Below are 461,373 nucleotides of genomic sequence, written 5' to 3' on the forward strand. Positions count from 1 at the left end.
ATTGGCGTTCACCTTGATCAAAAAATTACGGCCAATAATCATTGGCTCAGACTCAGGGTGATTGATATTAGCGGGAATTATGGCACGTCCTGCGGCCACTTCTTGGCGTACAAACTCAGGGGTAATCTGCTCGGGAATGTTAGCGTGACCAGCTTCGGTAAACTTGGCTCCAAAGCCCTGCCCGTCGTGGCGTTGGCTGAGGATTTCGTCTTTCATTTCTGCCCGTTTGGTATTCTCGCGAATGGCAATATATTCCATTTCCGGCGTGATAATACCTTGGCGCGCATAATGTAACTGGGTGACGTTTTTTCCTGCTTTGGCTCTACGCACTTTTGGCAGGTTCTCAAAGCGAATATGGTCTAACCCTTCATCAGCCAAACGCTGCTGACTATAACCTGATGTCGCGCCCGTAAGCTCTTCGGTATCTGCGCGCTCGGCTACCCATGCACTGCGCAGCTTAGGTAATCCTTCATGAACGTTAACGCTAACGTTTGGATCGGTGTAAACGCCAGAGCTGTCGTACACACGAATCGGCTCGTTAGGTTCAAAAATGGGGTTTTCTTCGGTGCCGCCGACAAAAGTATCGCCAACGTCTATCTCTCGCATGGCTACTTGGATATTGTGTAGCTTGCCCGGTACATAAATCTTGCTGGAATTCGGGTAACTTTGTCCCGACACATTGTTGATAAAGGCTTCCGCCTGCTGACGACGCTCACGTCGCGATAATGAACTCATAGCTCTCACCTAGATAATAATTAATTATATTCGGCGGAGTTGACTAGGTATGACGAGAACAACATAAACCCAATATTATCACGAACAGTAGCCTAAAATTGTCTACAGCTAATTAATATGTTGAGTTTGTGTTGCGCTTGTTCCCTTCGCAGCAATTACGCTGATCAGGTTCTACGGATCCCGCTTTCGCGATCTCAGCCCTATGGCACTCCGACAAGTTCGCTGAGCAAATGACTCGCTTGCTCAGATACTTTTTAGTCTTACAAGAATTTTTACTTTACGCAAGCGCCAGATTCATAAGTTTGGTGACAAACCCACTTTGTCTATGGCTTGCCTTCAACTTGCTAGCAACGCACAATATTGCTCATATTCTCAGAGCGAAGAGTTAAAAAATGATGCCCAACAAATGGTTATCAGCAGCAGTTAGTGCCTTGCTCGTGCTGACCAGTCATCAAGTTAGTGCCCAGCAACCTAGCGAAGCTAAAGGCGAAATTAAGAGCGAAACTAAAAACGACATTAATAAAGCTAAGCTAAATACGCCTGACATTAGCGAACAAAGACAACAGCATTTGCGCGGTGCAATTACCGCTGAACGCGCTTGGTGGGATGTAAAGCATTATCAGCTATCGATGACTGTCGATATTGGTGACCGATCTTTTTCTGGCGAAAACATCATAACTTATCAAGTAATTGATAATGCTAAAGAATTACAAATTGAGCTACAAGCACCCATGAAGCTTGAAGCTGCTGTGCAAGCAGGGCAATCCTTGGCGATTCGTCAAGAAGGCTACAGTTACTTTATTTCGCCAAACGAGCTACAGCAAATAGGTCAGGAATATCAGTTAACCTTAACCTTTTCGGGTCAGCCTCATGAGGCGAAAAATGCCCCTTGGGATGGCGGTATTACTTGGTCGGAAGATGAAGGTGGCATGCCTTTTATTGCCTCGTCAAACCAAGGGATCGGTGCCAGTATTTGGTGGCCTAATAAAGATCACGGCTACGACGAACCCGATCGCGGAATTGATATGTTGATTGAAGTGCCAAGACCTTTGTTCAACGTCTCTAATGGCCGTTTAATTAACATTGAAGATCAAGGTGATAGCCGAGTTTTCCACTGGCGCGTGATCAACCCAATTAACAATTACGGTGTGAATATCAATATTGCTGATTACGTCAATTTTGCCGAGCAGTATCAAGGTGAAAATGGCGTGTTAGATATGGACTATTACGTGCTACGTGCCAACGAAGAAAAAGCGCGCGTACACTTTGGTGATGCCAGGCGAACTATCGAAGCGCTAGAGCATTGGTTTGGCCCATATCCGTTTTATCAAGACAGTTACAAGCTGGTTGAAGCTCCGTATTTGGGTATGGAGCATCAAAGCTCAGTCACGTATGGCAACAAATATCAACAAGGCTACAAAGGACGTGATCTCAGCGAGACAGGTTGGGGCTTAAAGTGGGATTTCTTGATTATTCACGAAACCGCACACGAATGGTTTGCTAACAGTATTACGGCTAAGGATGTTGCTGATTTATGGATACAAGAGAGCTTTACCACCTACGCTGAAGGTTTGTTTGTTGAGTATCACTACGGCAAAGCGGCAGGGGCAGAGTACTTGCGAGGGCAACGCCAGAATATTCGCAACGATAAGCCGATGATAGGGACTTATCACCAACACGAAGTGGGTTCGTACGATATTTACCCCAAAGGTGCGAATATGCTGCATACGCTTCGTCAGCTCATTGATGACGACAGCAAATGGCGTGAGATTCTACGTGGTTTAAACAAGGTTTTTTATCATCAAACCGTTACTACCCAGCAAGTGGAAGACTATATCGCTACACAATCTGGGCTCGTGCTTAATAAGTTTTTTGATCAGTACCTGCGCGACAGCCGTATTCCTGTGCTGGAATATCGACTAATGGACGGCGAATTTAAAGCTCGTTGGCGTCATGTAGTGGATGGTTTTGCGATGGCAATTCCGGCGAAGTTTACTGGTGGTGTGGCATCTGATCAGCAAAATTTTGCGCTGACAACAGATTGGCAAACCTTCGAACTATCGCAGGGTGCGACAGGTATTCAGTGGGACAAAAACTACTATATCGCGCAGCTTTTGATTGAGTAAACGATCGATAAGAAATTTGTCAGGCGTTAGAAAAACAAAAAGCGCTCAAATGAGCGCTTTTGCCAAGCCCACAGTAATAAATTACTTAAGGCTAGCGTAGTACGCAGCTAAGTTAGCTACGTCTGCATCAGTTAGGCCCATCGCCATAGGAGCCATTACTGGATCTTTACGTGCGCCAGATTTGAAATCTTTTAATTGCTTCGCAATGTAAGCTTCTTTTTGGCCAGCAAGGTTAGGGTACATTGGAATAGCAGAAATACCTTCTGCGCCGTGACAAGCTGCACACATTGCTGATTTTGCTTTACCCGCTGCAACGTCGCCCGCGAATGCTGGAGCTACCATCATTGCTGCAGTTGCAATAGCAAGAGTCATTTTTTTCATAATGTCTGTCTCTCTTAATGATTAGATTTTTCTGAGCCTTAGTCGATTATATGGAAAAAGACCTAAGTTGTCCTAGATTTTTTAGTATTATGTAAACACTTACTATGACTGAAGTAATTACGATGTCCGAGCCAATTGCGTTTAATTTCGACAATCGACTTGTAAAGCATTTACCTTTTATTTATCGACCTGTATCGCCGACTCCTTTAGTGAATTCGCATTTGGTGGCGACCAGTGACGCTATGCTAGCAGAGCTTGGCATTGCAAAAGATGATTTACATCAAACTAATTTTGTTGATGTTTTTGCTGGCAAGGTAATACCTAAAGGTGGCTATTTTCATGCGCAAGTTTACAGCGGTCACCAATTTGGCCAATACGTGCCGCAATTAGGTGACGGGCGAGCCATTAGCTTCGGCGAAATTATTGCGAAGTCTGGCCAGCGGTTAGATGTTCAGCTCAAAGGAGCAGGGGAAACGCCATTTTCTCGTATGGGCGATGGCAGGGCAGTACTGCGCTCTTGTATTCGCGAATTCCTCGCTAGTGAGGCGATGGCGGCGCTTGATATTCCCACCACACGAGCGCTATGCATTATTGGTAGTGAACACGATGTTTATCGCGAGAGCGTCGAAAAGGGCGCGATCATGACGCGAACGTCGCCGAGTTATATTCGTTTTGGTCACTTTGAATATTGGTTTCATCAAGGGAAAAAAGATGAACTCAATCAGCTCGCAGATTTCTGTTTAGCTGAATACTTTCCTGAGTGTTTAACGCAGGAAAACCCACACAAAGCCATGCTGGCGGCGATTGTACAATCAACTGCGATGTTAATTGCTAAATGGCAAGTACATGGTTTTGCGCATGGGGTAATGAATACCGACAATATGTCGATTCTTGGCCTGACCATAGATTACGGCCCGTTTGGCTTTCTTGATGACTATCAACCTAGTTTTATTTGCAATCATTCTGATCATACGGGGCGTTATGCCTTTGATCAGCAGCCGAGTATTGGCCTGTGGAATTTAAATGCGCTGGCTATTACTTTCTCTGACTGGTTATCAACCGAAGAAATTCGCGCAGCGCTGAGCCAGTATGAGCCAATATTCGTGCAACACTATATTTCGTTAATGCAGCGAAAGCTTGGGCTGGCAACATGGCAAGATGAAGATCAGGCATTGTTAGGGGAGTGGTTAACACTGCTAGCCAAGCAAAAAGCAGATTACACCTTGAATTTCAGGCTGCTTAATCAAGTGTTTGTCGATGATGTTGATAATCAGCAATGCCAAAAGTTGTTAGCGCATTTTAACGATAAACAAGCGGTTATTGAGTGGCTTAAAAAGTATCGCCAGCGATTAGCGGACGATGACATGACAGATAGTGCCCGCCACCAAATTCAAAACCAGCATAACGCGAAATTTATCTTACGCAATTACTTAGCTCAGCAGGCGATAAGGCAAGCAGAGCAGGGTGATTACACTGAAATTGAGCGCCTACAAGGCGTCTTACAAACCCCATTTGATGAGCAAGCAGGCGCTGAGCAATATGCACTGCCAGCGCCAGAGTGGGGCAAGCATTTGGAAATATCATGCAGCAGTTAACGCAACCCTCCTCACTTTTAGTTTCAGCAGTATTTTTGCGTGATGATCATCTCGATATTCGTTTTGATGGTGAGTTTGACGAAGAAGATTTCGATATCGCGACCGAGGTGGTATTGAGTCAGTTAGCGCAGGTTAGTATCTTGGAAAAAATCCCCGGTGCCGATTGCCATAATGTTAGGTTCCGTGCGCAAGTGGCGGAAGATTTTGGTTATTTTGTCTTAAATTTTGAAGTGTATAGCCAGTCATGCTGGTTAGAGCCTGAGTCTATTGATGAACAACCTTTACTAGAAGTTATTTGTGGGTCATTAACGGGCAATTAGCAAAGCTGACACTATTGGCTGTTAGAGAGCTTTTACTTCGAAGTGAGTAAAAAAGTTAAGCAGGCAGCTAAGCAGGAAGCATAGATACTTGATTTAGACCTTTTTGCTGAGCATTTGATAGTGCTTTTTGGGTGCGGCTAAGTAAGCTATTTAATGTTTCTTTTTGCTTGAACTCACTAACGCCAAGTGAGATTGTCATTTGTGGCAAACGAATACCAGATTTACTGCTGATAAAGCGTATTTTCTCTACACCTTGGCGAATTTTCTCGGCAATTTCGCTTGCGATTCCCATTTCAACATCAGGCAGCAGAATAAGAAACTCCTCATTCCCTGTGCGAACAGGTAAGCCACTTTCACCCACGTAGTTACTTACCTTGTTGGCAATCTTAGACAAAATAACATCGCCAATTAGCGAGCCGAATTTATTACTAAACAGCTTAAAGTCGTCAACACTGACAACCAAAGCTGCGATTTGACGGTCCGGTGATTCACTCACCCATGTATCAAAATGCTTGCTCAGTGCCTTTCGGTTGTATAACCGAGTCACTGGATCTAGGTAGATTTCTTTACGTGCCGCACTAAATTCTTGATACAAGTTGTCTGCTTGCTGCTCGGTTTTTGCAAGTTGCTTCAACAATGACGTTTGTTGCTGCTTAAGTAGTTCAACTGTCTGCGATAATCGCGATAGGGCCTGCGCTGCTTGCTCTTTATCGCCATCTCGCACTGATGCAATATTAGTGTCGAGTGCAGACAGCAATTTATTACCTTTCGCATTAGCGTTATGACAAGTTTCGCTGAGCTGGGCAGTTAGTTGCTTAGCATCATCAAAAATATCGTCGCGCAAGTTACTTTGACCAAGTACATGGTCTTGGTAAAGCTGCTCAATGAGAAAGTTATCGAGGTGATTATTGGCAAATAAATGTTGATCTATCTTAGTGATAAGCGGTGTGTTTTTTTCGCAAATGTATTCGTAACCAATTGCGTAATTTATTGGGGTTGCAGGCAACTTCCACTGTGCTAACAGCTTAAGTGTTTTTGCCATTTTAACTTGTGCTTGTGCTAAGGAATCATGATGCTTCAATGATTCACCCCAAAAAATCTAACTACTCAGCCATTCTGGCGAAAAATGCTGAAAACTTCTAGCCTTACAAACAACTTTTATCGATTAATAGAGCAAATAGTTTAATGAATGCGTGTTATTTACCCAGAAAGGCTGTTGTGCGAATCGAAATAGCTTTGTGTTAGCCTTAAGTTGCAAGGGCGTATCGCCAAGGTAAAATAAATGCACAATAACCGCTTAATAAAGCTCGATTACGGAAGCAATAAGCTAATGAAATACCCCATTATACTCATGTTGTTCATGCTGACGGCGTGTAGCCAAACTGCGCTAAAAAGTAAGCCCAATGCCGATCAACAACTAGCCAACGTGATTGATACTTATCACGACTACGAGCAGCAAAGTAGCCCATTCAATAACCCAGAGCCAGGCAAAACTAATGGGCAATTGCCAGATTTAAGTGCCGCGGCATTAGCTGAAAATCATCAACAACTGACGGCTATTTTAGCGAAAGTGAATGCTATTGACGTCGAGTCACTTAGTACTGCTAACCAAATTAATCGGTCAGTACTGCAATATCGCATTCAAAATCAGGTAGACAATTACCTAAATAAAGAACACCTCATGCCAATTACTGCGGAATCTGGATTCCATGCACATATCAGTTTTATTGGCCGTATGGTGAGTTTTAAAACCGAACAAGACTATCTTGATTACCTTAGCCGCTTGGCACAAATGCCACGTTATTTTAAGCAGCAAATGACTTGGATGCGTGAAGGGTTAAAAGCTGGCTATAGTCAACCACAAGTAGTATTGAAAGGCTTTGAAGAGTCAATTACCGCCTTTATCAAAGATGATGTGACCGAAAGTGTTTATTATCAGCCGTTTAAGTCAATGCCAAAGCATTTAACAACGGCACAACAAGCAGCGTTACGAACGCAAGCAACCAACGTCATTAAAGAGCAAGTATTTCCTAGTTACCAAGCTTTTTATGATTTTATGGTGGGTGTATATCAACCAAATGCCCGACAAAATATCGCGGCAAGTAGTTTGCCAAATGGTGCCGCGTTTTACGCCAATCGCGTGAAGCATTTCACGACATTAAATATGACCGCCGATGAAGTGCACCAAATTGGGTTGGCAGAAGTGAAGCGAATTCGCGCTGAAATGAATGCCATTATTGCAAGGTTAGGCTTTGAAGGTTCTTTTGCTGATTTTGTTGAGTTTTTGCGAACAGACCCTCAATTCTACGCGACTACGCCAGAGCAACTGATCAAAGAAGCCTCTTTTCTTGCTAAGCAAATGGATGCCAAGTTACCAAGCTTGTTTAAAACTTTGCCACGAACACCTTATGGGGTAATTGAAGTTCCTGCCAATATTGCGCCTAAGTACACAACGGGTCGTTACTCTGGACCATCGCGAGATGATCAACCGGGTAACTATTGGGTTAATACTTATCGCTTAGATCGCCGCCCGCTTTATGTGTTACCCGCGTTAACCTTACATGAAGCCGTACCTGGTCATCACTTACAAGGCTCTATTGCTCGTGAAATGAAAAACGTACCCGAATTTAGAAATGAAACTTATATTTCGGCATTTGGTGAAGGTTGGGGCCTATATGCTGAGTACTTAGGTATTGAAGCTGGCATGTATCCCGACCCTTACAGTGATTTTGGCCGCTTAACTTATGAAATGTGGCGCGCTTGTCGACTAGTGGTTGATACAGGGATGCATGTCAAAGGTTGGTCACGTGCGCAAGCAATGGACTTTTTAGCCAGCAATACCGCGTTGTCATTGCACAATGTTAAAACTGAAATAGACCGCTATATTTCATGGCCGGGTCAGGCACTTTCATACAAAATTGGCGAATTGACGATTAAGCGCTTACGCAAACAGGCCGAGCAAGCGTTAGGGGCAGACTTTGATTTGCGTGACTTCCACGATCAATTGCTAGCAAATGGTTCAATGCCTTTGTCTATGCTGGAGGTTGTGATTACGCAATACATAGAGCAGCAGAAAGAACAGCAACAGAAAAAAGCGGTAGCTGAGAGTAGCTAAAAAGCTAAACGTTGAATGGCGCCAATAGCATGCTAATTAAATATTCAATATTGAATTGATCAGCGGCTAGGTGTCTTTGTTACTGGTGTGCTACTTAGTAAATAAGCTGTAAGATGCTAATAGGAACAAAAGAAAGAAAAGGGAAAGACACGCAAAGTATACCGTAGGAGTAGAAGGTTAGCTGAATAGCTAAAATAGATAAGCCCCCACTATATCTAAATTTGGCAGTCCCGCTGTCCTAGGTTTCCCCTTAGACCGGTAACTTTGCGTCTCTAGCTTTCACTAGATTTGCCTTTAACGAGCTTTAGTCGCTCGGCGATATTATAGTCAATAATTGCGTAGAGTAAATACTAATTCTAATTTGATGACTAAGGTTAGTCGAAAGTTGGCGCTAATTCATACGATTCGTTAAAATGCCTGCTCTGAAAAAGCTACCGTTTAAGGTTTACACTTGTTGAAACAGATTTGGTTGGTACTGACATTGGTGATGACTTGTTTACTAAGTCAAGTTGCCAATGCACAAGCACAGTTGCCAAGAGAAGTTGTTACCGCCAATATCGAACGAGTCAGTGGTTTTTATCAGGCAGATAAAGAAGCACTTCCCTACGATGAAATAGTCTCTTTGGCGACTGAAATTGTTCAGTACCGCCATCAATACCCGAAAGACGTTATTGCTAAAGCTTACGTCTTACTTGCTGAAGTCGCAGCTAGTAAAGGTGATGCTGCACGTGCCTTTCAATTTGCAATTGACGGTTTAACTTACAAGCCACTACCTGCTGAGCTGCAGCTTAATTTAGAAATCAAATTGGCGGAAGGTTACTTTGTAAAAAGTAAATATCACAATGTCTTCCACTTTGTTGATCAAGTCTGGGAGCGCGCCATGCAAGAAGGCTTAGTAAAGTACCAACTACTGGCTTTGGGCTACCGCGCAATGGCAAATGCCCTCATTGGTGAAAATCAAAAAGCGGCTGACGATCTCCATATGGTGAAAGAGTTGGTTGAGCAAAACCTCCAATATGCGGAGCATTTACAGTTATTGGAAGTGATTGCGATCTCGTATCACTATTTAGGGGATTACCAAACTGCGATGGAGATACACGAGCGTATTCTAAAACTGCGCTTTGCACTTAATCGCAAAAATGGCATTGAAGGAACCTATTACAACTTAGCCGCCGCGTATCGAGAGCTCGAGCGATTAGATGATGCATACAATGCATTTTGGCAGGTAAAGCAAATTGCTGAGCAGCGTGTTTGGCCAATAAAGCGGGCTTATGCCGAACTTGGTATTGGCCAAGTGTTATTGGATCAGCGTGAGTATCAATCTGCTTATCTCGCCCTCGTTGAAGCAGAGCACTCATTTAAAGGGCAGAATTTGAATAAGCCTTATTTGAGTACGTTAATTGCGCTAGCTAAGGCGAGTTTTGCAACTGATCGTCAGGCTTTTGCATTGCAATTGCTGGTACTTGCTGAAGAGCTTGCTGAAATCGTCGAAGTGGCAGGCGATCAAGTTGATTTATACCTGCTACTTGCCAATCGTTACCAGATTGAAGGTGATAAAGACAAGGCACTAGCAATGCTCAATCGTTACGTAGAATTGCAACATCAGTTTTTCAAAGACGCGAAAGCCAGAGTTATTCGTGCGCCTAGTCGGCTTGCGGTCGAAGATAGCAACAAAGCGCTTGCGCTAGATTTAGCCGCAGCATATGACGCACACACTGAATTCTCAGAACAAGTGAGGATGCAGCGACATTATATTATCGGTTTAACAACATTAAGTTTGTTGTTGCTTGTGGTTTTGATTGTTCAATGGCTTACCTATCGCTCTCGTAAACAGCATGATGTTTACGAGCAGTTAGAGCGCCCAACGTATTTAGTGCCTAATCCAGCACAAACCAAATATATCTACCACCGGGCATTCAAGAAAGCACGCAAGTATGAGTATCCGCTCACCATAGGTTATTTAACGATTGGCAATTGGCAAGACCTAACTTTTAGCTTTAACAAGCGGGTTATTGCCGAAGTGAACAAAACATTGGCCACATTGATTAATGAGCATATGGGGGAGTTTGATCAGAGTGGCCAGATTAATGATGGCGAGTACATTGTGCTTTTTCCGCATCAGTCACAAAGCCAAGCCAAAGCTAAGTTTGAAAAGCTGATTGATGCACTCAAGGTACGTTTTTTTGCCAATCTGGGCGAATTTTCGGTTAATATTAGGTTTTCTTTAGATACACCCGCAGTGCAGGATATCGATCCTTATATCTTCTTATCGCGCTTGAGTGACGTGTCTTAAATTATTGAAGGGTATTCAGTAGGTTTATGTTTTTTGCGTTAGTTGTTATTGCCATTTTTGTCGCTGTTAGTGTTTATTTCTATTTTCGTTCAGAACGCCTACAGCATGATTTAGTTAAACAAAAACGCGATACAGCACAAACGCGAAAAAGTCATAAGCAGCTAGCTGATACCGTGGCTTCAATCGGAGCAAAACAGCAAGAATTTTTTACTTTTCGCTACAATAAAGTAAAAGAAGAAGCAGAGCGAAAATCACCAGCAATATTAAGTGATGTCAAACGTATATCGCCACTGGTGACTAACTATGCGGTAATCTTTAATGCTTGTGCTGGCGGTAAAGAGCAACTTAAACCGACCGCGCAAACCTATTTTGAAAATCACAAACCAGGTGCTTATAAAGACTTTCTTACCTATATTTCGGGGCGCGAGAAGCATGTAGCACGGATGTGGAGCAGCAACAATTTAAGCGGTTTTATGTCGATGATGGAAAGTTTATTAACTGAGCAGCAACAAGCATTGGATAAAATAAAACTTGTGAAGAAAGAAGAAGCGCCTGAAGAAAATATCGAATTTCATAAATTCAGCTAAGGCCAAGAAGCAAGACCAATGCAAACAAAAACAGCGCTATAAAGCGCTGTTTTACTATCTTTTAATGCTTGCTACTAATTGCGAATTGTAATCTCAGGTTGAGTGTTTATTTCACCATCCCATGCGATAGTTGCTACTTTTCCATCGCATAATAGTATGGCTAAACTACTGCCTGCACTGGCTCTAATAAATGCTAGATCATACCCAAACTGAGTCAGACTGCTGGCTGCAAATTTCTGCGCTAAGGTTAATTTTTCCCATAACGTTGCTTGAATTTGGTCGTGTTGCCTTCGCTCTAACAGCATTTCACGTTTTGAAACCGCCTGCATTCTAGCCTCACATTAACTATTTAAACTGCAAATAACTATTACGTGACACTATAGAACATTGTTTAATACTTCAACAGATAAATGTGTATATTTTATAAAAATTTAACGTATTCTTAGTGTTAGCTGAGCAGTTGTACTTAATAAAACAAACAATATAACGGGCAATAATGCTGTGGATTTTGGCTGGCGAGTCTACCCTGGAGGTTTGGCTGGGGTATAATCATCGAAAACAACAAGAAGCAAAGAGGCGAGTATGAGTCAGGTGTTAGACGACTTATTATCACTGTTAACACTAGAAACAATTGAACAGGGCATTTACCGTGGTCAAAGCCAAGATCTTGGTTTTAAAGCTTTATTTGGTGGCCAAGTATTAGGACAAGCGCTGTCGGCGGCGCAAGAAACAGTGGATGAAAAGCGCCATGTTCATTCATTACATTCCTACTTTTTACGCGCCGGTGATGCAACTAAACCCGTTGTATATGACGTTGAAGTTTTGCGTGATGGCGGCAGTTTTAGTGCTCGGCGCGTCAAGGCTATCCAAAATGGACAGCCTATTTTCTATATGACAGCTTCGTTTCAACAGCTAGAGCAAGGCTTTGAACATCAAGATCAAATGCCAGATGTTCCTGGCCCCGAAGGCGTTCCCTCTTACCAAGATTTTATTCGCGCAAATCAATCAGTTTTCCCTGAGCATATCCGCAAAATTTTTCTTGCTGAAAAGCCGATTGAGTTGCGCTCGGTTGAACAATATAACTGGGTGTCACCAGAAAAGGTTCCCGCTAAAGCCCATATGTGGATCAAAACCAACGGTGATTTGCCTGATGATTTACGTGTGCACACCTATATGCTGGCTTATGCGTCAGACTTTCATTTCTTGCCTACGTCACTGTTTCCGCATGGTAAAAGCCATTGGGATCCAAATTTTCAGATCGCCACGATTGACCATACCATGTGGTTTCATCGTCCATTTCGCTTTGATGACTGGTTGCTGTATGCCGTTGATAGCCCATCAGCCACTGGCGGACGTGGCTTAGTGAAGGGCCAAATTTTTAATCGCCAAGGCGAACTAGTTGCCTCAACAATGCAAGAAGGTGTGATCCGCGCTCGCTAGTGCTTCTAGTTGGAGAAACGCTGCCAATCGTGGCCTGTCGGATGTTGGAAAATTCGCAGGCCAAACTCTGGTGCAATGGCATAAATATGGTCAAAGATATCTGCTTGTATACCTTCATAATTTACCCAGTCTTGGTCACTACTAAATAGATAAAGCTCTAACGGAATCCCCGTTGCTGTCGGGGCCAGTTGCCTCACCATACAAGTCATTTGTTGATGAACTTTCGGGTGACTTTGCAAATAAGCCGTAATATAAGCGCGGAATGTACCAATATTGGTTAACTGGCGTTGATTGCGCTTGTCGGTCGCTGCACTACCCAGTTGTTGTTGGTTTTGTGCCAGTTCCGTTTGTTTTTGTGCTAAGTAGTCAGCTAGCAAGCTAATACTGGTGAGTTCTTTGACTTCTTCAGCTTGGTAAAAGCGCACACTTGCGGCATCAATATAAATCGCCCGTTTGATGCGTCGGCCACCAGAGTTGAACATATCTCGCCAGTTCTTGAAGGAGCCGCTGATCAACGCATAGGTAGGCACTGTGGTTACAGTGCGATCAAAGTTTTGAATTTTTACCGTATTTAGGCCAATTTCAAGCACATCACCATTGGCACCATATTGCGGCAGTTCAACCCAATCTCCAGGGGCAACCATTTTATTCGCCGCAATTTGGATACTGGCGACTAACCCTTTAATGGTGTCTTGGAAAATAAGTAACAGTACTGCTGTTAGTGCACCTAAACCGCTCAACAGGAATATGGGTGACCGATCGATAATGACAGCAACAGACAAGATGGTTGCTACTAAATAGATAGCCAGCTTGATCAACTGAATTGTCGCATTCAGCGGCATGTAACGGGTTTTGGCTTTTGCTTGATAGATGGCCTTAACCACGTCAAGCAATGCCGACAATACTCGGGCTATTTGAAAGATTACCGCCACACGCGCAATCGCCACTAGAATCGTTGCCTTGAGTGACTCTTCAGGCAAGAAAATAGGCGTTAGCGCAATAATTAGAAAAAACGGGACCAGTAAACTAATTTTGGTAAATACTTGGTGGGTAACAAACAAGTCATCCCACGTATTTTTGGTTCGCTGAACAAGTTTTTGCACCAACACCAATAGACGGTGTTTAACTAAATAGTGGCTGGCACTGGCAAGCAATAACAATAATACAATGCCCGCAACACTCGTACCCAACTCCAAATACTGGTTTGGTAAACCAAGTAAAATCAATTGCTCAGAAATCCATTGCTGCACAGACTTACTCCTTTATCATTTTTATTAGTGCTTACTCAATCAACGGCTTGATATTGAATCTTTCAAGCTTTTTATACTCGCCAAATAACTAAGTCGCGACTTCAATTGCTGTTAAGACTGATGGTCAGCCAATTCCATTTCCGCCATTGTCTGGTCTTTATCGCGCCACAGCTGATTAACCCATTGCTGAAAGTTTTGTTTGAACGCCTTGTCATTGAAGTAATCGCCAATAATTTCGTCTGGAATGTCGATAGTTTCAACATTTACGTGGATCTCGCTGACATCGCCTGAAATAAACTGCTGATAACTTGGAATGCCATTCGGATAATAGATAGTCACGTTAACAATTTTATTGAGGTGTTGACCCATGGCATCTAGCACAAAGGCGATACCACCGGCTTTCGGTCTTAATAAGTGCTTAAACGGCGATTTTTGTTTTTCGTGCTTGGCCTGCGTATAGCGTGTTCCTTCAATAAAGTTCATTACGCTCACAGGTTTATGTTTAAATTTTTCACACGCTTTTCGTGTTGTTTCAATATCTTTGCCAATTAAATGTGGATTTCTTTTCAAAAACGCTTGGCTATAGCGCTTCATAAATGGAAAGTCTAATGCCCACCAGGCAATACCGAGAAAAGGCACATAGATAAGCTCTTTTTTCAAAAAGAATTTTAAAAATGGGATCTTGCCGTTTAATAACCGTTGCAGCACCAGAATGTCTACCCAGCTTTGGTGGTTACTCAGCACTAAGTACCAGTCTTTAGTGGTGAGTTTATCTAAGCCGGTGACTTGGTAATTGACCTTGGTGAATAAGTTTTGAATGCCAGTATTACAGGTGACCCAATTACTTGCCATGCGATCGAGCAAATAACTAAAGAGCTTTTGCCAGCCTTTAAGTGGTACTAAAGCTTTTAATAGAGAGCTAACAACAACAGGTAACACCCACAATAATGTGTTGATGGTGTAACAAACTAAAGACAAAAATCCGATCAAAGGTCTAGGTAGAAAACTCAACATAATAATGAACTTAACTGACAAAAATTTGCTTTTAAGGTTGACGATTTTTAGATTGTAAGGGTTTAAAAAGTGTTTGAACACGGTTTTTTCTATCACCAGATAACCAGTTTTTACATCGTAAAAATCACTGGACTTGATGATATCTAGCGAAAGTGAACACTTGTAAGCTGAACTTATATGACGAGCTATCACAAATTACGTTTAACTATGTATTTTTAGAAAAGAGCCGCTTTTTGATACTAGATTGCACCACAAAAGTGCGGATTTTTACTATGAAAAACAGTGGTATTGAATAGGTTGTCAACCAAGGTGACAAAATAAACACATTTTTAGTTAGCCATTTAAAAATATACATTTTATTAACATTTAATGGGTAAAAATAAAGGCTAGTGTAGCCATATGCTTTAAACCTATTAAAAATATTCTTTTCGTTGATAAAAGTCGCAAAAGGTGATTGCTATTTAAGCCTTTTTCACGTCATGCTAGGCTGGTAGTAATTGAGGAGGAGTAATGAATTTTCAACGTGTTGTGATTAAAGTCGGCAGTGCCTTAGTTGCCCCTGATAAACAGGGTTGTAGCGGGCAGTATTTATTGTCGATAGCGCGCTTTATTACCCAATGCCAACAGGTAGGGAAAGAAGTGATTTTAGTTTCGTCTGGCAGTGTTGCTGCTGGCCGCGCATTAATACGACATGGCTCTCCCAATCCCTCTATCCCCACTAAACAAGCGATGGCGGCAGTGGGGCAAATGAAAATGATGGCAAATTGGCAGCGCTTTTTCGATGTGCCATGCAGCCAATTACTGATCACCCATGGCGATTTAAAAGATCGCCAGCGCTATATTAATATCAAAAATACCATTCGCATTTTACTCGCCAATGGCGTGATCCCGATTGTTAATGAAAACGATACGGTCGCAACCGATGAATTAAAAGTTGGCGATAACGATAACCTAGCAGCACAAGTAGCGCTGGTCAGTGAAGCTGATTGCTTGTTAATTCTCAGCGATGTTGATGGTTTATATCGTGAAAATCCAAAGCATAACCCTGACGCTGAAAAGCTCAGCGATGTAAGTGCTATTACCCCAGCGATATACCAGATGGCTTCAGGTACTGATAATCACATTGCGACAGGTGGTATGCAAACCAAGATTCAGGCGGCAGAAAAAGCGACAGAAAATGGCATCGCGACCTTTATTCTCAGTGGCGAAGATGCCAATGCGCTTGAACAATTCGGACAAGGTATTAATGCCGGCACGCATTTTCATGCCCAGCAAGCACCATTTAAAGCGAAAAAACACTGGCTAAAACACACGTTAAAAAGTACTGGGCGAGTATTACTCGATGCCGGCGCGATTCATGCTGTGACCAATAAAGGCGCGTCGTTGTTGCCTTCCGGCATTGCAGGCGTTGAAGGTAGTTTTGCTGCCGGTGACTCTATCGACATTATTGATGCGGTAAATCAATCGCCCGTTGCCAAAGGTATTAGCCAGTATAGCCATCGTGATTTGGCGAAGATTATAGGGCAAAACAGTAATCAAATTGCCGCCATTCTTGGCTATTGCCCGAGTAAAGTAGCAGTACACCGTGATGATATGGTGATGCTAAAAACGAATAGCAGTGATGTCAGTAATCAAACCAATACCAGCAGCGACAACACTCAGTAGTAAAGGAGCGCACATGAATTCTACAAACTTTGATATGCAATACATGGCACAACAAGCTAAAGCTGCAAGCCGTGAAGTGGCGCAACTAACCACAACACAAAAGAACCAGTTACTCACCGATATGGCGCAGGCCATTCGCGCTGCCAGCGCTGCAATAATTGTTGAAAATGAAAAAGACCTAGTAGCAGGGCGAGACAAAGGTTTGTCGTCAGCCATGTTAGACAGGCTAACGCTGACACCTGAGCGAATTGATGACATTGCCGCCGCCATTATCGACATTGTTAACCTGCCTGATCCGGTTGGCAATATTGCGAATATGCAGCTTCGCCCAAATGGTATGCAAGTGGGTAAAATGCGCATTCCGCTTGGTGTGGTGTCGATGATTTATGAGTCACGCCCAAATGTGACAGCAGAGTCGGCAGCGCTTTGCATCAAAGCAGGTAACGCGGTGGTGCTGCGTGGTGGCTCAGAAGCGATTCACAGCAACCTTGCGCTAGCTAATTGTTTGCACCAAGTGTTAGCGACACATCAGCTAAATCCTTACATGGTTTCAGTGATTCCTGATACCAGCCGTGAAGTAATCGAACAACTTTTAAAACAACGTGATTCGATTGATTTGGTGATTCCACGCGGTGGTGAAGGGCTAATTCGTTACGTTACTGAAAACAGCCAAATTCCCGTTATTCAGCATTTTAAAGGGGTTTGTCATCAGTACGTGGATGAGTTTGCTGATGTAAACAAAGCAATTGATCTGCTCGTCAACGGTAAAACGCAGCGCCCAAGTGCTTGCAATGCACTGGAAACTTTACTTGTACACCAATCGATTGCCGAGCAGTATTTGCCAAAAGCGGCTCAAGCATTAGCAGAATTTGACGTGAAAATTCATGCTTGTGCGCAATCTCAGCCATATTTTGAAGGGGCGGAACTGGCCAGTGAGGACGACTTCCAAGCAGAGTATTTAGCGCAAGAAATTGCAGTGAAAATAGTCGCGGATTACGACGCTGCGGTTGCTCACATTAACCAATACACCTCAGATCACACTGAAGTGATAGTTAGCCAAGACACCTCGCGTTGCCAGCAGTTTATCCGCCAGATCAATTCATCGGTGGTGATGGCGAATGTGTCTTCGCGTTTTTCTGATGGTGGCCAGTTGGGATTAGGCTCAGAAATCGGCATTTCTACCAGTAAGCTGCACGCCTATGGGCCAATGGGGTTAGAGGCACTAACTACAGAAAAATTTGTGGTTTTAGGGGATGGCCAAGTTAGACCATAACGTAAAGTTTGGCTCATACGTTAGAGTTTGTTAGTCAGTATGAGCCCATTCACTAGAGCGTATGTTTATCCACTAATCAGTGGATAGCGGTGCATTATAGTATTTACTGGGTAAATTCGGGTTCTTCCAGACCTCCATCATCTTTTACTGGCCAAGCAAAGGCATCTTCCGCTGACTTACGCAGTTCTCGATAAATCCAATGGCCATTGGTGCCATTGGTAAGTACGACAATGCCATCACCGCTGGCTAAGTGTCCCTCTATCCAAGCGCGATAACTTTGATTCGCGCCGCCGTGATGAAATACCCGTGTTTTACCTTTGCCGTTTAAGCGTGGGCCAAGGCCGTGCCAGCTATTGGTTACTCTGGTCATCATGTCGGCGGCAATAGGTTGGGGTAGAAAGCCATTTTCACTCATCGAGCTGTTTAGCAGTGCAATAACAAATTTGGCTAGATCGTTAGCACTTGTCCATAGACCAGATGCTGCCATCTCAGGCATGGCTTCGTAACCACGCGGCTGTGCAGCTGGTCTGCCTTTATCATCGTGGGCATAAGCAATATTGCCGTAATTTTCAGGGAGCGGATTTTGAAAAGTACTTCGCTGCATGCTTAATGGCTTAAAGACATATTTTTCAGCGGCTTTGGGGTATGTTAAGCCGGTAATTTCTTCAACTATTAGTTGACTAACGGTAATGCCACCGCCTGAGTAATCCATTTTTGAACCTGGCGTAAACATAAGCTTGATTGCGCCGTGTTTTGCAGGGCTTTGCCCATTCAAGGTTTGTAACGTCGTTGGTAAACGCTCACCTGGTTGAAAGTCGGCAAAGCCGTGCTGGTTAAAACCTGCCGTGTGTGCCAGAATTTGGCGCAAGGTCACAGGATGAGCATGTGTAAAGGAACTGTTGGGTACTTGCCACGAGGTCAGATAATCATCGATATTTTTGTCTAAATCCAGCTTACCTGCTGCCACCAAGCGCAAAATAAGTGCGGCGTTAATTATCTTACTGACAGAGCCTACTGAAAAAACGGTGTCAGCATCTACTGGCAACGTTTTACCGTTGAGGCGTGTCCCATAGCCAGTTGACCTGAGTACTTTGCCGTTTTCAATAATCGCCACACTTACCCCTGGAACCTGATATGCCAACATGCGCTTATTTATTGACTGCGGCTTTTTATCTTCTTGGCCACGCTTCATATAATCAATCAAACCGTGTTCAAATGCGCGAATATTGGCGTTTTCTGTTGAGTCTATTTGTGTCGCAATAGCGGTAGCACTGATTGCAGTTAGCGCTATGGCGATAAAAAGTGCACGTATTGGGCACTGATTGTTTGACTTGTTCACAGGCTTTCCGTTCCTTTTTCTTGGTATTCAAGCTGGCGAGATATCAGTCAATGCTAGCTGGTTTTGTACCGACGTCCAAAGGCGGAGATGTTACAAAAATTTTCTTGAAAGGGCTGTTATTTTGGTTGGTTGATAATGGGTGATGATGATGTTTTTCAGTGTTTTTTCTTCGTTAAAAACGTTGCTTGTAAAAAGCTGATATCACGGCAAATATTAATACTTTAGGTAATATCAGCTATTTGTTTGAGGTCAGTATCTAGCGTGCGACTCTACTCACCCGCGGCTGACCAACTGTAGTAGCCGGTATCTTTAAAGTCTTCGCCTTTTAATTGGGTTAAGGCATTCATAAATTTACCTTGAATAAACATATCTTTATAAAGCGCAAGTAAGTCAGCTTTCGTGGTCGCTTTAATATCGCGAATTTGCTGTGCTTTGGTGCTAAAAGCGTGCTTATTTTGCTCCCAATCTTGAATATAGTGGCCTACTTCAACAAAGATATTTTCCGGCTTTTTACTGAGTTCATCAGCGACTGAGTTAGCCAGTTGAGTAATCGCTTTTTCATCTACTTGCTCCAGTGCGTTGTAAAAGCCAATTTGGAAAGATTCGATTCTTTCTTTTAGCTGTTGCAAGTTTGTATTGTCACTAACAATCATCACCGACAATGCCGGATAGTCGTGAATATTTTCTTCGTAACTTCTGACCACATAGCCAACTTGTTGATTGGTTCTCAACTCCTTAAATAGTGGTGTTGATGACAAGCGATTAAGCAAATGCAACTGAGCTAGCACTTTTGCCGATTGCTTTGGGTAAATGTAAGTATCGACTAGGCCAACGCCGTCTTGTTTAACCGACACTTTTTTAACCACTGCGCTACCTTGTTTAACAGAAAACTCTGAAGCTATATACCAAGGCTGCATTTCACTTTTACCCAATAATTCACGCGTTTGTTTCGCAAATTCGATCAGCTTGTTTGGTGCAAAATTACCATGGGCATAAATATCAACAAAGTTGTTGTTGAGGATTTGCTGATGCATTGCCTGTACTTTTTCTAAAGAAGCATTGGCAAGGGCTTTGCGCGTTGCCTTGACCGAATATTGATATGGGCTACGGCGAGTTAAATTCATTGCATGGAATGACAACTGATCGGAAATTTTCAACTCTTGCATACTTTCGAGTGAGTCATTCACAAGCTTCAAGGCTGATTTAAAGTCACGTTCAGTAATTTCTAACCCTTTGAATTCTTCGACAAGCTGAGTGGCTAACTTAAATTGCTTGCTGCTACGACCAAACAAACGAAATACCGTGTTATTGGCATTGTTTGGCGCAGGGCTGATCATTACACCATTACGCTGCTGAGCGCGTTGCAGCAAACGTTGATTTTCTTTAATAAAAATGACGTTAAGTAGCGATGCACTGACGGCATTGTCGATATTCTCAGATGGGGCAGTTGAGGTTAGTGCAAGGTTTAGCACTCCCTCTTTACCCTTGTGGTGAGTACTTTGTGAGTAAAACACTTGAGTGCCCGCTTCACTAAAAATTTTCTTCGGTGAAGAATAATCTCCGTCTAGCACAACTTCTACAGCTTCTTCTTGCTCAATAATTTGCGCCGCTGGCAATTTCACCGCTAGTGGCGAGCTTTGCCATGTTGCTAACTCTTGCTGGGTAATGGCTGCAACGCGGTAGCCACCCTCAGCGTAAGTTAATTCAGTATCGACTTTTTCTTCAGGATTAATGTGGTAAATACGTGCGCGTTCTGGCGTTAAATGATCGACAAGATCGCCAATTTGATTGGCATTAAATTGCTTGGCAACAAAGTTGTGATCAATTAAGTGTTCGCTTGGTACATCAAAAATAGGCTGCGCTAATTGCATAGCCAATGGTAAGGCTGCTGGCGCGCGATAATCTTCATATTGCAGGTTAAGTAGACCTTTTAGCTCGTCAAAGTGTGCTTGGCTAATACCTTGGCTTTTAATTTGCGCTAAGTAGCTAAAGGTACTCGCCAGAATTGTATCTTGCTGGGCCTGTCCTTTTTCGGTTAAAACAAATTGAAGAAAGGCGCTACCATTGTTACCCCATGCATTTGGCATAAACATTACATTGCCAAATTGAATTAACCCTTGCTCGGTTAACGTGGCAAGCAGTGAGCCTTCTTCTTGTGAGGCAATAAGTTTTTGCACATAAGCGTTAGCTTGGCCTTGCCATTGCGACATATTGTTGGGGATCGCAAACTCTACTGCCAGTAGCGGCACTTTAACCTTACTTTGCACATAAATGTGTTGGCCTAAATGCTCTGTTTGGTAGGCCGGTAGTAGTGTGACTGGGCGCTCGACTTTCTTGTTTTTAATATTCGAAAAGTACTTTTTCGCTAACTTCTTTAGCTGCTTAGGTGTTTGGTTACCAACCAGTACCAACTTCATGATATTGGCGGAGTAAAAATCTTGGTGGAAATTACCTAGCTCAGCTAATAGTGCCGCTTTGTCTTTGTTAAGCGTTTCTAGATTACCAACACCTAGTTGCACTCTTGGGTGCGCTAAGTTACCTGTGCGAGCTGCAGCGCGTTGCTGTACAAACTGATCTGACTGGCGATGAGTAAGCCATTCAGAATTTACCGCGTTGATTTCCTTTTGCACCATGCTTGCGTCAAACAATGGCTGCTTGATGGCGCTACTTAATCGATCGAGCGCAGGTGCAAACTGCTTGCTGTCGATTGAAAATAAGTAGGTAGTTTGCTGCTGCGCTGTATAAGCATTGGTGCGACCACCGTTTTCACTAACGAATGCCATAAACTCATCAGGGGTAGGGTATTTTTCTGAGCCCATAAAAATCATGTGCTCAAGAAAATGCGCTAAACCCTGAAATTGCGCTGGATCTTGATATTGGCCGACTCCGACAGATAAAGTGGCAGCCGACTGTTTCAAGTTGGGGTCAGATACCGTGATAACTTCCAGTTGATTACCTAAGGTGAAGGTGTGATATTCACGCGGGTCATTTGGGCTTTTATTGACAGTGCCTGCATAGGCACTAAGTGCTGCGCTAGATAGCACAATTGCAGTACTGAGCTTAGTCAGTTGTTGGGTAAAGGTTTTCATAAAGCACACGCTTCCTTGTTTTCCATGTTGTTATTAGTGAGTGTTTTGTGGGCATATCGACGAACATACTCGACGCTTGCCCTACCTCAAGTCTTATCAATGACGAAGACTAGTATGGCAAACTCGATTTTGAATTGCTGGAAATTCGAACTGATAAGGTTCAAGGGCAACAAACTTCACTAATATTCACTATTTACCGAGGGTGGATATCGCTATTTGAAGATTTTAGCGAACAGACACCCTATTAAACTCCGGTGAAATTAACAAGTATTGTGTGCTATATCTTGATGTAGATCATTAGGTTAAGTGACTTTTGCGCACCGATAATTAGGTGTTTGAGTGCAATGAAACGCTAATACTGGTATGGATTAAGCCTTCTGTATGAGAATACAGTCACCGCTAATTGCGTCCATCAAAGGGTCTAGCTCATTCGGCTGAGCATTAAACCAGTAGTCGATATGCTCTGGCTGAATTAGCACAGGCATACGTTTGTGAATCTCGCCACATTTTTCGTTCGGGCTGGTGGTGAGTGTGACAAGTTTAGGCGCGGCAAGATCATAGAGTATGCCCGCCATTAAAAAAGGCTGTTCACTAGCATGGGTAAAAGCGTATTTGGCTTTTTTATTATGCTCTGTTTTCCATTCGTACCAGCCTGAACAAGGCACTAAGCAGCGGCTATGACCAAATGCGGCTTTGAATGTGGGTTTGGTGTTAACCGTCTCCGCTTGTGCATTAATTAATAACCGATTCGACCACTCAGGTTGAATGCCCCATGTGGCATTAAGCTGTTGGAATTGCCCACTAGGGCGAATAATAGCGGCAATATCCTGCGAAGGGCGTAAATCAGGGTTGGTTTGGGTATTAAATTCGATTCCTAACACATCGTTAATAAACTGTGCGATTGGATCGTCAATGATGTTTAATCGGCCACACATAGCTGCTTCTTATCTGCCAAGTTAATGCTAATACTAGCATTTTTATCACGCGACTTTACGGTGAACGCTAGCGCGACTGAAATAATCACCAACAGAGGATAATTCGCTATTGATTCTTGGGGCTAGATCACTAGAATACCCGCCGGTTTAAATTTCGACGCCAATTGTGCGTTTTCGAATCATTAAATTCTGCCAGAGGGAAGCTAGCGGCTTTGAGTCGCTAAAATGGTCTAGTCTCCAAGGAACCGCGCCAGGTAATTACATCGTTTAGGAGTAAGAATGTCTCTTAGTTTATTTGCCGATATCATCGGTATGTCAGGCACGTTTTTAGTGGTGCTTGCTTTCTTTTTAATTCAGTTAGAAAAGCTTAGCCCAAAAGGCATGGCGTACAACTTGTTAAATCTAACAGGTGCGATTTTACTACTGATCAGCCTATGTATTAATTTCAACTTGGCGAGCTTTGTGATAGAAATTTTCTGGATTGCGGCATCACTAGTTGGTATTTACCGTTATTACCAGCGAGAGCCAGCACAAGCCAGCTAATTGCTTTGTATTTTCAATAACAGCAGTTACTTAAAAACGTCGTACTGAGTTACGGCGTTTTTTTATGCCATATAAAATATAAATAAAACTGGATAATAGAAAGGTAGGCACAACAAAGCCGCGCTTTTTATTTAAAATCTTAAAGGAATAAAATAAGAAAAGAGTGGGGTGGCATATGGGACTTGAACCCACGACAACTGGAATCACAATCCAGGGCTCTACCAACTGAGCTAATGCCACCATCAAGGAAATCTAACTCGCCTGTGCGAATCAGTGCGCGGATTCTATATCAGTTTACTGGGCTTTGACAAGCATCAACTCGTAATTTCTTTCAATACCAGTAAAATTAATACTATTAGCTGAATAAAGTGGTGAAAAAGGCATCATTATGTCGTTAGATAATTTGTTTGCACAGCTCGATGGGCATCTTTGTGGCGAAGAGAAAAAAGCGCCACCGGTTGATTTGTGGAACCCAGCGTATTGTGGCGAAATTGATTTACAGATTAAGCAAAACGGTGATTGGTTTTATATGGGCACGCCGTTTAAACGTTTGTCTTTGGTTAAGCTGTTCGCATCGGTGCTGAAAAAAGAAGATAGCGAGTACTTTTTAGTCACCCCTGTAGAGAAAGTAAAAATTCAGGTGGAAGACAGCCCGTTTCTCATTACGCGCTGGGAATGGAAAGATGAGCAGCCTCATTCTGAGCTGTTACTCGCGACCAATTTAGGCGATGAGTTTGTGTTAAACGAGCAGCATCCCCTTCGATTAGATAGCGAGGGTAATATTTACATTACGGTGCGCCGCAATTTAGAGGCGAAAGTACATCGCAATGTTTATTATCAATGGGTTGAGGTGGCGAAAGAAGTTGCAAGTGATAGTAGCACTAGCCTATTTATGCATAGCCAAGGGCGAGGGTATGAAATAGGGCGTTATTAAAACGCCCTATTGGTCTAAAGTTGACATTGGTATTAACTAGATAACGCGTGAGAAGCGTTGTTGGTTAATGTGTTGCTTCATATAAGCATCAAAGCTCATACAAATGTTACGAATGAGTAGGCGAGCTTTGGCATGTACGACAATTTCATGCTCTCGATTAGTGACTAAGTTGTCTTCAATAAAGGTTTCTAGCGAGGTCAATTCATCAGCGAAGTAGTCGTCAAACACAATATTAAACTCTTGTTCAATTACGCGTTTGTCGAGCGACATGTTGCACATTAGTGAGCGGATAACTTTGCCGCGCAATACATCGTCGGTGTTCAGTGTTACGCCTTTTTCAACGGCATGGCTATGCTCGTCAATCATTTGGTAATACTGTTTAAGTTCTTTGTTGTTTTGGCTGTAACAGCGGCCTACGGCGCTTATTGAAGAAACCCCTAAGCCAAGCAAATCACAGTCACCTTGAGTAGTGTAACCTTGGAAGTTGCGATGTAAATTACCTGTGCGCTGCGCTATCGCTAATTCGTCATCGGGTTTGGCAAAATGATCCATACCTATAAAGTCAAAACCTTGCTGACATAGCGTTTCTATCGCTAGTTGCATGAGTGCGAGCTTTTCATTGGCATTCGGTAACCATTCGTCTTTGAGCTTGCGCTGCGCGGCAAAACGCGATGGCAAGTGGGCGTAGCTGAACAGCGAAATGCGATCAACGGCCATTTCTTCAACACTGGCGAGTGTGCGACCAAAGGTATCAAGCGTTTGGTGCGGTAGCCCGTAAATTAAATCGATATTAATGGACTGAAAGCCCACGGCTTTTGCATGATGCGTGAAGTCGGTAATAAACTCGGTAGATTGCTCGCGGTTGATCGCCTTTTGCACTTGTTCATCAATGTCTTGTACACCGATGCTCATGCGATTAAAGCCCAGCTCGTATAAATGATCTGCTAAATCTAGCTCGATTTCACGTGGGTCAACTTCAATGCTCATCTCCAATTGCTCAGCAAACTTGAAGTGTTGCTTGAGTAAGTTAACCAAATGGGTAATTTGCGTTTTGGTTAAAAAGCTTGGTGTACCGCCACCCCAGTGAATTTGTTTGACTTGATACTCATTAAACAAAGGCGCACGTTGGATGATTTCTTTGGCAAGGTAGTCTAGGTAGATATCGGCTTTATCGCGATGACGCGTTACAATTTTATTGCAGCCGCAGTAGTAACAAAGGCTGTGACAAAATGGAATGTGCACATAAATAGACAAATCACGCGTGTCTGAGCCAGCAACGGCGTCAGTAAAGGCTTGATCGTTAAATTCATCGTGAAACTCTAGTGCCGTCGGGTAAGAGGTATACCTTGGGCCACTGGTATTGTATTTAGCTAAGAGTTTTTTATCGAATAACTGTGCAATTTGCATGATATCTCCCGAGTGTTAACCGGAGTATTTTATCAGAAGACATCATGGTAAAAGTTGATCAAGCGCAAAGCCTGAGATGAATGGTTGGCTGTTTAGTCAGCGCAGTTGATGCACTTGATAGCTGCGGGCTGGACGGCTAAACGCTTAGGGTTTATTTGTTCGCCGCACTTTTGGCAATAGCCATAGTTGCCGTTGTCGATAAGGGTAATGGCGTTAGAAAGTTGTTGTATCTCAACTTTTGCTTCTGACTCTAACGCGTTAAGCACTTCGTCGTTTTCACGCTCACCGGCTTGCTCAGACCAATCGGCATGGCGCCCGTCGGCAAAGTCTTGATGGATAGAGTCAATGCGTTGTTGTAGCTCAACGATACGCTCGGTAAATTGTTGTTTTAACTGCTCTGACATTATTCGCTCCTTAGCATGAGCGAATAATCGTTATGAAGATTCGCTTATACTGGCTCGTTGTGCGGTTGCGGTTTCATATAGGGTGTCGAGTTCCAATGAAATTTGCTCCGTTAGCTTTGCCTCGGCTTGCATGCGCTCGACATCTTGTTTCATGCGTTGCTGTTTGGGCAATTTTTTGCGCTCGGCGAGTATTGAGTGATGTTTAATACTCTCGTATAACTCAACTATAGCAGGAAATTCTGCCGACATAGTGGGCGTTAATTTCAATGAGTCCATCAGCACAGTTAATCGCCATGCGCCTTCACTATATTCACATTGCTCTTCTTTCATCGCTTTGACGATGATCAATAAACTGTCGAGCACTTTGCGATCGTGCTTTTGCAATTGCGCTTGGCGCTCTTGCTCGGCTTTAGCTTGGGCGACATTTTGCTGCTTGAGTTGCATTAACAACTTACCTGCGTAAATTGCTAGGGCAAAAATGATCAGGGCGCCAACAACGGCTAACACAAGCCATATGTTTTCGGTCATTGATGATTACTCTTGTGTCTAATCTTGGTTTTAGTCTTGGTCTTAGCTTTCGTCTGAATAGTCTGAGAAATCTGAGGTGTCGAGCTTATTCCATAAGTCATCGTCATCTAACGCGCCATCCGGCGTATTCGAAGGTGCCGATGTCGTATCTTCTTGCTCAGCTAACTGTGCAGATAAACGTTCGTATTCGTCCATTAGTTCATTGTAAAGATCGACTTCTTCACTGCTCAACGCCTCTTCTTGCTCTTGCTTGGCAAGAATAAGCTGGAGCCGCTCGTCGTTTTCAATCGCTGCAAGTTGCTGGGCAAGGCTTGGTGCTGCATCAATGACACGAACGTTTGCGATACGAGGTTTATTGGGTTTGTGTTTTACTGCTGGTGTCGCCGTTTTGCTTGAGGCTAAGGTGCCCAGCTCAATAGGTTTTTTACTGCCAATGCGTGGATCTTTAGCTGGCTTGTTTGTGTTGCCAGCTTTTTTGGATTTTGTCCCTTCGATTTGGCGACTACCGGCGGCTTTACCTGTTTTTTTCTTTGGCTTTTTATCAGAAACAACGACTGAACTGTTTGTTGTGTCAGTTTTGCGAATGCCACTAGAGCCTACACCAGGCTTTCTTGATTTCTTTTTACGTGTCATGAAATTTAACTTGAGCGGGATTAATGGTGGTTATTTTACGGGAATTCAGCAGATATGGAAAACATCTGGCTGATCTAACTTGTTAACTAAACCAGTTTGACCTAGTTGAGCTAAGCGAAGACAAAGTAGTAGCTCTAGAAAAAGAAAAAAGCGATGCAATTGCATCGCTTTTGGAGAGTCACTGTGGCTAGTGCCATCAATATCTTTTCCGATCCTGAATTGGTATCCTACCTAATTAGCACAGTCCCTGTAATTCAACTATATCCTGTCTTATTTTTGTTGTTTCCGTACGTATTTTGTTTTTTTCGGTCGTCCTAACGCTTTTTTAGCTATCCTTACGAGCCCTCCTGGACTAATAATCGTATCATCCTGATAACCAAGTTAACCATCCGTGTTTTAGATAAGGTCTTCACCTGAGTCACTGACGCTGGGGTCAATTGCTAATGGTGAATGACATCTTGCTTCCTGTGCAAGTCTAGCTGAGCTAGTGTCCTTATTCTTAATATTGCCTAATCATCGTTATGCGCTAATAGCGCCACTAACGTAGTAGCTGGTCATTACTTTACGCTGTTATCCCATAACAGCAAGTTATATTTTTGCACTTTTTTTGAGCATTTTGCGTCTTTGTTGCTAAGTGCTTGTATTGAATGTGTAATTAAAATGTAATTTTATGTTAACCAAATCAAAAAAATTAATAAAATGGCAAATGTCTTACAAAAAAAATAGCTCTTGTAGTACAGGTTGGCTTTGTTTTGAACCAAAATTGATCATTTGCAGTGGAATATTTGCTCAATTATCTTTTTTTGGGGGAGTGGATTTGCGTGTAAAAGAGGTGAAGTGCTATTAGCTAGCAGGAGCTTCACTGAACCTAAACTAAGGTTTAAGATTTAAGATTTTTCAGTGAAAGTGTCGGTCTGACGTATACCAATAGCTACGCTGGCGTATTTAGCCAGCGTATGTCGATGTGTGGTTCCTAGCGGTGAGCCTAACCGCAGGGCTAGGCTAAAATAACCGTTTTATCACCATTTAAACAAATACGTTGTTCGGCGTGCATTTTTACCGCATGCGATAATGCAGTGGCTTCAAGGTCGTGGCCCATATGCACCATTTGTTCGATGGTAAAGGTATGGTTGATGGGTTTAACTTCTTGCGCAATAATCGGCCCTTCATCAAGATCAGCGGTGACATAGTGCGCGGTTGCGCCAATCACTTTAACGCCGCGAGCATGGGCTTGATGGTAAGGTCTTGCGCCCTTAAAGCTGGGTAAGAAAGAGTGATGAATGTTTATCGCTTTGCCTCGTAACTTCTCACATAAATCGTCAGACAATATCTGCATATATCGAGCGAGAACAAGCAATTCCGCTTCATAATCATTGAACAGCTTCAGCATTTGCGCTTCCTGTTCGGCCTTGGTGTCAGCGGTAATCGGTAGGTGATGAAATGGAATACCGTGCCACTGGGTTAACGCTTGGCAGTCGGTATGGTTAGATACCACCGCAACGATATCGATTGGTAGCACACCCGCTTTCCACTTGGTTAGCAATGACACTAAACAATGGTCGTCTTTTGATACCGCTATCACCACTTTTGGCAATAAATCTCTGCTGCGCAGTTGATACTGCATATTCAGTGGCTTAGCTAGTGTTTCGATACCAGCGATAAATTCTTCAATGGGAACCGTTAGCGACCTGTCATCAAAGGCAATGCGTGAGAAAAAGGTGTCGCTGTAAGGATCACTATACTGTGCAGTTTCAGTAATAAATGCGCCGTGTTCATACAAGTTTTGGGTGATTTTTGCCAATACCCCAGAGGTATCAGGGCACTGCCAAGTAAGAACATAATGATGATGAGACTGCATAAACACTTCCTAACTGCAAAAGCCGTATCTTGCCAGTATTCTTGCTGATAAAGCTAGTAGAAAAAAATATAAGTACTGCTTTGGTGAAATATGAAGACATTTGGTGGAATTGGGCTGGACATTACTGCCGTAGCCTAGCGACTTTTATCGTGTTATAAGAAGCTGCGCGTGTCTGAGCGACAAATAGATTTAAAGCTATTTAAACCCTAAAGAAACACACTGCTCAGCGTTAGACGTCAAAGAAAACTCAGAAAAACACTTAGAAAGACATTCAGAAAAACATTTAGTTAGACATTTAGTTAGACATAGTTGAGATGTATATGTTCGCGAAATTAAAGTTTGCCCATAAAATCAATTTAATTGCAGCCGTATTGATTGTGCTTGCGTTATCGGTACTCACGGTTCGAAACTACACTTCGGCGAATGAAGAAATTCACCACCAACTGCAGCAAAGTATTACCGAAATTGCATCGTCAGTATCTGGCAATATCGCCAATTGGCTGAATGGCAAACTCGCGATTGTTGAAGCCGTGGCAACAGCAACCACCGCTGACACGAGCGGTGCTGAGATGTTTGACATTACCAAGCAAGCAGATAATGCGGGTGATTTTAAAAACGCATATATCGCTGTTGAACAATCCGGTGAATTTATTCTCGACGACCCCAATATTCAGCTACCTGCAGATTTTGATGCAAGGCAACGCCCTTGGTATCAGCAGGTTAAGCAAGAGCGCACGCCATCGTTTACCGAACCTTATGTTGACGCCACGATTAATCAGTTACTTATTTCGGCAGTAACGCCGATTGAGCAGCAAGGGCAGTTTATTGGTGTTGCTGGCGGCGACATATTGCTTGATAAAGTGGCCGATATTATCAATAGCATCGAGTTTCTAGGGCTCGGCTATGCTTACTTGGTTACTGAGCAAGGCAAGATCCTCAGTCACCCAGAAGCTCAGTATATTGATAAAAATATTAGCGATTTATTAGGTTATCAGGCGCCACTCAATAGTGAGCTTGTTGATGTTGATGAGCAAAACCAGATTGTCGCCTTTATGCCCGTTAAAGGGATTTCATCGGTAAACTGGTATCTGGGCGTTGTGCTTGATCAGGAAAAAGCCTATGCACCGTTAGCAAGTGCTAGAAACAGCGCTATTGTTTTTGGTGTAGTGAGTGTGGTGGTGACCGTTGTGTTGTTAAACCTATTGCTCAGTCATTTGCTTAAACCTATTCAGCAATTATCGTATGCGATCAAAGATATCTCTGAAGGCGACGGCGATCTGACCAAGCGTTTAGCGGTTAAAAGCCAAGATGAAATTGGTAAATTGTCACATGATTTCAATGGCTTTATTGATACCATCCATCAATCCATGACCCAAGTACATACCGTTGCCACAACGCTAAACAGCCAAATTGGGCAAGTTCGTAGCAGTACCGCAACGGGTATCAATATGGCTGAACAACAATTAAGTCGAGGCACGAACGTTTCTGCCGCGGTAACTGAGCTCAATAGCTCGGCGCAAGAAATTTCGAGCAATGCAGCAACGGCGTCATCGCTAACGTCTGCCATGCACAATCAATCTCAACAGGGGGTTGATGCTATCAGCGATAATATTGTTGCGATCAACACACTGAGCAATATGATGGCAGGCTCAAGTGATGACATCACAAAACTCAGCCAAGAAACTCAGAATATCGGTAACATCCTAGACGTTATCAAAGGCGTTAGCGAACAAACTAACCTACTTGCTCTTAATGCGGCCATTGAAGCAGCTCGTGCGGGGGAAGCAGGACGAGGCTTTGCTGTTGTTGCTGATGAAGTGAGGCAACTTGCGCAACGCACACAAGTGGCAACAACCGAGATTGAAGTGATGATTGCTAGCTTGCAACAAGGCTCGTCGGCGGTAGTTGATACTATGGCCGAAAGCCAAACGAACAGCAGTAATAGCGTTGCATTAGCCAATATTGCAGGTGACAAAATGCAGCAAGTGATTGGCGCGTTGGCGGATGTTGAGCGAGAAAATCATTCAGTAGCTGTGGCGACAGAGCAACAAGTCAATGTAATTCAAAGTATTGATGAAGACATTTTACAGCTAATGAATTTAAATCAGGAAGGCGTTGGTAATTTACAACAAACTCAGCATGCCTGTGATGAACTGCAATCGGTGTTTGACGATCTTAACCAGTTAGTGCGCCAATTTAAGGTGTAAGGCGTTTACTCATCGCAGCGCAAGGTAAGGCGGTTCAAAGCAATAGTTCAGCGAAAGTCGTGTAAATTTTCGACGTATATCTGTTGCCATTGTGAAATATTTTTGCATCTACCAAGGTCAATTGCGCTGATTAGAACTAAAAGAGAAAATTTATGATGAAGTTATTTGTTCCTGCGGTAATTGCCTTGTCGATGTTGTTTACCTCTGCCAGTATGGCCGAGACTAAGACCATGAAAACCAAGCCTGTTGCTGAAAGTGCTGAGTGGGTTAGCCCACTATTGAATGGTCAGATGGTGCCTAATGTAGATGCGGTAACGATTGACGGTAAAAGCAAGCCTTTAAAAGACGTACTAGCTGGCAAAAAGACAATTTTGTTTTTCTATCGTGGTGGCTGGTGCCCATTCTGTAACACGCAAATGGGTCAGCTAAAGCAGTTAGAGCCTGAGCTTAAAAAAGCAGGTTTCCAGCTTATCGGTGTTTCAACTGACGCGCCAGCAGACTTAAAGAAAAGCGTTGATAGCATGTCTTTAGAATACCAACTGCTTTCAGACTACAACTCAACGATCAGCCAAGCATTTGGTTTAGCTTTTTTCACATCACAAAAAACGACAGAGCGTTACTTAGCGGCGATGAAGTTGTCTAACCCGCTTCAAAAAAATGCTGATGGTGAAGAACGCCTCGTATTACCAGTACCAGCGATTTATGTGATTGATGGCAAAGGTTTAGTACAGTTTAGCTATGTTAACCCGAACTTTAGAGTTCGCTTACAGCCTGAGATCTTGCTAGCTGCTGCAAAATTAGTGAAGTAAGTAGTTACTTACCGTTTTGGCGATGCTTATCAGTTAATTGATAGGCATTGTTAAAAACTTGTAATCAGCAGGTCGATTGTCGTCGATGAGCTGGTTACACTAAGGTCATATATACCCAAGCCACTTCAAAGTGCTCGCTTCAGTTGAAATTAAAAACGATTTAGGCAAGGCATTGATTGCCAAGAATGGTTGTTCCCTTGTTACGATCAATAACGCAGCATAAATCGTTTTTAAATCCACCCTTCGGGCGCTTCACAGGAGCTTACTCTCATCGTTACAGCTAATTGCAAGGGAGTAACCATTCCTGCTAGCTGCGCCTTGATACTAAGCTCCTGTGATAGCGCTGAAACATGTATCTTGAAGTGGTTTGGGTATACAAAACCATTATCTGTAAAAGGAAAGGTATATGACCAAAGGAACAACTCTAGTTTGCGTTATCGCAACCACCTTACTATTGTTAAGCGCATGTAGTTATCAAGCCCCTGTTAACTCAGTGTCTCAAACCCCTGAATCTACCAATAGCCAACAACAGACTGGACAAGTTAGCGACGAGTCTGGGCTCACACGTTTATATCAACGCCAATGGCAACTCGTGCAATTGGCTGGAACTGAAGCGCTCAATGGCAAAGGTGATAAACCCGTTAGCCTTCGCTTTGAACCACAAAAACAGCAAGTCAGTGGTTTTGCCGGTTGTAACCGTTACTTTGGGGCGTACACCATTAAGCAAGATGCGCTGAGCTTTGGTCATTTAGCCATGACGAAAATGTTTTGTCAGCAAGGGATGGAGCTTGAAGCTAAGTTTGCTAAAGCGATAACGCAAGTGTCTACCTATCGATTTAGTGAGCAATTTTTAGAGTTTATTGATCAACAAGGCCAGACAATCGCACGCTTTAAGCAAGATTAACTTAAGCTCAGCACGCCCCAAGTTACCCCCGAACAAGCGCTGAACTTTTCGCAATGTCGAAAGTTCGGCGTTTTTGTTATTGCAAGCAGGTAAAGGTTATTAGCGTAAGTTGCGTTGCTTCTGAGCGGCATGGTAAATTAATAACACAACTTGTATATACAATTTCACGTGATGACTGAAAGCTATTCGCTACACCAAGGTTCGACGCCACTCTTGATCAGCATGCCCCACAATGGTCAAGCTATTCCCAATGATATCGCCGCCAATATGACAGCGGATGGCCTAGCGGTTCGCGACACCGATTGGCACTTGGATAAACTTTATGATTTTGCCGAGGCGATGGGAGCAAGTATTATTGCGCCTAAGTACAATCGTTATGTGATTGATTTAAATCGTAATCCTAAAGGCGTAAACCTCTACCCAGGCGCAAATAGCACCGAGCTGTGCCCGACCAGTGCGTTTGATTTATCGCCACTTTATGTCGACGGAAAAGTACCGTCGTCCGCTGAAATTGAGCGCCGTGTCGAGCTTTACTGGCAACCTTATCACCAAGCGCTTGCTAACGAACTAGCGGCGATTAAGCAAAAATTTGGTGGCGCGGTGTTATTAGAAGCCCACTCAATATTGTCACATGTGCCGCGTTTTTTTGATGGCCGTTTGCCTGACTTCAACTTTGGCAGTGCTGATGGCAAAAGCTGTGCACCTACATTAATCGAGCAAGTTGAAGCAATCAATTTCGCGCCGTATAGCCAAGTAACTAACGGCCGATTTAAAGGCGGCTATATTACTCGAACGTATGGCAATCCCGAGCAAAATATCCATGCACTGCAGCTAGAGTTGTCACAAATTACTTATATGGACGAACAAAGCTTAAGCTACTCGTCAAGTCGAGCTGAGCAAGTGCAGCCTAAACTTAAATCTTTGGTGAGCGCCTTAATCGCATTTGGTGCCCAAATTAGCCGTAATAAATAGCGTGGTGTTGCAATGAAACTTTTTGCTAAACAAGTGTTAACCAGCAAGGGTTGGCAGGAAAACCAAATTATCACTATCGATAATGGCTTGATCACCGCAATGGCTGAAGGCTGTGAATCCGACGCCGATGTCATTAAAGGTATTGTTATTCCGGGTATGGTGAACTGTCATTCTCACGCATTCCAACGCGCATTTGCTGGCTTCAGTGAACAGGGCAGTGAAAACAGCCAAGGCGAGATGAAAGATAGCTTTTGGACTTGGCGCAATATTATGTACCAGTTCCTTGAGCAACTAACGGTTGACGATGCGCAATTGATTGCCGAGCAGCTATATATTGAGATGGTCAAACAAGGCTACACCCGTGTTGCTGAATTCCACTATTTGCATCACGATCCCCAGGGGCATGTACATGCAAAACCTGCGGCAATGGCTGAAGCTATTTTTAATGCGGCAAAGGCCAGTGGCATCGGTCTGACAATGTTGCCAGTGCTTTATCGCTTTAGTGGTTTTGGCGAGCAGACGCCAAATGATGGCCAAAAGCGATTTATCCACTCAATGAATGCGTTTAATGCTTTGGTTGATGATTGCTTTGTACTTGCTGAGCGCCAGCCTAACAGCAATGTAGGTATTGCGCCTCACTCGCTGCGTGCGGTTGATAAATCTTCTTTGCTTGAAGCGGTTTCATATGTGCGAAGCAAAGATAAACACGCACCTATTCATATTCATATTGCCGAGCAGCAAAAAGAAGTGAATGATTGCTTGGCACATTATAAAAAACGCCCAGTGCAGTGGCTGTTAGATAATGTTGAACTCGATCAGCATTGGTGTTTAATTCACGCTACTCATATTGATGCTAAGGAACGACAAGGTATTGTTGCCAGTGGTGCCATTGCTGGCATTTGCCCAACAACAGAGGCTAATCTAGGTGATGGAATATTCCCGACCACGGAATTTATTAATGAGCAAGGGAGTTGGGCAATAGGCTCTGACAGCCATATTTCAGTTAGCCCAGTGGAAGAATTACGTTGGTTAGAGTATGCCCAGCGCTTAACGAAGCAGCAGCGCGCAGTGTTGGCTACATCTCAGACACCGTCAGTAGGTCAATATTTATGGCAAGCGGCAGCTAAAGGCGGCGCGCAAAGTACCTCGTCTAATACGGGAGAGTTGTCGGTCGGTAAACAAGCTGATTTACTTGTTTTAGATGAAGCTAAACTTTCCGTATATGCCAGTGGCGCAAAATATTGCCTTGATAGCTTAGTGTTTGCCACACACGCCAATGCTATTGCAGACGTTATGGTGAATGGCCAATGGGTTGTGACTGAGGGCAAGCACCTTAACGAGGAAGCAACACACGAGAAATTTAGCGCGTTATTGGCACGATTAAAGCGCTGAACGTAAACCCTTGATCTAGAACCACTGAGCTAGAACGAGTGACCCGTAACCAATGACATAGATAGAGAAATTAATTGCCCAACGTGGAATCAACGAATCAGGCGACTGTTATCAATAAAACCCAGCTAGTGATTTCGGCTCCAAGCTTCGAACACACAGGCCCTGAGCAAATAGACGCTGAGCAGATTGGTAGTGGACAAGTCAAATTAGCGCCAATGAGCGATAGTGTGGCAAGCGAACAAGCCCTGCAAATTATGCTGAGCTATTCCCAGCAGGGGCGCTGGCAGCGTCGTTCACTAGCAGTCATCATGCGCACTCCTGGCGATGATAAGGCATTAGTCTTCGGTTACTTGATTTCACAAGGTGTAGTTAGCACCTTGGCAGAGGTTGAGGCGTTAATACTTGAAGAAGATAACTTAGCGGAAGTGAAGCTGAAGCAGCATATTGAGGTTGACTGGCAGCGTTTTGAGCGGGTATTTGTTAGTCAGTCTGGTTGTGGTGTTTGTGGACAAAGCCAATTAAAGCAGCTGGCGTTATTGTTTGAACCGCTTAACCCTAGGCGTAGCTGGTTAAAGCCAGAACAGTTGCTTTCACTGCCCAGTGAGCTTCGAGAGCGACAATCACTCTTTCTGCAAACCGGCGGCAGTCATGGTGCAGGGCTTTGGCAGGCTGATACAGCAAATGATCTGGTTGTTGCAGAGGATGTTGGTCGTCATAATGCCGTCGACAAACTGCTGGGGCATGCCTATCAGAGTAACTTATCGTTAACGCAAAGCGCTTTGGTACTCAGTGGCCGTATCAGTTTCGAGCTAGTGCAAAAGGCAGTAGCTGCACGTATTCCTGTGATTGTCGCGGTCGGCGCACCCTCCGATTTAGCGATAACAACAGCTAAACATTTTAATATTGCACTCATTGGTTTTACAAAGGCACAACAAGCCAATGTCTATTGCGGCCAATCTCAGTTGGCGTTGGAAAATTAGCTATGTCAGATAAATCGAATGCCAATCAAAAAAAACCTTATAGCCAGTACCAAGGTAGTGCTGGTGGCTGGGGGGCACTGGCAAGCACAGCCAAGCATTTGTTGCGTAGTGATAATGTTGCTAAAAACATTAAAAACCTACTAAAAACCAATCAAACTCATGGCTTTGATTGCCCAGGTTGCGCTTGGGGAGAAAAGGATGAGCCCGGGCGTTTTCGCTTTTGTGAAAATGGCGCAAAAGCCGTGAACTGGGAAGCAACAGGGCGTCGCGTAGGTGAACAGTTTTTTGCTCAGCATACGGTGAGTTGGCTGGCAAAACAAAGTGATTTCTTTTTAGAAGATCAAGGACGGCTGGCGCAGCCGCTAAGCTATGATAGCGCCTTAGACAAATACCAAGCGATTAGCTGGGATCAGGCTTTTTCCCTTGTTGCCGAGCATTTAACACAGCTAGAAAGTCCAAATCAGGCAGAATTTTATACTTCCGGACGTACCAGCAACGAAGCGGCATTTTTATATCAGTTATTTGTGCGCGCTTATGGTACGAACAATTTTCCTGATTGCTCCAACATGTGCCATGAAGCGAGTGGCGTAGCGTTAAAACAAGCAATTGGTGTCGGCAAAGGAACTGTCACTTTAACCGATTTTGAGCACGCTGATGCAATATTCATTTTTGGGCAAAATCCGGGCACGAATCATCCACGTATGTTGGATACGTTAAGTCAGGCATCACGCCGTGGCGCTACGATAGTCAGTTTTAATCCGTTAAAAGAGCGAGGTTTAGAGCGCTTTACGAATCCGCAATCAACCACCGAAATGCTTACAGGTGGTGCCACCCAAATATCCAGTCATTACTTTCAGCCGAACCTTGGCGGTGATATGGCAGCGGTGCGTGGCATAGTGAAAGTGCTAGCCGAACGTCATCAACAAGCATTGGCAAAAGGCGCTTCAGTATTCGATCTCGACTTTATTGCGGCGCACACCGAGGGAATGGCGGATTATTTAGCCGCAGTTGATGCCACCGATTGGCAGCATATCGAGCAGCAATCTGGGCTTAGCCAGTGGCAGCTAGCACAAGCGGCAACGCTATACCAAAACTCGGATAGAGTGATTTTCACTTGGGCAATGGGCATTACGCAGCACAAGCATTCAGTGGCCACTATTCAGGAAATGACCAATCTACAGCTGCTATTTGGTCAAATTGGTAAGCGTGGTGCAGGATTGTGTCCGGTACGTGGGCACTCGAATGTGCAAGGTGATCGCACCATGGGAATTAACGAAAAGCCAGATCCTGCATTTTTAAAAAAATTAGCGGTGGTTTTTGATTTTGAACCTCCTAGAGCCCATGGTCACAATACCGTACAAGCCATTGAATCTATGCTGTCAGGTCGCAGTCGAGTATTTGTAGGTCTCGGTGGTAACTTTGTTGCGGCAACACCCGATACCGAATTAAGCAAACAGGCGATGGCGAATTGCCAGCTAACCGTTCATATTGCTACTAAGCTTAATCGCACCCATATAACGCCTGGCAAACAGTCATTAATATTACCTTGTTTAGGGCGCACAGATATTGATCAACAAGCAAGTGGGCCACAGCAAGTAACAGTGGAGGATTCGTTTTCTATGGTCCATGCCTCGGCTGGCGTAGTGGCAAGTGAGGTGGGGGAGATGCGCTCAGAGCCGGCAATTGTCGCGGGTATCGCTGAAGCGACGTTAGGCAATTCACCCGTTGACTGGCAGGAGTTGATTACAGATTACCGCAGTATTCGAGAGCTAATCAGCCAAGTCGTTCCTGGTTTTCACAACATGAATCAGCGATTAACTGCGCCAGGTGGCTTCTACTTGGGGAATAGCGCTGCTGAACGCCTATGGCAAACATCGCAACAAAAAGCACAATTTTTGTCTCATTCATTGCCTGAAGCGATAGTGCCTGCGTCGGTGCGGGCATTATCTAGCGATCGCGTGTTTACCTTACAGACACTTCGCTCGCATGATCAGTACAACACCACTGTATATGGCTTTGAAGACAGGTACCGCGGTATTTCCGGTGAACGTAAGGTACTGCTGATAAACCCTGACGACATTAAGGCACTAGGTATGTGCGCCGAGCAATTAGTGGATATTGAGTCGCTTTGGCCAGATGAAATCACGCGTAAGGTCACAGGTTTTCGTTTAATTCCTTACGATATGCCAGCGGGCAATACTGCTACGTATTTTCCTGAGGCTAACGCGCTAGTACCGCTCGCCAGTGTTGGTCAGCAAAGCTTTACGCCAACCTCAAAATCGATCGCCATTGTGATCACGCCGCATCAACCAAACTTAGAAGAAACTCGAATACTTTGACATGGTTTGGCAAACAAGTGCCTGATTCTTTGCGTATAACTTAGTATCACGTTTATTGGCGCAATATTCATTGTAATAGCTAACGATGGCTTTACGTGAGCTGGTGATTTGTTCCACGCGCTTGATTTCGCTGGGTCTGAATTGATTGAATTTAGGTTCAATATCTTTAAAAACGCGATCGGCTTTTAGGCGTACTTTGGTATCTGTAGCATCGGAGAACATCTCAAGCATCGCTTCTTTTTTTTCTTCATACCAAGTGGTTACCGCAGGTTGCGGGTAAAAGTGAAGAAAAACAGCGGCGAAGACGATTAAGATCAATATATTTTTCATGGCTTATCATATAATGGTGAAGTGGCATTAGCATAATCAAAATTCTTCGAAGAATAAATTCATCGAAGAATAAAAATCAAACAGCGATTACATTGCGTGCTAGTGCATAACGAAATTCAATCATCCCAGGGGGCTAGGGTTTAGAGTGAGTGACAACATGAAAGAGCTAGGCGGTAAATCAGCAATTCCCGTCAAGAATGTAGAAATTCATCAACCTAAAGGTGGTAGCCAAGAGCACTACAAGCCGCGCGACCAAATTTATGTGCGAAAAGTCACGGGCTTCTATCAACAGTTGCGACAAAAGATGAATTTCGTCTTTTTGTTTATGTTTGCAGCCATTCCTTGGGTGAACTTTAATGGCCAACAAGCGGTACTCTTCGATATTGGCGAGCAGCGCTTTAATATTTGGGGCCTAACCTTGTGGCCGCAAGATTTAACCTTGCTGGCATGGCTGTTTATTTTAAGCGCTTTTCTACTGTTTTTTGTCACTACCTTTTTAGGGCGTGTGTGGTGTGGCTACATGTGTCCGCAAACCGTATGGACCTTTATTTTTATCTGGTTTGAAGAAAAAATTGAGGGCACCGCCAACCAGCGTAAAAAGCTCGATGCGCAAAAAATGGATGCCACTAAACTGCGCAAAAAGGCACTAAAACACTTCTGTTGGCTATTTTTCTCTGTGCTTACGGCGCTCACTTTCGTTGGTTATTTCACTCCTGTTCGTCAACTTTTTATCGACTTTTTCACACTTGAAACCTCGCTGATGGCAGCGGGCTTTGTTTGGTTTTTTGCCTTTTGTACATACGGTAACGCCGGTTGGATGCGAGAGATTATGTGTTTGCATATGTGCCCATATGCACGCTTCCAATCAGCAATGTTTGATAAAGATACATTAACGGTTTCTTACGATTATAACCGAGGAGAAAATCGCGGCGCACGTGGCCGTAAACAAGACCCTAAAGCTTTAGGATTAGGGGATTGTATTGACTGTAATTTATGTGTTCAGGTGTGCCCAACCGGCATAGACATTCGCAACGGCTTACAATACGAGTGCATTAACTGTGGTGCTTGTGTGGATGCCTGTAATGGCGTGATGGAGCGAATGAACTACGAACCTGGCTTGATTCGTTACACCACAGAACATGAGCTTAAAGGCAAGAAAGTCCATATCTTGCGTGGCAAATTAGTTGGTTATGCAACCTTGATGATCATTATGACTTCATTATTGGGTTATGAAATTGCCACTCGTGTTCCCGTTTCGATGGACATTATTCGCGACCGTAATGAGTTAGCTCGCGAGAATTTTAACGGTGAAGTGGAAAACGTTTACACCCTGAAAATTCTGAATAAGTCGCAGCAAGACAATACGTATCGATTGTCAGTTGAAGGAATTGACGGCGCTAAATGGATAGGTGAAAGCGAGGTGTTTGTTAAGGCAGCATCAGTATATACTCTGCCAATTAGTATTGCCGTTGACCCATACGAATTGAAAGACTATATGACTGATATTACCTTTGTTGTTGAACTTGCCGAGCAAGATAGTGATGTGCGTTTAGCTCACGATAGTCGCTTCTTTAAGAAGCGCTAATGGCAGTTTTTGATTTTTCTTCACTGTCGCCGGATCTCATTTTAGACGGCTTAGAAAGCATTGGCGTTTATGCTGAATCGGGTTTATTGGCACTTAATAGCTATGAAAATCGTGTTTATCAGTTTCAGGATGAACACGGTGATCGTTGGGTCACTAAGTTTTATCGGCCGCAGCGCTGGCAGCTGGCGCAAATTCAAGAAGAGCATGACTTTGCGCTAGAGTTAGCTAAACAAGAAATTCCGGTGATTGCGCCGATTGTGCGCGATGGCGAGAGTTTATTTGAGCATCAAGGATATCACTTTGCGCTTTACCCATGTCGTGGCGGACGCATCTTTGAAGTAGACAACTTAGATCAATTGGAATGGATGGGGCGCTTTGTCGGCCGTATTCATGCCGTGGGTAGCAAAAAAACGTTTGCTCACCGCCCATCATTTAACACCAATGAATTTTTGCTTGAGGCACGTGCGACTATAGCCAATAGTGGCTTTGTGCCTATGCATATCGAAAATGCTTTTTTTACGGTACTCGATCAAGTAATTCAGCTGGCGTTAAGTCAGTACCAACCAAAATCTAGCATTCGCTTACATGGCGATTGTCATGCTGGTAATATTTTGTGGCGTGACGTGCAAGGGCCACACTTTGTTGACTTAGATGATTGTCGTCAAGGCCCTGCGATCCAAGATTTATGGATGATGTTGTCCGGTGACAGATCGCAACAATTGTTACAATTAGACACCATGTTAAGCGGTTACGAAGAGTTCTTTTCATTTGATGCGCGCGAGCTTGTCTTGATAGAATCTTTGCGTACAATGCGATTAGTCAATTACATTGCTTGGCTAAGCAAACGTTGGCAAGACCCAGCGTTTCCGCGTAACTTCCCGTGGTTTAATACCGATAAATACTGGGAACAACAGGTGTTAGTGTTGAAAGAGCAACACGCTGCCTTAACGCAGGCACCGCTAAGCTTATTACCGTAAAGGAACAGAGATGAAAAAAATTTTTGCTAGTTTGTTAATGGTTATGTTGTTGCCATTTGCTGCACAAGCCGCGAATTACCAAGAAGGTAACCAGTACACTAAAGTGAGTGACCAGTTATCGAAAAAGCCTGAAGTTCGTGAGTACTTTTCTTTTTATTGCCCACATTGTTTGCGTTTTGAACCTTTCTTTGCAAACGTGAAAAAGAGCCTACCAGAAGGTGTGTCTTTTGAACGTAACCACGTTGATTTCTTACGTTTTACGACGCCTGAAATTCAGTTTATGGTCACTAAAGCGTTAGCCACTGCACAACAATTAAAAGTTGAAGACAAAATTTCAGCGGCGATTTTTAACTACATTCAAGTACAACGCGGTGCTATTACCGAAGAAAAAGATATTCGCAACATCTTCGTATTAAACGGTGTAGATGGTGCGGCATTCGACAAAGCATTTAAGAGCTTTTCAGTGAATAGCAAAGCTAAGTTGATGAAGAAAATGCAAAACGACTTAGTTAAAAAACGCGCACTAACTGGTGTTCCAACAGTCGTTGTGAACGGTAAATACCGCATCAATGCTGATAAGTTAGACCGCAATAACTTCGAACAAGATTACATTAACATTGTGAAATACTTGTCTACGCTAGAAGGCTAATAGCGCTTTTTGGTGAAATGATGATTTCGAAAAGCTTAGCCTTGGCTAAGCTTTTTTTTCGCCTGTAATTTGTGTTTATGTTTTATGTAGAGCATGAGCATTAACCCTAGCGCTAACCCAGCTAGTGCGACGCTCATTTGCTGTTGAGTTTCTGCTGCTAATTTAATGCCTGCGCCTGCCAGTGAGAAAATCACCATTTGTGGAATAAAGCCCAGCGCAGAGCCGGCAACATAGGGGGCAAAAGGTATTTTTGTTGCTCCTGCGACAATATTAGTGATGAAGTTACTACCCAGCGGCAAAATTCGAATGAGCAGTGCTTTTGTAAAAGTATTAACTGATAAAAAGCGATGTATAACCAAAGATTTGTTTGGAAAACGCTGGTATACCCAACGGGCGAATAAATATCGGCTAGCCAAAAAAGTTAGCATACAACCAGAAATTGTGGCGGCTGTAGCCACCATAAAACCTACCTTCGCGCCAAACAGCATACCGGTAGATAACGCCGCTACTTGTCGCGGTAACCCCACCCCAGTCGCTAAACTTAAGATGAGATAACAAAGTAAAAAGCCTGATGGTGTGGCGGTGAACCAGGTGCTACTCGTGATTAATTGGCTTAGGCTGTCGATATTGGCGCTCTACTACTTTTCGTGGTGCAAATGGCAGTGCTGCCATTATATGAGTGGAGTGCTAAAACATAAAGCAGGGGGGAGTTGAGAGCCAGAGTACTAGAGTGCAAAGGCTACACTTAAGCTAGCTAAATTTAAGCGCTTACTTCAGGGGTTAGAGAAGCTTACATCAAGCCGTTAAGCAACTTAGCTTTTGCTTGTTCAAACTCTTCTTCAGTGAGGTAATTTTGTTTTTTTAGGCTGACGAGTTTTTCCAACGCTAAAATGATTTGCGCATCAGTTTGGCCACGGGTTAATCCATTGTTTTCTGCAAGCGCTCTAGACTCTTCAGTTGTATTCGCTGTTGAAAGTAAATGGAAATCATTAACATCAGTTTTTTGTTCATGGTTAGTGTCTGCTATTTGCTTTGCTTTGGTTTCCACTTTACTTTCTTCTGAACATTTTTCGCCTTTATCTTTGTCTGAAACGTTTATGGTGTTATCACCAGAGAGCGCACTACTTGCTTTTGTGTTTGCGAGTGCAGAGCAGTTTAAAAACGTCTTTCGCGTTTTTATAGGTCTAGATTTATCGATAATTACATCCGATGACGTTTCCCTCTGCTCCGTCGTTTCAGGTGCAACTAATGTAGATAAACGCCATGCCCAGTCAACTGCATTGATCAAAGCTGCCTGATAGCTCGCTTTTGAAATACGATTGTCACCTTTGCGCAGATACAGACTAACTAAATATATTTGCCGCTCATTGTCAGTTATAGCTAATTGAATATGCCTTAACTTTCCGTCAGTCATTTTCTCTCGCTTCTCGACATTACATGTCTGACGCCAAATATTATCAAAGTCATTAGTCATGCCTTGTTGATGGGACAACTCAACAACGCTGATATTGTTGATAAGCAGTTTGATCCCTGCAAGGTTTCCAATTGCTAAGCTCTTACTAGGGACGGATTGGTGCGGTTTAAACAGATGAATTACGCTGTCGTCATTGGATAGTTCTAGGTGATTAAACTGTTGTTGATAAAAACTGGTAACAGAGAATCTACGCTTATTAATTTTGCGATAGGTATGCCATAACCCCCAGCTTGTCAGCGATAGCATTATCAGAAAAACGATTAACTTATCTAACCCAGTATTGGAGTCTGTAACCAATGTCTCTTTTGAATCGGCAAGGTTATTGACTAAACGAGACAATATGCCTGTCGAAGGTTGATACATCAGTACGCCGCCAACTGCATCGTGAAACAACTTTACTGGTAGCTCAACGCCGAGCGGTATAATAGGTGTTAATTGGTAGTCGTTGCTACTGGCATGCTTGGTTAGGCTTACTAGATATGGTTGGTCTTGATGCACACTTACCACTAGAGTGGAGCCAAAAAGCTGGTCTGCTTGGTTCCCGTAATAGGGAAGTATTTGAAACTCACTGATCTCAAGGTTTTTGTAACGAAACACAGTGGATAAAGGGTTGGAGGCTCGGCTGATCTTGTGTGTCTGCTCGTCTTGGTGGTCAATCCAAAGTGTTTCATTGACTCTATCGGGCCAAGTGAAATGACCGAGTTGTGACAGTCTGAACCTGTAAATTTCTTGGTTAATCTCTGCGTTTTCCACATAGGGATTAGTTGGCGGAACAGTGTAAGGCTTTAAGCCAAATTGCTCGGGCTTGATACGCAATATGCTGCCCGAATAAAGTGGTGAAGTTGCGAAACCTTTAATTGCACTTAGACCTACATAGAGTAGACCAAAATTATCATCCCACGCTCTATGGTAAGGGTTGAATGCCAGCTGTACTTTTGCAGTGTTCGATGTTGGTAACCCGATTCTCAGCACCTCTCGTACAGTGACCTCTTCTAGGTTAATGCTGTCACTTAATTGCCATTCTTTAAGCACAATATCTTGCTCCAGAGAGTCTTTGTTGAATTGCCGACCTACAATTCGACTGGCTTTAGTGTTGGCTTGATCAATTGCGACCTGATGAGCACTATAAAACTTGTGGTAGCCGTTTTGCTCGCGTGTGTCGAAATTAGGATGTAGTGCAATGGCAAGAAGTCTTGAGTTATCGTTTTCAGTGAGTAAGTTATGGTTCAGCGGTGTCAGTTCAGGCTGACCTTTACTCGCATTAAGAATAAATAACTCTCCAGATGCGCTAGCGACTATGAAATGTTGATCGTATTTCGAAGTGGGATATATAGCGATCACCTGCTCGGCAATATGCTTCGGCAAGGTAGCAAAAGGTTTGAAGCTTAATTCTGCGCTTGAACTCCAAGCGACTAGCAAAAAGTAAAAGGCTAAAAAAATTATAATACGAAGTGTATTCATACTTACAGTGTCGTAAAGTTAACCTACATTTGGTCTTAAAATTGGCACCTCAACCGACTGCAATCTACTTGAACTGATCTTGTTGGTAGCTTGTTATTGTCCTCTAATAATCGTTGTTAATGACCGAAAAATCAACAGTTTCTAAAGGTTTATTTGAGTAACACGTGAACGCTCTTGGCGGTAATTTGCTGTGTTTTTTCAGCGTCGTTAGCATAAGTGAGTCGCCCTTCAATTACTAAGTTTGCACCCAAGCTCGCTTGTTGATGAAGTTGGCTAGCGATGTGCCCCCAAACTTGTACTGTTCGAGTGATGTTGTGATCTATAAGTTGTTGCTTTTGTTCGCTATAGGCTTGGTGCGCGATGGCTACATCAAAATGTGCGAAGGGTTGACCACGTTCGCTGGTGACTAATTCTACGTTTGAAACCAGTTCCGCACTGCAAATTACTTGGTTAATATTGGGGGTAAAACCTTTCGCAAAGTGCTCAACAGTTGTTGCGTGAACAATCTCACTGCGGTTGATTGAATTTGTAGCTAGGTAACCACTGACGAGCAGCAAGTCTCCTTTATTGGCCTGTGCTATCGCCTCTTCAACGGCATTACCAACAACTTTGATTTGGTGGTAGCTGGTCCACTCTTTGGTTTGTTGCTGCTTGTCTTGCCATCGATGAGTTGTTGCCAGTGTTAACTCTGTAACAGCAAGTACGGGATTCGCTTGATAGCGAATTTCAGGCTTAGCGACTAGGTTGCCCAGTAAGGTTACCTGACACAACTGATGGCGAGATCTAGGCATAGGTTTTAGCTCTTCAACACAAACAAAAAAAGCCGTGGTTACGGCTTTTTAATTAAAACATAGTTTTATCAGGCGGTTAATTGTTTTATTGATTAAGGCAGTGCTTAATTGCTATCGATAACAACTCTTTTGCTGACTTATCGTTGGCTGGCAGCTCTTCATCACAGGTGCTCACTGGTGTCACGCGCTCGCCCCACTTAATATAACCAGCACCCCATGTTAAACCCGCACCGAATGCAGCTGTCATAATATTCGCACCTGGTTTTACACGACCAGATTCAACTGCTTCACAAAGTGCAATTGGCACAGTAGCCGCCGATGTGTTGCCGTAGTTGTGAATATTTACCATGACCTGATCATCAGTCAGCTTAAACTGTTTTTGTAGGGATGCGATGATGCGCAAGTTTGCTTGGTGCGGGACTAAAAGGTCAATATCTTCAACATTAAGCTGCGCTTGTTTAAGCACGGTTTCAGAGCCTTGTCCCATTGCACGTACAGCACGTTTAAAAATGTCAGGCCCCATAAAGTGCACATCTAAGGCTGACGGTGGGTTTTCGTAACGATCCATATCAGTACCAAAACCGCGAATTTCAAGAATATCTCTAGCTTCTGAATCACAGCCGAGCTTAGCGTGGACTAACCCTGCTGGTTTATCGCTAGCTTCAATCACGACTGCGCCTGCACCATCACCGAATAAAACTGCGGTTTCACGTAGCGCCCAGTTTACCCACCAGCTCATGCGTTCAGCACCAATAACAACTGCTTTTTTGATCATGCCTGAGCGTACTTGTGCTGTCGCATTTTGCAGCGCATATAAAAAGCCAGTACAGGCTGAATTTAAATCAAACGCTGCGGCGTTTTTAGCGCCAATCAATTGCTGAACTTTAGAAGCTGTATTCGGCACTATGGTATCTGGACATGAGGTAGCCAAAGCAACTAAATCAACTTCTTCTGGGCTAATGCCCGCCGCTGCCATAGCACGCTTTGCGGCAAGCGCAGCTAATTCAGCCGTATTTACGTGGGAAATGCGACGCGCTTTAATGCCGGTACGTGTGGTGATCCACTCATCGCTGGTATCAACAAATGTAGCTAAATCATCATTCGTTAATTCAGCTGGTGGTACACATTTACCCCAGCCGGTAATCTCGGCATAGGTTGCGGTATTTTGTAGGGCACTGTTTTCAGCGAAAGTGTCTGCAGACATAGCTTAATACTTCTATTGATCCTGTTGTAGTTGACGGCATTCTACTCACCTAAAACGTGCTTTAAAAGTCTTGATACAAATTACTACAAAGTGGCGTTTGTCAGTGTTTCATACCATTGACACCGAACTGTCACCGAACTGTCAATAACGTCTTCTAAGCTGACGATAAAATTGGCAAAGTGTATGAATTGTTATGTCTCTTTCGTCACTAAAATTTTCTTCATCTGAACACCATTTACTGTTCGAGCACATTGAAAATCTTGTCAATCGTCCCTCGATAACGCCGATGGATGTCGGTTGTCAGGACTACATTGGTGAGGTTTTGCGTAGGCTTGGTTTTAAAACACATCAATTTACCGATAACGGAGTCGCTAATTTAGTCGCGGCAATAGGCGCAGGTGATACGAAAATTGCTTTCTCCGGTCATACCGATGTTGTGCCTGCTGGCGATGAAGATAACTGGCGCACTGACCCTTTTATTGCAACCTTAATAGGTGATGAGATTATTGGTCGCGGTATAGCCGATATGAAAGGTGGAATCGCCGCGATGCTTGCAGCAATAGCAACCACAATAAATTGCATTAACACACAAAAATTCACGTTTTTAGTATTGATTACCAGCGATGAAGAGGGTGAAGCTGAATTTGGCACAAAATCGATAGTGAATCACCTAGCGGCACATGATTTATTGCCTGACTACTGTATTATCGGCGAACCTACGGCCAGCCAAAAAACTGGTGATGTAATCAAAGTTGGGCGGCGTGGCGCAATTTCTGCCGAATTGACCATTAGTGGCAGGCAAGGTCATGCTGCTTATCCACAATTTGCTGATAATGCCGCACATACGGCGGCAGATATTGCCTCTTGGTTGAATCATTTGTCTTGGGATGAGGGGAGTGATGATTTTCCCGGTACAAGTTTGCAAATTACCGCCATTGATACTGGTCGTTGGACTGACAATATCATTCCTGGCCAAAGTAAATTGTGTTTCAACATTCGCTACAGCCATTTTTACAGCGAACAAACCATAGTGCAACGAATAGAAGATGGCTTGCGCCAATTACAAAAAACGATCGCGATTGAATGGTTGCGCCCTTGCTGTCCTTATTTGACGGAAGTTGTGGATGATAAGCCGAACTTAATTGGTGAGGTCGAACAAGCGATTTATCAAGTAACCAAGCGTTTTCCAAGGTTATCGACTTCAGGTGGTACATCTGACGGGCGCTTTATCGCTCAGACTGGTTGTCAGGTTGTTGAATTAGGTGTACCAAATTGCACAATTCATCAAGTTAACGAGCGTGTAAAAATTTCTGACCTGCAACAACTACAAGCAATCTATCAGGGGTTATTGGTGCGCTTGATGGCCATAGATTAAGAAACTAAAAGCGTGCTGTATTTACTTTGTGTAAGATTTACGGCAGTTTTTTGGGAGCACTCAAGCTACACCTGAATACTGCCAATCAATGAGTGTTATTAAGTAAACCTTTGTGACGCTTTATTCGTTTTCACCCAGATAGCGCTCGCGTTTTTTTCGTTTAAGTTGAGTGATATCTAGCAATACTAAACCATCAATACAGTCGTTAAAGTCTTTGTCGACGCCAAAGTCGATAAATTTCACTCCGCCAGCTTCAGTTAATTCACTGTATTGTTTATAAAGTGTTGGCACGCTTGTTCCCATATTGGCAAGTAGGTGCTTAAGTTTGGCGAAGTCCGCTTTGTAATCATCGCCGACAAATTGTGACTTTAGCTGTTCCATCGCTGGCTGGTTTAAAGTAAATGGAGATCGCGATGGCGCGATATCGCGGTCTGCACCAAAGTACAATTGATAGAAATACACTAGCAGTTCTTTGGCTGATTGCGGCAGTGCATTACTCATGGTTACTGGCCCAAACAAATAGCGATAATGAGGGTACTTTTGTAAGAAAGCCCCGATGCCATACCATAAATAATCTAGGCTGCGCTTACCCCAGTACTTAGGTTGCACAAAGCTGCGACCCAGCTCTAAACCTTGTGATAAATAAGGTGACATTTGTTCTGTGAGTTCAAAGAGCGAGTGAGTGTATAAACCGGATAATCCTTGCTGATCAAGTACTGCTTGCGTGTCAGCTAGGCGATAGGCGCCGACGATCTCTAGCTCCTCGTTGTCCCACAAAATTAAGTGGAAATAGTGGCTGTCGTATTTGTCGATATCACGTCGTAAATTGCTACCTTCGCCGACCATACGAAAGGCAATTTCACGTAGCACACCGACTTCTCGCATGATCGGGTCATTTTCAACTGCGCGATGTAAGTAGATTCCTTTGCCATCTTGAGTGGTGCCTAGGTATTCACATTGCTTAATAGCTTTTTTCAGCACTTTTCGGTCTTCTATCGGGGCGATCGCGCTTTGTGTTTGAAATATATCGGCTTTATTGTTTTTTAAACGGTATAAGTGCTTCTTAAACAGCTTAGTTTTGGTTTTAATATCAAGCGGCATACCATGGTAGCTATCAAATGGAATTTGCTTCCCAATGCGCATCGGGATGTCTTTTTGCTGTTGTTTAAACATCTCGTTGATTAGGAGCAAAGTTGATGCAGGTTTATACATCATAGAAACGCCATAAAAGGCCGCTGAATTTTTCGCCTTGATATAGACAGGTACGATGGGAGCTTTCGCCGTTTGTGCAAATTTTAGAAAGCCAGCGTGCCACTTGGTATCTCTAACGCCAGCTGGGCGAATACGCGACACTTCGCCAGCTGGAAACACAATAATTGCGCTGTCTTGTGCTAGGTGCTCATGAATGGCTTGTAAGTTTTCTTTTGGAGTTTTGCCGCCCATATTATTAACGGGTAGTAACATCGGGCTGAGCGGTTTGATGTTCATCAATAGGCTGTTAACTACTACTTTGACGTCACGGCGAATATCGGCAACCATTTTGATTAGCGCAAGGCCGTCGAGCGAGCCAATAGGATGATTGGCAATGATAACGACGCGTCCTGTCGAGGGGATATTTTCACGCTCTGAATCACGCACTGAATAACTGATATTGAACATATTCAGGACTTGTTCAACAAAATCTAAGCCGGTGAGGTGAGGATATCTTTGTTCGAAATCTAAGAACTCTTTTTCGTGCAACAAGCCTCTTAAAGCGGCTTTTACAGGTTTGGCTAACCAAGGCTTATCATTAAGTGTGGGTAGATTTTGTGCAACTACATCATCAACTCGAAACATATTCTTTCCTTACACCTGAAATACTCACTCTGTGGCAAGCTTTTGTGCAAGTTAAGTGAAGCAGATGAATAAAAGGTGACAGCTAGATGATGCTTTTATGACCATTGTTATTGAGACTCTAAAGGAGCTGTTAGCTATGCCTAAAAAGTGCTTAACAAGCATTAAGGTAAAACTCTTAGCACAACGATTAGCTCGCCATAGAGACAACGGTCAGCTTAGGTTGCATTGTTGTCCAGTAGCATAAATTAAGCTCACCATGTGCATTTTCAGTAAGGGCGCTGCAGCTTTCAATCCAGTCACCGTCATTGCAATATAGCAAGCCATTTTGCTCAACAATTTCGGGGTGATGGATATGGCCACATACCACGCCATCTAAATTATTTCGGGCAACTTCCTTAAGCGTTGCGTCACGATAGCGGGCGATGGCTTCGTTTGCTTTTTTAATTCGTTTTTTAATGTAAGCGGCCAGCGACCAATAATGAAAGCCACGCATTCTGCGATAATGATCGAGGTTGCGGTTTAGCCAGAGCAGCACATCATAAAGTTTGTCGCCAAGCCAAGCTTGCCATTTACCCAAACAAACTTCGCCATCAAAGTCATCACCGTGTAATACCAATAGTTGCTTACCTTGTGCTGTGGTGTGCACAAGGCGTTTTTTAATTTCGATTTTGCCGAATAGCATATTGGCATATGGCTTAATGATTTCGTCGTGGTTGCCTGGCAAGTAGACTACATGTGTGCCATCGAGTGACTTTTGATACAGGGCGTGAAGTAAACGGTTGTGGCTTTCTGGCCACATAAACTGACGCTTCAATGCCCAAAAATCGACGATATCACCCACTAGGTAGAGCGTGTCCATGGTGTTGTATTTAAGAAAATCGAGCAGCAAATCTGCTTTGCAATCTTTACAGCCCAAATGAATATCAGACAACCAAACCGTGCGATGATGTTGTTTCATAGTGTACTTTGCTCAATGCCGTTGGAAAATAATGCTGTCGGTAAATATTGCTGGGGTCGTATTGCCGATAACCGAACTTACGGGGGCTATGCTAGAAGTGATTTATGTCAGAGCTGTGACGCTTTTTTAAACAAATGCTTACGGTTTACTTACGAGTGAGTGACGAATGGAATCACTGAAGAGTTTTTTAAAGCTAAGCAAGGAGAGAATAATAAAGCGATGGCGCACCCAGCAGGAGTCGAACCTGCGGCCTCTGCCTCCGGAGGGCAGCGCTCTATCCAGCTGAGCTATGGGTGCAGCGCGGGCAATACTATAGGGAATACTTAATCTTGTCTAGCCCTATATATCCGGCCTAACTTTATTCTGATTGTTGGTTGTTGAGTTGTCGTTACTTGCTGTTAATTGTACGAAAAACTTTCTTATCAGGTGTGGTAGTAAAAGACGTAAAGGCATTCTTAGTAGGTGTCCGCGAATATAGGCTAGTAAACGGGCGAACTTAACTTTACTGCTTTCACAACTGGGGTGGTAGGGGGACAAAATGTTTAAGAAGATAAAGTCGCTTAGGCGGCTATAGCGATAATCCGCTGCAAACTCGTCAACAAACTGCTGGCAATCATCATTTAGTGGAGTTGAGAAAACTTTGTTAATGTACCTTAGCGCAAAAAACAATGACTTTTGTTGGTTGCTTTGTTGGGCGAGGCTAATGAGTTGCGGTCCAAAGTCGTCACTACTATTAGAAAATTCGGTGAACATGATTGCCAAGTCGGCAAGATCTCTGAGGCCTTTGTCAAAATCGCCTTCGTGAAAAAGATGAATCGCGCAGTGCAGGTACATCGCGCTAGATGAGAAAACCGCTAATGTTTGCTCTTGTTTGTTTGCTTTTTTAAAAGCTACCTTTTTGGTTGAAAATAACGAGATATCAATAGGTTTATACGTGCATACAGGTAATATATTGTGGTGCACATCAACGACTGTACCGCGAGTGACATGTTGCATTGGCGGAATTTCATGCATGTATTGACGGTAATATTGTTGGTCGTAATCATCAGTTTTTTGCGATGCAAAACCAATCAACTTTAACGCTCGCTCCGCTTTATCTATAGATGTTTGGTCAACTAAGATATCAATGTCAGAGAATATTCGACAATTGGCAATAGCTAGATTGGCAATTAAATAGGCAGCTCCTTTGAGGTAAGTTGCTTTAATATCTACCTGCTGAAGTGCGTTGTTGATTTTCTCAAGTTCATAGTTAACTTGGCGCCTTTGGAAAGCGACTTTACGTTGCTCAGCGTTAATATAACGATAGATTTTATTGGGTATATGCTCGGTTAACGCGTTTTTTTCCATCGCAGCATAAAAATACAAGGTAAGCTGGCTAGTTCTGAGTTGACCCAGCAGTAAACTCCATTCTTGAGTGGAGAGTGTCATAATGCGCTTAGGCTGCTGAAGTAAATCTACTAACAAGGATGTTGTCATTTCGCATATCCATCAGCTTGCTTAGCTATGGTATCAAAAGCGGCAATTGCATCTGCTGTTGAACTATAGACAAACTCGTAACAATCGCAGGTTTTGATCAACTGTTCCATGCACTTAAAGCCCTCTTCACCAAGTAAACTGTAATTAAAGCATTGGTCAATTGTGCGCATAAATGCTTGGCCCTTTTCAATTTTCGTCATTGATACTTGAGCTTGGTACTCGTACTTAGGAAAGATAATTGCCGTGGGGGTGACCTTATGATTTATGCTATCGACTGCAGTATCATTTGGTTTTAAATGCGCAATGGTACCTTTATTAGTGTCTTTGACAATATCGGAAAACAAAGCACTTTCATCCAGTGATTTGATCAGCTCAATAGAGTGGTTTTTTAAACTGATTGGACGTGCGATTGGTGTTATCGCCAAATTTTCTAGGTCAACAAGTGTCATTTCATCCGATAGCAAGCGCCAGCCTTGCTGCACTAGAATGGCTGTTAGTGTACTTTTTCCTGAGCCAGAAGCGGCTGGCAATATAACAGCTACCCCATCTCTCTCTAAAACACCGGCATGTATGGTGAGTTGCTCTTGATCGTGTTGTGCAATACACCAATTCATGCCCCATTCTAGCAGCGGGAAAGCCTGAGCGGCGGGTAACGGTAAAAAAGGAGATTTACCGTCAAGATAGAAGAAAGCCTGCGGCTTAAAGCATCGTCGAATATTGTTAGGTTTTTTTATCGCGATTTCAAAATCAATTATTTGATCTACTGGTGCTATATCGAAATGACCGTAAAGTCGATATAGGTTTTTGGTGACATCTTTAAAGTTAGTTGTTATTGAGAAGTTGAACGGGCCAATAGCCAGTTTTAAGCCGTCATGAGTACTTCGCTGGTGGGCATTTGATAATGTTAAATCCTTTAGTTTCACTCTGAACAGCTAATAATTTCGTGGGCTAATAAATTATTGATTATATCGGTAATGTAGTGAGTTAACAGTACTTTCTGCTCGTCTTTAGTGTCTTCACCACAAGCATCTAAAATGGCTTGTTCAGACATAAAGACATTACTAGGCAAAACATCTAAAAAATCAATGACGGCACTGTCGACTAAATGAGACTGCCCCGTTATAGCAGAAAAAATGACTGCATTTTCATCACCATCAGCGAAAGATGCGACCATAGTACCATGGGGTTTGAGAATACTGCGCAAAACTACAACATCCTTAGTGTTTTGTTGTCATTTGAATAATTAATATGTTGAAGTTTTAACTTTGAGATAGCACGCTGGGTTAGCGCTAACTAGCCCAGTCTAATACCTTGCAACATTAGCGCAACTTCGTTTAGTTTCTCAAACTTATTCATCATCAATGTATCAGCATATATTTGATCGACATCTTGCACCGTATATGGGTACATAATACAGCCTGGATCAATTGTACAAGTGGCAGCATTTAAACGCGCGGCTGAAACTTCTTGGTAAAAAAGTTCGTGTGAATTTAGTAATTCTTTCATGCGATAGTTGCCCATCGAATTACCACGTTTGATAGTTAAAAATAATGGTCTGTTGTTGTAATGATCCCAAAAGTAATAGCGGTTTTTGTATGTATCGTATTCGTGCAAACCGATACCAAGTATATTACATTCTTGTTGTTTAGTTTTACCTTGATGTCTTTTGTAATAGCCGACGTATTTGTGCTTCCAATAGTGACAATCCTTAGCATTGTGGCTTGTCAAATCACACTTCTTCTTATTGTCGTGGTTTGATAGGTTTCCAGACATTATTCCAGACATACATTTTGCGGTTGCCCAAGCTGGCTTCGCAGAGGATGCGACAACAATTGGCGCGCCAATCGACGCTTTTTTCAAGAAGCTTCTTCGCGAACTAGCATCGCTTCTCGATTGTTCTACATGCTCGGGGTTCACATCGCCTGGCTTAACATCGTTTAGCTGCACTTTGTTAGACAAGTTAGACATTTCAAAATATTCCCTAAATCATTCATAGTTGCGCCACTGTGTCCGTCGCATCTGTCAATATAATTTACAGACATGCACTTACATGCCCTGTTTAAACCTTTACCAAGCAAAAATTAGACCTTTATAATTTCACATTTAAAAACATGATGTTGCAATGCTAATTAGTGAGGGCCAAGGCTAAACTGTAAATGTAGCATACACTATTAATGTAGTTAACTCTTGGTTGCAATTTAAGCAAGTGTTCTTAATTATATCGTCAAAATAATAAAATTGAGAAGTTGGATGAATTGGGTTGCCATTACTGGCTATGGGGCAGCGTCGCTTGCTTATTTAGTCTTTTTCTTTTTACTTATTGTTATTCGAAAGAAGTCGCTCATCGCAGTGTTGATTGCCAGCAGCGTATTCTTCACTTTGGTTGCCACCGTAACTGGTTTGGTTCAAGTTTATTTTAGCAGCTCGCTGAAGCCGGTCTTGCTTGCAGAAAATATCAAGTTACTGTGCTTAGTAATATTTTTGTTTGCTGCTCGTGCGAGGTTAATAACATGGTCTCAGTTACTTCAACAGCCTTGGCTGCTCAAGTATGTAGTGAGTTTAATTGTATTATCAGCAGTTACTTGGGTTCTTGCTCATCACACAGAGCTCGGCAGTAACTCGCTCTTTTTATTATTTCTCGTTCTAAATTTATTTGTCATTGTGCTCCTCGAGCAACTTTATCGTAATGCCGAGTCACGAGAAAAATGGATGTTGTGGCCGTTAGTGATTTCGCTTGGCGTAATTACTGTGGTTGATTTTATTATCTTTGCGCAAGCCTCAATGCTTGACCAGCTTGATTTTAACTTTTGGTATGCACGAGGGTATGTTATCGCGCTAGGTATGCCATTTTTCTTGGTTAGTGCTCGCCGTATTAAAGACTGGTCTGTCGATGTTTTTGTTTCGCGCGAAGTCGTTTTTTACAGTTCTATGATACTAATAGCTGGTGGCTACTTACTCACGTTGTCATTCGCAGGCTACGCGTTGAAACTATTTGGTGGTGAATGGGGTGATGTACTCAGTATTTCTTTTGCGGCACTTGGAATGGCTGTATTGGCAGCCTTGCTACTAACAGAGAAGTTACGTCGTGAAGTCAAAGTCTTTATTACCAAACATTTTTTTGCCAATAAGTATGACTATCGCATTGAGTGGCTTCGCTCTATTGAACAAATTGAAGCAAGTGAAAGTGAAGACAGCTATCAAACATCGTTAAAAGTTATTTGTTCATCGATCGATGCACCTGGCGGTTGTTTAATTAAAAAAACTGCGGATCATCACTTTAACGTAGTTAGCACGACCAATATGGATATGTCGCTTGATGAACAAGTGCATAAAAATTTAACGGCTATTGCCGATTTTTGCCATAAATCTGGCTGGATCATTGATGTGCAAGAGTATCTTTTTGTTGAGGATGCTTACCAAGGCTTATCACTTGAGTTAACTGCACTTCGGGAAGCCAATGTTGATTTGATTATTCCTGTAATTCATAACAATGAAATTTGGGGATTGTTCATGTTGGCTAGAGGCAAAAATCAAACGTTCTTAAATTGGGAAGATAGAGATTTGCTATTTGCGGTAACTAAGCAGCTAAGCAATTTTATCTCGCTGAATGAAGCGAACAGCGAACTCGCTGAATCTAAACAGTTTGAAGCTTTTCACCGAATGTCGGCATTCTTGGTACATGATCTTAAGAATATTCAGGGCCAACTAGCTTTGATCAACAGCAATGTTGCTAAACACCGTGATAACCCTGCTTTTGTTGATGATGTATTTGAAACGGTGTTATCTGCGACAGAACGGCTCGACAAAGTGCTTCAGCAATTACGCAACAAACAGCAATCCGAACATAAGAACCAAAATATTATGTTGTCGTCACTTATCGATAAAGTGATTGCACAAAGAAATTTAAATAAACCTAGTGTTGACGTTCAAATTGATGGAGAATTAAACATCGAAATAAATGAAGAGCTTAGCCCTGTTTTAAACCATATTGTGCAAAATGCTCAGGAAGCGACAGACGATAACGGTTGGGTGAAAGTTCAGATCACTTCTAAAAATAATAACGTTGAGATCACCGTTAGCGACAATGGTGTAGGTATGAGTGAGTCATTTATCAAGCACCGTTTGTTTAAGCCTTTTGACACAACCAAAGGTAACGCTGGCATGGGTATTGGCGTATTTGAGGCGAAACAATTTGTTGAGTCTCAAGGTGGGGCAATTTCGGTGACGAGCGAAGAACATAAGGGAAGTACCTTTATCTTGAACATACCATGTGCGTGATTGAATAAGGCAAAACAGTATTTATGGAAAAATTATTAATAGTTGATGACGATACCGGTATTCAAAAGCAACTAAAATGGAGCTTATCGGATTACGACGTGGTGTTTGCAGAAAATCGTGAGAAAGCGATTGCCGCCGTTCGACGCTTTGAACCTCGCGTAATTACCTTAGATTTAGGGCTACCACCAGACCCTGCCAATGCGAGCGAGGGGCTAGCTGCTTTGCAAGAGATTTTGGCAATAGCGCCACATACCAAAATTATCGTGATTACAGGTAATGATAATCACGATGTTGCATTACAAGCGATTGCACTTGGCGCATATGATTTTTATCAAAAACCTATTGATTCCGATGTGATTAATGTCATTGTTTCTCGTGCGATGTCACTCGCTAACTTGGAAAAAGAAAATCGCACGATGAAGCAATTTGCGGGTGCTGAAACGGGGATTATCGGCAATAGCACCTTGATAGATCGCATGCGAGAAATGATTTTACGGGTTGCACCAACAGAAATTTCTGTTCTGTTACTGGGTGAAAGTGGCACAGGTAAAGAAGTCACCGCAAAAGCTGTGCATAGTGTGAGTGATCGCGCCAAAAAACCTTTTATTGCGATTAACTGTGCATCCATTCCTGAAACTTTATTAGAAAGTGAATTATTTGGCTTTGAAAAAGGGGCATTTACTGGCGCCCATCGCACCACAAAGGGAAAAATAGAGTGTGCACAAGGTGGAACGTTGTTTCTAGATGAAATTGGGGATATGCCATTTAATTTGCAGGCCAAACTATTGCGTTTTTTACAGGAAAAAGTGATTGAACGTATTGGCGGGCGACAGGAAATTCCTGTCGATGTCAGAGTGGTGTGTGCAACGAATCAGAATCTTCAAGAGATGGTTGCCAACAAAGAATTTCGAGAAGATTTGTTTTATCGCATCAGCGAAATCACGATTAATATCCCACCACTGCGTGATCGTGAGGAAGATGTGATAATTCTTGCCCAGTTTTTCCTTCAACAATATGCGGCTGAATATAAGCGGAACATCAAAGGGTTTGCCGATGATGCGATACAAGCGCTCAAGCAGCATCGCTGGCCGGGCAATATTCGAGAACTTCAAAACAAGGTCAAATCTTCAGTCATTATGGCGGCAGGCAACCAAGTTAGTGCGATAGATTTAGGGTTATTAAATTCAGGTGACGATAACTATGAGCTGTCGTTGAATTTACGTACTGTGCGGGAAGAGGCTGAAACCATTGCGATTCAAAAAGCCTATGCGTTAACTGACGGAAATATGTCTAAAGCATCAGCATTACTGGGCATTACTCGCCCAACCTTATATAGCTTAATTGAAAAATATGGCTTGAACTTGCATGGCTAAGCTTTTTACATTGCTGGCAGGAATAAGGAGTTAAAGTTCTATGAAAATCTACCCTGCGATTATGTGTGGCGGCAGCGGAACCCGTTTGTGGCCATTGTCACGTCGGTTACTGCCTAAGCAGTTCATAGCGCTAGTCAATCAAACGACTATGCTGCAAGATACTTTAGGGCGACTGCCTAGCGGCTGTCAGCAGCCAATCTTTATCTGTAACGAGGCCCACCGATTTACTGTTGCAGAGCAAACTAATGCTGTTGATAACAAAGGTAGTATTCTCTTAGAGCCACAAGGTAAAAATACTGCACCTGCGGTAGCGCTAGCCGCGTTCAAAGCGATTACTGAGGATGAAGATGCAGTGTTATTAGTGTTAGCGGCCGATCATGTCATCCATGATCAACATGCCTTTCAAAACACAGTTGTACGGGCGCAAGCAGCTGCTGAGGCAGGTAAATTAGTAACATTCGGCATAGTGCCTACTAAGCCCGAAACGGGCTATGGCTATATTAAACATGGCGCGCTAAACCAGGGAGTCGCTGATGTTGATACCTTTGTTGAAAAGCCCGACCTAGCTACTGCTCAAGCCTATTTAGCTAGTGGTCAGTATCTGTGGAATAGCGGCATGTTTATGTTCAAAGCAAGTCGCTATTTGGCAGAATTGAATAAATATCGACCGAATATTTACCAAGCCTGCCAAGCGGCCATGTCTGATTGTGTAACGGATTTAGATTTTATTCGCCCGAATAAAGCGGCATTTGAACAGTGCCCTGATGAATCAATTGACTATGCCGTGATGGAGCATACCGAACAAGCTGTTGTCGTGCCTTTAGATGCAGGTTGGAGCGATGTGGGCTCTTACAGCGCACTTTGGGAAGTCAGTGAACAAGATCAAGATGGTAATGTTTGCAAAGGTGATGTGCTGACCCACGAAACTTCCAACAGTTATCTGCATAGCGACAACAAGCTGATAGCAACTGTTGGTATCGACAATTTAGTTGTGATTGATACCTCAGATGCGGTGCTAGTGGCTGAGAAGTCTCAGGTTCAACAAGTAAAGCATGTTGTCAATGAACTCAAACTGAAGCAACGCAGTGAGGTTGATCATCACCGTCAGGTATATCGACCTTGGGGTAGCTATGACTCAATCGACAACGGTTCACGCTTTCAGGTGAAACGAATAGTCGTCAAACCTGGCGCTAAGTTGTCTGTACAAATGCATCATCACCGTGCAGAGCATTGGATTGTCGTTTCTGGCACGGCAAAGGTGACAATTAATGACGACACCTTTTTGATGACTGAGAATGAATCAACTTATATTCCTGTAGGCGCTGTTCATGCTTTAGAAAACCCAGGCAAGCTGCCTTTAGAAATGATTGAGGTGCAATCGGGAAGCTATTTGGGAGAAGACGATATCGTTCGCTTGGAAGATCGATATGGTCGTGAACAGGAGCAAAACTAGTGTCAACACTAACCTGTTTTAAAGCATATGATATTCGCGGCAAACTCGGCGATGAACTCAATGAAGATGTTGCTTATCGCGTTGGACGAGCATTTGCACAACACTTAGCCGCTCACTCGGTTGTTATCGGGGGCGACGTTCGCCTGAGTACAGAGTCGCTTAAAGCTGCGCTTGCAGAAGGTTTGATGGATGGCGGGGCTGATGTTATTGATTTAGGCCTGTGCGGGACTGAACATATTTATTTTGCGACTTCTCACCTAAATTGCGATGGTGGCATATGCGTGACAGCGAGCCATAACCCAATTGATTACAACGGTATGAAGCTAGTGCGCAGTGAAAGTAAGCCCATAAGCGGCGATTCTGGACTGTTTGACATTAAAGCACTAGCAGAAGCCAATAAATTTGAAAAGCCTGAACGCCTTGGTACTAAACGCGAATTAAACATTGATGCGGCATTTACTGAGCACCTGATGACCTATATTGATCCAGGGCAGCTTTCTCCTTTGAAAATTGTGGTTAATGCGGGCAACGGCGCTGCGGGACCTACGTTAGATTTTATTGAACAGTATTTTCACGCTCACCAAGTACCAATCGAATTTATCAAAGTTCATCACCAACCAAATGGCACTTTCCCTAATGGTATTCCTAATCCATTGCTGCCCGAGAATCGAGATTCAACGCAACAAGCAGTGATTGAGCATCAAGCCGATTTTGGTATCGCTTGGGATGGCGATTTTGATCGGTGTTTTCTGTTTAATGAGCATGGGCAATTTATTGAAGGTTATTACATCGTTGGTTTGCTGGCAGAGAACTTTCTTGCCAAGAATGCTCAAGAGGCAGTAATTCACGACCCTAGGTTGACTTGGAATACGATTGATATTGTCAGCACTGCTGGTGGCCACCCTATTCAAAGTAAAACAGGCCATGCGTTTATCAAAGAGCGCATGCGTAAGGAAAACGCTGTCTATGGCGGTGAAATGAGCGCTCACCATTATTTTCGAGACTTTTTCTATTGCGATAGTGGCATGATTCCTTGGCTCTTGATAGCTGAGTTAGTCAGTGTCAAAGGTAAACGGCTATCTGAGTTAGTTGGCGAACGAATTGCGATGTTCCCTTCTTCTGGTGAGATTAACAATTGGGTAAAAGACGCTCCTCAAGCCATTCACCGAGTGAAAGCGTTTTATCAGCCAATGGCTATTGACTCTGACGAAACTGATGGCATCAGCATGGTGTTTCCTGAGTGGCGTTTTAATCTTCGCAGCAGTAATACCGAACCGGTTGTGCGCTTAAATGTTGAGTCAAAAGGCGATATTGAGTTGATGAAGAAAAAAACACAAGAAGTGTTAGATTTACTAATGATATCTTAATTAAGTCTTGCAAATGACCTAAAAATGCAAGATTTAAAGCAGAATTACAGATTCAAAAGGAAGTTTAGATGAAAATTGGGATTATTGTCGGCACGCGCCCAGAAATAATCAAGATGGCGCCTGTGATTCGTGAGTGTCAAAAGCGTTCGATACCGTTCTTTATTATTCACTCTAATCAGCATTATTCTGAGGAGATGGATAGTATTTTCTTTGATGAATTAGAACTTCCAGCCCCAAACTACAATTTAGGTGTCGGTTCTGGGCTTCATAGTAACCAAACGGGTAATATTTTGATCAAAATGGAGCCTATTTTGGTTGAAGAAAAGCCAGATATAGTGCTTGTTCAAGGGGACACGAATACGGTTCTTGCTGGCGCACTTGCTGCGTCAAAGCTCAATATCAAAGTAGGCCATATTGAGGCTGGCTTGAGAAGCTATGACCGTATGATGCCAGAAGAAACAAACCGTATTCTTACCGATCACATGAGTGAGTTCTTATTTGCTGTTGGGCCAAATCAAGAACAAATCCTTGATAAAGAGGGTATCTCAGCAGACAAGATTCACACGGTTGGCAATACAGTTTCTGATTCACTATTTCAGCACCTAGAAATTGCTGCTGACAAAAGCCAAATCCTAGACGACCTTAGTTTAACTGAAAATGATTACTTCTTAGTGACGGCGCACCGAGCGTCTAATGTCGATATTCCCGCTCACTTAAAAGAACTGCTGGTTTTATTTGAACGTTTACATGAGAAGTATGAGCAACCAATCGTGTGGCCAATTCACCCTCGTACTCAAGCGAAACTAACAGAATTTGGCATAACGATTCCTAGCTATCTTAAGTTAAGCCCACCAATTGGTTATCTCGATTTTATTCAGCTTCAGCAAAATGCTCAGCTTATTTTGACTGACTCAGGCGGTATTCAAGAAGAAGCATGTTTACTGGGTGTTCCTTGTATTACACTGAGAGAAAATACGGAACGCCCAGAGTCAATTGAAGTCGGTGCTAATGTTTTAGTTGGCCGTGATGCTGATAAAGCGCTTGCTGCGGCAGATAAGTGGTTAAATACTGAGGGTAGTGTCAGCTGGGCAAATCCATTTGGTGACGGCCATGTTGCTAAGCGCATTGTTGATATTTGCTTAGGAGATAAGGCAACAGCAAGTAACGAACAAGCAGAAATTGTTCGTAATGGAGAGTCGATAACCGTCGTTGGCATGGGGTATATGGGCTTACCTATTGCTTGTTTACTAGCGCAAGCGGGTTATCAAGTGACAGGTGTGGATCTAAATGAAGATAAAGTGGCAGCTATTAATAGTGCAACTTGCCCATTTGATGAAGTTGGTTTACCTGAATTATTAGATAAAGTTGTTAGCCAAGGCTTGTTAAAGGCATCAACCCAAGTGGTCAACAGTGATACTTATTTAGTTGCTGTTCCTACTCCACATAAAGGAAATGCGTGCGATCGTTCATATGTATTTAGTGCCGTTGATGCAATTGCGAAAGTCGCAAGCAATGGCCAAACGGTTATTATCGAATCGACGATCTCGCCGCAAACTAGCTTAGCAGCAGCAGACAGGTTTAAATCTGCTGGTTTATCTGTTGATCTTGTTCATTGTCCAGAGCGTGCAATACCTGGGCAAACATTGCATGAACTGGTCAATAATGACCGCATTATTGGCGCGACTAGCAGCCAAGCTCAGCAAAAAGTTAAGGATATTTACCAGAGCTTTGTCAAAGGTGAAGTCTTCTTGACCGATTTGACCACGGCAGAGTGTGTGAAATTGGTGGAAAACACCTCACGAGATGTCGGTATTGGCTTCGCGAACGAGTTGGCGGAGATATGCCAGGAGTTAAATGTCGATGTTTACGAAGTTATCAAATTAGCGAACCGTCACCCAAGAGTTAATGTGCTTAACCCTGGCCCAGGTGTTGGTGGTCATTGTATTCCAATTGATCCTTGGTTCTTAGTAGAAAATACGAAGTCTGGTGAGCTCGTGCGCAAAGCTCGAGCTATCAATGACGCAAGACCAGCATTAGTCGCTCAGCAAGCCATTGAGAGGCTCCAACCTGGACAGACTAAGATAGGTATACTTGGTGTTGCATATAAGGCAGACGTTGATGATTGTCGTGAAACACCCGCGGAACCTATTCTGCATTGCTTTAATCAAGCAAGTATAGAAGTGAAATATCATGACCCTTATGTATCAGAATGGCTATGTGAGCGTGAAACAGAACTTTCACAACTCGATAGTTGGGCAGATGTCTTAATTCTTGTGACAGATCATTCTGACTACCGAGAGTTGCAAGTTGACTCGTATTTAATCAATACTAGATCTTAATGACATAAAATTTTAAGAAGCTCATCACATGATGAGCTTTTTTGTTTAAGAGAGAACATGGAAATAAATAATAATGAATAAACGTACAATTATTGCCCTAGCGGTTGCAGGGGTATTAGCAGCAGGTTGCAGCGAACAGGAGAATGCGGCTAGTTACCTTGAACAAGCTAAAGCTGCCAAGCAAAACCTGCAACCGAGTAACGCAATAATTGCTTTAAAGAATGCGATTAAACTTGAGCCTAATAATGGCGAGGCGCGTTTTCTTCTTGGCCAACTTTATTTGAGTCAGGGCAACGCAATCAATGCGACCAAAGAACTTGAACGTGCACAAAAGGCCAAGTTTGACGCTAGTTTAGTTAGCCCTCTCATCGCGAGAAGCTATTACTTAGTTGAAGATTTTGAAGCGGTTTCAGCATTACCTCAGTCGTCACTGACCCCTGACGCCTTATTAACCACCCATTTTTATAAATTACTAACCTTTATTCGACAGGGTAACTTAGAGCAAGCAACTTCAGTCCTGCAAGAAATGCAGCAGGCCAATGAAGCACATGGCTACACCGCTCTGGCCAATGCATTTATCCATTACGAACAGCAAAACTTAGCGCAAGCAGAGCAAGAAGCGCTAGGGGCATTATCAAAAGTACCTGGTCAGCCAGAGGCCATCTTACTGCTTGGTAACATTGCTGCAGCTAGCGAAAATTACGTACTCGCGAGTGAGAACTTTCTTAAATATTTAGAACTTCAGCCACATCAGCGAGTAGTAGAGTTACTCGTTGCTAATGCATTTTTAAAGGCCGAAAAGTTTGAGCAAGCCGAGAAATATGCCGATCGCATGTTAAAAGGGTTACCTAACCAGCCACTGGCAAATTATGTTAAAGCCATGGTTAGGGTACAAGATCAAGACTACGAATTAGCACTGCACCATGCTGAAAAGGCAATTAATAACAACTTAAACCAAGCTAATTTAAGACTAGTAGCAGGTGTTAGCGCTTTTTATCTAAATAAATATGAACAAGTGATGCTTTACATAAAGCCGTTAGTCAAATATCTCCCTGAAGATCATTTTGCTCGGAAAATGCTGGTAGTGAGTCAAGTTGAGCTCGGTATTATTGAAGATGTAGCGGCAACCCTTGGTAGCGTTGATGAAAATGCAGTAACTGGTGCAGATTTTTATTCAGCCTTAAGCTTTAAATTACTGCAAGCCGGCGCGCAACAAGAAGCCAAAGCGATTATTGAAGCAGTAAATATTGACGAGAACTCGCCACAGCAGCTGCTTAAAGATGGCATGCTAAAGCTAATGGTAAATGATGAAAAAGCACTTGCTTCATTAGAGCGTGCCGTTGAGCTTGACCCAGAGTTAGTCAAAGCTGAATTAGCTATTGCTTACATGGCGCTGAATGCAGATGACTTCGCCAAAGCAGAGAGTATCGCTAACAAGTGGCAAAAAGCTTATCCTGACAAACCGGATGGGTTGAATCTGTCTGCTGCTGTCGCCTTAAAACAAGGCAAAAGCAAAGTAGGTAAAGCGCTTCTAGAACAAGCAATGTCAGTTGAGCCTAATGTTTATGCTCTATTGCAACTAGCTCAACTTTCGTTAATTGAACAAAATCAAGTAAAAGCACTGGAGTTGCTGCAACAAGCAAAATCGATTGCGCCAGATAATATCAGAGTACTTCGAGCACTACTTCAATTAGACGAAACAGACAAAACGCTCAATGAAATAAAAACAAAAATAAACCAAAGTGCAGACAACACTAATTTAATTCTTGTCTATGCAGAAGCCTTATTTAGAAAAGAGCAGGTCGAAGACGCACTAACCCAGCTAAACACGATTACCCCAAATATTCAGACTCCCAAGTTTTTTTGGCAGCTGAAAGTTACTGGCTATCGTTATAGTCAAAACAGTAGTTTAGTAAAAACAACGTTAAATGAATGGCGAAAAGTCAACCCGTATCACCTAGAACCATATATATATTTAGCTGAAGTGTATGTATTGGAAAAAGACTTTGACGGTGCGCTTCGCACAATTGAAAGCGGCTTAATAAAACAGCCAGAAAGCTTACCGTTGAAGTTAATTAAGGCGGAAGTGCTGATCAATGCGCGAAAGGCTAGAGAGGCTCGCGATTTACTTGCTGAGCTGGAGGAAGATATTGCCAATCGTCAAATCAGGCATGGTTTATACGGTCGACTGGCGCTACTAGAGCGCGATTTTACAAACGCTGAATCACATTTATCTCAATTTTATAAAATTCAACCGAACGCCAGAAATGCACTGTTGTTAGCTGGCGCGCTTTCGGGGGCGAAGCAAAAGCCGCAGGCAATTGCTATATTAAAGTCACATCTAGCTGAACATGCTTATGACTCGCGTGTTGGCTCATTACTCGGTAGCTTAATGTTAGAATCGGGCTTACCGACAGATGCGTTAAGTGTTTACCAGCAAATGGCAGACAAAGAACCGGGCAATGTTATCGCACTTAACAACACCGCATGGCTTTTTATGGAACAAGGGCAGCTAGAGCAAGCCCTTAACTATGCAGAAAAAGCAGTCGCTATTGCACCAGAAGTGGCAAGTGTTATCGATACTTACGCTCAAGTCTTGCTTAGATTGGGGGATAGCGACGAAGCACTTGCTAATTCGAGCTTAGCTTACAAAAACTCTAAAGGTAAAGATGTAGATATAAAGCTAAATTATATCGAGGCATTGATTATAAATGAACGAATCGCAAGAGCTATTCAGCTATTAGAGGAAACAAATGTTGAAACAGCAGAGCAAAGTCAAAAAAAATCACGAATTGAATCTATGATTAAATAATTTCTATAGGTTTATCTGCGAGGTTATATGGTTTCAGACAAGAAAGTAGTAAATCAACCTGTCTCAGGTAATGCAGGATCTTTTTGGCAATCTATTCAAGAGTTCTGCCAAATAAACGAATGCTCTGCCTCATGCCAGCAAGATGATGTTGCTTATTATGGCGATGTTACTACAGGTTATACGTCAAAAATTCTAGGAATTTTTTGGCCAACAACCACTAAGCATGTTCAGTTTATTGTTCGCTTAGCTAATGAATATGGAATACCTTTGTACCCTATAAGTGCTGGAAAAAATTGGGGTTACTCTGATGCTATGCCATCCAAGTCACACATGGTTTTGATTGACTTATCAAAAATGAACAAAATCGTTGAAGTCGATGAGGAGAACAAGCTAGCGATAATTGAACCAGGAGTCACCCAACGTCAATTAAGTGATAGACTCAAAAATACGAGTTTATTTATGGATTGTACAGGGGCTCCAGAATTTACCAGTATCGTTGGCAATATTTTAGAGCGAGGATTTGGCCACACTTTGACAGGAAACAGGCAGTTTAACTCATGTTCTTTCGAAGTCGTCCTCGGTAATGGTGAGATATTGCGAACTGGCCATTTAGCATATGAAAGCTCAGGCGCGCATGGCGTCAGAAATTGTCATACAAAACCAACTACAGGGCCAATTGTTGATGGATTATTCTCTCAATCAAACTTCGGTATTGTGACAAAGCTCTGCTTTTGGCTGATGCCAAGACCTGAGTCAATACTTCCATATATTGTTATATTTAATAGCCATGAAGATTTTCTAAATGCTATAGAGCCTCTCTCTGCCTTAAAGCAGGCTGGCGTTGCCCGCAGTGTGATGCATGTTGGCAATGATATGAGAGCGATCTCGTCAAGTATTGCTTATAACCTAATTCAACCAAACGCCGACGAACTATTAACTAGAAATCAAATTAGCGAATCGTTAGCCAACTTAGGAATAGGCCCATGGGCTATGTCTGGGGCACTATACGGTAGCAAGAAAATGGTGAGTGCATACAAGAGTGAGTTAAAACGTGCACTTAACAGCGCCTGTCATTGTAAAATTCACTTTTTGCCAGAATGCTTGGTTAAGAATGCAATGTTCGTTGCTAATGGGTTACTTCCTATTTTTAGTAGCCTGAACAAGCTTTTACCATTGCAATTTGTCGTCAACGAGCTTGCTAAGCTTAAAGCTAATTTAATCTCAGCAAGTGCGTTAATTGATATGCACTCAGGAACCCCAACCAATTACTTTCTGAAAGGGTGTTATCACAAGCACAGTAGTGGTTTTCCAACTGATTTTGGGCCGTCTATTGATATCGCTAAAGATGGCTGTGGTCTTATTTGGATGTCACCGACAGCCCCCACGTCTAAGCGACACATAAGTGAAGTTCTTGAATTATTGAGAGATGCATATGAATCTGAAGGGTTTCATTTATATGCAACACTGAGTTTTATCGATGACCGATCCACAGCGATTATCTGTAACCCTGTGTTTGATGTTACCAATGAAGAGGAAACTCGAAGAGCAATAGAATGCAGTAAAGCGGCAATGGTGCGGTGCATTAGGAATGGCTTTCCACCTTACCGGGTTGCCAATGTACATTGGAAGGCTTGGCACGACGAGCTTAGTCAACAACACAAGAATGTATTAACTGCACTGAAGCAGGTGTTTGACCCAAATGGTGTTCTAGCAAATGGCCGCTATGGTATAGAACTAGATTAATCAAAATTTGCGTTTAAAAGGAAGAAAACAATGGATATTAAGGTATCTTATAAGGTTTTGTTGCCATTTATAGTGGCTCTAGCGCTACAAAGCTGCAGCGATATTGGAAAAACCGCGGATGAGCATTATCAGCAAGCCTTTGTTTATTATAATCAGAATGATAGAGAAAGTGCGGTTGTTGAGTTAAAAAATTCTTTAAAAAAAAATACGAGACATATTGAATCGAGAAAATTACTTGGGGCTATTTACTTAGAACATGAGGACTTTGAGCTTGCTGAAAAAGAACTAGCGCGAGCGATCGCTTTATCTTCAAAAGACCCTGAAATAGAGATTCTATACGCTAAAGCCTTAATCGAGTTAAGAAAGATTAGCGAATTTGAGAAATTGTTGCAGGATGTTGAAGGGTGGACTCTTGATGACCAAGCAACAGCAGTTTCATTGAAAATTGAAGTGTTTTTGCAAAAAGGTGATTTAGCAGAAGCCGAGCTGCTGTTGGATATGGCTTCAACCTTGCCAGAGAATTCAGCACTATTATATGCAAATGCGTTAGTTCTTAGCAGCCGACAACAATTTGTAGTAGCAAATGATTACTTAACCGAAGCACTTAATAAGAAGCCGAGTTTTATTAAGGCAATAGTTTTAAAAGCAGATATTGCAGCATTTGAAGGTAAAGCTGATAAAGCGCTATCTTTATATCAAGAGGCATCGCTGTTGCAACCAAATAGCAACCTGTTAAAAATGAATGTAGTTCGTATCTTAGTGGCTAAAGAACAACTAGATGAAGCTAAGAATTTGGTTGGTCAAATATTAAATAGAGCACCAGATTACCCTGAAGCCAATTACTATGGTGCGCTACTAGCATTAAAAGAGAAAGATTATACAAAAGCTTATAGCTTGAGTGATAAAGCGTTGTCATATGTACCGGAACATATGCCGAGCAACTATGTCAAGGCATCCGCTGCATACTCTCTATCTCGATATGAGCAGGCACTAAGAAGCATTACAAAAGTTTATTCAAATAACCCCATGCATATTCCCTCGGCAAAATTGATGGCTGCAACTCAATTGAAATTGGGAATGCATGAAAAAGCAATCCAAGTCCTTTCAAAGCTTGGGGAAGATAATTTTGATGTGGATGATATTGATTTACTTTATGCTGCTAGCAACGCAGCGTTTAAGGAAGGTTTTACGGATAGTAGAAAACTGTTTTTAAATAACGTGCGAGAGTTGATGCCTGATGCGATTGAGCCAGATTTAGACATAACACTTGCTTACCTAAGTGATCAAGACATTAAGGGAGGTTTAGAAAGTGCTCAACAGGCAATAAAGAAGAACCCTAAATCTGTAAGCGCCCGTTTACTATTGATTTCAATATACATGTCAGACAGAAACTATGAAGTTGCTCAACAAGAGATTGACGGGTTTCTTCAAGACTTTCCCAAAGATAGAAATGGTCAAGTCCTTCAGTCGGTGCTGTGGATAGAAAACGGTCAATACGAAAAATCGGAAGTGTTACTGAAAAAGGTATTAGCCGAGCAACCAAGCGATGTTAATGCGAGTCACAATCTTGCCGTTATTTATTTGCGACAGCAAAACTTTGAAAATGCAAAGGCTGTATACCTAGCCTCATTGCAGCATAACCCTAAGCATATTCGAACATTGAGACAACTGTATTCAATCGATTTAACTTTAGATTATGAAAATGCATTTGAGTGGCTTCGGCTAGCGATTGAAAGCGGTGATACGAGTTTATCTACCGCTCTCGCTGCTGCTGAATATCTGTATCTTGCGGAGGAATATACAAAGTCAGCAGAATATATATCATCATTTCGTAAAGAAGCTAACAATAACTATCGATTAGCAATATTGTTTGCACAGTTGGCCAGAACGGACAAACAACTAGAAGAGTCAGTTGACTACTTGAGCCAAGCAATAAATATAAACTCAGAAGTATTTTTTCCTTACTATTGGCGTGCTTTAAGTTTGGAGCAACTAGGCCAGTTTCAAAGTGCACTCAGTGACTTAAACAGAGTACTTCTACTAGAGCCCAGTTATGTAGCAGGATATGAGCGAAAAATTGCATTGCTACTGATGTTAGGTCAACTAGTTGAAGCCAAACAAACAATAGATCAATTGACACTAGTAGCACCAGAAAAAACATTAACTCGCATGTTATACGCAACCTGGTTAGCTCGAAACAAACAATACGATCTTGCTATCGAAATTTTTCAAGACCAGTTAAAACAGCAAAAAAATAATCAGCACCACAGAGAGCTCAATAATGTATTGCTTGAAGCAGGCAGAGAAGATGAAGCTATCAACAATATGAAAGAGTGGCTTCAAGAGCATCCAAAAGATTTGCTAACGTTAAAAGTTTTAGTTAATGCATATTTTAAAGTAGGGCGTAACAGCCTGGCTATTCCTAGTTTAAGAAAAATAATCGATATTTCTCCTAAAGATGTTCTTGCACTAAATAATTTGAGCTATTTGCTGCTTCAAAACGATCAGCCTGAAGAGGCATTAACTCATATTGAAAGTGCTATGATTCTTGAACCAAAAAATCCGTTTTTAATTCATACTTACTCTCAAATATTGATGGCTACAGGTGAAATTGAAGAAGCCTTAAAGCAAATTTTAAAGGCTGATGCTATTACGCCATTAAACATTGCCATATTGTATACCAAAGCACTGATTCAAATAGAAAGCCAAAACCAGCAAGACGCTATCCTTTCATTAGAGTCAATAATGGCCCAAAGGCCCAAATCTGAAAAGGATCTTTTGATTATTAAAAAGTCTACAGAGAAACTACGCGAATTAAAGAGCTAGTCGCTGTCAATTTGCTTTACAAACCTTAAAGGCTGTAGCAAATTAACTTCACCAATTGCTTCTAGTGTATTGTTTTTATAGGTTTTTTTATTTCTGGTTTATTATTTGCTTTGATTACTGTCAGCGCACATCTGTTATACAAAGTCGCTATCAAACGTAAGGAATAACGTACAGCAGTTTTGATTACGGTAAATAAGTGAATAGGATTAACAAAATGAAAAAATTATCAAAATCAGTGTTAGCGATAGCATCAGCAGTTGCACTGTCGGCGTCTTTTTCAGGAAGTGCGTTGGCAGATTCTTATGCCTTTGCAAATCTAAATATTAACAACTTGATAATGTCTGATGGTAATGGCAATGCATTAACTACCAGCTTTATCGACCCTGCAAGCGGAAATATCCAGTTACCAAATGGTGTAAACGATACACAGGTTAATAATGCTAATTTAGGTGGAGTTTTCACACAGGAAACTGGTACACCTGATAGTGCAATGGCGTGTATTGGTGAATGTGCAATTGGTGGAAATACCTTCACTCAAGTACCATTGGGAACTAACTTCTCTCGTTCAGACAGCCTTATAACTGGTGCTGTTGTAGACATTGATGGAGCAGGCGCTGGTGCGACTGCTAATAGTGTGGCCGAGACCCAATTAACAACGAATACAACGAGTAACTCACAGTCTACTGTTGCGACCAATACTCAGTTTTTCTTCAACCTAAACCAAGCCTCTCAAGTGCAGTTTGATTTTACTGCTTCTGGTTTAGTGGAAGCTGAACAAACGCCAGACAACAACGTTCCTCCTTCGTTTGCGCAGGCCAGTACGGCGTTTTCAATTGTAATTAGAGAAGTTGATACAAACGCGATAGTATTTTCTTGGGCACCAGACGGTTTTGTTGGTGCGAATGCTACTACAACAGAGCTACAAGATGATATGGCGATTAATCTTACACTTGCTGCAACATCTGCGGGTCAACTTGCATCACAAGCAATCATGGGCTCTTTCTCAGCAGTCTCTACTAATGCACTTCTAGCAGGTGTTGACTACACGCTGAGTATTAACCACCAAACGAATGTTGTAGCGACAAGAGATGTGCCAGAACCGGGTATGTTATTTGCTCTAGCATTAGGCTTGATGGGTTTTGCTGCAAGGAAAAAATTGCAAAGTTAATACACCATTTATTATTTGATTAAAGGCTTCAACTAAAGAAGCCTTTTTTATTTTTCACTCAAAACTACTAGTAGCAGCTATGCCATTAAATAGATGGCTTTTCAGCTTGTTCATGTTATTCTAAATTTTTGTTTATAAATGAAATTTTTTTGTGCTGATACTCTATTTAGCTGCGCTACTAATCTTTATTTCTCATATCTATTTTGCTTCGACATGACTATTTCAACGACAGGTTCAGAATCGTATTATCTAAGATAAGTTTTCTATAATATTGGTTTAACTCCGAAAGTATAAATAATAAAACTTACTCTTACTGGCTATTGCCTGTTTCAGCATCTGGGTAAATAAAAGTTTGCCGCTATCGATTGAGATTGCTCTCAGCAAAGACCATAAACTTAAAGTAGGGCTCTAGTTGTGCGACCCCACACTTAACATAATTAAACGGGGGGTATATAAGGGCGTTAAATAGTTATTTATCTTTCGGATTAGTAAAAGGAGTTAGAAATATTTGATGCGACAGATCGTTGAATATATTTTGATATAACTCGGCTAATTCAGGGCTCAGATGAGAGCTAAAACCTGAACGTTCAAGGTGAAACATTGCGCGTATACCGTGATAATCCATCTCCTCACCGCACTGAACAAATGGCAAGCCAAAACGTGTTAGGCGACGGTTAAGTCTTGGTTCCATCATAACGAACGCCACTTGATGGTTACAAATATCTGCCAGCGCTACGGCAGCTATGTATAGTCCCATTGCAATATTGGGGAAATTGCGGCGTTCTTCTTCAGAGTAGACAGTTTTTGGATTGATGCTATTCAATACAAATGGAACATTTTTCTCCTTTTCCCGGCGTCTAAAGCTAGAAAGTACTGCTAACCTTGATATTTCACCGAAACTTCCGCGCGGCAGTTGCGTAGAGTCTATAACGTCTTTACGCGCACTCTCTAGGCAATGAGCTTCAAACGGGAGTTTTTTAACAGGCTCATTGGCTGGAGGAATCACTAACCTTACGCAACCTGCGTGAACGCCAGTTCTTTTGTGTTCGAGTAAACAGTGGAAAGCGTAATCGTCACAGTCATCGGTTTCCATATGACTGTCGTTTTCAGGTTCCCATCCGAGTTCAGCTGCGTAAACACCATACCTAATCTTGAAAGCTTCTTGGCGTAACGCTTTAGTATTTGCGAACTTTACCTGAAAATATTGGGCGAAATTTTCTGCTAATGAATATCCGGCCATACTTTTCCCACTTTTGTTACTTCGAAAATTGACGCTTATTTGTGCGCCTTTGTTTAACTATAACAAGTTATTTTGATATTTCACCCATTAATCTGCAAATGTCTGAAAATTTTACAATAGTCTAAACTAATGATATTAGAGTAAAATTTCACTCAATTCTGGTTGGCTTAGAAAGCTTTGTGGGCTTGCTGATGCGCCGTATGCACCAGATTGATAAACGGCGATATAGTCACCAATTTCGAGTGCTGGTAATTGAACTTTATCAGCAATAATGTCTAGCGGTGTGCAAAGTGGGCCAACAACAGTGACGGTTTCCGTATCAGCGTTTTGTAAGTCCATTTTGTTGCCAACAGCGACTGGGTAATTTTTCCGGATCACTTGGCCGAAGTTGCCAGAGTTTGCTAAGTGATGATGTAAGCCGCCGTCGCAAACTGCGTAGGTCGTTTCTCGAGAGGCTTTTATATCGACGACTTTACTCACATACACACCTGCTTCACCAACTAAGTAACGACCTAATTCCATAATGAGCTCAATATCACAAAGTGATGAATGTTGAGCTATTAGTGTCGCTAGATTATCGGCAACAGGGGCAAGATTGAGTCGTGTTTCACCAGCAAAATATGGAATGCCTAAACCACCACCAATATTAATGTAATCAATTTGAACTGGGGTAATGGAAATGAGCCGCTCCGCTAGTGCAAAGGTTTTTTGATGCATTTCGATAATGGCTTCAATTTTGAGGTTTTGTGAACCGGCATAAATATGAAAACCACGAAAGTTCAGCATTTGGTAGTCTAGCTCTGCCAGAATGCTTGGAATTTGTTCTTCGTCTATTCCAAATGGCTTGGCACCGCCTGCCATTTTCATGCCTGATGCTTTTAGCTCGAATGCGGGATTAATGCGAATCGCAATATTGGGCTTAATCGAAAGCTGTTTACCAATATCTACTGCCCGTTGAATTTCTGTTGTTGACTCGGCATGCAAGGTAATACCGGCAACAATGGCTGCGCGAATATCATCTTCAGTCTTTCCTGGGCCAGCAAAGCTAATCTCATTGGGTGACATGCCTGATTGAATAGCTAACAACATTTCTTTGGCCGAGGCAACATCAAAGCCACTCACTAGCGGGCGCATAAAATTTACCAGTGGTGGGTAAGGGTTCGCCTTAATTGCGTAGTGCAGTGAAATTCGCTCTGGTAATGCTTCTTTAAGTGAACTAACGGTCTTTGAAAGAATTGCACGATCGTAAGCATAATAAGGGGTGCTGCCGACTAACATTTCAATCTGTGAAAGCGTTTTATTGCCAATTTTTAATTGATGTTGTTCTTGCTCGAACGGGGTTAGCGTGTCATGTGCTTTCATAAAGTTAATCCGTAAAAATTCCTTGGTAATCTCGGTTAAGTGCAGCACGGTCTATCTTACCGTTGGCATTGTGAGGCATGCTGTCGAGCACAATAACTTGTTTGGGTATCATGTAATTTGCTAAGTGTTTTTGACAATGCCTAGTCACTGACTTAGTTAAAGTTTCTTGGTCTTCAGTGCCTTCAGTATCGCTTGCTAAGATCAAGGCAACAATAGCTTGACCAAGCTCTGGGTGTGGTGCGCCGATGACCGCCGCCTCGGATATGCTTGGATACTGATAGAGTATCTCTTCTACTTCCATAGGGCTGACGCGATAACCTGAGCTTTTGATCATTTCATCAGCACGTGCAACAAAATACAAAAAACCGTCTTTATCTTGTTTTACCGTGTCACCTGACCACACCGCCATTTCTTGCAGCATAATGCCCTCTGGCTTTCCCGGTGCTGGTTTAAAGCGTGCTGCGGTTTTTTCCGGTGCATTCCAATAGCCTAAGCTTACCAGTGGCCCCATATGAACAAGTTCGCCTGGTTCCTCCGGCTCGCAATAGCTGCCATCAGGACGGACAACGACTACTTCGGCATTTGGGATTGCTTTACCCATCGAACCTGGCTTTTGATCCACTTGCGCTGGCGGTAAATAAGTTGAGCGAAAAGCTTCGGTCAAACCATACATTAGATAAGGCTTTGCTTGCGGTAGTTTTTCTCGCAGGGTTGTTAAATTGGCTTGGGTTAGCGCGCCACCACTATTGGTAAAATACCGAATGGATTGACCGCTGTTTTCAGGCCATTGCAAACTACATAATTGACTGTATAAAGGGGGGACCGCGGCGAGGCCCGTAACTTGATATTTATCAATGGCACTGAGCACATCTCGAGGTAATAAATAATCCAACAGCACACAGGTGGCACCGACAGAGAAACTTGTCGTTAACTGGCTCAAGCCATAATCAAAGCTCAGTGGTAATACCGCGAGAATAACGTCGTCAGCGCTATTTTCTAGATACTCTGCTACTGAGTGTGCACCAATGACCATATTACTATGAGAGAGCACAACACCCTTCGGCTTTCCTGTACTACCAGAGGTATACAAAATGGCAGCCATATCGTTAGACGTTTGTGCAGGTACTGATAACTGTTCCGCCTTGTCAGCATAAAAATTATCCCAGCTAATGACCTGAGCCTGCGCTAATTGGCCTTCGTCACTTGGCTTTCCGTCAACAAGTACTATGTGTTTTAAGCTGGGCAGTGACGCTAAATTTTCGATTAAAGGCGATAGCCTTGCTTTATTAGTGACTAATATTTGAATGTCACAATCAGCCACTATATGACTTACTTGCGGTGCTTTGAGTACGGGGTTAATTGGTACAAAAACCCCTGCGGCTGCAGAACAGGCGAATAAAGCGGTAACTGTTTCTAGGCTTTTGGGGAGATAAATGCCAACGCGGCCGTATCGAGTTAGCCCTAATGATTGGTAGCACTTCGCGATATGCTTTATTTGTTGCGCGAGTTCTTTATATGTCAGTTGCTGATTTTTATGGTGCAGTGCAATCGATTCTGGTGTTTTCTTGGCACTTAGCTCAATCAGTTCGTGTAATAGCTTGGTCATTCTTCATCCTGAAAACAATGTCAGTCAAAGCGCACTAATTCGCACTTTTGCCTATTATTATGACCATGTTCACAGGCTATTAACAAGGCTTTGAGGCTGCTAAATTAACCATTGATACCTGATAAGTGTTGTAGTGGCGCCGTTTTAATTTTAGTTTTGATGGGGATGATGTCCATTGCCGTATGGTAACCCATTTCAAACAGTTGATTTTTTTGGTCGCTGGTCAAATTGAAGTCGACAGCAGAGCACTCCCCAGTATTAACAACTATTGTGTTGTGCCAAAAAGCCTCGTTGATATACTCACGCGAAAGGGTGGTCATAAAGGTGCGAATTAACAGCGTAATATAATTAAAAATGGGCAAGAAACCCGTTACCTTTAGATCTTGATATTCGTGTTCACCGCGCAGTCTGAAGCAAAGTACTGGCGTCGCCTGGCCATCCCAATCACGGTGCAATGCATCTTCGGAAAGAATACTGCCATCAACCATAATACGTTTACCAAATGGCTTGAAGCTAAAGACTAGAGGTATCGACATCGAAAATCGTACGGCTAGAGACACTTTCATGTCAGGCGAAGTCTCGCGATCGAAAACAACGGGCTGGCCACTTTTTACGTCGGTAGCGACAATGTGTAGCGACTTGTCCATTTGTGCGAAAGTTCTCCCATCCAAGAGGTTATCTACCCAGCGTTCGAAAACGTCTCCAGAACTTAAGCCGCCATTGCGAAGCAATTTTAACAATGAGAATTCTCTAAACTGATTGTAATCGGTCTCGATTGCTATTTGCTTCATTGTTTCCAATGAGTGACCAGCTGCATATAGGCTGGCGACAATGCTGCCACCAGAAACACCGACAATATCACCAAATTCTACGCCCAGTTGCTCAAGCGCTTTTAAAATACCGATATGAGCAGGCAAACGTGTGCCACCACCTGCCATGATAGGAATAATTTTTGTTGTCATAACTCTACCTCGCCAACAATTACAAATATTATGGTTTATAGTTGGAAAACTTGCCTAAAATTGACAGACTTACAACTGAACGAATAACGACACAAGGAAAGTTTATGCGCCTTTTTGCTGCACTGCTTGCATTAATTTTTACTGTAAAAACAGCTTATGGACACGACATGGTTAGCCTAGTAAAGAAGGTCAAGCCATCTGTGGTGGGTATTGGCGTTTATACGCCACTTGGACAACCTAAAAATGAATTGCGTGGAACGGGGTTTGTGATCAGTAATGGTCAATACGTGGCGACCAATCACCATGTTTTGCCTGAGCTACTTGATACTGAGCGTTTACAGGAAATGGTAGTGTTTGTTGGGGTTGGTAAAAAAGCCAAGGCACGCAAAGCTAAAATTGTCGCCTCCTCTCGCTATCACGATTTGGCGATTCTCAAAGTTGAAGGTGACAAGTTACCTGCTATGCCATTAGCTGAGGATGAATTTTATCCAGAAGGCAGTGAAGTTGGCTTTACCGGCTTTCCCATTGGTGCGATTTTAGGGTTGTTTCCGGTGACTCATAAAGCTATGTTAGCGAGTATTACGCCCGTGGTAATTCCAGTGAAAGATACGCGGCAAATGTCGATAGCCATGTTAAAACGATTACGCGATCCTTATATGGTTTATCAATTAGACGGAACGGCTTACCCAGGCAACAGTGGTAGCGCGCTTTATGATGAAACGGGTAAGGTTATCGGGGTGATTAACAAGGTTTTTGTACAAAGCACCAAAGAGGCGGTGATTTCTAATCCAAGCGGTATTACCTACGCCATTCCCGTGCGCCACCTACGCAAGCTAATGCATGATAACCAAGTACCTGAATAATAGTTTAGGGCAAGTGAGCCGCTATTCGGTACTCGCGGTTAATGGCTCACTAAAGCTGGGCTTTTGGTAAAGTGCTGACAACGGCACTAAGTCGATATTGTGTTGTTTTAGTTGCGGAATAAGCTTAGTCAATGCTGCCACGGTTTCAGGGTGAGGGTGAGCAATCGCGATTGCTGTTTGTTGGCGTTTCGCTTTGCTAATCAGTTGCTTAAATTGGCCTTCGATATATTGGTGAGAGAGCTGGTTATCGAGAAATACATGGCGGCTCATTGCAGGTACGCCCATACGATCAGCGATGGTTCTTCCTAGTGTTTTTGAACTTGTCACACTATCTAGAAACAACAGCTCGCGTTCTTTAAGAAATTTCATCGTCCACAACATTGGCTTAGCCAACGTTGTGAGATGACTGCCCATGTGATTATTAATGCCGACAGCAAAGGGAATTTCTTGCAGTGATTCATTCAAACTGGCTTTAATTGCCGCTTCACTCATATCAGCAGTCAACGCACCAGGGCCAAGCTTTTTACCCTGGCTTGATTCCATTGGAATATGCAAGATGACGTCTTGGTTGCGTCGGTTAGCTGCCTCGGCAATACGTTTACCGTAAGGGGTTTGTGGCAATACAGCATAGGTGATATTGCCGGGAATAGTGAGCACTTGTTTATCGGTCATGCGATAACCAATGTCATCAATTACGATTGCAACCTGTGCGGCGTTAGCAAACGCAGCAGGGCCTGTAATAAACAATAAAAATGAGAGAAAACGAATCACGAATGTAGTTTTTTTTTATTTTTGTAAGGCTAGCCTAGCAGTTTTACCGAAACAGGTCGACGCATTATTAACGCACACAGCAGGCTATCTACACCAAAGCTTCGGATTAACGGCTTTACCGTGATGGCGAATTTCAAAATAGAGGCCTGGCTCGCTTTGTCCACCACTTTGACCAACAATAGCTATTGCTTCGCCTGGTTCAACGGTATCGCCAACATTTTTTAATAAAGCTTGGTTATGGCCGTACAAGCTCATATAGCCCTTGCCATGATCGATCACTGTGACTAAGCCATAACCTTTTAACCAATCTGAAAATAGTACTTTGCCAGAATAGATACTGGTGACTTGCCTACCTACAGCCGCTGAAAGCAATACCCCTTTCCAGCGCAAATAGCCTTGTTTTCGCGTGCCGAATGAGTGCTTAATGCGACCTGAAACTGGCCAGCGCAGTTTTCGTTTTAGCTTATCTAGGCCAGGCAAATTTTTTGCCAGTGCGCTTTGGCGTGCCAAGCGTTCCAGTTCTGCAACTAAGTTTGCTTCTTCTTGTTCTAGTTTTGCTAATTGTTGTTTGTTTGAAAGCAGTTCTTTGCGTAATGCTGTTAAGGTTTTCTTGCGTTGCGCTTTGTTTTTCTCTAGTGCAGCGCGCTGTGATTGTTGAGTTTGTTGAAGCTGGGTTAATTGCTTGGCTTTTTGCTGTTGCTCTATCTCTACCTCAGACAGTCGCGCAATGGTCGCCTGAAACGCTTCAATTTCAGCTATTCGCGCTTTACTTAAATATTGATAATAGGTGAGTGAGCGCTGAACTTGGCTTGACTCTTCTTGGTTAAGCAGCATTTTTAGGTAGTCGTGCTGCCCAGTGGTGTAAGCCGTTCTCAGTTGATGCGCTAATGCATTTTCTTGTTGTACTTTATCTCGATTGAGTTGTGCTTTTTCTTTCGCGAGGCTGGTGAGTTTATCTTGGGTTGCTTTGAGCGAATTGCGGGTGTTATTCATCGCTTTTGCCACCTTCGCAATGGCAAAATCATCTTTTTTCAGCTGGGCATTGAGTTGGCGGCGTTTTTTACTCACTTGCACGATTGCCGATTTTTGTTTGGCAATTTCACTTTTTACCGTTGATAACTGCTCACTGGAACGCTGCTTTTTCGCGTCTTCTGATGATGCAGATTGAGCTTGTGCAGATACAAGAGTAAACGCACAGGCAATGACTAGCCGCACTAGACATTGCACAGTGGTTGTTAGTTTTTTAAATAAACGCACGACAGGGTTTAGTTTAACTGCATTAATACCTTGCCAGTCATCTCTGCTGGTTGTTCAAGCCCCATTAAACTTAACAGTGTTGGTGAAATATCACTAAGCGCACCGTCGTTAACGGGTGTTGCTTGGCGGCCAACATAAATCAAAGGTACAGGCTCGCAAGTATGGGCCGTGTGTGCTTGGCCTGACTCAGGGTTGACCATTTGCTCAGCGTTACCGTGGTCTGCAGTAATTAAACATTCGCCGCCGACTTTTTGTAGTGCTTCAACCACGCGCCCTATGGCTGTATCAACCGCTTCACAAGCTTTTACCGCTGCTTCAAATTTACCGGTATGACCAACCATATCGCCATTGGGGTAATTACAAACGATAAAATCATGCTCGCCACTTTCAATCGCCGCAACAAGTTTGTCGGTAAGTAGCGGTGCATTCATCTCTGGCTGCAAGTCATAGGTTGCTACTTGTGGTGACGGCACCAAAATACGCTGTTCACCGTCAAATTCATCTTCTTTGCCGCCGCTAAAGAAGAAAGTGACGTGCGCGTACTTCTCTGTTTCTGAAATACGTAATTGTGTTTTGTTATGTTTAGCTAACCATTCCCCCATAACATTGTTCAGTGGCTCAGGTGGGAAGGCACAGCTCGTATGAATGTCGGCGGCATATTCCGTTAGCATAACAAAGTCACTGATAGCAGCCACTTTATTGCGCTCAAAGCCATTAAAGTCAGGCTCTACAAAAGCACGTGTAAATTGACGTGCGCGATCCGCTCTAAAATTCATAAATACCAGCGCATCGCCATCTTCAATGGTGATTGCTTCGCCTTGCGCGTCAGTAATCATGCTTGGTTTTACGAATTCATCGTTTTCGTCGCGCTCATAAGCTGCGGCTAACGCGTCAACGGCTGAGCCAAATTGGTATTGTGCTTGGCCGCTAACCATTAAGTTATATGCCGCTTCAACTCGCTCCCAGCGCTGATCTCTGTCCATTGCGTAGTATCGCCCTACCACTGAAGCTACTTGGCCATTACCAAGCTCGTTAAATTTTTCTTGGGCTTTAAGCAATGAGTCGTGAGCGCTACGTGGCGGAGTATCACGACCGTCGAGAAATGCGTGCAAGTATACCTTTTCAGCGCCACGTGATTTTGCCAATTCCATCATCGCAAAAATATGATCTTCGTGGCTATGCACGCCACCGGGAGACATTAAGCCCAAAATATGGAGCGCCTTGCCGGCTTGCTGTGCCTTATCTACGGCATTGCAAAGCGCAGCGTTTTGGCTAAAGGTTTGATCGTCGATTGCTTTGGTGATGCGGGTGAAGTCTTGGTAAACAATACGGCCAGCACCTAAGTTAACATGACCGACTTCTGAGTTACCCATTTGACCATCAGGAAGACCAACTGCCATTCCTGAGGTGCCAATTAGCATATTAGGAAAACGTGCCTTTAAGTCATCTAACACCGGAGTTTTTGCGTGAAAAATGGCGTTTGACTCTTGGTGCTCACGATAGCCCCAACCGTCAAGAATAAGCAGAACCATTGGCTTCTTAGTTGGCATTCGAAATTTCCTAAATCTAGATTGGCGAAAAACTGAGATTATTTTACACAGTTAGTGGCGAATAGCACTAGCCAAGCCCGCAAAATTATTGGTGTTTATTTTGGGCGTGTTGATCTTTCAGGGTTGCTTTTGCTGCAGCCTGTTTTGGGTTTTATACAAGGCGGTACTTGTGCAGTGTAGTCACTCTCCTTAAATAAGTGCCAACACAGTAGAAAGCCCAAACAGGCGCAGCCCCTTTATTTTGTGTTGAGTGGGTTCATCTAAACGCTTCCTGCTCATTGTTGCTCGCTTTTTACTTAGAACGACTATGCGACAAAGCGAGCGCCGCGATCAGAAAGCGTTTAGATTGAACAAAATTCAACCTCGAAAGTTCAACACGCCCTAAGCGTTCTGTTGCTATTTGGGTTTGGTTAATGAAGTCTGTATACTGTGCCCGTTTTAAAATTTCATTCCACCATGGTACGTATTTATGGATCAATTAATGGTTTTTGCCGCAAATCACCCATTGTTAAGCACCGCTTGGGTTGCGCTTGTGGTTGCGATTATTGTTATTACAGTGATGATTAAAATGTCGCCAGTAAAACAGGTATCACCGCAAGAGTTAACCTTTCAGGTGAACAAAGAAAATGGTGTTGTTGTTGATATCCGCACTGACAAAGAATTCAAAACAAGCCGTATTATTGATGCGCTGCACCTGTCTCAAGAAAAAGCTAATAAAAATGACTTTGCTGCCCTTGAAAAACATAAAGACAAACCCATTATTGTCGTATGTACTGCTGGCTTAACGGCAACTAAAGTGGCAAATCAGTTACTTAAAGCGGGTTTCTCACAAGTAAGTTTGCTAAAAGGCGGCATGAATGCCTGGGTTGGTGCTGGCCTGCCAGTCACCAAGAAGTAGGCGAATATTTTAAGAGGTCGTTATGGCAGTAAAAATTGAAATTTACACGAAAGGTTATTGTCCTTACTGTAGCCGAGCTAAATCATTGCTTGATTACAAAGAAGTAGAATACACAGAATTTCGCATTGATAAGCAACGCGAATTGCGTGATGTGATGATCAAGCGTGCTGACGGTGGTAGCACTGTCCCTCAAATTTTCATTAACGACAAGCATATTGGCGGCTGTGATGACTTAGTGGCATTAGAGTACGCGAAGAAATTGGACGCTTTACTTGAAAAGTAAGCTTGTCTAATACCAAAACAGATTTTAGTTAGAAAACGCACAGTGAACCTTTCCGTGCAGTAAATTATAGGAATATTTCAAATGGCTGATGAACATCAAAACCCAGCAGAGCAAGCGGCACCACAGTTCGCGATTCAACGTGTTTACACTAAAGACATTTCTTTTGAAACGCCTAACTCTCCTGCTATTTTCCAAAAAGAATGGAAACCAGAAGTTAAGTTAGACATCGACACTCGCTCAAACAAGTTACATGATGAAACTTATGAAGTGGTTTTAGCAGTAACCGTAACGGCAACTGTTGAAGGTCAAACCGCGTTTTTAGCGGAAGTTCAGCAAGCGGGTATTTTCACTATTGGTAATATTGACGAAGGCCAATTAGCGCATATGATTGGTGCATTCTGCCCGAATACCTTATTCCCATATGCTCGTGAAACGATTGCTAACCTAGTTAACCGTGGTTCATTCCCACAACTTAACTTAGCGCCAGTTAACTTCGATGCATTATTTGCTTCTTACTTGCAACAGCGTCAAGCACAACAAGAAGCGGCGAGCACAGAAGCTCACTAGTTGAGGCGATGACTGTGCAAACAGCCAAAATTTCTGTGATAGGGGCAGGGTCTTACGGCTCTGCCCTTGCTATATGTTTTGCCCGAAATGGCCACCCAACGGTGTTGTGGGGGCGAGATCAAGCGCAAATGCAAGCAATGGCATCTTCACGCAGCAACGAAAAGTATTTGCCTGGCAGCAAGTTTCCAGAAAGCTTAATTATCGAGCCCGACTTGGCTAGTGCAGTAAAGGCCAGCGATATAGTTTTAGTGGTGGTGCCAAGCCATGTTTTTGGCGACATGTTGCGCCAAGTTAAGCTGCACCTGAACGACAACGCTAAGCTAGCATGGGCAACTAAAGGGTTAGATCCTGACTCTGGCCACTTATTGCAAGAAGTAGCGCGCGATATTCTCGGCGATGATATTAGCCTTGGAGTGTTATCCGGGCCAACCTTTGCCAAAGAAATGGCTGCGGGCTTACCAACAGCTATTTCGTTGTCATCAACCGACGATAGTTTTGTGACTGAGCTTTCTGATTTGCTGCATTGTGAAAAGGCATTTCGAGTTTATAGCAATAACGACTTCATTGGTATTCAGCTCGGTGGCGCAGTCAAGAATGTGATTGCCATTGGTGCTGGCATGGCTGATGGCATTGGCTTTGGCGCTAATGCTCGAACAGCGCTTATCACACGTGGTCTTGCTGAAATGACGCGCTTAGGGGCAACGTTGGGAGCCGAGCCTGCTACCTTTATGGGCATGGCTGGCTTAGGTGACTTGGTGTTAACCTGCACTGATAACCAATCGCGCAACCGTCGTTTTGGTTTAGCACTGGGACAGGGTAAAGATGTGGATACTGCGATGGCTGATATTGGCCAAGTGGTAGAAGGGTATCGCAATACCAAAGAAGTCTTTATGCTGGCGGAGCGACAAGGGGTTGAAATGCCAATTGTTGAGCAAGTGTACAAAGTGCTTTATCAAGGTAAACCCGCCTTAAAAGCAGCCTATGATTTACTTTCTCGCCAAAAGAAATTTGAGTAACAGCGTTTGCTGTTACTCTCTTTATCTTACTAACTCTTTCATTCAGCTTTCGTATCTTTAACCACCTTTAGTCATTTAAAGCTGACTAGATGCCATTAGCAAAATCAAGCTGACGCCAAGCTTCGTAAATAATCACTGCCGCAGAATTAGATAAATTCATACTGCGACTGCCTGTGACCATAGGAATGCGAATTTTGTGCTCGTCGGGAATTTGATCACGCACGACATCAGGTAAACCTTTAGTTTCTGAGCCAAACATCACATAGTCACCTTGTTCAAAGGAAACTTGATGATGGTAACGTGTTGCCTTAGTGGTAATGGCGTATAAATTCTTGGGCTGTTCGCTAGCGAGAAATGCATCAAAGTTTTCATGGCGCTTCAGGTTCGCAAATTCATGGTAATCAAGCCCAGCACGCTTTAGTCGCTTGTCTTCTATTGAAAAGCCTAGTGGCTCAATTAAGTGCAAACGGAACCCTGAATTAGCACATAGGCGAATAATATTACCAGTGTTTGGTGGAATCTCTGGCTGAAACAGCACAACATCTAACATAACAAATAATCAATAAGCGAATACTGCGACGCATTATATCGTTAATCCGCCGCTTAAGTTAATGGCTCGTTTTATTTAGCGTGTGCTTTAGCAAATTGGTATTAGTTGCCTGTTTGCTCGAACCAGTTAAGGGTTTTAACAATACCATCAACACGGTATTCATCTAGCTCAAAAAAGATTTCATGGCGAGCGCCAGTAATGACTTCTGGTTTGCCATTGGGACATGACTGTGGGTGAGCTGCATGCAATGCGCGGCAAAAGTCATCCTGAGCACTGTTATCAACAACCGTATCACTGCCAGCTTGAAGCACTAGCGTCGGCGTGGTTAATTTATTGACATCGGCAAATATGTCCTTATTCGCTTTGACTGCTTCATCCAACCAGCGGAAGGTGACACCACCCAACTGCAACTCAGGCGTCGATTGGTATAAGTTAGTAAAAATTTCATAGCGCACAGGAGATTGCATCAACGCATTGTCGGCAAACGGCCTGCTGCTGTAACCATCTTGACCAAGAAAATACCAAGAGTCATCGCTCAACCATTTAGATAAGGTATCACCGCCGCTAATAATAAATTCGCCGAGCCAATTCGGGATGCCGCCGCTGTTTATTGCAATCATTGGCGAAGCTAATACTGCGGCTTTAATTGGCGTTTGGTAGCGCTGCATATAACGCGCGCTGATTGCTCCACCCATGGAGTGAGCAAGCAAATAGATATTTTGTTGGCATTGTGTTTGAACGATGTTACTCACGAAGTAGTGGAGGTCATCGCTGTAGTGATCAAACATAGCGACATAGCCTTTGTGTTGATCTGCTTGCATGCGCCCAGATAAACCTTGGCCACGGTGATCGATGATAAATAAGTTGTAGCCCGCGTTAGTAAGATCAAAAGCGAGTTCTTGATACTTCAAATAACCTTCAGAGCGGCCTGGTACTAGTACTAAACACTTGTCGCGATTAGGCGATACAAATTGCGCATAACGAATATTAATGTCGTCAACACCACTAAATTGGCTAAATTGGCCAGTTTGCCAAAAGCTTTTTATTTCCCGCTCATAGCGAGTGGTGAGCTCTTGCTCTGAAGTAATCGACCAAGGTGAGCTCATGGCTGATGCCGTTACTGATATTAGCGTCATAGAAATTGCGAGTAATCCTGCCAGTAAATCTTTCATATTGTTATTAATATTGTGAAATGCCTGCATTATGTTACGCAATTTTGTTGAAAAAAACAGCATCGCAGCCTGTTATATTTACGTCCCATTTTCGCCCCAATTTACGCACACCTCAATGAGCAATTTGCCGATCTATTCGGTTTTTTTCAAAGTTCACTATATGGTCAACACGCCCTAACTAAACCTTAGGTAAGCTGATAGTGACCGTTAAACCGCCTTCACTATTATTTTTTGCTGAAATTTCACCGCGGTGAGCCAGCACTGCTTGCTTAGCAATTGCCAACCCTAAGCCTGTGCCACCTGTTAACCTATCACGGGCAGAAGCGACTCGATAGAAAGGCTCAAACAACTTACTAAGTACTAAATCAGGCACGCCATTACCTTGATCGCTGACGCCGATCACAACGTGCTCGACAGTTTCGGTTAGTTCAACTAGCACCATGCTAGCTGATGGTGAGTACTTAATAGCATTACAAATGATATTCCCTACGGCGCTCGCTATAAGGGCTTCATCAAGGTTTAATTGCGGATTGCCTTCGGCATTAAGGGTGATCTTAACCTGCTTATCTTGGCCAAGGAAGTTACCGTCATCGACTAAATGATCGAGTAAAGGCTTAAGGTGGCAGGGCTGTTTACTTATCGCTTGAGCACTATTTTCAAGGCGAGATAAGGTCAGTACATGTTCGATCATTTCATCTAAACGAGCGACTTCGCGCTCACTGCGCGCAATGTATTGCTCTAAGGTTTCGTGATCGTCCTTGTGTTTTTGCGCAAGTGCTAATGCCATTTGTAATCGGGTTAATGGCGAGCGTAACTCGTGAGAGACATCGCCGAGCAAACGTTGATGAGCTGAGACGTTGTCAAATAGCTTATCCGCCATTTGATTAAAGGCTTTGGCGAGTGTGCCTAATTCATCACTGCGTTTATCGTCATTTTCTACTCTAATAGCTAGGTCTCCTTGACCAAAACGGTCAGCCACTTTAGTGATGTTTGACAGTGGCCTGCTAAGTGAGCGGGCGAGCAGCCAACATAGCGCAAAACTGACAATGACAGGCGTACCAATTCTTGCCCAATAAGGTAATTGCTGCATAAAAAAGCCTATGGTGCGAATACGGCTGGTGTGGCGTTTGTAAAAGGCTAAATACTGTTGCCCGCGCACCTCTAGTTTTACTGGCCCCGTGATTTGTGAATGTGGAAATATCCAAGTCGTGGTGTTATCAAATACATTTGCCTGAATAAACTGGTTCACGTATGGGTGCTCAGGATGACCGCCTATGACAGGTTGATTGTTGTTCAGCGGCTTAACCATTAAATGTTTAAAACTGCGCTTGGTTCGGCGGTGACGATTGTCGTGAATAAACTTTACCAAATTTCTGGGCTGAGCTTGATGTATGACATCAGTGATTCGCGTTAGCCGGCGCAAATCGCCTTTATCTGTATCAATTTCTACATACTGCTGGCTCAATTGAATAGAAACGAATCGCGTGGCGGCAATTGCACAAATGGTGACAATCCAAAACCAGAGAAACAGCTTTACTTTGATGGAGCTCAAGTGGCGGCGAATACCGCTAATCACATTCGTCTTGGTAAGGCTATACAAGCGACTCTCCTGCTAAAAATATATAACCTGAGCCGCGTACGGTTTTAATCTTATCGTCACTCGTATATTGGCTTAACTTGCGGCGAATATTGCTGACATGCATGTCAATACTGCGATCAAATGGACTAAGTTTTCGCCCAAGTACTTGCTCCGAAAGTTGCTCTTTACTGACAATCACGCTGTTTTGCGTCATCAACTCGAATAAAATTTCGAATTCCGTGCCGGTTAGTTCAATAAGCTGTTCTTCACACTTAACCTGACGTGTTGCATTGTCAATGAGTACCCCATTTACGTTGAGTACATGCCCTGTGCCTGTTTGTTGTTGGGTGATATCAATACGTCTAAATATCGCCTTGATTCGGGCGAGCAACTCTTGATGATGAAAAGGCTTAGGTAGGTAGTCGTCGGCCCCCAATTCAAGACCGAGAATACGATCACTGTCATCCCCTTTGGCGGTCAGCATTAGAATGGGGATATGGTGTTTACCGCCGAGGGCTTTTAAGACATCAAAGCCATTTAACTTAGGCATCATGACGTCGAGCAAAATCAAGTCGATATTCTGATCAAAGGCTTTTGCCAAACCACTGGCGCCATCGTGGCGGCAAGTGATAGTGAAGCCTTCTGCAGATAAATAACTGGTGAGCAGCTCACTTAATTCAATATCGTCATCAATAATCAAGATATGCTTTGTCATAACGTTTTGGTATTACCCCATGGTTGATAGCCATTATTTTATCAGTTTATTAATCCAACGATTGTTATCTTTACACAGTTTTACACTGGCTTTGCGAAACTTTGCATTGCAGTTTTTATACTGAACTTGAATTATTACTTGAAGCAAATTGTGAGGCATAAGATGACAACAGCAATGAGAAAAACAACCGTTAAGGCAGCTGCGTTATTTACAGCGTTAAGTTTACTGGCAGCTCCTGCTGCGTTTAGTGATGAGCATCAACAAGGCTATGAGCATCAGCATAAAAAGGCACATAGCGGTCATCGCATGAAACAAGGGCAACACGGTGTAAAGATGTTGAGGAAAATGGCGCGTTATCTGGATTTGAGCGATGAGCAGGTTGCTCAAATTAAAGAAATTCGCCGCCAAAGCAAAACAGAAAACGAACCACTGCGCACAGCCATGAAGGCGTTTAAAACAGAGGTTAAAAATCAGCAATCGGGTAGTGAATTTGATGAAACGGCTTTCAGCGCTACTTACCTACAATATCAGGAGACTTTTGCACAACTCGCACTGCAAAAAGCGAAAACTCGTCATGCTATTTTTCAAGTGTTAACGCCAGAGCAACAAACGAAATGGCAAGCATTTCAGGAAAAACGCAAAGCTCGAAGGGGTTTAGAGCGAAGCTAATAGAGGTTAGAGCGGGCTAATCAAAGCAGGTTGAGCTAGCTGAGGTAGCGCTAGCTCAATCAAACTCGCTAATTTTAGCTCATACTAAATGAGAAAATTTTTGACATTTTACTGTCTACTGGCTCGCCATTTGCGCGAGCTGGCTCAAAACGCCATTGCTCGATTGCGCTAATAATTGCCGAGCGGAAGTAGCTAAGCTTGCTTTGCTGCTCAAATTCAATATCAGTCACCCGACCAAATTCATCGATGGTGAAATTCACTTGCACATCAAGCTCAATTCCTTTGCGTTTAGCGACTGATGGATAACGTGGGTCAATGGCATTCATCAATTTAGCTGGTGCCAAGTTTTGAATGACATTCGATTGTGGGGTAGGAGTACGCTGGTAGCGTTGTTCAAATAAGCTTACTTTTGATACCGGAGCTTCAAACATTGATTGATGCGGGCTACTTAACGTAGGCGCGATTTTAGCAAGCGTAACGTGTTCACTATCATGGTTAGTTGAGCTATTTTCAGTTGTGGTGATGTCTCCATTTTCATTAATGACTGAAGACTGAGCCACTAGGTTTTGCTCACCGTCTGAACTATTGCTTGTTGACGCTAACAGTGCTGTCGCTGGTGCGCTCGATTTATTTATCGCAGAGTATTCAACTTTCTGTTGCTGATATGCGATAGCGTTTACGTCGATGTTAATGTTCGCGTCGATGTTTAAATGAGTTGCTGCTGTTTTAATATTTGGATTAGCGCTAGGCAGCTCTTGGCTAGCAGGTAATTTTTGTTCTTTTTGTTCTTTCCTTGGCGATGCTAAGGCAATTTCGCTTTGTGCGTGATCGCTTACATGAGAAGTCCTTGTATCCTTGCTTTGCTGCTCTTTTTCCATTTTGGGAACAAAAGCGAGCTCCGACTGCTCTAGGCTTGTGTCTTTGCGCAAGTTCAATTCTGTTTTTGCCGACCAGCTCGGTAGAGCCGATAAATGATCTGCCAATAAGTGACCAGCAATAGAGTCTTGTTGCAGCGAAGCGTCGTTAAAGCTTTGTTGGTGACTGCCATAACCTGAAGATTGGCCATAGCTGTCTGAAAAAGCAGCCACTTTTAGACCTGATATTTCTAGCAAGGGTGAATTCACTAGTTGCTTAATGCTTAACACTAACAGAGAGCCAATTATGACCAGTGCAGCAAGCAATCGCCCTGGGGCTTGTTCGTTAGTACAAGAATGATCAACTAAACGAACCACGCGTGCTTTTAAATCGCCGCCAGATGCCGCCACGGCCATCGCTGGAATAGTCTCATGGCGACGGTTCTGACAATGGTGGCTTTGGCATAATGATGCGGTGTCGGCCAAGGTGTGAGCATAAGCTACAGCATTGCCGCAATGCGACACGGCAATGTCATCAGTACAATATTCACGCTCTTGGCGCATTTGCTTAGACACCCAGATCACCGCGGGGTGGAAGAATAATAATATTTCGATCAGCGTTTGCAGGAAGTTAACAAGGTAATCATAACGGCGAATATGGGCCAGTTCATGCAGTAGTAGCATTTCTAACTGCGCTTGGTTTAGCCCCATTAGCATTTGTGCCGGCATCAGTACAACGGGTTTTAGCCAGCCGATAGCCATTGGTACTTTTGCTTTCAGTGAAATAACTAAACGAGGGGTATGGTTTAACCCAATTTGCGCTGCGAGCTCACTAAACCTTGCTAAAAGTTTGGGTTCTGTTGGTATTGTTTGATTACGTGCTAACCGCCCCGTAGTCGTTACTTCAATTAACAGCTTGCTCGTTAAGAACAGTACACAAGCAAACCAAGCCAAGGATAGATACGGCAAATAGTCAAGGCTTTGGCTGTACCAAGTCACCCCATGCTGTTGTTGCAATACATGTTGGAATTGCGCAATGGGCATAGAGTTTGTTGGGCTGAGAATCGAGCTATTTGATGGCTGGAATAAATAGTTAAAAGTCGCTATGGGAAGTAATAAATTTACCCCCATGGCTAAACAACTTAACCCGTATCGCAATCTAGAACGCTGCACTGAAATAAGTGACAATGCAATTTTTAGCACACCAGCTATCACTAGCCCTTGCCACAGAAAGTGTAGCAATGACATGGTCAGCGCTTGTGTAAACGCTTGAACCTCAGGACTGTTAGTGATCAGTGTTGCTATCATGTTGCTCTAATTCACAATATTTTTAATTTGTATTAACGATATAGGTTTGTGCCCGTTCGCTTGAAAGTAGTACATATCAAGCATTACTTATTAAGTATTGCTGGTATTTTAACTTTTTGTGTTATTTATCTAAATTGTCTAACAGTTGACGAATATCTTCAATTTCTTGTTTGCTGGTTGATTCGTTTAAGGCACGCATTACCAGCTTTGATGTTGAGCCACCAAACGCTTTGCTGATCAAGTCTTTGATCAATGATGATTGTGTTTGGGTCTCGCTGTTCGCGGCAGCATAAACATGAGCACGATTACTTTCGTCGCGAATCACCAATGTTTTTTCGTGCATGATTTGCAAAATTTTGAGTACAGTCGTGTAGCCAGTTTTTTGCGTTTCGCTCACTGCTTCATGTATTTGTCGAACGGTTGCTGGGCCTATTTTCCATAACACATTGAGCAATGTGAGCTCAGCTTCAGTCGGCTTGATACTAGACTTATCTCTCGCCATGTAAACTTCCTTCCATTTTGTATATTAAGTACACGTACGAGATTAATCGTATCCTCTGCCGAATAAATGAGCAAATTATTTTCATAAATAGTGTTTATGAAAGGGTAGCTTGGTCGAACTTAATTCTAGGAGTTCAGAGTTTGCAAATACTGCTGAGTTCTTGCGGGATAATTAGTGAAAATAGCATCAACACCTATTTCAGCACAAAATGCTATATCTTGCGGGCGATCGACGGTATATACCCAAACGGCTAAGCCACGCTGGTGAGCGTCATCAACTAGCTCTTTGTTGAGGCAATCAATACTTGGGTTAATACTTTTAGCGTTAAGTAATTGGGCGCTAGCGGCAAGTTCATATGGACAATGAGCAATTAAGGCTCCAATTGCTAGGGTCTGCTGTTGTTGCTTTAAAGCGGCTAAGAAGCCGTGATTAAATGACGATATTAAGAGGTGTGGCCAATCATAAATTCCTTGTTTTACAACAAGGTGCAACTCATCAATTAAGTGCTTTGCAATTTGTGCTAGCTCATTGGCGTTGCCATTAGCGATTTTCACTTCGATATTCACACTACAAGCACCATTGATGACTTTCAGAGCCTGCGCTAATTGCAATATAGGCTGGTTGTCGTTGGTGCGCAGCATAGCTAATTGCGCATGTGGTAGTGTTTGTAATTGGCCTTGGCCATTGGTGGTTTTGTCCACGTAAAGGTCGTGCATTAACCACCAAGTGCCAGTTTCGGTGTGAAACTGAATGTCTAATTCTATGCCGTCAGCTTGCTGGGCTATCGCCTGCTCAAAGGCGATTTTGGTATTTTCAGGGTATTCACCACTAGCACCTCGATGCGCGATAACCAGCATAGTTGAGTTTCCTGCTAAACGTTATTCAGCTGCTTCTTCTGGTTGAGCAACCACATCAGCGTAGTGCTTACCTAAACGTGTTGTAATACCTGAATGCGCTTGGCTGTTAAATTCGACCATACTAGGTGAGAAGGTTGAAACAACGGTTGAACCCAACTTAAATCGGCCCATTTCATCACCTTTTTTAAATTTAATCGCGCCAGCGCCGTCTGCTGGATACTGCCATCTAAAAATATCCTTGCCTGCTGGTGGCGTAATGGTGCCCGCCCAGGTGGTTTCGATACTTGCAACAATAGTTGCGCCTACCAATACCATGGCAAGCGAGCCATGCGGGGTATCAAAAATCGTTACCACGCGCTCATTGCGAGCAAATAAGTTAGGTACATTGTTCGCTGTTAACGGGTTTACAGAAAATAGCTCGCCTGGCACATAGATCATCTCACGCAAAGTGGCATCCATTGGCATGTGAATGCGGTGGTAGTCCTTTGGCGCTAAGTAGATACAGCTAAATTTACCATTTTGAAATGGCGCTGCTGTTTTTTCATCGCCGCCAAGGAGCGATTGTAGGCTGTAACTAAAGCCTTTTGCTTGAATAAGCTGGCCTTGCTTAATATCACCTTGTTGGCTAATGGTGCCATCAACGGGGTAACATAGTGTCATCGGGTTGTCGTCAATGGTGCGCGCGCCATCTTCCAATTCGCGGGTGAAAAAGTCGTTAAAGGTGGCAAAATCTTCAGGGCGCTTTAACTTGGCCTCATCCATGTTAATGTCATAAGCCTTAATAAAGTGCTTAATTGCCTGTGTGGTGAACCAGCCGGCTTCTGCTGCGGCAAATTTGCCGACCAAGCGTGAAATGCCGTGCTTTGGTAGTAGGTATTGAAAGGCAATTTTGATTTTGTCTATCACTGAGTCTTCCTCGTTACTTCTTATTTATTCGTTAATGTTAATGCTGTTGACGTTCGGCTAAGCTTAGTTTTTAAAACGGGTAGTTAGCGTATTGCTCGATAAACTCTCGACAATACGCTGGAAGCTCGCAAATCGCTCGGGGTGAATCTCGCCACTTTCAACGGCGGCAATCAAAGCACAGCCGGGATCGCTGACATGCTTGCAGTCACGGAATTTGCAGGTGCCTAAATAGTCGTCAAATTCAATAAAACCATCTGCCACTTGCTCTGGACTTAAATGCCATAGACCAAACTCACGGATGCCGGGCGAGTCAATTAAATCGCCCCCTTGCTCAAAGTGATAAAGACGAGCAACGGTTGTCGTGTGCTGGCCTAGTCCTGAGTTTTCTGAGACTTGCTTTGTTACTAAGCCAAGCTCTGGCATTAAGGTGTTAACCAAGGTGGATTTGCCAACACCGGACTGACCAACGAAGATGCTAGTTTCATCGACCAGCTGAGCTCTCAGTTCTTTGATGCCATCACCGGATTCACTGCTGGCATATAACACTTGGTAGCCAATCGCACGATAAATATCGAGCTGCTCTTCAACGATTTCCGCTAAATCTTCGTCAATAAGATCCGCTTTATTCATCAAAATAACGGGCTTGATACCGGTCTGCACACAAGCCACGATATAGCGATCGATAATATCTGGATTAAACGCAGGCAGCACTGTGGTAACAATAATGATTTGGCTGATATTGGCAGCGACGGGTTTTAAGCCATCGTAAACATCGGGACGGCTAAGTGCTGAACTACGTTCATGCACAGCCTCAATCACGCCAGAGACAGTATGCTCTGATGATTTACCTTGGCGAAACATCACCTTATCACCACAAACTAATGAATCAACGCCGCGACGAATATTACAGCGAAAGGTATTGCCCTCGCCATTTTCTATATCGGCGTGTTGGCCAAAACGACTGATCACAATTCCTTGCTCTGGTGCACCTAGTTCTTCATCTTGCCATTGTACTTCTTCCGCTTTATTGCGAAGCTTTTTTGCCTGATTGGCTCGAATTCGGCGCGCTTGCCCTTTGGTCAGTTTTTTTGCTTTTGCCACGTTATTTCGCTGTTATTAAAGTCATGATGTTCACATCAGCTTTTCAATATCGGTAATTGTCACGTATTATACTGACTTATCGGCTAATCAGCTAATCTTTGGGCAATTGAGACACGAACACACAAGCGCTGTGATAAATGACGCCCTGTTAGCGAATGACAAAAAAGAGACTTTGATGAGCGTAAATGAAACGAATTTAGTGTGGTTGGATCTGGAGATGACAGGTCTTGAGCCTGAGCATGATGTAATTTTAGAAATTGCCACCATAGTGACTGACAGCCAGCTAAACGTATTAGCAGAAGGGCCAGTCTTTGCAATTCATCAAAGTGATGATGTGCTCGATAATATGAGCGAGTGGTGTATTGAGCATCACGGCAAATCTGGGTTAACAGATCGCTGCCGCCAGAGTACGACTGATTTGGCGACAGCAAGCGCCGCAACCATTGAATTTATCAGCCAATATGTACCTAGAGGCAAATCGCCGATGTGTGGTAACAGCATTGGCCAAGATCGTCGCTTTATCAATAAGTACATGCCGGAGTTTGAAGATTACTTCCACTACCGCAATCTAGATGTCAGCACAGTAAAAGAGCTAGCTCGTCGATGGAAACCTGAAGTGTTGGATAAGGTCGAGAAAACAGGGGCGCACCTAGCACTTGATGATATTCGCGAATCTATTGAAGAGCTAAAAGTTTATAAGGCACATTTCTTTAAGCTTTAATCGCTTAACTTACCTAATTAATGCGCATCCAATTAATGGGCGACCAAGTAGCGTAGGAAAAGACTAAAAAGCGACTTATGCCGTTAGTTAAAAACCAAACGTCTAAAGAGCAAAAGTCGCTTTTTATATTAAATTATTGAATTTTGATAGAGTCTGATTCACTGAGCGCCAGTTTCTCTAGCCCAAAGCCCTTTACCAAGTTGCTGGTGCTGTTGCCAGTCTCCTTTTAAAAGCCATTCGACAATTTGTTTAGCGACATTGGGTAATGGCTTTGCTTCATTTTGCTTAGCAATAGCTAACCAGTCACCAACTTTGGTGGTGGTGATTTTATCTATTACCGTCGCATAATTTAATTGTTCAAGTGCCAGCGCATTAGAGTGCTGTTCCATTTGGCCATTAAGTGGTTTGGTTAGTATGGGTTTTCCTAAGTGTAAGCACTCACTAATTAGCTCGAATCCACTATTGCAAATAACTGCTTTAGCACCTGCTAAATCTTGCTTAAACGCCTGATAGCTCGTTTTTCTAAGGCTAATATTGCCTTGCTCACCGTTTTCAAGTTCTGGTGAATATTGCACAAACTGATACTGTGGCAGCTGATTGAGTACCGCGCTGACTTGTTGCTGATTTTCAAATGGCAGATAGACGACGATATTATTGCTATCGTCTGTTGCTTGTAATGTGGTATCGATGATCGGCGGCAGCACATTGTCACTGTATGGATGCCAGTGCAAGCCAATAGCGTTAGTTGCAGGTGCAAAGTTGCGCATAATCCACTTAGCCATCATGGACTCGCCAGCCATAGGCGTATTTTCGCCAAATGCATACTGATGGCCAATGCCTAGTACTGGTTTACCTTGTAATTTTCCTGCCCAAGCGGTGACAGGCTCGAAATCGGTGATTACTAAATCATATTCTGAAAGTGAGAGGGCATGGATATCACGATAAAACCCCAATAGACTGTTTTCCAAAAAGGTACTGATATAGTCAATTTTACCGTTCTTGGTAACAAAGGTGAGCCCTTTGCGGTGCATAAAGTCACCAAACACTTCCATATCAAACAGCTTTTCTCTTTCTCGACCTGAGATCAGATAGGTAACGTCGACAGCATGTTCTTTGAGGTATTTTGCTAAGATTCTTGCTCTAGATATGTGACCATTACCTGTTCCTTGAATACCGAACAGTATTTTCATACGACTTAAATTACTCCTAGTAACATGACCGAGCCTAACGTTGCTCCGGCTAGAATATCCGATGGAAAGTGAACGCCTAAAATAACCCGTGAAGCACCAACCGCACTGGCCCAAAAGTATATGGGTAAGGCAATTAAACCAAGTTCTGAAACCACCAGCCCTGCCAGCAAAAATGCCGCCATGGTATGGCCTGACGGAAAGCTGAACTTGTCTGATGGTTGCACTAAACAGGAAAAGTTTGGCACGATATCTGGTGGACGGCGACGTTTGAGAATATTCTTTAAAATAAAGTAAATAGGGCGCTCAATAGCAAAGGCAAAGAGTGCTAACAAAAAGAAGTTAACGCTTTGACTGCCAATAGCAATAAGAACAGGCAGCAAAACCTGCATATAGCCATCACCTGTGCGCGAAACGGCGCGAACACAGCTAATAAACTTTTGATGGTAACGCGATTTAACACACCAACGTAAGATGCGTAAATCGTATTGATACATGTCGTTTAATACCGTCATACCGCTAATCTAGATGGCTAATATGACCGTTGCTTGACAAAAATGTGTCTATTTAGTGAACAAATAATAAAAGTGGCTTAAGAAAAAAACTTGCAGGTCGGACCAGTATCAACAACAATAAGTTTTTAACATCCATTTACGCGATAAAATGACAATAACAAGGACAACAGATGGCAAATAAATTTAGTAAAGCGGTAGCGGCAATATACAAGTTACCTGAGTTTTGTCATGGTTACTTGCTCACTAAACTGTTCTGTACACAAGTAAAATATGCAGGTACTTCACGCATTAAACTGCAAAAAGTTTCCAATCAGGAAGTGGTACTGACGATTGCTAACATTAAGCGCGTCCAGAACCATATTGGCGGTGTTCACGCAATTGCCGCTTCGTTATTGGCTGAGTCAGCAACGGGTACCTTATTTGGTATGAATGTGCCAGACAGTCATTTACCTTTATTGAAATCTATGACAGTAAATTATAACCGCCGTATGCAAGGTGGGCTGACCGCTAAAGCTCAGCTCAGTGAAGCGCAAATAGCAATCATTAATAGTGAAGAAAAGGGCGACATGCTGGTGCCAGTGACCATTACGGATGAGTCAGGACAAGAGCCTATTGAGTGTTTAATGAATTGGGCTTGGGTACCCAAAAAGCGCAAATAAACCATCCTTTATATGCGGTAAAGAGCCTAGGCTCTTTACACGAATTCCTGCATCTTGCATGATTATGGCTAAGTGATTTTGCCTTACACTAAAACCTACTCGCGTGCTGTTCGTCTAACAGTGTCTGTGAGCCAGTAGTTGATGTGTGAGGCTTTATTTTTATAGCGCTAGCAAAAACTTAAATTAAAGCAAAGTAGCAGCAATGGTCGTAACAATAAATAAGGGATGATTGGGTTAATTAACATGACTGAAATAGCGTATAAGAAGCCAATTACTGCTAAAAAACTCAATTCACTTTGGCTAATCGCGCTATTTTTTTTGCTGTTAAGCATAGGGCTAATCTCAGCTTGGTTTGCTATTGTTCAACACAGCTCAGACCAACTGCGTGATCAGCATTTACCCAACGTATATCAAACAAACGATCAATTAATCATTTCAAACCAACTGTTAGTTGCTTTCAATTCGCTAAATCGCCACAGCCCATCTCCCCAAATTGTAGAGCAGCATCAAACGTGGTTGACTGTTGCAGAGCCAGCAATGAAGTCGCTGGTAAAAAGTGGTCAAAAATTTCCAAAACTGAGCGCATTAGTTAATTATGAAAAAGCGACGCTAATTCGATTAAGTGATAGTGCCAAGCGCAATATTAAACTCACTCAATTGGCAATTGAACGAACAGACGTTGCCTTGACCATGCTTGCGAGCCAAACACCGCAACCCAACATGGCACTTAATTCTGCTTTGTTGCTATTAAAAGCATCGTTGCAAGATACTGTCGAGCAACCTTTTCCTGCGACCCAGAGCTCAATTAAGGCGCAAGTTGAACAGCTATCCCAATGGCTTTTCCTGCAAACAGAGAATCAAACGAGTAGCTCAGATGAATTGTTAACGAATGCCGTGAAATTGGTGGTCGGCATATTCACTACAGAGCATGCGTTGTTCGGCAAATGGCAGGGCCAACAGCGGCTTTATTCACTATTCCAACAGCAAATAGATGCTGCAATAGTTGAGCTTAATCGATACCAAGCGCAGCTAAGCAAACAAGCAGCATTGACGATGAAAAACATTAACGCCAGCAATAGTGTGACTGCTGCTGTGGCAGGGTATTCGGTTTCAATACCGTTAAAGCCAGAGTTGGCTGTATGGCTGATGGCAGCTGCATTGTTATTTTTCGTCATTGCTTCTTTGTTGCTTTATCGCCTCCATCGTCGTCACCACGCTAGGTTAGATCAACTGGTGAGTTTTACCACGACAGTGCTTGCTGACAACGACGGTACCTATTTACAAAGAGCGATAGAAGAAAGCAAGCACAATGCGGTAACAGAGCGGCAGCAGGAAGTGGCAAAAGCCATTACCGCAAGGCTGAATAACACCTATTCTGCACAATTTGTTGAAAGCCTGACAACTGCGCAGCAAAAGCAATGGCGACAACTAGCGCAATGCACTGCGACTTGGCAATGGTCTTTTGAAAGTGGGCTTATCTCGTTATCAGAGCACATAGATAGTGCAGCGCTGTTTGCTTCAGAAATTATTCCTGAACGCTCGTTATCTAAGTTTGCTTTGCGCCGTTTAGTTGGTCAGCAAAATTTTCATGCACTTGCCTCGTCAGTAAGAAAGATTGAATCGCAAGAAGCAAACGAGCAAAACCAGTTAAATTCTATTGAAAACGTATTGCTGACCTTTGGCGAAGAGCTTTTTGTTGATGTCGCTATATGTAAAGAAAACGGCAAGTGGTCAGGCACGTGCACCGATTGCTCGCTAGTCTATCGTGAAATAAACCAGCTTAAAGCTCAAATAAGTGTGCAAAACGAATCACTGGAACAACAGCGAAGTTCGACGCTTCAAGGCTCACACAGCGATTATCAGGTATTAAGCAAAATGCTTATTCAAGGGCTACTACAATCACAAAATAGTATGCTGAGTGAAACTCACGGTCATCCTCTATCATCACACCTGCCACCGCACCAAACGTCACACCAGTTGCCGCATCTGCCATCATACGATAAAGCCATAAACCGTGCTTTGAAGCGGCTAAACGAATTGCAAATCATGGCACAGTTAGCCACCGAGCAACGGGTAAGGGTGCCTCAAGATATCAACATTTCTCAGCTAAATGCAGCAATTAATGGCAATTTAGCGCGCGAAAATGCTGCACGTAAAAATACCGTGGTGATTTGTCAATCGGCGAATGTTTGGCACAAGGTTCACCTTGATACTGGTCTTTACAGCCGCCTAATCGAAGGTTTTTGCCACTTAATGTTGGCTGGTCTTCATAAGCAAGAGTTATTGATTACGTTGAGCGTTGCAGATCAAGCGAAAGGCCAACAAACCTGGCAATTGAGTTTTTCACTACTCGACTTTGCTGGTAATAGCACTGAACACGCCAATTTTGATCAATCACCTATTGCTGAATTAATGGAGGACCTTGATAGCCAAAACAGCCATGACACTGCGTATTGTCAGAAGCTTTTGCGTGCTCTGCACGGGCGGTTAGTGGCGATTAATCAAGGCCAAATGCAGAGTGCAACTCCAGACCATACTAAGAGCAGCAGTAATACGACTAAGGCCGACAAGCCTGCGTTGGAATTGGTGTTAAGCTTTCCTGTTGCCATCATCGAAAATGCAACTAAACACCAAGTTGATACCAGTCTTTCTCATACTCAAGTACTGGTATTAACTTCAAGCTTTGCTCAAGGGGAACGTATTACTCAGTACTTAACATCAGCTAAAGCTGAGTGTCGTTTGGTTGATAATATTGATACGCTTAAAGCGCAGTGTAGTGAGTCTGCAATTAAGCAAAAAGCGATTGATGCGGTAGTTGTTGGTGGCGATTTTGCAGTGCATCATCACGTAATTCAAAACTCTCTTGCCCTATTGCCTGACAAAAGACGTCCGACATTAACCATGATTCACAAACAGCAAGACGATTTAGCTAAAATCGGTTTGTTTTCTCTAGCGGATGCTTGGTTGACGAGAGATTCGCTTGTTCATGCTATCAGCAAAGGTCTTAAGCAAAAACAAAGCAGCAATCAGCTTGTCACATCAACCACATTAAGCCAGCACCAATTTATACACACCAGTGTTGAATTACTCTTGGCAGTTAAGCAAGTTGATCAGCATCATGCATTGCTAAGCCTACTTCATTGGCTTGGTTTTCAAGTTACTGTGGTAGTTGATGAAACTTCAATGCTTAATCAATGGCGTTTAGGGCGATTTTTAGTGCTTATCAATGAATTTAGTGCTTCGCCAGTTATTGAATTGCTCGCCGGCAAAGGTATTAGCCGCGGTATTTTTAGTATTAAAGGTGAACTAAGCGATCAGGATGAAACGAACATGCCAAAAGGCACTCATCAAAACGAAGGTGAAGCGCCACAGCATGTCAGCGCTTGGCAAGTTAATACGGTGCCTGCGGTATTTGAACTGAAAGCATGGATACAAAGGCTGTCACCTTGGTTGGTGTCGCGCAAAGTAGGAGCAAGTCAACAGCTATCCTTTTCAGCATTAGCTTCTACTAGCCAATTTAATGACCTATTACCTGCTGCTTTTGATATTGATGTCTATGCTAAAAATCAAGGTTCGGCTGAGCTTGCAGCCTTTATGTTGGATGATTATGTTAATGAACTCATAGGCCACGCTCGTATGCTGACTGAGCAATTGAAATATGCCGATGAGCAAGCGATATTGGGGACGTTGAAAGAGGTTGGTGTGATTGCCAACATAATGTCCGCTCAAGGGCTAAGCCAGTTATCCTTGCAATTCGAACATACGTTAAAAAATAACGCGATTGCTTCTGCAAGTGGCATTATCAGTGTTAATACCAAGCGCTTGCTCGAACAAATGAAGCAAGAGATCTTGCTGATAAAACAAAATGCAGAGGCGATATAGTAAGTTGTCTATGCTTACCAAGCCTACGAACAAAATCAGTGAAAAAGCCGGCGACGAAACTATTGATAAAGTTGGCGAGGTACCTAACGTGAACAATGGCGAAATAGCTAGCCCCTGTGTGCGCAATTGTTGTTTGAATCAGGTCGATTATTGCTTGGGGTGTAAGCGCCAACTTGATGAAATCGTCAGTTGGCGTTCGTATAGCGACGCGCAACGCCAGGCGATTATGGCGCAATTAGCGACGCGCGATATAAGTGATTCGCATAGCGCCGATCCTGCTTAGCCTGGTTAACCAACGCTAAGCCTTTGTAATACGTACTTGCCCCTGTTTGTTATGCGTCTCTGGGCAAGCCTTTTTCGATAGAGCGAATTAAGCGTTGATTTAAGCGTTGAGTTTTTTTGTCACGCTTAGTGATGCTTGAATTAATAGTCACTAGTTCAACAGCAATTGCTTTCGCCTTACTTAGCTGCTCAGCAAGTGCCCAGTCAATATGTTCAATAACCATAACCGATAGTGCAGTATCACTAGTCAAATCGGCTTGCTGCTTTTTCGCCGCAAGTACTTCAACGATTTGTTCCTCATAAGGTGCATTTCCAAGTGCTACCGCTATATTGCGCAACCAACTTTGGTAACCTATCCGCCTGATTGGGCTACCTTCCGTGCGCGCTAAAAATTCGTTCTCTTGCCAAGTGAATAGGCTTACTAATTCACTGGCATCGAGTTGCTGGCGAGGATGAAAATCGGCCTCCTGCGTAATCGAGCCGAATTTATTCCATGGACAAATTAATTGGCAGTCGTCGCAGCCATATATACGATTTCCTAAGGCTTTGCGGAATTCGAGCGGAATAGCGCCTTGGTTTTCAATGGTTAAGTACGAAATACAGCGCTTGGCATCGACAACATATGGGGCGACTATCGCGTTTGTTGGGCATATTTTTATGCAAGCGACACAACTGCCACATTGATTTTGGGTAGTACTGTCGACAGGCAATGGCAAATTCACTAGTAGCTCACCTAAGAAAAACCAAGAGCCAGCTTGTTGGTTGATTAACAAGCTGTGTTTGCCAACCCAGCCAAGTCCTGCCTTTTCAGCTAGCGGCCGTTCTAACACTGGCGCAGAATCAACGAATGGGCGAAAGTTGAATTCACTGCAATAGGCTTGAATTTTTTTACCTAGCTGCTGCAAACGCTTGCGCATTAACTTGTGGTAATCACGCCCTAATGCATATCGACTTACATAACCAAGTTTTTTGTTTTTAAGCGTACGTGCAAATTTTGCATTTGGCGGCAGGTAGTTTAAACGGGCACTAATGACTCGAACTGTTCCCGGCTCAAGCTCTTGCGGGCGGGCGCGCATCATGCCATGACGTGCCATGTAATCCATCGAACCATGGTATTGATTGTCTAGCCAAGCCTGCAAGTGTGGCTCATGGGATTTGAGATCAATATCGGCAATGCCTATTTGTGCAAAACCTAATGATTCTCCCCAAAGCTTGATTTTTTCTGCAAGATCTTGATAGTTGATAGCGGCAGTCATCAATGGCGAGTAAAAAATGGAAGTAATAAAATTGACGGCTAGTTTACCACAGCCAGTGTACAGTGCGAATCAAGTACTCTCGAATGAAGCAGCGGCAGCTGACGCTAAGGGTATTCCGCTCTTTGAATTGATGAAGTCGGCAGGGCGAGCAGCTTTTGAGCTGCTAAGCCAACAGGCTGAACAAGCAAGCTCAGTGCTGATTGTTGCGGGCAAAGGCAACAATGGTGGTGATGGCTATGTGCTTGCCCGTCATTGTGCGGCGGCAGGTTTTATGGTGTCTTTATTAGTCCTTGCTGACGAAGAGAAGATCACCGGAGATGCCGCTAAAGCCTTGGCAATGCTAGATCCAGACAGTGTTAACCTTAGATTTGAACCCGATTTGGCGAAAGCGAACAAGATGATCGCAGCGTTCGAAGGAGATTGGCTAGTCGATGCCATTTTTGGCATTGGGCTAAAGGGGAAACTTACTCGCGCATGGCAGCAACTGCTGACCACGATCAATGAGCACTACAGCCAAATTATTAGTCTCGATATTCCATCAGGCCTTTGCGCGACTACAGGGCATGTCGAAAATGTGGCTGTCGCGGCCGATTATACGGTGACCTTTATTGTCTTAAAGCAAGGGTTACTGACGGGGAAAGCCGCGAATTATATTGGTGATTTATGGCTCGCAACCTTGGACGTGCAAACTGAGTTTGTGCAAACCATTGCTGCGCAGGCATTTGCTCAAGGAACATCTGGGCTGCCAGCTATTACACCAAGACGACCAACCATTCACAAAGGCAGTATTGGTTTGGTGTTGGCAATGGGCGGAAACTTAGGAATGCCTGGTGCCATACGCATGGCCGCCGAATCATCACTTAGAACGGGTGCCTCTCTGGTAGCCGTGGCTTGTCATCAAGAAAACCAAGCGATTGTGGTTCAGGGGCGACCGGAGCTAATGCTCGCACCGAGTGAGCCTGAGCGCCTGATCTCCTCTTCTTTTGTTGAGAAAGCGAAAGTTATTTTGATAGGTCCTGGTTTAGGTCGTGATGCTTGGGCAAATCAGCTGATGCAGGCCGCTCTCAAAGCCGACAAGCCAATGGTTGTCGATGCTGATGCTTTGTTCGCGATGAAATCACTGCGCGCCTTCAGCAATAATTGGGTGCTAACGCCTCACCCAGGCGAAGCGGCCTTTTTACTCGACTGCGATATTGCGACGATTGAAGCAGATCGCTTTGGTGCGGTAACGGCCATAGCGCAAAAATATGGTGGTATTTGCGTGTTGAAAGGCGCGGGTAGTTTAATTGGCGATGGCCAGAAAGTGATTGTAAACACCACGGGTAATGCGGGTATGGCATCGGGTGGCATGGGCGATGTATTATCAGGCATAATAGCGGCATTGATATTACAAACAGGCTCGATGATGGACGCAACAAGGCTTGCGGTTAGCATTCACGGTCAAGCTGCAGAACTCGTTACTCAAAACATCGGTATGCGCGGCTTGCTAGCCAGCGACTTATTTGAGCCGATCAGACAATTAGTAAACCAATATTAACTCTATGAAAAAACAATATTTCCTTGCTGATGAAGCGGCAACGGTAGGCTTAGGTACAGCATTAGCAGAAGTCGTTAAACGCGATATCCAAAAAGGTATTACCGTTTATTTAAACGGTGACTTGGGGGCAGGTAAAACAACGTTAACCAGAGGTTTTGTGCGTGGTATGGGCCACCAAGGGAATGTTAAAAGCCCGACTTACACCTTAGTTGAACCCTATGAATTATCACCTTGGCAAGTCTATCACTTTGATCTTTATCGATTAGCTGACCCTGAAGAACTTGAGTTTATGGGGATAAGAGATTACTTTAGCGACAATAGTTGTAGTTTTATTGAGTGGCCAGAAAAAGGCCAAGGGCTGCTGGCAGGGCCAGATCTTATTATTGATTTAGCTTATCAAGAGGAACAACGTACTGTTAGCCTAACTAGTCAATCTGAGTTGGGTAATCAAGTACTCGCCACCTTAGCAGCTCATTTACAAGGTACTGACGAATAGATGATTGGGCAGCGCTCTAGCTGGATGTATGCATTACTGCTAACCCTTTGGTTAGTGAGCTTAAACGTTCTAGCCAGTAACAAAATTAATGGTGTTCGGGTGTGGCCTGCACCGGAAAATACCCGTGTCGTTTTTGATTTATCAAAAAAACCAGATTACAGCTATTTCAGTTTATCGAGTCCTAACCGTTTAGTTATCGACTTTAAAAATAGTGCGAATGCCGTTGAGTTAAGCAAGCTGGCCAAAAATGACAAGCGCATTTTAAAAATACGTACGAGTAAAGCCAAGCATAAAGGCGCCACTCGCGTCGTCATGGAATTAGCGCAGAGCTATCAAACTACGATTTTTCCATTAGCCCCAGCTGGCCAATACGGAAACCGCCTTGTCGTTGATTTATACGATAAAAAATCACTAGAAAAGCGCACGGTTCGTGTTGAAAGCAAGAAGAAACGCGACATTGTCATTGCCATTGTTGCTGGCCATGGTGGCGAAGATCCCGGCTCAATTGGCCCGCGGGGAACGTATGAAAAACACGTTACGCTTAACATCTCAAAAAAGTTAGCCAAACTGATTAACAGTAAAAAAGGCTTGAGCGCTAAGCTTATTCGAACTGGCGACTACTACATTAACCATAATCGTAAAACTCAGCTAGCCCGCAAATACAAAGCTGATTTACTTATTTCTATTCACGCTGACGCCTTTACTTCACCACAGCCAAGAGGCGCATCTGTGCTGGTGCAAGATCCGCGTCGCGCAAACTCTGAATTTGCCAAGTGGATTGCTAATCGCCAGAAAGAGTCTGAGCTGCTTGGCGGTGCAGGCGATACCATTAGAAAAACCAAAGACAAAAACTTAGCGCTCACGCTTGCTGATATGAAAAAAGAGCACACCATGGCAAGCAGCTATGACTTTGCTGAACAAGCGGTTAAAGAGCTGAAGAAAGTGACCAGAATGCATAAGAAGCGTCCTGAAGGCTTGAGCCTTGCCGTCTTAAAGTCTTCTGATATTCCATCGGTGCTAATTGAAACGGGCTTTATCTCTAACCCTTCGGAAGAGCGCAATTTAAATAGTGACAAACACCAGCAAAAATTGGCAAAAGCCATTTTAACAGCAGTCCATAATTACTTTATGGATGCACCCCCAGCTGGCACATTATACGCGTCAACAGGCTATAAAAAGCACCGTGTTGCCAAGGGCGAATCGCTGTCGGTACTTGCGCAGCGTTATAAGGTCTCTGTTGGTCAGCTAAAATCAGCAAATAATCTTAGCAGCAATACAGTACGTATTGGGCAAACCCTAAAAATTCCTCGAGCTTAACAATGGCGATTGAGATTTTACCAGCCCGCTTGGCAAACCAAATTGCCGCGGGTGAAGTGGTTGAGCGTCCGGCATCAGTAGTGAAAGAGTTAATAGAAAATAGCTTGGATGCTGGCGCGACCAAAATAGCCATCGACATCGAAAAAGGCGGGGCTAAGCTGATTCGCATTGCTGACAATGGCAAGGGTATTGCGAAAGACGAGCTGACGTTAGCTTTAAGCCGTCATGCAACCAGTAAAATTAAAGATCTTGATGACTTGGAAGCAATCGCCAGCCTAGGCTTTCGCGGTGAAGCGCTGGCGAGTATTAGCTCAGTTGCGCGCTTAACCTTAACTTCAAAACCAGCAGAGCAGGAAAATGCGTGGCAAGCTTTCGCAACTGGCCGAGATATGGCAGTGACGGTGCAACCCGCCGCGCACCCTAATGGCACCACCATTGAAGTGAATGATCTATTCTTTAACACCCCTGCACGCCGTAAGTTTTTGCGGACCGAAAAAACCGAGTTTACTCACATTGATGAAGTGTTGCGCAGAATCGCGTTGGCGCGTTTCGATGTCAGCTTCTCGCTAACCCACAATGGCAAAATAATTCGCCAATACCGCGCAATAAAAAACTCGGCGCAGTATGCCAAACGTGTTGGGATGATTTGTGGGCAAAAGTTTATTGAACAAGCGGTTACTGTTGATTGCCAGCATGATGGATTGCACTTGTGGGGCTGGCTAGCGCATCCTGAGCAACATCGAAGTCAAAATGACTTGTGTTATAGCTATGTCAACGGGCGTATGATGCGCGATAAGCTGATTAATCATGGTATTCGCCAAGCATTTTCTGATTGGATCCCTAACGATAGCTATCCAGCATTTGTACTGTTCTTAAATTTAGATCACAAAGAGGTGGACGTGAATGTTCACCCTGCCAAACACGAAGTGCGCTTCCATCAAGGACGCTATGTCCATGATTTTATTTACACCGTTTGCCAGCAAGCTTTGCAACAAGCGCTCTCGCAGCAAGCGTCACTAGTTGGAGATGCTACCTGTATTCAGGAAGATGCGGCACAAGGCTTTGCTCCACTAGCACCTGAGCAGGGCGCAAATGCCAATGATGAGTCGCGAGACTATGTTGCGCCGCTAAGACGGGCAGAGCACGTTGGCGAAGCTTCGCCGGTGGGCTATCAGCCAGCCCACTCCTCTCCTCAGTTATCAGGAAGCTCGTACACGAGTTCATCAGGCTATCAAGCCTCTCATTCATCCAATAGCGCAGATATTCGCCAAGCTGCGCAGAGTTATCAAGCATTGATGACGCCTAAAACTGTCGAAAGCGCAGCCATTGAAAATCAAGCCGTAGAAAGCAAAGCCGCTAAAAGCGCATCGGACGCTCAGTCTGTAATAGAGCATCCACAATTGTTGCATCTAGTTGATGAGCAAGTCGCCTTGATAAATCGTAACCAACAAGCGTTGGCTGTGGTTAAGCTTGCTGATGTCGCAATGGCCGTTAACCAAGTGTTGGTCGAGCAACGTTGGCAGCAAGGGCTAACCAGCCAACCATTGCTGTTGCCAATTGTAATGAGCTTGAGTGAGCAAGCGGTTAGTTGGCTGAACAGCCATATGGCATTAATTGAACAAGCGGGTATTAGCGTGCAAATTCAGGCGGGTAAAAAGGTGCAAATTCGACAATTTCCGGCAATGCTGCGCGAACACGATGTTGCCTGTTGCATGCAAACACTAATTGAGCAAATGCTTGATTACACAAGTAGTAGCGACCCTTCAGACGCAGAGCTTAGCAATGCATTTAGACAACAATTTGCCGCTTTGATGACGCCGAAAAACTTTGATACAGCCAGTGCCAAGCAATTATGGTTGCAAGCAGAAACCGTGCTAGGTGAGCAATTAAATCAAGTGTGTGACTTGAAATCCGTCGCGGTTGACCTTACTTCTGCGATATCTCAACTACACTAGAAAGATATGACCAACCTTGATAAACAACCTCCCGTTATTTGTTTAATGGGGCCTACGGCTTCGGGCAAAACGGCACTTGCAATGGCGCTTTATGATGCCTTACCGTGCGAGATCATTAGTGTTGACTCGGCGCTAGTTTATCAAGGAATGGATATTGGCACGGCTAAACCAACGTCGGAAGAACAAGCACAGTATCCGCATCGCTTGATTGATATTATCGATCCCAGTGAAAGCTACTCTGCCGCAGATTTTTGTCGTGATGCACTACGTGAAATCGCTGATATTCGTGCTCAGGGTAAAATTCCACTGCTTGTTGGTGGAACTATGATGTACTTTAAAAGTCTGATTGATGGCATATCGCCATTGCCAGAGGCATCGCCAGCAGTGCGCGCCGAAATTAATCAGCAAGCGCAAATTCACGGTTGGGAATATTTGCATGATGAGCTTAAGCAAGTCGATCCTGTTTCGGCTGAGCGTATTCATCCCAATGACCCGCAGCGATTAACGCGTGCATTAGAAGTATTCCGTTTGACGGGAAACACTTTGACACAATTAACGGCAATAAAAGGTGATACCCTACAAGGAGATGTTTTACAATTTGCGATAGCGCCTGCAGATCGCGCAACCTTGCATCAGCGTATTGAACTACGTTTCAATCAAATGATTGAACAAGATTTCAAGCAAGAAGTGGTTAAGCTTAAATCTCGGGGAGATTTGCACGAAGACTTACCATCAATTCGATGTGTAGGGTATCGTCAAATGTGGCAACATCTTAATGGTGAATGCGATTTCGAAGAAATGGTGTTCCGTGGCGTCTGTGCCACTAGACAGCTGGCAAAAAGACAGCTAACTTGGTTAAGGAGTTGGCCAAATTTACACCGGTTAGACATGGAAGATAGTACTAACCTACAACAAGTATTGTCGGCAGTGAGCAAACTTTAATCTTTGTATTATACTAAGCTTATTACTGACTATTTGATTAATAAAAACTTTTTAGCTTAATTTATCTAACAATAACAAAAGGGGCCAAAGAATGGCAAAGGGGCAATCTTTACAAGACCCATTTTTAAATGCGCTTCGTCGTGATCGCATTCCTGTAGCAATTTACTTAGTTAACGGTATTAAATTACAAGGGCAAGTTGAGTCGTTTGACCAATTTGTTATCTTACTTAAAAATACCGTGAGTCAAATGGTATACAAACACGCTATTTCCACCGTAGTTCCTGCTCGCGCAGTAAATACAGCACCTCAAGGGCAGCCTGAATTTAATCAGGACAGTTAATTTCCATGATTGCATTCGGTATTGTATGGAGTTGCTCATTTGTTTGATCGCTATCAAGCAGGTGAGCAGGCAATACTTGTTCATGTAGACTTTCCCGACGAAAGCAGCAGAGAAGACCTACAAGAATTCAAAATGTTAGTCTCATCTGCTGGCGTTAATGCGCTATCAGTGGTTACTGGTAAGCGTAATTCGCCTCACCCGAAATATTTTGTTGGTAGCGGTAAAGCAGAAGAAATTGCTGATGCAGTAAACCTTTATCAAGCTAACGTAGTGCTGTTTAACCATGCACTTTCACCTTCCCAAGAAAAAAATATTGAAGCTTTATGTCAGTGTCGCGTTATTGACCGGACAACGCTTATTCTTGATATTTTTGCGCAAAGAGCCCGAACCCATGAGGGTAAGTTACAAGTTGAGCTTGCTCAACTAAGACATATCAGCACCCGCTTGATTCGTGGTTGGACTCACTTAGAGCGCCAAAAAGGTGGTATTGGTTTACGTGGTCCTGGTGAAACCCAGCTTGAAACGGATAGACGTTTATTACGTGAGCGCATGAACAATATTGGCAAGCGCCTTGAAAAAGTTGAAAAACAACGCCAGCAAGGCCGTCGCTCAAGGGTTAGAGCTGAAATTCCAACACTATCATTGGTTGGCTATACCAATGCTGGCAAGTCCACTCTGTTCAATTTGATCACTCAAGCTAACGTATACGCTGCTGATCAATTATTTGCCACCCTTGATCCAACACTTCGAAAAATTGACATCGAAGATGTTGGGCGTGCTATTTTGGCGGATACAGTTGGTTTTATTCGCCATTTACCTCATGACTTAGTCGCTGCCTTTAAAGCAACATTAACCGAAACCAGAGAAGCTGAACTTTTACTGCATGTTATCGATATAGCTGATGAAAGGCGCTCTGAGAACATCCATGAAGTGCAAAGTGTGCTGGATGAAATTGAAGCGGGTGATGTTCCACAGTTATTAATTTGTAACAAAATAGATAAACTAACTGACTGTCAGCCTCGTATCGACAGAGATGAAAACGGTCAGCCAATTAGGGTGTGGTTGTCAGCGCAAGCAAATATCGGCGTTGACTTGTTATTTGAAGCATTGGCAGAGCGCATGGGACGCCAAGTAGTCAAACACAGTCTCAAAATCCCCCCTACTGCAGGCAAGTTGCTCGGTGCCTTGTACCAACTTAATTGTATTTCACATGAAGATTATGACGAGCAGGGTAATTGCTTAGTCGATATAAAATTGCCAGTGCGAGAGTGGAATCGGTTGATTAAACAAGACAAAGCAAGCGTGGAACGCTTTATCGAAAGTTAACAGGCTGATATATTATTGGCTTTCTTTATAATTTTAATATCAAAGTCACATTGTTGCGGAGTGCGTCATGGCGTGGAATGAGCCGGGGAATAACGATAAAGATCCCTGGAAAAACAAAGGTGGTAACAACCAAGGGCCACCAGATTTAGACGATTTATTTAAAGACTTAGGCAATAAATTCAATGGCCTGTTTGGTGGAAAATCAGGCGGTGGAGCTAGTGCTGGCGGTGCAGGTAATAACTTTTCAGGCATTGCAGTAACCTTAGCGCTAATTATTGCGTTAGTCGCTTACCTATTCACTTGTGTTTACACTATTAAAGAAGCTGAACGTGGCATTAAACTGCGTTTTGGTGAATATGTTGGTGTGGTTGAGCCAGGTTTGAGCTGGAAGTGGACCTTCATTGAAAACATCATTCCAGTGGATGTACAAACGACTCGCGACATTCGTGCAGAAGGCTTTATGCTGACGCAGGATGAAAATGTTGTGCGTGTTGAAATGGAAATTCAATACCGCGTCATTAACCCTCGTGATTACGTGTTCAGCGTAACTAATGCTGACAACAGTTTGAGTGACGCGCTTGACAGTGCCCTTCGTTACGTTGTTGGTCACGCGAAAATGGATGACGTGTTAACCAGTGGTCGTGAAGTAGTGCGTCAGAAAGTACGTGAAGAACTTGACGGTATTATCGAGTCATACAACTTAGGTTTACTGGTGGTTGACGTTAACTTTAAAGACGCGCGCCCACCAGAAGAAGTCAAAGAAGCATTTGATGACGCTATTGCGGCTCAAGCCGACGAAGAACGTTTTATTCAAGAAGCTGAAGCTTATGCTCGTAGTATCGAACCACGAGCGCGTGGTCGTGTGAACCGTATGGAACAAGAGGCACTTGCGTACAAAGAACAAACCGTGCTTGAAGCAGAAGGTGCCGTTGCTCGTTTTGAGAAAATTTTACCTGAATATCAGGCTGCGCCAGACGTAACTCGTCAGCGTATGTATTTGGCAAGTATGGAAAAAGTATACGGTAATACCAGCAAGGTAATGGTTGATGTTGAAGGTGGTAATAACATGATGTACCTACCACTGGACAAAATCATGCACCAGCAAGCTGCACCAACACGTATCGTTCCGTCATCAGTAAGCAGTGTGCCTGCTAATACGGGTAAAAACTCGTCACCAACCAGCAACTCTGGTCGCAATGACCGATTCAACAGTGGGAGAAACTAAGCAATGAAAAACTTTATTGTGACAGCAATTGCACTACTGTTTATTTTGGTTGTGTCGTCTGTGTTCGTGGTGCCTGAAGGCCAACGTGGTATTGTTTTCCAATTCTCAAAAATTAAGCGAGACGCTGCTACTGGCGAAATGCGTATTTACGAGCCCGGTTTACACTTCAAAATTCCATTAATTGAAAATGTTAAACGCTTAGATGCACGTATTCAAACGCTAGATGAAGCGCCAGATCGCTTTGTTACTGCTGAGAAAAAAGATTTGATGGTCGATTCATACGTGAAATGGCGTATTGTTGACTTTTCAAGATTTTACTTACGTACTTCGGGTAGTTTTGATCAAGCCTCTATCTTATTGAAACAGAAAGTAAACAACGGCCTGCGTACTGAGTTTGGTACTCGCACTATTCAAGAAATTGTCTCGGGTGACCGTGACGGTTTGATGGCGAAAGCGCGTGAGAGTGCTGAGAGTAGCCGTGATGACTTAGGTATTGAAGTTATTGACGTACGTGTAAAAGCGATTAACTTACCTAATGAGGTAAGTAACTCAATCTTTGAACGTATGCGTGCTGAACGTAATGCGGTAGCTAAAGAACACCGTTCGAAAGGCCAAGAGCAGTCAGAAATCATTCGCGCTGAAATTGATGCTAAAGTCACGGTAATGTTGGCTGATGCACAGAAGAATGCTCAGCAAATTCGTGGTGATGGCGATGCGACTGCAGCAAAAGTTTACGCTGATGCATACAGCAAAGACGCAGAGTTCTACTCATTCTTCCGTAGTTTAGAAGCATACGAAAACAGCTTTAACAATAAGAGCGATATCATGGTTGTTAAACCTGACAGTGACTTCTTCAATTACCTTAAAAACGGTAAACAAGGTAAATAACTTAGCGTTAGGCGAGTTACTTAATTTGCCTAAAAGGCCACATATTTTGTGGCCTTTTTTATTGCTTGTCGCTTATTACATCAAGAGCTTTGCTATCATCTTAATTGGGGCTTGCATACTGCAATCTCTTATTGCTTTAACCTGATTTATGTGCAAAAGGATTTGTTTATATGAGTAGTAGAATGATGGACAGTAGAGAAAGCAGTGGCTTTACACTGATTGAGCTTATTGTTGTTATCGTTATTCTTGGCATCATTTCCGTAACGGCAATACCTCGACTTATTGATCTAACGGATGATGCAAATTTAGCGGTGATTCGCACGCTTGCGGCCAACTTTGAAAAAGCGGTGGACGATGCTCATTTGCGCTGGCAAATATCTGGTGAACCTGGGCGAATTCAAAATATGCCGGACTTTGGTGATGGCACTTTGGATATGAGTACTAATGGCTGGCCCATTGGTATCAACAAAGGAAATGCCAATGATAATATCGGCCAAGGTAATGCCGGATGCCATTCTCTGTGGAATTATCTATTAATTGATGGCCCGCGAGCTGATGCTGATACCTCTGAAGACTTTCAAAGTTTTCGGCATAGTGGCAATACATCTTGCTCTTTCGTCTACCGGGCGAATGGCGATACGGCAGGAAGAACCACAGCTCAGCTCGGGGTGTTGTACAATTCGATTAACGGTCAGGTCAGCGCTTGCGGGTCACAAACTTCTATCCCATGTTGAGTTAACATGGCTTATCTCAACTAATTGATTGAGCTGCTTAATTGCAAAATTAGCTTAGGTATTGTGCGTACTGAGCGGCAAACCATTCCCCTTTATGCTGTAAAATTAACCAATAAAACTTGGACTCAATTTTGATCTCTGGTAGAATCGCCGCCTAATTTTCTTACCAACATGTAATCATGGGAAAAAACGTTGTAGTTCTGGGCACCCAATGGGGTGACGAGGGTAAGGGTAAAGTTGTTGACTTACTTACAGACAAAGCAAAGTACGTAGTACGTTATCAAGGCGGCCATAACGCAGGCCACACACTAGTAATCAATGGTGAAAAAACCGTTCTTCATCTTATTCCATCTGGCGTTTTACGTGACAATGTAAAATGTTTGATTGGTAACGGTGTTGTGCTGTGTCCAAAAGCCCTGATGGCTGAAATCACCATGTTAGAAGAGCGCGGCGTACCAGTGCGTGAACGCTTACTTATCTCTGACGCATGTCCGTTAATTCTGCCTTACCATAATGCACTTGATGCAGCGCGTGAAAAAGCACGTGGTAGCAAAGCAATTGGTACAACAGGTCGCGGTATTGGCCCTGCATACGAAGACAAAGTAGCGCGTCGTGGTTTACGTGTTGGCGATTTATTCTGTGCTGATTCTTTTGCTGCAAAATTAAAAGAAATCGTTGAGTACCATAACTTCGCATTAGTGAACTACTACAAAGCTGAGCCAGTTAGCTATGAAGATGTGCTAGCAGACGCAATGGCTGTTGCTGATGTTATTAAAGGTATGGTTGCTGACATTGCAGAGCTTCTTGATCAAGCACGCAAAAACGGTGAGTCAATCATGTTTGAAGGTGCTCAAGGTACCTTACTTGATATTGACCACGGTACGTACCCATACGTAACGTCTTCAAATACTACTGTTGGTGGTGTTGCGACTGGTTGTGGTTTTGGTCCGCGCTACCTAGATTATGTATTAGGTATTACCAAGGCTTATACTACGCGTGTAGGTTCTGGTCCATTCCCAACAGAATTAAACGATGAGATCGGCAACCATTTAGGTACCGTAGGCCACGAGTTTGGTGCTACTACAGGTCGTGAGCGTCGTTGTGGTTGGTTTGATGCAGTAGCTATGCACCGCGCCGTGCAAATTAACAGTATTTCAGGCTTCTGTTTGACTAAGCTTGACGTGCTAGATGGCTTAAAAGAGTTAAAAATCTGTACTGGCTACAAAACAGCTAATGGTGATGTGATTACTGTGCCACCTACTGCTGCAGAAGGTTATGAGCAAATTACACCAGTGTATGAATCTATGTCAGGTTGGGATGAATCAACGGTAGGTGCAACCTCTTTTGATGAGCTACCAGCAAACGCTGTTGCTTATATCAAACGTTTAGAAGAAGTAACGGGTGTACCAATTGATATCGTATCAACAGGCCCAGATCGTAACGAAACAATGATTTTGGTTAATCCATTCGACGAGTAATTCGTTGTCTTAAGTTTTGTTGTATAACAGTTTTAAAAACCAGCCTTATGGCTGGTTTTTTTGTGCTTGTGAATAGTACCTGCGAATAATGGTTTTTCGCTAAAGCCTTAACTCCTAATCTTAACCTCTCTATAAAAAGCGCACGCAACAGTTATCCAGTGCTAAGGTCACATTCAACCCGCCATTAACGGTATAGTAATCTTTGAACCGTGCATAGATTCAAGCTATGTCAAAATTTGTACAAAAAAATGAAGTTTTCTTTGCAAATTTAGCGCATTATCGAGATTTTAAGTCAAAATTTGAGTAGGCGTAGCATCATTAAATATATGACTTGTAGCAAGTTTCTTTGAAAAAATAGCCTTGTCAGCATCATCTTAATTCAAATACCATATAAACTATAATAATAATAAACATAATAAGTATCTGATTTACAAATACAGTTATATCCATCAAGTTAACACCATGTTCATGCAAAGGAACGACGATGACAGATTTAAAACAGCAGGCATTGGATTATCATGCGCTGCCAAATCCGGGCAAAATCAGTATTGCCCTGACAACTCCCGCAGAAACCAGTAAAGATCTGGCATTAGCCTATAGTCCAGGGGTCGCAGAACCCGTACGAGCAATCGCTGAAGATCCAAACAACGTTTATAAATACACAGCGAAAGGTAATACCGTAGCGGTAATCTCAAATGGTACGGCTATTTTAGGGCTAGGCGATTTGGGGCCAATGGCATCAAAACCCGTAATGGAAGGTAAAGCATTGCTTTTTAAACGCTTTGCTGACATTGATTCGTTCGATATTGAAGTCAAGCACCATACGGTTGAAGAATTTGTTAACACTGTCGCCAATATTGCTGACTCATTTGGCGGCATAAACTTAGAAGATATCAAAGCGCCTGAGTGCTTTGAAATTGAACGGACGTTGGTTGAGCGTTGTCGAATTCCTGTTTTTCACGATGATCAACATGGTACTGCGATCGTTACTGCTGCCGGTATGCTTAACGCTCTTGATATTCAAGGCAAAGAAATTCAAGCGGCGAATATTGTGTGTATGGGCGCAGGTGCAGCGGCAATCGCTTGTATGGAGCTATTAATCAAATGCGGCGCGCAGCGTGAAAAAATCTATATGTTAGATCGCAAGGGTGTGATTCATACTCGTCGTGACGATTTAAACGAGTACAAAAAGCTTTTCGCTAACAACACCGACAAGCGTACATTGGAAGATGCTATCAAAGGCGCTGATGTTTTTGTCGGCGTGTCTGGGCCTGATTTATTGTCGGCTGATCATTTAGCATTGATGGCACCTAACCCTGTCGTCTTTGCCTGTTCAAACCCAGATCCAGAAATTAAGCCGGAATTGGCTAAAACAACGCGTGATGATGTGATTATTGCTACTGGACGTTCTGATTACCCGAACCAAGTCAACAATGTACTTTGCTTCCCGTTTATTTTCCGCGGTGCATTAGACGTGCGTGCAAAAGCCATTAACGATGAAATGAAGGTTGCTGCGGTACATGCTATTCGCCAATTGGCGAAAGAAGAAGTGCCAGCTGAGGTGCTTAAAGCAAGCGGTGATAAGAGCTTAACTTTTGGTCGCGATTATATTATTCCTAAACCTATGGATAGTCGCCTGAAGGCAAGAGTTGCTAAAGCGGTTGCCGAAGCGGCTGTTGAGTCTGGTGTGGCGGCGCTGCCACTGCCTGAGAACTATATGGAAAGTTAAGATAGTGAATTAGCGATTGCAATAATTGCATTAAAAAAGGCGCAATTTGCGCCTTTTGATTCGAATTTATGTGCAGCGTTTTTCGAGCGATTTATTCTTCGTCATCTGCTTCGAATTCAGAAAAGTCAGTAATACCTTGTGCAATCAAGGCTTCACGAACGGCTTCTGGTAATCGGTGTTCATTATCCTTGGCCAGATCGTTATCGTTAGGCAAAGGTTGACCAGTGAAAGCGTGCAAGAACGCTTCGCATAGCAGTTCACTATTGGTGGCGTGACGTAAGTTGTTAACTTGGCGTCTAGTGCGCTCGTCAGTTAGTACTTTGAGTACCCGAAGTGGGATAGAAACGGTGATTTTCTTTACTTGTTCGCTTTTTTTTCCATGCTCTGCGTAAGGATTAATATATTCGCCATTCCAATCAGCCATTTAAGTACCTCATACATTGTTATTAGTTGGGTGATGGTCAGCGTTTTGTAATGCGCTGTAATGTCTTTTTGATGCAACCCAGATATTAACGTTAAATTGTACTAGGTGGCATATTTCAGTCAACCTATATGTGTAGAAGTTTAGATGTCTAAAACTTCTTGACCACAAAATTTAAAACGGATAGATTTATAGACGTCTAAACATCCATTTGATGGCTTGCTCACTTTTAGCACTCAAAATCTAAATTGAATAAGCTAGCTAAACTCAGTAATTACTAGGTGAATAGTATGACTAAGCAAAAAACCGCTACTATCGCAGCACGCGCCGGTATTAACAGCGATAAACATCACGGTGCTGTGGTGGCGCCTATTCACCTATCAAGTACGTATTCACTCAAGGGTTTTAACGAAAAGCGTGATTTTGATTACTCGCGCACAGGTAACCCAACCAGAGCGACTTTTGGTAAGGCTATTGCTGACCTTGAGGGTGGTGCTCTAGGTATTGTCACGGGCACAGGCATGGCAGCGGTTCACTTGATTTGTCAGCTGCTGTCAGTCGGCGATAAAGTTGTTATTCCACACGATTGTTACGGCGGTAGCTATCGCCTGTTTGTGCACTTGGCAAAACGTGGCCAATTCGATGTGATTGTTGTTGATCAAAGCGACGAACAGGCACTCAATGAAGCGCTTGCACAACAGCCTAAATTGGTACTGATTGAAACGCCAAGCAACCCGTTATTGCGCTTAGTTGATATTGAAAAAATCGCTGCTGCAAGTAAAGCCGTTGGCGCTCTTGTTGCAGTTGACAACACTTTCCTATCGCCAGTTCTGCAGCAACCATTATCACTGGGTGCTGATATTGTTTTCCACTCTACGACGAAATACATCAACGGTCATAGCGATGTGGTTGGCGGCGTTTTAGTTACTAAAGAACAAGCACTCGGTGAGGAGCTTGCATGGTGGGCAAACTGTATTGGAATTACTGGCCCAGCCTTTGATAGCTTCTTAGCATTACGTGGCTTGAAGACCTTACCGCTTAGAATGGCTGCACATCAAGAAAATGCTAATCAAGTTGCTAGTTTCTTGGCAAATCACCCAGCAGTTGAACAAGTGTACTTCCCTGGTTTGGCAGACCACCCCCAGCATGAGTTGGCAACACGTCAGCAAAAAGACTTTGGTGCGATGTTAAGCTTTGAAGTGAAAGGTGGTGAGCCAGCAGTGCGAGCGTTATTTGATAATCTGCCGCTATTCACGCTTGCACAATCTTTGGGTGGGGTAGAAAGTTTGATCAGTCACCCATCTACGATGACGCATGCGGGAATGGACATCGAAGCACAAAAAGCGGCGGGGATTAGTCAATCATTAGTGCGCTTGTCAGTTGGCATTGAAGATATCAGCGATATTCTAGCCGATCTTGACGCTGGCCTTGCCGCTAGTCAGCAAGCTTAACTTTGGGCGTATTAACATGAGCAGTACTTTAGTCCCAGCCCATTTGCCGCAAGATAGCCTTCCGGAAAATAACTTAGCGCAGAATAAGCAACCGCAGAATAATTTAGCCAAACGCGCTGTTGAAGTGCATAAGTTTGGTGGTAGTTCGTTGGCATCTATTGAATGTATTAATCGCGTTATCGACATTATTCAGCGCAATTGCCAGCTTGATGACATCGTTGTGGTCTCAGCTTCTGGTGATACGACGGACGATCTTATTGAAATATTTCAGCTTGCCACTGAAAACAGCGATCAGCTTCACCAAGCGATTGACGCGTTAAAGCAAAAACAACAAGCGTTAGCAAAAGGTTTGTTGAGTGATTCAAGTGTTGAGCCATTAACCACTGCTATTGAGCAAGATTTTGCGTTACTGGCAAAATGGCTACAGCTGGATATTCGAGCGCACGAAGCTGAACTATTAGCTTTTGGCGAGGTTTGGTCGGCAAAGCTGCTTGCAGCAGTATTAGCTGAGCGAGTCTGCCCGAGTTATGCGATAGATGCACGTGAATTTCTCGTGGTCGACAACGACGTTAATTGCCAAGTAGATTACAAACTTAGCCGTGACAATTTACAGCAACAATTAAATAGCCAGCAACTAACGGTGATCACCGGCTATATTGCTCGTGATAATCAAGGATTCCCTTGCACATTGGGTCGTAATGGTAGCGATTACTCAGCAACTATAGTGGCTGCATTTACAGATGCGCAAAACGTAACTTTGTGGACAGACGTAGATGGCATCTATAGTGCAGACCCTAGAGTTGTGCCGCTATCAAGAAAGCTGCATCGTGTACCGCGCACCGTTGCAAAAGAACTCGGTCGTTTAGGTAACCCAGTATTGCACGCCAAGACGCTTCAGCCGTTAGAACGAGTTGGCAGCCATCTGCATGTTGCCAGTAGCTTTGATCCATTAACCCCTGGCACAGAAGTTGGAGATTTTGGTCATATTGCGCAGCGAGAGTTGTCGGTAACGTATTTAAACGACTTGTTGCTTGTGCAGTCGCCAAGTTTAATCGGTCAACAAGGGCAATCGGCATTTGAGCAATTTAATGCTATTACTGGCGATATTAGCGCTGGGGAGCTAGTGATTCAGCTATCGCAGCAAAAAGCCGTCAGTGAATGGTTAGCGAGCTACGGTACTGAAATAAAATTTACACCAGTATCGCTAATGGCAGTTGTAGGTCATCAAGCATCAAAGCGCGCCAATGTTAAAGCGCGTTTTAAACGCGCATTGAAACAACAAAAAACCATAGCGATTTATAATAGCTTGCACTTAGATAGTATTGTTGCTGTGCTGCCACAAGCGTGCAGTGCCGAATTGCTTAATAGCGTTCATCAAGCTGTTACTAAAGATGCCAAACATATCGGCTTAGTTGTCGCTGGTTTAGGCAATATTGGTGAGCAATTTTTGGCGGGCTTACCGACCCAGTTAGAGCGTGTTAAAGCGCTAGAGAATGTGCACTTGGTCGGTTTGTTGTCATCACGTAAGAGCTTATACCAATTAGATGGTATTGAACCTGAACAGGCATTTACTTGTTTTGAGCAATCGGCGCAACCATATCAAATTGACCAAGTTGTTGAGCAATTAGCGAACCACCCATACGATGAGTTAATTGTTGTTGATATCACGCCGAGTGAAGCGTTCAGCAAATTGTATCCACAGTTGTTTAGCCATGGTATTCATGTAATTGGCGCAAATAAATGGGCTGCCTCAGCACCGCTTGCTGATTACCAAGAAATGCTTGATTTGGCACAGCAACATCAAGCCTTGTGGTTAGGCAATACCACCGTTGGGGCGGGGCTACCGATTAACTATGCGATTGACGATCTACAACAAAGCGGTGATCGCATTGTTGAAATATCAGGGATATTCTCTGGTACGTTATCTTGGTTGTTTGAGCATTATGATGGCAAGCAAGATTTTGCTAGCTTACTTAAAGAAGCACTGGCACAAGGCATTACTGAGCCAGACCCACGTGAAGATTTATCTGGTCGAGATGTTCAGCGCAAGCTATTAATTCTTGCGCGATTAGCGGGTTTTAGCTTGTCGTTAGATGATATTAGCTGTGAAAATTTGGTGCCTGAATCGCTTCGCAGTATTTCGTTGGCGGAATTTCTCGAGAGAGCAAAAGAGCTAAATGAGCCGTTTTCACAGCGCTTACACGCAGCGCAGCAACAAAGTCAGTGTATTCGATATGTGGCAAGGTTTGGCGCAACGGCCGGTCAGTGTCGTGCCGAGGTGAGTCTAGAAGCTCTACCATTGAGCGATGCATTTGCAAGTCTAACGCCTTGCGACAATATTTTTAAAATCGTAAGTGAGTGGTATCAAGAAAACCCACTTATTATTCGTGGCCCTGGCGCAGGGCGTGAAGTCACCGCAGGCGGTTTGCACTCAGATCTAGCCAACGCTTGTAAACAGCTTTCGAGTAAACAACATCAAGTAAAATTAAAGGGGATAAACTAATGACTTATAGCCATGCGCGACAAGTAGAATCACTGAATCAAAGTTTGAGTGAGATCAGCAGTGATATTAATGTGTCATTTGAATTTTTCCCGCCAAATTCCCCTGCAATGGAAACCACTTTGTGGAATTCGATTGAGCGTTTAGCGCCACTTAAGCCGAGCTTTGTCTCAGTGACATACGGTGCTGGCAGCGGCACGCGCGACCGCACGCATGATGTAATTAAACGCATTCAAAAAGAAACTGCGCTGTTGGCGGCGCCGCACTTGACCTGTATTGATGCTGGCCGTGAAGAGTTAGTTCAAATTGCCAAAGATTATTGGGAAAGTGGTGTTCGCCATATTGTTGCATTACGTGGTGACTTGCCAGATAGCAGTGAAAAGCCTTCAATGTATGCTGCCGATTTAGTTGAATTGTTAAAATCCGTCGCAGATTTCGATATTTCAGTGGCAGCTTACCCAGAAGGGCACCCAGAAGCGCCAAATCCGCAATTTGATTTGTTAAATTTAAAACGCAAAGTAGATGCTGGCGCATCACGCGCGATTAGCCAGTTCTTCTTCGATATTGAGTCTTACCTAAGATTTAGAGATCGTTGCGTGTCTGTCGGTATTGATGTCGAAATTATTCCAGGCATATTACCGGTAACTAACTACAACACGTTAAAGCGCTTCGCTGGTTTAACTAATGTTCATGTGCCTAGTTGGATGCCCAAAATGTACGAAGGTTTGGAAGATGACGAAACCACGCGTCGCTTAGTGGGCGCCAACATTGCCATGGAGCAAGTTAAGGTATTGCAAAAAGAAGGGGTGAAAGACTTCCACTTTTACACGCTAAATCGCGCCGAGCTTACTTATGCAATTTGCCACACACTGGGAATTCGTCCGAAGTAGATTTTTTACTTTTCCTTGTACTTATTTGCTAACACATACAAAAGGTTACTATTTAGGTAACCTTTTTTCGTTAAGCTAGCATGATTTGAGTTTAAGGTGCTTTTCACTTATGGTTAGCTGAAAAGCTACATAGCTCCGCAAGAATCAGCCACGTTTGTCGCATGAGTAAAAAGTCGAATCAATCCATATTAACTGCTCAGGTCACTAACTTACTCGACCGCATGTTTAAAACTAGTCCATTGAAAGACACGATCTTAGATGGTGCGCTAGAGTTTTATGAACAAGATCATGCGGTTAATCAAGCTGTCACGGCACTTGAAGAAAAAGACAAACAGACCTACAGCAAACAGGTGCAAGCCCATAGTCCAGCATCAGACCGCAGGCGAGCTGAGCAGGAAGCTAATTCGACACATCAACAACAGCAAGTGCGCTCTGCTCGTATTGCTCGCCATGAGAGATTCGATAATTTGTGTCTTGAGATTCTCGACCTGTGTGAAGGGGAGTCTTATGAAGAAACTAATCGGAAATCTGCGCAGCTACTGGGAACAGTACAACTGTTAACGCCAACCGAGGGAACTGGCATTGCGAAAATAAACGAGCAATACAAACCCTTATATAAAACCGTATTGATGTTGCGCCTGCTTGAGCGGCTGATTATTGATGGCGCGGTCAAAGATGCCTATATTCAAGAATTTCTAGGTGAATTCAGTGGTGAGCAGTTTATTCAATTTGCTCGCCTTGACGAAGAAGGCTGCAAACGTTTTCGCGATCAAGTAAAAATGCCCCTAATGAAGGCGTCTTTGATTCAAGATATTGGTACCTATCACCCTGAAGCTCAGCAGATTCTGTTTGGCCCTGACGGAGATAGCGATCCTTATCGCACGCTGTCAGTGGATGATCGCAAGCAGTTACTGCAAATCAACTATCGAGAGTCGATTAAGTTTCTCGTCGATGGGCTAGGTGCTGGTGAATACTTTGGTAATTCAAAAAAAGACCGCGAGATATTTCATCACCAAGAGCTGAGAAAACTTAAGTTTATCAAAAACATTCTCAAACAAGCGATTAATCCGAAAGAAAGCTTGGCGAATGTGATTAAAGTACCGCAAATTTACTGCTCAATTGTGTTATCAACCAAGCAGAACTACAAATACAAACTGGTCCCCAAGGTTTATCAGGCGTTATATCAAAATGCTGAGCGCGGTGTTTGTAGCGAAAAAGTCGTCGACAGCTTATATAAAATTACCGGCATGTTTCCACAAGGGTTTGGTATTACTTACCTAGCGCTTGACGATGCAGGCAATTCCCTTGAACGCTATGAATACGCGATCGTTAATCAGCTTTATCCTGAAGATCCTGAAGAGCCTATTTGCCGAGTCGCCACTCGACAGCTCACGTTTATTAGCCATGGCGGGGATATTCTGATCCGTAAAAGTGAAAACCTGTATTTTGCTAATTCTGCTAAACGACTTGCCAATATGAGCCGAGCGCGTTTGCAGGAAATACTGGAAAACCTCGTGTCGAATTATCAAGAACGTGCCGATCTCGATCTCATCCCACGTTGTTGGCACCCAAAAGAATACTTTTCAATTCGCAACAATCAAAAACTTTGGAACAAAGCGTCTTAACAGTTCGCTTGAACAAAGGCTAACGCTCGACAATAAGATTAACCTGAAAATAGTTTGCCTTCGCCATGAGTGCTCAACACTAACTTTTCATACTTAAATACCCTTTAGATAGTAATTTTTTACTGCTAGCTGCGCTTAATTCAGCAAAAATTTCTCACCTTTAAGCAGGGCTCACTTTCGGCTCACTAATTGTTATTGCCTATCTCTTTAGGCTAACTATTAATCAGCAAAACAAAACACAGATTTAGTAATAAATTATTCGTAAAATATTTATGTTGAAATGTTGCATAAAAATTCATGTGGTGTTACTTTTCTCGTCACAGTGTGAATAACCTGATTGAAGCAGGCTACGGAAACATCAACATGTATTCAAAGCTCCGACGATAAAGCACCAAGCTATGACCTAATTATCGCTGTTGGTCATTGCAAGATTGAGAATGTTTTGTCTGTTTGCGCAGTACCAAGTAGTCAAGAAAACAAGTTTAGCGTTAGTTTTGTACTGAGTTTTTTGTAAGTTAAATGAATACAATTGCAATTTTGGTGTTTTGATATGAAAGTCGCGGTTATTGGCGCAAGCGGATATGTTGGAGCTGAGCTGGTTGGTTTACTGCTACAACACGACAAAGTTTCGATCTCGCATTTAGTGGTATCGGAAAACAGTACTTCCAATGGATCATTATTTTCAGAGTTACATGCTCGCTGGTTGGGGATCTGTGATGTACCCCTCCAGGCTTTTTCAAAGCAATGGTTCGAAGCGGCTGTTGATGAGCTAGATGCGGTCTTTTTTGCTACCCCTCACGAATTTAGTGTTGAGTGGGCACAGGCGTTTATTGAACATGGCGTTCAAGTCTTTGATCTTTCTGGTGGCTTTCGCTTAAAAGAGCCTGCCGATTACCCGACATTCTATGGTTTCGCTCATACGAGCTTACGCGCATTAGCGCAGGCGCAATATGGCCTTGCTGAATGGTTGCCGGAAAACTTCACCGATAGCGAATTAGTTGCAGTGCCCGGCTGTTACCCAACGGCGAGTTTACTGTCGCTTAAACCTGTGATGACCAACCAATTGCAGCTTGCAGATAGTTTGATTGTTGTTAACGGCATTAGTGGCGTTAGCGGCGCTGGTCGCAATGGTTCGTTAGCGACTAGCTTTAATGAAGTCAGCTTGCGCCCATACAATATTCTTAAACACCGTCATCAGCCGGAAATCAGCCAAGAAGCTGGCGCGCAAGTGATTTTCAACCCGCATCTTGCGCCATTTAAACGTGGCTTATTGGCAACGGTCACTTTAACCCTGAATGCCAATGTCACTGCCGAGATGGTCGATCAAGCCTTTGTTAATGCTTATCAAGATCAGCCGCTAGTGCGCATTAAAAAGCAATGCCCGCAAATTGACGATGTTGCGCATACGCCATTTGCCGATATTTTCTGGCAATACGATGAAAGCAAGCAAGTGCTGGTAGTGACTACGGCAATAGATAACCTACTTAAAGGCGCAGCGTCACAAGCGGTGCAATGCTTAAATGCTAAACTTGGTTTACCACTTGGCTATTCATTGGTTGGTCAATTAACAGTTGCTCAATCAACGGGAGCGAATGCATGAAACCCCTAGTGATAAAAATTGGCGGTGCGATTTTAGAAAAAGCCGATGCGCTAACGCAATTATTGACGGTTATCGCCCAATTGCAGCAACAACAAAGTACGCCTGTCGTGTTAGTGCACGGTGGTGGCTGTGTGGTTGATGATATGCTCAAGCAAGCAGGCTTTTCCAGTGAAAAGAAAAATGGCCTTCGGATGACGCCAGCTGAGCAAATGCCAATTATCAGCGGCGCTTTAGCGGGTAGCGTGAATAAACAAATCGTCGCGACAGCTAGCCAAGTTGGCCTCAATGCGGTCGGACTTTCACTTGCTGATGGCAATATGGCCAGTTGCTCGTTAAATCCTGATGGCCTTGGCGCTGTCGGAATTCCAAAGGCGCAGCACAGTAAATTGCTAGACAGCTTATTAAAGGCTGAATTTTTACCTGTGGTTTCCTCAATTGGCATGATTGGTACGGTTAATAATGAAGCGCACGCTGGCGAGCTAGTCAATGTGAATGCCGACGATGCGGCCGTGGTCATCTGTCAGTTACTTAATGCCGAATTACTGCTACTAACCGATGTCAATGGCGTGATGGACGACACAGGTAGTTACCTTGCTGATCTCACCGAAAACCAAGCTTCAAAATTAATTGAAGCAGGGGTTATCTCCGGCGGTATGACCGCTAAAATCAATGCAGCTTTCTATGCTGCCAATCAATTACGACGAAGTATCGCGGTCGCCAGCTGGCAAGCACCAGAGCAGATTTTAACCTTGCTCTCTGGCGCAGCTATTGGTACCCGCATTATTCCCAGCAACGCTGCCTAGTTAGGAAGCTGTACGGCAGCCTCTTACTTAGTTAGCGGCTATGCAAACGAGCCAGAAAACAGCAGCTAACTACGAATATTTGATACTTTTTTAGGGCGCTTTTACTCAGTGCCACGTTAGGAATTTAAGATGACAATCTCACATTTTTTAGCCGACGATTTGCAAAGCAAGTCGCAAATTTTAGATCTGATCGCACTCGCTAAAACCATTAAAGGCAGTCCTGCTGAATACAGCCAAGCGCTAGCGGGAAAATCGGTGGCGATGATTTTCGAAAAACCATCACTGCGTACCCATGTGAGTTTTGATATTGGCATTGCCAAGCTGGGTGGCCACGCTCTGTATTTAGGCCAGCAAAATGGCAAATTGGGTGAGCGTGAGCGCGTCAGTGACTACGCGAAAAACCTATCTTGTTACGCCGATGCGATTGTTGCGCGCGTATTTTCCCATCAATCCATTACTGGCCTTGCTGAGCATGCTAGCGTGCCGGTTATTAACGCGCTGTGTGATTTGTATCACCCGTGTCAGGCACTGGCTGATTTTGTCACGCTTGCCGAACAGTTTGATGATTTGACTCAGGTCAAGCTGGCTTATGTGGGGGATGGTAATAATGTCTCTAACTCTTTGATGTTAGTAGCGGCCATTTTAGGCGTTGATTTCACCCTCGCTTGCCCAGAGGGTTATGGCCCAAATAGCGAGATGTTTGCCAATGCACAAGCACTCGCTGAACAATCAGGCAGCAAGCTAGTATTAACCCACGATGCTTCAGCCATTGGCGCGCAAGATGTTATCTATACTGATACTTGGGTGTCTATGGGCGACGATACAAAATTTGCCGATATTGAAGCGAGCTTTATGCCGTTTCAGGTCAATCACGCCATGATGGAAACTACAGGTGCAACTAAGGTATTGCATTGCCAACCAGCACATTTAGAGCATGAAATTACGACCGCGCTATTTGACGACGAAAAATACTCGATTGTTTTTGAACAAGCGGAAAACCGTATGTGGGCGCAAATGGCGGTACTGGTCACACTATTTGCGAACCAGTAACACAGTATTTCGACGAGCAGATTAAGTACAAATTTAGTAAACACAGATTAATAAAGAATTTTTAGGTAACGAACATGGCATTAGCAAAGAAAAAGCAAATCAAAAAAGTGGTATTAGCATATTCAGGTGGCTTAGACACCTCGGCAATTATTCCGTGGTTAAAAGAAAACTACGACGGCTGTGAAGTGGTCGCCTTCTGTGCCGATGTTGGTCAGGGTGATGAAGAGCTTGAAGGCATCAAAGAAAAGGCGATTGCCTCAGGTGCCTCTGAATGTCACGTGGTTGATCTCAAAGAAGAGTTTGTTAAAGACTACATTTACCCAATTTTAAAAACGGGTTCAGTTTACGAAGGCCAATACTTATTGGGCACATCAATGGCGCGCCCTGTTATAGCGAAAGCGCACGTTGAAGTGGCGCTAAAAGTCGGTGCCGATGCCGTTTGTCACGGCTGTACCGGTAAGGGTAATGACCAAGTACGTTTCGAGTCTTGTTTCGCGGCACTTGCGCCAGAGCTTACCGTGATTGCGCCATGGCGTGAATGGGACATGGTTTCGCGTGAAGACCTGCTTAACTACTTGGATGAGCGCAATATTCCTTGCTCAGCGTCACTGACCAAAATCTATAGCCGTGATGCGAATGCATGGCACATTTCACACGAAGGTGGTGAGTTAGAAGACCCTTGGTGTGAGCCGTCAAAAGAAGTGTGGACCATGACGGTAGATCCGATGGATGCACCTGATACGCCAGAGACAGTGCAATTAAGCTTTGACCAAGGTGAACTTACGGCCGTTGATGGCAAAGCCCTTTCAGCGTATGAAGCGCTCGTTTACCTAAATGATAAAGCTGCTGCACACGGTGTTGGTCGTATTGATATCGTTGAAAACCGCTTAGTCGGTATGAAGTCACGCGGCTGCTATGAAACACCGGGTGGTACGGTGTTAATGGCCGCTTACAAAGGCTTGGAAACCCTGATTCTTGATAAAGAATCACTGAAGTTTAGAGAGTCAATTGGCCTTGAATTTTCGCACGTGATTTACGATGGCCGTTGGTTTACGCCACTGGCAAAAGCACAACTAGCTGCTGCGGCATCGCTTTCTGAAAAAGTCACCGGTGATGTGGTAGTGAAACTCTACAAAGGCACAGCTACGGTAACCCAGCGTCGTTCACCAAACAGCTTATACTCAGAAGAGTTTGCGACCTTCGGCGCTGACGAGGTTTACGACCAACAGCACGCAGAGGGCTTTATTCGCTTATTTAGTTTATCGAGCAGAATTACCGCTATGAACCAAAAAGGCAAATAATCGCTTAAGCGAATCAAGTAAAAGCAAACTCAGTTAGTTGTCAAGAGAAAGCAAAGGTTAGGAGAAAGACTATGGCATTGTGGGGCGGCCGGTTTAAAGAAAAGGCGAGCGTACAATTTAAGAAATTTAACGACTCATTGCCGGTTGATTACCGCATGGCGGTGCAAGATATTGTTGGCTCGATTGCTTGGGCTGGGGCGCTCAATCAAGTAGGCGTGTTGTCTGATGACGAAGTAGCACGCCTTGAGTCAGCACTATTGGAGCTTAAAGCATCGGTAGAAGAAAATCCGAAACAGATTTTATTGTCTGATGCGGAAGATATTCACAGTTGGGTGGAAGTTCAACTGATTGAAAAAACCGGTGACTTAGGTAAAAAACTGCACACAGGCCGAAGTCGTAATGACCAAGTAGCCACTGACCTTAAGCTTTGGTGTAAAGAAACGGGCGGCGAGTTACTTATTGCCTTAGTGAACTTACAGCAAGCGCTAATGAACCTCGCCGAGCGTGAATCCAATACTGTATTGCCGGGTTACACCCACTTGCAGCGTGCTCAGCCAGTGACTTTTGGTCATTGGTGTTTAGCCTATGTAGAAATGTTCGATCGCGATATTGGTCGGTTAAAAGACTCGCTCTATCGTTTAGATGTTTCACCATTAGGCTCAGGTGCGCTAGCGGGTACTGCTTATCCGATTGACCGCGATAAGTTAGCACAGAACTTAGGTTTTCGCGCTGCGACACTAAACAGCTTGGATGCGGTTTCAGACCGCGACCATGTCATTGAGCTACTGTCGACGGCCAGCATCAGCATGATGCACTTATCGCGCTTCGCCGAAGATTTAATCTTCTACAACTCGGGTGAAGCAGGCTTTGTTGAGATGTCAGACTTGGTTAGCTCTGGCTCAAGCTTGATGCCGCAAAAGAAAAACCCAGATGCCTGTGAACTGATTCGCGGTAAAGCGGGGCGTGTCTTTGGCTCACTAACGGGCATGTTGACCACCATGAAAGCCTTGGCGCTTGCATATAATAAAGATATGCAGGAAGACAAAGAAGGCTTGTTCGATGCTCTAGATACTTGGCAAGAATGTATGGAAATGGCGACGCTAGTGGTTGAAGGGCTGAAAGTAAATAGCGCGAGAACTCTAGCTGCTGCGCAGCAAGGTTATGCTAATGCCACTGAGCTTGCCGATTATCTTGTTAGCAAAGATATTCCATTCCGTGAAGCGCATCATATTGTCGGTGAAGTGGTACTGGCAGCCATTGATAAAGGTGTACCGCTGGAAGATCTGACGTTAACCCAGTTACAAGCATTTAGCGACAAAATTGAGCAAGATGTCTACCAACACTTATCAATTGAATCGACCCTAGATAAACGTGAGGCACTAGGTGGTACCTCGCGCTCGCAAGTACAAAAGGCGATTGCTCAAATGCAAAAAGGCCAAACAATACAAACCGATATTCTTAATGAGCAAGTGGTCGGTGCGCCGGGTAAACAGCAAACTAAGCTGGCACTTAAACAAGTGCAACAACGCTTAAATGCGCAAAAAGCGGAAGCTTTCTCGGTCCGTCGCGCACGGATGTCAGATATTGACAAGATTCATCAACAAGTTGCTTACTGGGCAGATAAAGGTGAGATCTTAAGTCGTACTCGCGAAAATATTATTCACGATATTCAAAACTTTGTTGTCGCCGAAGTGGAAGGGCAAGTAGTGGGCTGTGCGTCGCTGTATATTTATGAGCCGGGGCTAGCTGAAATTCGCAGTATCGTGGTTGATGATAGCTGGCATGGTCAAGGGCAGGGGCAGGCATTGACACAATACTTGCTGGAATTTGCCCATATGATGGAGCTCGAAACCATTATTGTGCTGACTTACATTCCTGATTACTTCGCTAAGTTAGGTTTTAGCACCATTGATAAGTCGACACTGGCGGACTACATCATTGAAGATAGCGAGCTAAGCCCGAATCGTCATCCAGAAGATGAGATTGCCATGGCTTATCAAGTGTGCCGCGTAGCGAGCTAGCTCACGTTTGTTATCGATTAAATTGTAGAGGAAAAGTCTTTAGTGCCAGCTTCACACGCGCGTCAGCAATTAAGTCAGAACGCTAATACTGAAAAGAGCGAAAAAAACCAAGACTACGTAAAGTGGTTTAGAAACGCTGCTCCCTACATTAACGCCCATCGCGGTAAAACTGTGGTGTTAATGTTTGGTGGTGAGGCGGTGCTGCACCCAAACTTTGCCAATATTATTCATGATATTGCCTTACTGCGAAGCCTTGGCGTAAAGCTAGTGATTGTCCACGGTGCGCGCCCGCAAATCGCAGAGCGTGCCGATTTACTCGGTGTCGATCAGCAGTTTGAACGGCATCTACGTATTACCGACCCGAAAACGCTGATGGCGGTCAAAGATGCTACAGGTTCACTGCGCGTTCATATTGAAGCCCTACTAACCACAGGATTAGCAAACTCGCCAATGCATGGCGCGCAAATTCGCGTTAGTACTGGTAACTTTGTGATTGCTCGCCCGATTGGTGTCAAAGAGGGGGTGGATTATCAGCACACGGGGCTTGTGCGCCGTATTGATACCGAAGCCATTAATCGCCAATTAGACTATGGCTCAATTGTCTTGCTTTCACCTGTTGGTTATTCCACCACAGGTGAAGTGTTTAACTTGGCGCTGGAAGATGTTGCTACACAAACGGCGATTTCATTAGGGGCGGATAAGCTGATTACTTTTACCGAAGATGATGGCTTACTGGATACTGATGGTTCGCTGATTCGTAGTTGTAGTGTCGGTAAAGTCAAAGAGTTATTGGATGCTTATGGTAAGCAAGAAGTGGATCATGTGCGCCAGTTATTGCTACGTGCCATCATTCAAAGTGGTGAAAACGGCGTAGAACGTTGTCACTGTGTGTCGTATCAAAGTGATACTGCGCTGCTGCAAGAGCTGTTTACCCGTGATGGCGCAGGCACCTTGATTGCCAAAGATCATAAAGAGCATATTGCTACCGCCTCAATTGATGATGTTGGCGGTATTTTAGAGCTAATTCAGCCACTTGAAGAAGAGGGCGTACTCGTACGCCGCTCGCGCAAGCTACTAGAAACAGAAATTGATCGCTTTATCGTCTTGAAAAAAGAAGAAGTGATTATTGCCTGTGCCGCGCTATATCCCTACCCAGAAGCTAAAGCGGGTGAATTAGCCTGTGTGGTCATTCACCCAGATTACCGCAAAGGTAATAGAGGCGAGCGACTGATCGCTGCTGTTGAGGCCTTTGCCAAGCGTCAAAAACTAGAGCAGTTGTTTGTACTTACTACTGTAAGTGGTCATTGGTTTAGAGAGCAGGGGTTTATTGAAACCAGTATTGATGAATTACCGGAAGAGAAAAAGCAGATGTACAACTACCAACGTAAGTCTAAGGTGTTGGTAAAAGGCATTGCGTAACACGTTCCCTTAGCGCGTTTATACTTTGCCCAAGTGAGACTTTCGGTAAAGTAAGTAAACTTAACGTGGTGACAATTTAATAGGGCTGCTTTGCGCAGCCTTTTTCATTTCTAAATGCATACCTTTTAGGCACTATATTTGCTATACAAGCGATGTTGCTTTTCAGCGTCAATTCTAATTAAAAGTGCTAACTAAAAGCAGCGATAAGTGTCATTAAGTGCGAACAAAGATAGTGGTATTGTGCGTTGTGGTCTATGACAGCCCCTCATAAATTTACTGTACCCATGATTCTGCGCTTAATTGAGCTTCTTATAACGATGGAAAATTTAATAAGCAGTTAAGGTAGGATTTCCTTATGAATAAATTTACTAAGTTAGCGCTTCCCCTTGTTTTTTCTACAATTGTGACAACGGCAAATGCTGGACTTATCTCTGGAACACATGAGTTTAAAAACGATTTTGGTCAAGCTCAACAAGTTGAGCTACAAGACTTAGAGTGGTTATCACTTGATAGCACCTTTGGTATTGCGCGTTTGGATATTGAAAACCAATCGTGGACTGATAACAACGGTGCTATTTGGCAAGCTGATGACTGGCGTTTTGCAACGCGTCAAGAAACCAACACTCTATTGAATTCACTGTCAGGTGGATTAGTCGATGGGTACAGTGTGAGCAACTTCTATGGCGCCACTTGGTTTGCTGAAAATTTTGGTACTAAATCAATATTCAGTAATAACTTTAATGATGCACAAATAGCCTGGTTTAACTATGGTGCAACGAACGCCTGTAGTGATGATTCTGCTCGCACGTGTCAAGGGCAGATCAGAGCCTATGCTGATGCCAAAGATCCCTCTAGCACAGTAGGTCTTCCAGCCAGCCAAAACATTCTAACGGGCAATATTTTTAGCTCTATTTTTGACCCGCTAAACCACGCTGGTGTTGGCTATATCGCTGAAAATGATGGCGCTGAATTTGGTCTTAGAAGCAGTGCAACAACAAGTATAATTAGTGAAAGACATTTCGCTGTTGCCAACTTACTCGTTAGAAATGCACCTGTCGATGTACCTGAGCCTGCCCCGATAGGTCTATTAGCGAGTGCATTAATAGGATTAGGAATTATGCGTAAACGAAGCGTTCAAAAATAACTTTCTAATGCTAGTTTTATAATTGATGTAAGCCGAATAGAGCAATCTATTCGGCTTTTTTAATGTCAAAATTCTTAGTGATTCAATTATATTGGATAAGGAATAGCAGGTAGATTTGGCGTCGCTAATGACCACAAAAACTACCAATATAAACGGCTACAGATACTGGTTATCTAGTCTCCGCGATTGCTTATCCATACTGTTTGATAAGGCGCTAACTCTATCGCTTGAGTGAGATCATCAAAATTTTGCCCTGAAATTAAGTCCACCCAATGTTCAGTAATAATCAAGTTCAGTTCTGAAATAGGTAATTCTTGTGTCTGATCGGTCACATTGGTTATGCAGAAGATGCTTTGTCGACGATCTTGGCTTTGACGCCAAAAACCAAATAAGTTGAGCCCTAAATGCAGCGTAAACTGCGTCGCATTAGGATGAAACGCCTTTTGTGCGGTGCGAATATCAATTAGCGTCAGCATTTGTTTTAGTACATTGGCATGCGGATTTGTTTCATCGGCGAGTTGTTGTTCTAACGCCTCATAATTCCAACGGTGGCGATTAATGGCGCGATTATGATGGGTGTTCTTTAGTTTCTCATAATCGTTGCGCGTGCCAAGTAAACTGTGAATATAAATACCTGGAATACCTTCTAAACCAAGCATAATTATATGCGCACAAATAAAGCGCTGCATGCCCCACTTATCAGGGCCATTAACTGTGCCTTGCAGAGCGTCAAACAAAGAAATATTCATCTCATAGGCTTTCTGTTCGCCCGATTCACTGGTGCGCCATGAAATGGCACCACCAAAGTTCTTCATAGTATTGATCAGCAATGATATTTCTTGATCGCTCAATAAGCCTTCCGCGGGTCTTAAGCCGATGCCGTCGTGTGAAGCGATAAAGTTGAAGTAAGTAGTGCCATCTTGCGCGGGTGGCATACTCATTAACCAACGCTTTAAGTACAAGCAGTTGCCTGTGATCAGGGTATTAATCAAGAGTGGTGGCAATGAGAAATTGTAGATGCAGTGGGCTTCGTTAGCATTGCCAAAATAGGTCAGATTTTGGGTATTTGGGATGTTGGTTTCGGTAATAATTACCGCATCGGGTTGCGCATGCTCGATTAGCGTACGCAGTAAACGCACGACCTCATGGGTTTGCGGTAAATTAATCGAAGGTGTGCCTGCAATTTTCCATAAAAAGGCAACGGCATCCATACGAAATATACGTACACCATTGTCTAAATACAGGCGAATAATTTTAACGAATTGGCTAAGAACTTCAGGATTGCGAAAATCTAAATCCACTTGATCGTGACTAAAGGTACACCAAACATATTGTTCACCTTTGGCAGTTTCCGTTTTGCGTAACAATTGGGAAGTACGCGGGCGAACTACCTGACTTAGCTCGTCATGCGGAGAAGCAGTAAAGAAGTAATCATGACCTTGTCCTTCACCTTTGACAAAGTTGTCAAACCACAAACTGCGTGACGAACAATGGTTAATTACCAAGTCTGACATTAACCGCTTTTTATTGGCAATTGCGGTGATATCTCCCCAGTCACCTAATGCTTCGTTGACTGATGAGTAGTCAATGACAGAAAAGCCATCATCGGAGCTGTAAGGGAAAAATGGCAAAATATGAATGCTATTGATGTGATCTTGTAGGTAATTGTCAGCAAAATGTTGCAATGTCACCAATGGCTTTTCATTTTCTTTTAGTAATGAGTCACCATAGGTGATCATCACTACATCTTGTTCAGACCAATGGTTAGAGTAGGGAGCCGGCGGCTCATCTTGCTCGCTCAAGCGCATGGTTTGAATAAGACTAAAGGCTAGCGATTGATAACTGATATCGAGCTCAACATCAGCGTAAATTACTGCTAGTTGCTGCGTTAGCTTGTTAGTTAACACCTCCAATGTGCTGTTGGTACACTCTGCCATTTTATTGCCTACTTTTTACTAAACTAAGAACTGAACTACTCACTGAATTAAGCATTGAGCTAAGCACGAATAAAGCCCATTATTTTGGGATAAATTCTAAATTGTCTTGCTCTACCGCTTCTTTGAGCTCATTTAAAATATTGGGTTCTGCGCTGATCACACGGTTCCACGTTGGAATAAATGGCGTTTCCATTGGGTTCTCAAGGAAGGTTTGGCCAGCATTCATAATGTTTTTCGCGAACATCTCTACTGCCGCCTCTTCATTGTGAATATCTAGTGATAAACCGTTCATTAGCGCATCGTGGCGATAAGTTTCTACGTAGTCGAGCGCAATACGGAAGTAGGTTGCTTTGATTGAGCGGAACGTTTCAGTGCTAAAAGTATGACCTTGAGTAGCAAGTTTACGGAAGAACGCTTTAGTAATATCGATCGACATTTTGGATAGGCCAGCTTCAGCGTTATCCAGTGACAAGTCTTGATGCTTATGATCATAAACATCAGCGATATCAACCTGACAGATACGGTTGGTGGCGTAATTGCGGTGCATTTCACTTAATACACCAATCTCTAGGCCCCAATCACTAGGGATTCTGAGGTCATTTAATACATCGCGACGGAATGAGAATTCGCCCGCTAATGGGTAACGAAAACAGTCCATATAGTCGAGATATTCATTCGGACCAACAACGCGTTTTAGTGCACGAATAAGTGGCGTAACCAATAAGCGAGAAACGCGACCGTTTATTTTGCCATCGGCAACGCGAGCATAGAAGCCTTTACTGAATTCATAGTTAAACTGAGGGTGTGCAACTGGATAGAGCAAACGGGCGAGTAAGTCTTTTTCGTAGGTTAAAATGTCGCAGTCGTGCAAGGCAACAGATTCGGCGCGATTAGATGCCAAGATATACCCCATGCAGTACCAAACATTACGCCCTTTACCGAGCTCTGTTGGAGCCAGACCTAAAGCTTGCAGCTTGGCATCAATCGCTTTTAATCTTGGCCCATCATTCCATAGTACACGGTGGTGTTGTGGCAGTTTGTCAAAAAACTCTAAGGCGTAGCGATATTGGGCTTCATCGGCGCGATCTAGGCCGATAACGACCTCTGATAAATAAGGCACTTGCGCTATTTTGTCGATAATTTTTGCCAGCGCCGGCCCTTCTAATTCGGAAAATAAAGAGGGTAATAATAGACCTAATGGGCGTGTTTGATTAAAACTGACAAGCTCTTTTTCCATGTCTTCGTATGAGCGTTGGCCTAGATTGTGTAACGTAGTAACACTGCCATTTTGATAAAAATCAGCCATGAGAAAGTTCTCCCGTTGGTTTTGTGGGGTTGGTGGCAAGCGCTGAAAAATCGATGATGAAGTTTAATGCTTCACTCCAACCGATTGGCCCATAGCCTTGAGTTTGGTAGATAAAATTTATTTTACTGGTGTTAAGTGGTGGGTAGGTGTGAGTCGGTGATTTAATTTGCACGGCGATATCTGCTGCCTCTAGCATCGCAGTATCGTTGCCACTATCACCAAGTGCAATCACATTCACATTCGCCAACTGAAGTTGGTGTTGATATTCGCCTGCTAGCCAGTTCATGGCTTTACCCTTATCACATGCATCACACAGATGAATAAAGCGGCCACCCAAAAGAATGTTGGCACCTAACGCTTGAGCGGCATTGATAAAAGCGTGCTTTTCATTTTCGCCGCCACGCCAGAGTACAGGCTCGCCATATTGGCGTTGATTTGCCAGCTGCGCATCGGCAAGACTTAGCCCTGTGACCTTGGCAATTTCTTCAATGCTCATTGCTGCAAAATGGGTAAAATATTGACCAAACTCTGGCTTTAATTGCTCTGCTATTGCAATGTAATTTGAGCGCGGAGAGCTAAAGGTTTTTACCCAAAAAGGCGGTTGTGACTCGCAGTTATCAGGTTGCTTAGTAAACAAGGATGTTGGGATATAAACGGCCGCACCATTCTCAACAATAAAGGGGCCATTAATGGCCATTGCTTCATACAAATGTGTGACTTCCTGAACTGTTTTGCTGGTTGTAGCAATGACTGGAATTTGATGCGCTTTAAGCTTTTCCAGTGTCGGCTCTGCCGCAGCGAAACTGTAGTTGTGATGGTCGAGCAAGGTGCCATCAAGGTCAGTGAAAACCATAGGTAAGGCATTATTCGCCGTTATTGTCATCTTAAAACCGTCCTACGGTGGCGTTAATATTACGCTCTTGGTCTAACTCAAACACGAGATTGCAGCGTTCGGGTAATGTCGCTAAGGCGTGCTCTGTTAAGCGTTGAAAGTACGCGATAAAGTCCATCACTTGTGACTTGGACATTACCTTGTTTGCGGTTTCCTTAGTATTAACGATAGCTTGTTGGGCTGCCAATTTTTGCTCTTGTTGCCAGCGCCACTGGGCAACACAATCAAAGCTAGGTGCTTTGAGCATCAGCCAACTATTCATCAACTGGTAAAGCGGTTGATAGTAGTTAGCAAGTTGCTCATTCACATAGTTACGCCAAGTAGCTGTCGCATCTGACTTTGCTTCAAGTGAGTTAATTGCTGGCGCAAGTTCTGCCATTGTTTGCGCGGTAACGCCCCAGCACCAACCTTCAAAAATAACGACTTCAGTATTTTCTGGTGAATCCGACCAGTCTGTCTTTGGCGCAGGATTATCTTGTGCCTTGTCAAACCTAGGAAGTAATGTTTGTTTGCCCGTTTTTAGGGCATGCAACGTATTGGCGAGTAAGGTGATATCGTGCGTGCCGGGTACGCCACGTGTTGCTAATAACGGATGAATGTCGCTTGCTAATTGTTGTCGAGTGATGCGGTCAAAATAAAAATCATCTAGCGATAAATTCACAACTGAGAGTTGCGCTTGCTCGGTTAAATAGTGAAATAGGAATGACGCTAAGGTTGATTTACCTGAGCCTTGGCAGCCATTAATACCTAAAAACAATGGCTTGTTGGGTGAGTTTGTAACTTTATCCGTCAGATGCTTGGCAAGTGGCATAAAATGCAGCCGAGCCGTTTGCTCAAAACTCGCTGGTAGTTGGTATTGCTCAATAAAGTTGCTAAGCATTGGAGCCTGATAGATTTGTCACAGTTGTAAATATACTAACAAGCTTTATGCCAAGCGGTCGAATAACAATTTTATCATTTATAAACAGCTATTTATCTACTTTTTGAAAAGGGTGGATAGCAACAAATAATACTCGTTTGCACTAATATTGTGCAGCACCAGTTTGGTGCTGGTAAATCGCATTGCACGAACAGAGTATTGGAATTTGTTAATAAACTAGTTTTCTAAACATAATTAGAGAAGCACAGTAGAAAGGCGTATGGGAAAGGTATAGAAGAGATAAGTAACAGAGAGGCTCAGCAGAAGCACATCATCTTACAGGTTCTGCCAATAGACTATACTTTTCTGGGCTATTCAATACTACCGTTACTAAGCCAAGCTGGTAACAACACCTTAATTACCAGCTCTGACTAAGAAGTGTATTCGCTTTTTATACCGTCGTTAGATTAACGCTAGAATATTTCTTGTTCAGCGGTTTCGTCACCATCAAGAATAATACTGCTATCGTCAACCTTAATATACTCGGTTGGTGCTGTGCCGACTTCAAAATATTCGAATATGCTACTCTTATCTGTTTTGGTGGTCAGCATGCCTGACTGCTTGTCGATACGAACAGAAACAATATCTTCTGGAGGCTCAAAAGGTTCAACTGGCTTATCAGCAAGCGCAGCTTTCATAAATGTAATCCAAGCTGGCTGTGCTGACTTTGCACCTGCTTCGGTACCTGTGATTTGGTTTTTGCCTAAATTACTGTTGTAGCGGGTTTTACCTAAGTTACGGGTATGATCGTCAAAGCCAATCCACGAAGTTGCCACAATGCGGCGACTATAACCTGAGAACCATGCGTCTTTCGCTTCATTTGTCGTTCCCGTTTTACCAGCAATATCTCTACGTTTAAGCGCTCTAGCGCGCCAACCTGTGCCTTGCCAGCCCGGTGTTACAGACCAATCTGCACCCCATACAGCACTGTTGAGTGCTTGGGTAATTAAGAAAGCATTTTGTTTACTAATAACGCGCTCCGCCGTTTGCAATGGCTGCTCTCCTGCTATGTCTGCATCAACAGCTTGTATTGCCGTGGGGCGTTCAACATCGTTTATCATCTCAGTTGCTATGGTTTCTGGAGCAACTGGGTTGGCGAATTGATAACAAGGTAGATCACAGGCCAAAGCTGGGTTAGCTTGATAAACAATATGGCCAAAAGAATCTTCAATACGTTCGATAAAGTATGGTTCTATTAGGAAGCCACCATTAGCGAAAGTCGCAAAGCCGGTTGCCACTTCAAGTGGTGTTAGCGATGCTGATCCTAACGCTAATGACTCGTTTTCGGGCAGCTCGTCAGGGACGAAGCCAAAGCCCGACAAGTGGTCAATTATCTTGCCAAGACCCACATCACGTAACAAGCGCACAGAAATAACGTTTTTAGACTGTGCTAAAGCGCGCTTAACTCTGATTGGACCGTTATATTCAGCCGGTGAATTTTTTGGTCGCCAAACAACACCTGAACGACGATCCCACTGATTGATTGGCGCATCATTGACTAAGGTGGCAAGCGTGTGATCGTTTTCAAGCGCTGCTGAATAAACAAATGGCTTTATGTTCGAACCTACTTGACGTTTTGCTTGTGTAACACGATTAAATTGACTTTGTTTAAAGCTGAAGCCCCCGACAACGGCTTGAATTGCACCATTGTCAGGTGACAATGCCACCAATGCGCTACTTACTTGTGGTAGTTGGCTTAAACGGTATGCACCTGACTGCTCAACAACATAGACAAGATCGCCGACATTAACGACCTCACTTGCTAGTTTAGGTGCTGGACCTTGTTTCTGATCGCTAATAAATTCCCGAGCCCAGAATAGCCCTTGCCATGGCAGCTCAATAGAATTACCTGAACTCAAAACGGCAATAGCACTTTGCTCAAGTACACCAATCACAACCGCAGGTTGTAAGTTTTGGTAGCTAGTAACGCTCGCCAATGCCTCTTGAATTTCTACTTCAGAAAGTGGGGTATTGAGCTGTGCAAGCTGTTCTTCGGTTAGCGTGTTTTCTTCTTCATCTAAACGCGGGCGCAACGCTTTAATAGGGCCGCGATAGCCATGACGCTGATCATAACTTAGTAAGTTACTTTGTACCGCGTGTTGTGCTGCCTTTTGCAGTTTAGCAGGAATGGTTAAATAAACTTTGTAGCCACCAGTGTAGGCTTCTTCTTTGCCAAAACGGGTGACCATTTCTTGGTGCGCCATTTCAGCTATATATGGTGCGTCTAATGTAATTTCTGCCCCGTGTTTTTTAGAGGTAATCGGCGCAGATTTAGCGGCTTGGTATTCCTGTTCATTAATATAGCCGCTTACTAGCATTCGCTGCAGTACCACGGTGCGACGATTTATGGCACGTTCAGGTCTGCTAATTGGGTTAAGTGTCGATGGCGCTTTGGGTAAGCCTGCCAATACCGCAATTTGCGCTAACGTTAAGTCATTGACCTCTTTACCGTAATAAACCTGTGCGGCTGCGCCAAAACCAAACGCCCGATGACCGAGTTCAATTTTATTCATGTAAAGCTCGAGGATCTCGTCTTTGGTGAGCAAGCTCTCGATATGAAAAGAAATAAATATTTCTCGGATTTTACGCGTGTAGGTAATTTCTCGGGTCAAAAAGAAGTTGCGAGCAACTTGCATGGTGATGGTGCTTGCACCACCTTTATTTTGACCCATAAGTTTACCCACAATGGCTCGGCCCATGCCGATGGGGTCAACACCAAAGTGGTTATAGAAACGGTCGTCTTCGGTGGCTAAAATCGCTTCAACTAACTGTTTAGGAAATTCATGTAGCGACAAGGGAATACGCTTTTTTTCACCAAACTGTGAAATCAATTCACCGTCCTGGCTGAAAATCTGCATAGGTGTTTGCCAGCGCATATCTTTAAGCGAATCAACGCTTGGCAAGTCATCTTTCATTGACCAATAAAGGGCACAAAGAGATACAGCCCCTATGGCACTTAGCGCAACAGCGACTTTCGCTAAATTTTTAAATGAAAACACAGAAAAAGCTCAAAAATTGACAAAATTTTATAGGTTAGGGCTAGTATATCGTGTAAAACCATGTAATAAATGTATTTATGCGTATATTATGACTAAAATAATTACAACTATAGATTTAGTAGGAAGTTATGCTAAGCAACTTATGGAAAAAGAAAGCATCAATGATGGTTGGGATCGATATCGGTTCTCATGCTGTCAAGGCGGTGCTATTGAGTCAAGGAGATGATGGCTACACCTTAGAAGACTACGCTATTGAACCTATGCCTCGCGGCGCTATCATTGACCGCGAAATCCAAGATATTGAAGCTGTTGGCAAAGTTATTGCCAAAATTCGCAAACAAATTTCCTCTTCTGTCAAACAAGCTGCTGTTGCTGTTTCTGGGCAAACAGTAATTACTAAAATTATTTATATGGATGTTGCGCTAAGCGATGATGAACTTGCTGGCCAAATAGAGGTTGAAGCTGACAGCCTAATTCCATACCCCCTTGATGAAGTTAGTTTAGATTTCGAAAAGCTAGCGGTTAACGAGTCAGATCCTAGCAAAATTAACGTGCTATTAAGTGCTGCTCGTACCGAGTCTGTTGAGGCGAGAGTTGCCGCACTCGAAGCTGGCGGTTTTGCAACTAAAGTTGTTGACGTTGAGTCATACGCGATTAGCCGAACGTTTGATTTGTGTATGGCGCAGTTGCCAGAAGATGCAGATAAGAAAATGGTTGCCATGGTCGATCTTGGTGCCACCATGACCCTGTTTTCTGCCACTAATCAAGGTGAGCATGTCTATAGCCGTGACCAAATTTTCGGTGGTGAACAGTACACCCGTTCAATTGTCTCTTACTACAATCAATCTTTTGAAGAGGCTGAATCAGCTAAAGTTAAAGGCAAATTGCCACCTAACTACCGATTTGAAGTGTTAGCACCATTTCATACGATTTTGGTACAGCAAATACGTCGTGCTATTCAAATGTTTTTGACTTCTAGTGGCCATGAAAAAGTTGACTATTTAATTATTTCAGGCGGCACAGCCTTGGTTGAAGGGGTGCAAGAATTGCTTACCGAGGAATTAGGTATATTTACTGTTGTCGCTAACCCATTTGAAGGCTTGGAAATGGGTGACAATGTAATTGAGAGCGAGTTAAAGCAGGTCGCACCTCAGTTAATGGTAGCAGCAGGGTTAGCGTTAAGGAGTTTTACGCCGTGGCATATATAAACCTTCTTCCTTGGCGCGAAGAAGCGCAACAGGCAAGGAAAAAAGAATTTATTAGCATATTAGCCTTTGTCGGGCTTTTTATGTTTTTAGTCGTTTTTGCGATCAGCAGCTACTACCAAGCGCAAGTTGATGGCCAGCTGGCTCGCAATCAATTTCTTAAAAATGAAATTCAAATTCTTGATGTACGTATCGCTGAAATCAAAACTCTGAACGAGAAAAAGGATGCCCTACAAAAACGTATCAGTGTAATCGAACAGCTGCAACGTAGTCGAAACGTTGGTACGCAAGTGCTTGATGAAATTGCCAAGATTATTCCTAATGGGATTTATCTGACGAAACTGGAAAAGCAAGGTAACATTATTCACTTAACTGGTAAGAGCGAGTCAAATAACCACTTAGCGAATATGATTCGTGAAATTGACTTATCTGACTTGTTCACCGATGCGACACCTGAATCAATTATTACTGATGAAGAAGCAACTAAGTTACTTAGTGATTTTAAAATGCGTGTGACCATCAAAGGCCTTGTGGGTGACCTTGATGCCGCTGTTGACCAAGCGTTTCAAGGAGGCAATTAATGGAGTTTGATTTTCGTAATTTTGCTGAACAGTTTGACAACCTTGAACTAGATAATATCGGCGAATGGCCTATTGCAGCTAAAGTAGTGTTGACTATCTTTACAGCTATAGTTGTCTCGGCCTTATCTTATGTTGCTATGGTCAGCGACAGAATAACCACATTAGAACGTGTTCGTGCGGAAGAAGTTACGCTGAAGCAAGAATATGAGTCTAAATATCATGTTGCGGCTAATCTTGAATTATTCCAGCAGCAGATGGCAGAGGCAGAAAGTATTTTTGCAAATCAACTGCGTAGCTTGCCAGAAAGTCATGAAACACCGGGCTTACTTGACGATATTACCTTTGTTGGTACAACCAGCGGTTTAGATTTTGTCAAACTAAATTGGCAGCCTGAAATCACCAAAGAGATTTATATTGAATTGCCTATCGATATTGAAGTTATTGGCGCATATCACGAATTTGGTAGTTTTGTGAGCAAAATCGCTGGCTTGCCGCGAATTGTAACGCTACATGACTTTACAATAAATATTGCACAAGTCAGTAACGAAACGCTTAACTTAAAACTACAAGCGAAAACTTATCGTTATCAGGAGGCCGGTCAGTAATGAAAAGATTAGCCTTATTGTCGCTGTTAGTGCTTACTGGTTGCTTTGATGATACTAGCGACTTAAAAATTCACATTGCTAAGGTTAAAGCCAATGCGAAAAGCTACATTGAGCCGATGCCAGAAGTACCGACTTTCAACCACTTCGAGTATGCGGCAATAGACCTAAGAAGTCCCTTTGTCGCACCGCGCCCTGAAGTTATTCAAGAAAAATTACAACAAATTTCTGGCTGTTTAAGCCCAGACCCTCGCCGCCGTAAACAACCGCTGGAAAAGTTTGCTCTGGGTGACTTAGTGATGCGTGGCACCTTGGGTGAAGGTGGTGTTACTTGGGCTTTAGTTGAAGCCTCAGATAGTACCTTGCACAGAGTTTCGATTGGTAACTATGTCGGTTTATACAATGGCAGAATTACAGAAGTCGACTCTCAAAGTGTAAAAGTTATCGAATTAACCCCTGATGGTGCAGGCTGTTGGGTAGAACGTGAAACCGAAATTGAAATGATAGAACTGGACAGTCAAAGGTAAAGGAAGTAGTGATGCTATTTAATACAACAATAATTCATAAGGTTTTTGCCCTTGCTAAACGGGCAAAAATTGTTATTGCTATGTGCTTTTACCTCATTAGCTCGACGGCTGCTAATGCCTCAGATCTTATCGGTATTGCATATAACACGATTCACAATGATCAAATTGAAGTGGTTTTCTCTTTCTCTGAAGAAATTTTAGGGCAACCAGCAGTTAAAACGTCGCTAAATCCGGCAGTGATAGAAGTCAACTTTGGCAACCCTGAGTTTGAAGAAGATTACGCTGAAACTATTGTTGACCATGCTGGTGTAGAAACTATTTTACTCAGCCGAGTTGATGGCGACATGGTCGCAACCATTAACTTGGATAAACTGACGGTTTTTGATGTGTCAATCGAAGGCGATCAATATGCTATTACGTTAACATATGGTCAAGCTGCTGAAGTTGTTGAACAAGTCGCACCTGCTGGTGAAGAGTTTATTAACAGCATTCAAGCGATTGACTTCCGTCGTGGTGCAGCTGAGGGCGAAGGCCAAGTCATAATTGAACTTGGCGATAGCGTTGTTGCTGCTGACGTATCAGATCAATTGGGTAAAGTTGTTGTTGAGTTCTACAACACGCAAATCCTTGAAGATATGCTTTACAAGTTGGATGTTACAGATTTCGCGACCATTGTTACGGGTATCGAAACTTTCCGCGAAGGCCGCAATGCTAAGCTTGCGATAGAGGTTGATGGCAACTTCACTTTTGAACATGACCAACAAGAAAATGTTTTCTTGGTTAATGTGCGCAAAGAAGAAAAACCAGTCGGCTATTTGGGAGCTGAAGAAGACTTCAGTGGTCGCACAATCGCATTAAACTTCCAAGATATCTCGGTACGTACCGTTTTGCAGATTATTGCTGACTATAATGAATTCAACTTAATCACGAGTGATACGGTAACAGGTAACATTACCCTTCGTTTAGATGGTGTACCTTGGGACCAAGCGCTTGATATTATCTTGAAAGTTAAGGGGCTTGATAAGCGCATGCAAGGTAATATCTTAATGGTTGCGCCTAGCGACGAGCTTGCTGCGCGTGAGGCTAAGAACTTACAGGCACAGCAGCAGGTGGAAGAACTGGCGCCATTGTACTCGGAATACTTGCAAATCAACTATGCCAAAGCATCAGAGCTAGCAAATTTAATCAAGAATGAAGACACTAGTATCCTATCTGGACGCGGAACCGTGTCGGTTGATGAGCGCACCAATACGTTGCTGGTTAGAGATACCGCTAAGAGTATTGAAGATATCAAACGAATGATTGATATTTTAGATATTCCAGTGCGCCAGGTCGTGATTGAAGCGCGTATGGTTACGGTAACTGACGATATCAACGAGCAATTAGGTATTCGTTGGGGTATCACAGATACTGACGGAGAATATTCGACGTCCGGCAGTTTAACTGGCGCAGATTCAGCCGGTGGTGGTGTCGTACCTGACATTGCGGATCGCCTTAACGTTAACCTTCCGGTACCTAACCCAGCTGGTAGCATTGCATTCCAAATTGCGCGTTTAGCTGATGGTACGATTCTGGATTTAGAGTTAAGTGCGCTTGAGCAAGAGAACAAAGGTGAAATCATTGCTAGCCCACGTATTACGACGGCTAACCAAAAAGAAGCCTTTATTGAGCAGGGTGTTGAGATCCCTTATCAAGAGGCTGCATCTAGTGGCGCGACGTCAACTCAATTTAAAAAGGCGGTATTGAGCTTAACGGTAACACCGCAAATTACCCCTGATGACAACATCATTCTAGATCTAGGTGTGACACAAGATACGGTTTCGGATGTTACTAGCGGTCAAGCGCCAGCGATTGATACACAGCGTATTGGCACACAAGTACTGGTTAAAAATGGTGAAACGATTGTTTTAGGTGGTATTTACCAGCAGTCAATTATTAGTGCTGTATCAAAAGTTCCTGTATTAGGTGATATCCCATACTTTGGCTGGATGTTCAGAAATACTAATAACTTTAATGAAAAGAAAGAGTTACTTATTTTTGTGACGCCCCGCATCGTTACTGAACATTTTTAAAAAGCCCTCAAAAATCAAGTAAGTGGCGTAATTTTTGGTCACTTACTTGCATTCTCCCGCCAACAATTGCGATAATTACGCCCTTGAAATTTTTGAGAGGAGTTTCCTCTTACCTATTTACACTATTTTTACGAGAATTAAGTAAGTCTAATGGCAGAAAAACGTAATATTTTCCTAGTAGGCCCGATGGGCGCTGGTAAAAGCACTATCGGTCGAGAATTAGCAGATAAGCTTCACTTAGAGTTTTTCGATTCAGATCAAGAAATTGAACGTCGTACAGGTGCTGACATCTCTTGGGTTTTTGACTTAGAAGGCGAAGAAGGCTTCCGTAAAAGAGAAGAAACTGTCATTGATGACCTTACCGAAATGCAAGGTATTGTGTTAGCTACAGGTGGCGGTTCAGTGATTAGTCCGCAAGTGAGAAACCGTCTATCGGCTCGTGGTATTGTGGTTTACCTTGAAACGACTATCGACAAGCAAGTGGCTCGCACTCAGCGTGACCGTCGTCGTCCTTTATTACAAACGTCTGAAGACCCTCGCGTAGTACTAGAAAACTTGGCAGTAGAGCGCAATCCGCTTTATGAAGAAATTGCTGATGTGATCATCCAAACTGACGATCAAAGCGCTAAAGTTGTTGCTCATAAGATTGTTGAACGTTTAGATTTCTAATGGCTACCTTGCGTGTTGAGCTGGGTGAGCGTAGTTACCCAATATATATTGCGCCGAGACTACTTGAGCAAAGCAGTCCGCTCGCTCAACACATCAAATCAAAGCGCGTTTGCGTTATTTCAAACGACATTGTATTTCCCCTATACGGCGAGAAGCTGCTCGCTGCACTAACCGATTTTCAAGTAGATTACTTGGTATTACCAGATGGTGAGCAAGAAAAAAGCTTAGCCAACTTCGATCGCATCATGAGCCACATGCTAGAGCATGGCCATGGTCGAGACTCAACCTTGATTGCATTCGGTGGTGGAGTTATCGGTGACATTACAGGCTTTGCTGCTGCTTGTTATCAACGTGGTGTCGAATTTATCCAAATACCTACTACGCTGCTATCGCAAGTAGATTCTTCGGTAGGTGGTAAAACTGCGATTAACCACCCGCTTGGCAAGAACATGGTTGGAGCATTTTACCAGCCTAACGCTGTACTGATTGATATTACATCTTTAAATACGCTACCTGCTCGTGAATTTGCTGCGGGTATGGCGGAAGTCATCAAATACGGTATTTTGGGCGATGCCGAGTTCTTTACTTGGCTTGAAGAGCATAAAGCTGGAATTAAAGCACAAGAACCAGAGCTCTTGCAGCAAGTGATTGCTCGCTGCTGCCAATGTAAAGCAGATATTGTTGCCGAAGATGAAAAAGAAGCGGGTAAGCGTGCTTTGCTTAACCTAGGCCATACCTTTGGTCACGCCATTGAAGCTGAGCAAGGCTATGGGGTTTGGTTACACGGTGAAGCTGTAGCCGCTGGTATGGTTATTGCTTCGACACTTTCAGTAGAACGAGGTTTGCTGTTAGCGCCAGAACTACGTCGCATAGAGCAATTGATTGCATATTTTGATTTACCAACAACATCTCCATCCGATATGGGGCTTGATGCTTATCTTAAGCATATGAAACGGGATAAGAAAAATGTTGCTGGTCAATTGCGGTTTGTCCTGCCTACCGGCATTGGTAGCAGTGAAGTTGTGGGTGATGTGACGATTGAGGAGCTAAAGCAACTTCTGGATTAATTAAGTGACTGAGGCTGCTCAGTACGGATGGCTCCATGATGGCTCTAGCAACCAGCGAAAATCAAACAACGGATAAGAATGTTATGTCAATAAGCACCAATGCTCGCATTGACTACATTTTGAAGTTTTCCTGCCATATGGTGGTGGTGCTAGACGATCAGCAATCTGGTTTTGGCTCAATTTCCGGCACTTACCTAGAATCCCTTTCTGAACAAACTAATGCAGCACTTGTACCTGTCTCTAGCAAATTGAATGATGTACAAGTGCGAGCTCGCATCAATGAACAACTTTTCCCAGGTGAAGCATTCGATCCCGAAATATCGCTTACGCAAAGCGTTGTTGAACACTATATCAACCAACAATTACCAATTGCGATTGTCATTGAACATGCTCATCATTTGTCTCTGCAAATAGTACATGAATTAACGTTGCTTTCAGAGCTTGCAAAAAAATCTGGCCGAGATATTGCCGTTGTATTGCTGGGGCAGACGGCTTTGGGCAAGCTGATCGTTACAAACTACAGCTTATTCAATAAAAAACTCTCGATGATATCTGCGGCCAATGGACAATTAATTTCAGTAAATGCTGAATTATTCAAATCGAAGGTCAGTTTTTTAACCTTAACACCGTTTAATAAATTAGTGATTGCACTAGTTGTGCTACTGGCACTGACCTTTGTTGTACTTTATGTCTTGTATCAACGTGATGCCATGACGTTTAGTCAATTACCTGAACAAAATGAATTGAGTGAAGGCACAGCGACTGTTGCCATTGAAAACGAATTGATTACACCTAGTGAGACTGGCAAAAAACAGCCCACTGAAACCGCAACGGCTGAGTATATTGGCGAGGCTCTTTCTGGCGCTCAAAGCCTGCAAGTTGAGCCACAAGTTGCAAACCCGCAAGAGATATTAACTGCGTTATTGTCATTAGGAACGTCACCAGAAACGTCATTAAATACGACACAAGATATGACAAAGGGCGAGGTAATTGTTAATGCAGGTCCAGCGGCGCCAATTGATGTGTTATCAGCATTAGCGGCTGTTGAAACGGATAACAAAGTAGCAAATGAAACTGTTGTATCGAAGCTAAAGGGGGATGCTAAAGAGCTTCTTGCAGTACCAACAGCAGCAGCTAATAAGGTAGTGGCTGAATACAAGATCAACAATGCTTCAGCAAGTAATAACGAGCAACTGGCATATGATTCCAAATACTTCAATACTGGAATTGAAGGTGTTGTTATTCAATTTGCAAACTTAGCATTAACAAATGTTAGCGATAATCTAGAGAATACTAAGCAGCAAGGGGAAAGCTTGGCAGCGAGCTTTGCCCAACGATATCAACTAACGCAATACCAGTACTACACGCGTCTCTTGAATGACCAGCCTTATGTGGTAGTGACTTCCATGACTTATGCACAACGTGCTGCGGCGGTAAGTGCAATGAAACAATTAAGTGAAGAATTGCAACAGTCAGGTATTTGGATTAAATCAACAAAAACCATTGCTACCGAAATGGCCGCAAGCAACCGTTAGCCCTTAAAAAACATTGGTCTTAGCAGGGATTCAAGCTACAATCCCCAGTCGATTTAATGGTAGTAGTGGAATTGTTGGCTGAATGACCAATAAAAACAGAGCATTTTTAAAGTGGGCGGGTGGCAAGTACACTTTGTGTGACGTCATCAACAAAATGCTCCCCAAAGGTGAGTGCTTAATTGAGCCTTTTGTTGGTGCAGGTTCAGTCTTCCTAAATAGCAACTTTTCACGCTATATCTTAAACGATATCAATCGCGATTTGATTAATCTGTATCAAATTCTTAAAGATACGCCAGAGCAATATATTAATGACGCCGCCAAGTTGTTTATTGAGCAAAATAATCAGGCCGACGCTTATTATGACTTGCGTAAAACATTTAACGAAACTGACGATATCTATCAGCGCTCACTGCTATTTCTTTACCTAAACCGTCACGGTTATAACGGTCTTTGTCGTTATAACAAGTCAGGTGGTTACAATGTGCCTTTTGGTAAATATAAAAAGCCGTATTTTCCTGAAAAAGAGCTTCAGGTATTTGCTGAAAAAGCGCAACGGGCGACGTTCGTTTGTGAAAACTATCGAGATACCTTTGCTAGGGCTCAGCAAGGGGATGTGATTTATTGTGATCCGCCATATGTACCACTAAGTAAAACCGCTAGTTTTACTTCCTATGCGGGAAACGGGTTTGGTCTTGATGAGCAAGCGGATTTGGCTAATGCTGCGGAGGAAACTGTCGCAGAAGTGAAAGGGACGAGTGTGCTGATCAGTAATCACGACACGATTTGGACACGCAAAATTTACGAGCACGCTCATCGCATTCGCAAACTAAATGTGGCCCGTACCATTAGTCAAAAAGCAACTAACCGCAAAAAAGTGGGCGAATTAATGGCGCTTTATAAGTAGTCGCCCCATTTAGGCCGGCATGACAAAGGTAACGGCCAACACTAGACTCATCACAAATAAGATCACGGCGACAAGCCCAACTAAGATAAACTGGACTGGTTTTCCTTTATTGAAATCTTGTTTGTGGTTGGTGCTGCTTTGCACACCAAAAAATGCCGCGCCAACACTTTTAAACGTTTGCCACCAGCTTAGGTCTTTTTCATTATCACGCATTTTTTCATCCCTCGCCAATGCGACGATCGCTTGCTATGAGTATGCAAAATTGTATAAAAAATGACAATAACGTTGGGGTTGGCTAAATAATACAAAAGAAAAGGCACTTACATGAAGTCATGTAAGTGCCTAGTATTAAGTTTTGTTGTGCTTGGATTAGCTTAGCTCAGTATGGCTTCACTTAGAAAGTTGTCCCCCAGCTCACAACAAATTTGGTGTCATCATCGCCAGAGTCTTCATCAGCTCGTGATACCGTAAAGGTAAAGTCACCTTTGCTCACATCTAACTGGAAGTGACCGTAATCGCTGTCGCTACCGGCATCAAAGTCGTAGTAACCATAGGTAAGGCCTACGCTGTATTCTTTCGCTACTTCAAAGCCGTAACCAACGCTGTAGTAGATGTCACCTGTGTCGAATAGTGAACCATCGTCAACTTGGCTGTTTACTGTGTAAGCAACACCAAAGCTGAAGTCAGCGTAACTACCATTTAAGTAAACTTCACCGAAGTCACCGTCATCTAAGTCTGCATAGTGGTATAAGATGTAGCCAACGTCATAGCCAAAATCACCTGCTTCACCACCATAACCTAGATAGAAGTCAGTTTCTGCACCGTTACCGTCGCCTAATGAACCAACCCATGTACCAGCGTAAAAGCCACTGTCATTACTGTAATCGATACCGCCCGATACTGAAGCAGAGTCAGAGCTCTGGCTTACGCCACGCCATAAGTAGTTGCTTGTTGCACCAATATTAGCCTCGACCGCCGCTTGTGCTTGATTAGGTACTACCACCATAGTTGCTAAGCTTGAAGCAACCGCCATTCCCATTAGTACTTTTTTCATGTGTATACTCTCTATGTTTTTATTGTTGCTAAAGATATAGCAAAGCAAGTGCCTAATTTGAGTAATTGCTTGAAAATCATTTATTTCTAATAATAACAGTGGTTTATTGTTAATGTGAATAAGGTTTTACTTACCGTAGAGTTGAAGGTTGCTCATAAATAGTGCAGATGAGCACGAAGTGTGTCCAAATGAGTGCATAAAAATCGAACGTTTGTTGTTGCTTTCGCTTCAATATTGACTGTGGTTTAGGTAAAGTAGCGCAGATTTTCTGCTAGGGTACATGTATGTCTTCATTTTTAATTGCACCGTCTATTCTTTCAGCTGATTTTGCCAGACTTGGCGATGATGTTGCTCGCGTGTTAGCCGCGGGAGCTGATGTGGTTCACTTTGATGTGATGGATAACCACTATGTCCCAAACTTAACCTTTGGTCCCATGGTATGCCAATCGTTGCGTGACTTTGGTATTACTGCACCAATTGATGTGCACTTAATGGTTAAGCCTGTTGATAGCTTAGTGCCTGAGTTTGCGAAAGCAGGGGCTGACATTATTACCTTTCATCCAGAAGCAAGCGATCATGTTGATCGCACATTGCAGTTAATTAAAGATCATGGCTGTAAGGCTGGCTTAGTGCTAAACCCTGCAACGCCATTGAACATACTTGACCATGTGATGCATCGCCTTGACGTTGTTTTACTCATGTCGGTAAATCCAGGCTTCGGTGGGCAATCATTTATTCCGACAACGCTGGATAAGCTTCGCGCAGTGAAACAGCGTATTTTAGCAAGCGGTCGTGATATTCGTTTAGAAATTGATGGCGGTGTTAAAGTGGATAACATCGCTGAAATTGCGGAAGCAGGCGCAGATATGTTTGTCGCTGGTTCAGCAATATTTTCACAACCTGATTACCGCACTGTGATTGAGCAAATGCGCGCTGAACTCGCATCGGTAACCAGCAAATAATCCAGTATTTATACTAACTTAGTAAGCAACTACTAAGTAATTTAGAAATAAGAGAGCAAAATGAGTAAACCAATTGTATTAAGTGGCTGTCAGCCATCTGGCGAATTGACGATAGGAAACTACCTAGGCGCACTGAAGCAGTGGGTTAATATGCAAGACGCTCATGAGTGTTATTACATGCTTGTTGATCAACATGCCATTACTGTTCGTCCAGATCCTGCAGCGCTTAGAAAAGCGACTTTAGATGGTTTAGCACTGTACCTTGCATGTGGTGTTGACCCACAAAAGAGCACCATCTTTATTCAGTCACACGTGCCAGAGCATGCACAGCTTAGCTGGGTACTTAACTGTTACACCCAAATGGGTGAATTAAACCGCATGACGCAGTACAAAGATAAGTCGCAAAAATCAGAAGCTAATATGAACTCTGGTTTGTTTACCTATCCGGTATTAATGGCGGCTGATATCTTACTCTACAACGCAGACCGTGTACCTGTTGGTGATGACCAAAAGCAGCACCTAGAATTGACACGTGACATCGCAACACGTTTTAATAATTTGTATGGCGATATCTTTACGGTACCAGATCCACATATTCCAGAATTTGGTGCGCGTATCATGAGCTTGCAAGATCCATTGAAGAAAATGTCAAAATCAGATGATAACGCGAACAACTTTATCGGTTTGCTAGAAGACACTAAAAAGATCACGAAAAAAATTAAGCGTGCGGTAACAGACTCTGATGAGCAAGCGCGTATTTACTTTGATGTGGCAGAAAAGCCAGGTGTGTCTAACTTGTTGTCATTGCTATCATGTGCAACGGGTAAGACGGTTGAAAGCTTAGTACCTGACTATGAAGATAAAATGTATGGTCATTTAAAAGGTGATGTTGCTGAGGCAGTAGTCGCTCTACTTGAACCAATTCAAACACGTTACAATCAGTACCGTGAAGACCAAGCATTCTTAGAGCAAGTGATGCGCGACGGCGCGGAAAAAGCTTCTGCTCATGCAAGCAAGGTGTTAACGAAGGTATACGACGCGATTGGTTTTGTTGCTAAGCCCTAGTCTGCCCAGCAATAGTCTGCCCAACCTATTGTTTAAATAATGAAGAATTAAACAATAAAAATCACACAAATAAAAAAGCGAGTCTTGGTTCTCAAGGCTCGCTTTTTTGATCTTAACAACTGTAGAGGTTATTTTTCCGTTAACGATTGCTGGCGTGTTTTCTCAAATAATTTCTCAGCATCGTCAAGGAAGCTATCTACATCACTGCTGCTCGAGTATAAATAGCTTGGTGGCATGATGGTGGCATCGTATTGTGGTCTAGGATTAAATTCCGGTTGTCTGCTGAAATGAACCAAAGCTCCACCACCGAAGAATATTAACGTTAAGGTTGCTGCTGCAGCCATACGTCGACGCTCGCTCATATGAAAGCCGATATAGCAGTTTAGCCAAAACAGGGTAAATGCCACGCCAATAGGCAAAGCATAGGTGAGCCATGCGATAGGCCAATTGCTGGACGTATTAAAACTAACCAAGGCTTGCACTATATCCGTCAGCATCAGTAGCAAGAAAAACACAAAGCATGTGCCTATTTGATGCATTACTCTGGCGTCATTCTTGGTCAAATGCGATACCAAGGACACGAGCGCTGGCCATATACTAAACACCAAGGCCATACCAATGGCAGGCACAAGCAACTGGGTAAAGTTAACTTCTTTGCCTTTATCAAGGTAAGTTAACCAGCCGGAGGCCAGTGTAAAGAGCAGAATACTTAACCCTATGACCAGAGGATTGCGGGCAAGATTGATTAACGTTTCAAAGGCGCTAAATGGCACACTTTCTGGCACGGGATGTTGTGGAAATAGCAGGCGGATTTGGCTGTTGCCAAGGGCAATCACATCGCCTGATTTTACAATATGACCATGAGCTGTTTGTTTACTTTGCCCTAAAAAAGAGCCGTTAAGACTATTGTCATCCTCTACTACCCAGTCCTTGCCATTGTAATTAACCGACAAGTGCTCAGGGCAAACATGAGGGTCGCTAACAATAACGTCGTTGGTATAGGCTCGGCCAATTTTTACCGAGCAATTATTATACTTTTGGCGGCTGATAAGCTTATGGCCTTTGCTCAGCTCTTCGATAATTATTTCCATGATACTGACTCCATAAACTGCTTAGTAAAGGCCAATGCCATGTTCTTTTCGACGCCTGCAATGGTGAAGTGGCTGATTAATGCTTGCGTATCACGGTCAACCGATAAACCTAGATAAAGTACATCAAATAAGTCGGGAAACTTTTTATAGTTGCGAGTGCACAAAATACTTTTGTTGTTAATCTTGCTAGATGCGGGCATCACAATATCGTGATGACAGGCAAATTCGGTAACATCGTCTTTCGTTGCTTTGTTACTCGCAACTGCACGTGCAACTTGACGTTGATACAAATGATAAAATTTAAAATCGCTAATTTTACTGGTTTCCATATATTGGAATTGCATTTCGATGCCACCAGTAAAAAAGTTGTTATCGATGAAAGTATCTTCATCCATTGCACAATTGGCGACAACTGATTGAATAAGGGCATCTTGCTTATCGGTATTTGACTCACCCCAACAGCGGATAAAAGGTACATCTATGGTTGGAATTATGCCGTAGCCTAGCATTTTGGGCTGCCACTGGCTGGTCAACAGGGTATCGACCATAGCCTTTTGGTTAGCAATAAGTTGCTCCGCCATTTGTTGCTCTATGGTTTCAGGGGGCGAGCTTTTATACTCATTAAACAGCTTAGCGAGCTTGTCATGAGGCACCAAAAAGCCGATCTGATTACCAGAGGTGGCAACATTAATACCAACGACTTGCTCTGCTTTGTTAACCACAGGCCCGCCACTCATGCCGGAGTTTACTGATCCCGTAAAATGGATTTTGTCAGTAAAGGATTCTTTCTTTAAACCATTGTAGGTGCCGGGAACGACAATCATTCCAAGATCATGCGGGTTACCTAACGAATAGAGTTTTTCACCTTTGGTGGGCGCATGATCTGCAATCGAGAAAAATGCCATTGGCGAAGGCACGTCGCGCTTAACCAAGGCCAGATCATTGATAACATCAACACTGGCTAAGCTTAATTCGCCTTTATTGCCTTGATGATCTAAATATTGAATTTGATATTTCTCAGGATACTGGGCATGGCCTGAAATTACGTGATAGTTCGTTGCGATTAATCCGTCGGCGGTAATTTGAAAACCTGAGCCAATTGTTGACTTCTCACCACTGGCCTTATCAATTAGCCGGATTTGGTATAGAGATGGTGCTAACTGTTTAAAAATCGTGCCCGCTTGTTCAGCTGCAGACAGCGTAAACACAGAGAAAAGTGGGCTGAAGATTAACAGCAGAGTAATTAATACCTTCATTAAGACTTCCATTGCTTCTAATTCAATTCATTGTGCCAAGTATTTGAGGTAACAAACAGTACTTAAATGAAAAAATCGTTAATTGCATGAATTGGTTGAGTACTCGATTTGGCGCTACAGATAACAGTACGATGCAGCAGGGTTTTTCTTTCAGTTTTGCACTATTTTTCTTTTACAGTCATAAGTGGTTGAAAAACAAGCAGTAAGTTGTCTTTATTCTTTACAGTTGATTTGTTGGTTGAGATTTTATTTGGTTTAAGTTGTTGAAATTGTTATTTAAAAATTTACTGGTATTACCTTTGCTTGCTAGAGCTCGTTTTATCAAGTAGCAAGGAGCAATAAATGCTTAAAAAAACAAAAACTAGGACTAGCCTTTCTCTCTTCTGTACTAATTTTCTCACAGCAAGCCTCGGCTTCTTTAATTGATGGTTGGGGGGTGTATGTTAACTCGCAAGTTGTTGGAGACTGCGGCCATAGTAGCTGTAGTGTGAATAGTGACTTCTTTCCTAATATCATTGCTTACGATGAAGAAGGCGGTCAACACCAAAGCTCAGGTTCAGTGAGCGGGTATAGTGATTTTGGTGAGTCTAGAGCCTATGCCAATCTTGACGGCTTTGGCTTTTTGCCAACCTTAAAAGTCTACGCAAGTTCTGAGTTTGGTGAAAACAGTATCGCTCGAGCATTTGCGGTGCAACATTACACCTACCAAGGAAGTGATGATCACACCGTAGATTTAAATTTCAACTTGCATGGTGTTGTTTCGCCTTCTGGAGTTGATGTTACTAATTATCTCACGGCTTCTGTCGCAGTATTAACCGGCCCAAGTGATCGATTTTTACGCTGGGACCCGTTTGATATTGAGTATCTATACGAAGAACTGGGTGGAAACTTTGAGCAAGTGGGTATTGAACAAGTAGGCATTGAGCTTGGTGAGCAGGACGTCCCCGACAGCTTGTCATTCAATATCGACAATGGCCAGTCATTTTATGTATTGACTGAAATTTCAGCGTCTACGTTTGCAGGTACTGCCGATGGTTGGAACACGCTGTCACTTAATTTTACAGACACGAGTGGCTTAACTGCGGCCTTTGGAGGCAGCCTATCTAACAATCAGCCAGCAGTTTCTGTTCCATTACCGACGACTTGGGTGATGTTAATCTTAGGCTTAGGTTTAATTGCTCGTCGTCGCTTATAACGCTTTTGCAACGACAAATGTTAGGCAGCTTGCAGCCCGTGCTGCACTGTTTACGTCTATCGTTAAGGTTTAGGGTGGTGTTATTTCCACCCTAATTTTTCTTCAAAATCATTATCGAGCTTTTTAGCAAAGTCTTTCGCTTGAATTGCCACTTTTTCAAGCTGCTTATCTTCGTCGCTTATCGCCGTATACGCAGGAACTGGCGTTGGATAGCCAGTATCATCAACCGCCATAAAAGTAATGAAGCATCGGTTGGTAACCGCTTGTTTACCTGTTTTGGGGTCGCCAGCGCGCACAACCACATAAATATGCATACTCGATTTTCCGGTATGAACAATTCGTGCTTCAATGCTAATTAATTGACCGACAAGAATGGGTCGAATAAACCGTATCGCGTTAGCCGATACCGTTACACAGTAGTGTTTACTCCACTGAGCAGCACATGCATAGGAAGCTTGATCTATCCACTTCATCACCATACCGCCGTGTACTTTGCCACCAAAGTTAACATCGGTTGGCTCAGCCAGAAAACGAAACTCTACGGTATTACTTGTGGGGGTGTTATCTGTTGTCATAAATAGCCCTATTTATGCAATTGCTGAATAAATTAAATCTGATAATCATCTAGTTATCATATAAATGCAAATGCTTCTGGTGGGAAAGCCGCCATTTTTAATCGTCATTCACAAAATGACACCTGTGTGACACTTGTTAGTCTAGTGTCAACAATTGTTCATACGTCAGTCATAAACATGCCACCTAGCTGTCATTTTTCTCACCTATATTCGGTTCGCTGTTGGGCAACTTCTGCGGTAAGTAAGAATAAAAAGAGCCCTCCTAAGCAACTTCAAACTAAAAACAAACTTCAGAGGAACGAGACATGCATTCTCGATGGATTCTTCGCTCGCTAATTGCTTCGGCACTAGCAACGAGCGCACAGGCGGCAGTGCTACCAGATGTGCAAAAATCAAGTAGCTGGTACAGCAATGCAGAGCAAGTGATCACAAATAAGCTTGGGCAAACAACCAAAGACAAAGCAAAAAATGTCATTTTATTTGTCGGTGACGGTATGGGAATTTCTACCTTAACGGCAGCGCGTATTTTACAGGGGCAATTGGCAGGGCAATCAGGCGAAGAAGGTTATTTGTCGTTTGAAACTTTCCCGTATTCTGCACAAGTTAAAACTTACAACGTTGACGCGCAAACCCCTGATTCTGCTGGCACAATGACGGCAATGATTTCCGGTGTAAAAACCGATGTTGGAGTTATCGGTGTTGACGAAGATATCGAACGTGGCAATTGCGCAACCGTTAAAGGTAATGAGCTAGTCAGCGCAGTTGAACTTGCAGAAATTCGTGGTCTATCAACGGGTGTGGTTTCGACTGCTCGTATTACGCATGCAACACCAGCAGCTACCTATGCAAAATCAGCTGATCGCAATTGGGAAGATGTGTCAGACATGCCTGAGGCTGCTGTTGCTGGCGGGTGTGAAGATATCGCCTCTCAGCTCGTTAATTTCGAGAAAAATTTAGAAATACGCTTTCCTGGTATTGATGTAGACGGTATTGAAGTTGCCATGGGCGGTGGCCGTCGTCACTTTCTACCTAAAGATGCGGCATTTAACAGTGCTGATGCACGCAGTGAGGTAGAGGGCGATCGCACCGACGAGCGTGACTTGACTGCTGAATGGCAAACAACATACAGCAATGGCACTTACGTTATGGACAAAGCGGGCTTTGATGCGATTGACGCTTCAACCGCAACGAAAGTGCTGGGCTTATTTAACGAATCACATATGCAATATGAAGCCGATCGCGCTAATGATATTGCGGGTGAGCCTTCATTGTCTGAAATGACCAGCAAAGCGATTGATATCTTAGACAATAATGACAAGGGTTACTTGTTAGTGGTTGAATCTGGCCGTATAGATCACGGTCACCACGCAGGTAATGCTTATAATGCACTTTACGATACCGTTGAGTTCGCCAAAGCTGTGCAAGCAGCAGCTGACGCCACAGACCCTGAAGAAACTTTGATTTTGGTAACAGCGGATCACAGCCATGTATTTACCATTGCCGGTTACCCTAAACGTGGTAATCCAATTTTAGGGAAAGTGGTTTCAGTAGGCAGCGACGAGCCAAGTCTAGCCTCTGACGGCATGCCCTATACCACACTTGGTTATACAAATGGTCGTGGTTTTGCTGATTTAGGCAGTGAAACGAATGCTGACGCTATTTACGGCATTGACCCAAATGCGGGTCGTAAAGATATTTCCGCAGTTGATACCACAGCCCCAGGTTTCCACCAAGAAACCACTATTCCGTTAAGCTCTGAAACACATGCTGGTGAAGATATTTCACTTCATGCCAAAGGTCCAGGTGCACATTTAGCCCAAGGTGTTGTTGAGCAAAATGTTGTATTTCATTTAATTAATCAATCCCTTGGCTTACTGAACGACTAGGAGTAGTGACATGAAAACTTTAAAAATTTTGTCGTTGTCAATTTTGGTCGCACTAACTGGCTGTGACGGTGATGATGGTAGCGATGGTACAAACGGCACTAATGGTACCAATGGTTTAAACAGTTTAGTGCTGCAAACACCGCTAGCGGTGGGTAACGCCAATTGCTTAAACGGCGGCGTTCAAATTGACTCGGGTTTAGATGACAACGGCAATAATACGCTTGATGCTGGCGAAATTGATGCCACGGAATTTGTCTGTGCACCAACCATTACAAATGCTAGCGGAGGTGCCGCTGATGTTACCAGCACCAATACTTGGTTTACCCAAGCTAAGCGTCGCGTTGAAATTGCACAAAACCGTGCTGAGGCAATTGAAATCGCCAAAGGTCAAGCGAAAAACGTGATCTTGTTTGTCGGCGATGGCTTAGGCATTTCAACCATTACCGCAGCGCGAATTATGGCGGGGCAGCAGGCCGGCTTAGCGGGTGAAGAGTACGAGCTAAGTTTTGATAAATTCCCCTATTCTGGCTTTGTTAAAACTTACAACGTTGATGCGCAAACACCAGATTCTGCGGGTACGATGACAGCGATGATGTCAGGTGTTAAAACTGATGTTGGCGTGATTGGTGTTGCTGAGGGGATATCGCGCAGTGATTGTGCCTCAGTCGCTGGCCAAGAGTTGGTTACTGCGCTTGAAATGGCCGAAATTGTTGGCAAATCAACGGGGGTTATCTCAACGGCTCGTATTACCCATGCAACGCCCGCGGCAACTTATGCAAAGTCGGCGGATCGCAACTGGGAAGATGTCTCCGACATGCCTGCCGATGCAGTTGCCGCTGGCTGTGAAGACATTGCTTCGCAACTTGTGAATTTTGAGAGCAATCTAGAAGCCCGTTTTGCAGGCTTAGATGTTGACGGTATTGAGGTGATGTTCGGTGGTGGTCGTCGTCACTTCTTGCCAAAAGATGCAGCGTTCAATACTGGTGACGCGGTAAGCAGTGTAGAAGGTGATCGTACCGATGGCCGTGACCTAACTGCTGAGTGGCAAGCTAAATACAGTGCTGGTCAATATGTTATCGACCAAGCTGGCTTTGATGCCATCAACCCTGCCACGACAGAGCGTGTTTTCGGTTTGTTTAACGAGTCGCACATGCTCTATGAAGCAAACCGCAGTGAAGACGCACTGGGCGAGCCATCGCTCACTGAAATGACTGCGAAAGCAATTGATGTGTTGGACAACAATGATGAAGGCTTCTTCTTAATGGTTGAGTCGGGTCGTATAGACCATGGTCACCACGCAGGCAGTGCCTACAACGCGTTAACCGATACCATAGAGTTTGCTAAAGCGGTTGATGCAGCGGTTAAGGCGACAAACCCAGAAGATACATTAATTATTGTCACCGCTGACCACAGCCATGTCTTTACCATTGCCGGCTATCCGAAACGCGGTAACCCAATTTTGGGTAAAGTGGTAAGTGTTGGTAATGAAGAGCCAAGCCTTGCGGCAGACGGCTTACCATATACCACTGTGGGGTACACTAATGGTCGAGGCTTTAAAGACTTGGGGAATGAAACCGATGCCGATGTTGCCTACAGCATGGAAGTCGTCAATGACCGTCAAGATCTAACGACCGTTAACACCGAGTCTTCGGGCTTCCATCAAGAAGCTTTGATCCCGTTAAGCTCTGAAACGCATGCGGGTGAAGATGTTGGTGTCTATGCCATGGGGCCTGGTGCGCATTTAGTGACAGGGACTAATGAGCAAAGCTTAATCTTCCATGTTATGAATCATGCTGCCGACTTTGTCGCACAAGCGGACGAAGCATTAGAGTAGCAGTACGTGAGCGTTGAGCTTTTGGAATAACTAAAGCTCAGCCTTACAAGAAACTAATACATGAAAGTAGTTCAAGAAAGTAACAAAAATAAGCGATAAAAGGAATTGGAGGGCGCTGCTATGCGTCCTCTATCTTCAATTATGAAAATGACAAAATCAGTGAGTTTTATTTTACTGTTAACAAGCTTGCCAGCTTTAGTATTAGCGGGTGAGAATGATAAGGCAGATTCAGAGTCGCAATCATGCAACGCTGAATATTTAGTAGCGCACTTTGAGCAAAGCTTTGGTGATTCAAATACGTATGCGAAGCATTACGCCAAAGAACATGTTTTCCATGGTGAAGCGCATAGCAATCGCAATGCTCATGAAAGTGCTCAGGAAAATGTTCAGGAGTTAGTGCTTGTTCGCAAAGGCCAACGGGTCGCCCATTATAATCCCAAACACCAAATTGCTAATATCTGGTATTTAAGTAAGCAAAATCAACAGCAGTTAACCCGTGTATTCGAACAGTACCAACAAGGTATTGAGTATCAATCGGGTGAACTGAAAGCTCCGAGTCAGTGGCACTATGTTCGCAGCTTGGTCAAGCAAGATTTATTAACGCGCATGAGCCTCGAACAAACAAGCGAGCAAGGCTGTCAGCAAGTGAAACACTATGCACTAGAAACAGCAACACATCAGTATCAGCTTAAATGGTTACCTGCTGTGGAATTACCGAGAGAGCTAGTTGTGACGAATAAACACAATGGACAAACAAACCGCTTGCAGCTAACTAAACTCGAAAACGATAAAGTAGCGGCTAAGCAAGTTGCTCATCAACAGTTTGCCAAGTGGGACGCATTGCCAACAACTGACTATGCGGATGTCGGCGACAACGAAAACAACCCGTTTCTAGCGAAGATGATCAATCAGGGCTTTAGCGGAATATCTACCTCACATCACCATAGTCACTAATTGAAATAGTGATGTGAAGTTTATTTTCGTGTTGCACTTGGCAGATATGGCGGTATTAACGGTTTTGTGCAAGGTAGTAGTAACCAGGCTTGACTTCAGACTTTGTACAATTGTGTATCGACCTATTTGTACCAAGTGTTTTTAGCGGTCGGCACTTTAATTTTTGTGCTTTTACGCCATATTTATCGACATACAATGAAGCTTCTTTTGTGGCTAGTGCTAAGTAATCCTCATCTAAATTTTCCTTGAGCCATTTTAGCGGCTTTCGCCATGCCTTGGTTTTTTGTTCATTGGCGACAATGAGCCAAGCATAGCTCTTCTTTAAGTCCTGTGGCGTACCTTGACTACTGAGGTACATTACGCCAACCATATACTGTGCTTTCTTGTTTCCTCTCTTCGCCATTTCCTCTAAGGCAGGTAAGGCATTTTCGTAGTCCTTTTTTTTGTAAAGGGCGATCGCTTTTTCAATGTCTTTTTGATAGGTTTCAACAGCAATAAGGTCGCTATTATTTGATAATGCGTAACTGTCAGGACTCGACAGCAGTAAAATAGTGATTGAGCTACATAGCAGTATTTTACTGACAAACGAAAGTATTGATGGTGCAGTATTCATCCTAATATCCTTAATATATAATCCATGTTGACAATAGTTTAATGAAGACTGTCGTTAACATGAGTGTCGAAATGTAACAGGGTATTTAATACTGTTATTCTTGACACAAATCTTGATAAGATCTTGATTCTTCTTAGCTACCACACCTGCATTCTTTAATGAAAAATTTGCTCAGAACTCTGCGCTCAAGCACTTATGTCGCTATCGCGACTGCTTTTGTAACTAGTGTGTTTATAACAAGCTCGGTTAAGGTGTTTGCAGCAGCATCTTTTGAAGTTGACCATCAACCTGATTTTGGCCAACTAAAAGGCTTTAAGGGCAGTGAATTGTGTATCGTTGCTGACAATACGCAGCAATACATTGCACAAAATCCTGATGACGAAAAAGCGGTGCACCGTGGTGCGGTGATTGGCAATAACGTTTCTCTTGAGCGGGTTAACGAAACCCTGGCATTTTTGTGCGAGACCTACCGCAGCGACGTCAGAGCAGGGCGACCGAGTCGATTGCACGATAAGGCCTTTGTTAAAGCGAACTTTGATTTTGTTCGTTGGTATCCAGATAAAGCAACAGCGACTAAAATTGCCAGCAGTAGCACGAATGAAGTGAAGTCGCGATTACTTAATAATATCCCTGAGCAGCAGTTATTTTTAACTAAGTATTATGCCAAGTTGCTCGATGGCAGCAGCGTGCAAACTGCAACCTTTGATCAGGCGCTTTATCAACTCCCTTTTGACGAAAAAGGGCTCTCTAAGCAAGCTGCAGAGCTGAAAAAAGATCAGCTCACTCGCTATAAATACACGCGACAAGAGGTGATAAAAGGTGCTTTGCTCGAAGACAAGCTTGCCAAACCACTTGTTTGGATGACCGAAGAAGCATTACATGATGTGCTTTTGCAAGGTACGGGCGTGTTGCAGGTGGATGGAAATACGCGCTATTTTAATGTTCACCGCAATAATGGTATTGCTTATGACTACCATATCGGCAAGCGTGAGCAAGCGCGTTATTGGTATTTTGCCGAAGTGCCAAGTATTCTCGGGTACGGGCAAGATTTACCGAATAAAATTGCCATTAAACCTCAGGTAAGCTTAGCGGGTAACGTTAGGCAGCTAGGCTTAGGTAAGCTGATGTTGCTTAACTATAAAGTTCGCGATAACACCACTCAAAGCGTTAACTCTGAAGGCATTAACTCTGAAGCTCGCCTAGCGATTTTGGCTGACGAGGGCGGTGCGTTTGATAATAATCTATTCCAATTAGATTTGCTCGCAGGTAGCTATCGCGGCTGGCAAGACTACTATGCTGCCAATAAACATTTGCCCGACTATGCAGATGTTTGGATTCTTCTTAAAAAAATTAATAAATAACACACGTAAACTATGGCTCGCTTAAAACAAACTTATGCTCAGAATGGCTTTTTCGGCATTGGTATTATGAATAATGTTGATGAAATCAATATTGGCACCCTATGGCGCTCTGCTTATATTTTGGGTGCAGCATTTATTTTCACCGTTGATAAAAAGTACAAAAAGCAAACCACTGATGTGGTTAACGCGTGGCAAAAAATCCCCTTGTATCATTACAACTCTATTGATGAGTTAGTAGCAAACTTGCCTTACGACACGCCCTTGATTGGCGTAGAATTAGACGAAAATGCGCACGATATTACACGCTTTGAACACCCTCACCGTTGCGTATATTTACTGGGCAACGAACAATCTGGTCTGCCACCACAAGCGCTGGAGAAATGTCATCGATTAGTGCAATTGCCGGGTGATTACAGCCTTAATGTGTCGGTTGCTGGTAGCATCGTGATGTATGATCGACTGGCAAAGCTTAGTTAACCTCATTACCTATTTTCCTTTTCAAATCTGGGGCGTCCCTAAACAGTTAAACGGAGTTATCCATGAATTTTACCCAAGAGCTGGCGTGGAATAATCGCCATATGGTGCGTACCGCCAATGTAGTGAAGCAATTAGGTGATTGCTCAGGCAAGCGTATGGCAATTAGCACCCATTTAGATATTAAAATGCTGGCGTTCTACGAAGGGTACTTGCGCCAAGGTGGTGAATTGTTTGTCACTACGTGCAATCCAACAACAGTGCGCAATGAAGTGGTCGAATACTTGGTGTCGCTCGGTGCAGAAGCCAAAGCATGGAAAAACATGTCTGATCAAGAGTGGCAACAATCACTATATGATGCACTGGATTGGCAGCCACACTACTTGTGCGAATTTGGCGCGCAACTCGGTAGTATTTATCATCAAAGTGCAGGCGAAAGTGTGATTGCTAGCCTTGAAGGCACGGGCTCTGGGGTGTCAGCGCTAAAAGATTTGTCACTTAAACATCCAGTGTTTAATTGGGATGATCTAGATGCTAAAGAAGGTTTGCATAATCGTCATATGGTGGGGTTAACCGCATGGCAAGCCTTTATGGAGCGAACTCATTTGTCGTTACATGAAAAGAAAGTGCTTATTGTTGGCTATGGTTTAGTTGGGCAAGGCTGTGCGGCTGCCGCCAAAGCATTTGGTGGCCAAGTGATTATTGCAGAAAACGATCCGTCACGTGCATTACTTGCCGCCTATGATGGTTGGCACAGTCAGTCATTAGATGACGCAGCTTTGCAAGCCGATGTGATAGTAACCGCAACAGGCGTTTCTGGTGTGCTTTCTGCTGAACTGTTAAATCAGTTAAAAGATGGAGCGTTTGTGATGAATGTTGGTCATGTAAGCCATGAAATCAGGCTCGATGCATTAACCGATTATCAAGTGCATGAACTGATGCCGGAAATTTTCGAATACCGCCGAGGTGAGCGTTACTTTTATGCGCTATCAAATGGCGCAATGTTTAATTTAACCGCTGGCTACGGTGATAGTTTAAATGCTTTTGATGTCTCACTGGCACTGATGGCTGCTGGCGTTAAACATATGTTTTCTGACAGTGATAATTTTAACGCTGGTATGCATATGCTGCCCGAATATGCATGGAAGCCTTTTTTAGCTTAACTTTTTAGCGAATTAATTGGCATCAAACAAGCAGCGGCGTAGACGAAACTGGCTGTATGGTATTTTCTTCGCTTGTGCTCGCTGTTTGAACATGATCAACACTTTCTATTTTATCAGCCGCTTTGTCAGTTACTTTGGCAGCAGGCTCAAGGCTATGAGCGCTGTGCTCTGCGGGGACAAAACCTAATGGCGCTTCGATAAGCAATTGACGAATTTCGTCGATGTTGTCATCTTTCATTGCTTCAGTGATTTTATTGAGTAGTACCATCACTTCCGCCCAACTAATTGAGCGCTCGTTTGCGGTAAGAATACGCTGATGATCAGTTGCCTGCGCATGGTCATCAATTAACAGTTCTTCGTAAAGCTTTTCACCGGGGCGCAAGCCGCTGTATTGTATTGCAATATCGCCAGCAGGGTTGTTTTGGTCTTTAACGGTAAAGCCCATCATATGGGTCATTTTCACTGCCAAATCGACAATTTTTACCGGTTTACCCATATCAAGCACAAATACATCGCCACCTTTACCCATAGCGCCTGCTTGAATCACTAACTGAGCGGCTTCAGGGATGGTCATAAAATAGCGAATGATATCTGGGTGAGTCACGGTAATTGGGCCGCCGCTGCGAATTTGCTTTTTAAACAAAGGAACAACGGAGCCTGACGATCCTAAGACATTGCCAAACCGCACCATAACAAAGCGCGTTTGATGGTCGCGCTTGGCGAGCCCTTGTAATACAAGCTCTGCCATTCGTTTGGTAGCTCCCATAACGTTGGTCGGGCGCACAGCTTTGTCAGTGGAAATTAAAACAAAGGTTTCAACTTCACAAAAAACTGCCGCTTGGGCAATTTCATAAGTGCCTAAAACATTATTGGTAATACCAGCAATGACATTGTTTTCCACCATAGGCACATGCTTATAGGCCGCCGCGTGATATATGGTTTGTACCTGATGAGTGCGAATAATACGGGTCATCAGCATGCCGTTTTGCACGTTACCAATCGTCGGAACAAGCTCAATGTTTGTGTTGTGACTTTGTTGATACTCGTTAAGCTCTTGATTGATTTCGTATAAAAACGCTTCGCTGACATCTAATAGAATGAGTCTACGTGGGGTTTGACTAATGATTTGACGACAAAGCTCTTTACCTATTGAGCCGCCTGCGCCTGAGACCAAAACGACTTTTTCTTTTATATTGTCGCTCAGCAACTCTGGAATGGGTTCTACTGGCTCACGGCCAAGTAGTTCATCGACCGAGACTTCTCGTAACTCGTCAATTTTATGCTTTCCCGAAACCATATCGTGCATTGAAGGTACTGTGAGTAGCTCTAGCGCGTAGGGTTCAAAAGCGTTGACGATTTCTTTCATCCGCTCAGGGTTTACTTGCGAGACTGCAATCAGCACCTTAAATTGACCGTATTTTTTAATAAGCTGTTCTAACTGGTCTAGGCCATAGATTTTAGTGCCGTGGAGATTACGACCTTTGTAGCGAGTTTTTTCGTCAACAATCGCTAATACATGGTATTTGTTACTTTGGTTTAGTGCGGTTGACAGTTGTCTGCCAGTGCTACCAGCACCATAGATCACCACTTGGTCACGCTCTTCAAATAAGCGTTCCCCAACGGTAATTCCTACTAAGGCGCGAGCCCCTGCAATAAGCAAAGTTGATAGTACGAGAAAAGAGAAAGGAATAGAGCGCGGTACAAACGCGTCGATCACTTGCGAAGAAAGGTAACAGACACACGCGGCGCCAATTAAAATGCCAGCGATTTTAAGCGAGGCTTTGGCATTAAAGTAACGAACGATGGAAGAGTAGACATCAAGCAGGTAAAAACAACTCAATGTAAAGCCTGCGGTTAAGACAAATACGGAGAGCTCAGCAAGCGTGAATACATGCATATCGCCCCCTAAACGTAAGAAATACGACAGGAAAAAAGCGATGCTCAGCGCTCCTAAATCATAACTTAGGGCAATAACAAGCTTGATCTGGCTTGGGATCAGATCGATACGTCTACTCATGGGTTATACACCTTTTTATTATTTTTGTACTTCCGTTTTGGGGTGTATCCTTTTGAACCATGATGACAATATTAAATTAACTTGTCATTACAAATATTTACAATTCGGTAACCTTTTTGTTGCTTTGTTCGGCAAGTTGCTCACCAAGTTGCCTGATCGCGAAACAAGTTTGCTCAATTTCCACCTCTGTTAAGGTTGGATGAACAAGAAACATCAAGCTAGTTTCGCCAAGCGATTTGGCATTGCTGAGGGGGCTTGCTGGGCGAAAGTGAGTGTTATCAAATGCCTTTTCTTTATAAACTTCGGAGCAGCTGCCTGAATAACAAGGGACGTCCAACTGGCTTATCGCCTGAATAACCTTATCTCTTGACCAGCCTTGAGGTAACTCTTTCTTTGCGATAGTCACATAGCATTTGTAGTAGGCGTGCTGATAATCGTTTGGCGGTTTTACCACAGTAAGCCAAGGTTGACGCTCACATTCCGTTAGAATTTTTTCCGCATTAGCTTGTCGAGCTTGCTGCCACGCAGGCATGCGCGTCAATTGAATACGACCAATCGCAGATTGCATTTCAGTGATACGCCAGTTAGTACCAAAACTTTCATGCAACCAACGATAGCCGGGTGGGTGTTCTCGTTCATATACTGCATTGTAAGATTTGCCATGGTCTTTAAAGGCCCAAGCTTTGCGCCATAAGGCTTCGTTGTTTGTGGTGAGCATGCCGCCTTCACCACCTGTGGTCATAATCTTATCTTGGCAAAACGACCAACAACCGATATCACCAATGCTACCGACTGAGCGGCCTTTGTATTTGGCGCCATGCGCCTGGGCACAATCTTCGATAACAAATAACTTGTAGTCACTTGCCAATGCCATAATTTCATCCATATCGCATGGCCAACCCGCCAAATGCACACAAATAATTGCTTTGGTTTTGTCTGAAATGACTGGCTTGATGGTTTGAGGTGTAATGTTTTGGCTGGTTAAATCAACGTCAGCAAATACAGGCGTTGCGCCTGCATTAATGACACAGCTAATTGATGCAATGAAGGTACGAGGGGTGACAATCACTTCATCACCTTCGCCAATATCCAGTGCATGTAGGGCTAAATCGAGCGCTAGCGTACCATTAGCAACAGCAACGGCATGCTGGCAATCGGCAAATTGCGCAAATTCTTGTTCAAATAGCCGGCCTTCTTGCCCTGTCCAGTAATTGACTTTATTGGATAACAAAACTTTTGATGCCGCATCTGCTTCTTCTTGGCTAAAGCTCGGCCATGGGGAAAATTTAGTATTTAACACGTAAAACCTTATAACTTTCGTGCTGGATTACCGACATAGGTACCAGCTTGCTCAATATCTTTAATAACGACCGTGCCCGCACCTAGATAAACGTTATCTACTAGTTGGCAGCACTGAATAACGCTGCAACCTACACCTGCCCAAACTTTGTTACCTAACGTGGCTTCGCCTGAAATATTTGCACCAGGAGCGATATGACAGGCATCGCCGAGCTGACAGTCGTGGTCTACGGTTGCATTGTGGTTAATAATGCAGGCCGCCCCGATTAGGCTGTCAATGCCAATAACAGCATTGGCAAACACTACTGACCCTTTACCAATCGTTGAGTAAGGACTGACTACAGCTCTAGGATGAATAAGTGTTGCTAATCGTCCACCGGTGTTCGTAATGTTTTGTGTTATTGCAAGCCGAGTGTCGCTGTTCCCGATGGCAACAATAAATTCGTAATGCTCTAGATATTTTGACCAATCTTTGTCACTTGTAACGGTTGGCCAATGGCTATTTATTGTCTCGCTAGGGTAAATTGCGTCAGCGAAAACAATCTCATCATATTGGTTCATTGCCTCAGCACAATCAGCAACTACTTTGCCATGACCACCAGCGCCAATAATCATTAGCTTAGTCATCAGCTATTTCCGGTAAATTTGGTCATTGTGGCTTGGCCTTGCGCCGAGATATCACTGCGTTTAACGACTTTGTAAACGGTTAAAAGTAGAATTTTTATATCAAGCCCAAATGATTGGTTATTCACATACCAAACATCTAGTGCGAATTTTTCTTGCCAGCTTAGCGTATTGCGGCCATTAACTTGCGCCCACCCTGTAATTCCAGGTTTAACGTCGTGACGGCGGGCTTGTTCTTGTGAATAGAGTGGCAAGTATTCAACCAATAAAGGTCTTGGCCCCACTAAACTCATATTGCCGATTAATACATTCCAAAGACCTGGCAGTTCATCCATGCTTGACGCACGCAGAAACTTACCAAATCGAGTTAACCGCTCAGCATCTGGCAGAAGGACTCCTTCAGCATCGGTTTCACTGGTCATTGAACGAAACTTGGCCATATGAAAGGTTTTACCGTGCAAGCCAGGTCTTGGTTGTTTGAAAAGAATCGGGCTGCCTAAATTGATGCGAACTAGTATTGCGACGAGGATTATCAAAGGTGATAAAAGCAGCAAAACAGAGACTGCGATAGTGCAATCAAATAGTCTTTTTATCATTATTATTCTTATTTTGAGTTCAGCACTAGAGTGCTTTATTTTAATTTTTAACCATAGTAAATTGATTACATAATAAAAATCAAAAAACTTATTTCTCTATGCACGCAGTTGTTCGCTGGTATTACTTGGCGCGGTATCTTTACCTCAAACGCATTCCTTTAATTCCCCAGATTATTTACAAACTTAGCCGAATTATTTTTGCCTGTGATCTTAAATATACCGCTGATGTTGGCAAAAATGTTGGCTTCTTTCACAATGGCTTAGGTGTTGTAATTCACCGTGATGCACAAATAGGGGATGACTGTTTGATCTATCAAAATGTCACGATAGGTGGCAATGGTAAAACAGGAGACGAAAACGGTGTGCCAACTATAGGTAAAGGGGTATTTATCGGCGCTGGTGCTGTAATACTTGGACCCGTGACGATTGGCGATGGCGCTAAAATTGGCGCTAATTCGGTTGTGCTTTCAGACGTGGAGCCAAACACTACGGTGGTGGGAATACCTGCGCGACGAGTAGTGAGCACATGATTAGAGTACTGCATTTATTCGCCAACCTTAACTTAGGTGGCGCAGAAAGTCGTATGATGGATATTTATCGTACTCAAGAAGGCACAGGAGTTGTTAACGAGTTTGTGATTATGACGGATGAAGTCTGTTATTTTAGCGACGAAATTTTAACCTCTGGAGGCACAATTCATCACATTCCTAACCCTAGGCATGGCCTGCTGCCTAATTTGTTAGGATTATATCGTTTACTAAAATGTGCACCCCAATATGATGTATTGCATGCCCACACTTCATACTACTCTGGTATAGCGGTTTTCATTGCGTGGTTAGCCGGTCTAAAAGTACGCGTTGTTCATGCGCGCAATAAAAGTATTAACGAAATTAGCTTCAAAACTAAAGCCATGTTTGCTCTTGGACGCACATTAGCAAATATTTGTGCGACCCATAAGTTTGCGATTTCAAACGATGCAGGGCGCTTCTTATTCGGTCATAAAAGCCAGTATGATTGTCTTCCTAATGCATTTAACTTTGAGCAATTTCAACATCGAACAAACTTTAGCGACTTGGATAAGCGTCGCCTTGGCCTGCCCACTAATACGTTGAACCTAGTTTGTATCGCTCGATTTTCCCCAGTTAAAAACCATCAGTTTTTAGTTGAATTGCTGCAATTTATAACTGAGCGAAACCTTAAGATAGCTGGTAAAGCGGTATGTTTGCATTTGATCGGGGACGGAGAACTGCGTAATGAAATGGAACGCAAAGTATCTGCCCATGAACTTCAAGGTAAAGTAAGGTTCTGGGGGAAGCGCAACGACATTGCAGATATTTTGGGCATGTTTGATGTTGCTCTGATGACCAGTTTTAACGAAGGGCTCGGTGTATTTGCTTTGGAAGCTCAGGCGGCAGGTCTGCCCTGTGTATTGTCGACAGGCTTACCAGAAGAAGCTGATATTGGTTTAGGAATGTGCCAATTTATTGATTTAGAGCTGTCGTTAAGTGATTGGCAAGTTGCCATCGAAAAGGCGGCAAATATCCCCGTTTTACCCAAACACCGAATTGATAACCAGCTTAAGCAGCGAGGTTATACATTAGAACAAACACGTTCTACTTTGATTCGCGCATATAACGCTCATGGCTAAGCATCATATATTACAGGTTATCCCCAGCTTAGCGTTAGGCGGCATTTCCTCTGTGGTCATGAACTGGTATCGAGCGCTAGATAGAAACCTTGTGCAGTTTGACTTTATTAGCTTTAATGACGGCCCGTTAGCGCAGGAAATTATTGCTTTAGGCGGCCGTGTTTTTATTCTTCCCACTTTTAAGCAGCAACCGCTCAGGTATATGGCTGCATTTCGAAAAATACTAAATAATGACACATGCTACCAAGCCATTCACGTGCACAACAGCTTTAAGAATGTGGTTATGTTATGGCAAGCAAAGCTCGCCAATGTGCCAGTAAGAGTTTGCCATTCTCATACTGCAGGTTTGGAGGCAAAATGGCTACGACCCTTATTTGGAGTGATTAAGCAATTAACGAGAGCGGCTAGCAATCAATATGTTGCTTGTGGCCAAGAAGCTGGAAGCTTCTTATTTGGTCAACGCCGTTTTGAACAATTAAACAATGCTATCGACGTAAAAAAATATAACCTGCCCAATTTGTCAGACGATAGCCGAAAAGCACTTTACGAGAAATATCAGCTACCTAAGCACAAACATTTGGTTTTACATGTCGGCCGATTTTCTAAGGTAAAAAACCATCAGTTTTTGCTAGCCTTGGCGCAAGATAAAAATTTAGACAACGATATTCATTTTGTTTGCGTAGGTGATGGTCCGTTAAAAACAGAAGTCGCGAAGCAAATTGAATCTGATAACCTTCATCAGCGTTTTTCCCTGCTGGCGTCAAATAATGAGATTGCTAAGCTTATGGCCATCGCTAACGCTTTTATTATGCCGTCAGTTTTTGAGGGTGTTTCAGTTGCTCTGCTAGAAGCGCAGGCAAGTAATCTTCCATGTTTAGTGTCAAACACTGTCGCAAAAGAAGTAGACATGGGAATGGGCAGCTTGAAATTTCTGTCATTGTCAGAGCCTAATCGCTGGACTGAACAATTAAACCTTATGACACCCAAAGCATTAGGTAGCGAGGCGCAGGCGTGTTTTTCACGTCATGGTTACTCCATTGATGACGTCGTCGATAAGCTTATCGGTATTTATCAAATCCAATGAAGTTAACTTTGGGGTCAGTAAAGAAATTTCCCATCGAGCTTATGCTAATAGGCTTTATTTTTTTACTTTTAGCGATCACGCAACAAGCTGTTCTAATGTTAGCCGTAGTTGCTATTGGGGTTGCTGTTGCAGGCTTGTTGCCTTTCTCTCGCAGTATACAATTGATAATTTTCTTGATCCCATGTTTGGCACCGTTTTCGACAAATCCTTATTTGCCTGTATCTCTAGCCACTTTGATTTATTTAGCTGTGTTAGGGCGTTACTTGCTAACTGAAGGCGGAAGGAGCCAATACTACCTTCCTGGTATTATCGCTGCACTTGTACTGATTGGCTTTGAATTGCTGCATATCATCTACAATCCAGTGGTGTTCTCAAGCAAAACTATTCGTTGGCTATTACTATTTTTGTTGGTGATCATGCTGATCTTTGACAAGAGAAAATACGCCAGTTTTGCGCAATTGCGGTTTGCATTTCTACTTGGCTTTGTATTTTCGACGTTATTTGGCCTGCTTAATCAGGTATTTCATCCCGAAGTGGTATATAACACTAACGTTATACAACGCTTTTCTGGTGCTGCCGGCGACCCAAACAATTTCGGGTTATTTTGCTTGTTATTGGTATTTTTTTATTTACCCAGTCACCCTAGAGAGCGGATTTCAATCTCCCAATTGGCACTTTGTACGGCATTATTAGGAGTTGGGGCAATAACTGTTTCTAGAAGTTTTTTCTTGGTCACGAGTTTTACCTTGTTGCTTTACTTTGTTTTGTATTTTCGCACCGCTATCGGGGAAATGGTCTATCGAAGTGTTGTATTTTTTGCAGTGTTAGTAGCAGTAAGCTTTGTGCTCTATTGGCATGGTGCTGCTACTGAGCTGGCAATTTTTGAGCGTTTCTCTAGCGATAATGCCGCCGATCTGACTGGAGCTCGCAGTACTATTTTTGTGGAATACTTAACCCTATTTACGCAGTTAGATTTAAGTTTTCTGCTCTTTGGTGCAGGAATCAATGGTTACCTTGGTTACTATAATCATTTCTTCTTGAACAATAACGTATTTACAGAGGTTGTTGGCCCCCACAATACCTATATCGAGCTGCTTGTCAGTTTTGGCCTGCTTGGCAGTTTTGTCTTTCTTTATTTTTTTTATTTATGCTTTAAAGCTGAAAAAATTCGAACATCGACTCAGCAAATTTATGCGATCAGTTTGTTACCGCTTATTGTTTTCAGTCTATATTGCTTGAGCTTACAGAACTTGGGTAAATATACCAGCTACTTGTTGTTACTAATGATCATCTTAAATACCTGCCGAGCCAAACATGAATGATGCTAAACAGCGCAGCCTAGGTGTAGCGTTAGGCTACTTATCTATCTCGCTAAGAAACATTCTCGGTTTATTGCTGATCCCTTTTATGATTCATCATTTGGGGGTCAGTGAATACGGGATCTACAGCCTAGTTTCTTCATTAGCGCTTTATCTCGTCATACTTGAGCTTGGCTTATCAAATACAACTGTTCGATTCATTGCAAAGTATCGTGCTGAAAATGACCTACAAGCTCAACATCAGTTTTTGGGTAATGTGTTGTTTATCTATACGCTAATTGCAATGCTTGTCTTTGCGGTGGGCAGCTATATTTGGTGGCATTTGCCTAGCATGTTTGCTGAGAGCTTGACCTTAGAGGAAATAAGCCTACTTAAACAAAGCTATGCGCTATTGCTACTTAGTGTGATTGTGACTCTAATGAGTAACAGCTTCACGGGCATTATTACTGCGCATGAAAAGTTTGTCTTTGAACAGAGCTCTCAAATTTCATTCTTTTTGCTCCGCTGCTCGCTGGTTGTTGGTGCATTATTGCTTGGTTACGGCGTGATCGAAATTGCGTTAATAGACCTTGTTATTAATGTTTGCCAAGCGGTGATGCGTATCTACTTCGTTTTCTGGAAACTTAAGTTCAGAGTTTCATATCAGGGCTTTAATTTTACAGCTTTGAAAGAGGTAGCTGTTTTTAGTGGATTTGTTGCACTTGCTGTGATTGTTAATCAAATAAACTGGCGTGTTGATAACCTTATTGTTGGCTACATGCAAGGCAGCGAAGCGGTAGCTATTTTTAGCGTTGGTATTCAGCTTATTCTATGTTTTATTGCCTTTGCTAGCACGATTTCAAACGTTTTTGCACCGAAAATAATCAGCATGGTGACAGCGAAAGCAACGATGACACAATTAACCAATGAGCTTATTAAAGTCGGTCGAATGCAGTTGATCGTACTGGCGTTTGTACTCGGTATTTTTATTCTGTTTGGTCAGCAATTTATCCAATTATTTGTTGGTTCAGAGTTTCAATTAGCTTACTGGGTGGCATTACTTCCCATGATACCTTTCACCCTTGTGTTAACACTCAGTGCTAGTAATGCATTACTGCACGGAATGAATAAACACAAAATAAAAAGCCTTATTTTGCTGGCTACTGCATGCCTAAATGTCATGCTCTCGGTGTTCTTAGTCAATATTTATGGGCTGGTTGGCGCCGCTATTGGTACTGCAGCGACCTTACTTATCGGTGAAGTTTTATTAATTAGCCGATACCTAGCCAGCTTAGGTATAGAAATCAAACGCTTTTACTATGAAACCGCTGTTCTTATGTTGCCAGTACTAAGTATTGCCATTGTATGCTCTGCTTTAATCATGCCTGAGTTTAGTGGCTGGTTTGGCTTAATCTGCCAGTGCCTTCTTTTTCTCATGGGTTATTTGGTCCTGATTTATTGGTTATTCATCAATAAACAGGAAAAACAATGGATTAAAGGTATTTTGAACAATGTGTTTGTTAAGGCAGAAGTGGGAGGTGTTAAGTAAATGAGAATAATGATTCTTGGCGCCTTTCCTGATTCCATTATTAAATTTCGCGGTGTCTTAATTGAGCAATTAGTGCTTCAAGGGCATGATGTTGTGGTATCAACGGCATATGCCTCTAGCGATATTATTGAACAGATAGAGGCTATCGGAGCTCGTTTTGTTGGCTATAAAGTTGAGCGTAATGGCCTAAATCCCTTGGCGGATCTTTCGACACTCTGGCAATTGTTAAAACTGTTTCGTGCTGAGCAGCCTGACAAGATCCTTGCATATACTATCAAGCCAATTATTTGGGGAGGCATTGCGGCCAAGCTAATTGCCAGAACTCAGTTCTATGCGATGATAACTGGCTTAGGTTATGCGTTTGAAAAAGGCTCGTTTAAAAGGCGACTAATACGAGGCTTGGTTAAATGTTTGTATCGTTTTAGCTTATGTTCTGCGAGCAAAGTGATTTTCCAGAATAACGAAAACAAGCAGATATTTATTGATGAAAAGTTAGTAAATATTGAAAAAACTAGCCGAGTTTATGGTTCAGGCGTATCGCTTACCGACTATGCTCAAAAACCATTACCAGATAAGCCTGTTACCTTTTTGTTGATAGCTCGTTTATTAGGCGATAAAGGCATTCGCGAATATGCGCAAGCTGCTCAACAAGTTAAAGCTAAATATCCAGAAGTCAATTTTCAGCTTGTAGGTCCTTTTGACCCCTCACCTGACGGGCTTAAATCAGGTGAAGTGGCGCAATGGAACGAATACATTGATTATTTGGGTGAACAAAAGGATGTGCGCCCATTTATCGAACAATGTCATATTTATACACTGCCTTCTTATCATGAAGGCTTGCCCAGAACTGTGCTGGAAGCAATGGCCATAGGCCGACCAATTTTGACAACTGATGTTCCTGGATGTCGTGATACTGTGATTAACGGCAAGAATGGCAAGTTAGTGCCAAGCAAAAATGTAGATGCGCTTGCCAACGCTATGCTTTGGTTTATTGAAAACAGCGGTGAATGGCCTGTGATGGCTCACAAGAGTCGAGAGTTTGTTGAAGCTTATTTCGATGTTAACCGAGTGAATCAACAGTTATTTTATTTGATGGAACTCAATGTTAAATGCGACAATACAAGCGATAATACGGTGCAGTCTTCTGACACCATAGTCGAATAGTGATCGCGCGATACCCCCCTAATAATTTTATAATCAAAAATCGAATATTGATCATAAACGACAAACATAAAGTTATTGATGATATTTATTCGCATTTGCATTTGTCTTTGTGCTAGTATGCTTTACAAAATTTACATAAGTTTACACATATGCATTTTCTCTCCTATAGCTAATAGGGGTTTGAAAAATACTAACAACAAGGTTAATTTCGAAAATGAAAAAATCTCTAATTACTACAGCTATTTTAGTGTCGTTAACTTTATCTGCCTGTGGCGGTAGCAGCGGCGGTTCCGACGATACAGATCCGGTAACACCAACACCGACACCAAATACAGCACCAACAGATATTGCGATTGATAACAGCAGTGTTGATGAAAACATGGCAGGTGCAGTAGTTGGTAAGTTATCGGCTACTGATGCCGAAGGTGGTGCAATGACCTTTACTGTTGATGGCGATATGTTTGCAATTGATGGCGATGAACTAAAACTTGCTGACGGTTATGCAGCTAACTACGAGCAAGCAACGTCAATGGCGGTTAACGTTACTGTTGCAGATGCTGATGGCGCGACTTTTTCAAAAGAATTAACCATTGATGTTAACGACTTACTTGATACATACAAATTCAACAGCAAGTTTGTTGAAGGTGAATCAAGCGTTTCTTACACGGGTCAAACCGCTCGTCACGCACTAATCGCTGAGTTAAACCACTACATCACTAACGTACTTAAGGGTGAGTTAGAAGACGGCACGCTAACTAGTCGCCAAGACGTCATCGATGTTTTAGACAAATTCTTCCGTACTACAGAATTACAGTACGATAACTTCCCAATTACCTTTACTGATGCCAAAGAGAAATTCTTAACTGATATTTCAGGTAGCCACAAAAACTTAGTGGGTAAGCTTGCGGGTAATGATGAAAAAGGTCAGCACAAACTTTGGAATGATGGTGATTTCGAAGGTTGGGGCGAGAAAGGCTCAACGACGCCAGAAGGTTTAGTGGACATTTTCTTCGGCCAGCTAGCAGATAATGCAGAAGCGGAATTAAACGGTACAATTCGCCAAGCAGTAACTGGTGAAGACATCACAGATATCTACCTAAACACCAACGGTACTGACTTAAAACAACTTATTCAGAAATTCCTATTGGTGGGTATTACCTACTCACAAGCAACTGATGACTACTTAGGCAACGAAGTTGTTGATGCGGCAGGTAACGATATTGATGGCAGCAAAGGTTTATTAACAGACAATGTTGCTGCGGTTTCAGGTAAGTCTTATTCAACCCTTGAGCACCAATTCGATGAAGGTTTTGGTTACTTCGGTGCAACAGTTGATTACCTTGAGTACAGCGATAATGAAATTTCAGGCAAAATTGATGCTGACGCTGGCGACCGTGAAGAGTACAACGGTAAGCATGACACTGACGAAGACGGCGAAATCAGCTTAAAGTCTGAGTTCCTATTTGGCCAGTCGGTAAATGCGGGTAAGCGTGACCGCGCGACAGCTGGTAACACCAACCCAACCGATTTCACTAAACAAGTAATGGAAGCATTCCTTGCCGGTCGTGACATCATCAATGCGAATGCGGGTATGGCGTTAACAGACGATCAAATGACTGAGTTATTAACGCATCGTGATGCTGCGGTAGACGCATGGGAGCGAGCCATTGTCGCCACGGTTGTTCACTACATTAACGATACGCGCTCAGATCTAGATAAGTTAGGCACAGCTGATTTCAACTACAGCGATTTAGCCAAGCACTGGTCAGAAATGAAAGGTTTTGCGTTAGGCATTCAGTTTAACCCATACTCAAAAATTTCTGACGCGGATTACACACGATTACACCAGTTAATGCAGGATGCACCAGTGTTAGACGCAGCAAATGTAGAAGCGTACAAAGCGGACTTGTTAGCAGCACGTGATATTATTCAGGCAGCAATGAGTTTCGATGCAGAAAACGTGGCAAACTGGTAATAAACCAAATATAAATTTAACTAAAACAACTAGTTAATTTTTAAAAGCTTGGCTGAATTTCAGTCAGGCTTTTTGTCGTTTAATAACAAGATAAAAAGCTTAGGAGATTTAATGTCTCAGTCGAATATCAGTCGTTTACCAAAGTCGAGCAACAAGCTCAGCGCAATTACACTAGCAATTGTCACGAGTGCATTGCTGAGCGCTTGTGGTGAAGACACCAGCGCCGAGGCGGGTCCAGATTTTGGTGGCGGTAACACTCAGCCACCGACCCAAACCGAATTTAATGAACAAGCCTTGATTGCTAACTTGGCTGACAATGTGATCACGCCAACCTTTCAGCAATTTCAACAAGACGCTCAAGCACAAGCGAGCTTAGTTGACGCTTACTGCCAGGCAGAAACCGCGTTTGAACAACTCACCGTTAGTGAACAAGCGGTTGCTGATGCGCGTCTTGCTGCACAAAACGGCTGGGGCACGGCCATGGCCACATGGCAACAAGCGGAGTTGATGCAGTTAGGGCCACTGCTTGAGAATGATAGTTTGTTGAAAAATAGCATCTATTCTTGGCCAATTGTTAACTCCTGTGCGGTTGACTTTGATGTGGTGTTTTTTGCCGAAGGTACAGTCAATGGCCAGCCTTACGACATTACCCGTCGCACCCCGTCGCGCAAAGGTATGGCGGCATTAGAGTACTTGTTATTTAACGAAGAACTTGCCGATAGTTGTCCTACCGGATCACCAGACAATTGGAACAATCAAACCGAGACCTACCGTAAACTTGCTCGTTGTAATTTTGCCGTTGAAGTGGCGAACGATATCGTTAATTCCAGCGGTGAATTGCTGAACTTGTGGACTGGCGATAACGGTTATGCGCAGCAATTAAAAACCGCCGGAAGTGCCGTCAGCAATATTGCTAGCGAGCATGATGCGGTTAACCGTTTAAGCGATGCCATGTTTTATCTTGATACCACCACAAAAGACGGCAAGCTAGCAACGCCACTGGGTTTATTTGCTAATAGCTGTGGCTCACAGGCGTGTCCTGAAGATGTTGAGTCAGGTTTTGCCAATCAATCTATCGAACATGTTGTTAATAACTTACGCGGTTTTGAGCAATTGTTAACAGGTAAAGAGGGTATTGGTTTTACTGATTACTTAATTGATGTTGGCGACCAAGCAACGGCCGACTCATTAACGGCGGACGTGCAAGCGGCAATTGCCGATGCCGAAGCATACCAAACAAGCTTAGCCGACACCCTAACCAGCAACGAAGCGCAAGTGGCGGAAACGCACGGTAAAGTAAAAGCTATCACCGATACGCTGAAAGCTGATTTTATCAATAGCTTAGCGCTTGAATTACCGCAAACTTCAGCGGGGGATAATGACTAATCATGGCTGTTTTGACAAATAACAATAAAACTATCAACCGAACGACGCTTGCTTTAGCGGTTGCCACAGCGCTTTCGTCTGTTGCTATGCCAGCTTTTGCTGATGAAAATCCAGATGATGACAAGCCTGCTGAATACTATGAACGCATTCAAATATTAGGCAACGACAATCGCTTACGTACCGAACCAGGTTCAACTACGGTAATTGGTGAAGCTGAACTAGAGAAGTTCAAGTTTAACGATATTAACCGTGTGCTTTACAGCGTACCAGGTGTCAATATTCGTGAAGAAGACGGCTTTGGTTTACGTCCAAACATTGGTTTTCGCGGTGCAACGCCTGAGCGCAGCCAGAAAATTACCGTGATGGAAGACGGTATTCTGATTGGTCCTGCACCTTATTCAGCACCAGCGGCATACTACTTCCCAATGATGAGTAAAGTCACTGCTGTGGAAGTGTCGAAAGGCCCTGCGGCCACTAAGTACGGCCCCAATACCGTTGCTGGTGCCATTAACTTAGTGACTCGCCAAGTACCTCAGGCCCAAGAAGGTTCGATTGATTTAGCGGCAGGTAGTGATGGTTTTGGTCGTGCTAAAGCTTATTTTGGTAGCACTAATGGCGACTTTGGCTATGTGGTTGAAGGTGTTCACTTACGCTCTGATGGCTTTAAAGAACTAGATGGCGGTGGTGATACAGGTTTTGAGAAAAACGATATCATGGCGAAGTTTAACTACGACCTATCGGGTGGTGGTTATAGCCAAGTTATTGAGTTAAAGCTTGCCTATGCTGATGAAGAGTCTAATGAAACCTACTTAGGTTTAACGGACGCCGATTTCGCTGAAAACCCGAATCGTCGTTACGCTGCCGACCAACTGGCTTTGATGGACTGGGAACATAAACAGTTTATGTTTACCCACTTTATTGGCAATGATACCTTTGATGTCACAACACGTATCTACCACAACGATTTTGATCGCTCTTGGTTTAAGCTTAATAGCTTCAAAGGTGGTTTAGTTAATCGCGATCTGCAAGAGATTCTGGCGAATCCTGAAGATGAAGTGAATGCGCGTTTTTATCGCATTTTGACCGGTGAACAAGACTCAGTACAAGAGTATGAAAAGCTATTAGTCGGTGATAATTACCGCGAATTCTACTCACAAGGTATTCAATCAGAGCTTTACTACAATGTTGAGCTAGCGGGTCTTAAGCATCAAGTTAACGCGGGTTTCCGCTTTCACAAAGACCAAATTCGCCGTCGCCATACTGAAGATGCATTCTTTATGCGCTCGGGCAATTTAGTGTCTGATGGCTCGCCGCAAGTTGCGACAACCAGTAACCGTGAAACAAGCGAAGCATTAGCGGTATTCTTGAAAGATACGATTTACGTAAATGACTTTGAGTTTACCTTAGGTATTCGCGGTGAGTTTATTGATTCTGAATACCAGAATGAAGCGCCGGGCAGTGAAGGCGACTACCTGAATAAAGATTCAAGAATCTGGTTACCAAGTGCGAGCGTGTTCTACAAATACTCTGACGAGCTAGGCTTCTTTGCGGGTGTACACGAAGGTTTTGTACCGACTCGCCCACAAGAAAGCCCAGAAGTAGATATTGAAAACAGTGTTAACTATGAAGTTGGTACCCGCTATCACAACGGCAATTCTCAGTTAGAAGCGGTTGTCTTTTTCAACGACTTCGACAGCTTAAAAGAAAGCTGTTCATTCTCAGCGGCATCCGCGTGTGGTGGTAACTTAGATGCCGAGTTTAACAGTGGTGAAGCCAGTGTGCTGGGGCTAGAATTAGCGGCCTCGCACACTTTTGCAACGGATTGGGGTATTGACGTACCAACCTCAATTACCTACACCTACATAGACGGTGAGTTTGATACGAGCTTTGTTTCTGACTTCCCGATGTGGGGCGCTGTTGAAGAAGGCGACGCATTGCCTTACCTGCCTGAAAACCAGCTTTCTGTCAGCTTAGGTTTAGCTAGTAACGACTGGGAAGTTAGTTTAGTGGCTCGTTACATTGATGAAATGCTAGAAGCCTCTGGTGATGGCGTGGTGCTATCAGGTGTAACAACAGAGTCATTGACTGTAGTTGATATGTCGGCGAGCTACGACTTTGGTGACTATGGTAGTGTTTACCTAAAACTGGACAATGTCTTTGATAAACAAGAAATTGTTAGTCGTCGTCCGTTTGGTGCACGCCCAACGAAACCGCAACAAGCGATTGTTGGTTATCAATACAGCTTCTAAGTTGTTATCAAACTTTTGAACATGATTTTCATAAACCCTTGATTAATCGAGCGTTAAAGGTGCGCTACTAGTCGGATATTTAATTGAATAGTAGCGCTAAAACACTCAGCCTCCAGCATGACGCTAGAGGCTAAATTTTTAAGTAATTAGCCAATTTTTATTAAGGCTAATGTGCGTATTGATATTGGCGAGAGTATAGTGATAACAAGGAGTAGGTGCGCTAGTATTGGAATTGATAAATGTTAGATTTTTTTCTAAGCAACTTTAAAGAATTATCCCTATATGTGTTTGACGCGAACAAACGCATATATTGGGGCTATGTCCTTTCTTCTATCGCGCTTGCTGCTTTTGTTTTTTGGCGCGTTGGCAAACAGCGTCAAACCTCGCCTTTAGCTGAATCTCATTACAATGCCGAGCAACTAGCAGGCAAGTCAGCAGCGATGCGTTTTTGGCATTTCCTTTTTCCTGCATCGATCTACTTTAGCCAATCGGCAAAAAACGATTATGCGCTGTTTGTCCTCAATAAGTTACTAAAGGCGGCATTATTTCCATTGGTGGTGGTCACTATGGTACCCATTGCGCTTGGCATTTCGTCAGCACTGGAAAGTGTGTTTGGGGTGATTGAACATATTCAGTTGTCAGCAGGCGCAACCATGATGGTATTTACTGTTTTGCTGTTTATTGTCGATGACTTTACCCGTTTTTTATTGCATTCCATGTTGCATAAAATTCCTTTTATGTGGGAATTTCACAAGGTGCATCACTCGGCAAAAGTGCTGACACCCTTTACCATCTATCGTTCGCATCCGGTGGAAAGCTATTTGTATGCGTGTCGCATGGCTTTAACACAAGGCACAGTGGTTGGTTTGTGTTATTTCTTATTTGGCCCAACACTAAAAATGATTGATATTGTTGGCGCCAATTTATTTGTATTTGCCTTTAATATTATGGGCTCTAACTTACGCCATAGTCATATTTGGTTAAGTTGGGGAGATAAAGTAGAAAACTGGTTTATCTCGCCTGCTCAACACCAAATCCACCACAGTGACAGCCCTAAGTTATTTGATGTGAATTTAGGCTCAGCTTTAGCCATTTGGGATCGCCTGTTTGGCACTTTGGTGCGATCATCAAGTGTAAAAAACTTGAGTATTGGTATTGGTGACGAATATGCAGAGCATCAGACATTGCGGGGTATCTACTTGCAGCCGTTTGCAAAATCTTGGCAAGTGCTGGCTCGATCATTGACTTCTGGCGCGTCCAAGCCCAAGTCCAAAGCTAGGTAACCAAGCAGAGCATTAACTAAATTATTTGGCTTGCCGCTCAAAGTTTTAATAATCGGCCAATCCTTTCTACACTTAATTGTTGATAGTTTTCTAAAACCAACGAAAAGATCAACAATTAGGGGAAGGTTATGACTACACAAAGCAGTGAGCAGGGCAGCGAAGTCAGTGCTGTGATTGATGAAACAGCGCAAGCGATGAATATCGATGTTAATCAGGTTGAGCACTATATGCAGCTGATTGGCGAAATGGGGATTACCTTTGGCACTAAGCTAGTACTGGCGATAATTGTTTGGATTATCGGTTCTTGGATTATAGGCCGTTTCGTCAAATTACTTGATGTCGCGATGACTAAAAAGCAGGTGGAAGTAACCCTGCATCAATTCCTTGTCAGTATTTTCAGTATTACCTTCAAAGCGGTGTTGGTGATTATTTTCGCCTCCATGATTGGTGTAGAAACGGCGTCGCTTATTGCTATGCTAGGTGCTGCGGGATTAGCGATAGGGTTAGCATTGCAGGGGAGTTTGGCAAATTTCGCGGGCGGTATTCTAATTCTTTTCTTCCGTCCATTTAAAGCAGGTGACGTGATTGACGCCCAAGGCTATGTTGGTCATGTCGTCGAAATTCAAATCTTTAACACTATATTGCGTACCCTAGATAATCAGCGGGTGATTATTCCTAACGGCCTGTTGTCTAACGGTTGTGTGAAAAATGTTTTTGTCGAAGAGACACGCCGTGTCGATATGACCTTTGGCATTAGCTACGACGATGATGTTAGAAAAGCCAAGGCAGTGTTGCAAGAAGTAATGGATAAAGACCCACGTGTCCTTAAAGACCCTGTGGTTGATATTTTTGTCTCTGCCCATGCTGATAGTTCAGTGAATTTTTTGGTGCGCCCATGGGTGAAGTCAGATGATTACTGGCCTGTGTTTTTTGACAGCCACGAGGCAATAAAAATAGCCTTTGATGAAGCGGGCATTACCATTCCATACCCACAACGAGATGTGCATCTTATTCCTGCATCGGAATAAGCTATTTCGGTCTGTGGTCATTGATTAGCTGTCAGAGGCCAACAGCATTCTTGAAGCAAGTTACTCTGTTGTTAACTTTAAACATCGGGGTGGCTTGTTTATAGTCAATATCACGAACATTAATTATGTATGTGGTTGAATATCGATTGTTAACCGCTATGTAATTGATAGGACTTATCATATCTGCAGCAAGGCTTGTGCAATATACCCGCTTAAAATTATTCATCCTCGGCATGAAAGACTGCGCACCGCTGATTTTGGCGGCGATCCCGTTTGGCATTATTTACGGGGCACTTGGCCAAAGTACTGAGCTTTCTGCTTGGGCTGTGGTTGCCATGTCAGTATTTGTTTTTGCTGGCTCGTCACAGTTTATTGCAGTGGGGTTACTAGCTGGCGGCGCAGCTTGGCCGGTGATCGTACTGACGACCTTTTTTGTTAATTTTCGCCATCTGTTGTATTCGGCAAATTTACTACCGCATGTAAAGCCTTATTCTCAAGCTATTCGCGCTCCTATGGCATTCCTGCTAACTGATGAGAGCTTTGCGGTAGCCAGTAATTACTTAACTGACCACGGTAAACAAGCCAATTTCCATTGGTATTATTTTGGCGCTGCGCTGTTTATGTATATTAATTGGCAAGTATGTACTTTGGTGGGCTTGTTTATAGGCCAAAGTATCCCAGACATGGCAAATTGGGGCTTAGATATGGCTATGGTGGTGGCCTTTATTGGTATCATTGTGCCCTGTTTGCATAATCGTGCAACGCTAGCATGTGCATTAACCGCTGGTGTTTTGTCGTTAATTACTTATGATTGGCCGCATAAAACAGGACTATTGTTCTCTGCGGTAGTCGCTATTTTGGTGGCGATGTATTTAGAAGCTAAGCAAGGTGGAATGCAACCAGATGCTCATATCAGTAAAGGAGCAAGCAAATGAACGAAGTTTTACTGATTTTCGGCATGTTTGTTGTTACTTTTGGTATTCGTTACGTGCTGTTTGCGGTAGCAGACAACATTGAATTCCCTGACAAGCTTAAGCGGGCACTTAACTATGTTCCCATTGCGGTGTTAACCGCGATTATTTTTCCTGCTGTTTTCATGCCAAAAGGGGAGTTCTATGCCAGTATTGAAAACCCCTATATCGTTGGTGCAATCGTAGCCATTGCTATCAGCTTTTGGCGCAAAAATATGCTGCTGACCGTGGTTGCTGGGCTAGCCGCCTTTGCAGCTTGGAAGTGGCTGATTATCTCTTAAAATCCCAGATAATTGCCTAAAGGCTCAGATAATCGTTTAAGTTAAGAGACTATCCGCTAAAATACCGCACTTAACAAAAGTAAATATGAATAGCCACTATTCATAGTTACTATTCATGGTCACAAATAAACAGATTCAAAATGAACGAATTAGAGCAAGCTTGGCAGAATTTTGCCCCAAGCTGTGAACGCAACAAAGCTGTTATCTGGCAAACGATAAAACCTTATTTAGCTGACAAACAATCATTACTCGAAATTGGTAGCTTAAGTGGTCAGCATGCCTGTTATTTTAGTGGACAATTACTCCGGCTTAGCTGGCAGTGCAGCGATATTGCACCTAACCTTCCACCATTAACCGCCAACATCAAAGCTCACGGTAGTGCGAACGTGCTTTCGCCAATTGAGTTAGATGTTGCCAATACTTTGCACTGGCCTAAAACACCATTCGACGTTATCTATACGGCAAATACGTTACACATTATGAGTTGGCTGCACGTGATTGAATGTTTCGCGAATATGTCAGTATCTGCCAAGTCTGGCACTTTATTTATTGCCTACGGGCCATTTAACTTTGGTGGCAAATACTCCAGTGAAAGTAACGCTGAATTCGACATTTGGTTAAAAGAAAGGGACTCGCAAAGTGCTATTCGTGACTTTGAATCCGTTGATGATCTTGCCAAACAAGCGGGTATGGAACTAGCTGCAAATATTGATATGCCCGCGAATAACCAACTCGTGGTTTGGCAATTCAATTAATACCTCTGATCATAGCTATGAACAGAGTTCAAATCATACTGATGCTCTGGCGAGGTTGTTTGATGTTGGCTGTTGAGTGAAGATCGCTGTGAATAATACTCACTAGTCATAACAAATTAGCACATCCAATGTTGGATTTTATTCGTTATACTTACACCTGCTTACTTCAATCTTAGGTATTGTTTTCTATGGTTTTTCGTTCGCTTATAACCTTTATCTCTTGCTCAGCATTATTATTTGCAAGCAATGGCTACGCACAATCTGAAATGAGTGAAGAGCACAAAGCGTGGTTAATGAAAGAATTCGCACCCAAGCACCAAGCGCTTATTCCGAAGGTTGCTGTTGCTGATATGTTTTTTGGTTGTAACCTCAAGCGCAAAATTGACCCTGTTCCCTACCAATTGGGCCAGATAATCGAGCAAATGGACAAGGGCTTACTGGCGGAAAAGCTCAGCACTTGTTTAAAGGGGGAAAATGCGCAATCTGACACTGCCCTTAATTTCGGCTTAGTTGGCTGCTTTCACGATCAATTTGCAAAACTAAGTGAGGCTGATCGCGAAAAGCGAATGGCGCTTGTTGAAAATGCAATTAGTCGATTATCGCGAGAGCAACGACAAAAAAGTTTTACTAAATGTGTCACCGAGCAGGCGATTAAATATATTAAATAGTCGCTCAGATGATTGCGCTGCTCATTGCTTTTTTGGAGGTGTTGTTTTAATCGAAACTAGGCCAATTGGTAATTGAAAAATTAACAGCGCATTCCAAATATATCCGACTTCAAGCTCTATATTTTCTAAACACTTCTATTTGCAAACTCTCTACGTTGTTGGTGTTGAGTTATCAGTACTTATCACTTAATGGCTTAAATGTTTCATATCAATTACATTTAGTTATATTGTTTTTGCCTAGATATAGCTAAAACTTAATACTTTGTAACATTCTCCGTTTTTCACTCCGATTAATATCACTTATAGTGAAGTTATTACGACAGCTTAAGAGGCCAAAACAATGGGACAGGAAACTCAAAAAATACTGGTAGTTGATGACGATATGCGTTTACGCGCGCTGCTAGAAAGATATTTGGTTGAACAAGGGTTTGTAGTGCGCTCGGCAGCAAACTCTGAGCAAATGGATCGCCTGCTTGAGCGTGAGAATTTCCATTTATTAGTGTTGGATTTAATGCTGCCAGGTGAAGATGGTTTATCGATTTGTCGTCGTTTACGCCAAAATGGGAATAACATCCCAATTGTGATGCTAACGGCAAAAGGCGACGAAGTTGATCGCATTATAGGTTTAGAGCTGGGTGCAGACGATTATATGCCTAAGCCGTTTAACCCTCGCGAACTGTTAGCACGTATCAAAGCGGTTTTGCGTCGCAAAATTCAAGAAGCGCCAGGTGCTCCTTCATTGGAAGAAAATGTCATTTCGTTCGGTGAATATACGTTAAATCTGGCAACGCGAGAAATGGTCAAAGGCGACATTAATATGCCGCTGACTAGTGGTGAATTTGCGGTGTTAAAAGCACTTGTTACCCATCCGCGAGAGCCGCTTTCTCGTGATAAATTAATGAATTTGGCACGAGGTCGAGACTATTCAGCGTTAGAGCGTAGTATTGATGTGCAAGTGAGTCGCCTGCGTCGCATGTTAGAGGAAGACCCAGCAAAACCTCGCTATATTCAAACGGTTTGGGGCTTAGGCTACGTATTCGTGCCTGACGGACAAGAAGCGGCTTAGGCTTCTTTTGCACGCCAGTTTTCGCCCTGCTTTAACGACTAGTTGATACTCACTATATGAAAATATTGCCGCGCAGTGCTTTTGGGCAAACGGTTTTACTTATTGGCTTTTTGTTGTTGATTAACCAAGTGGTGTCGTATGTATCGATAACACTCTACATTATTCAACCCAATTTCCAGCAAGTGAATGAATTACTTGCCAAGCAAATTCGCGTGGTATTTATTGATATTAAAGACTCTGAGCTCAGTCCGGCGATGGCAGAGGCCTTTCAGCGAGAGACAGGTATCGGCGTTTATCGGGAAAAAGATGCGATGCGTCTTGGCCTTGCAGATGCGGTGTACTTAGAATTTCGTTCCGCGCAAATGTCAGAATTACTTGATGGCCCTGCAGAAGTTCGCATCACACAAGGTGATGAATACTTATTTTGGATTCGCCCCCCACAGGCTCCGAGTTTATGGGTAAAAATTCCCTTTACTGGTTTAGAGCAATCTAATTTTGTGCCTTTATTCTTTTTCCTTGTCATTTTAGGGGTGTTATCGGTTGCTGCTGGTTGGTTGTTTGTACGTAATTTGAATCGACCGCTGCGAGCGCTGCAATATGCTGCTGAAGATGTTGGGCGAGGTGACTTTCCAGAGCCTTTGGAAGAAGAAGGTACCACTGAAATAATGGCGGTAACTCAGGCGTTTAACCATATGTCGAAGGGCATCAAACAGTTAGAAGATGACCGCAACTTACTGATGGCGGGTATTTCGCACGACTTACGCACACCACTAACACGCATTCGATTGAGCGCGGAAATGATGTCAGAGCAGGACGACTATCTGAAAGACGGCATCGAAGGTGATATTGATGATATGAATGCGATTATCGATCAATTCATTGATTACATTCGTCACGATAGCAAAGATAAAGCGGAACTCACTGATCTGAATGTTTTAGTGGATGATGTCGTTCATGCTGAAACTCCCAGCGATCGACAAGTGACCTTTATGGCAGGTGAAGTGCCACAACTACCACTTCGTTATGTGGCGATTAAACGGGCGGTGGCTAATTTAATTCAAAATGCGATTCGCTATACTCATGGCAATATTCAAATTTGCACTGGCGTAGAAGGCAAACACTACGCCCATATCAGTGTCTGTGATGAAGGAGCTGGCATTCCCGAGGCTGATATGGAGCGCTTATTTCAGCCATTTACTCAAGGCGACAAAGCACGTGGTACCGAAGGCAGTGGTCTTGGTTTAGCGATTATTAAACGGATTGTTGATACTCACGGTGGCAAGGTGCAGTTAATTAATCGTGATACCGGTGGCTTACAGGCGAAAGTCTTGCTCCCTCTTAGTCATAAATCAAAGTAGAAAAGAAATCAGACCGTGAAATAGCCCAGTAGCGCAGCTATTCATCATATGGGAATTAAGATTTAGGAACTGTGATGTTTCAGCGGCTAGCTATGACGAAAAACCACCTTTTCAATTTGCTGCTCAAGCAACCTATGCGCAAACGAATTGCCATTAAGCTTGGCCTGTTGGCGCTTATTCAACAAGCGACGGACTAACGCTTTTCGGCTTGCTAGATTAAGCTGCGACATCTTGATTGATGTCGGTGAAAATCGCTGGGCCGTTTCTGATTTTATCTGGCTAATACGCTTATCGACATCCAGAAAGTGCGTGGTTAAGCGATGCGGACGGGTTTGTTTTTTCAATTTTAGGTAATGGGGTAAGCCACTGATAAGTTGCTCGTCGCTCCAAGTTTTTACCGCGACATTATTTCGTTTGGTTAGCCATGCACAGAGTAAAAGAAATAAGGTGAACTTTATTAGCAATATGTAGAGCATATTTACTCCTTTAAATTATGCTGTGAACAAGTAAACCTTAGTCGATAATTGGCGATAATAGCAAACAGGTAAGAGGTGTATTTACTTAACCTCAGCTTTGGATAACTAATGTGCTTCTAGCGGCTATTTTTACTGCTACCAGCGTTAAATTTACTTGTAATAGGCCAGCTCTTGACGAGCAAATTTGCCTTGATATCAGCAAAAATTTCTCGCCAGAAGATAATGATGAGCATAACTATCTGAATTAATTTGTTATTCACTATTTCTTATCCAAACCTGAGGCTACTTAAAATATCTGGCTGTAATTTACGGTTCTCGATTTGCGACTTGCCAGTTGCGGTTTTCTATTTAGCAGGCGTGTGATGCTGAAGGTGAGAGTTCAATATGCTCAGTTGTTCAGCAATAAAAAAGGCCGCTAACGTTAGCGGCCTTTCTGTGTTTTACTATGTACGAGTACTTACTATAGCTGAGGGCCAGAAGCAACTAGCGATTGACCGTGTTCAGTATCAGTGAACTTGTCAAAGTTGTTAACAAAACGACCCGCTAAGTCTTTTGCTTTTGCTTCCCAATCAGCTGCATCAGCATAAGTGTTGCGTGGGTCTAAAATGTTGCTATCACAGTCGTGCAATGCTGTTGGTACGCTTAGGTTGAACAGTGGTAGTTCAACCATTTCTGCATCTTCAATTGAGCCGTCAAGAATGGCATCAATAATCGCACGAGTATCTTTAATTGAAATACGTTTACCTGTGCCATTCCAACCTGTGTTAACAAGGTAAGCTTCTGCGCCTACCGCTTCCATACGCTTGCGCAAAACGTCAGCGTATTGCGTTGGGTGTAAGCTTAAAAACGCCGCACCAAAACAGCTTGAGAAGGTTGGTGTTGGCTCAGTAATACCGCGCTCAGTACCAGCTAACTTCGCCGTGAAACCAGACAGGAAGTAGTATTCTGTTTGCTCTGGCGTTAATTTCGCAACTGGTGGTAGTACACCAAATGCATCAGCCGTTAAGAAAATAACTTTCTTGGCATGGCCGGCGCGAGACACTGGTTTAACAATATTATCAATGTGATGGATTGGGTAAGAAACACGCGTGTTCTCAGTTTTTGAGTTATCGTCGTAATCAATTTTACCGTTTTCATCTACCGTTACGTTTTCAAGTAATGCGTCACGGCGAATGGCATTGTAAATGTCTGGTTCGTTTTCTTTGCTTAGGTTGATGGTTTTTGCGTAACAACCACCTTCAAAGTTAAATACGCCGTTGTCATCCCAACCGTGCTCATCGTCACCGATTAGCTCGCGCTTAGGATCAGTTGAAAGTGTTGTTTTACCTGTACCTGATAGGCCGAAGAATACCGCAACATCGCCATCTTTGCCGACGTTAGCACTACAGTGCATAGAGGCAATGCCTTTCAGTGGTAATAGGTAGTTCATCATTGAGAACATACCTTTTTTCATTTCGCCGCCGTACCAAGTGCCGCCAATTAACTGCATTTTTTCAGTTAAGTTAAAGGCAACGAAATTTTCTGAATTTAATCCTTGCTCTTGCCAGTTAGGGTTAGTGGTTTTAGCACCATTCATAACCACAAAATCTGGTTCGTAATCGGCAAGTTGCTCGTCAGTTGGGCGGATAAACATGTTTTTCACAAAGTGTGCTTGCCACGCAACTTCGGTAATGAAGCGCACTTTTAAACGCGTGTCTTCGTTGGCACCACAGAAAGTATCAACAACAAATAAACGCTTGCCAGATAATTGCGTGGTCACTAAGCCTTTTAATGAGTTCCACGTTTCAGTAGTCATCGGCTTGTTGTCATTCTTACCTTGGTCAGCCCACCACACGGTATCGCGTGTAGTATCGTCGCGCACAATGTACTTATCTTTTGGTGAGCGGCCAGTGAAAATACCCGTATCTACCGCTACGGCACCTGACTCAGTGACAACGCCTTTGTCATAACCTGAGAGCTCTGCTTTTGTTTCTTCTTCAAATAAAAACTCATAAGAAGGATTGTAAACAATCTCCGCAACATCAGTGATACCGTATTGAGATAGATCAATCTTGTCTTGCAAAGCAGCCATGGCTTTATTTCTCCAGTGTAAAGCAATTAGGTTATGGGGTTGCTCAGAGTCGCTCTGAGGCCATCGATAATAGGTGATAGTCGGCTAAAAAAAAAGGAAAAAATTATTGTGAATGAAAGTTTTCATCTTTTATTACATTAAGTGCCTTAATCAGCAGTTTTTTTATGTAATAAAACGACAAAAAGGTAAATTGATATAAATTTATGTTCGCTATAAGTGCAGTAAATATAAGGCGTGAGCAATAAAAAAGGGCGCTTATTAGCGCCCTGAGTTTAAATTAATGATTAACTAGTGTTTTACTTCACTTATGTAAGGTGAAAGTTGCTGCTCATCAAAGGCATAAGTGGTCAAACAATAATCACAAGTCATGCTAACACTACCTTGTTCTGCGATAATGCTTTTAATTTCGCTCGTGCCTAGTTGAGTAATAGCGTTTAAACACTTCTCTTCTGAGCATGAGCAGCGGTAAGTTACTTGCTGTGGTTCGAAAATACGCACTTGCTCTTCATGGTATAGACGGTGCAGTAATTCTTCTGCTGGTAAATTAAAGATTTCCTCTGCTTTAATCGTGCTGGTTAAATGACAAAGGTGTTCGTAATCTTCGTGCTGCTTAACTTTATCTTCGCTGTCTGGCAGCAATTGCACTAGGCTGCCAGCCGCTTTTTTCGCAGCTAAGTCAGTAAATAACCATACTGTGGTTGGAATTTGATCCGAAGTTTCAAAATAGTGAGCTAAACATTCCGCGAGCGTTGGTTGCTCTAGTGGCACGACACCTTGGTAAGGTTCGCCTTTATTTGGGCGAATAGTGATCACCATAATGCCTTTGCCAATGAGCTCTTGTAACGAAGTCGCATTAGTTTCAGCTTGCAGTTTGGCAACGCCGCGCATTTCTTGCTGGTCGTTACCATTGATTGCCATATAGTTGATTGGTGCATCGCTGCTGCCTTGTAACTGCACAGCAATTTCACCTTCAAACTTTAAGGTGGCGGTTAACAGACATGTTGCCGCTAACAATTCACCCAGTAGTGTTTTTACCCCATCAGGGTATTGGTGATTGGCAAGAATGTCTTGGTAAGCTTGGTGAATTTGCACTAATTCACCGCGCGCATGCTTATCGTCAAATAAATAGCGATTTAACACATCTTGATTGGGCATGAGCTTTTATATCCTTTCTTTGAATTGACGGATTTGTCGGCGTTGTTTCTTATCCGGCTTTGTCTCTGTTGCAGGGCTAAAGTAAGCACCTTGCTTTCTTGCAAGGGTGTTGCGCTCACGAGTTTCGATACTCGCATCCGTTTCTTGATATAGCGTTTGTGCAAAAGTTGCATCGCGGCGCTTATCTGCGAGCTCAACAATAATGACTTCTTTTTCATCGAACCCTTGGCGAACTTTAACGCGATCGCCAATGGCTACCGCTTTACCTGACTTGGTACGCTGGCCGTTGTAAAACACTTTACCACCGTCGATCATTTGTTTAGCGATAGCACGGGTTTTATAAAAGCGTGCAGCCCACAACCATTTGTCTAATCGCGTTGCACCAGATTGCGATGAAGTTTGCTGTTTAGCGGCCATAAAAGACACAAATATTTACCGAAAAAATTGGCTGAAATTTACCACAAAATCTAATTTTTAGCTACGAAGTAGGGGGCTTGAATAACAAAATATCAGCGCTAGGTTACATAAAATTGCTAATTTCACTGTAATAAGAATGATATTTACTCGTATATTCAATAAAAGTGTCTAGGCTCTCTTGTTGCTTTGCCTTTGCTCAAGTATCATCACTGCTAATATGGAATTAAAATAATATGTTTTACCATGCAGTTGCCTGACAACTTGGCGTCATTTAGCGAGTATTTCAATAAACTACCGCAAGTGCAGATCGCAAAAGCGATAAGCCTCATTATTCTTCTTTATATCGCTTATTTGCTGGCGCAAATTACGTGGCAACTTGTGCCTATTGAGCAAACACCGACAATATCTATTCAAGACTCACCGTCTTCCCAAAGCTCGTCTTCACCGTCTCGATTTAATGTTGAACGCTTTATCTCTCTTAACATTTTTGGCCAATACAACACTGAACAAGTCGTTGAAGCACTGCCAGAAGTGCAGGATGCACCTGAAACTAAATTGAACTTAACGCTATCTGGGGTGGTCGCAGCTAGTGACCCTAAAAAAGCAGCAGCCATTATTGAGCATAATGGCAAGCAGCAAACTTATGGTGTTGGCGATAAGATAATCAATACACGTGCACAGCTTCATCAAGTGTACGCCGATCGAGTGATATTAAAGCAATCTGGTCGTGTCGAAACCTTGATGTTAGACGGTTTTGACTATAACAAGCAGCCAAAACCAAGTGTCATCAAAGCTTCATCTAATCGTGATAAAAACCGCGCGTCATCAACTAAAAGTCGCCCTAATCGAAGTACAGTCAAGCGCGGGCAAGCGGTAGATCAGCGTAATAATGCTGAGCTGAGCAAAGCGATGAAAGCATTAAAAACGGATATTGCGTCAAATCCAGGAAAGTTGAGTGATTATTTGAAAATATCACCCAAGCGCGCGCAAGGAAAAATACAAGGGTATCGCTTGATGCCTGGTAAAGATCCCGCATTTTTTAGGGCGTCTGGATTGAAATCTGGCGATGTCGCCGTGCAAATGAATGGCTTGGATTTATCGATTCCAAGTGAGTCAGCACAAGCATTAAAGTTATTACGAGAAACCAGTGATCTGGCATTATTAGTTGATCGCAACGGGGAGTTAACAGAAATACTGTTTAGCATTGCACCATGATATTAAGAAATAAAAATAACCGTCGTTCACTATGGCAACAAGCCACTCAGTCAAACAAATATAAGCTAAACAAATTGAAGCGTGTATTTACCCCTTTAGCGATGGCATTGGCGCTTAGCCAAGCGCCGATGAGCAGTACCGCTTTTGCTGCGCAGTTTTCACCGAATTTTAAAGATACCAATATTGATGAGTTCGTTAATATTGTCGGCCGCAATCTGCAAAAAACCATGATTGTTGACCCAAATGTGCGCGGTAAAATTAATGTACGAAGCTACGATTTATTAACCGAAGAGCAGTATTACCAATTCTTCCTCAATGTATTAGAAGTGTATGGTTTCTCTGCGGTTAAAATGGATAACAACATTATTAAAGTTATCCGTAATAAAGATGCGAAAACTTCAGCAATTCCTGTCGTTGGCGGCGCTGGTGAATTTGTCGGTGACGAAATGGTTACCCGCATTGTTGAAGTTAAAAACGTCACGGTACGTGAGCTTGTACCATTGCTTCGTCAACTCTCAGACCAAGCTGGTGGCGGTAATGTGACCAACTATGACCCTGCCAACGTGATAATGATCACCGGCTCTGCTGCGGTTGTGAATCGTTTAGTGAAAATTATTGAACGTGTTGATCGCGCAGGCGACCAAGACGTACAAATTATTAAACTTAAATATGCATCTGCGGGTGAAATGGTTCGTATCATCGAAGCGATGAATAAACCTAAAGCCGGTGCTAAAGCAGGTACGCCAACCTTCCTTATTCCTAAAATTGTCGCTGACGATCGCACTAACAGTGTGATTGTCAGTGGCGAATCACAAGCGCGTGAGCGCATTGCAAAATTGGTTTCACGCTTAGACAGTGAATTAGAAACCAGTGGTAATACCCGTGTTTACTACCTGAAGTATGCCAAAGCAGAAGAGTTAGTTGATGTGCTTGAAGGGGTTAGTAAGTCAATTGAAGCGGAAGAAAATAGCGCGAAAAGCACTAAATCGCGTAGCCAAAAACGCAATGTCAGCATCGACGCTCATGAAGATACTAACACCTTAGTGATCACCGCACAGCCAGATATGTTGCGTTCACTTGAAGCAGTCATTCGCCAACTCGATGTGCGCAGAGCGCAAGTGTTGGTTGAAGCGATTATCGTGGAAGTGTTTGAAAGCGATGGCGTGAACTTAGGCGTGCAGTGGTATCACGAAAATGCCGGCTTTACTCAGTTTACCAATGGCCCTGTGCCAATTAGCGCCGCTGGCGCTGCGGCAATTAATGCCCGTGGTGAAGATGGTACAACTGTGACCACCATTGATGGCAACGGCAACCCAGTGACCACGACTAACCCTGATACCGATGGCGATTACACCTTACTCGCGCAACTATTGGGCTCAGTTAACGGTATGATGTTTGGTGTAGTTGATGATAATTGGGGCGCCATTGTACAAGCGGTCAGCGCTGATACGAACTCCAATATTTTGGCAACACCAAGTATTACCACACTAGATAATGAAGAAGCCTTTTTCATAGTTGGTCAGGAAGTGCCGATTATTACTGGCTCGACAACTGGTAATAACAACTCAAACCCATTCCAAACGGTTGAGCGCCAAGAAGTTGGGATTAAGCTAAAAGTTACGCCGCAGGTCAATGAAGGCTCTGGTGTGCAATTAACAATTGAGCAAGAAGTCTCATCTGTTAGTGGTGCAACCGGCGTTGATATTTCGATAAACAAGCGCGAAATTAAAACCACGATCATGGCAGATAATGGCGATACCGTGATTTTAGGTGGCTTGATTGACGAAGATGTGCAAGAAAGCGAACAAAAAGTACCGCTGCTTGGCGATATTCCAGTGCTAGGCCACTTGTTTAAATCAACCAGTAATACGGTTCGCAAGCGCAACTTGATGGTATTTTTACGCCCAACCATTATTCGCGATGGTACCTTGATGAATGAAGTGACCAAAGCGAAGTATAACTACATTCGCGCCGACGAAATTCGTAAGCAAGAAGAAGGCTTGAGCTTGATGGACGGCAGTAAGCTGCCTATTTTGCCTGAGTGGAATGATCAATTATCACTGCCGCCAAGCTACGAAGAATATATGAAGCAGCGTGAGCAGGACAAAAACGAGTCTGAAAATGGCTCTGACGGTGGTGTTAACTAGCTATGTCGCAAACGCTTAAATCATCGTCTAGTGACACAACTGACGAGCTAAGTGCAGGAATGAGTGCAGGAATGAGTGCTGAAATAAGTGCTGAAATAAGTGCTGACATGAGTGAAGAGACTGCACTTGCTGTGAGCACTAAGCAATTGCCGTTTGGTTTTGCCAAGCGCCATCACGCTTTGTTGGTGAGTGCTGAGCAAGGTTACCAACTGTACTGCATTGCCACCACTGAGCCTGAAGTGTTAATGGAAGTGCGCCGCTTTTTAGCTGAGCCCTACGAGGTGATTGTTCAGTCCCCAGAAGACTTTGAGCAGCTGTTAACCGAGGCGTATCAGCGCGATTCGTCTGAAGCGAAACAGATGATGGAAGATATTGGCAACGAAGTCGATTTATACTCGCTTGCCGATGAAATGACCGAAACTGAAGACCTGCTCGAAAACGAAGACGACGCGCCGATTATCAAACTGATCAACGCCATGCTGAGCGAAGCGATCAAAGAAAACGCGTCTGATATTCACATTGAAACCTTTGAGCAAGTACTGCAAATTCGCTTTCGTATCGACGGCGTATTGCGTGAAGTACTAAAACCAAACCGCAAATTGGCTTCGCTGTTAGTGTCGCGTATCAAAGTCATGGCGAAACTCGATATTGCTGAGAAGCGCATTCCGCAAGATGGTCGTATTTCCTTGCGAATTGCTGGCCGTGCTGTTGATGTGCGTGTCTCGACTATGCCAACGGGTCATGGCGAGCGCGTTGTGCTGCGTTTATTAGACAAAAATGCTGCCCGCCTTGACCTACAAGACTTGGGCATGACAGATCTAAACCGCCAGCGTTTTGCCGAGTTAATTGATAAGCCACACGGCATTATTTTGGTGACTGGCCCAACAGGCTCAGGTAAATCAACCACCTTATACGCTGGCCTTAGCCAAATTGATAATCATCAACGAAACGTATTAACGGTTGAAGATCCGATTGAGTATGCCATTGAAGGTATTGGTCAAACCCAAGTGAACACTAAGGTTGATATGACCTTTGCCCGTGGTTTACGCGCAATTCTTCGTCAAGACCCTGATGTGGTGATGGTTGGTGAAATTCGTGATTTAGAAACCGCACAAATTGGTGTGCAAGCCAGTTTAACGGGCCACTTAGTGCTATCAACACTGCACACAAATACCGCTGCAGGTGCTATTACTCGTATGGAAGATATGGGGGTTGAGCCTTTCTTATTATCTTCAAGTTTACTTGGGGTGTTAGCACAACGATTGGTACGAACGCTTTGCCCGCATTGTAAAGAAGCTCATTTGGCAGATGATGAAGAATGCAATTTATTGGGTATCAGCGACAAACAAACCAAAATTTATCGCGCTGTAGGTTGTGGTGAGTGTAATTTTAAAGGTTACAAAGGCCGTACTGGCATTCATGAATTGTTGTTTGTTGATGACAAAGTACGTGAACTTATTCACAACGGTCAAGGTGAGCAGGTGATTGAAAAATACATTCGCCAAAGCACACCGAGTATTCGCCGCGACGGCTTCGACAAGGTGTTAGCGGGCATTACCACGTTAGAAGAAGTGCTGCGCGTGACGCGTGAAGATTAATGGAATTTATTTATGGCCGCATTCGATTATTTAGCCGTAAATGCTAAAGGGAAAAACGTTAAAGGCGTGATTGAGGGCGATACTCCGCGTCATGCCCGCAGTTTGTTGCGCGAACAAGGCTTAATGCCAATCGAGATTAATGCCAGTCTTGGTAAAAAATCAGACCGCAGTGAAGGTAAAACAAGCCGCAGAGACAAAGTTTCTGCTGCCGATTTAGCCTTATTGACTCGCCAGCTAGCAACCCTCGTCGAATCTGGCTTACCGCTAGAAGAATCGCTAATGGCGGTTGCTGAACAGAGTGAGAAAAACCGCCAAAAAAGTATGATCATGGCGGTGCGCACTAAGGTAACCGAAGGTTATAGCCTAGCTGAGAGCATGGCAGAGTTTCCGCAAGTATTCTCGCACCTTTATCGCGCTATGGTCGCAGCGGGTGAAAAATCAGGTCATTTAGACAATGTGCTAAACCGCCTTGCCGATTACACCGAGCAGCGCCAGCAATTGCGCTCGCAAATGACTCAAGCCTTGGTTTATCCGGTGATTATGACCTTTGTTGCCATTGCCGTAGTCGCGGTATTGTTAACAGTGGTGGTGCCCAAAATCGTCGGGCAGTTCGAACGCATGGGGCAGGGCTTACCTGGCACTACACAGTTTTTGATCAGCGCTAGTGATTTTCTGAGTAACTATGGTTTAGCCATATTACTGATGTTCTCGTTGGTGATGCTAGGGTTTAGTCAATTGTTGAAAAAGCCGAAATTTCGCTTTGGTTTTCATCAGCGATTAATTGCCCTACCAATGATCGGAAAAGTATCTCGCGGCCTTAATACTGCGCGTTTTGCAAGAACGCTAAGCATTTTAACTGCCAGCGCGGTACCGCTACTGGAAAGTATGCGAATTGCCGGCGAAGTGCTAGACAATCTGTATATTAAACAAAAAATCAAAGAGTCAGCTGACATGGTGCGTGAAGGTACCAGTTTGCGAGTTTCGCTTGAGCAAACGAAACTTTTTCCGCCAATGATGCTTCATATGATAGCCAGTGGTGAAAAAAGTGGTGAGCTAGAGCAAATGCTTGGCCGCGCCGCTGACAACCAAGACAGAGAATTTGAAGCCTTGATGAATATTTCTATCAAGGCGTTTGAGCCTGCGCTAATGGTCACCATGGCAGGCGTTGTACTCTTTATTGTAATGGCGATATTACAGCCGATATTACAGCTAAATACGTTAGTAGGAAATTAGATATGCATTCAGCAAAACAATCACAAATTCGTGCCACAAAAACAAGCAAACAAGCGGGTTTTACTATTCTAGAAGTCATGGTGGTTATCGTTATTATCGGCCTTATAGCCACTATGGTTGTACCGAATATTATTGGTAGCCAAGATCGCGCTAACGTGCAAAAAGCGGTTGCCGACATTACATCGCTAGAAACTAATTTGAAAATGTACAAAATGGATAACTACAACTATCCAACAACTGAACAAGGCCTAGAAGCCTTAGTTACCCAAACAGACGTTGAGCCGTTACCACGCCGTTTCCCAGAAGAAGGTTACATCACGCGTCTACCAAGTGATCCTTGGGGTAACGAGTACCAGCTATTGAACCCAGGTGAAAACGGTAAAATTGATATTTTCTCAATGGGACCTGACGGTGAAGCAGGTACAGATGACGATATTGGTAACTGGAACTTAACGGACTTTCAATAACCCAAAGCACTAACAAGCACTGGGCTTAAAAGGTTAGCTTAGTGCTTGCAAACTCAATTTATTTAGTACTCTCAACTTATCAGTCATAGCTTGTCATCATCATGTTTAATCGTAATCCTTCATCACGCTCAACTGGCTTTACGCTAATTGAAATGATGATGGTGATTGTCGTGGTGGGTATTCTTGCCTCAGCAATTCAATTCACTTTCCGTGGTAATCAAAGCGATAAACAGCTAGCAAAAGAAAGCCAGCGCTTTGCTGGTATGTTCGAATTAGCCAGCGAATATGGCATGCTCAACAATATTGAGCTTGGCCTGTATATTGAAGAACAAAGCTACCAGTTTTTAGCGTTTGACGGTAAGCAATGGGTTGAGCTGAGCGATACGGAAACCCTAGTACCTGTAGAATTACCTGAAAACATGGGGCTGTCACTCACGCTTGATGAACTGCCAGTTGAACCTTCATTGTTAACCGAGTTGCAGTTAGTGTTAGCGGAGCAAGATGACTTTAAAGAAGATGAAGACCTGCCACCACAGCCGCAAGTGCTGATGTTATCTGGTGGCGATATCACGCCATTTAGTGTGTCGTTTTATTTCCTTGATGAATTTGCCGACTCTGACATCGAGTACAAGGTGACAGGGCTATATCATACGCCGCTGACCATTGAAGGCCCAATCAACGGGCAGGACAGGTAATGCTAGCTAGACGTTTCGATAAATCAGAGTTTTCCCAAAAACGACCAACAAGCAAGCGTGGATTTACCCTGATTGAAGTGATGCTTGCCATGGCGGTTTTTGCTATTGCCGGTGTTGCGCTTTTAGGCGCAGCACAAAGTAACTTTGATAACTTATCTCGGCTTGAGCAGAAAACGGTGGCCAATTGGGTGGCTGCTAATCAATTGACCGCAGCTAGTTTAGATACGCAAACTTGGCCGCCGCGCAACAATCGCAAAGGGCAAGTGGAAATGGCTGGAGCCACTTGGTATTGGCAGCAGAAAGTTGTTCGTACTCAAGATGCCAACTTGCGCCAAGTGACCATTGAAGTGCGCCAGCAAGCCAGCGATGAACAGCCACTTTCTGAGCTAACCACCTTTTTGGCAAGGACGGCCAAATAATGAAATCGCGTTCAGTGCAGTTATCAACTCAATTGAATAGGCGCAACAAGGCTTACCAAGCGCAAGGTTTTACGCTCATTGAAGTGCTCATTGCCATGGCAATTTTTGCGATGGTGAGTCTCGCCAGTTTTACCATATTTGATACTGTATTTCGCAGCGACGAACAGTCACGCATTAAGAATGAGCGTATTAATGAACTTAACCGTGCGTTTATTGTGATTGAACGCGACATGCTGCAACTGACTCGCCGCACTATGCGCATCAATGGTGAAGCACCCAGTAGCCGTTTTATTCATTTAGACGATCAAGGCTTTTTCTCTGAAACCAATGCCTTAGCTTTTATTCGCTCTGGTTGGGCAAACCCTAATTTATTGTTACCCCGCAGTGATTTGCAGTCGGTGGCCTATCAACTTAGTGATAACACGCTTAACCGATTGCACTTTACCTTTGTTGATCCTGTAGTTGGCAAGGAACCGAAAGTCAGGCCACTGATCACGCAAGTTGATGATGTTAAATTCGAGTTTTACCAAGCGGGAAAATGGCAAAAAGAAATTAACGGCGACAGTCTTCCGCAAGCCATGGCTCTTATTATTCAAACACAAGACTTAGGTGAAATTCGCCGTCAGTTTCTTATTGCCGGTGATGAAGCACAAAATGGTGCAGGTGAAGCAGGGGGAGGGGATGCCAATGGCTAACAGCTCCTTACTTAAACGTCCACCTAGCAAAACTCCCCTAGTTAATGCCCGCGGTGTTGCTTTGATCACTGTGTTGTTGGTTGTTGCACTCGCCGCTATCTTGGCAACGGAAATGAGTGCCCGCCTGCAAGTGCAGTTGCAGCGTAGTGCCAATATTCAATTTAATCAGCAGGCTTACTGGTATGCGATGAGTGCCGAAGCATTGGCGCAAAGGGTGCTACAACTTGATAACGAGCAGGATGAAGACGTCACCCATTTAAGTCAGCAATGGGCGCGTGGCGAAAACACTTATCCTGTTGATAACGGTCAAATAACCGGTGCAATTTATGACTTACACGCATGCTTGAATTTGAACGCGCTGCGCAGTGAAGGCACTGACAATGCTGGCGACGGCGAAAATAAATCACCTCAGAGACAAACCCTAGAACGCTTATTAGTTAAATTAAATATTGAAGGGGTTGGTGATTTTGAAGCGGAATACATGGCAGATGCCTTAACCGATTGGCTCGATGAAGATGACCGCCTGGTGAGCAGTGGTGGTGCTGAAGATAATGATTATGCTGGACGCGAATATCCATATTTTGCCGCTAACCATTACCTTGCCAGTGTCAGTGAATTACGCGTAATCGAGCACTTTACGCCAGCGATTATCGCGGCAATTTCGCCTTATGTTTGTGTGTTACCGCAAAATGAAAGCCATAAAATTAATATCAATACCTTAACTGATGAACAGGCAATTTTGTTGTCTGCAATGCTCGATATCAGCCAAGACGAAGCAAACAATATTATTCGAGCCCGTGATGAAAAAGGTTTTGACGAATTAGCCGAATTTTACAACTTACCAGAAGTAACCCAGCTCAATATCAGCGAGCCACTAAAACAACAGTTTGTTGTTGATAGTGAATACTTTACACTAAAGGCCAGTGCTGAATTCAATAGCAGTTATTTTAACTTAACTTCAATCTTGCAAGTGATTGACAACGAAAAGGTAAACGTTGTGAGTCGCACCATAGGACGTTTTTAAATGAGCGAAATATTATACATTCGTCTCGCCAGCAAACCTGAGCAAGCTATTGCTTGGTTGGTCTGGTCGACTGGCCAGCAAGAAATCATTGCGAGCGGCGAATTACCGGATGCACAAGCATTAGCTACGATTAGCGACAAAGCGCGTCAACGCCAAGTTATCGCGATTGCACCGGGCAGCGATGTATTATTGAAAGCGTTAACTGTGCCAGCTAAAAATACAAAAGCAATGCGCCAAGCGGTGCCGTATATGCTCGAAGACGAGCTTGCACAAGACGTTGATGAACTATTTTTCGCCTTTGCCGAGCGCGCACCCGCAGGTAGCGAGCATAACTGCCATGTCGCTATTATTGAGCGTCAGCTTATCCAACGTTGGCAAGCACAATTGAGCGACGCTGGCATTACCTGTCGTGTGATGGTGCCAGAAACCTTACTTATGCCACTTATAGTGGATAAATGGAGTGTTATTGCGCATCAAGGGCAACTGGTAGTGCGCCAAGGCGCATGGCAAGGAGCGAGCTTAGATGAAAGCCAATGGCAGTTTATGACGCAACATTGGCAGCAGCTAGACCCAATGCCAAGTTTTGTAAACTATTCGCCAATTCCATCATTGCCAGTAAGCATAGAATGCGAAGAGGCTCCGGCAGAATTACCTTTGGCCTTGTTTGCCGCTCAACAACAGCGCGATATTAACTTGTTACAAGGTGACTTTGCGGTTAAAACCAAGCGCTCTCCAGCAATTAAATACTGGGCTGTTGCGGCTTCACTTGCTGCCTTTACTTTATTGTTGCAGCTTGGCGTTAAGGGCAGCCATTGGTATCAACTGAATCAGTCTACTGAGCAGTTGGAACAAGAGATTATTGCAACTTATAAGCAAGCTTTCCCGAATACAAAGCGGGTGCGTATCGCAACTATTCGATCGCAGTTAAAACGCAAAATCGCTGAGGCAAGTGGTAGTGCCAGCGAAGGAGATTTTCTGCCAATGCTTGCCAAATTAGAAAGCGCATTTGCTTCAGTTCCTGAACTGCAAACGAGCTCATTACGTTATGACGGCAAGCGCAATGAATTGCGACTGCAAGCAGAGGCAAATAGCTACCAAGCATTTGACAAGTTTAAAAGTGCGCTTGAAAAGTCTCGCCTAGCCGTTACGCAGGGCGCTCAGAACAATCAGGGTAACCGTGTCACCGGTTCCTTTAGTATTAAGGAGTCGTAATGAAACAGTGGTGGCAACAACTACAAAGCAGAGAGCAGCAATTGATTTTGGCGATGGCAGGTGTGCTCTTGGTATTTATCCTGTTTCAAGGGGTATGGCAGCCGATTCATCAAGGTGCTGACAAAGCAGAGAAAAAGCTCGCCCGCACACAAGAGCTTTATCAATACGTTAAAACCAATACCGCAAAAATAAGTAGCAGTACCGCAAGTGTTCGTCAACCGCGCCAAGGTGGCAGCCTTTCGGGGTTAGTGAATCGCGTTGCTGGCCAATATCAAATATCAATTGCTCGTATGCAACCGCAAGGCGATCAAGGGGTGCAAGTGTGGATTGATGAAATTCCGTTTGAACAATTGCTGCGCTTGTTAAATGCTTTGACCCAACAACACGGCTTAGTGGTGAGTAATATTGATGTGACAAACGGTAATAGCGCAGGTACGGTAAAAATTCGCCGCTTAACGCTTAGTCGATAAACGCTAAGCCTTTAAACATAAAGCATTAACCTAAAGCAGTAAAAAATAATTCGTAAAACATTGAGCTGTTAACGACCATCGAAAATTAACACGCCAACGATAGACCACAAGATATATGACGTTAAAAATCAATATAGCATTGGCTGCTGTAATTGTTTCAGCCTACCTTGTTTTTGTTATTGCCTTAACACCGGCAGCACTTCTCGTGGAGCATAGTAAACTTCCCAAAGGGTTAGCCCTAGGTGAAGTAAGCGAAACCATTTGGTCACCGCAAATTAGTGCGGCTCGCTACCAAGGGGTGACGGTTAATCAAATTAGTGCCGATGTGTCGCCGTGGTCATTATTAGCGTTATCACTTGCGGCAGAGGTGAAATTCGGCAGCCGTTTAAGCGATGGACCTGAAGGACAAGGGCATTTTGCTTTAAGCCAAGATAAGGTAGAAATCAGTGATTTTACCGTGCAAATGCCTGCAGGCGAAATTGCGCCATTGCTGCCACTGCCAATTGAACTTGATGCATTTGGTCAAGCAGAGCTTGCCATCGATGAGCTAACCTTAGCTGGTAATCAGTGTGCTAGTGCGAAAGGGCGATTAACGTGGCAACGCGCTGCAGTTAACGCGTTTGAACAAAGTATTGAGTTAGGAAGCTTTAAGGGCGAAATTTCTTGCCAGCAAGGGAAGTTGGTTGTGAAAGTTTTGCCAGATAATCGACTGGGGTTACAGTACACCGCTTTGCTTGGCTTAGATGGTCGCGTTAGTGGTCAAGGTTACCTAACACCGGGTAATAATTTTCCGGCACAGCTGCGTGACACGCTGCCATTTATTGGTAACCCTGACGCCCAAGGGCGCTACGAACTTAAATTTTAGGAGCTGTCGCTAATATCTCAGCGGTCATCACGCGATAATCTGTAATTGCTGGGTAATCTGTGATTTCACGCACAGGCTGTTGACTGTCAGGGTTTGCGACCGCCAGCAGGTGCTTAATACCAAATGTTTTTGCTGAGTCTAAAATCGGCAAGCTGTCGTCGACGAAAAGCGTATGTTGGCAATCAAATTTTTCCACGGCATGCAGTTGTTGCCAAAGCGACTGTGACTCTTTACTAACACCAAACTCATGGGTTGAGTAAAGCTTGTCAAAATACTTATCGAGCTGAGTGCGCTCAATTTTTAACGACAAACTACCCGGGTGCGCGTTAGTCACCATCACCACCCGACGACCACTGGTTCTTAACGCTTGTAAAAACTCATCGGCATCTTGTCGCAAGGCAATTAAATGCATTAATTCACGTTTTAATTCGGTAATCGGCAGTTGGGTTTGTTCAGCCCAATAATCAAGGCAATACCAAGCAATAGTGCCGTGGACTTTTTGGTAATGTGCGGTAAGTTTTTCTCGCGCAGCTTCAGTTGAAATACCAACACTTTCACCGTAGCGCTTTGGTAAATGTTCTAACCAAAAGCGATTGTCGTAGTGAAGATCCAAAATCGTACCGTCCATGTCGAGCAGCACAGTGGAAATTTCTGACCAATCCAGCATAGATTTATTCCAAGAAAACATCTTATTATGGCATTATAACGATAATAGTTTGTCTACATAACCAACTTTCTCTGAGCTTCGCTTATTAGGTGTGACTACGTTGAAAAACCGCTTACCTCAAATTACCGATAGCCGCATGGTGGCCAAAAGTCGCTTTTTTGCGATTGAGCAAATTGATCTTGCCTTTAGCAATGGGCAAACGCGTGAATATGAGCGCATGGCGGGTAGTGGCCGAGGTGCTGTGATGGTGGTACCTATGCTTGATCACGAGACTATGTTGCTAGTGCGAGAGTATTGCGCTGGCACCCACAGTTATGAATTGGGCTTTCCTAAAGGCCTAATTGATCCGGGTGAAACAGGCGAGCAAGCAGCTAATCGCGAATTGCAGGAAGAAATCGGCTACGCAACTGAGCAGTTACAGCATATTCACGATGTTGCCATGGCGCCCGCGTTTTTTAATGCTCATATGAAAATCTATCTAGCCACAGGTTTATACCCTTCTCAATTAGAAGGTGACGAGCCCGAGCCTTTGGAAGTGGTGCCATGGCCAATTGCCGACTACCAAAACCTGTTAAGCCAACCTGACTTTAATGAAGCTCGCTCGATTGCCGCATTGATGCTAGTGCGTGACCAATTAGCGCAGCAACAGGAGTTAAAATGACCGAATCACACTCGCTAAGCCCACTGTTAAAAATTGCTATCGACACTGCAAAATTGGCGGGCGAGCAAGTCATGTCATTTTATCGACAGCGAAATTTTACGTCAGAGATCAAAGCTGATGACAGCCCAGTCACTAGTGCTGACCTTGCTGCCAATGAAACGATCATGGCAGAGCTTCAGCGTTTAACGCCGGATATTCCCATTATTTCTGAAGAAGTCGGCCCACTGCCGTTGGAGCAACGTGGCAAATGGCAGCGCTATTGGTTACTTGATCCGATTGATGGCACCGGTGAGTTTATTATTGGCAGTGGCGACTTTGCGGTAAATATAGCGCTAGTGGAAAATGGCTGGCCAGTGATTGGGGTAATTCATGCGCCGGATCATCATTTAACTTATTATGCCGAAAAAGGTGTGGGGGCGTTCAAAGATAATGGTCAGTCGAGCAAGCAAATTCACGTTGCTCGTTACGATGAAAAACGCCCCGTTAAAGTAGCGATTAGCCGCCGCCAAGAATTAAGCTTGATGGGGCAATATTTAAATACTGATTTTGAATTTGAGTATATTGCCCTTGGTAGCTGCTCATTAAAAAATTGCTTAATTGCTGAAGGCGGCGCCGACTGCTATTTGCGCATTGGGCCTACGGGTGAGTGGGACACAGGTGCCAGCCAGTGTATTTTAGAGCAAGCGGGTGGCACTATTATTGACAGTGAATTTCAGTCACTTAGCTACAATGAACGCCACTCATTAATGAATCCTGATTTTTTGAGCTTGGGGGCTGGTGAGTTTCCTTGGCAACAGATCATTAAACCACATCGCGCAGATCGCGAGTTTTAACGGTCGCTATTGTGTAGCTAGAGCAAGTCATATATCCAAGCAATAGCGATAATTAAATCCAAGGAAGAGTTATGCGACGTTTACTTATTCTCACTGTATTAGTTCATTGCTTGAGTTTGCTGTTCTCGCTGCCGGTGTTTGCCGGCTGGCAGCTCAACAGTAGCGAGTCTCAGCTAAATTTTGTTACCACGAAAAATAGCGAAGTCGCAGAAGTTCACAGCTTTGAAAATCTGACTGGCGATATCAATAAACAAGGGCAAGTGAGCTTTAAGGTCAGCCTAGCAAGTGTCGATACTGCGATCCCTATCCGCGATGAACGCATGCAGAAGTATTTATTCAAACTTGATACCTTTGCTAGCGCAGACTTTACTGGTGAGGTTGATATTCGCTTTATTGAAGCTTTGCCAGCTGGGCAAGTGAAATACCTACCGTTATCAGGGAATATCCACCTTCATGGCAACAAGCAAGCAGTGACGATGAAAGTACAGCTGATTAAGCTTACGAAAAATCGTTTTGTCGTTAACACGGTAAAGCCATTAATAATCAATGCCAACCAATACAATTTGGTGGCAGGTGTTGAAAAGCTCAGAACGATCGCGGGGCTGAGCAATATAAGCAATGCGGTACCAGTCACATTTAATTTATTATTCGAATACCAAACAAAGTAATTTAACCTCAGCTCTGGATAACTAATGTGCTTCTAGCGGCTATTTTTACTGCTACCAGCGTTAAATTTACTTGCAATAGACCAGCTACTGGCGCGCAAATTTGCCTTGATATCAGCAAAAATTTCTCGCCAGAAGATAATGGTGAGCATAACTATCTGGATTATTTGTTATTCACTATTTCTTAACCAAACCTGAGGTTAATTTAGCGAAACATAAACTCTCATTCTTCACTACCTATTAACCATGTTTAGCTTCAGCAAGCGGGCAAAATAAAACACTGTGTTCGCTTTTTAACACCTTTTCAATTGGCATTGGGTGAGCGTATACATAACCTTGTATCGCATCGCAGCCTAGTTCTCGTAGCTTGCTTAATTGAACTTGCGTTTCAACACCTTCTGCAACAACACTAAGGTTCATGTTTTTCGCTAGCATTAAAATATATTCGACCAGTTGCTCGTCTTTGTCGGATTTATTGAGTTGATTGATAAAGTGTTTGTCTATTTTTAGACGGTCAGCCTGCAGCTCGCGTAAGCGAATTAAAGAAGAGTATCCAGTGCCAAAGTCGTCGATGGCAATGCTAATACCAAGCTTTTTAAGCTCAGATATTTGGGCTATCGCTCTTTCAAAGTTGCTCACTATAGCGAATTCTGTAATTTCAAGCTCAAGCTGATTGGCTGGAAAGTGCAGCTTGTTGAGTAAGTTACTAATGACGGGAACTAGATTATTTTGGTGAAACTGGCGCGGAGAAAGGTTTATTGATAACGATTGGTCACTAGCGAGTATAGGCTGCATTTCAGATAGTACTTGCTTTAGCACCCATAGGCCGATTTGCTCAATTTGGCCAGACTCTTCTGCAACATGAATAAAGTCATCGGGCGAAATAAACTGTCCAGCTGTTTGCCAACGCAATAATGCTTCATAACCTATTAACTTACCTGTTTTCAGGCTAGCTTGAGGTTGGTATTGAATATGAAACTCATGCTGATCAATTGCCCTTTTTAAGCCTGTTTCTATGTTATAGCGTTGTGTTAGTTGTTCACGTATTTGCTCATCGTAGAAGGTAATGTCTCCCTTTCTTAGCTTTTTCGCATGATACATTGCAGAGTCAGCAGCTTTAAGCAACTCAGCTTGGCATGTTGCATCTTTTGGGTAGAGCGCAATACCAATACTAAATGTCACTTTGACTTCATTTAAATCGAGCAAATAGGGCTGTTGCTGCACTTGGCACAATTTATTGGTGATAGCCTCTAATTGAGCCAATTCCTTATAATTGATGAGCAGTAAGAATTCATCTCCCCCTAATCTGCCAACCGTATCATCAGCCCCAACACATTGACGTAATCGGTTACCAACTTGTTTTAGTAATGAATCCCCTAAAGCATGGCCATACGTGTCGTTGATGACTTTAAAGTTATCGAAATCAATAAAGGCAACTGCCAATTTATTGCCGGTCTTTTCATAGTTTTTCAGTAATACCGCAAGCCTATTTGTCGAAAGGGCGCGATTTGGTAAATGAGTTACTCCGTCGAAAAAAGCAAGATTTGTTATTTCTCGATTCAGCTTTTTGATGTCTTGCATACGTCTGAATGTATAGATACTGCCGACTGCGCCCAAATAAAACACAAAGAGCAATATTTCGTCGAGATCCCAATCTTCATACGCTCGAGTAAATTCAAATAACAATTCAAAGGCTTCAATTTCCGATATTAAGGTTAATAGTGTTAACCCCGACACGAAAAAGAGAGCAATGAACAGTTCAACTTGAGCGCGTTTTCTTAGTTTTTTAGAGAGTGTTGTTTGGCTTGGCAACATAAAAGCGCTCCTTGCTAAGACTATTCAACCAGTATAGGGGATTCATAGCGAAAGTGATAAAATAGGTTATGAGCTGATACTTAATGGCAATCTAGTTCAAATAAATTAATTAGCGCCATTTACCCCTTGAAGTAAATCCAATAAGCCACGTTATTTACCTTTCGAATTATCTTTAGCCCAGAGTTTTGGGTGTTTTTTAAAGAACTCCTTATTTTTCATAGCTGTTTTGATGACAACTTTCGTTCAGAAGGCGAATAGTTAGCTATTAGTGATGCTTATTTGAGCAATTCAATTCGCTATGCTACAAAATAATTCATGTATGGCATTTGGGGAAATGCCTGCATCAATCTAAAAAAATAAATATATACAAAGACATACAACAAGGCATAAGCAAAAGAGGAACGTATTTTGATATCACTAAACTCACCTGTAAAAGGTTTGAGTAAGCTCAGGCTACTTAAGCCCATCTCATTACTGTCTTTTTCAATTTTATTGAGCGCCTGTGGAAATGGCGATTTTAAATATAATAGTCAACCAAGTTTTGAACCGCCGACGCCAGAAGTACCGCAGCCACCAATGCCAGTTGATGTAGTACCGGCATTTGCACCTGACGGTCAGCTTAGCGCCAATATTCGTTGGACAGACTTTGGTGTGCCGCATGTTAAAGCCGATAACTTAGAGAGCTTGGCTTATGGTGTTGGTTATGCATTTGCCAGAGATAATATCTGTATTTTGGCGGATCAAATTCTTAAATATAACTCTGAGCGCGCTAAATATTATGGCCCTGATATGGTGCCTGGATCTGGCGATTCCGAGCACTTAATTAGTGATTTTGGCTTTCTTACTCTAGATATTCGAAATATCGCTCAAAATAGTATTCGTGGCATGTCGGCTAATTCACAGGCGATGCTGTCAGGCTATGCGCAGGGTTACAACAAGTATCTTGCTGATACTGGCGCAGAGAATATTGACCCTGCGTGTGCTGGGCAGCCGTGGGTACAGCCAATCAGTGACCTTGACATGTTAACTTACTCCTTGGGGATTGCGCATTTACCTGGCGCTGCGAACTTCTTAGGAGCAATGTTTGCTGCCGCGCCTGAAGGTGAATCATTTTTACCCTTTCCAAAAGGGAGTAAAGCGGCGAAAGCAGCTGCTGTAGAGCTACCTTTTAAAATTGACCCGAAAGTGACGATGCCAGAGATAAACGAGCAAGAGCTTGGCTCTAATGGCTGGGGGCTAGGTAAAGACAAAACTGCTAATGGTAAAGGTATGGTTTTGGCAAATCCTCACTTTCCTCATACAGGCAATCTCAGATTCTGGCAATTTCATTCAACCATCCCTGGCTATATGAATGTCATGGGCGGTTCGCTGATGGGTGTGCCAGGGGTTGTGAATATTGGTTTTAATGAGAACGTTGCTTGGACACATACGTTTTCTACCGCTGAGCATTTTGTCTTGTATCAGTTAACATTAAACGAGGGCGACCCTAGTCAGTTGTCACAAGTCGTCGATGGGGTAAACCGTCCGATTACTCGCCGCGAATTAGTGATTGATGTGGCAGTGGCGCCGGGGCAAACCATTCAACTAGCGAAAAACAGATACTCAACTCATCAAGGGCCTATGGTTGTTGTGCCCGGCGCATTTGAATGGGGGCCAGATGGTGATGCATACGCGATTAAAGATGCTAATACCGCCAATTTAGACATCGTTGATCACTGGCTGGCAATGAACCTTGCCACCAACATGGACGAATTTAAGCAAGCGTTTAGAGATCATGACGGTGTTATTTTTAACAACACCATGGCGGCAGATCGTGAAGGTAGTGTCTTTTACATTGATGATTCAACCGTACCGTTTTTAACCGATACTGCGATAACTGAGTTAACAACCAATCCGTTATTGATCGGCGCTAAACAACAAGCAGGCTTTACCATTTTGCCAGCCTTTATTTCGGCGTTCGATTTTGACCGACCGGTTCCTTTTGAACAAGCACCGAAATATTCAGGCACTGACTATGTGCAAAACTCTAACGACAGCTTTTGGCTAACGAATGCACAAGCGCCAATTACTGGTGTTTCGCCGCTTTATGGGCAAGTGGATAATCAACAATCTTTGCGTTCGCGTATGGCGCACAAATTGTTGGCAGACGCTGCTGGCAGTGATGGTTTATTTACGCCAGAAGAAGTGGAACAAGCACTGCTCGGTAATCGCAATTATTTGGGTGAAGCTGTACTGAGTGACTTATTAGCAATGTGTCAAAACCAAGGCAATACACCTGTTAATGTTGATGGCCAAAATGTCGATATTAGCGCAGGCTGCAGTGCATTGGCGCAATGGGACGGCACAATGAACCTAAACAGTAGTGCCGGCCACCTGTTCCGCGAGTTTGCTTTTCAATTTAATCTAGCGCCGCAATGGCAAAATGATTTCGATCCGGCTAACCCGATAACAACACCAAATACATTGGCTGCAACCCCTGAGGTGTTAACTCAGTTTGCACGGGCAATTATGACGGTGGAATCAGCAGGCATAGCATTGGATGAGGTGTTAGGTACGGTTCAGTTTGTTGAGCGCAGTACACCGGATGGTCAAGCTACCGGCGTGAAAATTCCATGGGCTGGGGCGCATAATATTGAAGGTGGTTTTAATGTCTTTAGAGCTGCTACCAGTAATAATGGCACCTTATTGCCACGCCATACATACCCAACACTGCCAAATACCATGATGAGTGTCGAAGGTGAAGGCTACCATATTAATTATGGTAGTAGCTGGATGACAGTAGTGAACTTTACTGATGAAGGGCCAGTGGCTCGTGGCTTGTTAAGTTATTCGCAGTCGCATGCGTTTGGAGCGGATCATAATTTAGATCAAACCATGCTGTACTCTCAGCAGCCGCAATTAAGACCACTTCGCTTTACCGAAGAAGACATTGAAAATAATAAAATAGGTGAAATTACAATCACTTCTGGGCAATAATAGCTCAAGTGGCCAATAAATGTTCTAAAAGCCAACGTAAAGTTGGCTTTTATGTATAGGACATACGGTATGCCACACTGGTGGACGCTAGAGAGACAGGACGTCAATGAGTGGCGATGTATAGGACATACGGTATGCTGCACTGGTGGACGCTAGAGAGACAGGACGTCAATGAGTGGTGAGGTATGGGGCATACGGTATGCCACTTTAATGAAATGAAAAATGATATAGACAGGATGTCTCTATGTGATCAGATGGTCACGGCTTCAATCAAAAAATAACAATAATAAAAATTATCATGACGCCATTACTTCAGACACCGGCACCGAAGTTTCGGTTGCTTACGAGATTACTCTGCAATTTATTGATAAGCCGAGCACACATAAGAAAACATGCTAACAAAAGTAAACTGACGAATAACAAGCTCGTTAATCAGCAAAGTGATTTATCTGCTTGCTTGCCGAGTAATAGCTTTACGCCGCTTGCCATTCGCCTTAATGGATTAGCAGCTGACAATTCACGCCAACTAGGCTTTAAGCAACTCTTTAATTGCCAAACCTTACCAATAAGCTACTTGTTTATAGAAAGCTATCGCTATCTTGGGCAGTTGTTATTGCAGGCTAAGCTGCCAAGCGGTCTGATAGGTTTGATTCATATGGGTGCTAGTTTTGAGGAACAACAGCCAGTAAGTTGGCAACAGCCGTTTGACTTGATATTGAGCCTAATAGGCTGTCAGGCAAGCGACAAAGGCTTGGTTTACCGTATTCGAATTGAGATGTTGCAGAACGACAATGTTTGCCTTACTAGCGAGCATCAGTTGTTAGATAAATTTAAAGACTATCAACGGGGTGAAAGAAGGCGGCAGTTCGATGTAGCGAACGCGCTTTCAGCAGTGGCTTATCAAACATTGACGCCAGTGTTAGCACGCAAATATGCTAAGCTATCAGGCGACTATAACCCCATTCATTTGCAGCCTTGGCTGGCTAAAATGTTAGGAATGCATGCTTGTGTGATACACGGTATGTATCAGATGCATTGGGCGCTAGTGAATACTGACAAGTCTTATCAAAAAGTGACAGCACACTTTAACAAAGCCTGTTATCTGCCGCGCAAGGTGAGTTTAGTTGAGCAATCAGGTAATAAACTGGCGGTATTCTCAAACTACTTTACCGAGCGTCATATGCAACTAACGCTTGAATAGTCCTAGTGCTGATTGGCAAAAGTGCTTTACTCCGATGCAGATAAATATTGCTCAACTTCTGTATGAGGGATGATATTGACTGTTTCATAGAGCTCTGAATAGACGATCACGGCTTCTCCGCTCGCTAATTGTTGCCTTACTTGCGCAATTTTTTGCGTGAGTTCGACATCTTCTAAACCGTAGTCGGTACCTTCTCGCAGTACAAATTCTTGGATTAGCTTTGTTAATGTCTCGGGCTGTATTTCTTGATGGGGAATAATCATAAAAACTGACTCAAATAGGCAGGTGCGCGTTGTTCTAACCAATAAATTGGGTTTAACGGGTTTTTGCCCGCAATAAAACCGACATGCCCACCTTTTTCACTAATCTCAAAATCTATATGCTCAGGCAGTGGTTGATCCGGCACGATATGCTGATGATCCAAAAACGGATCGTCAGCGGCATGAATAAATAGACAAGGAACATTAATTTTGGCCATCACGGGCTTACCACTGGCACGTTGATAGTAGTCTTCAGCGCTTGCAAAACCATTTACGGGAGCGGTAACCATATGATCAAAATCCCATAGCTCTTTGACTTTTTCCAGTCGGCTTGGATTGATTTCAGGTAACAATTGCTGTTCAACTTTAACTAAGGTGCTGGCTTTTAACATATCGACCAAGTACTTCTGATAGATACGTGAACTACCTTTGGCAATACGACGGCTGCAACTGGTTAAATCTAGTGGCGCACAGATCACGGTTGCAGCTTGATAAGGGTGATCTTGGTGCTCGGCTAAATAACGGGTTAACACATTTCCGCCTAATGAAAAGCCAACTGCTGCTTTTGGAGCCTGTGGGTAAAGATTTTGCAGCCAATTTGATAAGAAGTTGATATCACGAGTATCACCTGAGTGATAAGAACGTCCATGGCGATTAGGGCGCCCACTGCAGCCGCGAAAATGCATCAGCACACCTATCCAACCCGCATTCTTAATTGCGGTTAACATGCCTTTCGCATAATGGCTATCGGCTGACCCTTCAAGGCCATGCAATACAACCACAATCGGTTTTGCACTATTTCGCTCGGGCAATTCTGTCCACGCTAAATCGATAAAGTCATCGTCGGGCGTTTCAAGGCTTGATTTGTGCAGTGCGATACGCTGATGTTTGCGAAAATACTTAGCCAAAATAGTTTGCAAGTGAGCGTTGCTAAGCCACCACGCTGGTTTAAATGAGCTGTTGATTATCATCTTGGCTGTATTTTTGAAAATAAGTTATGAAAAGAAAAAGCCTACCCCATGACACTCATGGGGTAGGCTTGATTATACGGATATTAGCTTGAGATAGAACAGTTGTGTTTGTATTAAGGTATCTGCTTTACAGGCAATTGAACTAAACCAACTGATTCACTAACAAACCACGACGAGAGTCCTCTTCACGGCGCGTAATAATGGCAGCTTGCAACTGAGCCTCAGCTTGTTCTTGTTCTGAACTGGCAGAAGCGAAGTCTGTGTCTTGGATACGTGAGCGTGATGCACTAACGTTTACCACAGAGGTTTCATAGGTACTCACTTGGCTGCCCAAGCTATTGCTGTCTGCGCCTAATGCTGTCGCTTGCTGACTAACACTTTCAAATGCAGTTTCAAGTGCCGCTTGTGTTGCCGCTGGGTCATTTGCATCTAAGCCAGATAAAAAGTTTGGATCGCCTAATGCTTCGCCTGCAATAGCATTTACTTGTTCCGTTAACTGATCTAATTCACCTTGAATAGCATTTGGATCGTTGAAGGCACTGCCAGATTGAACTGAAAGCTCATTGGCGCGTTGCAGGCTGTCAGAGATAGCTGTAAGGCTGGCTTCTTGAACGTTATTTAAATTGATTTGATCTTGAGCGTTAACGCTAAGCTGACTGCTCGCATTAATTTGAGAAGTAAGACGTTCAGATATTTGTAGACCAGCAGGGTCATCGGCAGCACGATTGATACGTCGTGCAGAAGAAAGTTGCTCGCGCTCTTCGTCTTGACGTTGGCGTTGCTGCTCAATAAAACTGAGAGAAGTAGATTGTTGGTTAACAGAGATCATAACGACGACACCATATTATCTGAGTTATGCTCCATTATAGCAAAGCTAGCGCAGAAAATGTTTAAAAATTGTACGTGAAATTTATGCTTGTTAACCAACCATGAAGACAATAAATAACTCTATGTTTCGGCTGATAAAATTAATTGGTGCTACTTGTCTTCAGCAATGTTCTTCATAAAGAAGTAAACGTAGTAAGCACAAATAGCCAATACGATAGTCAAGCCACCAAACGAGAACCAGAATACAGGATCGTTAAAGAAAGATTTTAGAATGTCCATGACATGCTCCTTATTTGTTACTGACGACCATTGTAAATAAGGAGCAAAACGGCATAGTGATATAGATCAATAATGCCAGTTAAAGTTGATTAATTATTGACTGTTCTTTGCTCTGATTTCGGCTTGGGCAAGCAAGTTTCGGTAGAGACTGTCAGCTTCTTCTCGTGCTTTTTTAATTTCTTCAACAGGAAGCTTTCGCTCATCTAGCACACGGCTGCTCTCAGCGGGCTGATACCCATTGCGTGATGCTATGATATTCCAAATATATGACTGAATAATGTCTTTCTCTGTGCCTTTGCCTTCAAAGTGCATTAACGCAAGATTGAACTGAGCCAACGCGTAATTTTGTTTGGCTGCTTTTTCGTATTCACGCACAGCTTTGCGATTGTCGCGATAGGTTCCTGTGCCTTCTGCATACATTACGCCTAAATTAAATTGTGCGCTGGCAAGGCCTTTTTCTGCTGCTTTTTTAGTCAGCTCAAACGCTTTTTTCGAATTTTTTTCGACCGGTTCGCCTTCGGTATACATCAAGGCGAGTTCAAACTGAGCATCAGGGTAGTTTTGATCGGCAGCAAGTGACAATAATTCATAAGACTTTTGTAGGCTTTTACGCATTCCCCAGCCATTCTTATACATCATAGCGACTTGATACTGGGCAGGAGCGTAGCCTTCTTCTAACAAAGGTTGAAACTCTGCCATCGCGGCTTTAAATTGGCCGCGGTTAAGTTCATAAATGCCAGATTTTAAATCGGCGGCGACGCCAGATAACGAGCTTAAAGATAACGCCAAGGTTAGGCTAGCAAGGCTAAGTTTGTTCATAATAACTCTCTTGTCGTAAATGAACGTGTTATTGATAGTTTAGCAAAGAGCATTAAAAGTGCGTAAAACTACTAGAATTCACGTTACAGATCATCGCTTTACAATTATCTTACCCGATTGGGTTCATGATCGCGTCAATTTTTTCTTCTAAATCAAGCCATTCCATTTCAGCTTCGCTGATTTGCTCGCTCAAGCTCGCTTGCTGTTTAAGCAGGCTAGATAATTTGGCCTTATCGTCTGATTGATAAATCTCACCGTCGGCAAGAATGGCCTCAACCTCGTCGAGTTCTGATTGCCATTGCTCCATTTGTTTGTTGAGTTTATCGACCTGCTTTTTCAGTGGCGCAGCCTGCTTTCGCAACTCAGCTTGTTGCTGGCGTTGCTGTTTTTTATCTACACCTGAATTTTGCGCTTCTTTGGGCTCTGCTGTTTGTGCTTTGCTGAGTTTTTTATCGTCATTTAACCATTGCTGGTAATCGTCGATATCTCCGTCAAAGCTAGTGACTTTGCCTTGCCCGACCAATAAAAATTCGTCAACACAGGATTCTAGTAAATAGCGATCATGGGCAATAAGGATTATCGCCCCTTGGAAATCTTGTAGTGCCATCACTAAGGCTTGGCGCATTTCTAAATCTAAATGGTTTGTCGGTTCATCCAACAGCAGTAGTTGTGGTTTCGCCAATACAATCAGTGCGAGCACTAGGCGTGCTTTTTCCCCACCTGACATCGTACTGGCTTGTGCCAATGCTTGATCGCCGCTAAATCCGAAACGCCCTAAATAGTTACGAGCATCTAATTCACCAAAATGTGGTGCGTCACGTAAAATATGTTCAAGCGCTGTCGAATTGCCGTGAAGTTGCTCCAACTGATGCTGAGAGAAATAGCCGATATTTAAGTCTTGTGCACAAAAGCGTTCGCCGCTCAGCAAGGCGAGCTCACCAGCTAACGATTTGATCAACGTTGATTTACCTGCACCATTTCGTCCCAACAACCCCAAACGTGTGCCCGGAACTAAGGTGATATTGGCTTGCGCCAGAATACGGGTTTCGCCATAACCACAGTCGGTATCGGTAATGGAGAGTAGTGGATAAGGCAAATGTTCAGGTTGCTCGAAACTAAAAGTAAACTGACTATCAATATGAGCAGGCGCTAAATCAGGTAGCTTTTGCAATCGCTTCAAACGGCTTTGCGCTTGCTTTGCTTTACTTGCTTTCGCGCGGAAGCGATCAACAAACTTGGTTAAGTGCGCGACTTCGCGTTGCTGCTTTTGGTAAGCGGCATCTTGCTGCGCTAAATGTTCAGCGCGCTGTCGCTCAAACGCGGTGTAGTTGCCAGAGTACAGCTTGGCACTTTGGCGCTCAATATGCAGAATTTGACCGACAACATCGTCAAGAAAGTCACGATCGTGAGAAATTAACACTAGGGTGCCGTCAAAGCGTTTTAACCAGCGCTGTAACCAAATAACCGCATCAAGGTCTAAGTGGTTGGTTGGCTCATCCAGCAGCAATAAGTCGGCTCGGCTAATCAGTGCTTGTGCTAAATTCAAGCGCATGCGCCAACCACCAGAGAAGCTTTTAACAGGCTGCGAAAGTTCAGCTTGGCTAAAGCCTAACCCATGTAAAAGTTCACCAGCACGCGCTGGTAAGCTGTAGCCATCAATGGTTTCTAATTGGTTTAGCAAGGTGGCTTCTAAGGTGCCGTTCTCTGCTTGTCGCGCTTGCTCAAGCTCTGCTTCAATGGTGCGATATTCGGTGTCGCCATCAATCACGTAATCAAGTGCGCTAGCATCAAGCGCAGGTGTTTCTTGTTTTACCGTGGCTATACGCCATTTGGCTGGCATTTTGAGCTCACCTTTATCAGGTGCTAGGCCACCGAGAAAAACAGAAAATAGTGATGATTTACCGCAGCCGTTGGCGCCAACTAAGCCAACTTTGTGCTTGGCGTGCACGGTAAAGGTGGCATTGGTAATTAAGGCTTTTGAGCCTCGGTAAACATCTAAGTCTTGGGCAGTGATCAAGTGCGCGTTCCAATTAGTACTACTTTATAAAATTGGCGCTATTGTCGCTTTTACCCCTAGTGGCTTTCAAGTTAAAATGCTGGCTAAGTACGGTAAGAAGTTTAGTAAGAAGCACAATAAAGAGAACGAACGTGAAAAAACGATTTATTGCGGGCGCAGTTTGCCCGAGCTGTAAGGCGATGGATACCATGGCACTTACCAAAGAAAATGGTATTGAAAAAGTCACCTGTGTGAGCTGTGGTGAGCAAATGACACAGCCTGAAGCGCATGTTGAGAAGCAAGTGCGCGAGAGCGAGCAAATGATTGGTATATTTAAACCTGAGTAGCGGCCACGAGTATCAGCTAATAAAAAGCCAGCACTTTTGCTGGCTTAACAACCACTTATTGTGACAAGTCGCTCGTGTGTTCCTTTAATAATGTGGCGGCGGTGGCTCGTCTTCAGCTTTCATCACATTGCTCGGCGCCATATCTTTCACTCGCTGAGCCACAAGGTGTAGGTGTTCTTTCATTTCGGCGATTGCCGCTTGATGAATGGTAATTTCTTGATTTAATTGCTCGATTAAATCTTCTTGAAACGCGTTTTTCGCTTCTAGCGCTTCAATGCGTTGTTCCAACGCTTCCATTGCTTGATGTGTACCGCTAGGGTTATCAGCAGTTATTGGGGTAGTGGCCATAGTTCGGCGAATCCAGAGGAGCTTTCAGTAATAAAGGTACTATTATCGCGAAAAGCGGCGCTGTAAACAACGGCACCAGCCGGGCGAATATCTTCGCGAGGCGTTACGCGCCAACTGGCGATACGTTGTCCAGTGCCAATATTCCACAGACTGACTTTACGTGTTGGAGCACCTGTGAGCAGCTGTGTGCCGTCGGGTGAGAATCGCACTGAGCTAAACACCTCTTGGCGATTCGTATATTTTAAGCTGTTAACCAGTTTGCCAGTTTTTAAGTTCCAAATATGCGCATCTTTTTTGCTATCTGCGGTAAAGGCATAACGACCTTGTGGGTCAAGCGCGACTTTAGTAACACGGCTAGGATGGTTAAATTGGTAGATCACTTGCCCTGACTGGGTGTCCCAAACATAGGCGACAAAATCGTTACCACCAGAGATGGCAACGCGACCATTGGGCAGCATATCAACAGTATTGATTTTCTCGCTATGGCCTAAAAATTCGAGGCGTCGCCCGTTGGCCATAGTAACGTGAGCCACTTTGCCGTTGGACTTACCAATAAGTAGATAATTACCGTTGTTAGCAATAGCGATATCGCGAATGCGTGATTCACTGACTTGATAAAAGCCTTCTGATTCACCTGTTTCTGCGTTCCACAGCGAGAAAGCCTCGCTGTTGGCGGTGACCACATGTGAGTTGTTGTCGGCAATATCGATAGCCAGTACTAAGTTATCGGCGTTGTCTTGTTGTTGTGACCAAGTAAATTTCAGCGCATTTTTATCGATATCCCAAACGCTGATGCCATGATGAATTGATGACACAACACTCAATTTTCCATCATTGGAAATATCGGCTGCTCTCGCACCTTCAGCAGCGTGTCGCCACCGTTCAATTGGTTGTGAATCACTCGGCTGACAAGCGCTTAAAAACCATGGCAAAACGGCAATTTTACAGAGTGAAAACAATCGATTAAGCGACATCAATATTTAATACTTTTTTCTGACCACAATAGCCGTTAGTATAAGTGTTTTTTCACGTGATTGAACAAAAATAATAAAAATCACCGTGGTCTTTGTTATGTTCAACTTTGGAGTATTAAATGAAATTGTTTAAACCAACTTTGGTTGCAATTGCGATGGTGTCTGTATTTGGCTGTCAGGAAGCTAAAAAAGAAGAGCGAGTTGTAGCACAAGCGCCAGTATTGGAAGCAGAAATTGACAAGCAAGCTTATGGTTTAGGCGCGTCAATTGGTATGTACATGGAGCGTAACCTAGCAGAACATGAGAAGTTAGGTTTAGCGTTAGATAAAGAGCTGATCGTAAAAGGTTTTGTAGAAAGCTTAGAAGGCAAATCACAATTACCACAAGAAGAAATTCAAGCTTTATTAATGTCGCTTGATCAGCAAATGAAAGAAAAGCAGCAAGCGCAAATTGCTAAGCAAGCAGAAGATGCGTTAGCAGAAGGTCAAAAATACCTTGATGAAAATGCAAAACGCGAAGGTGTGATGACCACTGAATCTGGTATTCAGTACGAAATCATTACCCCTGCTGAGGGTGAAAAGCCAACGGCAACTGACACTGTAAAAGTACACTACACAGGTACTTTAATTAACGGTGAGAAATTCGATAGCTCAGTAGATCGCGGCCAGCCAGCAATATTCCCGCTAAATCGTGTAATTCGCGGTTGGACTGAAGGTGTTCAGCTAATGTCGGTAGGTGCGAAGTATAAGTTCACTATCCCTTCAGATCTTGCTTACGGCCCTATGGGTAACCCACCGCGCATTCCAGGTAACTCAGTATTGAATTTCGAAATTGAATTATTAGAAATTCAGAAGCCTGAGCCAGCACCAGAAGTAGGCGAGCAAGCGGAACCAGCTGCACAGTAATTTTCTGACAGTTCTTGTTACTAAAAGCCAGCATTACTTGCTGGCTTTTTTTTATAAAAAATTAGGTATGTCTGGTTTACTTTACGATGTGAGTAAGCTTTTAAACTGTGGCGATAGACCATGTACCTATCGTAAAATAGAGAGATTCTTCATTTCCGCTATTTCCTATGAAATCTTTACTTATTATTGGTTGGGTTTGGCCTGAACCCAATTCTTCCGCAGCTGGCAGCCGCATGGTTCAGCTTATTCGTTTATTTCAAACGTTGGATTACCAAGTAACTTTTGTTAGCGCGGCCAATACAAGTGATCATATGATTGACTTGGCAGCACTCGATGTTGCTGCGCAGGAAATCACACTGAATTGCGATAGCTTTGATGCCTTTGTCAGCGAGTTAGCGCCTGATGCAGTAATGTACGACAGATATATGGTGGAAGAGCAATTTGGTTGGCGCGTTGCCAAAAACTGTCCTAATGCATTACAAATTCTCGACACAGAAGATTTACAAAGCTTACGTAATGCACGCCATCAAGCTTTTAAACAAGATGGTCACCTTGATAATACCGAGCTAAATACTGAGCTTGCGATTCGCGAAGTTGCGGCGATTTATCGCTGTGATTTAACCATCATGATCTCGCCAGTGGAAATAGCGCTGTTGGTTGAGCATTATCAAGTGCCTGCCTCACACCTTTGTTACTTACCTTTTCTTCATGACGAAGAAGCATTATCACAACCCAGCTTGCCTTATACTCAGCGTGATAATTTTATTGTGATAGGTAACTTTCGTCATGCACCTAACTGGGATTCTGTGCTCTGGCTTAAGCAGCAAATTTGGCCTCAAATTCGTCAGGCGCTGCCGCAAGCTGAGCTTCACATTTACGGTGCTTATCCTCCGAAAAAAGCGACGGATTTGCACTGTGAAAAATCTGGCTTTCTGGTCAAAGGTTGGGCTGAAGATGCTTTTGAGGTAATGGCGAAAGCTAAAGTGTGTTTGGCACCACTGCGCTTTGGTGCCGGTATTAAAGGCAAGTTAAGTGACGCCATGCTGTGCAGCACGCCGTCAGTTACTACCGCAATTGGCGCAGAGGGTATGACGACTGAGTTAGGCTGGGCTGGTGAGGTTGCGGAAACCGTTGACGGCTTAGCACAAGCAGCTATTGCGCTTTATCAGAATGAAGACAAGTGGCAAATTGCCAGTGAACTTGCTGAGCGAAATCGCAAACTACTGTTTACCAGCCAGCCGTTTGTTGACCAGTTTAGCGAGCAGTTAACGTGCATCGCCAATCAGCTAACAATGCATCGCCAACAGAACTTCATCGGCTTAATGCTCAATCATCACAGCCATAAAAGTACCCAATATATGTCGCAGTGGATAGCGGCTAAAAACCAACTCATTAACTAACAGTATGAAAGAAAAGCACTTTTCTAACAAAATGTCGCTGAGCCAAATGTCGTTGGAAAAAATATCGCGGAGCTAAGTATAGTTGGCCTTATTGAAAGCTTGTATTGAGCTGATGGGAAAGTCGAACACTTGCCATCAACATACGAAGGTTAATTTGCTGTGACATTAGATCTAACTCTTCGCTGGTCAACTTCACAGGCAAATTGCGCTCTTGGCAGGTTTGGCTTGCGTTAGGTTGGCAATACTTAGTTGTTGGCGAACGCGCAATGGCAAATGATTCGTTGGCCCAATCAATCACTGAGGCGTTTTGCCATTTAACCATATCGGCATTTGGTGTACTGGCAAGTTGCTTAGTCAGTAGGTTGAACATTTGCTGGTATTGCTCTGCTAACTTTTTGTGTTTTGTTTGGCGAGTCAATAAGCACTCATCCCATAACCAATGCATGCTTGAACATTTCACGTCTTGAGCTTCAATTTTCGTTTTGTTTCCACCCCAGTCGCTCGCAAAACTGACGTGCAGCGGCTGATGGATATCACCCAGCCAATGGCCCAGAAACATAAGCGCTTCGTTGCGTTGTTTAGCGTTTTCACCTTGTGTGACTAGGTTGGCATGATAGGGAATTGCTTGAGTAATGCAGTCTTTTTGGCAAGTGCTGTGGGTTAACTTTTGCTCACCACGGCCAAGGTTAACGTAATGCCACGGCTTATATTTGTCGTAATGATCAAGCTTTTTAATGGCGTCAGGCCAAGTGCAAGCTTTACCTAAAGTGATAGGACTGTTTTTTGGGGCAAAGTTGTATTGATTAATACGTTTTCGCTCTGTTTTATTAAGGCTAGCGAGTAAGTTGTCAACTTGGCTTTTAGCGTTAGGGGTTAATGCTTGGTAAGCGAGATCGCACACTAGCTGGTGACCAAGTTTGCCAAGTGCGTAAGCGGGTTGAAAAGCTGAGCCAATAAGTAAAATTGCAGCACTGGCTAAATAAACGATTGTTTTTGCAGTCATGAGGTGTTTTGCAGATACGAATAACTAGCGAGCTATGCTGTCATGGCTGCCAGTATGGTGCAATGGTTTTTCACCGCGATTAATTGGTTTTATCTGAGGTTATTCGAATGGGAGGTGAGAGAATAAGCGACAAGCAGCAAAGAACTACTTGTCTTGTTATTCTATTTGTTGCAACTGCAGTTTGAATGGCAATGGCAATGGCGTGCGATATTTAGCAATATCAGAGGCTAGTTAGCCGCAGAGACATAGATGATTTTTGGCTCTTGGCCTGCTTTGGCAACGTCGCGAATGGTTACAGAAGCATTAACCTTGTTTTTACCAATACTGTATTTGTTCAAAAAGTTGAACGTGTTATCTGCTTGATACTTATAAGCAAACTTGGCGGGCGCTAAGTCGTTACAACGAATAGTATTGATGTTTACCTTGCGATCATGAATGCCCATTTTACGTAATGTGCTTTTAACACCTTTTATGTCGTTATTACCTGCTCTTACGCATAGGCGGGTTTCATGTGAACTGTCAGTGGCGACAAATTTATATTGCTGTGCGAAGCTAGCTGGCGCATATGAGCCTGCAACAATGGCGCTTACGGCGATACCAGCGAGTAATTTATGTTTCATTGTTCTCTCCTAAACTAATATTGTTAGCCAAGACAATGGCTAAGCATTTGATACCAAGCGCTAGCTAAGTATTCACATTGTTCCGTTTTTAAAACTTGGTGTTCCTTGTTACTGTATTGCTACTGTAATGCGCTAATAAGTAGACAAGGTCATACTGCTGTCACCATAAAAGCAATTCCGTTTTGCTTGACTGTATTTTTAGCAAAAGAGTGTGTGTGACTGATGTCGTAGCTTTGTCGAAATGTAAACGAGTGTAGAAAAGCATGACAAAGATCACTTTTCTATGCGTGCTGTTTATACTAGTGCTTACAACTAAGTTGTTATTCTAATTAGGATTTAAAGATGAACGAGCAAGAAGTAAGGGCATATTTACTTGCTAAGCCTGAAACAATTAAAGATTTTCCATTTGGCGAAGATGTTGAAGTTTATAAAGTAAAAGGCAAGATGTTCGCCACCTTGTCCTTGGGTAAGGGCAACGAAAAAGGCACTGACGGTAAGCTAGAGGGTCATTACTGCATGAACTTAAAATGTGACCCCGAAGAAGCGGTTATGCTGCGTGATATATTTCCTAGCGTGATCCCCGGCTATCACATGAATCGCGCGCTGTGGAATACGGTGATTTTAGATGGCTCTGTACCTACGGGGGAAATTGAGCGTATGATAGATAACTCGTTTAAGCTGGTGGTCTCGAAAATGACCAAGAAGGATCAAGCGTCGATATTGATTCATTTATAAGGGATTGTTGTACTGGGCAAGCTTAGCGAGCTTTCCTTTGTTGTCTGCGCATTTCGCAATGACCAGATAAAATCAATACGCCTGTCGCTAGCCACATTAGCCCAGCGATGAGAGCCTCTTCACTGACTCTTTCTGGCTTTCGTAGCCATAGCTGGAGAGGTAGTATCCCGCGAATAATGCACATGGCAGCAATAAAGTAATTGGCGAAAATATATAAAGGTAATGGGCGTAATATTTGAGCAGCGGAAAGGTTATATAAACCTATAATCACAAAAATGGACGCTGCTAGAACTGTTCCTATTGGTGCTAGCCATGTGCCTTGTTGAGCGGATTCAATAATTACCTCAGGCGCCATCTGGGCGCTGTAACAAGCTTCACCTAACCAAATACAAGATAAATGGGCAATGGCCGTTACAAAGGCGATTGTAGCGGCAAGCACTAGACTAATTTGGGCTGCGCTTTTTACATTGATTGTCATCTAAATCCTTTTGATATCAATAACCTCATGAACTTTTAAAGTTTAAATGATGATCAGTTTTAGAATCCAGCACTTTTATTACAAGGTAGCTTTATCGTTAACCTTTAATTCAGGCCAATAAAAAAACCAGCGTTAACGCTGGGTTTTAAGCTGAGTTTATTAGTGCAGTAACTAATCAGCGATTAAGCTAAAGAATCTTGTAGTGGTGGAACTACTTGCTTCTTACGACTCATAATGCCATCGATCCACACTTTACCGTCAACAGAAGCTGCGCCGTAGGCTTTTTCCGTTAAGTCGTCATTGTTGCTGACGACTAGTACTTCTGAGCCTTCTTTCATAATGTCGGTAAGTACTAACAATACGCTGTGGTAGTCGCCTTCCGCTTTTAATGCCGCGATATCGGCCTGTAAGTCAGCTTTCATATCGTCAACTAGAGCTAAGTTGATCAGCTCTAACTGGCCAATGCCCACTTTGTTGCCGTGCATATTGAAGTCTTTAAAGTCACGCATCACTAGGTCACGCACAGGCGTGCCAGCAACCGCTGATTTCACTTCAAACATTTCCATGCCAAGCGCTTTGTAGTCTTCTACACCTGCAATTTCCGCTAATGCTTCAACACATTTAATATCGGCAGTGGTACAGGTTGGTGATTTGAAGATAACTGTGTCAGATAAAATTGCACACATCATAGCGCCAGCGATGTCTTTTGGAATTTCAACACCGTGGAAGTCGTACATCATTTTAATAATGGTGTTAGTACAACCTACTGGGCGAATCCAACACTCAAGTGGTGTTGATGTGGTGATATCACCTAATTTGTGGTGGTCGATAATACCTAATACTGTGGTGTCGTCGATATCGTCTGGGCCTTGGATGCGATCTGAATGATCAACCACGTAAATGCCGTCAGTGTCAGCAAACGTCATTTTTAATTCAGGTTGCTCGAAACCAAATTTGTCTAAGATAAATAAAGTTTCTGGTGATAGCTCGCCTAAACGTGCTGGTTTTACGTCTTCACCAATTTGGTTTTTTAGGTACGATAGGGCGATTGCTGAACAAACTGAATCAGAATCTGGCACCTTGTGTCCGACCGCGTAAGCTGGCATTGATAATTCTCCAAGCGAATAAGGTTAATTGGCGCGTATTCTAGCAGTTTTTGGTGGATAAAAAAAAGCCGCAGTCATTGGCGAAAATGTCTGCGGCTTCACGAATGAGTTTAGCGCTTACTTTCGCTAGTTATAGTAGCTTAAGCATTTTTCTACTTCGTTTTTCGAACCCATGATCACTTCCACACGTTGATGAATATCATTTGGTTCAATATCCATTATCGGCCCTTCGCTGGTCATCGCTAAACCACCAGCTTGCTCAACTAAATAACTCATCGGGTTCGCTTCATACATTAAGCGTAACTTGTATGGCTTCTCTGGATTTTTGTTATCGGCAGGGTAAGTGAAAATACCGCCGCGAGTTAGTACACGATGGATATCGCCAACCATAGCGGCAATCCAGCGCATATTGAAGTTCACACCACGCGGGCCATCGCTACCAGCCACTAAATCGTTAATATAGTTTTGCATTGGCGCTTGCCAGAAGCGCTGGTTCGACATATTAATAGCAAACTCACGGGTGTCGGCTGGTACTTGCACATTGCGCTCAACCAGCAAGTAACCGCCATGCGTTCTGTCGAGTACGTAAAAATGTGTACCTTTACCTGTGGTCATCACCAACATGGTCGACGGGCCATAAAGTACATAACCGGCACAGACTTGTTTGTGGCCTGGTTGCTGGAACTGTTTAGGATCATCAGCGGCAAGCTCAGGAATGGCTTCGTGAATTGAGAAAATTGTGCCTATCAGCGAGTTAATATCAATATTTGAACTGCCATCGAGTGGATCGAACGACACTAAAAACTTGCCGTTAGGGTCGCCAGCCACTGAGGTATCTTCCTCCTCTGACGAAATGGCGCGAACAAAGCCCGATTCCAGCAAAATATCTTTAATTAATTCGTTGGAAACCACGTCTAACTTTTTCTGTACTTCACCTTGAATGTTTTCATCCAAAGTCGAGCCCATTAAGCCACCTAATTGCGCTTGGCTGACACGGAATGAAATTTCTTTAGTGGCGGCAAGAATAGTTTTAATTAACGAGATTAAGTCTAAAGGTACGTCGTCTTCGCGTAATGCTGGCGCTAGTCGTTGCATAGGGTTACCTAGTTGCTTGTTGTTGATGGCAAGTTATTGTTGGCTGGTCGATTTCTATTTGATCCGCCTTCGCCAACTGTATATTGTAGGGCGTGTTGAGCTTTCAGTCTCTAATGTTCAATACGCCTTAGCTAGAGCAAAATTTCTCGGTTGCCAAAAAGCTAGTTAAGTTATGCATTTCGCTGTTGGCACGGGTGATCAATTTATTGAAAGTTTTCACTCTAACTTTTAGCCGATTATAACTCAATTTTGTGACCGTTTTTAGTAAAAATAATAAGGAATTAGGATGAAATTAAATCGTCTGTTAACCGTGCTGATACTCTGCCTTAGCTGGCTTTCCAGCGCCCGGGCAGAGCCTGCTGACTTCGCAGAATTTAGCAAAGACAAGCAATATCAATCAGGCTATTTTTCGTTTTATCACGATGAAAATAGCGGCAAGGTTTACCTAGAAATTGACAATTTTGAGCAGCCGTTTTTATTTCAAAGCAGTATGCCACACGGTATTGGCTCTAACGATATTGGTTTAGATCGTGGTCAACTTGGTGGTACCCGTTTAGTACAGTTTGAGCGTGTTGGCGAAAAAGTGTTTTTACGCCAACATAATACTTATTACCGTGCAAATAGCGATAATAAGCTTGAGCGCCAAGCCATTAATGAAGCCTTTGCCAGCTCAATTATTTGGGGCTTTAAAGTGGCGAAAGCGAGCAAAAGTGGCAAAGTTGTGGTGGATTATACGCCGTTTTTACTTTCTGATATCCACGGTGTCGGTGAGCGCTTAAAACAGCGCAAACAAGGTAGCTTTAAAGTCGATGCTACGCGCAGTGGCTTGTACGCTAAGCGCACCAAAGCTTTTCCTAAAAATACCGAATTTGAAGCAACGATCACGTTTAAAGGGTCAGGTGCTGGCACTTACTTAAAATCAGTGACGCCAGAAAACACAGCGGTAACCGTTAACTTTCATCATTCCTTAATTGAACTGCCTGACGATAATTACCAAGAACGTGCATTCCACCCTTACAGCGGCTATTGGGCAATTAGCCATGCCGATTACGCCACTAAAATTGATGAACCACTGATCCAGCGTGTTATTCCGCGTCATCGCTTAGCAAAGCAAAATCCTGAGGCAGCTGTTTCACCGGCAGTTGAACCAATCGTTTATTACCTAGATGCGGGCGTGCCAGAGCCAGTAAAAAGTGCCTTGTTAGACGGTGCACGTTGGTGGAATCAAGCGTTTGAAGCGATTGGCTACCAAGATGCGTTTCAGGTGAAAATGTTACCAGCAGATGCTGATCCTATGGATGTGCGTTACAACGTGATCCAGTGGGTTCATCGTGCCACGCGCGGTTGGAGCTATGGGGCATCGGTTATTGACCCACGCACAGGCGAAATTATCAAAGGCCATGTTACCTTGGGCTCATTACGTGTCCGCCAAGACTACCTGATTGCCCTTGGCCTAACTTCACCATTTGGCAATGATACAAACGAGGAGAGTGGTGAACAAGCAGATACCAGCAAGCAACAGGAAATGGCACTAGCGCGTATTCGCCAACTATCTGCACATGAAGTCGGCCATACATTAGGTATTGCCCATAATTTTGCAGCCAGTGTGAATAATCGCGCCTCGGTGATGGATTACCCACATCCTTATATCACGCTCAATAACGGTGAAATTGATTTATCAAACGCGTACGACACTGACATTGGTGCGTGGGACAAATACGTAATTGCCTATGGTTATAGTGATATTGCCCCTGAGCTTGAAGATGAAGCACTCGCGGGTTTGATTGCCCAGGCGAAAAGCCAAGGCCTGCAATATATGTCGGATCCCGATGCAAGGCCAAAATCTGGCGGTCATGCGACAGGGCATTTATGGGATAACGGCAAAAATGCCGCCACTGAGTTAAGTCGTGTTTTAGCGGTACGTGAAAAAGCATTGCAAGATTTTGGTATTAACTCAATTGCCAATGGCACGCCGCTGTCAGAAATCGAGCAGGTATTAGTACCAATCTATAACTTCCATCGCTACCAAGTGGAAGCGGCAGTGAAGCTTGTTGCTGGTGTTGATTACAGCTACGAAGTTAAAGGTGAAGGTGAGGTTGTAGGTGTTTCAACTGTCGCGGGTGATAGCCAATACCAAGCGCTAGACGCCTTACTGGCGACCTTAACACCTAAAACGCTCACCCTGAGTGACGAATTAATTGGTTTAATTCCACCAAAAGCCTATGGCTATCAGCGCAATCGTGAAAGTTTTAAAGCCAACACTGGGCTAACCTTTGATCCAGTCAGCGCTGCAGAAGCGGCAGCGAAACATACGGTTGGACTGTTGTTAAATGCCGAGCGATTAGCGCGATTGCAGCAGCAATCGTTAATGGGTAAAGATATTCCATCAGTGGAAAAACTGTTGGATATGCTGCTAGAAAATACCATCAAGCAAAACAGTGAAAAGGGCTTAGGTTTGCTGGTGCAGCAGCGCGTTAATCAGCAAGTGGTTGAGCACTTACTTACCCTGTGGCATAGCGATAAAGTGGTGGCGGAAGTTAGAGCTGAGCTTTATGTCGCCCTTAAAGACTTGGGTGACTGGTTAGATGACAACCGTAAATCACGTAAACACCAAGGTATGAAAGCGCAATTTACTTTATTGGCTGAGCAAATCGACTTTAGCTTAGCGCAAGGCAAGCGCGTCACTCCGGCATCAAGCATTGTGCTGCCGCCGGGCTCACCGATTGGTCATGAATAAGCTGATGCAAAGTGAGAGCTTATTAAGCGAGTTTCATTCGCTAGCATTGCTGGGTATTCCGTTTGATGATAATTCATCGTTTGAACGAGGCCCAGCTAAAGCGCCAGCCGTGATCAAAAACGTGCTGGCGCACGGCTCGCTTAACAAGGGCACTGAGCTTGGGGTCAACCTTGCTGACAACCCCCAGTGGCAAGTTGTTGAGGATGTTAGCTTTTTAGCGGGCAAATCTACCCCATATGGCTTTAACCACGATATTGAACAAGCGGCATTAGCGCAGCTCGCGGCAGGCAATTTATGCTTGTCGCTCGGTGGTGATCACAGTGTTTCCTATCCACTGCTAAAAGCCTACGCGCAGTATTTTCCTGAGCTGACCATACTCCATATTGATGCCCATTCAGATTTATACGACAGCTTTAAAGGCAATCCGTATTCGAATGCTTGCCCGTTTGCTCGGGTAATGGAAGACGGGCTATGTCAGCGCTTAGTGCAAGTGGGTATTCGTACGTTAAATGCTCACCAGATTGCACAAGCGGAAAAGTTTTCGGTAGAAATGTATGAAATGCGGCATTGGCCGCTCGCTAAGCCATTGTCATTTGAAACACCTGTATATTTATCGCTAGATATTGATGGCATAGACCCAGCTTTTGCACCGGGCGTTTCACACCGCGAACCGGGTGGTTTAACGACACGTGAAGTGATTAATCTGATCCATCAAATTGATGCGCCACTTGTCGGTGCTGATGTCGTGGAATTTAACCCCAATCGCGATATCGACGGCATTACTGCCCAAGTTGCGGCAAAGCTGACAAAAGAGCTGGCCGGTAAGATTATTCAATCTAGCTTAAATGGGTAACTGAGCATGTGGGGGTTGTCATGGTTCATTTGGCCTGATTGAATTGGCCTGATTGAATTGGCGTAGATGATTTGGCATTAATAATAAAATTTAATTAACACTTTCACTTTTTTAACCTTAGTTAGCAGTCAAGGATTTGAAAAACTAATTTCACTGAATTTAAAAGGGAATTTATTTTGCGAATTAACACCTTCATACTGCTTGCGCTGCTTTACCTAGGAGTTACTTCAAGCACATACGCGAGTGAAGCAAAGGCATTTATTGAGCTACTACAAAAGCACTACCAGCAAACGGCCTCAATTAGCGCTTTTTCACTGACTCACAGTTATTTTGGCCGCAGTGACCCATATCAATCATGGGACTATCAAGCCCCTAGCCGCTACAAAGCCTTTAAAGTCACAGATATTGATATGGAAAAGCAGCACTACTATCAAAATGTTGTGCATCACTTTACTGGTGGCTTGTATTTAGATGAAGTGCACTTTCAAAATGATAGCGAGAGCTCGCGTTATGAACGCAATGGTATTTCCTTGGGTAAAAGTGCCATAGCGCAGAGTATGAATAGTTTCTCTCGCTACAAAAACTTAACCTTAATGAATCTTGATTTCTTGGCGGTAAGGCCTTTGCTGCAAACAATTAGTGTTAGTCAGGATATTAGTGAGACCATCGACATTCAGCCAGACAAAGTCGCTGGAAAAGTGACTTTAGCGCATCGACAGGCTGAGGGCGCTAAAGGTAAAGAAATCGAGTATGTGTTTAATCTCGCGCCGCTGCGTTTAGAATCCATCAATAACAAAGCGAGAAAACGCATTTTTCTCTATGGCGATTACCGAACAAGCAATGGCTACCACTTCGCACATTCATTGATTAAGCACTACAACGGCGATGTGATCCCCAGCTTTATAACCCGAATTGAGAAGTTTGAGGTGATTGAGCAGATAACACCTGAGAAGCTCACATTGCCCAATGGTTATCGCATCAAACCTGCTGAGCAATATTTAGCGTTAGCTGCTACTGAAATCGCTGAAGACCTTTACTTAATTAACGACGCATCACAAAAGCACAATACCTTATTTACCGTAAACGGCGGCAATATTATGGTGTTTGGCGCACCAAGAAGTAGTCGCTTATCAGAATCTGTGTTGAAAACCATCAAGCAGCAATTTCCTACTAAGCAAATTAGTGGTGTTTATGTCACTCACCCTTATCGTGAACATATAACAGGGCTTTTACCTTTTGTGGAACAAGGGGCGAAAGTGTATGCCGATGACTATACGATTGCGGCAATAAAAGCCTATCCACGCTTTACGGATAAGATTGATAGCTTTTCTTTTGAACCGCTCAGTCATGAGCAAGTGATCAATGGCGTTCAATTTTATGTGCTTGAGAGTGCTCGTTCAAAACGTCAAAGCTTTGCCTACTTTGCGCAAAGCGGAACGATTTATCAGTCAGATTTTCTTGAAATCGCTCGCGATAATACCATTGCCAATATCCTGCCCAGCTATAGCAAACAATTTATTGATTTTGTTCGAGAGTCAAAGCTCAAGGTTAAGCGCATTGTCGCGCAAAATAGGAATAGCAATATTTCGCAGGAGGTTATGAATAAGGCTTATCAAGCGAATACACTATAAGGCAATGGTGTTTTTATGCTGAGCTCTCTATGCATTACCTTTTAATAAAACCTTTCAATAAACAAGTGAACATAGTTAGTCTGCTATGTTCGCTGAATAAACTATCGGTTAATCATCAATTAGGGCAAAATCTACATCATGGCGTTATAGGTTTTATTCATCACTTCTACTGAAATATTGTTGTTTTTGTAATTGCCGACAATACGCTTTAATTTCAGTTGTTTGCTACGGACAAAATCAATAAAAGTTCTAGTGTAATTCGGTATCACTTTAGGAATAGTGTTATCAAATGCGATATTAAGAAAGTTTGCTTGAAAGATAATTTCGCTTTCTTTGAAGTAGACAAAACTTTGTCGTTTAGCGTGCATACTTTCTAAAATATAAAAACTTGCACCATCAATAACTTGTTCATGCTCGATGGTGCGGAATTTGAATGAATCGATATTTTCTGCAAAGCGTGGAAAGGCTTTGATAGCGGCAATGGTATAGTTATCTGCCAATATCACGATTCCTTGCTCCGCATAAACATTAAGGCCTGCTATATCTGGTGTTTGAGGGTGGGTTACATGAATGGCAGCAATGGTCTTTTCGGGAAATTGTTCGCGAATAAGTGCAGTGGTTTTCTTTGCTTGTGCTGGCGAGCCACTTGCGCCAAAGACCATGATTTTATCGCCATTGACTTTAAATAAGCTGTTACGCCAAGCTGAAGCGTCGGTGACGAGAAAAAGGTCTTTGGCAATTTCTGTGGCTGTTAAAACTCCATCTCCCCTTTTAATTTCGGGACCATAGCCTGCTGGAAGCTTTAATTTCGAGGTGTCTACGTGCTCAATGATATCGAACTTATCATTGAAACTAATGTAGGCAGGTACGGGATCGCCGTTGTAATACTTATTCACCGAGCGTGCGAAGGTGAGACCTCTGGTGGTTTGATAATCACCATAAACATGAATTGCTTGCCTTGATTTATTGTTTAGTTTTAGAAGCTGTAAAGGCTCGTTACTGAATTGATAGTCAATAATGCTTTCTTCTGACACTTTATGGGTAAGGGTAGTTGTATTTGATTGATTATCGTGAGCAAGGGTAACTTTACCGCTAATATCAGTTTCATCTAGTAACGGTCTTACAGCCAGAAAGTCGATATTCATTGCCATAAAACTCATAAAGCGATCAAAATTCCCCATACCTCTGTTTAAATACCGTTTGCCTAAAAAGTTACCATTTTTTTCGTAGTAGTAACTTTCCGTGTCATTTTGGTACTGCGCTCTATCAAGTATTTGACCGCCGGGAGAATACAAAATGTCGTTGTCATAAAAGTGCTTTTTCGCCATATCCACTTCGACCATCCTGACCGACAGAACGCGATTCGGTGCTTGATAGTCCCAATAATCATGAGATCGATACTGTTTGTTTAAGAAGTGGTAGCTAAATGAAAAAGCGCTAATTGATCTAGTGGGTTGATAATGGGCTCTGAGTTTTTCAATAAAGTCTTCTGCTTCGCCTGCCCATGCGCTTGCAGCGAGTAATGAAAAAGACATCATAGCGACATTTATTGCGAATGTTATGTGGCGTGTCTTCTTAAATAACTTCAACATAACGATTTTCCCTTCTTCCTTGCATCAATAATCTAACTGGCTGAATAATAAGCTATAAAATATTGATAAAGTGTTCTGCTAATTAGCGATGACAAGTCAGTATTCTGCGTCTAGTTGCAGTTTTCGTGTTCTCCACTTTTTTCAGCTTTTCACTTTTTAGCGAAGAAAGGTGAATTAGCAGACTAGGCTGCTGGGCAGGTGAGCGTAGTACTTACGCACCCATTTCGTTTTATTCCGTTGTGTGATTGTTAAGTGTTTGCTGATACTTGCTAAGCTTTTCTTGATAAGTGCGCTGCCAATAAGGCACAAGGTCTTTAGCGTGCTCGACCGCAAGTTTCTGCTCTGCTACTGCCTTTTTATAGTCTTTCACTTGAAAATAGCTGGCGGCCAGTGCTTCGTGGGCAAAAGCAGATTCTGGATATTGTTGAGTCGCTTTTTGCAGGATCGCAATCGCAGTTTCAGGTTCATTTTCTAACTTTGACTTTGCGAGTGCTTTTAGCGAGTTAAGCGCTGAGACTTCAAAGCCGTATTTTTCTGCCGATAAAAACTGATAGTGGGAAAGAATGGCATCAGCCCCTTGTTTGGCGATAGCAGAATCAGGTGTTAGTGCTTGGTGAACATCGTTAAATATTTCTTCAATGGCATAGCTAGTTGCCAGCACGGGCTGGGTCATATAGTAGTTGCCGTCAAAGCGTTGAATACTGACTTCGGTATGCTCAGGCGCTAGCAGTGTCATCTGCGCAGTGACTTGTTCAAAAGCCGCAAGGTGTGATTTGTCGTAGCTGCTATCACTCATCGAAAGTGCCACGTAGCGGGGTTTGTTGGGTAACTTACTAAATTGTGTTGCTACTTTTTTATGAAGTTTTAGTGGGTGATTGTTGAGTGTCGGGCTGGCAAGAATATATGCATTAAATAAATCAGGTTGATCGAGTAGCAAGCCTACGCCTACAGCGGCATTGCCGGTAAAACCGCTGTATATTTTAAAGCCATTAAGTCGGTAGTTTTTGGCAATATTGGGCAGTAAATCTTGGGCAAAGTACTCTAATAGTTTGGTGCTTTTTCCTTCCACGTACTCAGCATAAATAGCCGCAAAGGCTTCGTTGTAATTTTTTGGCGTCACAATAATGGTTTCCAGCCAAGGCCAAGCTCCGTTGTGACTCATCCAGTCGTGCATGCCTGCGTGCATCGGCTGGCTTCGTGGGTGAATATCAAATAGCAGTATATAACGTTTGTCTGTTTTGGTTTGATAACTAGCGGGCAGGGTAACGTTGTAGATAACTGGTGCATCGACTAACTCAGAAGAAATGGTTAGCTCTTCAATTGGGTTTAAGGCGCTAATCTCTGTTGCGCGAACGTCTAGAGATAAAAGCGACATAGCACCCAATATCGCACACAGTATCGCCAGCATTAGGTAATTACCAAACGTAACCGCTTTGCGTGGGATGATAGGAAATGCTTTGTTGACAGTATGCATTGCGTTCTTCCTTGTTTTTGTTGTTATTTTTAACTAGTGCTTAAAATAATACGACTAGCTTCGTATATTGATAACACAGGCAAAAACATTGTGCAAAATTTAAACTGAATCGGGCTGGGTGGTTCAGACGAATAAGGAAAGAAAAACGGCATGGCGGGAAGGTGTGCCATGCCGGCGGCAACAAAAATTGATTGAACTAGTCGTTTTGTGTTGCCAAAACTGATGTGAGTAAAGTGATTAGTTAGCGGTTACTTTGTTTGTATCAATGCCCTTTGGCTTTTCCGCGCTATGCTTTTCAGCGTTCGCTTTGTCATTGGTTAACATCATTTTGTCGCGTTTTAACGCCCGTGGTTTTGAGAGCACAACAAAGTTACCTACCATAATGGCGATAAAGCCAAACACCGTGTACTGATCCCAGACAAACCCTTCAACCACGGTTGAAATTGCCACGGCAACCGCAGGAAACAGAATATTGGCATACGAGGTTTTATGTGGGCCAATACGCGTCATTAACGATAAATAACAGCCGAAGGCGATCACTGAGCCAAAAATCGATAAAAATAACAATGAGCTGATATAAGATGCAGACCACTCAAAGGTAAACGACTTACCCTGTGCCAGAGCTAACACACTCATAAAAATAGTGCCGTACAGCATGCCCCATGCATTGGATTGAACCACTGGCATTTTATGGTTTTGATTGCGAATCGAAATCATATTACCGGTGGATGCCGATGCCGTGCCAATCAGGCATAGCACTAGGCCGTATAACGTCATATCAGTAAAACTCAAGGTATTCACTTGTGGCCAGAACAAGATCACAATGCCGATTAATCCCAAAGCACCGCCGATAACCACCTGTGAACTGACGGGGGTTTTATACCAAATACGGGCGTTAATAATGTTGAACAACAGCAAGGTTGAAAAGGCAATACAGGTTAGCGCTGAGTTAATATGTTGCTGTGCTTGATAGAGAAAAAAGTAGTTGCAGCCAAATAACGCCATGCCGAAAAGTGCTAACCATAGATGTTGCTTAGCCTTCATTGCCAGTGGCAACTTTCGCAGCCAACAATAGATAAACAAAACAGTCGCGGCTAAGCCAAAACGATAGGCGACCGAGGCTTCAGGCGCGACTTCGCCTAATTGGTAATTAATGGCTATCCAAGTGCTGCCCCAAATCAGCACAGTGAGGATGTAAAGCATGGTGTTGTTCATCGAATGTCCTATCACAATTGGGTATTGAATATCGTTGCTTAAATACGCGACTGATTGTTTATTATTTCACTGATCTTATTTTAGTTGTGCTGCCAGAAACAGTGTCGAAAACTTTGTTTGAAGGCAATGTCTAAAACTAATTGCTTGATAGACAGTGTAGCGAGTGTTTGTTTTAATAACATATACAGAAAAATGAAAATGTAACCTATACAGTTTGCGATGAAACTTCTTAACCGTCAGTCGTCTGATTTCCTCTATCAGCAAATTATTGAGTTTATTGATGATCAACAGCAGCAGGGCTTATTGCGTGCGGGTGACAAGCTGCCGAGTTTACGCAAGCTGAGTAAGCAGTTGGAAATTAGCGTACCTACGGTTAAGCAAGCGTATTTAGAGTTAGAAAAGCAGGGGCGCGTTTGCGCTCGCCCACAGTCAGGCTATTACTTGCAAGCCGAGCAAGCCCGTACCTTGCAGCCTACGCGCAGTAAATGGATGGGTAGTAAGCCTGTGGAGGTCAATTGTCGTAGCTTGATTGAGCAAGTGCACGATGCGGTTCACTTACCCAATACGGTGGCGCTGGGCATTTCTAACCCTGTGAATACTCACCCGCCAGATAAAGCGCTAGCGAGGTTAATGCGCTCAGTGCTCAGCAAAGTGGCAGAAAAAGCGGTGAGTTATGGGCCAGTGAATGGCGACCCTAAGCTGCGTATGCAGTTGGCATTTCGCTATCAAGAGTTGGGAGCTGCGGTCAATTATCAGGATATGCTGATCACCAATGGTTGTCAGGAAGCCTTATCGATTGCATTACAATGTGTGGCTGAAAAAGGCGATGTGATTGCGATTGAATCGCCTTGTTTCTTTGGCCTAATTGAACTAATTGAAAGCTTGGGGATGAAAGCGTTGGAAGTGTATACCTGCACAGAAGACGGTATTTGCCTTGATGAACTGGAAAAAACGCTCAATCAATACCCTGTCAAAGCTTGTCTATTTTCAACGGCGATCAATAACCCCTTGGGTTCACTGATGCCAGATAGTCGCCGTCAGCAAATGGTCGAGCTATTAGAGCGCTATGATGTACCATTGATTGAAGATGATACCTATGGTGACTTGCATTTTGATGGCGAGCGGCCCAAACCAGCGCAACTATATTCCGAAAAAGGGCTAGTGCTGACTTGCTCTTCATTTTCGAAAACGGCAGCCCCCGGCTACCGTATTGGCTGGTTAATTCCGGGACGTTTTGAAGAGCAAGCGAAACGGATTAAGCGAGCGCAATCGTGTTCAACCCCAATGTTGCAGCAATGGACGCTAACCGAATATCTGCTATCGGGTGAATATGATCGCCATTTGACCGTGCTGCGCAAAAAGCTGATCTACAATTGTGAGCGCATGCGGGCGTTAATCGCCGAGCATTTTCCCAATGAAGTTTGTATTGCCAAACCACAGGGGGGCAGTGTGCTGTGGGTGCGATGTCGTTCACATGTTAATACCGATGACTTCTTTCATGAAGCCATTGCTCAAGGGGTAAGTTTTGCGCCAGGTGGGATTTTTTCGCCGTCGGGTAAATATCAGCACTATATGCGCATTAGCTTTGGTGTGCAGTGGCACCAAGATATTGAGCAAGCGATTAAAACCTTGGGGCAGTTGGTTGCCCAATATCAGCACCACTAAGCCGATAAGCTTTACATCAAAAAATAAATTTGAGAGCACTGTGACCAAAGATCCGTTCACTATTTCGAAGAAAATCCTTTTGCCCTTGCTGGCGTCAATTATGGCGCTATCACCGTTGGCAATTGATTTATATTTGCCTGCAATGCCGCAAATTGCCGATGAGCTCACTACAACAATGCCGAGTGTACAAAATACGTTGAGTGTTTACTTAGTCGGTTATGCGCTTGGTTTACTGTTTTTTGGCCCAATAGCCGATAAATATCCACGTCGTCATTTGGTGATGATAGGGCTGATTGGCTTTACGCTCGCCACCTTGGCGCTGCCCTTTGCTACCAGCATTGAAGCTTTTACCGGCGTCCGCTTTGTCCAAGCTTTTATCAGCAGTGCGGCGACTGTTGTGGTGCCGGGCACGATTCGTGAGATTTATCAGAAAAACACGGCCAAGGGTTTATCGTATGTCAGTATGATCATGATGCTGGCACCCATGATTGCGCCTAGTATTGGTAGTGTGATTTTGGCGTTACACAGTTGGCAGGCGATTTTCTTTGCACTCGCCTTTTATGCCTGTTTGATCTTACTGTTTGCCTTTAAACAATTACCTAATCGCGCAGAGCCCACAACAAATAAGGAAAGTGAGGAAAGTGAGCAGCAAGCCACGCCGCAGACCACAACTCCTAGTTTTCTTGGCCGTTATAAAATTGTCTTAGGCAATAAACCAGCGCGCATAGAGCTGATCGCATCTATGATGATTTCACTGGCGTTTTTCGCTTATATCACGGCGGTTCCGTTTGTTTATATGACGGTTTTCCAAGTCAGTGAATTTACTTTCAGTGTGCTGTTCGCGGCGACTGTTGGTGCCTTAATGACTGCGCACTTTATTAACACTCGTTTAGTCGTGCGCAAAGGCTCGTGCACTATGCTTGGCTATGGGCTATTAGTGGCGGTGGTTTCATCAAGCAGCTTAGTGATAGTTAACTACTGGCAGCTACCTATTGCCTATACAATCGCGTCTGTATTGCCATTGATGGGCAGTATTTCCATGATAGCGGTTAATGCAGATGCCATTATTCTGCAAAAATTTGCTGAACAATCAGGCACTGCCACGGCAGTGATTGGCGTATTACGTTTTGGTATTGGCGGTTTAGCGGGGCCAATTTTAGCCTTCTTTTATGATGGCTCTGCAATGCCGTTTAGTTTGCTGATGTGGTTATCAGTGCTTGTCGTCTTGCTTGTGCAACTGCCGCGCTTTCTTGGTGAAAGAAATGTTGTGGATAAAACGGCTCAGCAATAGTAACTAAGCCTGACTGAACTGAATGGCTTAGATCAATGAATAAGGAAACAACAATGAAAAAAGTAGCAATTATTTTAAGCGGCTGTGGCGTATTTGACGGCAGTGAAATTCACGAGGCGGTGATCACCATGTTATCGGTTGAGCAAAATGGTGCCCAGTACCAGTGTTTTGCCCCTGATGTCACGCAAATGCACGTGGTTAATCATTTAACTGGCGAAGTTGCTGAGCAAGAGTCTCGTAATGTGCTTGTTGAAGCTGCCCGCATTGCCCGTGGCGAAATTAAGCCTGTGACGGAGCTGAATGCTGACGACTTTGATGCCTTGCTATTACCGGGCGGCTTTGGCGCAGCGAAAAATTTATGTGATTTTGCCATTAATGGCGGTGAAGCTTCAATGAATAGCGATGTGTTAGCAGCTTGTCAAAGCTTTGCAAAGGTAGGTAAGCCAGCCGGTTATATCTGTATTTCACCGGCAATGATCCCTATGGTTTATGGTCAAGGCGCACAAGCGACAATTGGCACTGATCTAGATACTGCAGCAGGCGTTACCGCGCTTGGTGGCGAACATATTGAATGCCCAGTGTCTGAGTTTGTGGTTGATGAAGCTAATAAAGTGGTGAGTACGCCTGCCTATATGCTAGCGGGTAATATCTCAGAGGCCGCTGACGGTATTGGCAAGCTGGTGAAGCAAGTGCTAGCCATGGCTTAAGGCTACCGCCAGATTGCCTGCGCAGAAATTTTAATCTGCTTGGTTTTTGCGCTAAGCTATTGATTAAGAGTTAGTTAGCCCTTGGCTAGCTAACTATTATTCACAGTATTGATTAGTAGCAGGTAAGCAATGAAAATCGTTAATAAGTGGTCAACTTTAGGTATAACTTTCATTGTCCTGCTGCTGTTGGTGATGTATGCCAGTGCGCCTCTGGTCACTTACTTTGCCAATAAACCGCTGGCTGAGCAAAACCTTGCGCTTGAGATCAAACAGTTAAGATTCAATCCGTTCACTTTTTCTATCGAAGTTGAACAACTTGCTGTTAATCATCAGCCTACCAATAATCAAGAAAAAGCAGTTGATGCTCAACAATTGCTGTCATTACAGCATTTAGCACTAAACCTGGATGCATGGCGGCTTTTTAGTGGCGAGATCCATATTGAATCTGTTGATTTAAATGGTATTGGTGTGCAAAGCGAGCTGATTGAACAAGAGCTCTCGTTTGCTGGTTGGCAGCCAATAGCGGCAGGCGACAGTGATGAATCAGAATCTGCATCAAGTGGTGAGAATAGCCAGCCTTGGCTGATGCGCGGTGACAGCTTAATACTGGAAGATTTTACTTTTACGCTACAAGCTAAGCGTCAACACAACTGGCACATCAATAAGCTGGTGTTATCCGAAGTTGCTGTCAAGCCAAACGCAAATAACCACGGCCAAGAGATCGCCTTAAAACTGCTGTTAGAAAGTCAGTTAAACCAGCAGCCTGTAAACCTTAATCTCGCTTTAACTCATAGTGCTGATAAAACGCAGTTAACACTCAGTAAGTTGCAACTTGCTGTCCAATTGAGTGATTTTAGTGAATGGTTGCCTCAGGAATTACAGCTGTCGGGGCAAGTTGAATTCTCGGCAGAGGCCAAACTCAATAAATCGAGTGGGCGGGCACTTACCAATTGGCAGCTTGTTGATATAACAAGTCAGCTCGCGACTAGCGATTTACATTTCGCTGTGCCTGTTAGTGAGCCAGTCGCGCTTCAAAACTCCACGTTAAAGCTAGGCAAGATAGATCTAGCTATCTCTACTGACAAATTCAATGTTGTGCAGCTAGAAGGTGATGGCACTGATAGCAAAGCATTCGATATTAATAACCTAACAGGGGCAGTATTAGCCCAGCTGGCTATAGAGAAGCTCGACTGGCAGCTAACCAATGGCGATGTTTTAGCGACGATAGCATCAATAACCGCTAGTGATGCCAGAGCTGTGTTGCCTGAGCAATCATTTCAGCTTGCCTCACTAAGCCTGACTGACGGTATGATTTCTCAAGCGCAAAATTTACATTCCATTCAATTAAACGAGGCGCAACCTAACGCTTTAGCAAATTTTGAGATGCTAGATATTACGGCGATAGCGTTAACGCCAGAAGAATTAAATATAGCGGATATCGCCATTAACTTAACCCAAGCTTCGGTTTATAAAAGTAATGTCTTAGCGGCGGAAAACTGGGTATTGGCTGAGCCAAACAAACAAAACACGGCAGAGCAAACAGAAGAAAAAACTCAAGAAACTCAAACCAGTAGTGAGCTGACTGCTAACCATGAGCAAAACAACAGCCCTGTTATTCGTATTGGGCAAATTACTGTGACTGGTGAAGGTGCGATTACTATGTTTGATTATACGCCCAGTGAACCGGTTATTCAGCGTTTAACCCTAAACGAACTTTGGTTAAAAAATCTAGATTCGAGCCAGCCGCAATCCTCTAGTTCATTTTTGCTAAATAGTCAGTTGGGTAAACGTTCGAGCATTGAAATTGCGGGCGATATTTATCCATTCACTGAACACGGCGATTTAAACGTAAAAGGCAAGATGTCAGCGGTTAATTTAGCGCCATATTCACCCTATGTAGTGGATGCAATCTATCATAAAATTACCCAAGGGCAGCTCACTGCAGACTTCGCATTTAATTTAAAGGAGCAACAAATCGACGGCGAAGTAACGACTTTGCTTAAAGCGATGGAGCTGGCGCAAGCACCTAATACAAAACGTTCTAACGAAGAAAAGAGTAAAGCTAGTGGTAGTCTTATCCCAATCAATGCCGCAATCAGCCAGTTAACCGATAGCCAAGGTAATATTGAACTGACTTTTCCATTAGCCGGTGATATTAATCAGCCTAATTTAGGTATCGGCGGCTTGATCTCCTTGATCACGGAAAAGGCGCTAAAACAGGGGGCGAAGAATTATATGATTCAGACCTTTTTGCCTTACGCCAATATCATCACTGTCGCTATGCTAGCCAGTGATAGCTTATTTGAAATCTCAATGGAAGATTTGCCATATCAGGCAGGGCAATCGGAGCTATTAGCGCCTCAGCTAGCCTACGCGAAACAACTTGCTGCCGTTTTAGCACAGCAAAAAGATGCGCAGGTAGTGATTTGCCCGAAAGTGATTAAACGTGATATTGCAGTAGATGACGAAGCAGCATTAAGCGGCGAGCAAAAAACGCAGTTATTGGCATTAGGTGAGTCCCGATTAGATCTGTTTACCGAGCATTTAATTGCAACATTTGGGGCAAATGCTGAACGCATTATTCATTGCCAGGCGGCAGTTGAACCAAATAATAATGTCCAGTCTAGGTTATCGTTTGCGATAAAGTAAATACTTACTTAGTCACACTGAAAAAGGGCTACATGATCATATTAGTATAAGCGCGTAAGTATAAGCGGGGAGGTTTAGCCTTCCGCTTCTTGTGCTTTAAGCTTAGCCTGCTGAATACGCCACTTTTGCAACTTTTCGTAATAATCATCCCAAACACAGGGGCAACAGGCACCGCCACCACAACAGTCGTCATCTGCTGGTGGGTTTGGCTTTTCTAGTTGTTCTTGCATGGGTAGCACTGTCGTTACTTTAGACACTATTGGCACTCATTTTGGGTAGGCAAGCAGTATACGTAATATTACCCTGCGCTTCATTAATAAAAAACGCTAACCTAAGTTAGCGTTTTTTATCGAGAAACAATGAATGAGCGTTATTCTTGCTCAGCCAATTTCTTCTCAAGGTAGTGAATATTAGCACCACCGTTAACAAAGCCTTCATCACTTAAAATGTCTTGGTGAAGTGCAATGTTAGTTTTAATGCCATCTACCACTAACTCGTTTAACGCATTGCGCATGCGAGCAATTGCCACGGCGCGGTTGTCACCATAAGTGATCAACTTGCCTACCATCGAATCGTAGTGGGGCGGCACTGAATAGTCTGCGTAAATGTGTGAATCCCAGCGAACGCCTAAACCACCTGGTGGGTGGAAGCGTGTGATTTTACCCGGTGAAGGAATAAAAGTGCGTGGGTCTTCAGCGTTGATACGACACTCAATTGCATGGCCCGCAATTTTGATATCGTCTTGGGTGTATGAAAGCGGCTGACCGGCTGCAACACGCAGTTGCTCTTTGATCAAATCAACACCTGTGATCATTTCAGTGACAGGGTGCTCTACCTGAATACGGGTGTTCATTTCAATAAAGTAGAACTCGCCATTTTCATATAGGAATTCGAATGTACCCGCACCGCGGTAATCAATTTCGATACAAGCATTGCAGCAACGTTCACCAATTTTGGCGCGCATTTCTGGGGTAATACCAGGTGCTGGAGCTTCTTCCACGACCTTCTGGTGACGACGCTGCATCGAACAGTCACGCTCACCTAAGTGAATCGCATTGCCTTGGCCATCAGCGATCACCTGAATTTCAACGTGACGTGGGTTTTCAAGGAATTTCTCCATGTAAACCATGTCATTATTGAATGCTTGACGTGCTTCAGTTTTGGTTAGTTGAATGGCATCAAGTAGTTCAGACTCTTCGCGAACTACACGCATACCACGGCCACCACCACCACCAGAGGCTTTGATGATCACTGGGTAACCAATGCGCTTACCATGAGCAAGGTTAGCTTCATTATCGTCAGTTAACGGGCCATCTGAGCCTGGTACACATGGTACGCCAGCTGCTTTCATGGCGCGAATGGCTGCCACTTTATCACCCATGATGCGAATGCTTTCTGCTTTCGGGCCAATAAAGGTAAAGCCAGATTGTTCAACCTGCTCGGCAAAATCAGCGTTTTCCGCTAAGAAACCGTAGCCGGGGTGAATGGCGACAGCATTAGTCACTTCCGCGGCAGTAATAATGCTTGGAATATCTAAGTAGCTTTCGGTTGCAGGTGGTTTACCAATACAAATGGTTTCATCAGCGAGTAGAACGTGTTTTAAATTACGATCTGCTGTTGAATGCACCGCTACCGTTTTAATGCCGAGCTCTTTACACGCGCGCAATATACGCAGTGCAATTTCTCCTCGGTTGGCGATAACAACTTTTTCTAACATGAAATTACCCTTAATGGTTGGGCTTATTCAATGATGAATAGCGGTTGGTCAAATTCAATAGCGTCTTCGTTCTGCGCTAAGATCTCTTTAATGACACCAGACTTATCTGCTTCAATTTGGTTCATCATTTTCATTGCTTCAACAATACATAGCGTATCGCCAGCGTTAACATGTTGGCCTACTTCAACAAATGACGCTGCATCTGGTGATGGAGACGCATAGAAAGTACCTACCATAGGTGAGCGTACAATGTGACCAGAAAGTGCCGCCGGTGCACTTGCAGCTTCTGCAGGCGCCGTGGCTGGTGCTACTGGCGCAGGCGCTGCCATTGGCGCAGCTTGCATAACTGGGGCTGCTACCATAGTGCCGCCTTTGTTGATGCGAATAGATTCTTCGCCTTCAGAAATTTCAATTTCGTTAATACCTGATTCTTCAACGAGTTCGATCAGTTTTTTGATTTTTCTAATATCCATGTTTACACCTTGTTGTCGCGTGTGGATTCTTGTGTATCGCCAGTGCCCAAGTAGTTAATTTGGTGCTGACTTAAGTAATTGTTTATTCGCGCTTTCAAGCGCATAAAAATATCCCTGGCTACCCAATCCACATATCACACCAAAGGCAATATCGGAAAAGTACGAGTGGTGTCTAAATACTTCACGCTGATGGACATTTGACAGGTGTACCTCAATAAAAGGAATACTCACTGATAAAAGCGCATCGCGCAGCGCAACACTGGTATGGGTATAAGCTGCAGGGTTAATAATGATGAAATCAATTTTTTCGAATGACTGATGAATTCTATCAATCAAGTCACCTTCAGCATTTGATTGAAAGTGCGTAAGGTTAATGTCTTTTTGTTCGGCTGCTTGGGTTAAACTTGCCATAATTTCTGCTAGCGTTTCACGGCCGTACACATCGGGTTCACGCTTACCTAGCATATTCAAATTAGGGCCGTTCAGTACCAAAACATTAAATTTTGCAGTCATCTTTCTTAAATTTGTCGTAATTTGTTGCTATGTGTTGATATTGTCACAAAGTATTTAAGATGAAAACAGGGTTGAACAAAAAATCACCTTAAAAATTAATTTTCGTCACATTATAGTGATTTCGCCGAATATAGCAGCAAAATACTGGTCTAATCACTGAAGTATACAAAATGCTTTGCGCGGTCGAGTAAATTAACTACAATTAGCTTAATTGCTCGCTTTTAATTGTTTGATTATCAACCAATTGTGGGGCAGTACGTGTAGCGTTTTTGCTATCCCGTTAAAATAGTGAAGTACACAAGGACGTTGTTATTAACAAGTTAATTATCCTCGTTGTTTTCCTCGCTTTATTTTCTGCATCCTCGTTAGCAGCAGACGTTTCAGCTGTGGTGAATCAATCAGTTGAGCACACTAAGCTGTCTAAGCTTGAGCTTAGAAGGATTTTTTCAAAGCGCATCACTCGTTGGCCTGATGGTCAGCCGATCGTGGTATTTGTGCTCGCCAGCAATAATCCAGTCCACCAGCGATTCTCAAAAGAAATATTAAAGATATTTCCTTATCAGCTAGACAGAATTTGGAACAAGATGATTTTTTCCGGCGTTGGGAGTGCGCCAATTGTAGTGAAAGATCTCGAAACCTTACTCGCTGAGGTAAGAAATACACCAGGCGCCATTGGCTATGGCGAAAACATTGCAGAACAAGGAGGCTTGCATGTTATTGAAATTATTCGTTAAAGTCCAAAAAATATTTGTGCTAAGCCTAGCCTTCGTAACTGCAACAAGTTGGGCTGATGAACAACAAAATGTTCAATTTCATGGGTTTATCGCTCAAGGCATCGCAAAATCGCAGGGCAGTGATTTTGTTAATGATGATGAAGATGTGTCAGCAGAATTAACCGAAATTGGTTTCAATATTTCCTATCAAATAAATGAGCAACTCAGATTTGCAGGTCAAGCTGTTTACTTGAACGCGGGCAACCGACTAGCAGAAGGTGGCAGAATTGATTATGCCCTCTTTGATTGGTCAGTATTTCAGACGCCAGAAAGCCAATTAAACCTTTATTTAGGGCGCTATAAAAATTATCACTGGCTCTATTCAAGTACGCGCGATGTACCTATGACCAGACCGAGCATTGTGTTGCCACAGGCCATTTACTTTGATGGTTTTCGCGATATTGCTGTAGGTGGCGACGGCGTAGCACTTTCTTATAAGCAAAATCATGCAACTTGGGGCGATTTTGATTTTAACCTCAGTTATGGCACGTCAAGTATCTCGGATAAACAGACTGAAATTATTCTAAGTGAGCTGGCAACGGGGCGAATGAATCATGACCTTGATTACCAAGGTAGTATTTTCTGGCAGCCTCAAAATAGTCAATGGCGCTTTGGCATCGCAGCACTCGACAGCGAGTTTACTTACGCTCAAGGTCAAAGCGATAGCTTCCGAGATGCGACCATTATTTTTCAGCGATATTTGCTCAATGGCAGGTATGAAGGTGAATTATGGGAATTTAGCGGAGAAATCATTCAAGAGCGGTTTTTACTGGAAGGATTCTATAGTGATAACTTTCGACAAGATAATTTCGGACAAGGATTCTTTATTCAATCTCGCTACTTACTCAATGAAAATACGCGTTTACTAGCGAGGCTAGAGCGCTTTTATGCTAATAAAGATGATCGAAGAGGAAATCAGCTATCAGCGAATACGGGTGGGCAAATACCTCATTATTTTGGCTATCAGCACGATACTGTCGTGGGGCTGTCGATACGCCTAGCTGAACACCTAGAGTTGCAATTAGAACACCACTGGTTTGAGGGAACGGCTCGGTTAACCCCTGTTGTTGTGCCTAATACCGCGATAAACAACGACAAACACTGGCAACTTTGGTCTGCTCAACTTATGTATTGGTTCTAAAATGAATCGCACGTTTATTAGTGTTCCATTAAAACTACTGGCATTAATTGTTGGTACCTTGCTGCTGGTGAGTGCTGGCTTTTCAAGCCTGTCTTTGTGGCGGCTGGAACAAGAATTTACTCAGTTTCAGCGCGATAAGCTTAACTTGGGCAGTGCGCAGTTTAGTGTTGAGAAAGCGCGACTCGATAACCAGCTTCGCATTTGGGTAGAGTCTTTCTCTGATATTGTTGGTGTCAATGAAAAACCTAACTTTGATGATTTAACGAATGCGGTTGCTGAACAGTTCTATGCTTTACAATTACATTTAAACGTAGAAAACCTATGGTTGATTGACGAAAATTTGCAAACCCTCTGGTTATCACCAGAGAGCACGCCAAGGCTTGTCCGTGAGCACGCTAACGAAGTGTTACGAATGCAAGAGCCGCTTAGTACTATAGACTGCCAAGTTGATTGTCAGCTTTTTACTAGCGTTCCGGTGATAAACGAAAATGGCAAAATTGCGGTGGTCACTATGTCGGCGTCGTTAATCGACATTATTTTCTCGCTGCATCAAAGTTTAAATAGTAATGTTGCGGTGATCAGCTTGCCGTCTGGCCAAACCCTGTCTTTGCAACAAGTGTCTTTTATTTCTGCTTCCAATCAAGCGCAACTTAAAAAATTGTTTGCCCAGCATCCAGAGCAACTTCCGCTCGCGCAGGTGATGGATGAAGGCATTCAGCTGAGTCAAAACCATTCACATTATTTGTTGAATTTTATGCCGCTCGCGACAACGTCGACACGCGAATATTTTTTAGTGCTTATTGATGATGTCAGTGACTTCAAGGAAAAGAATGAGAATTATCGCAATTATTTCTTAGTGACTGAGCTATTTATCTTTATTACGCTGGCGCTCTTGGTCTTCTTCGTGACAAGCCCGTTTGCGCGCCGTCTTATTAACCTTGCTAATGCACTGCCAATGCTGTCGCGCAGAGAGTTTAATGAATTTAGGAAAGTACCGTTAAAGCGACGTAGCTTGTTTGTGGACGAGCTAGATATAGTAGCCAATGCTGCACAAGACTTAAGTTTTGAGCTTGAGCAATTGAATATGGAAGTCGAGCAAAAAACGCAAGAGCTTGAAAATATTGCGATGTATGATTTGCTTACCGGCCTTCCTAATCGCAATATGTTGAATCTTCAACTGCATAAGCAAGTGGCGAGTTTACATCGCAGCAAGGAAGGTATCGGTGTACTTTTCCTTGATTTAGATGATTTCAAAAAGGTCAATGATAGCCATGGTCATGGTGAAGGTGATCGTTTACTTGAAGAAGCAGCTAATCGTATTCGCACCAGTATTAACAAAGCAGATCTGGCATGTCGTTTTGGTGGTGATGAGTTTGTTATTGTCTTGCCGCAAATTGCTTCAATAGAGGAAGCGGTTTCGGTGGCAAAAGAAATACTTGGTCGTTTTAAATTACCCATTAAGGTAGGTTCTGGTGTTTTCTATGTTTCAACTAGCATTGGTATTGTTTATAGCGATAACGAAGCGATACGAGCGGAAGACTTAGTAAGCTTTGCCGATATTGCCATGTACGAAGCGAAGAAAAGTGGCGGCTCGCAATACCATATATATAAACCTGAGATGTTTACGCGAGTTGCACAGCGTGTTGAACTTGAAGGCGAAGTGCGCCAAGCCTTATTGAAGCAACAGTTTAGCTTGAGCCTTCAACCTCAACTCAGTGCGAAAGATAAGAAGCTGATTGGTTTTGAAGCGCTATTGCGCTGGCACCATCCTGAGCGCGGTATGATCCCGCCTGATGAGTTCATACCAATCCTTGAAAACTCAGAGTATATGATTGAGTTGGGTTACTGGGTGATGCGTCGTTGCTTTGAACTGGTCAGTGAGTTTTTAGAGCAAGGGCTGATTGATGTGCGCGTTGCCATTAATTTATCAGCGATGCAGTTTTTAGACCCACACTTAAGTGATTATCTACGCCAGTTAATGCGCCGCTTTAATCTGTCTGCGAAACATTTTGAACTAGAGTTGACTGAGCAAACACTCGTTTCTGATATTGATACTGCGATTGGGGTGATGACCAGTCTGAAAAAAATAGGCTTCAGTTTTGCCATCGACGATTTTGGTACGGGTTATTCGTCACTTGCCTATTTGAAAAAAATGCCCGTCGATGTCATAAAAATCGATAAAAGCTTTATTTTTGGCATGTTAGAAAATCATTCCGATTATCAAATTATTATGTCGACCATTGCGATGGTGAAAAACCTTGGCCTTACTGTCGTGGCCGAAGGCGTTGAAAGTGGTGCCCAGCTGCGTAGTTTAACCATGAACGACTGTGATATTATTCAGGGCTACTATTTTTCCAAACCCGTGCCCGAAGTCGAATTAAAATCCTTTTTGGCTGAGCGCTTAGTTGATGGTTACTGGAAAACCCAAGCAAAGCAGCATTAATTTCAAAATAAGAATACATCTATGACAACTTGGTCTGATCTGCTCGCCGCAGAAAAGCAACAGCCTTATTTTCAAGAAACCCTAGCCTATGTTGAACAGCGTCGTGCTGAAGGCGTTACTATTTATCCACCGAAAGACGAAGTCTTTAACGCGTTTCGCATTCCAGCGTTTGACAATATTAAAGTGGTCATTTTAGGGCAAGATCCTTACCACGGCCCTGATCAAGCACATGGCCTATGTTTTTCCGTTAAGCCGGGGATCAAGCCGCCCCCGTCGTTGGTGAATATGTACAAAGAGCTGGCTACCGATATCGATGGTTTCGAGATCCCTAGCCATGGCTATTTGCAACCATGGGCAGAGCAAGGTGTGCTGTTATTAAACACGGTATTAACGGTGGAGGCTGGGCAAGCACACTCGCATAAACACTTAGGCTGGGAACAATTTACTGATCGCGTAATTCAAACGTTAAGCGATCACGGGCAAGGGATTGTGTTTCTGCTGTGGGGCTCACATGCCCAGAAAAAAGGCAAAACCATTGATGGTAGTAAGCACCATGTGCTTAAAGCACCACACCCATCGCCACTATCAGCGCACCGCGGTTTTTTTGGTTGCCGTCATTTTTCACAAGCGAATCAATTGTTAGTTAATCAAGGTAAAACACCCATTACTTGGCAGGTATAGCGTGGCAGGTATAGCTTGGCTGCTATAACTTGTTAGGTGTAGCCTGACAGCTACACTCGCTTGATAAAGCCTAAGGACATTAGTCTGCATCAAAACAAAAACGCCGAGTTAGCAATAACTCGGCGTTTTTCATTACTTGAATGATTAAGCTTTAAACGATTAATCGTTTAAGTTACTTTCAAACTAATTAAATGTTGAATTTACATGAGCAGCAAATTCAGGTGCGCCCATAAAACCGGTTACACGCTTGTTGCTAACTTCATTACCTTGCTTATCAAAGAACAGAATTGATGGGAGGCCGAACACATCAAAGTGTTCCATTAATTCCACTGAGCTATCAGCGCCTGTATCCGTTAAATCAATTTGAACCAAAAGTGTATCTGCTAACGCTTTCTGCACTTCTGGTTTCGGGAATGTGTACTCTTCAAATTCTTTACACGCGATACACCAGTCAGCGTACAAATCCAGCATGACCGTCTCGCCGCGCTGATTTGCCTCAGCAATCGTCGTTTCTAATTCTGCAAGGTTTGCCACACGAACAAAGTGTTTAACATCAGATTCATGGCTGCTGGCAGCAACGGCTGGTTGTGGGAATACTTGCTTGTAAAGCTGGTTTGCACCGACGAATAGCGCTAGGAAAATCACTAAGCTACGCGCACCATACCAGAAGTTTTTATTGGTATTTTGATTCGCTACATAGAAGTAAGTAGCGGCACCTAGAATAAGTAGCGACCATAGCGCACCAGAAATGCTTACCGGTAAGAAACGCTCCAATAAGAAAATTGGCACAGCTAGTAGCAAAATACCAAAGATGTTCTTGATGATGTTCATCCAAGCGCCGGCCTTCGGCAGTAATTTACCGCCAGAGCTACCTAGTACTAACAATGGTAAGCCCATACCAATACTTAGCGCGTATAGTGCTGCTGCACCTAAGACGATATCGCCAGTTTGCGAAATATAGATTAAGGCGCCAGTTAATGGTGCGGTGGTACAAGGTGAAGCCACTAAACCTGAGATTGCGCCCATTGACGTTACGCCAGTGTATGAGCCACCTTCTTGCTTGTTGCTCATCTCGTTTAGCTTGTTCTGCCAGCTTGCAGGTAGCGCTAGGTTAAACATGCCGAACATAGAAAGTGCCAAGAATACGAATAGCACACTCAAGACAATTAATACCGCGGGGTGTTGGAACATGGCTTGGAATTGGGCGCCAGCGAGGGCTACAACAACACCTAAAATCGTGTAGGTAATCGCCATACCTTGCACATAGAAAAACGATAGGCTAAAGGCGCGTTTCGTTGATAAGTTATCGCCTTGGCCAACAATAATACCCGTTAAAATTGGGTACATAGGGAAAACACAAGGGGTGAATGACAACAGTAAACCACCCGTAAAGAAGGCGATTAAAGTCACTAGCAAGCTTTCGTTTTGCAACAGTGACAATAATTCAAACTGCTCGCTGCTTGCGCCAGTTGCTTGTGATGAAGCTGCTTTTGTTGAAGGTGCTGACGTTGAAGTCGCTTGCTCGGCTGGCGCATTATTGGCTGAGCTATTTAACGCCGCTAAAACATTGCTCGTGTCACTCGCTTTAACTTCATTTAAATCAACCGTTTTGGTGGTTGGTGGGTAGCAAAGGCCCTTTTCCGCACAGCCTTGGTAACGAATGGTGACACTTGAACCGTCGGCTGCTTCAATAATTGGTAGCGTAAACTCTACGTCTTTATTGAAAATTTGTTGAACGCCAAAGAATTCGTCTTCGTGCTCTTTACCAGCAGGTAATTCAACTTCCGCTAGCGTTGCACCTTCTGAAGTAAAGCGAAATTGATGACGGTATAGGTAGTAGCCGTCTTTAACGTTAAAGCTGACTAACAACTTGTCTTTGTTTTGGTGAAAATCAAAAACAAAGGCTTCATCTACTTTTAGGAACTCATTGTCATTGCTAAATAAGCTTGACGCTGAGGTATCAAAAATACTGTCTTGTGCGTTTGCATCAGTTGGTGCTAGTGAAAGCACAAACCATGTCAATAAGAGTAAAGCGAACTGTTTCATAAACTACTTTAACGAACCTGCAATCCAGTCTAAATATGCGTTATTGCCTTGCTGGATATCTAGGGCAATAACTTCCGGTACCTCGTAAGGGTGGAGTGCTTCGATACGAGCCGATAACTCGTCAAAGATCTCAGCTGTTGTTTTGATAAGCAGCATCACTTCATCCTCTTTTTCAATTTTGCCCTGCCATTGATACACAGAAGTGATCCCCGGCACCAAATTAACACAAGCCACTAACTGCTCGGTTACCAGTTGCTCGGCAATTTGCTCGGCAACCACTCTACTTGGGCAATTACATAATACGACTTGAAACATGGCTTTATGGCGATTCTTTCAGGCAAAAATAATGGGCTATTTTTACCATATTTAGGCCAACAATGCATCGTACTAGGTCGCGAATAACCCAGCAATGCAGCCAGCAAGTGTATCGTGTGGTTGAAAATGACCCGACAACCCTCATATAAGTTTCAAGATTATTTTTGGATGAGCTTATGTTCCGAGTTTTATTTATTCTTTTCGTTATTGTTCCCATCATTGAAATTGCGGTGTTAATGCAAGTAGGCTCGCTAATTGGTGCATGGCCAACGGTAGCGATTGTGGTCATCACTGCCTGGTTAGGGGCGAAGAATGTTAAAGCACAAGGAATCGCGACTATTCAAAACTTACAAACTAAAATGGCGGTGGGTGAAGAACCATCACAAGAAATTGTTGCTGGCTTATTGCTACTAGTTGCAGGCGTGCTGCTAGTTACCCCAGGCTTTGTGACTGACGCTTTTGGTCTATCATTGCTTATTCCACAAGTGCGTAATGGTTTAGTGGCAAGTGTGCAGCAGCACCTAGCAACGCAAACTGTTCAGGGAATGCAAGGTATGGGCGGTGCAAGCTTTACCTATCGCCAGCAAAGTCATCATGCTTCAGGCCAACCACATGGCTTTGAACAGCACACAGATCCTTTTGACAAAGCGCGAACGAAAACGAGTAACGTCGAGCAAGGTAACACCATTGAAGGTGAGTTTGAGCGCAAGGACTAAAAAATTTAATTATCAGGGTTGTATTGATAAAATACGGCCCTATTTAATTCTTCAACAATTTACATAAACACTATTCTCAGGAGAGAACATTCATGAGCATTCGTCCATTACACGATCGCGTAATCATCAAACGTAAAGAAGTAGAGTCGAAATCTGCTGGCGGTATCGTATTAACGGGTAGCGCTGCTGAGAAATCAACGCGTGGTGAAGTTGTTGCTGTTGGCAACGGCCGCATCCTTGAAAACGGTGAAGTACGTGCCCTAGACGTTAAAGTTGGCGACCAAGTTATCTTTAGCGAAGGTTACGGCGTTAAAACTGAAAAAATCGACGGCGAAGAAGTACTTATTCTTAGCGAAGGCGACATCTTAGCCATCGTAGAATAACGAGCAGCATTGATAAATTATTACCGCGCTTGCTGTAGCACAACATGCAGCATTAGCGGTGAATAAACTATTGCCATACCTGCTGTAGCACAACATGCAGCAACCAAGGGCGATAAGACGATAAAAGATAGGAATTAATATCATGGCAAAAGACGTATTATTCGGTAATGACGCTCGCGCTAAGATGCTTAACGGTGTTAACGTTTTAGCTGATGCAGTAAAAGTTACCTTAGGTCCAAAGGGCCGTAACGTAGTATTAGACAAGTCATTTGGCGGCCCATCAATCACTAAAGATGGTGTTTCTGTGGCAAAGGAAATCGAACTTGAAGACAAGTTCGAGAACATGGGCGCACAAATGGTCAAAGAAGTAGCGTCTAAAGCAAATGACGAAGCTGGTGACGGTACAACAACTGCAACTGTACTTGCGCAATCAATCGTGAACGAAGGCTTAAAATCAATCGCTGCGGGCATGAACCCAATGGATCTTAAGCGCGGCATCGACAAAGCGGTTGCAGCGGCTGTAGAAGAGTTAAAAGCGATTTCTACACCATGTGCTGATAATAAAGCGATCGAGCAAGTAGGTACTATTTCTGCAAACGCTGACACTAGCGTTGGTGAAATCATTGCTACGGCAATGGACAAAGTAGGCACTGAAGGCGTTATCACGGTTGAAGAAGGTCAATCGTTAGAAAACGAATTAGATGTGGTTGAAGGTATGCAATTCGATCGCGGTTACCTATCACCTTACTTCATCAACAACCAAGAAAGTGGTGCGGTTGAATTAGAAAACCCATTCATTTTATTAGTTGATAAAAAAGTATCAAACATCCGTGAATTGCTAACAACATTAGAAGGCGTTGCAAAAGCTGGTAAGCCACTACTTATCATTGCTGAAGATGTTGAAGGTGAAGCATTAGCAACACTTGTAGTTAACAACATGCGCGGCATCGTTAAAGTAGCAGCGGTTAAAGCACCTGGTTTTGGTGATCGCCGTAAAGCTATGCTTCAAGACATCGCTATTTTGACTGCTGGTACTGTGATTTCTGAAGAAATCGGTATGGAGCTTGAAAAAGCGACTCTAGAAGACTTAGGTCAAGCGAAGAAAGTTGTGATCTCGAAAGACAACACAACCATCATCGACGGTATCGGCGAAGAAGCTGACATCCAAGGTCGTGTTGCACAAATTCGCGGTCAAATCGAAGAAACAACTTCAGATTACGACAAAGAAAAACTTCAAGAACGCCTAGCAAAACTAGCTGGCGGTGTGGCAGTAATCAAAGTGGGTGCTGCAACTGAAGTTGAAATGAAAGAGAAGAAAGACCGCGTTGACGACGCACTTCACGCAACTCGCGCTGCAGTTGAAGAAGGTGTAGTTGCTGGTGGTGGTGTTGCGCTAGTACGTGTTGCTGACAAGATCAAAGAACTTAAAGGCGACAACGAAGACCAAAACCACGGTATCAATGTAGCGGTTCGCGCAATGGAATCACCATTACGTCAAATCGTAGCAAACTGTGGTGACGAAGCGTCTGTGGTACTTAACGAAGTACGCAACGGCGAAGGTAACTTCGGTTACAACGCTGGCAATGGTTCATACGGCGACATGTTAGAAATGGGTATTCTAGACCCGGCGAAAGTAACGCGCTCTGCATTACAATTCGCCGCTTCTGTTGCTGGCTTAATGCTAACCACTGAAGCTATGGTTACTGACGCTCCGCAAAAAGATGCGGCTGCCCCTGCTATGCCTGATATGGGCGGTATGGGTGGTATGGGCGGAATGCCGGGCATGATGTAATTTTGCTGGTCTAAATTGATTCTTACTGCGTTGCCTTTTCAGCTCGCATAGAAAATGACCTATGCGTCGCTCAAGGCGCCTTGTCATAATCAATTTATCCTGCGCAAAATGTGCTAAAGCCTATTTGATAAAACCCGCTTCGGCGGGTTTTTTATTGCTTTGAATTTGTGCCTGTGATGATGATTATGGCGTTGTTACTTCGGTCACACACAAACAAGCGTATGCGACGTTCATAACGCCTTGTACTAAACGTTTTATCCCGTGCAAAATGTGCTAATCCTATTAGATAAAACCCGATATTTAGTGGATTTTTTATTGCCTTGAATTTGTGCCCGTAATGTTGATTATGGCGTTGTTACTTCGCTCACAAACCAATGTCTTCGTTGCTTATAACAAGTGTTTTGGCGGCCTGACATTTATTTCAATTGCTTTCCTTCCTATCCTTTTGCGCTTACAACGAGCTTGCCGATAGACATTTGATGTAAATCACAACTTAATGTTTCAAAACTAACTAATTAACCTATTGCTAGCATGAGTTATTAATCGTACATAATGTTGCAAAAATAATATGAAAATCTTGACGATTATCAGTACAATGCCGCGCATTAATTAAGCAGCAAATGCCAGTGTGATTAATGCTAAGCCAATAGTGCTTTTTATTGTTCCGCTGTGCGATAGCCTTTATCTAAAGGGTCGGTGAAGTTAAATGAATAAATTGTGCTACCCACTTATACTTTTTTGTACTTTACTCGTTTCTGCTTGCGTGCAGACAGTTCAACCAGCAGATAAAGATCAAGCTAAGCAATCTCAACTCGCGATTTCATCAGTTCGAGATATGCCCATCAGCTATGCAAAGGGGGCTAAGTTTTCGTTGTCGCCCAAATTTATTAATGCTTCGTTTAGTCAAGCAGAGCAGGCAAGCATTTACGAGAGCTACAGTAAAGCTGTTAATCAAGCGCTACTAGCCGCAGGCTACCAGCCAAGTAACAATCAGCCAAGTAACAATCAGCAGGCCGAGTTTACAGTTGTTTTTGGCTTAGCATTGCAGCAAGATCTTCCGGATAGCAAAATCAGTGAAGAGTTTGGTGTATTGCCTGGTTTGAGCAGTGCTGAACGTTTGGAAAAAGGCAGCTTTCTTATCTATATTGAAGATAATATTACTAATCAGCGTATCTGGCGCGGTGCAGTGCAGGGCTTTGTTCATCAAGATTTTAGCCCTGCGCAGCGAGAGCAACGTGCTGTTACCGTCGTCAACTCAGTTCTTTCATCGTTTCTCAGCATGAAATAACAATTTATCAGTCGTTTATATTTACTATGATGCAATTTATCCCTGTGTTCACTTCATGTTTTCAGCGTTGTACTCGTGCCGCGATGGTGATGGCAATTTTGTTCTCAACCATGTCTAGTCAGTTATTGGCGGCATCAGTAGAAGTAGAATGGCGCGAGCCTGATAACTATCGTGATATTCACCCCGGTGGTAATAGTCGTGAACAATTTAGAGCGACAACCTTTGCGGACCTAGAGCGTAATTTTGGTGAACTAGCTAAATCGCTGCCTGACTCGCAAACACTTAAAATTGTTGTTAGAGATCTAGATTTAGCTGGCTATGTGAACGTTGACAGCAAAACACAACGCCGTCGCTTTATTTCTAGCACCTACTTCCCACGTATGAAGTTTACTTACAAGCTATATGATGACGCTGGTCAGGTAATTAAAGCGGGAGGTGCGTATTTGAAAAAGCCTGACTTTATTGCCACAACAGCCAATATTTATAAAGACAAAACCTTAGGTTATGAAAAGCAAATGATTGACCAATGGTATGCTGAAACCTTTATGCCTTCAGAATCTGAATAAATCTTTGTTATTAATTGTAAAGCCGCTGAACCAGCGGCTTTTTTATTGGTCACAATTAGTACAACAGAGCAGTAGGTAAAAAAATGAAACTTACAAAAGTAGTTGTCATTGCAGCAATAGCTGGCGCGGCGTTTAGCTTTTCATCATTGGCCTTTTCAGCGCAGCCCAATAAGGTAGAGGTCAATTGGAGTAACGCTGAAAAGTACCGTGATTTGCGCTCAACGACCGAAACTAAGCGGAATTTTCAGCAACGTTTCTTTAAAGAAATATCAGCGTATTTAAATGAACTATCTCAGTCGCTACCGCAGGGCTATCAATTAAACATGGATGTTACTCAAGTTGATTTGGCGGGGCGAATTACCTTTGTCAGAGGGCAACAGGTACGAATTATCAAAGATATCGACTATCCTAATATGGCGTTTAGCTACCAATTGAAAAATCCAAATGGCCAGATAATTGCTGAGCATCAAGCGCAAGTTAAAGGTAAAGCTTTTTTGGCTGGCAGCCAGCATCAGAGTCATCGTATGAAGCCGTTTGCTTATGAAAAACAAATGCTTGAAGATTGGTTTGATAAGGAAATTGTCAGCAAATTCTAACTTGAGCCATTATCTTCAGTTTTATAAATAGGAGTACTGCATATGAAAACTATCACTTATAGTCTATTTGTCTTGTTAGTCTCGGCCAGTATGACTTCGGCTCATGCGGGTACGGCAAAAGTTAAATGGACGAATCCTGACGACTATCGCGATATTCGCCCGGCCAATGAATCCCGTGAACGATTTAAGCAGCGCACGTTTAAAGAGCTTGAAGCATTTGTGACTAAGCTCGCCGCGAAATTACCTGAAGGATTCGAGCTTAAATTAAACGTGACCAATCTAGATTTAGCTGGCAATGTAGAATTTGGCCGAACACAACAAATTCGCATTGTGCGTCAAATTCATTTTCCTAAGATAGACTTTGATTACCAACTGCTTGATGCAAACCAACAAGCTCTTGCTGCTGAGCAGGTTTCGCTTAAAGATATGAACTTTTTACACCATATCAAAACGCGTTCGAGCACCGAGTCATTAGGGTATGAAAAGCGTATGTTGGAGGACTGGTTTAATAAGGCATTTGCAGGGCAAATTCAGAAAACTTAGCTAATAACTACTGAAGAATTATTTGAAAAGTAGTTAATTATTTTTAGTTACAATGATATATAAACTGCGTTGACCTTCATTTATTGGCAAACAATGCAGTTTTTATCATTATTCTTATGTTTTTCCCTTATTTCTTTTCAGGTATTTGCCTTCGACTTTCAAGGGCGATTGGCAAGCATTCAACAACTCGACAAAGCGGATCAGTTAGCACAATTTGAGCAATTGCTAGCGCAACCGTCGTTATCTTCTCAGCAACGCTTCCAAGCACTTAATGCCCTCACTATGCACTATTTTAGACAAAGTGAGCTTAGCAATGCGCTTAAGCAAGGTCATATTACCTACCAGCATACCAAGCAGCACCAACTTGCAGCGCCACAGGCTGCAACCGAGAAATTGCTCGGTATTATTTATTATTACCAAGGCGATCTTAATAATGCCTTGACCTACTATCAGCAAGCGCTGGCTTACTATGAGCAGTCGGGCAACAAAGTGCAGCAGGCAAATGTGCTAAATAATATAGCGCTGGCACAAAGCGCCCAAGGGCACTCACAAGCGGCACTTGCTAGCTATCTAAAAGCAGAGCCTCTGTATTTAAAACATGGCTCTGAATATGATGCTGTCGATGTTCGGGCAAATATTGCGGGCTTGTATATTTCGTTGCGTCGCTTCGACCAGGCCATAGCTATGCTTGAAAGCGCAGTGACGTATTATCAAAAGCACGGTCATGACAATGACTTAGCAAGAGCGCAGGCTGATTTAGGTGTTGCACTAAAATACGCCGAAAATTTTCCGGATGCGTTGGCTCATTTACAGGCTTCGCTGTCCTATTATCAGCAAAAAGAAGAAGGTTATAACGTAGCCGCAGCGTTGCACAACATTGCTGAGGTTTACTTGTTAATGAAACTGCCTATTAAGGCACAAGCTTACGCTGAACAAGGGGTAAGCCGTAGTAGAGCAAGTGACCACAATAAAGCGCTAGTCGGTAACTTGCAAGTGCTGGCAAAATCTTGGTATTGGCGTGGCGATGCCTTGCAAGCGCAGCTTTATTTGCGCGAGGGCTTAAAGCTTGCGAATGAACTAGATTATCTGTCATCGCTCTCTTCACTACTCATTCTCAATGCGTTAATTGAAGCTGCACTCGAGCAACCAGAAAAAGCAATTGCTGCTGAGCAAGCTTATCAAGCGCTAGAGCGCAATCGCTTTAATACTGAGTTAAATACTATGCTGGCAGAGTCTGAGGCACTTCAATTACAGCAAAAACTTGAGGTTGTGCAGCAACAAAAAGCCTATCAGGCGGAGCTAAGCCGAAATAAAACGGTTGAAGAACGCTATTTGTTTGCGGCATTCACATTGTTATTTCTAGTTATGTTTTTGGCCTATAAAAAGTTACGCGATTTTTACTTGAATAAAGAGTTGGCATTGCAGGTAGAGCTGCAAACTGAAAAGCTTACGCGCGTTAATCAACAATTATTGCAGGTATCGTTAGAAGACGGCCTAACTGGCATTCAGAATCGACGAAGTTTTGATGCTGATATTCGCAAGCTATGGCAAAAATTTACAGAGCAACATCAAAACTTTGCCTTAGTGTTTATCGATATTGATCATTTTAAGGCATTTAACGATATGTTTGGTCACATTGCTGGCGATAGGGTGTTGCAAGAGGCGGCGCAGGTATTTAGTCAAGCCATGCCAAACGGAGCGGGGGTTTATCGTTATGGCGGTGAAGAATTTGCGGTATTAATTGACGGTCTTGATGAAACTATTTGCTGCCATGAGGGTGTACGCAGTATTTACAAGGAAATTCAATCTTGCTTAGTGGGCTATAGTGCACCTGAGCAAGCAACAATCACGGTGAGCGCCGGCACATGCTTTGCTGATGAACAAGTAGAATCGCTCAATGAGTTTATTAATATGGCAGATAAACGCTTGTATCAAGCAAAACGAGCTGGCCGAGATCAACTCGTTTGCCAATAACCTGTATGTGTAAAAACGACGACTATGTGTAAGACTGTTCGAAGTTTGCTAGCACGGTAAAAAGTTGTTCAATTTTCTTTACCAGCGCGACCAGTAACTCTTTATTTTGCGATTGTTGCCACTGTAGAAGATCATCAGCGACTTCTTCGACATAAGGTTGGAAGGTATTTGCAGATGACTTAAAGCCTGCATCTGCAGTGAAAATTGCTGAAAAGCCAGCTTTTTTCTCTTCGCGCAGTTGCGCAAGGGTGGCGTCAGCAGCCAAAGATTTCTTTAAAATAATCGAAATATTATCAATCAGTTGTTGGTTTACAGCGTCAGACATAACAAATGAAGTAATGGGAATAGTTGGCGTTATTATCGCAAATTAATCGGGGTTTTGTTAGGTTCGCCCGCAATTTCCCGTACCAGTTTGGGCATTAGGTAGCCCGGTAGTATGGTCATTAATTCATTAACAATGCTAATGGCACGCGCTTCACTCATATCAAAATGCGTTGCACCTTTTACTTTATCAAGCAAAAACAGATAGTAAGGCTGGATGCCAGCATCAAACAGGCGCTCACTTAACTCAGCCAGTGTTTGCGCATTGTCGTTGACCCCTTTGAGCAGAACGTTTTGATTAAACAAGGGAATGCGCTTGGCGCGCAGTTTTTCAATGGCGTACTCAACCTGCTGGTCGATTTCATTCGGGTGGTTAATATGAAATACCATAGTCGCTTTCAAGCGCGTGTTGGCAAGCATATTCACCAAGCTGTCTGTGATACGCGCTGGGATCACCACAGGTAGGCGGGTGTGTATGCGCAATCTGGTGACATGAGCAATTGCTGATATTTGCTCAATCAGCCATTGCAAGTGTTGATCATTAGCCATTAGTGGATCGCCACCGCTAAAAATCACTTCGTTTATTTCATTGCGCTCGGCAATATAGTTCAGCGCTTGTTGCCAGTGGGCTTTATTCGGGCTGTTATCTTGGTATGGAAAATGGCGACGAAAGCAGTAGCGACAGTTCACCGCACAGCCACTTTTAACAATCATCAACACCCGATGTTTGTATTTATGCAGTAACCCTTCGGCAGCCGTTTGATGCTCGCCGAGGGGATCACTGACAAAGCCGTCAAGTTCAATAAATTCATCACTTACTGGCATCACTTGCTTTAACAGTGGGTCGTTAATATCGCCCTGCTTCATCCTTGAGATAAACGGCCTTGGCACACGCACGGGAAATAACTTACGGGCGTTCAAGTGCTCAAGATATTGCTCAGGGTCTATGGCTAATAACTCAAGTAGCTCACGGGGATCGGTTACGACATCAGCCAACTCTTTTTGCCAAGAAGTGTGCAAATCTGGTTGAATTTGGGTTATTATCTGCGGCATTTGTTATTCTAATCTCTCAAAAGTTAAGCGAGTATTTATGGCTTCTTTTAGTACAAACCAATTTAAAGCTGGTCTGAAATTAATGATCGACGGCGAGCCTTGTAACATTCTTGAAAACGAAATCGTTAAACCAGGTAAAGGCCAAGCATTCAACCGCGTTAAAATCCGTAAATTAATCTCTGGTAAAGTACTAGAGAAAACCTTCAAATCAGGTGAATCTGTTGAAGGTGCTGATGTAATGGATTCAGATCTTGGTTATTTATATGCCGACGGCGAATTTTGGCATTTTATGAATAACGAAACTTTTGAGCAAGTTGCTGCTGACGAAAAAGCGATTGGCGATAATGCGAAATGGTTAGTTGAAGGTGACATTTGTACGATCACTTTCTGGAATGGCAACCCTATTTCAGTTGCGCCGCCTAACTTCGTTGAGTTAGAAGTGACTGAAACTGACCCAGGCCTAAAAGGTGACACCGCGGGCACTGGTGGCAAACCTGCTACGTTAAGCACTGGCGCAGTTGTACGCGTACCATTGTTCGTACAAATTGGCGAAGTGGTTAAGTGTGATACCCGTAGCGGCGAATACGTCTCTCGCGCTGGCAAGTAACTTAGCGTTACAGCTAACCAAACATGATAAAAGCTCGCTACGGCGAGTTTTTTTTAGCGCTAATTTTCGCATTAATTTCGGTATTAGCTGAGTTGAAAAGCGCAGCTTTGACCTCATAATTACTAGTTCGATAACGTTAAGCTCTCCATAGTTAAAGTTAAGGTTGCGTTCATGACCCCCGCATTAGAAATCAAAGATTTACAAAAAATATATAAAGGCGACTTTCACGCCTTAAAAGGTATTAGCTTGTCGGTTGAACAGGGCGACTTTTTTGCCTTGCTTGGCCCTAATGGAGCGGGTAAATCCACTTCAATTGGCGTGATTACATCGTTAGTGAACAAAACCTCTGGCACCGTTAAAGTTTTTGGTCACGATATTGATAAAGAGTTAGAAAAAGCTAAAAGCTTTATCGGTTTAGTGCCGCAGGAATTTAATTTTAATCAGTTTGAATCTTTAATGCGTATTCTGGTCAACCAAGCGGGTTACTATGGGGTTGAGCGCAGTGTGGCAGTTGAACGTGCGGAAAAGTACCTAAAGCAACTGGATTTATGGGAAAAGCGCGATAACGCTGCCCGTATGCTCTCGGGTGGTATGAAGCGCCGTTTAATGATCGCCCGTGCCTTAATGCATGAGCCAAAAGTGCTTATTCTGGACGAGCCTACAGCGGGTGTCGATATTGAGCTACGTCGCTCGATGTGGGAATTTCTGCGCGAGCTAAACGCACAAGGTATTACCATTATTCTGACCACTCACTACCTAGAAGAAGCTGAAATGCTGTGTCGCAATATCGCCATTATCGACAGTGGTCAGATTGTTGAAAACACTAGCATGAAGCAGCTACTGGCAACCTTAGATATTGAAACCTTTGTCTTGGATTTGCCTGCTAATAGCGTAACACCAAGTCTTGAAGATTTTACCTACCGTGTTATTGATGACCATACACTTGAAGTGGATGTTAAAAAAACACAAGGGCTAAACGGCGTATTTGCCCAGCTTTCCGAGCAGGGAGTACAAGTATTAAGTATGCGTAATAAGTCAAACCGATTAGAAGAGCTTTTCGTGCGACTCGTTGCCACCAACGATTCAGAAAGCGATGCACAGGCCGAGACAAAGGCATAAGGAGTAACAGATGAGCTCAAGTACAAACTTTATTGCGTTAAAAAGTATTATGCACAAAGAAGTGCATCGTTTTATGCGAATTTGGGTACAAACCTTAGTGCCACCAGCGATCACGATTAGCCTATATTTCGTCATATTCGGCTCGCTGATCGGCTCTCGTATTGGTGAAATGGGCGGCTTTGATTATATGTCGTTTATCGTGCCGGGTCTGATCATGATGAGTGTCATTACTAACTCCTACTCGAATGTGGCCTCGTCGTTTTTTAGTGCCAAGTGGCAGCGAAATGTCGAAGAAATGTTGGTGGCACCAGTGCCTAATTGGGTGATTGTTGCTGGCTATGTTGGCGGCGGTATGACGCGTGGTATTTTAGTGGGCGCTATTGTCACTTGTATTGCTATGTTTTTTACCAATATTCAAATTCATAACTTTGCCGTGATCATTATCACTGTAGCGTTAACTTCTGCGGTATTTGCGCTTGGTGGTTTGATCAATGCGGTATTTGCCAGCAGCTTTGATGATATTTCGATTATTCCGACCTTTGTGTTAACACCATTAACCTACTTAGGTGGTGTATTTTACTCAATCAGCTTGTTGCCTGAATTCTGGCAAGGTGTCTCACAGTTGAACCCTATTGTTTATATGGTCAACGCGTTCCGCTATGGCTTTTTAGGCATTAGCGATATTGACCTAACCGTTGCTTTCGCAGTGCTGGGTGTTTTCATCGTTGGTTTATGGTCAACGGCAATGTACCTGATTCGCAAAGGCATTGGGTTGAGAAGCTAATGCCCACGAAGCTAATGGTGAGCAAGCTAATGTCTGAGCAAATTATGCCTGATCAAAATAACCCAAACGATGCGCTTAGTGGCGACTCCAAAGCGATTGTTACCAATCAAGATGGTGTTCACGAAAAGCTAGAGCAGATAGTGCAAAAGCATTTATCGCACTGCTTTGAGAAACCATTTCAACAGCACACGCTAACCGCTTTTGAAGCGCTTGATGAGAAAGTTAAAGCATGGGGTGGCGACGTTATTCTTGATGCCTGCTGCGGCGTTGGGCAAAGTACCCGTTTACTTGCCAAGCAAAACCCTAACGCGCTAGTGATTGGGGTGGATAAGTCGGCGCATCGCGTTAATCGCAATGTCGAAGAGCATTTTCCAGTGGATATAGCGGGCGTGACTAACTTTGAGATTATTCGCGCCGATCTGAATGACTTTTACCGTTTAGTGGCAAAGGCAAACTGGCCGATCGCTAAGCACAATATTTTGTATCCAAATCCTTGGCCTAAAGCTAAACATATTCAGCGTCGCTGGCATGGCGCTGCGGTCTTCCCTAGCATTATTCAAATTGGCGAAACCATTGAGCTACGCAGTAACTGGCGCCTGTATTTGGAAGAGTTTCTAATCGCCGCTAAGCTGTCAGGCCGAGAAGGGCAGATCACTGAGATAAAGTTAACTCAAGGTGATACGCCAATTACACCATTTGAAGCTAAGTTTATTAACAGTGGCCAGCAATGTTGGCAATTAACCATAAGCTAGTGATTTTCACTACTTTTGTTTGTAAAAAATACTAACACTGTTTATTTGTATTTTAGCTTCTTTAACAAAAAACCAATATAACCATAGAGTTATAGAATTGGCGTAAATATTGATGTACTCCTTGTTCAATGCAAGGAGAACTCAATGTCTAACACCATCAAAAAAGATGTACTAACTAAAGCATTTGTTTTAATTACCCTTTCTCAAGCCTGCCTGATCTATATTGGGTAGCGCCTTCGTAACACCCCCGTAGCTCAACGCTATGGTGGCAATAACACAAAGAAACGAGACATTTTCGACGATTTTGATTAAACTGCCGCATTCGTTTTGAACATAGAAAAGCTTTATTTAACGGTAATGTATGACGGCAGGTAAACGCGCGGCGGAAGTATCATTAGAGTCGATGCACCGTATCTTTACAATTCCTGAAGCCCCAGACTCGACTTTAGGTCGAATAGAGAAAGAGATCTCAGAAAATCTGGCGGGCTTTTTAGGTAATCATATCGTTGCTACGGAGCAAGCACTCACCGAGATTGAAAAGGACTTTGCTGGCGCGAGTATTCCTGAGCAACCAGCATTTGTATCTGATCACACTCATCACTTGCTTGATAAGCTAGTGTCGCGCTCGGTTCATACTTCAAGCCCAAGCTTTATTGGTCATATGACCTCAGCTTTACCGCATTTCTTGTTGCCACTATCAAAGCTGATGGTGGGTTTGAACCAAAACTTGGTAAAAATTGAAACCTCTAAGGCTTTCACGCCATTAGAGCGCCAAGTGTTAGGCATGATGCACCGCCTAGTGTATCGCGATTCAGATGACTTTTATCAGTCGTGGATGCATAGCGCTAATCACTCACTCGGAGCGTTTTGCTCTGGTGGTACCGTCGCTAACCTGACGGCCTTATGGGTTGCCCGCAACAATATGCTAAAAGCTGATGGCGACTTTAAAGGAGTTGCCCGTGAAGGCTTATTTAATGCACTTAAGCACTATGGTTACGACGGTTTAGCAATCTTAGTATCTGATCGCGGTCACTACTCGTTGAAGAAGTCTGCAGATGTACTGGGCTTGGGCCAAGATAGCGTGATCGCTATTCCAACTGATGAATACAATCGCATTGACTGTATGCAATTGGCGGCGAAATGTCAGGAATTAACCGACAACAATATTCGTGTGCTAAGCATTGTTGGTGTTGCGGGTACTACGGAAACTGGCAATATTGACCCACTCGCTGATATGGCCGCAATTGCTCAGCAATTTAAGTGTCACTTCCACGTCGACGCGGCGTGGGGCGGAGCAACCTTACTGTCGAACAAATACCGTGATTTACTTGCAGGTATAGAGCAAGCGGATTCCGTGACGATTGATGCTCATAAGCAAATGTATGTGCCAATGGGTGCTGGCTTAGTGGTCTTTAAAAACCCATCATCGGTCGCGGCAATTGAACATCATGCTGAATATATTTTGCGTAAAGGCTCAAAAGACTTAGGTAGCCATACGCTAGAAGGTTCACGCCCAGGTATGGCAATGTTAGTTTATGCGAGCCTGCATATTATTAGTCGCCCAGGTTATGAGCTTTTGATCAATCAAGCGATCGAAAAAGCGAAATACTTTGCCAAGATCATTCGTGAACACAGTGAATTTGAATTGGTGACAGAGCCTGAGCTGTGTTTGCTTACTTATCGTTATGTACCATCACAAGTGCAAGCGTTTATGGCGGGCGCTGATGTTGAAACCAATCAAGCACTAAATAAAGTCATTGATAAACTCACCAAGCATATTCAAAAAACACAACGTGAAGCGGGTAAGTCGTTTGTTTCTCGTACGCGTATTGAAGTGCAAAAATACGGTGGTGAGAAAGTGCTAGTATTCCGTGTAGTACTGGCAAACCCGTTGACGACGGAAGAAATATTGCATGATGTGCTTACTGAGCAAGTAGAAGTTGCACAAAGTAGTATTAAGTTTTTGCCAGAGCTATTGGCAAAAATTGGCAACTCGAATTAGATTAATTCAATTAGTGTTGGTACCTCATTGATATCAAAAAGCCGCGTTTAAACGCGGCTTTTTAGTAGCATAAATAATTAGCTTAATTTTACATTTTAAAAGCTTCGATATTTTCAGCGCCTTTATCTTCCGAGAATAAAGCGCTGATTGCGCTTCGGATAAAATCAAAGACTGAATAGCCAAGAATTATCCCTCCTGCAACTAATATGAGAGGTAAAGCCCAGTTCTGCTCAAAGAGCCCCTCGGTTAATGAGTACAATACACTCAGCATATAAAATAAGAACGCGAGTTTTAGCGTGCGCTGCGGTGGTTTAATTTCTTCTACCCATTGGCTTTCGTGACCTTTGAAAATAAGTTTTTCATCATGATCCCCCAATCGCTTATCGAAGAAAAATTGACTGTGTTTTTCGATAATTCGCTTATTGTTGGTCAGCGTAATTTGATATTCACCACTGCTCCACGATGAAATAGTGCGATGCAATTTCAGCGTTTCGTTATTAGTGTTAATGGTTACTGAGTTAACGGACTTAAACCACTGTGTTGGCTTTGCAATAAGCTCCTCGTTTAAATAAACTTTTTCACGGCCCATAAAATCAACGGTATAACGAATTTGGTGTTCTTGATAGGTAAAATCAAAGCTTAACATTAGGCTTCCTTTTCCACATGATTGGGTGAGCTAGAGTCTTCTTCAAAAGCAAGAATATCCCCCGGTTGACAGTTTAAGTGCTGACATATGGCTTCTAGCGTACTAAAGCGGATTGCCTTGGCACGCCCTGCTTTTAGCACGCTCAAATTTTGCGGGGTAATGCCAATCGCCGCCGCTAGGTCATTTAGTTTCATTTTCCGCTGTGCAAGCACTACGTCTAAATTGACAATAACAGGCATAATTAAATGGTTAACTCCTGCTCTTCTTCTAACTCTCGTGAAATTTTGGTTACCGCAGCCGCAAGGTGCAAGCAATAGCCAATAACGGCGACCACAAAATCCGCAGAGCCAAGATAAAGCGTTGTAAAGCTAAAATCTTCGCCTTGATTGGCGAGTACTAAGTATTCTGTTGCGATCATAATGCCAGGCTTGATAATAAGCCCATATGAGATGGCTAGCTTAGCGATGGTTTTAAATACGTTAAGTACGTTAGCGGTAAAAAATTCTCCTTGAATGTATAAGTTGAAGATTTTGTGCACTAACAAGAGGAAAATAAATGAAGTGGGAACGGTGATCATGAGATTAAAGAAAACAGGATCACTAGCAAACTCTGCGACTCCTTTTTTACTGATAATAGCAATGCCGCCAACCAAGCTCATTAGGGTCATAATGCCCATAAAAATAGTAAAGCCCATTATCTTGCCTTGATTTAGCTGGCAAAGCTTTTGAAATGCAATCATAGAAACGTCCTTTTGGAGATAATGTAGACATTAAAATTTCATTTTTCAATAATAAACTATCGAAAAACGATAATTTGTTGTCGTTAATTACACGATTAGAGACATGCTAACGTTTATTTTCTATTGTGAATTAGTTAGCGTAAGGTGCTCGAACTTAGGTTGCTCAATTCATTAAAGGAGTTTTCATTGAGAAAAATAGCAATTTTGTTATCACTTTTACTTCAGGCCGTATCGATAGGTTATGTGATGGCAAAAGAAGTATCGCTAAAGCCTGGGTTGTATGAAGGCATTAGCGAGCATGAATTTGTCTTGCTGCAGTTAAACGAGAACGGCAATCACAAGATCTTCAAAATGAACATTCCAAGTGCTTTTCAGCATGGAAAACAACGGGATTTTAGTGAGCAAAATATACACTGTGACCAACTGCGATGCCTTATCACGTTTGATTCTGAGGGTACGGACTATATTGACTATCTGAGCTTAGCGCCAGAATACGAGGATTCGTCGAACGTTATGGTGTTCGAACAAACTAAAAGCCGAGCGGGAGAGCCTATGGTTTCCCAAGCATATCAACTAAGTTATCAGAAAAATCGTTCAACCATTCGTGAATATTGGAGCAAATATCGAGAAACCCTCGATAAACTGTTAGCGTTGCCTGAGCAGGGCATCTATGGGTTATGGGTCGGCACTATTAGGAAAGACGATAAAGTTGAATTGCTGAGCTTAGCTGTTTATCCGGATCAGCCAAGCACGCTTACCAAATTCTTTTTGGGCATGGGTATCACCAATGAAACCAGCTTTGAACCACAGCAGTTGGTGAAAGAAAATGGTGCCTATCGTATCCAAGCATCGCACCCTAGCTTTGCCAATCAGTTATTGCTGGTGCCAATGTCTGAAAATACATTAAATGGTTATGCCTTTCACACTGCCAAAACCCATTCGTGGATCGATGGGAGCTTTCAACTATACCGAGTCAAAGAAGAAAAGCGTTAGTTTCGTTTTTACGAACACTAACGCTTTGGTGATGATTTAATAATTTGTGGTTATCAAGCAACAAATCGGCATCAAAACAACAAGGTTTGATGATTCATTACTTGCTATATGATTTGTAATATTACTTGCTACGTCACTTGCTAATGGTGACCTGCAAATTATCAATCAACCTGGCTTTACCGCAGTAGGCGGCGGCTAAAATAACAAGCTCGTTATCATCTTCGCTGGCAGGCTGCAGGGTGCGGGCATGAACAATATTGAGGTAATCAACCTGCATGCCGGCGGCATTGATTTTAGCTTCGGCTCGTTTGGCCAGGCCAATAAAGTCGTCGTTATTTTGAATTTGCTCAGCAAGCCACTGCATGTTTTGGTAAAGCGCAGGCGCATTAGCTTTTTCTTCTGCCGTTAGGTAGCCGTTGCGAGAGCTCATCGCAAGCCCACTGTCTTCTCGTTTGGTTGGAACAGGCACAATGTCAATCGGCATGTTCAAGTCTTCAACCATGGTCTGAATCACTTGCACCTGCTGATAGTCTTTTAAGCCAAAGCATGCAATGTCAGGTTGTACTAAGTTAAAGAGTTTACAGACAACGGTGGCTACGCCGCGAAAATGGCCAGGGCGACTTTCGCCGCAGTAACCGTCAGACACTTGCAATACTTCAACATAGCTCTGTTTGTCTAATCCTTTCGGGTAGACAATATCAGGTGTTGGTGTAAAGAGTAGATCTGTGCCTTCTGCCGTTAGTTTCTCTTGATCGGCTTCCATTGTGCGCGGGTAATTATCGATATCTTCCCCCGCACCAAATTGCATTGGATTGACAAAAATACTCGCCACTACTTTGTCGGCGCGTTGCTTGGCCGCTTTAACTAAGGCTAAGTGGCCTTGGTGTAAATTACCCATGGTCGGCACAAAACCAATGGTTAAACCTTGTTTTTGCCACGCTTTTATTTGCGTGCGTAACGACTGAATATCATTAACAACTTGCATTGAAACTCTGTCCTTACCTAGCTAAAAATGTGGTCTTCGCCAGGGAAGTTACCATTTGCTACTTCATCGATATAAAGTTCGATAGCTTGCTTAATATCGCCCGTATCTTTGAGGAAGTTGCGTGAGAACTTTGGCATGTAGCTGCACGAAATACCTAATGCGTCGTGCATTACTAATATTTGGCCATCAGTATGGCGACCGGCGCCAATGCCTATGGTTGGAATACTAACCGCTTCACTAATCGCCTTGCCAAGACTTTCAGGAATGCACTCTAGTACGAGTAGTTGAATGCCTGCGGCTTCCAATGCTTTAGCTTCTTCAATCATCGCTTGTGCTTGTGCTTGTTCACGCCCTTGCACTTTGAAGCCACCAAATACATTCACTGACTGCGGTGTAAGACCTAAGTGACCACATACTGGAATACCGCGCTCTACTAAGCCTTTAATGGTATCAACCAACCAGCTACCGCCTTCCATTTTGACAATTGAAGCGCCCGCTTGCATTAACTTAGTAGCGTTTTCAAAAGCTTGTTCTTTGGTGGCATAGCTCATAAATGACAAGTCGCTAATAATCAGCGTGTTTTCAACGCCAGCTTTAACACAGCGTGTGTGGTAAGCCATATCTTCAACGGTTACAGGCAAGGTGTCGTCGTTACCTTGCAACACCATACCGAGTGAATCACCAATAAGAATAGCGTGAATACCCGCTTGATCGAAAAGCTTAGCAAAGCTGGCATCGTAGGCGGTAATGGTGGAGATCTTCTCACCATTTTGTTTCATTTTTAATAGCTTAGATGTTGTAATTTTAGCCATAATTTTTTCCGAGTAAGTGACGTTACACCTTAGTCAATTAAACCACTAGCATAGCTAACGGTTAACACTAGCTTGCTCAGCTAGTTAAGTTGCAACTTACCATAAATTTTTAACCCGTTAGTTGCAATCGCTTTACTTAATTCACTAACGAGATCACCATCAGGTAACACAAGTTGAGGGGCAATTTCTGCCAAAGGGCGTAGTACAAATTCGCGTTCTTTCATGCCGTAATGCGGAATGATTAAGCGCTCATTATCAATAATTTGTTGGTCGAATAAGATAATATCCAAGTCGAGAATACGCGGACCCCAGCGATCGCCTTTACGCACGCGACCAGCTTGATTTTCTATCGCCTGTAGTGCATCCAGTAATTCAATTGGCGCCAGCTCTGTATCAAGTGCCAGCACAGCGTTCATATAATCTGGCTGATCTTGAGGCCCCATAGGACGACTAAAAAATAGGCTTGAAAGTGCAGCAACACGCGAGCGCTCTATTGTGCTGATCGCATCAACCGCTTGTTGAATTTGCTTTGCGGGCTCGGCAAGGTTACTACCTAAACCAATATACGCGGTTGCCATGCCTATTCAGCCTTGCCAGCACTTGCTTTACGCGGCTTACGGCGTTTTCTTACGGAACGGCGTGCTGGACGGCTGCCAGCAACTGACTTAATCATCATCTGTTGTGATTCTGGTGACGCTTCTTGGAAATCGGTCCACCATTTGGCGAGCTGGGCTGTTTCACCGCCTTCAATTTCACCGCGCAATAGCAAGAAGTCATAACCGGCTCTAAATTTAGGGTGCTCAAACGCTTTGTAAGCGCGCTTGCCCTCACGACGAGCAAGCTTGTCTTGCAGTATCCAAATGTCTTTCATTGGCGCTTGGAAGCGTTTCGGAACAGCAATACTGCGTTGCTGCTCTGACATCACTTCGTGTAGCGCAGCGAAAAATGCGTCTTGCGGTGTTAATTGCGTTGTTTGCCTCAACTGTGTGACTTGGCGAGACAATGGGTACCATAAGAAGGCAGCCAGTAAAAATGCTGGCGTTACTCTTTGGTTGGTATTAATGCGCTGATCTGTGTTGCTCATTGCTAGTTGAATAAAGCGCGACATATGGTCTTCAGCTTGCGCTTATTCAGCTATTAAGCTTTGTTCAACAATTGGGAATAGGTACTTAAACAGTCCGTAGTCTCTTAGCATGTGAAAATTTGCTAATGCTTTGCCTGAGACAAATAACTTTAGGAATTCTTCAAACATACGTGCTGGTGGGATATTAAGCAGTAAATTAGCTAGAGGCTTAATGGGCTGAGCCGTCTCTTCGCCAATTTCCATGTCCAATTTAGTGGCAAAGCGCACGGCACGTAACATACGCACAGGGTCTTCGCGGTAGCGTGTTTCAGGATCGCCAATTAAGCGAATTAAACGTTGTTCAATATCGGCAACACCACCGGCAAAATCGTAAATGTTGAAGTTTTCTACGCTGTAGTACAGGGCATTGATGGTAAAGTCGCGACGCTCGGCATCTTCATCAATCGAGCCGTAAATATTGTCGCGAAGTAGCATACCATCAGCACTTTGCTTGGAGGTTTTCTTACACTCTTTTTGCTTGTCACTCGCGCTGTCGTGGTGACCACGGAAAGTGGCAACTTCGATAATATCGCGGCCAAAAACAATATGAGCTAAGCGAAAGCGTCTACCAATTAAGCGACAATTGCGAAATAACGCTTTAATTTGTTCTGGTGTTGCGTTCGTGGCGATATCAAAATCTTTGGGCTCGATGCCGAGCAACATGTCACGTACACCACCGCCGACAAGGTAGGCGTCATATCCCCCCTTTTTCAGGCGATAAAGTACCTTTAGCGCATTATCGCTAATAAATTTACGTGACACAGTGTGCTGGTCACGAGCAATGACAATAGGAAATGACTGATCAGCCGTACTAGCACTTTTTTGCTTAGCTTTGTCTCGATTCAGTACTTTTTTACACAAATTGATAACGCGTTTAATAATAACAACCTCGGAATACAAAGAACGTCTAAGACGCAAGTCTCAAAACGGCGCAATTTTAACCTAGCCACCAACAAAAGAGAATGAAAACTATCGGCAATTAGAATAAAAGTTCTAATACAATGAATGCTATTCAGGCAATGCGATGCTCGCTTGTTTAGGCACATTCGTTAGTTGCCAGTGTTCGACTGCCCACGCGAGTATTTCTTCAGGTGTACCATCGTTTAGCTGCGCTGGGGGCTGCTGGCCTAAAAACTCTAACGCACTAATGATACTGGCTTGTGGCGCTTTGCGATCAATTGCTGGTGCCTTATTTTGCTTACTTAGCTTATAGCCATCATGTGTAGTGATCAGCGGCACATGCGCATATTGCGGCGCAGCGACACCAAAGGTTTGATAAAGCGTAAGCTGTCGTGCGGTTGGCTCAAGTAAGTCACAGCCGCGCACAATATGGGTGATGCCCTGATTGATGTCGTCACTGACCACTGCCAATTGGTAGGCGTACAAACCGTCTTTGCGCTTGATAATAAAGTCTTCACTAGCAAGTGCTGGGTCACATTGCACCTTACCTTGAATTAAATCTTGGTAGTTGTCTGCTTTAAATTGATTGCGAATGCGAACGGCATGTGCACGATAAGGCAAGTGTAAGTGCTGGCAGCGACCGCTATAAATACCGCCGCTAGCCTTTATTTGTGCACGAGTACAGGCACATGCATAGGTTAGGTTATGCGCTGCAAGTTCACTCAATACTTGTTCATAAAGGGCGGATTGCTGGCTTTGGTAACGTACGTGTTCATCCCAATGCAGGCCATAGTCTACAAGGGTACGTAGTATTTCGTCGGCAGCACCTGCTTGTTCACGCGGTGGATCAATATCTTCAATGCGTACTAGCCACAGGCCGTCGTTGGCCTTAGCGTCTAGATAGCTAGCCAGCGCCGTTAATAAAGAACCAAAATGAAGTAAACCAGAGGGAGAGGGAGCAAAGCGGCCGCGATATTGGGTACTCGGCCGCTGTATTAGCGAAAACGCCATCGATTTTTGGTAGGTCGCTTAGCGTGTTAACCCGCCATTTGGCGTTCTTTGATTTCTGCTAGCGTTTTACATTCAATGCATAAATCGGCAGTAGGGCGCGCTTCTAAGCGGCGAATACCAATTTCAATGCCGCATGAATTACAGAAACCAAAATCGTCTTCTTCGATTAGCTGTAGTGTTTTTTCGATTTTCTTGATCAGTTTACGCTCGCGGTCACGGGTACGTAATTCTAAGCTGAACTCTTCTTCTTGCGCTGCACGGTCAACTGGATCAGGGAAGTTCGCTGCTTCGTCTTGCATGTGAGTTACTGTGCGGTCAACTTCTTCACGCAATTGGTTACGCCAAGCTTCTAAAATCTTTTTAAAATGCTCTAGCTGGTCAGCGTTCATGTACTCTTCACCAGCTTTTTCCTGGTATGGCGCTACGCCAGCTAACGCGAGAATGCCTAATGCTTTTTGTTTGTCTGGCATGCTGAATCTCCTAATGCTACTAGTCCAGTATGGGGAGTAATGTTACTCACTTGCTAAGCCATCTGACTTCAATTGCCAAAATCAGGTCTTTCGACCTAGTCACCATTTTACTATCAAGGCTATATTGTGCTTCGAGCTATGGTTTTCAAGAGAAAGTTACGAATAAATAAGGTAAAGCAATAAATTCAATAAGTTAATCCATTAAGTTACACTTAGTTGCTGTCCATTTCTCAACAAGCAAGCTCTTTTAGCAATATTTACTAGGTTTAGTCAATCTTTTTGTGTACTTGGTTCCCATAGGATGGGATCTGGATCAAGGGGCTGCAAGACATATTCCCAATGGGCATAGCTCGCAGATGTTGATGGCAGCAGTTAACTTTCTATACGCCATTAATGCGAAAGGGCGAAGAGAAAAACAAGTAAATACAAAAGTTAATGAACACCACAGAACAAATGTTACTGTTTATTAAAGAGTGTAACTGTTTGTTTATAAATAGGTAATTGACACAGTTGTTTACATCTTGTCATTATTTTTACATGTCACATCTTCTTTAATAGCTGAGGTTTAATCAATCAGCATTATGGAAAATTACAATAATAAATAGTGATAGTTCAAATATCGATTTTTTAGGTAATGATACGTCAAGCAACACTTGCCCAAGCAATCGGGCTTCAAAGCAGGCAGTGCAGCCTAGTAGTTCTGCTCAATCCGCAACTCAAGTTCAGCGAGAAAACCTCACCCAACCAATATTGGCCGATGGAGATAGGCCATTAAATCAGGCAAATTATTTACTGCACCGCTTTGAGCCAGCCACAGCTTTATTTACTTATATTAAAACCACACAACAGAAGATAAATGCGGCATCCTTTATAGACGGTAGAGAGGACTTCTCTGTTGATAAGACTTGTTATCAAGTTCCAGCGGCGCAAACCGTGTCATCATTCACTGCTACCGAAACACCTTTAGCCAAATTTATTTTTCATATTGGTTTTTGTGGCTCAACATTATTGGCGAAAACTTTGGCATATCATCAGGCGAAAGTGCTGTGTTATAAAGAGCCGCAAGTACTTATCGATTTAGCTGAGCTTAAAGCGACTAACCATCTGCTTTATCGACAAACTGCGCGTTGGCAGCAGTACATCACTTTTACCGTGCAGCAATTAGCCAAGCGCTTTACACCAGAACAGCAGTTAGTGACCAAACCATCAAATTGGGCAAATTCTTTACTGCCTGACCTAGCGGTACTGATACCTGGTAGTCGGGCTGTATTTATGTCTATGCCTAAGCAAGCATACTTAGTGGCGATATTTCGCGGTGGTAAAGAGAGAATCGCTTTTATTTACCGTTTACGTGCTCATTTGTTAAAGGTGTTGCCGGACTATCAACCTCTGGCCGTCAAGATCGATAACTGTGGCCAAGATATATTGTGGCAAGTGGCAAAATCTTGTTTACTGGTATATCGCTTGCAACATTTACTGTTTTCGCGAGCGCAACAGTTATTACCAAGCGAACAGTGGCAAACACTGGATTATCAGGAGTTTTTGAATACGCCACACGAAACCTTGTTGCAAGTAAATAACACACTGCAACTGGGATTAACGATCAATGAGCTAGAGTTAGCACAAGCTGCAAGTTTTCAACGTCATGCAAAAGCACCAGCAGAAAGCTATCAAAGTCATGAAAAAACGACCATTGATGAGCAAGTTTATGCGTATTATCAGGATGCGATAGAGGTGAGTTTAACTTGGGATGATAACTTAAATCATGAGTTGACTAATGCTTGCCAGCAAATTGCTTGATTGCGCAAATTTTTAGTTTGTATTAGCTAGTGCGTAACGCCAGTGCTTGATTTAGTGCCATACCGTCAGGTGAAATTTCGGCTTTATAGACTAGAACTTCAACGCCAGCAGCAATGGCTTCATTGAGAAGTTGAGCATAAGTTGGGTCAATATGGGCTGCTGCGGCGAAACTGGTGATACCGGAATGTAATACCGCAAAAAGTAGTACAGCTCGTTGTCCTTGCGCGGCAATATGCATCAGTTCGCGTAAATGCTTTTGTCCACGTGTAGTTACCGCGTCAGGAAAATAGCCATGTCCTTGCTTCGATGATTCTGTATAAGCTTGGGCATCTAATAGGGTGACACTTTTTACTTCAACGTAGGCATCAGCTTGTTGCCCTTGTGACAGCAGAATATCAATTTTGCTGTTTTCTTCACCGTACTTTACTTCTCTTTGAAGCGTTTGGTAGCCCGCTAGCTCTGAAATTAACCCAGCGTTAATGGCTTGCTCTGCCAATTGATTAGCGCGGGCGGTATTAACACAAATAAAATCGCCTGCTTGCTGAGTTTCGGTTAGTTCCCAACTAAAGGGATACTTGCGTTTTGGGTTGTCAGAGGTACTGTACCAAACATTGTCACCTGGCTCTGCACAGCCTGTCATGGCTCCTGTGTTGGCAACGTGAAGTGTGGTTTCGCTGCCATCGGCCAAGGTAACATCGGCAAGAAAGCGCTTGTAGCGTTTGATAAGCGTGGCTTTTTTTAATGACAACTGCATGGTACGGCTCAGTTTTTATTCGGCTGGTTTAATTCTGATATGATTTCAGCTTTGATTGTATGTTGTTTGTCGTTCAATAGAAAGATTCCAACAACCGCTCTAGAGTAGTGAGCTGGCATACAACGACATTGCCGTTAATCACTATAAACAAGCCGCTAGTCAACCTATCCTGTTGCTAAATCAGGGCGACTGCTATTTTTTACTAGCCTCAAACAAGAATAATAAGGTTGTAAAAATGATGGTGCTAACCAAAACAAGTTTGTCAGAGCAAGCTTCATTACAAAGGTTATTAGGCGCAATAACTGTGCTGATAGTAACCTTGCTGTTGAGCAGCTGCGGCGGCTCGCAAGTGCGCCCCTGTGAGCGCAATATTGATGATTGCCTAGTCGAGATACCGCCACCTGTCGAGGTGTGGTGGGATGCCCCCCTTCCTGACTTTAGCGAAAATCCCGATCGTCCTGTTATTTCATTACTTGGTGAACGCACTCAAGTTTTTTCAGTTGGCGAATTTTATCTTGAAGAAGGTGCACTGGCAGCAGATGAGCAAGATGGTGACATTTCTGAGCAAATCATCATTACTGGTGATGTTGATACCAGTCGTGTTGGTGATTATCTAGTGCGTTATGCTGTCACTGACAGTGATGGACAAGCGGCAATTGAGCAGGCACGCGTTATTCGTGTAATTGACAACAACGCTCAGCACTTAACACGCAGACCACTTGGCACAACGGCTGCAAATTTCGGTTATTTTGAACATTTACCGACAAACTATGGTGAACAAGTTCAGCAAAAGCCGCCGCTATTAATTTATCTGCATGGCAGTGGTGGCAATTTGGAATTTACGACAGATACAGATCCTGTTACGTCACTTGATGCTGTTTTGGAAAACTATGGTGTGCCTCGACTTATTGATGATCGAGAATGGAACAATGACTTACCATTCGTTGTTGTGGCACCGCATTTGGGCACCATTCCAGGCGTAGGCTTTAAAGATCGCCTTGATGCTTTTGTCGATTATGCGATCCACACCTACGATATTGACGTTAATCGCGTGTATTTAACGGGTTGGAGTAGCGGTGGTTATTTAAGTTCAGCTTACGCTGTCGATTTTCCTGAAAAAATTGCCGCTATTGCGCCTATTGCATCTGGCTTAGCCACCGAGATTGAAGACTTACCCGATGACTTCTGTAATATTGAACAGGTTCCTGTGTGGCTGTTCCACGGCACGGGTGATCAAATCACGCCGTTTGTTCGCTCTATTCGTGCTTACAATGCGATTGTCGATTTATGTCAGCCTAGGGTTATTCCCAAGCTATCGCTAATTCTTCAGGCGAGACATCATATTCATCATGCGGTTTACGATTTGTCAGCGCTTGTCGGGGGGAGCCAAGAAGCGACTTATGATCCGCGCTATGAACCTTATGACGAAGACATTTTCCAGTGGCTACTCAGTCATAGCTTGCTTGATAGGTAGTGTTTAGCTAATGGTTGGACGCCCTTGTGTTTTTTTCACCCCACGGCGAAGGAAAATAAGATATAATCTTGGCTAAAATTATTGGTCAGGAAAGTTGATGTTACAGCATTTTTATAGTGAAGAAGCCGTCAGGTATAACAGCATGGAAATTGCTGTTATTCTGCAAAAATTTCGAGAGCTTCTACATTATAATCAAACGCTTAATCAGCACCTGATCAACAATACTTATTGGCTAAAAATTACCGAGCAAGGGTTAGTCGATTTATTTCCCTTCATTGAAAAAGGCAAATTACTTCGTACTCTGTACCGGATGAAAGAGCTTGGCTTAATTCTGCAAAAGCAAGATCAAAGTAATACCTATTGGTTTACGGTAAACGACATTCCCGTTGAAACGCCAGCGCCAGCCAATCACTCGGTGAGCCCGCAAGCACAGGCGTTTGTCAATGGTCAGCAAGTAGAGCCTGCGAGCAAACGATTATGGTCAGATGTGAACCAAGAATTTATTGCCGAGTCGGTAGCTAAGTTAGTGGCCAAGCACGGATACGATCAAAACCACTTCTTTGAGATATGGCATACGTTTGCCTCATCAATGGATGCTAACGGTGAACAGCCTCCGGCACGCATGGATCTGATTCAAAAGCGTTTTATTGCGTACGCTAACAAAGTACAAATGAACTTAGCACATGGTAATAGGCGTTATCAGCAAACTTATAATCAAACAGCCGAGAAGCGCGAGCAAGCAGTTGAGGCATGGCTTGGGTACATTGACAAGATGCCACCGGAATTTGTTTACAAGGTTGACTCTAATGGCCTGCAAGCTTCTTTAGATTTTGTTTGGAATTGCTTTATTCGCAAGTCTTATGAAAAGCAAATTCCACTTAAAAACAGCTATCAGTTAGAAAATGGTTTTTCAGTGTTTGTAAATACATGGCGCCAAAACGAAGTCAAAGATCAGCAAAAACAAAACTACAAACCTCGCAGTGGTTATCAGAAAGTTGATCATAACGATACTTCTTGGGCCGACGATATTGATTTGGAAGGGTTATAGTCAATGAATAAGCGCACTATACAAAACAAACAAAATACGCAACAAACGTTAAGACCAAACTACCCGTCGCAAGGCAGTTCGCTACAAAACTATTCGCTACAGACTAAGTCGCCACAAAATATGTCTTCGGCGATGTCTGATTTTAGGCAGCAATACCAACAGCAAGGCAATGCTAATCATAACTTAGCTCAGCGAGGTAGTGCCGATGTACCTGCCGATTTACAGATCAAAATCAACAAGGTGGTTGAAGCGATTGACGGTATGTACCAGTTTTCTGGCTTGAGAGATACCGAGAAAACTAATCGCTATAAAGCTGAGCTTACCAAAGGTTTGTACAGCATTCGTGATCGTATTGATGAGTCGAATTTAAGAAATGCGCTTAACTTTTTCCGCACGCAAGGGGGAAAGTTTCCACCAAGTGTACCTGAGTTTATTCAAGCAGTGCTTGGTCAGCACGAAGAACAAACTAAGCCCCCTGAGTTAGTTTGGTTTGATGCGTCAAAAGCCTTACCTAAACATAGCGCTGAACAAATGGCAGAATTTGCGAAACAAGGTATTGCTAGTGCTCGTGCAGCACTAAAAAAACAACCTAAACGCTAGTGTGTGTTTACCAAAGTCTTTGCGGATAAGGCAGTAAATAAAAACCTCATGAGGTATAAGACCTAATCAGCAAACGGACAAAATGGGAGGTATAGAGTGATAGCTAACATCATTGGTACTTTATTTTCTCCCCTCTGCTTTTTCTTAGTTTTACTGTTTTTAACCACGTTACCCAGCCACGCGCAACCAACAAGTATGCGTGTTTGTATTGACGATCAACTTTATATCCCCTATTTCGACAAAGACAATAGCATGCGCTCCGATGGTAAAGTGATTGAGCTTGTTCGCAGGAGTGCCGCGAACAATAGTTTAGTGATTGAAATCCAACGTAAAAGCTGGGCACGTTGTTTAGCGAAGCTTATCGATAATCGCGTAGATGCCGCTATGGCTGTTATTTACAACGCTGAACGCGCTGACTTGATGGTGTTTCCCAAAGGAGCAGAGCAAGATAAACCAGCCTTGTATTTGATGCGCCTTCGTTATCCATTTTTTGTCAAAAAAGATCAGCCTTTTCGTTTAAGTGAATATCAACGGCAAGCAGGGCATGGCATTAGTGCGCCCCGAGAGTATATCGCCTATCAGATGTTGGCCGACATGAAGCTGTTATCGGCTTATGATTACAGCTTGGACAATGGCTTAAAAATGGTTGCCGCAGGGCGGCTTGATGCCTATGTGGTGGAACAGGCATCAGGGCAGCATGCACTTGCTAGGCTTAGCTTAGAGCAGCAGGTGGAAGCGGCTGGCGAAGCCTTAATTGATAAATATGTACATATCCCTGTAAGTAAGCAGTTTTATCAAGCGCATCAAGTACAAGTTGATGGCTTTTGGCAAGACTTGGCTGCAGCCAGAACTGCTGTACTAGCTGAACACTAGTTTTTGTTTTGGGTAGGCTTTTTAAGTAATTAGTAGATACCTCAGTTAGCATTGAGGAAGTGTTTTTATCTCTTAACACTAAGTTATCGTATGCTAATCAATAATTAACGCCCAATTCGCCATTACTTTTCATTTTCAGAATATATACCCACGCTACTGCAAGATGCTTGAATTCAGCGCTGTCACAGGGGCTCAATATCAAGGCGCAGCTTGCAGGAATGGCACTCCCTTTCAATAAGCTGTAACACAGAGATTGAGTTCCTGTGAAGCGCCCAACGGGTTGGTTTAAAAGCAATTTATGCTGCGTTATTGACTTTGCTTTCCATGCAAAAAAGGGGAACAACCATTCTCTGCAATCAATGCCTTGCCTAAACCGCTTTTAATTCCAACTGAAACAAGCACTTTGTAGTAGCTTGGGTATAATATTGTTATAACAATGACATTTTTGAGGTTAGCAATGACGACCACAACTTCTATTTTTCTATCCAATGAAACCCATTCAACAGGCTGGCAAAGCAACAACCTAGTTCAAATAATTGATGAGCAAGTTCATATCTACGTTGAGCCAGATAGTTTATATCCACTGCGAGACTTACAACGAGCAGGCCGTAAAGTTGATGGTTTAGGTGTTAAACATATTAACTTTGTGGGCGACAACTGGTCGGCCGAACAACAGTGGGCGGTTGCGCTTGGTTTTACCAGTGTTGGTAAGCTTACCAGTGTTGATTTTTGTGGTGATCAACAAGCAGAGCTTACGAAAAAGCTCGCGGTTTATGCATGGGCGAGAGACTTAACCAATCAAACACCTGCAGAGCTATACCCAGCCTCAATTGCAGAAAAAACGATTAATTACCTATCAGAGCTCGCGGGTGACAAAATCACGACTGTAGTGACATCGGGCGAAGCATTAGTTGAACAGGGTTGGCTCGGCATATACAACGTTGGTAAAGCGAGTATCAATCCGCCGTGCTTATTAGAAGTGGATTACAACCCAAGCGGAGATGCAAACGCTCCTGTTGCTGCTTGTCTAGTCGGTAAAGGGATCACTTTTGATAGCGGTGGCTATTCAATTAAATCGAACGCGGGCATGTTCGACATGAAATGCGATATGGGCGGTGCAGCTGTTGTTGCGGGCGCATTAGCAATAGCGATTGAAAGTGGCTTAGAAAAACGAGTAAAACTATTTTTGTGCTGCGCAGAAAACATGATCAGTGGTCATGCTTATAAACTTGGCGATGTGATTCGCTATAAAAACGGCGTAACCATGGAAGTTGCTAATACAGATGCCGAAGGGCGAATTGTGCTAGCAGATGGCCTGTTAGCGGCGGGCGAGACCGGTGCGCCACTTATCATTGATGCCGCAACACTAACGGGAGCTGCGGTTAGTGCAACCGGTGGCGATTACACCGCGTTATTTGCCTTAGATCAGCAAGCGGCAGATCAAGCAATAGCAGCGGCGAAACAAGTGAATGAGCCAATTTGGCAATTGCCACTTGAGCAATGGCATCAAAGTAAATGCCCGTCAGCATTTGCCGATACCGCCAATAGTCGTCCTATCCCTGGCGGTGGCCCAGGCGGTGCAAGTAATGCAGCAGGCTTTTTAAGTCGCTTTGTGCCAAATCAGGGTAAAGGCTGGTTGCACTTTGATATTGCAGCGGCATATAACGGTAAGGCGAATGAATGCTGGGCGGTTGGTGCAACCGGTATTTCCATTGAAACCATCGCGACGCTGATACGTTAGCATTTTGATTAAGGCCCAATCGATTTAGGCCCAATCGCAGCCGAAATATATGAGCCTTTGAAAGCCATTTGTAGGCTAGACATCATTGTGATGTCTAGCCTATTTTTTTGAACTAACTACAATTTTCTAAGAGATGGTAGTGAGGTAGCAATGATGAGTTAGACGACTTGCGTTTGCTCTTTCAAGTAGTCTTGTAGCCAAGCTTCGGCACTGTCTCTGTCGCTAAAAACAAAGAATGGTAGTTGGCAACTATTGTAGATACGGCGTAGCTGCATTTGTTGAATATCGGCATGTGCGGTATTGAGCAGTACTGTCGCGTTGGCCACCATATTGTTTTTAACACGAAACTTAGTGATGTCGATAATGTGCTGTTCAACTTCTGGCGTAAAAACACCACTGCCTTCATAACAGATTAACGATGCCCAAGGTTGGTGCTTCATTTCCAAGGTCAAATCGAGCATGTCTTGATGATACTGCTCAATACTATCTTCATCGAAGATGCGTTTGGCATCGACCAACAAAATATTATCTTTTTTGGTGATGTCATAATGAGAATGGAGCTGCCTATTCATCATGCCGAATCCATTTTTTGCCGGAACATATAAGTAACAGGCTTTACTCGCTTTGCCAAGTAAGCAGATTTTTTTCAAGTTACAAGTTTTTATATTTCTTAAAAATCAAATGGTTAACTGGTTGGTGCAGTTGATTTTCTAATAGGCTCTCAACATGAAGAGCTCAAGTTAAGCTAAAGCGTTCTATGGCTTGGTAGCAAACACCGTTTGGAGTGGAATCTGAGCGATACAAGCTAAAACTGGTTATGTTTAGTGTGAGGGGAGACGAAAGTGTTAAGCCTATCTCGCAGGGTAAAAAGCTTACTTTTCGGCTCAGCGTAATATGTGGTGTAAAAGCTCGTTCAACGAGTTTTACATCGTTATTTTCTGCCGTTTTAGTTAATGCTTGTTCAAGATATTGCAGCCATTGTGGTGTATGGGCAAGGCCAACATAAAGCACCTTAGCATTGGGAAAAACTGCCAGATGATCCGCAATGAGCTGGAATGATGGCTGTGTTTCATTTGCAACGATATTGGCTATATGTCTTGCCGCTTTATTTATTGCTGAGAGCTGTGCCTGTGATGCTTGACCGATAAAAGTAAGCGTTAAATGCAGGTTTTCAGGTTTGGTTAGACGAGGTACTTTGTATTGTTTGGCTGATGCTGTTACTGATTTTGCCAAAGTTGGCATGAGGCTGTGTTGAATTGCCACTAACGCTTGGCGATCAGCTGAGCAAAGGTCGAGTGCATAAAAATAACGAGCCACAGGAGAGCTTATACCTTAAAGGTACCACCAAGTTTATAATCCATTCACTTGATGTTAGCCGACTTTGTGGCTCGAAAGTATTTATAGACAGAAAGTAATCGTAACTTACTCAGCAGGTATTACTGTTCGGTAATCTCCCATACACTGACGGAACCAGAAATTTCATGACCAACAATAAGCTTTGCCGGCGCACTATCGGTTGCTGGGATAAATGCCATCCCCTCTGGCGCAAGATCACCAGTAATATCGGCACCTTCTACGACACCTCGATTGTTAAAGTAATCAACAAAAGTCACATTAAATGGGTTGGTAACATCGTAAATCATAACGCCGCCCATGCGTTCTAAGCCGATAAATGCAAAGGTACGCTCACCCACTTTACCAACGGCTAATGCTTCCGGCTCAGGGCCTTTTGCATCAGAGCGCGTGTCACCTTCGTTTTCATCTTCTTCATTGTTAAAGGCTGAACCATAAATAGCGGCAGTAATGCGCTCCATGTCGTCACCCGAGTCGAATACTAAATTACCTTGTGCATCCCAAATTGAAAATGAACGAGCGCCATAGGTAAATAACTGCTCAAAGTCACCATCATTGTCGGTATCTCCGCGCTCGATACTGACTTTTAAACGTCCTAAATCGTTATCATCATTATTGATGTCAGCAAATGCGTTGGCATCCAAGCTTAAGTCTTCAGCGCGTGATTCATCGGTATAGCTTAAACAGCCATCATCCTCGTCGTAATCTAGGCCACCTGCGGCACTGCAAGCAGCTTCGTCGGCAACATCAAAGAAGTATTCACGGCCATCACCTTCATTAGCGGTAACGACAAATGTTGCGCCGTTCCACTCGAAAGTGGCAATAGTGTCTGGTTGGTACATGCCGTATAGATTGTTGTACTGTTTAAAGTTGACGCCGCCATCTTTGTCAGAGGCATCAAGCGATAACTGGCTCCAGTCTTTAAATCCTAGGCCGGTAATACCGCTAATTTCCATGGCGTCTAAATCGACAAGGACAAGGCCATTGTTTTCTTGCAAGCTAACAAAGGCGGTTTTCGAATCACTGCTCACGGCAACGTATTCTGGCTCTAAATCCATTGCCACTGTGGTGTTAATCAGTTGACCATTGATGGTGCGGCCGCTTGGGTTAGGGAACATCATCCCTTGGCTTTCCAGCATGGCTTGCTGGCTATTAAAACCTGTAAATGTTAGTGAGACTGAAGTGTCGCTAACCACGCCATCAGCAATATTGATGATTGAAATTGAACCTTCAGGATCTGTGGTGTAATCGCCACTTGGTTCACCTTCATTGGCGACAACGACTTTGCTGCCATCGGGGGTAAAAGTCACCATATCAGGTAATACACCGACTTCGACATTTTTAATAAAGTTGTGTGCAGCGCCGCTAATATCGTAAAACGCAATGTAACCATTTTTGTCTACTTCGTCTGCTGCCATGGCAACAGCGAGCAGGTTTAATGATTGTGAAATGCTGATGCTGTTGGCATCACCTGGGGTATTTTCTGATAACGACAATGTCGTGACGATGGTTAAATTGGTATTGTTGATAACACCTTCGGCATCAGCTGTTAATGCAGCTGGATCAGCATCATTTAAATCGAGGAGTTCAACAGTTGCGGTATCGCTAGAGCTATTAATGGCGTAAATCATGCCGCTTGCCTGATGATATTGAACGATTTCAGCAGCTCCCTCTGGTGATTCAGCGTTAAGGACACCACGAGCGACTAGCTTTGTGCTTATGCGTGTTGGCGCATCTATGCCATTTGTACCATCTTGACCTGAAGGGCCTTGTGGACCGTTTGCGCCTGTTGCACCATCGTCACCGTCACAGCCAGTTAGTGCTAATAATAGTGCTGCGCTAAGTAGCGAAGCTTTTAGATTAAGTTTCTGTTTATTATGCATTATCAGATTTCCGTATTGTTTTGTAGGTATTGTTTTTGCAATTAAAAGGAGCTGCTTAAATTTCAAGCCAATACGCTAGAGTGCCAATCTGACAAATTTGTGACCATGCGGTGACATTGTCGTGACTATGCTGTTACGGTCGCATGACTAGGCTATTACCGAGCTATGACAAAGCTATGAATGAGCTGTGACACTGGTATTAGTAAGCGATGAGTGAACGACGAAAGTGTGGTGAGCAATCCGTGCTTTAGATGTGATCTACTATTCTAAGAATAGCCAATTAAGAGGATCAGCCTGTTGTTAGCCGCAGTAGTAGTAGGTGGAGTCTAACAGGCAGAGAGCTAAGAGAAGCGCTTTATGGTTAAAGCGCTTTTAGTCAGGGATTAGTCTTTAAGAACAGCAGTGTTTAACGAGCCAATGGTTTGTTCTATAGCAGGTAAATACTGCTCTGCCTGTTCAAAGTCATATTCATTTAAGGCATTGGAAAGGCTAGCATCTACATCGGGTGCTAAATGACTATTCAATTGTTTACGCATTGCGCGCCATGTTTCTTGTGCTTCGGCGTCAAAGTCGGCAATTTCACTGCATAACTGAGTATGCAGTTTTGCTAATGCTTCGCTGTCTAATTCAGTGGTTAATTGGCTATCTTCTTGTCGTAATTCATTGGGTAATTCAACTGAACTGATGGCGCCAACAATCGCTATCAACTGTTGGTGTAATTCTTCGATGAGTTGTGTGGCGTTTTGCTCGTTTGCTAATGCTTGTTCGAGCCTAGCGACATTCGCTGAAAACTCCTCAGCCCCTATGCTCGCAGCTACACCTTTTAGCGTATGAGCCATACGGATTGCTTGCTCGTTATCACCTTGTTCGATTACGTCACTAATCGCGACCAAAGACTGGCCGTGGTTGTGGACAAATTTATCCAGCAAACTCAAGTATAAAGGTACATTGCCGGCGATACGCGCAAGTGCAGTGTGTGTATCTAGCAATGGAATTACTGGCAAATTATGCTGTGTGTTTGTTGCTATTTCATCAATTTGAATAGCAGGCTTACCAAGGTGCTGTTTGGGGCTGATCCATTCAGTCAGCGTGTTAAACACCTCATTCGGTGAAATCGGTTTTGTCAGATGGTCGTTCATACCTGCTTGCAAGCAGCGTTCGCGATCACCTGCCATGGCATTAGCGGTCATGGCGATTATTGGGAGCTCATCTACGCTGATTTTTTCGCGTATTTCGGCTGTTGCCTGATAACCATCCATCACGGGCATTTGAATGTCCATTAACACTGCGTCGAAGCGTGTTTCAGCTTCTGCATTCGCGTAATTGTTAAATACTTTGGTAACGGCTTGCTGACCATCTTCAGCGATATCAACATTGAAATGAGCCATTTCGAGTAGCTCAACAGCAATTTGTTGGTTAATTTCGTTGTCTTCAACCAGCAGGATATTGGCGCCTTGAATGGCTTCTGTCGAGCTCACATCTAGCTTGGCGGTATTTTTTCGACGGGTCACTTTATCACTTCGCCCTAGCGCTTTTAAATTTGCATCAAGTAGTGTTGAGGCGGTAATTGGCTTGGTTAGATAGGCGCTGATAGGCAAACCTTTTGATGCAGCGATCATATCGTCGCGGTCATAAGCGGTGAGCAAAATAAATTTTGGTGGTGTAGGCAGGCCAAGCGCCAAAATTTCTTTGATCAATGTCGACCCATTTTTGTGAGGCATGCGCCAATCGGTCAGTACAATGTCAAACGTACTTTGCTTAGCCTGTGCATTTTCAATTTGCTGTAGTGCATGATCGGCTGACTCAGCAATAACACTGGTAAAGCCAATACTTTGGGCAATCGTGTGTAAAATCTCACGAGCCGCAACACTGTCATCGACGATCAATATTTTGATGTCGGCTGCATCGGCAATTGCCAGTTGCGGATTGCTAATTGCTTGGCCAGCTTTTCCTAAGCGAGCGGTGAAGCTAAAGGTACTGCCTTTTTGGTATTCACTTTCTACCCATATTTTACCACCCATCATCTCAGTGAGCGTTTTACAGATCGTCAGCCCTAGCCCTGTACCACCATATTTACGCGTCGTAGAGGCATCGGCTTGGCTAAATGACTTAAATAGGTTTTGCATATGTGCTTCGGTCAAACCTATGCCTGTATCACTGACAGAGAATTGCAAGGTGAGCTCTTGATCAGCTTCTTCAATCGCCTCAACCTTGATGATGATCTCACCGTGATCGGTAAACTTGACCGCGTTAGTCGCTAAATTAACCAGAATTTGTCCGAGCCTTAGTGAATCGCCAACTAAACAGGTCGGTAAATTAGCTGGTAGATCAATCAGTAATTCAATACCTTTTTGTTGGCTTTTCAGCGCAATAACTTCAACGACATGATCAAGGGTTTCAGTTAAATTAAACGGCACATGTTCTAGCGTTAGCTTGCCTGCTTCAATTTTAGAAAAATCGAGAATATCGTTAATAATGCCAAGCAAAGCGTCGGCTGAACTGTGAATTTTGTTGAGGTAGTCTTGCTGTTTATCGGTTAACTGGGTTTGCAGCGTTAAATAGCTCATGCCAATAATCGCGTTCATTGGCGTGCGAATTTCATGACTCATATTTGCCAAGAAGTCACTTTTCGCTTTGGTTGCTTCAACCGCCGAGTTTTTCGCTTGCTCAAGCGCGCGTTGCGCTTCTTTGCGTACCGTAATATCTCGCACAGCGCCCGTATAGAAATGGTCGTCGTCAAAGGTAAAATCACTAACAGAAATACCAATGTCAAAAATTGAACCGTCTGAGCGAATGCCTTTTTGCTCAACAATATGACCATTGGCCATTGCCGAGCGTTCAATTTGGTTAAATGGTTTTTCCATCAACAGCTTCAGCGGCTGACCGATCATTTGTTCTTTGCTATAACCAAACATTTGCTCTGCGGAAGGCCCAAAACTGTCAATAATGCCTTGGTCATCAACGATGATAATAGCGTCAGAGGAATTGCTGATAATCGTGCGGGTTCGGTCAATACTACTTTGCAGCTCGCGAGTTCGCTCAGCAACAATACATTCAAGCTCCGTGTGTGAGCGCGTTAGCGCCTGTGTTGCGCGTGTTCCGAGTTTTAAAGTGAACAAAGTACAGCCAAATATCAGGGCTAAAGCAACGCAGATGATGCCGAGAATGGTGTACCTGAAAACCACTAATATTTCGACCGTCTCGTCAAAATCTACTTCTGCAGCAATGCCAATGTTGAGCTTGTCGTCCCACAGCCATGAGCCAACCACTTTCACCCCTAAAAATCCGTTATAACCCTCAAGGTTGGTATTGGTAAAACCTCGCGTAGCGCTATCAGCCATCGCTGTTAATGGCCAATTTGCTTGTTCTTCTGGCGTAAAGGAGTGTTTGAGTAAGTTTTTGCCTGGATTGCTCAGGCGCATGTTCAAAATAGCTGATTGATCGGCAGCAACTAAGCCAAGTGTTTTTAATTGATTTTCAAAGCGAATTTGTGACAGTAATTGCCCTTGGCTATTAAAGGCGTAGCTTTGGCCGCTTTTACCAACAAAACCGGTAGAGAAAATACGTGAAAATTGCCCATCTGGAGCGCTAGTGACCGCTAATATTGCAATAATATGAGCATCATTATCATAAATTGGTACTGCAAAGATGAGCTGAGTTTGTTCGCTCGTCGCTAAATCAAGTGCTGGATTATTGCTTGCCAGTGAAGTGATAGGCGGGATAAATTTGCTGTCTCCAGCGAGCACACTATTGAACAGCTGCCGATGGGCGCGGCTAGCTAGGTTTTGAATGCCAATTTGCGCTTCCTCGCTACTGGCAAGGTTTATCATGTCGGGTGAAATAACAAAGTAGCCTTGCTGTGCCATGTTAGGCAAGCGTTCATTAATAAATTGACCAAGTGCTTGTTGTGCTTGGGCATTGTTGAGTGCCGTGGCTTCACGACGCACCAGCAATAACTGCTCAACAGTGTTAATTAATTCTGGCTCTTTAACTAATTCATTTAATGTTGAAAACTCACCATCTACCCAGTTGGTTAAGCGATTGTGCGTTGAGCTCATGATGTTTGTCATGTTGTAGCTCAACACTTGATTAATCTTATTTTCTGCGTTGTTAATAATGACGAAAGCTAGAGACACTAAAATAATCGCTAGGCCAACAAGCCCAATTAACAACGTGTGTTGAAAACGTTTTGAGCCAAACCGCTCGGCAAGCTTTTCTTCGTTGTTGGTTGAGAGCACCATACTGATGCCAAGTCCAAATAAAATCAGCACAAGCACAAGGCCAGCGGCTAGATAGTAAATTTCCGTCTGCGAACTTTGGGTAAGCTTTTGAATTTTAGTAACATCGCTGGCATCAAGTAAGTCTTTATTGGCACTGACTAGGCTGTCAACGTTGATGGTTTCCAGTCCTTTATTGATGATATTCAGCAGCTCTGGCTTCTGCTTGGCAATAAAAAAGTGTAGTGATTCAGGTGGAATCACATGCTCGTCAATCATCACTAACGAGGTTAGCTTAGCGCTTTTAATACGACTTTTAACAACGACCTCAGCATCTAACAAGGCATCAGCTTGTCCGTTAATCACGGCATTAATTGAATCGTCAATACTTTCTGTTTCGAGTACGGTAACGGCTGGAAAGCGCGCTTTTAGTTGCTCAATGGATGTGTAACCTTTGGGGATGGCAACGGTACTATTATGGATGTCTTCAAGGGTACGCAGGTGTTTATTTGCTTTTAAAACAAACAGCTTTTCCTGCATTTGATAATATGGCTGCGAAAATAAGCCAAACTTAGCACGAGATTCAGTGACATAAATGTCAGGTAATAGGTCAATGTTGCCTTTTTGAACTTGTTCAAGCAGCTCATTCCACTGACCTGATACAATTTCAAACTTTAAGCCTGTGCGTTTTGAAATTTGGGTCAGTAAGCCGCCAGCAACGCCACCAATTTCGCCATTAGCTCGTTCAAAAATAATCGGCGGCCAATGCTCCACACCAACCGTTATAGTGTTGCTTTCAAGCCATGCTTGCTCTGTTGATGAAAGCTCAATTGGCCCAGGTGTATGAATGATTTTAGGTAAAGGGCGGTGATGGGCATGACTTTTCAAACTCGACAATAATGCTGATGTTGCACTGATATAGCGCTCTTTACTGTTTAAGTAAACATCGTCACTAAGTAGCTTCATTGCTTGGTCGCGCTGCCCTTGCTGGCTTAGTTTGATGGCAATGGTTTCGGTTGCTAATAGACGCTTATTGGCTATGTCAATCTGGTTGATAAAATCAGCATTTGCATTATTTCGATTGGTTGCAAGTGCTTCAAGCAATGCATTGAGCTTTGGTTCATGCGCTTGGTAACGTTCCAACCATTTGGGTTCACCCGTGAAAATATAGGTCAATACCGAGGCAGTCAGCACCTCATCTAAATATTTTAATTCTTCGGTAAGTTTGCGAATTTGGTGGGCATCTAAGTTACTGCTAGTTGCTGTTTGCTCCGGAATTGCATGCTCTATAAAAGCTTGCTCTGCATGTGCTGTATTGTTCATGCTAAACACTACAAAATTTAGTATGAAGCAAGTGATTAGCAAAGCATTAGATGCAAGACGTTGCACTTTGAAGCTGTTTTTCTTACCTAGTCCCCAATTCATTCTCGTCTGCTTATTGGCAAAATCTGACAACAAAAAGCTTTGATTATCCAAGCCCCCAATGCGAGCGAAGCTAGCTTGCTTGGCGTTAATAGGCCGAACAACTAGTGATAGAAGATAGCAAAAGCCAGTAAATAATATGGCTGTAAAGCTATAAAGCATGGGGTTTCGCTTCCTTAATTTTGGAGAATCGTTACAATATTTGGCACCAATGAGGCGCGCTTTTTCATCGCTAATGTGTATTGCTGTGAGTAGGATCGCTTAGCTGTAAACTACAGTATATGAACGCAATAAATAAGCCTTTGATTGGATTATAACAGGGCAACCCTTGATGAAAAACGGAGAAGTTGGTCGTTTTTTGTCATAGATCAATTGCTTGAGTGACAAATGATTACAATGAGTAGGTATTTAGTCACAAAGATCGGCACTAGAGCGTTGTGGTTTTAATCGGTAAAAATGGCTAAATAGCTATGCCCAAGCAGCTATGCCTAAGTAACGTGTGCCCAGAAAAAATTTAATAAGTAGAGCAAACCCTTGTCCTCATTTCCTATCGAACAGATCAAAGCGGATTTTTTATCTGCATTAGCAACGCAACAAACCCTAGTGCTATCGGCTCCACCGGGTGCCGGAAAATCCACAGTACTGCCGCTGTGGTTACTTGACACCGCAAAAGCAGAAAAAACCATCTACTTGTTACAACCAAGACGTGTTGCCGCCAAGAACATTGCTACTTATCTGGCAAGCCAGCTACGTGAGCCAGTTGGCCAAACCGTTGGCTATCGCTTAAGAAACGATAGTAAAGTGTCTTCGAAGACTAAATTGGAAGTGATTACTGAGGGGATACTAACTCAGCTGTTGCAGGAAGATCCTGAACTCTCTAAGGCGAGCCTTATTTTGTTTGATGAATTTCATGAACGTTCAGTACAAGGCGATGTTGCTTTTGCCTTAGCGCGAGATTGTCAGCAAGGGCTGCGTGACGATTTAACCTTAGTGTTAATGTCGGCAACGTTAGCAACAGAGGAACTGCTCACACAACTACCTGATGCGGTTAGTTTGCATTCTGAAGGTCGAAGTTACCCCGTTGACTCACTGTATCTACCGGTGCCCAATCAAGTTTTTTGGCGTGAACATGCGTTAAAAGTGATACGCCAACATGCTGTTAATCATAGTGGCTCAACTTTGGTATTTTTACCTGGTGTAGCAGATATTCGCTATCTAGCAGATCAGTTAGCAGATCATTTAACTGGCCAGCCAAATGCTCTGCCAGATGACCTAAGAATAGCGCCGCTTTTTGGTGAGCAATCACTGGCAGAGCAGCAACGGGCAATGAAAGCAGTGCAAGGGCAACGAAAAATTGTGTTAGCCACGAATATCGCCGAAACCAGTTTAACTATCGATGGTATTACCTTAGTTATTGATGCTGGTTTTGAAAAAGTTGCACGTTATGATGTGCATACCATGACCAATCAGCTTAGCCAACAAGCGATAAGCAAAGCGTCTGCAATTCAGCGGGCTGGACGAGCAGGGCGATTAGCGCCAGGTCATTGTATTCGCTTGTACGGTGAAGAAGATTTTCAGCGCCGTCCAGAGCAAGCAACGCCAGCCATATTACAAACTGATTTACTGCCCGTATTAATGGAAGCGGCAAGGTGGGGAGTGACCTCCTTGGCTGATTTACCCTTGCTCGACCAGCCAAATGAGGTGCTTACCAGTCAAGGCTGGCATTCATTAACCAAGCTTAAAATTGTTGATGAGCAGCACAAGCTCACCAAGCATGGCCAACAAGTCGCTAAGTTTAGCTGCCATCCTAGGTTTGCTCATATGTTGGTGGCCGCACAACATATTGCAACACAAGTAGACGACGAGAAAATACTGAATCTTGGGTGTTTGCTGGCAGCACTGCTCGAAGAGCGTGATATTTTAAGTCGAGAGGCCAGTCGAGATAATGCTGACATCGGCATTCGCGTTGATATGGTGATTAGTAAAGAAAAAGCGGGTAAAGCGAATGGCGCCATTGCTCGTATAGTGCAGCAGGCTAAACAGCTTGCCCGTCAGCTAGGTCGGCATTTTGATAGTAACTGGCAAGCCAATATAAGCCGCGATTATTGTGGTTTACTCTTGGCCTTGGCTTATCCAGAGCGCATAGCGAAAAAGCGAGGTCAGCAAGCAAGTTATCTTTCTTCAGCTGGTAAAGGCTTATCGTTGGCTGACACCGACCCGCTCAATGAAGAGTCTTTGATTGTTGCAGCCAATACCATCAAGTTAGGCAATCAGCAGCGCATATCATTGGCTGCACCAGTGAGTTTAGCTGCATTGGAAGCGTGGCAAGTGTTAGCAATTAGCGAGCAAGATACCCTGACCTATGATGAACAAAAAGATGCGATCAGCGCCAGTAAAAAACGTTATTTAGGCGCGATTGTGCTTGCAGAGCAGCCAAGTAATGCAGGGCTTACAGCGGCTTTGGTTGTCGAAATGTGGCATCAGCAACTGGCGAAAAAAGGGCTTACTTGGTTAAAGCTTTCTGATGAAGCTGAAAACCTGCGTTCACGTATTTGTTGGCTGGCGGTTAACCAGCCAGAACTCGCTTTACCTGTGATGGACAATGAATGGTTGATGGTAAATTTAGCCGATTGGTTTGATCCATATGTTGGTGATATTAAGAAAAAATCAGCATTACTGGCATTAGACTTCGCCACTATGCTGCATTCAGTATTGGATTATTCGCAGCAGCAAGCGCTGGCACAAAAGGCACCAAGGGTTTTTATTGGCCCGACTGGGCGCAAATGTCCTATTCGTTATCCAAGTGATGCGACGAATGAATTAGTAGGAAAGTCACCAACTGTCTCGCTGCCGATGCAAGAAGTGTATGGTTTGTCTGACTCGCCACAAGTCGGCGACAGCGCGCAAGGCAAAGGGATTAATCTTACCCTAGAGCTGTTGTCACCCGCAGGACGCCCGTTGCAAGTAACCCAAGATCTTGCTGGATTTTGGCAAGGGAGTTACCAGCAAGTGCAAAAGGAAATGAAGGGCAGATACCCCAAGCATTATTGGCCAGATGATCCTGCCAATGCTCAAGCGACCAGTAAAACTAAGCGATTTATGTAGTCGTTCGTTAAATAAATACTTAAAGAATTCCGGCATCGAAAAGTTCATTACCTGCAGTGAACTTTTTCGATACAACAACTGATAAGTTGATCGCATCTACACACGTACAATACATAGTGAATAAACTCCTCTAGATTTAAACCTTTGCTTTTTAAATAGCGACTTAATTGAGTGTCTAATTAAAAAGGAATGTGATGAAACCCTCTCAACAAATTTATTTTCTACTCTTTTTCGTAGCCGTATCGATTCAGACTGCCTGTGCTTACGATGCACAGCAAAAGCGCTTTATTCCTGTTGAACTGTTTACCGGAGCGAAATGGGACGGGACTCATCAATTAACGCTAAAACCCGTATCCACGACAACTTGCGCCCCATATGATGGCAGGCCTTGTAGCAACTTCTATATTTCAGGGCCATTTAAAACCACAGAAAATAATACTCAAATAAAGTGGGCCGGCAGTGAAATTTCTTACTACCGAAGAGCCTTTACTATTCCACATCGCGGTGAAGTTATATCGTTTTTTACCATCAATGACTCAAAAGATGGACTGGTGAGAATTTATGATAAACGACAACAGTGGGGTGTTAGAAAATACGATGGATTAGGAAGTAAGTTCCCGCTGGGTTATTGGCGGCAAGGTGAAGTGCGTACTTATCCATCACGTCGACCAACGAAAATTGAAATAATCGAGCTTGATGACCCTAATCATTGCCTTACATTTCGCTGGGTAGTTGGTCAGGGAAAGAAAAGTAATCAAGACAATAACTACACTTTTTGTCCGAATCGTGGCTTAACCAAGGTCACCCCGAATAACAAAAGCAAGTAAGCTAATGCTTGAATAGTTAAGTGATAAGTGAAAAGGGTAGCTAACAATTCGCTTAGTATTCATTTGTGCTTCGCGTCTAGCGAATAAGTTCGCTTACCCAGCATTTGACATTTTTGCTATTCAGGTAAAACATGTAGCTAATTAAACACTAGGTTATACTGCCAAGTCACGCTAAGTTAACTATGGTTCAACTGTTCCCGACAATTTTGTATTCCTGCATGGTGGGAATGACAATTCTTGCATTGCTGGATGTTTTTAAAAGGCCAAATGACAGGCAGACGGTTTTTTTAAAAGGCCTGTTGTTGTTGCTATTAACACACTTAGCAGGTGAGCTTTTTATTTATTCAGGTGCTTATGTATATGCGCCAGCGCTAGCGGGCGCGCAATTACCGTTTAGAGTATTGTTAGGGCCTGCACTTTATTTTTATGCCCACGCTACAATGTCGCCCGATAAAGCGGCCGACAAGCGCTTGTGGGTTTTGGCCATCTCGGGGCCAGTGCTCGTATTAGCCGCGATGATGCCGTTTATCTTTTTAATTAGCTCAGAAGATAAGTTGGCATTAGCCAATCCGCTAACACGTGACCCTGAACAATGGAAAATTGCATTGTTAACCTGTTTGTTTAGCGCGTTAGTTTTTATTGCATTCACACTTACTTTCTTAGGTTTTGCTTTTCGCTTACACAATGCGCACTGCCAGCAGTTGCAAGAGCGCTTTTCTGATATTGAACAACGCTCTGTAAACTGGTTTAAAACCATTCTCATTATTTGGGGAGTCACTTGGTTGGCTTTTGCTGTTGAGTTTTGTTTAAACGCACTTGGCTGGCGATGGTTTGGCAGTGGCATTGTTTTACCCGTGCTGGAAGTCATCGCTCTCGCTATTTTTATTCAAAAAGCGTTAGCACAAAAAGTGCTTACGACAGCAGATAAAGGCGTACCTCACGTCAGCCAAAAAAGAACAGCCATTCTTAGCCCTGACAAAATGCAATTGATAGCGGCCAAATTAGCGCACGCGATGAACGACGAAAAATTGTTTTTACAAGAAGACTTGTCATTGAATATGTTGTCTCAAGCCATCACTGAAACAGAAAATCATATTTCTGAAACGCTGTCGCAGCATTTACAAACGAATTTTTTCCAATTTGTGAATAGTTATCGCATTGAAGAGGCGAAAAAAGCCTTACATGATCGCAAGAAACTGGTGACGAGTATTGCGTTTGATGTCGGCTTCAACTCGAAATCAACATTCAATAATGCCTTTAAAAAAATAGTCGGTCACAGTCCATCAGCATACCGAAATCTCCTACAAGAAAATAAACACTAGATAGGCCAGAGATAATATCAATAGCATTATTGATATTATCTCTGGCTAACCATTTCTATGTAACCATCATTTCTCTGGTTGAATTACTCCACTTAGTGCTTTACACAAAAGTGAAGATTTATAGGGTAGATGCGCCTTTTCCTCTGAATTCTCTGAAATAGGCTAATTTTCTTGCAATAAAACGTGCAAATAGGCCTATTTGGACGATATCTGCGGCTTATCTTTCCATTATGTGCTTGAACGACGTTAGAAAAAGAGAACTCAATAATGGAAAATACGCGCAGTCACGATTCAAGCTCTGCAATAAAAATTACCGACAGCAATAATGTGACGAAAGTGTCGCCTGCCAAAATTGCCGACCGAGCTTTAAAATACTCGTCAGTTTTTTGGTTTATCAGCATTCTTTTGGGCCAATGGTTTTTCTTCTACTACATATTTGCGTTTTATGGCTTTTCAGTGATTAACGACAATATGGAAATTTGGAACCGTTGGGAGGCGATGGGTGCTAAGCCTTATCACGTTGGAGACTTCTCCGGTAACCTTGCCTTTGCTGCACACGCGATTGGCGCCGGTATTGTTGCCTTTGGCGGCATATTGCAGCTTATACCCAAACTGCGTAGTACCTTTCCTCGATTTCATAAAATTAACGGTTATGTTTATTTAATAACGGTATTTTGTTTGGCAATTTCAGGCTTTTACTTAGTCTGGGTTCGAGATCCTGACCCAATAAACTCATCGGGTATTGGCACCACGATTAATGGCTTTTTAATTTTGTTATTTGCTTACTTTACGGTGCGTAATGCGATTAACAAAGACATCAAAACTCACCGAAAATGGGCGTTGCGCTTATTTGTTGTCTCAAATGCCCAGTGGACATTAAGAGTTGGCACGTTTAGCTATTTAATTACAGGAAATCTATTAGGCACCAAGCCTGCTTTTGGTGATTTGTTTTTCTCACTTTGGACATTTGGATGTTATTTACTGCCGTTAGCCGTTTTACAACTGTATTTCTATGCAACAGAAAAACATTCACAGGCAATTTGGCATAGCTACTGGAATATAGCGACAAGTACTCTTTTATTCGTGTTAACAATATTGATGGTCATTGGCATGGTAGGGTTTACGCCGTTTTTACTCTCAGTCATTAATAACGAAGAGATCAGTTTTTAAGTGCTTTGGTTAAGCGCTTTGGTTAGGCGCTGCCTTTAAGCGCCTAAATAACCTCAGCTAGGGATAACTAATTTGCTTCTAGCGGCTATTGCTATCGATTGGTTAAAAACAAACTTACTGATCTAGTCTTTGTAACAGTCGTTTAGCAAGTGAATAATCAGGTGCAATTGCCAGCGCTTTATTAAACATTAACTTGGCATTTTTAATATCGCCTTGGTCTCTGCGCACAACTCCCATTCAGATATATGATTTCTTTTCTTCTGGATAAACTTGTAAGGAATATTGAAAAACCTTTTCTGCACTAGCCAAATCTTTACTCGATATGAGCTCAACGCCTAACTCATAAATAAGCGAAAAAGGAGGAGTCATTGTATATCCATATCTTTGCGACAACTTTTCAAAATGTTGGTGAAGTTGCGTCATCGTGGTCAACTTTTCTTGGGGGTTAAAGTCAGGGTACAGGGCAAGGAGTAATGAGGTAAAGTCTGTCGCTGGGACGTGGCCCTAATTAATCACCTGCTGTGACTTGTAGGTAAGATTGGTTGGTTTATGGTCAGTCAGCATGCGAGAAAATTCAGGAATAGATTCGGTTATCTCGTCGAAATCATCGTCACTATAAATAATATGGAGCGACTTATTTTCAGATAAGGTTTTTAATGGCCCTGTTTTTATTTTTTGTTGCAACTTCACCGGGATGTGATTGAGTGATGGACTGCTTGCTAGGTAGGCGTTAAACAGGCTGGGTTTGTTAAGCAGAGTATAAACGCTAAAAAAGCCACTATTGGACGCGCCAAAGAGGGCTCTAAACGGTGCCGTTCGGTACTTATTGTCAACGTAGGGAATAAGCTCTTTTTCAATAAACGCTAGGTAGCTATCTGGACTTTTTGTATCGCCGTTAGCTCGTGAAGGCAACAGAACTCGGTTTCCTTCGGGCAAGTCTATGCCGACAAGTAACATTGCAGGGATCTGCGAGCCGCCCATGTAGTCAAGCGCAGAGGCTAGCATAGCAAATCGGGCTCGGTAATCTGACCCCAACATATAAAGTACTGGATAATTGTGTTTAGTGCTGTCGTAATTTGGGGGTAAATGAATGGACAACGGGATATTTTTGCTTAAAACAGTTGATTGAATGGAGGATATTTGACCCAAAGTCACAGCTGGCTTGCCATGTTCAGCATGAGCCTCAAAACAACTTGAGAGTGCAATTAAGAGTGCAATTATGAATACAAACATTACCCTATATGCGTAAATCATCAATATATCCTTACTTGTAAGTTGAGTATTGCTCATTACAGCTTGGGAGCACGTTTGATCTAAATATCCTGCCTCGTATTCTTTGTGTGGCTATTTTTTAAAATAGTCTTAGGCAAACTCAAGGCTAAATTAAAGAGTGCACCAAAAGCTGGCGAAGTAAAAAGATGAATAAGATGAACGATATAGAAATTGAGTTAAGCGACCTGGTGCCATATGACTTATCGTCGGCTGAAGGGATTTAATTGTTTTTCTGTCGCATCAAAGCAAAGGTATAGCGCAAAACCTAAATGATCTTACTGTAGCGTTTATGTAGAATTTCAACCCGCTCGATATACACCTGAGTTTCGGGGAAAGGGGGAATACCTTGGTATTTTCGAACGGATCCCTCGCCTGCATTATAAGCTGCCGCAACTAGTCGAATATTGCCATAGTATTTCTTCATTAATTTGGCGAGGTGTTTAACTCCACCGCGAATATTTTGCTGAGGATCAAAAGGGTTTACTACCCCAAGTTCGCGCGCTGTAGCTGGCATTAACTGCATCAGCCCCTGCGCCCCTTGTTTAGAAATCACATCTTTGCGAAAGTGCGATTCGGCATGAATAATGGCACGCACTAGGTTGGCGTCTACTTGGTAATAATCGGCCATACCTTCAATTTCTTTGCGATAACTGTCGGGGTAAAGCTTAGTCTCTAGCCAGTCTATTTCAGAATAAACGCCACAGGCGTAGCAACCAAATTTCACGGTTTCATAGTAGGTATCTATTGGTTCGATGTCAGAAAAAGACAATACGCCATCTTTCGAGTGGTAGCGATACACGCTTTCTTCTGCTGGTGTGCTAACAGAGAACACCGAAATTACTGTGATGAGCAGCCAAGTAAAACAGCTAATATTGAACTTGAGTGTGGACATGATATTGCGAATATTCCCTTATCGACAGCTAGTTTTAGCACAACACTAAACCGTGTGTGCCGTGCTTATTTTTGCTGAAATAACATACTGCTTTTTTGGATAAATGTCTAAATAACCGATGCTTTTTGTCAAACGCTTTCGCCACCACGTTTTTGGTTACTAGCTTGCTGTAGATTAGCTACAGCGTTTTTGGTGAATTTAGGCTATGATCGCCGCCAAGTTAACTGCTCAGAGAACCTCACCTTGCCAACGCAAAAATCAGCTCAACAATCTGCTCAAAACGCCAGTACTGGCAAGCGACTTAATAAATTTATTAGTGAATCGGGTTTTTGCTCGCGCCGTGAAGCGGATAAATTAATTGAACGCCAGCGCGTGACAATTAATGGCAAGTTGCCTGAGCTTGGCACCAAAGTGCAAGATGGCGACCAAGTTGAAGTTGACGGCAAGCCTATTGCGGCCAGCGCTGAGAATAAATCGGATCGTATCTATATTGCTTACCATAAGCCAATCGGTGTGATATGTACGACTGAGCGCCAAGTGCGGGGCAATATCGTTGATGCCATTGGTCATAAAGAGCGTATCTTCCCCATTGGCCGTTTAGATAAACCCTCGGAAGGATTAATTTTTCTGACCAGTGACGGTGATATCGTTAATAAAATTCTTCGTGCTGAAAATGCTCACGATAAAGAATATATTGTGACGGTAGATAAGCCGATCAGTGAACGCTTTGTTGAACGCATGTCACGCGGGGTGCCTATTCTAGGAACGATCACTAACCCCTGTCGCGTTGAACCTGTCAGTCGTTTCGTGTTCAAAATCACCTTAACTCAAGGCTTAAACCGACAAATTCGCCGTATGTGTGAATACCTTGGCTATGAAGTGACTAAGCTCAAACGCGTGCGCATTATGAATGTTGACTTAACTGGCTTAAAGCCTGGGCAGTGGCGCAACTTAACCCAAGGCGAGTTAGCGCAAATTAACAGTGCGGTGAAAGATTCACGCAAAACGTCACTTAAAGCTGAGCAGGCAGAAAATGACAGCAGAAGAGACGATAAAAGTCGTTCAAACGCTCGCTATGCGAAAAACGATGAAGCGGCTAAAAAGCCAGAAAAAAAGTCGCAAAATAAGCCACATAACAAGCGAGATAATGAACAGCATCGCGAGAACAACTCAGTAGCAAATTCAAATCGCAAAAACGACAAGCACAATGCTAAATACAATGGTAATCGAGATAATCAATCAGCTAAACCTGCTCGCGAAAGTGAACAACCGAGAAAAGCTCGTGCCGAACAGCCAAAACAAAAATCAAATAAAGGCACAAACAAAAGTACAACCTACCGTATCGATAATCCTAATGCTAAAGGCACTAAAAAAACTGACAATGAAGTGAACGAAAGAGGGAGTAGTCAAGGTGATAAAAAACGTTTATCACTTGGTCGTAAGAAGCAATAACGTAGAAAATTGTTCAGGCGAATGTAGGGAAGTAGCCATCTTAGCTATTCATTAAATTTTTACTGAAAATAAAATAACAATCAGTGCCTTATCCGTTAGTTTTAGTGATTATAGATAGTATCTAACATAACTAACGGATTAGGAGCTGTATGCACGTCCCGGAAAAATGGCGAATTCAAGAGCCAGCACAAATTACCGATATTATTAACCGTTACAGCTTTGCAACGGTTGTTTCCCCAAGCTTAGATGCCACCCATGTGCCACTGATTTACGATCAAGCACAAAATTGTTTAATCGGTCATATTGCTTGCAATAATCATCATAAAAAAGCGGCCGAAAATTCCGATGTGTTGGCGATATTCCATGGCCCACACGACTATATTGATCCGACTTGGTATAAAGGTAAGCCCAATGTGCCAACATGGAATTATGTGGCTGTGCATGTTCACGGCAGCTTACATTGGCTTGATGAAGCGCAAACAATTGATGCCGTTCAGCAACTAGTTCAAAAATACCAGCCTGCGTTATTGCTCGAGCAAGAGTTAGATGAACAAGCAAAGAGCGCTGATACCCAACCCACCATGCCGCTGGATTATCAGCAAAAACTCGCTAAAGGTATTATCGGTTTTCGCATTGATATCGACCGCGTTGAAGCCAAAGCCAAGCTAGGCCAACATCGTAGCCAAGCGGATCAACTGGGTACAGTGAAAGGATTAATGAATAGCAATAGCCCTGATGCACAACAGCTACTCGCCATTATGGAACAGCTTTCTTTAGGGCTAGGAAGCTAGGGTTAATAAAAATAAGACTAGCAAAAATAAGGCTAGGGGAAAAAAGGTGTAGCAAATAGCTATTGGTTTAACTAAAGGAGTTGATAGATGGAATTACTAGGTATATTGCTAGTGGTTTTGGTTGTTATTGGTCATTTCGTTGAAGGTTTTTCACTTTGGACTTATGTTCAATTTTTCCGTGGCAAAGAAACGACGCTCGAAAAATGGTTGGTAAGAAAGGAAAACACAAGCAACAAGAAAAATAGGAAATAAACTGTTAACCGCGGCTAGTGTTTCAACAAGTCCAAGGCAAGGTTTCACTTTCACTCGCCAGTTTAAACAAGATTAGCAGTTGATGTACCCAACGGCTGCTATGAGCGATCAAACGACGGTGGTCACAGTCAGTTGATGTTATTGACTCAACTCTACAAGCGGACATTCAAATAACGGCAGCGGCAATTTACGTGTTGGTATAAAACCGTTTGATATCAGGAATGTTATTAGTGTAGGGTTTGCATCATTTTGAACGTTAAGTATAGGGATATCTATATGAAATTATTATTACTTCTACTTGGAGTTTTAACATTTAGTAGTTCAGCTTTCGCAAACGAAAATTATGCATTTCCTGAGGTTATAGATAAGAATGCAAGGTACGTATTTTATTCTCATGGCTATATTGTGGAAGGCGAAAACCCAACCCCTATTCATGAGCGTTGGGGACAATATGACTTTCCAGCCGTTAAGGCGCAACTAACCGATTCTAGCTATCACCTAATTGCTACTCACCGACCAGCTAAAACTCACCCTTTTAAATATGCAGAGAAGTTAGCAGCACAAGTGAATAAATTAATCGAAAACGGTGTGCCAGCGAAAAATATTTCTTTGGTTGGTTTTTCCCGTGGTGGGTTTATTACGGCAATTACATCAAGTTATCTAAAAAACAAAAATATTAATTTTGTTATTTTAGCTGCATGTACAAGCGGTTTAGCTAAGAGAAAAGAAATAGCAATTTATGGACACTTATTTTCAGTCTACGAAACCTCAGATTCAGTTGGTTCATGTAGCGATGTAGTCGCAAGAAGAGATGATACTGTTAGTTCTTTCGAAGAAATTTCAATATCGACTGGTAAAGAACATGGAGCGTTTTTTAAGCCAAGAAAAGAATGGTTAATACCAGTAAAAAACTGGCTTAAACGCCATAAAGGGTAAGTTGAATATGAAGTTCATTGATCTATCAATTCTGTGCTTCTTCATCCTAACAATACCAAATATAGGGCATGCAAAGGTTGATGAAGTTAAGGTTTCAGAAGTAGATTACGTGCATTACCGAGCAGAAATTGAACCTAACTTTGAAAGCAAATCTTTGTCTGCCGCTGTTACAATAAAATTCGTTCCAGTGATTCAAAACCTGCGTCAGTTAAAGTTTTCTTCTAAATATAAACAAGTGAAATCTGTCCGATTTGGTGGAAAGGCTATTAACTACGATTTAATAAATGAGCAATTAATAGTTCAGTTTGAAGATAATTTAAAATCAGGTAAAGCCTACTCTTTAAAAGTTGAATATACCGCTGCACCAGAGAGAGGTATGAAGTTTTATGAAGATCACCTGTTTACTGTATATCATACAAAGAATTGGCTTATTTCTCATGGTGATATATCAGATAAAGCAACATTTGAACTTTTATTAGAACATGAAACAGGTTTGGAATCAGTGGGTAATGGACAGTTAATATCTCGCTACGAGACTGGCCAAAAGACAACCATTTCTCATTGGAAGCAGGATATTCCAATTCCGATATATACTTTTGGTTTTGCTCTGGGTTTTTTTGAAACTTTACTATTGGATTCCAGTAGAACTGATATTTCTGTTTTGTATAGAAGAGCTGAAAAATCTGACTTAACTTCGCCTTTGTTAAAATTAGCCTTTAAAGATGTTGCTGATATGTCGAGTTTTTTTGAGAGTAAAGCTGGATTTTCGCTTAATGAACATGGTTATCGTTATGTTGTTGTAGATGGCTATATGGCACAAGAAGCTTCTAGTTTTAGCTTGGTGGGTGAAAAGTTTGTTCACACTGTTTTGAAGAACAAAAATGAAAACTGGTTTATTGCTCATGAACTAGCACATGAATGGTGGGGTAATAGTGTCACTAGCTCAAATTTTTCACATTTCTGGTTAAATGAAGGATTAGTCGTATTTTTAGTAGCAGCTTACAAACAACATTTGTTTGGTGATACCGCTTATAAAAACGAAATAAGCGTAGCCGTAAAACGTCTAGAAATAGCTGTAAATGAAAATCGTATTGCCCCTGTTGCGTTCAGTAAAGTGATCAGAGAACAAGAGATTAATCACACAATGGCATACAGCAAAGGCGCAATAATATTCTATATGCTTAGAGAAAAATTAGGGGAAGAGTTATTTTGGAAAGCTCTTAAAGAGTATACGGTTACACACAAAGATGGTTCAGTAACTACCCAAGATTTAAAATCTTCTTTCGAGAAAACAACTGCGACTTCTCTTACATCTTTCTTTGATAAGTGGGTATACGGAGAAGAAATCCCCAAATTAAAAATGTAACGGTGTAAATTAGATGAAGTGCTATTTATATGGGGCAGCAATTAGCTTGCTCTAATTGCCACATCAAGCTGCAACAGGCTTTCTTACCCAACAAGACTCTGCCTTGAAATGAGTCGGTTGAACATCACCCACCGCAACTTAATTTAAGATCATTAATTGTTGTTTAACGGCCGAGTTTGGCACATATGTGACAGACAGAGTTGATAGAACACTATCTACTCTGACAAAGCAAGTTAGATTTATTCAGTTTAAAGGAGTCAACTTAAGCTTTGGGTTTAGTGGCTTGCTCTTGCTGCCATGCCCATCTTGGTGACTTCACCAGTAAATTCCAACGATATCCCCAAGATGGCGCGTGCCATAATCGCTTCGCTAAAGTCATATAGCCGCTAAAGAAGACCTTGACTGGGTTGACGCTATTAATTCTTGGGAATACACCGTAGCGCACCGTCGTTTTTTCTTCGGCAAAGGTGCCAAACATTTTGTCCCAAATAATCAATATGCCGGCATAGTTCTTATCTAAATACTCCTTGTTAGTGGCATGGTGCACACGATGGTGCGATGGCGTATTGAAAATCGCTTCAATCGGACGTGGCAACCTCTTCACTGTTTCTGTATGTAGCAAGGTTTGATAAACCTGCACCACTACTTCCGCTAAAAAGATCACAAACGGATGAAAGCCCATTAACGCTAGCGGCAAATAGAAAAACAATGGGAAAAACCAGTCCATTGGGCCATGGCGATAAGCGACCGAAATATTAAAATGCGGTGAGCTATGGTGCACGGTATGAGTCGCCCAGCCAAAGCCATTCATATGCAGGAACCTGTGCTCCCAATAGTAGGCTAGATCGGCAAGTAAAATGCAGCATAGTATGGTCCACAGGGAAATCGGCAAATCGGCAAGCCTAAATTCATAGGCGTAGAAAAATACGCCAACATAAGCGGCTGCGACAATTGCGACTATGGTAATAAAAGCAGCCAAAGTCACAAAGTTAGCAAGACTGTCGCCCAGTAAATTTCGGGTAACTTGTTTTTTTACAGCGTAGCGCAGCAATTCAATCACAAAGAACGCCAGCGCAATCACTAAAAACCAGTCATCAATCCAAGCCTCTAGCCACCAAACATCATCAACTGACCAAATCTCTGTTAACCAATCCATTACATCTTCCTCGTGTTTACTATAGGTAAATAGCTATCGATAAGCTGTTATCGATAGGCGACCAGTAGCTCAGTCGCTACCGACTGGCCTTGGCCATCAAGCTGGTGAATTTCTAAAACACTGTCTAGTGCCGCGTTATAGTTAACTTTTTGCCAGCCTGTTTTTAGCTCATCATTGCGGTAATTGCTGCGTAACAGCAGAGTTTTATATTGGCTTAGTGAAACCGTAAGCGGTTTTGAAGCTGAGTTAAGTAATGCTGCGTTGTAGCCTATGGTGACCGTCGCTGTGCCAAAGTCGTTATCAAAATTACTATAGCTGACATAAAGTTGCTTTGGCTGTTGAGACAATTGGTTATGTAGCTCGGTGGCTTGTTCAAATGCTTGCCATAAAGGTGCGGTGTTATCTAATGATAGGCGCATGCTAATGCCACTAATTTGAATAACTTCTTGCGTGTTATTCAGTGCCTTTTCTTTTTTGCTTTGTTGCTTGTTTGAGTTAACGGTTACTGGCTGTGTAACCGAGCTTATAGCCGCTTGCTTTGGTGGCTTTTGAGCTGCTTGCTTAAGCACAAGATTTGACGATTTACTTTCAATGGCATTGGCACTTGGCTGATAAATGGCAACTGCCCAAACCAAGCCAGCAATGATTGCTGTGGTAATTAAAGAATTTGCTAAGCCCACGTAGTGATCCTCTTCAGGCTAAAAGATGAGCATAGCTTAAATATTTGACTTTAAATTATCAAAATGAAAATAAATGATTTTTCTAATTGTAAATTGGCTAGTTAGTCTCCAAAACTTGACAAAGCAGTCTAGAAGCTTGTTTTAGCTTATGAATTTCATCCACCATTTTAAGTGGAATCAGTGATTCACTCATTAAATAGTTGGCGTATAGGGCGTGGGCGACAAGCTCAATTTTGTCAGGGGCTGTGTTTGGGTAGTCTTGTTGGAAAGTCGTGCAAGCGTGGCTAATAAACTCAGCCATAATGGCCACTTGGTGCGCCTTAATCTCTGGCAGTCGTTTGGCTTCGGAAAAAATAGCTTCACCGATCACGGCATTGTTGACCATTTCCTTGGAATGCACGGTAAATAGTGCATCAAGTAAGGCTTCGCTGCGATTACTGGGCGGTAACCAGAGCATTAGTTCTTGCCATTCTTGCTGGTATTTCTGTGCCCAACGCTCACTTAATGCAATGATAATCTGATCGCGATTGCCAATATAATGCCGCAATATAGTGCGCTTCATTTGCGCCTTTTCTGCAATGTTTTCTAACGACGTGGCTTGTATGCCTTTTTCTAGAATACAAAGTTCCAGCGCATCAAGAATTTCTTCGCGGCGCTGGCCGGCCATGCTTGGTCTAGCCATATTTCTCCTACGTGAATTGCGGTTAGTTACTTTGGATCTTCGGTGTTTATCGAACTATATCAAGAAAATTTAAATTGTCACGTTGACAATTTAATGCTTGGCTGGTTATTTTATAAATTGTCAGTTTGAAAATTTATGGAAAGGATCGGCTCAAATGAAAAGTACTATCAGAAGTATAGGGTTTGCTTTTAGTGCAATGAGTGTAGTTGCATTAGCAGGCTGTGGTGGTAATGGTTCAAATTCAGATGAAGTGGCTATGCCTCAGCCACAGCCATCACCGTCACCTCAACCTGTGCCACCAACAGATCAGGTGCCACCACAAATATCGCCGCCAAGTGCAAAAGGGCGCTTTGTCAGTTTTGAATCAGCACCTGTGAGACCGATTGCCGAAACGCCAGATGGTCGCCGTGTCGTCATTACCAATACCGCGAACAACAGCTTAGATATTTTCGATGTTGATCAGCAAGGGGCATTGAGCTTTTCAGAATCTGTGCCGGTTGGCGTTGAACCTGTCGCGGTGGCGATCACCAATAACCAAGCTTGGGTGGTGAATCATGTATCTGACTCCATCAGCATTGTTGATTTAGACGTCGTGCCTGCCAAGGTAGTGCGCACCTTGCTTGTTGGTGATGAACCTAAAGATATAGTGATTGCTAAACAAAAGGCGTTTATTTCCACTGCTCACCGTGGACAGCAACGAATGAATCCGGCGTTAGCTGATGTCGAAGGGGCAGGCGATGCTCAGTTGCATACCGCAGGGGTCGGGCGCGGCGATATTTGGGTATTTGATACGCAAAATCTAGGGGCGAGCTTAGGAGGCAAGCCGCTAAAAATTGTTGCTGTGTTTGGTGATACTTTGCGAGGCCTAGCGGTCACGCCTGATGAGCAAACGGTTTATGCCGGCGTGTTTAATTCTGGTAATCAAACAACGGCGGTGCATGAGGCGGTGCTTTGTTACGGCTATGAAGACGATGAATATGGCGCTTATCCATGCCAAGCGCTTGATCAAATCTCTAGCCCAAATGGCTTGGCTGATGGTTACCTGCCCGGCGGGCGCACAGCACCGGGCACAAACCGCGAAGGTAAGCCACAACCTTGGACCAGCATGATTGTTAAGTATGACCAAGCTTCTGACCAATGGCGTGATAGCAAAGGGCGTAACTTTTCTAACGGTATTCGTTTTACACTGCCAGATACCGATGTATTCGCCATTGATACTGAATCATTAACCGAAACTGCGAGTTATGCTCATGTCGGAACGACTTTGTTTAATTTGGCGGTTAATCCGGTAAGCGGGCAGGTATATGTCAGTAATACTGAGGCTAATAACGCCACGCGGTTTGAAGGCGCAGGCGAATTTACTGGCTCAACCGTGCAAGGCAATATTGCGCGCAGTCAAATTTCGGTGATTTCGCCGCTTGCGGCAGAAGGGCAACAAGTTAGCGTTAGGCCGCTAAACACTCATATTGATTATGCCGATCTAAAAGGGAACGGTGAGTTAAAAGCTTATACGCTTTCAACTCCAACGCAACTAGCCGTTAGCCGCGATGGACAATGGTTATACAATGCTGTTATTGGTTCCAATAAAGTCGCGGTTTTTCCTGCAGCACAGCTTGAACAAGACAAATATTGGGATGGTAAAGGCGGTGTCGAGCAAGAATATTCGGCGATAGCGGCCAATGAAAACCATATAGATGTTAGCGGTGGTCCAGCAGGCTTGCTGTTGTCGCGCCAGCACAATGCACTTTATGTTTACACCCGATTTGATAACAGCCTAGTTCGTATTGACCGAGATTCTCACCGAGAATTGCAGCGCATTGCGTTAGCAACGCTAGAGCCAGAAAGCTTTTCAGCAGGACGTTTTATGCTTTATGACGGTCAACGCTCATCGTCTAACGGCGAAGCCTCGTGTGCAAGCTGTCATATTTTTGGTGATACCGACCATTTAAGCTGGAACTTAGGTAACCCTGATGCTGGAAATGCTCGTAATCCACAACCTTTCCCGTCCCAAAACTTATCTGAGCTCGGTTGTTTCTTGGTCGGCCCGGATGAAGAAAGTTGTCAGCTATTGGATTTGATTAATGGTGATGGTGATGAACGCACCTTTGCCTCAATGAAAGGGCCAATGGGCACACAGACCATGCGAGGCATGCAGCATCATGGCCATATGCATTGGCGCGGCGACCGTTCAGTGGGTTACTTTGGTGATGATCACAATCAAACGTTAGACGAAAAACAGTCGTTTAAGAACTTTATTGTCGCGTTTGAAGGCTTACTGGGTTTAGACATTGAATTACCAGAGTCGGCAAAGGCAGCAGAGAAATCATCTGATGTTATCGCGCTTGAGCAAGATATGGATAAATTTGCCAACTTTATGCTGGGTGTGGCATTGCCGCCAAACCCTATCCGCACACTAGACAATGGCTTGTCAGCCTCCGCGCAAAAAGGCGCTAACTTTTTCCATGGTGAACGTCGCGCTGATGGCGCAGCGACAGATACACCACTTAATGGTGATTCAGTTGATGGTGTTAACTGTGAAGGCTGCCATGGTGTTGACCACGCCCAAGGCTTTTATGGTAGCCGTGGTGAAATTGCCCACGGCGGCGAAATTCAGATTTTTAAAGTGCCACAATTACGCAACTTATATACCCGTGTTGGCATGTTTGGTTTGCCGGATCGCGAAGGTTTCTTACCATCGCATACCAAGCAGCATCAAGGAGAGCAAATTCGTGGCTTTGGCTTTTTACACGATGGTGCTACCGACCAATTACTGAATTTCCTTAAAGGTGGGGTATTTGATAACGGTGAAATCGGCTGTCCAGAAGGTGCGGACGCACGCTTTGGCTGTCATTTTAATACGGGTGAAATCGGTATTCCAGACGAAGTGACGCGACAAGGGTTAGTGGATTACATGATGGAATTCGATAACGATTTAGCGCCAATCGTTGGCCAACAAGTTACGGTTAATCACACAACTGGTGAAGCAGCAGCGCAGCGCGCTAAGCTATTTGAGCAACGAGCACAAACCCCGTTTGTCTCGAAACTACTAGGTGGTGCAGTAACCGAATGTGACTTAATTGCCCAAGGCAGTATTGCGCAGCAAAATCGCGGATATTTCTATTTACCAAACGAAGCAATGTATCGCAGTGATAGTGGTAATGACGCCCTGATCAGTAGTGAAGATTTACTTGCCTTAGCGGTAATGCCAAACAACTCCCTAACCTTTACTTGCCATGTGCCGGGTAAAGGTTGGCAGATCGCCTTAGACAGAGATTTAGACGGCACGCTCAACTATGACGAGCGATAAATATGCCAAATAATAAATGTGGGCAAGAGCAACGAAGGAGCAAACATGTTTAATTCAAAATTCACTTACAGGAGAGCAGCTCAATGTTGAACTTACTACCTTGGTCGTATTGGTTAGGTTTTGCCTTGGTCATTTGGCTATTAATTGATTTGGTGCGCGGCCAAGCTTATATCTGGCAAGCTTATCGTCGTGACCATGAGCCTGGCATGTACTGGTTCACCATGCTGATTTGGGCACTGGTTGCGGCCAGCTGCTTTATTTATCCGCACACCCCATATTGGTAAACACAGTGGTAAGGAGGGAGCATGCTTAATGCCATATTGCCCGTAGAGGCTTATACCAGCGAACAGTTTTTCCAGTTAGAGCAACGCCATATATTTACTGAACATTGGCAGTGTGCGGGCTTAATAGAAGACCTAATAGCGCCAGGCGACTATCTAACCGCCAAGGTGGGCTTGGCGGATATTCTGGTGGTTAAAGGACAAGACAATCAGTTAAGTGCTTATCACAATGCGTGTCGTCATCGCGGTACGCGGCTACTGGATGGTAAAGGTAAAACAGGCACTCGGATTGTGTGCCCTTATCACAGCTGGAGCTATGATCTTGCGGGCAACTTGCTAGGGTTGCCCGAGCATAAACGCCAATTTAGTCAGCTAGATAAAAGTTGTTACGGCTTAAAGCCAGCAAAAGTCGGTGTTTGGCGTGGCATGATATGGGTACATGCCAAGCCAGATGCAATTGAGCTTGTCGATTGGTTTGCGCCAATGGCGGAGCAGCTTGCGCCTTATGATATTGGGTCATTAATTGAATCCCCTGATGATCTTGTTAGCCAAGAAATCAACGCTAATTGGAAAATCGTGGTGGAGAATTATATCGACCACTATCATTTAGCCCACCTGCATTCAGGTACTTTGAGCATGTATGATCACAAGCGGGCTAAATTTGGTTTTGCCGATCATCATTTTCATTTTTGGGAGCCTCTTAGTGCTGACTATCAGCAAGATATTAGTACTAACGCCCCCTTGCCACTGCTTATGGATAAAGCCGATCCTACACTGGGCGCTTGGGTGCCTATGCTATTTCCCGGCATAGGCTTGGCAGAAACAGAGTCGTCTTGGTCTGTGTTTCATATAGTGCCCCTAGCGGTTGATAAAACCCGTGTAAATATACGTGCCAAAGTAAAAAACACTTCGTCGCTAGCATTTATGTCACAAGCGGCAAAGTCTTATGCTTATTGGCAGCGTAAAGTGAAAGCAAAAAGTGCCAAGCAAGGCGATAAGCACCCGCTAGGCTCAGGTGATTTTATGCAGGAAGATGTTTATGTTTGTGAGCAGCTTCAGCAAGCGATGAAGAGCCCGTACTTTAGCTTTGGGCCGTTAGCTGAGCGCAGCGAGCTGCCAGTTTATCAACACCAGCAGCTGGTTTGGCAGCTTATTGCCCCTCACTGGCAAACATAAATTTCTCGTTTTATTGATTCAACAAATTTGCTGGCGAGAATTGATCTGTCAGTATCGGGGCGTTTTCCGGCCAGTCTTGCTTGTCGGTAAAGCTGTTAAATACTTTGAGAATATTGACGTCATATGGACGCAAAAGGTCGTGCAATGCTGCCAAATTTGTTTCTAATTGTGCTTTACTCGGAAGGTCATTTTTAGTGGCGAGAATAATTCGGTTTTCTTGGCGTTTACTTTTTACTTGGTAAAAATCGCCAAAAACCGACTGATAAGTGGAAGACTCATAGTCGTACAAATCGCTAATCGAAAAGGTGTTAGCGGTTAATACGCCGTTGTCCGACAATAACTTTTTAGTTTCTTCTAAGAATTCTTTAGTCATTAAGTGCTCGGGAATGTAGTCACCATTAAACGCGTCAAGAATAATCCAGTCGTAATGCTGCTTTTTCAATAACGCCCGTTTAATAAAAATGCGCCCGTCTACCACCTTACTGGTGACTTTATCGTTTTCAAAAAAGCTGAAATATTGGCGAGCAACTTTGATTACTGCTGGGTCAATTTCAATATTTTCTATTTCTGCATCAGGCAGCAATTGGTGTAGGGTGTTTGACATTGTGCCGCCACCCAAGCCAACAATTAAAACGCGGCTAGGGTTAGTATTTACTATCATGCCAGAGAACATCAACTTGGTGTAATTGAACACTAAGCGGTTAGGGTCTGATTTTAAAAAGCAGCTTTGGTTGGTTTTCTTACTTTTTACATTGAACTTTAAGCAACGCAAATTTCCTGTGTCTTCCACTAAAATATTGCGATACATAGATCGTTCTTGATGAATAACTTTGGCTAAAGCACTGGTTGTAAACAAACTAAAGGCTAGCAAAATGGTGAGCATGTATACATTAGTTCTCATGAGCCACTTCCTCGGTTGTCGCTAGTTGTGTTTGACTCGCCAATTTTTGAAAAGTGATGGCCGTTGCCCCTAGTACAACGAGCAGTGCGCTGTAGCTGACAATAATGGTGTTAACTTCAAACCAAAGGACAAAATAGAAAGAGGTAAAAATAGTGCCCATGGCAGAGCCTAAGGTGCTAACAAAATATAAAATGCCAGCAACTTGCCCGCTTTGCTCTTTACTCGTTACGAGCAAACGTACGGAGTAAGGAGAAATCATCCCAAGCACTATGGTCGGCAATAAAAATAAGGCACTTGCGGCTGCCAACGAGCCATAGCGACTGTCTTCAATCGCGACAAATATCGTCTCCATAATCGGGTTGGCCCATAACGCAATTGGCAGGACTAAAATACCAGCAACAATAAAAATCATGCCATAGCGAGTTAGGTTGGCGTTCTGGGTGGAAAGCTTACCGCCATATAAATAACCAATCGACAGGCTCAACATAAAAACAGTAATAATACTGCCCCAAATATGCACACTACTGCCAAAAAAAGGAGCCAGAATGCGGCCGCCGAGTAATTCCACACCCATGATGGAAAAGCCGCTACAGAAGGCGAGTAAGTAAATAAGTCGATTTTGCCAAGCTAAGGTCATTATGCACTCTTGTTATTTAGTGATGAGGCTTAGCTTATCCTACTGGATAAAAACAACGCTGGCTAGCGATTAGCCAACTGCCAGCGTTTGCTTTAGGAAGGGTTATATTTGTTTTATAACAAAGGCTTGAGGAAGCGTGCAGTATGCGATTGTGCATGCTCAGCTACTTGCTCTGGGCTGCCAGTAACTAAGATTTCACCACCACCAGAGCCACCTTCTGGGCCAAGATCGACAATCCAGTCTGCGGTTTTAATCACATCTAAGTTATGCTCAATCACAACGATGGTATTGCCGTGATCACGCAGGCGATGGATAACTTGCAGTAACTGTTTGATATCGTGGAAGTGTAAGCCTGTGGTTGGCTCATCCAGAATATACAAGGTTTTCCCTGTATCGCGTTTAGAGAGTTCTTTGGCCAGTTTAACTCGTTGTGCCTCACCACCAGAAAGAGTCGTTGCTGATTGTCCTAAAGTAATGTAGCTCAAACCGACATCCATTAGCGTTTGCAACTTGCGTTTAACCGCAGGAATAGCGTTGAAGAACTCTAGTGCGTCTTCAATCGTCATATCCAAGACTTCGTTGATGTTCTTACCCTTGTATTTAACTTCCAAGGTTTCGCGGTTATAGCGCTTACCTTTACATTCGTCACAAGGCACGTAAACATCTGGCAAGAAGTGCATTTCAACTTTAATCACACCGTCACCCTGACAAGCTTCACAGCGGCCGCCTTTGACGTTAAAACTAAAGCGACCTGGCTTGTAACCACGTGAGCGCGACTCTTGCGTGGCGGCAAAAATATCGCGTACGGCGGTAAAAATGCCTGTGTAGGTTGCAGGGTTCGAACGCGGTGTACGACCAATTGGGCTTTGGTCGATATCAATTACTTTATCGAGCTGATCTAAGCCTTCAATCGATTTATAAGGCGATGGCTCTTGTGTGGTGGCATTGTTTAGTTCAGTGTGAGCGATTTTGTATAAGGTATCGTTGATCAGCGTAGATTTACCTGAACCCGATACACCCGTAATACAAGTCATTAGGCCAACAGGAATGGTTAAATCAACATCTTTTAGGTTGTTACCGCTAGCACCTTTAAGTTCTACCACTGCCTTTTTATCGAACTTGGTGCGCTTTTTCGGGACTTCAATTTGCTCTTTACCTGATAGGTATTTGCCCGTTAATGAGTGCTCACTATTAACGATGTCTTCGAGTGTGCCAGCGGCAATCACTTCACCACCATGAACACCGGCACCTGGGCCAATATCAATCACATGATCCGCTTCACGAATAGCGTCTTCATCATGCTCGACGACAATTACGGTATTCCCTAAATCACGCAGGTGAGTAAGCGTGCCTAGCAAGCGTTCATTGTCACGCTGGTGCAAACCAATAGAAGGTTCATCGAGTACGTACATAACGCCCACCAAGCCCGCGCCAATTTGGCTGGCTAAACGAATGCGCTGGGCTTCACCGCCAGATAGGGTATCGGCACTGCGCGACAAGTTCAGGTAGTTCAAGCCAACGTTAACGAGGAAGCCTAAACGATCATTAATTTCCTTTAAGATTTTTTCGGCAATTGCGCCTTTTTGACCGGTTAAATTAAGCTGTTGGAAAAAGGCGAGGGCGTCAGCAGTGGAAAGCTCTGCAATATGTTGTAGCGGCTGTTCACCAACAAAAACATTACGTGCTTCAAGGCGCAAACGAGAACCGCCACAGTCGCCACAATGTTGGCTGTTAAGGTACTTCGCCAACTCTTCACGCACTGCATTCGATTCAGTTTCTTTATAGCGGCGCTGCATGTTATTCAAAATACCTTCGAACGGGTGATTGCGCACCACAATATCACCGCGATCATTCATATATTTAAATTCAATGCTTTCTTTGCCACTGCCGTACAGTACTAGCTTGCGAATTTTTTCTGGCAGCTCTTCAAATGGTGTATCGACCGTAAATTGATAATGATCGGCCAGTGCTTGCAGCATTTGGAAATAATAAAAGTTACGTTTGTCCCAGCCGCGAATCGCACCACCAGCAAGGCTTAGCTCGGGGTTGGTGATCACTCTACTTGGGTCAAAAAACTGCTGAATACCTAAACCATCACAAGTTTGACAAGCACCAGCTGGGTTATTGAACGAAAACAGGCGCGGTTCTAGTTCTTGCATACTGTAACCACAGTGTGGACAGGCAAAGTTAGCAGAGAACAATAGCTCTTCACGATCAGGCTCGTCCATAAACGCAACTTTTGCTGTACCGGCAGTCAGATCTAATGCGGTTTCAAACGATTCAGACAAACGCAGTTGAATATCGTCACGCACTTTTAAGCGATCAACTACTACTTCGATGGTGTGTTTTTTGTGCAGTTCTAGCGTTGGTGGATCAGAAAGATCACACACTTCACCATCAATGCGGGCGCGAATGTAGCCTTGTGCCGCTAGGTTATCCAGTAGCTTAACGTGCTCACCTTTACGGTTTTGCAGCACAGGCGCGAGGATCATCACTTTCGTGCCCTCGTCCAACGCCAATACTTTGTCGACCATTTGCGATACAGTTTGCGCAGCTAGCGGTTCGTGATGGGTTGGACAACGTGGCTCACCAACACGGGCATAAAGCAAGCGCAGGTAGTCGTATATTTCGGTGATAGTGCCTACCGTCGAGCGCGGGTTGTGGGAAGTAGACTTTTGCTCAATTGAAATTGCGGGTGACAAGCCTTCAATATGATCAACATCAGGTTTTTCCATTAACGATAGGAATTGACGTGCATATGCTGATAGCGATTCAACATAACGACGCTGACCTTCGGCATACAAGGTATCAAACGCTAGCGACGATTTTCCGGAGCCCGACAAGCCAGTAATGACAATCAGTTTGTCGCGAGGAATTTCTAAATTGATGTTCTTGAGATTATGAGTACGTGCGCCTCTTACTTCAATGTTTTGCATTAACCAATCCACAACCAAAATTTAATCGCACATTATTGCATACAAAGACGCCAATGTTGACCTGAAATCTATGTAAAACTTGCGGTGTAGGGGAATTTTTAGGTGATACCTTGCTTCATTACTTGCCGCAATACTTGCTGCAATAGCGATACAGACTAGACATTTATTGAGCGCCTCGTTATAAACGTAGTTAACAAATTTATAACAATAACAAGTAATAACATGATCTCTCTATTTCATTCTTTAAAACGTTTTAGCCTAAAACCCATTGCTGTTAGTTTGGTAGTTCTCAGTAATTTGGCAATTGCCGAAGCGCCCAATTCTATTGATCTCGCAACGTTTACTGAACATGCAACCATTCCTGAGCTGCATCAAAAAATGCAATCAGGCGAGCTGACAAGTGAGGCTTTGGTACGTTTTTACTTAGCGCGTATTGAAGCGATAGATGATAGTGGGCCAACAATTAACAGCGTAGTGCAGCTAAACGCGAATGCCATCGCACAAGCGAAAGCGTATGATCTCAGTGTTAAAACCGAAGGGCTAAAAGGTGTTTTACATGGCATTCCTGTCTTGCTCAAAGACAATATTGACACCACAGATGGTATGGCTAATACCGCAGGTTCTATTGCTCTCGCCAATAACTTCCCTGCGCAAGACGCCTTTCTCGTCAGTCAATTAAAGCGCGCAGGTGCGATTATTCTGGGTAAAACAAATTTAAGTGAATGGGCTAACTTTCGCAGCGATAAATCAACTAGTGGCTGGACAAGCTTGTATGGTCAAACCAAGAACCCATACGATTTAACACGAAATCCCTGTGGTTCAAGCTCTGGTTCGGGCGCAGCGATTGCTGCCAATCTGGCAACGGTGGCAATCGGCACGGAAACCGATGGCTCCATTACTTGTCCTGCGGCAATCAACGGGTTAGTAGGGATTAAACCAACCATTGGCACGGTTAGTCGCCATGGCATTATTCCCATTGCGTTTAGCCAAGACACCGCAGGGCCGATGGCACGTAACCTAACCGATGCCGTTATCACCTTATCGGCTATCAGTGTTTATGACGAGCAAGACCCAGCCCCTACTGAGGCTAATTATCAAGCTAACAATGGTGGGGTGGTGAAACCAACGGCGCTGAGCGGTGCATTAAAAGCTGATGGTTTAAAGGGTAAGCGCATTGGTGTACTACGTCAGTTAAGTGGTTATCACCGAGACGTTGACCAGCTACTAGCAAACGCTATTGAGCGGTTACAGCAACAGGGCGCAATTATCGTCGATGACCTTGCCTTTGATGACGGGGTAAGTTGGGGAGCGCAAGAATATGAAGTGCTGCTATATGAATTTAAAGAGGGTATTAACAAATACCTTGCAGGTACTGACAAAAGCCTACCTAAGACGTTAGCTGAGCTTATTGCATATAACGAGCAACATAGCGACAGAGCCATGCCGTATTTTGGTCAAGAAATTTTTATCAGTGCGCAGAGCAAAGGTGATTTAACCGATAAAGCCTACCTTGATGCGTTAGCACATGCGAAAAAAATGAGCCAAAGCCAAGGTATTGATAAATTGCTTGGCGATCATCAGCTCGACTTATTAATTGCACCAACAACTGGGCCGGCATGGAAAACAGATTTGACCAACGGCGATAATTTCTCTGGCTCTGCTACTTCGCCTGCTGCTGTATCTGGCTATCCGCATATCACACTGCCTATGGGGTATGTCAGTGGCTTACCGGTTGGTTTATCTATGTTCAGCACACAATTAACTGAACCCGTACTGATCGAAGCGGCATTTGCTTATGAGCAAGCAACCAAGCACCGTCAGCCACCGAAGTTTTTATCAAATTAACATTCGATTTATCCTTGCTTAGATTTATCTTCGCTAGCATAAATCTGTTGTTGCTAGGCCATCCGTATGGATGACTTATTAAGAAGGTAACAAGCTGTATCCTGAGGTGGTTTGGAAGCTAACCCCGTGCTAGAATCTGCCGCCTTATTAACCCTTTTACCTGCCAACTTTCGCTAACAGATTTATGAGTGCTTCTGGATTAAATTCTCTTGAAAAAAAGGCGGCTTTTTCATTAGCTACCGTCTTTGGCCTGCGCATGCTGGGCTTGTTTATGATCTTACCAGTATTCGCCATTTATGGGCCGGAGCTAACGGGCTTTTCGCCAATTTGGTTAGGTCTGGCGATTGGTGCTTATGGGTTAACACAAGCCTTGCTGCAAATTCCAATGGGGATTTTGTCGGATAAATTTGGTCGTAAGCCAATTATTATGGGGGGCTTAGTGGTATTTGCTATCGGTAGTGTCGTGGCGGCAATGTCTGATTCAATTTATGGTGTGGTGCTGGGGCGGGCACTGCAAGGAATGGGCGCTATTGCCAGCGCTATTCTTGCGTTAGCAGCAGACCTTAGCCGGGAAGAGCAGCGCCCGAAAGTGATGGCCACCATAGGCATGTTTATTGGTTTGTCTTTTACATTAGCCTTAGTGGTTGGCCCACTAGTGGGTGAAAGTTTTGGCTTGAGTGGATTGTTTTGGTTCACTGGTATCTTAACCATTTTCGCCATGCTAATGATCCAATTTATGGTGCCAAATTCCGTGCACAAAGCGCCTAAGGGCGACAATGTTGCGATGTTGGATCAGTTAGGTCATTTAGTTAAACATCCGCAATTGGCAAGGCTTAATATTGGCGTGTTTGTTTTACATATGGCACTAACGGCTTGCTTTATTTACCTACCCACACGACTGGTTGATAGCGGTTTAGCGCTAGAGCAGCACTGGCGTTTGTATTTGCCGACCTTGCTGGGTTCATTCTTTTTGATGGTGCCATTTATGATTTTCGGCATTAAAAAAGGCAAAGAAAAAGAAATGTTTATGGCTGCGATTACGCTATTGGCGGTGACCTTATTAATGTTTGGTGTGCTGGCCAATACAACCACAACGTTAATCGTACTCATTTTGTTATTCTTTGTGGCCTTTAACTATTTAGAAGCGACCATGCCGTCGATTCTCTCGCGTATTGCGCCAGCGGGCGTTAAAGGCAGTGCCATGGGCATCTTTTCATCGAGTCAGTTTTTTGGTGCTTTTGCTGGTGGTGCAATTGGTGGCTGGTTAGCTAATAGTTTTGACGCAACTGTCGTTTTTTTAGTGATGGCCTTGATCGTTACTATTTGGCTATTCGCTGCTAGTGGCATGAAACGCCAAGCGAAGTCGAAGAGTTTTAGCTTTGCGGCACAGTTTAGCTCTGAGCAGCAGGCCGACGAAGTGGCAGAGCAACTTGTTAATATGCCAGGCGTGGTTGAAGCGACATTAGTTTATTCGGAAGCTGTCGCCTATCTAAAACTAGATGATAAAGTGGCTGATATTAAAGAGATTAAGGCGCTGTTGAACTCTTAAGTTTTTTTGTGAAAAAATCAAAAAATGAAAATAAGCCACCAGCCAACGGTGGCTTTTTAGTATTTGTTACGTCAAACATATCGAAAAACGCTCCGGCGTTAATATACTGCGCTGACAAAACCTGATTGCACGTTAGCTCCGATCGCAACTAAAAAGTCGTCGTCAACACTTAGGCCGATTAGCGCTTTACCAAGTGGCGATTCAGGTGTTAGTACGTATACTTTTTGCCCGTCTAAAAATTCTTGATTTGTTAATGTTATACAGGTGCCAGCAGCGCACGGCAGTAGATAAAAATGTTTGTTAACAGATGAGCCACTTGTCGATTCGTTATCGTACTCTAACGTAAATAATGCACCGATAGTGATTTGCACTTTAGCGTCACTACTTTGCTTACTGAGTATGTGCAGTTGCTCTTTTAATTGTGTAATGCGCCTGCTTTGCCCTTCAGCAAGATAAGCCGCTTCAATTGCCAAGGTGTCGTATTGAGTTTCCGCCACTGATTGATCGTCAATTGCAGCGTTGTGAGCTTGCTGCGCGGCGGTTGAGGCTTGCGCTAATAGCTGCTCAACCTCAGCAATGACTTTTGCTAAAATTTCTTTTTTATTCATACACTTAAATTAATGTAAATAGTTATCATTTTTACTTGTTAAAATTTAATCTGACAGGTGTCAAAATTAGCTTGAGTTTTACTATTAGCATGCGTATTTTAAATAACAAAGTGGTTAGACCTTAACGAATAAGTGACTTTATTATGACATCTGCAACGACAACTGCGACGGCAACTGCGACGGCAACTGCAACTCAATATCCACACATGCTCGAACCATTAGATCTTGGTTTTACAACACTTAAAAACCGCGTTTTGATGGGCTCAATGCATACTGGCCTTGAAGAAGAAAAAGGCGGCTTCAAAAAGCTAGCTGCATTTTATGCTGAGCGCGCAAAAGGGGGTTGTGGCCTTATTGTAACAGGTGGCGTTAGCCCGAACACCCGTGGCCGTGTTGAACCTTTCGGTAGTGAAATGAGTCGCTTCTGGCATGTTAACAAACACCGTGAGGTGACAGATGCCGTTCATAAAGAGGGCGGCAAAATTTGTTTGCAGTTACTTCATACGGGTCGCTACGCTTATCACCCATTCAGTGTTGCTCCGAGCGCAATTAAAGCGCCAATCAACCCATTTAAACCGAAAGAAATGTCGGTACGCGATATTCGCGGCACGATTAAAGACTATGCCAAAGGCTCTCGTCTTGCGCAGAAAGCAGGCTACGACGGCGTTGAAATTATGGGCTCTGAAGGCTACTTGATTAACCAATTTAGCTGTAAGCGCACTAACCATCGCACGGATGAATGGGGTGGTTCGCTTGAAAATAGAATGCGCTTAGGTGTTGAAACAGTACGCGCCGTTCGCGAGAAAGTGGGCGAGAATTTCATCATTATTTTCCGATTATCTATGTTAGATCTGGTTGAAGGTGGTAACGAGTGGCATGAAGTGGTGACGATGGCAAAAGCCATTGAAACGGCCGGTGCAACCATAATTAATACGGGTATTGGTTGGCACGAAGCGCGCGTGCCAACCATTGCCACGTCAGTGCCACGAGCGGCGTTTACGTGGATCACTGAACGCATGAAGAATGAAGTGACCATTCCTTTAATTACCACCAACCGTATTAATACGCCTGAAGTTGCAGAGCAAGTATTGGCAGATGGTCATGCAGATATGGTGTCGATGGCACGTCCGTTCCTTGCTGATGCTCACTTTGTGAATAAGGCAGCAGAGGGGAAAGCTGATGAAATTAATACTTGTATCGGCTGTAACCAAGCGTGCTTAGACCACGTGTTCAAACAGCAGCGAGCATCTTGCTTGGTAAACCCTGAAGCCTGTTATGAAACAGAACTCACCTTTAGCAACACGAAGCAGCAAAAACGTATTGCTGTGGTTGGTGCAGGTCCTGCGGGTCTAGCGTTTAGTGTTTATGCGGCTAAGCGTGGTCATTCAGTAGAAATATTCGATGCGGCGAGTGAGATTGGCGGTCAGTTCAATTTCGCGAAACAAGTACCGGGTAAAGAAGAGTTTTACGAGACCTTGCGCTACTTCCGAGTGCAGCTAGAGAATTTAAACGTTCCTGTGCACCTAAATACTTGGCAGACAGCTGAAAGCTTAGCAGAGGCTGGTTTTGATGAAGTGGTGCTCGCAACGGGTATTAAACCTCGCGAGTTGGATATTCCAGGCATAGATAACGAAAAAGTCATGAGCTACTTAGACGTACTGCGTGATAAAAAACCGGTAGGCCAGAAAGTAGCAGTTATTGGTGCTGGTGGTATTGGCTTTGACGTGTCGATGTTCTTAACGGAAAAGTCAGGCTTAGTTGACAACATTGACGAGTGGCTAAAAGAGTGGGGCGTAGATCGCAGTTATGAAACAGGCGGTGCGCTGGCACCTATGGTGGCTCACCAAGCGGAGCGCCAAGTTTACTTAATGCAGCGTAAAACGACAAAAGTTGGCGCTGGTTTAGGGAAAACCACTGGCTGGATCCATAGAGCATCACTGCAAAAGAAAGGCGTTAATATGATGCCGGGTTGTAGTTATAAAGAAGTTAACGATCGCGGTATTGTGATTGAAATTAATGGCGACCAGCAGCTAATTGAAGTGGACAACGTGATTGTTTGTGCTGGCCAAGAGCCTAATCGTGACCTGCAACAAGGCTTGGTTGATTTAGGGCAGAGCTGCCATATTATCGGTGGTGCTGATGTTGCCGCCGAGCTTGATGCTAAACGTGCTATTCGCCAAGGTGCGGAGTTGGCTGCAAAAATCTAAATAATACAACTTTTCCATGTAAAAATAGGCGCTGCTTTTATATAGCTAGCGCCTTTTTTATAGCAGTAATAATTGTCGGGAAATTGTTTCAAGTGGTATTACTGGCGGCTACGCTTTTACCCGCTCACCAGTAACTTCAGTAATTTTTATTGGTGTAGAAAAGTCTGCTTGTTGGTCAAGTGCCAGAGGAATGAGTCAGCGTAGGTTAGGCAATAAGTTTTTTGGTAGATTAGCCACATCAATTAACAGCACTTCTTCTTGCTCAACGGTTCTGGCTTCAAAGGCAAGATCTGAGCGAGCAAAGAAAAAGGCAACATCATAGCACTGTGGGCGATAAACTTGCGCGAAGTGAGTCCATTGCTCTGCGTTGGTTGTTACGCCCGTTTCTTCTTCAAATTCACGGGTCATGGCATCGATGGCTTGTTCACCGATTTCAATTTTACCGCCAACGCCATTAAGTAGACCATTTTGCCATGCGGGATTAATTTTCTTGATCAGCACGACCTTGGATAAATCTTGGCTAAATAAAAAACCAGCGACATATTTTTTCATTACTTTTCCAATTTCTACTTTATTTCATAAAAAAGGCCAGCGATAAAAGCTGGCCTTTTAATTTACTCGTGCCCCCTTGTAAATGTACAGGGCACCACCTGTTAATCGAGCTTAACCGACATTAGCTTCCATTGTCATCAATGACGCATTACCGCCAGCGGCAGTGGTGTCTATGGTAATCGTTTTTTCTGTCACCATACGGTGGAATAAGCCTTGGTGAGTGTGCGCTGTGATCAGCGGTAAAATTGCGCCTTTGCGGGCCGCAATCGTTTCACCAACATAGCTTTTAACACTGCTGTGGTTATCAGTCACCGCGCCTGCTAAATGGGTGTGGTTTAGCACGGCCGGTAAATGACCTAGTTGAGCAACCGTAAACACGCCATGCGGCAGGCCAATAGCACTAAGCTGTGAAGCGATATTATTGGCTTCACTCAGGTAAGCGTTATCGACCACAGCAACAACGCAGTTGCCTGCCGCTAAGGCTGAAACAATGGATACCAACCAGAAGTTAAAGCTGGTGTCTTGGCAGCGAACACAGGCTAATGTGCCACGTGATTCTAAATACAAGATATTCGATTCACCTGTTGGCCCAGGTAACTCGGTTGGTTTGCTTAGTGTTTTTTCAGCAAACAGTAACTGGCTGCGTGCATCCGTTAAGCTTTGCGCCAACTGGTCAGCTTGTTGTAACTTCACTTTACCGTCAGCAAGGCGAGATAACAGCTGACGTAATACCGATAATCGATCGTTAAGTGGCGTAAAGCTCCACGTTAATTCCGTTTTAGGTAAGTTCGCTAAACTGCTGGCAACACTTGATACGGTATTTTTGCTTTGCTCGAATAAGCTATTTAATGATGCTGGCTGTTCGGCCGTTGGCGTTTGCTCACCATTGCTAGTATCAACCTTATCCTTAACCAAACGGGTTAAATACATTGGGCCACCCGCTTTTGGACCTGTGCCCGACAGACCGCGACCACCAAATGGCTGAACACCGACAACAGCGCCAATCATATTGCGATTAACGTAAACATTACCGGCACGTGAGCGCGCAGCGAGGTATTTGGCTTTATCTTCAATACGGGTATGAATACCCATGGTTAAGCCAAAGCCGGTGCCGTTGATTTGGTCAATCACGTTTTCTAAGTTCTCCGCTTTGTAGCGAATGACATGTACCACAGGACCAAATACTTCTTTAGTTAGTACTGATAAATCGCTGATTTCATACAAACGAGGTACAAAGAAGTTATGCTCGTCATCGTTGATTGCTAGTTCAGGTGCTTTACAAGCAAAGTGCAAAGTACCGCGCGATTTTAAGTAATCAACGTGATCATTTAAGGCTGTTAGTGCACGTTTATCGATTACTGGGCCAACGTCAGTGGTTAAAAACGCAGGGTCGCCAATATGTAGTTCTTGCATTGCACCTTTGATCATTGTAATGATTTTATCGGCGACATCTTCTTGCAAGAATAATACGCGTAGCGCACTACAACGTTGACCGGCACTTTGGAAGCCTGAGGCGATGACATCGTCAACCACTTGCTCAGGTAAGGCAGTAGAATCGACGATCATACAGTTTTGACCACCCGTTTCGGCGATCAGTGGCACAGGGTCACCGCTGCGCTCAGCTAGTTTTTGTGAAATCCAGCTACCGGTTTCCGTGGAGCCAGTAAACATAATGGCTTGAATACGCTCGTCTGGCACTATGGTTTGCCCAACTTTACTACCGCGCGCAATCACAGCTTCAACCGCTGACTTAGGTAAGCCTGCTTGTTTCATTAGCTCGATTGTACGCAGTGCTATCAAGCTGGTTTGCTCAGCAGGTTTTGCCACAACAGTGTTACCGGCAACTAGCGCTGCTGAAACTTGGCCTAAGAAAATCGCCAATGGGAAGTTCCACGGGCTGATACATAGCACAACACCGCGCGCTTCCAGAGTACCGTCGGCCAATAGCTCTTCGGCACGTGCCGCATAGTAACGACAGAAATCAACTGCTTCACGTACCTCGGCAATACCGTCGGCAATGGTTTTACCCGCTTCTTTGGTACACAGAGCAATTAATTCATCGCGATGTGTTTCCAATAAATCCGCGGTTTTTACCAGTACTTGTGCACGCTCAGCAACCGGCGTTGCCGACCAGTTGGCAAACGCGCCGTGAACATGTTCAACAATTGCAGACATTTGCGCTTCATCGGCGTGTTCAATATAACCGAGTACTTCATTGTGATTAGCAGGGTTAGTCACTGGCTCAGCGCCGTCAATTGCGTCAATCGCTTTAGTGGTTTCAAACCAAGCTTGCATGTTATCGCGCATTACTGTGATTTGGTCGATATCGGTTAAATCTAGGCCTTTTGAGTTAGCGCGCTCGCTACCGTATAGCTCAATAGATTGTGGTATTTGAGGATTGTATTTATTTTGCCAGCTTTGCACGGTTTCCACTGGATCAGCGAGCAAGCTTTCGACGGGAATATCTTCATCAACAATATTGTTGACAAATGAGCTGTTAGCGCCATTTTCCAGTAGGCGACGTACTAAGTAGGCCAGTAAGTCTGAGTGTTCACCGACAGGTGCATAAACGCGACAAGGTACTTGCTTGCCCGTTACCACTTGATCGTACAGTGACTCACCCATACCGTGTAAACGTTGGAATTCAAAGCCTTGGTGGTGTTCAGCCATTTCTAAAATAGTGGCAACTGTGTAGGCGTTGTGGGTCGCAAATTGTGGATAAATCGTATCGCGATATTCCAATAGTTTTTTCGCACACGCTTGATACGACACATCGGTTGATGGCTTGCGTGAGAATACTGGGAAGTCTGCAAAACCTTCCGCTTGCGAGATTTTAATTTCGCTGTCCCAGTAGGCACCTTTTACTAAACGTACCATCATTTGGCGACCGACTTCTTGGGTTAGTTCACGCACCCATTCAATCACATGCAAACCACGCTTTTGATAGGCTTGTACGGCAATACCAAAACCGTTCCAGCCATCTAATTCTGCATCAGCAAATACGGCTTCGATAATATCTAACGAGATATCTAAGCGATCTGCTTCTTCGGCATCTACGGTAAAGCCAATATCGTAAGCTTTAGCAGCTAGCGCCAATTTTTTCAGGCGTGGAATAAGCTCTTCAATCACACGATCGCGATGCGAAAATTCGTAGCGAGGATGGATTGCTGATAACTTGATTGAAATGCCAGGGCTGCGCTGTGGGCCTTTATGGTTTGCTGCTTTACCGATAGCATCGATCGCTGTCATATAAGCATCAAAATAACGATCGGCATCCGCCATAGTGCGAGCACCTTCACCTAACATATCGTAGGAGTAAGTGTAACCTTTGGCTTCAGTTTCAATGGCGCGCTCAATCGCACCATCAATGGTGTGACCCATGACAAATTGGGTACCCATGATTTTCATGGCATAACGCACCGCTTTGCGAATGACTGGCTCGCCCAAACGGCCAACGGTTTGTTTTAACAGACCAAACTGTGCTTTTTTCTTTTTATCTGAATAGCTAACTAACTTACCTGTTAGCAATAGTCCCCAAGATGAGGCGTTAACAAATAGCGAGTCACTATTACCAATATGTGATGACCAATCGCCTTCTGCTAATTTGTCGCGAATTAGGCTGTCAGCCGTGGCTTTGTCTGGCACACGTAATAGCGCCTCGGCCAAACACATCAGCACAACACCTTCTTCGGTGGATAATGAGAATTCGTTCAGTAGCGCGTCAACGCCGCCTTTGCCTACTTGATCTTTACGAATATTAACCACAAGTTGGCGGGCATAATCCCAAGCGCGCGATTTGGCATCAACGCCAATTTCGGCAATCGGTAAAAGGTTTGCTAATACTTGATTTTCATCAGCGCGGTAGTGGTCGCGAATTGTCTGACGAATCGCACTGTGTGAAGTAAATTGTGCGGTCAGTGAGCCGTTAAAAAGCATAGTGTCACCTGCATTAATTTGTACATTATTGGTGCGGTATTTTACGTAAATTACTTCAGTATTTTTTGGTTTAATTTGTTAATATGCCAAACAATATACTGTTTAATCTATTTTAAGCCGATAAAGATGCTGTTGTTGCTTTGGCGAAACGGCACTGGAACAACCACATGTCTGATCCAAAAACACGCCAATTAGATCGTATCGACCTTACTATTTTAGACACCCTGCAGCAGCATGGCAGAATTTCTAATGTTGATTTAGCCAAGCGCGTGAATTTAAGCCCAAGCCCGTGCTTAGATCGGGTCAAACGCTTAGAAGCGGAAGGCTATATTGAGCGCTATGGAGCCACACTTAATGCTGCCAAACTGAAATACGGTATGTCGGCTTTTATTCAAGTGACACTTGATCGCACCACGGGTGATGTCTTTAATCGCTTTCGTGATGAAGTGGTGAAAATCAAAGAAGTGGCAGAATGTCATATGGTTGCTGGTGGCTTTGACTATTTACTGAAACTGCGCTTTGAAAATATGCAGGCGTATCGCGAAGTGTTAGGGGTGATTGTTGAATTGCCCGCAGTCTCGCAAACGCATACTTATGTGGTGATGGAGCATATTAAAAAAGACTTCGGTGTGCCAATTTTAGATTAGCGCCAACTATTTTAACGAACGTATCGGTTATTTACCGTTCATTTCGCACCAGTTATCGCTAGCTCGCTGGTGTTTTCAATAAGCCCGCTTTATAGTGATTCGCTATTTTGATAACAACAATAGCACTCTTTATGAAGCTCTTTTCTAAAAAATTCGCAGCCCCCATTATCGTGGCAGGGCTAGCGACGATTGGCTTGTCGGCATGTAATCAAGCGACTGACAACAGTGCACCTGAAACTGTTCAAGCTAGTTACCCTCAAGTTAATGAAAACAATATTAAAGCGCATATCGCATTTTTGGCTGACGATACCCTTGAGGGGCGTGATACCGGCAGCAATGGCTACCAAATTGCGGCAAATTACGTAACCTCATACTTTAAGCAATACGGTTTAACCCCTATGGGCGAACATGGTGGCTTTGAGCAACAAGTGACCTTTCGTAAAGCGCAACTTGTTGATAACAGCGCGACCATGACCATCAACTCGCCGTCTGGCGATCACGTGGTTGCCTTTAAAGAGCAGTTTTTAACTTCAGGCTCTGCGCTTACCACTGACTCTGCGATTACTGCTGATACAGTATTTGTTGGTTACGGTGTGGTGGACAAAGCGTTTGGTTTAGATGACTACGCTGGCCTTGATGTGAAAGGTAAAGTGGTGGTGATGCTCACGGGGCGCCCTGAATCATTGCCATCAGAAGAAGGCGCGCATATTGGCTCTTCACGTGAAAAAGCTCGTCATGCTGCTGAGCGCGGCGCGGTCGGTATCGTTACCATTCACACACCAAAACGTGAAAAAGTGCGTAAGTTTAGCGTTTCTGCCAAATATGCGGCAACACCAAGTTACAGTTGGTTGGATAAGAACAGCCAACCTTTTGGCAAATACCCAGAGCTAAAAGGTTCAGCGTATATCGACCGTGACGCGGCAGCACCATTATTTGAAGGTGCCCAGATATCACTTGAGCAGATTTTTGCTGCCGATAGCGAAAACCAGCCAGTAAAAGGTTTTGCCTTAAATGCAGGTGTCACGTTAACCAAGCAAAGCACGCAAAGCGAGATAACCAGCCCGAATGTGGTTGCAGCGATTGAAGGTAGTGACCCTGCGCTTAAAAATGAATACGTGGTTTTTAGTGCACACCTAGACCATATTGGCGTACGAGCACATAGTGGTCATGGTGATGAAGGTCAAGACAGTGAAGAACAAGACACGATTAATAATGGCGCATTAGACAACGCCTCAGGTGTATCGATTTTATTAGAAACAGCGCGCATGATTGCCAGCATGGAAACTAAACCACAACGTTCTATTTTATTTGTGGTGGTCACAGGCGAAGAAAAAGGCTTATTAGGCTCTAGCTATTTCGCCAACAATCCAACCGTGCCAGCCATGCAAATGGTGGCGAATGTTAACTTAGATATGCCGTTAATTTTATACCCGTTTGCGGATGTCATTGCCTTTGGTTCAACGCACTCGACGCTAGGTGGCATTGTTGAATCGGCGGCAGGTAAAGTGAATGTCTCGCTAAGCCCAGATCCATTGCCGGAGCAAGCCTTGTTTACCCGAAGTGATCACTACAGCTTTGTCAAAGCGGGCATTCCATCAGTATTTTTAATGACAGGCTTTAAGTCGAAAGATCCAGAAATTGATGGTGGCAAAATGTTTATGGAATTCCTTTCCACGCACTACCACAATCACAGTGACGAAATAGAACTACCGATCCGTTACGACGCTGCAGCTTCGTTTGCGGAAGTCAACATGATGATAGGTTTAGAAATTGCGAATCAGGCAGAGCGTCCTAAATGGCATGATGGTGATTTCTTCGGTAATACTTTTGCCCAGTAAAACTTTTTAGCATTAAGCTTTCCATTCGATAGAAATACAGACAGGTGCACAAGGATTGTGCACCTGTAGTTGAAAATATGGCGAGCTAACGTTAACGTAATGTTAAGCATAACCTGTGAAAATACCTACTCAGGAAATATTTGTCTGATGACTAAGCAACTAAAAGATGAGGCTGTAAAACTGCAAGCTATCGATTATGCGAATCAAGCCAATGGCTCATTTGCTTTGCCCGATGCTTGCTTCAAAGTGAAAACTTTGATGGAAGATGAGAATTCCACAGCAAAGGATTTTGCTAACGTCATAAGTATTGACCCGTCGATGACCTCACGTTTGCTCAAAATTGCCAATAGTGCGGTTTATAGTTTTCCCGGTGAAATAAGCACTATTTCCCGTGCGATCACCATTATTGGCACGCAATCCATTTACAATATGATGTTAGTGGATGTTGCCAGCTCTGCATTTAAACACTTTGCCAACCAAGCAATTGACTTAAAACGCTTTTGGCGAATGAGTGTTTATTGTGGCTTAGCCGCTAAAAATTTAGCGATCAGTGCTGGTATTCGAGATATTGAACGCTTGTTTGTGGCCGGTTTACTGCAAAACTTTGGCGAGCTTATTGTTGCGAAAGTGTCCCCAGAAGTTGCGCAACACTGCGAGCAATACAACCAAAATGACTTACCTTGGCAACGACAATATCAGGCGCTTGATTTTACCTATACGGATGTTTCCGCAGAACTGTTAAAGCTGTGGCAAATACCAGAGAAAATTATTTTGCCGATCCGTCACTTTAATCAGGCATTAGATATTCAAATTAATAAAGATGTGAAGGTCATGTATTTGGCATCACGCTTGGCGTTAGTGGACAGTCACCCTGAACTGTTTACCTACGACGATATTGTCGACCAAGGTTTATGTCAGTCGCTGGGCATTACGTTTGAAGAGTTAATTGCAGCAGCTGAGTTTGCCCATGACGAAGCTGACAATGTTTTAGGCATTATGGGCGCGAAGTTTTTTGATAAGCCAGCGAGTTAGGTTTATCAATCCATCAAGCTGCGTATAAAATCAGCGGTTAGCAAGTACTAACTAAAAATTATTACTGCTGGTGCGAGGTAAGAGCAGACAAGTAATGCAAACCTTGATAGCATCTGGCGATTAATACCAATTGAATTAATTAATTGATCAATTCAGAGCGCTTTCAGCGGTGGGAGAACAAGCCAAATTTTTGTTGATATAGTTATTCTACATCTCATCAATTTGGTGCAGTTATCGCGACGCTGACACGTTCCCAAAGGGCGAGTTTAAAAGGCTCATATGCGGCGTTATTGATTTTGACAAGGGAATAACCATTCTCTGCAATCAATGCCTTGCCTCTAAGCCTTTTAATTCTCGCTGAATGATTAAGTAGTTATTTCAATTGGTATAACATTATCAGCGCTTATCTAGGTCGTGGTTAGGAAGTAAGGCAAACCTTACACCTTTGTTGAGTTCTTTTTGAGAGCTACCTGAAACTTAGATAACAATAACTATAAATAAAGGAAACATATGAGCGCGAATAGAGAACAATTTAGTTCCAAACTAGGGTTCATACTGGCGGCGGCTGGCTCTGCTGTTGGTATTGGTAACCTAGTTGGTTTTCCGGTCAATGCCGCGAAAAATGGCGGCGGCGCCTTCTTATTGGTTTACGCACTATTTGTCCTCTTAGTGTGTTTACCTGTCATGGTGGCTGAAATGGCCATGGGGCGCAAAACACAAAAAGAACCTGTCGGTGCCTATAAAGCACTCAATAATGGTGGTACTGGCTGGAATTTAGCGGGCTTACTCGGCGTGTTAACGCCATTTATGATCGCCGTATTCTACATGGTTATCACGGTATGGATATTTGGTTACATCGCCATTACGCTTGGCGGCGGATTAGATTACTTAGCAACGCCACAAGCATTTGGTGAGTTTATCAATAGCCCTTATATTTTCGGTGCTATGGTGGTAGTTGCAGCCATTATTAATTTCATTCTGGTGGCTGGCGTGAAAAACGGGATCGAAAAAGCCGCGAAAACCTTAATGCCGACCTTGTTTATCATGCTGGTATTGATGGTTGTTTTCGTACTTACTCGCGACAATGCCTTTGCTGGTGTGGCGTTCTTTGTCATTCCTGACTTTAGCAAAATTACGCCGTCAGTGGTTAATGGTGCCTTGTCTCAAGCATTTTTCTCGCTATCGCTGGGGATGGGGATTTTAATTACCTACGGCTCTTATATTAGCAAAAAAGCGGATATTGTCGGTTCGGCAAAACTGGTTGCGATCACAGATACTGCGGTTGCCTTTACTGCGGGCTTAATGATTCTACCTGCGGTATTTTCATTTAACCCACAAGTGAATCCGCAAGAGTTAAGTGATAGCTCAGTATCACTGATTTTCACCTTCTTGCCGAAAATCTTTTTAGCGCTGCAGAGCTCTATTGGCTACGTTGCGGCAAGCGGCATTGCGGTATTTTTCTTTATGTTAGTGTTTTTTGCGGCGATCACCTCACTGGTGTCGATTATTGAAGTACCGGTTTCTTACTTAGTGACTGAGAAAAATCACACCCGTAAAAAAGCCTTGTTTATTTTAATGATGACCGCTGGTGTATTAACGCTTTTCGCCACCGTTTCTTTTGGTATGGTTGGCTTCTTCACTGAATTTACTAGCTATGCGGGTGGCACTCGCTCTTTCTTTGATGTGGTTTACGATGTCTTCTACGACACTATTTTGCCATTGAACGGCTTATTACTTTGTGTATTTGTTAGCTACCGCTGGAAGAAACACCGTTTATCAGAAGAGCTTTCTGTCGGTAACGATAACTACCAAGGTTCGTTTGCGGAAAAGTACATTAACTTTTCTTTAGGGACTTTTATTCCGGTTATTTTACTGGGTATTTTCTTAAATACCGTGGCGGTAAAATTCTTTGGCTATAATATTTTTGGCTAGCCAGATTTAGTAAATGTCAAAGCCAATAGCCTAACCTAACATATAGCGAAAAAGCCGCATCCTGTGTATGATGCGGCTTTTTATTATCTGTTTGCCAGATATCCCAACATCAATTGCTAAAGTTCCTATGAACGCTTCTATTTCTACTCTAATTGACCATATTCAGCTACCAGATGATGCAAATACGCAGCGACTTTTCCACGGTCGAGGCCATGCCTATGATGGGCTTGAGCATATTTGTGTGGATTGGTTTGCCCCTGTCGTTTTAGTGACCCTTTATCGCGAGGTTGAGCATGACAGCTTGCTAGCACTTGCGCGCAGCTTAAATGAGAAAATAGGAGCATGTCAGTCAGTATTGGTTCAGCACCGCTGGCAGCAATTGGCGCCCATAGAGTGCTTAGTGGGTGATGATATTCGAAAGCTCCACGCACTAGAATCGAGCCTCAAATATCATATCGAATTTGGTCGAGCGCAAAATCACGGCTTGTTTTTAGATATGAAAAACGGTCGTGATTGGGTGCAAGCGAATGCCAATGGCAAGAATGTATTAAACCTGTTTTCATACACCTGTGCTTTCTCCGTTGCGGCGAGTCAAGGTGGCGCGAAACAGGTAGTGAATATTGATATGAGTAAGCCATCGCTGGCGCGTGGCCGCGACAATCATCGACTTAATGAGCAAGCGACCGACAATATCATCTTTCAAGCGGTTGATATCTTTAAGTCATTCGGACGATTAAAGAAGTTTGGCCCGTATCAGATGATCATTGTTGACCCGCCATCATTTCAAAAAGGTAGCGTTAATATTGAGCGAGATTACGGTAAAATTATTCGTCGTATTCCACAGCTTGCCAGCCCAAACGCTGATGTCATGCTATGTTTAAACAGCCCTGATTTAGATGATGAATTCTTATTAGCAACTGTTAAACAAGAATGCCCAGCGCTGCATTTTGTCGATAAGATCGCGCCGCCAGCCGTGTTTAAGGAAGCGCATCAAGGAAAGGGGCTCAAAGTGAAGTTGTTTCGTTATGAGCCCTAAGTGGTGATTAATCGATAAGTTACTCACTACTGTGGGTTAATCACTAGGATATAGCTAGCTGAAGTTAGTTAATAACCACACGAGCTGCAAGTAGCACTAAGAAGCTACCCGTGATGCGATCAATAATATGACTGTTAGCCTTCAATTTATTGATAACTGGTCCACGCGATAGTAAATAGGTGATTAAACAATACCACAGGGCATCAATACCACCGACTGTGGCTGTCATGATCACTTTTTGCGTCACAGTGGCGTTTTCATCGACAAATTGGCTAAACAAGGCGAGAAAAAAGATCGCCAACTTTGGGTTTAAAAAGGCAATTAGAAAGCCATCGCGCCAGCCGTTAACTTTTGTTTTAGCTGTACTTTCATCTGAATCTGATAAATCTAATTGCTGTTTCTTACTCAGTAGGGCATTAATACCTAGATAAAGTAAAAACGCCGCGCCGCCATATTGAATAATACTAAACAGGGTTGGCGATTTTACTAAGATAATGCCAATACCGGTGGTTGTGATAGCGGCGTAAAGTGCCACACCTATGCCGTGGCTAATGGCACTGGCATAACCTGCTGGTGCCCCCCCTGCCATGGTATTTTTTACCACTAAAGCTAGACTAGGCCCAGGAGAAAGGGCGCCCATAATGCAAATAGCGACGAGCGATAGCCATAAATGTAATTCCATTGTGATACCTTAATCTAACTTCCTACTGACTTTGTCGGCATGTTTAACGCCTATTCAGAATGAAGACTTTATACGTAGAAAACTAGCGAATCTTGGCACACCTTTGACTGTTTTACCACTGTATCGATAAGTGACAACACTGCCAATGGGAGGCGGGTTCTTGCGTTCGAGATCAGAAAAACCGCTGCCTATTTTAAACGTCACCCCTTGCGGTGTTTTTACCTTGATTGCGCCCAGTTGATTAGCATATTTTCCTTTACCTGGTAAATGGGCAATAACCTCTGCCTCGTCATCAAATAACGGCTTCAGTTTCATGATGTTAGCGGTGCGTCCAGCTTGGTAGCGGGCTGAGCCTTTATGCAGCATTAGCCCCTCTCCACCAACGGCTATAGATTGTTCGAGCCAAGCGGTTAACTGCGCGTTGTCGGTTAGTCGGTATTGTTCAATCATTTGTAAGTGTGGGCTATTGGTATTTACGATAAGAGAGCGCATTTGATTAATGCGTTCGGTAAAAGTGCCAGAATGCTCAGGTAAATCAAAAACCATAAACTTTACACCTTGCCATTCAGTGTCTTTCGCTTGTTGTTTTTGGACAACGCTGGCAACTTGCTCGAATGCTCGTCGCTCAATCCAGAGCTCACCTTCCATTACTGAGTTCGGCCAATCTTGTGTAAAAAAGCGGGGCACGTTTATTTGATGACCTCCTCGGGTAAAAAGGTGTTGACCATCCCAATAACCGCGGACGCCATCGAGCTTTTCACTGACCCAATAATCCTGAATATTTGCGCTTTGTTGATAATGGCTTGCGAGCTGCAAATTAAGTGGGTTTTTACTAGCGATGGATTGAGTACAGAAAAGACTCAAGATGTAAAAACTAATAATGGCGAACGGCAGCCTTGCCTTCTTGCTGATGAGCATAATGCCTCCTTGGCGTGATTTTTATCTCCAATCTTTAACCTAGAATAAAATTCAATATTTTCAATTTTTTACTATAGTTATGCTGAGCTCAAGGCAAGAGCATTTGCCAAAATACTGTCGAACCAATAAAAGTAACACTCAATAACGACAAGGAAAGTCGAGATGATTAAATTAGTCACAATAGTTAGCTTATGCGTGCTAGTTATGCACAGTTCATTAGTCGAGGCGCAGCCGAGTAAACAAAGCAAATGCGCTAAATACAAAACCAAACTTGATAATATTCAATCTAAGCAACGCCAGCCCAATAGTGTTAAACGTAGCAATAAACTCAAAGAGCAAGAACTTAAGGCTTTTAAAAAGTGGCGAAAATGCCAACAAGGTAAATTGAAATAACGACAATTGGCGAATATAACCAATCGTTTGTCACGTCTTTATTTTAAATGTATGAAAAGGTTAGTTTTTTATGGTGGTGTCAATTTTGCTTTGTTTACTGTTTTAACAACCTCTTTGACCTTAGCTTGGCTTTGAATAAGGAGCTGAATAGAGCTTTGGTTAGGAAATGAAAATAAGGAACTTAAATGAAGCACACAGCGAAAAAGACAATGATCACTGTGATTGGTGGCTTATTAGTTTTTATTGGCGTGATGTTTGTCATTGTGCCAGGGCCTGCCATTTTGTTTTTACCAGCAGGTCTGGCGTTGTTAAGCCTAGAGTATCCGTGGGCGAAGCAATGGCTGAAGAAATGCCAACGATTGATGCGAAAAGGCGCCGAGCAAATGGATAATCTCGTTGTACGCCTTAAACGCCGTTCCAATTAGCCAATTACTGGCTGTTGAGTGCTAGGAGACTATTCTGGTGATGATTATGCCGCTTGATGATAGTTAGCTTTCATCGTTAAATAATCTTCACTAATTTGATTAATAGTGTCAGCGCAGTACGGGCGTAAACCGCTCAGTACCATGTGTTTTTCACCACTGCCTATTAAGGTGTCGCCATTAAACAGATTAAAAGCTAGCACGGCATTACCGCGTTTACCTTCAATGGACAAGGTTGATGAAGCTAGTTCTAATCTAACGTTTGTTGCGCTCAAGTCTAGCATTTCGATACTCATGCTTTCATACATGATCATTGGGCGAGCAGGGTTGATCATTACGTCATTTTTCGACATTAAATCGCACAATATATGTGGGAAAGTGTGCCCCGAAAAACCAACATAGGCGCGAATCAATGCTTCAATCAGTGCTGGGTTTTCAGTGGTTTCGCCATCTGTTTCAATGGTTAAATACTGTTTGCCGTTGGCATCAGTGACTTCACTACTTGCCACCAACTTGGTTGGCATCATCAGCTCAATACCATCGGTCACCATACCTGAAAAGTTAAAGCGCATCTGCGTTGCGAGGCCTGCTTTGGCCAGCGTTACCGCAAACAATAAATCACCCGGAACGCAAAAGCGCTTGGCGTCAATATCGTGTAGTGGATTAAAGTCGTCAGCAATTTGCTTGGCAAAATCACTCGCCTGCTGACGAGTAAAAGATATGCTTTCTTGTGATTGATTATAATACTGATTTACGAACATAAATTGACCATTTAACACTCTTTAACGGCGCGCATTCTATCAAGCTAACACGGATAAAGCTAAGCGACAATAACAAAGCAGACCAGTAAAAATAAGGGCTTAGCGTACATGTGTAGGCTAAACGAGGGTGTTTTTCTGTTGATCTTTGACTAAGGCTTCCTTCTTGCTTTTGCTCAGTTGTTTAATGGCGTATTCGCGCTGGCAGGCAAGGGATTTACTGGCGTGAGTTTCGCTATAGACAAGTTCAACTGGTCGGCGTACCCGTGTATACTTGGCGCCACGGGTTGGCGATTGATTGTGCTCAATAACACGCCTGTTAAGATCTGTGGTAACGCCACAATACAAACTGTTGTCTGCACATCGCAGCAAATACACATACCACGGCTGTGACATTATTATTTCCTCTCATTACTTAAGCACTTAGAGTGCAAATGGAGTTAAATTGCAAAATAGTATTCAAGTTGACCGATTTTGTCATCTGTTGCTAGATGATATCAGTTTTAGTCCGATAAGAGCGCAAGGTGCTGGTGGGCAACATGTCAACAAGGTCGCAACGGCAATTCATTTGCGCTTTGATATACGCGCTTCTCGCTTGCCGGAAAAAACAAAAGAGAATTTGTTGAAGCAATCCGATCATCGCATTACCAGTGATGGTGTGATTGTGATCAAATCGCAAGGGTCGCGCAGTCAAGAGTTCAATAAGCAAGTCGCCATTGAAAAATTGGTGGTGATAATACAGCAGGCCAATAAAGTGCAGAAAGTACGTCGTGCCACTAAACCAACTAAAGCTTCGGTTAGAAAACGCTTGGAAAGTAAAAATAATCGTAAGCAAGTTAAACAACAACGGAAAAAGGTCATTCTTTAAGAGGGCAATATGACAATAACTACAGAGATCGGCGCGCTGCGGAAAATGACGGCACAGCTTAGCGCTGACGGTCAAATTAGCTATCAACTACCCATCGGTGAGCAAAAAATTGAATTAAACCCATTGATTGGTAAAGAACTCACACTGATTTATCATCAAGAAATTCGCTGTTTCCACTGTGATCGCAAAACGAAAAAAAGTTACTCACAAGGCTTTTGTTATCCGTGTATGCAAAAGCTAGCGCAGTGCGATATGTGTATTATGAAGCCTGAGACCTGCCACTTTGAGCAAGGCACTTGCCGTGAGCCAGAGTGGGGTGAATCACATTGCATGATCCCGCATTATGTTTACCTTGCTAACACCTCTGGTTTAAAAGTTGGCATTACTCGCCATACACAAATTCCGACCCGCTGGATTGATCAAGGGGCGACGCAAGCGTTACCTATTTTTAAAGTGAGTACGCGTTTGCAATCAGGCCTAGTGGAAACCGCATTGGCGGAATTTATTGCGGATAAAACCAACTGGCGAGCAATGCTCAAAGGCAATGCCGACGACATGGATTTAAAAGAAAAAGCGGCTGAACTTATTCCTCAAATCAGTGAACGCTTAGATGATATTCGCTTGAAGTTCGGCGTTGATGCTGTTGAGCAACTTGATGAACCAGTTGTTGACCTTCATTTTCCGGTAGCGCAATACTTGACGAAAATTAGTTCGTTTAACTTTGACAAACAACCAATAGTTTCCGGTACCTTATTAGGCATTAAGGGCCAGTACCTGATTTTTGACTCTGGTGTGATCAATATTCGTAAATTTGGCTCGTACCACATCAGTGCGCAATATGCCGAATAGTCTAACCATCTAAGCACTATAGGTGGCTCTAATTAAAGTCGAGCATGATGGGAGTATTACCGCTCGGGCTACAATTAATTACGCTTTAATCGTTTATTTTTTGTTTAAAAATACTATACTTTCAACAAAATACCCGAGGATTCAAGCAAGTAGCTCAAGCGTTGGTATTTGCTTGAACAATAGGGATTTTTCGGCTCGCCTAGCTGGGTATCACTCACGATGACAAAGTTTGGGAATGCACTACATGAAAGCTGTCGAATACGCGGAAAAAGCGAATGAAATTTTTGTCTTATCTGACTCGTTTCTACGCATTAAAGAATTAATTGACGACGAAACATCAACAATTGACGATATTGCTGAAGTCATTTTAATTGACCCTGCACTTTCTGCGACCGTGCTCAAACTTGCCAACAGCTCTTTCTTTAACTATCCCGGTAAAATAGACACCATCTCTAAAGCCGTGCTTGTGCTTGGTATTACTGAAGTCTATAACTTGGTCATTGCTTATTTCACCACTGACGCGTTCAAAAAGATTGATGCAGATGCTAAGTATTTAGAAAATTACTGGGAGTGCTCGGTTGATTGCGCTTTATTGATTAAGTACTTAGGTGAATCACTCAGAGTGCCTAATGCCGAGCGTTTGTTTATTCTTGGTTTACTGCATAACCTTGGCGAGTTGGTGGTTAAACAATTTATGCCTGAGCAACTAGCAGCCTGCCAGCCTGATAGCGCTGAAAGTATGCCATGGCAACTGCAACAGCAATCCTTGGGCTTTACCTTTGGTGAGTGTACCGCAGAGTTGCTGAAAATTTGGCAGTTACCTTATTCGCTTATCGAGCCAGTGCGTGAGCAAGATAATGACGATTTAAGCCATGCTAGTGATGAAACCAAACTACTCTATCTAGCCAAGCGCTTGATGTGGCATAACAGCCATTTCCCCAAAGAGTCGCTTGATAAATTTATCGCTAAAGAGCAGTTAGAAGCGTTTACTGTGGATAAAGAGTTGGTTAGAGCAGCAGTAAACTACTGTGATTTAGAACGTCTTGCGGTACTGTCGGTACTTAAGCCTAGCTCGTTAATGATTTATTAGCCTTTCTATTCGTCGCTGTTATAGCTGTGCGGATAGTGCTACACAGTCTAGCTGTACGTTTAGCTAAAATGTAGCTATAAACTTAGCGGTTATGCTGATCGCCTTCCTGCGTCATACTCGACATTCTTGCCCCTACTAAGCTAGCGATAATAATCGCTAAGTAAAACTGCCCTGAAATTGCCTGAAAATACACTAGAAATCTGGTTAATGGTAACGTTGGGCTAATATCACCAAACCCTAAAGTCGTTAGGGTGACAAATGAAAAATAGATAAAATCAGGAAACAGAATATACCAAGCTTGGCTCTCGCCTAAACCACTAAAGGCATTGCCAAAATACAGTTGCGCCAAGGTGTACAGTAGCGCCCAGATCAACCCAAGCAAAAGGTATAAGCAAATAGAGCCGAGTATTTTATTGCCATCGATTTTTCCTGAAAAAATGACCTGCTTTAAGGTTTGAAAAGCAGTAAAAATAAAGAAAAACAGCATTAAGATCAGATGGGTAAACTCAATCCCAAACGCGTTGGTATAGTTGCCAATCATTGACGTGAGGATGATAGCACTGGGAAATATTGCCGCTTTTGTCAGTAATACATGCTCACTTTTAACACCCCAAACCGCCAGCAACAAGGTCACGACGGTTGTTGACTGCACAAACCGCTGAATTGAATCATCAAAAAACTGTTGGGCAATAGCCGTACTTAGCAGTAACAAGGTTAAAGCAAACGTAAGGTACATGAAATTGTCATGGTGCGTCATTTTTTTGATATGTGCTTTCATAAGTATGCTTGCGTCAGTATGAGTAGTAATCACTTGTTATAGATAAGTTCGCCTATACCAATTGGTATAGCTTCCACCAATTTATCAAACTCATTAGTGAATACCAATGTCGTTTACGTTCGAAAATGTACCAAAGTAGTGCTGCTCAATCTTTGTGCACGCTTTCAGGTCATTGTCTTGCTTGAGGTGCACCACTGTAGTGCATCAATAATTCGAGTTATCACTTTAAAATATATAACTCATTGTTTTATATGCAAATAAATTGTTTGGCACAAGGATTGTTACATTTTTACAAAAAACGATAGGGGAATAACAATAATGAAGTTAGTTAACGCAATCATTAAGCCGTTTAAGCTCGATGATGTTCGAGAAGCTATCTCGGAGATCGGTGTCGAAGGTTTAACCGTCAGTGAAGTTAAAGGTTTTGGTCGCCAAAAAGGACACACAGAACTATATCGTGGTGCCGAATACCAAGTCGACTTCTTACCAAAAGTAAAATTAGAAATTGCTGTAAACGATGATGTTGTTGAACGTCTTGTTGAAGCCATCACTAAAGCCGCTTACACCGGAAAAATTGGTGACGGTAAGATCTTCGTTTACAACTTAGAGCAAGCTGTGCGTATCCGTACAGGCGAAAATGACGTAGCAGCACTGTAGGGGATAATCATGGAACAAAATATTTTTCACCTTCAATATGCAATGGACACATTCTATTTCTTAGTGTGTGGTGCATTGGTTATGTGGATGGCAGCTGGTTTCTCAATGCTAGAAGCGGGCTTAGTTCGTTCGAAGAACACGACTGAAATCTTAACAAAGAACGTAGCCTTATATTCTATTTCTTGCATCATGTACTTAGTGATTGGTTACAACATTATGTACGGTTCAGCAGGTGCATTTTTATCAGGTATCGAAGCTATTGATGCCGATGCTGTACTAAAAGATTTTGCAGCGCGTGATGACGGTTTCACTGGCGGTGCTATTTACTCAACAGCATCTGACTTCTTCTTCCAAGTAGTATTCGTGGCAACAGCAATGTCAATTGTTTCAGGTGCGGTTGCAGAGCGTATGAAGCTTTGGGCTTTCCTAGCGTTTGCTGTTGTACTTACGGGTTTCATCTACCCAATGGAAGGTAGCTGGACTTGGGGTGGCAACGCAGTATTTGGCTTGTACACACTTGGTGACTTAGGTTTCTCTGATTTTGCGGGCTCAGGTATCGTTCACATGGCTGGTGCGGCAGCAGCACTTGCTGGTGTATTACTACTAGGTGCACGTAAAGGTAAATACACTGCTGACGGTAAAGTTAACGCAATTCCAGGTGCTAACTTACCACTTGCGACATTAGGTACTTTCATCTTATGGATGGGTTGGTTCGGCTTCAACGGCGGTTCAGTACTTAAATTAGGTGATATCGGTAACGCGCATTCAGTTGCTATGGTTTTCCTTAACACTAACGCAGCAGCAGCGGGTGGTGCAGTAGCAGCGTTAATTTTAGCGAAAATCTTATTCAAGAAAGCAGATTTGACCATGGCATTGAACGGTGCATTAGCAGGTCTAGTAGCAATTACTGCTGAGCCTTCTACGCCAACACCATTATTAGCAACCTTATTCGGTGCTGCTGGTGGTATCATCGTAGTATTCTCAATTATCGGTTTAGACAAGTTACGCATTGATGATCCAGTAGGTGCTATCTCAGTTCACGGTGTTGTTGGTTTATTCGGTCTACTAATCGTGCCATTAACTAACACAGGTGCTACTTTCTCTGGTCAGTTAATCGGTGCCGCGACTATCTTTGGTTGGGTATTCGTGACTAGCTTCATCGTATGGTTTGCGTTGAAAGTCACTATGGGTATCCGTGTAAGCGAAGAAGAAGAGTACGAAGGTGTTGATAAGTCTGATTGTGGCTTAGAAGCTTACCCAGAGTTTACTCGCAACTAATCAAGGTTTAATTAACCTAGCATCAAGAAGCAGCCTTAGGGCTGCTTTTTTTATGGCGTAAGCAGTGAATCAACACTAAACAATTTATTTCACTCATTTTTGTGTAGAATTAATCAATATGATTGAACGGAAGTAGAAAGCGGATTATGGCAAGAGAACAATTTGGCATTTGTGCTGAACCTAATTTACATGGCACTTATCTTATTTTTAATGCGATGGATGACAGCAATGCGTTTATTCGCCAAGCATTGTCACGTATTCCCGCCATGTTGGATCATTACGCGGATCGATTTTCAGAAGCAAACCTCAATGGTGTCGTTGCCATTGGTGCCAACTACTGGGATGAATTAGTGCCGCAAGGGCGGCCTAAGCTATTAGCACCATTTCCAACGCTGCAAGCGGATGATCGCATTGCGCCGGCAACCTCTGGCGATATTTATATTGAAATTCGCAGTGACCGCGCTGATGTTAATCACATTGTCAGCACCAAAGTGGTAGAGCTACTTGAAGATAAAGTTGAGCTAATCGAACAAACGCGTGCATTTCGTTACCTAGATGGTCGAGACCTAACTGGCTTTGTTGATGGCACCGAAAACCCACAAGGCTTGCACCGCCGTGAAGTCGCCTTGGTCAGAGAAGAAGCCGACCCAGATTTTGCAGGCGGCAGTTATCTGCATATTCAGCGTTATCGCCACAATATGAAACTGTGGAATATGCTCAAAGAAAAAGCGCAGGAAGATGTATTTGGTCGCACTAAGCTCGACAATGTCGAATATGCTTCAGCAGACAAACCACTGACGGCGCATACCAAGCGAACTAACTTAAAAGACGCTGACGGCAAGAGTATTGAAATACTGCGCCAAAGCATGCCTTACGGTGATATGAAGGTACAAGGCTTATTCTTTACGTCGTACTGCCATTCACCAGAGCCATTTACGTTGATGTTGAAAAGCATGATCCAAGGTGATGGCGAAGGGCACTTTGACCATATGCTTAAATACACGGAAGCACAGACCGGTGTTGCCTTTTTCGCCCCCAGCCTAAACGTGTTAGCCGGGTTAGCCGAGGCTTAACCTAAAAAACAATAAAGCAGCTAGATTAGCTGCCTTATTGTCTAATTCTGAAATGTTTTATTCTGAAGTTTCTTGGCGGCAATAATAGATATTACTTTAAGCGAATCCCATCAGCGCCAATGGTAATTTTGTTTTGCTTAAGTAAGTGACCCACGGTCGCTTTAAATGCTTTTTTACTGACGCCAAACTCACGGCTAATTTCAGCCGGTGATGATTTGTCATGTAAGCCACAATAACCATTATTATCTTGTAGATAAGCCAATAACTTATCGGTGAAATCGATCACCTTGCCTTTGCCAGCACGGGCTAGGGTTAAATCAATGCGGCCATCTTCACGCACGCGCTTAATATAACCTTGAACCGTTTGACCCGTATGCAGCTTTTGATGGATTTCACTAGCGAAAATTAACCCCCAGTGCTGGTTATTGATGATGGCTTTCGTGCCTAAATCAGTGCGGCCTGCGATAACAAGCTCAACCGCTTGACCTTCTTTGTAGTCAGCGGGCCAAATATCTAAGTACTTATCCAATTTAGATGAAGCCACTAATCGCTCGGTACGAGTATCAACAAATACGTGCACTAAGTAACGTTTACCCAGCTCCATTTTTTTGTGCATTAGATTGTGAGGTACCAATAAGTCTTTTGGTAATCCCCAGTCAAGAAAAGCACCGAGCTTGTTAACTTGCTTAACGTTGAGTGAGGCAAAGCCACCGGCTTCGACATAAGGTTTATGTGTGGTTGCGACAAGTCGGTCTAGAGAATCTGTGTAAACAAATACATCGAGTACATCGTCTAACTCACAGGTTTCTGGCACATAGCGATTAGGTAGCAAGATCTCGCCTAAGTCACCACCATCTAAATAAACGCCATTGGCGGTATGCGCGATAACCTTGAGTTGATTGAATTTGCCGATGTCAGCCACAGTTTTAGCCTCAAAAATGAAAAACGCGCTATTTTACCTAAGCTCGGGTGTAAATACGACTAAATACCACTAGCTATATAATGAGCAAGGATTTAGAGCGTGATGATCTTTGAGGGGCTGAGACTATTTAAAGTAAGCAGCCATTGCGACAAGCTGAGCATTTATATTCGCTCGCTGTGAGCCTGCTAACATTCGAACGACTCGTTATCTACTTTAATTTTGTCAGGAAAATACCTCTTAACAGGTCAATTTAAATTAGCTAACCCATTAGATAACATCACTTTTTTATTATGAGACCTTTTATTTCTATCATCTTCAGTGTTTTCCTATTTACACCATTGTTGAGTTGGGCACAAAACTTAAATGGCGTAGAAAAAGTCAATGGCGTAGAAAAAATTAATGGCGTCAGTTTTGTTGCCACAAACCAAACGCTTAACAGCAGCGATTTAAATCCGGTAAAAGATATTAATGCCAACTGGATCACAGTAATGCCATTTGGTTTCATTCGCCCCAATAGTGCCGAGGTGTTATATAACAGTAATTATCAATGGAAAGGAGAAACCGTAGCAGGTATAAAGCAGACTATCAGACTCGCGCACCAGCAACAGTTGAAAGTGATGTTAAAACCACATGTATGGATGCGGAATCAATGGATTGGTGATTTATCGTTTTCGACTGAAGAACAATGGCTAATTTTCGAAAATAGCTATACAAATTATATTCTTGAATTTGCCAAAGTTGCTGAAGAATTGAATGTTGGTATTTTTGCCATTGGCGTCGAATTAAAAAAGTCGGCGATATTACGCCCTGATTTTTGGCGTGAATTGTCCGATAAAGTTAGAACAGTATACTCAGGTAAAATAACTTACGCGGCTAACTGGGACAATTATAATAATGTCTCTTTTTGGGATAAGCTCGATTACATTGGTATTGATGCCTATTTTCCGGTAGCAACAGCAAAAACACCTAGCCATGACGCTTTTTATGCGGGTTGGTTTAGTCATTACAATGCCATTAAAAAATTCAGTTACTCTCAACAAAAGAAAGTTATTTTTACTGAATTTGGCTATCGAAATATTGACTACACAGGAAAAGAGCCCTGGAACCAAGCTATAAACTCAACGTTTAACAGTATTGCTCAGGTAAATGCGTATAGCGCCATTTTTAGCCGCTTTTGGGGGGAAAGCTGGTTCCTAGGAGGGTTCCTTTGGAAGTGGTTCCCACAACATGCTAAATCAGGTGGCATCAATAACAATCGCTTTACACCTCAAAACAAACCTGTTGAAAAAGCCATTAAAGCTTTTTATACATTGACTCCGCCCAAGTAGCGGTCTGAGCTGGCTAAACATATACGTATGCTAGAAAAAATAAACAACGGAAAGGTCGCCAAAAGATGTTTGAATATGGCGGCCTTCTTGTTTCCATGCGCGCAGCAATACTAAAAACTTTTCGTTTTGTGATGTCCATGAAAGACCTGCGCCATAAGCTCGTGCTTTTTCGTCCCCTGATTCTTTCAAATTGTCTACATCACTGAGGTTTTTAATCGTTCCTTTGCCAAATTTGTATTCGGCGAAAAAATGAATATTGTTAGGCGCTTGTACCGATAAAAATGGGCCGATATCGCCGCTGTAAGAAATGGAATCGAGCTCGGTTTTTGGGCGGTCATCGACATTGACAAAATCAGTATCGAAGATCAGAGAGTTGTTTGATTCAAGCGATAGTCGCTTAATAGACCAACCAGCATTAATACTTAGCGACCAGTCAAAATGCGAACTTAGCTTAGGACGATTAAGGAAGAAGTGCTCAAACGCAGACGTTTTACCACCAAAAGTGTAAAGATTGTGTTGGCCGAAAAGCTCTATTTTGGTTGACTTGGTTTGAGCAAAAAAGTCACTTTGTTGGCCTGGTCCTATAAGGTTCTCGACTCTAGTTTGTAAGCCTTCAAGTGTTTGGTAATTCAGTACGATTCGGGTGTTCTTGAGCTTTCTATACGAAATCAGGATATTCTGCGTATCGGTTTCGATATCGTCTTTTCTCGCGTCAACGGCATAGCCAATTTCAATATCGTTAATGTCGAGAAAAAAGCCTATGCGTTCGTTATTTGTTGGCGAGAGATGAAACAGTGCTTTTTGCTCTGCGCCTTCAGTCGAACGGTATATTAGGCTTTGGCTAGTATCAGGGCGAGAAAGTGTGGTTCTTAATGAAATGATGTCCCAATCTATCGCTAGACTGTGATGAGAGGTTATCGCTAGTGCAAGCCCGAAGTAACATGAAGTCCATTGTTTCGCCACGCTAAGACCACTGAGTAGATAAATGTTAACTTCAGTCTAACTTGAGAAAGTCGCTGAAAATGTCACAAATTTATAAAAAATTTACAACAAAATCAGTGAAGGTGGCTAATAGCTACAAAGCCAAACAAAGTTGGCAAGCTCAACCCTTAGCTGGAGTTCTAGTGCAAAGCCAATTTACCTTTCTCTTACTTGGCCTGAGCTTGCAGCTTGGCCTGCGTATACTCACTGTGGCGTAAATGCAGTAAATCAGCAATTTTTCGAATCACATGTTGTTCAATCGCAGCAAGTTCACCGTCAGCAAGCGCCAATTGCCACAAGGTTTCAACCATGGTGACTTTTTGCGAGGGGGAGTAATGTTGGTTTAACACCGAAGTGAAGCGGTGGAAGTCTGTTGCGTTCTCACTTAACTCTATGGCCTGGGTGACGATATCACTCACTTCATCGTCAGTTAGTGAGAAGTGCCCTGCAAGTATCTGCTTGATGTGTTGCTGCTCATTGTCATCCATTAAGCCATCTGCTTTCATGACTTCAACTAGCAATACGGCACAAGCGATATCTAGATTAAGTTTATCTTCTTCAACTGCTTGTTCTTGAAAAACATCATTAAAAAATTGCTGGATTTTATTAAGCATCATAGTACGACTCAAAACATGCCTGAATATGGCTAAACTATATCGAAATATTGGTCTCGCTATATTAGCGCGTCTACTAATCAAGACAAGCATGCCCCAGCTAGCCAAGAGTGTGCTGAAACAAGTTTATGTGACCAGCAAAGTGAATTCACAGTATTAAGGATTATTTGAGTTAGTGATTATGCCTAAATAACTAAGTTTTTAGTTAATTGTTGACTAGAATAGCTAATTGAATGACTTGCTATATTGTATTACTTACTTTGATTGAGTCCCCATTCCTAGCTTTGTTTTTAATTTATCTTGTTGTAATGCAAGCATAAAAAATTTTTTCCTGCCCTATTTGCAATGTTGATAAGCCTTGGCGCGTATTTTGTAATAACCGTTTACAACTTTAACCATGCTTATGACTAAAAGTTCGATAAAATTTACATTTAGTCATAAGAAGTTGCGTGCAAATTGAGGGCAAAGCAGTGACAAGGAAAAAACAAATAATCATACCAATCATCATCTTGGTCAGTGGCATTTTAATCTTTATGGCATTGTCGAGTATGAAGAAACCTCCAGAAGAAAAACCAGCCGTTGATAACACGCCAATCGTCGCTATCGAGCCTGTATCGGTTGGTTCAATGCACCTAAAAGTGGGATCACACGGTGTGGTTCTACCGAAATACGAAACCGAGCTTATCGCTCAAGTAAATGGTCAAATCGTTGAGTTATCGCCAGCGTTTGTCCGTGGTGGTTTTGTGGAAAAAGGCCAACTATTAGCACGCATTGACCCAAGCGATTACGAGGCTGCATTGATTGATGCTGAAGCTAATCTGGCTTCCTCTCATGCCTCGCTGGAAACTGAGCGCGCACAAGGTAAAGTTGCTGAAAGTGAGTGGCGCAAAATTACTGACACTTTGCCAACTGAGTTAAGTTTGCGTAAGCCACAGTTAGCACAAGAGCTGGCGCACGTTAAAGCGGCAGAAGCACGCGTGCTAAGAGCAAAGCGTGATTTAGAGCGTACCGAAATTCGAGCGCCGTATGATGCCATGATTGAAATGCGCTCAATTGGTTTAGGCTCTTACGTAGGCACAGGGAGCTCAGTCGGCAAATTGCTAGGCACAGCGGTAGCTGAGGTACGCTTACCTGTTGCCGACAATCAATTGCAATTTTTGATCGCAGAAGGCGACGCCGCTTCGGTGACGTTAAAAGGCACATTTGCTGGTAAAGAAACCCAGTGGCAAGCGCAAATCGCTCGTAATGAAGGTGTGGTGGATAATACGAGTCGCATGAGTTACTTAGTTGCTGAGGTGAAAGACCCTTACGCGCTGTCGTCAGGCGATCACAAGCCACTGCGCTTTGGTGCATATGTTAACGCTGATATTTACGGCATAACCTTGACCAATGCGACAACGGTGCCGCGCTATTTGGTCGAGAATAATCGAATTGCAATTTTAGATAGCGATTCAAAATTGCGTTACGTGAATGTTGATATTGTTCGCCAAGACGGTGCCCGTTTAGTGATTGGTGATGGGCTAACTGATGGCGACCGCATTATTGTTTCTGCGTTGGATTACCCTGTTGACGGCATGGCGTTAGCATTAGAAAGTGACAAGCCGAAAGACGATAGCCAAGAAAATCCTGAAGAAAGCACTAGTGAAACTCAGGTAGCTAGTGTAGCAACGGCAGGGGAATAAGCTGATGAGCAAGTATACCCCAGCCGAAATATCCGAAACACATAAAGGCTTAATTGCATGGTTCGCACGCAACTCAGTTGCAGCGAATTTATTGATGGCTTTTATCTTGATTGGTGGCCTGCTAACTGCTGGCACCATCAGCAAGCAGATGTTTCCTCAATTTAAAATTAATTGGATTGAATTCAATGCCTCATACCCAGGTGCTGCGCCTCAAGAAGTAGAAGAGGGCATTACCATTAAAATCGAAGAAGCCTTAGAAACTATTCAAGGCTTAGATCGCGTCATCACATACTCAAACCGCAATGGTTCTAGCGGTTATTTCCGCGTTGATGAAGATTACGACCCACAAGTGGTGCTAGATGAAGTGAAGTCACAAATTGACTCTATCTCTTCATTTCCTGACGGTATGGAGCGCCCTGTGGTTGAGCGTATTAAATACCGCCAAGAGGTTATGTACATTAGCTTGTACGGCGATTTAACCAATAAAGAATTGAAAGCCTTAGGTAAGAATATTCACGATGAAATTCAGCAGCAGCCGCTGATTAATATTTCTGAATTCTACAGTGGCCTTGGCTATGAGATTTCAATTGAAGTCAGTAAAGATCGTTTACGTGAATACGGGTTGAGTTTCCGCGATGTTGCCCAAGCGGTGCGCGATCACTCTCGTAATATGTCGGCTGGCCAAATTCGTGCAGAAAATGGCTATATCAACCTGCGCGTTGAAAATCAGGCATACCGTGGTCATCAATTCGAGCAAATTCCCGTTATTACCTTAGGCGATGGTACTAAAATTCTGTTGGGTGATATCGCAACCATTAACGATGGTTTCCAAGAGGGTTTGCAATATTCTAAGTTTAATGGGAAAAACTCGGTAACTTTCTTTGTGGGTGCCGCGGGTGAGCAAAGTATTACTAATGTAGCCAAAGTCATGAGTGACTTTGTGGAACGTAAACAAAAAGAACTACCTGAAGGCGTTAAATTAGAAACTTGGGTAGATTTTACTTACTACCTTGAAGGCCGCTTAGACATGATGCTAGACAACATGAAAAGCGGTGCAATTCTTGTTTTCCTGATGCTGGCACTGTTCTTACGCATCCGCTTAGCGTTTTGGGTGATGATGGGTTTACCTGTGTGTTTCTTGGGAACACTACTGGTCATGCCGCTCGAATTTATTAACGTGACGATAAACATCACGAGTTTATTCGCCTTTATCTTAGTGCTGGGTATTGTCGTTGATGATGCTATTGTGATGGGCGAGAGTGCTCATGCAGAAATTGAAGACAAAGGTCACTCACCAGAGAGCGTAATTCGCGGTGTTAAACGCGTTGCCATGCCTGCAACTTTTGGCGTGTTGACCACGATTGCTGCCTTTGTTCCGCTGGTATTAGGTGATGGCCCAGGTTCGGCTTGGAGTCAGTCTATCGGTTATGTCGTTATCTTTTGTTTATTATTCTCTTTGGTGGAATCTAAGCTGATACTGCCTGCCCATTTAATTAGCATGAAAGTTAAGCCGCCTAACCCTCGCAACCCGCTTCATCGATTACGTGGCGCGGTTGATAACGGCATGAAGCACACCATTGAGCATTTCTATCGCCCTGCGATTACGACCCTAATGAAGTATCGCTACGGTGTAATCATGTTCTTTATCAGCATCTTACTGGTCAGTGCTGGCTTATACAGTGGTGGTGTGGTGCGCTTTGTTGGTCAACCTAAGGTGCCACATGATTTCCCACGTATCAGCATTGAAATGAATACTGATGCGGCAGAAAAAGCGACCTTAAATACCGTACTGACGGTTGAGAATATCTTGAAAAAAGTTGATCAAGATATTGAAGCAGAATTTGGTAAACCTATGATTGCCAATATGCAGGTTGATTTGCGCAGCCGCACACGTGCACAAATTATGGTGAAATTAGTCGAACCAGAACAACGCGCGATGAACACGTTTGAGTTGGCCGATCGTTGGCGCGAAGCTATCCCTAACTTACCGGGTGTAAAGCAGTTCTCGATTGATGATAACTTGTTTGGCGGTGGTCGTGAGGATGGCGACATCAGCTTCAGACTAGAAAGCCAAGACGACGATCAACTGCTTGCTGCGGCACAAGATTTAAAAGCTAAGTTAAATAGCCTTAAAGGGGTCGGTGATGTGAACGACAGTCGCCAAACCAGCGCCAAGGAAGTGCAGTTCACCCTAAAACCGCTAGCTTACAGCTTAGGCTTAACCTTGTCAGATATTGCTTCTCAAGTTGGCTATAGTTTCTATGGCTTAGAAGCCCAACGCATTTTACGAGACAGTGAAGAAATCAAGGTTATGGTACGTTATCCATTGGAAGAGCGAAATGCTGTCGGGCATGTTGACGACGTAATGATTCAAGCGCCAAATGGGGCAGAACTGCCGCTGTCGGAGCTGGCATCAATTTCTGTTGTTGATGGTGTTACAAGTATTCGTCGTGAAAACAGCAATCGTACGATTAATGTTTGGGCCAGTGTGGACGCTGCGCAGGTAGAACCATTTGAGGTGGCGAAAGATATTCGCGATAACTACATTCCAGAGTTATTACGCAAATACCCGCAAGTACAAAGCCAAGTGTCTGGGCGTATCCAAGAAGAAATGGAAAGTGCGAATAAACAGTTACGCGACTTTATTCTATCGCTAATGGTGATTTTCACCTTACTGGCAGTGCCGCTAAAAAGTTACTCGCAACCATTAATGATTATGACGGTGATTCCGTTTGGCATTGTTGGGGCAATGGCTGGGCATATGATCTTAGGTATGGATCTGAATGTGCTATCGATGTTCGGTATTATCGCAGCCGCGGGCGTGGTAATTAATGATTCATTGGTAATGGTTGATTATGTTAACAATTCTCGTCGTCAAGGAATGGCGCTTAAAGATGCCGTGATTCATTCTGGCTGCCGCCGTTTCCGAGCGATTGTGTTAACGTCATTTACCACCTTTATTGGCTTAGTTCCTATCATGCTAGAAACGAGTATGCAGGCGCAAATGGTTATTCCAATGGCGGTTTCATTAGCATTCGGCGTATTGTTTGCCACTGTTGTTACCTTGGTAATGATACCGGCGCTGTATTTAGTGATTGAAGATATTCGTGGCTTGTTTAAGCGTAACAAGAGCGCGAAATCAGATGTTGAGAAAAGCGCTCAGGCTTTGGCAGCCAAACCATTGGAGTCAAATTAAAATAAGCATCAAATAAGCTGCTGATAAAAGGGAGGATCTTAGATCCTCCCTTTTTGCTTTGTGCTTGGCTTTAGTGTAAAAAAGTGAAAGACCCTAAATAGTTAAAAACCCTAAATAGTCAAAAACAACATACCAGCAAGGCAAATAACGATATTGGACAATGGAACAACCAAGGTTTGCACATTCATTAGCACTGCATGACTTTGAATTACTGATTCAAGGCAAGCAAAGTGGTTTTATGGCTGCATACCAACACTACGCTGATGATGTCTACTCAATATGCCTGCACCTTGTTTGTGATGAAGAAATCGCTGCTGAATTGCTGCGCCTGGTCTTTGCTCACTTTCTCAAACAACTTCGTTACATTAAGCTGCCACAAGACGTTGGCCCTTGGTTAGAAGATTGTTCAGTTAAAGCATGTCGCCATTATTTTGTACTAGCTGAACAGGCACGGCAACATCGTAACGCACGCTCAAACCATAATACTCGTGATACTCACCAAGGAAATTTTCGTTCAGAAAGTGCCGAAGAGCATTCGGTAAACAATCGCTTACTCGAGGAAATAAGCCCTACACAACGTGCTATGGTTTATTCGCACAGTGCCCAGAACATAAAGCAAAAAAGCGTTATCAAAAAGATTAACCTCAGCTTAGAAAATGAAGCCAAAAACCAATTCTTGTTCGATTTGATCTCGCTTCAAGGTATCCGTAATTGGTTTAGTAAGGTTTGCAAATGACGCGCTTTAGTGACCAATTAGAATGGCGTATTGAAAGCGCTGAGAATATGTTGGAGAACAGCAAGGCACCGCTATTGGCTGAAGACATTTGGCGCATTCACCAACTTAAACAATTGTCGCAAACGGTCGGTTTGGCTGTGTTAGCGGCATTCATTGCGCTTAGTCTATGGTGGTATCATTGGGGGCAAACGCCGATGGCAATGCCGGACTATATTACCCAAAGCCATCAGTATGAACAGCAGCTAGCGCAATATGCCGATGTTGAATTATCAGAACGTCATAGCGCGATAATGGCTAACTGGCACCATGAATTGTCGGTAATAGACCAAACACTAGAACGCGGTAAAGGTAATTTATACAACGTCGAGCTTTGGCAACGACGCACTAGTTTATTGAAGTTGATGGTTGAGTTTTATACTCGACCACATGATTTGTATGAGATTTGAGGAAGCCCAATGAAGTATTTGGCTACTGTATTATTGTTGGTTGCGGCCAACTCGTATGCGAATGAATTGAAGTCGGCTCAAGCACAGCAGATCGCTGATCAGCTAGTGAGAACGATTAACCAGAAACTTGCTGAAATCACTGCCTTGGAAGTCGCTGAAGGTGTTCCAATTAAGGATATCAAAGTGAACTTGAGCCAAGGTATGCGTTTTGATAGCGGTCGTTTTGGTGCCATTCTAGATGCTAGTCAGCCTGGGCGTGTCGTCTCAGTAACACCGCGCAGCCAAGCGAGTCAATTGGGGATCCAGAGCGGCGATATTATTGTTTCAATCAATGATATGCCATTTGATGACGGCGTTGTTGGTGCAGCGCGCAAGTTACAGTATTTGCCCAATGGTTCTTTGGTCAAGGTGGAGGTTAAGCGCGGCGATAAAATGCTAAGCTTGCAAACACACCTTAAAGCTAAGTATTTGCCGCAGTGGCAACTCATGAGTGCGGAGTCGCTTGGCAGTGGAGCAAATAAAAATAGTAGCCATCTACCGTACTGGCAATTAGAGGAAAATGCCCCGATTTTTGCCAGCCGGCTAGAACAGCATAGTGACATTACGGCAAGCCAAGGAAACTGTGGGCGCATTATCCTAGTGAACAGTTTGTCGATATCACCATCAAAATATAGTGGTTTGAAAAATACCTCAGAGATTAAAGAAATCGATGGTCATCCGTGGATGAAAGATAGCTCTCGCGTGCGGGTTGATGTTGGCTTACATCGATTAAAAGTGGGGAATAAGTACGATACACCAAGAGATTTTAGAGACTTCAGTCTTTATGTTGCCCCCAATACTAACTATTACATTGCTTATACACACAACAAAGCTTGGGTCGATGATTGGGGTACAGACTTAGCGCTGGGTAAATATACCGGGCCGGTTATTTGGAAAACTACCGAGCAAGCTTGTGAAAAATAAGCACGTATTAAATACAAAAACCAGCAAGTAATGCTGGTTTTTAGTTTTACTGCTCGCTTAAAAGCGTATATCAATATATGTGAGCCATACTTGGCTTACTTAACACCTAACTCTTTTAAACGCTCATCTAAGTATGTGCGTTGGGTGTGGCGTTCAGACAACACAACTTCGTCACGCGGGTGTAAGAACAATGGCAATGAAATACGTGAGTTTTCAGAGCCTTTACCTGTTGGGTTGATCACTCGGTGACTTGTTGATGGGAAGTAGCCACCCGTTACTTCTTGCAGCATATCACCAATGTTGATAATTAAGTTACCGAAGTCGCAAGGAACGTCTGACCAAGTACCGTCATTTAACTTAACTTGTAACCCTGGCTCGTTAGCAGCAGGTAAAATCGTTAGCAAGTTAATGTCTTCGTGCGCCGCCGCTCGGATTGCGCCTGGCTCTTCATCGCCTTTTAATGGTGGGTAATGCAATACACGTAGCAATGTGTTCGGTGTATCTTTGATCATATTTGATAGTGGCTCAGAGTACTTAGCTGCAACTTCAGCCGGACTGTGCGTTTCAACCCAATCAAGCAGTTCAGTTGCTAAGTTCGATGCAAGCTCGTAGTACGCCATAATCTCATCTTTAAGCGACGCAGGAATGCGGCCCCAAGGGTACACGTGATAGTACTCTTTGATGTCTTTTTTGGTGTGGCCTTTGGCAACTTCAGAAATTTCTGGCGCAAAGTAACCGTCTTGCTTTTCTGGATCGAAAGCATACTGTTGCTTTTCGTCACTGGTGAAAAACTCGTACCAATTTTTGTAAATAGACTCAACAACTTCTTGTTTGATCGGGTGATTAACGAGTACACCGAAACCTGTTTCTCGTAAACTTTTTACAAATTGTTCAGGTGCATCAGGTGATTGATAATCCACAACTTGTACTTGCATCGCTTTCTCCTGCTAAGGCATTATGTGATAACTATAGTTGATTTTGATTATATCATTACTTAACCATATGGTCAGCTTTTTTGTTTGTACTATGACTTATAAACTAGGCTGGTTATAATAAATGCTTGTTGTAACTGGGGATAAATTCAACAAATGACAAGAAATTTACTACTATCAGCAGGTGTTTTAACGCTGCTATCAGGCTGTGCAGCCAATGAAAATGCCTGTGAAGATGTCACCTTAGCTGCTGAACAAGTGCAGCAATGCCAAGTATTACAGCGTCAAATTACACAAGCTAAAGATCGACCTATTCTGCGTACTGAATTAGAGCGCCGCTATGAACAAGACTGCGTGCAAGTGCGTTATTACCGCGACGATAAACAACCAGCGATCTGCGGTAATAAAGACAAGTTAGAGCAAGCGAAAGAAGTACTTGAAAAAGAAAATAAGTAGCTGTTAAAACTCTTAGGTAAGGTGGTAGGTGTAAATTCATGAATAATTCATCCGATGATAAGTTGTCTAATACTGATGAATCGCTTCAGAACGATGAGCTAGAGTTATATAAAGTCGCCTACCAAAATCTACAGCAACGCCACACGGCGTTATTTAAACTCAATCAACTTTCTCAAGACTGTAAAGAACTGAGTACCTTTTACGCCCAAGTCCATCGGGTGATAAAAGCGATCATGACGGCTGAAAACTTCTATATCGTCATGTATGACCAAACGTTATCTACTTTAGAGTTTGTTTATCATGTAGATGAAGAAGATGAGGTGCCTGAAGATCCGGTACCTTATGAAAGCTTTAGAGGTTCATTAACCAGCCACGTGATTGAGTCAAAAGAGCCGCTTTTGGCAACGCCTAATATGATCAAACAAATGGCAAACGATGGCGTGCTTAATCATATCGGTACTGCGGGTATGGACTGGCTTGGCGTGCCTTTGCTGCAAGATGGCTACGTTATCGGTGTAATGGCAATTCAAAGCTATACCGAAAATACCCGCTACACGGAAGAAGACAAGGCTCTATTAACCTATACCGCACAGCATGTGGTGTCGGCGTTGGTGCGGTTGCAAGATCATGAACAATTGCAGAAAGCAGTATCGTCTCGAACTCGCGAGTTAATGGAGCAAATTCGCGAACGTGAAAAAGCAGAATTATTGCAAGAGTCTTTGTACAGGATTTCAGAGCTAACCAACAGAGTTGGTTTAGATATCAACGACTTTTACGGGCAAGTTCACAATATTATTGGCCAGCTAATAAACGCCGAAAACTTCTTTATAGCCAAGTACGATAGAGAAAGCGATACCATAGATTTCGTTTATTACCTCGATCAAAACTCGCGTAATACCGCCAGCGATTTCTTACCGCAGAAGTCAGCTGATCTCTATACCGCATTGGTGGTTAGGCGCAAGCAAACATGTTTGCTGTCTTACGATGAAATGTATGAGCTTTATCGCCAAGGCGAGACGAAGAAACCGCAAAAAGAAACGAACTCTTGGTTAGGTGTCCCCTTGATCGCCGATGATGATGTTATTGGCGTACTAGTACTACAAAGCTATCAAAAGCACATCACTTACAATCAGCAGGATGCTGAATTACTTAACTTTGTTTCTCATCATGTCAGTATGGCAATTAAGCGTCGCGAAACTCTCGACTATGAGCGTCGTACACATGAGATGCTCGAAAAGCAGGTAAAAATGCGCACTGAGGCGTTAGAAGAAGAAATTCGCCAACGTAAACAGGTGGAGCAGATGTTAAAGCACAACGCTTCGCATGATGATTTAACCGGGTTGCCAAATCGTGTGGTGTTTTTAGATCTACTCGATCATGCGATTAATAACATGAAGCGTCGTCCAGAGATGGAATTTGCGGTGCTATTTCTCGATTTAGATCGCTTTAAAATGGTTAACGACAGCTTAGGCCACCATGCGGGAGACTTGCTGTTAAAGGTGGTTGCGAAAGAGTTAAAAAGTATTATTCGTGCCAATGATACCGTCGCCCGTTTAGGTGGTGATGAATTCGTGGTTTTGATAGAAGACATTGACGACAAAAGCGAAGTGTATGAAATTGCTCAGCGCATTACCTTTACGCTAGCGCAGCCGTTTAACATCGATAACCAGCCGGTATTTATTGGGACCAGCATTGGTATTTTATTCAGCGATGATCGCTATGAATCAGCAGAAACTATGTTGCGCGATGCTGATACTGCGATGTATCACGCTAAAGACAGTGGTAAAGGGCGTTTTGAAGAATTTGATGCCAGTATGCACCAGAAGATTCAAGAAGAGTTATCGCTTGAAGCTGATATTCGCCAAGCCATAGAGCAAGACGAGTTTACACCGTATTTCCAGCCAATTTATCAATTGGATTCAGCAAAGGTGATAGGTTTTGAGGCCCTTGCGCGCTGGCAAAGCAGCAAGCGCGGCATGGTGATGCCCAACCAATTTATTCCGGTGGCGGAAGAAACAGGATTAGTAGTTGATATCGATTTACAAATCATGCGCAAAGCATGCGACCAGCTTAAGCAGTGGCAAGCGCAGGGCTTGTGTGAGCAACAATACGTAAGCTGTAACTTATTTGGTAATCATTTTTATAATCCGACATTACCTGATGACATTAGCCATATTCTCAACTCTGCTGGGTTAGAGCCGGCTCACTTGAGAATTGAGTTAACCGAGCGCGTGCTATTAGAAGAAAATGAAGTTGTGCTCGCCAACATGAAAGCGCTAAAACAATTAGGCATCAAGCTTTTGCTGGATGATTTCGGTACGGGTTACTCTAGCTTGAGCTACGTGCACCGTTTCCCTCTCGATGTGGTGAAAATTGATCGCTCATTTATTACCGATGCCCACTTAAAAACCAGTAACCGAGCGATCATCAAAACCATTATCGACTTGGCGGCTAATTTACAATTGGCAACCATTAGCGAAGGCATCGAGTGTCAGGAAGAAGCAGACATCTTAACCCAGATGGGGTGCTTGTATGGGCAAGGCTATTATTTTGCTAAGCCAATGGCAGGTGAAAAGGCCACCGCATTATTAACGGCTAGCAAATAGCCCAGTTAATACTTAGCACTATTTTGCCTTTCAATGCGTTGATTCAATTAGTATTACGCTAACCTGTTATGCGATTACGCTATTAATAGCTATCATGTTTAGGTATATTGTTGGTTCACTAGTTAACTTATTTTCTCGGATTAATGACACTACTTTTAATCTACCTTACTGTCGCCATTGGCGTATCTTTTCTTTGTTCCATTTTAGAAGCAGTTTTATTATCGGTTACGCCGAGCTATGTCGCGCAGGTGCTAAAAAACAAACCGCGTGGCGGTAAAGTGCTGGAAAATGTGAAAACTAACCTAGATCAATCGATTTCTAGTATCTTAATTTTAAACACCTTTGCCCATACCATGGGCGCTGCCGGCGTTGGTGCGCAGGCTATTCAAGTGTTTGGTGAGTCGAAAGAAACGTTAGTCGCCTTCCTACTAACACTCGCTATTCTGTATTTTTCTGAGATTATCCCAAAAACTTTAGGTGCCACGTTTTGGCGTAATTTAGCTGTGCCTTCGGCGTATATCATTGGCTTTTTAGTGAAATTAGTGTATCCGCTAGTATGGGTTTCTTCGTTCCTAACGCGTTTATTTAGCAAGGGCAAAAACGAAGTGATCAGCCGAGAAGAAGTGCTAGCACTAGCGGCATTGAGTCATAAAGATGGGGCGATTGTTGGTCAGGAAAATCAGCTAGTTGAAAACATCTTGCAGCTTCGCGATGCGAAAACGGAAGATATTCTAACGCCTCGTAGTGTCGTTCACGCTTTACCGGAAGATATCACTGTAAGTGAAGCATTAAGTGCAGACAAAACCGCAAACTTTACTCGAATTCCTGTATATCAAGGGTCAATCGACAATATTACTGGGGTACTGCTAAAAGCTCATTTATACGAAAGTGAGCGCCAAGGCAAAGGCGATATTCCCGTCAAGGAAGTTGCCTCACCACTTTATCGTATTTCAGAAAGTTTCCCTGTACTGAATTTGTTAGACGTATTTATTAAGCGCCACGAACATATCTTTTTAGTGGAAGACCACTTTGGTCAAACCGCTGGAATTGTAACATTGGAAGACTGTATTGAAACTTTCTTAGGTCGTGAAATCGTTGACGAAAGTGATCAGGTGGAAGATATGCAAAAACTTGCGAAGGCGAATTATCGCCACCGTTTAAAAGCTAAATTTTCTACTAAGTCAGAAAAGTCTTAACCACCGCTAACTGGTTAATTGATAAGCCGCTAACATGCCCAAGAAATCAGACAAGCCAGCAGCAAAACCTGCTGGCGCTGCTAAAAAATCATTGTCGTCAAAGTCTTCTCGCTCTTCTCAATCTAAGCCTGCAAATAACAGCACTAAACGTAAATCAATTGGCCGCTGGCTATTATCAACTGGCTTTAAGATAGGCTTATTTGTGCTGTGTTTTTTAGTCATTTATGTGGTTTATCTGGATGCTAAAGTGCGAGAAAAATTCGAAGGGCAGCGCTGGCAAGTTCCCGTGCAAGTATTTAGCCGTGCTGAATTGTTAAGTGCAGGAGAACCGTTATCGCTCACTTACCTTGCTAAATCATTAACACGCGCCGGCTATCAAAAGGTCTCGAAAGTGTGGCGATCAGGTCAGTTTGCCTTGTCGACTTCACGCATCATTATTTTTCAGCCAGAGTTTAGTTATCGCGGTCAAGAATTTTCTGCAGCGCGACTAACCATCGACATTGTCAATGGTAAGGTGATTAAAGTTTACCACGGTAACAGTTTAGCTAAGTCGGTGACATTAGCACCGCAGTTGGTTGCACGGATTATTCCATCCAGTAAAGAAGACCGAGTGTTAGTTGGCCTAGAGCAAGTGCCAGAAGCTTTGTTGGACACTCTGTTGTTGGTTGAAGACCGTGATTTTTATTTTCACAGCGGTGTCTCGCCACTCGGCATTTTGCGAGCGTTATACAGTAATATTGTCGCTGGGCGCACTGTGCAGGGCGGCAGTACCCTGACCCAACAGTTGGTTAAGAATATGTACTTAACCCGTGAAAAAACGATAGTTCGTAAGGTTAATGAAGCCTTAATGGCATTGTTACTCGAATATCGCTATAGCAAAGATCAACTACTTGAAGCCTATGTTAACGAAGTCTATTTAGGGCAGCACTTTGCCAATGGCGTGTATGGTTTTGGTTTGGCCTCGGAATTTTATTTTGGTCGCTCGCTTAACCAGCTAACCCCTGCGCAAATGGCATTGCTCATCGGGGTTATCAAAGGGCCTAGCTACTACGATCCGTGGCGCAAACCAGAAAATGCTATAAAGCGTCGTGATCTTGTGCTCAAGCTTATGGTTGAGCATCATTTGATTGATGTGCCGACATACGAGCAAGCGATGGCAACCAACCTTGGTATTCGCGGTAAACGACGCATGACACGCCAACACTTTTACAACTACATGCAGCTTGTTAAGCGCGAATTGCCCGATTTGCTCGGAAACCAGCAACAAAATGCTGGCATCAAAGTCTTTACCGGCTTCTCAATGAAAGCTCAGTTATTGTTAGAGCAAACAACTGCGCAGACGTTATCGGAGCTTGAACGTAAACATAAACAAAGTGCATTGCAAGCTGCTGCTATGGTAACCGAGTCGAGCACTGGTGAAATCATGGCGCTAGTGGGCGATAGAAATATTGATAACAACGGTTTTAACCGTGCGTTAGATGCCCATAGACCAATAGGCTCGTTAATTAAGCCAGCGGTTTACCTGCCCGCGCTAGAGCGATACCAGCAATTTAACTTTGCCAGTCCGATTGAAGATAAACCAATCACCCTTGGCTCTGAGCAAGGTAAAGAGTGGCGCCCTAAAAATTACGATGGAAAATTTAGAGGGCAAGTGCCACTGATTGATGGCTTGGTAGAATCACTGAATATTCCAACTGTTAATTTAGGCATGTCATTAGGCCTCGATAATGTGGTGCAATCCATGGCGATGCTGGGTTACGAAAAGCCGCTGACAGAGCGCCCCTCGATGTTGCTGGGTGCGGTTAATATGTCGCCCTATCAAATTAACCAGTTGTATTTACCCATTGCCAATCAAGGGTACTATGAGCGGACTCATGCCATTACTCATGTTATCGCACATAACGGCGAAACCTTGTGGCAGTATCGCCCTCGTCATGAGCAGCGAATTTCCTCGCAAAGCGCTTATTTAATGAATTATGCATTGCAGCAAGTGACCGAGCGCGGCACGGCAAAATCGCTTAGCTGGCGCTTAAAAGGTGCTGAGGTTGCGGGTAAAACGGGCACAACGAATGACCAAAGAGACAGTTGGTTTGTTGGTTATGATCAAGAGCAGCTAATCACCAGTTGGATAGGGCATGACGATAACAAGCCAATGCAACTGACTGGAAGTAGCGGCGCCTTAGTACTGTTTGCAAATTACCTCAAACAAGCAGGCGTTAACAATCTTAACTGGCCTATGCCTAATGATGTAAAAGACGTTGGTTTTGAATTAACTTCGGGCAACGCGGTTGAGGAAAATTGCCAGCAAATGGCGTATTACCCTGCGGTTACTATTGGACTTAGCTATTCTAACTGCATGGAAAAGATTGTTGATAAACGCTCTTGGCTGGAAAAATTATTTGGTCGTGACGAGGGGTAATCCCTTTCTTTAGACAACAAATTAGACAATAAAAAAAGCAGCGCCATGCGCTGCTTTTGAGTTTTATTTTGCAAGCTGCTAATTAAGCCGCTAATTTAGCAAAACAGCGCTCAGCTGCCGCAATCGTATTCTCGATATCTTCATCAGTATGGGCTGTTGATAAGAAGCTGGCTTCAAATGCTGAAGGCGCCAAGTAGAAACCTTCTTCCAACATAAGGTGGAAGAAGCGCTTAAATCTCTCACCGTCACACGCTGTCGCTTGCGCATAGCTAGTAATGGTTTCTTCCTCGGTAAAGAAGAAGCCAAACATTGCACCGACATAGTTAATGCTTAACGCAATACCGTGTTTTTCAGCAGCGGCCTTAAAGCCTTTCGCCACTTTTTCGGTATTTGCGGCGAGTTGCTGGTGCTTATCACCTTGGCATAATTCATTCAATGAAGCTAAGCCAGCAGCCATAGCAATTGGGTTACCTGAAAGTGTACCCGCTTGGTAAACAGGTCCTACTGGTGCAATGTAATCCATAATGGCTTGTTTGCCGCCAAAGGCACCTACTGGCATACCACCACCGATGACTTTACCTAACGTTGTTAAGTCAGGTTGTACTTGGTAGTGTGCTTGTGCGCCGCCTAGGGCAACGCGGAAACCTGTCATTACTTCATCAAAGATTAACACACTGCCGTGTTCGTCACAGACCTGGCGTAAACCTTCCAAGAAGCCAGCAACTGGAGGAATACAATTCATGTTGCCAGCCACAGGCTCAACAATAATACAGGCAATTTGATCGCCAAGCTCAGCAAATACCTGCTTAACTTCGTCAAGGTTATTGAAGCTAACCGTTAGTGTGTGCTGAGCGAAGTCTTCAGGAATACCCGGTGAGTTTGGTACGCCCATGGTTAAGGCGCCAGAACCCGCTTTAACTAACAATGAATCTGCGTGACCGTGGTAACAACCTTCAAATTTTAAGATTTTATCGCGCCCGGTGTAGCCTCGTGCTAGGCGAATGGCACTCATGGTCGCTTCGGTACCTGAACTCACCATACGCAGCGATTCCATTGATGGCACGACTTCACGTACTTTCTCAGCCATTTCAATTTCTAGCGCTGTTGGCGCGCCAAAGCTCAAACCGTTTTCAACCGCTTTTAGCACGGCGTTGCGGATCGCAGGGTGGTTATGACCTAGAATCATTGGCCCCCAAGAACCCACGTAATCTGTGTACTTTTTGCCGTCAGCATCAAAAATATAGGCACCGTCAGCACGTTCAATAAAACACGGTGTACCGCCAACGCCATTAAATGCACGTACTGGTGAGTTCACCCCGCCTGGGATAATGGATTTTGCTTGTTCAAAAAGTTCTGCAGATTTTTGCATGTGGTTTCCTGTCAATTATATTTCAATACGTGCGCGAGCGGATTAACCGTCATCTAATAAGCTTTATTGCTATGCCAAAGCACGGGTTTTTCGTATGCAGCCAATTTATCTTCAACACCTAAGGTTAGTGCGAATAGCGCCATTCGTACCAGCACACCATTTTGTGCTTGGCGGAAAATTGCTAAGTTGGCTAACTCATTTAAATCGGTGTCTAGCTCATTAGCTTCTGGACGTGAGTCGCGAGGTAATGGGTGCATAATCACAGTGTTTTCTTTGCAATATTGCTGATAAACCTGCCTGTTAAGGCTAAAGTGACCACGATATAAATCAGCTTCATCAGCACTGGCAAAGCGCTCTTGTTGAATGCGAGTTTGATAAATCACATCACAGGCGAGGTTGCCAGCGATTTTGTCAGTTACAATCACTTGGTGGCCAGCATTGGTTAGCGTTGAGATAACACTGTCTGGCATTTGTAGCGCCGCTGGCGAGACCATCGTTACTTTCACATTGTTGTATAAACTCAGCAATTTAGACAGTGAATGTACGGTGCGACCATGCTTAAGATCACCCATCAACACGATGTTTAAATTGTCTAAGCCTTTGCCAAATCGTGACATTTCAGACTGAATGGTAAACAAGTCCAATAAGGCTTGGGTCGGGTGTTCATTTGCACCGTCACCACCGTTTATCACCGGAACACTCGAGCCTTCGGCAAACTCTGCAACTGAGTGCATTTTCGGGTGGCGCATCGCGATAACATCGGAATAGCCGCTAATCACCTGTGCGGTATCGTATAAAGACTCACCTTTACTCAGCGACGAGTTTTCCTCACCTACGGTTTCGCGCACAAAACCGCCGAGCAAATTGAACGCCGTACCAAAGCTGACGCGTGTGCGAGTACTCGGTTCAAAAAATAGGTTGTTTAAGATGGCGCCATCAAGAACATGACAACGCTTTTGGCGTGCCGCATAGGGTGCCATTTGTGCGGAAACATCAAGAATTTTAGCAATAGCATCGCGGTCAAGTTGCGATACCGACAAGATGTGACTACCTTGGAATTTCATCATAACGCTTATCCAGCCATGATATGAGTGGTTGCGCTGAATGTGGTGTGCTAACCAGCCATTAGCGCCTCTATAATTATCGGCGCGAAATATAGCACAGTTAGCAAAACAATTGAATGTGTTTGCGAGCGGTTAACGCTAACTTAAATCGCTTGCAGGTATAAATGCCAATGTTGAAATTAGTAAGTATCGCTTACATAGGTTTGACGTAGGCAAGAATAATGACAGCAAATAAAATCAGTACAGGAACTTCATTAAAAATGCGGTAAAAGCGACCTGAGCGAGTGTTTCGATCTAGCTTAAAATCTTTCAGCAATTTAAAACAATAGGCGTGATAAGCGAATAATATAATCACTAAGGTCAGCTTGTAATGGAGCCACTTAGCTGCCACAAACCAGTCACGACCATATTGCATAATCAAGGCTAATCCCAGTGCTAAGGTAAGTATCGCAAACGGTGTAATAAAATAGAGTAGGCGTCGCTCCATACCTTTTAGCTGTTCAATCACATCGGGATTATTTGATTCTGCGTGATTTACAAATAAGCGAGGCAAATAGAAAATACCGGCAAACCAGGCAACCATAAAAATTACATGAAAAGCCTTAAGCCATAATATTGTGGTCATTATTAAATTTTTCCTTTCGTTAAATACGCACGAATCTGCTCGAAGGTTAATAAACCAATAATATTATCCGGTGATTTGTCATAAATGTACACGCCACCCAAACGCTGCTCATTCAGTTGTAAGTATGCTTCAGCAAGTGTTGCGCAGCTGGAAATTGGAATCAGCTTATGTTGTCTAAAGCGTCGCTCTTTGCCTGGCTCGTAAACCACTTCATTCCAGTAAAATTCGCCATTGCTTTGCATGATCAAGTATTCGCTTTTCATCGCTTTTTCTTGCATTTCTTGCTCAGTGTCTCTGGCATCGAGTAAGGCTAAATTAGTGCGCATTATGCCTAATACACCAATATTGTGGAGAGTGTTCTCCAATGGTGGTGTTCGATACGAGAGCTCTTGAACGTTAAGCTGCATAATAAATACGGAACGATTATTAAATAGCTGACCAGCGCATAGACAAGCGGTTGATATTACTAACATGGATGGCGCAATAATCTCTAGCTGGTTTGATAGTTCAACCACTGCCAACAAGGCCGCAAGCGGGGCATTAAGTGTTGCTGCCATAAAACCAGCCATGCCCATTAAGGCAAAATCGCTGGTCATTTTATCTTCAAAGGCTATACCCATCATGCCTGCGGCAACGGCACCGGCGATTGCGCCAATACTGAAGATCGGGCCAATTACGCCACCTGGAATCCCCATGCCAACGGCTACAATAGTTAAGCCACATTTAGCGACTAATAAGCCGAGCAATAGCGCCGTGCTGGCATCATCGCTCATGGTAAAGTGCATTGCGCCAAGATCTGTACCCATTGCATAGGGAATAATAAAGCCGACCGAGCCGGTAATTAGGCCGGCAATTAATAAGCGCGCAACCACGTGAAAATGCTTGGCGTTTTCAATGGCTGCAACGATGAAGCGATTAAAAATAGCAGCTAATGTACCTAGCATTAAGCCCAATAGAATAAGCCAAGGGTAGTGCTCAAAATCTAAGGCAACAGGGCTAAAAAATTCATAACCATGGGCGGGGCCAAAAATCGTGCTGGTCACCATAGAGCCAACAATTGCGGCCAGCATGATTGGGATAAACATGTGAATTTTATATTCGCGCAGAATTACTTCCATCACAAAAATTACTGCGGCAATCGGGGTGTTAAAACACGCCGCGATACCCGCAGCAACACCGGATGCTGCCAAGGTTCGAGTCGCATTTGACGGCAGGTTAAAGCGGCTGCCTAAATAAGCACTGCTGGCCGCACCTAAATGTACGGCAGGACCTTCTTTACCCACGGAAAAACCGCTGGCAAGGGCGATAATGCCGCCAAAAAACTGATTGATGGTATTGCGCAAAGGAATCACACCGTAGGCGACTTTCAAGCGGTGCAGTACAAACGGTATACCAGTTCGAATATATTGATAACCCGTTAACCACGCCGTCAATAAAATTGCTAAGGCGCCAATGATTGGCAAGAATAAACGATTTAACTCGGTTAAGCTGGTATAATGACCGATATCTGCGAGTAACCATTGTTGAATGCTATTAATCGCACCAATAAATAAGGCAATCAGTAAGGACGATATCGTGCCGCCAATGATGGCGAGTAAACACAATTGCCATGAGGTAATGGGCAGTGCTAAACGCTTGCGCATCGCAATGTCTAGATAGTTAACCGTGTTTTTAAAGCGCGTTATATTTAGCAAAGAAAAATCGTTTTTATGTTGTTTTTAATTTCAATAATACTTGATAAATGAATTGGTTAGCAAAAATAAATCTACCTGTTGTCGCAAAGCGCTTAGGTGCATTCAAGTCTGCACTTTTATTGTTTTCAACAATTGCCTTGTGTCTATTCGTTGGCTATAGAATTGGCAACTATTTTCACAGTTTCCAAACGCAAACAATCAGTCAACAAAAATTGCGCTTAGATGAACTTTATCATCAGCAAAATGAAAACCTCAAACATATTCATACATTAGAGCTTGAACTTGAAGTTGAGCGCATTGCCAATCAGCGTGCCCAGCAAACCATTAAAGCCATGGAAGTGGATCATTTCGCGGTTAAAAAGCAGTTGGCGTTTTATGAAAAAGTGATGGCACCAGAGAAGCAGGCAGATGGTCTCGTTATTGATCAAGTCGCGTTGGAGCCTACGGAAAGTGAAAACCACTATCGATTTAGTGTCGTACTTATCCAACAAACGCTGAAAAAGCGCTATGCCAAAGGGTATATTGAATTTTCGTTAAAGGGTAGCCAAGCAAATCGTCCAGCGACACTAAAGCTTGAACAAATTAGCCAACTTTCCAAAGAACAGCGTTCGTTTAGTTTGAAGTACTTTCAACGTATTGAAGGTGATTTAACCGTACCTGCTGACTTTATTCCTGAATCATTGGAAATTAAAGCCGTGTTACCGAAAGGAAAATGGCAAAAATACAGCGAGTTAAATGAAAGTTATCCTTGGTCGGCATTAGTTAAACCAACTTAGTCTAATCCTTTCAGGCGGCTAATACTTGATTAAAGTACTCAGGTTTAAGATAATCCGCCCCTGAAATATTGTGTGAGAATTATGTCCAATGTCTAATCCTGATTTACCGATCCAATTTACCGATGCTGCGGCAACAAAAGTACTGGCGCTAGTTACTGAGGAAGAGAATCCTGAACTTAAACTGCGCGTCTATGTAACTGGTGGTGGTTGCTCGGGATTCCAATATGGCTTTACCTTCGACGAAAAAGTTAACGAAGGTGATATGACCATTGAAAAACAGGGCGTTACTATGGTGGTAGATCCAATGAGCTTACAATATTTGGTTGGCGGCGAAGTGGATTACATTGAAGGCTTAGAAGGTAGCCGCTTTATTGTGAGCAACCCAAATGCAACAACAACTTGTGGTTGTGGTTCATCGTTCTCAATCTAAACACATCACAGAAATTCAGTTTTTAAACAAAAAGCCCGCTACCTAAAAATAGCGGGCTTTTTGTTGTCCCTAGTTTTTTCTTTTCTGGATTAGCCTTTTCTTTAGCTACTCTTTGTATAGCTACAGACCTTGTTAGTCCAATTGCTGTTAAATGATGACGTAACTGAATCTGTACAAAAATCAATTGTCGAAACATTTTGTAGCAACCGTATTTTGAATGCGATTTAATACTCGTTTAGACTATACGGTCTAGTGTATTTGTCGGGTAATATCGCTTTTCTTGTGCTTTCGCCGTAAGTTTTTGAATTGCCCATAGCTAACAGTTAATAAGAGAATTCTCATGTTAAATCGCCAATGGTTCGCTGAACGTCCCTATGTCATTGCTATTATCATTGCTTTGCTATTGGTACTTTGGATGGCGTCAGGTATCGGTCAGGATAATAAGCTTCAAACTAACACTGAGGGCAACAGTAGTTCAGCATCAGAGACACCTAAGAAAGCTCAACAAGCCCCTATCCCTAAAGTCAAAGTTGAAACACGCATGGCAGTACCGGTGTTTGACACGGTTGAACTGTACGGTCGTACTGAGCCTGATCGCACAGCAACTTTAAAAGCAGAAGTCGATGGTAAAATTGTAGAAGTATTAGCTAAACGTGGGGCGACGGTAAAACAAGGTGATGTGATTGCCCGTATCGCCATCAACGATTTACAGGCGCGATTAACAGAAGCCAAAGCGTTGCGCGCACAGCGTGAAATTGAGCACCAAGGTGCAACTAAACTTCACAAAGACGGTTACCAAGGCCGTGCGCAATTAGCGCGTGCCGTGGCTGAATTAGAAGCAGTGAAAGCGACCATTCAACGCTTGGAAATTGATATTGCTAATACCGTGATTCGCGCGCCATTTGATGGCGTAATGAACACCCGTTATGTCGAACAAGGTGACTATGTAAAAGACGGCGATCAAATTGCGATGATTGCGGATCTCAACCCCTTGATTGTTCGTGCTCATGCCACAGAAAATCAAATTACCCAATTACAAACAGGGCAAATTGCGCATATTGAGCTGCTAAGCCATCAACAAGCGGATGGCAAAATTCGTTACATTGCGAGTGTTGCCGACGATGCCACCAATACCTTTAAAATTGAAGTAGCGATTGAAAATGCTGACAACCAGCTACTTGCGGGTATGAGTGGTGAAGTGACCTTGCCACTAGCTGAAGTAGGTGCCATTAAAGTATCGCCTGCATTATTAGCGTTAGACGAGCAAGGCAACATCGGTATTAAAACCGTGGTTGATAACCAGGTGGTGTTTACCGGCATTAATATCGTGAAAAGTGAAAGCGATGGTATTTGGTTAACTGGGCTAGGTAAACAGGCTGATATTATCGTGCTTGGTCAAGGTTTTGTCCGTGCAGGCGATACCGTTGAAGCTGTCTTTGATACAGCACAAGCGCTTGCGCAGCAATCTAGCGACATGAACAAGGGCTAACCATTATGTTATCGATAATAGATGCCGCATTAACCCGCACCCGCTCGGTGCTGATGGTGTTTGTGCTGCTATTGATTTCGGGCGCCATTACCTACGCGAATATTGCTAAAGAATCGAACCCTGACGTTACCATTCCATTTATTTACGTATCTATGGTGCACGACGGCATTTCGCCTGAAGATGCTGAACGCATGCTTGTACGGCCAATGGAAAGCGAGCTTAAATCCATTGCTGGTGTTAAGGAAATGACCGCCAATGCCAGTGAAGGACACGCCTCAGTTACACTTGAATTTCTGGCCGGTCTTGACCCTAAAGAAGCGCTGGCAGATGTGCGCGACAAAGTCACCTTAGCGAAAGCGAAATTACCGTCTGACTCCGAAGAGCCGGAGGTACATGAAGTGACCATGGCAAATGAAGAGCCAGCGGTGACCGTGATTTTATCTGGTCCGGTGACGGAGCGCGGCTTAGTAACACTCGCACGAGATATGCGCGATCGCATTGAAAGCTTGCAAGAAGTACTGGAAGTGGAAATCGGTGGTGATCGTGATGACATGGTTGAAATTATTGTCGATCCGCTGCTAATGGAAAGCTACGGCTTAGATCAAAACGATATTTTTAACTTAGTTGAACGTAACAACCGTTTAGTGCCCGCCGGCACTATGGATACGGGTAAAGGGCGTTTTGCGGTTAAAGTTCCGTCAGTATTTGAAACCATTGACGACTTACTAGAACTACCAATTAAAGTGAATGACGATCGCGTTATCACTTTTGCCGATGTCTCTACTGTTCGCCGTGCTTATAAAGATCCGTCTTCTTTTGCCCGCTTAAACGGTGAGCGTTCGATTTCATTGGAAGTGAAAAAGCGCTCTGGCGAAAACATTATCGAAACCGTCAATAAAGTTAAAGTCTTAATTGAAGAGCAACGGGCTAAATGGCCAAATCAAGTGATGGTGGATTATGTTGGCGACCAGTCTGTCGATGTTAAAGACACCTTAAGCGACCTGCAAAACAACGTATTGTCGGCTGTTTTACTGGTGGTGATTGTGGTCATCGCGGCGCTCGGCACACGCAGTGCCATGCTGGTGGGTTTAGCGATTCCAGGCGCATTTTTAACGGGTATTTTAGTGATTGCGATTGCCGGTTTAACCGTCAATATCGTTGTGTTGTTCGGATTGATCATGGCGGTTGGTATGCTGGTTGACGGCGCTATCGTGGTTACTGAATTTGCCGATCGCCAAATGAGCGAAGGAGTCGAACGAGTAAAAGCCTACCAAATGGCGGCGCGCCGCATGGCATGGCCTATCATCGCTTCAACAGCAACCACGCTAGCTGCGTTTGCACCGTTAATGTTCTGGCCGGGCATTATGGGTGAATTTATGAAGTACTTACCATTCACCTTGATTGCGGTATTAACGGCATCGTTAGCCATGGCGCTGGTATTTGTGCCGACGATTGGCGCGGTATTTGGCAAATCGCGGGCGATTAGCGCTGAAGAAAAAGCGCAAATGATTGAAGCTGAAGCAGGTGACCTAACTAAGCTTAAAGGTTTTACTGGCAAATACGTTGGCGTGTTGTCAAAAGCTATTCGCAACCCAGTTAAAGTATTGCTCGGCACAATTGTGATCGCGATGCTTGTAATGTGGGGTTATGGTAAATCTGGCCTAGGGGCGATTTTCTTCCCAGAAGTAGAGCCGACCAGTGCGATGATGATGGTGCGTTCACATGGTGACTTATCTATCCATGAAAAAGACGAGATCATGCGTGAAATTGAAGCGCGTATCTTGCCGATTGACGATATTGAAACCTTATATACTCGCACCGGCGGTAATGATTTAGTCGGTACTTTCCGATTGAACTTTAAGAATTGGCAGCTGCGTCGCACTGCTGATGAAGTCATTAAAGATATTGAACAACGTACTGCTGATATGGCCGGTGTTGAAATCGAAGCTCGTAAAAACGAGCCGGGCCCATCGTCAGGTAAAGATTTAGTGGTCGAGCTAAGCTCTCGTTTCCCTGACAAGCTAGATGACAATGTCCGTATTGTTCGCAACGCCTTAGCCGCCAATGGTCAGTTTACTAACATTGAAGATACGGGCTCTAAACCGGGTATTGAATGGCAGTTGGATATTGACCGTGCACTCGCCGCGATTTATGGCGCAGATGCCGCGCTTTTAGGTTCAACTGTGCAAATGGTGACGAATGGTTTGAAGTTAGGGGAATATCGTCCTGATGATACTGACGACGAGTTAGATATTCGTGTTCGCTTTCCAGAAGACAAACGTAACTTAGGTCGTTTAGATACCATTCGTGTCAAAACCAATGAAGGCTTAGTGCCGGTCGGCAGCTTTGTTGACCGTACCGCAGCGCCAAAAGTGGATACCATTCGCCGCGTGGATGGCAAACGCGTGGTGACTGTACAAGCAAACTTAGTACCCGGCGCTCAGTTGATCCAAGTGCTACCTGAGCTTGAAGCCCAGCTGCCGACCTTAGGATTAGATCCCTTGGTGGATATAGCCATTAAAGGCCAAAATGAAGATCAGCAAGAATCGCAAGACTTCTTGGTTAATGCGTTTGGTGTTGCCTTGTTTGTCATGGCGATTATTTTGGTCACTCAGTTTAATAGCTTCTATCAAGCATTCTTGATCTTAAGTGCCGTTGTTTTCTCAACCGTTGGCGTGTTCTTGGCGCTGATGATAGTGCAAAAGCCGTTCGGTATTGTGATGGGCGGTATTGGCGTAATTTCACTGGCAGGCATTGTCGTGAATAACAATATCGTGCTGATCGATACTTATAATGTGCTGCGTCGCCAAGGTTTCCCAATTACCGACGCGATTTTACGCACCGGTGCACAGCGCTTACGCCCAGTTATGTTAACCACGATTACAACCATTTTGGGGTTAATGCCGATGGTATTGCAGGTGAACCTAGACTTCTTTAACCGCACTGCTGTGGTTGGCGCGCCGTCAACGCAATGGTGGGCGCAGTTAGCAACAGCAATTGCTGGCGGCTTAGCGTTCGCGACTGTTTTAACCTTAGTATTAACACCAACGCTACTGGCATTGCGCGATCGCCGCAAAGAAAAGAAATTAGCGAAAAAGCAAACTGCAACGCCTGCTAAAGTTGAGAAGATAAGTGATGCAGCCTAGTGCTTTAAGCTAGCCTATTTAGTTGTTTTAAATAGGTTCTTAGTATTAATTATAGGAACGGTTAAGCTCCTTCGGGTTTAACCGTTTTTTACACGCAGATTCAATACCCAGCTCTAATAAACAATTGTCTATATTCAGCTTTAAATATTCAGCCCTCAACTTGTCACTTTAACCGACACTTCTTATCGAATGGTTGCTTTAGCTGGTATCTCATCTTGCTAGATTGGTTTTAGCTTAAACCTCAGCTTTAACAATTTATTACAGTGAAGTAATTACTCTAATGATAGTATTTTCAACAATTGTTTGGAAAACATATTTGGCTAATTATCAATCATCGAGGGCATTGGAGATGAAACAGCTTATTAAAAATTCAGGATTGGCGTTAGGTTTAGCACTATCGGCGTCAGCTACCGCACAAGAACCTATTCAACCTATTGAACCAGCAACTAATATCAATCAAGCGCAAGCTGAATTGGGTAAAAAGCTTTACTTCGACCCGCGCTTGTCTAAGTCTGGTTTTATCTCATGTAACAGCTGTCATAACCTAAGCATGGGCGGTACTGATAACCTAACAACCTCGATTGGCCATAATTGGCAGCAAGGCCCGATCAACTCTCCGACAGTGCTTAATTCGAGCTTGAACTTTGTTCAGTTCTGGGATGGTCGTGCAAAAGACTTAAAAGCGCAAGCTGGTGGTCCAATTGCTAACCCGAAAGAAATGGCTTATAGCCACGATTTAGCGATTGAAATGCTAAGCTCAATTCCTGGTTATGTTGATGAGTTCAAAGCAACCTTTGGCGGTGAGCAGATGGATATTGAACAAGTCACGCAAGCAATTGCGGAATTTGAAAAAACTTTAGTGACACCAAATTCTCGTTTTGATTTATGGCTAAAAGGCGATAAAAACGCGATTACTGCACAAGAGCAAGCGGGCTACAAATTGTTTAAAGAAAGTGGCTGTTCTGCTTGTCACAATGGCCCTGCCGTTGGTGGTACTATGTTCCAGAAAATGGGCCTAGTGAAAAAGTATGAAACAGCAAACCCTGCTCAAGGCCGATTTGATGTAACGGGTAATGAAGCGGATCGCCATAGTTTCAAAGTACCAACACTACGTAATGTTGAATTAACTTACCCGTACTTCCACGATGGCCAAGCTAAAACTTTAGCTAAAGCAGTTGAAATTATGGGACGCGTACAACTTGGTCGCGAATTTAACCAACAAGAAGTTGCTGACTTGGTAGCTTTCTTAAAGACACTAACAGGTGAGCAACCTAAGTTCGCATTACCAATTTTACCAGCGTCAACAGAGCGTACGCCGCTACCTGAGCCGTTTGAAGTGTCAGCAGCTGACTAGTTAAGAGTGCTAAACCTAACGTATAGTTAGTGTGCTAGAAAGCGCGTTAGTTAAACCCAAAGGCAAGCTTTACGCTTGCCTTTTTTGTATCTGTGATATTCATAATTCTTGAAATGGATTATATCTCGCTTGTAATAGGGCATAATTTCGGGCATAGATAAGTATTGGACTTAATATATAAAACAAGGAGTTAAGTTGAATTATTTGTTTCCATCAAGATTGCGTAGGTTTGTAAATATTCAGATTAAGGGATTACTTATCCTAAGTTTATCAGCCGCGTGTGTGGTGTTTTCCAATGCTAGTGTTGCCAACAGCTATGAAGAAAAAGTTCAGAAATCACTAGCCGCTATCGGCCAGCCAATTGAAGCAATAGATCTAGCCTCGCTCGATGGTCAATCCCGCTCTTTTAGTGAGTTACAAGGCCGCGCATCGGTTATCTACTTCTTCGCGTCTTGGTGTGCCCCATGTTACAAGACCTTGCGTGATATTGAGCAAATTCGTCAACAAAAGCTTGATGTTAATTTGGTTGTTATTGCTCTCGATGATGATAAATCAGCTGTAAGCGCTATGCTCAAGAAAACAGGCTTTACCGGTGAAACTTGGCTGGCAAATGATGGTGCAAAGCCACTTAAAACACGCCTGTTTGCTAATGCTTATAAAGTGCTGCCCTATGTGATCAAATTAGACAGTAATTTAGTGCTTGTCGAACACAGTTACGACATCAAATCGCTAGCGCAGTGGCAAGAGGTGTTGGCTGCTGGCAAACCATTATCGCAAGCGACACTGGGGAATTAGCCTGATAGGGAAAGCGATATAAGCTGACTATCTGGCTTATATCGCTTTAGGTGTTTCGCCTTTATGTAGTCGATTCGCTACCGGAAAGTGCAATTAAGCAATTAACCGGCATAAAACTTAATGGATTTAGTGACATCCACCTCATCGCTGTTATTGGCGGTAATCCGAATATTTAGCGAAGTGACACCTTGTGGTAAGTGCTCAGGCGGCGCTGTTAAGGTAAAGGGCACAACCAACATTTCTAACGCTTGCGCGTTTAATGGCTCTGATAACGACAGTTCAATGTCTTCTTGTCCTTCAATACTCAAAGTAAAGCTTTCAGCATGCTGTAACTTGTTAGTGAGTTTAAGTTGATAGCTGTTTTCAATATGGCCATCGAAGGTAGTGCGATAAAGCACGTTTCTGTCACGTAATACCGATGCTTCAATCGGTGAACGCGTCGCGATAAAGAAACCCATCAATACAAACATGGCAAGGGTAAATGCGCCATAAGCTGCTATTTTCGGTCTAAAAGGCGATACGTATTTGCCCGCTAAGGCATTTTCACTGGTAAAGCGAATTAAGCCCTGTGAGTAATTGAATTGGCTCATGGTTTGATTACAGGCATCAACACAGGCACCACAGCTAATACATTCGTATTGCAGGCCATTGCGAATATCAATACCCGCAGGGCAAACATCCACACATAAGTTACAGTCAACACAATCACCTAAGCCCAGTGCTTTCGGATCTTCTTTACGCTTACGACGGCCACGATTTTCACCACGGACTTTATCATAGGCAATGAGTAGAGTGTTTTTATCAAACATAGCCGATTGAAAACGTGAATATGGGCACATATAAATGCACATTTTTTCGCGTAAAAAGCCTGCATTACCCCAAGTACATAGAGCAAATAAGCCAACCCAAAAGTAAACTAAGCCTGACCAACTCAGGGTGAAGAGTTCGCTGTATAAAGTTTTTACTGGAATAAAGTACGACATAAATGTCACGGCGGTAAAGAAAGAAAGCACTAACCAAATAAGGTGCTTTGCACCTTTCTTTTTGATCTTGTCAGCGTTCCATTCCTGCTTATCAAGGCGGATGCGCTGATTACGATTACCTTCAATTTTTTCTTCTACCCAAATAAATAAGAACATCCAAATGGTTTGGGGGCACATAAAGCCGCACCACACTCGGCCTAGCCAAGTAGTAAAGAAAAACAGCGCAAACGCGCCGACCATAAAGAGTGCTGCTAAAGCGGTAAGATCCTGTGGAAAAAAGGTAATGGAGAAAATACGAAATTGCTGGGCAGCCACATCGAGCAAGATGGCTTGTTGGCCTTGGTAGGGGATCCAAGGGATCAAGACAAAGATCAGCATTAGGATCATGCTGCTGTATTTACGCAGCTTGGCGTAGAATCCTTGCTGAAGACGAACATAGATACCTTCATCATGCTTGTATGGCTTGATGATCATATCTTCTTCTTTGATATCAAATTTCATGGTGTGCCCTCTAAACTACATTACAGGGCATATCGCAATTTAAGTGCCAACCTCTTAAAACTTTTAACGTATTGAATTTATTAACTATTAGTTTTTATTGAAAAGGCGTGGTCGACGATATATCGTGGTTTAAAATACTGATGGCACGATATATCGTGGATTAAAGTTAAGCTTCTGTATCAGATTTGTTGATTTGCGTTAGTAACGCAGTGATACGTGCTAGCTCGAAGCGCGTTTAATCCCTAACTTTTGCATTTTAGAACGGAGCGTACTGTCGGCTAAGCCCAAATGTTTAGCTGCACCTGACTCGCCACCTATACGCCATTGGCATTTCTCAAGTACTTGGCGAATATAGTTAGCCTGCACTTCATCAAGCGTTTGGTCAATTGTGTTATTAATGGCAGTTGATTGCTGAATACTAAACTGCGGAGCTGTTGTTGAACCATGAATATGCTCGTTAGGTAGCGCTAAATTTAGCTCTGAGCTGGTGGATAGGATCATTGCACGCTCAATGATGTTTTGCAGCTCCCTTACATTTCCCGGCCAGTGATAGCCAGTTAGGGCGTTGAGACTATCTTTACTAATGGCGGTAACTTGTTTAGCTAACTTGCGATTTAAGCGCTCGATAATTTGTTCACATAACAATGGAATATCGTCAACGCGCGCTCTGAGCGGCGGCATCTCCAGTGGAAAAACGTTGAGCCGATAGAACAAGTCCATACGAAACTCGCCATTGTCCACCATAGCTTTCAGATCGCGATTGGTGGCTGCGATCAATCGTATATCGACTTTAATGGTTTTGTTGCCACCCACTCGTTCAAATTCTTGCTCTTGGATAACGCGTAGTAGCTTACTTTGCGCCTCCAACGATAGTTCCCCCACCTCATCTAAAAATAGCGTGCCATGATTGGCTAATTCAAATTTACCTTTGCGTGTTTCATTAGCGCCGGTAAATGCACCTTTTTCGTGGCCAAATAGCTCAGACTCTAACAAACTAGGGGTAAACGCAGCGCAGTTGACTTTGATCATCGGCTTTTTCGCGCGATTGCTGTGGGCGTGCAGTTGTCTGGCGGCAAGCTCTTTACCTGTGCCGTTTTCACCTAAAATCAGCACAGTTGAGTTGGTATTAGCCACTAGTTTTATTTGTGAAACTAATCGCTGCATGATCAGGCTATTACCGGTCAATGAGCTAGCCGTCCATTGCTGTTTTAGCTCACTCTGCAGGTAATGATTTTCTGCTTGCAGCTGCTCAGTTAGTGACTGAATTTTTTTCAGGGCAATTTGTAGTGCCTGTTCATTGTTTTTTTGCTCGGTCACATCACGAAATACCGCAACTGCACCAATCACTTTATTATTATGAAAAACAGCTGTTGAAGTATATTCTACTGGAAAAGCACTTCCATCTTTACGCCAAAACACTTCATCACTAATTTGTCGGCTAATGCCATCTTGTGCGGTTGCATAGATATTACATTCGCAAGCAGGGTAGGGGCTACCATCAGCTCGAGTATGATGATGGTACTGGTGGATATTTTTACCTAACAGTTCGCTTGCGTCCCACCCCGTCATTCGCTCAGCTGCTGCGTTAATAAAAATCGCATTGCCTTGGGTGTCGAAACCATAAACCCCTTCACCGACGGCGTTAAGCAATAAATCGGAATTGGCGAGTAGTTGTTTTAAGTTGGCAGCGGTCATTTAGTTATTGATCCACAAAAAGTTAAGCCACAAAAAGCTAAGCCACAAAGTAAATAGGCCACGAAATGTCGTGGCCTATTCTAAAACAAATTAAAATGTATGTGTAGCGTGCTTTGTGAACGCTTATGCGCTGCGGTTAGCAGCAATATGCGCAAGGGCGATTAATGCACTTTTATAATCGTTATCAGGTAATACAGAAAGAGCAGTAATTGCTTTGTCGGCTTCTTCTTCTGCTTTTTGTTGGGTATAGGTTAATGCACCCGTTTCATCTAATGCTGCTAAGATCTCGTCAAGGTGTTCCATACCATTGCAGTGCTCAATAGCGTCACGAATCAATTGACGCTGCGCTTCGCTGCCCTCTGCCATTGCATAGAGAAGTGGTAATGTTGGTTTACCTTCTGATAGGTCGTCACCGACATTTTTGCCCATTTCTTTGGCATCAGCGGTGTAATCCATAATGTCATCCACTAGTTGAAATGCTGTACCTAAGTGCTTGCCGTAGTCTGCTAGTGCTTGTTCGATCATAGGATCAGATCCTGCGATCACCGCTGCTAGCTGAGTGGCTGCTTCAAACAAGCGAGCTGTTTTACAGTAAATCACCTGCATATAGCTTTCTTCTGTGGTGTCAGGATCATTACAATTCATTAATTGTAGTACTTCACCTTCTGCAACAACATTAGTCGTATCCGACAGAATTTCCATGATGCGCATATTTTTAAGCGTTACCATCATCTGGAATGAACGGGTATATAAGAAGTCGCCAACTAGCACGCTAGCACTATTACCAAAGAGGGCGTTTGCGGTTTCGCGACCTCGACGCATCGAAGACTCATCGACGACATCATCATGTAGTAATGTTGCGGTATGAATAAATTCAACGATCGCGGCGATCGCAATATGATCCTTTCCCTTATATTGGATCGCTTGCGCTGCCAAAACGCTCAATAATGGGCGCATACGCTTGCCACCGGCGTTGACGATATAGACACCTAATTGATTAATTAGTGCCACATCGGAATTTAGCTGGCTGTAGATAAGATCGTTCACTTCGGTCATGTCTTGACGGGCAAGTGACTGAATATCGGTTAAATTCATAGCAGGGAAAAGAGGAATTTTTTGGTGTTGATTAGCATTAAGTTTACACGAAAAATACTAGCAATGAATAGGGCTAAAGCGAGCTTCCTACGGGCTTGATAAATAATCAACAATAAAAGTGATTTTAGCCTTGCGATCATAGATTCCTTCGCGTAGAATTCGCGCCCTATATTTTTAAATTTAAGCACCTAGAATGTTCACAAAACAAGCAGGTGCGGTACGGAGTAGCTATGTACGCGGTATTCCAAAGCGGTGGTAAACAGCACCGTGTAACTGAAGGTCAAACAGTTCGCTTAGAAAAGCTTGAACTAGAAGTTGGCGCTACAGTTGAATTCGATAATGTTTTAATGATCGCTAACGGCGAAGACATCAAAGTTGGTGCGCCTTTAGTTGAAGGTGGCAAGGTTACAGCTGAAGTTGTTTCTCAAGGTCGTGGCGATAAAGTTAAAATCGTTAAGTTCAAACGTCGTAAGCATTCACGCAAGCAGATGGGTCATCGCCAATGGTTCACTGAAGTGAAAATTACTGGTATTAACGGCTAATTTTAGGAGCATTTCAAGATGGCACATAAGAAGGCAGCAGGTAGTACCAAGAACGGTCGCGATTCAGAAAGTAAACGCCTAGGTGTTAAGCGTTTCGGTGGTGAGTCAGTTTTAGCTGGTAACATCATCGTTCGTCAACGTGGTACTAAGTTCCACGCTGGTAACAACATGGGTATTGGTAAAGACCACACATTATTCGCTTTAACTGACGGTAAAGTTCAGTTTGAAGTTAAAGGTCCTAAAAACCGTAAGTTCGTTAGCATCGTTGCTGAATAATTTACAGTTTAACCTATCGGAAAGCCCTGCTACTAAGTAGCGGGGCTTTTTTTTGTCTATATCCATGCCTCTCGAAGTGGCATGGGAGTATACAAGTAAATACAATTGTCCGATTGGGCAACAAGCTAAAATCGCTTATAATTAGCGTTACGCTGGATAAAGTAAGCGTTCAGCTGTCATTTTAAGGCAGTGGAAATGATTAGTTCGGAGCATTTGACACTTAAATGAAATTCGTTGATGAAGTTGAGATCCGCGTAGAAGCGGGTGATGGCGGTAATGGCTGTGTAAGCTTTCGCCGAGAAAAATATATCGAATTTGGTGGCCCAGACGGTGGTGATGGCGGCGACGGCGGTGACGTTTACCTAGTTGCTGACGAAAACCTTAACACGCTAATTGACTACCGCTTTGAACGTTTCCACAAAGCTGAGCGCGGTCAAAACGGCATGTCTCGTAACTGTACTGGTAAAGGCGGTAAAGATTTGTTCCTAAAAGTGCCTGTCGGTACGCGCGTTGTTGATGTTGATACGGGCGAGCAAGTAGGTGATTTAACCAAGCACGAGCAGCAGTTAATGGTGGCTAAAGGCGGTTGGCATGGTTTAGGTAATAACCGCTTTAAAAGCAGTACGAACCGCGCACCGCGCCAAAAAACTGATGGTACACCGGGCGAGATCCGCAATCTTCAGCTTGAGTTATTACTACTTGCCGATGTTGGTTTGCTGGGGTTACCTAATGCCGGTAAATCAACATTAATTCGCAGTGTGTCGGCTGCAAAACCAAAAGTGGCTGATTACCCATTTACTACCTTAGTACCTAACTTAGGTGTGGTGCGTTTAAATTCACAGCGTAGCTTTGTGATTGCTGATATTCCAGGCCTTATTGAAGGCGCTGCCGATGGTGCTGGCTTAGGGACAACATTCTTACGCCACCTTGAGCGTTGTCGCGTATTGCTGCATGTGATTGATGTTATGCCGATTGATGGCAGCGATCCTGTAGAAAATGCAAAAACCATTATTGGTGAGCTAGAGCAACATTCGGAAAAACTGGCCGATAAGCCTCGTTGGCTAGTGCTTAACAAGTTAGACTTGTTGCTTGATGAAGAAGCCGAAGCACTTAAGCAAGAAATCATCGAAGGACTTGACTGGGAAGGTGAAGTACACACCATTTCAGCATTCAATAAAATGGGCACAGAGCAATTGTGTGCTGATTTGATGAACTTTATTGATGCGTTACCTGCAGAAGAAGAAGCTGAAGACGATGATCAAAAAGTCGAGTTTAAGTGGGATACTTACCATCAAGACGCCATGTCAGATATCGACGAAGACGATGATGATTGGGATGACGATGACGACGATTACTGGGATGAAAACGTCGTATACACCAAAGAATAAGTGTATTGCTAAGTCATTAATTTCATATTAAAAAGAGCGGGTTTATCCGCTCTTTTGTTTGTTGGCGATATGAATTTAGGGTTTATCAAAAAGAGTAAGCGGCCCCTAAAATTGCAATTGATTGGCTATCGTCTGCTACGAGTGGGCTATCAGCAATTTCACTACCTAAGAAGTTTACGCCTAAGCTACCAAGCACCAGCCAATTGTCTGTCACTCTATAAGCGCCAATGGCTGCGAGCGAGACATTTAAGGCTAAGTCTCCTTCATAACCATTAACTCCGTAGTAGTAGTTCACTGTGTCTTTACTGAGTACTTCAATCTTACTTGATGTCGAAAGGGAAAATTTAGGGGAGAAAACCATTGTATAAGAAGCTCTAAGAATCAACTCAATGCCAGGATCCTCACCATAGAAATTTTCGTCGGCACTTGCTGTAAGTAGCGAAACTTCAGTACTAAAACCATTATTGCTATATTCGACGTTGACCCCTGCTAAAATTGCGTCATCGGTTTCATTAAACTGAGGTCCTGAAAGATCTAGGGAGTCACTCAAACTAGCTACTAAGTCTTCGCGCTCCCAGCCGCGACGAAAGCCGACTTCAAGACCCGCATTTAGGTGGCTATTTTGCGGTTGCCAAAACCAGCAGCCACCGCGATTAAAGCGAAAGTAGAATTTATCTTGATACGTTAAATTGATGATAGGTAAGACTTCTGTTTCGTTTTCGCTGCCACCAATGTATTCGGGTACCGACATTGCGCCTAACCCTAACATTCCTTTTATGCCAGAGCCTTTTGCTGTATCAATGTCAGGCACTTCGCCCAAATTGGCATAGCTTGTTGTACTGGCTAGCGATAAGACGATGATCAAACTAAGATCTCGCAGAGTTACTTTCATGCTTGTTCCCTTATAGTTGTTAATGCCTTTTATTACTTAACTCGCCATGTATGACTCAAGTAAATATATAGTCGTAAATAACTGAATACACAAAAGCCTAATGGCACTTGCGCTAAAGCTTTTGAATGACGCAGGTTAATGATTTTTCGAGCGTAGCCTTTATCTAGCTTCTGTTTTAGAATCTGGCCTTTAGATTTTGTAAGTGAATGAATAATGACCGTACTTTCGATGATAGTGGCTCATGCTGACAATAGAGTTATCGGCAAAGATAATGACATGCCGTGGCACTTACCTGCTGATCTTGCCTACTTTAAGCAAACCACGCTTGGTAAACCTGTGATCATGGGACGTAAAACCTTTGAGTCGATAGGCCGACCATTACCGGGGCGTCAAAATATAGTGATTACACGCAATGCTTCCTATGTTGCTGACGGTGTTGAAGTCGTTGATTCGATCGAAGCTGCATTAGCGTTAACGCAGGGCGTTGAAGAAGTCATGGTGATAGGCGGTGGCGCAATTTACCAGCACTGTTTGCCTGCGGCTGATAAACTCTATATTACCCATATTGAAGCAAGTATTGAGGGCGATACCCAATTTCCTGAATACGATGTAGAAAAGGATTGGCTGTTAACCTCGAATACCGTGCGAGCGGCGGATGAGAAAAATGCTTATGCACTTAATTTTTGTGTTTATGAGCGCAAGTGAGCAAATCGTTATATAGCTCTGTAGGAAAGAAAAAGCAGTAGGCGTTATCGCTACTGCTTTTTATAGGTGATTTAATTGTATAGCCTAAAACTAGATTAGCTTTCCAGTAGTTCTAGCTTTTTCGCTGAGATCAATACACCATTAAGGTCGGCATACACCCAATCGCCAGGCTTTACGGTTACACCAGCAAAGCGAATATCAATATCTTGATCCCCTAAACCGCGTTTATCAGTTTTAATAGGAATGGTGCCTAAGGCTTTGACGCCAATCGCCATTTGGTTGATAGTAGCAGCGTCACGAAGACAACCATTAATGACAACCCCCGCCCAGCCGTTAGCAATTGCCTCTTCCGCAAGCATATCGCCAATTAAGGCTCTGCGCATCGAGGCACCACCGTCAACAACTATGACTTTACCTTGACCAGGTGTGCCAACGAGTTTTTTTACCACTGAATTGTCTTCAAAACACTTTACAGTGACTGCTTGTCCACAAAATACCTGATGTTGACCATAGCTATTAAATTGAGTTTCAAAAACATTTACGTCATTAGGAAAGTGATCACAAAGATCAGGAAGAAGATCGAAATCGCGTGTTGGGATCGTTTGCATGTGCTAGCCATTGTCCATAAAAAATGAGTCGAATAGCCACGATAACTTAGCTGATAAGGGAAAGTAAATTATTCTAATTAATAATGACCATGTAACACCTATTCCTGCAGTAAGATGCTCATCTCACAGCTATTTCAGCGGTCAAATTACAAGAAAAATTTATGCGGGTTCGTATAACCTTCTGGTGTGAAGTCTGGGCATAAAAAAAGCCGCTAGTGCGGCTTTTTCGTTATTTAACTGTGGCTCAAATAGGCTCAAATTACAGTTTAAATTCTTGTACAGATTGTTGTAATTCTTCTGATAAACGAGCCACTTCGCTACTTGAACTTGCGGTTTGCTGAGAGCCTGCCGTGGTTTGCTCAGCAATGGCAACAATCGACTCTAAGTTCTCACTGATTTCATGCGCGACAACGCTTTGCTCTTCGGCTGCTGTGGCAATTTGCGAGCTGCGATCAAAGGCTTCGTGAACAGCATGGGTAATCGTTTCTAACGCCTTATCTGCGTTTTCACTTTGCTCAACACAGTTAGCGGCTTGTGACTTACCCGTTTCCATCACAGATACTGCTTTTTCCGCACCTGTCTGCAGCACTTCAATCATGTTTTGGATCTCTTGCGTCGACTCTTGAGTACGGCTTGCTAGCGTGCGAACTTCATCGGCTACTACGGCAAAACCGCGGCCTTGTTCACCAGCACGAGCTGCCTCAATAGCTGCGTTTAGCGCAAGTAAGTTAGTTTGCTCGGCAATACCGCGAATTACATCTAAGATACCGCCAATCGAAGCACTGTCTTGCTGTAATTTGTTGATTACCTGTGAAGCCGATTCGACCTCTTCTGCTAACAATTGAATGGTTTCACGGTTTTTACCTGAAATCACCTTGATACGCTCAGCTTCATCGTCAGCTTGCTTAATTTCACCAAGTGCGTCATTAGCACTTGATAACACGCTTTGTGACGTACTGCTCATTTCTGTAGTTGCAGATGCTGCTTGCTCTACTTGATTGCGCTGCTCTTCAATCGCCGTTGTGCTTTGAGCAGTTACCGCTGACGTTTGCTCGGCAGCAGCAGCTAATTGCGTTGAACGGCTAACAATGCCTTCAATTAGGTTACGTAGACTGTCAATTAACGCATTACAGTTACGTGATAATTGCGCAAATTCATCACTGCCGCTGTCGTCAAGCTTATGAGAAAGATCGCCTGAAGCAACAATGTTAAGCATGTCATTAACACGACCTAATGGGCGCGTAATGCTGATTAGTGTAATGCGGGTAATTGCAATCGCAGCAATGATTGAAATAATCATGATTACGATGGTTTGCGTGTTACCTGAATTGACCGCATCACTTACCATTTGGTTAGTGGTGTTAGTAGTCTCATTCGCCAGTTTAATTTGCTTAGCCAGAATTTCATTAGCGTTAGCAACTTCGAGTTTACCAGCGTCTAACGCTGCTGTTGCTTGGGCAATCGCAGTAAGCTCAGAGGATTTATTATTGATAATGCTGCCGTTGGCACCAATCAGCTCGCTAATTTGTTCAAAGGCACTGGCTAAGTCATCAGCTTCAGAGGTTGCGCCTGCATTGGCAAGCTCTGATTTAACGTCATTAATGCTACGTTCTAATTCGCCGAACGCGTTGTTAATTTCTCGGCCAATTAAGCCAACGGTTTGCGCGTTGTAGGCATCGCGGTATTCAAATGCAGAACTAACAATACCGTTTAGTGAGGTTTCAATAATCTCACCCATATCGACAGCACGCTGTAATTTTGAATCTGCTAGGTCGTGGTCGGCTAAATCAAGTAGTAAAGTTGCCGCATCATCAGCAGTTTCTTCAAGAATATCAACATTGTCTGATAAATCACTACCTTGCTCGATAGCCTGCTGACGGTTGTCAAAAACCAGTTTAACGTCTTTGTCGAATGCCGCGTAAACAGCATCAACTTTGTCTAAGTTGTTCTTGAGCTCTGCTTCATCTTTAACAACTAACTTAAGTGCTTTTAATTGATTGCTAAATTTTGCATTAGCGGCTTCGTAAGTTTGTCTATTCTCGTTCAGCGGCCCAAGCTCATCCTTGTGATAACCTTGCAAGGTCATATTACCCATTTGGGTTAGCTCAACCATTAATTGGTTGCTGCCAGCTAGGGTTGGAATCGCCAATTCACTCACTCTATTTGTTGAGTCGTGAATGGTGTTGAGGTTTAACAATGAAGAAACACTGGTAACTACGAGCATTACCGCAAGAATACTAAAACCACCAATAATCTTTATTGCGACGGTTAAATTCATAAACACTACCTTCTGGATTCGGGGCAAAGCACTATCTGATACTTTGGCCAATAATTTGTATGCTAGTGTGCGAGAACTTTATTTTTGTTGTTATTGGCTAAATATATTTGGCTTATATTTTCTATTAAATTGCTCAATATTTAGCTGCACGCCGACATTATAACAAGCGCATTAAGATTTTCATTAAAAGATAGCAAAGTATTAGCTTATCGTTTTAACTAGCTAAGCCTTTGTTGGGTGAATTGTTTTCTGTCGTGCCAGCGCAGCATGGTCAAGTAGTTTCCCCAAACACAACCAGTATCTAAAGCGTAAATATTTTTATACGGGCAATCGCCCATTAACGCGGCCCAGTGGCCAAATATCCAAGCTTTATTTTTTAGCTTAGCGAGTTCGAACCAAGGCTTTAGCCCATTAGGAGCTTTTCGTGGTTGTTCTTTGCAGGCAAAGTCTAAGGTGCCATCAGCATAGCAGTAACGCATGCGGGTGAAGGCATTTACGGTATATCGAAAGCGCTCTTCTTTATTAGTGACCAGGTGCCAATCGTTTGGCTGTTCGCCGTACATGATAGACAACCACTTTTCACGTTTCTTCCCTGCGATTTTCTTATGCGCAAACGCTGCGTTCTTAACCGCCTGTTTGATGGACCATTGCGGCGCTAAACCAGCGTGAGACATAAAGCCGTCTTGGTTTGGCAACTCAAGTAACAGTGGATGTTGAGCAAGCCAGTCACACAAAGATGAAAAATTCGGAGCGTTTAACAGCGGTGATAGATGATCAGAGGGTTTTGCGTTTTTTAGCCCAGCGGCAATGGCAAGTAAATGTAGATCATGGTTACCTAATACAAAGTTTGCACTAGTGCCAAGCGATTTGACAAATTCTAGCGTTTCTAGCGATTGTTTCCCTCGTGCAACTAAGTCGCCAGCAAGCCATAGCTGATCTTGCTTAGGGCTAAATTTTGCCTTAATTAACAAGGCGTCTAGCTCATCAAAGCAGCCTTGAATATCGCCTACTAAATATAACGCCATAGTGCTTTATTTGTTTAACAGTTTCCTAGATGACTTAAACATGGTGATTAATTGAGAATATTAGGTAATGCGAGGCGAAATACAGGAATATCAATCCAAAATTGTTGCTGATTTGGCGCAATCATTTGGTATTGTCCCTGCATTGTTCCAACAGGTGTGTTAAACACCGAACCACTAGTGTAGGTATAGGTTTGGCCGGGAGCTATGGTTGGCTGCTGACCAACAACGCCTTCGCCTTCAACTTCCGAACGCTCGCCGTTTGCATCGGTGATTAACCAGCGTCTGCTGAGCAGTTGCACTGGCGTACTGCGTAAATTCTCTATGGAAATCGTATAGCTAAACACATACTGCTGCTTGTCGGCATCAGATTGGTTGGGAAGGTACTGGCTAACAACAGATACTGAAACATCATCAGTAACTGCTGTGTATGGCGAAGGATTATTCATCAACTAGGTTACTCGACTACTTCTTATTCGGCTAAAGAATCACTGCTCGATTTATTGGTATGAATATAATTAGCTAAGCTGATGTAGTTATCAATTGTTAAATTTTCTGGTCGCAGTGTTGGTGTTAGCCCAAGTGACTCTAGCTCTTCGGCTGTTACTAGCTTTTTAAAGCTATTGCGAATCGTTTTACGACGTTGGTTAAATGCCGTGACACAGACACTGTTTAGGGTGGTTAAACAGGCGACTTCATTTTTAATTTCACGACGAGGGATCAAACGCACAATTGCAGAGTCTACTTTGGGGGGCGGCTTAAATGCTTCCGGACCAATTTCCATTACGGATTCAACCTGACATTGGTACTGCGTCATAATTGACAAACGACCATAAGCCTTTGAGTCAGGTTGTGCTGCCATGCGGTCAACCACTTCTTTTTGTAGCATAAAGTGCATATCTTGGATATCCGCTTTAAAGCTAAGTAAATGGAATATCAGTGGCGTTGAAATATTATAGGGTAGGTTGCCAAATACTCGTAGCGGCTTTTCTTCTGTCGCAAGTTGGGCAAAATCAAACTTTAGCGCGTCAATCTCATGAATCGTTAAATGTTCTGCCAAAAATGGATGATGACGCAAACGCTCCGCTAAGTCGCGATCAAGTTCAACAACGGAAAGCTTACCCGCACGGTCTACAACAGGTTCGGTTAAGGCGCCTAAGCCCGGGCCAATTTCAATTAGGTTCTCACCCGGTTCTGGGTTAATGGCATCAACAATGCGGCTAATGATGGCATCGTTATGCAGGAAGTTTTGGCCAAAACGCTTTTTCGCCTGATGGCCTAAATGGGTATTCTTACTCATCTAATCTTGTTACTTGTGTTATACCAATTTCTTTAAATACTTGATCATTCTGGCTGGTTAAAATGCTCATTAACTGCGTTGTTATTTTTGAAATTAGAACAACTAGTTAACAAAAAATAACGCTTGCCTACATGGATGTAGGTACTTAGGTTTTGCTGGGAGCATAAAACCTGTGTTTATGAACCTTTTTCCTACGCCATAATTGATCAACTGATTAATTCAATTGGTATTTGGGCTTTGTTTAATGCAGGCCACTGGGTATTAAACCATATGTGTGTGACCATGCATTAATCGGATTATCACTTATTATGAGTGATTTTCGGCTAAATCAATCGCCGTTTGGATGGCTTCAATCATACTGCCAGTGTCGGCTTGGCTTGTGCCAGCCAACTCAAGTGCAGTGCCATGGTCTACTGAGGTGCGCACAAAAGGTAAACCAAGGGTGATGTTTACTGATGAACCAAACCCTTTATATTTTAGCACTGGCAAGCCTTGATCGTGATACATACTTAAAATTGCATCGGCATCTTGCAAATATTTTTCTTGGAAAATGGTATCGGCTGGCAGTGGACCAATCACGTTAATACCTTCTTCGCGAAGCTCAGCAAAGGCTGGGTTCATCACTTCAATTTCTTCGCGGCCTAAATGACCGTCTTCACCAGCATGTGGATTAATGCCACAGGCGTAAATCTTCGGTTGCTCAATGCCAAACTTTTCACGCAGGTCGTGATCGAGAATACGAGTAACTTTTTGCAAGCGTTCAGGGGTGATGGCTTTTGATACATAAGCGAGTGGAATATGAGTGGTCACTAAAGCCACACGCAAGCCAGGTGTTGCTAACATCATCACCACATCCGAACAATTTGCTTGATGAGCAAAGTATTCAGTATGGCCACTAAAGGCAATACCAGCTTGGTTGATCAGCCCTTTGTGTACCGGGCCTGTAACCACTGCGTCAAATTCACCAGAGATATTGATTTCACTGGCAACGCGAAGTGTTTCAACAACGTAAGCACCATTACTTGGGTTCAATTGCCCTGGCACAACTTCAGCTGCTGTTGGAATATCCTTGATAATTAGGGTGCCTGCTTTTTGTGGCTGAGGCTGAGCATTGCTATCGTAATCTGTGAGTGAAAGTGGCAAGCCAAGCTGCTGAGCGCGCTCGGTCATGGCTTTACGACAGCCAACAACAACGAGTTGCACTGGCCAATCTTGCTGAGCAATCGCAACAGCCAGATCTGGACCAATCCCTGCCGGTTCACCCGGCGTGATAGCAATGCGTTTGACCATTAGTTTGTTTCCTGTTCGAAAATCTCGATATAAGCTTCGTCGCGTGTTTCTTTGATCCAGCGAGCGCTTTCCGTACCAAATTTACGGTTGAACAATAATTGGTAAGCGCGGTTTTCGTTCATTTGATCGGTTGCATCTAGCATACGGCGACCTGTAAGTTGCACTAAGTGCCAGCCAAATGAAGAGCGGAATGGTTTGTGGTATTCATCGATAGATAGACGAGCTAGGGCATCTCGAAACGCAGGGTCGTAAGATTTAGGATCTGCCCAGCCCAAATCACCACCGCGAACTGAGGTTGGGCCTTCAGAGTGCTCTTTGGCTAAATCGGCAAAATCAGCTTCTCCAGCATTGATTTGATCAAGGAAACCTTGCAGCGTTTCTTCTGCTTTTGCTTCACTTAAGATAATTGATGGCTTGATCAGAATATGGCGTGCTTGTACTTCTTCAATTTCAACGGTTTGGCGGCCGCGAATATCTAAAATTTTCACAATGCTGAAACCTAAGCCGGTGCGGATTGGGCCAAAAATTTCACCTTTCGCTTTGCCATCAACAAGCTCTGAAAACAAGGTGGGTAATTCATTAATATTGCGGTAACCCAGTTCACCACCTTCAAGGGCGTTGGCATCACCTGATGAAGCAATCGCGATTTTGGCAAAGTCAGAGCCGTTATTCAGCAATTCAATGACTTTATCAGCGCGAGTTTTAGCGTCATTCATATCTTGTTGGTTAGGTTCTGGTGGGAACTCAATTAAGATATGACCAAGGTTATATTCAATGTCTTGGTTGGTTTGTGCTTTCATTTCATCAAGCAAATTCGCAACTTCTTGCGGCGAAATATAAACGCGGCGACGCACATTAGCGCGGCGGACTTCGCCAGAAATTAGCTCAGTACGTATGTTTTCGCGGTATTTTTCATAGTTAACCCCTTCAGCAACTAATGCTTCGCGGAACTGGCTTAAAGTCAGCTTGTTCTCACGTGCCATGTTGTTGATAGTTTCGTCTAACTGGGCGTCGCTAATTTGTACACCCATACGCTCGCCCATTTGCAGCATCAGGCTGTCGTTGATTAATTTATCCATTACCTGAGTGCGCAAAGCACGATCTGAAGGCAAGGCTTGGTTATTGCGCTCAGCGTTGCCTTTAATATTGTCTAGTAAGTCTTTGACTTCCGATTCCAATACCACGCCTGAGTTGACGATGGCAGCGACTTTGTCAAGCTCTACAACTTCAGCCTTAGCGCTGCTCAGCAGACTTAGCATCATTGAAGATACTAAAGTGATTGCGGTTAACGTTTTCTTCATGAAATTAACTTCTTAATTATTGAGAAAGTATGGGCGTTTATAGCCAAAAATACTCGAATTAAACATATCTTGTGTGCCAACAGTGGTTGTTTGGCCACCAAACCCTTTGATGACAAACTCTAGCACGAATCCACTATTGAATTCATCGCGGTTTTCAATGCCAAAATTTTCGCTATCAACATTTGAGTTGATATGGCGATGGTAGGCGATTCGAACCGCCCAACAGCAGCTTTCATACTGAAAACCCGCGTAACTTTCCAGACTGCGTTTTTGCTGGAGGTCTTGGGTAAAACGACCAACAAATTGCCATTCTGGATTTATTCTGACACTTGAAAGCAAAGAAAGTTGCTCAATACTAACACCGGATACGTCACGTGAATACCTGTGGTTTATTTGGAAGATGTTATCGCGGCTTTGACGGTAGTCGACGTTGACTTGGCTTTTGTTCGTTGTGTCGGTCTCTGTGTTGTATTGAATGTTGCCACTAAACTGCCATTGCTCGTTGCCACGCACGAATAAGTCAGCAGCAAGCGATGATTTATCAGCCGCAACACCACGTGCATCATCAGCAGCAATATTACTGTCATTTAAGTACACAATGCGGCCAAGACTCATGCGAAACTGTTCAACATTAGCTTCATCTAATAAACGCGATGTTAAACCCCAAGAATACTGATTCGCTTGGGCAATGCGGTCTAAACCACTGAAGCGGCGGTCTCTAAATAGCCCTTGGAAATCATCTTGCAATCTGGCTGTATCATAGAGGCCAATGTTGTTTTGGTCTTTATCTGAAATGTATAAATACTGCAGCTGGGGTTCTAAGGTTTGGGTAAAGCTATTGCCAAAGTACTCGGCTTCACGATCAAAGTTTACACCACCATGAAAACGCACTTTCGGTAGCGTGCGCGTTACACTTTCTTCTAATTCACTGCCCAGCGGCACTTGCTCTTGGTCGTAGTAGGTATTCAGTACTTTAAACTCTGAATTAAAGAAGTACGCAGGTGTGGTAATCGGAATATTAAAGCCAGCTTCAATATGGTAGCGATTTGCTTCGACTAAATCGGGGTTAGGCGATTCAAAACGCGACAATTCAGAATAAACATCGAAACTAGCATCAAAAAAGCCGAGTGGAGTTACGCTTGAAAACTCAACTTGCGGCACGGTTTTGTAACTTGGTGTGTGATTACCTAAAACTTCAAAATCCTGCAACTTAATAAGTGCTTGCCAGTTTTCACCAAAGTAGGCGAGTTCACCTAGTTGATATAAGTAGGCATCATTGTCGTTGTAATGACGGCTACCAATATCGACTAGGTAGTTATCATCACTTATTGATGTGTAATCGATGTGAGCACGGAAGTTTTCTGAGAAGTTGCCAATGTGCTGATAACGCCACAAATAACGCGCGTCATTATTGGTTTGAATTTCGTCATCTTTGTGCAAGTACTCAAGGTCGATTTGGCCAAATTGATCGTCGACCAAATAACGAAACTCAGTGAGCAACTGCAAGCCACGCTTTGACATATATCGCGGCGTAATGGTGGCATCGTAATTTTCAGCCAGGTTTAAGTAGTAAGGCAGCTCAATTTGAACACCAGAGTTGCCTGAAGATTTAAATGTTGGTTCAAGTAACCCTGATTTACGCTCGTTAGTGACCGGAAAGGAAAAATAAGGCACGTAAAGCACAGGAACTTCAAATAACTCTAATCTAGCGTTGTAGGCTTCACCTTGGTTCTCGGCAACCGAAATATTGATGGCACTGGCCTTAATTTGCCAATCAGGCACTTCACCGTGACATGTGGTAAAAGTGGAGTCGATTAAGGCTAAATTACCATCAGCAGTAATCACTAGCTTACCAGCACTACCATGGCCAGGGTTGTCAGCTAAATAATAGGAAGTATCAGCTAAAGCGGTTGAATTGTCGGCTTCTGAGGCTGACAACTGATTGGCAAATACATTAACACCGCTGTTTTGAAAGTGAATGGTGCCCGAGGCATTAATTTGCGCTTTTAGGCGATCAAAGGCAATTTCATCAGCACTAATTTTCTGCTCGCCTTTTACTAAAGTAACGCCACCACGAAAAACCGCAACTTGGTCTTTTTCAATGCTAGTGGTGCGAGAGCTGATACTGATGCTGTCTTTTTCCACAGCCTGTACAGGTACTTGAATGACATCAAATTCAGGTAATGGACAAATCAGACCGGTTGGAGCTTCAGCAGTTTGTTGTGCGATTGCTGGCGAGACAATAAGGTAACAGCTACTCGCTAATAACAATTTTTTAGTTGGAAAAGGCATTCAGATCCCGAGGTTAATTTACAGCACAAAAACAGGTCGGTTATCCACACACTGTTGCGTTTGATTGTTATTGTTTTGCTAAACCCCGTTATAATATCGTAATTTTCAATAACTCGCTAATTGGTTATATTGACTTTTTAGTATTCAACCATTTTATATTCAGGGATTTTTCTTGTCTTTAGTTCCCCACGCAGTGCCCCGTATTAATGAATTAGCTCAATGGCTTGAACAATCGGGTTTTTCGTCACCTCAATTAGTCGCCATGACGGGCGATGCAGGCTTTCGTTGCTATTATCGATTTAGTTTTCAAAATATTGATTATATTGCGGTTGATGCCCCTCCTAAATACTGCAATAACAGTGCATTTTTAGCGATTGCCAATCAGCTTGCCGAGCAAAGTATTAACGTTCCTAAAATCTATGCTTATGATTTAGAAAAAGGTTTTTTCTGCTTGCAAGATTTTGGTCGTTGCCTATTGGCTGATGTACTAAGCGATGAGTCGATGCCAACTTGGTATCAAGAGGCCATTGATTTATTGCCAAGTATTGCGCAGACCGTAAAAACACCTGATATGCTTGTATTTGATCGCGCATTTGTGGAAACTGAGCTGTCGATATTTACTGAGTGGTTACTGGCGAAGTATTTAAGGCTCACATTAACTGCTGACGAACAAGCAATGCTTGAGCAAAGCTTTGCTTGCCTTGTTGATAACATTCTAGAGCAGCCGCAAGTGTTTATGCATCGCGACTTTCACAGTCGTAACCTAATGGTGCTAGGCGACAAGCAGAGCAGCGCCGCTCAGCTTGGGGTGATTGATTTCCAAGATGCTGTACTTGGCCCGATTACTTATGATGTGGTGTCACTGTTACGTGACTGCTATGTTAAATGGCCTGCGGAGCAAATAGCGCCACTGTTCGAATATTTTGTCGCGCAAATGTCGCAAGCCAGTGTAACAACATCGCTAGCCGACATTCCGTTTACCACTTGGCAACGCTGGTTCGATCTAACCGGCTTGCAACGCCATATCAAAGCCAGTGGTATTTTTGCCCGATTGCTGCTTCGTGATAACAAAGCGGGTTATATCAAAGATATCCCACTTACCTTATCTTATATTGTTGATATTGCCAGCCAGTACGAAGAGCTTACGCCGTTAGCACAATTTGTTGAAAGCCGAGTGATACCTGCCGTTGCTGAGCTTAATCAGGAGCAAGTTTCGTGAGAGCCATGATATTAGCGGCTGGCCGTGGTGAGCGAATGAGACCATTAACTGACCATACGCCTAAGCCCTTGCTTGAAGTTAAAGGAAAAGCACTGATTGAATATCACCTAGAGCAACTCAATCAGCTTGGTATTACTGATGTGGTAATTAACCATGCGTGGCTAGGAGAGCAATTCCCACAAAAGCTAGGTAATGGCAGTAAATATGGCGTAAACATTCACTATAGTGCTGAGTCTGATGGCGCATTAGAAACCGCTGGCGGCATTATTAAAGCACTGCCACTACTAGAAAATACGTTAGATGAAAAGATATCAACTGCCAATACAGCGCAAGAGCCATTTTTAGTCATTAATGGCGATGTGTTTTTATCTGAACAACTAACTCAGTTGCCTAAGTTAGCTGAAGATAAATTGGCGCACTTGTGGCTTGTTGAAAATCCTGAACATAACCCAGAAGGTGACTTTTACTTGCATGACGGATTGGTCATAAATGACTTTGCTGACAATGCAACGCGGTTTACTTTTAGTGGTATTGCTCTGTATCGACCGGCGTTTTTTACCGCACTGGCGAATGAACCAGCTCAAAAGAGCGAGCCTGTGCAAAAGAGCGAGCCAGCGCAAAAATTAGCATTAGGGCCGTCACTGCGTGCTTTAGCGGCGCAGCATCGAATTTCGGGTGAGTTATTAAATGTTGGCTGGACAGATGTGGGTACTCCAGAGCGATTAGCCTTGCTTAACCAAACAGCGGAATAAGCATATTCACAAGGCTTACAGCAAAAACAAACTAAGGATAAAGAGTAGGAACAAAGATGCGAATTTGGGGTAAATTACTAGGCTTTCTGTTTGGCTTTATGCTCACTAAAAATATATTTGGTGCGCTGCTCGGCCTATGGCTAGGGCACAGGTTTGACAAGGGCGTCGGTCTTAATTTCGAAAGCTTCAGTGTTAATGAGCAGGATGAAATGACTCGCCAAGCGGCATTTTTCTATACCTCTTTTTCTGTGATGGGGCATATCGCGAAAGCCAAAGGACGAGTGACCGAGCACGAAATTGCTTTTGCTACCGCCTATATGAATAAGCTGGGTTTGAAAGGAGAATTACGCCAGCAAGCCCAAGAAGCATTTCGAGAGGGAAAAGTTGCTGGTTTTCCGCTAAAAGAGCGTTTGCAAAAATTTAAGCAAAGCTGTCGTGCCCGTAATGACTTGATGTTAATGTTTTTGGAAATCCAAATCCAAGTTGCCTTTGCTGATGGTTCACTTGACCCTGCAGAACGTGAAGTACTGCATAAAATTGCTGGCCATTTAGGTTTTTCAGCACAAGATTTAGATCGATTACTGGAAATGATTATTGCTGGTGAATCTTTCCAGCGCCATCAACAGCAACAAAGTCGAGGCGGTCAGCACAGTAGACAAACCAGCGCTAAGTCTTTATTAAAAGATGCTTATAAAGTGCTTGGCGTGAGTGAATCTGCATCTAAACAGGAAGTGAAAAAAGCCTATAAAAAACTCATGTCGCAGCATCACCCCGACAAACTTGTTGCCAAAGGCTTACCAGCAGAAATGATGGAATTAGCGAAACAAAAAACCCAAGATATTCAAGCCGCTTACGATCTAATTAATCGTCATTTGTAAGCCAGAACTCTATTAAAACTCTGCCCTTTGCAAAAAGTGCCAGTGGTCTCTGCTAGTATAAATAAAAGAAACTATTGAAGAATGCTTTTGAGCTATTACAGGAGCACTTAATGACTTCATCAATGCCTTTAAAAATTCAATTATTTGCTTGTGCAGCGCTACTTGCTTGCCTTTCGCCTAAGGCTGCCTTGGCAAGTGCTGCTGAAGATCGCAAAGAAATTAACGAGATACGCACGCAAATACTGCAGCGCCTCTATAAAGAAGAGCCAAGCACGAAAGCACTTATTCGCAAAGCGGCTGGCTACGCAACCTTTTCAAATATCGGTGTTAATTTGATTTTTCTCTCTGCAGGCGGCGGTAGTGGTGTGGTTCGAGATAACGCTACAGGTCAAGACATTTATATGAAAATGGGTACGGCAGGCGTGGGTATCGGCTTAGGTGTTAAAGATTTTAGCGCGGTGTTTGTGTTTCATTCGAAAAAGGCGCTAAATAATTTTGTTGAATACGGCTGGGACTTTTCTGGTCAAGCGGATGCCGCCGCTAAATCAGGCAAAAAAGGTAGTGAGGGCAGTGCTGCGGTAACCGTTATCAAGGAAGTGGATGTTTATCAAATGACTGAAAATGGCCTAGCCTTGCAAGCGACACTGCAAGGTACTAAATATTGGAAAAATGATAAATTGAACTAGCGAGTAGATTTTCTGGTTATCGGTTAATTCTGATTATCGGTTAAGTCTGGTTTACGCTATTTCTAACCCTACCAACCAACGGTGGTTAGCCAACCTTTAATTTCTTTCGCTAGGCGCTCTTCTGGGTAATAGCCCGCGCGGAAGTTGGTTAACTCTCGTTGGCGGTAGATGGGCTTTAATTCACGCTTAGCGGCTTTTTGGCGATCTTGAGCAAAGTATTTGATCCAGTGAACGTCTTTTTTCAGGACAATATCTAATACGGGTAGCTCAGAGTCTGCAATTTGCTCTGCTAAACGCTGATTACCTGCCGCGCTTTGTCGATGAGCGCTTAAGGTAATCAAGGCATTGGGCTGTTCAACGGCGGCTTGTTCATACAAATCAAGCAAAATAGCAGCGTTATTTCCTTGTGCTATTACTAAGAATACACCTGGGTACTCCGCTGCTTTCTCCATCACACTAGTAAGCATGGGCGCTAGTTGTTCAGCGTATTTCGTCAACATTTCCTTGTTTTCTTCGGCAGCCAGTGAAGGTTTTAGTTGCTGGCTAGGGTAGTTTTCCGGTTTAGTGATTGGCTGAATTGCAATCGTCGTCCAACCTTCATTGGGCAGGTGCTGGCGCAAAAAATTAATGGCGCGAGTATCGGTTGCTGCTTGGTTCCATTCAGGTAGTAAAATCGCGATACCGCGATCGGTACTGTGATTGTCGGGCTGTAGAATGGTCAGAAAATCTTCGGTACCTGCCAGCATAGGGTTGACTAAACTACTATCAAGGCTGCGTTCTATGTCTTGGGTAAACTGCTCGATAAGTGAAACTGGTGGGCGAATGTTGGGTTGGTCATCAGCCATATCCTTACCCGCCATATCTTTACCTGCAATGTCGCCACTTTTCATATCGCCGTCGGCCATGTTTTTGTCTTGCATGTTCTTTTCTTGCATTGACTTATCTTGCATAGCACTGTCGCTCGCAGCCTGATCTGCATCTGGGGCTTGCTGTGCGTTAACACTTGTTGTGCTTAGTAATAAACTAATCGCGAAAAAGAAAATGACAGAAATAGAATGCTTCACTTATCGATTACCTACCGAGTAACTATCTACCGAATAAACCATGTACCAAGCAGTTGGCGACATGCAAACAGGTTATCGGCCAATACTAACACGCCTTTAGGCTTGTGGAATATGGTCTTTAAACAGGCAAGGTGTGGTAAAGGTTAAACACTCTTTAGTTACAGGATGGGCTAGGGTTAGAGAGCTTGCATGTAGTTGCAGACGATTGCTTAGTGCTAATGCTTGGTCATGGGCATAAAGGCGATCGCCAATAATTGGGTGACCAAGGGCTAACATATGCACCCGTAATTGATGGGAGCGACCAGTCACTGGCGTTAGCTCAACTAAGGCTGTTTCGCTTTCTTGGCGGATAAGCTGGTAGCGGGTCAGCGCTTTTTTACCATGCTCATGATCGACTTTTTGTTTTGGTCGATTAGGCCAGTCACAAATGAGCGGTAAACTCACTTCGCCAGAAGGCTCGCTAAGTTGACCATAAACGCGAGCAAGGTAGCTTTTTTGTGTTTGACGCTTTTCGAACTGGCGACTGATATCGACATGAGCGGCTTTATTGATTGCCATCACAATAATACCTGATGTCGCCATATCTAAGCGGTGTACTATGGTTGCTGTTGGCAGCACCGACATTACGCGGTGCTGCAAACAATCCTGATGTTCAGCTAAACGACCGGGCACCGATAAAATGCCACTTTGCTTATTTAGCACGACCAAGTCATCGTCTTGAAAGATGATGTCTAAATAAGGTGACATCGGTGGTCGATAGATAAAATCAGGATTGGCTACCATAACAACAAACTCTGCAAATACTCGGTTTAGTGCGTCACCACAATCAAGCGAATTGCTTCAAAGGTTAACTGTGCTTTGGCTAAGTAATCAGTTAATTGACTTTGCTGCGTTTTAATGAAGTCGAGCTCTGCTTGGCGAACACTTGGGTTAATCGCCGCTAATGCTTGCAGGCGATCAAACTCTTGATCAAGTGTTTGATGCATATTGGCGTTAGCCTTTTCTGTGATCGCCGGAATTTGCGCTTGTGCATGTGCTTCTGCTTTAGTCACCAATGCAGGCACTTCACCTTTTAGTGCTTTAATCAGCTGAGTCGCCACTTGCTTTTTCACTGGCGTTAATTGCTGCTCAAGCACTTGTGAAGACACCTTGCTCGCTAAGTTATTACCCGCTTTGTCCACTAACACGCGAATTGGCGTGGTTGGCAAGTAGCGGCCTAGTTGCAAGTGGCTTGGCGCCGTTGCTTCAACGGTGAAAATACACTCTAGGAAAAAAGTACCAACGGGCAGTGCTGGGTTTTTCAATAAACCGATGCTGGCGTTACCAATTTCGTCGCTGAGCACTAAATCCATCGCGCCACGCACCATAGGGTGATCCCATGAAAGTAGCTGGTAGTCTTCACATGCCAAGGCAGTTTCGCGATCAAAGGTCACTGTTGTGCCATCTTCCGGTAATTGCGGGAAGTTCGGCGATAACATATGTTCAGTTGGGTTTAGGGCAATCGCATTGTCAGCTTTGTCGTCTTGCTGAATGCCAAAAACATCAAACACTTGGAACATATACTGTGGCAAGTCGATTTGGTTATCTAACTTCGCTACTTGCTCAACAATTTCTTGTGCACGGCCTTGGCCACTTGAATTCAGCTCTAGCAATTTGTCACGGCCACTTTCAAGCTCTTGCTTGATGGTTAGGTGCTGCTGATGACTTGCTTCAATCACAGCATCAATTGCGTCACCTTGCCAGTTTTGCGCAAACATCGCCGCTTGTAACTCACTGCCATGGCTTTCAAATACCGCACGACCCGTTACACAAGTGTGTTCAAAGGCATTTAATGACTCTTGATACCAGCGGTAGAGCAGCGCTTGTGGCGAATGCTCAAAATACGGAATATGCAATTTGATGGTTTGCGTTTGACCAATACGATCTAAACGACCAATGCGCTGCTCTAATAAATCAGGGTTAGTTGGTAGATCAAACAATACTAAGTGATGAGCGAACTGGAAGTTACGGCCTTCACTACCAATTTCTGAACAAAGCAGCACTTGTGCGCTATCTTCTTCTTGAGCGAAATAAGCGGCAGCGCGGTCGCGTTCAAAAATACTTAAGCCTTCGTGGAATACCGCCGCGCGAATACCTTCTTTTACGCGTAACGCGTTTTCAAGCTCAATTGCTGTATCGGCATGGGCACAAATCACTAATACTTTTTCTTGAGTTAGTGACTTTAACAGGTCAATTAAGTAGTCAACGCGAGGGTCGATATCATACCAATTGCTCGTCGCTGAGCTTAAGCTAAACAGACGCTCTGGTGTTGTTAACAGCTTACTTTGTTTAAGTTCTACTAACTCGTCTGCTGATTTATCTGCGACTAAATTATTGATGCTTTGCTGGTAAGCTTCTGGCAGGGTAAGTGGCGCAGGTAGTGCTTTACGCTCTGGGAAGCCTTTAATGGTATTACGGCTGTTTCTAAACAGAATGCGGCCAGTACCGTGGCGATCGAGTAATTGCTTAATTAAGCCTTGGCGCGCCGTTTCTTGCGCCTTTTCATCATCGCCCGTTAATTCGGCTAGCTGGCTGCTAATATCAGTTTCATGTAGTAGCTTTTTCAGCGTTTCACTTTGTGTGGTACTTAACGTTTGCTTGGCAACTAAGGCATTAGCAGCATCGGCAACTTCAGTGTAATGACTTTCTTCTTCGATAAAGGTTTGATAATCGTAGAAACGATCAGGGTCAAGTAGACGCAAACGGGCAAAGTGGCTTTCGTGGCCTAATTGATCAGGCGTTGCTGTTAATAGCAAGACACCTGGGATCACTTGTGCAAGCTGTTCAATACACTGGTATTCAATGCTAGGTGCTTCTTTTGACCAGTTAAGGTGATGCGCTTCATCGACAACCATTAAGTCCCAGTCTTCAGCAATTAGTGCTTCGTACCATTGCGGACTTTCGGTGATGAAACTTAGATTTACTAAGACTAATTGCTCGGCGCTAAACGGGTTCTCGTCGCCACTTTGCTGGCAGCGCTCTTCATCGTAAATGGCAAACTTTAAATTAAAGCGGCGCAGCATTTCTACGAGCCATTGATGCATTAGTGAATCAGGTACCACAATTAACACACGTTGGGCGCGGCCTGTGACGAGTTGTTGATGGATAATCAAACCTGCTTCAATGGTTTTACCTAAACCAACTTCATCGGCAAGTAATACCCTTGGCGCGAATCGGCTACCGACTTCTTCCGCGATATAAAGTTGGTGTGGAATTAAGCTAACACGACCGCCTGCTAAGCCAACTAGCGGTGATTGTTGTTGCTCGTATTGGTGTTTAAGGCTGGCTTTGCGTAAACGGAACCAGTCAAGGCGATCTACTTGGCCATTGATTAAGCGGTCTTGCGGCTTATTGAACTTGATAAAGTGATCTATCATCACTTCTTTTAACTGGGTTTGTTCGCCCGTATCAACGCGTGTGCCTGTGTAGGAAAGTAAGCCACCTTGCTCGATGACATCTTCTACTTTTAGCATCCAGCCTTCATGGCTTGGCACTAAATCACCAGGGTTAAAAACTACGCGGGTTAATGGCGCATTGTCGATTGCATATTTTCTCGCTTCACCAGTGGCGGTAAAAATTATCGTGACATGACGATTTTCGACACCGGTAACTGTACCAAGACCTTGATCTGATTCACTATCACTGATCCAACGTTGGCCAGGAAAAAAATGCATATTGACACACTCCAAAAACGATTCAGCCAGCAAAAGAGTTAACGCGCATTGCTTAATTCGTTTAGCAACGCCACTGGCTCAGGCAAAAAAGGGGCGACATATTACCGTTAATACTAGTTGTAATCACCAAAAAGTTCGTGTTTTTTCTGTGCGCTTGAAAGGGGGAGAGTAACGACTGTGGTTGAGGATGATTTTAGCGTTAATGTTAACGGTATAGGAATGTATTTGTTAGACAAGAAATTACGCGGAAAAATGCGCTTGGTAATAGCCTACTATGACAGCTTTTTAGGGCGCGTCAATAGCTGAAAAAATTGCGTGTAAAATCGCTAAAATTTGCTTGCGGGAGGCAGCTGAAACTGTCAAAGTGAAATTCAACGTATACAAGGAATTCATCAACCGCTAGAAAAATCGTAGCTTAGGTTGATAGTGACAGTACGGGCTTGTCGACACTTGCCCCATGCGCTTTCGTCTGACTACGATGGCTCTATGCTAAGCGAGCGTGCCTATATGTCTGACGAAACCATTATCTATGTTTTAGATACGAATATCTTGCTTCACGAACCTTTCGCCTTTCTCTCCTTTAAAGAACATGATGTTGTCGTTCCGATGACAGTATTGGAAGAATTAGACTCGATAAAAGACCGCAAAAAAGATGTCAGCCGCGATGCCCGCGTTGCCATTCGTGCACTCGAAGATGTGCTGGCCAATTCGACACCTGAGCAAATCATTGCAGGGGTGCCACTGGCGACTAGTTTAGGCAGCCAAGAACAATCACCCAGCGGTGCGCTGTCGATTATTAATGACTATGCGCTAGAGCAAAAAGCATCAACCTTGTCATTTAATGAAAATGATAACCGTATTATCAATGCGGCCATCAATATTCAGAATCACCACTCCGATCGCAAAGTCGTGTTGGTGACCAAAGACATCAATATGCGCCTAAAAGCGAAGGGGGCAGGGATGGCGCACGTTGAAGATTATCGTACAGACCAACTGATTGACGATGTTCGCTTTTTAACCAAGGGTTATCACCAATTTGATGGGGACTTTTGGGATAATATCAAAGAGTGTGAAAGCGAAAGTGAAGGGCGTAATACTACGCACTATGTCAAACGCGACATTTTACCCGCCACCTATATGAACGAATACTTACTGGATGATGGTGAGCATTTTGCAGGCAAAATTGTCGGTTGGGACGAAGAACAACTAGCGATTCAAGATTTATCGCGCGAGCGCTTAATGGCCAAGCAAGCGTGGGGAATTCACCCGAAAAACATTTATCAAGGGATGGCGATGGACGCCTTGCTCGATCCAACAATTGATTTGGTCATTCTAACTGGCCCTGCAGGTTGTGGTAAAACACTATTGGCCTTGGCCGCCGCGTTAGAGCAAGTAATTGAGCGTGGCCTATACGACAAAGTAATTGTGACTCGCAGCACGCCAGAAATTGCCGAATTGATTGGTTTCTTACCGGGCACAGAAGAAGAGAAGATGGCCCCTTGGCTGGCGGCCATTACCGACTCGTTGGAAGTTCTGCACAAGCAAGATGAAAGCATGAGTGGCAGCATGAATTACATTATGGAAAAGGCTAACATCCAGTTTAAATCCGTTAACTTTATGCGCGGTCGCAGTATTCAAAATGCCATTGTCATCTTGCAACCCCGAATTACAAATAATTTAAAGTTTTTACCTCTTTATTTTTCTTGGCCTGTAGAAAAAGTAAAAAGAATTTCCAAAAAAGTCGATTGCTTTAACTACTCTAAGCAGTCTTGCAACATCAAACCTTTACTAAATATTTGTAATTTACAAGAAGAGTACAACACAAAGTCTAGCAACGATTCAATCTTTTGGGAGGCTGCGTAATGAAAAGCTCTATTGATAATCGAAACCCTAGAGTATTAGATACATCTGCATTGGTTCATGATCCAAAAAGCCTTCTATCCTATAAAGATGACGTATACATCTGTTTAACAGTGCTTGAAGAGCTAGATAATCTTAAAGAGCGAAGAGATAAGAGCGTAAGTGCTGATGCACGCGTCGTTATTCGAATGCTTGAAGACATCATCAATGGGCATTCAGCAGAAGAAATGGAAGCAGGTATTGCATTACCATCTACTGAATCTGCCAAACGAGGACGCCTATACATCGGCATTGACACTCAAATGGATATGGCTAAAGAGTTAAGGCACGGCATAGGTAGTGACGCTGATAATCGCATCATCAACTATGCACTTCACCTTCAAAAGCAGTTAAATAAAGATGTCACCATTGTAAGTCGTGATATCAATATGCGACTAAAGGCTAGAACCATTGGCGTTGATGCTGAAGATGTCTTAGTAGATCATCAAATTTCAGATATTGATCTTCTCTACACAGGTGTTCAGGTTTTTGAAGGTGATTTGTTTGATCTATGTGACGAGCAATCGGGTTTTGCAATGTCTGGGCAAGACTACCGTTTTCCCAGAGACATATTTAATGAAGAAGCTCAGAAAAATATGTACTGGTATGACGATGCTGGTCATATCGGGATTATCAATGAAGTATCTGAAGACTTTGTTCACACTTCGCTTTTATCTAGAAGGCAGGAAAAAGTCTGGGGTATTGCACCCAAAAACCAACGTCAAGCGGTTGCGCTAAGCCAACTGACCGATCCTGAGTTTGACTTAAATATTATTCTTGGCCCTGCTGGATCTGGTAAGACTTTTTTAGCCGTTGCTGCGGGATTACATCAAGTATTAGAAACCAAGCAGTATAAAAAGATAGTTGTTGTCCGTTCACGAGACTTCATGGATGACGATCCGGGGTATTTACCGGGCGATCTCAAAGAAAAATCTATGCCATTGCTGGCTGGTATTACCGACGCCTTAATTTCAATGCATTCAGATGATGGTGATGATAGAAATACTTACTCTACTATTGAACACATCATAGAGAAAGCCAACATTGAATTCACGTCAATGGCTTATTTCAGGGGGCGTTCTATAGATGACGCCGTGTTGATTATTGACGAGGCTCAGAACATGACTCGTGCCCAAATGAAAGGCATGCTTAGTCGTGGCGGTAAAAACTGCCGAACAATCGTTCTTGGTAACCTTGCCCAAATAGATGATCGCTTTGTCACACCTGCATCCTCAGGTGCGAGTGCGGCGGTTAATATTTATCGGAATTACGAAAAAGGTAGTGTGCTTATTTTCGATGAAGTCGAAAGAAGTTCATTAGCAGAATTTACAGAGAAGAATTTTTAACAATGCTCACTTTTTATCGTTAACTGCTGTATTAGCCACTACTTAGATGGAGTGGCTATAATAATAACAGGTAATTTCTATTTTAATTTAGACTATTTTATCTAGATCTATATTAGTAATTTGAATCGACCAGATTTTCCTAGACACAAATAAGTTGTAAACTTTGTGTCCTAGGAGGATGAATGAGCGCTAAAAGATTTCCCGAAGAATTTAAGGTTCAGGCCGTTAAGCAAGTGACTGAAAAAGGTCACTCCGTTGCAAGCGTTGCAGAACGGTTAGATATCTCGACAAATAGTCTTTATATCTGGTTAAAACGCTATGGCAGTAACAGCGAACACTACCAAGAATTATCCGAGCAAGAAAAGCGTATTAAAGCGCTTGAGAAAGAACTAAAGCGTACTCAACAAGAACGTGATCTATTAAAGGAAGCCGCCGTGTACTTTGCGGGCGAGTCAAAGAAAAGTACACGTTCATAAAGTCTCGGCTCAACCAATACCCCATAAAGCTGATGTGCCAAGCGTTGCAAGTTCACCGCAGTGGCTTTCATGCTTGGTTGCAAAAGCCAGAATCCAAGCGAGCTAAGGATGACAAGCGCTTAACGGGTTTAATCAAACAGTCTTGGCTTGAAAGCGGCTGCGTTTACGGTTATCGCAAAATTCAAAGTGATATGTTGGATTTAGGTGAAGTTTGCTCAAAGAATAGAGTTCATCGATTAATGCAGTTATCAGGCATTCAAGCTCAAGTCGGCTATAAGAAGCGCAAAGGCAACTATGGCACTAAGCCTTCTGTGGTCGCAGATAACCAGTTAAAACGACAGTTTGATGTAGTACAGCCAAATCAAGCTTGGGTAACTGATATCACTTATATTGATACGCACGAAGGCTTTCTCTATTTAGCCGTAGTTATCGACTTGTTTTCTCGGCAAGTCGTTGGCTGGTCGATGCAATCGATGATGCATACTGATTTAGTCTTAAGTGCATTACTCGCTGCTGTATGGCGAAGAAAACCTAAGCAAACGGTTATTATACATTCCGATCAAGGCAGCCAATTTACAGGTTATGACTGGCAACGATTTGCTGCTGAGCATAATTTATCACTCAGTATGAGTCGTAGAGGTAACTGCCATGATAATGCTGTTGCTGAGAGCTTCTTTCAGTTGCTAAAACGTGAACGGATCAAGCGAAGAAAATACAAAAATAGAGAAAAAGCTAAGGAAGATATTTTCGATTACATCGAAATGTTTTATAACAGCAAACGTAAACATGGTTATCTAAATAATCAGTCTCCAACTGACTATGATAAAACCTATTTTATGAATCAAGAAAACGTCTAGGGTAGTCTGGTCGATTCAATAATTGTATTTGTGTAAGAGCAAACTCACACTCTTTAATGATTTCATACACAATGTTTAGCAAACAGTGAGTTTTTGCATGCGGAAGTTTTTCATTAAATATTTTACTTTCTAGTCTGGTTTTCAAACCAGTGCAGTAGCATGCATAGATATCTTCATTATTATTCATTTTGTTATTTCTCTATTGTTATTTCTTTCTCCTATTTCTAATTTCCTAAATAAATTATCTCCACTATTACAGCTTTATTCAAGTGTAATTTTCTGATAATAAAGGTTATTTTATTATTTGTTGTTTTATCAAATGTTTACTGTAAGCGCTTTTGAGTGGATGTATGTGAGAAACTAAGAGCACTATAAAGCTGTTGTATATATTCATCTTTTGACACACAAAATTTTCAAGTAATTGGTATGTATATTCATTCTTTTATTGAGTGAAGAATAGATAAGATTCCCGACCTCTGAGTTTCTGTGAAAAGCTTAAACCTAAATCTCTAAGGCTAATGTTTGATTTATAATCAGGATAAATGTCTTTAAGAAACTCTAGAGCCTTTCGTGTGTTGCCTACTGAATCTAACGCTAAAACATAGAGGTATGGATATTGTGGGTTTTTAGCATCATATTTCATAGCTAACTTGAAATGCTCTATCGAGCTAGCTTTATCTCCAGATCGAATTAAGAACATTCCATAGGAATACTGTATTTCAGCTGAAGAGGGTATATTGTTTAAGGCTTTTTTATAAAGTTGCTGCTCTTCCTTTATTAGTTTTAAACTTCGGTAAATATCACCTAAATTAATATAAGAGGCAGCAAAATAAGGGTCGATTTCTATACTTTGCTCTAACTTTTCAATCGCTTTTTCTTCTTGTTGTAATTTTAAGTCTACAAGCGCTTGGTTAAACAAGCCTTCTCCTCGCCAAGCGGTTGCAGTTCCAGAATTAAGTAGTTCCTTTAAAGCTAAACGGTAGCTTATGGTACCTTTAAGTTGAGTCGTTAGTAACTGATTAGCTGCTGCTATTCTTATGGCTTTGAATTCATCATTCAGAAATACTTTGTATGACTTTAATTTATCGTTATCAGGCAGTAGATGTCCTATTTGAGCTGTTGCAAGTCTAATTAGAGGTAACGGACTACTTACCCAGTTTTTAACGACATCCTGAGTAAGCATTTGTGTTGAATATGGTAATAGGATGATTGCAGTCGCTCGCTTAATTTCTGACATATCATCATCATTAATTAGTGCTAAATGAACTTCCAGAGGAAGTTCTTGGTTACTCATCAATTTCATATAATTCTGTTCTGAATTTGATAATGCTTGAGGTTTACCAAACCAAGTTTGTAAATGCTCCGCAGCCCAACTATTATTCTTATCGCTGTGACAGGAGATACATGCATTTGGTGTAGAAAATTCATTTGATAAACCTGGTCGAGGTATCTTGAAGCTATGATCTCTCCTTGCGTCAACACCCATGTATGTTGTCTCCGGCATATGACAACTGACACATTGACCAGCTTTAGAGTCTAACGGGTGGTTAGTGTGCTTTTCTTGTTCATAAATTTCAGCATTATGGCACTGTAAACATAATCCATTGGTTTGAGTTTTGACTTTCATGCTATGCGCGTCGTGACAGTCCAAGCAGTTAACACCCTCATCGTACATTTTGCTTTGTAAGAAGGAACCATACACATACACTTCATCTTTTATTTGCCCATCCGCGTGATATAACGGTGGTACTAAAAAGTTTGGTAAGAATTGTTCTAGTAAATGTTTGTTAGGTTTGAAACCATCGGTTAGCGGTGTTCGCAATGCATGGCATGAGAAGCAGGTATTCATGAACTGGCCACGCTGCGCTTTTTGTTCTTGCGAGGCTACCTCACTTTTCTGGTTTCTTAATCTAGCTACTTTATCACCCGGAACCAATAGCCAATTTAATAAATCGCTTTTTTCTTTATTGCTTAATAGAATGCCTTCATTGTTTTGACCCGAAACTGCGTGTTCTGATGGCATATTTCCGTGGCAAGACTGGCAACCTACATTGATATTATCCCACGTTGTATTGAATGAGTTCGTTACCGGGCTAAAATTCCGCTGAAGGCCATCTGAATGACAATCAGCACACATACCGTTCCAGTTTTGCAACGGTTGATTCCAGTGTAATCTATCATTAGGTTTTACGTCTTCATTTGCATAGTTTGGATACCAACGTTGTCCACCTTCTGAAGATGGACGACTGTCCCAAGCAAAAGGAAAAACCTGATACTTTCCATTTTGAGTTGGTACTAAGAATTGCTGAAGAGGGTAGTGTCCAAAGGTGTACATCACTTCATATGAAGATGTTTCACCAGCTTCAGTTAAATCAATTAAGAACTTTCCATTCTTTCTATAAAATTTAGCTTTTTGAGAATAGTGTGTCGTTTCTACATTGTTGAAATTTGCCAAAACAGTATCGACATTGGCAATTGCCATTGCTTTTGCATGATCGGACTTCTGCCAATTTGACACTTGTTCTTGATGGCATGAAACGCAATTTCCCTGATTAGCAATAGAGTGATAGCTAATCAAAGTAAAGGTTAAAGTTAAGATAAATTTTGTTAATTTCAAACTATTAACCTCGAATGAGACGAGTTGTCGATTCTCTTTTCACTAAACTTGGTATGTATTTTAGTTCAGATTTTAAAGGTACATCATTTGAGCTATAGTCTATGGCTCTTTGAGCCGCGTGATTAGCCATTTCAGCGATTGGATAGCGAAGTGTTGTCAACTTAGGCCGCGAATATTTAGAGAGTAATACATCGTCAAAGCCGATAATTGAAATATCATTTGGCACTTTATAACCATTGTCTTCAAATACAGATATTGCACCTATCGCCATAGCGTCGTTGTAAGCAAATACACTAGTGAAGTTTTCTGCTTGCGCGAGTAGCTCTTGCGCAGCCAGCTCGCCGCCCTTTAAAGTAGGCTCATTGTTCACTTTCAATTTTGAGTTAATGCTTAAATCAAAGGACTTAACAATTTCTTCGAATCCACCCAAGCGAAGCTTGGGATCATCTATATCGTAGTTGCTATTAATAAAAGCGACATTCTTGTGCTCTAAAGCTAATAAATGACGAGCTGCAATTTTCCCTCCTTCGAAATTATCCAGCCAAATACATTTATCTGAGACTTCATCAATAAAGCGATCAATGAAAATTAGACCGGGAATTTTGTCGCTTAAACTGACTAGTACATCATCAGACAGAAACTTACTGTGCAATACTATCGCATCGCATCGTTGCTCAACCAATAAATTGATTGCTTTTAATTCTGATTCAGCCGACATTTTGCCAGTACTCAATAGCATTTGCATATTTTTGCTCGAAGCAACTTCTTCAACTCCATTTGCGAGAGAAGAGAAAAATGGATCAGAAATATCAGGAATTACTACACCAATAGTTGACGATTTTTGTGTTTTTAGTGCTCTTGCATTTGCATCAGGTGTATAACCAAGCTTATTCATAATAGCTATTACATTACTACGAGTTTTCTCGCCGACCTTACCAACATTGTTAATAACACGAGAAACTGTTGCGATAGAAACACCAGCCTCTTTTGCTACATCCTTAATGGTTGCCATACACTAAATATTCCTTACGGGTGAAAACGTTTACATTTAAAAATCTTTATCAATCAATATTATATTAATTGTTTTGAAATAAAAAGACTTAAAGTGTTGAACGAAACTATGTAAACGTTTACCCTCAATCTGAATTATTCAAAATAAAGTAGATTGTTATGGCTGATAAATTTGATCCTACAGAACATCCTCATCGTCGATATAACCCTTTAATTAATGAATGGGTACTAGTATCACCACATAGGGCAAAACGACCTTGGCAGGGGCAAGTGGAAAAATTAGACGAAGATGCAAAGCCTGCTTATGACGAGAGTTGCTACTTATGCTCTGGCAATACTCGTATTAATGGTGAGATAAATGATAGATACGAAAAGACATTTGTATTTACTAATGACTTTGCTGCAATTAAACAAGATACACCTGTCGTAAGTACTAATGATCCGCTTTTTAAAATGGCAACAGAGCAAGGTGAAAGTAGAGTTATATGCTTCTCTCCAGATCATAGTAAAACGTTGCCAGAGCTTTCTGTAGAAGAAATTACAGAAGTAGTGAAAACTTGGAAAGTGCAATGCGAGGAACTTGGCCGTAAATACAACTGGGTTCAGGTATTTGAAAATAAAGGCGCTGTTATGGGGTGTTCTAATCCTCATCCGCATGGTCAAGTATGGGCCCAGCAACAACTTCCTACATTGGTTTCTAAAAAGAGCGAATCGCAAGCTAAATATTTTCAAGAGCACGGCTCAAATCTTTTAGCCGATTACACAAAACGCGAATGTGAAATGCAGGATCGGGTCGTAGTTGAAAATGATGATTGGGTGGTCGTTGTACCTTATTGGGCTGCATGGCCATTTGAAACATTATTATTGCCGAAGTTTTCAATACAACGTATGACAGATTTAACAGTTGAGCAAGAAGTAACGATGGCCGATATTGTTAAACAAATCACTATCAAATATGACAATTTATTCAACTGTTCATTCCCTTATTCAATGGGGTGGCATGGTGCGCCATATGATGGTGAATTACATCCAGAGTGGACGTTACACGCAAGCTTCTTTCCACCTCTTTTAAGAAGCGCCACTGTTCGCAAATTTATGGTGGGTTACGAAATGATGGCTGAAGCACAACGTGATTTGACTGCTGAGCAGGCTGCTAATCGACTTAAAGAATTATCTGATATTCACTACAAGGAGGCTAAGTAATGTCTAGAAGTCAATTTGTAACTGACTTACATGTCGAACAGTTTAAGGTGCAACCAGCGTTAGTTATACATGCTCCGGGTCGAGTGAACCTTATTGGTGATCATACTGACTATAACGACGGTTTCGTGTTACCTGCGGCGATTAACTACGGAACCGACATTGCGGCATCAAAGCGTGATGATAAAGTGATTTCTGTCTATGCACATGATTGTAACCAAGAAAGTGCTGAATTTTCTTTGGAAGATATTCAGTTTGATGAGCAACGAATGTGGCTAAATTACGTTGCAGGAACATTGAAAGTGCTAATGGAGACATTTCCTGATATTCAGGGGGCGGATATGGTGGTTTCAGGAAATGTTCCACAGGGAGCTGGTCTAAGTTCATCAGCGAGTTTTGAGATAGCTATTTTGAAGACTTTTGTAGAGCTTTATGACTTAAACCTAGATGGTGTTAAGGCGGCTTTAAAAGGCCAACGTGCTGAAAATACTTTTGTTGGTTGTAATTGCGGCATTATGGATCAGTTAATATCTGCAATGGGCAAAGATAAACACGCAATGTTGCTTGATTGCCGAAGTCTTACTTTCCAAGATGCCCCTATTCCAGAAGAGCTATCCATTTTTATTGTTAACTCTAATGTAAGGCGAGGCTTAGTTGACAGTGAATATAATCAACGCCGAGAGCAGTGTGAAAAAGTAGCAGCGCATTTTGGTGTAAACGCACTAAGAGATCTAAGTATCGAGCAATTAGAAAATGCTAAAGAACAGTTAGATCCTATTTTATTCAAACGAGCTAAACATGTAGTAACTGAAAATGCCCGAGTGGAGTCTGCGTTGTTAGCTCTGAAAAACAATGATGTAACTTTATTGAGTGGGCTTATGAGAGACTCACATAACTCACTTCGAGATGATTTCCAAGTGACCGTTAAAGAAATGGATGGCTTGGTAGAGATGATTGATGGTGTACTTGGTAACCAAGGCGGTGTTCGAATGACAGGGGGAGGGTTTGGTGGTTGTATTGTTGCGTTAACACCTACTAAGTTGCTTACCGAGTTGACAGAGCTAGTAGAAAAGGAATATCCAGAAAAATTCGGATTAAAGCCAAGTGTCTATGTGTGTAGAGCATCACAAGGAGCATTTAGAAAATGAGTGTTTTAGTTACAGGTGGAGCAGGTTATATCGGTTCACATACTGTTTTGGCTTTGCTAAAGGCTGGACTCGAAGTCGTTGTAGTAGATAATCTTTCAAATGCTTCCGAAGAGTCTATTAAACGAGTTGAAGAGTTAACTAATAAAACAGTAGCTTTCTATCAAGCAGATATTTTGGATATGGATTTGATGTCCTTTGTTTTTTCAAGGCATGAGATTGAATCTGTGATTCATTTTGCAGGTCTTAAAGCTGTAGGTGAGTCATCTCATAAACCCCTAGAATATTATCACAATAATGTGACAGGAACGATGGCATTAGTTGCTGCTATGAAAGATTTTGGTGTTAGTAATCTAGTATTTAGTTCTTCAGCTACTGTTTACGGCGAGCAAAACAAACCTCCTTACATTGAAACGCAAACATTAGGGCTACCATCAAGTCCATATGGAAAAACTAAGTCAATGGTGGAAGAAATTCTGAAAGATTATTGTATAGCTAATGAAAAGTTTAAGGTTGCAAACTTACGTTATTTTAACCCAATTGGTGCGGATGTAAGTGGCAAGATAGGGGAAGACCCTAACGGTATTCCTAATAACTTGATGCCTTTTGTAGCCCAAGTCGCTGTTGGAAAAAGAGATAAACTGTCTATTTTTGGAAATGATTATAATACTAAAGATGGGACTTGTTTAAGAGATTATATTCATGTAACTGACCTTGCTCAAGGGCATATAGATGCCTTAAATTGGCTAGTTAATCAAGAATCAGGTCTTTGTGAAGCCTTTAACTTAGGAACAGGACAACCATTATCTGTATTAGATATAGTGCATGGTTTCGAGCAATATACAAAGCAAAAAGTATCTTATGAATTTTCTTCTAGAAGAGAGGGAGATTTACCAGCATTTTGGGCTGATGCAAGTAAGGCGGAAGAAGTTCTATCTTGGAAGCCAGTCAAAACTCTCCGTGACATGATGGAAGATACGTGGCGTTGGCAATCTGGCAACCCTAAAGGTTACGAGAGTTAATGCAACGTATTGAACTCATTAACTCCAATGGCATGAAAGTCCTCCTCGTAGACTATGGGGCAAGGATAGCCTCAATTTTAGTGCCTTGTAATGGTGAATTATTGGAAATGACAGTAACTCCAAAAGATAAGGCGTTACTGGAGAAAGACCTATTTTACTTAGGTGCTACATGTGGTCCTGTTTGTAATCGAATTTCGAACGCCTCTTTTAGTTTGAACGGCATTGTTTACCGATTGAGAAAAAACGATGGTAAAAACTGCCTACATGGAGGGGAAAATAATATATCTCTTAGGTGAATTAGTTCAGACAAGATCTGACACATCTTCTTGAAAAGTAGAGAGTTACCCGTTTTGATAAAGGTGCTGAATCTTTAATCAAAACAAACAAAGAGGTAACTCTCATGCTTCATACTAACAATCCAATCATTAAACACAAAGCAGGTTTGCTCAACCTAGCTGAAGAACTTGGTAATGTATCCAGAGCTTGCAAAGTGATGGGCGTATCACGAGATACATTTTATCGTTATCAAGAGCTGGCTGAAGATGGCGGCATTGATGCGCTTATTGATAAGTCCCGCCGAAAACCAAATATAAAAAATCGTGTTGATGAAAAAACCGAAAAAGCAGTAATGGATTATGCCATTGAATACCCCGCGCACGGCCAAGTCAGAACCAGCAATGAACTTCGTAAGCAAGGCGTATTTGTATCTGCCAGTGGCGTGCGTTCAATTTGTAGTGGTCAACTTAAATTGGCCACGGTTTTGTATTCAAGCCAGTATCTTTTCTCTGACTCATTTGGGGTTAAACCAGCATTGTAGTGATGCGGCCTAACTGAGCTGTAATAACCAACAATATAGTGTGTTATTTCAGCTCTAGCTTCAGTAAAGGAACGGTAACCCGTTGTGGGTATCCATTCTGTTTTTAAACTTCTAAAGAATCGCTCCATCGGGCTATTATCCCAACAATTACCACGGCGACTCATGCTTTGCTTTATCTGACAACGCCATAGCAATTGACGGTAGCTTCGGCTGGTGTAATGCGTCCCTTGGTCGCTATGGAACATCACACCTTTAGGCTTACCACGCATCTCATAAGCCATCATCAGTGCTTTGCTCGTCAATGCTGTATCAGGCGATAGAGACATTGCCCAACCAATCGGTTTTCTCGCAAATAAATCAATAACAACTGCTAAATAAGCCCAGCGATTGCCAACCCAGATATACGTAACATCACCGCACCAAACCTGATTCGGCTTAACCACATCAAACTGCTGATTGAGATGGTTAGGTATCGCCACATGCTCTTGATTTACTTTTCTATAACGGTGCTTCGGTAACTGGCAACTCACCAAGCCTAAACGTTTCATATAGCCTGTCGCCCTGAAACGTGAAATATCATAGCCACGGTCTATCGCTATCGTGGATATTGTACGAGAACCCGCTGCGCCATTACTTTCACGGTGGATTTGCTTAACGACAGCGATTTCTTTTAATTGCTTGCTATTCGGCTTCTTAGAGCGCTTATTCCAATACTTAAAGCTACTGCGATGAACATTAAATGTTTGGCAAATGGTGAATTCCGCATAGCTCTCTTTGAGTCGTTTAATTAGTTTAAATTGTTCATCGAGTCCGACATCAAGAGAGCGGTAGCCTTTTTTAGAATTTCCTTTTCTAATTCAATGCGTTTTATCTTTTTCTCAAGCTCTTTAATCTTACACTGCTCTGGTGTCATTGGGCTGGCTTTGCTGGTGATGCCTTTGCGTTCATTACGAAGCTGACGCACCCACTTATCCATTGTCGACTTACCAACGCTCATCGCTTCTGCTGCTTCTCGAACGGAATAACCTTGATCAACAACTAATTGAGCAGCTTCTAATCGAAATTCTGGTGTGAAATTACGTTTGCCTGTTTTTGTCATTTTGTCACCTAATCAATTTTATGAGGTGATGATACCACCTCTAACTAGGTGGCCAAATTTGTTATACCACTACACCTTTGGATTTCACGAGAAGATAAGCAAGGAGGAAAGAACACAGAGGATTACTTCTTAGCAAGTAAGGCTCTACCTTGGTGGGCGATAGGAGCTTCACTTATTGCTTCAAATATCTCAGCGGAGCAGATTATCGGTATGTCAGGCTCTGGTTACGCGATTGGTTTAGCAATCGCGTCATATGAATGGATGGCGGCAATTACCTTGATCATTGTTGGTAAGTATATGCTTCCCATTTTCTTGAAAAATGGCATATACACTATGCCTCAATACCTAGAACAACGCTTCGACTCAAAAGTAAAAACAACTCTAGCGCTATTCTGGCTAGCCGTTTACATCTTCGTCAACCTGACGGCTGTTTTGTGGTTAGGTGGCCTAGCAATAGAAACTGTTGCTGGTGTTGACTGGATGTTTGGCATGATTTTCCTTGCTGTGTTCTCAATTGCTTATTCACTTTATGGCGGCCTTAAAGCGGTAGCTTATACAGATATATTACAAGTTGTTTTACTGGTATTTGGTGGATTATTTCTGAGCTACTTAGCGTTAGATGCTGTTTCTGATGGTCAAGGGGTATTAGCTGGTTTTGGCGTGCTTACAGAGCATGCACCCGCGCACTTTGACATGATTTTGAGTCCTGAAAATGAGCATTACATGAGCTTACCGGGTATATCAGTATTAATTGGTGGTATGTGGATAATGAACTTCAGCTATTGGGGCTTTAACCAATATATTATCCAGCGTGCATTGGCAGCGAAAGATGTTAAAGAAGCACAGAAAGGTATTGCTTTTGCTGCTTATCTTAAACTATTGATGCCAATAATTGTTGTATTGCCCGGTATTGCGGCTGTTATCTTGTACCCGCAGCTAACTACACCAGACCAAGCGTATCCTTCAATGATGTCGTTAATGCCTGTTGGTATTAAAGGGCTAGTATTTGCCGCATTAGTCGCTGCGATTGTTTCTTCACTGGCATCTATGACCAATAGTATTTCTACTATTTTTACTATGGATATTTATGCCAAGTTAAAACCGGGTAAGTCGCAACGTCACTATGTACACACAGGTCGAATAGCAGCTTTGGTTTCTCTAGCCATTGCATTAGTAGTAGCGGAGCCTTTGTTAGGCAAGTTCGATCAAGCGTTTCAATATATTCAAGAATTTACTGGTTTCTTCACTCCGGGTATTGTTGTTATTTTTGTGATGGGCATGTTCTGGTCTAAAGCTACCTCAGCAGGTGCGTTATCCGCTGCGATAGGCTCAGCCGTATTCTCGTTAGCACTTAAGTTCCTATGGCCAGAATTACCATTCATGGATCGCGTAGGTCTTGTTTTCTTATTATGTCTTGCACTTTGTGTATTTGTTTCGCTTGCTAGCAAGAGCCAATCAAGTAATGAGAGCGTAGATTTAAGCGAAGTTAGCTTTGATACAACTAAAGGCTTTAATACTGCTGCGGTTGGCGTTATCTTGATCTTGATTGCGTTATACGCGACTTGGTGGTAAAGACCGACAAACCTAAATTACTGGGGCCATTTGGCCCCTTTATTGTCAAAATTAATCGACAACTGATCAACCCTTCTATAATCAAAAACGACGACATGCTAGATTAGGTAACATATCGCCGAATGAGTATGAGCGTAGATATTTAAAAACAGCCTAACTTGGTGTCTAAGATCTTTAGACCGTTACAACCTTTCATCATTAGTAAAAATTAAGATGTTAGTTTATCTGAGGTGAACTAAAGTTGCTGTTTTTATTCGTTCATGTACGAATTCAATTTATTGACTTTAGTTCACTTGTTTTATAACCTGTACGAAAGTTACAGGTTTCGTACATATGAAAGTTGGTTTTGCAAGAGTCTCAACTAAAGAACAAGATTTGAATGTTCAACTGTCCAAGTTGGACGCTCATGGCTGTGAAAAAATATTCCAAGGTAAACAATCTGGTGCTTCCATTAGAAATGAAGAAAAGCTAAAGGAACTCATCGATTTTATCAGGGAAGGTGATGAAGTTATTGTTACTCGCCTTGATCGGCTAGGTCGATCATTAAAATCTATTCTTGAGGCAATTGAAAGTATCCACACAAAGGGTGCTTGTTTAAATATTATCGACGGTTCTCTTAATACTAAAAATGATAATCCGTTTGCTACCGCAATGATTAATTTGTGTGGAGTATTCGCTCAACTTGAGCGGGATTTAATAAAAGCCAGAACAGCAGAAGGTCGTGAAGAAGCGAAAGCTAAAGGCAAACATATGGGCAGATTGCCTGCTTTATCAGACAAACAAGCGAAAGAATTATATAAAGATAAATTAAAGGGGGAATCGATTTCTGCGTTAGCGAAGAAATACTCTGTTAGCCGCCCTACGGTTCACCGAACAATTGAAAGAATGGAACAGCAAAATAATAAATAAAAGGAGATGTTATGTGGTCTGATAAAGAATCAAAAATTGATTTTTTAAATTTTAATGAAACGGCTGAGTCGATTTGTAGTGGTATAACAAATTTGGCCACCTAGTTAGAGGTGGTATCATCACCTCATAAAATTGATTAGGTGACAAAATGACAAGAACAGGCAAACGTAATTTCACACCAGAATTTCGGTTAGAAGCTGCTCAATTAGTTGTTGATCAAGGTTATTCCGTTCGAGAAGCAGCAGAAGCGATGAGCGTTGGTAAGTCGACAATGGATAAGTGGGTGCGTCAGCTTCGTAATGAACGCAAAGGCATCACCAGCAAAGCCAGCCCAATGACACCAGAGCAGTGTAAGATTAAAGAGCTTGAGAAAAAGATAAAACGCATTGAATTAGAAAAGGAAATTCTAAAAAAGGCTACCGCTCTCTTGATGTCGGACTCGATGAACAATTTAAACTAATTAAACGACTCAAAGAGAGCTATGCGGAATTCACCATTTGCCAAACATTTAATGTTCATCGCAGTAGCTTTAAGTATTGGAATAAGCGCTCTAAGAAGCCGAATAGCAAGCAATTAAAAGAAATCGCTGTCGTTAAGCAAATCCACCGTGAAAGTAATGGCGCAGCGGGTTCTCGTACAATATCCACGATAGCGATAGACCGTGGCTATGATATTTCACGTTTCAGGGCGACAGGCTATATGAAACGTTTAGGCTTGGTGAGTTGCCAGTTACCGAAGCACCGTTATAGAAAAGTAAATCAAGAGCATGTGGCGATACCTAACCATCTCAATCAGCAGTTTGATGTGGTTAAGCCGAATCAGGTTTGGTGCGGTGATGTTACGTATATCTGGGTTGGCAATCGCTGGGCTTATTTAGCAGTTGTTATTGATTTATTTGCGAGAAAACCGATTGGTTGGGCAATGTCTCTATCGCCTGATACAGCATTGACGAGCAAAGCACTGATGATGGCTTATGAGATGCGTGGTAAGCCTAAAGGTGTGATGTTCCATAGCGACCAAGGGACGCATTACACCAGCCGAAGCTACCGTCAATTGCTATGGCGTTGTCAGATAAAGCAAAGCATGAGTCGCCGTGGTAATTGTTGGGATAATAGCCCGATGGAGCGATTCTTTAGAAGTTTAAAAACAGAATGGATACCCACAACGGGTTACCGTTCCTTTACTGAAGCTAGAGCTGAAATAACACACTATATTGTTGGTTATTACAGCTCAGTTAGGCCGCATCACTACAATGCTGGTTTAACCCCAAATGAGTCAGAGAAAAGATACTGGCTTGAATACAAAACCGTGGCCAATTTAAGTTGACCACTACATCCCGTAGGTAAGCTAAATAAGTCAAAGTCTCCATTCTTTTTAGGAACCTTGATTGTTTTAAGCTCCATAGAAAAAGGCAACGATGAAATCACACTACGTTTATAAGACCAAAGGTAAAAATGCTTAACAGTGTCTAATCTACGTTTAGCAGTCGAATAACTAAGCTTTCCTGTTTTTACTAATTTGGTTAAATGTTTTTGGTATTGCCATATAGGTAGGGAAGCAACTTGCTCTTCAACACTATCGCTTGGAAGAGGTGCTGCTATGACTTCTTCGTACAATCTATTGTTCTGAATCAGCCAGATAAGAAAAGCTTGAAGATCTTTTGCTATTGGCTCCATTGATTTGTGAGAAAGGTGTTCTCCACTCAAAGTAGCGTAATATGCTTTGGAAAAAGCCGGACTTTGATTTTTGACTTTTGAGTTTGGCTTAATGGAGTAAATACCTAATCTTCTATGGATTAGAAATAAATTCATCTCTAAGCACTCTTTGATTCTGCTCTCACAAGATAAAAGAGGGAACTCTGGATCTATAATATCTTCAGCGTATTTAACTTCTCTTAATTCACTTTCATCATCACTATTAAAATGGGCTTGGCTCCCTAAATTAAACTCACTATATTTTATTGAAACGGTCATTTGCTATATCTCTACTTTCAAAAAATGGTAACAAAATTTACCTGCGATTTCAATAATGAGGTGTTAAAAATATTCTGTAAGTTGTTGTTATTATAAGTATTTGTATAATGAATTGGTGCTGTAAGGCTGTGTGGCGCTCATTGTGTGTTGCTGTTTTTCTCACATCTAAGCGGTAAGTAGTGCATCGAAGTGGGAGGGGGCAAACGGAAAGTAGTATGTTCTAGGTATGAACAATGTTGTTTGGTAGTTCAGATTGTATACTTACTTTTTATTAAGCTTGCTTTAATTGACTAGTTAATCGATTAACGCTCGGTTGCTAATCAACTAGTAAATATCTGAATCAGGGATTTCAATATCGCCTAATTCACCGAGCTGAGAATAGAATGGATGGGTCTCAAATGTATAAGTTTTATCGTCATCAGAATTGCTATTTTTCGAAGCGGCATCACCAAAGCTTGTCATATCACTTTCTATAGATTCGAGTACATCACCAAGTTCAGGGTATTTGAAGTCAATTTTCTTATTCATAGCAAATCTAAGTGGTTCGTTCTTGATAGTTAAAGGTTAGGATGAAGGAGATGAATTATCCAGTTCAGGCGCTATCAAGCGATTGAACTTGCGACAGAGATTGAGAAAGTAACCTTTGAGCGGACCCCTTGAGTGGGTTCCAAAATTGTAATCATTGAAAGGTTTGAAAGGGGTCGTGTTTACCTCAACATGCACGCAGCAAGCCGTTCAAACTTATAAGCGAAACAATATCGGTGATCTTCACTAATATTTTGATAAATGTTAATTTGTTTTTGATGGTATTAATGGTCCTGCTACTTTACACAACTGGTCACTTAATAATAAAACAACTGATAAATTTTGGTGGTATATCTACCTGTTGTTATGGTCACTTATCTAACGGGTGAGATAAAATTATTATTTATCAATAATGGGGTGTTGGTTAGTATTTAATAATGGGGTATCAGGTAACTTGGCGCAAATTGACAGCAACTACTTAACCGCCGTGACTTCTGGTTTAACCTATATCGTTGAGAGATTTAAAGACTTCCCAGGAAGTGCCACCATTAATCTTAACGGTGTAGTAAGAAGTCGTTTAGCATCATTTGCAGAAGAAAATTTGTAGTTTTCATTTCAGAGTATGACGCTTTCGGTGCAGCTAGCACCGAAAGCGCATCGTGGAATCTCTCGGTGTCACTTTATGCGATAACTAGCGATTTCTTAATAAAAATACTCTTTCTTATGTTGAAAAGCATCGCGAAAATGCTCCACTAATAAGTTAAGCTTTTTATCCGGTTGTCGCGAGCGTGGGTAGACGGCGTACACCCCTAAGTTCTTTGCTGCATAGTCATCCAATAACGGCACAAGTCGGCCACTTTTTAAATCTTCGTGTATTAACACTTGTGGTAGATATGCGATGCCAAAATCATTTAGAAGTGCTTGCCTAATCGACTCCAAACTATTAGCGTGAAAGCGGCCAACCACTTGCACATAAAAGTCTGTTTCTTGGTCGCTAAATTGCCAGTTATCTGGCCCCACACCTTCATACTTGTAGATTAGGCATTGATGATCTTTTAACTGTGCCGGATGCGACGGTTTTCCGTGCTGAGCAATATAGCCGGGACTTGCGCAAACCACCCAGCGCGAGTCGATTAAGCGTCTGGCGATCAGTGACGAGTCTTCTAAGTCGGCAGTGCGTATCGCTAAGTCAAAACCGTCATTAATAATGTCAACCATGCGATTGGTGACGATCAGCTCTATTTCGACATCAGGATATAGCTTGCAGAATTCAGCAATAGATCTACTTAAAATAACATGAGCTGAGACAACGGGAACTGTCACCTTTATTTTACCACGCACGGCATCGCCGTAGCCCGTTACTGTGTCTTGTGCATCTTGTAGGGCTTGTTTGGCAAGGCGTGCTTTACCATAAAGTGCATGGCCTGCCTCCGTAAGATTGAGTTTGCGCGTGGTGCGATAGAAAAGTTGTACGTTTAATTCTTGCTCTAAGCGCGAAATACGCTTGCTCACCACTGAATTTGTCATCGCTAGTTTTTCTGCCACTCTTGAGAAAGAGCCTTCATCAACTACTTGTACAAAAAGAAAAATGTCGTCTGCTTTAACCATGCGTTAACCAAATAAAGGGATGATTATGTCAAAAAAGGAAAAAATGATTCTCTTTTATTAATATATATTAATAGTTCTGATAATTGTACATTCCCGCTAATTTTGTTTACCAAAATGACTACAACAGCAAGCACTAGAAAAACAATCACTAGAACGCAAGGGCTGGTAAACAAACATCTAAGAATATAACGATTAGGAGACTTGAGAGTGAGTGAACTTACTCTGGGCTTTTTGGCGTTAATGCCAATTGCTCTTTCAGCATTATTATTGGTCGGTTTGCACTGGCCAGCGAAAAAAGCCATGCCAGTAGTACTATTGGTGACCGCTTTATTAGGTTTATTTGTTTGGGACATGAGCGCCAATAGAGTGATTGCCTCTATTTTACAGGGTATGGGGATTACCGTGTCTGTGCTATGGATTGTCTTCGGCGCTATCTTCTTGCTTAACACGTTAAAACATACAGGTGCTATTGCCGTTATTCGTCAAGGATTTACTCAAGTATCTCCTGATAGACGTATTCAAGCGATTGTGATTGCTTGGTGTTTTGGTACTTTTATTGAAGGTGCTTCTGGTTTTGGTACACCTGCTGCGATTGCCGCGCCATTATTGGTCGCCATTGGTTTCCCTGCGGTAGCTGCGGTACTGATGGGAATGATGATCCAAAGCACGCCAGTATCATTTGGTGCCGTTGGTACGCCAATCGTTATTGGTGTTAACAAAGGTTTAGATACGGTTGCCATTGAGGCGCAATTAGCTAGCCAAGGTTGGACATGGGAGCAATACCTGCAGCTTATCACGGCTGATGTTGCCATTATTCACGCCATTATTGGTACGTTAATGCCATTGTTTATGGTGATGATGCTAACCCGCTTTTTCGGCAAAAATAAAAGCTGGAAAGAAGGCTTAGAGATTTTACCTTTCGCATTATTCGCGGGTATCGCTTTCACTATTCCTTATGCACTAACAGGTATTTTCCTAGGGCCAGAATTCCCATCATTAATCGGTGGTTTAGTGAGCATGGCCATTGTTGTCAGCGCTGCTAAAAAAGGCTTCTTAACACCTAAGAATCACTGGCAATTCCCAGAAAAATCACAATGGCCAGAAAACTGGTTAGGTAAACTGGAAATTGCTGACAACGATCTGAAAGTGACTAAGCCAATGTCACAAGTTGTTGCTTGGACGCCTTATCTATTAGTGGCTGCACTATTAGTTTGCTCTCGTGTGTTTGGTGATTTCAAAGCACTACTTAATAGCGTCAACATTGGTTTTACCGACATTCTGGGTGAAGCCGGCGTCAGTACCGCGTTTAGCCCGCTTTACTTGCCGGGTGGTTTATTACTGATTGGCGCGCTAGCAGCGGTAATGTTGCAAGGTAGCACAACTACGCGTGGTGATGCGCTAAGCAAAGCATTTAAAGAGTCGAGCAAAACTATTTTCAGTGCTGGCTTCGTGCTGATTTTCACTATCCCGATGGTGCGCTTGTTTATTAACTCGGGCGTTAACATGGCTGATTTACCAAGCATGCCAATGAGCAGCGCGCAAATGTTTGCCACTTGGTTTGGTGATGCCTTCCCACTGATCAGCCCAACGATTGGCGCACTAGGTGCCTTTATCGCAGGTTCAAATACTGTTTCGAACATGATGTTCAGCCAGTTCCAATATGAAGCTGCAGTCAGCTTACAGCTATCGCCTGCGATTATTATTGCTGCCCAAGCCGTTGGTGCTGCAGCCGGTAATATGATTGCCATTCACAACGTTGTTGCGGCAAGTGCCACTGTCGGCCTGCTTGGTCAAGAAGGGGCAACCTTAAGAAAAACGGTATTGCCAACGATTTACTATGTGTTATTTGCTGGCGCGTTAGTCATGTTTGCCTTATACGGCTTGCAACTGACTGGTCCACTTGGCTAAACGCTAGAAAAGTTAATCCGTTACACACGTGTTAACGATTACTGATTCGAGATTAATATGGATAAGAAACGACTTATTTCAGATTTAACCGATGCGTTAGGTGAAAACAAAATTCGCGTTGGCCAGAAAAGCACCGAGCATTTTCGCACAGGTTGGCGCTCAGGTGGCGGCAGCGCGCTAGCGGTTGTCTTCCCTGAAACACTGGTTGAATTTTGGCAGGTGTTAAAGCTCTGCGTTGCTGCAGATTGCATTATGATCATGCAAGCAGCAAACACTGGTCTTACAGAGGGTTCAACACCTAGTGGTGATGACTACGACAGAGAAATTGTAATCATCAATACCTTGGCAATGAACAAGCTCTTAGTATTAGGTGACGGTGAGCAAGTGATCAGTTTCCCTGGTACAACCTTACATACCTTGGAAAAAACACTTAAGCCGCTTAATCGCGCACCGCATTCGGTAATAGGGTCTTCTTGCCTAGGTGCTTCGATTGTTGGTGGCATTGCCAATAATTCCGGTGGCGCATTGGTGAAACGTGGTCCTGCGTATACGGAATTGTCTTTGTATGCGTGGGTTGACGAGCAAGGTCAGCTGGAATTAGTCAATCACTTAGGTATCGACTTGGGTGATACGCCTGAGCAAATCTTAGCGAACTTAGAAGCAGAAAAATTCTCGCTGGCAAGTTTAGCGACCGAAGAAAAAGCCAGTGCCAGCGACTACCTTGAGCGTTTACGCGATGTCGATGCCGACACGCCAAGTCGTTTTAATGCCGATACGACTCGTCTTTATGAAGCCAGTGGCTGTGCCGGTAAAGTTGCTGTATTTGCAGTGCGTTTAGATACGTTTGAAGTCGCTAAACAAGAGCAAACCTATTATATCGGTACCAATAACCCTGATACCTTAACTCACTTGCGTCGCCATATTCTCAGCACCTTCAAGCACCTGCCAGAAGTGGGTGAGTATATGCACCGTGATATTTTCGATATCGCTGCCAAATACGGTAAAGACACTTTCTTAAGTATTGAGCATTTAGGTACCGACAGATTACCTAAGCTGTTTGCCTTAAAAGGCCGTGTGGACGCTACCTTAAACAAGGTGCCATTATTGCCTAAGTATATGAGCGATCGCGTATTGCAAGTGGCAAGTAAGTGTTTTCCACAGCATTTACCTGAGCGCATGTTGGCTTATCGTGACAAGTACGAACATCACTTAATTTTGAAAATGAGTGATGAAGGCATTGCCGAAGCGTCTAGCTTTTTGGCGAGCTATTTCAAAGAGAACCCTGACGCTGGTGATTACTTTGAATGTCAGCCAGACGAAGCGGCTAAAGCTTATTTGCAACGTTTTGCGGCGGCGGGTGCTGCCATTCGTTATCAAACCCTACACGACAATACCGTTGGCGATATTTTAGCCTTAGATATTGCGCTTAAGCGCAATGACCCATTGTGGCAAGAGCAACTGCCAGAGTCGATCGCCAGCCAAATCGATAAGTCATTATATTATGGACATTTCTTCTGCTATGTCTTCCACCAAGACTATGTCCTGAAAAAAGGTGCCGATGCCAAAAAAGTGAAAAAAGAAATGCTCGCGCTACTCGACTCTCGCGGGGCGAAATACCCTGCTGAGCACAACGTCGGTCACCTTTATGAAGCAGAACCGGGCGTAAAGGCCTTTTATCAACAGCTTGACCCAACCAATAGCTTTAACCCAGGCGTTGGCCAAATGGACAAGCACAAACGCAACTGTGCTTGCTATTAATCAGTTAAGAATTAAAGTAGGAGAAGCTGACAATGATGCGATTAAGCCAATGTCATAACTTTCATGATTTTAGAAAACTAGCAAAACAGCGCCTGCCGGGCCCTATCTTTAACTACATTGATGGCGGCGCCGACGACGAAACTACGTATCGTCGCAACACCGGTGCGTTTGAAGGCTGCGATTTATTGCCAAGCGTACTGACCGGTGTTGAAGATGTTGATTTATCAACTACTGTGATGGGGCAAAAGCTGGATATGCCAGTGTACTGCTCACCAACAGCACTGCAGCGCTTATTCCACCACAAAGGTGAGCGCGCTGTAGCGCTAGCGGCAGAAAAATACGGCACTATGTTTGGTGTTTCTTCACTAGGTACGGTTAGCCTTGAAGAAATTGCTGAGCTAGTAGATACTCCGCAAGTTTACCAGTTCTACTTCCACAAAGATCGCGGCTTAAACAAAGCCATGATGGAGCGTGCCAAAGCAGCTGGCGTTAAAGTGATGATGCTAACCGTTGATTCAATCACCGGTGGTAACCGTGAGCGTGACTTACGTACTGGCTTCTCAATTCCGTTTCGCTTAACGCTTGCGGGCATGATTCAATTTGCTATTAAGCCAATGTGGGGCATTAACTATGTTACCCATGAAAGCTTTAGCCTACCTCAGCTAGATGCACACATTGATATGGGCAATGGCAGTAGCTCGATTGGTGATTACTTCACTAAAATGCTCGATCCATCAATGAACTGGCAAGATGTTGAAGAGATGGTGAAGTTCTGGGATGGCGAGTTCTGTTTAAAAGGCATTATGACGGTTGAAGATGCAAAACGCGCCGCCGATATTGGCTGTACTGGCATCGTGATCTCTAACCACGGTGGCCGTCAGCTTGATGGCTCTCGCAGTTCATTCGACCAACTGGCAGAAATTGTTGATGCCGTGGGTGATCGTATTGACGTGCTGTTCGACAGTGGTGTGCAGCGCGGTACGCATGTGCTTAAAGCCTTATCATTGGGTGCAAAAGCTGTTGGCATTGGTCGCGGATACTTGTACCCATTAGCCGCAGCAGGTCAACCGGGTGTTGAGCGTATGCTTGGCTTGATGAAAGAAGAGTTGTTACGTGATATGCGCTTAATGGGCTGCAACTCACTGGATCAACTATCACGCGGTAACTTACGTTTTAGATAGCGATTTAGGTGCTAGCCTAACGTTGATATCGCCAATATATTAACAGCAATTAACACGACATAGGTTGCTGGTAGTTAAATTAAAAAAGCCGATACAAATTGAGTTTGTATCGGCATTTTATCATCAACTTCAGGTCACTAATTGTTGGTAGCTTTGTAGTGAACTTGCCGAATTTCAAGAAACTCGCCATTAGCAACTCCCTGCTCGATAATCTTCTCTAACTCAGCTTTGCGATGAAAAAGCTTTGAATTTGGCGAAATGACAAAATGTGATTGCTTTCTCAAGTATTGAGGCTGCCAAGTAGACTTGACTATATCTTCAGTTAAACCCATTTGTTGCAGTACAGTCTTAGTACTCAGATTCGTATGAAAAAAACCGTCAATTCGATTGTGCTTCAGCAGCAATATTTTTTGTTCTAACGTATTAACCGTGATTTTTTTTGATGCCTTATCGTTATCAAATATTGGGAAGACTTCTGAGCCAGTGTTTAAGCCAATGGCAGCGTTGATGAGTTGCCGATAATTGGTGATTTTATCTTTGTCATCGTGATTGACGAAAAGGTACTCGGTAATTGGGCTGTAGGCGGGTTGCAAAAAGGTGAGTGCTGGATTTTCTCGGTAGTTGAGAATAATGATATCGATAGTGCCTTTCTCAAGCTCCTTGATTCGCCGCGCCAATGGCATAGGTTTGATATTGACTTTCAGGTTGAGCTTTTGGCCGAGGTAGCGCATATATTTGGCGTGTAAACCTTTGGGAAAATCTGGCGATACCGATGCGGTAACTACACAACCTTCGGCATGCGAAGCAGTGTCTTGGGCAAACAGAGTAACAGGCGGTGTAAAAAACACTGACAATAGTATGATTATTAGCCGATTACTCATGGTGCGCAATGTCGAAAGCCTTCCACTAATGTTGGTTTGAACACTTGTTGTTGGTATCAACCTCCAGCCTATTTGGTCAGGCGATGTTACGGCAAAACTCAGCTAGCTGATTTAATAATACTTAGCTGAAGGTAATGCCCTGCGTTGACTCAGGCGCTTTGTTTTACTTTAGGTGCTGTCTATTAAGTATAGTGCTCTTCACTCAAGGCGGCTGTTTTTCTTAGGTGGTAGCTGGCTGATACCTGGCTTCTAACTATTTAAGTTATTGAGCAGTAAATAATTACTAGTAAGTGTCAGATTATTTAACACCGTCTTTTGTTGAGAAAAAAGTCGAACTTTAACTCTATGATAATTAGATGTTTTTTATAATGGTGTTGTTTTTGCTAAAGCACATGTTAACTATCATGTTAAACAAACTAACTATTTGTTTAACATAGAAAACATTATTGTTTTATCTTTTAATTAACTTGTTTTAGGTTGTAGCATGTTGAAGTCTTTTAAAAGCCTTTCATTTTTATCTTTATTCCTAACTTTTACTAATGCGCAAGCCAATATTATTATTGATACCAGTTTGTGGACATTGGCAGAATCTCCTGCACGTGGCGGCTCGCAAGGTATTACCAGTGCAAATGGCAATCAAGCAATACAAAATAACAATGCCAATGGCGCTTTAATTAGTGATTTTATCTTTGATGGTGATTTTGTATTTAGTGGTTTTATGACACCGACTTCGGATTTATTTGATGATGACGATATTCTCGGTGTTGTGTTTGGCTGGCAGGACGAACGAAATCACTACCGCTTGGGTTGGGAGCAAGGTGGCTTAAACGATCGTGGTGACCGCGCAGACGGCCGATTCTCCGTCTCAAGTGGTCTGTTTTTAGTAAAAGAAGTTGATGGTGTTTCAAGCACCTTGTTCGAGCAGGAATTGTTTTGGCAAGATGATATTAATTATCGCTTTAGCGTTGCACGTTCAGGTGAGGAAATTTCATTTAGCTTAGGTGGTGTAGAGCAGTCATTTACCGATAATAGCTTTACCACTGGTCATGTTGGCTTTTACACAGAGAGTCAAACCGCACGTTTTTCAAGCCTAGCTGGCCGCCCAAACAGTGCTGAAATTCCAGAGCCAGATACCTTAGCCTTGCTTGGTTTAGTTTTACTTGGCGTCGCGGTGCGTAAATCTCGCCGTTAAGCTAATGCAAGGCTAGTAGTGTGAATGCTGATTTGCCTAAAGCTATAAAGCAGATCAGCTAGTCACTCGGTTATTTCAATAAAACCACCGCCACCGCTGCGTTACTCAGGTTATTGTCAGCAATAGTTGAACTTATTTAGTCATTTTCGACATAGCGACGTTGCTTATTATTTGTTAACGTGAGTAAGTATTAATTGTTACTACTTACAAAGAGTTGATAGGGAAGTTCATGATCCGAGTGCTTTTTAATAAAAAGGGTGGGGTAGGTAAATCAAGCCTTGCTGTTAATCTTGCAGCGATGTCGGCTGCAGATGGTTTACGTACCTTAGTGTTAGATCTGGATACGCAGTGCAATACCTCTTCTTATTTATCCGCGCTTGATATTGGTGATGATGACTCTATCGCGGCGCTATTTGAACAGACCATTACCTTTCATTTACGCAAACGTCCTATCATTGAGTATTGCCAACCAACGAGTTACGAGAACTTGTTTATTATTCGTGGCTCTGAGCGAATTAAAGAACTTGAAAGTGAACTCGATAGTCGTCACAAAATCTATAAATTACGCGATGCACTAGCGACTTTGCGTGATGATTTTGACCGCATTTACATTGACACACCACCTGCGCTGAATTTTTACAGCCTGTCTGCTTTAATTGCGGCAGATAGTTGCTTAATCCCTATCGATTGTGATGATTTTGCACGTCAGGGGCTGTATAGCTTACAGCAGCAAATTCAAGAGATTAAAGAAGATCACAACGAAAGTTTGCACGTCGAAGGTATTATTGCTAACCAGTATATGGCGAATGCCAATTTACCGGGTCGTATTATTCAAGAGCTGATTGAGGAAGGTTACCCAGTTATTGCTGACTATATTCCACAGTCGGTAAAAATGCGTGAATCACATCAACAAAAGTCACCCCTAATTCATATGGCGCCGAAGCATAAGCTAACATTGGCTGTGGCAGCCTGCTATGACGTTATTGAAGAGCAAGCGTCAGCTAGTGAGCCATAGTGCTATGCTTAGGACGGGTCAAGGGCAATAAAAAAGGCTTCCAATGGAAGCCTTTTACTTTTCTTACGCCGCTAAGAGTAAGTTAATAATAACGTCACGATTATTATCGAGTGCGTGTAATGGTGACTTTTGCCGTAGGGTTATCCCAACGGTGACCTTCAGTTAACACAGAAGTGCTTAAACCTTCCATGCTTGGGTCGGTAGCATTGGCGCTAGTCGTTGCACCACGATGGAAGTGTACGCGATCAAATAAATCATCACGTGCTGCATCGAAGCCAGCTGCTGCACCGCCGCCACCTGCTGCTGCTGCCGCAGGACCAGGCATAGTATCAGCCGTTTCAGTGTTTGCTTCTGTGCCAGAGTCCCATGTTGGTGTCATAAAGCTTGCGCTTTGGCCGACAGTCATGTTACTCACATCCATCGCATTTAATGCGGTAAAAGCATCATTGGTATTCACTAACATGGTTGCAAACGATAGTCGAAGGTTATCGGTGTCTAACGCTGGTACAACAAGCGTATAAGTATTACCAATTGAACGCGGTGGAATTGGGCCACTACCTGATTGTGAGTCAAGGTAATAGACAGAGCCCATTGCTTCGCTAAGTAAACTTGCGTTGCTGCCGCCCTCTGCTAATTCTTCAATCGCTACGCTCGCTGGCTCACCATCGGTGAATGCGCTGTAACCTGCCTCATGCAAAATAATTGCTGCTGGCGAGAATGGTTGAGCGTAAGTTAAGTTAGTAATTTGTACTGTGTAGACTGCTGTAGTGCCAGTGCCGTCCTGACCATCTTGACCCGCAGGACCTGCTGGGCCAGCCGGACCTGCTGGTCCTTGCTCACCTTGTGGGCCTTGAGCACCGTCAGCGCCATCGTCACCGTCGTCAAAACAGCCACCTAGGCCCAATGCCAATGACAAAACCAAGAGTCTCACGCTAAGTGTTGACTTTCTCATGATTTACTCCTCCAACTTATGGTGCTGGTACAGTAATAGTAACGCGAGCAACAGGGTTTAACCAACGGTGTACAGTAGAGTCAAGGTCGCTAGCGCCACCTGAATCGCTTGTGTCACCTAAAACGTTACGGTGAATATGTACTGGACCATCTGTACCATCTTCAACTTGACCACTTTCGATAACGGCACCAACACCTGTACCACCTGTGCCTAATGGCACTGGAGAAGCGCCGCCACCGGCAACACCAGGTACGCCATAGCCGCCTAGTGCATTACCTGTACCTGCTTCAGTAACATCAGTACGTGCACTGTTTAATTCGTCGTTTAATTCAGTACCAGCGTCATATGCGTTTAGGAAATAAGTGTATGTGCCTGGTTCTGTTGGGATGACAATTGAGTCTAAACCAACGAAAGCATCGTTAGTTGGTACCAACATAGACAGTAAAGATAAGTAAGGCTTGTCCATGGTATCGAACGGGTAACTAAGTGTCATTGATGGTGCTAGTAAACCACCAAAACGGTGCCAAGTGTTTGAACCATTGTCAGTATCTTCTGGTCCAAGTAAGGCTTCGAAGTTTTGACCGCTAGAAGCTGCATTTTGCTCGTCTTCAATAACACCGGCCTCTGCTAACCATGCTAGTGCAGTTGAAGCTTCTTCACCCACTTCAAATGCGTCAACTGTGTTGTCATGAGCAATCACTAAACGTGGTGTGAAGTTTTGTGCGTGTGTAAGGTTGGTAATGCTAATATCGATAGTTTGCGCGTTGGCGAAGCTTGAAGCTGCGAGCCCGAACGCTAGGCCTGTTACAACTTTGTTAAATCTCATTTTTGTTTCCTCTTATTTTATGTGCTGAGCAACAATCTAAAAGTAGAGGTTTGTTTCTAACTAATCTTCACAAAATTATAACGAATTGATTACAAAAGTATCTGAGGCTCAAGCAAGTGGTTTAAAAGCAACGAATTTACAGGCGTTTCGGTAGGTCTGGTGGTGTTAAATTGACTTGCATGAAGAGCTTATGAAGCTGATTCTGAGGCTAATGTAAATGCCTGTTAAACACCTGCACTGTGCATCACAATCTAGAATACTGTATTACGAATAGGCAAGATTTGCAATCTCAGTCATTGTTACGTTAAATCGCAGCTATTTTGTAATTTTTAAGTGATTTTATATTTATCACAGCGCTGTGATAAATATAAATACGCTCATCCTATAAGCCTGAAACAAAAGTAAGCCTGATCTAGAAAAATTACCCAATCAATTACTGCTTGTATAAAACTAAGTTAAATAGCAGCTAAGGTCAGTTGATCGCGGCCCTGTGCTTTTGCTTTATAGACTGCGCTGTCAGCTCGCCTAATCATGTCGTCGAGCTTTTTATCATCAGGTTTTATCGCAGCAGCTCCCATACTAAATGTCACTGGGTGAGTTGATGGCACACCCGCAATTTGTTGTTGGCTTAATGTCTGTCTTATTCGCTTGAATGCATCTGTGATGTTTTGTTCACTAGCTGCTGGCATGATTAATAACCATTCTTCGCCGCCAATTCTACCTATGTTGTCCGATGCCCTGATACTCTGTTTGCAAGATTGATAGAAGGCTTTGAGCACGTTGTCGCCTGCTTCATGACCAAAATTATCATTAATGGTTTTAAAGTTATCCAAATCAATCACTGCAACCGCCAGCTCAGTGGCATTTGTTTTTGCTTGACTAAACATGACTGCGCCTTTCTCTCGAATATTTCGGCGGTTAGGGGCGCCAGTCAGTTCGTCACTTAGCGCTAAACGAATAAACTTGCGGCGTGATCGAATTTGCTGAAACAAAATCACCAGAATCACTAGTATCAACGCCACGACAGTGCTGGCGACAAGGTAGACTAGCTTTTGCCTCAAATCTTGCTGCGCAATACGTTGCTTTTGCAGTTCATTTTCTTTTTTTAGCAATTCAGTTTTCTGCTGTTCGTGCTGAATATTCATCTGCGTTTGAATTTTCTGCAGTGACTCTTTGTTATTTTTGCTAGCGGTTTGTTCAATATGAGCAATGGCAGCCTCGTACTGCTCAGATGCCTGTTGAAAAAGCCTACTTTTTTGGTAACTGCGTGCTAAAGCAAGCAAATAGCCCTTGCTATGGGTATCGTTGTTTAAGTTAGCAATGTCATTTTCAAGGGCGAGCAACATATTTAGCGCCGTTTGGTGATCCCCTTGTGCGAGCGTTACTTTAGCCAAATTTAATTTACCTAAAGTGATCGATTGGTAAATTTTTGCTTGTTCAAATACCGGTAGTGATTGCTCAATATGATTTAATGCTCGTTGGTAGTCGCCAGTGTTATAGGCAATAGTGGCGAGTTGACTGTGCACGTAAGCGATGCCTATTTCGTCATTCAAAGTTAAGCTCAACGCTAAGCTTTGTTGCAAATATTCTTTCGCTTGCGCTAGGTCTTGTTTATGTATGTATAGCGTTCCGATGTTATAAAGCAAAATAGAGGTGCCAAATTTGTCTTTGTCGGAATCGATAAATGTTAGTGCCTCTTTAAAGTAATGAATTGCTTCGTCGAATTGACCAAGATTTTGGTGCACTAACGCAATGCTATTTACGATTTCCGCTAAAATAAGCCTCATATCGTGCGCTTTGGCAATTTGATAAGCCGCTAGCATGTCTGCTAATGCTTGTTGGTTCTGGCTTGACGCTCTTAATCCTCGCGAACGATTGTGAAGAAAGTGAGCGATCATTTGTGGCATGTTTTCTTGCTCAGCAAGTACTAATGCGTGAGATGACAGTATGATCACCTGTTGCCACTGACCACGCTCATGGGTAAGCAAGATTTGTTCACGCAGAAATCGCATTTTGAGCATGCTTGAGCCCTCTTTGTCAACGCGCGCCAGCCCTTCGTTAATCACCGTTTCTGCGTGATCAAATTGACTGGTTGCAACTAAGGCGCTACTCAATACTGCCATCGCTTGCAGCTCGTTGTAGCTTTGATGTTCTTGTGTAAACTTTTGTTGCAAACTGAGCGCTTTTTCAATAACGAGGTTAGGATCTTCTTTAATGCGATCAGCCAGCGTTTGCCAATATTCTTTACTTTGGTAATCTTCGTCGTTGGCATGGCTATGCAGGCTAATAAATAAGGTGCTTAGCATAAATAAAAGTCGATAAAAATTATTGATACCTTAATCTCCTCGTTATAACCGATGTGCGTTGTTTACCATGTGCAATGTATTCGGCGTAAAAATTTAGCGAGCCTATCATAACAAGCTACCCGATATTGGTTTCTTCTCGTGAGAAAAAGTTCACGAAGAATTAGCTTGCTTGATCTCTGTCAAACCGCTGAATTTGGCAAAACTAACCTAAGAGCTATTGTCTAGTTAACTCACGTTTCTATAAATTCGTAACGCAAACAAATAATTGGCGTTAAATTACGCTGAAACTAGCCTTATATAGGTGGCTTTATTGCTTAGAACTGACCACTCATAATTGACAATGTTTACATATTTAATTCTTTTTGTAACCCTTTCGTTGACATGAGGTGGTTGTGGTGTATTATTGGCCACCGTCAAATTTGTTATTTATGTCTGCAATCTATTGAGGGTTAGACGTTGTCTGCTGTACTTACTAAAGAACAAGAAAGTGCCAGAAATATTCTGGAAACATTTGCCCGTTATGGGGTTCGCAAAACATCGATGGAAGAAATTGCCAATGCAGCGGGAGTGTCTAGACAGTCAATTTATAAAAAGTTTGGCTCTAAAACACGTTGTCATGAATGGACAATAGATACGTATCTTTCGGTGATGTATGGCCGAATATTTGCGGCGTTAACCAATGAACAACAGCCTCCGATGCAAACCTTGCATCAAGTGTTTGACATATTTATTGGTGATGCGATTGAAATTGTTAGTAACCCACATGGCACTGAAATACTAGACGATGTATTTCAGTCAGAAAAGTGCTCAGGGGATGATTGGCCATTGCGTTTAAAAACGCGACTCGCTGAATTTTTAGCGCGCCATAATCTAGTATCCAGAGAGCATGCTGATGGTATCGCGTTTACTTTGATTGCCGCAGGCAAAGGATTGTTACTGGAAGAGTCTTCCCGTGACCAGTTTCTTAAGGAAATGAGCATTATTATCGACAGCGTTGTCGCTGTTAAAAATTAACTATTTGAAGTTAAAAGAATTCAAGATTTAGCTACCGTGAGTGGAGAATATTATGAGTAATGTTGCAAACCTTGCCGAGCATCAAGATAACCTAGCTCAGCTCAACAATGATTTTGAGGTGATGACCTCAAACTTTAAACAAACACCATACCCAAGTTTGCAAGCACGTAAAGATGTTTTGTTGGCACTTAAAAAATCATTAATTGCTCACGAGCAAGAGATTTACGATGCACTTAAGCAAGATTACGGTTACCGCAGCGAGTTTGACTCGTTAATTTCTGATTTACTGTCAACGGTTATGGCGGTGAATTACTCACTGAAAAACGTGAAGAAGTGGATGAAGCCTTCAAAGCGTCACGCTGGCTTAATGTTGGCGCCATCAACGGTTAAAGTACATTATCAACCACTTGGTGTGGTCGGTATTATCACGCCGTGGAACTTCCCAATTTTCCTTGCGCTTAGCCCAGCAATTCAAGCGATTGCAGCGGGTAACCGTGTGATGATTAAAATGAGTGAATTTACGCCTCACGCTAACCAAGCATTGCGTAAAGTCGTTTCTGTGGTCAGTGATCACATCAGCATTATCGAAGGTGAAGCAGATGTTGGTGCGGCATTCTCGGCATTACCATTCGACCATTTAATCTTCACCGGTTCAACGAATGTTGGCCGCATGGTGGCTAAAGCTGCTGCTGAGAACTTAACGCCGATCACTTTAGAGATGGGCGGTAAGTCACCGACGATCATTGATGAAACAGCCAATATGAATATTGCTGTAGACGCAGTAATTGTGGGTAAGTCAACGAACTCTGGCCAAATTTGTGTTGCTCCTGACTATGTATTTGTACCACAAAGCCGCGAGTTAGAGTTTGTTGAGACCTTTGTTAAGCGCTACCGCGAATATCACTTTGAGACTAAAAACAACAATACCCAAACGCATATTGTCAGTGATCGCCAATTTGCACGTATTGAACGCTTCCTAGAAGATGCGAAAGCTGAAGGTGCCAACATTCATGCCGTTAAAGAGCGACAAGAAGGTGATGGCCGTTTGATCTACCCGCACTTATTAACGAATGTGCATGATGGTATGCAGGTGATGAAGGAAGAGATCTTTGGTTCTATTTTGCCAATTAAAACGTACCAAAACATTAGTGAAGTCATAAGCTTTATTAACGACCGTCCACGTCCATTAGCGCTGTATATCATGTCTAAAGATGCACAGAAAATTGACCATATTTTGAAAAACACTCACAGTGGTGGTGTGTCAATTAATGATACGGCAATGCACGTAATGGCTGACGATGCCCCATTTGGTGGCGTAGGTAATTCAGGTATTGGTCACTATCATGGTCACGAAGGTTTCTTAACTTTCTCAAAAGCCAAAACAGTATTACATTCAAAAGCTTGGTTACCTAAAAACCGCTTTATCTTGAAATACCGTGACGTAATGTTTAAAGCATTGCGAGGCTTATTCTTAAGATAAGCTTTCAACTCGCATATCTACGCAATAGCCGGCATCTGTCGGCTATTTTTTTATGAATTTTACGTTGCCTTTACCAGTATTGGTCGTGCGCCATAGCTGAGTTACGTATATACTGCCAAAGATATTGATTTGCATCGTAAAGACAGCTCAGTGAACCGAAACATCCCAAAAGTGAATTTGTTTAGTCGCTATAACCTAGCGGTATTTGTGCTGTTTGTTTTATTGTCATTGTTTGCCATTGCTGTCGGTGTATATCGCTATTATCACGAGCTTGAACACCGCCTTGAACATAATCAGCAGGAACTTGCTGAACAAGCCAAAATTCTTAACCACAGCCTTGAGCAAAGCCAGCAAAGTTTGCTTGGCTTGAAGCAGTTTGCACAATATTACCTAGACCACCCAGAAGAGCTTTTCACTACTCAGCCTGAGCTTGTCCAGCAAGGGGATAGCTATTTTCTGAACAGCCCATCACGTGATGAGCTAACAAAACGCAAACGCTTGCGCGGCAATATCACTGGGCGAGGCCAAATTAGTGGCTTTGATCAAGCCATGTGGCAAGAGCTGGCAATGGCAAATGCATTAACGCCGGGGTTTGTCACCGCAAGCCATAATAACCCAGATGCGACTTGGTTTTATTATCTATCCTTGAACCGTTTTGTCAGCATCTTTCCTTGGATTGGTCATCAAGCGTGGCGCTACTCTGACCACATGCTTAATGAAACTTTTGTTTGGCAAGTGCGCCAGCAAAATTTAGCTGGTGAGCCATTTTTCTGGTCAGAGCCTTACCAAGACGCTGCGGGTCAAGGGCTAAAAGCGGCAATCGGCACTGGGGTATTTCTTGATGGTAACTTTAAAGGCGCGATTGTTATTGATGTTGACCTTGCTAGCTTGCAGCAAAAGCTTCCAACACTGAAAGGTGAGCGGCAAGGCTATGTATTGATTAATCGCGTTGGTAGTGCGCTTGTTCATCGAGCCTCAGATCAAAGAGAGATGACTGCCAATAGCACATGGCGTGATATCGTTCCTGATAGCCTACAAACCTTACCTCAGGTGAATTTGATGAGTTTTAAAGGAGATATGGTTTATCGCGGTTGGTTACTACAAAAGCATTATTTAGCGGTAAACGGCTGGAGCTTAATTCAATATCAAGCGTATGATGATTTTACTGGGCAAGTGAAAAATCGTATCACTTTTAACATCACCATGTTTAACTGCGGGTTAGTGGCGTTTCTAGCTCTAGTTTATGTAATGACACGTAAAACCTTCATTAAACCTGCAACAGAGTTTATTAGCCATATTGAACATTGTGCACAGGGTAGCCCAGGTAAGGTGAAGCCGACAAAAGAATGGTTGCCATGGTTTCGTTTAGTCGAAAATATATTCGGTGAAAACAGCAGTTTATTATTGCAATTAAAGCAGCAAAACGCTGCACTGGACTCCCGTGTAGCCGAGAAAACACAAGCCTTAATTGAGCGTAGTGAAGAGCAAAAAAGGGCTTATGTATTGCTGCGTTCAGTGATTAATGGCATTCCTGAATTTATTATATTTTACGATGATCAGCACTTGCTAACGGGCTGTAACAAAGCTTTCGAGCACTATATCGGCAGCCGAGAAACAGACCTTCTTGGCAAGAATATTCACAACTTGTTATTACCACCGGTTCAACAAGCGCTGAAAAACTTCAGTGAACTACCGGAACGAGAAAGCCGCATTGGTTATCAAGATTTGATTGAAACAAGCGGTGATACCTATGAGGTTTTCTGTACTCGCTATTTTAATGAAGCGGGGCAACCGCTGGGTTCAATTGCTATTTTACGGGATGTTTCAGTACAAACCGCGGTGCAATCAACGTTACAAACAGCCAAAGAGCAAGCAGAGCAAGCGAGTCAGGCGAAAAGTCAATTTTTGGCCAATATGAGTCATGAAATCCGTACGCCAATAAATGCAATTCAAGGTATGATTGCGCTGTTATCAAACACTCGATTGAGTGCGTTCCAACAGCAATACTTGACCAATGCACAAAGTGCTTCCTCTTCCTTATTGCACTTAATCGATGAACTTTTAGATTTAGCCAAAATTGAAGCGGGCAAGCTCAGGTTGAACCTTGAACCAGCTCACTTTGATGGCATTGTTGATCGCGTTTTGCAGCTTAACACGTTAGTGGCACATCAAAAGGCATTAACGCTTGCTGTTGATATAGATGCTGATGTACCTGCTCAAGTTATCGTTGATGAAATGCGCTTAACTCAGGTACTAACCAACCTGATTAACAATGCTATCAAATTTACACATCAAGGCTCGGTTGCACTAAGTGTCACCGTTGCGGGCAAAGATGAGCAAAATGTACTGCTCAAGTTTGCGGTAACAGATACTGGCATAGGTATACCTTCAGACAAACAAGCTCGGTTATTTGACGCATTTGTCCAAGCAGATGAGTCAATGACTCGAGAGTACGGGGGTTCTGGCCTTGGACTATCAATTAGCCAACAAATAATTGAGTTGTTTGGCGGGCAAATCAAGGTCAGTTCGGCACCCGAGCAAGGCAGCGAGTTTAGCTTTGTTATCCCTTTGCGACTGGCTACAACGAGCACAGAAAGGGTGTGTTCAGGTATCAGCATTATCAGTTTGGGCTTTGAGCTACCAGCATCGATGAAACAATCTATTGCTAGCTATCATTGGCAGTACTATTACGCTGAAAGCTTGGCGCAATTAAAAGCGCTTAAGCTAGGCGGAAGGACAGTTGTCTTAGTAAGTACTGACGATAAGGCACAACACGCCTCAGCTAATGATAACCTGTTGGCAATTGAGCAGGCATGCGAAAATATTGCGCTTATTGGCTTATGCCAGCCCATTATGGCAACAATCTCACCGTCGATTACGAATCAATTGTCCAGCTTAAGTTCACCTTATTTATTGTTTGATAGTCCGCTTTATCGTCACACCTTAGCTAAGATAAATAATCATTTGCAGCACGAAAAATTAGTTGTCATTGATACCGTGTCAGTACCTAAACATGCGCAAAAAGAGGCTGTCTTACCCGCGGCACCTGAGCCAGTCCAAGACAAAACAGAGGTATTTCAGCCTGAGGCGATTGACTTATCAAGTGAAGCGAATGAGCAACCAGCGAATGCACCTTTGGCGGGCACATTAGTTGGTGTTTTGGTACTGCTGGTTGAAGATAACTTAGTGAACCAAATGGTTGCCCAAGAGTTATTGGCCTCCATGGGGGCAGAGGTGAGTGTTGCTGAGAATGGTCGAGTTGCACTTGAATGCTTGGCACAATCACATTTCGATGTAGTGTTAATGGACATTCAAATGCCCGAAATGGATGGCTTAACGACGACAAGAAAAATACGCGAGCAAGATAAGTTCAAAGACTTACCCATTATTGCGATGACGGCACACGCCAGATCTGAAGATAAAAGCGCAAGCTTAGCTGCGGGAATGAACTTACATATTGCTAAGCCGGTAAGTGCGGAAGACCTTTGCCAGAGTATTATAAAAGTAATGCAGTTTAGCGCGGTAGATTAGTTAAATATTTTAACAGATTAGTCAAATATCTCGGCAGTATAGTGTTTGGCGCGAATTGCTTGCTCTGACTCAAAAGATAATTGCCCTAGCGGCATTAAGCGTGGCCCTGTTGGATCGCCTAATACAAAGGTTCTGCCTTGATGCACTATGGTTACATCACCTAGTTCAGGTAATAGTTCAAGACCAATAAAAGCATGCTGGTCGATGTAAATCATCACCATTTTTATACGCGGCATTAATGCCCGCAACATGGCAATGGTTAATGTCATTTTACTATCACAATCCCCTTGGTTCTCCCACAGCACTTTCGCTGGCACATTAAAGCCTGCACCAGAAGATGTTAATCGTGACTCAAGTGGCGAGTAAGGAATGTTTTGCACAAAACCAAGAACATAATTAGTCACCAAACGGATATTTTTAACATTCACGATGTCTAAGATCACAGATTTGGTGGAGGCGAGCATGGCAACAGATTCTTGAGCAATGCGAACGTGATCCGGTTTAATACCAGGCGAATTTTGGTGGTCAGTAAATTGATGATAAAACTGGCTCGCTAAGTAATCGTTAAAAATGGCTGTTTCTTGCGAACGGATTTCTCGGCTTGCTTTAGCAACATCGCTAGGGTTGCGCCCTGAGATACTGATGTCGCTGAGTTCATTACCATAGCTAATGCTAATACCTGATAGTGGATTTTGCTTAAGGTACTTACGCACTTCTCGCTGCACATGCTTTACTGCGAAATCTGGGTTGTAAGCACGAAATTTGCGAAATTTTGAAAATAGCGCTTTTTTCGGCAAAGTAAAGCGCATGTTTTGAGTTTGCTGAGCATAGTCGACCCATTGATAGCTAAAGTCATAAGCATCGCCTGCATCTGATTTACTAAAGCGCAGTTGTTCGGCAAACGCTGAGCTTGCAACAATGCTGAGGTAAGTAATTAAAAGGCATAAAATCTTTTTCAAAGAGCAGTTCCAAAAATGATTATTACTGGCTTTGTGGACTATACCGCGAAATCCAGCGAATTTTAAGTTGATGCTTAAAAGCACGATTTTTTGCGGTTTTACTTTACATTCAGCGTGAATTTACTATATTTAAACGCGTGTTTAAATTGCCTGTTTAATATTACCGAGGTTTACCGTGGCTGAATATCAAGTACCGTTAAAAGACATGAGTTTTATTTTGTATGATGTGTTAAAAGCGGATCAGCTTTGGCAATCATTGCCAGCGCTTGCTGAAACCGTAGACCGCGATACTGCGGACGCCATCTTACAAGAGTGTGCAAAAATTGCTGAGCAAGAAGTTGCACCTTTACTTCGTGTTGGTGACGAAGAAGGCGTTAGCTTTGACAGTGGTAAAGTGACCACTGCAACTGGCTACAAAGAAGCATTTCAAACTTACGTTGAAGGTGGTTGGACAGCACTAGGCGGCGACCCAGCATACGGTGGTATGGGCATGCCGAAAATGATAACTGGCCTTCATGAAGAAATGTTGTGTTCAGGTGATATCTCTTTCTCTTTGTACCCAACATTAACTGCTGGTGCGGCGTTGTCATTAGCCAAGCACGGTAGCGAAGAATTAAAAGAAAAATACCTAACAAGAATGTACGCCGGTGATTGGACTGGTTCTATGTGTTTAACTGAAGCACATTCTGGTACTGACTTAGGTATGATTCGCACCAAAGCGATCCCGCAAGAAGATGGTAGCTACCGCATCACAGGTAACAAAATCTTTATCACTGCTGGTGAGCATGACTTAGCAGAAAACATTGTGCATTTAGTACTAGCTAAATTACCAGACGCGCCAGCTGGCCCACGTGGTATTTCGTTATTCCTAGTACCAAAAATTAATGTTAACGACGATGGCAGCTTAGCTGAGCCAAACGGCGTTAGCTGTGGCTCAATTGAGCACAAAATGGGTATTCACGGTTCGGCGACCTGTGTGATGAACTTTGACGACGCACAGGGCTTTTTAGTTGGTGAAATCAACAAGGGCTTGGCATGTATGTTCACTATGATGAACTACGAGCGTATTGGCGTTGGTATTCAAGGTATGGCCGCTGCTGAGCGTAGTTACCAAAATGCTGTTGAATACGCAAAAGAGCGATTACAAGGCCGTGCATTAACTGGTGCAAAATCACCAGAGCAACCAGCTGATTCAATTATGGTTCACGGCGACGTTCGCCGCATGTTATTGAACATGAAAGCATTAACTGAAGGTTCCCGTGCACTTGCTTCATACATTTCAATGAAGCTTGATATTTCTGCCTACGGTGAAGGTGAGACACAAAAGACAAGTGAGTCTTTAGTTGCTTTATTAACACCAATTGCTAAAGCCTTCTTTACTGACTTAGGTTTAGAATCAACGGTTACAGGTCAACAAGTATTCGGTGGTCATGGTTTCATTCGTGAATGGGGTCAAGAGCAGCTAGTTCGTGATACGCGAATTACACAGATTTATGAAGGTACTAACGGTGTTCAAGCAATGGACTTGTTAGCGCGTAAAGTCGTAGCTTCTAAAGGTACACTGTTTCAACCATTTGCTGAAGAAGTAAAAGCGTTTGTTGCTGAAAATTCACAAGCTGAACTGCAAGAGTTCGTTGCACCACTAGCTGAAGCATTGGGTGACTTAGAGTCGTTAACTGCACACCTTATCGAACAAAGCCAAAACGATGTTAATATCTTAGGTACGGCAGCAAATGATTACTTGCACGTATTTGGTTACACCGCAATGGCCTACACTTGGGCATTGCAAGCTAAAGCGGCATTAGCAAAAGTAGACAGTGGTGATGACTTCTACCAAAGCAAGATCAAAACAGCACGCTACTTCTTCGCTCGCTTGTTACCGCGTCGTTTGTCATTGATCGAAACCGCTCGTCAATCTAGCGAAGTGTTATTCGATATTGAAGACGAATTATTCTAATCATATTGATTGAGTAATGAATACCAGAGAAAAAGGAGCACTGCGGTGCTCCTTTTTTATATCCTTAATTGGCAAAAGTGCTAGCCAAGTTACTTGGTATTAATTCCTGCTCAGTCAGTTCTTGCTCGGTTAACCATCGCTAAGTTAGCTACCTTTGTTTAAATTGAGACGTAGCGATTGCTAATTATCAGTTATGCAGTAGGCTAATAGTTAGTCTCAGTGATAACGGCACGATAATCATGCAGCTTCTCGGTTCTTCTACTTCTCCTTACGTCCGCCGAATTCGCGCACTTTGCTTGCAGTATGGGCTTGAATGCCAGCTTGATAGTATTGATATTTTTTCTCCTGAAGGGCGTGAACAACTCAAAGAAAAGAATCCGGTACTTAAAGTTCCTGCACTTATAGACGACGAGCAAACTATTTACGACTCACGTGTAATTGCCCGCTATATTATGAATAAGGCTGGAACTCGCGCTTTCTCTTGGTCACAAGAAAATTTACTCACCTTAGTTGATGCCGCCAATGACTCATTGGTGACGCAGCTGATTTCAATACGCTCTGGCATCGATATCAACGCTGATAATATGTTCTATGGAATTCAGCGCGAACGAATAGCCGATATTTATCAAGTACTGGATCAAGAAGTGCTAAACGGTGCATTTGATCACAGTCACTACCCAACCATTTGCCTCTATTGTTTGCTGGATTGGGCAGAGTTTAGAGAGCTAAAAACGTACCGGGACTACCCTGGGTTAAGCGCATTTGTGGCTAAATATCAGAGTAGCCAATTTTTTATTGATACAGACCCTCGCAATTAGCAAAGCGAATCTTAGCTTGTGCAAGAAGATAACTGTATGAATTTAAGATATTAATGTATTAGTATTGCTAGCGGCTGGACTAGCTATTTGTTATCAAAAGTAATGATGCCAAAGCCAAACGGGTTTGTCTTGCGTGCGAATGCTGAGCTAATAAATTGAATTAATTTTGAACGAAAAAGTCTTTTAGCGAACTCATATTATAAAAATAGAAGGATTTACCTAAGGTAGTGTAATGGCCGATACTGATTTACAAACCATTTTGGTGGTTGATGATAATCCTGACAATATTGATGTCTTGAGCGGTATTCTAAGACCTCAATATAAGGTCAAAGCGTCAGTATCAGGCAAGCTAGCGTTAAGAATTGCAGGCGGCAAGCAAAAGCCCGATCTGATTTTGCTCGATATTATGATGCCTGAAATGGACGGCTATCAAGTCTGTGAACAATTGAAAGCCAATCCTATTACACGCGATATTCCAGTGATATTCGTGACTGCCAAAAGTGAAGCTGAAGACGAGCGTAGAGGTTTTGAATTAGGCGCTGTTGATTACATTACTAAGCCAGTGAGCATGCCAATTGTGCTGGCGCGAATTCGCACTCATTTGGCTCTTTATGATCAGCAGCGGGAATTAGCTGCGAAAGTAAAGCAGCGAACTGAGGAAATAGAGGAAACACGCCATGAAATCATCAAACGTTTAGGGCGTGCCGCGGAGTATAAAGACAATGAAACTGGCATGCATGTTATTCGCATGAGCTATTATGCACGTTTCTTAGCAGAGCGAATTGGCGCCGCGCCCGAATGGGTAGAGCTATTGTTTTATGCCGCACCTATGCATGATATTGGCAAAATCGGCATTCCTGATCATGTGTTGCTCAAAGAAGGTCGGCTAAATGAAGATGAGTGGCGAATTATGCAAAAGCACGTTGAATACGGTGCCGACATTTTAGGAAACCATGATTCAGAGCTACTCTCGCTAGCTCGGGAAGTCGCTTTAACCCACCATGAAAAATGGGATGGTAGTGGTTACCCTAACGGTTTGAAGGGGGAGGAAATACCGTTAAGTGGTCGTATTGTTGCTATTGCTGATGTCTTTGACGCCCTGACTTCAACACGTCCATATAAAAAAGCGTGGTCAGACGAAGAGGTTATTACTTTTTTGAATGAACAAGCAGGTAAACATTTTGATCCAGCGCTTGTGCCAGAGTTTTTGGCTTGTATGCCTCAGGTACTTAAGATCAAGGCACAGTTTTCAGATTAGTAAAAGTGATTTCAGTTAACTGTGAAAAAGTTAGCGTTAATGATTAGACCCCCAGCTTCTTTCACTTTTTAAGTCGTTCACTTTAAGCTTCATTTAGCAACTGACAATATATTTAGAAGGAATAACTCGCGCCGATAAGTGCCATATGCGCAAGTGCGTCGGCATCCAATGTTGAAAGCTTTGTATCTTCAGCAACTGATGTCGTGGTAATTGCGCCTACAATTGACCAATTTGGTGTGAGTTGATAGTTACCGATAATGCCAAAAGTTGCACTGGTAATGTCAGTGCCGATAAGGTTTTGTGTTTCAAACAAGTTGGGAACGGGGGCGTAGTATGACGTGGCAACGGTTGTATCTAGTTGCTCAATTTTGGCTGATAAAGCAATGTTGAGTGCTTGGTAGGAAGCGACCACATAGCTTGTTTGCAAATAGGCATTGTCTTTTGCCAGTTCAGCTGTTTGTGGTGCTAAGGCAAGTGGCTGAGTAGAAAACTGCATCAGTGAATATTGCGTAATTGCAGGCGATAAAAATTGTGCATCAGTGGCGATATTGGGTTCACTCTCAACACTTCCTTTATTATTTGTTACGGCTTGGAGTGCTTGTGCTGCGTATATTTCGTTGTGCTGTAGCCAACTTACTTCAGTATTGAATGTGCGCTGTGACTTTGGTGTATCTTGAATGGTTTGTTGTGCAGAGGTTTCAGGCGAACCACTATCAATAAATGAAGGCTCAACAAATAAACTAACACTTGATGAATTAGGAGCACTTTGTTGAGTAACTAAACCCTGATGAGTTTGTTGGCTATGCTCGAACGCCATTGCTTTGTAGACAATGGTGCAATAACACATCAATAGTGCCGCAATAAACAAATGCTTAACCATGAAATCCCCTTGGTACTTCAACTGCCGAACGTGGGTAATCTAAAGTAGAAAACCAATATGTTTGGTAACTTTTTTGCGATAATTTTTCAGCGGTATTTTATTGCGTTAGCTTAGGCTGCTTAGCTTAAGTAACTTATGTTGGGCAACTACTCACCTTCTAACTCATCACTTTTCAACTAATGCCATTTCAGCTCGCGACTCACCAATATGTGTAAGGTAAGTCAAAGTTGAATGCTGAGCGGGCAGGTGCCGCTGATTTATCGTTATTATGGTTATATAAACGAGTATAGTTGCTATTTTGGAGTGCGGGAGCACATTTTAAGCAATGCTTTTTACTTGTTTGATAAAAAAGAAAATCTTTTGGTATATGAGGCAATTTACTGATTCTGTGTCACAATATCGTCTAATTGAATGAGCAATATTGTGTTACGTTCAACAGTGTTAATGAAAGGAGGATATGTGCGGAATTTACTAGGGCTAGCCTTGTTGTTTACAATAACAGCTTGCAGCCATACTGCCACGCAGCCTGAACAACAAGCGGCAGCGAATCAAAAAACTAAGGTTTGTGACCTACCTTATACCAAGTTCCAATCAACGGTGACGGGGTACTGCCAAGAAGCCGCAGCAGAACTGCCAAAAACGATTCCCAGTGAAACCTTATCACTTGAATTTCGTCCCGTTGAACAAATCCCTGAAGTCTTTTGGTTTAATCAAAAATTAGCCTACACGCTAAATCAGCAGCCTAACTCAGCACCTTTAGCATTTGTGATTGCTGGCACTGGCGCGGCTCATGACAGCCCAAAAATGAAGACACTGCAAAAAACACTGTTTAGTCAGGGTTACCATGTTGTTTCATTGTCGTCACCAACTTATCCAAACTACATCATTAATGCGACAACTCGTGACGATATGGTGGGCGATTTAGCCAAAGACGCTAAGTCGTTATATGCCAAAATGTCAGCAATTTATGAGCAACTGCAATCGAGTCACAACGTTAACGCGACGAGTTTTTCGTTAACGGGTTACAGTTTGGGCGGGGCACACTCTGCTTTTATTTCTCAGTTAGATGAAGAGGCTAAAGCCTTTAACTTTGAAAAGGTCGTACTCATTAACCCGCCAGTTAGTTTGTACAATTCGGTGCAAATATTAGATAGCTATTTGGACTTAGAGTACAACCGTCCTGCGGCGGTCGCCATGGTTGACCGCATCTTCGATCGCTTAGCAGAGCAATATGCATTGCAAGAGTCGTCTGAGCTTTCACAAGAAAGCATTTATTCGCTATTTGCTGGTGCCAATATGAGTGAAGAAGAGCTGAAGTTACTTATTGGCGCATCGTTTCGCATGTCGTCAGCAGATATGATGTTTGCGATTGATGCAACCTATAATATTGGTGCATTAATCTATAAAAATCATAATATCAGCAAATTTGAAAGTATCACTCATTCAATGCATCGTGCTGACGACATTACTTTTACCCGATACTTTGATCGCCATATGTTGCCTTGGACACAGAAGTTAGAGCCAAACGTTACTCGTGACGACATGATTGAGCGCTTGAGTTTAGTGGCAATTGAGGACTACTTAAAATCGGCGGAAAAAGTCACTGTAGTCACAAACCAAGACGATATCATTCTAGCCGAAGGTGAAGTGGACTATTTACAAGAGGTTTTTGGATCTCGCGCACAAATTTTTGAACGTGGTGGTCATTGCGGCAATATGGATCGTCACAGCTTTGTTGAATACATGCGTGGTCAATTTGTTGGAGCTAGCACCCTATGAAGCTTAAAACACTAAACTTTCAGCATATTGCGTTGGCACTCATCACCCTGTTGCTATCAGCTTGCTCAGCAAAGCCTCAACTGGCCGAAAATACTGAACCGCCGCGTGTAAAAATCGCTGACGACATCAAGCAACATTCGTTATTTGAGCGTTATGCCGATCCATTTGAAGGGTTTAACCGTCGTATGTATTACTTTAATGCCAAAGCGGATGAATACGTGCTGCTGCCTATTGTTTCTGGATACAAAACGATTACGCCAGATCCTGTTGAAAAAGGTGTCAGTAACTTTTTCAGTAATTTAGGCGAGTTACCAACGCTGGCTAACGCTCTGTTGCAATTGAAATTTGATGTGGCTGCTACATCTTTTGCTCGGTTTGCGCTCAATTCAACCATTGGGCTGGTTGGCTTATTTGATGTGGCTTCACCAATAGGCTTAAAAGAGCAAAATGAAGACTTTGGCCAAACCCTTGGTTACTGGGGCGTAGGCTCTGGACCATACTTGGTTTTACCTTTACTTGGGCCGTCGTCAATGAGGGATGCTACTGGGCTAGCTGTTGACACGCTTGGCTATCGAGAGCTAGTTAAAGAGTTAGATTTAACCAGTGAAGAGGAACTATTTTTGGATGCACTGCGCAGTGTTAACGGGCGTGCTAATGTACCATTCAAGTATTACCAAACAGGCTCTGCATTTGAATATGAGCGAATTAAGCTACTTTATATGAAATTTAGAGAGATACAAATAAAGCGTTAATTTAGCCAGAAAACTAGCGCTTTATTTCAGGGCGAGCTGTTAAGCTTTGTGTTGCAGCTCGCTTGATATTACTTTCAGCTCTCGCTACCCCAAGAGTTCCCTTCTCAGCTAACTTGATGTGACTTACTCGCGAGCTAGGCTAGCAATATTGTGCACTGCCGATTAAACATTCACCTAAATCCATGTATACTTGCGCCCCTTGCATTTTGTTAGATCAGATTGGGGCAATCACTTGTTAGCAGTAGTACGAATTATTATCTTAGCAATCACGTTAATGGCGATTTCTATTTATGCCTGCATATTTAGTTTGTTACGACCATTTCACCGTAATAATGTTTGTCATGCGGCACAACTCCTTGGCAAGTTGTCAAAAGTTATCGGCTTAGATGTCGAAGTAAGGCTACCTTATGATGTCAGCAAGCATGAGCCCGTTGTCTATGTCTGTAATCACCAAAATACTTACGACATTTATACATTAAGCGGTGCGGTTCAGCCTAATACTGTGAGTATTGGTAAAAAAAGCCTGAAATGGATACCGTTTTTTGGTCAGATGTACTGGCTAACTGGCAATATCCTAATCGACCGTAAAAATACGGGCAAAGCAATCAATACCATTGCTTCAAGTGCCGATAAAATGAAAGAGAAGGGCTTGTCTGTATGGCTGTTTCCCGAAGGTACACGTAGCTACGGGCGCGGTTTATTGCCGTTTAAAACAGGCGCTTTTCGCACCGCATTACAAGCTGATGCGCCAATCGTGCCAATCTGCGCTAGTAATACCCACGGTGTGGTAAAGCTTAACCGTTGGAATAATGGCAAAATGATTATTGAATTTATGCCACCTGTGCACTTCACAGAAGAAGATAAAACAAATATTCGCGCTATGGCTGATCGCGTAAGAACGTCTATGCTGGAAAGAATCCAAGCATTAAGTTTAGAAGCGGGCACAGAATTACCGTCGAACAACGTAAAGAGTAAAGGTAAATAAGATGACAAATGAAGAGCTAAGCCATTGGACCGAGTACACAGAGTCTTTGGTGAATGAACTACTCGAAGATGGTAGTAACGATGAGGTATATCACACCATAGAGCATCATTTCTCGTCTGCTGACTTTAATCTATTGGAAAAAGCAGCTATTGCCGCGTTTAAGATGGGGCTAGAAGTAGAAGAGCCAGAAGAAGCAGAATTAGAAACAGGTGAAAAAGTATTTGCCTTTGACATAATTACCGAGCAATACTTAGACAGTGAACTAATTTTAGACGAAACCCAAAAGATGGTGCAATTAGCTCAGCAGTGTAATGTTGACTATGACGGCTGGGGCACCTATTTTGAAGAATAGTTAGCGAATAGGCTAACGCGAATATACAGCTGATTTTAGGAGAGTACCGATGGAGTGGTTTAGTCAGTTATTACAACCAGAAGTTTTATCATTGTTAATTCCCATCGTCGCAATTGTTGGTGCGTTTGCTGTAGCAGCGCTTAACGCACACCATAAACATCAAGAGCGCATTGAGAAGATTAAGCAAGGATTTAACCCGGAAAAGTAAATCTCAAAACACTGCAATATCAATCCCCCCAATTTGGGACATATGCAAAAAAGAGCGAAGTTCATTTAAAACTTGGCTCTTTTTTGTATTTATCGCTAGCTATTTTCCATCCGTATTAACAGGCCCTAATAAACACTACACTTTAGCACTGCCATGAGCACCTTGCTCGGTTAGCTCGAATGGCGTTTTACAGCTAAACAATGAAAATGCAGCAGGCACAAAATAGAACGACAACAAGGTCGTTAGCACAGTACCGCCGGCAATCGCGATAGCAAATGGCGGCCAAAAACCCCCACCTGCCAATATTAACGGCAGGAAACCACCAACCGTCGTAATGGTTGTCGAGGTGATATGCCGAGTACAATTTTGCACACCTTTAACAATGGCTTGTTTATCTCCTTGAACGGCAAGTGGATCTGCTTTGAGCTCAGCAATAATAACAATAGCTGCATTGATGGCGAGGCCCATCAAACCCAATAAACCAATAATTACCGTAAAGCCAAATGGGTGATTAAATAGGTAAACACTTAATAAGCCTAAGCCAATCGATTGGAAGGCTGTGAGAAAAATAATAGCGCTGATTCTAAATGAGTTGAACGACAGCACTACCACAGTCACTAGCAAGGTAAGGATAACGCCAATACTCGCGAGTAGTTTGCCAACGGCCGTATCGCGCTCTGCAGATTCTCCACCAACTTCAATACGATAGCCACTTGGAATATTAAAATTGGCATCGGCCATATTTTGTTGAACGCGATTTAGCACCACAGAGGGCAATATACCTGCGCGTAAATAGCCTTCGATGACATTAACACGCATCCCGTCACGATGTGGAATAGCGCCACGTGAAGGCTTAATTTTTAGCTCAGACAGGGCTGTTAGCGGGACCATGGCAGTACCATTAGCCGCAAGTAAATTAACATTAGCAACATCAACTAACTCGTTACGTGCATCATTGCTAATGCGTACGCGCACAGGAATAGATTCTGTTGCCTCAATAACTGAGCCATTGACTAAGCCAGATAACGATTGGCTCATTTGCTGGGCAATATCGACCAAGTTTAAACCTGTTAATGCTGCCGCATACTCGTCGGTTTGCACCCATACCTTTGGTGTGCCTGGTTGCAATGTTGCGCGGGTGTGAACAACATCTTCTGTTGCCATCATAATTCGGCGTACTTCATCGCCAATGGTTTTGAGCGTGTCTAAGTTTGGTCCGAAAATACGCAGTTCAACAGGGGCATTGAACGGTGGCCCTTGCTCAAGTTTACGCAGCAAAATTTGTGCACCGGGAAACATGTCGTCAAGCTCTCGCTGAATAACGGGAATCAGTCTATTCGCGGCTTTAAAATCAACAGCGGTGATCATTCCTTGGGCATAGTTTTGCAGTCCGTCTTTATTGGGGATCATGTTGTAGTAAAACGACGGTGCATTCTTGCCGATAAACCAGCGTACTTTGTCGATACCATCAAGTTGATATAGGTATTGGCTGACTTGTTCTGCTTTAGCGCGAGTGTTATCGATACTGCTTTGTGCGGGCATAAAGAGCTCAATTTGAAACATATCCCGATCCGAAGGCGGGAAAAATTGCTCTGTTAAATGTTGCGCCGCAATAAAGCCAAATAGCGGTAAACAAAACACGGTAATAACCGCTGTCCGGCGATAGTTGAGGGCAAGGTTGACACTTTTTTCAAATGCTTTGCTAAGATGCGTTAATTTTATACCTGAGTTGTACCAAACGTGTTTATCGCCCGTTTTCTTCGCGACAAAACGACCGGCAAGGCCAGCAACGATAGTGTGAGAAATAATATAAGAGCCTATCAGTGAAAAGATCACACTTAGCGCAATACCGCCGACAAACTCGCCAGCTGGCCCTGGCATGAGTACGACAGGCATAAAGGCTAATATTGTGGTTACGGTTGAGCCTAATAACGGCAGCCATAAGTGTTTAACGGCGTAAGCAACACTGTCTAGGCGTCGCATACCTTGCTGGCGTTTAAATTGGATCGTATCCGTCATTACAATCGCGTTATCAACCATAATGCCTAATGCCACAACTAAGCCGGTTACCGACATTTGATGGATCGGCAAACCATATATATTCATGACAGCGAGCGTGAAAAATACGGTTAATGGCAATGAGGTTGCAACAATTGCTGCGCTGCGCCAACCCAGGGTAACCAGCAATACTAAGGAGATAAGCACAAAGCCTAGCGCAATATTGCTGACCAATTCGCCTAGGCGAGTTTCCGTGTAGGTGTTTTGATCGAAGAGCACTTCTAGCTCAATTGAGGACGGTAGCTTAGCTTTATATTCTGCAAGCGCTGCTTCTACTTCTTTAGTCCACTTATCGATGCGTAAGTCAGGCAGCATTCGTGTGGCGACAACCAGCGACGCTTGGTTATTTACTAATGTAATTTCACGAGCTGGCCAAGTCAGCGTTTTATCAACTTCAGCAATATCTCCTAAGGTGATTAAGCCGCCGTGCTCATTCGTTTTTAAGGGAATATTGCGTATTCGCTCAACAGTTTCCAGTGCTCCCGTTAGCTCTACTTGCATTTGATTGTTAGTGTTAACCAGTTGACCTGCTGCGACTTTGGCATCTGCCATCAGTATTTTTTGAGAAATTTGCGCAGAGCTTAGTTTAAGTTGAGCACTTTTATTGTCATCAACTTCAACTAGGATTTCTTCCTCCCCCTGTCCGAATATTGTGACGATATCGGTGCCAGGGATAAGCCTTAAGCGGTTTTGTAAATCATTAGCGTAGCGGCCTAGGCTGGCAATGTCAGGCTCGCCTTGTTGTTGCCAGTTTAACGCGATGAGCTGGGTATAGGCGTACCCTCGATCGTCTTCTAACGTTGGCGAGAGCGAGCCTTTAGGTAATTCAGGTTCAACTTCCGCAATTAAATCGCGAATTCGAGACCATATTGGGCGGGTATTGACAATCTCATCTTTAAGTTTGATTTGAACAACGGAAAGGCTTGGCCTAGATGTTGAGGTAATGAGGTCAATTTCAGGTATTTTCCTCAGTTTTTGTTCGATTTTTTCAGTAATCAGCACCTCAATCCGCTCGGCACTTGCGCCAGGCATTTGGGTCAACACGCTGGCGTTACGGTTTTCAATATGCGGGTCTTCGGTTCTCGGTAACGTGGAAAGTGCGCCAAGGCCCGAAACAATCAATAAGGCAATAACCAAGGACATTACGCGGCCATTGCGAACAAATGAACGGATCATTGCTCAGCTCCAGCAGCTCTAACTACTTGGCCCGGTACAAAGCGATGAAGGCCTTCCTCGATAATGGCTATCTTAGTTTCATCTAGGCCAGTGATGTAAGCCATCGAATCTGTTGTATGCACAACATTGACTGTATATGGCTTGATGACAAAGTGGCTGTTTTGCTCAACTGCCGCATAGATATTCCATTGACCTCTAACCCCATCGGTAATGGCAGTAAGTGGCAGCCAATAACCTGCTTGAGCAATTTCTTGCTTGATGGCAACACGGGTAATTAAACCGCTGACGTTTTGCTGGGCTTGGTCAAGCACTAAACGGATATTAACAGTTCGAGTGGTTGGATTGATTTGTTGCCCTATGGCTTTAATTGTGGCGGTATTTTGTTGTTGGGCGATGGTGACAGGTAACTGTTCACCAAGCGTTAAACTGGCAGCAACTTTGGCGGGTACGCCGATGGTGATCTCTTGCTGGCTTTGTTTGAATACGGTAAAAGCTGGCGAGCCTGGACTGACTAATTCACCTTGAGAAACAATACGTTCGTTGACAATGCCATCATAAGGGGCGCGTAACTCGGCTTTTGCGATTTGGTAACTCAAGGCATCGTAAGAGGCTACTAAGGCATCCTTATTTGCCGTTAGCACGCCATACTGCGCTTCTAGCTCGTCTATGTTTTGCTCGGACGCATATTGTTTACTGATTAGGGATTTAACTCTTGCCAAGTTTGCTTGGTTCAAGGTGAGTTGCGCCTCAACTTGCGCGATTTGTGCTTTGAGCTCGTAGGCGCGAATATTAAGCAGTTCAACATCGAGACTGGCAAGTAATTCGCCGGCTTTAATGGCATCACCACTGTCTTTAATCACTTCAGTAACGCGACCGCCAAACTCAAAACTTAGCCTGGTTTGTTGCTTAGCGGCAATTTCGCCGATGTACTCGCGGGTAATGGTATAGCTAGTTTGTTGGTTGATTTGCTCGATGCTTGCGGCGTGAAGGTAAGGGGTATCGTCTGTCTGGCCAACAGCCTGCTCTGAGCAAGAGGTAACACTAACGCTCACTGTTATTGCAATGGCTAATTTCTGCCAAATGTTTAGTTTCAACCAAGTGCTAGCTGAATTAGCGTTATTCATAACCATCCTTATCCATATACATTTTGCCACTAACTGGCATTTGCTAATAAATTAGTCTTTACTGGACTGCCCAGTCTATTCAGTCTAGATGAAGTGTACTGGACTGTCTAGTCTACTTTAGCTACAGTATTATTAATGTTTCACTTTGCACATTAACGCTATGCAAATAAACACCACGCAAATAAAGGCAATGCAAACAAACTTTAAGTATAACGGCACGCACGATGACTAAACCTCGCAGTCGAAACCGAACTAAGCAGCAACAAATTCTTAATGCTGCCACTGAGCTATTCACTGAGCAGGGCTATCATGCCACGAGTATGGCGCTCATCGCGCAACATGCAAATGTGTCTAAACAAACAGTCTATAGCCATTTTGGCTCAAAAGAGGAATTGTTTGCTGCTGCCATTGAACAAAAGTGTGATACCTCAGGCTTGCTAGACATTAACCACATCGACTTGTCAGATCCCAAAGCCGCTTTACTTGCCGTTGCAAAGCGATTTTTTCTTATGGTTACGTCAAAAGAGGCACTTGCCGTTCACAAAATTTGTGCTTATGAATCAAAAAAGTACCCACAATTATCAGAACTCTTCTACCAGGCTGGCCCAGAGCGCTTAACGGCAGATGTCGCAAAACTGTTAGCAGAGCTCAATGCGCGTCAGTTGATCAGTATTAAAGCACCTCACACAGCGGCGGTGCAGTTCTTACTGCTGATGAAAGGTGAAGCTTGGGGGCGCGTTGAATTTAATACGCCTAAGCAGCTTTCTAACGCAGAAATTGATGAATATTTATCTGACAGTGTAGATTTCTTTTTACGTGGCTATAGCTCAGAATAAACTGCGATAACCTTGCTTTAATAATTCACAATATTCAGGGTTACATTCGCTTCACATTTTGCTATAACGCTGTCATTAAAATTATTCTAATCGTTTTAAAGGATTCTTTATGCCTGCACCTGTTAGGCCGCTCAACGCTGTTGACCACGGTAAAGTAAAAATTAACCCATCACGTCATTTTGCTCACGTTGAAAAAGAGCAAATTGTGCCACTTATCGTTCACGAATTTGCTAGCACGGCTGCGGAAATGCCAATTGTATTCGTGAAAAACTCTGAAACAGGTGAGTTTACACCAGTGGCAATATTAGGCTTTGAACAAGGTGAAAACTTGTTTTATGGCCAACAATGGCTTGCGAGCTATGCACCAGCGGTAATCATGCACCATCCGTTTGCGTTGATGCCTGCACAAGATAACCCAGAGCAAATGCAATTGGTTATTTCAGAAACTGATGAAGTGCTTAATGGCACTGAAGGTGAAGCGTTGTTTACTGAGGCTGGTGAAGAAACCCAATATTTAGAGCAGCGTAAAAATGCATTAGGCAAGTACTTTGAAAATACTTTTATTACTAAAGGATTTGTTAATTTCCTAGTAGAGAAAGCGTTGATCGTTGAGCAAACGCTGAATCTAGAAGTAAACGGTCAAAAACGTCAGTTAAATGGAATTCACCTAATTGATGAGAAAAAGCTTAATGCCCTACCTGATGAAGACTTCTTAGAAATGAAAAAGCGCGGTTACCTATCACCGATTTACGCGCACCTATTGTCAATGCAGCAGTTTAATAACTTAGCGAAATTGAAAAACAAAACAGCGTAATTGTTGTTCGAACAATTAGTAAAAAAACCGGCTAAATGCCGGTTTTTTTTTATTGGGTGAATAGTTGGGTGAATAGTTGGGTGAATTGTCGACTAAATTGTCGAGCGAATTGTGATTCCCGACAGAGCTTAATTCGAATTCTCTAACTGCTTGCCACTATAGCTAGGCTTTTGGTGCATAGTGCCAGCTGCGTCAGCCAGCTCTTTTGGCATGTAGTTCTCGTCATGCTTTGCTAAAACCTCAGAGGCCTGAATAATAAAACCATCGGTTAGTACGCCGTTGGCAACAATACCTTGTCCCTCACGGAACAAGTCAGGCAAGATACCATCGTACTTAACGGTGATCATAGGGTCATTCGCATCAAAGCTAATCGGCATTTTCATATCAGCGAGTCTAAAGGTGACTTTTAAGCTGTCAGGATCACGATTAACTGTTTCTGGTACGACTAAGCCACCCACACGAAGTCGCTGACCGATTTGTGCTTTTAAGCCTGTATCTTCTTTGCCATAATGGATTTCAGAAGGTTTATAAAATAAATCGATATTTTGGCTAAGCGCGTACAGAATTAGCCCTGCGACGACACCTAATCCTGATAAAACGGCGACAACGATGGTTAATCGTTTTTTCCTTCTAGGATTCATGCGTTACCTCTTTATTACCTTTTTTATTGCCGGAGCTTAGCTTTTTGCCTGTTGGGCTGCTTGTTGCTCAGCGGCAAGTTTTAATTTTTGTTCACGTTTAATTTGGCTAGCAATTTGCCCTTTAATTGCTTTGCTCGCTTTGAGACTGCTAACAATTAACAGCAAAAATAGCACGATTGATGCGCCATAGCTTAACCAAACAAAAAAGCCATAGCCACCCATATCGAGAAAGGCAGAAAAACTGTCAAATTGCATTAGTTACCTCCGGCGTTTGCTTGCTTGTTAGTTGCAAGGTGAGGTGCATTGTCATCACCTGTCACGAGCGTGCGTACCCAAGGGCGCATTTTATTGCGTGACAGTACTTCGGTTTGAAAGCGAATACAGGCGATGTAGCCAGCTAAACAGCCAAACCCAAAGAAGCACAGCAAAAATGGCCAGTACATTTCAGGTGCCATGGCTGGCATACCGAGTTTAGAAACTGTTGCACCTTGGTGTAGGGTGTTCCACCATTCAACCGAATACTTGATGATTGGAATATTAATCACACCTACCAGTGACAGTATACCTGCGGCTTTACCCGCCATTTGCTTGTCATCGAAAGCGTTGTGCAATGCGATAACGCCCAAGTACAAAAATAATAAAATAAGCTCTGATGTTAGGCGCGCATCCCATACCCACCAAGTGCCCCACATAGGCTTACCCCATGCGGCACCGGTTAACAATGCGATTGCAGTAAACACTGCGCCAATAGGTGCCAGTGCCGCCGCAGAGGCGTCGGCCAGTTTTACCTGCCAAACTAAGCTAGAAAGTGCCGCAATGGCCATAGCAACGTACAAGCTCATTGAGAGGATTGCACTGGGTACATGCACGTAGAAAATACGAAAGCTATCACCTTGTTGGTAGTCTGCCGGTGCAAACAATAGTGCCCAAACTAGACCAGTACTCAGCAGTACAATGCTAGCTAAACCAAACCAAGGTTTAATTTTTTCAGTGAAGTGGTATGACACTTCAGGGTTAGCGTATGGGTGTAACCATTTCCACATTTAGTTAGTACTCACTTTTAAGGCGGCTCCAACGGCAAAAGGTGCAAGCGTTAGTGAACCAAAAAACAGCGCGGCAATTATAGCAAGTTGTCCATTGTAGGGTAAGCTTAAGCTCGCAGTATCAATGGCACTGGTGGCAAAAATGAGCACCGGAATATAAAGCGGTAGCACAATCAAACTCAGTAACACCCCACCTTTTTTAATGCCCACGGTTAGTGCTGCACCAATTGCGCCAATAAAACTTAATACGGGCGTTCCCAACAATAGGGTTAGCATTAAAGCAGAATAACTTTGCTCGGGTAAATGCAGTAATACCGCCAATAGTGGCGCAATTAAAATGAGCGGTAAGCCTGTTAACAGCCAATGCGCGCAAATTTTTGCCAAGGTAAAAATAAATAGCGGCTGTGGGCTGATCAGCATTTGCTCTAGTGACCCGTCGCTGTGATCGGCTTTAAACAAACGATCGAGTGAGAGTAGCGTTGCCAATAATGCCGATACCCAAATAATCCCCGGTGCTATTTTCGCCAGTGTATTGGGCTGTGGACCTATACCCAGCGGGAAAAGAGTGATCACAATGATAAAAAACAACAGCGGGTTAATCATTTCG

At 43.2% G+C, this 461,373-nt stretch carries 390 protein-coding genes, 2 tRNA genes, 5 pseudogenes and 2 riboswitches (2 of these 399 cut by a window edge); of the genes and pseudogenes, 234 read left to right on the forward strand and 163 right to left on the reverse strand.

The window, feature by feature from the left end; genetic code table 11:
• A protein-coding gene (gene thiC, locus DXX94_RS12270) for a phosphomethylpyrimidine synthase ThiC (protein ID WP_116016249.1) crosses the window boundary here: on the reverse strand, nt 1-735 show its beginning. 1,245 nt of this gene lie to the left of the window's left edge; only the first 735 of its 1,980 coding nucleotides appear in the window; it begins with the start codon at nt 733-735; its stop codon lies beyond the left edge, outside the window.
• Nucleotides 736-859: 124 nt separating this feature from the next.
• Nucleotides 860-958, reverse strand: a riboswitch (TPP riboswitch).
• Between the two features lie 169 nt (nt 959-1,127).
• Here thiC and DXX94_RS12275 point away from each other — a divergent pair.
• Nucleotides 1,128-2,861, forward strand: a complete 1,734-nt coding sequence (locus DXX94_RS12275) for a M1 family metallopeptidase (RefSeq protein ID WP_220348087.1) — start codon at nt 1,128-1,130, stop codon at nt 2,859-2,861.
• Between the two features lie 81 nt (nt 2,862-2,942).
• On the opposite strand, the gene DXX94_RS12280 is transcribed toward DXX94_RS12275, so the two are convergent.
• A complete protein-coding gene (locus DXX94_RS12280; RefSeq protein WP_116002106.1) occupies nt 2,943-3,242 on the reverse strand; it encodes a c-type cytochrome in 300 nt (99 codons plus the stop codon).
• A 122-nt stretch (nt 3,243-3,364) separates the two neighbouring features.
• Here DXX94_RS12280 and DXX94_RS12285 point away from each other — a divergent pair, with 122 nt between their 5' ends.
• Nucleotides 3,365-4,837: a protein adenylyltransferase SelO gene (locus DXX94_RS12285; protein ID WP_116016251.1), complete on the forward strand. Its 1,473-nt coding sequence runs from the start codon at nt 3,365-3,367 to the stop codon at nt 4,835-4,837.
• Nucleotides 4,825-5,157 (forward strand): DUF3630 family protein, encoded by a 333-nt coding sequence (locus DXX94_RS12290; protein WP_116016253.1) that lies wholly within the window; start codon nt 4,825-4,827, stop codon nt 5,155-5,157. The genes DXX94_RS12285 and DXX94_RS12290 overlap by 13 nt, the downstream gene beginning before the upstream one ends.
• 67 nt (nt 5,158-5,224) lie before the next feature.
• On the opposite strand, the gene DXX94_RS12295 is transcribed toward DXX94_RS12290, so the two are convergent.
• On the reverse strand, nt 5,225-6,238 hold the full coding sequence (locus DXX94_RS12295) for a GGDEF domain-containing protein (protein WP_116016255.1): 1,014 nt from the start codon (nt 6,236-6,238) through the stop codon (nt 5,225-5,227).
• Between the two features lie 249 nt (nt 6,239-6,487).
• Here DXX94_RS12295 and DXX94_RS12300 point away from each other — a divergent pair, with 249 nt between their 5' ends.
• From DXX94_RS12300 to DXX94_RS12310, 3 genes are all read left to right on the forward strand, one after another.
• The gene (locus DXX94_RS12300; RefSeq protein WP_116018493.1) at nt 6,488-8,272 is read left to right on the forward strand and encodes a DUF885 domain-containing protein; all 1,785 of its coding nucleotides are present in this window, start codon (nt 6,488-6,490) and stop codon (nt 8,270-8,272) included.
• A gap of 220 nt (nt 8,273-8,492) precedes the next feature.
• A riboswitch (cyclic di-GMP riboswitch) is annotated at nt 8,493-8,575 on the reverse strand.
• 148 nt (nt 8,576-8,723) lie between these two features.
• Nucleotides 8,724-10,565 (forward strand): GGDEF domain-containing protein, encoded by a 1,842-nt coding sequence (locus DXX94_RS12305; protein WP_147302282.1) that lies wholly within the window; start codon nt 8,724-8,726, stop codon nt 10,563-10,565.
• Nucleotides 10,566-10,591: 26 nt separating this feature from the next.
• A complete protein-coding gene (locus DXX94_RS12310; RefSeq protein WP_116016259.1) occupies nt 10,592-11,152 on the forward strand; it encodes a hypothetical protein in 561 nt (186 codons plus the stop codon).
• 74 nt (nt 11,153-11,226) lie between these two features.
• Here DXX94_RS12310 and DXX94_RS12315 read toward each other — a convergent pair whose 3' ends face one another.
• Nucleotides 11,227-11,481: a hypothetical protein gene (locus DXX94_RS12315; RefSeq protein WP_116002101.1), complete on the reverse strand. Its 255-nt coding sequence runs from the start codon at nt 11,479-11,481 to the stop codon at nt 11,227-11,229.
• 253 nt (nt 11,482-11,734) lie between these two features.
• On the opposite strand from DXX94_RS12315, the gene tesB reads away from it, so the two are divergent.
• Nucleotides 11,735-12,592, forward strand: coding sequence for an acyl-CoA thioesterase II (gene tesB / locus DXX94_RS12320; protein ID WP_116016261.1), 858 nt, complete (start codon nt 11,735-11,737; stop codon nt 12,590-12,592).
• Nucleotides 12,593-12,597: 5 nt separating this feature from the next.
• Here the strand turns inward: tesB and DXX94_RS12325 are convergent, their stop codons facing one another.
• On the reverse strand, nt 12,598-13,842 hold the full coding sequence (locus tag DXX94_RS12325) for a mechanosensitive ion channel family protein (RefSeq protein ID WP_116016263.1): 1,245 nt from the start codon (nt 13,840-13,842) through the stop codon (nt 12,598-12,600).
• Between the two features lie 111 nt (nt 13,843-13,953).
• On the reverse strand, nt 13,954-14,856 hold the full coding sequence (locus DXX94_RS12330; protein WP_116002098.1) for an acyltransferase: 903 nt from the start codon (nt 14,854-14,856) through the stop codon (nt 13,954-13,956).
• Between the two features lie 510 nt (nt 14,857-15,366).
• Here DXX94_RS12330 and proB point away from each other — a divergent pair.
• Together proB and DXX94_RS12340 are read left to right on the forward strand one after the other, a co-directional pair.
• A complete protein-coding gene (gene proB / locus DXX94_RS12335) occupies nt 15,367-16,521 on the forward strand; it encodes a glutamate 5-kinase (RefSeq protein WP_116016265.1) in 1,155 nt (384 codons plus the stop codon).
• 13 nt (nt 16,522-16,534) lie between these two features.
• Nucleotides 16,535-17,794, forward strand: a complete 1,260-nt coding sequence (locus DXX94_RS12340) for a glutamate-5-semialdehyde dehydrogenase (protein ID WP_116016267.1) — start codon at nt 16,535-16,537, stop codon at nt 17,792-17,794.
• Nucleotides 17,795-17,897: 103 nt separating this feature from the next.
• Here DXX94_RS12340 and DXX94_RS12345 read toward each other — a convergent pair whose 3' ends face one another.
• The 3 genes from DXX94_RS12345 to DXX94_RS12355 form a co-directional block, all read right to left on the reverse strand.
• Complete coding sequence (locus tag DXX94_RS12345; RefSeq protein ID WP_116016269.1) at nt 17,898-19,133, reverse strand: serine hydrolase domain-containing protein; 1,236 nt, start codon at nt 19,131-19,133, stop codon at nt 17,898-17,900.
• A 269-nt stretch (nt 19,134-19,402) separates the two neighbouring features.
• Nucleotides 19,403-22,222, reverse strand: coding sequence for an insulinase family protein (locus DXX94_RS12350; protein WP_116016271.1), 2,820 nt, complete (start codon nt 22,220-22,222; stop codon nt 19,403-19,405).
• Nucleotides 22,223-22,590: 368 nt separating this feature from the next.
• A complete protein-coding gene (locus DXX94_RS12355; protein WP_116016273.1) occupies nt 22,591-23,157 on the reverse strand; it encodes an SOS response-associated peptidase in 567 nt (188 codons plus the stop codon).
• Nucleotides 23,158-23,436: 279 nt separating this feature from the next.
• Here DXX94_RS12355 and DXX94_RS12360 point away from each other — a divergent pair, with 279 nt between their 5' ends.
• Nucleotides 23,437-23,700, forward strand: coding sequence for a CBU_0592 family membrane protein (locus DXX94_RS12360; protein ID WP_116016275.1), 264 nt, complete (start codon nt 23,437-23,439; stop codon nt 23,698-23,700).
• 164 nt (nt 23,701-23,864) lie between these two features.
• On the opposite strand, the gene DXX94_RS12365 is transcribed toward DXX94_RS12360, so the two are convergent.
• Nucleotides 23,865-23,940 (reverse strand) — tRNA-His (locus tag DXX94_RS12365).
• 148 nt (nt 23,941-24,088) lie between these two features.
• On the opposite strand from DXX94_RS12365, the gene DXX94_RS12370 reads away from it, so the two are divergent.
• Entirely contained in the window at nt 24,089-24,634 is a 546-nt protein-coding gene (locus tag DXX94_RS12370) for a DUF1285 domain-containing protein (RefSeq protein WP_116016277.1), read from the forward strand.
• Nucleotides 24,635-24,670: 36 nt separating this feature from the next.
• On the opposite strand, the gene hemN is transcribed toward DXX94_RS12370, so the two are convergent.
• The 5 genes from hemN to purU all read right to left on the reverse strand — a co-directional run bounded on the left by hemN (nt 24,671) and on the right by purU (nt 29,464).
• A complete protein-coding gene (gene hemN / locus DXX94_RS12375; RefSeq protein ID WP_116016279.1) occupies nt 24,671-26,041 on the reverse strand; it encodes an oxygen-independent coproporphyrinogen III oxidase in 1,371 nt (456 codons plus the stop codon).
• A gap of 92 nt (nt 26,042-26,133) precedes the next feature.
• The gene (locus tag DXX94_RS12380; protein WP_116002088.1) at nt 26,134-26,445 is read right to left on the reverse strand and encodes a TraR/DksA family transcriptional regulator; all 312 of its coding nucleotides are present in this window, start codon (nt 26,443-26,445) and stop codon (nt 26,134-26,136) included.
• A 30-nt stretch (nt 26,446-26,475) separates the two neighbouring features.
• The gene (locus tag DXX94_RS12385; RefSeq protein WP_116016281.1) at nt 26,476-26,973 is read right to left on the reverse strand and encodes a DUF2489 domain-containing protein; all 498 of its coding nucleotides are present in this window, start codon (nt 26,971-26,973) and stop codon (nt 26,476-26,478) included.
• A gap of 42 nt (nt 26,974-27,015) precedes the next feature.
• Complete coding sequence (gene yihI, locus DXX94_RS12390) at nt 27,016-27,606, reverse strand: Der GTPase-activating protein YihI (RefSeq protein WP_116016283.1); 591 nt, start codon at nt 27,604-27,606, stop codon at nt 27,016-27,018.
• 997 nt (nt 27,607-28,603) lie between these two features.
• Nucleotides 28,604-29,464: a formyltetrahydrofolate deformylase gene (gene purU, locus DXX94_RS12395; protein ID WP_116016285.1), complete on the reverse strand. Its 861-nt coding sequence runs from the start codon at nt 29,462-29,464 to the stop codon at nt 28,604-28,606.
• Between the two features lie 320 nt (nt 29,465-29,784).
• Here purU and DXX94_RS12400 point away from each other — a divergent pair, with 320 nt between their 5' ends.
• The 7 genes from DXX94_RS12400 to DXX94_RS12430 all read left to right on the forward strand — a co-directional run bounded on the left by DXX94_RS12400 (nt 29,785) and on the right by DXX94_RS12430 (nt 39,067).
• Nucleotides 29,785-31,671 carry a methyl-accepting chemotaxis protein gene (locus DXX94_RS12400; protein ID WP_181901554.1) on the forward strand — a complete coding sequence of 629 codons (1,887 nt, stop codon included), beginning with the start codon at nt 29,785-29,787 and terminating at the stop codon, nt 31,669-31,671.
• 152 nt (nt 31,672-31,823) lie between these two features.
• On the forward strand, nt 31,824-32,480 hold the full coding sequence (locus DXX94_RS12405; protein WP_258872160.1) for a peroxiredoxin-like family protein: 657 nt from the start codon (nt 31,824-31,826) through the stop codon (nt 32,478-32,480).
• 406 nt (nt 32,481-32,886) lie between these two features.
• Nucleotides 32,887-33,384, forward strand: coding sequence for an META domain-containing protein (locus DXX94_RS12410; RefSeq protein ID WP_116016289.1), 498 nt, complete (start codon nt 32,887-32,889; stop codon nt 33,382-33,384).
• 171 nt (nt 33,385-33,555) lie between these two features.
• On the forward strand, nt 33,556-34,356 hold the full coding sequence (gene hutG, locus DXX94_RS12415) for an N-formylglutamate deformylase (RefSeq protein WP_116016291.1): 801 nt from the start codon (nt 33,556-33,558) through the stop codon (nt 34,354-34,356).
• Between the two features lie 12 nt (nt 34,357-34,368).
• Nucleotides 34,369-35,748, forward strand: a complete 1,380-nt coding sequence (locus DXX94_RS12420; RefSeq protein ID WP_116016293.1) for a formimidoylglutamate deiminase — start codon at nt 34,369-34,371, stop codon at nt 35,746-35,748.
• 83 nt (nt 35,749-35,831) lie between these two features.
• Nucleotides 35,832-36,728, forward strand: a complete 897-nt coding sequence (gene fdhD / locus DXX94_RS12425) for a formate dehydrogenase accessory sulfurtransferase FdhD (RefSeq protein ID WP_116016295.1) — start codon at nt 35,832-35,834, stop codon at nt 36,726-36,728.
• Nucleotides 36,729-36,730: 2 nt separating this feature from the next.
• Nucleotides 36,731-39,067, forward strand: coding sequence for an FdhF/YdeP family oxidoreductase (locus tag DXX94_RS12430; protein WP_116016297.1), 2,337 nt, complete (start codon nt 36,731-36,733; stop codon nt 39,065-39,067).
• On the opposite strand, the gene DXX94_RS12435 is transcribed toward DXX94_RS12430, so the two are convergent.
• Nucleotides 39,044-39,397 (reverse strand): hypothetical protein, encoded by a 354-nt coding sequence (locus DXX94_RS12435; protein WP_116016299.1) that lies wholly within the window; start codon nt 39,395-39,397, stop codon nt 39,044-39,046. The two genes, DXX94_RS12430 and DXX94_RS12435, sit on opposite strands and share 24 nt — an antisense overlap.
• A gap of 157 nt (nt 39,398-39,554) precedes the next feature.
• Here DXX94_RS12435 and ccoG (DXX94_RS12440) point away from each other — a divergent pair, with 157 nt between their 5' ends.
• Genes ccoG (DXX94_RS12440) through DXX94_RS12450 form a run of 3 tightly spaced genes read left to right on the forward strand, consistent with a single transcriptional unit; the run spans nt 39,555 to nt 42,608 of the window.
• The gene (ccoG, locus tag DXX94_RS12440; protein WP_116016301.1) at nt 39,555-40,982 is read left to right on the forward strand and encodes a cytochrome c oxidase accessory protein CcoG; all 1,428 of its coding nucleotides are present in this window, start codon (nt 39,555-39,557) and stop codon (nt 40,980-40,982) included.
• Nucleotides 40,982-41,959, forward strand: a complete 978-nt coding sequence (locus DXX94_RS12445; RefSeq protein ID WP_116016303.1) for a serine/threonine protein kinase — start codon at nt 40,982-40,984, stop codon at nt 41,957-41,959. Before ccoG (DXX94_RS12440) ends, DXX94_RS12445 begins: the two co-directional genes overlap by 1 nt.
• 10 nt (nt 41,960-41,969) lie before the next feature.
• Nucleotides 41,970-42,608: a thiol:disulfide interchange protein DsbA/DsbL gene (locus DXX94_RS12450; protein ID WP_116016305.1), complete on the forward strand. Its 639-nt coding sequence runs from the start codon at nt 41,970-41,972 to the stop codon at nt 42,606-42,608.
• 35 nt (nt 42,609-42,643) lie between these two features.
• On the opposite strand, the gene DXX94_RS12455 is transcribed toward DXX94_RS12450, so the two are convergent.
• From DXX94_RS12455 to DXX94_RS12470, 4 genes are all read right to left on the reverse strand, one after another.
• Nucleotides 42,644-43,135, reverse strand: a complete 492-nt coding sequence (locus tag DXX94_RS12455) for a TVP38/TMEM64 family protein (RefSeq protein WP_116016307.1) — start codon at nt 43,133-43,135, stop codon at nt 42,644-42,646.
• Between the two features lie 263 nt (nt 43,136-43,398).
• Nucleotides 43,399-45,543: an SHOCT domain-containing protein gene (locus DXX94_RS12460; RefSeq protein ID WP_116016309.1), complete on the reverse strand. Its 2,145-nt coding sequence runs from the start codon at nt 45,541-45,543 to the stop codon at nt 43,399-43,401.
• Nucleotides 45,544-45,692: 149 nt separating this feature from the next.
• A complete protein-coding gene (locus tag DXX94_RS12465; protein WP_116016311.1) occupies nt 45,693-46,334 on the reverse strand; it encodes a single-stranded DNA-binding protein in 642 nt (213 codons plus the stop codon).
• 85 nt (nt 46,335-46,419) lie between these two features.
• Entirely contained in the window at nt 46,420-47,538 is a 1,119-nt protein-coding gene (locus DXX94_RS12470) for a ketoacyl-ACP synthase III (RefSeq protein ID WP_116016313.1), read from the reverse strand.
• Between the two features lie 193 nt (nt 47,539-47,731).
• Between DXX94_RS12470 and dapE the strand changes: the two genes are divergently transcribed.
• Nucleotides 47,732-48,913, forward strand: a complete 1,182-nt coding sequence (dapE, locus tag DXX94_RS12475) for a succinyl-diaminopimelate desuccinylase (protein WP_116016315.1) — start codon at nt 47,732-47,734, stop codon at nt 48,911-48,913.
• A 120-nt stretch (nt 48,914-49,033) separates the two neighbouring features.
• Here dapE and DXX94_RS12480 read toward each other — a convergent pair whose 3' ends face one another.
• The 7 genes from DXX94_RS12480 to DXX94_RS12510 form a co-directional block, all read right to left on the reverse strand.
• Entirely contained in the window at nt 49,034-50,749 is a 1,716-nt protein-coding gene (locus DXX94_RS12480; RefSeq protein ID WP_116016317.1) for a GNAT family N-acyltransferase, read from the reverse strand.
• A 187-nt stretch (nt 50,750-50,936) separates the two neighbouring features.
• Nucleotides 50,937-51,707, reverse strand: a complete 771-nt coding sequence (locus tag DXX94_RS12485) for a UDP-2,3-diacylglucosamine diphosphatase (RefSeq protein WP_116016319.1) — start codon at nt 51,705-51,707, stop codon at nt 50,937-50,939.
• A gap of 220 nt (nt 51,708-51,927) precedes the next feature.
• Nucleotides 51,928-52,004, reverse strand: a tRNA-Arg gene (locus DXX94_RS12490).
• 42 nt (nt 52,005-52,046) lie between these two features.
• The gene (locus DXX94_RS12495; RefSeq protein ID WP_116016321.1) at nt 52,047-53,183 is read right to left on the reverse strand and encodes a nucleotidyltransferase domain-containing protein; all 1,137 of its coding nucleotides are present in this window, start codon (nt 53,181-53,183) and stop codon (nt 52,047-52,049) included.
• Nucleotides 53,180-54,106 (reverse strand): HprK-related kinase A, encoded by a 927-nt coding sequence (locus DXX94_RS12500; RefSeq protein ID WP_181901555.1) that lies wholly within the window; start codon nt 54,104-54,106, stop codon nt 53,180-53,182. The genes DXX94_RS12495 and DXX94_RS12500 overlap by 4 nt, the downstream gene beginning before the upstream one ends.
• The gene (locus tag DXX94_RS12505) at nt 54,103-54,387 is read right to left on the reverse strand and encodes a hypothetical protein (RefSeq protein WP_147302284.1); all 285 of its coding nucleotides are present in this window, start codon (nt 54,385-54,387) and stop codon (nt 54,103-54,105) included. The genes DXX94_RS12500 and DXX94_RS12505 overlap by 4 nt, the downstream gene beginning before the upstream one ends.
• An 89-nt stretch (nt 54,388-54,476) precedes the next feature.
• Complete coding sequence (locus DXX94_RS12510) at nt 54,477-55,151, reverse strand: hypothetical protein (protein WP_116016327.1); 675 nt, start codon at nt 55,149-55,151, stop codon at nt 54,477-54,479.
• Between the two features lie 282 nt (nt 55,152-55,433).
• Between DXX94_RS12510 and prsK the strand changes: the two genes are divergently transcribed.
• From prsK to DXX94_RS12555, 9 genes are all read left to right on the forward strand, one after another.
• On the forward strand, nt 55,434-57,461 hold the full coding sequence (prsK, locus tag DXX94_RS12515; protein WP_116016329.1) for an XrtA/PEP-CTERM system histidine kinase PrsK: 2,028 nt from the start codon (nt 55,434-55,436) through the stop codon (nt 57,459-57,461).
• A gap of 23 nt (nt 57,462-57,484) precedes the next feature.
• Nucleotides 57,485-58,834, forward strand: a complete 1,350-nt coding sequence (gene prsR, locus DXX94_RS12520; RefSeq protein WP_116016331.1) for a PEP-CTERM-box response regulator transcription factor — start codon at nt 57,485-57,487, stop codon at nt 58,832-58,834.
• Nucleotides 58,835-58,874: 40 nt separating this feature from the next.
• A complete protein-coding gene (locus tag DXX94_RS12525) occupies nt 58,875-60,287 on the forward strand; it encodes a mannose-1-phosphate guanylyltransferase/mannose-6-phosphate isomerase (RefSeq protein WP_116016333.1) in 1,413 nt (470 codons plus the stop codon).
• Complete coding sequence (locus DXX94_RS12530; RefSeq protein ID WP_116016335.1) at nt 60,287-61,654, forward strand: phosphomannomutase CpsG; 1,368 nt, start codon at nt 60,287-60,289, stop codon at nt 61,652-61,654. Before DXX94_RS12525 ends, DXX94_RS12530 begins: the two co-directional genes overlap by 1 nt.
• Nucleotides 61,655-61,722: 68 nt before the next feature.
• On the forward strand, nt 61,723-63,993 hold the full coding sequence (gene wecB, locus DXX94_RS12535; RefSeq protein WP_116016337.1) for a non-hydrolyzing UDP-N-acetylglucosamine 2-epimerase: 2,271 nt from the start codon (nt 61,723-61,725) through the stop codon (nt 63,991-63,993).
• 73 nt (nt 63,994-64,066) lie between these two features.
• A complete protein-coding gene (prsT, locus tag DXX94_RS12540) occupies nt 64,067-66,805 on the forward strand; it encodes an XrtA/PEP-CTERM system TPR-repeat protein PrsT (protein WP_116016339.1) in 2,739 nt (912 codons plus the stop codon).
• 27 nt (nt 66,806-66,832) lie between these two features.
• A complete protein-coding gene (locus DXX94_RS12545) occupies nt 66,833-68,548 on the forward strand; it encodes an FAD-binding oxidoreductase (protein ID WP_116016341.1) in 1,716 nt (571 codons plus the stop codon).
• A 30-nt stretch (nt 68,549-68,578) separates the two neighbouring features.
• Nucleotides 68,579-71,374, forward strand: a complete 2,796-nt coding sequence (gene prsT, locus DXX94_RS12550) for an XrtA/PEP-CTERM system TPR-repeat protein PrsT (protein ID WP_116016343.1) — start codon at nt 68,579-68,581, stop codon at nt 71,372-71,374.
• 214 nt (nt 71,375-71,588) lie between these two features.
• Nucleotides 71,589-72,542 (forward strand): PEP-CTERM sorting domain-containing protein, encoded by a 954-nt coding sequence (locus tag DXX94_RS12555; protein ID WP_116016345.1) that lies wholly within the window; start codon nt 71,589-71,591, stop codon nt 72,540-72,542.
• Nucleotides 72,543-73,011: 469 nt separating this feature from the next.
• On the opposite strand, the gene DXX94_RS12560 is transcribed toward DXX94_RS12555, so the two are convergent.
• The 4 genes from DXX94_RS12560 to DXX94_RS12575 all read right to left on the reverse strand — a co-directional run bounded on the left by DXX94_RS12560 (nt 73,012) and on the right by DXX94_RS12575 (nt 77,712).
• Nucleotides 73,012-73,782, reverse strand: coding sequence for a PEP-CTERM/exosortase system-associated acyltransferase (locus DXX94_RS12560; protein ID WP_116016347.1), 771 nt, complete (start codon nt 73,780-73,782; stop codon nt 73,012-73,014).
• A gap of 135 nt (nt 73,783-73,917) precedes the next feature.
• Nucleotides 73,918-75,144 carry a pyridoxal-dependent decarboxylase, exosortase A system-associated gene (locus DXX94_RS12565; RefSeq protein ID WP_116016349.1) on the reverse strand — a complete coding sequence of 409 codons (1,227 nt, stop codon included), beginning with the start codon at nt 75,142-75,144 and terminating at the stop codon, nt 73,918-73,920.
• A 4-nt stretch (nt 75,145-75,148) separates the two neighbouring features.
• The gene (locus DXX94_RS12570) at nt 75,149-76,750 is read right to left on the reverse strand and encodes an acyl-CoA ligase (AMP-forming), exosortase A system-associated (RefSeq protein ID WP_116016351.1); all 1,602 of its coding nucleotides are present in this window, start codon (nt 76,748-76,750) and stop codon (nt 75,149-75,151) included.
• A 104-nt stretch (nt 76,751-76,854) separates the two neighbouring features.
• Nucleotides 76,855-77,712 carry a patatin-like phospholipase family protein gene (locus DXX94_RS12575; RefSeq protein WP_116016353.1) on the reverse strand — a complete coding sequence of 286 codons (858 nt, stop codon included), beginning with the start codon at nt 77,710-77,712 and terminating at the stop codon, nt 76,855-76,857.
• Between the two features lie 104 nt (nt 77,713-77,816).
• On the opposite strand from DXX94_RS12575, the gene DXX94_RS12580 reads away from it, so the two are divergent.
• Complete coding sequence (locus DXX94_RS12580) at nt 77,817-78,575, forward strand: S1 family peptidase (RefSeq protein WP_116016355.1); 759 nt, start codon at nt 77,817-77,819, stop codon at nt 78,573-78,575.
• 21 nt (nt 78,576-78,596) lie between these two features.
• Here DXX94_RS12580 and DXX94_RS12585 read toward each other — a convergent pair whose 3' ends face one another.
• The 3 genes from DXX94_RS12585 to gpmM all read right to left on the reverse strand — a co-directional run bounded on the left by DXX94_RS12585 (nt 78,597) and on the right by gpmM (nt 82,153).
• Nucleotides 78,597-79,346, reverse strand: a complete 750-nt coding sequence (locus DXX94_RS12585; RefSeq protein WP_258872161.1) for a divergent polysaccharide deacetylase family protein — start codon at nt 79,344-79,346, stop codon at nt 78,597-78,599.
• Nucleotides 79,347-79,430: 84 nt separating this feature from the next.
• Nucleotides 79,431-80,561 carry a murein hydrolase activator EnvC family protein gene (locus DXX94_RS12590; RefSeq protein ID WP_147302285.1) on the reverse strand — a complete coding sequence of 377 codons (1,131 nt, stop codon included), beginning with the start codon at nt 80,559-80,561 and terminating at the stop codon, nt 79,431-79,433.
• Nucleotides 80,562-80,611: 50 nt separating this feature from the next.
• On the reverse strand, nt 80,612-82,153 hold the full coding sequence (gene gpmM, locus DXX94_RS12595) for a 2,3-bisphosphoglycerate-independent phosphoglycerate mutase (protein WP_116016359.1): 1,542 nt from the start codon (nt 82,151-82,153) through the stop codon (nt 80,612-80,614).
• A gap of 469 nt (nt 82,154-82,622) precedes the next feature.
• Between gpmM and DXX94_RS12600 the strand changes: the two genes are divergently transcribed.
• The 4 genes from DXX94_RS12600 (at nt 82,623) to gpsA (ending at nt 84,917) form a co-directional block, all read left to right on the forward strand.
• Nucleotides 82,623-83,051, forward strand: a complete 429-nt coding sequence (locus DXX94_RS12600; RefSeq protein WP_116002047.1) for a rhodanese-like domain-containing protein — start codon at nt 82,623-82,625, stop codon at nt 83,049-83,051.
• 22 nt (nt 83,052-83,073) lie between these two features.
• Entirely contained in the window at nt 83,074-83,334 is a 261-nt protein-coding gene (gene grxC, locus DXX94_RS12605) for a glutaredoxin 3 (protein WP_116002046.1), read from the forward strand.
• Between the two features lie 81 nt (nt 83,335-83,415).
• On the forward strand, nt 83,416-83,901 hold the full coding sequence (secB, locus tag DXX94_RS12610; protein ID WP_116002045.1) for a protein-export chaperone SecB: 486 nt from the start codon (nt 83,416-83,418) through the stop codon (nt 83,899-83,901).
• 8 nt (nt 83,902-83,909) lie between these two features.
• Nucleotides 83,910-84,917 carry an NAD(P)H-dependent glycerol-3-phosphate dehydrogenase gene (gene gpsA, locus DXX94_RS12615; protein ID WP_116016361.1) on the forward strand — a complete coding sequence of 336 codons (1,008 nt, stop codon included), beginning with the start codon at nt 83,910-83,912 and terminating at the stop codon, nt 84,915-84,917.
• 85 nt (nt 84,918-85,002) lie between these two features.
• Here gpsA and trmL read toward each other — a convergent pair whose 3' ends face one another.
• The 4 genes from trmL to DXX94_RS12635 form a co-directional block, all read right to left on the reverse strand.
• The gene (gene trmL / locus DXX94_RS12620) at nt 85,003-85,467 is read right to left on the reverse strand and encodes a tRNA (uridine(34)/cytosine(34)/5-carboxymethylaminomethyluridine(34)-2'-O)-methyltransferase TrmL (RefSeq protein WP_116016363.1); all 465 of its coding nucleotides are present in this window, start codon (nt 85,465-85,467) and stop codon (nt 85,003-85,005) included.
• A 101-nt stretch (nt 85,468-85,568) separates the two neighbouring features.
• Nucleotides 85,569-86,669, reverse strand: a complete 1,101-nt coding sequence (locus DXX94_RS12625) for an alpha/beta fold hydrolase (protein ID WP_181901556.1) — start codon at nt 86,667-86,669, stop codon at nt 85,569-85,571.
• 148 nt (nt 86,670-86,817) lie between these two features.
• Nucleotides 86,818-88,239: an ATP-binding protein gene (locus DXX94_RS12630; protein ID WP_116016367.1), complete on the reverse strand. Its 1,422-nt coding sequence runs from the start codon at nt 88,237-88,239 to the stop codon at nt 86,818-86,820.
• Nucleotides 88,232-88,933: a response regulator gene (locus DXX94_RS12635; protein WP_116016369.1), complete on the reverse strand. Its 702-nt coding sequence runs from the start codon at nt 88,931-88,933 to the stop codon at nt 88,232-88,234. The genes DXX94_RS12630 and DXX94_RS12635 overlap by 8 nt, the downstream gene beginning before the upstream one ends.
• A gap of 162 nt (nt 88,934-89,095) precedes the next feature.
• On the opposite strand from DXX94_RS12635, the gene DXX94_RS12640 reads away from it, so the two are divergent.
• Nucleotides 89,096-89,602: a Spy/CpxP family protein refolding chaperone gene (locus tag DXX94_RS12640; protein WP_116016371.1), complete on the forward strand. Its 507-nt coding sequence runs from the start codon at nt 89,096-89,098 to the stop codon at nt 89,600-89,602.
• 74 nt (nt 89,603-89,676) lie between these two features.
• Here the strand turns inward: DXX94_RS12640 and DXX94_RS12645 are convergent, their stop codons facing one another.
• The 5 genes from DXX94_RS12645 to rsgA all read right to left on the reverse strand — a co-directional run bounded on the left by DXX94_RS12645 (nt 89,677) and on the right by rsgA (nt 95,130).
• Nucleotides 89,677-91,764 carry a M56 family metallopeptidase gene (locus tag DXX94_RS12645; protein WP_116016373.1) on the reverse strand — a complete coding sequence of 696 codons (2,088 nt, stop codon included), beginning with the start codon at nt 91,762-91,764 and terminating at the stop codon, nt 89,677-89,679.
• A 121-nt stretch (nt 91,765-91,885) separates the two neighbouring features.
• Complete coding sequence (locus DXX94_RS12650) at nt 91,886-92,266, reverse strand: BlaI/MecI/CopY family transcriptional regulator (protein ID WP_116016375.1); 381 nt, start codon at nt 92,264-92,266, stop codon at nt 91,886-91,888.
• A 125-nt stretch (nt 92,267-92,391) separates the two neighbouring features.
• Nucleotides 92,392-93,123 carry a glycerophosphodiester phosphodiesterase gene (locus DXX94_RS12655; protein WP_116016377.1) on the reverse strand — a complete coding sequence of 244 codons (732 nt, stop codon included), beginning with the start codon at nt 93,121-93,123 and terminating at the stop codon, nt 92,392-92,394.
• A gap of 21 nt (nt 93,124-93,144) precedes the next feature.
• Nucleotides 93,145-94,029: an archaetidylserine decarboxylase gene (gene asd, locus DXX94_RS12660; protein WP_220348091.1), complete on the reverse strand. Its 885-nt coding sequence runs from the start codon at nt 94,027-94,029 to the stop codon at nt 93,145-93,147.
• A 63-nt stretch (nt 94,030-94,092) separates the two neighbouring features.
• Nucleotides 94,093-95,130, reverse strand: coding sequence for a small ribosomal subunit biogenesis GTPase RsgA (gene rsgA / locus DXX94_RS12665; protein WP_116016379.1), 1,038 nt, complete (start codon nt 95,128-95,130; stop codon nt 94,093-94,095).
• A 175-nt stretch (nt 95,131-95,305) separates the two neighbouring features.
• On the opposite strand from rsgA, the gene orn reads away from it, so the two are divergent.
• Nucleotides 95,306-95,851, forward strand: a complete 546-nt coding sequence (gene orn, locus DXX94_RS12670; RefSeq protein WP_116016381.1) for an oligoribonuclease — start codon at nt 95,306-95,308, stop codon at nt 95,849-95,851.
• A 158-nt stretch (nt 95,852-96,009) separates the two neighbouring features.
• Here orn and DXX94_RS12675 read toward each other — a convergent pair whose 3' ends face one another.
• Both DXX94_RS12675 and DXX94_RS12680 read right to left on the reverse strand, forming a co-directional pair.
• Nucleotides 96,010-97,041 carry an MJ1255/VC2487 family glycosyltransferase gene (locus DXX94_RS12675; protein ID WP_116016383.1) on the reverse strand — a complete coding sequence of 344 codons (1,032 nt, stop codon included), beginning with the start codon at nt 97,039-97,041 and terminating at the stop codon, nt 96,010-96,012.
• 5 nt (nt 97,042-97,046) lie between these two features.
• A complete protein-coding gene (locus tag DXX94_RS12680; protein WP_116016385.1) occupies nt 97,047-97,553 on the reverse strand; it encodes a phosphatase PAP2 family protein in 507 nt (168 codons plus the stop codon).
• A gap of 170 nt (nt 97,554-97,723) precedes the next feature.
• Here DXX94_RS12680 and DXX94_RS12685 point away from each other — a divergent pair, with 170 nt between their 5' ends.
• From DXX94_RS12685 to DXX94_RS12695, 3 genes are all read left to right on the forward strand, one after another.
• Complete coding sequence (locus DXX94_RS12685) at nt 97,724-98,212, forward strand: DUF4442 domain-containing protein (protein WP_116016387.1); 489 nt, start codon at nt 97,724-97,726, stop codon at nt 98,210-98,212.
• 243 nt (nt 98,213-98,455) lie between these two features.
• Nucleotides 98,456-102,094 (forward strand): hypothetical protein, encoded by a 3,639-nt coding sequence (locus tag DXX94_RS12690; protein ID WP_147302286.1) that lies wholly within the window; start codon nt 98,456-98,458, stop codon nt 102,092-102,094.
• Between the two features lie 10 nt (nt 102,095-102,104).
• Nucleotides 102,105-102,377 carry a DUF1289 domain-containing protein gene (locus DXX94_RS12695; RefSeq protein ID WP_116016391.1) on the forward strand — a complete coding sequence of 91 codons (273 nt, stop codon included), beginning with the start codon at nt 102,105-102,107 and terminating at the stop codon, nt 102,375-102,377.
• Nucleotides 102,378-102,426: 49 nt separating this feature from the next.
• On the opposite strand, the gene queG is transcribed toward DXX94_RS12695, so the two are convergent.
• On the reverse strand, nt 102,427-103,635 hold the full coding sequence (queG, locus tag DXX94_RS12700) for a tRNA epoxyqueuosine(34) reductase QueG (RefSeq protein ID WP_374188834.1): 1,209 nt from the start codon (nt 103,633-103,635) through the stop codon (nt 102,427-102,429).
• Between the two features lie 13 nt (nt 103,636-103,648).
• Between queG and DXX94_RS12705 the strand changes: the two genes are divergently transcribed.
• The 12 genes from DXX94_RS12705 to DXX94_RS12760 all read left to right on the forward strand — a co-directional run bounded on the left by DXX94_RS12705 (nt 103,649) and on the right by DXX94_RS12760 (nt 117,599).
• On the forward strand, nt 103,649-105,169 hold the full coding sequence (locus tag DXX94_RS12705) for an NAD(P)H-hydrate dehydratase (RefSeq protein ID WP_116016395.1): 1,521 nt from the start codon (nt 103,649-103,651) through the stop codon (nt 105,167-105,169).
• A gap of 4 nt (nt 105,170-105,173) precedes the next feature.
• On the forward strand, nt 105,174-105,665 hold the full coding sequence (tsaE, locus tag DXX94_RS12710) for a tRNA (adenosine(37)-N6)-threonylcarbamoyltransferase complex ATPase subunit type 1 TsaE (RefSeq protein ID WP_116016397.1): 492 nt from the start codon (nt 105,174-105,176) through the stop codon (nt 105,663-105,665).
• Complete coding sequence (locus tag DXX94_RS12715) at nt 105,666-106,982, forward strand: N-acetylmuramoyl-L-alanine amidase (RefSeq protein WP_116016399.1); 1,317 nt, start codon at nt 105,666-105,668, stop codon at nt 106,980-106,982.
• Between the two features lie 2 nt (nt 106,983-106,984).
• Nucleotides 106,985-108,937, forward strand: a complete 1,953-nt coding sequence (gene mutL / locus DXX94_RS12720) for a DNA mismatch repair endonuclease MutL (protein ID WP_116016401.1) — start codon at nt 106,985-106,987, stop codon at nt 108,935-108,937.
• A 6-nt stretch (nt 108,938-108,943) separates the two neighbouring features.
• Nucleotides 108,944-109,879, forward strand: a complete 936-nt coding sequence (gene miaA / locus DXX94_RS12725) for a tRNA (adenosine(37)-N6)-dimethylallyltransferase MiaA (protein ID WP_116016403.1) — start codon at nt 108,944-108,946, stop codon at nt 109,877-109,879.
• Between the two features lie 91 nt (nt 109,880-109,970).
• Nucleotides 109,971-110,219, forward strand: coding sequence for an RNA chaperone Hfq (gene hfq, locus DXX94_RS12730; RefSeq protein WP_116016405.1), 249 nt, complete (start codon nt 109,971-109,973; stop codon nt 110,217-110,219).
• Nucleotides 110,220-110,258: 39 nt separating this feature from the next.
• A complete protein-coding gene (gene hflX / locus DXX94_RS12735) occupies nt 110,259-111,545 on the forward strand; it encodes a ribosome rescue GTPase HflX (protein WP_116016407.1) in 1,287 nt (428 codons plus the stop codon).
• A gap of 67 nt (nt 111,546-111,612) precedes the next feature.
• Nucleotides 111,613-112,770 carry an FtsH protease activity modulator HflK gene (gene hflK, locus DXX94_RS12740; protein ID WP_116016409.1) on the forward strand — a complete coding sequence of 386 codons (1,158 nt, stop codon included), beginning with the start codon at nt 111,613-111,615 and terminating at the stop codon, nt 112,768-112,770.
• A 3-nt stretch (nt 112,771-112,773) separates the two neighbouring features.
• Nucleotides 112,774-113,658, forward strand: a complete 885-nt coding sequence (hflC, locus tag DXX94_RS12745) for a protease modulator HflC (RefSeq protein ID WP_116016411.1) — start codon at nt 112,774-112,776, stop codon at nt 113,656-113,658.
• A 170-nt stretch (nt 113,659-113,828) separates the two neighbouring features.
• Nucleotides 113,829-114,392, forward strand: a complete 564-nt coding sequence (locus DXX94_RS12750; RefSeq protein WP_116016413.1) for a prepilin-type N-terminal cleavage/methylation domain-containing protein — start codon at nt 113,829-113,831, stop codon at nt 114,390-114,392.
• 179 nt (nt 114,393-114,571) lie between these two features.
• Complete coding sequence (locus DXX94_RS12755) at nt 114,572-115,870, forward strand: adenylosuccinate synthase (protein WP_116016415.1); 1,299 nt, start codon at nt 114,572-114,574, stop codon at nt 115,868-115,870.
• 484 nt (nt 115,871-116,354) lie between these two features.
• Complete coding sequence (locus DXX94_RS12760; RefSeq protein WP_116016417.1) at nt 116,355-117,599, forward strand: malic enzyme-like NAD(P)-binding protein; 1,245 nt, start codon at nt 116,355-116,357, stop codon at nt 117,597-117,599.
• Between the two features lie 91 nt (nt 117,600-117,690).
• Here the strand turns inward: DXX94_RS12760 and metJ are convergent, their stop codons facing one another.
• A complete protein-coding gene (gene metJ / locus DXX94_RS12765; RefSeq protein WP_116002016.1) occupies nt 117,691-118,023 on the reverse strand; it encodes a met regulon transcriptional regulator MetJ in 333 nt (110 codons plus the stop codon).
• A 287-nt stretch (nt 118,024-118,310) separates the two neighbouring features.
• Here metJ and metB point away from each other — a divergent pair, with 287 nt between their 5' ends.
• From metB to DXX94_RS12820, 11 genes are all read left to right on the forward strand, one after another.
• Complete coding sequence (gene metB, locus DXX94_RS12770) at nt 118,311-119,471, forward strand: cystathionine gamma-synthase (RefSeq protein ID WP_116016419.1); 1,161 nt, start codon at nt 118,311-118,313, stop codon at nt 119,469-119,471.
• A gap of 16 nt (nt 119,472-119,487) precedes the next feature.
• Nucleotides 119,488-121,974 carry a bifunctional aspartate kinase/homoserine dehydrogenase II gene (gene metL / locus DXX94_RS12775; protein WP_116016421.1) on the forward strand — a complete coding sequence of 829 codons (2,487 nt, stop codon included), beginning with the start codon at nt 119,488-119,490 and terminating at the stop codon, nt 121,972-121,974.
• A complete protein-coding gene (gene metF, locus DXX94_RS12780; protein WP_116016423.1) occupies nt 121,974-122,861 on the forward strand; it encodes a methylenetetrahydrofolate reductase in 888 nt (295 codons plus the stop codon). The genes metL and metF overlap by 1 nt, the downstream gene beginning before the upstream one ends.
• 161 nt (nt 122,862-123,022) lie before the next feature.
• Entirely contained in the window at nt 123,023-124,486 is a 1,464-nt protein-coding gene (locus DXX94_RS12785) for a hypothetical protein (RefSeq protein ID WP_116016425.1), read from the forward strand.
• Between the two features lie 550 nt (nt 124,487-125,036).
• Entirely contained in the window at nt 125,037-126,086 is a 1,050-nt protein-coding gene (gene argC, locus DXX94_RS12790) for an N-acetyl-gamma-glutamyl-phosphate reductase (protein WP_116016427.1), read from the forward strand.
• A complete protein-coding gene (gene argB / locus DXX94_RS12795; RefSeq protein ID WP_116016429.1) occupies nt 126,083-126,889 on the forward strand; it encodes an acetylglutamate kinase in 807 nt (268 codons plus the stop codon). Before argC ends, argB begins: the two co-directional genes overlap by 4 nt.
• Before the next feature lie 135 nt (nt 126,890-127,024).
• Nucleotides 127,025-127,939, forward strand: coding sequence for an ornithine carbamoyltransferase (locus DXX94_RS12800; protein ID WP_374188849.1), 915 nt, complete (start codon nt 127,025-127,027; stop codon nt 127,937-127,939).
• Between the two features lie 74 nt (nt 127,940-128,013).
• Nucleotides 128,014-129,240 carry an argininosuccinate synthase gene (locus DXX94_RS12805; protein ID WP_116016432.1) on the forward strand — a complete coding sequence of 409 codons (1,227 nt, stop codon included), beginning with the start codon at nt 128,014-128,016 and terminating at the stop codon, nt 129,238-129,240.
• 71 nt (nt 129,241-129,311) lie between these two features.
• Nucleotides 129,312-131,261: an argininosuccinate lyase gene (argH, locus tag DXX94_RS12810; RefSeq protein ID WP_116016434.1), complete on the forward strand. Its 1,950-nt coding sequence runs from the start codon at nt 129,312-129,314 to the stop codon at nt 131,259-131,261.
• A 42-nt stretch (nt 131,262-131,303) separates the two neighbouring features.
• Nucleotides 131,304-132,680: an amino-acid N-acetyltransferase gene (argA, locus tag DXX94_RS12815; protein WP_116016436.1), complete on the forward strand. Its 1,377-nt coding sequence runs from the start codon at nt 131,304-131,306 to the stop codon at nt 132,678-132,680.
• Nucleotides 132,681-133,035: 355 nt separating this feature from the next.
• Complete coding sequence (locus DXX94_RS12820) at nt 133,036-133,824, forward strand: PEP-CTERM sorting domain-containing protein (RefSeq protein WP_116016438.1); 789 nt, start codon at nt 133,036-133,038, stop codon at nt 133,822-133,824.
• Nucleotides 133,825-133,997: 173 nt separating this feature from the next.
• Here the strand turns inward: DXX94_RS12820 and DXX94_RS12825 are convergent, their stop codons facing one another.
• From DXX94_RS12825 to DXX94_RS12845, 5 genes are all read right to left on the reverse strand, one after another.
• Nucleotides 133,998-135,761, reverse strand: a complete 1,764-nt coding sequence (locus tag DXX94_RS12825) for a sugar phosphorylase (protein ID WP_116016440.1) — start codon at nt 135,759-135,761, stop codon at nt 133,998-134,000.
• Between the two features lie 79 nt (nt 135,762-135,840).
• Nucleotides 135,841-137,067, reverse strand: a complete 1,227-nt coding sequence (locus DXX94_RS12830) for a glycosyl transferase (protein ID WP_116016442.1) — start codon at nt 137,065-137,067, stop codon at nt 135,841-135,843.
• On the reverse strand, nt 137,060-137,950 hold the full coding sequence (locus DXX94_RS12835; protein ID WP_116016444.1) for an HAD-IIB family hydrolase: 891 nt from the start codon (nt 137,948-137,950) through the stop codon (nt 137,060-137,062). Before DXX94_RS12835 ends, DXX94_RS12830 begins: the two co-directional genes overlap by 8 nt.
• Nucleotide 137,951: 1 nt before the next feature.
• The gene (locus DXX94_RS12840) at nt 137,952-138,839 is read right to left on the reverse strand and encodes a P-loop NTPase fold protein (protein ID WP_116016446.1); all 888 of its coding nucleotides are present in this window, start codon (nt 138,837-138,839) and stop codon (nt 137,952-137,954) included.
• 452 nt (nt 138,840-139,291) lie between these two features.
• Complete coding sequence (locus tag DXX94_RS12845) at nt 139,292-141,877, reverse strand: penicillin-binding protein 1A (protein WP_258872162.1); 2,586 nt, start codon at nt 141,875-141,877, stop codon at nt 139,292-139,294.
• Nucleotides 141,878-142,005: 128 nt separating this feature from the next.
• On the opposite strand from DXX94_RS12845, the gene DXX94_RS12850 reads away from it, so the two are divergent.
• From DXX94_RS12850 to DXX94_RS12890, 9 genes are all read left to right on the forward strand, one after another.
• A complete protein-coding gene (locus DXX94_RS12850) occupies nt 142,006-143,085 on the forward strand; it encodes a pilus assembly protein PilM (protein WP_116016448.1) in 1,080 nt (359 codons plus the stop codon).
• Nucleotides 143,073-143,663, forward strand: coding sequence for a PilN domain-containing protein (locus tag DXX94_RS12855; RefSeq protein WP_116016450.1), 591 nt, complete (start codon nt 143,073-143,075; stop codon nt 143,661-143,663). The genes DXX94_RS12850 and DXX94_RS12855 overlap by 13 nt, the downstream gene beginning before the upstream one ends.
• Complete coding sequence (locus DXX94_RS12860) at nt 143,663-144,268, forward strand: type 4a pilus biogenesis protein PilO (protein ID WP_116002000.1); 606 nt, start codon at nt 143,663-143,665, stop codon at nt 144,266-144,268. Before DXX94_RS12855 ends, DXX94_RS12860 begins: the two co-directional genes overlap by 1 nt.
• Nucleotides 144,268-144,792 carry a pilus assembly protein PilP gene (locus tag DXX94_RS12865; protein ID WP_116001999.1) on the forward strand — a complete coding sequence of 175 codons (525 nt, stop codon included), beginning with the start codon at nt 144,268-144,270 and terminating at the stop codon, nt 144,790-144,792. Before DXX94_RS12860 ends, DXX94_RS12865 begins: the two co-directional genes overlap by 1 nt.
• A gap of 11 nt (nt 144,793-144,803) precedes the next feature.
• Entirely contained in the window at nt 144,804-146,864 is a 2,061-nt protein-coding gene (locus DXX94_RS12870) for a type IV pilus secretin PilQ (protein ID WP_116016452.1), read from the forward strand.
• A 150-nt stretch (nt 146,865-147,014) separates the two neighbouring features.
• A complete protein-coding gene (gene aroK / locus DXX94_RS12875) occupies nt 147,015-147,533 on the forward strand; it encodes a shikimate kinase AroK (protein WP_116016454.1) in 519 nt (172 codons plus the stop codon).
• Nucleotides 147,533-148,600, forward strand: coding sequence for a 3-dehydroquinate synthase (aroB, locus tag DXX94_RS12880; RefSeq protein ID WP_116016456.1), 1,068 nt, complete (start codon nt 147,533-147,535; stop codon nt 148,598-148,600). The genes aroK and aroB overlap by 1 nt, the downstream gene beginning before the upstream one ends.
• A 35-nt stretch (nt 148,601-148,635) precedes the next feature.
• Nucleotides 148,636-150,135, forward strand: coding sequence for a hypothetical protein (locus DXX94_RS12885; RefSeq protein WP_116016458.1), 1,500 nt, complete (start codon nt 148,636-148,638; stop codon nt 150,133-150,135).
• Between the two features lie 82 nt (nt 150,136-150,217).
• Nucleotides 150,218-151,039 (forward strand): Dam family site-specific DNA-(adenine-N6)-methyltransferase, encoded by an 822-nt coding sequence (locus DXX94_RS12890; RefSeq protein WP_116016460.1) that lies wholly within the window; start codon nt 150,218-150,220, stop codon nt 151,037-151,039.
• A gap of 9 nt (nt 151,040-151,048) precedes the next feature.
• Here the strand turns inward: DXX94_RS12890 and DXX94_RS12895 are convergent, their stop codons facing one another.
• Both DXX94_RS12895 and DXX94_RS12900 read right to left on the reverse strand, forming a co-directional pair.
• Nucleotides 151,049-151,252 (reverse strand): DUF2970 domain-containing protein, encoded by a 204-nt coding sequence (locus DXX94_RS12895; protein ID WP_116016462.1) that lies wholly within the window; start codon nt 151,250-151,252, stop codon nt 151,049-151,051.
• 181 nt (nt 151,253-151,433) lie between these two features.
• Entirely contained in the window at nt 151,434-152,093 is a 660-nt protein-coding gene (locus DXX94_RS12900; protein WP_116001992.1) for a TorF family putative porin, read from the reverse strand.
• A 284-nt stretch (nt 152,094-152,377) separates the two neighbouring features.
• Between DXX94_RS12900 and rpe the strand changes: the two genes are divergently transcribed.
• Both rpe and trpS read left to right on the forward strand, forming a co-directional pair.
• Nucleotides 152,378-153,055 carry a ribulose-phosphate 3-epimerase gene (gene rpe / locus DXX94_RS12905; protein ID WP_116016464.1) on the forward strand — a complete coding sequence of 226 codons (678 nt, stop codon included), beginning with the start codon at nt 152,378-152,380 and terminating at the stop codon, nt 153,053-153,055.
• Between the two features lie 60 nt (nt 153,056-153,115).
• On the forward strand, nt 153,116-154,120 hold the full coding sequence (trpS, locus tag DXX94_RS12910) for a tryptophan--tRNA ligase (RefSeq protein WP_116016466.1): 1,005 nt from the start codon (nt 153,116-153,118) through the stop codon (nt 154,118-154,120).
• A 128-nt stretch (nt 154,121-154,248) separates the two neighbouring features.
• Here the strand turns inward: trpS and DXX94_RS12915 are convergent, their stop codons facing one another.
• Complete coding sequence (locus DXX94_RS12915) at nt 154,249-155,211, reverse strand: FHA domain-containing protein (RefSeq protein WP_116016468.1); 963 nt, start codon at nt 155,209-155,211, stop codon at nt 154,249-154,251.
• The gene (locus tag DXX94_RS12920; protein WP_116016470.1) at nt 155,202-156,467 is read right to left on the reverse strand and encodes a S1 family peptidase; all 1,266 of its coding nucleotides are present in this window, start codon (nt 156,465-156,467) and stop codon (nt 155,202-155,204) included. Before DXX94_RS12920 ends, DXX94_RS12915 begins: the two co-directional genes overlap by 10 nt.
• A 487-nt stretch (nt 156,468-156,954) precedes the next feature.
• Here DXX94_RS12920 and DXX94_RS12925 point away from each other — a divergent pair, with 487 nt between their 5' ends.
• Nucleotides 156,955-157,662 carry a PEP-CTERM sorting domain-containing protein gene (locus tag DXX94_RS12925; protein WP_147302287.1) on the forward strand — a complete coding sequence of 236 codons (708 nt, stop codon included), beginning with the start codon at nt 156,955-156,957 and terminating at the stop codon, nt 157,660-157,662.
• 80 nt (nt 157,663-157,742) lie between these two features.
• On the opposite strand, the gene DXX94_RS12930 is transcribed toward DXX94_RS12925, so the two are convergent.
• Nucleotides 157,743-158,237 carry an acyl-CoA thioesterase gene (locus DXX94_RS12930; RefSeq protein ID WP_116001986.1) on the reverse strand — a complete coding sequence of 165 codons (495 nt, stop codon included), beginning with the start codon at nt 158,235-158,237 and terminating at the stop codon, nt 157,743-157,745.
• A 305-nt stretch (nt 158,238-158,542) separates the two neighbouring features.
• On the opposite strand from DXX94_RS12930, the gene DXX94_RS12935 reads away from it, so the two are divergent.
• The 3 genes from DXX94_RS12935 to DXX94_RS12945 all read left to right on the forward strand — a co-directional run bounded on the left by DXX94_RS12935 (nt 158,543) and on the right by DXX94_RS12945 (nt 162,911).
• The gene (locus tag DXX94_RS12935) at nt 158,543-160,123 is read left to right on the forward strand and encodes an alkaline phosphatase (protein WP_116016474.1); all 1,581 of its coding nucleotides are present in this window, start codon (nt 158,543-158,545) and stop codon (nt 160,121-160,123) included.
• Nucleotides 160,124-160,133: 10 nt separating this feature from the next.
• The gene (locus DXX94_RS12940) at nt 160,134-161,957 is read left to right on the forward strand and encodes an alkaline phosphatase (protein WP_116016476.1); all 1,824 of its coding nucleotides are present in this window, start codon (nt 160,134-160,136) and stop codon (nt 161,955-161,957) included.
• A gap of 120 nt (nt 161,958-162,077) precedes the next feature.
• Nucleotides 162,078-162,911, forward strand: coding sequence for a hypothetical protein (locus DXX94_RS12945; protein WP_147302288.1), 834 nt, complete (start codon nt 162,078-162,080; stop codon nt 162,909-162,911).
• Between the two features lie 55 nt (nt 162,912-162,966).
• Here DXX94_RS12945 and DXX94_RS12950 read toward each other — a convergent pair whose 3' ends face one another.
• A complete protein-coding gene (locus DXX94_RS12950; protein WP_116016480.1) occupies nt 162,967-163,524 on the reverse strand; it encodes a tetratricopeptide repeat protein in 558 nt (185 codons plus the stop codon).
• A gap of 158 nt (nt 163,525-163,682) precedes the next feature.
• Here DXX94_RS12950 and DXX94_RS12955 point away from each other — a divergent pair, with 158 nt between their 5' ends.
• The 3 genes from DXX94_RS12955 to DXX94_RS12965 all read left to right on the forward strand — a co-directional run bounded on the left by DXX94_RS12955 (nt 163,683) and on the right by DXX94_RS12965 (nt 166,522).
• A complete protein-coding gene (locus tag DXX94_RS12955; protein ID WP_116016482.1) occupies nt 163,683-164,885 on the forward strand; it encodes an MltA domain-containing protein in 1,203 nt (400 codons plus the stop codon).
• Nucleotides 164,886-164,897: 12 nt separating this feature from the next.
• Entirely contained in the window at nt 164,898-165,362 is a 465-nt protein-coding gene (locus DXX94_RS12960) for an RNA methyltransferase (RefSeq protein ID WP_116016484.1), read from the forward strand.
• Nucleotides 165,363-165,424: 62 nt separating this feature from the next.
• Nucleotides 165,425-166,522, forward strand: coding sequence for an NAD(P)-dependent oxidoreductase (locus DXX94_RS12965; RefSeq protein ID WP_116016486.1), 1,098 nt, complete (start codon nt 165,425-165,427; stop codon nt 166,520-166,522).
• Between the two features lie 22 nt (nt 166,523-166,544).
• Here the strand turns inward: DXX94_RS12965 and DXX94_RS12970 are convergent, their stop codons facing one another.
• The 4 genes from DXX94_RS12970 to DXX94_RS12985 form a co-directional block, all read right to left on the reverse strand.
• On the reverse strand, nt 166,545-168,539 hold the full coding sequence (locus tag DXX94_RS12970; protein ID WP_116016488.1) for a polysaccharide biosynthesis protein: 1,995 nt from the start codon (nt 168,537-168,539) through the stop codon (nt 166,545-166,547).
• Nucleotides 168,540-168,636: 97 nt separating this feature from the next.
• Nucleotides 168,637-169,839 (reverse strand): DegT/DnrJ/EryC1/StrS family aminotransferase, encoded by a 1,203-nt coding sequence (locus DXX94_RS12975; RefSeq protein ID WP_116016490.1) that lies wholly within the window; start codon nt 169,837-169,839, stop codon nt 168,637-168,639.
• A gap of 8 nt (nt 169,840-169,847) precedes the next feature.
• Nucleotides 169,848-170,465: an acetyltransferase gene (locus DXX94_RS12980; protein ID WP_116016492.1), complete on the reverse strand. Its 618-nt coding sequence runs from the start codon at nt 170,463-170,465 to the stop codon at nt 169,848-169,850.
• Complete coding sequence (locus tag DXX94_RS12985; RefSeq protein WP_116016494.1) at nt 170,465-171,058, reverse strand: sugar transferase; 594 nt, start codon at nt 171,056-171,058, stop codon at nt 170,465-170,467. Before DXX94_RS12985 ends, DXX94_RS12980 begins: the two co-directional genes overlap by 1 nt.
• A gap of 98 nt (nt 171,059-171,156) precedes the next feature.
• Between DXX94_RS12985 and DXX94_RS19675 the strand changes: the two genes are divergently transcribed.
• The 17 genes from DXX94_RS19675 (at nt 171,157) to envZ (ending at nt 190,821) form a co-directional block, all read left to right on the forward strand.
• Nucleotides 171,157-171,588: a serine O-acetyltransferase gene (locus tag DXX94_RS19675; protein ID WP_116016496.1), complete on the forward strand. Its 432-nt coding sequence runs from the start codon at nt 171,157-171,159 to the stop codon at nt 171,586-171,588.
• The gene (locus DXX94_RS12995; RefSeq protein ID WP_116016498.1) at nt 171,585-172,706 is read left to right on the forward strand and encodes a glycosyltransferase; all 1,122 of its coding nucleotides are present in this window, start codon (nt 171,585-171,587) and stop codon (nt 172,704-172,706) included. Before DXX94_RS19675 ends, DXX94_RS12995 begins: the two co-directional genes overlap by 4 nt.
• Entirely contained in the window at nt 172,699-173,790 is a 1,092-nt protein-coding gene (locus DXX94_RS13000) for a glycosyltransferase (RefSeq protein ID WP_116016500.1), read from the forward strand. The genes DXX94_RS12995 and DXX94_RS13000 overlap by 8 nt, the downstream gene beginning before the upstream one ends.
• A gap of 95 nt (nt 173,791-173,885) precedes the next feature.
• Nucleotides 173,886-175,112, forward strand: coding sequence for an O-antigen ligase family protein (locus DXX94_RS13005; protein WP_147302289.1), 1,227 nt, complete (start codon nt 173,886-173,888; stop codon nt 175,110-175,112).
• The gene (locus tag DXX94_RS13010; RefSeq protein WP_116016504.1) at nt 175,105-176,637 is read left to right on the forward strand and encodes an oligosaccharide flippase family protein; all 1,533 of its coding nucleotides are present in this window, start codon (nt 175,105-175,107) and stop codon (nt 176,635-176,637) included. The genes DXX94_RS13005 and DXX94_RS13010 overlap by 8 nt, the downstream gene beginning before the upstream one ends.
• Nucleotides 176,638-177,801, forward strand: a complete 1,164-nt coding sequence (locus tag DXX94_RS13015) for a glycosyltransferase family 4 protein (protein ID WP_116016506.1) — start codon at nt 176,638-176,640, stop codon at nt 177,799-177,801.
• A gap of 214 nt (nt 177,802-178,015) precedes the next feature.
• Nucleotides 178,016-179,776, forward strand: coding sequence for a DUF4856 domain-containing protein (locus DXX94_RS13020; RefSeq protein ID WP_258872163.1), 1,761 nt, complete (start codon nt 178,016-178,018; stop codon nt 179,774-179,776).
• 111 nt (nt 179,777-179,887) lie between these two features.
• Nucleotides 179,888-181,162, forward strand: a complete 1,275-nt coding sequence (locus DXX94_RS13025) for an imelysin family protein (protein ID WP_116016510.1) — start codon at nt 179,888-179,890, stop codon at nt 181,160-181,162.
• Nucleotides 181,163-181,164: 2 nt separating this feature from the next.
• Nucleotides 181,165-183,411, forward strand: coding sequence for a TonB-dependent receptor family protein (locus tag DXX94_RS13030; RefSeq protein WP_116016512.1), 2,247 nt, complete (start codon nt 181,165-181,167; stop codon nt 183,409-183,411).
• Between the two features lie 239 nt (nt 183,412-183,650).
• The gene (locus DXX94_RS13035) at nt 183,651-184,694 is read left to right on the forward strand and encodes a sterol desaturase family protein (RefSeq protein ID WP_116016514.1); all 1,044 of its coding nucleotides are present in this window, start codon (nt 183,651-183,653) and stop codon (nt 184,692-184,694) included.
• Nucleotides 184,695-184,888: 194 nt separating this feature from the next.
• Nucleotides 184,889-185,722, forward strand: a complete 834-nt coding sequence (locus DXX94_RS13040) for a mechanosensitive ion channel family protein (RefSeq protein ID WP_116018503.1) — start codon at nt 184,889-184,891, stop codon at nt 185,720-185,722.
• Between the two features lie 197 nt (nt 185,723-185,919).
• Nucleotides 185,920-186,657, forward strand: a complete 738-nt coding sequence (locus DXX94_RS13045) for an AzlC family ABC transporter permease (RefSeq protein ID WP_220348094.1) — start codon at nt 185,920-185,922, stop codon at nt 186,655-186,657.
• Nucleotides 186,654-186,974 (forward strand): AzlD domain-containing protein, encoded by a 321-nt coding sequence (locus tag DXX94_RS13050; protein WP_116016516.1) that lies wholly within the window; start codon nt 186,654-186,656, stop codon nt 186,972-186,974. Before DXX94_RS13045 ends, DXX94_RS13050 begins: the two co-directional genes overlap by 4 nt.
• A gap of 140 nt (nt 186,975-187,114) precedes the next feature.
• Nucleotides 187,115-187,729, forward strand: coding sequence for a DUF938 domain-containing protein (locus DXX94_RS13055; protein WP_116016518.1), 615 nt, complete (start codon nt 187,115-187,117; stop codon nt 187,727-187,729).
• 188 nt (nt 187,730-187,917) lie between these two features.
• Nucleotides 187,918-188,397, forward strand: a complete 480-nt coding sequence (locus DXX94_RS13060; protein ID WP_116016520.1) for a hypothetical protein — start codon at nt 187,918-187,920, stop codon at nt 188,395-188,397.
• A gap of 340 nt (nt 188,398-188,737) precedes the next feature.
• Nucleotides 188,738-189,463, forward strand: a complete 726-nt coding sequence (gene ompR / locus DXX94_RS13065; protein WP_116001961.1) for an osmolarity response regulator transcription factor OmpR — start codon at nt 188,738-188,740, stop codon at nt 189,461-189,463.
• Nucleotides 189,464-189,519: 56 nt separating this feature from the next.
• On the forward strand, nt 189,520-190,821 hold the full coding sequence (gene envZ, locus DXX94_RS13070) for a two-component system sensor histidine kinase EnvZ (protein ID WP_116016522.1): 1,302 nt from the start codon (nt 189,520-189,522) through the stop codon (nt 190,819-190,821).
• A gap of 86 nt (nt 190,822-190,907) precedes the next feature.
• On the opposite strand, the gene DXX94_RS13075 is transcribed toward envZ, so the two are convergent.
• From DXX94_RS13075 to DXX94_RS13090, 4 genes are all read right to left on the reverse strand, one after another.
• Entirely contained in the window at nt 190,908-191,297 is a 390-nt protein-coding gene (locus DXX94_RS13075; RefSeq protein WP_116016524.1) for a hypothetical protein, read from the reverse strand.
• A 460-nt stretch (nt 191,298-191,757) separates the two neighbouring features.
• Nucleotides 191,758-193,368, reverse strand: a complete 1,611-nt coding sequence (gene pckA, locus DXX94_RS13080; RefSeq protein ID WP_116001958.1) for a phosphoenolpyruvate carboxykinase (ATP) — start codon at nt 193,366-193,368, stop codon at nt 191,758-191,760.
• 288 nt (nt 193,369-193,656) lie between these two features.
• Entirely contained in the window at nt 193,657-194,523 is an 867-nt protein-coding gene (gene hslO, locus DXX94_RS13085; protein ID WP_116016526.1) for an Hsp33 family molecular chaperone HslO, read from the reverse strand.
• A 6-nt stretch (nt 194,524-194,529) separates the two neighbouring features.
• A complete protein-coding gene (locus tag DXX94_RS13090) occupies nt 194,530-194,940 on the reverse strand; it encodes an RNA-binding S4 domain-containing protein (RefSeq protein ID WP_116001956.1) in 411 nt (136 codons plus the stop codon).
• A 243-nt stretch (nt 194,941-195,183) separates the two neighbouring features.
• Between DXX94_RS13090 and gspC the strand changes: the two genes are divergently transcribed.
• The 12 genes from gspC (at nt 195,184) to DXX94_RS13150 (ending at nt 206,980) form a co-directional block, all read left to right on the forward strand.
• A complete protein-coding gene (gspC, locus tag DXX94_RS13095) occupies nt 195,184-196,155 on the forward strand; it encodes a type II secretion system protein GspC (protein WP_116016528.1) in 972 nt (323 codons plus the stop codon).
• Between the two features lie 101 nt (nt 196,156-196,256).
• A complete protein-coding gene (gene gspD, locus DXX94_RS13100; protein WP_116018507.1) occupies nt 196,257-198,302 on the forward strand; it encodes a type II secretion system secretin GspD in 2,046 nt (681 codons plus the stop codon).
• A gap of 107 nt (nt 198,303-198,409) precedes the next feature.
• The gene (gene gspE, locus DXX94_RS13105; RefSeq protein ID WP_374188850.1) at nt 198,410-199,900 is read left to right on the forward strand and encodes a type II secretion system ATPase GspE; all 1,491 of its coding nucleotides are present in this window, start codon (nt 198,410-198,412) and stop codon (nt 199,898-199,900) included.
• A gap of 12 nt (nt 199,901-199,912) precedes the next feature.
• Entirely contained in the window at nt 199,913-201,133 is a 1,221-nt protein-coding gene (gene gspF / locus DXX94_RS13110) for a type II secretion system inner membrane protein GspF (RefSeq protein WP_116016530.1), read from the forward strand.
• Between the two features lie 2 nt (nt 201,134-201,135).
• The gene (gene gspG / locus DXX94_RS13115; protein ID WP_116001952.1) at nt 201,136-201,600 is read left to right on the forward strand and encodes a type II secretion system major pseudopilin GspG; all 465 of its coding nucleotides are present in this window, start codon (nt 201,136-201,138) and stop codon (nt 201,598-201,600) included.
• 101 nt (nt 201,601-201,701) lie between these two features.
• Complete coding sequence (gspH, locus tag DXX94_RS13120; protein WP_116016532.1) at nt 201,702-202,295, forward strand: type II secretion system minor pseudopilin GspH; 594 nt, start codon at nt 201,702-201,704, stop codon at nt 202,293-202,295.
• Entirely contained in the window at nt 202,295-202,714 is a 420-nt protein-coding gene (gene gspI, locus DXX94_RS13125; RefSeq protein ID WP_116016534.1) for a type II secretion system minor pseudopilin GspI, read from the forward strand. The genes gspH and gspI overlap by 1 nt, the downstream gene beginning before the upstream one ends.
• A complete protein-coding gene (gene gspJ, locus DXX94_RS13130; protein ID WP_116016536.1) occupies nt 202,714-203,409 on the forward strand; it encodes a type II secretion system minor pseudopilin GspJ in 696 nt (231 codons plus the stop codon). Before gspI ends, gspJ begins: the two co-directional genes overlap by 1 nt.
• Nucleotides 203,402-204,433, forward strand: a complete 1,032-nt coding sequence (gene gspK, locus DXX94_RS13135; RefSeq protein ID WP_116016538.1) for a type II secretion system minor pseudopilin GspK — start codon at nt 203,402-203,404, stop codon at nt 204,431-204,433. The genes gspJ and gspK overlap by 8 nt, the downstream gene beginning before the upstream one ends.
• A complete protein-coding gene (gene gspL / locus DXX94_RS13140; RefSeq protein ID WP_116016540.1) occupies nt 204,434-205,645 on the forward strand; it encodes a type II secretion system protein GspL in 1,212 nt (403 codons plus the stop codon). It begins immediately after the preceding gene.
• Nucleotides 205,645-206,115: a type II secretion system protein GspM gene (gene gspM, locus DXX94_RS13145; RefSeq protein WP_116016542.1), complete on the forward strand. Its 471-nt coding sequence runs from the start codon at nt 205,645-205,647 to the stop codon at nt 206,113-206,115. The genes gspL and gspM overlap by 1 nt, the downstream gene beginning before the upstream one ends.
• A 115-nt stretch (nt 206,116-206,230) precedes the next feature.
• A complete protein-coding gene (locus tag DXX94_RS13150) occupies nt 206,231-206,980 on the forward strand; it encodes a type II secretion system protein N (protein ID WP_116016544.1) in 750 nt (249 codons plus the stop codon).
• Here DXX94_RS13150 and yrfG read toward each other — a convergent pair.
• On the reverse strand, nt 206,970-207,647 hold the full coding sequence (gene yrfG / locus DXX94_RS13155) for a GMP/IMP nucleotidase (RefSeq protein ID WP_116016546.1): 678 nt from the start codon (nt 207,645-207,647) through the stop codon (nt 206,970-206,972). The genes DXX94_RS13150 and yrfG overlap by 11 nt on opposite strands.
• Nucleotides 207,648-207,747: 100 nt before the next feature.
• Between yrfG and nudE the strand changes: the two genes are divergently transcribed.
• From nudE to DXX94_RS13170, 3 genes are all read left to right on the forward strand, one after another.
• The gene (nudE, locus tag DXX94_RS13160; protein WP_258872164.1) at nt 207,748-208,308 is read left to right on the forward strand and encodes an ADP compounds hydrolase NudE; all 561 of its coding nucleotides are present in this window, start codon (nt 207,748-207,750) and stop codon (nt 208,306-208,308) included.
• On the forward strand, nt 208,305-209,141 hold the full coding sequence (gene cysQ, locus DXX94_RS13165; protein ID WP_116016548.1) for a 3'(2'),5'-bisphosphate nucleotidase CysQ: 837 nt from the start codon (nt 208,305-208,307) through the stop codon (nt 209,139-209,141). The genes nudE and cysQ overlap by 4 nt, the downstream gene beginning before the upstream one ends.
• A 71-nt stretch (nt 209,142-209,212) precedes the next feature.
• Nucleotides 209,213-209,809 carry a YceI family protein gene (locus tag DXX94_RS13170; protein ID WP_116016550.1) on the forward strand — a complete coding sequence of 199 codons (597 nt, stop codon included), beginning with the start codon at nt 209,213-209,215 and terminating at the stop codon, nt 209,807-209,809.
• A 237-nt stretch (nt 209,810-210,046) separates the two neighbouring features.
• On the opposite strand, the gene DXX94_RS13175 is transcribed toward DXX94_RS13170, so the two are convergent.
• Nucleotides 210,047-211,621 (reverse strand): putative bifunctional diguanylate cyclase/phosphodiesterase, encoded by a 1,575-nt coding sequence (locus tag DXX94_RS13175; RefSeq protein ID WP_116016552.1) that lies wholly within the window; start codon nt 211,619-211,621, stop codon nt 210,047-210,049.
• A 438-nt stretch (nt 211,622-212,059) separates the two neighbouring features.
• Here DXX94_RS13175 and DXX94_RS13180 point away from each other — a divergent pair, with 438 nt between their 5' ends.
• Nucleotides 212,060-214,597: an acylase gene (locus DXX94_RS13180; protein ID WP_116018513.1), complete on the forward strand. Its 2,538-nt coding sequence runs from the start codon at nt 212,060-212,062 to the stop codon at nt 214,595-214,597.
• 364 nt (nt 214,598-214,961) lie between these two features.
• Nucleotides 214,962-215,798 carry a MaoC/PaaZ C-terminal domain-containing protein gene (locus DXX94_RS13185; RefSeq protein ID WP_181901557.1) on the forward strand — a complete coding sequence of 279 codons (837 nt, stop codon included), beginning with the start codon at nt 214,962-214,964 and terminating at the stop codon, nt 215,796-215,798.
• A gap of 26 nt (nt 215,799-215,824) precedes the next feature.
• Here DXX94_RS13185 and DXX94_RS13190 read toward each other — a convergent pair whose 3' ends face one another.
• From DXX94_RS13190 to DXX94_RS13210, 6 genes are all read right to left on the reverse strand, one after another.
• Entirely contained in the window at nt 215,825-216,061 is a 237-nt protein-coding gene (locus DXX94_RS13190; RefSeq protein ID WP_116016556.1) for a YheU family protein, read from the reverse strand.
• Nucleotides 216,058-216,966 carry a hydrolase gene (locus DXX94_RS13195; protein ID WP_258872165.1) on the reverse strand — a complete coding sequence of 303 codons (909 nt, stop codon included), beginning with the start codon at nt 216,964-216,966 and terminating at the stop codon, nt 216,058-216,060. The genes DXX94_RS13190 and DXX94_RS13195 overlap by 4 nt, the downstream gene beginning before the upstream one ends.
• Nucleotides 216,967-217,171: 205 nt before the next feature.
• A complete protein-coding gene (locus DXX94_RS13200; RefSeq protein WP_116001938.1) occupies nt 217,172-217,858 on the reverse strand; it encodes a flagellin in 687 nt (228 codons plus the stop codon).
• Nucleotides 217,859-218,007: 149 nt separating this feature from the next.
• Entirely contained in the window at nt 218,008-218,136 is a 129-nt protein-coding gene (locus DXX94_RS19555) for a hypothetical protein (RefSeq protein WP_258872166.1), read from the reverse strand.
• A 93-nt stretch (nt 218,137-218,229) separates the two neighbouring features.
• The gene (locus DXX94_RS13205; RefSeq protein WP_258872167.1) at nt 218,230-218,955 is read right to left on the reverse strand and encodes a tetratricopeptide repeat protein; all 726 of its coding nucleotides are present in this window, start codon (nt 218,953-218,955) and stop codon (nt 218,230-218,232) included.
• Nucleotides 218,956-219,064: 109 nt separating this feature from the next.
• Complete coding sequence (locus DXX94_RS13210) at nt 219,065-220,972, reverse strand: ATP-binding cassette domain-containing protein (RefSeq protein ID WP_116016560.1); 1,908 nt, start codon at nt 220,970-220,972, stop codon at nt 219,065-219,067.
• Nucleotides 220,973-221,103: 131 nt separating this feature from the next.
• On the opposite strand from DXX94_RS13210, the gene DXX94_RS13215 reads away from it, so the two are divergent.
• Nucleotides 221,104-221,298: a YheV family putative zinc ribbon protein gene (locus DXX94_RS13215; protein WP_116001935.1), complete on the forward strand. Its 195-nt coding sequence runs from the start codon at nt 221,104-221,106 to the stop codon at nt 221,296-221,298.
• 84 nt (nt 221,299-221,382) lie between these two features.
• On the opposite strand, the gene DXX94_RS13220 is transcribed toward DXX94_RS13215, so the two are convergent.
• Complete coding sequence (locus tag DXX94_RS13220) at nt 221,383-221,646, reverse strand: SlyX family protein (RefSeq protein ID WP_220348097.1); 264 nt, start codon at nt 221,644-221,646, stop codon at nt 221,383-221,385.
• A complete protein-coding gene (locus tag DXX94_RS13225; protein WP_116016562.1) occupies nt 221,628-222,620 on the reverse strand; it encodes a WD40 repeat domain-containing protein in 993 nt (330 codons plus the stop codon). The genes DXX94_RS13220 and DXX94_RS13225 overlap by 19 nt, the downstream gene beginning before the upstream one ends.
• Nucleotides 222,621-222,739: 119 nt before the next feature.
• Between DXX94_RS13225 and fkpA the strand changes: the two genes are divergently transcribed.
• Both fkpA and DXX94_RS13235 read left to right on the forward strand, forming a co-directional pair.
• Complete coding sequence (gene fkpA, locus DXX94_RS13230) at nt 222,740-223,525, forward strand: FKBP-type peptidyl-prolyl cis-trans isomerase (RefSeq protein ID WP_116016564.1); 786 nt, start codon at nt 222,740-222,742, stop codon at nt 223,523-223,525.
• A 167-nt stretch (nt 223,526-223,692) separates the two neighbouring features.
• Nucleotides 223,693-224,925: a glycosyltransferase gene (locus tag DXX94_RS13235; protein WP_116016566.1), complete on the forward strand. Its 1,233-nt coding sequence runs from the start codon at nt 223,693-223,695 to the stop codon at nt 224,923-224,925.
• 88 nt (nt 224,926-225,013) lie between these two features.
• Here the strand turns inward: DXX94_RS13235 and DXX94_RS13240 are convergent, their stop codons facing one another.
• Together DXX94_RS13240 and DXX94_RS13245 are read right to left on the reverse strand one after the other, a co-directional pair.
• On the reverse strand, nt 225,014-225,928 hold the full coding sequence (locus DXX94_RS13240) for a S1/P1 nuclease (RefSeq protein ID WP_116016568.1): 915 nt from the start codon (nt 225,926-225,928) through the stop codon (nt 225,014-225,016).
• Nucleotides 225,929-226,155: 227 nt separating this feature from the next.
• Nucleotides 226,156-226,548, reverse strand: coding sequence for a DUF3718 domain-containing protein (locus DXX94_RS13245; RefSeq protein ID WP_116016570.1), 393 nt, complete (start codon nt 226,546-226,548; stop codon nt 226,156-226,158).
• 342 nt (nt 226,549-226,890) lie between these two features.
• On the opposite strand from DXX94_RS13245, the gene DXX94_RS13250 reads away from it, so the two are divergent.
• On the forward strand, nt 226,891-227,283 hold the full coding sequence (locus DXX94_RS13250; RefSeq protein WP_116016572.1) for an MmcQ/YjbR family DNA-binding protein: 393 nt from the start codon (nt 226,891-226,893) through the stop codon (nt 227,281-227,283).
• Between the two features lie 22 nt (nt 227,284-227,305).
• Here DXX94_RS13250 and DXX94_RS13255 read toward each other — a convergent pair whose 3' ends face one another.
• From DXX94_RS13255 to DXX94_RS13265, 3 genes are all read right to left on the reverse strand, one after another.
• A complete protein-coding gene (locus tag DXX94_RS13255; protein ID WP_116016574.1) occupies nt 227,306-227,761 on the reverse strand; it encodes a hypothetical protein in 456 nt (151 codons plus the stop codon).
• A gap of 182 nt (nt 227,762-227,943) precedes the next feature.
• Nucleotides 227,944-228,867, reverse strand: a complete 924-nt coding sequence (locus tag DXX94_RS13260) for a manganese-dependent inorganic pyrophosphatase (protein ID WP_116016576.1) — start codon at nt 228,865-228,867, stop codon at nt 227,944-227,946.
• A 126-nt stretch (nt 228,868-228,993) separates the two neighbouring features.
• Nucleotides 228,994-229,962 (reverse strand): class 1 fructose-bisphosphatase, encoded by a 969-nt coding sequence (locus tag DXX94_RS13265; RefSeq protein WP_116016578.1) that lies wholly within the window; start codon nt 229,960-229,962, stop codon nt 228,994-228,996.
• Between the two features lie 286 nt (nt 229,963-230,248).
• Between DXX94_RS13265 and DXX94_RS13270 the strand changes: the two genes are divergently transcribed.
• The 3 genes from DXX94_RS13270 (at nt 230,249) to DXX94_RS13280 (ending at nt 235,183) form a co-directional block, all read left to right on the forward strand.
• Nucleotides 230,249-232,699 carry a zinc-dependent metalloprotease gene (locus DXX94_RS13270; RefSeq protein ID WP_116016580.1) on the forward strand — a complete coding sequence of 817 codons (2,451 nt, stop codon included), beginning with the start codon at nt 230,249-230,251 and terminating at the stop codon, nt 232,697-232,699.
• Nucleotides 232,692-233,552 carry an agmatinase gene (gene speB / locus DXX94_RS13275; RefSeq protein WP_220348101.1) on the forward strand — a complete coding sequence of 287 codons (861 nt, stop codon included), beginning with the start codon at nt 232,692-232,694 and terminating at the stop codon, nt 233,550-233,552. Before DXX94_RS13270 ends, speB begins: the two co-directional genes overlap by 8 nt.
• A 176-nt stretch (nt 233,553-233,728) precedes the next feature.
• Complete coding sequence (locus DXX94_RS13280) at nt 233,729-235,183, forward strand: hypothetical protein (RefSeq protein WP_116016582.1); 1,455 nt, start codon at nt 233,729-233,731, stop codon at nt 235,181-235,183.
• 131 nt (nt 235,184-235,314) lie between these two features.
• On the opposite strand, the gene DXX94_RS13285 is transcribed toward DXX94_RS13280, so the two are convergent.
• The 3 genes from DXX94_RS13285 to DXX94_RS13295 form a co-directional block, all read right to left on the reverse strand.
• Nucleotides 235,315-236,775, reverse strand: coding sequence for a hypothetical protein (locus tag DXX94_RS13285; RefSeq protein WP_147302290.1), 1,461 nt, complete (start codon nt 236,773-236,775; stop codon nt 235,315-235,317).
• A 229-nt stretch (nt 236,776-237,004) separates the two neighbouring features.
• Entirely contained in the window at nt 237,005-238,249 is a 1,245-nt protein-coding gene (locus DXX94_RS13290; RefSeq protein ID WP_116016586.1) for a hypothetical protein, read from the reverse strand.
• A 237-nt stretch (nt 238,250-238,486) separates the two neighbouring features.
• Nucleotides 238,487-239,464 (reverse strand): DMT family transporter, encoded by a 978-nt coding sequence (locus DXX94_RS13295; protein ID WP_116016588.1) that lies wholly within the window; start codon nt 239,462-239,464, stop codon nt 238,487-238,489.
• 219 nt (nt 239,465-239,683) lie between these two features.
• On the opposite strand from DXX94_RS13295, the gene DXX94_RS13300 reads away from it, so the two are divergent.
• From DXX94_RS13300 to DXX94_RS13315, 4 genes are all read left to right on the forward strand, one after another.
• Nucleotides 239,684-241,129: an aminotransferase-like domain-containing protein gene (locus DXX94_RS13300; protein ID WP_116016590.1), complete on the forward strand. Its 1,446-nt coding sequence runs from the start codon at nt 239,684-239,686 to the stop codon at nt 241,127-241,129.
• 40 nt (nt 241,130-241,169) lie between these two features.
• The gene (locus DXX94_RS13305; RefSeq protein WP_258872168.1) at nt 241,170-242,420 is read left to right on the forward strand and encodes a multidrug effflux MFS transporter; all 1,251 of its coding nucleotides are present in this window, start codon (nt 241,170-241,172) and stop codon (nt 242,418-242,420) included.
• Nucleotides 242,421-242,473: 53 nt separating this feature from the next.
• Nucleotides 242,474-243,127: an isoprenoid biosynthesis glyoxalase ElbB gene (gene elbB, locus DXX94_RS13310; RefSeq protein WP_116016592.1), complete on the forward strand. Its 654-nt coding sequence runs from the start codon at nt 242,474-242,476 to the stop codon at nt 243,125-243,127.
• A 129-nt stretch (nt 243,128-243,256) separates the two neighbouring features.
• Nucleotides 243,257-245,776 (forward strand): DUF748 domain-containing protein, encoded by a 2,520-nt coding sequence (locus DXX94_RS13315; RefSeq protein ID WP_116016594.1) that lies wholly within the window; start codon nt 243,257-243,259, stop codon nt 245,774-245,776.
• Between the two features lie 74 nt (nt 245,777-245,850).
• Here the strand turns inward: DXX94_RS13315 and DXX94_RS13320 are convergent, their stop codons facing one another.
• The 4 genes from DXX94_RS13320 to aroQ form a co-directional block, all read right to left on the reverse strand.
• On the reverse strand, nt 245,851-246,006 hold the full coding sequence (locus DXX94_RS13320; RefSeq protein WP_116016596.1) for an oxidoreductase-like domain-containing protein: 156 nt from the start codon (nt 246,004-246,006) through the stop codon (nt 245,851-245,853).
• Between the two features lie 140 nt (nt 246,007-246,146).
• On the reverse strand, nt 246,147-247,493 hold the full coding sequence (gene accC, locus DXX94_RS13325) for an acetyl-CoA carboxylase biotin carboxylase subunit (protein WP_116016598.1): 1,347 nt from the start codon (nt 247,491-247,493) through the stop codon (nt 246,147-246,149).
• 23 nt (nt 247,494-247,516) lie between these two features.
• The gene (gene accB / locus DXX94_RS13330; protein WP_116016600.1) at nt 247,517-247,966 is read right to left on the reverse strand and encodes an acetyl-CoA carboxylase biotin carboxyl carrier protein; all 450 of its coding nucleotides are present in this window, start codon (nt 247,964-247,966) and stop codon (nt 247,517-247,519) included.
• 54 nt (nt 247,967-248,020) lie between these two features.
• Nucleotides 248,021-248,479 (reverse strand): type II 3-dehydroquinate dehydratase, encoded by a 459-nt coding sequence (gene aroQ / locus DXX94_RS13335; RefSeq protein WP_116016602.1) that lies wholly within the window; start codon nt 248,477-248,479, stop codon nt 248,021-248,023.
• Nucleotides 248,480-248,865: 386 nt separating this feature from the next.
• Between aroQ and DXX94_RS13340 the strand changes: the two genes are divergently transcribed.
• From DXX94_RS13340 to ung, 4 genes are read left to right on the forward strand one after another with little or no spacing between them, the layout of a single operon-like run.
• Nucleotides 248,866-249,213, forward strand: coding sequence for a hypothetical protein (locus DXX94_RS13340; protein ID WP_116016604.1), 348 nt, complete (start codon nt 248,866-248,868; stop codon nt 249,211-249,213).
• Entirely contained in the window at nt 249,191-250,393 is a 1,203-nt protein-coding gene (locus DXX94_RS13345; RefSeq protein WP_116016606.1) for a hypothetical protein, read from the forward strand. The genes DXX94_RS13340 and DXX94_RS13345 overlap by 23 nt, the downstream gene beginning before the upstream one ends.
• Before the next feature lies 1 nt (nt 250,394).
• The gene (locus DXX94_RS13350) at nt 250,395-252,836 is read left to right on the forward strand and encodes a bifunctional diguanylate cyclase/phosphodiesterase (protein WP_116016608.1); all 2,442 of its coding nucleotides are present in this window, start codon (nt 250,395-250,397) and stop codon (nt 252,834-252,836) included.
• A gap of 21 nt (nt 252,837-252,857) precedes the next feature.
• A complete protein-coding gene (ung, locus tag DXX94_RS13355) occupies nt 252,858-253,517 on the forward strand; it encodes a uracil-DNA glycosylase (protein ID WP_116016610.1) in 660 nt (219 codons plus the stop codon).
• Between the two features lie 183 nt (nt 253,518-253,700).
• Here ung and DXX94_RS13360 read toward each other — a convergent pair whose 3' ends face one another.
• Complete coding sequence (locus DXX94_RS13360; RefSeq protein ID WP_116016612.1) at nt 253,701-255,563, reverse strand: protein-disulfide reductase DsbD; 1,863 nt, start codon at nt 255,561-255,563, stop codon at nt 253,701-253,703.
• Between the two features lie 3 nt (nt 255,564-255,566).
• Complete coding sequence (cutA, locus tag DXX94_RS13365) at nt 255,567-255,878, reverse strand: divalent-cation tolerance protein CutA (protein ID WP_116001886.1); 312 nt, start codon at nt 255,876-255,878, stop codon at nt 255,567-255,569.
• A 176-nt stretch (nt 255,879-256,054) separates the two neighbouring features.
• Between cutA and DXX94_RS13370 the strand changes: the two genes are divergently transcribed.
• The 8 genes from DXX94_RS13370 to DXX94_RS13405 all read left to right on the forward strand — a co-directional run bounded on the left by DXX94_RS13370 (nt 256,055) and on the right by DXX94_RS13405 (nt 263,736).
• Nucleotides 256,055-256,594, forward strand: a complete 540-nt coding sequence (locus DXX94_RS13370; protein ID WP_116016614.1) for an FxsA family protein — start codon at nt 256,055-256,057, stop codon at nt 256,592-256,594.
• A gap of 92 nt (nt 256,595-256,686) precedes the next feature.
• Complete coding sequence (locus DXX94_RS13375; RefSeq protein ID WP_116001882.1) at nt 256,687-256,977, forward strand: co-chaperone GroES; 291 nt, start codon at nt 256,687-256,689, stop codon at nt 256,975-256,977.
• 139 nt (nt 256,978-257,116) lie between these two features.
• Nucleotides 257,117-258,769 carry a chaperonin GroEL gene (groL, locus tag DXX94_RS13380; RefSeq protein ID WP_116001880.1) on the forward strand — a complete coding sequence of 551 codons (1,653 nt, stop codon included), beginning with the start codon at nt 257,117-257,119 and terminating at the stop codon, nt 258,767-258,769.
• A gap of 763 nt (nt 258,770-259,532) precedes the next feature.
• Nucleotides 259,533-260,057 (forward strand): DUF4136 domain-containing protein, encoded by a 525-nt coding sequence (locus DXX94_RS13385; protein WP_258872169.1) that lies wholly within the window; start codon nt 259,533-259,535, stop codon nt 260,055-260,057.
• A 26-nt stretch (nt 260,058-260,083) separates the two neighbouring features.
• Entirely contained in the window at nt 260,084-260,623 is a 540-nt protein-coding gene (locus DXX94_RS13390; RefSeq protein WP_116016618.1) for a DUF3016 domain-containing protein, read from the forward strand.
• Nucleotides 260,624-260,706: 83 nt separating this feature from the next.
• The gene (locus DXX94_RS13395; RefSeq protein ID WP_116016620.1) at nt 260,707-261,219 is read left to right on the forward strand and encodes a DUF3016 domain-containing protein; all 513 of its coding nucleotides are present in this window, start codon (nt 260,707-260,709) and stop codon (nt 261,217-261,219) included.
• Nucleotides 261,220-261,261: 42 nt separating this feature from the next.
• Entirely contained in the window at nt 261,262-261,762 is a 501-nt protein-coding gene (locus DXX94_RS13400; RefSeq protein WP_116016622.1) for a DUF3016 domain-containing protein, read from the forward strand.
• A 93-nt stretch (nt 261,763-261,855) separates the two neighbouring features.
• Nucleotides 261,856-263,736 (forward strand): tetratricopeptide repeat-containing diguanylate cyclase, encoded by a 1,881-nt coding sequence (locus DXX94_RS13405; RefSeq protein WP_116016624.1) that lies wholly within the window; start codon nt 261,856-261,858, stop codon nt 263,734-263,736.
• Nucleotides 263,737-263,758: 22 nt separating this feature from the next.
• Here DXX94_RS13405 and DXX94_RS13410 read toward each other — a convergent pair whose 3' ends face one another.
• Both DXX94_RS13410 and epmB read right to left on the reverse strand, forming a co-directional pair.
• A complete protein-coding gene (locus tag DXX94_RS13410) occupies nt 263,759-264,061 on the reverse strand; it encodes a hypothetical protein (RefSeq protein WP_116001868.1) in 303 nt (100 codons plus the stop codon).
• A 32-nt stretch (nt 264,062-264,093) separates the two neighbouring features.
• On the reverse strand, nt 264,094-265,110 hold the full coding sequence (gene epmB, locus DXX94_RS13415; RefSeq protein ID WP_116016626.1) for an EF-P beta-lysylation protein EpmB: 1,017 nt from the start codon (nt 265,108-265,110) through the stop codon (nt 264,094-264,096).
• A gap of 37 nt (nt 265,111-265,147) precedes the next feature.
• On the opposite strand from epmB, the gene efp reads away from it, so the two are divergent.
• From efp to panP, 5 genes are all read left to right on the forward strand, one after another.
• Nucleotides 265,148-265,717, forward strand: a complete 570-nt coding sequence (efp, locus tag DXX94_RS13420) for an elongation factor P (RefSeq protein ID WP_116001866.1) — start codon at nt 265,148-265,150, stop codon at nt 265,715-265,717.
• A 171-nt stretch (nt 265,718-265,888) separates the two neighbouring features.
• Nucleotides 265,889-266,836, forward strand: coding sequence for an ABC transporter ATP-binding protein (locus DXX94_RS13425; RefSeq protein ID WP_116016628.1), 948 nt, complete (start codon nt 265,889-265,891; stop codon nt 266,834-266,836).
• A 10-nt stretch (nt 266,837-266,846) separates the two neighbouring features.
• Nucleotides 266,847-267,620, forward strand: coding sequence for an ABC transporter permease (locus DXX94_RS13430; protein ID WP_116016630.1), 774 nt, complete (start codon nt 266,847-266,849; stop codon nt 267,618-267,620).
• A gap of 44 nt (nt 267,621-267,664) precedes the next feature.
• Nucleotides 267,665-268,372 carry a tRNA (guanine(46)-N(7))-methyltransferase TrmB gene (gene trmB / locus DXX94_RS13435; protein WP_116018521.1) on the forward strand — a complete coding sequence of 236 codons (708 nt, stop codon included), beginning with the start codon at nt 267,665-267,667 and terminating at the stop codon, nt 268,370-268,372.
• Nucleotides 268,373-268,733: 361 nt separating this feature from the next.
• Complete coding sequence (panP, locus tag DXX94_RS13440; RefSeq protein ID WP_116016632.1) at nt 268,734-270,374, forward strand: pyridoxal-dependent aspartate 1-decarboxylase PanP; 1,641 nt, start codon at nt 268,734-268,736, stop codon at nt 270,372-270,374.
• Between the two features lie 88 nt (nt 270,375-270,462).
• On the opposite strand, the gene DXX94_RS13445 is transcribed toward panP, so the two are convergent.
• The 3 genes from DXX94_RS13445 to DXX94_RS13455 are packed head-to-tail and all read right to left on the reverse strand — an operon-like array spanning nt 270,463 to nt 271,759.
• Nucleotides 270,463-271,020: a hypothetical protein gene (locus DXX94_RS13445; protein WP_116016634.1), complete on the reverse strand. Its 558-nt coding sequence runs from the start codon at nt 271,018-271,020 to the stop codon at nt 270,463-270,465.
• On the reverse strand, nt 271,020-271,259 hold the full coding sequence (locus tag DXX94_RS13450; protein ID WP_116016636.1) for a helix-turn-helix domain-containing protein: 240 nt from the start codon (nt 271,257-271,259) through the stop codon (nt 271,020-271,022). The genes DXX94_RS13445 and DXX94_RS13450 overlap by 1 nt, the downstream gene beginning before the upstream one ends.
• 2 nt (nt 271,260-271,261) lie before the next feature.
• A complete protein-coding gene (locus DXX94_RS13455; RefSeq protein WP_116016638.1) occupies nt 271,262-271,759 on the reverse strand; it encodes a DUF2975 domain-containing protein in 498 nt (165 codons plus the stop codon).
• Nucleotides 271,760-271,945: 186 nt separating this feature from the next.
• On the opposite strand from DXX94_RS13455, the gene DXX94_RS13460 reads away from it, so the two are divergent.
• Nucleotides 271,946-272,752, forward strand: a complete 807-nt coding sequence (locus DXX94_RS13460; RefSeq protein WP_147302291.1) for a hypothetical protein — start codon at nt 271,946-271,948, stop codon at nt 272,750-272,752.
• Nucleotides 272,753-272,885: 133 nt separating this feature from the next.
• Here DXX94_RS13460 and panC read toward each other — a convergent pair whose 3' ends face one another.
• From panC to dksA, 6 genes and pseudogenes are all read right to left on the reverse strand, one after another.
• The gene (gene panC / locus DXX94_RS13465) at nt 272,886-273,737 is read right to left on the reverse strand and encodes a pantoate--beta-alanine ligase (RefSeq protein ID WP_116016642.1); all 852 of its coding nucleotides are present in this window, start codon (nt 273,735-273,737) and stop codon (nt 272,886-272,888) included.
• A gap of 17 nt (nt 273,738-273,754) precedes the next feature.
• Nucleotides 273,755-274,549: a 3-methyl-2-oxobutanoate hydroxymethyltransferase gene (panB, locus tag DXX94_RS13470; protein ID WP_116016644.1), complete on the reverse strand. Its 795-nt coding sequence runs from the start codon at nt 274,547-274,549 to the stop codon at nt 273,755-273,757.
• An 80-nt stretch (nt 274,550-274,629) separates the two neighbouring features.
• Nucleotides 274,630-275,127: a 2-amino-4-hydroxy-6-hydroxymethyldihydropteridine diphosphokinase gene (gene folK / locus DXX94_RS13475; protein ID WP_116016646.1), complete on the reverse strand. Its 498-nt coding sequence runs from the start codon at nt 275,125-275,127 to the stop codon at nt 274,630-274,632.
• A gap of 2 nt (nt 275,128-275,129) precedes the next feature.
• A pseudogene (gene pcnB / locus DXX94_RS13480) lies at nt 275,130-276,455 on the reverse strand (polynucleotide adenylyltransferase PcnB).
• A 225-nt stretch (nt 276,456-276,680) separates the two neighbouring features.
• Nucleotides 276,681-277,583, reverse strand: a complete 903-nt coding sequence (gluQRS, locus tag DXX94_RS13485) for a tRNA glutamyl-Q(34) synthetase GluQRS (RefSeq protein WP_116016648.1) — start codon at nt 277,581-277,583, stop codon at nt 276,681-276,683.
• A 26-nt stretch (nt 277,584-277,609) separates the two neighbouring features.
• Complete coding sequence (gene dksA, locus DXX94_RS13490; RefSeq protein ID WP_116001843.1) at nt 277,610-278,053, reverse strand: RNA polymerase-binding protein DksA; 444 nt, start codon at nt 278,051-278,053, stop codon at nt 277,610-277,612.
• 684 nt (nt 278,054-278,737) lie between these two features.
• Here dksA and DXX94_RS13495 point away from each other — a divergent pair.
• Nucleotides 278,738-279,853, forward strand: coding sequence for a hypothetical protein (locus DXX94_RS13495; protein WP_116016650.1), 1,116 nt, complete (start codon nt 278,738-278,740; stop codon nt 279,851-279,853).
• Between the two features lie 22 nt (nt 279,854-279,875).
• Here DXX94_RS13495 and sfsA read toward each other — a convergent pair whose 3' ends face one another.
• On the reverse strand, nt 279,876-280,607 hold the full coding sequence (sfsA, locus tag DXX94_RS13500; RefSeq protein WP_116016652.1) for a DNA/RNA nuclease SfsA: 732 nt from the start codon (nt 280,605-280,607) through the stop codon (nt 279,876-279,878).
• Between the two features lie 235 nt (nt 280,608-280,842).
• On the opposite strand from sfsA, the gene DXX94_RS13505 reads away from it, so the two are divergent.
• From DXX94_RS13505 to pepB, 5 genes are all read left to right on the forward strand, one after another.
• Nucleotides 280,843-282,081: an immunoglobulin-like domain-containing protein gene (locus DXX94_RS13505; protein WP_116016654.1), complete on the forward strand. Its 1,239-nt coding sequence runs from the start codon at nt 280,843-280,845 to the stop codon at nt 282,079-282,081.
• Between the two features lie 97 nt (nt 282,082-282,178).
• Nucleotides 282,179-283,129, forward strand: coding sequence for a hypothetical protein (locus tag DXX94_RS13510; protein ID WP_116016656.1), 951 nt, complete (start codon nt 282,179-282,181; stop codon nt 283,127-283,129).
• A 3-nt stretch (nt 283,130-283,132) separates the two neighbouring features.
• Entirely contained in the window at nt 283,133-283,729 is a 597-nt protein-coding gene (locus tag DXX94_RS13515; protein ID WP_116016658.1) for a hypothetical protein, read from the forward strand.
• 96 nt (nt 283,730-283,825) lie between these two features.
• Nucleotides 283,826-284,602, forward strand: coding sequence for a substrate-binding periplasmic protein (locus DXX94_RS13520; protein WP_147302292.1), 777 nt, complete (start codon nt 283,826-283,828; stop codon nt 284,600-284,602).
• Between the two features lie 457 nt (nt 284,603-285,059).
• Nucleotides 285,060-286,343 (forward strand): aminopeptidase PepB, encoded by a 1,284-nt coding sequence (pepB, locus tag DXX94_RS13525; RefSeq protein WP_116016662.1) that lies wholly within the window; start codon nt 285,060-285,062, stop codon nt 286,341-286,343.
• Nucleotides 286,344-286,501: 158 nt separating this feature from the next.
• Here the strand turns inward: pepB and DXX94_RS13530 are convergent, their stop codons facing one another.
• The 4 genes from DXX94_RS13530 to DXX94_RS13545 all read right to left on the reverse strand — a co-directional run bounded on the left by DXX94_RS13530 (nt 286,502) and on the right by DXX94_RS13545 (nt 295,119).
• Nucleotides 286,502-286,918, reverse strand: coding sequence for a hypothetical protein (locus tag DXX94_RS13530; RefSeq protein ID WP_245961515.1), 417 nt, complete (start codon nt 286,916-286,918; stop codon nt 286,502-286,504).
• Nucleotides 286,919-287,078: 160 nt separating this feature from the next.
• Nucleotides 287,079-287,660 carry an RNA 2',3'-cyclic phosphodiesterase gene (gene thpR / locus DXX94_RS13535; protein WP_116016664.1) on the reverse strand — a complete coding sequence of 194 codons (582 nt, stop codon included), beginning with the start codon at nt 287,658-287,660 and terminating at the stop codon, nt 287,079-287,081.
• 119 nt (nt 287,661-287,779) lie between these two features.
• Nucleotides 287,780-289,579, reverse strand: a complete 1,800-nt coding sequence (locus tag DXX94_RS13540; RefSeq protein ID WP_116016666.1) for a choice-of-anchor I family protein — start codon at nt 289,577-289,579, stop codon at nt 287,780-287,782.
• A gap of 383 nt (nt 289,580-289,962) precedes the next feature.
• Nucleotides 289,963-295,119, reverse strand: coding sequence for a response regulator (locus DXX94_RS13545; protein ID WP_181901558.1), 5,157 nt, complete (start codon nt 295,117-295,119; stop codon nt 289,963-289,965).
• 633 nt (nt 295,120-295,752) lie between these two features.
• On the opposite strand from DXX94_RS13545, the gene hrpB reads away from it, so the two are divergent.
• The 4 genes from hrpB to DXX94_RS13565 all read left to right on the forward strand — a co-directional run bounded on the left by hrpB (nt 295,753) and on the right by DXX94_RS13565 (nt 301,642).
• Nucleotides 295,753-298,323, forward strand: a complete 2,571-nt coding sequence (gene hrpB, locus DXX94_RS13550; RefSeq protein ID WP_116016670.1) for an ATP-dependent helicase HrpB — start codon at nt 295,753-295,755, stop codon at nt 298,321-298,323.
• A gap of 194 nt (nt 298,324-298,517) precedes the next feature.
• Nucleotides 298,518-299,150 (forward strand): hypothetical protein, encoded by a 633-nt coding sequence (locus tag DXX94_RS13555; protein ID WP_116016672.1) that lies wholly within the window; start codon nt 298,518-298,520, stop codon nt 299,148-299,150.
• Between the two features lie 227 nt (nt 299,151-299,377).
• Nucleotides 299,378-300,472, forward strand: coding sequence for a helix-turn-helix domain-containing protein (locus tag DXX94_RS13560; RefSeq protein WP_258872170.1), 1,095 nt, complete (start codon nt 299,378-299,380; stop codon nt 300,470-300,472).
• Nucleotides 300,473-300,739: 267 nt separating this feature from the next.
• A complete protein-coding gene (locus tag DXX94_RS13565; protein WP_116016676.1) occupies nt 300,740-301,642 on the forward strand; it encodes a DUF2306 domain-containing protein in 903 nt (300 codons plus the stop codon).
• 504 nt (nt 301,643-302,146) lie between these two features.
• On the opposite strand, the gene DXX94_RS13575 is transcribed toward DXX94_RS13565, so the two are convergent.
• Both DXX94_RS13575 and DXX94_RS13580 read right to left on the reverse strand, forming a co-directional pair.
• The gene (locus DXX94_RS13575; RefSeq protein ID WP_181901559.1) at nt 302,147-302,896 is read right to left on the reverse strand and encodes an alpha/beta hydrolase; all 750 of its coding nucleotides are present in this window, start codon (nt 302,894-302,896) and stop codon (nt 302,147-302,149) included.
• 283 nt (nt 302,897-303,179) lie between these two features.
• Nucleotides 303,180-303,806 (reverse strand): lytic transglycosylase domain-containing protein, encoded by a 627-nt coding sequence (locus DXX94_RS13580; RefSeq protein ID WP_116001811.1) that lies wholly within the window; start codon nt 303,804-303,806, stop codon nt 303,180-303,182.
• 312 nt (nt 303,807-304,118) lie between these two features.
• Between DXX94_RS13580 and rluF the strand changes: the two are divergent.
• From rluF to DXX94_RS13600, 5 genes and pseudogenes are all read left to right on the forward strand, one after another.
• Nucleotides 304,119-304,991 (forward strand): annotated as a pseudogene (rluF, locus tag DXX94_RS13585) (23S rRNA pseudouridine(2604) synthase RluF); the annotation flags it as partial.
• Between the two features lie 416 nt (nt 304,992-305,407).
• A complete protein-coding gene (locus DXX94_RS13590) occupies nt 305,408-306,049 on the forward strand; it encodes an FMN-binding negative transcriptional regulator (RefSeq protein ID WP_116016682.1) in 642 nt (213 codons plus the stop codon).
• A gap of 87 nt (nt 306,050-306,136) precedes the next feature.
• Nucleotides 306,137-306,301, forward strand: coding sequence for a hypothetical protein (locus tag DXX94_RS19345; protein WP_181901560.1), 165 nt, complete (start codon nt 306,137-306,139; stop codon nt 306,299-306,301).
• A gap of 276 nt (nt 306,302-306,577) precedes the next feature.
• A complete protein-coding gene (locus DXX94_RS13595) occupies nt 306,578-307,237 on the forward strand; it encodes an alpha/beta hydrolase (RefSeq protein ID WP_116016684.1) in 660 nt (219 codons plus the stop codon).
• Nucleotides 307,238-307,244: 7 nt separating this feature from the next.
• Complete coding sequence (locus tag DXX94_RS13600; RefSeq protein ID WP_116016686.1) at nt 307,245-308,603, forward strand: M1 family aminopeptidase; 1,359 nt, start codon at nt 307,245-307,247, stop codon at nt 308,601-308,603.
• 262 nt (nt 308,604-308,865) lie between these two features.
• On the opposite strand, the gene DXX94_RS13605 is transcribed toward DXX94_RS13600, so the two are convergent.
• From DXX94_RS13605 to DXX94_RS13615, 3 genes are all read right to left on the reverse strand, one after another.
• A complete protein-coding gene (locus tag DXX94_RS13605; RefSeq protein ID WP_116016688.1) occupies nt 308,866-309,759 on the reverse strand; it encodes a sterol desaturase family protein in 894 nt (297 codons plus the stop codon).
• Between the two features lie 47 nt (nt 309,760-309,806).
• Entirely contained in the window at nt 309,807-310,439 is a 633-nt protein-coding gene (locus DXX94_RS13610; protein ID WP_116016690.1) for a hypothetical protein, read from the reverse strand.
• Between the two features lie 97 nt (nt 310,440-310,536).
• Nucleotides 310,537-311,121, reverse strand: a complete 585-nt coding sequence (locus tag DXX94_RS13615; RefSeq protein WP_116016692.1) for a TetR/AcrR family transcriptional regulator — start codon at nt 311,119-311,121, stop codon at nt 310,537-310,539.
• 154 nt (nt 311,122-311,275) lie between these two features.
• Here DXX94_RS13615 and DXX94_RS13620 point away from each other — a divergent pair, with 154 nt between their 5' ends.
• From DXX94_RS13620 to DXX94_RS13630, 3 genes are all read left to right on the forward strand, one after another.
• Nucleotides 311,276-314,428 carry a hypothetical protein gene (locus DXX94_RS13620; protein WP_220348104.1) on the forward strand — a complete coding sequence of 1,051 codons (3,153 nt, stop codon included), beginning with the start codon at nt 311,276-311,278 and terminating at the stop codon, nt 314,426-314,428.
• Between the two features lie 83 nt (nt 314,429-314,511).
• Nucleotides 314,512-314,712 (forward strand): hypothetical protein, encoded by a 201-nt coding sequence (locus tag DXX94_RS13625; RefSeq protein WP_116016694.1) that lies wholly within the window; start codon nt 314,512-314,514, stop codon nt 314,710-314,712.
• Between the two features lie 21 nt (nt 314,713-314,733).
• Nucleotides 314,734-315,885, forward strand: coding sequence for an aromatic ring-hydroxylating oxygenase subunit alpha (locus DXX94_RS13630; protein WP_116016696.1), 1,152 nt, complete (start codon nt 314,734-314,736; stop codon nt 315,883-315,885).
• Nucleotides 315,886-315,895: 10 nt separating this feature from the next.
• Here DXX94_RS13630 and DXX94_RS13635 read toward each other — a convergent pair whose 3' ends face one another.
• The 3 genes from DXX94_RS13635 to uvrA all read right to left on the reverse strand — a co-directional run bounded on the left by DXX94_RS13635 (nt 315,896) and on the right by uvrA (nt 320,359).
• A complete protein-coding gene (locus DXX94_RS13635) occupies nt 315,896-316,786 on the reverse strand; it encodes a spermidine synthase (RefSeq protein ID WP_116016698.1) in 891 nt (296 codons plus the stop codon).
• Nucleotides 316,776-317,423, reverse strand: a complete 648-nt coding sequence (locus DXX94_RS13640) for a fused MFS/spermidine synthase (protein WP_116016700.1) — start codon at nt 317,421-317,423, stop codon at nt 316,776-316,778. The genes DXX94_RS13635 and DXX94_RS13640 overlap by 11 nt, the downstream gene beginning before the upstream one ends.
• A gap of 113 nt (nt 317,424-317,536) precedes the next feature.
• Nucleotides 317,537-320,359 carry an excinuclease ABC subunit UvrA gene (gene uvrA / locus DXX94_RS13645; RefSeq protein WP_116016702.1) on the reverse strand — a complete coding sequence of 941 codons (2,823 nt, stop codon included), beginning with the start codon at nt 320,357-320,359 and terminating at the stop codon, nt 317,537-317,539.
• Nucleotides 320,360-320,581: 222 nt separating this feature from the next.
• On the opposite strand from uvrA, the gene DXX94_RS13650 reads away from it, so the two are divergent.
• Both DXX94_RS13650 and DXX94_RS13655 read left to right on the forward strand, forming a co-directional pair.
• Nucleotides 320,582-322,204 (forward strand): amidase, encoded by a 1,623-nt coding sequence (locus DXX94_RS13650; protein ID WP_116016704.1) that lies wholly within the window; start codon nt 320,582-320,584, stop codon nt 322,202-322,204.
• A gap of 184 nt (nt 322,205-322,388) precedes the next feature.
• Complete coding sequence (locus DXX94_RS13655) at nt 322,389-323,753, forward strand: MFS transporter (RefSeq protein WP_116016706.1); 1,365 nt, start codon at nt 322,389-322,391, stop codon at nt 323,751-323,753.
• Between the two features lie 98 nt (nt 323,754-323,851).
• Here the strand turns inward: DXX94_RS13655 and DXX94_RS13660 are convergent, their stop codons facing one another.
• A complete protein-coding gene (locus DXX94_RS13660; protein WP_116016708.1) occupies nt 323,852-324,361 on the reverse strand; it encodes a hypothetical protein in 510 nt (169 codons plus the stop codon).
• 143 nt (nt 324,362-324,504) lie between these two features.
• Here DXX94_RS13660 and DXX94_RS13665 point away from each other — a divergent pair, with 143 nt between their 5' ends.
• Nucleotides 324,505-326,568: an NADPH-dependent 2,4-dienoyl-CoA reductase gene (locus DXX94_RS13665; protein WP_181901561.1), complete on the forward strand. Its 2,064-nt coding sequence runs from the start codon at nt 324,505-324,507 to the stop codon at nt 326,566-326,568.
• Nucleotides 326,569-326,763: 195 nt separating this feature from the next.
• Here DXX94_RS13665 and DXX94_RS13670 read toward each other — a convergent pair whose 3' ends face one another.
• Nucleotides 326,764-327,120, reverse strand: a complete 357-nt coding sequence (locus DXX94_RS13670) for an NUDIX hydrolase (RefSeq protein ID WP_220348106.1) — start codon at nt 327,118-327,120, stop codon at nt 326,764-326,766.
• A 111-nt stretch (nt 327,121-327,231) separates the two neighbouring features.
• Nucleotides 327,232-331,056 (reverse strand): bifunctional proline dehydrogenase/L-glutamate gamma-semialdehyde dehydrogenase PutA, encoded by a 3,825-nt coding sequence (putA, locus tag DXX94_RS13675; protein WP_116016710.1) that lies wholly within the window; start codon nt 331,054-331,056, stop codon nt 327,232-327,234.
• A gap of 167 nt (nt 331,057-331,223) precedes the next feature.
• On the opposite strand from putA, the gene DXX94_RS13680 reads away from it, so the two are divergent.
• The 5 genes from DXX94_RS13680 (at nt 331,224) to DXX94_RS13700 (ending at nt 337,541) form a co-directional block, all read left to right on the forward strand.
• The gene (locus tag DXX94_RS13680) at nt 331,224-331,703 is read left to right on the forward strand and encodes a winged helix-turn-helix transcriptional regulator (protein WP_116016712.1); all 480 of its coding nucleotides are present in this window, start codon (nt 331,224-331,226) and stop codon (nt 331,701-331,703) included.
• A 131-nt stretch (nt 331,704-331,834) separates the two neighbouring features.
• The gene (locus DXX94_RS13685) at nt 331,835-333,541 is read left to right on the forward strand and encodes a M28 family metallopeptidase (RefSeq protein WP_116016714.1); all 1,707 of its coding nucleotides are present in this window, start codon (nt 331,835-331,837) and stop codon (nt 333,539-333,541) included.
• A 147-nt stretch (nt 333,542-333,688) separates the two neighbouring features.
• Nucleotides 333,689-334,573, forward strand: a complete 885-nt coding sequence (locus DXX94_RS13690) for an HDOD domain-containing protein (protein ID WP_258872171.1) — start codon at nt 333,689-333,691, stop codon at nt 334,571-334,573.
• 510 nt (nt 334,574-335,083) lie between these two features.
• The gene (locus DXX94_RS13695; protein WP_116016716.1) at nt 335,084-336,505 is read left to right on the forward strand and encodes a sodium-dependent transporter; all 1,422 of its coding nucleotides are present in this window, start codon (nt 335,084-335,086) and stop codon (nt 336,503-336,505) included.
• Nucleotides 336,506-336,572: 67 nt separating this feature from the next.
• Nucleotides 336,573-337,541, forward strand: coding sequence for a class I SAM-dependent methyltransferase (locus DXX94_RS13700; RefSeq protein WP_258872172.1), 969 nt, complete (start codon nt 336,573-336,575; stop codon nt 337,539-337,541).
• A 64-nt stretch (nt 337,542-337,605) separates the two neighbouring features.
• Here the strand turns inward: DXX94_RS13700 and DXX94_RS13705 are convergent, their stop codons facing one another.
• Together DXX94_RS13705 and DXX94_RS13710 are read right to left on the reverse strand one after the other, a co-directional pair.
• Nucleotides 337,606-338,223: a LysE family translocator gene (locus tag DXX94_RS13705; RefSeq protein WP_116016718.1), complete on the reverse strand. Its 618-nt coding sequence runs from the start codon at nt 338,221-338,223 to the stop codon at nt 337,606-337,608.
• Nucleotides 338,224-338,277: 54 nt separating this feature from the next.
• The gene (locus tag DXX94_RS13710; RefSeq protein ID WP_116016720.1) at nt 338,278-339,141 is read right to left on the reverse strand and encodes a DNA ligase; all 864 of its coding nucleotides are present in this window, start codon (nt 339,139-339,141) and stop codon (nt 338,278-338,280) included.
• Nucleotides 339,142-339,303: 162 nt separating this feature from the next.
• Between DXX94_RS13710 and DXX94_RS13715 the strand changes: the two genes are divergently transcribed.
• Complete coding sequence (locus tag DXX94_RS13715; protein ID WP_116016722.1) at nt 339,304-339,534, forward strand: hypothetical protein; 231 nt, start codon at nt 339,304-339,306, stop codon at nt 339,532-339,534.
• A gap of 185 nt (nt 339,535-339,719) precedes the next feature.
• On the forward strand, nt 339,720-339,959 hold the full coding sequence (locus tag DXX94_RS13720; RefSeq protein WP_116016724.1) for a PGPGW domain-containing protein: 240 nt from the start codon (nt 339,720-339,722) through the stop codon (nt 339,957-339,959).
• Between the two features lie 44 nt (nt 339,960-340,003).
• Here the strand turns inward: DXX94_RS13720 and DXX94_RS13725 are convergent, their stop codons facing one another.
• Both DXX94_RS13725 and DXX94_RS13730 read right to left on the reverse strand, forming a co-directional pair.
• Nucleotides 340,004-340,717 carry a DUF3581 family protein gene (locus DXX94_RS13725; protein WP_116002489.1) on the reverse strand — a complete coding sequence of 238 codons (714 nt, stop codon included), beginning with the start codon at nt 340,715-340,717 and terminating at the stop codon, nt 340,004-340,006.
• A gap of 117 nt (nt 340,718-340,834) precedes the next feature.
• Nucleotides 340,835-341,110 carry a GIY-YIG nuclease family protein gene (locus DXX94_RS13730; protein ID WP_116016726.1) on the reverse strand — a complete coding sequence of 92 codons (276 nt, stop codon included), beginning with the start codon at nt 341,108-341,110 and terminating at the stop codon, nt 340,835-340,837.
• A gap of 49 nt (nt 341,111-341,159) precedes the next feature.
• On the opposite strand from DXX94_RS13730, the gene arfB reads away from it, so the two are divergent.
• The 3 genes from arfB (at nt 341,160) to DXX94_RS13745 (ending at nt 343,521) form a co-directional block, all read left to right on the forward strand.
• The gene (gene arfB, locus DXX94_RS13735) at nt 341,160-341,582 is read left to right on the forward strand and encodes an alternative ribosome rescue aminoacyl-tRNA hydrolase ArfB (protein ID WP_374188835.1); all 423 of its coding nucleotides are present in this window, start codon (nt 341,160-341,162) and stop codon (nt 341,580-341,582) included.
• Nucleotides 341,583-341,591: 9 nt separating this feature from the next.
• Nucleotides 341,592-342,431 carry a DUF2797 domain-containing protein gene (locus DXX94_RS13740; RefSeq protein ID WP_116016728.1) on the forward strand — a complete coding sequence of 280 codons (840 nt, stop codon included), beginning with the start codon at nt 341,592-341,594 and terminating at the stop codon, nt 342,429-342,431.
• A 244-nt stretch (nt 342,432-342,675) separates the two neighbouring features.
• Entirely contained in the window at nt 342,676-343,521 is an 846-nt protein-coding gene (locus tag DXX94_RS13745; RefSeq protein WP_116016730.1) for an HDOD domain-containing protein, read from the forward strand.
• An 82-nt stretch (nt 343,522-343,603) separates the two neighbouring features.
• Here DXX94_RS13745 and DXX94_RS13750 read toward each other — a convergent pair whose 3' ends face one another.
• Nucleotides 343,604-344,299 (reverse strand): potassium channel family protein, encoded by a 696-nt coding sequence (locus DXX94_RS13750; RefSeq protein WP_245961511.1) that lies wholly within the window; start codon nt 344,297-344,299, stop codon nt 343,604-343,606.
• A 318-nt stretch (nt 344,300-344,617) separates the two neighbouring features.
• Between DXX94_RS13750 and glnK the strand changes: the two genes are divergently transcribed.
• From glnK to DXX94_RS13765, 3 genes are all read left to right on the forward strand, one after another.
• Entirely contained in the window at nt 344,618-344,956 is a 339-nt protein-coding gene (glnK, locus tag DXX94_RS13755; RefSeq protein ID WP_116001763.1) for a P-II family nitrogen regulator, read from the forward strand.
• A 9-nt stretch (nt 344,957-344,965) separates the two neighbouring features.
• Nucleotides 344,966-346,234 (forward strand): ammonium transporter, encoded by a 1,269-nt coding sequence (locus tag DXX94_RS13760; RefSeq protein ID WP_116001761.1) that lies wholly within the window; start codon nt 344,966-344,968, stop codon nt 346,232-346,234.
• Nucleotides 346,235-346,380: 146 nt separating this feature from the next.
• Nucleotides 346,381-347,307, forward strand: a complete 927-nt coding sequence (locus tag DXX94_RS13765) for a Dyp-type peroxidase (RefSeq protein ID WP_116016732.1) — start codon at nt 346,381-346,383, stop codon at nt 347,305-347,307.
• Nucleotides 347,308-347,398: 91 nt separating this feature from the next.
• Here the strand turns inward: DXX94_RS13765 and DXX94_RS13770 are convergent, their stop codons facing one another.
• The gene (locus DXX94_RS13770; protein ID WP_116016734.1) at nt 347,399-348,229 is read right to left on the reverse strand and encodes a CvfB family protein; all 831 of its coding nucleotides are present in this window, start codon (nt 348,227-348,229) and stop codon (nt 347,399-347,401) included.
• A 290-nt stretch (nt 348,230-348,519) separates the two neighbouring features.
• Here DXX94_RS13770 and DXX94_RS13775 point away from each other — a divergent pair, with 290 nt between their 5' ends.
• Nucleotides 348,520-349,557, forward strand: coding sequence for a glycoside hydrolase family 113 (locus DXX94_RS13775; protein WP_116016736.1), 1,038 nt, complete (start codon nt 348,520-348,522; stop codon nt 349,555-349,557).
• Between the two features lie 30 nt (nt 349,558-349,587).
• Here DXX94_RS13775 and DXX94_RS13780 read toward each other — a convergent pair whose 3' ends face one another.
• Nucleotides 349,588-350,520 carry a hypothetical protein gene (locus DXX94_RS13780; RefSeq protein ID WP_258872173.1) on the reverse strand — a complete coding sequence of 311 codons (933 nt, stop codon included), beginning with the start codon at nt 350,518-350,520 and terminating at the stop codon, nt 349,588-349,590.
• Nucleotides 350,521-350,705: 185 nt separating this feature from the next.
• Entirely contained in the window at nt 350,706-351,155 is a 450-nt protein-coding gene (locus DXX94_RS13785; protein WP_181901562.1) for a TerB family tellurite resistance protein, read from the reverse strand.
• Between the two features lie 467 nt (nt 351,156-351,622).
• Between DXX94_RS13785 and DXX94_RS13790 the strand changes: the two genes are divergently transcribed.
• From DXX94_RS13790 to DXX94_RS13810, 5 genes are all read left to right on the forward strand, one after another.
• Complete coding sequence (locus DXX94_RS13790; protein ID WP_116018537.1) at nt 351,623-352,834, forward strand: efflux RND transporter periplasmic adaptor subunit; 1,212 nt, start codon at nt 351,623-351,625, stop codon at nt 352,832-352,834.
• A gap of 4 nt (nt 352,835-352,838) precedes the next feature.
• On the forward strand, nt 352,839-356,030 hold the full coding sequence (locus tag DXX94_RS13795; protein ID WP_116016740.1) for an efflux RND transporter permease subunit: 3,192 nt from the start codon (nt 352,839-352,841) through the stop codon (nt 356,028-356,030).
• A 160-nt stretch (nt 356,031-356,190) separates the two neighbouring features.
• Nucleotides 356,191-356,766: a hypothetical protein gene (locus DXX94_RS13800; RefSeq protein WP_116016742.1), complete on the forward strand. Its 576-nt coding sequence runs from the start codon at nt 356,191-356,193 to the stop codon at nt 356,764-356,766.
• Nucleotides 356,763-357,212 (forward strand): hypothetical protein, encoded by a 450-nt coding sequence (locus DXX94_RS13805; RefSeq protein WP_116016744.1) that lies wholly within the window; start codon nt 356,763-356,765, stop codon nt 357,210-357,212. Before DXX94_RS13800 ends, DXX94_RS13805 begins: the two co-directional genes overlap by 4 nt.
• A 9-nt stretch (nt 357,213-357,221) precedes the next feature.
• Complete coding sequence (locus DXX94_RS13810; protein WP_116016746.1) at nt 357,222-358,175, forward strand: PDZ domain-containing protein; 954 nt, start codon at nt 357,222-357,224, stop codon at nt 358,173-358,175.
• Nucleotides 358,176-358,270: 95 nt separating this feature from the next.
• Here the strand turns inward: DXX94_RS13810 and DXX94_RS13815 are convergent, their stop codons facing one another.
• Nucleotides 358,271-359,110 carry a 2OG-Fe(II) oxygenase family protein gene (locus DXX94_RS13815; protein WP_116016748.1) on the reverse strand — a complete coding sequence of 280 codons (840 nt, stop codon included), beginning with the start codon at nt 359,108-359,110 and terminating at the stop codon, nt 358,271-358,273.
• A 153-nt stretch (nt 359,111-359,263) separates the two neighbouring features.
• On the opposite strand from DXX94_RS13815, the gene DXX94_RS13820 reads away from it, so the two are divergent.
• From DXX94_RS13820 to mrcB, 4 genes are all read left to right on the forward strand, one after another.
• Nucleotides 359,264-359,563 carry a hypothetical protein gene (locus DXX94_RS13820; protein WP_116016750.1) on the forward strand — a complete coding sequence of 100 codons (300 nt, stop codon included), beginning with the start codon at nt 359,264-359,266 and terminating at the stop codon, nt 359,561-359,563.
• A 38-nt stretch (nt 359,564-359,601) separates the two neighbouring features.
• A complete protein-coding gene (locus DXX94_RS13825) occupies nt 359,602-362,169 on the forward strand; it encodes a sensor domain-containing diguanylate cyclase (protein ID WP_116016752.1) in 2,568 nt (855 codons plus the stop codon).
• A gap of 143 nt (nt 362,170-362,312) precedes the next feature.
• Nucleotides 362,313-363,365: a CNNM domain-containing protein gene (locus tag DXX94_RS13830; RefSeq protein ID WP_116016754.1), complete on the forward strand. Its 1,053-nt coding sequence runs from the start codon at nt 362,313-362,315 to the stop codon at nt 363,363-363,365.
• A 34-nt stretch (nt 363,366-363,399) separates the two neighbouring features.
• The gene (mrcB, locus tag DXX94_RS13835; RefSeq protein WP_116016756.1) at nt 363,400-365,784 is read left to right on the forward strand and encodes a penicillin-binding protein 1B; all 2,385 of its coding nucleotides are present in this window, start codon (nt 363,400-363,402) and stop codon (nt 365,782-365,784) included.
• Nucleotides 365,785-365,866: 82 nt separating this feature from the next.
• Here the strand turns inward: mrcB and hemL are convergent, their stop codons facing one another.
• From hemL to DXX94_RS13855, 4 genes are all read right to left on the reverse strand, one after another.
• Complete coding sequence (gene hemL / locus DXX94_RS13840; RefSeq protein WP_116016758.1) at nt 365,867-367,153, reverse strand: glutamate-1-semialdehyde 2,1-aminomutase; 1,287 nt, start codon at nt 367,151-367,153, stop codon at nt 365,867-365,869.
• A gap of 53 nt (nt 367,154-367,206) precedes the next feature.
• Complete coding sequence (locus DXX94_RS13845) at nt 367,207-368,220, reverse strand: aspartate carbamoyltransferase (RefSeq protein ID WP_220348108.1); 1,014 nt, start codon at nt 368,218-368,220, stop codon at nt 367,207-367,209.
• Nucleotides 368,221-368,410: 190 nt separating this feature from the next.
• Nucleotides 368,411-368,842, reverse strand: coding sequence for a CopD family protein (locus DXX94_RS13850; RefSeq protein ID WP_116016760.1), 432 nt, complete (start codon nt 368,840-368,842; stop codon nt 368,411-368,413).
• A gap of 2 nt (nt 368,843-368,844) precedes the next feature.
• On the reverse strand, nt 368,845-370,536 hold the full coding sequence (locus tag DXX94_RS13855; RefSeq protein WP_258872174.1) for a chloride channel protein: 1,692 nt from the start codon (nt 370,534-370,536) through the stop codon (nt 368,845-368,847).
• A gap of 47 nt (nt 370,537-370,583) precedes the next feature.
• On the opposite strand from DXX94_RS13855, the gene DXX94_RS13860 reads away from it, so the two are divergent.
• The 6 genes from DXX94_RS13860 (at nt 370,584) to DXX94_RS13885 (ending at nt 378,526) form a co-directional block, all read left to right on the forward strand.
• Complete coding sequence (locus tag DXX94_RS13860) at nt 370,584-371,312, forward strand: DUF6776 family protein (protein WP_116016762.1); 729 nt, start codon at nt 370,584-370,586, stop codon at nt 371,310-371,312.
• Between the two features lie 88 nt (nt 371,313-371,400).
• Nucleotides 371,401-371,742: an iron-sulfur cluster insertion protein ErpA gene (erpA, locus tag DXX94_RS13865; RefSeq protein ID WP_116016764.1), complete on the forward strand. Its 342-nt coding sequence runs from the start codon at nt 371,401-371,403 to the stop codon at nt 371,740-371,742.
• A 340-nt stretch (nt 371,743-372,082) separates the two neighbouring features.
• Complete coding sequence (locus tag DXX94_RS13870; RefSeq protein ID WP_116016766.1) at nt 372,083-373,231, forward strand: efflux RND transporter periplasmic adaptor subunit; 1,149 nt, start codon at nt 372,083-372,085, stop codon at nt 373,229-373,231.
• Between the two features lie 5 nt (nt 373,232-373,236).
• On the forward strand, nt 373,237-376,377 hold the full coding sequence (locus tag DXX94_RS13875) for an efflux RND transporter permease subunit (protein ID WP_116016768.1): 3,141 nt from the start codon (nt 373,237-373,239) through the stop codon (nt 376,375-376,377).
• 349 nt (nt 376,378-376,726) lie between these two features.
• Complete coding sequence (locus DXX94_RS13880) at nt 376,727-377,731, forward strand: cytochrome-c peroxidase (protein WP_116016770.1); 1,005 nt, start codon at nt 376,727-376,729, stop codon at nt 377,729-377,731.
• A 282-nt stretch (nt 377,732-378,013) separates the two neighbouring features.
• The gene (locus DXX94_RS13885; RefSeq protein WP_181901563.1) at nt 378,014-378,526 is read left to right on the forward strand and encodes a TlpA family protein disulfide reductase; all 513 of its coding nucleotides are present in this window, start codon (nt 378,014-378,016) and stop codon (nt 378,524-378,526) included.
• A 101-nt stretch (nt 378,527-378,627) separates the two neighbouring features.
• Here DXX94_RS13885 and ccoG (DXX94_RS13890) read toward each other — a convergent pair whose 3' ends face one another.
• The 3 genes from ccoG (DXX94_RS13890) to ispB all read right to left on the reverse strand — a co-directional run bounded on the left by ccoG (DXX94_RS13890) (nt 378,628) and on the right by ispB (nt 382,800).
• The gene (gene ccoG / locus DXX94_RS13890; protein ID WP_116016774.1) at nt 378,628-380,010 is read right to left on the reverse strand and encodes a cytochrome c oxidase accessory protein CcoG; all 1,383 of its coding nucleotides are present in this window, start codon (nt 380,008-380,010) and stop codon (nt 378,628-378,630) included.
• A gap of 219 nt (nt 380,011-380,229) precedes the next feature.
• Nucleotides 380,230-381,705, reverse strand: a complete 1,476-nt coding sequence (locus tag DXX94_RS13895) for a sigma-54 interaction domain-containing protein (RefSeq protein WP_116016776.1) — start codon at nt 381,703-381,705, stop codon at nt 380,230-380,232.
• A 123-nt stretch (nt 381,706-381,828) separates the two neighbouring features.
• Entirely contained in the window at nt 381,829-382,800 is a 972-nt protein-coding gene (gene ispB / locus DXX94_RS13900) for an octaprenyl diphosphate synthase (protein WP_116016778.1), read from the reverse strand.
• A 230-nt stretch (nt 382,801-383,030) separates the two neighbouring features.
• Between ispB and rplU the strand changes: the two genes are divergently transcribed.
• The 3 genes from rplU (at nt 383,031) to cgtA (ending at nt 385,006) form a co-directional block, all read left to right on the forward strand.
• On the forward strand, nt 383,031-383,342 hold the full coding sequence (rplU, locus tag DXX94_RS13905; protein WP_116001707.1) for a 50S ribosomal protein L21: 312 nt from the start codon (nt 383,031-383,033) through the stop codon (nt 383,340-383,342).
• 18 nt (nt 383,343-383,360) lie between these two features.
• The gene (rpmA, locus tag DXX94_RS13910; protein ID WP_116001706.1) at nt 383,361-383,618 is read left to right on the forward strand and encodes a 50S ribosomal protein L27; all 258 of its coding nucleotides are present in this window, start codon (nt 383,361-383,363) and stop codon (nt 383,616-383,618) included.
• 224 nt (nt 383,619-383,842) lie between these two features.
• Nucleotides 383,843-385,006 (forward strand): Obg family GTPase CgtA, encoded by a 1,164-nt coding sequence (cgtA, locus tag DXX94_RS13915; RefSeq protein ID WP_116016780.1) that lies wholly within the window; start codon nt 383,843-383,845, stop codon nt 385,004-385,006.
• A gap of 85 nt (nt 385,007-385,091) precedes the next feature.
• Here the strand turns inward: cgtA and DXX94_RS13920 are convergent, their stop codons facing one another.
• On the reverse strand, nt 385,092-385,898 hold the full coding sequence (locus DXX94_RS13920; RefSeq protein WP_116016782.1) for a MipA/OmpV family protein: 807 nt from the start codon (nt 385,896-385,898) through the stop codon (nt 385,092-385,094).
• Nucleotides 385,899-386,111: 213 nt separating this feature from the next.
• Here DXX94_RS13920 and folA point away from each other — a divergent pair, with 213 nt between their 5' ends.
• On the forward strand, nt 386,112-386,603 hold the full coding sequence (gene folA, locus DXX94_RS13925; RefSeq protein WP_116016784.1) for a type 3 dihydrofolate reductase: 492 nt from the start codon (nt 386,112-386,114) through the stop codon (nt 386,601-386,603).
• Nucleotides 386,604-386,698: 95 nt separating this feature from the next.
• Here the strand turns inward: folA and DXX94_RS13930 are convergent, their stop codons facing one another.
• The 8 genes from DXX94_RS13930 to lptD all read right to left on the reverse strand — a co-directional run bounded on the left by DXX94_RS13930 (nt 386,699) and on the right by lptD (nt 396,694).
• Nucleotides 386,699-387,211, reverse strand: a complete 513-nt coding sequence (locus DXX94_RS13930; RefSeq protein ID WP_116016786.1) for a putative 4-hydroxy-4-methyl-2-oxoglutarate aldolase — start codon at nt 387,209-387,211, stop codon at nt 386,699-386,701.
• 259 nt (nt 387,212-387,470) lie between these two features.
• A complete protein-coding gene (locus DXX94_RS13935) occupies nt 387,471-389,489 on the reverse strand; it encodes a methyl-accepting chemotaxis protein (protein WP_116016788.1) in 2,019 nt (672 codons plus the stop codon).
• Between the two features lie 218 nt (nt 389,490-389,707).
• Nucleotides 389,708-390,514: a symmetrical bis(5'-nucleosyl)-tetraphosphatase gene (locus tag DXX94_RS13940; RefSeq protein WP_116016790.1), complete on the reverse strand. Its 807-nt coding sequence runs from the start codon at nt 390,512-390,514 to the stop codon at nt 389,708-389,710.
• Nucleotides 390,515-390,561: 47 nt separating this feature from the next.
• On the reverse strand, nt 390,562-390,960 hold the full coding sequence (apaG, locus tag DXX94_RS13945) for a Co2+/Mg2+ efflux protein ApaG (RefSeq protein WP_116016792.1): 399 nt from the start codon (nt 390,958-390,960) through the stop codon (nt 390,562-390,564).
• A 23-nt stretch (nt 390,961-390,983) separates the two neighbouring features.
• A complete protein-coding gene (gene rsmA / locus DXX94_RS13950) occupies nt 390,984-391,811 on the reverse strand; it encodes a 16S rRNA (adenine(1518)-N(6)/adenine(1519)-N(6))-dimethyltransferase RsmA (protein ID WP_116016794.1) in 828 nt (275 codons plus the stop codon).
• A 306-nt stretch (nt 391,812-392,117) separates the two neighbouring features.
• On the reverse strand, nt 392,118-393,101 hold the full coding sequence (gene pdxA / locus DXX94_RS13955) for a 4-hydroxythreonine-4-phosphate dehydrogenase PdxA (RefSeq protein WP_116016796.1): 984 nt from the start codon (nt 393,099-393,101) through the stop codon (nt 392,118-392,120).
• Complete coding sequence (gene surA, locus DXX94_RS13960; RefSeq protein WP_116016798.1) at nt 393,101-394,402, reverse strand: peptidylprolyl isomerase SurA; 1,302 nt, start codon at nt 394,400-394,402, stop codon at nt 393,101-393,103. Before surA ends, pdxA begins: the two co-directional genes overlap by 1 nt.
• A 12-nt stretch (nt 394,403-394,414) precedes the next feature.
• On the reverse strand, nt 394,415-396,694 hold the full coding sequence (gene lptD, locus DXX94_RS13965; RefSeq protein WP_116016800.1) for an LPS assembly protein LptD: 2,280 nt from the start codon (nt 396,692-396,694) through the stop codon (nt 394,415-394,417).
• Between the two features lie 172 nt (nt 396,695-396,866).
• On the opposite strand from lptD, the gene DXX94_RS13970 reads away from it, so the two are divergent.
• From DXX94_RS13970 to DXX94_RS13985, 4 genes are all read left to right on the forward strand, one after another.
• Nucleotides 396,867-397,913 carry an aminoglycoside phosphotransferase family protein gene (locus tag DXX94_RS13970; RefSeq protein ID WP_147302293.1) on the forward strand — a complete coding sequence of 349 codons (1,047 nt, stop codon included), beginning with the start codon at nt 396,867-396,869 and terminating at the stop codon, nt 397,911-397,913.
• Entirely contained in the window at nt 397,910-398,665 is a 756-nt protein-coding gene (gene murU / locus DXX94_RS13975; RefSeq protein ID WP_116016804.1) for an N-acetylmuramate alpha-1-phosphate uridylyltransferase MurU, read from the forward strand. The genes DXX94_RS13970 and murU overlap by 4 nt, the downstream gene beginning before the upstream one ends.
• A 56-nt stretch (nt 398,666-398,721) precedes the next feature.
• Nucleotides 398,722-399,543: a co-chaperone DjlA gene (gene djlA / locus DXX94_RS13980; RefSeq protein WP_116016806.1), complete on the forward strand. Its 822-nt coding sequence runs from the start codon at nt 398,722-398,724 to the stop codon at nt 399,541-399,543.
• Nucleotides 399,544-399,653: 110 nt separating this feature from the next.
• Nucleotides 399,654-400,229 (forward strand): YSC84-related protein, encoded by a 576-nt coding sequence (locus tag DXX94_RS13985; protein WP_258872175.1) that lies wholly within the window; start codon nt 399,654-399,656, stop codon nt 400,227-400,229.
• A gap of 68 nt (nt 400,230-400,297) precedes the next feature.
• Here DXX94_RS13985 and DXX94_RS13990 read toward each other — a convergent pair whose 3' ends face one another.
• The 3 genes from DXX94_RS13990 to rapA all read right to left on the reverse strand — a co-directional run bounded on the left by DXX94_RS13990 (nt 400,298) and on the right by rapA (nt 405,006).
• Nucleotides 400,298-401,293: a DUF3530 family protein gene (locus DXX94_RS13990; protein ID WP_116016808.1), complete on the reverse strand. Its 996-nt coding sequence runs from the start codon at nt 401,291-401,293 to the stop codon at nt 400,298-400,300.
• A 96-nt stretch (nt 401,294-401,389) separates the two neighbouring features.
• Nucleotides 401,390-402,076, reverse strand: a complete 687-nt coding sequence (locus DXX94_RS13995) for a pseudouridine synthase (RefSeq protein WP_116016810.1) — start codon at nt 402,074-402,076, stop codon at nt 401,390-401,392.
• A gap of 26 nt (nt 402,077-402,102) precedes the next feature.
• The gene (gene rapA / locus DXX94_RS14000) at nt 402,103-405,006 is read right to left on the reverse strand and encodes an RNA polymerase-associated protein RapA (RefSeq protein WP_116016812.1); all 2,904 of its coding nucleotides are present in this window, start codon (nt 405,004-405,006) and stop codon (nt 402,103-402,105) included.
• Nucleotides 405,007-405,513: 507 nt separating this feature from the next.
• Here rapA and DXX94_RS14005 point away from each other — a divergent pair.
• The 3 genes from DXX94_RS14005 to DXX94_RS14015 all read left to right on the forward strand — a co-directional run bounded on the left by DXX94_RS14005 (nt 405,514) and on the right by DXX94_RS14015 (nt 409,584).
• On the forward strand, nt 405,514-406,869 hold the full coding sequence (locus DXX94_RS14005) for a PhoH family protein (protein ID WP_116016814.1): 1,356 nt from the start codon (nt 405,514-405,516) through the stop codon (nt 406,867-406,869).
• On the forward strand, nt 406,869-408,251 hold the full coding sequence (locus tag DXX94_RS14010; RefSeq protein ID WP_116016816.1) for a PhoH family protein: 1,383 nt from the start codon (nt 406,869-406,871) through the stop codon (nt 408,249-408,251). Before DXX94_RS14005 ends, DXX94_RS14010 begins: the two co-directional genes overlap by 1 nt.
• Before the next feature lie 182 nt (nt 408,252-408,433).
• A protein-coding gene (locus tag DXX94_RS14015; RefSeq protein WP_116013626.1) for an IS3 family transposase occupies nt 408,434-409,584 on the forward strand; the annotation gives its coding sequence in 2 pieces (ribosomal slippage) (nt 408,434-408,680 and nt 408,680-409,584; 1,152 coding nt in all).
• Nucleotides 409,585-410,026: 442 nt separating this feature from the next.
• On the opposite strand, the gene DXX94_RS14020 is transcribed toward DXX94_RS14015, so the two are convergent.
• Entirely contained in the window at nt 410,027-412,201 is a 2,175-nt protein-coding gene (locus tag DXX94_RS14020) for a multiheme c-type cytochrome (RefSeq protein WP_258872176.1), read from the reverse strand.
• A gap of 4 nt (nt 412,202-412,205) precedes the next feature.
• Nucleotides 412,206-413,213: a LacI family DNA-binding transcriptional regulator gene (locus tag DXX94_RS14025; protein ID WP_116016818.1), complete on the reverse strand. Its 1,008-nt coding sequence runs from the start codon at nt 413,211-413,213 to the stop codon at nt 412,206-412,208.
• Between the two features lie 158 nt (nt 413,214-413,371).
• Here DXX94_RS14025 and DXX94_RS14030 point away from each other — a divergent pair, with 158 nt between their 5' ends.
• The 5 genes and pseudogenes from DXX94_RS14030 to DXX94_RS14050 form a co-directional block, all read left to right on the forward strand.
• A complete protein-coding gene (locus DXX94_RS14030) occupies nt 413,372-414,415 on the forward strand; it encodes a UDP-glucose--hexose-1-phosphate uridylyltransferase (protein ID WP_116016820.1) in 1,044 nt (347 codons plus the stop codon).
• The gene (gene galK / locus DXX94_RS14035; protein ID WP_116016822.1) at nt 414,415-415,560 is read left to right on the forward strand and encodes a galactokinase; all 1,146 of its coding nucleotides are present in this window, start codon (nt 414,415-414,417) and stop codon (nt 415,558-415,560) included. Before DXX94_RS14030 ends, galK begins: the two co-directional genes overlap by 1 nt.
• Nucleotides 415,557-416,579 carry a UDP-glucose 4-epimerase GalE gene (galE, locus tag DXX94_RS14040; protein WP_116016824.1) on the forward strand — a complete coding sequence of 341 codons (1,023 nt, stop codon included), beginning with the start codon at nt 415,557-415,559 and terminating at the stop codon, nt 416,577-416,579. The genes galK and galE overlap by 4 nt, the downstream gene beginning before the upstream one ends.
• Nucleotides 416,579-416,875, forward strand: coding sequence for an aldose epimerase family protein (locus tag DXX94_RS19745; RefSeq protein WP_116016826.1), 297 nt, complete (start codon nt 416,579-416,581; stop codon nt 416,873-416,875). Before galE ends, DXX94_RS19745 begins: the two co-directional genes overlap by 1 nt.
• 104 nt (nt 416,876-416,979) lie before the next feature.
• Nucleotides 416,980-417,309, forward strand: a pseudogene (locus DXX94_RS14050) (helix-turn-helix domain-containing protein); the annotation flags it as partial.
• Between the two features lie 8 nt (nt 417,310-417,317).
• On the opposite strand, the gene DXX94_RS14055 reads toward DXX94_RS14050, so the two are convergent.
• A protein-coding gene (locus tag DXX94_RS14055) for an IS3 family transposase (RefSeq protein ID WP_116016828.1) occupies nt 417,318-418,495 on the reverse strand; the annotation gives its coding sequence in 2 pieces (ribosomal slippage) (nt 417,318-418,228 and nt 418,228-418,495; 1,179 coding nt in all).
• A gap of 48 nt (nt 418,496-418,543) precedes the next feature.
• Between DXX94_RS14055 and DXX94_RS14060 the strand changes: the two genes are divergently transcribed.
• The 4 genes and pseudogenes from DXX94_RS14060 (at nt 418,544) to DXX94_RS14070 (ending at nt 422,302) form a co-directional block, all read left to right on the forward strand.
• Entirely contained in the window at nt 418,544-420,067 is a 1,524-nt protein-coding gene (locus DXX94_RS14060) for a sodium/sugar symporter (protein ID WP_116016830.1), read from the forward strand.
• 82 nt (nt 420,068-420,149) lie between these two features.
• Nucleotides 420,150-420,224 (forward strand): annotated as a pseudogene (locus DXX94_RS19750) (hypothetical protein); the annotation flags it as partial.
• 176 nt (nt 420,225-420,400) lie between these two features.
• Nucleotides 420,401-420,976, forward strand: coding sequence for a recombinase family protein (locus tag DXX94_RS14065; RefSeq protein ID WP_116016832.1), 576 nt, complete (start codon nt 420,401-420,403; stop codon nt 420,974-420,976).
• 148 nt (nt 420,977-421,124) lie between these two features.
• A protein-coding gene (locus DXX94_RS14070; protein ID WP_116016061.1) for an IS3 family transposase occupies nt 421,125-422,302 on the forward strand; the annotation gives its coding sequence in 2 pieces (ribosomal slippage) (nt 421,125-421,392 and nt 421,392-422,302; 1,179 coding nt in all).
• Here DXX94_RS14070 and DXX94_RS19210 read toward each other — a convergent pair.
• On the reverse strand, nt 422,224-422,949 hold the full coding sequence (locus tag DXX94_RS19210) for a hypothetical protein (RefSeq protein ID WP_147302294.1): 726 nt from the start codon (nt 422,947-422,949) through the stop codon (nt 422,224-422,226). The genes DXX94_RS14070 and DXX94_RS19210 overlap by 79 nt on opposite strands.
• Before the next feature lie 324 nt (nt 422,950-423,273).
• Nucleotides 423,274-423,477: a hypothetical protein gene (locus tag DXX94_RS14075; protein ID WP_116016834.1), complete on the reverse strand. Its 204-nt coding sequence runs from the start codon at nt 423,475-423,477 to the stop codon at nt 423,274-423,276.
• Nucleotides 423,478-423,919: 442 nt separating this feature from the next.
• Between DXX94_RS14075 and DXX94_RS14080 the strand changes: the two are divergent.
• A pseudogene (locus DXX94_RS14080) lies at nt 423,920-424,081 on the forward strand (PhoH family protein); the annotation flags it as partial.
• A 95-nt stretch (nt 424,082-424,176) separates the two neighbouring features.
• On the opposite strand, the gene DXX94_RS14085 reads toward DXX94_RS14080, so the two are convergent.
• Entirely contained in the window at nt 424,177-425,082 is a 906-nt protein-coding gene (locus tag DXX94_RS14085; RefSeq protein WP_116016836.1) for a LysR family transcriptional regulator, read from the reverse strand.
• A 207-nt stretch (nt 425,083-425,289) separates the two neighbouring features.
• Between DXX94_RS14085 and DXX94_RS14090 the strand changes: the two genes are divergently transcribed.
• Genes DXX94_RS14090 through DXX94_RS14100 form a run of 3 tightly spaced genes read left to right on the forward strand, consistent with a single transcriptional unit; the run spans nt 425,290 to nt 429,929 of the window.
• Nucleotides 425,290-426,990, forward strand: coding sequence for an L-lactate permease (locus tag DXX94_RS14090; RefSeq protein ID WP_116016838.1), 1,701 nt, complete (start codon nt 425,290-425,292; stop codon nt 426,988-426,990).
• Between the two features lie 57 nt (nt 426,991-427,047).
• On the forward strand, nt 427,048-428,748 hold the full coding sequence (gene dld, locus DXX94_RS14095) for a D-lactate dehydrogenase (RefSeq protein ID WP_116016840.1): 1,701 nt from the start codon (nt 427,048-427,050) through the stop codon (nt 428,746-428,748).
• A 32-nt stretch (nt 428,749-428,780) separates the two neighbouring features.
• On the forward strand, nt 428,781-429,929 hold the full coding sequence (locus tag DXX94_RS14100) for an alpha-hydroxy acid oxidase (protein WP_116016842.1): 1,149 nt from the start codon (nt 428,781-428,783) through the stop codon (nt 429,927-429,929).
• Nucleotides 429,930-430,066: 137 nt separating this feature from the next.
• On the opposite strand, the gene DXX94_RS14105 is transcribed toward DXX94_RS14100, so the two are convergent.
• Nucleotides 430,067-430,777 carry a substrate-binding periplasmic protein gene (locus DXX94_RS14105; protein WP_258872241.1) on the reverse strand — a complete coding sequence of 237 codons (711 nt, stop codon included), beginning with the start codon at nt 430,775-430,777 and terminating at the stop codon, nt 430,067-430,069.
• A gap of 517 nt (nt 430,778-431,294) precedes the next feature.
• Between DXX94_RS14105 and DXX94_RS14110 the strand changes: the two genes are divergently transcribed.
• Together DXX94_RS14110 and DXX94_RS14115 are read left to right on the forward strand one after the other, a co-directional pair.
• A complete protein-coding gene (locus DXX94_RS14110; RefSeq protein WP_116016846.1) occupies nt 431,295-432,002 on the forward strand; it encodes a PEP-CTERM sorting domain-containing protein in 708 nt (235 codons plus the stop codon).
• A 229-nt stretch (nt 432,003-432,231) separates the two neighbouring features.
• The gene (locus DXX94_RS14115) at nt 432,232-433,017 is read left to right on the forward strand and encodes a ParA family protein (RefSeq protein ID WP_116016848.1); all 786 of its coding nucleotides are present in this window, start codon (nt 432,232-432,234) and stop codon (nt 433,015-433,017) included.
• A 103-nt stretch (nt 433,018-433,120) separates the two neighbouring features.
• Here DXX94_RS14115 and DXX94_RS14120 read toward each other — a convergent pair whose 3' ends face one another.
• The 3 genes from DXX94_RS14120 to DXX94_RS14130 form a co-directional block, all read right to left on the reverse strand.
• On the reverse strand, nt 433,121-433,969 hold the full coding sequence (locus DXX94_RS14120) for a spondin domain-containing protein (protein WP_116001565.1): 849 nt from the start codon (nt 433,967-433,969) through the stop codon (nt 433,121-433,123).
• A 16-nt stretch (nt 433,970-433,985) separates the two neighbouring features.
• Nucleotides 433,986-434,795 carry a spondin domain-containing protein gene (locus DXX94_RS14125; protein ID WP_116001563.1) on the reverse strand — a complete coding sequence of 270 codons (810 nt, stop codon included), beginning with the start codon at nt 434,793-434,795 and terminating at the stop codon, nt 433,986-433,988.
• A 455-nt stretch (nt 434,796-435,250) separates the two neighbouring features.
• Nucleotides 435,251-437,101, reverse strand: coding sequence for a tetratricopeptide repeat-containing diguanylate cyclase (locus DXX94_RS14130; protein WP_116016850.1), 1,851 nt, complete (start codon nt 437,099-437,101; stop codon nt 435,251-435,253).
• A gap of 456 nt (nt 437,102-437,557) precedes the next feature.
• On the opposite strand from DXX94_RS14130, the gene DXX94_RS14135 reads away from it, so the two are divergent.
• The 3 genes from DXX94_RS14135 to DXX94_RS14145 all read left to right on the forward strand — a co-directional run bounded on the left by DXX94_RS14135 (nt 437,558) and on the right by DXX94_RS14145 (nt 443,126).
• Entirely contained in the window at nt 437,558-438,115 is a 558-nt protein-coding gene (locus tag DXX94_RS14135; protein WP_116016852.1) for a TetR/AcrR family transcriptional regulator, read from the forward strand.
• A gap of 52 nt (nt 438,116-438,167) precedes the next feature.
• Complete coding sequence (locus DXX94_RS14140) at nt 438,168-439,595, forward strand: coniferyl aldehyde dehydrogenase (protein WP_116016854.1); 1,428 nt, start codon at nt 438,168-438,170, stop codon at nt 439,593-439,595.
• Between the two features lie 150 nt (nt 439,596-439,745).
• Nucleotides 439,746-443,126 (forward strand): ATP-binding protein, encoded by a 3,381-nt coding sequence (locus DXX94_RS14145; RefSeq protein WP_147302295.1) that lies wholly within the window; start codon nt 439,746-439,748, stop codon nt 443,124-443,126.
• Between the two features lie 17 nt (nt 443,127-443,143).
• Here the strand turns inward: DXX94_RS14145 and DXX94_RS14150 are convergent, their stop codons facing one another.
• Entirely contained in the window at nt 443,144-444,085 is a 942-nt protein-coding gene (locus DXX94_RS14150; RefSeq protein WP_258872177.1) for a hypothetical protein, read from the reverse strand.
• A gap of 175 nt (nt 444,086-444,260) precedes the next feature.
• Between DXX94_RS14150 and DXX94_RS14155 the strand changes: the two genes are divergently transcribed.
• From DXX94_RS14155 to DXX94_RS14165, 3 genes are all read left to right on the forward strand, one after another.
• Nucleotides 444,261-446,042, forward strand: coding sequence for an acyl-CoA dehydrogenase C-terminal domain-containing protein (locus tag DXX94_RS14155; RefSeq protein WP_116016858.1), 1,782 nt, complete (start codon nt 444,261-444,263; stop codon nt 446,040-446,042).
• 239 nt (nt 446,043-446,281) lie between these two features.
• Nucleotides 446,282-446,860: a glutathione S-transferase family protein gene (locus tag DXX94_RS14160; RefSeq protein WP_116016860.1), complete on the forward strand. Its 579-nt coding sequence runs from the start codon at nt 446,282-446,284 to the stop codon at nt 446,858-446,860.
• 232 nt (nt 446,861-447,092) lie between these two features.
• A complete protein-coding gene (locus tag DXX94_RS14165) occupies nt 447,093-448,118 on the forward strand; it encodes an HD-GYP domain-containing protein (RefSeq protein ID WP_116016862.1) in 1,026 nt (341 codons plus the stop codon).
• A 112-nt stretch (nt 448,119-448,230) separates the two neighbouring features.
• Here the strand turns inward: DXX94_RS14165 and DXX94_RS14170 are convergent, their stop codons facing one another.
• Nucleotides 448,231-448,998 (reverse strand): hypothetical protein, encoded by a 768-nt coding sequence (locus DXX94_RS14170; RefSeq protein WP_116016864.1) that lies wholly within the window; start codon nt 448,996-448,998, stop codon nt 448,231-448,233.
• 459 nt (nt 448,999-449,457) lie between these two features.
• Between DXX94_RS14170 and DXX94_RS14175 the strand changes: the two genes are divergently transcribed.
• From DXX94_RS14175 to DXX94_RS19350, 5 genes are all read left to right on the forward strand, one after another.
• On the forward strand, nt 449,458-450,777 hold the full coding sequence (locus DXX94_RS14175) for an alpha/beta hydrolase (protein WP_116016866.1): 1,320 nt from the start codon (nt 449,458-449,460) through the stop codon (nt 450,775-450,777).
• Nucleotides 450,774-451,529: an MlaA family lipoprotein gene (locus DXX94_RS14180; RefSeq protein WP_116016868.1), complete on the forward strand. Its 756-nt coding sequence runs from the start codon at nt 450,774-450,776 to the stop codon at nt 451,527-451,529. The genes DXX94_RS14175 and DXX94_RS14180 overlap by 4 nt, the downstream gene beginning before the upstream one ends.
• Nucleotides 451,530-451,761: 232 nt before the next feature.
• Nucleotides 451,762-452,514, forward strand: coding sequence for a 1-acylglycerol-3-phosphate O-acyltransferase (locus tag DXX94_RS14185; RefSeq protein ID WP_116018547.1), 753 nt, complete (start codon nt 451,762-451,764; stop codon nt 452,512-452,514).
• Nucleotide 452,515: 1 nt separating this feature from the next.
• Nucleotides 452,516-452,866 carry a ribonuclease E inhibitor RraB gene (gene rraB / locus DXX94_RS14190; RefSeq protein WP_116001541.1) on the forward strand — a complete coding sequence of 117 codons (351 nt, stop codon included), beginning with the start codon at nt 452,516-452,518 and terminating at the stop codon, nt 452,864-452,866.
• A 49-nt stretch (nt 452,867-452,915) separates the two neighbouring features.
• A complete protein-coding gene (locus DXX94_RS19350; protein ID WP_181901565.1) occupies nt 452,916-453,074 on the forward strand; it encodes a hypothetical protein in 159 nt (52 codons plus the stop codon).
• A 135-nt stretch (nt 453,075-453,209) separates the two neighbouring features.
• Here the strand turns inward: DXX94_RS19350 and DXX94_RS14195 are convergent, their stop codons facing one another.
• Together DXX94_RS14195 and DXX94_RS14200 are read right to left on the reverse strand one after the other, a co-directional pair.
• Nucleotides 453,210-456,308, reverse strand: coding sequence for an efflux RND transporter permease subunit (locus DXX94_RS14195; protein WP_116016870.1), 3,099 nt, complete (start codon nt 456,306-456,308; stop codon nt 453,210-453,212).
• Complete coding sequence (locus tag DXX94_RS14200) at nt 456,305-457,432, reverse strand: efflux RND transporter periplasmic adaptor subunit (RefSeq protein ID WP_181901566.1); 1,128 nt, start codon at nt 457,430-457,432, stop codon at nt 456,305-456,307. Before DXX94_RS14200 ends, DXX94_RS14195 begins: the two co-directional genes overlap by 4 nt.
• Before the next feature lie 224 nt (nt 457,433-457,656).
• Between DXX94_RS14200 and DXX94_RS14205 the strand changes: the two genes are divergently transcribed.
• Both DXX94_RS14205 and DXX94_RS14210 read left to right on the forward strand, forming a co-directional pair.
• Nucleotides 457,657-458,268 carry a TetR/AcrR family transcriptional regulator gene (locus tag DXX94_RS14205; protein ID WP_116016874.1) on the forward strand — a complete coding sequence of 204 codons (612 nt, stop codon included), beginning with the start codon at nt 457,657-457,659 and terminating at the stop codon, nt 458,266-458,268.
• A 109-nt stretch (nt 458,269-458,377) separates the two neighbouring features.
• Complete coding sequence (locus tag DXX94_RS14210) at nt 458,378-459,082, forward strand: SapC family protein (protein WP_116016876.1); 705 nt, start codon at nt 458,378-458,380, stop codon at nt 459,080-459,082.
• A gap of 128 nt (nt 459,083-459,210) precedes the next feature.
• Here the strand turns inward: DXX94_RS14210 and ccmE are convergent, their stop codons facing one another.
• The 4 genes in view from ccmE to ccmB are tightly spaced (at most 36 nt apart) and all read right to left on the reverse strand, a layout consistent with a single transcriptional unit that may run on beyond the window.
• A complete protein-coding gene (ccmE, locus tag DXX94_RS14215) occupies nt 459,211-459,723 on the reverse strand; it encodes a cytochrome c maturation protein CcmE (RefSeq protein ID WP_116016878.1) in 513 nt (170 codons plus the stop codon).
• A 36-nt stretch (nt 459,724-459,759) separates the two neighbouring features.
• The gene (gene ccmD / locus DXX94_RS14220) at nt 459,760-459,978 is read right to left on the reverse strand and encodes a heme exporter protein CcmD (protein WP_116001529.1); all 219 of its coding nucleotides are present in this window, start codon (nt 459,976-459,978) and stop codon (nt 459,760-459,762) included.
• Complete coding sequence (locus tag DXX94_RS14225; protein WP_116001527.1) at nt 459,978-460,766, reverse strand: heme ABC transporter permease; 789 nt, start codon at nt 460,764-460,766, stop codon at nt 459,978-459,980. Before DXX94_RS14225 ends, ccmD begins: the two co-directional genes overlap by 1 nt.
• Nucleotides 460,767-461,373, reverse strand: partial view of a heme exporter protein CcmB gene (gene ccmB, locus DXX94_RS14230; RefSeq protein ID WP_116001525.1) — the 3' portion only. 101 nt of this gene lie beyond the right edge of the window; only the last 607 of its 708 coding nucleotides appear in the window; its start codon lies beyond the right edge, outside the window; the stop codon is at nt 460,767-460,769.

The organism is Thalassotalea euphylliae (genome assembly GCF_003390375.1).
GTDB lineage: Bacteria > Pseudomonadota > Gammaproteobacteria > Enterobacterales > Alteromonadaceae > Thalassotalea_F > Thalassotalea_F euphylliae_A.

Coding starts and splice junctions, on each gene's coding strand:
- DXX94_RS12275 (WP_220348087.1), top strand. CDS start 1,128: ATGATGCCCAACAAATGGTTATCAGCAGCAGTTAGTGCCTTGCTCGTG.
- DXX94_RS12280 (WP_116002106.1), bottom strand. CDS start 3,242: ATGAAAAAAATGACTCTTGCTATTGCAACTGCAGCAATGATGGTAGCT.
- DXX94_RS12285 (WP_116016251.1), top strand. CDS start 3,365: ATGTCCGAGCCAATTGCGTTTAATTTCGACAATCGACTTGTAAAGCAT.
- DXX94_RS12290 (WP_116016253.1), top strand. CDS start 4,825: ATGCAGCAGTTAACGCAACCCTCCTCACTTTTAGTTTCAGCAGTATTT.
- DXX94_RS12300 (WP_116018493.1), top strand. CDS start 6,488: ATGAAATACCCCATTATACTCATGTTGTTCATGCTGACGGCGTGTAGC.
- DXX94_RS12310 (WP_116016259.1), top strand. CDS start 10,592: ATGTTTTTTGCGTTAGTTGTTATTGCCATTTTTGTCGCTGTTAGTGTT.
- DXX94_RS12315 (WP_116002101.1), bottom strand. CDS start 11,481: ATGCAGGCGGTTTCAAAACGTGAAATGCTGTTAGAGCGAAGGCAACAC.
- tesB (WP_116016261.1), top strand. CDS start 11,735: ATGAGTCAGGTGTTAGACGACTTATTATCACTGTTAACACTAGAAACA.
- DXX94_RS12330 (WP_116002098.1), bottom strand. CDS start 14,856: ATGTTGAGTTTTCTACCTAGACCTTTGATCGGATTTTTGTCTTTAGTT.
- proB (WP_116016265.1), top strand. CDS start 15,367: ATGAATTTTCAACGTGTTGTGATTAAAGTCGGCAGTGCCTTAGTTGCC.
- DXX94_RS12340 (WP_116016267.1), top strand. CDS start 16,535: ATGAATTCTACAAACTTTGATATGCAATACATGGCACAACAAGCTAAA.
- DXX94_RS12350 (WP_116016271.1), bottom strand. CDS start 22,222: ATGAAAACCTTTACCCAACAACTGACTAAGCTCAGTACTGCAATTGTG.
- DXX94_RS12355 (WP_116016273.1), bottom strand. CDS start 23,157: ATGTGTGGCCGATTAAACATCATTGACGATCCAATCGCACAGTTTATT.
- DXX94_RS12360 (WP_116016275.1), top strand. CDS start 23,437: ATGTCTCTTAGTTTATTTGCCGATATCATCGGTATGTCAGGCACGTTT.
- DXX94_RS12370 (WP_116016277.1), top strand. CDS start 24,089: ATGTCGTTAGATAATTTGTTTGCACAGCTCGATGGGCATCTTTGTGGC.
- hemN (WP_116016279.1), bottom strand. CDS start 26,041: ATGCAAATTGCACAGTTATTCGATAAAAAACTCTTAGCTAAATACAAT.
- DXX94_RS12380 (WP_116002088.1), bottom strand. CDS start 26,445: ATGTCAGAGCAGTTAAAACAACAATTTACCGAGCGTATCGTTGAGCTA.
- DXX94_RS12385 (WP_116016281.1), bottom strand. CDS start 26,973: ATGACCGAAAACATATGGCTTGTGTTAGCCGTTGTTGGCGCCCTGATC.
- yihI (WP_116016283.1), bottom strand. CDS start 27,606: ATGACACGTAAAAAGAAATCAAGAAAGCCTGGTGTAGGCTCTAGTGGC.
- purU (WP_116016285.1), bottom strand. CDS start 29,464: ATGCAGTCTCATCATCATTATGTTCTTACTTGGCAGTGCCCTGATACC.
- DXX94_RS12400 (WP_181901554.1), top strand. CDS start 29,785: ATGTTCGCGAAATTAAAGTTTGCCCATAAAATCAATTTAATTGCAGCC.
- DXX94_RS12405 (WP_258872160.1), top strand. CDS start 31,824: ATGATGAAGTTATTTGTTCCTGCGGTAATTGCCTTGTCGATGTTGTTT.
- DXX94_RS12410 (WP_116016289.1), top strand. CDS start 32,887: ATGACCAAAGGAACAACTCTAGTTTGCGTTATCGCAACCACCTTACTA.
- hutG (WP_116016291.1), top strand. CDS start 33,556: ATGACTGAAAGCTATTCGCTACACCAAGGTTCGACGCCACTCTTGATC.
- DXX94_RS12420 (WP_116016293.1), top strand. CDS start 34,369: ATGAAACTTTTTGCTAAACAAGTGTTAACCAGCAAGGGTTGGCAGGAA.
- DXX94_RS12430 (WP_116016297.1), top strand. CDS start 36,731: ATGTCAGATAAATCGAATGCCAATCAAAAAAAACCTTATAGCCAGTAC.
- DXX94_RS12435 (WP_116016299.1), bottom strand. CDS start 39,397: ATGAAAAATATATTGATCTTAATCGTCTTCGCCGCTGTTTTTCTTCAC.
- ccoG (WP_116016301.1), top strand. CDS start 39,555: ATGAAAGAGCTAGGCGGTAAATCAGCAATTCCCGTCAAGAATGTAGAA.
- DXX94_RS12445 (WP_116016303.1), top strand. CDS start 40,982: ATGGCAGTTTTTGATTTTTCTTCACTGTCGCCGGATCTCATTTTAGAC.
- DXX94_RS12450 (WP_116016305.1), top strand. CDS start 41,970: ATGAAAAAAATTTTTGCTAGTTTGTTAATGGTTATGTTGTTGCCATTT.
- DXX94_RS12460 (WP_116016309.1), bottom strand. CDS start 45,543: ATGAATACACTTCGTATTATAATTTTTTTAGCCTTTTACTTTTTGCTA.
- DXX94_RS12465 (WP_116016311.1), bottom strand. CDS start 46,334: ATGCCTAGATCTCGCCATCAGTTGTGTCAGGTAACCTTACTGGGCAAC.
- DXX94_RS12470 (WP_116016313.1), bottom strand. CDS start 47,538: ATGTCTGCAGACACTTTCGCTGAAAACAGTGCCCTACAAAATACCGCA.
- dapE (WP_116016315.1), top strand. CDS start 47,732: ATGTCTCTTTCGTCACTAAAATTTTCTTCATCTGAACACCATTTACTG.
- DXX94_RS12480 (WP_116016317.1), bottom strand. CDS start 50,749: ATGTTTCGAGTTGATGATGTAGTTGCACAAAATCTACCCACACTTAAT.
- DXX94_RS12485 (WP_116016319.1), bottom strand. CDS start 51,707: ATGAAACAACATCATCGCACGGTTTGGTTGTCTGATATTCATTTGGGC.
- DXX94_RS12495 (WP_116016321.1), bottom strand. CDS start 53,183: ATGACAACATCCTTGTTAGTAGATTTACTTCAGCAGCCTAAGCGCATT.
- DXX94_RS12510 (WP_116016327.1), bottom strand. CDS start 55,151: ATGTCTAACTTGTCTAACAAAGTGCAGCTAAACGATGTTAAGCCAGGC.
- prsK (WP_116016329.1), top strand. CDS start 55,434: ATGAATTGGGTTGCCATTACTGGCTATGGGGCAGCGTCGCTTGCTTAT.
- prsR (WP_116016331.1), top strand. CDS start 57,485: ATGGAAAAATTATTAATAGTTGATGACGATACCGGTATTCAAAAGCAA.
- DXX94_RS12525 (WP_116016333.1), top strand. CDS start 58,875: ATGAAAATCTACCCTGCGATTATGTGTGGCGGCAGCGGAACCCGTTTG.
- wecB (WP_116016337.1), top strand. CDS start 61,723: ATGAAAATTGGGATTATTGTCGGCACGCGCCCAGAAATAATCAAGATG.
- prsT (WP_116016339.1), top strand. CDS start 64,067: ATGAATAAACGTACAATTATTGCCCTAGCGGTTGCAGGGGTATTAGCA.
- DXX94_RS12545 (WP_116016341.1), top strand. CDS start 66,833: ATGGTTTCAGACAAGAAAGTAGTAAATCAACCTGTCTCAGGTAATGCA.
- prsT (WP_116016343.1), top strand. CDS start 68,579: ATGGATATTAAGGTATCTTATAAGGTTTTGTTGCCATTTATAGTGGCT.
- DXX94_RS12555 (WP_116016345.1), top strand. CDS start 71,589: ATGAAAAAATTATCAAAATCAGTGTTAGCGATAGCATCAGCAGTTGCA.
- DXX94_RS12560 (WP_116016347.1), bottom strand. CDS start 73,782: ATGGCCGGATATTCATTAGCAGAAAATTTCGCCCAATATTTTCAGGTA.
- DXX94_RS12565 (WP_116016349.1), bottom strand. CDS start 75,144: ATGAAAGCACATGACACGCTAACCCCGTTCGAGCAAGAACAACATCAA.
- DXX94_RS12570 (WP_116016351.1), bottom strand. CDS start 76,750: ATGACCAAGCTATTACACGAACTGATTGAGCTAAGTGCCAAGAAAACA.
- DXX94_RS12575 (WP_116016353.1), bottom strand. CDS start 77,712: ATGACAACAAAAATTATTCCTATCATGGCAGGTGGTGGCACACGTTTG.
- DXX94_RS12580 (WP_116016355.1), top strand. CDS start 77,817: ATGCGCCTTTTTGCTGCACTGCTTGCATTAATTTTTACTGTAAAAACA.
- gpmM (WP_116016359.1), bottom strand. CDS start 82,153: ATGCCAACTAAGAAGCCAATGGTTCTGCTTATTCTTGACGGTTGGGGC.
- DXX94_RS12600 (WP_116002047.1), top strand. CDS start 82,623: ATGGATCAATTAATGGTTTTTGCCGCAAATCACCCATTGTTAAGCACC.
- grxC (WP_116002046.1), top strand. CDS start 83,074: ATGGCAGTAAAAATTGAAATTTACACGAAAGGTTATTGTCCTTACTGT.
- secB (WP_116002045.1), top strand. CDS start 83,416: ATGGCTGATGAACATCAAAACCCAGCAGAGCAAGCGGCACCACAGTTC.
- gpsA (WP_116016361.1), top strand. CDS start 83,910: ATGACTGTGCAAACAGCCAAAATTTCTGTGATAGGGGCAGGGTCTTAC.
- trmL (WP_116016363.1), bottom strand. CDS start 85,467: ATGTTAGATGTTGTGCTGTTTCAGCCAGAGATTCCACCAAACACTGGT.
- DXX94_RS12625 (WP_181901556.1), bottom strand. CDS start 86,669: ATGCAGGCATTTCACAATATTAATAACAATATGAAAGATTTACTGGCA.
- DXX94_RS12635 (WP_116016369.1), bottom strand. CDS start 88,933: ATGACAAAGCATATCTTGATTATTGATGACGATATTGAATTAAGTGAG.
- DXX94_RS12640 (WP_116016371.1), top strand. CDS start 89,096: ATGACAACAGCAATGAGAAAAACAACCGTTAAGGCAGCTGCGTTATTT.
- DXX94_RS12645 (WP_116016373.1), bottom strand. CDS start 91,764: ATGATAGCAACACTGATCACTAACAGTCCTGAGGTTCAAGCGTTTACA.
- DXX94_RS12650 (WP_116016375.1), bottom strand. CDS start 92,266: ATGGCGAGAGATAAGTCTAGTATCAAGCCGACTGAAGCTGAGCTCACA.
- DXX94_RS12655 (WP_116016377.1), bottom strand. CDS start 93,123: ATGCTGGTTATCGCGCATCGAGGTGCTAGTGGTGAATACCCTGAAAAT.
- orn (WP_116016381.1), top strand. CDS start 95,306: ATGAGCGTAAATGAAACGAATTTAGTGTGGTTGGATCTGGAGATGACA.
- DXX94_RS12675 (WP_116016383.1), bottom strand. CDS start 97,041: ATGAAAATACTGTTCGGTATTCAAGGAACAGGTAATGGTCACATATCT.
- DXX94_RS12680 (WP_116016385.1), bottom strand. CDS start 97,553: ATGACGGTATTAAACGACATGTATCAATACGATTTACGCATCTTACGT.
- DXX94_RS12685 (WP_116016387.1), top strand. CDS start 97,724: ATGGCAAATAAATTTAGTAAAGCGGTAGCGGCAATATACAAGTTACCT.
- DXX94_RS12690 (WP_147302286.1), top strand. CDS start 98,456: ATGACTGAAATAGCGTATAAGAAGCCAATTACTGCTAAAAAACTCAAT.
- DXX94_RS12695 (WP_116016391.1), top strand. CDS start 102,105: ATGCTTACCAAGCCTACGAACAAAATCAGTGAAAAAGCCGGCGACGAA.
- DXX94_RS12705 (WP_116016395.1), top strand. CDS start 103,649: ATGGAAGTAATAAAATTGACGGCTAGTTTACCACAGCCAGTGTACAGT.
- tsaE (WP_116016397.1), top strand. CDS start 105,174: ATGAAAAAACAATATTTCCTTGCTGATGAAGCGGCAACGGTAGGCTTA.
- DXX94_RS12715 (WP_116016399.1), top strand. CDS start 105,666: ATGATTGGGCAGCGCTCTAGCTGGATGTATGCATTACTGCTAACCCTT.
- mutL (WP_116016401.1), top strand. CDS start 106,985: ATGGCGATTGAGATTTTACCAGCCCGCTTGGCAAACCAAATTGCCGCG.
- miaA (WP_116016403.1), top strand. CDS start 108,944: ATGACCAACCTTGATAAACAACCTCCCGTTATTTGTTTAATGGGGCCT.
- hfq (WP_116016405.1), top strand. CDS start 109,971: ATGGCAAAGGGGCAATCTTTACAAGACCCATTTTTAAATGCGCTTCGT.
- hflK (WP_116016409.1), top strand. CDS start 111,613: ATGGCGTGGAATGAGCCGGGGAATAACGATAAAGATCCCTGGAAAAAC.
- hflC (WP_116016411.1), top strand. CDS start 112,774: ATGAAAAACTTTATTGTGACAGCAATTGCACTACTGTTTATTTTGGTT.
- DXX94_RS12750 (WP_116016413.1), top strand. CDS start 113,829: ATGAGTAGTAGAATGATGGACAGTAGAGAAAGCAGTGGCTTTACACTG.
- DXX94_RS12755 (WP_116016415.1), top strand. CDS start 114,572: ATGGGAAAAAACGTTGTAGTTCTGGGCACCCAATGGGGTGACGAGGGT.
- DXX94_RS12760 (WP_116016417.1), top strand. CDS start 116,355: ATGACAGATTTAAAACAGCAGGCATTGGATTATCATGCGCTGCCAAAT.
- metJ (WP_116002016.1), bottom strand. CDS start 118,023: ATGGCTGATTGGAATGGCGAATATATTAATCCTTACGCAGAGCATGGA.
- metB (WP_116016419.1), top strand. CDS start 118,311: ATGACTAAGCAAAAAACCGCTACTATCGCAGCACGCGCCGGTATTAAC.
- metL (WP_116016421.1), top strand. CDS start 119,488: ATGAGCAGTACTTTAGTCCCAGCCCATTTGCCGCAAGATAGCCTTCCG.
- metF (WP_116016423.1), top strand. CDS start 121,974: ATGACTTATAGCCATGCGCGACAAGTAGAATCACTGAATCAAAGTTTG.
- DXX94_RS12785 (WP_116016425.1), top strand. CDS start 123,023: ATGAGTAAAAAGTCGAATCAATCCATATTAACTGCTCAGGTCACTAAC.
- argC (WP_116016427.1), top strand. CDS start 125,037: ATGAAAGTCGCGGTTATTGGCGCAAGCGGATATGTTGGAGCTGAGCTG.
- argB (WP_116016429.1), top strand. CDS start 126,083: ATGAAACCCCTAGTGATAAAAATTGGCGGTGCGATTTTAGAAAAAGCC.
- DXX94_RS12805 (WP_116016432.1), top strand. CDS start 128,014: ATGGCATTAGCAAAGAAAAAGCAAATCAAAAAAGTGGTATTAGCATAT.
- argH (WP_116016434.1), top strand. CDS start 129,312: ATGGCATTGTGGGGCGGCCGGTTTAAAGAAAAGGCGAGCGTACAATTT.
- DXX94_RS12820 (WP_116016438.1), top strand. CDS start 133,036: ATGAATAAATTTACTAAGTTAGCGCTTCCCCTTGTTTTTTCTACAATT.
- DXX94_RS12825 (WP_116016440.1), bottom strand. CDS start 135,761: ATGGCAGAGTGTACCAACAGCACATTGGAGGTGTTAACTAACAAGCTA.
- DXX94_RS12830 (WP_116016442.1), bottom strand. CDS start 137,067: ATGGCTGATTTTTATCAAAATGGCAGTGTTACTACGTTACACAATCTA.
- DXX94_RS12835 (WP_116016444.1), bottom strand. CDS start 137,950: ATGACAATAACGGCGAATAATGCCTTACCTATGGTTTTCACTGACCTT.
- DXX94_RS12840 (WP_116016446.1), bottom strand. CDS start 138,839: ATGCTTAGCAACTTTATTGAGCAATACCAACTACCAGCGAGTTTTGAG.
- DXX94_RS12850 (WP_116016448.1), top strand. CDS start 142,006: ATGCTAAGCAACTTATGGAAAAAGAAAGCATCAATGATGGTTGGGATC.
- DXX94_RS12860 (WP_116002000.1), top strand. CDS start 143,663: ATGGAGTTTGATTTTCGTAATTTTGCTGAACAGTTTGACAACCTTGAA.
- DXX94_RS12865 (WP_116001999.1), top strand. CDS start 144,268: ATGAAAAGATTAGCCTTATTGTCGCTGTTAGTGCTTACTGGTTGCTTT.
- DXX94_RS12870 (WP_116016452.1), top strand. CDS start 144,804: ATGCTATTTAATACAACAATAATTCATAAGGTTTTTGCCCTTGCTAAA.
- aroK (WP_116016454.1), top strand. CDS start 147,015: ATGGCAGAAAAACGTAATATTTTCCTAGTAGGCCCGATGGGCGCTGGT.
- aroB (WP_116016456.1), top strand. CDS start 147,533: ATGGCTACCTTGCGTGTTGAGCTGGGTGAGCGTAGTTACCCAATATAT.
- DXX94_RS12885 (WP_116016458.1), top strand. CDS start 148,636: ATGATGGCTCTAGCAACCAGCGAAAATCAAACAACGGATAAGAATGTT.
- DXX94_RS12890 (WP_116016460.1), top strand. CDS start 150,218: ATGACCAATAAAAACAGAGCATTTTTAAAGTGGGCGGGTGGCAAGTAC.
- DXX94_RS12895 (WP_116016462.1), bottom strand. CDS start 151,252: ATGCGTGATAATGAAAAAGACCTAAGCTGGTGGCAAACGTTTAAAAGT.
- DXX94_RS12900 (WP_116001992.1), bottom strand. CDS start 152,093: ATGAAAAAAGTACTAATGGGAATGGCGGTTGCTTCAAGCTTAGCAACT.
- rpe (WP_116016464.1), top strand. CDS start 152,378: ATGTCTTCATTTTTAATTGCACCGTCTATTCTTTCAGCTGATTTTGCC.
- trpS (WP_116016466.1), top strand. CDS start 153,116: ATGAGTAAACCAATTGTATTAAGTGGCTGTCAGCCATCTGGCGAATTG.
- DXX94_RS12915 (WP_116016468.1), bottom strand. CDS start 155,211: ATGGAAATAATTATCGAAGAGCTGAGCAAAGGCCATAAGCTTATCAGC.
- DXX94_RS12920 (WP_116016470.1), bottom strand. CDS start 156,467: ATGAAGGTATTAATTACTCTGCTGTTAATCTTCAGCCCACTTTTCTCT.
- DXX94_RS12930 (WP_116001986.1), bottom strand. CDS start 158,237: ATGACAACAGATAACACCCCCACAAGTAATACCGTAGAGTTTCGTTTT.
- DXX94_RS12935 (WP_116016474.1), top strand. CDS start 158,543: ATGCATTCTCGATGGATTCTTCGCTCGCTAATTGCTTCGGCACTAGCA.
- DXX94_RS12940 (WP_116016476.1), top strand. CDS start 160,134: ATGAAAACTTTAAAAATTTTGTCGTTGTCAATTTTGGTCGCACTAACT.
- DXX94_RS12945 (WP_147302288.1), top strand. CDS start 162,078: ATGCGTCCTCTATCTTCAATTATGAAAATGACAAAATCAGTGAGTTTT.
- DXX94_RS12950 (WP_116016480.1), bottom strand. CDS start 163,524: ATGAATACTGCACCATCAATACTTTCGTTTGTCAGTAAAATACTGCTA.
- DXX94_RS12955 (WP_116016482.1), top strand. CDS start 163,683: ATGAAAAATTTGCTCAGAACTCTGCGCTCAAGCACTTATGTCGCTATC.
- DXX94_RS12960 (WP_116016484.1), top strand. CDS start 164,898: ATGGCTCGCTTAAAACAAACTTATGCTCAGAATGGCTTTTTCGGCATT.
- DXX94_RS12965 (WP_116016486.1), top strand. CDS start 165,425: ATGAATTTTACCCAAGAGCTGGCGTGGAATAATCGCCATATGGTGCGT.
- DXX94_RS12970 (WP_116016488.1), bottom strand. CDS start 168,539: ATGAGTAGACGTATCGATCTGATCCCAAGCCAGATCAAGCTTGTTATT.
- DXX94_RS12980 (WP_116016492.1), bottom strand. CDS start 170,465: ATGACTAAGCTAATGATTATTGGCGCTGGTGGTCATGGCAAAGTAGTT.
- DXX94_RS12985 (WP_116016494.1), bottom strand. CDS start 171,058: ATGATAAAAAGACTATTTGATTGCACTATCGCAGTCTCTGTTTTGCTG.
- DXX94_RS19675 (WP_116016496.1), top strand. CDS start 171,157: ATGCACGCAGTTGTTCGCTGGTATTACTTGGCGCGGTATCTTTACCTC.
- DXX94_RS12995 (WP_116016498.1), top strand. CDS start 171,585: ATGATTAGAGTACTGCATTTATTCGCCAACCTTAACTTAGGTGGCGCA.
- DXX94_RS13000 (WP_116016500.1), top strand. CDS start 172,699: ATGGCTAAGCATCATATATTACAGGTTATCCCCAGCTTAGCGTTAGGC.
- DXX94_RS13005 (WP_147302289.1), top strand. CDS start 173,886: ATGTTAGCCGTAGTTGCTATTGGGGTTGCTGTTGCAGGCTTGTTGCCT.
- DXX94_RS13010 (WP_116016504.1), top strand. CDS start 175,105: ATGAATGATGCTAAACAGCGCAGCCTAGGTGTAGCGTTAGGCTACTTA.
- DXX94_RS13015 (WP_116016506.1), top strand. CDS start 176,638: ATGAGAATAATGATTCTTGGCGCCTTTCCTGATTCCATTATTAAATTT.
- DXX94_RS13020 (WP_258872163.1), top strand. CDS start 178,016: ATGAAAAAATCTCTAATTACTACAGCTATTTTAGTGTCGTTAACTTTA.
- DXX94_RS13025 (WP_116016510.1), top strand. CDS start 179,888: ATGTCTCAGTCGAATATCAGTCGTTTACCAAAGTCGAGCAACAAGCTC.
- DXX94_RS13030 (WP_116016512.1), top strand. CDS start 181,165: ATGGCTGTTTTGACAAATAACAATAAAACTATCAACCGAACGACGCTT.
- DXX94_RS13035 (WP_116016514.1), top strand. CDS start 183,651: ATGTTAGATTTTTTTCTAAGCAACTTTAAAGAATTATCCCTATATGTG.
- DXX94_RS13040 (WP_116018503.1), top strand. CDS start 184,889: ATGAATATCGATGTTAATCAGGTTGAGCACTATATGCAGCTGATTGGC.
- DXX94_RS13050 (WP_116016516.1), top strand. CDS start 186,654: ATGAACGAAGTTTTACTGATTTTCGGCATGTTTGTTGTTACTTTTGGT.
- DXX94_RS13055 (WP_116016518.1), top strand. CDS start 187,115: ATGAACGAATTAGAGCAAGCTTGGCAGAATTTTGCCCCAAGCTGTGAA.
- DXX94_RS13060 (WP_116016520.1), top strand. CDS start 187,918: ATGGTTTTTCGTTCGCTTATAACCTTTATCTCTTGCTCAGCATTATTA.
- ompR (WP_116001961.1), top strand. CDS start 188,738: ATGGGACAGGAAACTCAAAAAATACTGGTAGTTGATGACGATATGCGT.
- envZ (WP_116016522.1), top strand. CDS start 189,520: ATGAAAATATTGCCGCGCAGTGCTTTTGGGCAAACGGTTTTACTTATT.
- DXX94_RS13075 (WP_116016524.1), bottom strand. CDS start 191,297: ATGCTCTACATATTGCTAATAAAGTTCACCTTATTTCTTTTACTCTGT.
- pckA (WP_116001958.1), bottom strand. CDS start 193,368: ATGGCTGCTTTGCAAGACAAGATTGATCTATCTCAATACGGTATCACT.
- hslO (WP_116016526.1), bottom strand. CDS start 194,523: ATGCCCAATCAAGATGTGTTAAATCGCTATTTATTTGACGATAAGCAT.
- DXX94_RS13090 (WP_116001956.1), bottom strand. CDS start 194,940: ATGGCCGCTAAACAGCAAACTTCATCGCAATCTGGTGCAACGCGATTA.
- gspC (WP_116016528.1), top strand. CDS start 195,184: ATGCAGTTGCCTGACAACTTGGCGTCATTTAGCGAGTATTTCAATAAA.
- gspD (WP_116018507.1), top strand. CDS start 196,257: ATGGCATTGGCGCTTAGCCAAGCGCCGATGAGCAGTACCGCTTTTGCT.
- gspE (WP_374188850.1), top strand. CDS start 198,410: ATGAGTGAAGAGACTGCACTTGCTGTGAGCACTAAGCAATTGCCGTTT.
- gspF (WP_116016530.1), top strand. CDS start 199,913: ATGGCCGCATTCGATTATTTAGCCGTAAATGCTAAAGGGAAAAACGTT.
- gspG (WP_116001952.1), top strand. CDS start 201,136: ATGCATTCAGCAAAACAATCACAAATTCGTGCCACAAAAACAAGCAAA.
- gspH (WP_116016532.1), top strand. CDS start 201,702: ATGTTTAATCGTAATCCTTCATCACGCTCAACTGGCTTTACGCTAATT.
- gspI (WP_116016534.1), top strand. CDS start 202,295: ATGCTAGCTAGACGTTTCGATAAATCAGAGTTTTCCCAAAAACGACCA.
- gspJ (WP_116016536.1), top strand. CDS start 202,714: ATGAAATCGCGTTCAGTGCAGTTATCAACTCAATTGAATAGGCGCAAC.
- gspK (WP_116016538.1), top strand. CDS start 203,402: ATGGCTAACAGCTCCTTACTTAAACGTCCACCTAGCAAAACTCCCCTA.
- gspL (WP_116016540.1), top strand. CDS start 204,434: ATGAGCGAAATATTATACATTCGTCTCGCCAGCAAACCTGAGCAAGCT.
- gspM (WP_116016542.1), top strand. CDS start 205,645: ATGAAACAGTGGTGGCAACAACTACAAAGCAGAGAGCAGCAATTGATT.
- DXX94_RS13150 (WP_116016544.1), top strand. CDS start 206,231: ATGACGTTAAAAATCAATATAGCATTGGCTGCTGTAATTGTTTCAGCC.
- yrfG (WP_116016546.1), bottom strand. CDS start 207,647: ATGCTGGATTGGTCAGAAATTTCCACTGTGCTGCTCGACATGGACGGT.
- cysQ (WP_116016548.1), top strand. CDS start 208,305: ATGACCGAATCACACTCGCTAAGCCCACTGTTAAAAATTGCTATCGAC.
- DXX94_RS13170 (WP_116016550.1), top strand. CDS start 209,213: ATGCGACGTTTACTTATTCTCACTGTATTAGTTCATTGCTTGAGTTTG.
- DXX94_RS13175 (WP_116016552.1), bottom strand. CDS start 211,621: ATGTTGCCAAGCCAAACAACACTCTCTAAAAAACTAAGAAAACGCGCT.
- DXX94_RS13190 (WP_116016556.1), bottom strand. CDS start 216,061: ATGATTATTCCCCATCAAGAAATACAGCCCGAGACATTAACAAAGCTA.
- DXX94_RS13200 (WP_116001938.1), bottom strand. CDS start 217,858: ATGATCTCTGTTAACCAACAATCTACTTCTCTCAGTTTTATTGAGCAG.
- DXX94_RS19555 (WP_258872166.1), bottom strand. CDS start 218,136: ATGGACATTCTAAAATCTTTCTTTAACGATCCTGTATTCTGGTTCTCG.
- DXX94_RS13205 (WP_258872167.1), bottom strand. CDS start 218,955: ATGAACAAACTTAGCCTTGCTAGCCTAACCTTGGCGTTATCTTTAAGC.
- DXX94_RS13220 (WP_220348097.1), bottom strand. CDS start 221,646: ATGGCCACTACCCCAATAACTGCTGATAACCCTAGCGGTACACATCAA.
- DXX94_RS13225 (WP_116016562.1), bottom strand. CDS start 222,620: ATGTCGCTTAATCGATTGTTTTCACTCTGTAAAATTGCCGTTTTGCCA.
- fkpA (WP_116016564.1), top strand. CDS start 222,740: ATGAAATTGTTTAAACCAACTTTGGTTGCAATTGCGATGGTGTCTGTA.
- DXX94_RS13235 (WP_116016566.1), top strand. CDS start 223,693: ATGAAATCTTTACTTATTATTGGTTGGGTTTGGCCTGAACCCAATTCT.
- DXX94_RS13240 (WP_116016568.1), bottom strand. CDS start 225,928: ATGACTGCAAAAACAATCGTTTATTTAGCCAGTGCTGCAATTTTACTT.
- DXX94_RS13245 (WP_116016570.1), bottom strand. CDS start 226,548: ATGAAACATAAATTACTCGCTGGTATCGCCGTAAGCGCCATTGTTGCA.
- DXX94_RS13250 (WP_116016572.1), top strand. CDS start 226,891: ATGAACGAGCAAGAAGTAAGGGCATATTTACTTGCTAAGCCTGAAACA.
- DXX94_RS13255 (WP_116016574.1), bottom strand. CDS start 227,761: ATGACAATCAATGTAAAAAGCGCAGCCCAAATTAGTCTAGTGCTTGCC.
- DXX94_RS13260 (WP_116016576.1), bottom strand. CDS start 228,867: ATGCCAGCTTACGCGGTCGGACACAAGGTGCCAGATTCTGATTCAGTT.
- DXX94_RS13265 (WP_116016578.1), bottom strand. CDS start 229,962: ATGCAACGACTAGCGCCAGCATTACGCGAAGACGACGTACCTTTAGAC.
- DXX94_RS13270 (WP_116016580.1), top strand. CDS start 230,249: ATGAAATTAAATCGTCTGTTAACCGTGCTGATACTCTGCCTTAGCTGG.
- speB (WP_220348101.1), top strand. CDS start 232,692: ATGAATAAGCTGATGCAAAGTGAGAGCTTATTAAGCGAGTTTCATTCG.
- DXX94_RS13285 (WP_147302290.1), bottom strand. CDS start 236,775: ATGTTGAAGTTATTTAAGAAGACACGCCACATAACATTCGCAATAAAT.
- DXX94_RS13290 (WP_116016586.1), bottom strand. CDS start 238,249: ATGCATACTGTCAACAAAGCATTTCCTATCATCCCACGCAAAGCGGTT.
- DXX94_RS13295 (WP_116016588.1), bottom strand. CDS start 239,464: ATGAACAACACCATGCTTTACATCCTCACTGTGCTGATTTGGGGCAGC.
- DXX94_RS13300 (WP_116016590.1), top strand. CDS start 239,684: ATGAAACTTCTTAACCGTCAGTCGTCTGATTTCCTCTATCAGCAAATT.
- elbB (WP_116016592.1), top strand. CDS start 242,474: ATGAAAAAAGTAGCAATTATTTTAAGCGGCTGTGGCGTATTTGACGGC.
- DXX94_RS13315 (WP_116016594.1), top strand. CDS start 243,257: ATGAAAATCGTTAATAAGTGGTCAACTTTAGGTATAACTTTCATTGTC.
- DXX94_RS13320 (WP_116016596.1), bottom strand. CDS start 246,006: ATGCAAGAACAACTAGAAAAGCCAAACCCACCAGCAGATGACGACTGT.
- accC (WP_116016598.1), bottom strand. CDS start 247,493: ATGTTAGAAAAAGTTGTTATCGCCAACCGAGGAGAAATTGCACTGCGT.
- accB (WP_116016600.1), bottom strand. CDS start 247,966: ATGGATATTAGAAAAATCAAAAAACTGATCGAACTCGTTGAAGAATCA.
- aroQ (WP_116016602.1), bottom strand. CDS start 248,479: ATGACTGCAAAATTTAATGTTTTGGTACTGAACGGCCCTAATTTGAAT.
- DXX94_RS13345 (WP_116016606.1), top strand. CDS start 249,191: ATGTTATTGAAATTATTCGTTAAAGTCCAAAAAATATTTGTGCTAAGC.
- DXX94_RS13350 (WP_116016608.1), top strand. CDS start 250,395: ATGAATCGCACGTTTATTAGTGTTCCATTAAAACTACTGGCATTAATT.
- ung (WP_116016610.1), top strand. CDS start 252,858: ATGACAACTTGGTCTGATCTGCTCGCCGCAGAAAAGCAACAGCCTTAT.
- DXX94_RS13360 (WP_116016612.1), bottom strand. CDS start 255,563: ATGAAACAGTTCGCTTTACTCTTATTGACATGGTTTGTGCTTTCACTA.
- cutA (WP_116001886.1), bottom strand. CDS start 255,878: ATGTTTCAAGTCGTATTATGTAATTGCCCAAGTAGAGTGGTTGCCGAG.
- DXX94_RS13370 (WP_116016614.1), top strand. CDS start 256,055: ATGTTCCGAGTTTTATTTATTCTTTTCGTTATTGTTCCCATCATTGAA.
- DXX94_RS13375 (WP_116001882.1), top strand. CDS start 256,687: ATGAGCATTCGTCCATTACACGATCGCGTAATCATCAAACGTAAAGAA.
- DXX94_RS13390 (WP_116016618.1), top strand. CDS start 260,084: ATGATGCAATTTATCCCTGTGTTCACTTCATGTTTTCAGCGTTGTACT.
- DXX94_RS13395 (WP_116016620.1), top strand. CDS start 260,707: ATGAAACTTACAAAAGTAGTTGTCATTGCAGCAATAGCTGGCGCGGCG.
- DXX94_RS13400 (WP_116016622.1), top strand. CDS start 261,262: ATGAAAACTATCACTTATAGTCTATTTGTCTTGTTAGTCTCGGCCAGT.
- DXX94_RS13405 (WP_116016624.1), top strand. CDS start 261,856: ATGCAGTTTTTATCATTATTCTTATGTTTTTCCCTTATTTCTTTTCAG.
- DXX94_RS13410 (WP_116001868.1), bottom strand. CDS start 264,061: ATGTCTGACGCTGTAAACCAACAACTGATTGATAATATTTCGATTATT.
- epmB (WP_116016626.1), bottom strand. CDS start 265,110: ATGCCGCAGATAATAACCCAAATTCAACCAGATTTGCACACTTCTTGG.
- efp (WP_116001866.1), top strand. CDS start 265,148: ATGGCTTCTTTTAGTACAAACCAATTTAAAGCTGGTCTGAAATTAATG.
- DXX94_RS13425 (WP_116016628.1), top strand. CDS start 265,889: ATGACCCCCGCATTAGAAATCAAAGATTTACAAAAAATATATAAAGGC.
- DXX94_RS13430 (WP_116016630.1), top strand. CDS start 266,847: ATGAGCTCAAGTACAAACTTTATTGCGTTAAAAAGTATTATGCACAAA.
- trmB (WP_116018521.1), top strand. CDS start 267,665: ATGCCTGATCAAAATAACCCAAACGATGCGCTTAGTGGCGACTCCAAA.
- panP (WP_116016632.1), top strand. CDS start 268,734: ATGACGGCAGGTAAACGCGCGGCGGAAGTATCATTAGAGTCGATGCAC.
- DXX94_RS13445 (WP_116016634.1), bottom strand. CDS start 271,020: ATGTTAAGCTTTGATTTTACCTATCAAGAACACCAAATTCGTTATACC.
- DXX94_RS13450 (WP_116016636.1), bottom strand. CDS start 271,259: ATGCCTGTTATTGTCAATTTAGACGTAGTGCTTGCACAGCGGAAAATG.
- DXX94_RS13455 (WP_116016638.1), bottom strand. CDS start 271,759: ATGATTGCATTTCAAAAGCTTTGCCAGCTAAATCAAGGCAAGATAATG.
- panC (WP_116016642.1), bottom strand. CDS start 273,737: ATGCAAGTTGTTAATGATATTCAGTCGTTACGCACGCAAATAAAAGCG.
- panB (WP_116016644.1), bottom strand. CDS start 274,549: ATGGCTAAAATTACAACATCTAAGCTATTAAAAATGAAACAAAATGGT.
- folK (WP_116016646.1), bottom strand. CDS start 275,127: ATGGCAACCGCGTATATTGGTTTAGGTAGTAACCTTGCCGAGCCCGCA.
- gluQRS (WP_116016648.1), bottom strand. CDS start 277,583: ATGGCGTTTTCGCTAATACAGCGGCCGAGTACCCAATATCGCGGCCGC.
- dksA (WP_116001843.1), bottom strand. CDS start 278,053: ATGCCAGACAAACAAAAAGCATTAGGCATTCTCGCGTTAGCTGGCGTA.
- sfsA (WP_116016652.1), bottom strand. CDS start 280,607: ATGCAGTTGTCATTAAAAAAAGCCACGCTTATCAAACGCTACAAGCGC.
- DXX94_RS13505 (WP_116016654.1), top strand. CDS start 280,843: ATGATGGTGCTAACCAAAACAAGTTTGTCAGAGCAAGCTTCATTACAA.
- DXX94_RS13510 (WP_116016656.1), top strand. CDS start 282,179: ATGTTACAGCATTTTTATAGTGAAGAAGCCGTCAGGTATAACAGCATG.
- DXX94_RS13515 (WP_116016658.1), top strand. CDS start 283,133: ATGAATAAGCGCACTATACAAAACAAACAAAATACGCAACAAACGTTA.
- pepB (WP_116016662.1), top strand. CDS start 285,060: ATGACGACCACAACTTCTATTTTTCTATCCAATGAAACCCATTCAACA.
- DXX94_RS13530 (WP_245961515.1), bottom strand. CDS start 286,918: ATGATGAATAGGCAGCTCCATTCTCATTATGACATCACCAAAAAAGAT.
- DXX94_RS13540 (WP_116016666.1), bottom strand. CDS start 289,579: ATGCATAATAAACAGAAACTTAATCTAAAAGCTTCGCTACTTAGCGCA.
- DXX94_RS13545 (WP_181901558.1), bottom strand. CDS start 295,119: ATGAACAATACAGCACATGCAGAGCAAGCTTTTATAGAGCATGCAATT.
- DXX94_RS13555 (WP_116016672.1), top strand. CDS start 298,518: ATGAAACCCTCTCAACAAATTTATTTTCTACTCTTTTTCGTAGCCGTA.
- DXX94_RS13560 (WP_258872170.1), top strand. CDS start 299,378: ATGACAATTCTTGCATTGCTGGATGTTTTTAAAAGGCCAAATGACAGG.
- DXX94_RS13565 (WP_116016676.1), top strand. CDS start 300,740: ATGGAAAATACGCGCAGTCACGATTCAAGCTCTGCAATAAAAATTACC.
- DXX94_RS13575 (WP_181901559.1), bottom strand. CDS start 302,896: ATGATTTACGCATATAGGGTAATGTTTGTATTCATAATTGCACTCTTA.
- DXX94_RS13580 (WP_116001811.1), bottom strand. CDS start 303,806: ATGTCCACACTCAAGTTCAATATTAGCTGTTTTACTTGGCTGCTCATC.
- DXX94_RS13590 (WP_116016682.1), top strand. CDS start 305,408: ATGCACGTCCCGGAAAAATGGCGAATTCAAGAGCCAGCACAAATTACC.
- DXX94_RS19345 (WP_181901560.1), top strand. CDS start 306,137: ATGGAATTACTAGGTATATTGCTAGTGGTTTTGGTTGTTATTGGTCAT.
- DXX94_RS13595 (WP_116016684.1), top strand. CDS start 306,578: ATGAAATTATTATTACTTCTACTTGGAGTTTTAACATTTAGTAGTTCA.
- DXX94_RS13600 (WP_116016686.1), top strand. CDS start 307,245: ATGAAGTTCATTGATCTATCAATTCTGTGCTTCTTCATCCTAACAATA.
- DXX94_RS13605 (WP_116016688.1), bottom strand. CDS start 309,759: ATGGATTGGTTAACAGAGATTTGGTCAGTTGATGATGTTTGGTGGCTA.
- DXX94_RS13615 (WP_116016692.1), bottom strand. CDS start 311,121: ATGGCTAGACCAAGCATGGCCGGCCAGCGCCGCGAAGAAATTCTTGAT.
- DXX94_RS13620 (WP_220348104.1), top strand. CDS start 311,276: ATGAAAAGTACTATCAGAAGTATAGGGTTTGCTTTTAGTGCAATGAGT.
- DXX94_RS13625 (WP_116016694.1), top strand. CDS start 314,512: ATGTTGAACTTACTACCTTGGTCGTATTGGTTAGGTTTTGCCTTGGTC.
- DXX94_RS13630 (WP_116016696.1), top strand. CDS start 314,734: ATGCTTAATGCCATATTGCCCGTAGAGGCTTATACCAGCGAACAGTTT.
- DXX94_RS13635 (WP_116016698.1), bottom strand. CDS start 316,786: ATGAGAACTAATGTATACATGCTCACCATTTTGCTAGCCTTTAGTTTG.
- DXX94_RS13640 (WP_116016700.1), bottom strand. CDS start 317,423: ATGACCTTAGCTTGGCAAAATCGACTTATTTACTTACTCGCCTTCTGT.
- uvrA (WP_116016702.1), bottom strand. CDS start 320,359: ATGCAAAACATTGAAGTAAGAGGCGCACGTACTCATAATCTCAAGAAC.
- DXX94_RS13650 (WP_116016704.1), top strand. CDS start 320,582: ATGATCTCTCTATTTCATTCTTTAAAACGTTTTAGCCTAAAACCCATT.
- DXX94_RS13655 (WP_116016706.1), top strand. CDS start 322,389: ATGAGTGCTTCTGGATTAAATTCTCTTGAAAAAAAGGCGGCTTTTTCA.
- DXX94_RS13660 (WP_116016708.1), bottom strand. CDS start 324,361: ATGAATAAAAAAGAAATTTTAGCAAAAGTCATTGCTGAGGTTGAGCAG.
- DXX94_RS13665 (WP_181901561.1), top strand. CDS start 324,505: ATGACATCTGCAACGACAACTGCGACGGCAACTGCGACGGCAACTGCA.
- DXX94_RS13670 (WP_220348106.1), bottom strand. CDS start 327,120: ATGAAAAAATATGTCGCTGGTTTTTTATTTAGCCAAGATTTATCCAAG.
- putA (WP_116016710.1), bottom strand. CDS start 331,056: ATGCTTTTTAACGGCTCACTGACCGCACAATTTACTTCACACAGTGCG.
- DXX94_RS13680 (WP_116016712.1), top strand. CDS start 331,224: ATGTCTGATCCAAAAACACGCCAATTAGATCGTATCGACCTTACTATT.
- DXX94_RS13685 (WP_116016714.1), top strand. CDS start 331,835: ATGAAGCTCTTTTCTAAAAAATTCGCAGCCCCCATTATCGTGGCAGGG.
- DXX94_RS13690 (WP_258872171.1), top strand. CDS start 333,689: ATGACTAAGCAACTAAAAGATGAGGCTGTAAAACTGCAAGCTATCGAT.
- DXX94_RS13695 (WP_116016716.1), top strand. CDS start 335,084: ATGAGCGCGAATAGAGAACAATTTAGTTCCAAACTAGGGTTCATACTG.
- DXX94_RS13700 (WP_258872172.1), top strand. CDS start 336,573: ATGATGCGGCTTTTTATTATCTGTTTGCCAGATATCCCAACATCAATT.
- DXX94_RS13705 (WP_116016718.1), bottom strand. CDS start 338,223: ATGGAATTACATTTATGGCTATCGCTCGTCGCTATTTGCATTATGGGC.
- DXX94_RS13710 (WP_116016720.1), bottom strand. CDS start 339,141: ATGCTCATCAGCAAGAAGGCAAGGCTGCCGTTCGCCATTATTAGTTTT.
- DXX94_RS13715 (WP_116016722.1), top strand. CDS start 339,304: ATGATTAAATTAGTCACAATAGTTAGCTTATGCGTGCTAGTTATGCAC.
- DXX94_RS13720 (WP_116016724.1), top strand. CDS start 339,720: ATGAAGCACACAGCGAAAAAGACAATGATCACTGTGATTGGTGGCTTA.
- DXX94_RS13725 (WP_116002489.1), bottom strand. CDS start 340,717: ATGTTCGTAAATCAGTATTATAATCAATCACAAGAAAGCATATCTTTT.
- DXX94_RS13730 (WP_116016726.1), bottom strand. CDS start 341,110: ATGTCACAGCCGTGGTATGTGTATTTGCTGCGATGTGCAGACAACAGT.
- DXX94_RS13740 (WP_116016728.1), top strand. CDS start 341,592: ATGACAATAACTACAGAGATCGGCGCGCTGCGGAAAATGACGGCACAG.
- DXX94_RS13745 (WP_116016730.1), top strand. CDS start 342,676: ATGAAAGCTGTCGAATACGCGGAAAAAGCGAATGAAATTTTTGTCTTA.
- DXX94_RS13750 (WP_245961511.1), bottom strand. CDS start 344,299: ATGAAAGCACATATCAAAAAAATGACGCACCATGACAATTTCATGTAC.
- glnK (WP_116001763.1), top strand. CDS start 344,618: ATGAAGTTAGTTAACGCAATCATTAAGCCGTTTAAGCTCGATGATGTT.
- DXX94_RS13760 (WP_116001761.1), top strand. CDS start 344,966: ATGGAACAAAATATTTTTCACCTTCAATATGCAATGGACACATTCTAT.
- DXX94_RS13765 (WP_116016732.1), top strand. CDS start 346,381: ATGGCAAGAGAACAATTTGGCATTTGTGCTGAACCTAATTTACATGGC.
- DXX94_RS13775 (WP_116016736.1), top strand. CDS start 348,520: ATGAGACCTTTTATTTCTATCATCTTCAGTGTTTTCCTATTTACACCA.
- DXX94_RS13785 (WP_181901562.1), bottom strand. CDS start 351,155: ATGATGCTTAATAAAATCCAGCAATTTTTTAATGATGTTTTTCAAGAA.
- DXX94_RS13795 (WP_116016740.1), top strand. CDS start 352,839: ATGAGCAAGTATACCCCAGCCGAAATATCCGAAACACATAAAGGCTTA.
- DXX94_RS13800 (WP_116016742.1), top strand. CDS start 356,191: ATGGAACAACCAAGGTTTGCACATTCATTAGCACTGCATGACTTTGAA.
- DXX94_RS13805 (WP_116016744.1), top strand. CDS start 356,763: ATGACGCGCTTTAGTGACCAATTAGAATGGCGTATTGAAAGCGCTGAG.
- DXX94_RS13810 (WP_116016746.1), top strand. CDS start 357,222: ATGAAGTATTTGGCTACTGTATTATTGTTGGTTGCGGCCAACTCGTAT.
- DXX94_RS13815 (WP_116016748.1), bottom strand. CDS start 359,110: ATGCAAGTACAAGTTGTGGATTATCAATCACCTGATGCACCTGAACAA.
- DXX94_RS13820 (WP_116016750.1), top strand. CDS start 359,264: ATGACAAGAAATTTACTACTATCAGCAGGTGTTTTAACGCTGCTATCA.
- DXX94_RS13825 (WP_116016752.1), top strand. CDS start 359,602: ATGAATAATTCATCCGATGATAAGTTGTCTAATACTGATGAATCGCTT.
- DXX94_RS13830 (WP_116016754.1), top strand. CDS start 362,313: ATGACACTACTTTTAATCTACCTTACTGTCGCCATTGGCGTATCTTTT.
- mrcB (WP_116016756.1), top strand. CDS start 363,400: ATGCCCAAGAAATCAGACAAGCCAGCAGCAAAACCTGCTGGCGCTGCT.
- hemL (WP_116016758.1), bottom strand. CDS start 367,153: ATGCAAAAATCTGCAGAACTTTTTGAACAAGCAAAATCCATTATCCCA.
- DXX94_RS13845 (WP_220348108.1), bottom strand. CDS start 368,220: ATGATGAAATTCCAAGGTAGTCACATCTTGTCGGTATCGCAACTTGAC.
- DXX94_RS13850 (WP_116016760.1), bottom strand. CDS start 368,842: ATGACCACAATATTATGGCTTAAGGCTTTTCATGTAATTTTTATGGTT.
- DXX94_RS13860 (WP_116016762.1), top strand. CDS start 370,584: ATGAATTGGTTAGCAAAAATAAATCTACCTGTTGTCGCAAAGCGCTTA.
- erpA (WP_116016764.1), top strand. CDS start 371,401: ATGTCTAATCCTGATTTACCGATCCAATTTACCGATGCTGCGGCAACA.
- DXX94_RS13870 (WP_116016766.1), top strand. CDS start 372,083: ATGTTAAATCGCCAATGGTTCGCTGAACGTCCCTATGTCATTGCTATT.
- DXX94_RS13875 (WP_116016768.1), top strand. CDS start 373,237: ATGTTATCGATAATAGATGCCGCATTAACCCGCACCCGCTCGGTGCTG.
- DXX94_RS13880 (WP_116016770.1), top strand. CDS start 376,727: ATGAAACAGCTTATTAAAAATTCAGGATTGGCGTTAGGTTTAGCACTA.
- ccoG (WP_116016774.1), bottom strand. CDS start 380,010: ATGAAATTTGATATCAAAGAAGAAGATATGATCATCAAGCCATACAAG.
- DXX94_RS13895 (WP_116016776.1), bottom strand. CDS start 381,705: ATGACCGCTGCCAACTTAAAACAACTACTCGCCAATTCCGATTTATTG.
- ispB (WP_116016778.1), bottom strand. CDS start 382,800: ATGAATTTAACCGATATTCAGTCACTTGCCCGTCAAGACATGACCGAA.
- rplU (WP_116001707.1), top strand. CDS start 383,031: ATGTACGCGGTATTCCAAAGCGGTGGTAAACAGCACCGTGTAACTGAA.
- rpmA (WP_116001706.1), top strand. CDS start 383,361: ATGGCACATAAGAAGGCAGCAGGTAGTACCAAGAACGGTCGCGATTCA.
- cgtA (WP_116016780.1), top strand. CDS start 383,843: ATGAAATTCGTTGATGAAGTTGAGATCCGCGTAGAAGCGGGTGATGGC.
- DXX94_RS13920 (WP_116016782.1), bottom strand. CDS start 385,898: ATGAAAGTAACTCTGCGAGATCTTAGTTTGATCATCGTCTTATCGCTA.
- folA (WP_116016784.1), top strand. CDS start 386,112: ATGACCGTACTTTCGATGATAGTGGCTCATGCTGACAATAGAGTTATC.
- DXX94_RS13930 (WP_116016786.1), bottom strand. CDS start 387,211: ATGCAAACGATCCCAACACGCGATTTCGATCTTCTTCCTGATCTTTGT.
- DXX94_RS13935 (WP_116016788.1), bottom strand. CDS start 389,489: ATGAATTTAACCGTCGCAATAAAGATTATTGGTGGTTTTAGTATTCTT.
- DXX94_RS13940 (WP_116016790.1), bottom strand. CDS start 390,514: ATGGCGTTATATTTAGTAGGCGATATTCAAGGCTGCTTTGATGAGCTA.
- apaG (WP_116016792.1), bottom strand. CDS start 390,960: ATGAATAATCCTTCGCCATACACAGCAGTTACTGATGATGTTTCAGTA.
- rsmA (WP_116016794.1), bottom strand. CDS start 391,811: ATGAGTAAGAATACCCATTTAGGCCATCAGGCGAAAAAGCGTTTTGGC.
- pdxA (WP_116016796.1), bottom strand. CDS start 393,101: ATGGTCAAACGCATTGCTATCACGCCGGGTGAACCGGCAGGGATTGGT.
- surA (WP_116016798.1), bottom strand. CDS start 394,402: ATGAAGAAAACGTTAACCGCAATCACTTTAGTATCTTCAATGATGCTA.
- lptD (WP_116016800.1), bottom strand. CDS start 396,694: ATGCCTTTTCCAACTAAAAAATTGTTATTAGCGAGTAGCTGTTACCTT.
- djlA (WP_116016806.1), top strand. CDS start 398,722: ATGCGAATTTGGGGTAAATTACTAGGCTTTCTGTTTGGCTTTATGCTC.
- DXX94_RS13985 (WP_258872175.1), top strand. CDS start 399,654: ATGACTTCATCAATGCCTTTAAAAATTCAATTATTTGCTTGTGCAGCG.
- DXX94_RS13995 (WP_116016810.1), bottom strand. CDS start 402,076: ATGGTAGCCAATCCTGATTTTATCTATCGACCACCGATGTCACCTTAT.
- rapA (WP_116016812.1), bottom strand. CDS start 405,006: ATGCATTTTTTTCCTGGCCAACGTTGGATCAGTGATAGTGAATCAGAT.
- DXX94_RS14005 (WP_116016814.1), top strand. CDS start 405,514: ATGTCTGACGAAACCATTATCTATGTTTTAGATACGAATATCTTGCTT.
- DXX94_RS14010 (WP_116016816.1), top strand. CDS start 406,869: ATGAAAAGCTCTATTGATAATCGAAACCCTAGAGTATTAGATACATCT.
- DXX94_RS14025 (WP_116016818.1), bottom strand. CDS start 413,213: ATGGCAACCATTAAGGATGTAGCAAAAGAGGCTGGTGTTTCTATCGCA.
- DXX94_RS14030 (WP_116016820.1), top strand. CDS start 413,372: ATGGCTGATAAATTTGATCCTACAGAACATCCTCATCGTCGATATAAC.
- galK (WP_116016822.1), top strand. CDS start 414,415: ATGTCTAGAAGTCAATTTGTAACTGACTTACATGTCGAACAGTTTAAG.
- galE (WP_116016824.1), top strand. CDS start 415,557: ATGAGTGTTTTAGTTACAGGTGGAGCAGGTTATATCGGTTCACATACT.
- DXX94_RS19745 (WP_116016826.1), top strand. CDS start 416,579: ATGCAACGTATTGAACTCATTAACTCCAATGGCATGAAAGTCCTCCTC.
- DXX94_RS14065 (WP_116016832.1), top strand. CDS start 420,401: ATGAAAGTTGGTTTTGCAAGAGTCTCAACTAAAGAACAAGATTTGAAT.
- DXX94_RS19210 (WP_147302294.1), bottom strand. CDS start 422,949: ATGACCGTTTCAATAAAATATAGTGAGTTTAATTTAGGGAGCCAAGCC.
- DXX94_RS14075 (WP_116016834.1), bottom strand. CDS start 423,477: ATGAATAAGAAAATTGACTTCAAATACCCTGAACTTGGTGATGTACTC.
- DXX94_RS14085 (WP_116016836.1), bottom strand. CDS start 425,082: ATGGTTAAAGCAGACGACATTTTTCTTTTTGTACAAGTAGTTGATGAA.
- dld (WP_116016840.1), top strand. CDS start 427,048: ATGGATAAGAAACGACTTATTTCAGATTTAACCGATGCGTTAGGTGAA.
- DXX94_RS14100 (WP_116016842.1), top strand. CDS start 428,781: ATGATGCGATTAAGCCAATGTCATAACTTTCATGATTTTAGAAAACTA.
- DXX94_RS14110 (WP_116016846.1), top strand. CDS start 431,295: ATGTTGAAGTCTTTTAAAAGCCTTTCATTTTTATCTTTATTCCTAACT.
- DXX94_RS14115 (WP_116016848.1), top strand. CDS start 432,232: ATGATCCGAGTGCTTTTTAATAAAAAGGGTGGGGTAGGTAAATCAAGC.
- DXX94_RS14120 (WP_116001565.1), bottom strand. CDS start 433,969: ATGAGAAAGTCAACACTTAGCGTGAGACTCTTGGTTTTGTCATTGGCA.
- DXX94_RS14125 (WP_116001563.1), bottom strand. CDS start 434,795: ATGAGATTTAACAAAGTTGTAACAGGCCTAGCGTTCGGGCTCGCAGCT.
- DXX94_RS14130 (WP_116016850.1), bottom strand. CDS start 437,101: ATGCTAAGCACCTTATTTATTAGCCTGCATAGCCATGCCAACGACGAA.
- DXX94_RS14140 (WP_116016854.1), top strand. CDS start 438,168: ATGAGTAATGTTGCAAACCTTGCCGAGCATCAAGATAACCTAGCTCAG.
- DXX94_RS14160 (WP_116016860.1), top strand. CDS start 446,282: ATGCAGCTTCTCGGTTCTTCTACTTCTCCTTACGTCCGCCGAATTCGC.
- DXX94_RS14165 (WP_116016862.1), top strand. CDS start 447,093: ATGGCCGATACTGATTTACAAACCATTTTGGTGGTTGATGATAATCCT.
- DXX94_RS14170 (WP_116016864.1), bottom strand. CDS start 448,998: ATGGTTAAGCATTTGTTTATTGCGGCACTATTGATGTGTTATTGCACC.
- DXX94_RS14180 (WP_116016868.1), top strand. CDS start 450,774: ATGAAGCTTAAAACACTAAACTTTCAGCATATTGCGTTGGCACTCATC.
- rraB (WP_116001541.1), top strand. CDS start 452,516: ATGACAAATGAAGAGCTAAGCCATTGGACCGAGTACACAGAGTCTTTG.
- DXX94_RS19350 (WP_181901565.1), top strand. CDS start 452,916: ATGGAGTGGTTTAGTCAGTTATTACAACCAGAAGTTTTATCATTGTTA.
- DXX94_RS14195 (WP_116016870.1), bottom strand. CDS start 456,308: ATGATCCGTTCATTTGTTCGCAATGGCCGCGTAATGTCCTTGGTTATT.
- DXX94_RS14200 (WP_181901566.1), bottom strand. CDS start 457,432: ATGAATAACGCTAATTCAGCTAGCACTTGGTTGAAACTAAACATTTGG.
- DXX94_RS14205 (WP_116016874.1), top strand. CDS start 457,657: ATGACTAAACCTCGCAGTCGAAACCGAACTAAGCAGCAACAAATTCTT.
- DXX94_RS14210 (WP_116016876.1), top strand. CDS start 458,378: ATGCCTGCACCTGTTAGGCCGCTCAACGCTGTTGACCACGGTAAAGTA.
- ccmE (WP_116016878.1), bottom strand. CDS start 459,723: ATGAATCCTAGAAGGAAAAAACGATTAACCATCGTTGTCGCCGTTTTA.
- ccmD (WP_116001529.1), bottom strand. CDS start 459,978: ATGCAATTTGACAGTTTTTCTGCCTTTCTCGATATGGGTGGCTATGGC.
- DXX94_RS14225 (WP_116001527.1), bottom strand. CDS start 460,766: ATGTGGAAATGGTTACACCCATACGCTAACCCTGAAGTGTCATACCAC.